Origin of the sequence: Pseudomonas sp. AL 58, from assembly GCF_036348395.1 — a bacterium.
Classification (GTDB): Bacteria; Pseudomonadota; Gammaproteobacteria; order Pseudomonadales; family Pseudomonadaceae; genus Aquipseudomonas; species Aquipseudomonas defluvii.
In genome coordinates, this window is the sequence record NZ_JAZBQR010000004.1 from 1 (window position 1) to 457,103 (window position 457,103).

At 60.4% G+C, this 457,103-nt stretch carries 424 protein-coding genes, 3 tRNA genes, 1 other RNA gene and 5 pseudogenes (1 of these 433 running past the window's edge); 201 read left to right on the forward strand and 232 right to left on the reverse strand.

All coding sequences use genetic code 11. From position 1 onward, the window contains the following. The coding region (locus UIA24_RS05405; protein WP_330522372.1) for a serine hydroxymethyltransferase at positions 1-626 on the reverse strand (626 nt) is incomplete at its 3' end. 295 nt (positions 627-921) lie between these two features. On the opposite strand from UIA24_RS05405, the gene UIA24_RS05410 reads away from it, so the two are divergent. Continuing rightward, positions 922-1,962 (forward strand): threonine aldolase family protein, encoded by a 1,041-nt coding sequence (locus UIA24_RS05410; protein ID WP_065760197.1) that lies wholly within the window; start codon positions 922-924, stop codon positions 1,960-1,962. Positions 1,963-1,974: 12 nt separating this feature from the next. On the opposite strand, the gene UIA24_RS23220 is transcribed toward UIA24_RS05410, so the two are convergent. The 4 genes and pseudogenes from UIA24_RS23220 to UIA24_RS05425 all read right to left on the reverse strand — a co-directional run bounded on the left by UIA24_RS23220 (position 1,975) and on the right by UIA24_RS05425 (position 4,669). Then, a complete protein-coding gene (locus tag UIA24_RS23220; protein WP_407682251.1) occupies positions 1,975-2,712 on the reverse strand; it encodes a methyl-accepting chemotaxis protein in 738 nt (245 codons plus the stop codon). Positions 2,713-2,835: 123 nt separating this feature from the next. Beyond that, positions 2,836-3,912, reverse strand: a pseudogene (locus UIA24_RS23225) (HAMP domain-containing protein); the annotation flags it as partial. A gap of 227 nt (positions 3,913-4,139) precedes the next feature. Beyond that, a complete protein-coding gene (locus tag UIA24_RS05420; RefSeq protein WP_065760199.1) occupies positions 4,140-4,442 on the reverse strand; it encodes a cell division protein ZapA in 303 nt (100 codons plus the stop codon). Continuing rightward, the gene (locus UIA24_RS05425) at positions 4,439-4,669 is read right to left on the reverse strand and encodes a hypothetical protein (protein ID WP_065760200.1); all 231 of its coding nucleotides are present in this window, start codon (positions 4,667-4,669) and stop codon (positions 4,439-4,441) included. Before UIA24_RS05425 ends, UIA24_RS05420 begins: the two co-directional genes overlap by 4 nt. Positions 4,670-4,960: 291 nt before the next feature. On the opposite strand from UIA24_RS05425, the pseudogene UIA24_RS23230 reads away from it, so the two are divergent. Together UIA24_RS23230 and UIA24_RS23235 are read left to right on the forward strand one after the other, a co-directional pair. Further along, positions 4,961-5,716: pseudogene (locus UIA24_RS23230) on the forward strand (MCP four helix bundle domain-containing protein); the annotation flags it as partial. Beyond that, positions 5,708-6,571: a methyl-accepting chemotaxis protein gene (locus tag UIA24_RS23235; protein ID WP_371917198.1), complete on the forward strand. Its 864-nt coding sequence runs from the start codon at positions 5,708-5,710 to the stop codon at positions 6,569-6,571. The pseudogene UIA24_RS23230 and the gene UIA24_RS23235, both read left to right, overlap by 9 nt. On the opposite strand, the gene UIA24_RS05435 is transcribed toward UIA24_RS23235, so the two are convergent. Beyond that, entirely contained in the window at positions 6,561-8,471 is a 1,911-nt protein-coding gene (locus UIA24_RS05435; protein WP_099776073.1) for a flavin monoamine oxidase family protein, read from the reverse strand. The two genes, UIA24_RS23235 and UIA24_RS05435, sit on opposite strands and share 11 nt — an antisense overlap. Before the next feature lie 178 nt (positions 8,472-8,649). Between UIA24_RS05435 and UIA24_RS05440 the strand changes: the two genes are divergently transcribed. Then, entirely contained in the window at positions 8,650-9,582 is a 933-nt protein-coding gene (locus tag UIA24_RS05440) for a nitrilase-related carbon-nitrogen hydrolase (RefSeq protein WP_330522376.1), read from the forward strand. On the opposite strand, the gene gbcB is transcribed toward UIA24_RS05440, so the two are convergent. Further along, positions 9,503-10,603 carry a glycine-betaine demethylase subunit GbcB gene (gbcB, locus tag UIA24_RS05445; protein WP_099776075.1) on the reverse strand — a complete coding sequence of 367 codons (1,101 nt, stop codon included), beginning with the start codon at positions 10,601-10,603 and terminating at the stop codon, positions 9,503-9,505. The two genes, UIA24_RS05440 and gbcB, sit on opposite strands and share 80 nt — an antisense overlap. Positions 10,604-10,886: 283 nt before the next feature. Between gbcB and gbcA the strand changes: the two genes are divergently transcribed. After that, on the forward strand, positions 10,887-12,179 hold the full coding sequence (gene gbcA / locus UIA24_RS05450) for a glycine-betaine demethylase subunit GbcA (protein ID WP_065760204.1): 1,293 nt from the start codon (positions 10,887-10,889) through the stop codon (positions 12,177-12,179). Positions 12,180-12,878: 699 nt separating this feature from the next. Here gbcA and etfB read toward each other — a convergent pair. The 6 genes from etfB to UIA24_RS05480 form a co-directional block, all read right to left on the reverse strand. Then, positions 12,879-13,649, reverse strand: coding sequence for an electron transfer flavoprotein subunit beta (gene etfB, locus UIA24_RS05455; protein WP_065760205.1), 771 nt, complete (start codon positions 13,647-13,649; stop codon positions 12,879-12,881). Positions 13,650-13,663: 14 nt separating this feature from the next. Further along, positions 13,664-14,884, reverse strand: coding sequence for an electron transfer flavoprotein subunit alpha (etfA, locus tag UIA24_RS05460; RefSeq protein ID WP_330522377.1), 1,221 nt, complete (start codon positions 14,882-14,884; stop codon positions 13,664-13,666). Next, positions 14,884-16,833 (reverse strand): dimethylglycine demethylation protein DgcB, encoded by a 1,950-nt coding sequence (gene dgcB, locus UIA24_RS05465; protein WP_330522378.1) that lies wholly within the window; start codon positions 16,831-16,833, stop codon positions 14,884-14,886. The genes etfA and dgcB overlap by 1 nt, the downstream gene beginning before the upstream one ends. Positions 16,834-17,006: 173 nt before the next feature. Continuing rightward, positions 17,007-19,067, reverse strand: a complete 2,061-nt coding sequence (gene dgcA / locus UIA24_RS05470; protein ID WP_099776079.1) for a dimethylglycine demethylation protein DgcA — start codon at positions 19,065-19,067, stop codon at positions 17,007-17,009. A gap of 15 nt (positions 19,068-19,082) precedes the next feature. Next, entirely contained in the window at positions 19,083-19,613 is a 531-nt protein-coding gene (locus UIA24_RS05475; RefSeq protein WP_065760209.1) for a DUF5943 domain-containing protein, read from the reverse strand. A gap of 76 nt (positions 19,614-19,689) precedes the next feature. Further along, positions 19,690-20,667 (reverse strand): dipeptidase, encoded by a 978-nt coding sequence (locus tag UIA24_RS05480; protein WP_065760210.1) that lies wholly within the window; start codon positions 20,665-20,667, stop codon positions 19,690-19,692. A 253-nt stretch (positions 20,668-20,920) separates the two neighbouring features. On the opposite strand from UIA24_RS05480, the gene UIA24_RS05485 reads away from it, so the two are divergent. The 3 genes from UIA24_RS05485 (at position 20,921) to UIA24_RS05495 (ending at position 22,311) form a co-directional block, all read left to right on the forward strand. Beyond that, on the forward strand, positions 20,921-21,322 hold the full coding sequence (locus UIA24_RS05485) for a lysozyme inhibitor LprI family protein (protein ID WP_065760211.1): 402 nt from the start codon (positions 20,921-20,923) through the stop codon (positions 21,320-21,322). A gap of 18 nt (positions 21,323-21,340) precedes the next feature. Further along, a complete protein-coding gene (locus UIA24_RS05490) occupies positions 21,341-21,763 on the forward strand; it encodes a DUF3010 family protein (protein ID WP_330522379.1) in 423 nt (140 codons plus the stop codon). 287 nt (positions 21,764-22,050) lie between these two features. Then, on the forward strand, positions 22,051-22,311 hold the full coding sequence (locus UIA24_RS05495) for a hypothetical protein (RefSeq protein WP_065760213.1): 261 nt from the start codon (positions 22,051-22,053) through the stop codon (positions 22,309-22,311). Positions 22,312-22,383: 72 nt separating this feature from the next. On the opposite strand, the gene UIA24_RS05500 is transcribed toward UIA24_RS05495, so the two are convergent. Further along, a complete protein-coding gene (locus UIA24_RS05500; RefSeq protein ID WP_102052219.1) occupies positions 22,384-23,487 on the reverse strand; it encodes a GlxA family transcriptional regulator in 1,104 nt (367 codons plus the stop codon). Between the two features lie 395 nt (positions 23,488-23,882). Next, positions 23,883-25,259 (reverse strand): L-serine ammonia-lyase, encoded by a 1,377-nt coding sequence (locus UIA24_RS05505; RefSeq protein ID WP_099776082.1) that lies wholly within the window; start codon positions 25,257-25,259, stop codon positions 23,883-23,885. 454 nt (positions 25,260-25,713) lie between these two features. Between UIA24_RS05505 and UIA24_RS05510 the strand changes: the two genes are divergently transcribed. The 3 genes from UIA24_RS05510 (at position 25,714) to choV (ending at position 28,751) form a co-directional block, all read left to right on the forward strand. After that, positions 25,714-26,661, forward strand: coding sequence for a choline ABC transporter substrate-binding protein (locus tag UIA24_RS05510; protein WP_099776084.1), 948 nt, complete (start codon positions 25,714-25,716; stop codon positions 26,659-26,661). A 66-nt stretch (positions 26,662-26,727) separates the two neighbouring features. Then, positions 26,728-27,576, forward strand: a complete 849-nt coding sequence (gene choW / locus UIA24_RS05515; RefSeq protein WP_178081693.1) for a choline ABC transporter permease subunit — start codon at positions 26,728-26,730, stop codon at positions 27,574-27,576. After that, a complete protein-coding gene (gene choV / locus UIA24_RS05520) occupies positions 27,573-28,751 on the forward strand; it encodes a choline ABC transporter ATP-binding protein (protein ID WP_065760218.1) in 1,179 nt (392 codons plus the stop codon). The genes choW and choV overlap by 4 nt, the downstream gene beginning before the upstream one ends. A 46-nt stretch (positions 28,752-28,797) precedes the next feature. Here the strand turns inward: choV and hisF are convergent, their stop codons facing one another. The 6 genes from hisF to UIA24_RS05550 form a co-directional block, all read right to left on the reverse strand. Further along, complete coding sequence (gene hisF, locus UIA24_RS05525; RefSeq protein ID WP_065760219.1) at positions 28,798-29,568, reverse strand: imidazole glycerol phosphate synthase subunit HisF; 771 nt, start codon at positions 29,566-29,568, stop codon at positions 28,798-28,800. 10 nt (positions 29,569-29,578) lie between these two features. Further along, positions 29,579-30,316: a 1-(5-phosphoribosyl)-5-[(5-phosphoribosylamino)methylideneamino]imidazole-4-carboxamide isomerase gene (gene hisA, locus UIA24_RS05530; protein ID WP_007921811.1), complete on the reverse strand. Its 738-nt coding sequence runs from the start codon at positions 30,314-30,316 to the stop codon at positions 29,579-29,581. Positions 30,317-30,358: 42 nt separating this feature from the next. After that, entirely contained in the window at positions 30,359-30,619 is a 261-nt protein-coding gene (locus UIA24_RS05535; protein ID WP_065760220.1) for a DUF2164 domain-containing protein, read from the reverse strand. Beyond that, positions 30,619-31,257 (reverse strand): imidazole glycerol phosphate synthase subunit HisH, encoded by a 639-nt coding sequence (gene hisH, locus UIA24_RS05540; RefSeq protein WP_065760221.1) that lies wholly within the window; start codon positions 31,255-31,257, stop codon positions 30,619-30,621. The genes UIA24_RS05535 and hisH overlap by 1 nt, the downstream gene beginning before the upstream one ends. Beyond that, the gene (hisB, locus tag UIA24_RS05545) at positions 31,257-31,850 is read right to left on the reverse strand and encodes an imidazoleglycerol-phosphate dehydratase HisB (protein ID WP_010221320.1); all 594 of its coding nucleotides are present in this window, start codon (positions 31,848-31,850) and stop codon (positions 31,257-31,259) included. Before hisB ends, hisH begins: the two co-directional genes overlap by 1 nt. Positions 31,851-32,037: 187 nt before the next feature. Next, a complete protein-coding gene (locus UIA24_RS05550) occupies positions 32,038-33,696 on the reverse strand; it encodes an OFA family MFS transporter (RefSeq protein ID WP_065760222.1) in 1,659 nt (552 codons plus the stop codon). 223 nt (positions 33,697-33,919) lie between these two features. Here UIA24_RS05550 and panM point away from each other — a divergent pair, with 223 nt between their 5' ends. The 7 genes from panM to UIA24_RS05585 all read left to right on the forward strand — a co-directional run bounded on the left by panM (position 33,920) and on the right by UIA24_RS05585 (position 39,978). Beyond that, positions 33,920-34,327: an aspartate 1-decarboxylase autocleavage activator PanM gene (panM, locus tag UIA24_RS05555; protein WP_330522380.1), complete on the forward strand. Its 408-nt coding sequence runs from the start codon at positions 33,920-33,922 to the stop codon at positions 34,325-34,327. A gap of 91 nt (positions 34,328-34,418) precedes the next feature. Continuing rightward, entirely contained in the window at positions 34,419-36,656 is a 2,238-nt protein-coding gene (locus tag UIA24_RS05560) for an AsmA family protein (protein WP_330522381.1), read from the forward strand. Beyond that, positions 36,653-37,720 carry an A/G-specific adenine glycosylase gene (gene mutY, locus UIA24_RS05565; RefSeq protein WP_330522382.1) on the forward strand — a complete coding sequence of 356 codons (1,068 nt, stop codon included), beginning with the start codon at positions 36,653-36,655 and terminating at the stop codon, positions 37,718-37,720. The genes UIA24_RS05560 and mutY overlap by 4 nt, the downstream gene beginning before the upstream one ends. Continuing rightward, positions 37,717-37,989, forward strand: a complete 273-nt coding sequence (locus tag UIA24_RS05570) for an oxidative damage protection protein (RefSeq protein ID WP_065760226.1) — start codon at positions 37,717-37,719, stop codon at positions 37,987-37,989. Before mutY ends, UIA24_RS05570 begins: the two co-directional genes overlap by 4 nt. A gap of 91 nt (positions 37,990-38,080) precedes the next feature. Further along, positions 38,081-38,156, forward strand: a tRNA-Phe gene (locus UIA24_RS05575). A 380-nt stretch (positions 38,157-38,536) separates the two neighbouring features. Further along, entirely contained in the window at positions 38,537-39,433 is an 897-nt protein-coding gene (gene ppk2, locus UIA24_RS05580) for a polyphosphate kinase 2 (protein WP_176717483.1), read from the forward strand. 101 nt (positions 39,434-39,534) lie between these two features. Further along, a complete protein-coding gene (locus UIA24_RS05585; RefSeq protein ID WP_065761809.1) occupies positions 39,535-39,978 on the forward strand; it encodes a hypothetical protein in 444 nt (147 codons plus the stop codon). Between the two features lie 161 nt (positions 39,979-40,139). On the opposite strand, the gene gabP is transcribed toward UIA24_RS05585, so the two are convergent. Then, positions 40,140-41,537, reverse strand: coding sequence for a GABA permease (gabP, locus tag UIA24_RS05590; RefSeq protein WP_330522383.1), 1,398 nt, complete (start codon positions 41,535-41,537; stop codon positions 40,140-40,142). A gap of 601 nt (positions 41,538-42,138) precedes the next feature. Here gabP and UIA24_RS05595 point away from each other — a divergent pair. From UIA24_RS05595 to UIA24_RS05620, 6 genes are all read left to right on the forward strand, one after another. Further along, positions 42,139-42,912, forward strand: a complete 774-nt coding sequence (locus tag UIA24_RS05595) for an ABC transporter ATP-binding protein (protein ID WP_065761807.1) — start codon at positions 42,139-42,141, stop codon at positions 42,910-42,912. Between the two features lie 13 nt (positions 42,913-42,925). After that, the gene (locus tag UIA24_RS05600; RefSeq protein WP_065761806.1) at positions 42,926-43,678 is read left to right on the forward strand and encodes an ABC transporter substrate-binding protein; all 753 of its coding nucleotides are present in this window, start codon (positions 42,926-42,928) and stop codon (positions 43,676-43,678) included. 56 nt (positions 43,679-43,734) lie between these two features. Then, complete coding sequence (locus UIA24_RS05605; protein ID WP_065761805.1) at positions 43,735-44,430, forward strand: ABC transporter permease; 696 nt, start codon at positions 43,735-43,737, stop codon at positions 44,428-44,430. After that, complete coding sequence (locus tag UIA24_RS05610) at positions 44,427-45,116, forward strand: ABC transporter permease (protein WP_065761804.1); 690 nt, start codon at positions 44,427-44,429, stop codon at positions 45,114-45,116. The genes UIA24_RS05605 and UIA24_RS05610 overlap by 4 nt, the downstream gene beginning before the upstream one ends. Further along, entirely contained in the window at positions 45,097-46,362 is a 1,266-nt protein-coding gene (locus UIA24_RS05615; protein WP_102052227.1) for a methyltransferase, read from the forward strand. Before UIA24_RS05610 ends, UIA24_RS05615 begins: the two co-directional genes overlap by 20 nt. A gap of 350 nt (positions 46,363-46,712) precedes the next feature. After that, positions 46,713-46,788, forward strand: a tRNA-Thr gene (locus tag UIA24_RS05620). An 847-nt stretch (positions 46,789-47,635) separates the two neighbouring features. Here the strand turns inward: UIA24_RS05620 and UIA24_RS05625 are convergent. Both UIA24_RS05625 and UIA24_RS05630 read right to left on the reverse strand, forming a co-directional pair. Beyond that, entirely contained in the window at positions 47,636-49,324 is a 1,689-nt protein-coding gene (locus tag UIA24_RS05625) for a DUF262 domain-containing protein (protein ID WP_330522384.1), read from the reverse strand. A 478-nt stretch (positions 49,325-49,802) separates the two neighbouring features. After that, the gene (locus UIA24_RS05630) at positions 49,803-50,657 is read right to left on the reverse strand and encodes a LysR family transcriptional regulator (RefSeq protein WP_102053675.1); all 855 of its coding nucleotides are present in this window, start codon (positions 50,655-50,657) and stop codon (positions 49,803-49,805) included. A gap of 98 nt (positions 50,658-50,755) precedes the next feature. On the opposite strand from UIA24_RS05630, the gene UIA24_RS05635 reads away from it, so the two are divergent. After that, on the forward strand, positions 50,756-51,433 hold the full coding sequence (locus UIA24_RS05635; RefSeq protein ID WP_102053674.1) for an FMN-dependent NADH-azoreductase: 678 nt from the start codon (positions 50,756-50,758) through the stop codon (positions 51,431-51,433). 98 nt (positions 51,434-51,531) lie between these two features. On the opposite strand, the gene UIA24_RS05640 is transcribed toward UIA24_RS05635, so the two are convergent. From UIA24_RS05640 to UIA24_RS23245, 5 genes and pseudogenes are all read right to left on the reverse strand, one after another. Then, positions 51,532-51,762, reverse strand: coding sequence for a hypothetical protein (locus tag UIA24_RS05640; protein WP_102053673.1), 231 nt, complete (start codon positions 51,760-51,762; stop codon positions 51,532-51,534). Between the two features lie 263 nt (positions 51,763-52,025). Continuing rightward, positions 52,026-52,337, reverse strand: a complete 312-nt coding sequence (locus UIA24_RS05645) for a DUF3077 domain-containing protein (RefSeq protein WP_330522385.1) — start codon at positions 52,335-52,337, stop codon at positions 52,026-52,028. Between the two features lie 441 nt (positions 52,338-52,778). Then, complete coding sequence (locus UIA24_RS05650; RefSeq protein ID WP_102053670.1) at positions 52,779-54,557, reverse strand: SulP family inorganic anion transporter; 1,779 nt, start codon at positions 54,555-54,557, stop codon at positions 52,779-52,781. A 130-nt stretch (positions 54,558-54,687) separates the two neighbouring features. Next, on the reverse strand, positions 54,688-55,443 hold the full coding sequence (locus UIA24_RS23240) for a methyl-accepting chemotaxis protein (RefSeq protein ID WP_409277774.1): 756 nt from the start codon (positions 55,441-55,443) through the stop codon (positions 54,688-54,690). 150 nt (positions 55,444-55,593) lie between these two features. Further along, positions 55,594-56,829: pseudogene (locus UIA24_RS23245) on the reverse strand (PDC sensor domain-containing protein); the annotation flags it as partial. Between the two features lie 338 nt (positions 56,830-57,167). Here UIA24_RS23245 and UIA24_RS05660 point away from each other — a divergent pair. The 3 genes from UIA24_RS05660 to UIA24_RS05670 all read left to right on the forward strand — a co-directional run bounded on the left by UIA24_RS05660 (position 57,168) and on the right by UIA24_RS05670 (position 61,559). Further along, positions 57,168-58,508 carry a hypothetical protein gene (locus UIA24_RS05660; RefSeq protein ID WP_330522386.1) on the forward strand — a complete coding sequence of 447 codons (1,341 nt, stop codon included), beginning with the start codon at positions 57,168-57,170 and terminating at the stop codon, positions 58,506-58,508. A gap of 85 nt (positions 58,509-58,593) precedes the next feature. Next, a complete protein-coding gene (locus UIA24_RS05665; protein ID WP_330522387.1) occupies positions 58,594-59,745 on the forward strand; it encodes a lysozyme inhibitor LprI family protein in 1,152 nt (383 codons plus the stop codon). 149 nt (positions 59,746-59,894) lie between these two features. Continuing rightward, positions 59,895-61,559 carry an FMN-binding glutamate synthase family protein gene (locus tag UIA24_RS05670; protein WP_330522388.1) on the forward strand — a complete coding sequence of 555 codons (1,665 nt, stop codon included), beginning with the start codon at positions 59,895-59,897 and terminating at the stop codon, positions 61,557-61,559. A gap of 23 nt (positions 61,560-61,582) precedes the next feature. Here the strand turns inward: UIA24_RS05670 and UIA24_RS05675 are convergent, their stop codons facing one another. The 5 genes from UIA24_RS05675 to UIA24_RS05695 all read right to left on the reverse strand — a co-directional run bounded on the left by UIA24_RS05675 (position 61,583) and on the right by UIA24_RS05695 (position 68,764). Then, positions 61,583-62,863, reverse strand: coding sequence for an OprD family porin (locus UIA24_RS05675; protein ID WP_330522389.1), 1,281 nt, complete (start codon positions 62,861-62,863; stop codon positions 61,583-61,585). Positions 62,864-63,203: 340 nt separating this feature from the next. Further along, a complete protein-coding gene (locus UIA24_RS05680) occupies positions 63,204-63,407 on the reverse strand; it encodes a hypothetical protein (protein WP_065762061.1) in 204 nt (67 codons plus the stop codon). Between the two features lie 186 nt (positions 63,408-63,593). Then, positions 63,594-64,703 carry an agmatine deiminase gene (gene aguA / locus UIA24_RS05685; protein WP_102053666.1) on the reverse strand — a complete coding sequence of 370 codons (1,110 nt, stop codon included), beginning with the start codon at positions 64,701-64,703 and terminating at the stop codon, positions 63,594-63,596. A 57-nt stretch (positions 64,704-64,760) separates the two neighbouring features. Beyond that, the gene (gene aguB / locus UIA24_RS05690) at positions 64,761-65,639 is read right to left on the reverse strand and encodes an N-carbamoylputrescine amidase (RefSeq protein ID WP_065761073.1); all 879 of its coding nucleotides are present in this window, start codon (positions 65,637-65,639) and stop codon (positions 64,761-64,763) included. Positions 65,640-65,866: 227 nt separating this feature from the next. Next, entirely contained in the window at positions 65,867-68,764 is a 2,898-nt protein-coding gene (locus UIA24_RS05695; RefSeq protein WP_178081730.1) for an aminotransferase, read from the reverse strand. Positions 68,765-68,963: 199 nt separating this feature from the next. On the opposite strand from UIA24_RS05695, the gene rfbB reads away from it, so the two are divergent. From rfbB to UIA24_RS05730, 7 genes are read left to right on the forward strand one after another with little or no spacing between them, the layout of a single operon-like run. Beyond that, positions 68,964-70,046, forward strand: coding sequence for a dTDP-glucose 4,6-dehydratase (rfbB, locus tag UIA24_RS05700; protein ID WP_102053664.1), 1,083 nt, complete (start codon positions 68,964-68,966; stop codon positions 70,044-70,046). Then, positions 70,043-70,924 carry a glucose-1-phosphate thymidylyltransferase RfbA gene (gene rfbA / locus UIA24_RS05705; protein ID WP_099776200.1) on the forward strand — a complete coding sequence of 294 codons (882 nt, stop codon included), beginning with the start codon at positions 70,043-70,045 and terminating at the stop codon, positions 70,922-70,924. The genes rfbB and rfbA overlap by 4 nt, the downstream gene beginning before the upstream one ends. Next, complete coding sequence (gene rfbC / locus UIA24_RS05710) at positions 70,915-71,460, forward strand: dTDP-4-dehydrorhamnose 3,5-epimerase (protein ID WP_330522390.1); 546 nt, start codon at positions 70,915-70,917, stop codon at positions 71,458-71,460. Before rfbA ends, rfbC begins: the two co-directional genes overlap by 10 nt. After that, positions 71,457-72,332 (forward strand): dTDP-4-dehydrorhamnose reductase, encoded by an 876-nt coding sequence (gene rfbD / locus UIA24_RS05715; protein WP_330522391.1) that lies wholly within the window; start codon positions 71,457-71,459, stop codon positions 72,330-72,332. Before rfbC ends, rfbD begins: the two co-directional genes overlap by 4 nt. A gap of 35 nt (positions 72,333-72,367) precedes the next feature. After that, positions 72,368-74,182, forward strand: coding sequence for a sensor histidine kinase (locus UIA24_RS05720; RefSeq protein WP_102053661.1), 1,815 nt, complete (start codon positions 72,368-72,370; stop codon positions 74,180-74,182). Further along, positions 74,179-75,594, forward strand: coding sequence for a sigma-54-dependent transcriptional regulator (locus UIA24_RS05725; RefSeq protein WP_102053660.1), 1,416 nt, complete (start codon positions 74,179-74,181; stop codon positions 75,592-75,594). The genes UIA24_RS05720 and UIA24_RS05725 overlap by 4 nt, the downstream gene beginning before the upstream one ends. Continuing rightward, positions 75,591-76,046 (forward strand): YiiD C-terminal domain-containing protein, encoded by a 456-nt coding sequence (locus UIA24_RS05730; protein WP_065761081.1) that lies wholly within the window; start codon positions 75,591-75,593, stop codon positions 76,044-76,046. The genes UIA24_RS05725 and UIA24_RS05730 overlap by 4 nt, the downstream gene beginning before the upstream one ends. Here the strand turns inward: UIA24_RS05730 and cysQ are convergent. After that, complete coding sequence (cysQ, locus tag UIA24_RS05735) at positions 76,035-76,871, reverse strand: 3'(2'),5'-bisphosphate nucleotidase CysQ (RefSeq protein WP_330522392.1); 837 nt, start codon at positions 76,869-76,871, stop codon at positions 76,035-76,037. The genes UIA24_RS05730 and cysQ overlap by 12 nt on opposite strands. Further along, complete coding sequence (nudE, locus tag UIA24_RS05740; protein ID WP_065761083.1) at positions 76,868-77,434, reverse strand: ADP compounds hydrolase NudE; 567 nt, start codon at positions 77,432-77,434, stop codon at positions 76,868-76,870. Before nudE ends, cysQ begins: the two co-directional genes overlap by 4 nt. Positions 77,435-77,514: 80 nt before the next feature. Between nudE and yrfG the strand changes: the two genes are divergently transcribed. The 7 genes from yrfG to UIA24_RS05775 all read left to right on the forward strand — a co-directional run bounded on the left by yrfG (position 77,515) and on the right by UIA24_RS05775 (position 84,981). Then, entirely contained in the window at positions 77,515-78,180 is a 666-nt protein-coding gene (gene yrfG / locus UIA24_RS05745; RefSeq protein WP_065761084.1) for a GMP/IMP nucleotidase, read from the forward strand. 33 nt (positions 78,181-78,213) lie between these two features. Then, the gene (locus UIA24_RS05750; protein ID WP_102053657.1) at positions 78,214-79,101 is read left to right on the forward strand and encodes a LysR family transcriptional regulator; all 888 of its coding nucleotides are present in this window, start codon (positions 78,214-78,216) and stop codon (positions 79,099-79,101) included. 94 nt (positions 79,102-79,195) lie between these two features. Next, entirely contained in the window at positions 79,196-80,029 is an 834-nt protein-coding gene (fdhD, locus tag UIA24_RS05755) for a formate dehydrogenase accessory sulfurtransferase FdhD (protein ID WP_330522393.1), read from the forward strand. A 2-nt stretch (positions 80,030-80,031) separates the two neighbouring features. Continuing rightward, the gene (locus UIA24_RS05760; RefSeq protein WP_442963006.1) at positions 80,032-82,362 is read left to right on the forward strand and encodes an FdhF/YdeP family oxidoreductase; all 2,331 of its coding nucleotides are present in this window, start codon (positions 80,032-80,034) and stop codon (positions 82,360-82,362) included. A gap of 205 nt (positions 82,363-82,567) precedes the next feature. Continuing rightward, complete coding sequence (locus tag UIA24_RS05765; RefSeq protein WP_330522395.1) at positions 82,568-83,059, forward strand: glycine zipper domain-containing protein; 492 nt, start codon at positions 82,568-82,570, stop codon at positions 83,057-83,059. Between the two features lie 281 nt (positions 83,060-83,340). Further along, on the forward strand, positions 83,341-84,201 hold the full coding sequence (locus UIA24_RS05770) for a CheR family methyltransferase (RefSeq protein WP_083199865.1): 861 nt from the start codon (positions 83,341-83,343) through the stop codon (positions 84,199-84,201). 123 nt (positions 84,202-84,324) lie between these two features. Continuing rightward, complete coding sequence (locus tag UIA24_RS05775; protein WP_330522396.1) at positions 84,325-84,981, forward strand: response regulator transcription factor; 657 nt, start codon at positions 84,325-84,327, stop codon at positions 84,979-84,981. 2 nt (positions 84,982-84,983) lie between these two features. On the opposite strand, the gene UIA24_RS05780 is transcribed toward UIA24_RS05775, so the two are convergent. The 4 genes from UIA24_RS05780 to UIA24_RS05795 all read right to left on the reverse strand — a co-directional run bounded on the left by UIA24_RS05780 (position 84,984) and on the right by UIA24_RS05795 (position 89,292). Then, on the reverse strand, positions 84,984-85,409 hold the full coding sequence (locus tag UIA24_RS05780) for an acyl-CoA thioesterase (protein ID WP_330522397.1): 426 nt from the start codon (positions 85,407-85,409) through the stop codon (positions 84,984-84,986). Positions 85,410-86,013: 604 nt separating this feature from the next. Next, a complete protein-coding gene (locus tag UIA24_RS05785) occupies positions 86,014-87,558 on the reverse strand; it encodes a phosphoenolpyruvate carboxykinase (protein ID WP_065760105.1) in 1,545 nt (514 codons plus the stop codon). A 179-nt stretch (positions 87,559-87,737) separates the two neighbouring features. Beyond that, a complete protein-coding gene (hslO, locus tag UIA24_RS05790; protein ID WP_065760104.1) occupies positions 87,738-88,640 on the reverse strand; it encodes an Hsp33 family molecular chaperone HslO in 903 nt (300 codons plus the stop codon). A gap of 250 nt (positions 88,641-88,890) precedes the next feature. Further along, a complete protein-coding gene (locus tag UIA24_RS05795; RefSeq protein WP_330522399.1) occupies positions 88,891-89,292 on the reverse strand; it encodes an RNA-binding S4 domain-containing protein in 402 nt (133 codons plus the stop codon). Between the two features lie 110 nt (positions 89,293-89,402). Here UIA24_RS05795 and rimB point away from each other — a divergent pair, with 110 nt between their 5' ends. Further along, positions 89,403-89,885 (forward strand): retropepsin-like aspartic endopeptidase RimB, encoded by a 483-nt coding sequence (gene rimB, locus UIA24_RS05800; RefSeq protein WP_102052454.1) that lies wholly within the window; start codon positions 89,403-89,405, stop codon positions 89,883-89,885. After that, entirely contained in the window at positions 89,882-90,787 is a 906-nt protein-coding gene (gene rimK, locus UIA24_RS05805; protein ID WP_065760101.1) for a 30S ribosomal protein S6--L-glutamate ligase, read from the forward strand. The genes rimB and rimK overlap by 4 nt, the downstream gene beginning before the upstream one ends. On the opposite strand, the gene UIA24_RS05810 is transcribed toward rimK, so the two are convergent. Together UIA24_RS05810 and ompR are read right to left on the reverse strand one after the other, a co-directional pair. Next, complete coding sequence (locus UIA24_RS05810) at positions 90,784-92,097, reverse strand: ATP-binding protein (RefSeq protein ID WP_065760100.1); 1,314 nt, start codon at positions 92,095-92,097, stop codon at positions 90,784-90,786. The two genes, rimK and UIA24_RS05810, sit on opposite strands and share 4 nt — an antisense overlap. A gap of 127 nt (positions 92,098-92,224) precedes the next feature. Then, complete coding sequence (gene ompR, locus UIA24_RS05815; protein ID WP_065760099.1) at positions 92,225-92,965, reverse strand: osmolarity response regulator transcription factor OmpR; 741 nt, start codon at positions 92,963-92,965, stop codon at positions 92,225-92,227. Between the two features lie 229 nt (positions 92,966-93,194). Between ompR and UIA24_RS05820 the strand changes: the two genes are divergently transcribed. The 5 genes from UIA24_RS05820 (at position 93,195) to UIA24_RS05840 (ending at position 103,984) form a co-directional block, all read left to right on the forward strand. Next, on the forward strand, positions 93,195-95,513 hold the full coding sequence (locus UIA24_RS05820; protein ID WP_065760098.1) for a Tex family protein: 2,319 nt from the start codon (positions 93,195-93,197) through the stop codon (positions 95,511-95,513). Further along, the gene (locus UIA24_RS05825) at positions 95,513-95,896 is read left to right on the forward strand and encodes a PaaI family thioesterase (RefSeq protein ID WP_330522400.1); all 384 of its coding nucleotides are present in this window, start codon (positions 95,513-95,515) and stop codon (positions 95,894-95,896) included. The genes UIA24_RS05820 and UIA24_RS05825 overlap by 1 nt, the downstream gene beginning before the upstream one ends. 197 nt (positions 95,897-96,093) lie before the next feature. Next, entirely contained in the window at positions 96,094-97,677 is a 1,584-nt protein-coding gene (gene gshA, locus UIA24_RS05830; RefSeq protein ID WP_330522401.1) for a glutamate--cysteine ligase, read from the forward strand. A gap of 1 nt (position 97,678) precedes the next feature. Continuing rightward, entirely contained in the window at positions 97,679-98,305 is a 627-nt protein-coding gene (locus UIA24_RS05835; protein WP_065760095.1) for a TetR/AcrR family transcriptional regulator, read from the forward strand. 117 nt (positions 98,306-98,422) lie between these two features. Next, on the forward strand, positions 98,423-103,984 hold the full coding sequence (locus tag UIA24_RS05840; protein WP_330522402.1) for a dermonecrotic toxin domain-containing protein: 5,562 nt from the start codon (positions 98,423-98,425) through the stop codon (positions 103,982-103,984). A gap of 63 nt (positions 103,985-104,047) precedes the next feature. On the opposite strand, the gene UIA24_RS05845 is transcribed toward UIA24_RS05840, so the two are convergent. The 8 genes from UIA24_RS05845 to UIA24_RS05880 all read right to left on the reverse strand — a co-directional run bounded on the left by UIA24_RS05845 (position 104,048) and on the right by UIA24_RS05880 (position 111,112). After that, the gene (locus UIA24_RS05845) at positions 104,048-104,263 is read right to left on the reverse strand and encodes a TOBE domain-containing protein (protein ID WP_009400132.1); all 216 of its coding nucleotides are present in this window, start codon (positions 104,261-104,263) and stop codon (positions 104,048-104,050) included. 27 nt (positions 104,264-104,290) lie between these two features. Then, a complete protein-coding gene (ssuB, locus tag UIA24_RS05850; protein ID WP_065760093.1) occupies positions 104,291-105,103 on the reverse strand; it encodes an aliphatic sulfonates ABC transporter ATP-binding protein in 813 nt (270 codons plus the stop codon). Then, the gene (ssuC, locus tag UIA24_RS05855) at positions 105,100-105,894 is read right to left on the reverse strand and encodes an aliphatic sulfonate ABC transporter permease SsuC (protein ID WP_065760092.1); all 795 of its coding nucleotides are present in this window, start codon (positions 105,892-105,894) and stop codon (positions 105,100-105,102) included. The genes ssuB and ssuC overlap by 4 nt, the downstream gene beginning before the upstream one ends. A 10-nt stretch (positions 105,895-105,904) precedes the next feature. Next, positions 105,905-107,053: an FMNH2-dependent alkanesulfonate monooxygenase gene (gene ssuD / locus UIA24_RS05860; protein WP_330522403.1), complete on the reverse strand. Its 1,149-nt coding sequence runs from the start codon at positions 107,051-107,053 to the stop codon at positions 105,905-105,907. A gap of 58 nt (positions 107,054-107,111) precedes the next feature. Beyond that, complete coding sequence (locus UIA24_RS05865) at positions 107,112-108,077, reverse strand: sulfonate ABC transporter substrate-binding protein (protein WP_330522404.1); 966 nt, start codon at positions 108,075-108,077, stop codon at positions 107,112-107,114. 105 nt (positions 108,078-108,182) lie between these two features. Next, positions 108,183-108,776 (reverse strand): NADPH-dependent FMN reductase, encoded by a 594-nt coding sequence (gene ssuE / locus UIA24_RS05870; RefSeq protein ID WP_102052458.1) that lies wholly within the window; start codon positions 108,774-108,776, stop codon positions 108,183-108,185. Between the two features lie 215 nt (positions 108,777-108,991). Next, the gene (locus UIA24_RS05875) at positions 108,992-109,630 is read right to left on the reverse strand and encodes a peroxiredoxin (RefSeq protein ID WP_099776225.1); all 639 of its coding nucleotides are present in this window, start codon (positions 109,628-109,630) and stop codon (positions 108,992-108,994) included. A gap of 156 nt (positions 109,631-109,786) precedes the next feature. After that, the gene (locus UIA24_RS05880) at positions 109,787-111,112 is read right to left on the reverse strand and encodes an OprD family porin (RefSeq protein WP_330522405.1); all 1,326 of its coding nucleotides are present in this window, start codon (positions 111,110-111,112) and stop codon (positions 109,787-109,789) included. A 466-nt stretch (positions 111,113-111,578) separates the two neighbouring features. Between UIA24_RS05880 and tauA the strand changes: the two genes are divergently transcribed. The 4 genes from tauA to tauD are packed head-to-tail and all read left to right on the forward strand — an operon-like array spanning position 111,579 to position 115,089. After that, positions 111,579-112,556 (forward strand): taurine ABC transporter substrate-binding protein, encoded by a 978-nt coding sequence (gene tauA, locus UIA24_RS05885; RefSeq protein ID WP_330522406.1) that lies wholly within the window; start codon positions 111,579-111,581, stop codon positions 112,554-112,556. A 12-nt stretch (positions 112,557-112,568) separates the two neighbouring features. After that, positions 112,569-113,363 carry a taurine ABC transporter ATP-binding subunit gene (gene tauB, locus UIA24_RS05890; RefSeq protein WP_330522407.1) on the forward strand — a complete coding sequence of 265 codons (795 nt, stop codon included), beginning with the start codon at positions 112,569-112,571 and terminating at the stop codon, positions 113,361-113,363. Further along, positions 113,360-114,199, forward strand: coding sequence for a taurine ABC transporter permease TauC (gene tauC / locus UIA24_RS05895; RefSeq protein ID WP_330522408.1), 840 nt, complete (start codon positions 113,360-113,362; stop codon positions 114,197-114,199). Before tauB ends, tauC begins: the two co-directional genes overlap by 4 nt. Before the next feature lie 56 nt (positions 114,200-114,255). Next, positions 114,256-115,089, forward strand: a complete 834-nt coding sequence (gene tauD, locus UIA24_RS05900; protein ID WP_065760083.1) for a taurine dioxygenase — start codon at positions 114,256-114,258, stop codon at positions 115,087-115,089. Positions 115,090-115,162: 73 nt separating this feature from the next. Here the strand turns inward: tauD and betT are convergent, their stop codons facing one another. After that, positions 115,163-117,124, reverse strand: coding sequence for a choline transporter BetT (betT, locus tag UIA24_RS05905; RefSeq protein ID WP_330522527.1), 1,962 nt, complete (start codon positions 117,122-117,124; stop codon positions 115,163-115,165). Between the two features lie 202 nt (positions 117,125-117,326). After that, positions 117,327-118,259, reverse strand: a complete 933-nt coding sequence (gene epsC, locus UIA24_RS05910; protein ID WP_330522409.1) for a serine O-acetyltransferase EpsC — start codon at positions 118,257-118,259, stop codon at positions 117,327-117,329. A 190-nt stretch (positions 118,260-118,449) separates the two neighbouring features. Here epsC and UIA24_RS05915 point away from each other — a divergent pair, with 190 nt between their 5' ends. The 11 genes from UIA24_RS05915 to UIA24_RS05965 all read left to right on the forward strand — a co-directional run bounded on the left by UIA24_RS05915 (position 118,450) and on the right by UIA24_RS05965 (position 129,320). Continuing rightward, positions 118,450-119,454, forward strand: a complete 1,005-nt coding sequence (locus tag UIA24_RS05915; protein WP_330522410.1) for a D-cysteine desulfhydrase — start codon at positions 118,450-118,452, stop codon at positions 119,452-119,454. 117 nt (positions 119,455-119,571) lie between these two features. Beyond that, positions 119,572-120,366 carry a cystine ABC transporter substrate-binding protein gene (gene tcyJ / locus UIA24_RS05920; protein WP_330522411.1) on the forward strand — a complete coding sequence of 265 codons (795 nt, stop codon included), beginning with the start codon at positions 119,572-119,574 and terminating at the stop codon, positions 120,364-120,366. Next, on the forward strand, positions 120,363-121,031 hold the full coding sequence (tcyL, locus tag UIA24_RS05925) for a cystine ABC transporter permease (RefSeq protein WP_330522412.1): 669 nt from the start codon (positions 120,363-120,365) through the stop codon (positions 121,029-121,031). The genes tcyJ and tcyL overlap by 4 nt, the downstream gene beginning before the upstream one ends. 4 nt (positions 121,032-121,035) lie before the next feature. After that, positions 121,036-121,797, forward strand: coding sequence for an L-cystine ABC transporter ATP-binding protein TcyN (tcyN, locus tag UIA24_RS05930; protein ID WP_102052468.1), 762 nt, complete (start codon positions 121,036-121,038; stop codon positions 121,795-121,797). Between the two features lie 184 nt (positions 121,798-121,981). After that, the gene (locus UIA24_RS05935) at positions 121,982-122,689 is read left to right on the forward strand and encodes a hypothetical protein (protein WP_330522413.1); all 708 of its coding nucleotides are present in this window, start codon (positions 121,982-121,984) and stop codon (positions 122,687-122,689) included. Positions 122,690-122,894: 205 nt separating this feature from the next. Further along, complete coding sequence (locus tag UIA24_RS05940) at positions 122,895-124,136, forward strand: SfnB family sulfur acquisition oxidoreductase (protein WP_330522414.1); 1,242 nt, start codon at positions 122,895-122,897, stop codon at positions 124,134-124,136. Between the two features lie 19 nt (positions 124,137-124,155). Beyond that, complete coding sequence (locus UIA24_RS05945; RefSeq protein ID WP_330522415.1) at positions 124,156-125,361, forward strand: SfnB family sulfur acquisition oxidoreductase; 1,206 nt, start codon at positions 124,156-124,158, stop codon at positions 125,359-125,361. Next, positions 125,361-126,758, forward strand: a complete 1,398-nt coding sequence (locus UIA24_RS05950) for an LLM class flavin-dependent oxidoreductase (RefSeq protein WP_330522416.1) — start codon at positions 125,361-125,363, stop codon at positions 126,756-126,758. Before UIA24_RS05945 ends, UIA24_RS05950 begins: the two co-directional genes overlap by 1 nt. Next, positions 126,751-127,557, forward strand: a complete 807-nt coding sequence (locus tag UIA24_RS05955; protein ID WP_330522417.1) for a MetQ/NlpA family ABC transporter substrate-binding protein — start codon at positions 126,751-126,753, stop codon at positions 127,555-127,557. Before UIA24_RS05950 ends, UIA24_RS05955 begins: the two co-directional genes overlap by 8 nt. A 1-nt stretch (position 127,558) precedes the next feature. Further along, entirely contained in the window at positions 127,559-128,686 is a 1,128-nt protein-coding gene (locus UIA24_RS05960; protein WP_330522418.1) for a methionine ABC transporter ATP-binding protein, read from the forward strand. Then, positions 128,676-129,320, forward strand: coding sequence for a methionine ABC transporter permease (locus UIA24_RS05965; protein ID WP_099776246.1), 645 nt, complete (start codon positions 128,676-128,678; stop codon positions 129,318-129,320). Before UIA24_RS05960 ends, UIA24_RS05965 begins: the two co-directional genes overlap by 11 nt. An 80-nt stretch (positions 129,321-129,400) precedes the next feature. Here the strand turns inward: UIA24_RS05965 and UIA24_RS05970 are convergent, their stop codons facing one another. From UIA24_RS05970 to UIA24_RS06020, 11 genes are all read right to left on the reverse strand, one after another. Next, complete coding sequence (locus UIA24_RS05970) at positions 129,401-132,448, reverse strand: efflux RND transporter permease subunit (protein ID WP_102052475.1); 3,048 nt, start codon at positions 132,446-132,448, stop codon at positions 129,401-129,403. After that, a complete protein-coding gene (locus tag UIA24_RS05975; protein WP_102052476.1) occupies positions 132,445-133,509 on the reverse strand; it encodes an efflux RND transporter periplasmic adaptor subunit in 1,065 nt (354 codons plus the stop codon). Before UIA24_RS05975 ends, UIA24_RS05970 begins: the two co-directional genes overlap by 4 nt. Further along, the gene (locus UIA24_RS05980; protein ID WP_330522419.1) at positions 133,506-134,597 is read right to left on the reverse strand and encodes an efflux RND transporter periplasmic adaptor subunit; all 1,092 of its coding nucleotides are present in this window, start codon (positions 134,595-134,597) and stop codon (positions 133,506-133,508) included. The genes UIA24_RS05975 and UIA24_RS05980 overlap by 4 nt, the downstream gene beginning before the upstream one ends. A 243-nt stretch (positions 134,598-134,840) precedes the next feature. Continuing rightward, positions 134,841-135,737 carry an ABC transporter permease subunit gene (locus UIA24_RS05985; RefSeq protein WP_330522420.1) on the reverse strand — a complete coding sequence of 299 codons (897 nt, stop codon included), beginning with the start codon at positions 135,735-135,737 and terminating at the stop codon, positions 134,841-134,843. After that, positions 135,734-136,654: an ABC transporter permease subunit gene (locus tag UIA24_RS05990; protein WP_102052478.1), complete on the reverse strand. Its 921-nt coding sequence runs from the start codon at positions 136,652-136,654 to the stop codon at positions 135,734-135,736. Before UIA24_RS05990 ends, UIA24_RS05985 begins: the two co-directional genes overlap by 4 nt. Next, positions 136,651-137,793: a polyamine ABC transporter ATP-binding protein gene (gene potA / locus UIA24_RS05995; protein ID WP_065760073.1), complete on the reverse strand. Its 1,143-nt coding sequence runs from the start codon at positions 137,791-137,793 to the stop codon at positions 136,651-136,653. Before potA ends, UIA24_RS05990 begins: the two co-directional genes overlap by 4 nt. A gap of 60 nt (positions 137,794-137,853) precedes the next feature. Next, a complete protein-coding gene (locus tag UIA24_RS06000; protein WP_102052479.1) occupies positions 137,854-138,948 on the reverse strand; it encodes a polyamine ABC transporter substrate-binding protein in 1,095 nt (364 codons plus the stop codon). A gap of 174 nt (positions 138,949-139,122) precedes the next feature. Then, positions 139,123-140,220 (reverse strand): polyamine ABC transporter substrate-binding protein, encoded by a 1,098-nt coding sequence (locus UIA24_RS06005; protein ID WP_102052480.1) that lies wholly within the window; start codon positions 140,218-140,220, stop codon positions 139,123-139,125. A 168-nt stretch (positions 140,221-140,388) separates the two neighbouring features. Beyond that, positions 140,389-141,750, reverse strand: a complete 1,362-nt coding sequence (locus UIA24_RS06010) for an aspartate aminotransferase family protein (RefSeq protein ID WP_065760070.1) — start codon at positions 141,748-141,750, stop codon at positions 140,389-140,391. A 47-nt stretch (positions 141,751-141,797) separates the two neighbouring features. Next, positions 141,798-143,156, reverse strand: a complete 1,359-nt coding sequence (locus UIA24_RS06015) for a glutamine synthetase family protein (protein WP_065760069.1) — start codon at positions 143,154-143,156, stop codon at positions 141,798-141,800. Between the two features lie 39 nt (positions 143,157-143,195). After that, the gene (locus UIA24_RS06020) at positions 143,196-143,972 is read right to left on the reverse strand and encodes a gamma-glutamyl-gamma-aminobutyrate hydrolase family protein (protein ID WP_065760068.1); all 777 of its coding nucleotides are present in this window, start codon (positions 143,970-143,972) and stop codon (positions 143,196-143,198) included. 277 nt (positions 143,973-144,249) lie between these two features. Here UIA24_RS06020 and UIA24_RS06025 point away from each other — a divergent pair, with 277 nt between their 5' ends. Further along, a complete protein-coding gene (locus tag UIA24_RS06025) occupies positions 144,250-145,626 on the forward strand; it encodes a glutamine synthetase family protein (protein ID WP_065760067.1) in 1,377 nt (458 codons plus the stop codon). 101 nt (positions 145,627-145,727) lie between these two features. Here UIA24_RS06025 and argA read toward each other — a convergent pair whose 3' ends face one another. Next, the gene (gene argA, locus UIA24_RS06030) at positions 145,728-147,026 is read right to left on the reverse strand and encodes an amino-acid N-acetyltransferase (RefSeq protein WP_065760066.1); all 1,299 of its coding nucleotides are present in this window, start codon (positions 147,024-147,026) and stop codon (positions 145,728-145,730) included. 114 nt (positions 147,027-147,140) lie between these two features. Further along, positions 147,141-148,298 (reverse strand): acetylornithine deacetylase, encoded by a 1,158-nt coding sequence (argE, locus tag UIA24_RS06035; RefSeq protein ID WP_102052481.1) that lies wholly within the window; start codon positions 148,296-148,298, stop codon positions 147,141-147,143. 127 nt (positions 148,299-148,425) lie between these two features. On the opposite strand from argE, the gene UIA24_RS06040 reads away from it, so the two are divergent. Next, positions 148,426-149,793 (forward strand): CYTH domain-containing protein, encoded by a 1,368-nt coding sequence (locus UIA24_RS06040; protein WP_065760064.1) that lies wholly within the window; start codon positions 148,426-148,428, stop codon positions 149,791-149,793. Between the two features lie 3 nt (positions 149,794-149,796). Here the strand turns inward: UIA24_RS06040 and UIA24_RS06045 are convergent, their stop codons facing one another. Then, positions 149,797-150,264: an Lrp/AsnC family transcriptional regulator gene (locus UIA24_RS06045; protein WP_065760063.1), complete on the reverse strand. Its 468-nt coding sequence runs from the start codon at positions 150,262-150,264 to the stop codon at positions 149,797-149,799. A 125-nt stretch (positions 150,265-150,389) separates the two neighbouring features. Here UIA24_RS06045 and UIA24_RS06050 point away from each other — a divergent pair, with 125 nt between their 5' ends. The 3 genes from UIA24_RS06050 to UIA24_RS06060 all read left to right on the forward strand — a co-directional run bounded on the left by UIA24_RS06050 (position 150,390) and on the right by UIA24_RS06060 (position 152,991). After that, positions 150,390-150,737 (forward strand): hypothetical protein, encoded by a 348-nt coding sequence (locus UIA24_RS06050; protein WP_102052483.1) that lies wholly within the window; start codon positions 150,390-150,392, stop codon positions 150,735-150,737. Positions 150,738-150,828: 91 nt separating this feature from the next. After that, positions 150,829-152,574, forward strand: a complete 1,746-nt coding sequence (locus UIA24_RS06055) for a GspE/PulE family protein (RefSeq protein WP_330522421.1) — start codon at positions 150,829-150,831, stop codon at positions 152,572-152,574. 99 nt (positions 152,575-152,673) lie between these two features. Beyond that, on the forward strand, positions 152,674-152,991 hold the full coding sequence (locus UIA24_RS06060; protein WP_330522422.1) for a DUF2388 domain-containing protein: 318 nt from the start codon (positions 152,674-152,676) through the stop codon (positions 152,989-152,991). Between the two features lie 83 nt (positions 152,992-153,074). Here UIA24_RS06060 and gcvP read toward each other — a convergent pair whose 3' ends face one another. The 9 genes from gcvP to UIA24_RS06105 all read right to left on the reverse strand — a co-directional run bounded on the left by gcvP (position 153,075) and on the right by UIA24_RS06105 (position 164,881). Then, a complete protein-coding gene (gene gcvP, locus UIA24_RS06065; RefSeq protein ID WP_330522423.1) occupies positions 153,075-155,948 on the reverse strand; it encodes an aminomethyl-transferring glycine dehydrogenase in 2,874 nt (957 codons plus the stop codon). Positions 155,949-156,030: 82 nt separating this feature from the next. Then, entirely contained in the window at positions 156,031-156,414 is a 384-nt protein-coding gene (gcvH, locus tag UIA24_RS06070; protein WP_099776260.1) for a glycine cleavage system protein GcvH, read from the reverse strand. 45 nt (positions 156,415-156,459) lie between these two features. Beyond that, complete coding sequence (gene gcvT, locus UIA24_RS06075) at positions 156,460-157,542, reverse strand: glycine cleavage system aminomethyltransferase GcvT (protein ID WP_065760057.1); 1,083 nt, start codon at positions 157,540-157,542, stop codon at positions 156,460-156,462. A gap of 103 nt (positions 157,543-157,645) precedes the next feature. Beyond that, a complete protein-coding gene (locus tag UIA24_RS06080) occupies positions 157,646-159,268 on the reverse strand; it encodes an ABC transporter permease (protein WP_330522424.1) in 1,623 nt (540 codons plus the stop codon). Positions 159,269-159,377: 109 nt separating this feature from the next. Then, on the reverse strand, positions 159,378-160,379 hold the full coding sequence (locus tag UIA24_RS06085) for an extracellular solute-binding protein (RefSeq protein WP_102052487.1): 1,002 nt from the start codon (positions 160,377-160,379) through the stop codon (positions 159,378-159,380). Between the two features lie 103 nt (positions 160,380-160,482). Next, a complete protein-coding gene (locus UIA24_RS06090) occupies positions 160,483-161,700 on the reverse strand; it encodes a 2-octaprenyl-3-methyl-6-methoxy-1,4-benzoquinol hydroxylase (RefSeq protein WP_178081705.1) in 1,218 nt (405 codons plus the stop codon). A gap of 77 nt (positions 161,701-161,777) precedes the next feature. Continuing rightward, the gene (ubiH, locus tag UIA24_RS06095) at positions 161,778-162,971 is read right to left on the reverse strand and encodes a 2-octaprenyl-6-methoxyphenyl hydroxylase (RefSeq protein ID WP_102052489.1); all 1,194 of its coding nucleotides are present in this window, start codon (positions 162,969-162,971) and stop codon (positions 161,778-161,780) included. Further along, positions 162,968-164,302, reverse strand: a complete 1,335-nt coding sequence (gene pepP, locus UIA24_RS06100; RefSeq protein ID WP_065760052.1) for a Xaa-Pro aminopeptidase — start codon at positions 164,300-164,302, stop codon at positions 162,968-162,970. The genes ubiH and pepP overlap by 4 nt, the downstream gene beginning before the upstream one ends. Before the next feature lie 24 nt (positions 164,303-164,326). Continuing rightward, positions 164,327-164,881, reverse strand: coding sequence for a YecA/YgfB family protein (locus tag UIA24_RS06105; RefSeq protein WP_330522425.1), 555 nt, complete (start codon positions 164,879-164,881; stop codon positions 164,327-164,329). Positions 164,882-165,031: 150 nt separating this feature from the next. Here UIA24_RS06105 and UIA24_RS06110 point away from each other — a divergent pair, with 150 nt between their 5' ends. From UIA24_RS06110 to UIA24_RS06125, 4 genes are all read left to right on the forward strand, one after another. Beyond that, positions 165,032-165,241, forward strand: a complete 210-nt coding sequence (locus UIA24_RS06110) for a TIGR02449 family protein (protein WP_065760050.1) — start codon at positions 165,032-165,034, stop codon at positions 165,239-165,241. Beyond that, complete coding sequence (locus tag UIA24_RS06115) at positions 165,238-165,555, forward strand: cell division protein ZapA (RefSeq protein ID WP_065760049.1); 318 nt, start codon at positions 165,238-165,240, stop codon at positions 165,553-165,555. The genes UIA24_RS06110 and UIA24_RS06115 overlap by 4 nt, the downstream gene beginning before the upstream one ends. A 20-nt stretch (positions 165,556-165,575) precedes the next feature. Next, positions 165,576-165,754: non-coding RNA, 6S RNA (ssrS, locus tag UIA24_RS06120), on the forward strand. Between the two features lie 81 nt (positions 165,755-165,835). After that, entirely contained in the window at positions 165,836-166,441 is a 606-nt protein-coding gene (locus UIA24_RS06125) for a 5-formyltetrahydrofolate cyclo-ligase (RefSeq protein ID WP_065760076.1), read from the forward strand. Between the two features lie 18 nt (positions 166,442-166,459). Here the strand turns inward: UIA24_RS06125 and UIA24_RS06130 are convergent, their stop codons facing one another. Next, positions 166,460-166,600 (reverse strand): hypothetical protein, encoded by a 141-nt coding sequence (locus UIA24_RS06130; protein WP_178081702.1) that lies wholly within the window; start codon positions 166,598-166,600, stop codon positions 166,460-166,462. A 185-nt stretch (positions 166,601-166,785) separates the two neighbouring features. On the opposite strand from UIA24_RS06130, the gene UIA24_RS06135 reads away from it, so the two are divergent. From UIA24_RS06135 to UIA24_RS06150, 4 genes are all read left to right on the forward strand, one after another. Beyond that, entirely contained in the window at positions 166,786-167,235 is a 450-nt protein-coding gene (locus tag UIA24_RS06135) for an EVE domain-containing protein (RefSeq protein ID WP_102052492.1), read from the forward strand. A 91-nt stretch (positions 167,236-167,326) separates the two neighbouring features. Continuing rightward, the gene (locus UIA24_RS06140) at positions 167,327-168,292 is read left to right on the forward strand and encodes an HlyD family secretion protein (RefSeq protein WP_330522426.1); all 966 of its coding nucleotides are present in this window, start codon (positions 167,327-167,329) and stop codon (positions 168,290-168,292) included. After that, positions 168,289-171,012 (forward strand): ribosome-associated ATPase/putative transporter RbbA, encoded by a 2,724-nt coding sequence (gene rbbA, locus UIA24_RS06145; RefSeq protein WP_330522427.1) that lies wholly within the window; start codon positions 168,289-168,291, stop codon positions 171,010-171,012. Before UIA24_RS06140 ends, rbbA begins: the two co-directional genes overlap by 4 nt. Continuing rightward, positions 171,012-172,130, forward strand: coding sequence for an ABC transporter permease (locus tag UIA24_RS06150; RefSeq protein ID WP_065760045.1), 1,119 nt, complete (start codon positions 171,012-171,014; stop codon positions 172,128-172,130). Before rbbA ends, UIA24_RS06150 begins: the two co-directional genes overlap by 1 nt. On the opposite strand, the gene UIA24_RS06155 is transcribed toward UIA24_RS06150, so the two are convergent. The 10 genes from UIA24_RS06155 to dibA form a co-directional block, all read right to left on the reverse strand. Continuing rightward, the gene (locus UIA24_RS06155) at positions 172,131-172,535 is read right to left on the reverse strand and encodes a flagellar basal body-associated protein FliL (protein ID WP_099776274.1); all 405 of its coding nucleotides are present in this window, start codon (positions 172,533-172,535) and stop codon (positions 172,131-172,133) included. A gap of 611 nt (positions 172,536-173,146) precedes the next feature. After that, entirely contained in the window at positions 173,147-173,932 is a 786-nt protein-coding gene (locus tag UIA24_RS06160; protein ID WP_065761648.1) for a MetQ/NlpA family ABC transporter substrate-binding protein, read from the reverse strand. Positions 173,933-174,084: 152 nt separating this feature from the next. After that, positions 174,085-174,936: a sigma 54-interacting transcriptional regulator gene (locus UIA24_RS06165; protein WP_065761647.1), complete on the reverse strand. Its 852-nt coding sequence runs from the start codon at positions 174,934-174,936 to the stop codon at positions 174,085-174,087. Positions 174,937-175,001: 65 nt separating this feature from the next. Then, positions 175,002-175,583, reverse strand: coding sequence for an alpha/beta hydrolase (locus UIA24_RS06170; protein ID WP_065761646.1), 582 nt, complete (start codon positions 175,581-175,583; stop codon positions 175,002-175,004). A 198-nt stretch (positions 175,584-175,781) separates the two neighbouring features. After that, positions 175,782-176,771 (reverse strand): sulfate/molybdate ABC transporter ATP-binding protein, encoded by a 990-nt coding sequence (locus UIA24_RS06175; RefSeq protein ID WP_065761645.1) that lies wholly within the window; start codon positions 176,769-176,771, stop codon positions 175,782-175,784. A 3-nt stretch (positions 176,772-176,774) separates the two neighbouring features. Continuing rightward, positions 176,775-177,647, reverse strand: a complete 873-nt coding sequence (gene cysW / locus UIA24_RS06180) for a sulfate ABC transporter permease subunit CysW (protein WP_099776276.1) — start codon at positions 177,645-177,647, stop codon at positions 176,775-176,777. A gap of 14 nt (positions 177,648-177,661) precedes the next feature. Then, on the reverse strand, positions 177,662-178,480 hold the full coding sequence (gene cysT / locus UIA24_RS06185) for a sulfate ABC transporter permease subunit CysT (RefSeq protein WP_099776278.1): 819 nt from the start codon (positions 178,478-178,480) through the stop codon (positions 177,662-177,664). Between the two features lie 87 nt (positions 178,481-178,567). Then, entirely contained in the window at positions 178,568-179,575 is a 1,008-nt protein-coding gene (locus UIA24_RS06190) for a sulfate ABC transporter substrate-binding protein (RefSeq protein WP_330522429.1), read from the reverse strand. Between the two features lie 57 nt (positions 179,576-179,632). Beyond that, a complete protein-coding gene (gene oscA / locus UIA24_RS06195) occupies positions 179,633-179,815 on the reverse strand; it encodes a sulfur starvation response protein OscA (RefSeq protein ID WP_065761641.1) in 183 nt (60 codons plus the stop codon). Positions 179,816-180,027: 212 nt separating this feature from the next. After that, on the reverse strand, positions 180,028-181,920 hold the full coding sequence (gene dibA / locus UIA24_RS06200) for a phosphodiesterase DibA (RefSeq protein ID WP_330522430.1): 1,893 nt from the start codon (positions 181,918-181,920) through the stop codon (positions 180,028-180,030). A 151-nt stretch (positions 181,921-182,071) separates the two neighbouring features. Here dibA and desA point away from each other — a divergent pair, with 151 nt between their 5' ends. Together desA and UIA24_RS06210 are read left to right on the forward strand one after the other, a co-directional pair. Beyond that, entirely contained in the window at positions 182,072-183,256 is a 1,185-nt protein-coding gene (desA, locus tag UIA24_RS06205) for a delta-9 fatty acid desaturase DesA (protein ID WP_099776284.1), read from the forward strand. A 138-nt stretch (positions 183,257-183,394) separates the two neighbouring features. Then, positions 183,395-184,384: a GGDEF domain-containing protein gene (locus tag UIA24_RS06210; RefSeq protein WP_330522431.1), complete on the forward strand. Its 990-nt coding sequence runs from the start codon at positions 183,395-183,397 to the stop codon at positions 184,382-184,384. Positions 184,385-184,422: 38 nt separating this feature from the next. Here the strand turns inward: UIA24_RS06210 and UIA24_RS06215 are convergent, their stop codons facing one another. The 3 genes from UIA24_RS06215 to gabD form a co-directional block, all read right to left on the reverse strand. Continuing rightward, positions 184,423-185,631, reverse strand: a complete 1,209-nt coding sequence (locus UIA24_RS06215; protein ID WP_330522432.1) for a response regulator — start codon at positions 185,629-185,631, stop codon at positions 184,423-184,425. 137 nt (positions 185,632-185,768) lie between these two features. Continuing rightward, on the reverse strand, positions 185,769-187,052 hold the full coding sequence (gene gabT / locus UIA24_RS06220) for a 4-aminobutyrate--2-oxoglutarate transaminase (RefSeq protein WP_065761379.1): 1,284 nt from the start codon (positions 187,050-187,052) through the stop codon (positions 185,769-185,771). A gap of 186 nt (positions 187,053-187,238) precedes the next feature. Next, entirely contained in the window at positions 187,239-188,681 is a 1,443-nt protein-coding gene (gene gabD, locus UIA24_RS06225) for an NADP-dependent succinate-semialdehyde dehydrogenase (RefSeq protein ID WP_065761378.1), read from the reverse strand. A 339-nt stretch (positions 188,682-189,020) separates the two neighbouring features. Here gabD and UIA24_RS06230 point away from each other — a divergent pair. Continuing rightward, positions 189,021-189,097 (forward strand) — tRNA-Arg (locus UIA24_RS06230). 165 nt (positions 189,098-189,262) lie between these two features. Here UIA24_RS06230 and cysC read toward each other — a convergent pair. The 5 genes from cysC to UIA24_RS06255 are packed head-to-tail and all read right to left on the reverse strand — an operon-like array spanning position 189,263 to position 195,155. After that, positions 189,263-189,844, reverse strand: coding sequence for an adenylyl-sulfate kinase (cysC, locus tag UIA24_RS06235; RefSeq protein WP_065759735.1), 582 nt, complete (start codon positions 189,842-189,844; stop codon positions 189,263-189,265). A gap of 55 nt (positions 189,845-189,899) precedes the next feature. Beyond that, the gene (gene wecB / locus UIA24_RS06240; RefSeq protein ID WP_330522433.1) at positions 189,900-191,030 is read right to left on the reverse strand and encodes a non-hydrolyzing UDP-N-acetylglucosamine 2-epimerase; all 1,131 of its coding nucleotides are present in this window, start codon (positions 191,028-191,030) and stop codon (positions 189,900-189,902) included. Beyond that, positions 191,021-192,796 carry an ATP-binding cassette domain-containing protein gene (locus UIA24_RS06245; protein WP_330522434.1) on the reverse strand — a complete coding sequence of 592 codons (1,776 nt, stop codon included), beginning with the start codon at positions 192,794-192,796 and terminating at the stop codon, positions 191,021-191,023. Before UIA24_RS06245 ends, wecB begins: the two co-directional genes overlap by 10 nt. Then, the gene (locus tag UIA24_RS06250) at positions 192,793-193,860 is read right to left on the reverse strand and encodes a glycosyltransferase family 4 protein (protein ID WP_065759738.1); all 1,068 of its coding nucleotides are present in this window, start codon (positions 193,858-193,860) and stop codon (positions 192,793-192,795) included. The genes UIA24_RS06245 and UIA24_RS06250 overlap by 4 nt, the downstream gene beginning before the upstream one ends. Further along, positions 193,860-195,155, reverse strand: a complete 1,296-nt coding sequence (locus tag UIA24_RS06255; RefSeq protein WP_330522435.1) for a hypothetical protein — start codon at positions 195,153-195,155, stop codon at positions 193,860-193,862. Before UIA24_RS06255 ends, UIA24_RS06250 begins: the two co-directional genes overlap by 1 nt. A gap of 194 nt (positions 195,156-195,349) precedes the next feature. On the opposite strand from UIA24_RS06255, the gene UIA24_RS06260 reads away from it, so the two are divergent. Further along, a complete protein-coding gene (locus UIA24_RS06260) occupies positions 195,350-196,420 on the forward strand; it encodes a nucleotidyltransferase family protein (protein WP_330522436.1) in 1,071 nt (356 codons plus the stop codon). An 81-nt stretch (positions 196,421-196,501) separates the two neighbouring features. Here the strand turns inward: UIA24_RS06260 and UIA24_RS06265 are convergent, their stop codons facing one another. Continuing rightward, on the reverse strand, positions 196,502-197,461 hold the full coding sequence (locus UIA24_RS06265) for a class I SAM-dependent methyltransferase (protein WP_330522437.1): 960 nt from the start codon (positions 197,459-197,461) through the stop codon (positions 196,502-196,504). A gap of 250 nt (positions 197,462-197,711) precedes the next feature. Between UIA24_RS06265 and UIA24_RS06270 the strand changes: the two genes are divergently transcribed. The 9 genes from UIA24_RS06270 to UIA24_RS06310 are packed head-to-tail and all read left to right on the forward strand — an operon-like array spanning position 197,712 to position 209,228. Beyond that, the gene (locus tag UIA24_RS06270) at positions 197,712-198,932 is read left to right on the forward strand and encodes a hypothetical protein (protein WP_330522438.1); all 1,221 of its coding nucleotides are present in this window, start codon (positions 197,712-197,714) and stop codon (positions 198,930-198,932) included. Beyond that, positions 198,929-199,858, forward strand: a complete 930-nt coding sequence (locus UIA24_RS06275; RefSeq protein ID WP_330522439.1) for an NAD-dependent epimerase/dehydratase family protein — start codon at positions 198,929-198,931, stop codon at positions 199,856-199,858. The genes UIA24_RS06270 and UIA24_RS06275 overlap by 4 nt, the downstream gene beginning before the upstream one ends. Beyond that, positions 199,855-201,252 carry a hypothetical protein gene (locus tag UIA24_RS06280; protein WP_330522440.1) on the forward strand — a complete coding sequence of 466 codons (1,398 nt, stop codon included), beginning with the start codon at positions 199,855-199,857 and terminating at the stop codon, positions 201,250-201,252. The genes UIA24_RS06275 and UIA24_RS06280 overlap by 4 nt, the downstream gene beginning before the upstream one ends. A gap of 19 nt (positions 201,253-201,271) precedes the next feature. Next, a complete protein-coding gene (gene asnB / locus UIA24_RS06285; RefSeq protein WP_330522441.1) occupies positions 201,272-203,113 on the forward strand; it encodes an asparagine synthase (glutamine-hydrolyzing) in 1,842 nt (613 codons plus the stop codon). After that, positions 203,106-204,107, forward strand: a complete 1,002-nt coding sequence (locus tag UIA24_RS06290) for a class I SAM-dependent methyltransferase (protein ID WP_330522442.1) — start codon at positions 203,106-203,108, stop codon at positions 204,105-204,107. Before asnB ends, UIA24_RS06290 begins: the two co-directional genes overlap by 8 nt. After that, entirely contained in the window at positions 204,104-205,396 is a 1,293-nt protein-coding gene (locus UIA24_RS06295) for an O-antigen ligase family protein (RefSeq protein ID WP_065759747.1), read from the forward strand. The genes UIA24_RS06290 and UIA24_RS06295 overlap by 4 nt, the downstream gene beginning before the upstream one ends. Further along, positions 205,377-206,165, forward strand: coding sequence for a WecB/TagA/CpsF family glycosyltransferase (locus UIA24_RS06300; protein ID WP_099776305.1), 789 nt, complete (start codon positions 205,377-205,379; stop codon positions 206,163-206,165). Before UIA24_RS06295 ends, UIA24_RS06300 begins: the two co-directional genes overlap by 20 nt. Further along, a complete protein-coding gene (locus UIA24_RS06305) occupies positions 206,158-207,384 on the forward strand; it encodes a sugar-transfer associated ATP-grasp domain-containing protein (protein ID WP_330522443.1) in 1,227 nt (408 codons plus the stop codon). The genes UIA24_RS06300 and UIA24_RS06305 overlap by 8 nt, the downstream gene beginning before the upstream one ends. Next, complete coding sequence (locus UIA24_RS06310; RefSeq protein ID WP_330522444.1) at positions 207,375-209,228, forward strand: asparagine synthetase B family protein; 1,854 nt, start codon at positions 207,375-207,377, stop codon at positions 209,226-209,228. Before UIA24_RS06305 ends, UIA24_RS06310 begins: the two co-directional genes overlap by 10 nt. On the opposite strand, the gene UIA24_RS06315 is transcribed toward UIA24_RS06310, so the two are convergent. The 8 genes from UIA24_RS06315 to UIA24_RS06350 all read right to left on the reverse strand — a co-directional run bounded on the left by UIA24_RS06315 (position 209,222) and on the right by UIA24_RS06350 (position 214,501). Continuing rightward, complete coding sequence (locus UIA24_RS06315; protein WP_330522445.1) at positions 209,222-209,677, reverse strand: lasso peptide biosynthesis B2 protein; 456 nt, start codon at positions 209,675-209,677, stop codon at positions 209,222-209,224. The genes UIA24_RS06310 and UIA24_RS06315 overlap by 7 nt on opposite strands. Before the next feature lie 10 nt (positions 209,678-209,687). Continuing rightward, the gene (locus UIA24_RS06320) at positions 209,688-209,990 is read right to left on the reverse strand and encodes a PqqD family peptide modification chaperone (RefSeq protein WP_330522446.1); all 303 of its coding nucleotides are present in this window, start codon (positions 209,988-209,990) and stop codon (positions 209,688-209,690) included. 59 nt (positions 209,991-210,049) lie between these two features. Then, positions 210,050-210,904: a sulfotransferase domain-containing protein gene (locus UIA24_RS06325; protein ID WP_330522447.1), complete on the reverse strand. Its 855-nt coding sequence runs from the start codon at positions 210,902-210,904 to the stop codon at positions 210,050-210,052. Next, the gene (locus UIA24_RS06330) at positions 210,901-211,734 is read right to left on the reverse strand and encodes an AAA family ATPase (protein ID WP_330522448.1); all 834 of its coding nucleotides are present in this window, start codon (positions 211,732-211,734) and stop codon (positions 210,901-210,903) included. Before UIA24_RS06330 ends, UIA24_RS06325 begins: the two co-directional genes overlap by 4 nt. Before the next feature lie 563 nt (positions 211,735-212,297). Further along, a complete protein-coding gene (locus UIA24_RS06335) occupies positions 212,298-212,792 on the reverse strand; it encodes a GNAT family N-acetyltransferase (protein WP_330522449.1) in 495 nt (164 codons plus the stop codon). Positions 212,793-212,812: 20 nt separating this feature from the next. After that, positions 212,813-213,373: a phage tail protein gene (locus UIA24_RS06340; RefSeq protein ID WP_330522450.1), complete on the reverse strand. Its 561-nt coding sequence runs from the start codon at positions 213,371-213,373 to the stop codon at positions 212,813-212,815. 17 nt (positions 213,374-213,390) lie between these two features. Continuing rightward, positions 213,391-213,927, reverse strand: a complete 537-nt coding sequence (locus UIA24_RS06345) for a phage tail protein (RefSeq protein WP_330522451.1) — start codon at positions 213,925-213,927, stop codon at positions 213,391-213,393. 34 nt (positions 213,928-213,961) lie between these two features. After that, positions 213,962-214,501: a phage tail protein gene (locus tag UIA24_RS06350; RefSeq protein WP_330522452.1), complete on the reverse strand. Its 540-nt coding sequence runs from the start codon at positions 214,499-214,501 to the stop codon at positions 213,962-213,964. An 867-nt stretch (positions 214,502-215,368) separates the two neighbouring features. On the opposite strand from UIA24_RS06350, the gene UIA24_RS06355 reads away from it, so the two are divergent. Then, positions 215,369-215,662: a DUF3077 domain-containing protein gene (locus UIA24_RS06355; RefSeq protein WP_065759759.1), complete on the forward strand. Its 294-nt coding sequence runs from the start codon at positions 215,369-215,371 to the stop codon at positions 215,660-215,662. A 78-nt stretch (positions 215,663-215,740) separates the two neighbouring features. Here UIA24_RS06355 and UIA24_RS06360 read toward each other — a convergent pair whose 3' ends face one another. After that, positions 215,741-217,405: a putative bifunctional diguanylate cyclase/phosphodiesterase gene (locus tag UIA24_RS06360; protein ID WP_330522453.1), complete on the reverse strand. Its 1,665-nt coding sequence runs from the start codon at positions 217,403-217,405 to the stop codon at positions 215,741-215,743. 265 nt (positions 217,406-217,670) lie between these two features. Between UIA24_RS06360 and rep the strand changes: the two genes are divergently transcribed. After that, on the forward strand, positions 217,671-219,680 hold the full coding sequence (gene rep, locus UIA24_RS06365) for a DNA helicase Rep (RefSeq protein WP_065759761.1): 2,010 nt from the start codon (positions 217,671-217,673) through the stop codon (positions 219,678-219,680). A gap of 63 nt (positions 219,681-219,743) precedes the next feature. After that, entirely contained in the window at positions 219,744-220,313 is a 570-nt protein-coding gene (gene xpt, locus UIA24_RS06370; protein ID WP_065759762.1) for a xanthine phosphoribosyltransferase, read from the forward strand. 80 nt (positions 220,314-220,393) lie between these two features. Here xpt and UIA24_RS06375 read toward each other — a convergent pair whose 3' ends face one another. From UIA24_RS06375 to dadA, 5 genes are all read right to left on the reverse strand, one after another. Then, complete coding sequence (locus tag UIA24_RS06375; RefSeq protein WP_176717423.1) at positions 220,394-220,816, reverse strand: c-type cytochrome; 423 nt, start codon at positions 220,814-220,816, stop codon at positions 220,394-220,396. Positions 220,817-220,956: 140 nt separating this feature from the next. Further along, positions 220,957-221,505, reverse strand: coding sequence for a cupin domain-containing protein (locus UIA24_RS06380; RefSeq protein ID WP_065759764.1), 549 nt, complete (start codon positions 221,503-221,505; stop codon positions 220,957-220,959). Positions 221,506-221,612: 107 nt separating this feature from the next. Then, positions 221,613-222,686 (reverse strand): alanine racemase, encoded by a 1,074-nt coding sequence (gene alr, locus UIA24_RS06385; RefSeq protein WP_330522455.1) that lies wholly within the window; start codon positions 222,684-222,686, stop codon positions 221,613-221,615. A 90-nt stretch (positions 222,687-222,776) separates the two neighbouring features. Further along, entirely contained in the window at positions 222,777-223,130 is a 354-nt protein-coding gene (locus UIA24_RS06390; RefSeq protein WP_330522457.1) for a RidA family protein, read from the reverse strand. Then, positions 223,102-224,403 (reverse strand): D-amino acid dehydrogenase, encoded by a 1,302-nt coding sequence (gene dadA, locus UIA24_RS06395; RefSeq protein ID WP_065759767.1) that lies wholly within the window; start codon positions 224,401-224,403, stop codon positions 223,102-223,104. Before dadA ends, UIA24_RS06390 begins: the two co-directional genes overlap by 29 nt. A 156-nt stretch (positions 224,404-224,559) precedes the next feature. Here dadA and dadR point away from each other — a divergent pair, with 156 nt between their 5' ends. After that, positions 224,560-225,048, forward strand: a complete 489-nt coding sequence (dadR, locus tag UIA24_RS06400; protein ID WP_042121505.1) for a transcriptional regulator DadR — start codon at positions 224,560-224,562, stop codon at positions 225,046-225,048. A gap of 3 nt (positions 225,049-225,051) precedes the next feature. Here the strand turns inward: dadR and UIA24_RS06405 are convergent, their stop codons facing one another. Then, positions 225,052-225,405 (reverse strand): YkgJ family cysteine cluster protein, encoded by a 354-nt coding sequence (locus tag UIA24_RS06405; RefSeq protein ID WP_065759768.1) that lies wholly within the window; start codon positions 225,403-225,405, stop codon positions 225,052-225,054. 114 nt (positions 225,406-225,519) lie between these two features. Here UIA24_RS06405 and UIA24_RS06410 point away from each other — a divergent pair, with 114 nt between their 5' ends. Next, positions 225,520-226,833, forward strand: coding sequence for an NAD(P)/FAD-dependent oxidoreductase (locus UIA24_RS06410; RefSeq protein ID WP_330522458.1), 1,314 nt, complete (start codon positions 225,520-225,522; stop codon positions 226,831-226,833). Here UIA24_RS06410 and UIA24_RS06415 read toward each other — a convergent pair. Further along, positions 226,830-227,060, reverse strand: a complete 231-nt coding sequence (locus tag UIA24_RS06415; protein ID WP_065759770.1) for a DUF1127 domain-containing protein — start codon at positions 227,058-227,060, stop codon at positions 226,830-226,832. The two genes, UIA24_RS06410 and UIA24_RS06415, sit on opposite strands and share 4 nt — an antisense overlap. A gap of 177 nt (positions 227,061-227,237) precedes the next feature. Between UIA24_RS06415 and UIA24_RS06420 the strand changes: the two genes are divergently transcribed. Next, entirely contained in the window at positions 227,238-228,662 is a 1,425-nt protein-coding gene (locus UIA24_RS06420) for an aminotransferase-like domain-containing protein (RefSeq protein WP_065759771.1), read from the forward strand. A gap of 63 nt (positions 228,663-228,725) precedes the next feature. Beyond that, positions 228,726-230,282, forward strand: a complete 1,557-nt coding sequence (locus UIA24_RS06425; protein WP_099776332.1) for a phospholipase D family protein — start codon at positions 228,726-228,728, stop codon at positions 230,280-230,282. On the opposite strand, the gene UIA24_RS06430 is transcribed toward UIA24_RS06425, so the two are convergent. Beyond that, positions 230,279-231,421 carry an MFS transporter gene (locus UIA24_RS06430; RefSeq protein ID WP_065759773.1) on the reverse strand — a complete coding sequence of 381 codons (1,143 nt, stop codon included), beginning with the start codon at positions 231,419-231,421 and terminating at the stop codon, positions 230,279-230,281. The two genes, UIA24_RS06425 and UIA24_RS06430, sit on opposite strands and share 4 nt — an antisense overlap. 111 nt (positions 231,422-231,532) lie before the next feature. Then, positions 231,533-233,026: an aldehyde dehydrogenase gene (locus tag UIA24_RS06435; RefSeq protein WP_065759774.1), complete on the reverse strand. Its 1,494-nt coding sequence runs from the start codon at positions 233,024-233,026 to the stop codon at positions 231,533-231,535. A 200-nt stretch (positions 233,027-233,226) separates the two neighbouring features. Here UIA24_RS06435 and UIA24_RS06440 point away from each other — a divergent pair, with 200 nt between their 5' ends. After that, on the forward strand, positions 233,227-233,589 hold the full coding sequence (locus UIA24_RS06440) for a cupin domain-containing protein (RefSeq protein WP_065759775.1): 363 nt from the start codon (positions 233,227-233,229) through the stop codon (positions 233,587-233,589). 99 nt (positions 233,590-233,688) lie between these two features. On the opposite strand, the gene rpmG is transcribed toward UIA24_RS06440, so the two are convergent. Next, positions 233,689-233,844, reverse strand: a complete 156-nt coding sequence (rpmG, locus tag UIA24_RS06445; RefSeq protein WP_013793373.1) for a 50S ribosomal protein L33 — start codon at positions 233,842-233,844, stop codon at positions 233,689-233,691. A gap of 11 nt (positions 233,845-233,855) precedes the next feature. Continuing rightward, positions 233,856-234,092, reverse strand: a complete 237-nt coding sequence (gene rpmB / locus UIA24_RS06450) for a 50S ribosomal protein L28 (protein WP_010225868.1) — start codon at positions 234,090-234,092, stop codon at positions 233,856-233,858. Between the two features lie 362 nt (positions 234,093-234,454). Here rpmB and UIA24_RS06455 point away from each other — a divergent pair, with 362 nt between their 5' ends. Beyond that, positions 234,455-236,044: an ABC transporter substrate-binding protein gene (locus UIA24_RS06455; protein ID WP_065758160.1), complete on the forward strand. Its 1,590-nt coding sequence runs from the start codon at positions 234,455-234,457 to the stop codon at positions 236,042-236,044. Here the strand turns inward: UIA24_RS06455 and radC are convergent. Beyond that, positions 236,041-236,715, reverse strand: a complete 675-nt coding sequence (gene radC / locus UIA24_RS06460; protein WP_102052715.1) for a RadC family protein — start codon at positions 236,713-236,715, stop codon at positions 236,041-236,043. The two genes, UIA24_RS06455 and radC, sit on opposite strands and share 4 nt — an antisense overlap. 134 nt (positions 236,716-236,849) lie before the next feature. Between radC and coaBC the strand changes: the two genes are divergently transcribed. The 5 genes and pseudogenes from coaBC (at position 236,850) to UIA24_RS06485 (ending at position 241,341) form a co-directional block, all read left to right on the forward strand. Further along, positions 236,850-238,058, forward strand: coding sequence for a bifunctional phosphopantothenoylcysteine decarboxylase/phosphopantothenate--cysteine ligase CoaBC (gene coaBC / locus UIA24_RS06465; RefSeq protein ID WP_065758158.1), 1,209 nt, complete (start codon positions 236,850-236,852; stop codon positions 238,056-238,058). Positions 238,059-238,064: 6 nt separating this feature from the next. Continuing rightward, a complete protein-coding gene (gene dut, locus UIA24_RS06470; RefSeq protein ID WP_065758157.1) occupies positions 238,065-238,520 on the forward strand; it encodes a dUTP diphosphatase in 456 nt (151 codons plus the stop codon). A 142-nt stretch (positions 238,521-238,662) separates the two neighbouring features. Next, positions 238,663-240,042, forward strand: a pseudogene (locus tag UIA24_RS06475) (phosphomannomutase/phosphoglucomutase); the annotation flags it as partial. Between the two features lie 27 nt (positions 240,043-240,069). Next, entirely contained in the window at positions 240,070-240,975 is a 906-nt protein-coding gene (gene argB / locus UIA24_RS06480) for an acetylglutamate kinase (RefSeq protein ID WP_065758155.1), read from the forward strand. A 162-nt stretch (positions 240,976-241,137) separates the two neighbouring features. Beyond that, positions 241,138-241,341: a hypothetical protein gene (locus UIA24_RS06485; RefSeq protein WP_330522461.1), complete on the forward strand. Its 204-nt coding sequence runs from the start codon at positions 241,138-241,140 to the stop codon at positions 241,339-241,341. Between the two features lie 64 nt (positions 241,342-241,405). On the opposite strand, the gene pyrE is transcribed toward UIA24_RS06485, so the two are convergent. Further along, positions 241,406-242,047, reverse strand: coding sequence for an orotate phosphoribosyltransferase (pyrE, locus tag UIA24_RS06490; RefSeq protein WP_065758154.1), 642 nt, complete (start codon positions 242,045-242,047; stop codon positions 241,406-241,408). Positions 242,048-242,127: 80 nt separating this feature from the next. On the opposite strand from pyrE, the gene UIA24_RS06495 reads away from it, so the two are divergent. Then, a complete protein-coding gene (locus UIA24_RS06495) occupies positions 242,128-242,907 on the forward strand; it encodes an exodeoxyribonuclease III (protein WP_065758153.1) in 780 nt (259 codons plus the stop codon). Between the two features lie 185 nt (positions 242,908-243,092). Here UIA24_RS06495 and UIA24_RS06500 read toward each other — a convergent pair whose 3' ends face one another. Further along, a complete protein-coding gene (locus tag UIA24_RS06500) occupies positions 243,093-243,461 on the reverse strand; it encodes a DUF4870 domain-containing protein (RefSeq protein WP_330522462.1) in 369 nt (122 codons plus the stop codon). Positions 243,462-243,475: 14 nt separating this feature from the next. Next, positions 243,476-244,198 carry a ribonuclease PH gene (gene rph / locus UIA24_RS06505; RefSeq protein WP_065758151.1) on the reverse strand — a complete coding sequence of 241 codons (723 nt, stop codon included), beginning with the start codon at positions 244,196-244,198 and terminating at the stop codon, positions 243,476-243,478. A gap of 261 nt (positions 244,199-244,459) precedes the next feature. On the opposite strand from rph, the gene UIA24_RS06510 reads away from it, so the two are divergent. Then, entirely contained in the window at positions 244,460-245,323 is an 864-nt protein-coding gene (locus tag UIA24_RS06510; RefSeq protein WP_099776341.1) for a YicC/YloC family endoribonuclease, read from the forward strand. 13 nt (positions 245,324-245,336) lie between these two features. Next, positions 245,337-245,957 (forward strand): guanylate kinase, encoded by a 621-nt coding sequence (gene gmk / locus UIA24_RS06515; protein ID WP_099776343.1) that lies wholly within the window; start codon positions 245,337-245,339, stop codon positions 245,955-245,957. Positions 245,958-245,968: 11 nt separating this feature from the next. On the opposite strand, the gene UIA24_RS06520 is transcribed toward gmk, so the two are convergent. From UIA24_RS06520 to UIA24_RS06535, 4 genes are all read right to left on the reverse strand, one after another. Further along, entirely contained in the window at positions 245,969-247,525 is a 1,557-nt protein-coding gene (locus tag UIA24_RS06520) for an APC family permease (RefSeq protein WP_065758148.1), read from the reverse strand. 114 nt (positions 247,526-247,639) lie between these two features. Then, the gene (locus UIA24_RS06525; protein ID WP_099776346.1) at positions 247,640-248,410 is read right to left on the reverse strand and encodes a gamma-glutamyl-gamma-aminobutyrate hydrolase family protein; all 771 of its coding nucleotides are present in this window, start codon (positions 248,408-248,410) and stop codon (positions 247,640-247,642) included. 14 nt (positions 248,411-248,424) lie between these two features. After that, complete coding sequence (locus UIA24_RS06530) at positions 248,425-249,918, reverse strand: aldehyde dehydrogenase (RefSeq protein WP_330522463.1); 1,494 nt, start codon at positions 249,916-249,918, stop codon at positions 248,425-248,427. 18 nt (positions 249,919-249,936) lie between these two features. Next, complete coding sequence (locus tag UIA24_RS06535) at positions 249,937-251,319, reverse strand: glutamine synthetase family protein (RefSeq protein ID WP_065758145.1); 1,383 nt, start codon at positions 251,317-251,319, stop codon at positions 249,937-249,939. A 242-nt stretch (positions 251,320-251,561) separates the two neighbouring features. Between UIA24_RS06535 and UIA24_RS06540 the strand changes: the two genes are divergently transcribed. From UIA24_RS06540 to UIA24_RS06560, 5 genes are all read left to right on the forward strand, one after another. Beyond that, positions 251,562-252,437 carry a LysR family transcriptional regulator gene (locus UIA24_RS06540; RefSeq protein WP_330522464.1) on the forward strand — a complete coding sequence of 292 codons (876 nt, stop codon included), beginning with the start codon at positions 251,562-251,564 and terminating at the stop codon, positions 252,435-252,437. A 189-nt stretch (positions 252,438-252,626) separates the two neighbouring features. Beyond that, entirely contained in the window at positions 252,627-252,890 is a 264-nt protein-coding gene (rpoZ, locus tag UIA24_RS06545; RefSeq protein WP_065758143.1) for a DNA-directed RNA polymerase subunit omega, read from the forward strand. A gap of 60 nt (positions 252,891-252,950) precedes the next feature. Beyond that, positions 252,951-255,059, forward strand: a complete 2,109-nt coding sequence (gene spoT / locus UIA24_RS06550; protein WP_099776350.1) for a bifunctional GTP diphosphokinase/guanosine-3',5'-bis pyrophosphate 3'-pyrophosphohydrolase — start codon at positions 252,951-252,953, stop codon at positions 255,057-255,059. 24 nt (positions 255,060-255,083) lie between these two features. Then, on the forward strand, positions 255,084-255,464 hold the full coding sequence (locus tag UIA24_RS06555; RefSeq protein WP_043861567.1) for a RidA family protein: 381 nt from the start codon (positions 255,084-255,086) through the stop codon (positions 255,462-255,464). Positions 255,465-255,523: 59 nt separating this feature from the next. Then, the gene (locus UIA24_RS06560) at positions 255,524-256,255 is read left to right on the forward strand and encodes a hypothetical protein (protein WP_099776352.1); all 732 of its coding nucleotides are present in this window, start codon (positions 255,524-255,526) and stop codon (positions 256,253-256,255) included. A gap of 12 nt (positions 256,256-256,267) precedes the next feature. On the opposite strand, the gene UIA24_RS06565 is transcribed toward UIA24_RS06560, so the two are convergent. Further along, positions 256,268-257,125 carry an SDR family oxidoreductase gene (locus UIA24_RS06565; protein ID WP_102052720.1) on the reverse strand — a complete coding sequence of 286 codons (858 nt, stop codon included), beginning with the start codon at positions 257,123-257,125 and terminating at the stop codon, positions 256,268-256,270. Between the two features lie 192 nt (positions 257,126-257,317). Here UIA24_RS06565 and exbB point away from each other — a divergent pair, with 192 nt between their 5' ends. The 6 genes from exbB (at position 257,318) to UIA24_RS06595 (ending at position 264,030) form a co-directional block, all read left to right on the forward strand. Next, entirely contained in the window at positions 257,318-258,292 is a 975-nt protein-coding gene (gene exbB / locus UIA24_RS06570; protein ID WP_330522465.1) for a tonB-system energizer ExbB, read from the forward strand. A gap of 3 nt (positions 258,293-258,295) precedes the next feature. Beyond that, a complete protein-coding gene (exbD, locus tag UIA24_RS06575; protein WP_099776357.1) occupies positions 258,296-258,721 on the forward strand; it encodes a TonB system transport protein ExbD in 426 nt (141 codons plus the stop codon). After that, entirely contained in the window at positions 258,718-259,455 is a 738-nt protein-coding gene (locus UIA24_RS06580; protein ID WP_065758137.1) for an energy transducer TonB, read from the forward strand. The genes exbD and UIA24_RS06580 overlap by 4 nt, the downstream gene beginning before the upstream one ends. A 93-nt stretch (positions 259,456-259,548) precedes the next feature. After that, on the forward strand, positions 259,549-260,469 hold the full coding sequence (locus tag UIA24_RS06585; RefSeq protein WP_065758136.1) for a hydrogen peroxide-inducible genes activator: 921 nt from the start codon (positions 259,549-259,551) through the stop codon (positions 260,467-260,469). A 6-nt stretch (positions 260,470-260,475) separates the two neighbouring features. Continuing rightward, entirely contained in the window at positions 260,476-262,551 is a 2,076-nt protein-coding gene (gene recG / locus UIA24_RS06590; protein WP_330522466.1) for an ATP-dependent DNA helicase RecG, read from the forward strand. Between the two features lie 78 nt (positions 262,552-262,629). After that, on the forward strand, positions 262,630-264,030 hold the full coding sequence (locus UIA24_RS06595; RefSeq protein WP_330522467.1) for an aminoacyl-tRNA deacylase and HDOD domain-containing protein: 1,401 nt from the start codon (positions 262,630-262,632) through the stop codon (positions 264,028-264,030). Between the two features lie 23 nt (positions 264,031-264,053). Here UIA24_RS06595 and UIA24_RS06600 read toward each other — a convergent pair whose 3' ends face one another. From UIA24_RS06600 to UIA24_RS06635, 8 genes are all read right to left on the reverse strand, one after another. Further along, positions 264,054-264,428, reverse strand: a complete 375-nt coding sequence (locus UIA24_RS06600; protein ID WP_065758164.1) for a helicase — start codon at positions 264,426-264,428, stop codon at positions 264,054-264,056. A gap of 127 nt (positions 264,429-264,555) precedes the next feature. Beyond that, the gene (locus UIA24_RS06605; protein WP_330522468.1) at positions 264,556-265,557 is read right to left on the reverse strand and encodes a sel1 repeat family protein; all 1,002 of its coding nucleotides are present in this window, start codon (positions 265,555-265,557) and stop codon (positions 264,556-264,558) included. 23 nt (positions 265,558-265,580) lie between these two features. Then, complete coding sequence (locus UIA24_RS06610; protein WP_330522469.1) at positions 265,581-266,483, reverse strand: hypothetical protein; 903 nt, start codon at positions 266,481-266,483, stop codon at positions 265,581-265,583. Next, positions 266,480-266,884 (reverse strand): hypothetical protein, encoded by a 405-nt coding sequence (locus tag UIA24_RS06615; protein WP_330522470.1) that lies wholly within the window; start codon positions 266,882-266,884, stop codon positions 266,480-266,482. The genes UIA24_RS06610 and UIA24_RS06615 overlap by 4 nt, the downstream gene beginning before the upstream one ends. After that, entirely contained in the window at positions 266,885-267,106 is a 222-nt protein-coding gene (locus UIA24_RS06620; protein WP_099776369.1) for a hypothetical protein, read from the reverse strand. A 274-nt stretch (positions 267,107-267,380) separates the two neighbouring features. Beyond that, complete coding sequence (locus tag UIA24_RS06625; protein WP_065758133.1) at positions 267,381-267,656, reverse strand: HU family DNA-binding protein; 276 nt, start codon at positions 267,654-267,656, stop codon at positions 267,381-267,383. Positions 267,657-267,844: 188 nt separating this feature from the next. Beyond that, positions 267,845-268,993 carry an NAD(P)/FAD-dependent oxidoreductase gene (locus UIA24_RS06630; RefSeq protein ID WP_330522471.1) on the reverse strand — a complete coding sequence of 383 codons (1,149 nt, stop codon included), beginning with the start codon at positions 268,991-268,993 and terminating at the stop codon, positions 267,845-267,847. 30 nt (positions 268,994-269,023) lie between these two features. Next, positions 269,024-269,191, reverse strand: coding sequence for a rubredoxin (locus tag UIA24_RS06635; RefSeq protein WP_065758131.1), 168 nt, complete (start codon positions 269,189-269,191; stop codon positions 269,024-269,026). 157 nt (positions 269,192-269,348) lie between these two features. On the opposite strand from UIA24_RS06635, the gene UIA24_RS06640 reads away from it, so the two are divergent. Both UIA24_RS06640 and ubiA read left to right on the forward strand, forming a co-directional pair. Continuing rightward, positions 269,349-269,912 (forward strand): chorismate--pyruvate lyase family protein, encoded by a 564-nt coding sequence (locus UIA24_RS06640; protein ID WP_330522472.1) that lies wholly within the window; start codon positions 269,349-269,351, stop codon positions 269,910-269,912. Beyond that, positions 269,912-270,802: a 4-hydroxybenzoate octaprenyltransferase gene (gene ubiA, locus UIA24_RS06645; protein ID WP_065758130.1), complete on the forward strand. Its 891-nt coding sequence runs from the start codon at positions 269,912-269,914 to the stop codon at positions 270,800-270,802. The genes UIA24_RS06640 and ubiA overlap by 1 nt, the downstream gene beginning before the upstream one ends. Before the next feature lie 32 nt (positions 270,803-270,834). Here the strand turns inward: ubiA and UIA24_RS06650 are convergent, their stop codons facing one another. Beyond that, positions 270,835-271,209, reverse strand: coding sequence for a COG4315 family predicted lipoprotein (locus UIA24_RS06650; RefSeq protein WP_330522473.1), 375 nt, complete (start codon positions 271,207-271,209; stop codon positions 270,835-270,837). A 146-nt stretch (positions 271,210-271,355) separates the two neighbouring features. Here UIA24_RS06650 and phoB point away from each other — a divergent pair, with 146 nt between their 5' ends. From phoB to UIA24_RS06665, 3 genes are all read left to right on the forward strand, one after another. Then, entirely contained in the window at positions 271,356-272,045 is a 690-nt protein-coding gene (phoB, locus tag UIA24_RS06655; RefSeq protein WP_065758128.1) for a phosphate regulon transcriptional regulator PhoB, read from the forward strand. A gap of 97 nt (positions 272,046-272,142) precedes the next feature. Beyond that, positions 272,143-273,417 (forward strand): phosphate regulon sensor histidine kinase PhoR, encoded by a 1,275-nt coding sequence (phoR, locus tag UIA24_RS06660; RefSeq protein ID WP_256587647.1) that lies wholly within the window; start codon positions 272,143-272,145, stop codon positions 273,415-273,417. Between the two features lie 115 nt (positions 273,418-273,532). Continuing rightward, on the forward strand, positions 273,533-274,873 hold the full coding sequence (locus UIA24_RS06665) for a hemolysin family protein (RefSeq protein ID WP_065758126.1): 1,341 nt from the start codon (positions 273,533-273,535) through the stop codon (positions 274,871-274,873). Positions 274,874-274,970: 97 nt separating this feature from the next. Here the strand turns inward: UIA24_RS06665 and UIA24_RS06670 are convergent, their stop codons facing one another. The 7 genes from UIA24_RS06670 to UIA24_RS06700 form a co-directional block, all read right to left on the reverse strand. Further along, positions 274,971-275,870, reverse strand: coding sequence for a response regulator (locus tag UIA24_RS06670; protein WP_065758125.1), 900 nt, complete (start codon positions 275,868-275,870; stop codon positions 274,971-274,973). A gap of 162 nt (positions 275,871-276,032) precedes the next feature. Continuing rightward, positions 276,033-276,791, reverse strand: coding sequence for a phosphate signaling complex protein PhoU (gene phoU / locus UIA24_RS06675; protein WP_065758124.1), 759 nt, complete (start codon positions 276,789-276,791; stop codon positions 276,033-276,035). A gap of 56 nt (positions 276,792-276,847) precedes the next feature. Next, positions 276,848-277,681, reverse strand: a complete 834-nt coding sequence (pstB, locus tag UIA24_RS06680) for a phosphate ABC transporter ATP-binding protein PstB (RefSeq protein ID WP_065758123.1) — start codon at positions 277,679-277,681, stop codon at positions 276,848-276,850. An 82-nt stretch (positions 277,682-277,763) separates the two neighbouring features. Next, on the reverse strand, positions 277,764-279,434 hold the full coding sequence (gene pstA / locus UIA24_RS06685; RefSeq protein WP_099776380.1) for a phosphate ABC transporter permease PstA: 1,671 nt from the start codon (positions 279,432-279,434) through the stop codon (positions 277,764-277,766). A gap of 17 nt (positions 279,435-279,451) precedes the next feature. Continuing rightward, positions 279,452-281,740, reverse strand: a complete 2,289-nt coding sequence (locus UIA24_RS06690; RefSeq protein WP_330522474.1) for a phosphate ABC transporter permease — start codon at positions 281,738-281,740, stop codon at positions 279,452-279,454. 138 nt (positions 281,741-281,878) lie between these two features. Beyond that, on the reverse strand, positions 281,879-282,877 hold the full coding sequence (locus UIA24_RS06695) for a phosphate ABC transporter substrate-binding protein PstS (RefSeq protein WP_099776383.1): 999 nt from the start codon (positions 282,875-282,877) through the stop codon (positions 281,879-281,881). Positions 282,878-283,039: 162 nt separating this feature from the next. Further along, positions 283,040-284,329: an MFS transporter gene (locus UIA24_RS06700; protein WP_330522475.1), complete on the reverse strand. Its 1,290-nt coding sequence runs from the start codon at positions 284,327-284,329 to the stop codon at positions 283,040-283,042. 362 nt (positions 284,330-284,691) lie between these two features. On the opposite strand from UIA24_RS06700, the gene UIA24_RS06705 reads away from it, so the two are divergent. Both UIA24_RS06705 and UIA24_RS06710 read left to right on the forward strand, forming a co-directional pair. Next, positions 284,692-285,093 carry an acyl-CoA thioesterase gene (locus UIA24_RS06705; protein ID WP_065758118.1) on the forward strand — a complete coding sequence of 134 codons (402 nt, stop codon included), beginning with the start codon at positions 284,692-284,694 and terminating at the stop codon, positions 285,091-285,093. Between the two features lie 72 nt (positions 285,094-285,165). After that, the gene (locus UIA24_RS06710) at positions 285,166-286,062 is read left to right on the forward strand and encodes a D-hexose-6-phosphate mutarotase (protein ID WP_330522476.1); all 897 of its coding nucleotides are present in this window, start codon (positions 285,166-285,168) and stop codon (positions 286,060-286,062) included. A gap of 36 nt (positions 286,063-286,098) precedes the next feature. Here UIA24_RS06710 and UIA24_RS06715 read toward each other — a convergent pair whose 3' ends face one another. The 6 genes from UIA24_RS06715 to UIA24_RS06740 form a co-directional block, all read right to left on the reverse strand. Next, positions 286,099-286,632 (reverse strand): DUF3299 domain-containing protein, encoded by a 534-nt coding sequence (locus UIA24_RS06715; RefSeq protein WP_330522477.1) that lies wholly within the window; start codon positions 286,630-286,632, stop codon positions 286,099-286,101. Positions 286,633-286,684: 52 nt separating this feature from the next. After that, entirely contained in the window at positions 286,685-286,930 is a 246-nt protein-coding gene (locus UIA24_RS06720) for a GlsB/YeaQ/YmgE family stress response membrane protein (protein WP_065758115.1), read from the reverse strand. Positions 286,931-287,022: 92 nt separating this feature from the next. After that, on the reverse strand, positions 287,023-288,105 hold the full coding sequence (locus UIA24_RS06725; RefSeq protein ID WP_065758114.1) for a 5-(carboxyamino)imidazole ribonucleotide synthase: 1,083 nt from the start codon (positions 288,103-288,105) through the stop codon (positions 287,023-287,025). A gap of 10 nt (positions 288,106-288,115) precedes the next feature. Further along, positions 288,116-288,607, reverse strand: coding sequence for a 5-(carboxyamino)imidazole ribonucleotide mutase (purE, locus tag UIA24_RS06730; RefSeq protein ID WP_065758113.1), 492 nt, complete (start codon positions 288,605-288,607; stop codon positions 288,116-288,118). Between the two features lie 203 nt (positions 288,608-288,810). Then, positions 288,811-289,422 carry a hypothetical protein gene (locus UIA24_RS06735; RefSeq protein WP_330522478.1) on the reverse strand — a complete coding sequence of 204 codons (612 nt, stop codon included), beginning with the start codon at positions 289,420-289,422 and terminating at the stop codon, positions 288,811-288,813. Positions 289,423-289,582: 160 nt separating this feature from the next. Then, on the reverse strand, positions 289,583-290,485 hold the full coding sequence (locus UIA24_RS06740; RefSeq protein WP_099776390.1) for a LysR substrate-binding domain-containing protein: 903 nt from the start codon (positions 290,483-290,485) through the stop codon (positions 289,583-289,585). 179 nt (positions 290,486-290,664) lie between these two features. On the opposite strand from UIA24_RS06740, the gene aspA reads away from it, so the two are divergent. Further along, complete coding sequence (aspA, locus tag UIA24_RS06745; RefSeq protein ID WP_065758110.1) at positions 290,665-292,089, forward strand: aspartate ammonia-lyase; 1,425 nt, start codon at positions 290,665-290,667, stop codon at positions 292,087-292,089. Positions 292,090-292,291: 202 nt separating this feature from the next. After that, entirely contained in the window at positions 292,292-293,287 is a 996-nt protein-coding gene (locus UIA24_RS06750; RefSeq protein ID WP_330522479.1) for an asparaginase, read from the forward strand. 75 nt (positions 293,288-293,362) lie between these two features. On the opposite strand, the gene pdxR is transcribed toward UIA24_RS06750, so the two are convergent. Next, positions 293,363-294,892: a MocR-like pyridoxine biosynthesis transcription factor PdxR gene (pdxR, locus tag UIA24_RS06755; RefSeq protein ID WP_330522480.1), complete on the reverse strand. Its 1,530-nt coding sequence runs from the start codon at positions 294,890-294,892 to the stop codon at positions 293,363-293,365. Between the two features lie 90 nt (positions 294,893-294,982). Between pdxR and UIA24_RS06760 the strand changes: the two genes are divergently transcribed. From UIA24_RS06760 to UIA24_RS06770, 3 genes are read left to right on the forward strand one after another with little or no spacing between them, the layout of a single operon-like run. Further along, positions 294,983-295,612, forward strand: coding sequence for an FMN-binding negative transcriptional regulator (locus tag UIA24_RS06760; RefSeq protein ID WP_330522481.1), 630 nt, complete (start codon positions 294,983-294,985; stop codon positions 295,610-295,612). Positions 295,613-295,623: 11 nt separating this feature from the next. Further along, a complete protein-coding gene (locus UIA24_RS06765; RefSeq protein WP_099776399.1) occupies positions 295,624-296,070 on the forward strand; it encodes a GNAT family N-acetyltransferase in 447 nt (148 codons plus the stop codon). Between the two features lie 16 nt (positions 296,071-296,086). Next, positions 296,087-296,761, forward strand: coding sequence for a GNAT family N-acetyltransferase (locus UIA24_RS06770; protein WP_102052743.1), 675 nt, complete (start codon positions 296,087-296,089; stop codon positions 296,759-296,761). Positions 296,762-296,765: 4 nt separating this feature from the next. Here the strand turns inward: UIA24_RS06770 and UIA24_RS06775 are convergent, their stop codons facing one another. Continuing rightward, positions 296,766-297,665 carry a homocysteine S-methyltransferase family protein gene (locus UIA24_RS06775; protein WP_099776403.1) on the reverse strand — a complete coding sequence of 300 codons (900 nt, stop codon included), beginning with the start codon at positions 297,663-297,665 and terminating at the stop codon, positions 296,766-296,768. 110 nt (positions 297,666-297,775) lie between these two features. Between UIA24_RS06775 and UIA24_RS06780 the strand changes: the two genes are divergently transcribed. Both UIA24_RS06780 and UIA24_RS06785 read left to right on the forward strand, forming a co-directional pair. Beyond that, on the forward strand, positions 297,776-298,597 hold the full coding sequence (locus tag UIA24_RS06780; RefSeq protein WP_065758100.1) for an ABC transporter substrate-binding protein: 822 nt from the start codon (positions 297,776-297,778) through the stop codon (positions 298,595-298,597). Beyond that, complete coding sequence (locus tag UIA24_RS06785) at positions 298,594-299,415, forward strand: amino acid ABC transporter permease (protein ID WP_330522482.1); 822 nt, start codon at positions 298,594-298,596, stop codon at positions 299,413-299,415. Before UIA24_RS06780 ends, UIA24_RS06785 begins: the two co-directional genes overlap by 4 nt. Positions 299,416-299,494: 79 nt before the next feature. On the opposite strand, the gene oadA is transcribed toward UIA24_RS06785, so the two are convergent. Together oadA and UIA24_RS06795 are read right to left on the reverse strand one after the other, a co-directional pair. Further along, entirely contained in the window at positions 299,495-301,303 is a 1,809-nt protein-coding gene (gene oadA / locus UIA24_RS06790) for a sodium-extruding oxaloacetate decarboxylase subunit alpha (protein ID WP_099776405.1), read from the reverse strand. Positions 301,304-301,316: 13 nt separating this feature from the next. After that, a complete protein-coding gene (locus UIA24_RS06795) occupies positions 301,317-302,732 on the reverse strand; it encodes an acetyl-CoA carboxylase biotin carboxylase subunit (RefSeq protein ID WP_065758097.1) in 1,416 nt (471 codons plus the stop codon). A gap of 203 nt (positions 302,733-302,935) precedes the next feature. Here UIA24_RS06795 and UIA24_RS06800 point away from each other — a divergent pair, with 203 nt between their 5' ends. Continuing rightward, a complete protein-coding gene (locus UIA24_RS06800; RefSeq protein ID WP_176717392.1) occupies positions 302,936-303,883 on the forward strand; it encodes a LysR family transcriptional regulator in 948 nt (315 codons plus the stop codon). On the opposite strand, the gene UIA24_RS06805 is transcribed toward UIA24_RS06800, so the two are convergent. Together UIA24_RS06805 and hexR are read right to left on the reverse strand one after the other, a co-directional pair. After that, positions 303,825-304,043: a PA3496 family putative envelope integrity protein gene (locus UIA24_RS06805; RefSeq protein ID WP_065758095.1), complete on the reverse strand. Its 219-nt coding sequence runs from the start codon at positions 304,041-304,043 to the stop codon at positions 303,825-303,827. The two genes, UIA24_RS06800 and UIA24_RS06805, sit on opposite strands and share 59 nt — an antisense overlap. A gap of 119 nt (positions 304,044-304,162) precedes the next feature. Then, positions 304,163-305,029, reverse strand: coding sequence for a transcriptional regulator HexR (gene hexR / locus UIA24_RS06810; protein WP_065758094.1), 867 nt, complete (start codon positions 305,027-305,029; stop codon positions 304,163-304,165). A gap of 104 nt (positions 305,030-305,133) precedes the next feature. On the opposite strand from hexR, the gene zwf reads away from it, so the two are divergent. Then, on the forward strand, positions 305,134-306,576 hold the full coding sequence (gene zwf, locus UIA24_RS06815) for a glucose-6-phosphate dehydrogenase (protein WP_065758162.1): 1,443 nt from the start codon (positions 305,134-305,136) through the stop codon (positions 306,574-306,576). Between the two features lie 172 nt (positions 306,577-306,748). Here zwf and UIA24_RS06820 read toward each other — a convergent pair whose 3' ends face one another. Next, positions 306,749-309,619 (reverse strand): EAL domain-containing protein, encoded by a 2,871-nt coding sequence (locus tag UIA24_RS06820; protein WP_330522483.1) that lies wholly within the window; start codon positions 309,617-309,619, stop codon positions 306,749-306,751. A 236-nt stretch (positions 309,620-309,855) separates the two neighbouring features. Here UIA24_RS06820 and uvrD point away from each other — a divergent pair, with 236 nt between their 5' ends. From uvrD to UIA24_RS06835, 3 genes are all read left to right on the forward strand, one after another. Then, positions 309,856-312,039 (forward strand): DNA helicase II, encoded by a 2,184-nt coding sequence (uvrD, locus tag UIA24_RS06825; protein ID WP_065758092.1) that lies wholly within the window; start codon positions 309,856-309,858, stop codon positions 312,037-312,039. A gap of 244 nt (positions 312,040-312,283) precedes the next feature. Then, a complete protein-coding gene (locus UIA24_RS06830) occupies positions 312,284-313,135 on the forward strand; it encodes a Tim44 domain-containing protein (protein ID WP_065758091.1) in 852 nt (283 codons plus the stop codon). Between the two features lie 111 nt (positions 313,136-313,246). Continuing rightward, positions 313,247-313,654 (forward strand): SMI1/KNR4 family protein, encoded by a 408-nt coding sequence (locus tag UIA24_RS06835; protein WP_099776411.1) that lies wholly within the window; start codon positions 313,247-313,249, stop codon positions 313,652-313,654. 74 nt (positions 313,655-313,728) lie between these two features. Here the strand turns inward: UIA24_RS06835 and UIA24_RS06840 are convergent, their stop codons facing one another. Beyond that, positions 313,729-315,489 carry a cation:proton antiporter gene (locus tag UIA24_RS06840; protein ID WP_065758089.1) on the reverse strand — a complete coding sequence of 587 codons (1,761 nt, stop codon included), beginning with the start codon at positions 315,487-315,489 and terminating at the stop codon, positions 313,729-313,731. Positions 315,490-315,806: 317 nt separating this feature from the next. Between UIA24_RS06840 and UIA24_RS06845 the strand changes: the two genes are divergently transcribed. Further along, positions 315,807-316,292 carry an acyl-CoA thioesterase gene (locus UIA24_RS06845; protein ID WP_065758088.1) on the forward strand — a complete coding sequence of 162 codons (486 nt, stop codon included), beginning with the start codon at positions 315,807-315,809 and terminating at the stop codon, positions 316,290-316,292. On the opposite strand, the gene pdxY is transcribed toward UIA24_RS06845, so the two are convergent. Beyond that, complete coding sequence (gene pdxY, locus UIA24_RS06850) at positions 316,289-317,161, reverse strand: pyridoxal kinase PdxY (RefSeq protein ID WP_065758087.1); 873 nt, start codon at positions 317,159-317,161, stop codon at positions 316,289-316,291. The two genes, UIA24_RS06845 and pdxY, sit on opposite strands and share 4 nt — an antisense overlap. A gap of 116 nt (positions 317,162-317,277) precedes the next feature. Here pdxY and UIA24_RS06855 point away from each other — a divergent pair, with 116 nt between their 5' ends. Next, complete coding sequence (locus UIA24_RS06855; RefSeq protein WP_065758086.1) at positions 317,278-317,670, forward strand: DUF3301 domain-containing protein; 393 nt, start codon at positions 317,278-317,280, stop codon at positions 317,668-317,670. On the opposite strand, the gene UIA24_RS06860 is transcribed toward UIA24_RS06855, so the two are convergent. The 3 genes from UIA24_RS06860 to zigA are packed head-to-tail and all read right to left on the reverse strand — an operon-like array spanning position 317,671 to position 320,525. Then, positions 317,671-318,639, reverse strand: a complete 969-nt coding sequence (locus UIA24_RS06860) for a CobW family GTP-binding protein (protein WP_330522528.1) — start codon at positions 318,637-318,639, stop codon at positions 317,671-317,673. A 42-nt stretch (positions 318,640-318,681) separates the two neighbouring features. After that, a complete protein-coding gene (locus UIA24_RS06865) occupies positions 318,682-319,317 on the reverse strand; it encodes a DUF1826 domain-containing protein (RefSeq protein WP_330522484.1) in 636 nt (211 codons plus the stop codon). Then, positions 319,317-320,525: a zinc metallochaperone GTPase ZigA gene (zigA, locus tag UIA24_RS06870; protein WP_330522485.1), complete on the reverse strand. Its 1,209-nt coding sequence runs from the start codon at positions 320,523-320,525 to the stop codon at positions 319,317-319,319. Before zigA ends, UIA24_RS06865 begins: the two co-directional genes overlap by 1 nt. 121 nt (positions 320,526-320,646) lie before the next feature. On the opposite strand from zigA, the gene UIA24_RS06875 reads away from it, so the two are divergent. The 3 genes from UIA24_RS06875 (at position 320,647) to UIA24_RS06885 (ending at position 322,574) form a co-directional block, all read left to right on the forward strand. After that, positions 320,647-321,030 carry a glutamine synthetase gene (locus UIA24_RS06875; RefSeq protein ID WP_330522486.1) on the forward strand — a complete coding sequence of 128 codons (384 nt, stop codon included), beginning with the start codon at positions 320,647-320,649 and terminating at the stop codon, positions 321,028-321,030. Between the two features lie 71 nt (positions 321,031-321,101). Beyond that, on the forward strand, positions 321,102-321,989 hold the full coding sequence (gene folE2, locus UIA24_RS06880) for a GTP cyclohydrolase FolE2 (protein ID WP_330522487.1): 888 nt from the start codon (positions 321,102-321,104) through the stop codon (positions 321,987-321,989). A 24-nt stretch (positions 321,990-322,013) separates the two neighbouring features. Beyond that, entirely contained in the window at positions 322,014-322,574 is a 561-nt protein-coding gene (locus tag UIA24_RS06885) for a gamma carbonic anhydrase family protein (RefSeq protein ID WP_065758081.1), read from the forward strand. On the opposite strand, the gene UIA24_RS06890 is transcribed toward UIA24_RS06885, so the two are convergent. Next, the gene (locus UIA24_RS06890) at positions 322,571-323,098 is read right to left on the reverse strand and encodes a DUF3617 domain-containing protein (protein ID WP_330522488.1); all 528 of its coding nucleotides are present in this window, start codon (positions 323,096-323,098) and stop codon (positions 322,571-322,573) included. The genes UIA24_RS06885 and UIA24_RS06890 overlap by 4 nt on opposite strands. A gap of 127 nt (positions 323,099-323,225) precedes the next feature. Here UIA24_RS06890 and cls point away from each other — a divergent pair, with 127 nt between their 5' ends. Continuing rightward, complete coding sequence (cls, locus tag UIA24_RS06895) at positions 323,226-324,665, forward strand: cardiolipin synthase (protein ID WP_330522489.1); 1,440 nt, start codon at positions 323,226-323,228, stop codon at positions 324,663-324,665. Between the two features lie 13 nt (positions 324,666-324,678). On the opposite strand, the gene cfaB is transcribed toward cls, so the two are convergent. Further along, positions 324,679-325,863 (reverse strand): C17 cyclopropane fatty acid synthase CfaB, encoded by a 1,185-nt coding sequence (gene cfaB, locus UIA24_RS06900; RefSeq protein ID WP_102052749.1) that lies wholly within the window; start codon positions 325,861-325,863, stop codon positions 324,679-324,681. A 154-nt stretch (positions 325,864-326,017) separates the two neighbouring features. Here cfaB and lpdA point away from each other — a divergent pair, with 154 nt between their 5' ends. Further along, a complete protein-coding gene (gene lpdA / locus UIA24_RS06905) occupies positions 326,018-327,418 on the forward strand; it encodes a dihydrolipoyl dehydrogenase (RefSeq protein WP_330522490.1) in 1,401 nt (466 codons plus the stop codon). Positions 327,419-327,420: 2 nt separating this feature from the next. Here lpdA and UIA24_RS06910 read toward each other — a convergent pair whose 3' ends face one another. From UIA24_RS06910 to UIA24_RS06965, 12 genes are all read right to left on the reverse strand, one after another. Next, positions 327,421-328,626 carry a benzoate/H(+) symporter BenE family transporter gene (locus tag UIA24_RS06910; RefSeq protein ID WP_330522491.1) on the reverse strand — a complete coding sequence of 402 codons (1,206 nt, stop codon included), beginning with the start codon at positions 328,624-328,626 and terminating at the stop codon, positions 327,421-327,423. A gap of 120 nt (positions 328,627-328,746) precedes the next feature. Next, positions 328,747-329,679: a catechol 1,2-dioxygenase gene (gene catA, locus UIA24_RS06915; protein WP_065759593.1), complete on the reverse strand. Its 933-nt coding sequence runs from the start codon at positions 329,677-329,679 to the stop codon at positions 328,747-328,749. Positions 329,680-329,718: 39 nt separating this feature from the next. Further along, positions 329,719-330,009 (reverse strand): muconolactone Delta-isomerase, encoded by a 291-nt coding sequence (gene catC, locus UIA24_RS06920; RefSeq protein ID WP_065759592.1) that lies wholly within the window; start codon positions 330,007-330,009, stop codon positions 329,719-329,721. A gap of 14 nt (positions 330,010-330,023) precedes the next feature. Beyond that, positions 330,024-331,145, reverse strand: coding sequence for a muconate cycloisomerase family protein (locus UIA24_RS06925; RefSeq protein ID WP_330522492.1), 1,122 nt, complete (start codon positions 331,143-331,145; stop codon positions 330,024-330,026). Positions 331,146-331,164: 19 nt separating this feature from the next. Beyond that, complete coding sequence (locus tag UIA24_RS06930) at positions 331,165-331,926, reverse strand: 1,6-dihydroxycyclohexa-2,4-diene-1-carboxylate dehydrogenase (protein WP_102052755.1); 762 nt, start codon at positions 331,924-331,926, stop codon at positions 331,165-331,167. Positions 331,927-331,988: 62 nt separating this feature from the next. Then, a complete protein-coding gene (gene benC / locus UIA24_RS06935; protein ID WP_065759589.1) occupies positions 331,989-332,999 on the reverse strand; it encodes a benzoate 1,2-dioxygenase electron transfer component BenC in 1,011 nt (336 codons plus the stop codon). A gap of 39 nt (positions 333,000-333,038) precedes the next feature. Then, positions 333,039-333,527, reverse strand: a complete 489-nt coding sequence (benB, locus tag UIA24_RS06940) for a benzoate 1,2-dioxygenase small subunit (RefSeq protein ID WP_102052756.1) — start codon at positions 333,525-333,527, stop codon at positions 333,039-333,041. Beyond that, on the reverse strand, positions 333,524-334,882 hold the full coding sequence (gene benA, locus UIA24_RS06945) for a benzoate 1,2-dioxygenase large subunit (RefSeq protein WP_330522493.1): 1,359 nt from the start codon (positions 334,880-334,882) through the stop codon (positions 333,524-333,526). Before benA ends, benB begins: the two co-directional genes overlap by 4 nt. Before the next feature lie 105 nt (positions 334,883-334,987). After that, positions 334,988-335,944 carry an AraC family transcriptional regulator gene (locus UIA24_RS06950; protein ID WP_065759586.1) on the reverse strand — a complete coding sequence of 319 codons (957 nt, stop codon included), beginning with the start codon at positions 335,942-335,944 and terminating at the stop codon, positions 334,988-334,990. Positions 335,945-336,048: 104 nt separating this feature from the next. Continuing rightward, positions 336,049-337,302: an OprD family porin gene (locus UIA24_RS06955; RefSeq protein WP_102052757.1), complete on the reverse strand. Its 1,254-nt coding sequence runs from the start codon at positions 337,300-337,302 to the stop codon at positions 336,049-336,051. An 80-nt stretch (positions 337,303-337,382) separates the two neighbouring features. After that, positions 337,383-338,717, reverse strand: coding sequence for an MFS transporter (locus tag UIA24_RS06960; RefSeq protein WP_065759584.1), 1,335 nt, complete (start codon positions 338,715-338,717; stop codon positions 337,383-337,385). 163 nt (positions 338,718-338,880) lie between these two features. Beyond that, positions 338,881-339,837, reverse strand: coding sequence for an AraC family transcriptional regulator (locus UIA24_RS06965; protein WP_099776433.1), 957 nt, complete (start codon positions 339,835-339,837; stop codon positions 338,881-338,883). A gap of 130 nt (positions 339,838-339,967) precedes the next feature. Here UIA24_RS06965 and UIA24_RS06970 point away from each other — a divergent pair, with 130 nt between their 5' ends. The 3 genes and pseudogenes from UIA24_RS06970 (at position 339,968) to UIA24_RS23255 (ending at position 342,944) form a co-directional block, all read left to right on the forward strand. Continuing rightward, complete coding sequence (locus UIA24_RS06970; protein WP_099776435.1) at positions 339,968-340,855, forward strand: LysR family transcriptional regulator; 888 nt, start codon at positions 339,968-339,970, stop codon at positions 340,853-340,855. 901 nt (positions 340,856-341,756) lie between these two features. Continuing rightward, a pseudogene (locus UIA24_RS23250) lies at positions 341,757-342,086 on the forward strand (HAMP domain-containing protein); the annotation flags it as partial. A gap of 132 nt (positions 342,087-342,218) precedes the next feature. Beyond that, entirely contained in the window at positions 342,219-342,944 is a 726-nt protein-coding gene (locus tag UIA24_RS23255; protein WP_371917221.1) for a methyl-accepting chemotaxis protein, read from the forward strand. Between the two features lie 58 nt (positions 342,945-343,002). On the opposite strand, the gene glmS is transcribed toward UIA24_RS23255, so the two are convergent. The 21 genes from glmS to rpmH form a co-directional block, all read right to left on the reverse strand. After that, positions 343,003-344,838, reverse strand: a complete 1,836-nt coding sequence (gene glmS / locus UIA24_RS06980; RefSeq protein WP_065759580.1) for a glutamine--fructose-6-phosphate transaminase (isomerizing) — start codon at positions 344,836-344,838, stop codon at positions 343,003-343,005. Between the two features lie 11 nt (positions 344,839-344,849). Continuing rightward, the gene (locus UIA24_RS06985) at positions 344,850-345,617 is read right to left on the reverse strand and encodes a DeoR/GlpR family DNA-binding transcription regulator (RefSeq protein WP_065759579.1); all 768 of its coding nucleotides are present in this window, start codon (positions 345,615-345,617) and stop codon (positions 344,850-344,852) included. Between the two features lie 208 nt (positions 345,618-345,825). Further along, complete coding sequence (gene glmU, locus UIA24_RS06990; protein WP_102053043.1) at positions 345,826-347,193, reverse strand: bifunctional UDP-N-acetylglucosamine diphosphorylase/glucosamine-1-phosphate N-acetyltransferase GlmU; 1,368 nt, start codon at positions 347,191-347,193, stop codon at positions 345,826-345,828. A gap of 115 nt (positions 347,194-347,308) precedes the next feature. Beyond that, the gene (locus UIA24_RS06995) at positions 347,309-347,734 is read right to left on the reverse strand and encodes a F0F1 ATP synthase subunit epsilon (RefSeq protein WP_065759577.1); all 426 of its coding nucleotides are present in this window, start codon (positions 347,732-347,734) and stop codon (positions 347,309-347,311) included. A 44-nt stretch (positions 347,735-347,778) separates the two neighbouring features. Continuing rightward, a complete protein-coding gene (gene atpD / locus UIA24_RS07000; protein ID WP_065759576.1) occupies positions 347,779-349,155 on the reverse strand; it encodes a F0F1 ATP synthase subunit beta in 1,377 nt (458 codons plus the stop codon). Between the two features lie 27 nt (positions 349,156-349,182). After that, positions 349,183-350,043, reverse strand: coding sequence for a F0F1 ATP synthase subunit gamma (gene atpG / locus UIA24_RS07005; RefSeq protein ID WP_065759575.1), 861 nt, complete (start codon positions 350,041-350,043; stop codon positions 349,183-349,185). Positions 350,044-350,093: 50 nt separating this feature from the next. Further along, a complete protein-coding gene (gene atpA / locus UIA24_RS07010; protein WP_065759574.1) occupies positions 350,094-351,638 on the reverse strand; it encodes a F0F1 ATP synthase subunit alpha in 1,545 nt (514 codons plus the stop codon). Positions 351,639-351,659: 21 nt separating this feature from the next. Next, on the reverse strand, positions 351,660-352,196 hold the full coding sequence (locus UIA24_RS07015; protein ID WP_065759573.1) for a F0F1 ATP synthase subunit delta: 537 nt from the start codon (positions 352,194-352,196) through the stop codon (positions 351,660-351,662). Between the two features lie 12 nt (positions 352,197-352,208). Then, positions 352,209-352,679 carry a F0F1 ATP synthase subunit B gene (locus UIA24_RS07020; RefSeq protein WP_065759572.1) on the reverse strand — a complete coding sequence of 157 codons (471 nt, stop codon included), beginning with the start codon at positions 352,677-352,679 and terminating at the stop codon, positions 352,209-352,211. Between the two features lie 57 nt (positions 352,680-352,736). Further along, entirely contained in the window at positions 352,737-352,994 is a 258-nt protein-coding gene (gene atpE, locus UIA24_RS07025; protein ID WP_003097235.1) for a F0F1 ATP synthase subunit C, read from the reverse strand. A gap of 144 nt (positions 352,995-353,138) precedes the next feature. Next, positions 353,139-354,008, reverse strand: coding sequence for a F0F1 ATP synthase subunit A (gene atpB, locus UIA24_RS07030; RefSeq protein WP_065759571.1), 870 nt, complete (start codon positions 354,006-354,008; stop codon positions 353,139-353,141). Positions 354,009-354,024: 16 nt separating this feature from the next. After that, complete coding sequence (locus UIA24_RS07035; protein WP_065759570.1) at positions 354,025-354,432, reverse strand: F0F1 ATP synthase subunit I; 408 nt, start codon at positions 354,430-354,432, stop codon at positions 354,025-354,027. A 149-nt stretch (positions 354,433-354,581) separates the two neighbouring features. Next, positions 354,582-355,454, reverse strand: a complete 873-nt coding sequence (locus tag UIA24_RS07040; protein WP_065759569.1) for a ParB/RepB/Spo0J family partition protein — start codon at positions 355,452-355,454, stop codon at positions 354,582-354,584. Between the two features lie 9 nt (positions 355,455-355,463). Beyond that, entirely contained in the window at positions 355,464-356,255 is a 792-nt protein-coding gene (locus tag UIA24_RS07045; RefSeq protein ID WP_065759568.1) for a ParA family protein, read from the reverse strand. 18 nt (positions 356,256-356,273) lie between these two features. After that, on the reverse strand, positions 356,274-356,909 hold the full coding sequence (rsmG, locus tag UIA24_RS07050; RefSeq protein WP_176717420.1) for a 16S rRNA (guanine(527)-N(7))-methyltransferase RsmG: 636 nt from the start codon (positions 356,907-356,909) through the stop codon (positions 356,274-356,276). A gap of 5 nt (positions 356,910-356,914) precedes the next feature. Further along, positions 356,915-358,807 carry a tRNA uridine-5-carboxymethylaminomethyl(34) synthesis enzyme MnmG gene (gene mnmG, locus UIA24_RS07055; RefSeq protein WP_330522495.1) on the reverse strand — a complete coding sequence of 631 codons (1,893 nt, stop codon included), beginning with the start codon at positions 358,805-358,807 and terminating at the stop codon, positions 356,915-356,917. Positions 358,808-359,322: 515 nt separating this feature from the next. Then, positions 359,323-360,693 (reverse strand): tRNA uridine-5-carboxymethylaminomethyl(34) synthesis GTPase MnmE, encoded by a 1,371-nt coding sequence (mnmE, locus tag UIA24_RS07060; protein WP_065759565.1) that lies wholly within the window; start codon positions 360,691-360,693, stop codon positions 359,323-359,325. An 83-nt stretch (positions 360,694-360,776) separates the two neighbouring features. Continuing rightward, on the reverse strand, positions 360,777-362,450 hold the full coding sequence (gene yidC / locus UIA24_RS07065; RefSeq protein ID WP_065759564.1) for a membrane protein insertase YidC: 1,674 nt from the start codon (positions 362,448-362,450) through the stop codon (positions 360,777-360,779). A gap of 2 nt (positions 362,451-362,452) precedes the next feature. Then, positions 362,453-362,698 (reverse strand): membrane protein insertion efficiency factor YidD, encoded by a 246-nt coding sequence (gene yidD, locus UIA24_RS07070; protein WP_099776493.1) that lies wholly within the window; start codon positions 362,696-362,698, stop codon positions 362,453-362,455. Further along, positions 362,691-363,092 carry a ribonuclease P protein component gene (gene rnpA / locus UIA24_RS07075; protein ID WP_065759563.1) on the reverse strand — a complete coding sequence of 134 codons (402 nt, stop codon included), beginning with the start codon at positions 363,090-363,092 and terminating at the stop codon, positions 362,691-362,693. Before rnpA ends, yidD begins: the two co-directional genes overlap by 8 nt. 13 nt (positions 363,093-363,105) lie before the next feature. Then, the gene (gene rpmH, locus UIA24_RS07080) at positions 363,106-363,240 is read right to left on the reverse strand and encodes a 50S ribosomal protein L34 (RefSeq protein ID WP_002551315.1); all 135 of its coding nucleotides are present in this window, start codon (positions 363,238-363,240) and stop codon (positions 363,106-363,108) included. Positions 363,241-363,822: 582 nt separating this feature from the next. Here rpmH and dnaA point away from each other — a divergent pair. The 4 genes from dnaA to gyrB are packed head-to-tail and all read left to right on the forward strand — an operon-like array spanning position 363,823 to position 370,018. Continuing rightward, complete coding sequence (gene dnaA, locus UIA24_RS07085) at positions 363,823-365,328, forward strand: chromosomal replication initiator protein DnaA (RefSeq protein ID WP_065759562.1); 1,506 nt, start codon at positions 363,823-363,825, stop codon at positions 365,326-365,328. Positions 365,329-365,368: 40 nt separating this feature from the next. Continuing rightward, complete coding sequence (gene dnaN, locus UIA24_RS07090) at positions 365,369-366,472, forward strand: DNA polymerase III subunit beta (protein ID WP_065759561.1); 1,104 nt, start codon at positions 365,369-365,371, stop codon at positions 366,470-366,472. A gap of 20 nt (positions 366,473-366,492) precedes the next feature. Then, a complete protein-coding gene (gene recF / locus UIA24_RS07095; protein ID WP_065759560.1) occupies positions 366,493-367,596 on the forward strand; it encodes a DNA replication/repair protein RecF in 1,104 nt (367 codons plus the stop codon). A 4-nt stretch (positions 367,597-367,600) separates the two neighbouring features. Continuing rightward, positions 367,601-370,018 (forward strand): DNA topoisomerase (ATP-hydrolyzing) subunit B, encoded by a 2,418-nt coding sequence (gyrB, locus tag UIA24_RS07100; RefSeq protein ID WP_065759559.1) that lies wholly within the window; start codon positions 367,601-367,603, stop codon positions 370,016-370,018. A gap of 200 nt (positions 370,019-370,218) precedes the next feature. Here gyrB and UIA24_RS07105 read toward each other — a convergent pair whose 3' ends face one another. Next, positions 370,219-370,647 carry a GNAT family N-acetyltransferase gene (locus tag UIA24_RS07105; RefSeq protein ID WP_065760509.1) on the reverse strand — a complete coding sequence of 143 codons (429 nt, stop codon included), beginning with the start codon at positions 370,645-370,647 and terminating at the stop codon, positions 370,219-370,221. Between the two features lie 435 nt (positions 370,648-371,082). Between UIA24_RS07105 and UIA24_RS07110 the strand changes: the two genes are divergently transcribed. The 8 genes from UIA24_RS07110 (at position 371,083) to UIA24_RS07145 (ending at position 380,384) form a co-directional block, all read left to right on the forward strand. Then, a complete protein-coding gene (locus tag UIA24_RS07110; protein ID WP_256587546.1) occupies positions 371,083-372,147 on the forward strand; it encodes a PAS domain-containing protein in 1,065 nt (354 codons plus the stop codon). After that, positions 372,144-373,598, forward strand: a complete 1,455-nt coding sequence (locus tag UIA24_RS07115) for a sigma-54 interaction domain-containing protein (protein WP_099773214.1) — start codon at positions 372,144-372,146, stop codon at positions 373,596-373,598. Before UIA24_RS07110 ends, UIA24_RS07115 begins: the two co-directional genes overlap by 4 nt. 255 nt (positions 373,599-373,853) lie before the next feature. Then, complete coding sequence (locus UIA24_RS07120) at positions 373,854-374,456, forward strand: dimethylamine monooxygenase subunit DmmA family protein (protein ID WP_330522496.1); 603 nt, start codon at positions 373,854-373,856, stop codon at positions 374,454-374,456. Next, complete coding sequence (locus UIA24_RS07125) at positions 374,453-375,421, forward strand: PDR/VanB family oxidoreductase (protein ID WP_330522497.1); 969 nt, start codon at positions 374,453-374,455, stop codon at positions 375,419-375,421. Before UIA24_RS07120 ends, UIA24_RS07125 begins: the two co-directional genes overlap by 4 nt. 13 nt (positions 375,422-375,434) lie before the next feature. Further along, the gene (locus tag UIA24_RS07130) at positions 375,435-376,475 is read left to right on the forward strand and encodes a heme-dependent oxidative N-demethylase family protein (protein ID WP_099773217.1); all 1,041 of its coding nucleotides are present in this window, start codon (positions 375,435-375,437) and stop codon (positions 376,473-376,475) included. 105 nt (positions 376,476-376,580) lie between these two features. Continuing rightward, complete coding sequence (locus UIA24_RS07135) at positions 376,581-378,107, forward strand: APC family permease (protein WP_065760503.1); 1,527 nt, start codon at positions 376,581-376,583, stop codon at positions 378,105-378,107. 87 nt (positions 378,108-378,194) lie between these two features. Next, positions 378,195-379,619 carry a gamma-aminobutyraldehyde dehydrogenase gene (locus UIA24_RS07140; protein ID WP_065760502.1) on the forward strand — a complete coding sequence of 475 codons (1,425 nt, stop codon included), beginning with the start codon at positions 378,195-378,197 and terminating at the stop codon, positions 379,617-379,619. Between the two features lie 513 nt (positions 379,620-380,132). Further along, positions 380,133-380,384: a DUF2790 domain-containing protein gene (locus tag UIA24_RS07145; RefSeq protein ID WP_065760494.1), complete on the forward strand. Its 252-nt coding sequence runs from the start codon at positions 380,133-380,135 to the stop codon at positions 380,382-380,384. Between the two features lie 126 nt (positions 380,385-380,510). Here the strand turns inward: UIA24_RS07145 and UIA24_RS07150 are convergent, their stop codons facing one another. Both UIA24_RS07150 and UIA24_RS07155 read right to left on the reverse strand, forming a co-directional pair. Continuing rightward, a complete protein-coding gene (locus UIA24_RS07150) occupies positions 380,511-381,164 on the reverse strand; it encodes a histidine phosphatase family protein (protein ID WP_330522498.1) in 654 nt (217 codons plus the stop codon). A 149-nt stretch (positions 381,165-381,313) separates the two neighbouring features. Further along, positions 381,314-382,630 (reverse strand): sigma-54 interaction domain-containing protein, encoded by a 1,317-nt coding sequence (locus tag UIA24_RS07155; RefSeq protein ID WP_099773219.1) that lies wholly within the window; start codon positions 382,628-382,630, stop codon positions 381,314-381,316. A 238-nt stretch (positions 382,631-382,868) separates the two neighbouring features. Between UIA24_RS07155 and UIA24_RS07160 the strand changes: the two genes are divergently transcribed. From UIA24_RS07160 to UIA24_RS07170, 3 genes are read left to right on the forward strand one after another with little or no spacing between them, the layout of a single operon-like run. Beyond that, entirely contained in the window at positions 382,869-383,753 is an 885-nt protein-coding gene (locus tag UIA24_RS07160) for an MBL fold metallo-hydrolase (RefSeq protein WP_065760491.1), read from the forward strand. Between the two features lie 38 nt (positions 383,754-383,791). Continuing rightward, positions 383,792-385,069: an NAD(P)/FAD-dependent oxidoreductase gene (locus UIA24_RS07165; protein ID WP_065760490.1), complete on the forward strand. Its 1,278-nt coding sequence runs from the start codon at positions 383,792-383,794 to the stop codon at positions 385,067-385,069. After that, positions 385,066-385,884, forward strand: a complete 819-nt coding sequence (locus UIA24_RS07170) for a sulfite exporter TauE/SafE family protein (protein WP_330522499.1) — start codon at positions 385,066-385,068, stop codon at positions 385,882-385,884. Before UIA24_RS07165 ends, UIA24_RS07170 begins: the two co-directional genes overlap by 4 nt. A 9-nt stretch (positions 385,885-385,893) precedes the next feature. On the opposite strand, the gene UIA24_RS07175 is transcribed toward UIA24_RS07170, so the two are convergent. Beyond that, positions 385,894-386,781 carry a LysR family transcriptional regulator gene (locus UIA24_RS07175; protein WP_065760488.1) on the reverse strand — a complete coding sequence of 296 codons (888 nt, stop codon included), beginning with the start codon at positions 386,779-386,781 and terminating at the stop codon, positions 385,894-385,896. Between the two features lie 137 nt (positions 386,782-386,918). On the opposite strand from UIA24_RS07175, the gene UIA24_RS07180 reads away from it, so the two are divergent. Both UIA24_RS07180 and UIA24_RS07185 read left to right on the forward strand, forming a co-directional pair. Further along, positions 386,919-388,565, forward strand: coding sequence for a GMC family oxidoreductase (locus UIA24_RS07180; protein ID WP_330522500.1), 1,647 nt, complete (start codon positions 386,919-386,921; stop codon positions 388,563-388,565). A gap of 105 nt (positions 388,566-388,670) precedes the next feature. Continuing rightward, positions 388,671-390,293 carry an MFS transporter gene (locus UIA24_RS07185; RefSeq protein WP_102053011.1) on the forward strand — a complete coding sequence of 541 codons (1,623 nt, stop codon included), beginning with the start codon at positions 388,671-388,673 and terminating at the stop codon, positions 390,291-390,293. Between the two features lie 171 nt (positions 390,294-390,464). Here the strand turns inward: UIA24_RS07185 and UIA24_RS07190 are convergent, their stop codons facing one another. From UIA24_RS07190 to glyQ, 4 genes are all read right to left on the reverse strand, one after another. Continuing rightward, entirely contained in the window at positions 390,465-391,235 is a 771-nt protein-coding gene (locus UIA24_RS07190; protein WP_065760485.1) for a lysophospholipid acyltransferase family protein, read from the reverse strand. Positions 391,236-391,343: 108 nt separating this feature from the next. After that, the gene (gmhB, locus tag UIA24_RS07195) at positions 391,344-391,877 is read right to left on the reverse strand and encodes a D-glycero-beta-D-manno-heptose 1,7-bisphosphate 7-phosphatase (RefSeq protein WP_065760484.1); all 534 of its coding nucleotides are present in this window, start codon (positions 391,875-391,877) and stop codon (positions 391,344-391,346) included. Positions 391,878-391,880: 3 nt separating this feature from the next. Next, the gene (glyS, locus tag UIA24_RS07200; protein ID WP_065760483.1) at positions 391,881-393,935 is read right to left on the reverse strand and encodes a glycine--tRNA ligase subunit beta; all 2,055 of its coding nucleotides are present in this window, start codon (positions 393,933-393,935) and stop codon (positions 391,881-391,883) included. Then, positions 393,932-394,879, reverse strand: coding sequence for a glycine--tRNA ligase subunit alpha (gene glyQ / locus UIA24_RS07205; RefSeq protein WP_099773224.1), 948 nt, complete (start codon positions 394,877-394,879; stop codon positions 393,932-393,934). Before glyQ ends, glyS begins: the two co-directional genes overlap by 4 nt. Positions 394,880-394,961: 82 nt before the next feature. Between glyQ and UIA24_RS07210 the strand changes: the two genes are divergently transcribed. Both UIA24_RS07210 and UIA24_RS07215 read left to right on the forward strand, forming a co-directional pair. Next, entirely contained in the window at positions 394,962-395,513 is a 552-nt protein-coding gene (locus UIA24_RS07210) for a DNA-3-methyladenine glycosylase I (RefSeq protein WP_330522501.1), read from the forward strand. Between the two features lie 39 nt (positions 395,514-395,552). Next, the gene (locus UIA24_RS07215; protein WP_065759109.1) at positions 395,553-396,440 is read left to right on the forward strand and encodes a lysophospholipid acyltransferase; all 888 of its coding nucleotides are present in this window, start codon (positions 395,553-395,555) and stop codon (positions 396,438-396,440) included. A 61-nt stretch (positions 396,441-396,501) separates the two neighbouring features. Here the strand turns inward: UIA24_RS07215 and UIA24_RS07220 are convergent, their stop codons facing one another. Genes UIA24_RS07220 through def form a run of 5 tightly spaced genes read right to left on the reverse strand, consistent with a single transcriptional unit; the run spans position 396,502 to position 401,030 of the window. Next, the gene (locus UIA24_RS07220; protein WP_102053008.1) at positions 396,502-396,816 is read right to left on the reverse strand and encodes a tetratricopeptide repeat protein; all 315 of its coding nucleotides are present in this window, start codon (positions 396,814-396,816) and stop codon (positions 396,502-396,504) included. Positions 396,817-396,828: 12 nt separating this feature from the next. After that, positions 396,829-398,202: a Trk system potassium transporter TrkA gene (trkA, locus tag UIA24_RS07225; RefSeq protein WP_065759107.1), complete on the reverse strand. Its 1,374-nt coding sequence runs from the start codon at positions 398,200-398,202 to the stop codon at positions 396,829-396,831. A gap of 23 nt (positions 398,203-398,225) precedes the next feature. Beyond that, the gene (gene rsmB, locus UIA24_RS07230; protein WP_330522502.1) at positions 398,226-399,536 is read right to left on the reverse strand and encodes a 16S rRNA (cytosine(967)-C(5))-methyltransferase RsmB; all 1,311 of its coding nucleotides are present in this window, start codon (positions 399,534-399,536) and stop codon (positions 398,226-398,228) included. After that, complete coding sequence (gene fmt / locus UIA24_RS07235) at positions 399,533-400,465, reverse strand: methionyl-tRNA formyltransferase (protein ID WP_330522503.1); 933 nt, start codon at positions 400,463-400,465, stop codon at positions 399,533-399,535. Before fmt ends, rsmB begins: the two co-directional genes overlap by 4 nt. A gap of 58 nt (positions 400,466-400,523) precedes the next feature. Beyond that, positions 400,524-401,030: a peptide deformylase gene (gene def, locus UIA24_RS07240; protein ID WP_102053005.1), complete on the reverse strand. Its 507-nt coding sequence runs from the start codon at positions 401,028-401,030 to the stop codon at positions 400,524-400,526. Between the two features lie 232 nt (positions 401,031-401,262). On the opposite strand from def, the gene dprA reads away from it, so the two are divergent. Together dprA and UIA24_RS07250 are read left to right on the forward strand one after the other, a co-directional pair. Next, positions 401,263-402,366, forward strand: a complete 1,104-nt coding sequence (gene dprA / locus UIA24_RS07245) for a DNA-processing protein DprA (RefSeq protein WP_330522504.1) — start codon at positions 401,263-401,265, stop codon at positions 402,364-402,366. A gap of 37 nt (positions 402,367-402,403) precedes the next feature. Next, positions 402,404-402,961, forward strand: coding sequence for an L-threonylcarbamoyladenylate synthase (locus tag UIA24_RS07250; RefSeq protein ID WP_065759102.1), 558 nt, complete (start codon positions 402,404-402,406; stop codon positions 402,959-402,961). Positions 402,962-403,060: 99 nt separating this feature from the next. Here the strand turns inward: UIA24_RS07250 and UIA24_RS07255 are convergent, their stop codons facing one another. Continuing rightward, positions 403,061-404,038 carry an NADPH:quinone reductase gene (locus UIA24_RS07255; protein WP_330522505.1) on the reverse strand — a complete coding sequence of 326 codons (978 nt, stop codon included), beginning with the start codon at positions 404,036-404,038 and terminating at the stop codon, positions 403,061-403,063. Between the two features lie 134 nt (positions 404,039-404,172). On the opposite strand from UIA24_RS07255, the gene hemF reads away from it, so the two are divergent. Continuing rightward, positions 404,173-405,102, forward strand: a complete 930-nt coding sequence (hemF, locus tag UIA24_RS07260; protein ID WP_065759100.1) for an oxygen-dependent coproporphyrinogen oxidase — start codon at positions 404,173-404,175, stop codon at positions 405,100-405,102. 68 nt (positions 405,103-405,170) lie between these two features. Then, a complete protein-coding gene (gene aroE, locus UIA24_RS07265) occupies positions 405,171-405,995 on the forward strand; it encodes a shikimate dehydrogenase (RefSeq protein WP_065759099.1) in 825 nt (274 codons plus the stop codon). Here the strand turns inward: aroE and UIA24_RS07270 are convergent. Beyond that, on the reverse strand, positions 405,992-407,563 hold the full coding sequence (locus UIA24_RS07270; RefSeq protein WP_330522506.1) for a SulP family inorganic anion transporter: 1,572 nt from the start codon (positions 407,561-407,563) through the stop codon (positions 405,992-405,994). The two genes, aroE and UIA24_RS07270, sit on opposite strands and share 4 nt — an antisense overlap. Before the next feature lie 114 nt (positions 407,564-407,677). On the opposite strand from UIA24_RS07270, the gene UIA24_RS07275 reads away from it, so the two are divergent. Next, entirely contained in the window at positions 407,678-408,013 is a 336-nt protein-coding gene (locus tag UIA24_RS07275; protein WP_330522507.1) for a DOPA 4,5-dioxygenase family protein, read from the forward strand. A 58-nt stretch (positions 408,014-408,071) separates the two neighbouring features. Here UIA24_RS07275 and trpA read toward each other — a convergent pair whose 3' ends face one another. Then, complete coding sequence (trpA, locus tag UIA24_RS07280) at positions 408,072-408,884, reverse strand: tryptophan synthase subunit alpha (RefSeq protein ID WP_099773228.1); 813 nt, start codon at positions 408,882-408,884, stop codon at positions 408,072-408,074. Next, the gene (trpB, locus tag UIA24_RS07285; RefSeq protein WP_065759095.1) at positions 408,881-410,107 is read right to left on the reverse strand and encodes a tryptophan synthase subunit beta; all 1,227 of its coding nucleotides are present in this window, start codon (positions 410,105-410,107) and stop codon (positions 408,881-408,883) included. Before trpB ends, trpA begins: the two co-directional genes overlap by 4 nt. Before the next feature lie 111 nt (positions 410,108-410,218). Between trpB and UIA24_RS07290 the strand changes: the two genes are divergently transcribed. The 3 genes from UIA24_RS07290 to UIA24_RS07300 all read left to right on the forward strand — a co-directional run bounded on the left by UIA24_RS07290 (position 410,219) and on the right by UIA24_RS07300 (position 411,744). Continuing rightward, positions 410,219-411,115: a LysR family transcriptional regulator gene (locus UIA24_RS07290; protein WP_330522508.1), complete on the forward strand. Its 897-nt coding sequence runs from the start codon at positions 410,219-410,221 to the stop codon at positions 411,113-411,115. Between the two features lie 75 nt (positions 411,116-411,190). After that, positions 411,191-411,406 carry a dodecin gene (locus UIA24_RS07295; RefSeq protein ID WP_065759093.1) on the forward strand — a complete coding sequence of 72 codons (216 nt, stop codon included), beginning with the start codon at positions 411,191-411,193 and terminating at the stop codon, positions 411,404-411,406. A gap of 113 nt (positions 411,407-411,519) precedes the next feature. Continuing rightward, the gene (locus UIA24_RS07300; RefSeq protein ID WP_065759092.1) at positions 411,520-411,744 is read left to right on the forward strand and encodes a DUF1161 domain-containing protein; all 225 of its coding nucleotides are present in this window, start codon (positions 411,520-411,522) and stop codon (positions 411,742-411,744) included. Between the two features lie 73 nt (positions 411,745-411,817). On the opposite strand, the gene UIA24_RS07305 is transcribed toward UIA24_RS07300, so the two are convergent. Next, a complete protein-coding gene (locus tag UIA24_RS07305; protein WP_102052999.1) occupies positions 411,818-412,825 on the reverse strand; it encodes an LLM class flavin-dependent oxidoreductase in 1,008 nt (335 codons plus the stop codon). 182 nt (positions 412,826-413,007) lie between these two features. On the opposite strand from UIA24_RS07305, the gene UIA24_RS07310 reads away from it, so the two are divergent. Continuing rightward, positions 413,008-413,241 carry a DUF1161 domain-containing protein gene (locus UIA24_RS07310; RefSeq protein ID WP_065759090.1) on the forward strand — a complete coding sequence of 78 codons (234 nt, stop codon included), beginning with the start codon at positions 413,008-413,010 and terminating at the stop codon, positions 413,239-413,241. Between the two features lie 3 nt (positions 413,242-413,244). Here UIA24_RS07310 and UIA24_RS07315 read toward each other — a convergent pair whose 3' ends face one another. Together UIA24_RS07315 and UIA24_RS07320 are read right to left on the reverse strand one after the other, a co-directional pair. Next, positions 413,245-413,655, reverse strand: coding sequence for a PA0061/PA0062 family lipoprotein (locus tag UIA24_RS07315; protein WP_102052998.1), 411 nt, complete (start codon positions 413,653-413,655; stop codon positions 413,245-413,247). A gap of 52 nt (positions 413,656-413,707) precedes the next feature. After that, positions 413,708-414,121: a PA0061/PA0062 family lipoprotein gene (locus tag UIA24_RS07320; protein WP_065759088.1), complete on the reverse strand. Its 414-nt coding sequence runs from the start codon at positions 414,119-414,121 to the stop codon at positions 413,708-413,710. A 65-nt stretch (positions 414,122-414,186) separates the two neighbouring features. Between UIA24_RS07320 and UIA24_RS07325 the strand changes: the two genes are divergently transcribed. Then, entirely contained in the window at positions 414,187-415,272 is a 1,086-nt protein-coding gene (locus tag UIA24_RS07325) for an aminopeptidase (protein WP_330522509.1), read from the forward strand. 27 nt (positions 415,273-415,299) lie between these two features. On the opposite strand, the gene UIA24_RS07330 is transcribed toward UIA24_RS07325, so the two are convergent. Together UIA24_RS07330 and UIA24_RS07335 are read right to left on the reverse strand one after the other, a co-directional pair. Further along, positions 415,300-415,944: an HAD family hydrolase gene (locus UIA24_RS07330; RefSeq protein WP_330522510.1), complete on the reverse strand. Its 645-nt coding sequence runs from the start codon at positions 415,942-415,944 to the stop codon at positions 415,300-415,302. 28 nt (positions 415,945-415,972) lie between these two features. Beyond that, on the reverse strand, positions 415,973-416,521 hold the full coding sequence (locus UIA24_RS07335) for a gamma carbonic anhydrase family protein (protein ID WP_065759086.1): 549 nt from the start codon (positions 416,519-416,521) through the stop codon (positions 415,973-415,975). A gap of 99 nt (positions 416,522-416,620) precedes the next feature. Between UIA24_RS07335 and prlC the strand changes: the two genes are divergently transcribed. From prlC to UIA24_RS07355, 4 genes are all read left to right on the forward strand, one after another. Next, entirely contained in the window at positions 416,621-418,672 is a 2,052-nt protein-coding gene (gene prlC, locus UIA24_RS07340) for an oligopeptidase A (RefSeq protein ID WP_330522511.1), read from the forward strand. After that, positions 418,669-418,956, forward strand: a complete 288-nt coding sequence (locus tag UIA24_RS07345) for a YheV family putative zinc ribbon protein (RefSeq protein WP_065759084.1) — start codon at positions 418,669-418,671, stop codon at positions 418,954-418,956. The genes prlC and UIA24_RS07345 overlap by 4 nt, the downstream gene beginning before the upstream one ends. Before the next feature lie 89 nt (positions 418,957-419,045). After that, positions 419,046-420,104 (forward strand): PA0069 family radical SAM protein, encoded by a 1,059-nt coding sequence (locus tag UIA24_RS07350; RefSeq protein ID WP_102052995.1) that lies wholly within the window; start codon positions 419,046-419,048, stop codon positions 420,102-420,104. Positions 420,105-420,220: 116 nt separating this feature from the next. Beyond that, positions 420,221-420,940, forward strand: a complete 720-nt coding sequence (locus tag UIA24_RS07355) for a carbonic anhydrase (RefSeq protein WP_065759082.1) — start codon at positions 420,221-420,223, stop codon at positions 420,938-420,940. Positions 420,941-420,988: 48 nt separating this feature from the next. Here UIA24_RS07355 and UIA24_RS07360 read toward each other — a convergent pair whose 3' ends face one another. Next, positions 420,989-421,636: a hypothetical protein gene (locus UIA24_RS07360; protein ID WP_065759081.1), complete on the reverse strand. Its 648-nt coding sequence runs from the start codon at positions 421,634-421,636 to the stop codon at positions 420,989-420,991. 363 nt (positions 421,637-421,999) lie between these two features. Here UIA24_RS07360 and coxB point away from each other — a divergent pair, with 363 nt between their 5' ends. From coxB to UIA24_RS07380, 4 genes are all read left to right on the forward strand, one after another. Then, positions 422,000-423,127 (forward strand): cytochrome c oxidase subunit II, encoded by a 1,128-nt coding sequence (coxB, locus tag UIA24_RS07365; protein ID WP_065759080.1) that lies wholly within the window; start codon positions 422,000-422,002, stop codon positions 423,125-423,127. A gap of 70 nt (positions 423,128-423,197) precedes the next feature. After that, the gene (gene ctaD / locus UIA24_RS07370) at positions 423,198-424,790 is read left to right on the forward strand and encodes a cytochrome c oxidase subunit I (RefSeq protein ID WP_065759079.1); all 1,593 of its coding nucleotides are present in this window, start codon (positions 423,198-423,200) and stop codon (positions 424,788-424,790) included. Positions 424,791-424,821: 31 nt separating this feature from the next. Continuing rightward, positions 424,822-425,391 carry a cytochrome c oxidase assembly protein gene (locus UIA24_RS07375; protein ID WP_065759078.1) on the forward strand — a complete coding sequence of 190 codons (570 nt, stop codon included), beginning with the start codon at positions 424,822-424,824 and terminating at the stop codon, positions 425,389-425,391. Between the two features lie 12 nt (positions 425,392-425,403). After that, positions 425,404-426,291: a cytochrome c oxidase subunit 3 gene (locus UIA24_RS07380; RefSeq protein ID WP_065759077.1), complete on the forward strand. Its 888-nt coding sequence runs from the start codon at positions 425,404-425,406 to the stop codon at positions 426,289-426,291. 6 nt (positions 426,292-426,297) lie between these two features. On the opposite strand, the gene UIA24_RS07385 is transcribed toward UIA24_RS07380, so the two are convergent. Beyond that, positions 426,298-426,501 (reverse strand): twin transmembrane helix small protein, encoded by a 204-nt coding sequence (locus tag UIA24_RS07385; RefSeq protein ID WP_065759076.1) that lies wholly within the window; start codon positions 426,499-426,501, stop codon positions 426,298-426,300. Between the two features lie 60 nt (positions 426,502-426,561). Here UIA24_RS07385 and UIA24_RS07390 point away from each other — a divergent pair, with 60 nt between their 5' ends. The 5 genes from UIA24_RS07390 to UIA24_RS07410 are packed head-to-tail and all read left to right on the forward strand — an operon-like array spanning position 426,562 to position 430,466. Then, positions 426,562-427,302, forward strand: coding sequence for an SURF1 family protein (locus UIA24_RS07390; RefSeq protein ID WP_065759075.1), 741 nt, complete (start codon positions 426,562-426,564; stop codon positions 427,300-427,302). Then, entirely contained in the window at positions 427,268-427,861 is a 594-nt protein-coding gene (locus UIA24_RS07395; protein ID WP_330522512.1) for a hypothetical protein, read from the forward strand. Before UIA24_RS07390 ends, UIA24_RS07395 begins: the two co-directional genes overlap by 35 nt. 9 nt (positions 427,862-427,870) lie before the next feature. Next, complete coding sequence (locus tag UIA24_RS07400; protein WP_102052992.1) at positions 427,871-428,953, forward strand: COX15/CtaA family protein; 1,083 nt, start codon at positions 427,871-427,873, stop codon at positions 428,951-428,953. Continuing rightward, positions 428,938-429,837 (forward strand): heme o synthase, encoded by a 900-nt coding sequence (cyoE, locus tag UIA24_RS07405; RefSeq protein WP_065759072.1) that lies wholly within the window; start codon positions 428,938-428,940, stop codon positions 429,835-429,837. The genes UIA24_RS07400 and cyoE overlap by 16 nt, the downstream gene beginning before the upstream one ends. Continuing rightward, the gene (locus tag UIA24_RS07410; RefSeq protein WP_102052991.1) at positions 429,834-430,466 is read left to right on the forward strand and encodes an SCO family protein; all 633 of its coding nucleotides are present in this window, start codon (positions 429,834-429,836) and stop codon (positions 430,464-430,466) included. Before cyoE ends, UIA24_RS07410 begins: the two co-directional genes overlap by 4 nt. Positions 430,467-430,512: 46 nt before the next feature. Here UIA24_RS07410 and UIA24_RS07415 read toward each other — a convergent pair whose 3' ends face one another. The 7 genes from UIA24_RS07415 to zur form a co-directional block, all read right to left on the reverse strand. Next, entirely contained in the window at positions 430,513-431,286 is a 774-nt protein-coding gene (locus tag UIA24_RS07415) for a MetQ/NlpA family ABC transporter substrate-binding protein (protein ID WP_102052990.1), read from the reverse strand. 60 nt (positions 431,287-431,346) lie between these two features. After that, complete coding sequence (locus tag UIA24_RS07420) at positions 431,347-432,018, reverse strand: methionine ABC transporter permease (RefSeq protein ID WP_099773241.1); 672 nt, start codon at positions 432,016-432,018, stop codon at positions 431,347-431,349. Further along, positions 432,018-433,025: a methionine ABC transporter ATP-binding protein gene (locus UIA24_RS07425; protein WP_065759068.1), complete on the reverse strand. Its 1,008-nt coding sequence runs from the start codon at positions 433,023-433,025 to the stop codon at positions 432,018-432,020. The genes UIA24_RS07420 and UIA24_RS07425 overlap by 1 nt, the downstream gene beginning before the upstream one ends. A gap of 223 nt (positions 433,026-433,248) precedes the next feature. Beyond that, positions 433,249-433,962, reverse strand: coding sequence for a PA5502 family lipoprotein (locus UIA24_RS07430; protein ID WP_065759067.1), 714 nt, complete (start codon positions 433,960-433,962; stop codon positions 433,249-433,251). A 144-nt stretch (positions 433,963-434,106) separates the two neighbouring features. Then, on the reverse strand, positions 434,107-434,889 hold the full coding sequence (znuB, locus tag UIA24_RS07435) for a zinc ABC transporter permease subunit ZnuB (RefSeq protein WP_065759066.1): 783 nt from the start codon (positions 434,887-434,889) through the stop codon (positions 434,107-434,109). Further along, the gene (znuC, locus tag UIA24_RS07440) at positions 434,882-435,661 is read right to left on the reverse strand and encodes a zinc ABC transporter ATP-binding protein ZnuC (protein WP_102052989.1); all 780 of its coding nucleotides are present in this window, start codon (positions 435,659-435,661) and stop codon (positions 434,882-434,884) included. Before znuC ends, znuB begins: the two co-directional genes overlap by 8 nt. Beyond that, positions 435,661-436,143 carry a zinc uptake transcriptional repressor Zur gene (zur, locus tag UIA24_RS07445; RefSeq protein WP_102052988.1) on the reverse strand — a complete coding sequence of 161 codons (483 nt, stop codon included), beginning with the start codon at positions 436,141-436,143 and terminating at the stop codon, positions 435,661-435,663. The genes znuC and zur overlap by 1 nt, the downstream gene beginning before the upstream one ends. 66 nt (positions 436,144-436,209) lie before the next feature. Here zur and UIA24_RS07450 point away from each other — a divergent pair, with 66 nt between their 5' ends. Beyond that, the gene (locus tag UIA24_RS07450) at positions 436,210-437,127 is read left to right on the forward strand and encodes a zinc ABC transporter substrate-binding protein (protein ID WP_330522513.1); all 918 of its coding nucleotides are present in this window, start codon (positions 436,210-436,212) and stop codon (positions 437,125-437,127) included. Positions 437,128-437,153: 26 nt separating this feature from the next. Here the strand turns inward: UIA24_RS07450 and UIA24_RS07455 are convergent, their stop codons facing one another. Together UIA24_RS07455 and UIA24_RS07460 are read right to left on the reverse strand one after the other, a co-directional pair. Continuing rightward, on the reverse strand, positions 437,154-438,104 hold the full coding sequence (locus tag UIA24_RS07455) for a homoserine kinase (RefSeq protein WP_330522514.1): 951 nt from the start codon (positions 438,102-438,104) through the stop codon (positions 437,154-437,156). Positions 438,105-438,168: 64 nt separating this feature from the next. After that, positions 438,169-438,453 carry a DUF2782 domain-containing protein gene (locus UIA24_RS07460; RefSeq protein ID WP_102052985.1) on the reverse strand — a complete coding sequence of 95 codons (285 nt, stop codon included), beginning with the start codon at positions 438,451-438,453 and terminating at the stop codon, positions 438,169-438,171. A gap of 74 nt (positions 438,454-438,527) precedes the next feature. Between UIA24_RS07460 and polA the strand changes: the two genes are divergently transcribed. Next, the gene (polA, locus tag UIA24_RS07465; RefSeq protein ID WP_330522515.1) at positions 438,528-441,290 is read left to right on the forward strand and encodes a DNA polymerase I; all 2,763 of its coding nucleotides are present in this window, start codon (positions 438,528-438,530) and stop codon (positions 441,288-441,290) included. Positions 441,291-441,583: 293 nt separating this feature from the next. Here polA and yihA read toward each other — a convergent pair whose 3' ends face one another. Beyond that, a complete protein-coding gene (gene yihA, locus UIA24_RS07470; RefSeq protein WP_065759060.1) occupies positions 441,584-442,216 on the reverse strand; it encodes a ribosome biogenesis GTP-binding protein YihA/YsxC in 633 nt (210 codons plus the stop codon). 194 nt (positions 442,217-442,410) lie between these two features. On the opposite strand from yihA, the gene UIA24_RS07475 reads away from it, so the two are divergent. From UIA24_RS07475 to UIA24_RS07520, 10 genes are all read left to right on the forward strand, one after another. Continuing rightward, on the forward strand, positions 442,411-442,701 hold the full coding sequence (locus tag UIA24_RS07475; RefSeq protein ID WP_065759059.1) for a c-type cytochrome: 291 nt from the start codon (positions 442,411-442,413) through the stop codon (positions 442,699-442,701). 46 nt (positions 442,702-442,747) lie between these two features. Further along, a complete protein-coding gene (locus tag UIA24_RS07480; RefSeq protein ID WP_065759058.1) occupies positions 442,748-443,365 on the forward strand; it encodes a c-type cytochrome in 618 nt (205 codons plus the stop codon). Positions 443,366-443,565: 200 nt separating this feature from the next. After that, the gene (gene dsbA / locus UIA24_RS07485) at positions 443,566-444,195 is read left to right on the forward strand and encodes a thiol:disulfide interchange protein DsbA (protein ID WP_065759057.1); all 630 of its coding nucleotides are present in this window, start codon (positions 443,566-443,568) and stop codon (positions 444,193-444,195) included. A 12-nt stretch (positions 444,196-444,207) separates the two neighbouring features. Continuing rightward, complete coding sequence (locus UIA24_RS07490; RefSeq protein ID WP_065759056.1) at positions 444,208-445,062, forward strand: endonuclease/exonuclease/phosphatase family protein; 855 nt, start codon at positions 444,208-444,210, stop codon at positions 445,060-445,062. A gap of 28 nt (positions 445,063-445,090) precedes the next feature. Then, positions 445,091-447,058 carry a diguanylate cyclase gene (locus tag UIA24_RS07495; protein ID WP_330522516.1) on the forward strand — a complete coding sequence of 656 codons (1,968 nt, stop codon included), beginning with the start codon at positions 445,091-445,093 and terminating at the stop codon, positions 447,056-447,058. 90 nt (positions 447,059-447,148) lie between these two features. Then, entirely contained in the window at positions 447,149-447,925 is a 777-nt protein-coding gene (locus UIA24_RS07500; RefSeq protein WP_065759054.1) for an N-acetylmuramoyl-L-alanine amidase, read from the forward strand. Positions 447,926-448,000: 75 nt separating this feature from the next. After that, positions 448,001-449,620: an EAL domain-containing protein gene (locus tag UIA24_RS07505; RefSeq protein ID WP_102052982.1), complete on the forward strand. Its 1,620-nt coding sequence runs from the start codon at positions 448,001-448,003 to the stop codon at positions 449,618-449,620. 30 nt (positions 449,621-449,650) lie between these two features. Continuing rightward, on the forward strand, positions 449,651-449,809 hold the full coding sequence (locus tag UIA24_RS07510) for a DUF1328 domain-containing protein (RefSeq protein WP_065759052.1): 159 nt from the start codon (positions 449,651-449,653) through the stop codon (positions 449,807-449,809). Between the two features lie 576 nt (positions 449,810-450,385). Then, positions 450,386-451,717, forward strand: coding sequence for a glutamate/aspartate:proton symporter GltP (gene gltP / locus UIA24_RS07515; protein WP_102052980.1), 1,332 nt, complete (start codon positions 450,386-450,388; stop codon positions 451,715-451,717). A 109-nt stretch (positions 451,718-451,826) separates the two neighbouring features. Continuing rightward, positions 451,827-453,056 carry a nucleoside recognition domain-containing protein gene (locus tag UIA24_RS07520; RefSeq protein WP_330522517.1) on the forward strand — a complete coding sequence of 410 codons (1,230 nt, stop codon included), beginning with the start codon at positions 451,827-451,829 and terminating at the stop codon, positions 453,054-453,056. Here the strand turns inward: UIA24_RS07520 and UIA24_RS07525 are convergent. The 5 genes in view from UIA24_RS07525 to UIA24_RS07545 are tightly spaced (at most 43 nt apart) and all read right to left on the reverse strand, a layout consistent with a single transcriptional unit that may run on beyond the window. After that, positions 453,038-453,661 carry an ABC-type transport auxiliary lipoprotein family protein gene (locus tag UIA24_RS07525; protein WP_330522518.1) on the reverse strand — a complete coding sequence of 208 codons (624 nt, stop codon included), beginning with the start codon at positions 453,659-453,661 and terminating at the stop codon, positions 453,038-453,040. The genes UIA24_RS07520 and UIA24_RS07525 overlap by 19 nt on opposite strands. After that, positions 453,658-454,596, reverse strand: coding sequence for an MlaD family protein (locus UIA24_RS07530; RefSeq protein ID WP_102052977.1), 939 nt, complete (start codon positions 454,594-454,596; stop codon positions 453,658-453,660). The genes UIA24_RS07525 and UIA24_RS07530 overlap by 4 nt, the downstream gene beginning before the upstream one ends. 1 nt (position 454,597) lies before the next feature. Then, positions 454,598-455,392 (reverse strand): ABC transporter ATP-binding protein, encoded by a 795-nt coding sequence (locus tag UIA24_RS07535; protein WP_065761302.1) that lies wholly within the window; start codon positions 455,390-455,392, stop codon positions 454,598-454,600. Further along, a complete protein-coding gene (locus tag UIA24_RS07540) occupies positions 455,389-456,534 on the reverse strand; it encodes an ABC transporter permease (protein WP_330522519.1) in 1,146 nt (381 codons plus the stop codon). Before UIA24_RS07540 ends, UIA24_RS07535 begins: the two co-directional genes overlap by 4 nt. A gap of 43 nt (positions 456,535-456,577) precedes the next feature. Continuing rightward, positions 456,578-457,103: the 3' portion of a DUF5924 family protein gene (locus UIA24_RS07545; RefSeq protein WP_102052975.1), read on the reverse strand. Its footprint extends 497 nt past the window's final position; the window shows 526 of its 1,023 coding nt (coding positions 498-1,023); its start codon lies off the right edge, out of view; it ends in the stop codon at positions 456,578-456,580.

Genomic DNA, 457,103 nt, shown 5'->3' on the forward strand with positions numbered 1-457,103 from the left:
ACCAGGCCGGCCACGTGCGCCATGTCGACGAACAGGTAAGCGCCCACTTTGTCAGCGATCTGACGGAAGCGTGGGAAGTCGAGGGTTTTCGAGTAGGCCGAAAAACCGGCGATGATCATTTTCGGCTTGTGTTCCAACGCCAGGCGCTCGACTTCGTCGTAGTCGATCAGGCCGGTGGTGGTGTCGATGCCGTATTGCACCGCGTTGTAGAGCTTGCCGGAGAAACTGACCTTGGCGCCGTGGGTCAGGTGGCCGCCGTGGGCCAGGCTCATGCCCAACACCGTGTCACCGGCCTGCAGCAGGGCGAGGAACACCGCCGCGTTGGCCTGGCTGCCGGAGTGCGGCTGAACGTTGGCGTAGTCGGCACCGAACAGTTGCTTGGCACGGTCAATCGCCAGTTGCTCGACCTTGTCCACGTGCTCACAACCGCCGTAGTAACGCTTGCCCGGATAGCCTTCGGCGTACTTGTTGGTCAGGCCGCTGCCCTGGGCCTGCATCACGCGCTTGCTGGTGTAGTTCTCCGAGGCGATCAGTTCGATGTGATCTTCCTGACGCTGCTCTTCGGCATTCATCGCCGCCAGCAGTGCATCGTCATAACCCTGGATCTGGTCTTGCTTGCTGAACATCGCATCTCTCCCGGCAGCGGCATGGGCTTTCATTAGGTGGGCGGCATGACATGGACAGCGCCCTTTGGATTCGATGGTATGACCGACGCAGACAGCCCAGATGCCTATGGGCGCCACGCAAAGGTGCGTTTACGACATAACCTCGTGAGCGTCAGCCCGACAGGCAGGATAAAACCCGCGAAAAACCTTACAGCAGATAGCCCCATCGCTTGCAGGGCCGCTGGCCATACAGCAGCAGACACTTCACCGAATCTTGGTTTAGAGTGCTTGCCTGCGTCGTTTTCAGGACAGAACCATGACCGATCAAAGCCAACAATTCGCCAGCGACAACTATTCCGGTATCTGCCCCGAAGCCTGGGCCGCCATGGAAAAGGCCAACCACGGCCACGAACGTGCCTATGGCGACGACCAATGGACCGCACGGGCAGCCGATCACTTTCGCAAGCTGTTTGAAACCGACTGCGAAGTGTTCTTTGCCTTCAACGGCACCGCCGCCAACTCGCTGGCGCTGTCGTCGTTGTGCCAGAGCTACCACAGCGTGATCTGCTCGGAGACCGCCCACGTCGAAACCGACGAATGCGGCGCGCCGGAGTTTTTCTCCAACGGCTCCAAGCTGCTGACCGCCCGCAGCGAAGGCGGCAAGCTGACCCCGGCCTCGATCCGCGAAGTCGCGCTCAAGCGCCAGGACATCCACTACCCAAAACCCCGGGTAGTGACCATCACCCAGGCTACCGAGGTGGGCAGCGTCTACCGCCCGGATGAACTCAAGGCGATCAGCGCCACCTGCAAGGAACTGGGCCTGAACCTGCACATGGACGGTGCTCGTTTCAGCAACGCCTGCGCCTTCCTCGGCTGCACCCCGGCCGAGCTGACCTGGAAGGCCGGTATCGACGTGCTGTGCTTTGGCGGCACCAAAAACGGCATGGCGGTGGGTGAGGCGATCCTGTTCTTCAACCGCAAACTGGCCGAGGACTTCGACTACCGTTGCAAGCAGGCCGGGCAACTGGCGTCGAAAATGCGCTTCCTCTCCGCCCCCTGGGTCGGCCTGCTGGAGGACGGCGCCTGGCTGCGCCACGCCGCCCATGCCAACCACTGCGCACAATTGCTCAGCTCGCTGGTCGCGGACATCCCCGGCGTTGAACTGATGTTCCCGGTGGAGGCCAACGGTGTATTCCTGCAAATGTCGGAACCCGCCCTGGAAGCATTGCGCAACAAGGGCTGGCGTTTTTACACCTTCATCGGCAGCGGCGGCGCCCGGTTCATGTGCTCCTGGGACACCGAGGAAGCCCGGGTACGCGAACTGGCGGCAGATATCCGCGCCGTGATGAGCGCCTGACACCATCAGCGGCTACAGGCGAAACCCGCCCATCTGCCGCGCCAGGTCGTCAGCTAGCTCGCGCAGGGCCTGACACTCGTCCCGGCAACCGCGCACTTCTGCGGCGGTTTGCCGGGCCAGGTCTGAGATACCCTGCACCGTGCGGTTGATCTCCTCGGTCACTGCCGACTGCTGCTCAGTCGCCGTGGCGACCTGGTGGTTCATGTCACTGATATGCTCCACCTGATCCGTAATGGTCCCCAGCGATGCGCCGGTGCGCTGGCTCGACGCCACACCGGCACCGGTTGCCACCTGCCCAGCCTGCATTGAGGCCACGGCATTGCCCGTGCCCTGCTTGAGCCGTTGAATCATCTGCTGGATTTCACCCGTGGACACCTGGGTACGCTGGGCCAATGTGCGCACTTCATCAGCCACCACGGCGAAACCACGGCCCATTTCCCCGGCCCGCGCCGCTTCGATGGCCGCATTCAGCGCCAATAGATTAGTCTGTTCGGAAATACTGCGGATCACCGCCAATACCTCGTCGATCGAGGCGACTTCTGCAGCCAACTCGCCAACCGCACCGGCAGCCGAGCCGATGTCGTTGGACATGCCTTCAATCTGGCTAATCGAGCGCTGCACCACCTCACGGGCGTGTTCGGCTTCATTGCGGGCAGCCTGCGATGCCTGGGCCGCATTACCGGCATTTTGCGCAATGTCCTGCACGGTCAGGCCCATCTCATGTACCGCTGTGGCAACCGTTTCGGTCATTTCCTGCTGCCGCACAGAGCGATCAGCGGTGTTGTCCACGACCTGAGTCACCTGTTCCACCGCACGGTGCAAACGCTCAGTGGTGCCCAGCACTTGGCCGATCAGTTCTCGCTGGCTGTCGATAAAGCGGTTGAAGCCACGCGCCAGATCACCCAACTCATCGCTACGGCCCTCATCCAGCCGACGGCTGAGGTCGCCACCGCCACTGCCGATGGCCACCAGAGCAGCGGTTACCTGGCGGATCGGCTTGACCAGCCCACGCGCCAGCCAGACCACCAGCAGCAGTGACAACAGCGCCACGGCCAGGCCGATCAGGCTGGTCAACCAGACCGTCTCATGCACCTGGGCATAAATTTGCGACTCGGGCACTTCCGCCACCAGCGTCCAGTTCAGGTCGCGCAGCGGCAGGCTGAGCGCCAGGAAGGTTTCGCCATCACGCTGAAAACGCGTACTGACCACCCGCTCCTGCCGCACCAAGGCGGTTTTCGCCGCCGCTTCACCCAACTGCTCACTGAGTTGGCGTTTACCGCTGAACTCGGCCTGTGGATGCACCTGGATCAAGCCATCGCCACGCACCAGGAACACCCGTCCTCGCGCCCCGAAACTGAAGTTGTGGATCAACTCGGACAGCTCATGCAAACGCAGGCCCAGCCCGGCAATGCCGACCAGTTTGCCGTCCTTCTCTACCCGGTAGTCGATAAACAACGCCACTTCACCGGAGCTGCCATCGACGTCAATGTTGAGCATCCGTTCATCACCACTGTCGATGAAGCGGAAGAACCAGCTATCGGCCGGGTTGTCGCGGCGCAGGGTACGGTCCAGGCCCTTCTCGTTGTAGTAATGATTGGAGACCGTGGAGGCAAACAGTGCCGTGAACGCGTTGTTGCGCTGGCGCAGTGCATCCAGGTACTCGGTAAAGTGCGCACGTTGGCTGACGTCCTCGCCCTCGGCCAGCCAGTCACGCAGCAAGGTATTGCTGGCGATGTCCGCCGCCGCCGTCAGCGGCTGTCCGAGCATCCGCTCGATGTCGTTACGAATCGCCTCGATGCTCGCCGGCAGTGCCGTCTCGACCAGATAACGCTCCGTCAGCCGGTTAACCGCCAGCGTATAGATCGCGACCACCACCAGAATGCTCGCCAACAAGGCCGCACCCATGCTTGCAATCAACTTCCACTGAATACTGCGCCGCCAGAACTGCATGGAATTCCCCCGAGCAAATGACCCTGTACTGCAACAGGCAGGTCAACTGTATACACTTTGGTATCCAATTATTCCATTAGCGCGAGACAATACCCAACCGAGCAGGTGTCGGTTTTGCTTATGTAAAGGGCTCAGGACGGGGGCTAGAACGCGTTGCAGGTCACTACGCGCCCAGCGCCGGCAAAGCCGGCGCGCTCAGGCGCGCAGTACGTCGGAGGAATGGGCGATCAGTTGTTGCCGATAGTCCGGGCGATGACGTCGACCGTGGCGTTGACTTGCTCTTGATAACGGTCGAGGGCTTCCTGATGCTTGTGCTGCAGTTCGATCTGCTGCGAGCACAGGTTCAGCGCCGCCAGCACCAACAGCTTGTCGCCAATCAGGGCTGGGTACTTGCGTTTGGTGTCACCCAACGAAGCCTTGAGCATTTGCACCGCCTTGAGCAAGGTCTGCTCTTCGCCTTCCGGTGCCTTGATCGAATAATCGGTGCCCAGGATCGAGATAACATTGATCGACTGCGCGGTCGTTTTCATGCGTTGACTGCGCCACCACCGGCACGCTCAACCAGCGCCTGGATACGCGCGGCCGTAGCGCCCTGCTTCTCTTCCTGCTCCAGCAGGCTCAGTTGCAGGCTGTCGTTTTCATCCTTGGCATGAACCAGTTCGGCTTCCAGCTTGGCAGTGCGCTCAGCCAGTTCCTGATTCTTCTGTACCAGGTCGTTGACCAGTTGTTCCAATTGACTCAGGGAAGTTTCCAACATAATGCCTTCTCGGGGGTTTTTGCAGGGGGCGCACACGATAAAGAAAACTCACCGCACTCGCCAGGGATATTGGGCCAGAGGCCCCGCTTTGATGTTGATTGACACACATTGGACAACTCGGTTCCCTGGCAACCCCACCATTGCCCAGATGAAATTTCATTCACAAGCGTTACTTTCGGCCGAAGTGCCTCAAGTCTTGTCCGATTCGACCGATAGGCAGAGTACGTCAAAATGCGTCGCATGGATCGCGTGCCCTTTCTCCTTCGGATAACGACCATGTCCCTACGCAATATGAACATCGCGCCGCGCGCACTGCTGGGTTTTGCCTTGATCGGTGCGCTGATGCTGGCGCTCGGTATTTTCGCGCTCAACCAGATGAGTGTGATCCGCCAGGCAGGTGTGGTCATTGAGCAAAACAGCATCCCCAGCATCAAGAACCTGGGCGAGCTCAACCAACTCACCCTGCGCCTGCGCAGCCTGGCTTATCGCTTGCTGGTTAACCGCGAGCCCGCAGAGCTACGCGACACGCTGGCGCTGATGGACAAGCGCAACGCGCAGATTGATGAGGTGCGTAAAACCTACGAGCCGCTGATCGCCGATCAGAACGAACGCGCAACCTACAACCAGTACGTGCAGTTGCTAAGCCAGTACCGTCAACTGGAAGCGCGCATGAAGAACCACGCCCAGTCCGGCCAGCTGGACGAACTGCGCACCCTGCTGAACCGCGAGTTGCTGGACAACTCCGAGCAGATCAACACGCTCATGGAAAATCTGGTAAAGATCAACACAGAGCAAACCCGCAACACTAACCAGGTGGCCGCCGAACAGTACTCCACGGCATTCACCCTGGTCATCGCGCTGCTGGTGGTCGCGACCGTACTGACCTTCGTCTGCGCCTTGCTGCTGACCCGAAGCATCGTCAAGCCGATCAACGATGCCCTGCAAGCCGCCGAACAGATCGCCGAAGGCAACCTGACCCGACCGATCCAGACCCAAGGCCGGGATGAGGCCGCGCGCCTGCTGCAGGCCATGGCCAAGATGCAGAACAAACTGCGTGACACACTGCACCAGATCTCCGGCTCAGCGAACCAACTGGCGTCGGCAGCCGAAGAACTGAACAGCGTCACCGAAGAAAGCGCCCGTGGCCTGCAACAGCAGAACAACGAAATCGAGCAAGCGGCCACGGCAGTCACCGAGATGACCAGCGCGGTGGAAGAAGTGGCGCGCAACGCCGTCAGCACCTCGGAAGCATCGAAGGACGCCACCCGCTCGGCCGGCGATGGCCGTGATCTGGTGATGGAGACCGTCAGTGCCATCGAGCGCATGAGCGCTGATGTACAGGGCACTGCCGAGTTGGTCAGCAACCTGGCAGAGGAATCACGAGACATCGGCAAAGTGTTGGACGTGATTCGTGGCCTGGCCGACCAGACCAACCTGCTGGCCCTGAACGCCGCCATCGAGGCCGCGCGGGCCGGCGAGGCTGGCCGTGGCTTTGCCGTGGTTGCAGACGAAGTGCGCGCCCTGGCGCACCGCACCCAGCAGTCGACCAGCGAAATCGAACGCATGATCGGCAGCATTCAGGGCGGTACCGAGCAAGCGGTCAACTCGATGCGCAACAGCACCGAGCGCGCCGAGTCGACCCTGAACATCGCCCGTGGTGCAGGCCTGGCCCTGGACACCATCACCGGTGCCGTGGCACAGATCAACGAACGCAACCTGGTGATCGCCAGCGCCGCCGAAGAACAGGCGCAGGTGGCCCGCGAGGTCGACCGCAACCTGGTCAACATCAATGACCTGTCGGTGCAGTCGGCCACCGGAGCCCACCAGACCAGCGCAGCCAGTGCCGAACTGTCACGCCTGGCAGTCGACCTGAACAGCCTGGTCGCCCGTTTCAGCGTTTAACCTGCTCCTTCATGAGTCTGCCGCGGTTGTGAGGGGCGGACTCATGAGGCGGTGTTTTCCTGGGCTCGGCGGTAAGCTTCGGCCCGGCGGTAAGCTCAATGGGCTTGAGCGCTTCCCATTGGCTAATGGGGCCGTTGGCGCTACTCCCTCCGTACTTGGCCGCCAACTTGTCCACCGCATTCAAGGCGGTGGTCACCGCGCCCTCCGCCCAACCGCCAGTCCACGACACATCATCCCCGGCGAGGATAAAGCCATAGGGGTTGGCACCACCGACACCCTGCATGAACTGGCTGAACAACAGGCGCTGATACTCGTACTGCCCTGGCAGGTTCATCTTGAAGGCACCGAGAAAGTGCGGCTGATCTTCCCAGTTCAACTCGACGAAAGGGTCCTGCGTGGCAAACCTGGATGCCACGTTCAACCCCGGATACACCACATCCAGTAGTGTCGTGCACAGCTCGACATGCCCAGACACCGGTGCAGCGAGGTCACCCAGAAATTTCAGGCTGTCATCGTTCCAGGTGTACGAGAGGAACATCCCACTGCCCTTGTAGGTACCGGTGCTCTGGCCATAGTCCACCAGGTAGGTGCCACGGGTCAGCCGGTCGGACAAGGTAATACTCATCAACTGTTTACCGTCTTCGCCACGCGTCTTCCAGAACGCTTCCTGGGTACCCGCAAAGATCTTCGCCGACTGCATGTAGTGGGTATACATCACCGCTTCCCACTGGGCTTTGCTCAGCAACGTGTTCATATCCGCGAACAGCTGTGGGCCGCCCATGTAGCGCAATTTGTCGAGGATACGCACATGGGGTGTATAGATAACGCTGGAAAACTCCAGGGACTGTTCCTGCCCGGTAACCAGGTCATGGAAGTAAACCCGAAACTGATCATCCGCCTGGCGGACGATATGCCGTACCTCCTGTTGCAACGGGTTGGCGAACACGGCTTTAGACCGCCCCTCAACCGTAGTGCCTGCGGCCCAATGCACCATCGCATCACCAAAGGTGCTTGGCGAGGTGTTCCATAGCCGTGTCGGTAACGTCGAAGCACCGTCATACATGAGCCGATGATTGGTATCGAGCCCGGTGTACAACACCCGCAATACTTCCAGAAAACTGTTGGGGTAGTCGGTGTTCCACCCGCCCGTACCGAAACCGATCTGGCCAAACAGGTTGATCTCCTCGGGGGTCCATTTGGCTTGCTCGACCATGGCCGCGTGGAAACTGAGGTTATCCCAGCCATTTTCCAAAACAGTATTCCAGATCGACTTGATCAGGCTCTGATTGATCGTACCCGTAGACATTGCCTGTTCCATTTCGCCAAAGCGAATAGGCTCTTGCTGCAGAAAAACATCGAAAAACTTATCTTCTAAGTTCGTATACGCTGGAGGCCTCGGGAAGTTGTTTGTACCTTCTTCGTAGTAAACCTTCTCGCCCTGATAATCGACCACCGTACTGACTGCAGCCACAGTACCCGGGTTGGGAAATTCGGTACTGTTGTCGGCCATGCCCACTTTTTCGAAATAATGATAAAGCGCCTTCCCCGACAGCGGAAAACGCATGGCGCCCAACTCACAGATCACACTACTCTCGTTGTTTTCCGTGCCCACCACTTTCGAATAGAGGCGCCCACCCACGCGACCACTGGCGTCTACCACCACTGGGTGCAGGCCCATGCGCAGCGCCTCGTAGGCGGCTGTCAGCCCAGCGATGCCGGCCCCCACCACCAGTACCTGCTTGCCATAGTGGCTCGGAGCAATACTGCCCAGTGGCTGTTGGCCGGCCTGTGCCAGGTACTCACCGTAGTCGAAGGGAAAGTCCGGGATCAAGGCACGCACTTCGTTTGCCTGAAGGCGTTTTGATTGTGTTCTGCGGGTACGCGAGGGAATTGCAGACATAGCGGGCGACTCCTCAACAGTGATCATTCAACAAAAGCCTGCTGAACTAAATCACACGCCCACTACCACAATGAAATACTGATTAGACATTAATAGTGCCACTACTAGACTACCAGAAATACCAGTTGACGCCGTCATGGAAGTGTTCACTCTAGCAGCACCCGGCAGGAGATAGTCCATGACGATTAAACATTCATTTAAACAACTTGAGCCTATTACTGTTGCCTGCGCTCAGATCGCGCCCATCGTTGCCAATGTCACTCATAACCGACAGGTTTCAAACGCCGCAATCGCCAGGGCCGCTGACCTCGGCGCACAGGTGGTGGTGCTGCCGGAGTTGGCGCAAAGCGGCTATGTCTTCAATGACAAGGCCGAGGCCTTGAGCGTCGCCGAGGACCTTGATGGCCCGACGGTACAAGGCTGGCGGGCCCTGGCAGAGGCCCGTGGGATTGTGGTTGTCGCTGGGATCTGCGAGCGCTTGTCGTCAACCGAAGTGGCCAACAGCGCAGTGTTGATCGAACCCGACGGCCGTATCACGGCGTATCGCAAAGCCCATTTATGGAACAAGGAAACACTGATTTTCACACCCGGCACCGAGCAGCCACCGGTGGTCGATACCGTATTCGGACGCATTGCGGTGATGATCTGCTACGACCAGGAACTTCCCGAGTGGGTTCGGCTGACAGCCATGCAAAACACCCAGTTGCTCTGCGTACCGGTTAACTGGCCAGATTTGCCGCGCCCGGAAACCGAACGACCGGCAGAAATCGTAAGAGCACAGGCCAATGCCGCGATCAATCATCTGTTCCTTGCCGTCTGTGACCGTTGCGGCGAGGAGCGCGGGGTCGACTGGGTTGGCGGCTCAAGCATTATCGATGTCGACGGCTACCCAGTAGAGGGCGCCATCAGCAATCCGGTGGAGCACGTGCTGACAGCACGCCTGGAGCTGAGCAAGGCCGACGATAAGTGGATCAGCGATTACAACCATGTCCTTGAGGACCGACGGCCTGCGCTCTACTCCGGGCTGTGTGCTAGTACTCGATACGTACATCTCCCTTCGGCACACTGCAGCACGACAGAATGTAACCCTCGGCCACGTCATCATCGGTGATACCGCCGTTGTGCTCCATCTCCACTTCGCCGCCCAGCTTGAGCACCTTGCAGGTACCGCAGATGCCCATGCCGCAGGCCTTGGGGATCATCAGGCCGAGCTTGGCCGCCGCCGCATGAACCGTCTCGCCGGGCGCGACACGAATGCTCTTGCCCGTGGCGGTGAACTCCACCTGATGCAGGTCGGCGTTGTCCACCTCGGCCGCTTCGGCGGCCTGTTCGGCGTGTTCCACAGCATCGGCCTTGACCTCGGCCGGGGTCGCGCCAAATGACTCCTCATGGTAACGACGCATGTCGTAGCCGCTGGCTTCAAGCAAGCGCTTGACCGCGTTCATGTAAGGGGTCGGGCCGCAGCAGAAGATCTCCCGCTCCATGAAGTCCGGGGCGATCAGTTCCAGCAGTTTGTGGTTCAGGTAACCCCGGTAACCCGCCCAAGGTTCGCCCAGGCCGTGCTTCTCGCAAATGATATGCAGGCTGAAGTTGTCGATCCGCGAGGCCATCTGCTCCAGTTCGCGGTGGTAGATGATGTCTTTCGGCGAGCGGGCGCTGTGGACAAACACCATGTCGACATTGCCGTTGGTGTCGTAGAACCAGCGGGCCATCGACATTACCGGGGTGATGCCCACGCCACCGCTGAGGTAGAGCACTTTGGGGCTGGGGAAATCAATTGCATTGAACAAGCCGACCGGCCCATGCACCGCCAGCTCCTGACCTTCGTGCAGGGTGTCGTGCAGCCAGTTCGACACCTTGCCGCCCGGCACCCGCTTGATGGTCACGGAAAAGCTGTAGGGCACCGAGGGCGAGCTGGAAATGGTGTAGGAGCGCATGATCGGCTGCCCTTCGATTTCCAGCTCCAGGGTGACGAATTGCCCGGGCTTGAAGAAGAACATGATCGGCTGGTCGGCCATGAAACAAAAGGTGCGCACATCCCAGGTTTCCTGGATCACCTTGACGCAACGGACGATATGGCGGCCGTTGGCCCAGGTCTGGGTAGTCACCGGATTGAGAAAGGGATTGGACATGCTCATCTCCACGGCCGACTGTGGCCTGATGGTAGTGATTCTGCTCAAGCTGCAACCGGCGCACATTCCTATCCGCGACATTGACGTGCTTATCGCGACCAGCCCCCACCGACAAGGGCTGGCGCGTCGGAAACGGATTCGACCATGTCGTCCAGGGATATGGTTCATGTCGGCGGCGAACGCACACTCCACCTCAAAGAATGCTGCTGCTTCAGCCTTGCGTCGCCATAACAACGATTAGCCACTTCCACCGGCCACACGCTTGGCCATGAGGACCTACACGATGGACGTCACCGCAACCCTGAGCCTGGGCGATCCACTGGAACCTGCACGCAAGGCAACTGCCGACATGCTGCAGAACCGCGAGCGGACCTTCTCGCTGCCCCAACCGTTCTACAACGACGAGCGCCTGTTCCAGATCGACATGCAGGAGATCTTCCACAAGGAATGGCTGATCGCCGGCATGACGTGTGAAATCCCGGCCAAGGGCAACTTCCTCACCCTGGAGATCGGCAAGAACCCGATCATGGTGGTACGGGGTGCCGAAGGTCAGGTACATGCCTTCCATAACGTCTGCCGTCACCGTGGCTCGCGCCTGTGCACCAGCGACAAAGGCAAAGTGGCCAAACTGGTGTGCCCTTACCACCAGTGGACGTACGAACTGGACGGTCGCCTGCTGTTCGCCGGTACCGAAATGGGCGCCGACTTCGACATGAAGCAATACGGCCTGAAGCCTGTGCATGTGAAAACCGCCGGCGGCTACATCTTCGTCAGCCTGGCGGAGCACCCACCGGCCATCGACGACTTCCTCTCCACCCTGGCCCATTACATGGAGCCTTACGACATGGAGAACACCAAGGTGGCGGTGCAAACCACCTTGATGGAAAAGGCCAACTGGAAGCTGGTGCTGGAAAACAACCGCGAGTGCTACCACTGCAACGGTTCGCACCCTGAACTGCTCAAAACGCTCCTGGAATGGGACGACGTCACCGATCCACGCGCCGACCAGGCCTTCAAGGACCACGTTGCCGCCTCTGCCGCAGCCTGGGATGCCGAGCAGATTCCGTATGCCCACGCCAGCTTCGGCCTGCGTAACCGTATTGTGCGCATGCCGCTGCTCAAAGGCACCGTATCGATGACCATGGACGGCAAGCAAGGCTGCCAGAAGCTGATGGGCCGCATCAAAAACCCGGACCTGGGCTCGATGCGCATCCTGCACCTGCCGCACTCCTGGAACCACTGCATGGGCGACCACATGATCGTCTTCACGGTCTGGCCGATCAGTGCACAGGAAACCATGGTCACCACCAAGTGGCTGGTACACAAGGACGCCGTCGAAGGCGTCGACTACGACCCGCAGCGCATGCGTGAAGTGTGGGACGCCACCAACGACCAGGACCGTCGCCTGGCCGAAGAAAACCAGCGTGGCATCAACTCCACGGCCTACCAACCAGGGCCGTACTCCAAGACCTATGAGTTTGGCGTGGTCAACTTCATCGACTGGTACAGCGAGCGCATGCTGAACAACCTCGGTGCCGCACCGGCCCCCTACCTCAAGGGTGTAGCCGCACAGTAAGCGTCGCCCCCTCCCCCATCGCCGGCAAGCGCGTTTCCTACACCTCGGTAGGCGCCTTGCCGGTGATCCAGGCGCCATGCCATCCTGCCTGTACAAAATCTAACCAAACAGCGCGTTGCCCAACAAACACAGGGCCTGCGACACTTCGCGAACACTTTATCCACAAGGCAACCCACAGTTAATGTGGGCAACCCCTGTGGAAAACTGAGCCTGCGGCCAGTTCAATGACCCAACCCCCTATTGATCACTTTTTGATCAAACCTCTGAACGCCTCTAAAACCGTGGCCTGCAGAAGAAGGCGAACACCTTACCCACAGAGCAGCCAACAGACTTTGTGCGCAACTGTGCAAGGCTGAAAAAGCCATGTGGATAAACCCGCAAAGCCCCGATTTATCGGCGTTTTCCCGATCATCGCCAGTGCTTTTGGGTGCGTTTGTATGTTTTTTGATCAAAACCTTGAACGCCCTGTATTCCGTGGCCTGCAGCCATGGGCGAACAGATTATCCACAGAAGCGCCAACAAGGATTGTGGGCAATATGCGTGCGAACGGTGCTTCATTCACAGGGGGAAAGGCTGGAAAAACCCCAGGTACGACTGGTCAAAATCTGATCAAACGACTACAGGCCACGTAATACGTGGCCTGTAGTGATAGGCAAACACTTTATCCACAGAACCGCCAACAGACTTTGTGAGCAACTGTCAGCGCAGCACACCTTCTTCAATCAACAGCTTCAGAATGGCCTCGGCACCCGCTTGCGGAGTGAGGTCCTTGAGTACCTGGCCACCGCCGCCGCTGGCCTTGGCGGTAGCGGCTTTCATGCGGTCGGCACCACTCTTGGCCTTGATCACTTTCAAGCGCTTGGGGCGCGGCTTGGCGGGCTGCAGTTCTGCGCCGGTGAGTAACGTGTCTTCAACGATCGCCACATGGCGTGCCGCCAATACCCCGCGCCGCGCCGGGCCAAACGCGCTCTGGCGTGGTTTGGGCGCAGCGTTATCCACAGTGGCCAACATCGGCAGGCGCACCTTCAGCCGGCGCCGCTGGCCACGCGGCAGGGCCTGCAGCACCTGTGCAACGCCGTTGTGGATAGATTCCACCTCAGCCAGCCCCACCACCAGCGGCCAGCCCAGGCGCTCGGCCAGGAGGAACGGCAGCATGCCCGAGCCTTCGCCGGTTTCTGCCTGGCTACCGGTCAGTACCAGTTGTGCTCCGGCATCGCGCAGGTAGTCGCCCAGAACAACGAGCGCATCGCTGCCAGCCGGTTGTTCGAGTACGTCCAGTTGCGCCAGCCCCATGCCCAGGTAGCTGCGCAGTGCCGGCTCCTGCGGGTCGCCGGCATGCAGCACCTGCAAGTTATCCCCAGCCAGTTGCAAGCCCAATTCGACTGCACGGGCATCCTGTTCAGCACGCCTGGCCCGACCCGAGGTCGGGTGGGCGCCAATCGAAACCAGGCTGATGACCTTAGTGTTCATAGCTATCCCCTGCTCTACGCGGCATCGCGCTTGGCTTCGTTGCGGTAGTTATCCACAGCGGCAATCAGCGCCTTGAGGATCGCTGCGCTGTCGCCGATCACCGAGAGATCGGCCCGTTTGATCATGTCGCAACCCGGGTCGAGGTTGACCGCCACCACCTTGTCGCAGGCCCCAATGCCCTGCAGGTGCTGGATCGCCCCCGAGATACCCACAGCCAGGTAAACCCGCGCCGTGACCCAGGTACCGGTCGCACCGACCTGACGGTTACGCGGCATGAAACCATCGTCCACCGCCACCCGCGAAGCGCCTTCGGTGGCGCCCAGCGCAACAGTAGCGCGGTGGAACAGGTCCCAGTCCTTGACACCATTACCGCCAGAGACGATGAACTCGGCCTCGGCCATGGCAATCGCCGCCGGGTCGACGGCCACCGGGCCGAGGTCTTCGATGCGTGCCAGGCTACGGGCCACGGCTGTGGATAAGGTCACCGGCAGCGCTTCGTGGCGGGTTTCACTGACCGGCTCGGCGCATTCGGCCGAGGCCAGAATCAGCCGCGGCAGCTCACGAATCAGGTCTTGCTGGCCCGCCCCCGCACGGCCGCTGCACAGGCCATCCTTGACTTGCCAGACGCGGGTTGCCGGCCGCTCGCCCAATGCTGCAGCAAAGCGCCGCCCCAACTCAGCGCCACCGGTGCGACTGTCAGGCAGCAGCCAGTGGCGTGGGTTGAACTGGTTATCCACAGCGCGCAGGCCCTGGACCCGTTGCTCCGGTGCATAACCGTCAAAGGCATCACCTTCGATCACCAACAGGCGGTCAACGCCGGCCGTGTCGAATTTGCTTTCCTTGTGCTCGCCAAACAGCACCGCCAGTACCGCACCGTCACTGCCGGCCAAGCCACGGGCGAGCCCCAACAGGTCGCGGTCGTGACTGCTCAGGCGACCACCGACCATGTCCGGTACCACGGCAATGTAGAAGGCAGGCGCGGCCAGTTGATGCAGCGGCAGCTGCACCTCGACCGCTGCACTGCGCTTGTTGCTGCTGCCCTGCTGGGCGCCACTGCGGTCGATTCGCTTGATGCCGTTAGGGCCAATGAAACCGACAGCATGAGGGTTCTTGCGGATCAGGCCGTTCGGGCCCATCCACGTCGTTTGTTGTGTCTGCATGGCCGCATGCAACGGGTGCAGGCGGTTGCGGGCGATCCACTCAGCGCGAGGGTCGCGGCGAATAATGTCGCTCATCAATGCACCTCCGCAGCGCTACGTTTGGCGGCTGCCGACTTATTCACAGGCACTTCGTCTTCAAGCAAGGCATCGGCGACCAGTTCTGCCAGGTCCTTGATCAATGGGCGTGGCTCAACCACCCCTTCGAGCATGGCCGTGCATTGTGGACAACCTACCGCCACCAACTCGGCACCGGTTTCGCGGATATCTTCCATGCGCATGTCGGGAATACGCTGCTTGCCCGGGATGTCGGTGATCGGCGCACCGCCGCCACCGCCACAGCAACGGGACCGGAAGCCCGAACGCTGCATTTCCTTGACCTCGATACCCAGCGCACGCAAGACCTCACGCGGCGCCTCGTACTCGCCGTTGTAGCGGCCCAGGTAGCACGGGTCGTGATAGGTGACGCTGCTGCCCTTGTGCTGGCCGAGATTGAGCGCGCCGGCGCCAATCAGCTCGGCAATGTAGGTGCTGTGATGCTGTACCAGGTACTCGCCGCCAAAGGCCGCGTATTCGTTCTTCAGCACGTGGAAGCTGTGCGGATCGCAGGTGACGATACGCTTGAAACGGTACTTGCCCAGGGTCTGAATGTTGCGCTTGGCCAGCGCCTGGAACGTCGCCTCGTCGCCCAGGCGACGGGCCACGTCACCGCTGTCACGCTCTTCCAGGCCGAGCACGGCGAAGTCCACAGCGGCCGCCTTGAGCACTTTGACGAACGCACGCAAGGTACGCTGATTGCGCATGTCGAAGGCGCCGTCACCGACCCAGAACAGCACGTCTGCAGTTTTCTTCTCGGCCAACACCTCAAGGTTCAGGTCGGCGGCCCAGTTCATCCGCCCGCCCGGTGCAAAGCCCCCCGGGTTGTCGGTGGCGATCAGGTTTTCCAGCACTTCGGCGCCCTTGTTCGGGGTCGCGCCTTTCTCCAGTGTCAGGTGCCGGCGCATGTCGACGATGGCATCGACGTGCTCGATCATCATCGGGCACTCTTCAACGCAGGCGCGGCAGGTGGTGCACGACCAAAGAGTTTCGGCATCGACCAGACCATTGACGATCGGTTGATGCGGGTTGCCGCCGTGCTCACCAATCGGCTTGCCCGGATAGGGGCTGCCGGCGAACTTCGCATCGGTACCACCGGCCAGGCCGACGACCATGTCCTGAATCAGTTTCTTCGGGTTCAATGGCTGGCCCGCGGCAAACGCCGGGCAGGCCGCTTCACACTTGCCGCACTGCACGCAGGCGTCAAAACCCAGCAGTTGGTTCCAGGTGAAATCCTTGGGCTTTTCTACGCCCAATGGCGCGTTGCGGTCTTCCAGGTCCAGCGGTTTGAGCCCGGTGGAGCGACCGCCACCGAAACGCTCGGCACGGCGGTGCCAGGCCAGGTGCAGGGCACCGGCGAAGGCGTGTTTCATTGGCCCGCCCCAGGTCATGCCGAAAAACAGCTCGGACACACCCCAGAGCACACCGACACCGAGCAGGGCTACCAGCAACCAGCCGCCAAAGCCCTCCGGCAGAATGCCGGCCACCGGCAAGGTAGCGAGGAAGAAGCTTGCGGCGAACACCAGCAGGCTTTTCGGCAGACGCATCCATGGGCCCTTGGACAACCGCGCAGGCGGGTTCAGGCGGCGCTTGTAGACGAACAGCGCACCGCCAAACATCAGCACCGTGGCCAGCAGCAAGGCATAGCCGAGAATGCGGTTATGCAAGCCAAAACCGTGCACCAGGATCGCCAGCACCGCCGCCAGCACAAAGCCGCCCGCAGTCGCCACGTGGGTGTTGGCCATGTACTTGTCACGCGCGACCACATGGTGCAGGTCGACCATGTAGCGGCGCGGCATGGCCAGCAAACCGCCGAGCAGGTCGACCTTGGACGGGCGGCCACGCCGCCACATGCGCACCCGGCGCAAGGCGCCGAGCACCGCCAGGCCAATGGCAGCGAACAGCAGGATGGGTAGAAGGGTGTTCAACATGGGAGGCTCCCACAACAGCGGTTGCAAGGGGTTCAGGCCCTTGGAATCCTGCACCGGCCCCGTGGGAGCGGGCGTGCCCGCGAATGCGTCAGATCAGACAACGGTGTTGTTCGTGCTGGCGCTGTCGCGAGCTTGCCCGCTCCCACTGGGGCCGATGTGTGCCGACTGAGCGATCAGAAGTCCTTGCACAGGCGCAAGGCGTCATAGATTGCTGCGTGCGTGTTGCGCTGAGCGACACAGTCACCGATGCGATAGAGCAGGTAACCTTCGCCCGGCTGGCTGAGAATCGGCTGCGGCTGGATCGCGAACAGGGCTTCGATGTCGATCTGACCCTTGTTGCGCGAGCCTTCCTTCAGCGCGTAGTAGAGTGCTTCGTCCGGACGCACGCCGTTCTCGATCACCACCTGGTCGACCACCCGCTCTTCCTTGGCACCGGTGTATTCGTTCTCCAGCACCGCCACCAGCTTGTCGCCCTCGCGGTAGACCTTTTCCAGCATGAGGTCGCCGGTCATGATCACTTCTTTCGGGTACATGCTGCGGTAGTAGGTCGGGAACGACGTACCGCCAATGGCCACACCCGGCTTGATGTCGTCAGTGACGATCTCGACCTGGCTGCCCTTGTCGGCGATGAAGTCGGCCACCGACATCCCGGTGAATTCACAGATAGTGTCGTACACCAGCACGTTCTTGCCCGGCGCAACCTTGCCGTCGAGCACGTCCCAACTGCTGACCACCAGCCCTTCGGCAGCGCCCCAGTGTTCGTTCTGCTCCAGGAACGGATGCCCGCCCACGGCCAGCACGACCACATCGGGGCGCAGGTCGAGGATGCTCGCCGCGTCGGCGGCGGTGCCCAAGCGCAGGTCAACCTTCAACCGCGCCAGCTCCAGTTGGTACCAGCGGGTGATACCGGCAATCTGGTCACGTTGCGGTGCCTTGGACGCCGTCGTGATCTGCCCGCCAATGGCGTCCTTTTTCTCGAACAGGGTAACGTCATGGCCACGTTCGGCAGCCACGCGGGCAGCCTCCATCCCGGCGGGGCCTGCACCAACCACCACCACCTTGCGTTTCGGCCCGGTGGACTTCTCGATGATGTGCGGCACGCCCATGTATTCACGGGAGGTCGCGGCGTTCTGGATGCACAGCACATCCAGGCCTTGGTACTGGCGGTCGATGCAGTAGTTGGCACCGACGCATTGCTTGATCTGGTCAACCTGGCCCATCTTGATCTTGGCGATCAGGTGCGGGTCGGCGATGTGCGCACGGGTCATGCCGACCATGTCGACATAGCCACCTTCCAGAATGCGTGTGGCCTGGTTCGGGTCCTTGATGTTCTGTGCGTGCAGCACCGGAACCTTGACCACTTCCTTGATACCCGCCGCCAGGTGCAGGAACGGCTCTGGCGGATAGCTCATGTTCGGAATCACGTTGGCCAGGGTGTTGTGGGTGTCACACCCGGAGCCGATCACACCAAAGAAATCGACCATGCCGGTGGCATCGTAGTACTTGGCGATTTCCTTCATGTCTTCATGGCTGAGGCCATCGGGGTGGAACTCATCCCCGCAGATACGCATGCCGACGCAGAAGTCCGGGCCGACTTCAGCCCGCACAGCCTTGAGCACTTCCAGGCCGAAACGCATGCGCTTCTCGAATGTACCGCCCCATTCGTCGGTACGCTTGTTGACCCGTGGGCTCCAGAACTGGTCGATCATGTGCTGGTGCACTGCCGACAGCTCGACGCCGTCCAGGCCACCTTCTTTAGCCCGGCGCGCGGCCTGGGCATAGTTGCCGATCACCCGCCAGATTTCTTCCGGCTCGATGGTTTTGCAGGTAGCACGGTGTACCGGCTCACGGATACCCGACGGCGACATCAGGGTTGGCCAGTGTTCACCGTCCCAGCGCGAGCGGCGGCCCATGTGGGTAATCTGGATCATGATCTTGGCGCCATGCTTGTGCATGGCATCGGCCAGGTTCTGGAAATGCGGGATGATCCGGTCGGTGGCCAGGTTGACCGATTTCCACCAGCCCTGCGGGCTGTCGATGGCCACCACCGAGGAGCCACCACAAATGGCCAGGCCGATACCGCCCTTGGCTTTCTCTTCGTAGTACTTCACGTAGCGTTCGGTGGTCATGCCGCCGTCGGTGGCATAAACCTCGGCGTGCGCGGTGCTGAGTACGCGGTTACGGATGGTCAGTTTGCCGATCTGGATCGGCTGGAACATTGCTTCGAAAGCCATGGCGGGATCCTCGACTTACAGCGGCTTGACGATGAACAGGCCGTCGTCGTGGCCTTCTTCCGAACCACCGTAGACCTGCTCGGCCACGGTACGGATCGAACTGCCACGCGCTGCCAGGATCTGGTCCATGGCACCGGCAAACCAGCCGGTGAACATGTAGTCGACCTTGCGCCCGACCTTGCCGTACACATAAACGAAGGCAGAGTGCTCCAGCTTGACGCTGGCGGTGCCTTTTTCCAGGTCGATGTCCTGGATCTTGAACAGGCCCCAGCCACGCTGGGACAGGCGCTTCATGTAGTGCTCAAACACTGCGACACCTTCCAGGCCATGGCACTCGGCTTCCTTTTCACACCAGTGCCAGGCGGACTTGTAGCCAGCCTTGTAGAGGATCTCGGCATAGGCGTCAGCGCCGAGCACTTCCTCGATGCCCATGTGGTTGTTGACGAAGAAATGCCGCGGCACGTACAGCATCGGCAGGGCGTCGGAGGTCCAGACACCGGTCTCGCTGTCGACTTCGATAGGCAATTGCGGGGCGATCTTGGCCATGGAAACTCAACTCCAGAAAATTTGGTTGGCAGCCCCTGCTCAGTTGGCAGGGGTTAGAGAGACTTGGTTTGGAGGCTTACTCGCCCCACACGTCGCGCAGCACGTTGACCCAGTTTTCGCCCATGATCTTGCGCACCACGCGTTCGCTGTGGCCGCGCTTGAGCAGCGTCTCAGTAAGGTTGGGGAACTCGCCTACGGTACGAATGCCCAGCGGGTTGACGATCTTGCCGAAGTTGGTCAGGCGGCGAGCGTAGCCCTTGTCATGGGTCAGCCACTCGAAGAACTCCTGGCCGTGGCCCTGGGTGAAATCGGTACCGATACCGATCGCGTCTTCGCCGACGATGTTCATGGTGTACTCGATGGCCTCGGCGTAGTCGTCGATGGTCGAGTCAATGCCTTTGGCCAGGAACGGCGCGAACATGGTCACGCCGACAAAGCCGCCATGGTCGGCGATGAATTTCAGTTCTTCATCGGACTTGTTGCGCGGGTGCTGCTTCAGGCCGGACGGCAAGCAGTGGGAGTAGCACACCGGTTTTTTCGATTCGAGGATGACTTCCTCACTGGTCTTGGAGCCCACGTGAGAGAGGTCGCACATGATGCCGACGCGGTTCATCTCGGCCACCACTTCGCGACCGAAGCCCGACAGCCCGCCGTCACGCTCATAGCAGCCGGTACCGACCAGGTTCTGGGTGTTGTAGCACATCTGCACCACGCCCACGCCGAGCTGCTTGAACACCTCGACATAGCCCAGCTGGTCTTCAAAGGCATGGGCGTTCTGGAAACCGAAGATGATCCCGGTCTTGCCCTGTTCCTTGGCCCGACGAATGTCGGCGGTGGTCTTCACCGGAATCACCAGGTCGCTGTTTTCGCGGATCAGCTTCTGGCTGGCAGCAATGTTGTTGACGGTCGCCTGGAAGCCCTCCCACACCGACACGGTGCAGTTGGCGGCGGTCAGGCCACCTTTGCGCATGTCCTCGAACAGCTCGCGGTTCCATTTGGCGATGATCAGCCCGTCGATAACGATGCTGTCTGCGTGTAATTCGGCTGGGCTCATCAGGCGGTCCCCTTTTCTCGATGCCTGCGCCGAATCGTCTGCCGGCGCTTTGGGGCCAGCATATGCCTGGGGCCGGAAGGGCCTCGGTGCAAAAACGACAGGGGTATTGCCGAAAGCGTCAAAGGGCGACAAAGCACCCCTTCGCGGCCCTGCCCTGATGGCTGTAATGGGCGCCTGCGGCGCTGTTATTTGTCTCGCGGCTGAGCGAGAATCGGCACTTCTGTTCCAAACACCGGCTTGGGGGATGTCGTAGATGAAACCAATGGTATGGCTGGCCCTGGCGGCCCTGAGCTTCGGCGCCCAGGCGGCGGAAGAAGAGAGCACGCCCTGTGACAACGTCGAAACCAGCCAGCAGAGCTACGACTGCGCGGTCTATAACCGCCAGACCGCCGAGCGCGAGCTGAATGCAGCCTTTGCCGACCTGCTTGATCGCATCAAGGAGCAGTACGCCGGCCAGCCGGCGCAGATCACTGAACTGAGCGCCCGCCTGAAAAACGCCGAGCAACTCTGGAGCAAAGCCCGCGATGCCGATTGCGCCGTGGAAACCTTCGCCGAGAAGCCCGGCAGCAAGGACTTCGAAACCGCGCAGAACACCTGCCTGGCCCAACGCAGCGATGATCGCTCCGAGTACCTGCAGTCACTGGGCCTGCAATAACCCCACCCTGAGGTACGAATGAACGTTTGCGGAATCGAAATCAAGGGCAGCGAAGCCCTGCTCGCGGTGGCCACGCTTGAAGCTGGCCTACCGGTGCACCGGCCTTTGGCGACCAAGAAAATCGCCCTGGAGGATGACGACGAGGCCGCCAACGTCAAAGCCTTCGCCAACCAGGCCAGGCAGTTCGTTGCCGACCACGGCATCACCCACCTGGCAATCAAGAAACGCAGCAAGAAAGGTGAGTTCGCGGGTGGCCCGACCACCTTCAAGATCGAAGGCATCCTGCAACTGCTGGACACCTGCGAGGTGCAGTTGCTGTCACCACAGACGGTCAGCGCCCACAGCAAGAAACACGCGTTGGAATTGCCCAGCTCGCTGAACAAGTACCAGCACGAAGCCTACAAATGCGCCTGCGCGGTGCTGCTCAAGGCCGGTCGCTAACGCGGGCGATGCCTGCGCACACCGCCACAAACTTCAAGGCAAAAAAAACCCCGGCAAGCCGTGACAAGCCGGGGTCAAAAGCGAGCAATGTCGCGCTACATCTGGAAGGTGACCAAACCGTCCATACTGAAACCTGGCCCCAGTGTGCCGCCTCCCCTGCCCTTCGATTTAGCCGAAAACGACCTGTTCATAGGTATGCCGGCCATTGCGACACGCTGCCCTTGCTCCGCTGATTGGCGAACACCAGAATCGACCCACAATCCCTCCCGTCGACAAGGACAACAGCCATGATGCATGCGGATTTGATTGATCAGGACGACCTGCTGGGCCAACTGCGCGCACTGGGTTTTGAAATGCCTGCCGGGGCAACTGCCGAGCAAGCGTGCGAGTGTGCGGTGCGGGGCTTGAGTGAGCCTCGGGCCAAGGCGCTGCGCGGTATGGTCGAGCAGATGTACACCAGCAGCGCGACCATCCTGCCGGCTGTGCGCCAGGCCATCGAAAAACAGCTGTTGCCGGCGCTGGCACAGTTCAACAGCAACCGTAGCTGACACCTTTTCGCGGGCAAACCCGCTCTCGCATGGGAGCGGGCTTGCCCGCGAAAAGGCCGGAAGCGCTTTCGGCTACAGGCGTACGCTGGCGAAAGTCGATTCGTTGCGCGCCTGGCTGAGTGCCGACATCGGCCCTGCCAGTGGCGACAGCACCAGTGCCTGTGGAATCGGCATCATTGCCACCTGCTGGGCGGTGTTGGAGCCCACACGCTCATCACGCGGTGGAATACCGAAGTACTCGCGGTAGCACTTGGAGAAGTGCGGCGTGGAAACAAAGCCACACACCGACGCCACTTCGATGATCGACATCGGCGTCTGCTTGAGCAGTTGCCGGGCTCGGATCAACCGCAGCTTCAGGTAATAACGCGATGGCGAGCAGTGCAGGTACTTCTGGAACAGGCGCTCCAGCTGTCGCCGCGACACCGCGACATACACCGCCAGCTCATCAAGGTCGATCGGCTCTTCCAGGTTGGCTTCCATCAGCGCGACGATTTCCTGCAGCTTCGGCTGGTTGGTGCCAAGCATGTGCTTGAGTGGCACACGCTGATGATCCTGCTCGTTACGAATACGCTCGTAGACAAACATTTCCGAGATCGCCGCTGACAGTTCACGACCATGATCACGGCTGATCAGGTGCAGCATCATGTCCAGCGGCGCAGTGCCACCGGAACTGGTGAAGCGGTTACGGTCGAGGGTAAACAGCCGGGTGCTCATGCTGACGCGAGGGAAGGCTTCCTGCATGGCTGCCAGGCATTCCCAGTGCACGCTGCAATCAAAGCCATCAAGCAGGCCCGCACAGGCCAGTGCCCAGCTGCCGGTGCACACCGCACCCAACCGGCGCGACTGCCGCGCCTGGCTTTGCAGCCAGGTAACGTGTTCACGGGTAACGGTGCGCTGAATACCAATACCACCGCAGACAATCACGGTGTCCATTGCTGGCGCCTTGTGCATTGAGGCGTCCGGAGTGATCTGCAAGCCGTCGCTGGCCCACACTTGCCCGCCATCCACGCTCAAGGTAGTCCACCGATACAGTTCACGGCCGGACAACTGGTTGGCCATGCGCAGTGGCTCCACGGCCGAGGCCAGGGAGATCAGCGTGAAATTGTCCAACAGCAGAAAGCCGATGGATTGTGGTGTGCGGGTTTGGGGTTGGGCCCCGGAGTTGTACGACGTCATCGCGATCTCTCCTCACACAATGCAGGTTGCGCCTCAGGCACGGTTTTTTTGTCAGGGCCCCATCTCGAATGCAGGGCTTTGCACAACACAACGCAAATGCCATGCCTGAAATTGAATAGCCATTCAATAAAACCTGAAAACGACGTCGCAATGTGTCTATATGGCCTGTGTTCGGCGCCAGGTTTATAAACGCAAAGTGCCGGACTAGCGCATTTCTGTAGGAAAAGTGAGCAGTACGGTAGCACTTGTGTAGAGGATGCTTGGAAGCGACATCGGCGATGTGTCACCACAGGCGCAGTGACACTCGGAAGGGAGGACCGGGATGCAGCGGTGTCGACGCTGCGCCAAAAAGCAGCGTGCCGACACCGGCATGGGCGAAAACGGCGCAGCCGTGTTCAGCACTCGATGGCGCTGACCGCAAGGCCACCGCGTGAGGTTTCCTTGTACTTGTCGTGCATGTCGGCGCCGGTATCGCGCATGGTGCGGATCACCCGATCGAGGGAGATGAAATGCTCACCGTCGCCACGCAGGGCCATCTGCGCCGCATTGATCGCCTTGACCGCAGCAATCGCGTTGCGCTCGATGCAGGGCACCTGCACCAGGCCGCCAACCGGGTCGCAGGTCAGCCCGAGGTTATGCTCCAGACCAATCTCGGCAGCATTCTCCAACTGCGCGGGGGTCGCACCGAGTACTTCTGCCAACCCGGCAGCCGCCATGGCACAGGCTGAACCGACCTCACCCTGGCAGCCCACTTCAGCGCCCGAGATCGAGGCGTTCTTCTTGCACAGGATGCCCACCGCCGCCGCGCCCAGAAAGAAGTCGACCACGCAGGCTTCGCTGACCTCTTCACTGAAACGCATGTAGTAGTGCAGCACTGCCGGGATGATCCCCGCCGCACCGTTGGTGGGCGCGGTGACCATGCGCCCGCCGGCAGCATTCTCTTCATTCACCGCCAGCGCATAAAGGTTCACCCATTCCATGGCGCTGAGGGTCGAGCCAATCACATTGGGCTTGTTCAGCTCCTGCAGGCTACGGTGCAACTTGGCAGCACGGCGCTTCACATTCAGCCCGCCCGGCAGTATGCCTTCGTATTTCAGGCCGTTTTCCACACAGTCCTGCATGGCCCGCCAGAGCTTCATCAAGCCAGCCCGAATCTCCTCTTCACTGCGCCAGACTTTTTCGTTTTCCAGCATCAATTGCGACACGCGCAGGTCGTTTTGCTTGCACAGCTCAAGCAGCTCCACCGCGCTGTTGAAATCGTAGGGCAATACCGTGGTGTCGGCGTCTAGCACGCCGCTGGCAGCCTGGGCGGCATCGACCACAAAGCCGCCGCCCACCGAGTAGTAGGTGTCACGGTGCAACTCACCCTCCGCACCTTCTGCAATCAGGGTCATGGCGTTCGGGTGATACGGCAGGTTCTCCTCCAGCAAGCGCATGTCGCGCGCCCAGACGAACTCGATTGGCAGCCGGCCGTCCAGCAGCAAGGTGTCTGTTTCGCGCAATACCGCAATGCGCAGGCCGATTTGTGAGGGGTCTATCGCGTCTGGCCATTCGCCCATCAGGCCCATGATCACGGCGTTGTCACTGCCATGGCCGATGCCGGTGGCCGACAGCGAACCGTACAGACGCACTTCGACACGCCGGACCTGCGCCAGCTCGCCACGTTCGCGCAGCCCCTGGACGAACAATGCGGCCGCTCGCATGGGCCCTACGGTGTGGGAACTGGACGGCCCGACACCAATTTTGAACAGGTCAAACACACTGATAGCCATGGCCGCGAACCTCCTGAATGAGCACACGCCCGCCGCCACAAGCCGCGGGTGGCGGAGCTGCTACGCTGAAGCTGCAATCCGCCGGAATGCGCGCATCATCAGGCTTTTATCAGCAGCTCTGACGTCTGCAACCGACCCACTCTTGTCCAGCAACGCCGCTCGCCGTTGGCCGCTGGATTACGCCGTTTTTATGCGGTGCAGATCGCCGTAAAGGGCCGTTACGGGGAGGAAAAACACTGTAAACGACCTCACCTGCACTGGATGCGACCCTGCCTGTACTGGATACGACGCACCCTGTAGGCGTTTGTTTTTGGCTGTTAGATGATCAATCTCGACTCGATTGCACGGCACCCGTCCCGCTGTCGCCCGACCGTCCGGCCCACCCGAGTAGATCACTCACAACGCGTGGCGGTCCTGCGGGACACCCGACAAGAAAACACCTAGGAGTCCACTCATGAAAGGTTCACCCTCGCTGTTGTTGGCCGCTCTGCTGAGTCTGCCGGTGCTGGCCCAGGCTGCAGAACCCGAAGCCTGTCGTACCGTCAACTTCTCCGATGTCGGCTGGACTGACATCACCGTGACCACGGCGGTCACCAGCGCCGTACTTGAGTCGCTGGGCTACAAAACCCGCACCACCATGATCTCGGTACCAGTGACCTACAAGTCGCTGGCCGACGGCAAGAACATGGATGTGTTCCTCGGCAACTGGATGCCGACCATGGAAAACGACATCAAGCCGTACCGCGATGCCGGCACCGTGGAGACTGTTCGGGCCAACCTGGAGAACGCCAAGTACACCCTGGCCGTGCCTCAGGCACTGTATGACAAGGGTCTGAAAGACTTTGCCGACATTGCCAAGTTCAAGAAGGAGCTGGACGGCAAGATCTACGGTATCGAGCCGGGCAACGACGGCAACCGCACCATCCAGAGCATGATCGACAAGAACGCCTTCGGCTTGAAAGACGCCGGCTTCAAGGTGGTCGAGTCGAGCGAGGCCGGGATGCTCTCGCAAGTGGATCGCGCCCAGCGTCGCGGCACCGACGTGGTGTTCCTCGGCTGGGAGCCGCACCCCATGAACAAGCGCTTCAAGATGCAGTACTTGAGCGGTGGGGATGATTTCTTCGGCCCGGATTTCGGCAAGGCAACCGTCCTGACCAACACCCGCAAGGGCTACGTTCAGGAGTGCAGCAACGTCGGCCAACTGCTGAAAAACCTGTACTTCACCCTGGACATGGAAAGCACCCTGATGGGTAACGTCCTGGACGACAAGATGAAACCCGACGCCGCAGCCAAGGCCTGGCTGAAGAAAAACCCGCAGGCGCTCGACACCTGGCTGGTCGGCGTCACCACCGTTGACGGCAAACCCGGCCTGGAAGCCGCCAAGGCCAAACTGACGCAGTAAGCACCACCTGCGGCGGGCTTGCCCCGCCGCAGGCTGTCTTCAATTCTTTGCAGGTGGACGCTCGCTATCATGCTGATCGATCATAAACTCCCACTGGGCCAGTACATCTCGGCATTCGTCGAATGGTTGACGCAACACGGCGCCAACTTCTTCGATGCTTTCGCCTCCGCACTGGAACTCATGATTCATGGCGTTACCGGCGCCCTGACCTGGTTCAACCCCTTCGTTCTGATCGGTCTGTTTGCCTTGATCGCTCACCTGATCCAGCGCAAATGGGCACTGACAGCGTTCGTCGCCCTGTCGTTCCTGTTGATCCTGAACCTGGGCTACTGGCAGGAAACCATGGAAACCCTGGCCCAGGTGCTGTTCGCCACCCTGGTCTGCGTGCTTATCGGTGTGCCACTGGGCATCGTCGCTGCGCACAAACCAATGTTCTACACCATGATGCGGCCGGTACTCGACCTGATGCAGACCGTGCCGACCTTCGTTTACCTGATCCCTACCCTGACCCTCTTCGGGCTGGGTGTGGTGCCCGGGCTGATCTCGACGGTGGTGTTCGCCATCGCCGCGCCGATCCGCCTCACCTACCTGGGCATCTGCGACGTGCCTCAGGAGCTGCTGGATGCCGGCAAGGCCTTCGGCTGCTCACGTCGCCAATTGCTCTCGCGTATCGAACTGCCCCACGCCATGCCAAGCATCGCTGCCGGCATCACCCAATGCATCATGCTGTCGCTGTCGATGGTGGTGATTGCGGCGCTGGTGGGAGCCGATGGCCTGGGCAAACCCGTGGTCAATGCACTGAACACTGCCGATATCGCCCTGGGCTTCGAAGCAGGCCTGGCGATCGTACTGCTGGCGATCATGCTCGACCGTATCTGCAAACAACCCGAAGTACCGGTAAGGGGTGAAGCATGAGCATCATTCGCTTCGACGAGGTAGACGTTATCTTCTCCAAATCACCGCGTGAGGCCCTGAGCCTGCTGGATCAAGGCTTCACGCGCGAACAGATCCTGAAGAAGACCGGCCTGGTGGTCGGCGTGGAAAAAGCCAGCCTGGAGATCAACAAAGGCGAAATCTGCGTGCTGATGGGCCTGTCCGGCTCAGGCAAGTCGAGCTTGCTGCGCTGCATCAACGGCCTGAACACGGTCAGCCGTGGCAAGCTGTTCGTCGAACACGAAGGCTCGCAGATCAACATCGCTTCCTGCACCCCGGCTGAACTGAAGATGATGCGCACCAAGCGCATTGCCATGGTGTTCCAGAAATTCGCCCTGATGCCTTGGCTGACCGTGCGCGAAAACATCAGCTTCGGCCTGGAAATGCAGGGCCGCCCTGCCGATGAACGACGCCGACTGGTGGATGAAAAGCTGGAACTGGTCGGCCTCACCCAGTGGCGCAACAAGAAGCCCGACGAGCTCTCTGGCGGCATGCAGCAGCGGGTCGGCCTGGCCCGCGCGCTGGCCATGGACGCCGACATCCTGCTGATGGACGAACCGTTCTCGGCCCTTGACCCGCTGATCCGCCAAGGCCTGCAGGACGAATTGCTGGAACTGCAGCGCAAGCTGAGCAAGACCATCGTATTCGTCAGCCACGACCTGGATGAGGCCCTGAAGCTGGGCAGCCGCATCGCCATCATGAAAGACGGCCGGATCATCCAGTACAGCAAGCCCGAGGAGATCGTCCTCAACCCGGCCGACGACTACGTGCGTACCTTCGTCGCCCACACCAACCCGCTCAACGTCCTCTGCGGCCGCAGCCTGATGCGTACCCTGGACAAGTGCAAGCGGATCAACGGTTCGGTCTGCATTGACCCCAGTGTCGACTCGTGGCTGGACCTGGCTGAAGGCAACACCATCAAAGGTGCACGCCAGGGCGTCAACGGGCTGGACTTGCAGAACTGGAGGCCGGGAGAGGCAGTGGAACAGCTGGGTCGCCGGCCGACCCTGGTCAACGCCGGTATCGGTATGCGCGAAGCACTGCAGATTCGTTACCAGACCGGCAACAAGCTGGTGCTGCAGGAAGGCAACCGCGTGGTGGGTATCCTCGGCGACAGCGAGTTGTATCACGCCCTGCTGGGCAAAACCCTGGGGTGAAAGCTATCGCGGGCAAGCCCCACAGCTTGCCCGCGATGGAGGACTGTCAGCGAACGACAATCCCCTGCTTGGCCATAAAAGCCTTGGCTTCCGGCACGGTGTACTCACCGAAGTGGAAGATACTCGCAGCCAGCACAGCGCTGGCGTGGCCTTCAAGAATGCCGTCAGCCAGGTGCTGCAGGTTACCGACACCGCCCGAGGCGATCACCGGAATACCCAAGGCATCGCTGATGGCCCGGGTAACCCCCAGGTCAAAACCGCTCTTCATGCCGTCCTGGTCCATGCTGGTCAGGAGAATCTCACCGGCACCCAGGCCTTCCATCTTCTTCGCCCACTCCACCGCATCCAGCCCGGTAGGCTTGCGCCCGCCGTGGGTGAAGATCTCCCAGCGCGGGGCTTCGCCCGGTGCCGAGACCTTCTTGGCGTCGATGGCGACAACGATGCACTGCGAACCGAAATGCGCGGCAGCCTCGCCGACGAACTCAGGGTTGAACACCGCCGCTGTGTTGATCGAAACCTTGTCGGCACCGGCATTGAGCAGGTTGCGGATGTCCTGCACCGTGCGCACACCGCCACCGACGGTCAGCGGGATGAACACCTGGCTGGCCATGCGCTCGACAGTGTGCAGGGTGGTGTCACGGCCATCGACGCTGGCCGTGATATCGAGGAAGGTGATCTCGTCGGCGCCTTGCTCATCGTAGCGCCGCGCGATTTCCACCGGGTCACCGGCATCGCGGATGTTCTCGAACTTGACGCCCTTGACCACACGACCGTTGTCGACGTCCAGGCAAGGGATGATGCGTTTGGCCAGCGCCATGGCGTTCTCCTCAGCCTTGGTAGCTGTCGCAGAAGGCTTGCGCCTCGGCGACATCCAGGGTGCCTTCATAGATCGCCCGGCCGGTGATGGCGCCGATGATCCCCGGAGCCTTGGCATCGAGCAGGGCCTTGATGTCACCCAAGTTGTGGATGCCACCGGAGGCGATCACCGGGATCTTGGTGGCTGCGGCCAGGGCGGCGGTGAACGGTACGTTGCAGCCCTGCATCATGCCGTCTTTGGCGATGTCGGTGTAGACGATGGCCGAGACGCCGTCGGCTTCGAAACGCTTGGCCAGGTCGATCACCTGCACCGAGCTGACTTCAGCCCAGCCGTCGGTGGCGACGAAGCCATCCTTGGCGTCCAGGCCAACGATGACCTTGCCCGGGAAGGCGCGGCAGGCTTCGGCCACGAACTCGGGCTCTTTGACGGCCTTGGTGCCGATGATCACGTAGCTCACGCCCGCCTTGACGTAGTGCTCGATGGTTTCCAGCGAACGAATGCCGCCGCCGATCTGGATCGGCAGGTTCGGGTAGCGCTTGGCGATCGCGGTGACCACTTCGCCGTTGACCGGCTGGCCCTCGAAAGCACCGTTCAGATCGACCAGATGCAGGCGCCGGCAGCCACCCTCAACCCATTTGGCGGCCATGCTCACCGGGTCATCGGAAAACACCGTGGAATCTTCCATGCGGCCTTGGCGCAGACGTACGCAAGCACCGTCCTTGAGATCGATAGCGGGAATAATCAGCATCTGGAAAACCTGTCTAATCGGTAAACAGCGATGCTCGGGAAGTCAGTTCTTCTCGAGCGCCCACAGGTCGCTTTCGATGCTCTCGAACCGCTCCTTGAGGTGCAGCTGAACATCGGCAATCGCCCTGTTGTAGTAGTGTGGCGCAATCTCTTTGCTGAACAGGTCCAGGACCTCAGCCACCTCGAAAGAACCCAATTGCAGCTCGAAACGGTCTTCGAGAAAGCGCTTGAGTACGTCCAACGCTTCGCGCTCCTGTTCGGGCGCCAGCGTCAGGATCGGGGCCTTGTTCCTGGCCTTGCTCATTACCAGCGCCCGTCCCAGGCCGCGAAGTTCTGCAGCAGCTGCAGGCCATGGGTATGGCTTTTTTCCGGGTGGAACTGCACGGCGAAACGTGAACCGTCGGCCAGCGCTGCGGCGAAATCGACGCCGTAGTGGCCACGACCGACCACCTGCACAGCCTTGCCGGCCGTGACGTAGTAGCTGTGGACAAAGTAAAACCGCGCCAGGTCCGGAATGTTGTGCCACAGCGGGTGGTCGATCGTCTGCTCGACTTCGTTCCAACCCATGTGCGGCACTTTCAGGTGTTCGCCGTCTTCGTGCAGGTCCTTGCCGAAAAAGCGCACATTGCCCGGGAACATGCCAATGCAGTCAACGCCGTCGTTCTCTTCGCTGTGCTCCAGCAGGGCTTGCATGCCCACGCAGATGCCAAGGAAGGGACGGTCCTGGCTGACTTCCTGCACCAGGCTGTCGAAGCCCAGGCGGCGGATCTCGGCCATGCAGTCGCGAATCGCGCCTACGCCTGGAAACACCACACGGTCAGCCTCACGGATGACCGCAGCGTCGCTGGTGATCAGTACCTTGCCAGCGCCAACGTGCTCCAGGGCCTTGGCCACCGAGTGCAGGTTGCCCATGCCATAGTCGATAACGGCAACGGTCTGCATTACAGGCAACCCTTGGTGGAAGGCATCTGGCCGGCCATGCGCTCGTCCAGCTCGATCGCCATGCGCAGGGCACGGCCGAAGGCCTTGAACACGGTCTCGATCTGGTGGTGGGTGTTGTGCCCACGCAGGTTGTCGATGTGCAGCGTGACGTTGGCGTGGTTGACGAAGCCCTGGAAGAACTCCTGGAACAGGTCGACATCGAAGCCACCGACCGACGCACGGGTGTACGGCACGTGCATCTGCAGGCCTGGGCGACCCGAGAAGTCGATGACCACACGCGACAGGGCTTCATCGAGCGGCACGTAGGCGTGGCCGTAACGACGGATACCTTTCTTGTCGCCGATTGCCTGGCTGAATGCCTGGCCCAGGGTGATACCGACGTCCTCGACCGTATGGTGGTCGTCGATATGCAGGTCGCCCTTGCACTCGATGTCCAGGTCGATCAGCCCATGTCGGGCGATCTGGTCGAGCATATGTTCCAAGAAGGGGACACCGATATCGAATCGGGCCTTGCCACTGCCATCCAGGTTGATCGAGGCCTTGATCTGGGTTTCCAGAGTATTGCGCTCGACGGAAGCCTTACGTTCGACCATCACCTGCTCCGCGAAATCATTGGGCGAAAAAGGCGACCATTATAGGCCCAGATACGCTCGGCTTGAAACGAACATGACGCATGGCAGGGAATTTCTGCCTGCCTTGCAGGGGGCTTGATCGCCGAGAAGGCCGGCACCCAACGGCAATTGTGCATGCCCGAAGGTGCCGGCCCTGCTGGCGAGCGGCTTAATGGAACAACGCGGCGGTCTTCTGCAGCGTCGCCCAGACGCCCCAAGCCAGCGGAATACCGACGACCAGCCAGGCCAACAGCACCAGCGGCATACTCGCCGGTGAGGCGTGCCATTCCAGTGCCTTGGCGCTGGTGATGACGTGAGCCTGCGAGCGCTTTTCCTCGGCGGCCAATTGCTCGTCGGTCATGAAGTGCTTGTCGGCTACCGGGCGCACGAGGGCATTGCAGATGAAGCCCAGTACCAGCAAGCCGGCCAGGATGTACAAGGTGATGTCATAGGCGGCTGCCCGCTCGACCCCGATGCTCAACTGGTACTCACGCAAGTAGTTGACCAGCACCGGCCCCAGCACACCCGCCGCCGCCCAGGCGGTCAGCAGACGACCATGGATTGCGCCGACCATGTGCGTGCCGAACAGGTCGGCAAGGTAGGCCGGCACCGTGGCAAAGCCACCGCCGTACATGGAGAGGATGATGCAGAACGCCGCCACGAACAGCACCACATTGCCCAGGTGGCCCATGTTCGGTACCAGCGCATACAGGGCGAAGCCCAGCGCGAAAAAGGCAAAGTAGGTGTTCTTGCGGCCAATGTAGTCGGAGAACGAGGCCCAGAAGAACCGTCCGCCAATGTTGAACAGGCTGAGCAAGCCGGTGAAACCGGCGGCAATCGCGGCGATCTGGCTCAACTGCGCAGTGTTCAGCTCGCTGAAGCGCAGGTCGTTACCCAGCAACTTCCCGGCAAACACCTCCTGCAGCAGCGGCGAAGCCATGCCGAGGATACCGATACCCGCCGAGACGTTCAGGCACAGCACCAGCCAGACCAAGGCAAACTGTGGGGTTTTCCAGGCCACGCTGACATGCACATGGCGATGGGTAATCATCGTATTGCTGGCTTTTTTCTGCGGTGCGACCCAGCCCTCGGGCTTCCAGCCAGTAGGCGGTACGCGGTACGCCAACGCGCCGCCGATCATGAAAACGAAGTAAATCGCCGCCATCACCACAAAGCTCTGCCACACGCCGACCCCTTCAGGGCTGGCGAAATGGTTCATCAGTGCCGCCGCCAGCGGGGCACCAACCATGGCCCCGCCACCAAAGCCCATGATCGCCATACCGGTGGCCATGCCGCGTTTGTCCGGGAACCACTTGATCAAGGTCGACACCGGTGAGATGTACCCCAGCCCCAGGCCAATACCGCCAATTACCCCGGAACCCAGCCACATCAGCCACAGTTGGTGGGTGTACACACCCAACGCCGAAATCAGTAGGCCGCCGCACCAGCACAGCGCTGACACCACACCGGCCTTGCGTGGCCCGGCGTGCTCAAGCCAACCGCCCCAGATCGCTGCCGAACAGCCGAGAAAAATGAAAAACAGCGTGTAGATCCAGCCCAGCATCGAGATCGGCCAGTCACAGCTCGAGGAAAACGCCTGAGCCAGAAAACCCATGTCTGCCGAGCAGGCAACCGGCGCACTGATACCAATGGCCTTGGACAGCGGCAACCAGAACACCGAAAAGCCGTAGGCCATGCCGATACACAGGTGAATCGCCAAGGCTGCCGGCGGCACCAGCCAGCGGTTGAAGCCCGGCTGGGCGATGATGCGCTCCTTGGACAAAAAGCTCGGTGCAGGAACAATCGCACCTGCCGTAATGCTGCTCATTTATTGTTTTCCCTTATCGATCTGGACGGTTCGCAGGCCCCACATCCGCCCTCGACCTTGGCGCACGCGGGTAGCGAACGTTCTAGCGGCAGGCAATCAGTAAAATGCGGCAAAACGCTACACAGGCACCTGAAAACCGCGAAAGGGTACCATTTGCCGGGCTCACTGAAAGCAATCTGATATCGTCCTTTTTTAGTTAACTGACCTGTCACGAGGAACCTACATGCCTGTCGTTGTCGAAGCCGTGCGTACACCGAGCCAACAAGACCGGCTGGACCTGGCGAAGATCTACGCCGATGCACCTGCCGATCTGTTTGCCCCTGGCGAAACCGCCGAAGCCTGGTTGGCCGCAGCCTTGGCCGACGGCAGCCTGATCGCAGCGCGGTTCAACGATCGTCTGCTAGGCGCTGCCCGCCTTACGCCTCAGCATGACGCCTGGCGCCTGTCGCACTTGTGCGTGCGCAGCGTGACGCGTCGACGCGGGGTGGGCCTGCGACTGGTCAGCGAAGCACAGCGTATGGCCCGCGAAGCCGGGCAAACACTGCGCTTGCAGGCCATGACCAAGTGCGCGGCCATTCAGGCGCTGGCAAGCCAACTGGACCTGCCGCTGGAGCTGTCCGCAACCGTATAACGCTGGGGCACGCACTTAAACCGGCAACCAAATGCGCAGCGCTATACTCTGCGGCTGAATTTTCTAAAAATCGGACTACAAGGACTCGCCCATGAAAGCGTTCGGCAAAATCCTGGGGCTGGTACTTCTCGGGTTGTTGCTGATCATTGTGGCTCTGGGTTTCGCCCTGACCCACCTCTTCGATCCCAACGACTACAAAGACGAGATTCGCCAGCTGGCTCGCGACAAGGCCAACATTGAGCTGACCCTCAACGGCGACATCGGCTGGAGCCTGTTCCCCTGGCTGGGCCTGGAACTGCACGACGCCAGCATCGCGACCCTGGACACCCCGAAAACCCCGTTCGCCGACCTGAAAATGCTTGGCCTTTCCGTGCGCGTGCTGCCCCTGCTGCGCCGCGAAGTACAAATGAGCGATGTCCGGGTCGAAGGGTTGAACCTGACCCTGACCCGTGACGAAAACGGCCATGCCAACTGGGAAGACTTCGGCAAGCCATTGCCAGGCACCACCCCCGCCACAACCACGACGCCCGCTACTACGGCTACACCGGCACCGGCCGAAACCAGCCAGGCGGCCACGGCCAACGAGCGCCCGGTCAAGCTGGACATCGACAGCCTCACCGTAAACAACGCCCGTGTGCAGTACAGCGATGCACGCAACGGCCAGACCTTCAATGCCGACAGCATCCAACTGAGCACGGGGGCGGTGCATGAAGGGGTCGACATCCCGCTGAAACTCACCGCATTCCTCAGCGTCGGCCAGCCAGTGCTGCGCGCCCGCACCGAGCTCAACGGTGAACTGCGCTTTGACCGCGCCCTCAAGCGTTACCAGCTCGAAGACATGAAGCTCACCGGTGAAGCCTCCGGCGAGCCGCTGCAGGGCAAGACCATGACCTTTGCCGCCCAGGGCCAGTTGCTGGTTGACCTGGCCGCCAATGTCGCCGAATGGAACAGCCTGAAGGTGTCCGCCAACCAACTGCGCGCCCTCGGCGAGTTGAACCTGCGCGACCTGGACAAGGCACCGAAAATCACTGGCGGCCTGTCCATCGCCCAGCTCAACCTGCGGACCTTCCTCGACAGCATCGGCTACCCCCTGCCAGCGATGGCCGACACCACCGCCCTGAGCAAATTCGAACTGGTCAGCCGCCTGCAAGGCAGCAGCACCAGCCTGGCCCTGGAAGACCTGACGGTAAAACTCGACGACAGCACCTTCAGCGGTCGGGTAGCCATCGACGACTTCGCCAAACAGGCCCTGCGCCTGCAGCTCAAGGCCGACAAGTTCGATGCGGACCGCTACCTGCCGGCTAAAAGCGAAACCGCCGCCAGTGCCAGCGCCGCACGCAAGGCCGAGGTCAAAGGCAAGGAAGCCGGCGCACTCGCCGGTGGAGGCACCACGCCGTTGCCGGACGCGCCGACTCAAGTGGCCTGGAGCAGTGACACCCTGCTGCCCGTGGAGCGCCTGCGCCAACTCGACCTGCAAGCCGACCTGAACTTCGGACTGCTGACCCTGAAAAAACTGCCGATCGAAGACGCCAGCCTCAAAGCCAGCGGCCAGGGCGGCTTGCTCACCCTGGAAACCCTGCGCGGCGGCCTGTACAACGGCGACTTCGAGAGCAAGGGCAAGCTCGACGTGCGCCCGGCAATCCCGCAGATCGGCCTGAACACGCAGATCAACCGGGTACCCGTGGAACACTTCATCAAGGGCGAAGACGACAGCTCGCCGCTCAAGGGCCTGCTCGACCTCTCGAGCGACCTGACCGCCAGCGGCAACAGCCAGAAAGCGTTGATCGACACCCTCAACGGCAACGCCAGCTTCGCCATCAACAACGGCGTGCTGGTCGATGCCAACCTTGAACAACAACTCTGCCAAGGGATCGCCACACTCAACCGCAAGGCATTGAGTGGCGAGCCGCGAGGCAAGGACACCCCATTCGAGGAACTCAAAGGCAGCCTGGTACTGCGCAATGGCGTGGCCAGCAACCCGGACCTGAAGGTGCGGATTCCTGGCCTGACCGTCAACGGTGCCGGCGACCTCGACCTGCGGGTGTTGGGCATGGACTACCGCGTTGGCGTGATCATCGAAGGTGACAAGCGCGACATGCCCGACCCGGCCTGCCAGGTCAATTCACGCTACGTCGGCCTTGAGTGGCCACTGCATTGCCGTGGCCCGCTGGAGCTGGGCGCCAAGGCCTGCCGTGTCGACAAGGACGGCCTGGGCAAGGTGGCGGCGAAGCTGGCCGGTGACAAACTCAGCGAAAAGATCAACGAAAAGTTAGGCGATAAGGTATCTCCAGAATTGAAAGACGCACTCAAGGGGCTGTTCAAGCAATGAGTCCCGAGCAGTTCTCCAGTGCCGTACTGGAGTGGTACGACCAACACGGCCGCCACGACCTGCCCTGGCAACAGGGCATCACCCCCTATCGGGTGTGGGTGTCGGAAATCATGCTGCAGCAGACCCAGGTGAGCACCGTGCTCAACTACTTCGGGCGCTTCATGGACGCTCTGCCGACCGTTGAAGCGCTGGCCGCAGCAGAGGAAGACGAAGTGCTGCACCTGTGGACGGGCCTGGGCTACTACACCCGCGCCCGCAACCTGCAGAAGACCGCGAAGATCGTTGTCGAGCAGTACGCCGGCGAGTTTCCCCGAGACGTGGAAAAACTCACCGACTTGCCCGGTATCGGCCTGTCCACGGCCGGTGCCATCGCCAGCATCAGCATGGGCCTGCGCGCGCCGATCCTCGACGGCAACGTGAAACGGGTACTGGCCCGCTACAGTGCCCAGGAGGGCTACCCTGGCGAGCCGAAGGTGGCCAAGGCGCTGTGGGCCACCGCCGAGCGTTTTACCCCGCATAGCCGGGTGAACCACTACACCCAGGCGATGATGGACCTGGGCGCCACCCTGTGTACCCGCAGCAAGCCAAGTTGCCTGCTCTGCCCGCTCAAACGCGGCTGTGAAGCGCACCTGCTTGGCCAGGAAACCCGCTACCCGCTGCCCAAGCCGCGCAAAGCCCTGCCACAGCGCAGTACGCTGATGCCCCTGCTGGCCAACCGTGAAGGCGCGATCCTGCTTTATCGCCGGCCCTCCAGCGGCCTCTGGGGCGGGCTCTGGAGCCTGCCCGAGCTCGATACCCTGGCTGACCTTGAGCACCTTGCCGAACAGCACCAGTTGACCCTGGACAGCCGTCAGGCACTGAGCGGCCTGACCCACACCTTCAGCCACTTCCAGTTGGCCATCGAACCCTGGCTGGTGCGCGTCGACAGCCGGGGCGAGCACGTGGCCGAGGCCGACTGGCTCTGGTATAACCTCGCCACCCCGCCGCGCCTGGGCCTTGCCGCCCCGGTGAAAAAGCTGCTCAAACGCGCAGCCGATGCCTTGAATTCAGGAGAGTCGTCATGACCCGTACCGTAATGTGCCGCAAGTACAAAGAAGAACTGCCAGGCCTGGAGCGCCAACCCTACCCAGGCGCCAAGGGCGAAGACATCTTCAACCACATCTCGCAGAAAGCCTGGGCCGACTGGCAGAAACACCAGACCATGCTGATCAACGAGAAGCGCCTGAACATGATGAACGCCGAAGACCGCAAGTACCTGCAGGGCGAGATGGACAAGTTCTTCTCCGGCGAGGACTACGCCAAGGCCGAAGGCTACGTTCCACCGGCCGAATAACCCCGTAAAATCGTAAGCGACGGTATTAATTAAAAAATTTTTCAAAACTTGCTTGACCTAAGCCCGAAAAAGCCTTTTAATGCGCCCCGTTGCCCAGATAGCTCAGTCGGTAGAGCAGGGGATTGAAAATCCCCGTGTCGGCGGTTCGATTCCGTCTCTGGGCACCATCATTCAGTTCAGATGGTGCCAGCATCATCTGAAACATCAAAAAACCCGCCTAGTGCGGGTTTTTTGTTTTCCGGGGTTTAATCACCTCGCGGCAAAACGACGCCCTATTGATGAGAGTCAATGTGCCATCACTTTTGGATCCCTAAAATGCTTTTAGACATCCGAGAGAGAACACAGGTCTCCCATGAGCGAAGAATCAACCGCCCACCCCCTTCCCAGCGCCTTGCCTGAAAGCACCACGCCAACCGCAACGCTCAGCACCAGCAAAAGCGCCCCGCGCAAAGCCACTGCACCGCGCACCCGCCGAGCGCGCAGCACCAGCAAACCGGCAGCCGTGAAAAACCTTGAAGCCGAAATCACTCTGGCCAGCCAGCAACCAATGGCCCTGCAAGTGATTTCCGCGCCCCATGGTTCGAACGAAGACAGCTCCTCGGCGAAACTTCCGGCCCGCTACCCGTACCGCAACCGCATGCGCCGCCTTGAATACGAAAAGGCCAAGCACGAGCTGCAGATCGAACTGCTCAAGGTGCAAAACTGGGTCAAGGAAACCGGGCAACGGATCGTGGTGCTTTTTGAAGGCCGTGATGCGGCGGGCAAAGGCGGCACCATCAAACGCTTCATGGAACACCTGAACCCACGTGGCGCGCGAATCGTCGCCCTGGAGAAGCCTTCCGAACAGGAAAAAGGCCAGTGGTACTTCCAGCGCTACATCCAGCACCTGCCCACAGCGGGTGAAATGGTCTTCTTCGACCGCTCCTGGTACAACCGCGCTGGCGTCGAGCGGGTGATGGAATTCTGCACCCCGCTGCAGTACCTGGAATTCATGCGCCAGGCGCCAGACCTTGAACGCATGCTCTGCAACAGCGGCATCCTGCTGTTCAAGTACTGGTTCTCAGTGGACCGCGAAGAACAACTGCGACGCTTCATCTCGCGCCGCGACGACCCGCTCAAGCACTGGAAACTCTCGCCCATCGACATCAAGTCGCTGGACCGCTGGGACGACTACACCGCGGCCAAGGAAGCCATGTTCTTCCACACCGACACCGCCGACGCCCCCTGGACCGTGATCAAGTCGGATGACAAGAAGCGCGCGCGCCTCAACTGCATTCGCCACTTCCTGCACTCACTCGACTACCCGGGCAAGAACCTGAAAGTCGCCCATCAGCCGGACCCGCTGCTGGTCGACCGTGCTTCACGGGTGATCGAGGAAGACGAAAGAGCGACCACCGAACACCGGATTGAGCCGAGCACCCAGCCGCTGTCATTGCCCGCCTGAGCCACCTGCCGCCCACCACAACGCACCAGACGCAGCTTGGGTTTCCTGACCAACTGCGTTTCAATAGCCGGACGCATCAGCTTATTTCAAGGATTTCATCGATGGCCTCCAGCAGCAAACAACAGAAACGCGCCAAACGCGCCGCCAACAAGGCCCGGGAAAACCGAATGGTGCGCAGTGGGCAGGCGGTCAAGAGCTCGTCGGACGCTTCCAGCGTGGGTGTTGAGCAGGTATTCAACAAGGCCATGAACTCGGGCAGCTACAACGCCCTGTTCGAGAAAATGAAACAAGCCCAGGCGCAAGACAACGGCCTGCAGGCAATGATCGCGGTGTTCCTCGTCGACCCGTTGCTGGCCCTGGTGCTCAAGGGGCACAAGGAAGAGCAATCGACCGACTACATCGTCATGGTCTTCTGCGCCTACCGCAAATGGCTCGACGACGCCGACGAAGCCACCGCCATGGCCTGGCTGGAGAGCGACGAATTCCAGGAAGCCTACGTCGCCGCCTCGGAAGCCGTCTCGAAAGTACAAAAGCGCCCGGCATAACAGGGCTACAGCTCATCCTGAAGGAGCCGGGCTTGCCCGCGATAGGGTCAGTGGGGCGCCAGTAAGTTCGCGGTGCCTGCATCGCGGGCAAGCACCGCTCCCACAGTAGCAAAAAGGCCGCTCCCTTTCGGGTAGCGGCCTTTTTGCTCAACAGCCGTGTATCAGTTGTTCAGTACGGCGGCACGCCCAGCGGCCAGGGCCTTGTGCTTGCGCGCCGTCAGCAGGCCCGCAGCGACCACGGCGATGGTCAGCAGGCCAGTCGCGATGATCTCCACCCGATGGTCCGGGCGGATCAGCATGACCGTCAGGATGCCAACGATGAACAGGATGGTCGCCCAGGTCAGGCCCGGGAACAGCCACATCTTGAAGACGATCTTCTCACCACGGGCTATGCGCTGACGACGCATGCGCAGTTGCGAGATGGCAATCACCAGGTACACCAGCAGCGCAATGGCGCCAGAGCTGGCCAGCAGGAACTCGAACACCGCCGCCGGCGCGACATAGTTGGCGAACACGGCCAGGAACGCAGCAGCAGTCGACAACAGCACCGCCCAGTGTGGCGTGCCGCTGGCGTTGGTGCGCCGGGCAATTGCCGGGGCGTCACCACGCTTGCCGAGGGAGAACAGCATGCGCGAGGAGGTGTACAGCGCCGAGTTCAGGCAACTGGTTACTGCAATCAGCACGACGATGTCGACGATCACCTTGGCATTCGGCACGCCGATCAGGTTCAGCACCGTCTGGTACGAACCGACTTCTGCCAATGGGCCATGGTTCCACGGCACCAGTGCCACGACGATAAAGATCGATACGAGGTAGAACAGGCAAATCCGCCAGATGACCGAGTTGGTCGCCTTGGTGATCTGCTTGCACGGGTCTTTCGATTCGGCCGCGGCAATGGTGACAATCTCAGTACCCATGAACGAGAACATGGTGGTCAGCATGGCCGCCAGCACCGCCCCCATCCCGTTAGGCATGAAGCCCTGGGTATCGAACAGGTGGCTGACACCGCTGACCTGGCTGTTCGGCATGAAACCGAAGATCGCTGCCAGCCCGAGAATGATGAAGCCGATGATCGCCACCACCTTCATCAAGGCGAACCAGAACTCGAACTCGCCGTAGTTCTTCACGCTGAACAGGTTGGTTGCGGTCAGCAACAGGGTAATGATCAGGGTAAAGGCCCAAATCGCAATATCAGGGAACCAGGCGTGCAAAATGGTCGCGGCGGCGTTGGCCTCCAACGGGATCACCAACACCCAGAACCACCAGTACAACCAGCCGATGGTGAAACCGGCCCAGTGGCCGATGGCCTTGTCGGCGTAGGTGGAGAAAGAACCGGTATCCGGCGACGCCACGGCCATTTCGGCCAACATGCGCATCACCAACACCACCAGCGTACCGGCAGCGGCGTAGGCCAGCAGCACGGCAGGGCCGGCTTCGGCGATGGCATGGCCGGAGCCGACGAACAAACCGGCACCGATTACACCCGCGATGGACAGCATGGTGACATGCCGCTGCTTGAGCCCCTGAGCGAGGTCATTGGAGTTGTGCGTACCGCTCATAACACTACCTATAGCGAGGAATGGGCGCTCTAATCCTGAATCACACCCTTCGTAAAGAAAGACTGATACGTCCTGTTACCCATGCCTTGAGCAAGAACTGCGCCAAAATTTTTTCAGCAGCAGCTGCGCATTCAGCACAACCCCCTACAACGAGCCTTGCGGGCCTTTTGGCCAAAGGCTGGCCAAAAGGCCATTATTCAAGGGCATCGCACCTCAGATTACCGAAATACTCAGTTACACATACATGCAGGTGCACCGAAATCGGCCGGTGGTAACACCCCTGCACATTTTTTGCGCAATAAAAGTGCAACCCGGCAGTGCAACCCACAGGCAGCCCAGAGGGCACAGGACTAAATACGGCTTCCCAGTACCGGCCAAAACTGGCACCATCGCGCCTTTTTTCATCAAGGCTCCGGCCCTGGAAATGGGAGCAGGCGGACATTGGCGCGACAGTCCGCTGCAACGATGCGACACCTGCCCTCACCCCAGCCGATTGCCCCGCCCGACGCTGTTGGCGGCCGTCAGAACGCTATGCTAGCGTGGCGCCAAGCCAGGAAGGCCTACAACAGCAGGAGCGCATCAGAACTCATGAGGACCGCACATGGCCCAGGCCACGCCCGCGCTTGAAATCCGCAACCTGCACAAACGCTACGGTGACGTGGAGATACTCAAGGGTATTTCGCTGACCGCACGCGACGGCGACGTGATCTCGATTCTGGGGTCTTCGGGTTCAGGCAAGTCCACCCTGCTGCGCTGCATCAACCTGCTGGAAAACCCGCATCAAGGCCAAATCCTCGTCGCGGGTGAAGAGCTGCGCCTGAAGGCCGCGAAAAACGGCGAGCTGATCGCCGCCGACAACAAGCAGATCAATCGCCTGCGCAGCGAGATCGGCTTCGTCTTCCAGAACTTCAACCTCTGGCCGCACATGACCATCCTCGACAACATCATCGAGGCGCCCCGTCGCGTGCTGGGCCAGAGCAAGGCCGAAGCCATCGAGACAGCCGAAGCACTGCTGGACAAGGTCGGCATTCACCACAAGCGCCACGCCTACCCCGCCGAGTTGTCTGGCGGGCAACAACAGCGGGCCGCCATCGCCCGGACCCTGGCCATGCAACCCAAGGTCATCCTGTTTGACGAGCCCACCTCGGCACTGGACCCGGAAATGGTCCAGGAAGTGCTCAACGTGATCCGTGCGCTGGCCGAAGAAGGTCGAACCATGCTACTGGTTACTCACGAAATGGGCTTTGCCCGCCAGGTGTCCAGCGAAGTGATCTTCCTGCACCAAGGCCTGATCGAAGAGCAAGGATCGCCGCAGCAGGTTTTTGAAAACCCGAACTCGGCGCGCTGCAAACAATTCATGTCCAGCAACCGCTAACGGAGCAACACGCATGCAGAGCTATAAGAAATTCCTCCTGGCCGCTGCCGCCACGCTGGTGTTTTCGGCCAATGCCATGGCTGCTGAAAAACTGAAGATGGGCATCGAGGCGGCCTACCCGCCGTTCAACAACAAGGATGCCAGCGGCCAGGTCGTCGGCTTCGACAAAGACATCGGCGACGCCCTGTGCGCCAAGATGAAAGTCGAATGCGACGTCGTCACCTCGGACTGGGACGGCATCATCCCGGCCCTGAACGCCAAGAAGTTCGACTTCCTGATCTCCTCCCTGTCGATCACCGACGAGCGCAAGCAGGCCGTTGACTTCACCGACCGCTACTACTCGAACAAACTGCAGTTCATCGCCCCGAAAAACGTCGACTTCAAAACCGACAAGGCCTCGCTCAAAGGCAAGGTGATCGGTACCCAGCGCGCCACCCTCGCCGGCACCTGGCTGGAAGACAACTACGGCAGCGACGTCGACATCAAGCTGTACGACACCCAGGAAAACGCCTACCTGGACCTGACCTCCGGCCGGGTCGACGCGATCCTCGCCGACAAGTACGTCAACTATGACTGGCTGAAAACCGACGCTGGCAAGAACTACGAGTTCAAGGGCGACCCGGTGGTCGAGAGTGACGAAGTCGGTATCGCCGTGCGTAAAGGCGACCCACTGCGTGAGAAGCTGAATGCTGCGCTGAAAGAAATCATCGCCGACGGCACGTACAAGAAGATCAACGACAAGTACTTCCCGTTCAGTATCTACTGATCCGCCCGACCGGCACCGCCCTGGCGGCGGTGCCCGTCCCTTGAACAAACCTGCCCATGAATATCGACCTCTACGGATTCGGCCCGGCACTTGCTGCCGGTACCTTGATGACCGTCAAACTGGCGTTGTGTGCCCTGGCACTGGGGCTGGTCCTGGGCCTGCTCGGCGCCCTGGCCAAAACCTCGCCATACAAACCCCTGCAATGGCTCGGTGGTTTCTACTCCACACTGGTACGTGGCGTACCTGAACTGCTGTGGGTACTGTTGATCTACTTCGGCACCGTCAGCCTGATGAACCGGCTGGGCGAAGCCCTGAACATCCCTGGCCTGGAGCTCAACGCCTTCGCCGCCGGCGTCATCGCCCTGGGCCTGTGCTTCGGCGCCTATGCCACGGAAGTCTTCCGTGGTGCGATCCTGGCAATCCCCAAGGGCCACCGTGAAGCAGGCCTGGCCCTGGGCCTGTCCAAGGGCCGGATCTTCTCGAAACTGATCCTGCCGCAAATGTGGCGCATCGCCCTGCCCGGCCTGGGCAACCTGTTCATGATCCTGATGAAAGACACCGCGCTGGTCTCGGTGATCGGCCTGGAAGAAATCATGCGTCACTCGCAGATCGCCGTGACGGTCAGTAAACAGCCGTTCACCTTCTATATGGTTGCCGCCTTCATCTACCTGGGCCTGACCATCATCGCCATGACCGGCATGCACTTCATGGAAAAACGCGCCGCACGCGGCTTCGCGAGGGCCAACCAATGAACTGGGAAGTCATCATCAAGTGGCTGCCACGCCTGGCCCAAGGCGCCACGCTCACCCTGGAACTGGTCGCCATCGCGGTGATCGCCGGGCTGATCCTGGCCATCCCGCTGGGCATCGCCCGCTCGTCGCGGCACTGGTATGTACGTGCCGTGCCCTTCAGCTACATCTTCTTCTTCCGTGGCACCCCGCTGCTGGTGCAGCTATTCCTGGTGTACTACGGCCTGGCCCAGTTCGACGCCGTGCGCAGCAGCGCCCTGTGGCCGTACCTGCGTGACCCGTTCTGGTGTACGGTGCTGACCATGACCCTGCACACCGCCGCCTACATCGCCGAGATCCTGCGCGGTGCGCTGCAGGCCATCCCACGGGGCGAGATCGAAGCGGCACGGGCGCTGGGCATGTCCAAGGCCAAGGCGCTGTTCTACATCATGCTGCCGCGTGCCGCACGGATCGGCCTGCCGGCCTACAGCAACGAAGTGATCCTGATGCTCAAGGCCAGTGCCCTGGCCAGTACCGTCACCCTGCTGGAACTCACCGGCATGGCGCGTACCATCATCGCCCGCACCTACCTGCCGGTAGAGATCTTCTTCGCGGCCGGGCTGTTCTACCTGCTGATCTCCTTCCTGCTGGTAAACGGCTTCAAGCTGCTCGAACGCTGGCTGCGAGTCGATGCCTGCCAAGGCCGCTGAACCGGCAAGCGGGGCCGCCTCCGGCCCCGCTGCTGCCCTGGCTGACGCGCACCTGCTCAGCCGCTTCCAGGCCCTTGACCACTTCCTGCTGCAACACCAGGCACTCTGGCGCCCGCGCCCGTTCACCGAACGCCAGTTGCCGTGGGAAACCGAGCACCCGGCCCTGGCCCAATGGCTGCGCCAACGCACACTGAGCGACGCCGAAGCCGCCCATAATCACCCGGAAACACTCGACGCACCGGCGCCTTATCCACAGCTGGCGGCACAGGCCGCGCAACTGGCGGCGGTCGGCGAACTGCCCGTAATCGCCATCACCCCGGCCCCGCCGCGGCTGAACGTCGACGTGCCGGGGCGCAAATGGCAGCAGATCGAAGCCTTCGCCAGCCACCTGGGCTTTACCCACACCCCGCGTCACTGGCTCGACTGGTGCGCGGGCAAAGGCCACCTGGGCCGCCGCCTGCTGCACAACGACCAGCACCTGACCTGCCTGGAATACGACCCGGCCCTGGTACAGGCCGGCCAAGCGCTTAGCCAACACCACGGCCTGAACGCCGAACACCGCCTGCAGGATGTGCTGGCCGACAACACCGCCCAGCAACTCAGCCCACAACACACCCCTGTGGCCCTGCACGCCTGCGGCGACCTGCACGTACGCTTGATACAACTGGCCAGCGCCCGTGGCTGCAACCAACTGGCCATTGCCCCGTGCTGCTACAACCGCACCCAAGGCCCGCTCTACCAACCCCTGTCGAGTGCAGCCCAGGCCTCGGCGCTGCAACTGAGCCTCGACGACCTCGGCCTGCCGCTGAGCGAAACCGTCACCGCTGGCGCCCGGGTACGCCGCCAACGCGACCTGTCCATGGCCCGCCGCCTCGGCTTCGACCTGCTGCAACGCCAACAGCGCGGCATCGACGCCTACCTGCCTACCCCGTCACTGCCCAGCAGTTGGCTAGACAAGCCCTTTGCCGACTACTGCCGCGACCTCGCCGCCCTCAAAAACCTGCCCCTGCACGGCAACCCCGACTGGGATGCCCTGGAAGCCGCAGGCCAAACAAGGCTGGCCGAAGTGCGCAACCTGGAACTGCTGCGCAACCTGTTCCGCCGGCCGTTGGAACTGTGGCTGGTGCTCGACCGCGCCCTCTACCTGCAAGCCCAAGGCTACCGCGTGCAGCTCGGACAGTTCTGCGACTACGCCCTCACCCCGCGCAACCTGATGCTACTGGCCGAACGCAACCAGCAGCAGTGAACAGCCTGTGGATAACTCTGTTGATGGTTTTCCCACAAACCCCTCAAAAGCCTTGGATCCAAGGCAAAACAGCGCCTGGTCATTTTTTAGTCACACATTTTAAGCGAGAAAAAACAGCCATTTGCGCAAACACAAACGACTGTTTTAAAGGACTGGAGCGCGACAGTAACGTGACATAGCGATTGTGAATAAGGCTTTCAGCACCGCCAGATCACACGCCAAAAGCGCCAAAAACCGCCGCCGTTGCAGGGCAAAAACGGGCGGCAGAGAATGAAAGGAAAAAACCTACGCAATAAGTGCTGCAGAAGTGGTTTACATAACCAAACCGATGGCTATAATAGCGCCCCTAAGCCGGTATAGCTCAGATGGTAGAGCAACTGACTTGTAATCAGTAGGTCCCGGGTTCGATTCCTGGTGCCGGCACCATACGCAGTACCAAAGAAGGCTCACCGAAAGGTGGGCCTTTTTTGTTTCTGGCAGTTGTTCGTGCGAACTCCTTTCAGGCAGCCATCCTCTGAAGCCTTGCCTGCGATGCACACTGATTCGATCAAATGCACTGTCCTGCACAGATCCTTGGACTGCCCACCAAGGGTTGGATTTGTGTCCAATTTCTCGGGGGCAGTCCACCCTGTAGGAGCGGGCTTGCCCGCGATAGCAATCTCAACACACCACACAACTCAGACCCCGCCACAGTAAAAAGGCTACCCAAACAGCAGCCTGTTCAGTGAACTGTCATACCGTGGCGGTTATCCACATAAGCGATTGGCATCCAGCGGCTTGCTAGGTCACTTCAAGAGCGGTCGCGACCTCTTCTCTTATATGAACGGTGCGACAACTCCCCTCGTGACAAACACCAAAGTCACACGCAACAGCGCTGCAGATGATGGTGCCGCAGACCAGGGAATGGACTGCGCCTGACTGACAGTCAGGCATCCCCCGGTCATCGCATTGCTGCTTGCACCTGGCTCAGGATCTTCAGGCGTTGGTTTAGTCAGCCAGCACTGCCTCCACCCGCCCACCGGTAACGGTGTTAAGGAGGCCAGATCATGAGATGCCCTTGCTCCCGGAATGCGATTCCCGGTCGTAAGGAGCCGCCAGTCCCGCGTAGTGGACATTCCCCACAGGTCGCAGGGGCCTTGATCCCTGATAACACTCAACATTCTTGGCGGGATGACGTGGGGTGAGGATCGGTGAACGGCAGATGAGGTGACCGACATGGCATTGGTGGGTAGACGCGATGGTCGCAATTTCGGTTACAGCCGGCAATTGAACTTCAGACACCGAACCGGGTAGAAATAAACGTTTTCAACCGATCCTCCCTACGCTTAATAAACTCCTTTATCGAGCCAAGGCTATCCCAATCGCAGCAAAAGTCATTCAATTCATTCTGTGAAATTAAAGGCGCCAAACTATAATGGGCAAGCTTCTCATGACCATCCTTCCGCCCCTTACTGGAGTTGGAAGCAGCATGATCTATGACCAAGTTCCCTAGGGCGTTCAAATATTTCTCCTTGAATTCATCATCAAACTCAACAGACTTGACCCTTTTTGCAGTGATGTGTTCAATGCTGAGTTTCTCACGAGAGTCTTTTGATGCGTAATCTTTGCTCGATAGCAGAGGAAACCCTTTCTTATCACGCAGATTGTTCTCATAAGAAAACAAAATATAGCGCACTACGTTCTTCTCAAGCCAATCGTAGTAGTTTTCATAATCCAAAGCCTCACGGGCTCGACCATTAATATTCCACCAGTTCTCTTGAACAAACTTTTCGATCAGCTCAACTACGTCATCGCCATTTCGCATGCACGTATATTGGTAGCTCTCGCCATTGCTACGCAATCGAGCCAAAGACGAACGAAACGTAAAGGCATTAATGGCCGCAACCAATCGGTGGAAATCCGATGCCTTTTCACTGTACACCTTCATCAAGGCTGGATAGAAAGGCGCTACACGCCCAATCATATAGGTCTGTGCCAATTCTTGATCAGCTAAACGGAGATCTCGAATTTTCGCAAAGAGCTGGAAGCTTCTCCTCAGGCGTGCTGGATACTCTCGAATCTGCTCTCGCGCCTCATCACGTTTCCCTGGGTCACTCACCAAACGAAGAATTCTTTCCTTAATGTAGGCCTTTGGCTTATCGGTATAGTCGCCTGGGTAAGGCTCAAACGCTAGCATGTGATACCGCAGCACATCCCGGTCATTAATTTTGTGAGACTCAATCAAACGATAGATTTCAGAAAAATCTTCCTGGATTTTTCCGATCACCTGCTCGGGATGGTCAAAGGCTACTCCAGCGTTGTACATCAGGAAGCTCTTGATCGACTCCAAATCAGTCAGGCGCCTTCCGCGATCATTCAAAAGCTCGAATATCTGGGTAGCCATGCTGATCTTGTCCACCACATAAAGGAGCACATCAGCATTCACAGCAGTCGTATAAATCTTTTCAAGCTTGGTCAGATCATGACGAGCCAACTGCTCCTCGAAATACTGCCGTGCGTCCAGCAGCAAACGCTGCGAATTAGTTACAAGCGTCACCTCTTCCGGGCTATACAGGCGATCACCAAGCACCAAATCGTGAAGAAAGGTGTTTCCCTCGTTGGCTGACTCCAGCTTGAAGATATCTCCATCATGCACAAAAATACGCCGTGTCCGCTCAGATACGAGGGTTGATCCCTGCGCGATCAACCGCCCCAACAATACGTGCATGAAGATAACCAAAGTGGTCAGCCGCTGCTGGCCATCGACGATATCAACCAGAGCAAATTCACTCTTGTTTCCGTTCAAGTGGAATAGAAAAGATCCTAAGAAATAAGGTCTTTCAGGGTGCTGACTGCAAAGGTCATTGAGGAAATCTTCAAGGTTGCCCTCACGCTCCCAGGAGTAGGCCCGTTGATAGGTAGGGACGTTGAAAATACGAGTGCCATCGAAAATATCTTTGACTGTCGACTTACCTGTTTGCATAAACGATTCCTTTGCTAGATGGAGCGACTCCCCGCGTGAGCCTATGATCAGTCAGTCTTCTTTGCCACCTGTGATGGCCTTCACCTCAGCCAACAAGTCACCGAACTTGCCGTAATTGACGAACATGGTGCCTCCTTACACCGAGGCCATGGTAGCCCTTTCCGGCGTAAGCTCTCCAGCATCTGCTGCTGTTTGGCATCACCACCATAGGCCTGCATGACCTTCAATTGCCCCTCCGGGACGTAGTGCACTGGGGTCTCACCCGTTGCAATAGTCCACGCAGGGGATCTCGCGTCAGGGTTCCAGGCTGCGCAATGGATGAACACCTCGGCGCGTGCGCACTTGCGCTCTGGCACTGCTTGCCAAAGCTCGGCAGCTACCAGTTTGTACATTACTTCCTGTATCGCGTTCGGCTCCCGAAGGAATGTTGATCGAGGCTGATGCGGTGGCTTCGTACTAGCTAAAGCAAGCGCAATGCTCACTGACGGCGCATCGAGCAGTATTCCAGGAATACCTTGGTAAGCGCTGTGACGATTTCTGGGTCTGCATCTGGTGCCGAGAACAACCGAAATTCGGCATTGGGTAATGGTGGCAATCCGTACTCAGCGCTCAGGACGGAGATTCCCGCAACCAGCTGGCTTAGCGGCATCGGGGCTATGGCTATTCCGGACAATACAGCCGAGCGCAGGGCATTCGTGCTGGTGCATAGCATCGACGTGCGTTGAGCGATGCCCGCTTGTGCAAGATGCAGCAAAGCCGCCTCTCGATAAGCACAAGGTTCTGGAAACAGTGCCAGCGGGAGCGGCTGGCTGATTGGGGTGAGTGGCTGCGCAGCGGTCGCCCAAATGAGCGGTTCGCTCCACAACAGGATCCCTGAGCTATCGGTCTCACACAAAGACCCGACCACTAAATCCAACTCTCCTTGCTTCATCAAGCCGACCAGTGTGCCGGGTATGTTGATCTGAAACTCAATCTCCATACCTGGGTAACCTAGTGCGAGGTTCTGCAGTTCACGCAGCAGCCTGGTCTCCACAAGGTCTTCCGCAAGCCCCACCCTGATACGCCCCTGGAAAGGGGCTCGCATCATTTCAGCCCATGCCTCTCGATTGAGAGCAAGGATGATCCTGGCGTGGCGCATCAGACGGTCGCCCTCCAGCGTCAGTTCCTGCGACCGGGTTGTCCTCTTGAGCAGAGGTTTGCCGACCTGCTCTTCCAAGCGGCGCAGATGCCCACTGACAGCAGGTTGGGTGAGATGGAGTTTTTCTGCAGCGCGACCAAAACCTTGCTCTTCAACTACGGCAACAAAAGTCTTTAGTAGAAGCGGATCAAACATATCTCAATCCATGATGAATAGCGTGTAATTTCTCAATTTATATTTCTTTTAAAGATATGTTGCAATGCCTCGTACACCCGCCACGACACGAGACTGCAATGGCCAAGCTCCTTCATATCGAATGCTCCCCCCGCAAAGATCGCTCAGCGTCCATAGAAGTCGCCCAGAGTTTCATTTCGCGACTCTTGAGCGCTCATCCCGATCTGGAAGTTACAACGCTAGACCTGTGGCAAATATCACTGCCGGAGTTTTCTGATGAGGTGATGGATGCCAAGTACTCTGGATTGAATGGATTGGAGTTGACTGCGACTCAGGTGGTTGCCTGGAATGAACTGAAGGCATTGGCAAATTACCTGCACGAAGCCGACGTGCTCGTGCTGTCTGTGCCGCTGTGGAACTTCAGCATTCCCTACAAGCTAAAGCACTTCATTGACGTGGTATCGCAGAAAGACGTGCTGTTTAGTTTCAATCCGGAAACCGGGCTCGAAGGCATGTTGCGAGATAAAAAAGCAGTTGTCGTCTATGCCCGAGGTATGGATTTCTCTGCCGCTTCGCTGACACCCGCTCAACATTTCGACTTTCAAAAGCCTTATGTGGAAGCGTGGTTACGGCTTATTGGCATCACCGACGTAGAGTCAATCATCGTCGAAAAAACGGTTCTAGGGTCGGAAGTAGACAGTACCTCTCGCCATGAGGCCAAGATGCGCGCAAATGCTTTGGCGGACGCCCTAAGCGTTTCGGACATAAACTTTCAGCCTGCGAACTCTGTTGCATGAAGATCAAGAACATCTTCCCGATCCTCCATGAGGAACCATAAAAAAGGCCAGCACTGGGCTGACCTTTTTAAACATTGCTATTGGGCCTAATAGCATTATTAGCCCCTCAGTTCCTCTAGAAGTGAGTGGCCGGCCCAGGTAATTCTGATCTTGCCATCATCAACCAAATAGCCGCTATCAAGCAGCAAAAGCTTTGCAGACTCCAACTCATCATTGTCGCAATCCTCTACACAAAACGTGGAGAGATCAAACCCACTCATTCCGCCTACATTGGACTCCGCCTCAACTGCAGCCAGCACTTTCAAAACTGCTTCTTTATTCCTTTTCATTTTCAATCCTTTGAGATGTGTTTGATGGAGGCCAGAGCGTAACCAATTGAGCGAGCCCCATGAAAGAGAGGACACCGTTCCCCCCCAGGGAGGGCTTGAAGTAGCCGCGTGTTTCGGGTCGAGTTCAACGCCCGCCGAATGTTGAGGGTGGCCAATTGATTCAGAACAACCAGAACGGCCTTGTGCAGGCTTCGGTTTCTGAAGTACGCCTATCAGATGTCGACGCTTGATATGGGCAACTCAAGCGCCGACAACGCCATCGGTTACCGGCGGTTCAAGGCTTGGGTTTCAATGCCATCGAGCACCGCATCGACCAGCCCTTTGGCCATTTCTGCGGAGTGCAGGGTGGACCATAGCAGGCCTTTTTTGGGGATGTCGTCGATGTGTTCACAGGCCTGTTGGGCCGTGTCGTAGATGCCCTGGAGCAGCAGGGAGACGTGGACCAGCGCGTCTTCGGCATCGATGCCGGAACATACGCTGAACAAGGGTGCATGGCCGGCGTCACAACAACCGAATGCCGTGGTCGCAGTTTTGCCAAGAAGGGATTGCGGGGGATCGGGAACGATTTTTGTCATAGCGAACGTCTCTTTTTCTTTTAGTTGAGCCGTCACCGCTTGCGACCAAACAAGTTGGGTGGCAGCTGTACGCAGGTTGGTCGACCAGGAGAAAGGACAAACCCGGCAGGCACGAATGCCTCCCACGCACAGCCGCCATAGAACTACGTTACGGACGAGGAGCTCGTCAGTATTCGTATATGGGACCTGATTTGTACTTTTTTCCGACAGGCGACCAAGCCTGATCACTGATGTTCAGCGACCTAGGAAGCCTAACGCCCAAGGTGCAATGAGGCAAGGCGAAGATCGAAGGGTGGCCGCCATGCGCAGGTTGGTCGACCGGGACAGTAGGCACCCGGCAGGGCCAAAGCCCTCATGCGCACAGCCGCCATAGCCCGGCAATACTCGCGCAAAACCACCCGCGCTCAGTAGCGCCCAGCTGTTTCATTTTGTGGGCAAGGTTCAGCCCCAGTCGTCCCAGGCCACGGCATGGGTGGCGAGGTAGTGCTTTACCGCCGTGCCCACGGTCGGGAAGAAGGCGTCTTCCCCCAGTTGCGCGAACAGGCCGAATCGTTTGAGTTTGTCTTTGACCGGGTCTTTCATTTCGGCGATGCGCAGTTCGATGCCCGCTTCGTTCAGGGCGCCCATCAGTTCGGCCAGCATGTCGGCCGAGGTGACGTCGACGCTGGTCACCGGCTCTGCCGCTACCACCAACCAGCGCACGGGCGTTGGCGAGGCGGCCACGGCATCCAGTACGCGGTCCTGGAATTGTTCGGCGTTGGCAAAGAACAACGGGGCGTCCCAGCGGAACAGCACCAGGCCAGGCACCTGCCGCGCCTCGGGGTAACGCTTGATGTCGTGGTAGCCCTGTACGCCCTTGGCACGGCCCAGCACGGCGGAGTACGGGCGCCAGCCGTCCCAGAGGAATTCGATCACGGCAATCACGATCGCCAGGCCAATACCTTGGATGGCACCGAACATCACCACCCCGACCGTACAGGCGATAGACAGCCAGCATTCCCAGCGCTGGATACGGTAGATGCGCCGCAGGTCGGTGACTTCGATCAGGCCGATGGCCGAGGCAATCACCACCGCGGCCAAGGCGCTGGTGGGCAGGTTTTTCAGCAGGTCGGGGGCGACCATCAGCAAGCCGGCTACGGTGAGCGCGCCGACGACGCCGGTCAGTTGGGTTTTCGCCCCGGCGGCTTCGGCCACGGGTGTGCGCGATGAGCTGCTGCTGATCGGGAAGCCCTGGAAGAACCCGGCGGCCAGGTTGGCGATGCCCAGCCCGACCATTTCCTGGTTCGGGTCGACGTAGCTGCGGGTTCGTGCGGCATACACCCGCGACAGCACACTGGTGTCGGCGAACGAGACCATCGCCACCGCGCAGCCACCGATCAGTACCGGGACGATGTCCTCGCGGGTAATCCACGGGATGGCGAAGGCCGGCAGGCCTTGCGGGAGGGAGCCGAGCACCTCGACGCCTGCGCCTTCGGCCAGGCCCAGCAGGCTGACTGCGACGGTTGCGCCAACCACGGCGATAAGGATGCTCGGCACACGGCCGTTGCCCTTGAACAGCAGGATAACCGCCAGCGTCGCGGCACCGACGGCAAAGCTGGCCCAGTGGATGTTGCCCTCGAACACCCCCATGATCACCGCCCACTGGTTGCTCAGCGGGCCGTCGGATTCAATCGAGAAGCCGAACAACTTGGGCTGTTGGCTGATCAATACGGTCAGCGCAATGCCGTTCATGTAGCCGTAGCGAATGGGTTTGGAGAGCAGTTCGGTGATGAAGCCCAAGCGGGCCACCCCGGCCAGAATGCACACCGCGCCGGAGACGACGGCCATCATGCCGGCGAGGGCAACGGCACGCATCGGGTCGCCGCCGTACAGGGGCAGCACCACCGCCAGTATCACCGCCACCAGCGAGGAATCGGGGCCGAGCACGAGGATGCGGCTGGGGCCAAACAGGGCGTAGGCCAGCAGCGGCACGATGCTGGCGTAGAGGCCATAGATCCCGGGAATGCCCGAGGCCACCGCGTAGGCGATGCCCACCGGCACCAGCATGGCGGTCAGCACCAGCCCGGCCATGATGTCATGGCGTAGCCAGGCCAGCTGATACTCGCGCAGCATACGCAGCCCCGGCATCCAGCGCGCCCAACCGGCCTGGTCGGTCAGCTTGACGCGACGGTGAATTCGACCGGGCTCAGGGCGAGGGGACGACGATTCGGAATTGCTCATTAAGACCCCAGCAGCTAAAGACCTGCAATTCCGTGGTTAACGGCTCAGAGAAGTTTAGTTAGCGTGCACGCTGGTGTCTTGATAGCAGCAAAGTCGGGAGTACGCCATGGGTATTGCGCGGCAGCGCCCCCTATACCCGGAAGTGGTCCATCAGGGTTTGTTGCTGGTTGGCCAGACGGTTCAGTGCCTGGCTCACCTGGGCCGACTCATCGGCCTGCCCGGACAGTGACTCGGTCACGTCACGGATGGTTGCGACGTTGCGGTTGATTTCTTCAGCGACCGAGCTTTGCTCTTCGGCCGCGCTGGCGATCTGCAGGTTCATGTCGCTGATGACGGTGACGGCATCGCCAATACGCCGCAGGGCGGTAACGGCCTGTTCGACCTGGGCAACGCTGCCCTGGGCCTGTTGATGGCTGCTGTGCATTGAGGCAACGACATCTCGGGTGCCGGTTTGCAGGCCTTCGATCACCTGGCGGATCTCCTCCACTGACTCCTGAGTGCGCCTGGCCAGGTTGCGTACTTCGTCAGCGACCACGGCAAAGCCACGGCCCGCCTCACCGGCCCGGGCGGCTTCGATGGCAGCGTTGAGCGCCAGCAGGTTGGTTTGTTCGGCGATGCCGCGAATCACTTCGAGCACCGAGCCGATCTGTTCGCTGCTGCTGGACAGGCCTTCCACCTGGCTCATGGCGAGGGTCATGTCGCGGGCCAGGTCGTCGATGGCACGGGTGGTCTGGTTGATCACGCCGAGGCCTTCGCGGGTGGCTTGGTCTGCGCCGCGTGCAGCTTCTGCGGCCTGGGCGGCGCTGCGGGCAACATCATGGGCCGTGGCGCTCATTTCGTGGGACGCGGTGGCCACCTGGTCGACTTCACGGTACTGCTGTTGCATACCGGCGCTGGTCTGGCTGGCGATGGCGGCGGACTGGTCGGCGGTGCCACGTGCGTCCTGCACCGAGCTTTTCACATCGGCGATGATCGGCCGCAGTTTGTCGAGGAAGCGGTTGAACCAACCGGCCAGTTCGCCCAACTCGTCGTGTTTGTCGTAGGCGAGGCGCCGGGTCAGGTCGCCCTCGCCGCTGGCGATGTCGCGCAGCATGGCGGCGACACCCAGGATCGGCCGGGTGACGCCGCGTGCGGTCAGCCACACCAGTAACAGCCCGGCCACGGCAGCCAGCAGGCCGAACAGCAGCTCCAGCCAGGTACCTTCGGCGCTGCGGCGGTCGAGGTCCTGCTGCAGGGTTCGCACCGGGGCCAGCAGGGCCTCCATGGGTACATCAAGCAGGACAGACCAGGGCTGCGCGTCCGGTATGGGCTGCAGTGGCGCCAGCACCTGCAAGCGACCGGCCTGTTGCTGCGTGTGGGCCTGGCCCTGGCGTTGCAGGGCCAGCAGCTCGCTGCCGTGTTCAGGGTAGGCCTGGCTCAGCGTCTGGCCCAGCCGGGTTACATCCGGGCTATGCCCGGCGAGCAACCCGCCGGCGCTGACGATGCTGACCGCGCCTTTGCCCTGGTACAGCCGCTGGCTGCTGGCTTCAACCAGTTGCTGCAAGTTGGCCAGGCTGATGTCCATGCCCAGCACCGCCAGCAGTTTGCCGTTGTCGATCACCGGGAAGGTCAGCGAGGTGATAAGCGTCTTCTGCCCCGAAGCGTCGTCGAAATAGGGGTTGAGCAGGCAGGGTTTAAGGGTCTGTTTCGGGCAGTTGAACCAGGTGTTGAACGGGGTGCCATCGAGCATGGTGGTGCTGTCGGCGATCAGCGCTTCGCTGACCGTCAAGGTGCTCAACTCGCCGTTACGCTGCGCCCAGTAGCTGGAGAAGCGCCCCTGCTCGTTGCTGCCCCTGGCGCCCTGCCCGCTGAAACGGGCATCGTTGCCATCCAGCGCATTGGGCTCGAACACCAGGTACAGGCTGAGCAGCTGCGGATTGGCCTGCAAGGCCTCTTTCACCTGCTGGTGCAGCGACTCGCGCAGGGCTTCAGGGGCAAGCTGGGCCTTCTGCAGTTGGCGTTGCTGCTGCAGTACCTGGCGGCTGAGGTTTACGCCGTCCTGATAGGCCGCGAGGAAAAAGCGCTGCAGGGTCAGCGCCTGTACCCGGCCCTCGCCTTCCATGCGCTCGCGGGCCGAGGTTTCGAGCATCTGTGCGCTGCTGGCCTTGACCAGCTCGGTGCTCGCACTCATGCGGTAGAGCGAGATGCCAATCAGCACCGCGACGATGGTCAGCAGGCACAGGCCGGTGAGCAGGGTAATTTTCCACTGGATGGACAGACGGTTCAGCAGCATCGCACGTGATCCTTACGCCTGGGGCGACTGGCACGCCTGCGCAGGCGTATTTGTTAGAGCCATTACACATTGCGTGCCACCTGCCAACGCGCGCTGAAAACAGCCTGATGGCCAGCATTTACGGGGGTAATGGCCGGCCAAGGCGAAGGTACGCGCTCGCCCCACTGTTACAGCCTGAGACAGCGACTGTCGCATCGGCAAGACGCCGAGACACTGCGCAGGGGGCTGAGCGTTGATGCAAAACACCTTGTTTTCCATGGTCTTACAGCGCCCGGCGAACATTGGCATGGCGGTTGCGCACGGGCCTGCACAACAAAAACCATAGGAGCAGCCCCCCGATGACCACGCAAACGTCCACTCCCCTGCGAACGCGCCTTGCCCTGGCACTGGCCGCAAGCGGCGTATTTGCCAGCCTGCCAGCGCCAGCCTACGAGCTGTACAACCAGGGCGGCAGCGTACTGAACGCCGACCTGGAGGCGGTGTTCGGCATCATGCACAGCGAGGAAAGCTATGCCACCGCTGGCAACCGCAGCGCTGGCAGTTCGGCCTGGCGCGAGGGCTACATCAAGTACGGCCTGAGCGGCAGCCAGACGCTGGCCGACGCAGGCAGCCTGTACGGCAAGTTCAACCTGGTGAGCTCGGGCACCTGGGGCGACGGTGATGCGGCAGGCTTCACCCTCGGCAGCGAACGCCGTACAGCCGTGGAAGACGCCTACCTGGGCTGGCGCTCCGGGGCGCTGCTGCCACTGTTTGGTGAGGACGGCGTGGACATTTCCGCCGGCCGCCAACTGGTCAAACTCGGCGACGGCTTCCTGCTCAACGGCGACTCGGTGAACGTCGGCGATGCCGACCTCGGTGCCGACTTCGACCGAGGCGGTGCCTACTACCTGGCCGGGCGCAAGGCCTTCGACCAGACCGCTGTTGTGCATGTGGGCGGCACGCAAGGCTGGCGCAGTGATCTGGTGTGGCTGAAGTCAGACAACCGTGCCCAGGCCGAAACCGAGCTGGCGGCGGCCACCCTGGAGCATGTGGGTGCAGCCGGTACGCTGGGGCTGACCTGGATTCACGGGCTGGACGTCAACGAGCGCTTCGCCACCGCCGCCCAGCTTGAACGCAAGGACATGGACACCGTCAGCGTGCGCGGCAGCGGCGGGCTGGGGGTTGAAAACCTCAACCTGGCGTTCGAGTACGCCACCCAGGACCGTGACAGCGGGCGCGAGAACGCCTGGTACCTGGAGGGCGCCTGGACCTTCGCCGATGTGCCGTGGAAACCTACGGCCACCTACCGCTACAGCCGCTTCTCCGAGGCCTTCGACCCGCTGTTCTACGGTTTCAGCCGTGGCTACGGCACCTGGTATCAAGGTGAAGTGGCGGCCAACTATGCCGGGCCATTCAACAGTAATACCGCCGTGCATCATGTCGGCCTGAAAGCGACGCCACGGGACGACCTGACGCTGGGCGCACTGTTCTTCGACTTCGACACCCTCGACCGCGATCTTGGCAACCTCAGCGGCCAGGAACTGGACCTGTACCTGGAGTGGACGGTCAACGAGCACCTGATCATCAGCCCGCTGGTGGGCCTGTACAAACCTGAGCGCAGTGCCAGCGAAGGCGGGTTGCAGTTGGGCAACGACGACACCAACACCTACCTGCAACTGACCGTGGCGACGTTCTTCTAGCGTCCGGTGCGTGGCCGTGGCCTGGTTCACCCGGGCCACTGGCTGACGTACCATGCGTGCTTCTTCACACTCACACGGATGTGCAATGAAACGCTTCCTATGCCTTGGCGCAATGCTCGCTGGGCTGCTTGCCTTCGCCCTGCAACACACCGCCAGCGCGGCGGGGTTTGACTGCAGCAAGGCTGTCACCCTGCAGGAACAGGCCATCTGCAATACGCCGTCGTTGTCCGCCAAGGACGAGCAGTTGAATGCCCTGTTCCGCCCGCTGAAAAAGCATCAGGTTTTCCGCCAACTGGGGGCCACCTGGCTGTATGAGGTGCGCAACGCGTGCCAGACAATCGGTTGTCTGGAGGCCGCCTACGACCAACAGATCAAGCGGCTGACCCCGCAGCCGCCGCCCAGGGTCGATGTTCATGCGCTGTCGCCACTGCCCGAGGGGCAGGTGTATACGCAAGTAGACGATGAGCCGTGGCAGCGCTACGTGCTGGCCGAGCTGCCGCAGGCGCCCGCGCACGTCTTCAAGCACATTGTCGACGCCGCGGTGGTCGACGGTGTGCTGCATGTCATTCTCTATGTCAGCAACAGCAACGACCGCGACAACCTGTACCTCAGCGAGCGCTTCAACCACCAGACCTACGGCACCCTTTACGAATACACCGATACCCGCCCGGGCTGGCACCCGATCGCCACCCACATTGCCTTCAAGGGCTGGGAAAAAACCGGTTTCTACGATCAGGGCAAGCGCTACGCCGGGGTGGTGGACGGGGTGTTCTATTATCGCCAGCAAGAAGACAAAGGCCTACAACAGGCCATGGCGTATACCTTGGGATCGGGTGCGGCACCACAGCCGACCGCGCAGACGTTCCAGGTGCCGTCCAGTACCGCACAGTTCGCCAAGGCCCGTATCCTGGACGACATCAACAGCAATAACAGCAACCTGACCCTGTCGTATGACGAGCGGGTTGACCGCCACAAGACCGAGCGCGTGATGGCCACCGACGCCACCGACTGGAGCCTGGTGAACCCAACCTGGAGCGAGCGCCGGGCCGTGTTGTACTTCGACAACAGCGGTGCCATGGCCTGTGTCTGGCGGGTGGACCTGGTCAACAAGGTGTTGTCCAAGATCGTCCCTGAGCATGAAGCGGTTTCGGCGCGGCCCGTGGAGCTGCTTGGCCAGGAAGCACTTGTCTACCTTGAGGAAAACCGTTTGGGTTTCGCCATCGCCCCGGTTCAGTAAGGGGGTAAACCGGCTTGCCTGCGCCAAGGCCCATGACAGCTGGCCGCTTGCAAGCCCCTGCCCCTTAAAAGTGTTTTACTGAAATCGCAGGTTTTCTCCCGAAGCGCTTTCCCTATCCTAGGCAAGACGTACTCATCAGCGGAAGATCCATGAAACCGTCGCTCTACAGCCGTTATGCCTGCCTGGCAGGCTGTCTGCTTTTCACTGTCGCAAGCCTGCCTTTTCTCTCTGCCCACGCGGGCCTCTGGCCCCTGACGCTGATCACCGCCCTGCTCAGCCTGGTTGGCCTCAATGACCTGCGCCAGAGCCATCACGCGGTGCGACGCAACTACCCGATCCTGGGCAATATCCGTTACCTGATCGAAACCATCCGCCCGGAAATTCGCCAGTACCTGCTTGAAGGCGACGACGACAAGCTGCCGTTCTCCCGGGCCCAGCGCTCGCTGGTGTACGCACGGGCCAAGAACGAGAGCGCCGAGAAAGCCTTCGGTACGCTGAACGATGTGTACAAGCCGGGCTTCGAGTTCATCAGCCATTCGATGCTGCCAGTGGAAACCCCCGACCCGGCATCATTCCGCGTGGCCATCGGCGGGCCGCAGTGCCGCCAGCCGTACTCGGCCTCGATCTTCAACATTTCTGCGATGAGCTTCGGTGCACTCAGCGCCAATGCCATCGGCGCGCTGAACAAGGGCGCCAAGCTCGGCCGCTTTGCCCATGACACTGGCGAGGGCAGCATCAGCCCCTATCACCGTGAGCACGGTGGTGACCTGATCTGGGAAATTGGCAGCGGCTACTTTGGTTGCCGCACAGCCGACGGCCATTTCGACCCTGAGCGCTTCGCCGAACAGGCCAGCTCGGCTCAGGTGAAGATGATCGAGGTCAAGCTCAGCCAGGGCGCGAAGCCGGGCCACGGCGGGATTCTGCCAGGGCACAAGGTCAGCGCTGAAATCGCCGAAACACGCGGCGTTAACGTGGGTGAAGACTGCGTCTCCCCTGCTGCTCACACCGCGTTCCGCAGCCCGGTGGAGTTGCTGCAGTTCATTGGCCAACTGCGCGAACTGTCCGGTGGCAAACCGGTCGGCTTCAAGTTCTGCCTGGGCCATCCCTGGGAGTTCATGGGGATCGCCAAGGCCATGCTGGCCACCGGCATTCTCCCGGACTTCATTGTCGTCGACGGCAAGGAAGGCGGCACCGGTGCGGCTCCACGGGAGTTCAGCGACAACATCGGCGTGCCAATGCGTGAAGGCCTGATGTTCGTGCACAACACGCTGGTGGGCCTGAACCTGCGCGACAAGATTCGCATCGGTGCAGCCGGCAAGATTGTCAGCGCCTTCGACATTGCCAGTGTGCTGGCCATCGGTGCCGACTGGGTCAACTCGGCACGCGGTTTCATGTTCGCCATAGGCTGCATTCAGTCGCAAAGCTGCCACACCAACAAGTGCCCGACCGGGGTTGCCACCCAAGACCCGCTACGCCAGCGGGCGCTGGTGGTGCCGGAAAAAGCCGAACGGGTGTACAGCTTCCACCGCAACACGCTGCACGCACTGGCCGAAATGCTTGCCGCTGCAGGCCTGGAGCACCCTGAAGAGCTCAAGCCCAAGCACCTGGCGCGACGTATCAGCCCCAGCGAAGTACGCCTGTTTTCGCAGTTGCACGTGTTCCTCAAGCCTGGCGAATTGCTCAGCGGCTCGATTGAAAGCGATTTTTATGCACGGATGTGGCGGATGGCCCGCAGTGACAGCTTCGCCGCAGATACCGGCGAGGTGGTGGAGATCCGAGCGGCCAGGAACCGCAGAGAAACAACCCCGGCCTAGGCCGGGGTTGTGGGAGACGCCAATCAGAAGACGTTGATCGGGTACTCGACGAATACGCGGACTTCGTTGCCGTCGTCGTTGTACTCGATAGCGCGCAGGTTGTTCGAGGTGCGCAGGAACGAGCTGCGCAGCTTGACCGACAGGTCCTTGGCAGGGCCGGCCTGTACGACGTACTTGAACTGGTTGAAGATTTCGCGCTCGGTGCCTTCGCCCAGGCCGTGGGTGTTGATATTGTCACCACGCACGTAGGCCACTTTGTAGGTCAGGCCCGGTACGCCGAAGGCGCCGAAGTCCAGGCCGTAGCCCAACTGCCAGGAACGCTCGTCTTCGGCGTTGAAGTCGGACCAGTACGAGTTGGCCAGGTAGATGGTCGAACCACCGTCACCCACGCCACCAACGTTCTGGTAACCGCCATAGTTGTAGCCGGTGTCACCGGTGCTGCGCTGGTGCGCCAGGGTGATCGAGTGCGGGCCGAAGGCGTAGGTTGCTGCCAGGCTCCAGATGGTGTTGTCACGACCGTTCAGGTCTGCCTTTTCGACGTACTGGCGGTCCATCTTCGACTTGTAGCCGTTGAAGTCCAGGGTCAGTGAGCGCTCGGCGGCGATCGGCATCACGTAGTTGACGCCCAGGTACTGCTTCTTCATGACGTCTTCGACGTCGGAGCCGTACAGGGAAGCCGACAGGTTGTTGGTGAACTTGTAGCTACCACCGAAGACGTTGATCGACTTCAGGCCGCTGTCACGCTGCTCGGCGCTCTTGCGTGCTTCCTGAGTGAAACGACCCGCGTTCAGCTCCAGGCCTTCGATCTCCTTGGAGGTGACCAGGGTGCCGGTGTAGCTTTCTGGCAGCAGACGCGAATCGTCATATTGCAGCACAGGCAGTGTCGGCATCTGGTCGCCGTACTTCAGTACGGTGTTGGAGACGCGGAACTTGACCGCCGCACCACCGCGGGCGATGTCGTGCTGGGCGTTGCCGCTGTCGCCACGCTTGAAGAAGTCGATACCGCCGCCGCCATTGTGACCAGTGCCGCCATCCAGGCGCACCGCGTACAGACCGAAAGCATCGACGCCAACACCTACGGTGCCTTGGGTGAAGCCAGAGGAGAAGTTGCCAATGACGCCTTGACCCCATTGGATCTGGTCATGCGTGTCATGCTTCTTGTCGCGATTCATGTAGGCGTTACGCAGCAGCACATTCATGCTGCTGTCTTCTACGAAACCTTTGGCATTGGCCTGGTCATTGGCCATGGCCTGAGTCGCGGACAACAAACCCAGAGCGATCAGGCTGATCCTGGTTTTCAACATTTTATTTTCCTTATCACAAAAACAAAGACGCGCTGCGACCGGCACCAGGAACCACGCCCCCTGCGTGGGTTGACGCTCGCGGGTCTGAAAACAAAAAAGCCCCCTGCGCATAGGCACAGCGGGCCATCTATTCTGGGTACAAGGTGAATGGGCCTACAGGCGAGGGCCGAATCCTAGCGGTCAGCAGTTCTGTGTGTCAAAAATTCGTGAACGGCACGGATCAGCGGTCGATCGTGCAATTTTGAGAATGGCGGGGCATGCAGCACTGCGGGGTGACACGAAGAGCAGGACAGGAGAAAACGCATCGCCGGCAAGGCAGACCTTGCCGGCGATCGCTCAGTCAGTGGTGCCAGACCCCGAGCAGCGCATCGAGCTCTGCTTCACTGATCAAACCCACCGGGTACCGCTCAACCAACAACCGACGTCGCGGATCGGTCTTCCTGACTCGATTATTTGCATTGTTTTTCAACCACTGTGCCAGTGCCTTGATCGATTCGTTATTAACGATGGACAGGCCTGAAGCTGGCTCACTGACTACATTCATATCGACACGTACTCCCCAGGGTCGTGAGCCATTAACCTACGTTAACTTTGTGACAGAACTGCGTGCTCTATCCGCTTGAAATACAATGCAAAACGAATACAAGAGGTGTGCCAGATCGAGCTCCGATCGTCGAATGACGCGCAAAAAAAAAGCCCGTCGTGCGACGGGCCTTTTTACTTAAATGCTTCAGCGTTTGACCGGTGCTGGCTGCTGTTGGGTCAGGCAATGGATGTTGCCGCCACCGAGCAACAGCTCACGACCTGGCACCATGACTACCTCACGATCCGCGAACAACGTCTGCAAAATCGCTCTAGCCTCGGCATCTGCCGGGTCGTCGAAGCTTGGCGCGATGATCGCACCATTGACGATCAGGAAGTTGACATAGGAGCCGGCAAGGCGAACCGACGGGTTACGCTCCTGGCTACCGGCGACCGGATCGACACCCGCACATTCCTCCTCGGTCGCGTACAGCGGCCCAGGGATCGGCATTTTATGCACCACAAAGGTGCGCCCTTTGGCATCGCGCTGACGCTCCAACACCTCAAGCGCCGCACGGCAACGTGCAAAGTTGGGGTCGTTGGAATCATCGGTCCAGGCCAGTAACACTTCACCAGGGCGCACGTAACAGCAAAAGTTGTCCACGTGCCCATCGGTTTCGTCGTTATACAGGCCATCAGGCAGCCAGACGATGGTCTCCACCGCCAGGTGATCGCGCAGGATCGCCTCTATTTGCTCACGGTTCAGGTGCGGGTTGCGGTTGTGATTGAGCAGGCATTCTTCTGTGGTGATCAGCGTGCCTTCGCCGTCGACGTGAATCGAGCCACCTTCCAGCACGAAGCCTTCGGTCTGGTAGCGTGGGCAGCGCTCGATCTGCAGGATCTTGCCAGCCACTTGTTCATCACGGTTCCACGGTGCGTACAGGCCGCCCTCAAAACCACCCCAGGCATTGAAGCCCCAATCGACGCCGCGGACTTCACCCGTGTCGTTGATCACAAAGGTCGGGCCAGTGTCACGCACCCAGGCATCGTCATTGCTGATTTCCACCACGCGGATGTTCGGGGTGTCCAGCAGGCGGGCACAGGCATGTTCGTATTGGGCGGCCGACACGCCGACGGTCACCGGCTCGAAGCGGGCAATGGCCTTGGCCACGGCAACATGCGCGGCCTGCGCCGGCTTGCCGCCCAGGCGCCAGTTGTCCGGGCGCTCCGGCCACACCATCCAGACCTGTGATTGTGGCGCCCACTCGGCAGGCATGTGAAAGCCATCGGCGCGTGGAGTAGTGGTCAGGGTTGTCATAGTTGAACCTTTGCAAGAACTGCCGCAGAACGGGCCTGCGGCACGATAAATGGGTGATCAGGATTCCAGCGAACCGTCGAGGGTCTTCAGCGTACCGTACAGGTCTGGCCGACGGTCACGGAAAGTGCCCCAGGCGCTGCGCACATGCTCCAGCTTGTCCAGGTCGAAAGTATGCACCAGCACGCCTTCTTCGGTTTCATTCAGTTCTTCAACCTTTTCACCAAACGGGTTGGCGATGAACGACGAGCCGTAGAACGTGATGTCGTAGCCATCCTGCTCTTCCTTGCCGATACGGTTGCTGGCGACCAGCGGCATCAGGTTCGCGCCGGCATGGCCTTGCTGCACGCGCTGCCAGTGATCACGCGAGGTGATGCTGGCGTCATGCGGTTCGCTGCCAATGGCGGTCGGGTAGAACAGAATTTCCGCGCCTTGCAGGGCCATGCTGCGTGCGCACTCGGGGAACCACTGGTCCCAGCAGATACCGACGCCGATCTTGGCATAACGGGTGTTCCAGACCTTGAAGCCGGTATCACCCGGGTTGAAGTAGTACTTTTCGTGATAGCCCGGGCCATCCGGGATATGGCTCTTGCGGTAGATGCCCAGGTTGCGCCCATCGGCATCGATGATCGCAATGCTGTTGAAGCGCGCCCGCCCGGCCAGCTCGTAGAAGCTGATCGGCAGCACCACTTGCAGTTCCTTGGCCAGCTTCTGGAAATGGACGATAGCGGCGTTGGTTTCAACCGGGGTGGCCAGTTGCAGGTAGTCGGCGTTGGGCTTCTGGCAGAAGTACGGGGTCTCGAACAGTTCCTGGATCAGGATGATCTGCGCGCCCTTGGCGGCGGCTTCGCGCACCAGTTTCTCGGCGGTGGCGATGTTGGCGTCGCGATCCCAGGAACAGGCCATCTGGGTGGCGGCGACGGTAACGATGCGGCTCATGAAAACGTCCTCGAAGGGTTGCTGGGCAAGTAATGAGGACTTTATATCCGATAAAAATCGGCTTTGGAAGGCGGTAAATCAAAATAAAAGGGTGAGAATCGCCATTTAAATCGATAACAATCGATTTAAATCTGTGTTTTCCATGTTGATCACATTGTAGAAAAACCTGCCCCCCTTGGAGGAGCAGGTTTGCCTGCGATGGGCTGCAGTGCAGCCCCAATGCGGGTTTAGAGGTCTTCTGCCAACACCTTCGCCACGCTGTCGACGAAGAAATCGACGCTTTCACGGGTGGTGCACATCGGCGGTTTGATCTTGAGGATGTTCAGGTAGTCACCGGTTGGCTGCATGAAGATCCCCAGTTCGCGCAAGCGCTCGCACAGCGCCGCGGTTTCTTCGGTGGCCGGCTCCAGTGTGCTGCGGTCGCGCACCAGTTCCAGGCCCAGGTAGAAACCGGAACCGTGCACGGCGCCCACAAGCGGATGTTTATCGACCAATGCCTGCAGCCGCGCCTTGAAGTGCCCACCGACGGTACGCGCGTTGTCCCACAGGCCTTCTTCGCCCATGACATCGAGCACGGCCATGCCGATCCGGCAACTGACCGGACTGCCGCCAGCAGACGAGAAGAAGTAGCCCTCGGCCTCCAGTGCCTCGGCGATTTCCCGACGGGTGATGACCGCGCCCAGTGGGTGGCCGTTACCCATGCCCTTGGCCATGGTGATGATGTCCGGCACCACGCCCTGTTGCTCGAAGCCCCAGAAATAATCGCCAAGGCGGCCATAGCCGACCTGCACCTCGTCGGCGATACAGGCGCCGCCCAAGGCCCGGACCTTGCCGTAGACTTGTTGCAGGTAACCCGGCGGCAAGGCGATACCGCCGGCATTGCCGTACACCGGTTCACAGATGAAACCGGCCACCTGGCGCTTCTGCGCGGTCAGGCGGTCGAGGGTGGCATCGACATCGCGAACATAGTCGGCAGTGCTCTCGGCGCCCCGGTAGGCACCGCGGTAGGTGTTCGGCGCCATCACCGGGTGTACCCAGTCTGGACGGGTGGTCAGGGCTTGCGGGTTGTCGGCAATGGAGGTGGAAATCGCATCGGTGGCCACCGACCAGCCGTGGTAGGCCTCCAATACGCTGAGCATGTCGCGGCCACCGCTGTAGGCCCAGGCCAGGCGGATCGCCAGGTCGTTGGCTTCGGTGCCGCTGTTGACCAGAAACACCCGGTCCATGCCTTCGGGCGCCAGTTCCAGCAGGCGCTCGGAGAACTCGGCAATGGCCGCGTAGTGGAAGCGTGAGTTGGTATTGAGCAACGACCATTGCCGCGCCGACTCGGCGACCATCCGCGGGTGACCATGACCGAGCACCGCAACGTTGTTGAGCATGTCCAGGTAGGAGCGGCCCTGCATGTCGATCAGGTAGTTGCGCCAGCCACGCTCGATCTGCGGCGGCTGCTGGTAATAGTGCTTCTGCGAACGGGCGAAACTGGCGTCACGCCGCTCAAGCAGTGCCTGGGCATCGGCCAGTGGTTCAGCGTCGCAGGCAAACCCGAGCAATGGCTGCGGCGAGGGGCATAGCGCCAGCCAGGCCTGCGCACGTGAAGGCGTGGCGAACAGTGGCGGGCACAACCCCGGTACGCGGCACAGTTGCAGCATCAGGCCGACACTGCTCTGCCCCAGCGGCTCGCCCTGCTTGAGCGCCAGGCCATCGGCCGGGGCATCGACCACGCCCCACAACCACAGGCTGACCTGCTCACCCTGCAGGCAACCACCGCCCGCCACCGCGTGCCAGACACCGGCAAACGGCGCCTGCAGGGCCGTACCCGAGGGAACCTGCAGCTCGACATGCAAGGCGCAGGTTTCGGGTTCCTGCGGGTTATCGATATGGGTACGCGACAACCGGTATTGGCCGTGCAGCGAGCAGGCCAGCCCGCTCTGGGCGCGCAGCAGCTGCTGGTCGATGCCCGGCTGCTGCCAGTTACCGGCCTGGAAATGTTCGCTGAGTACCCCGAGGTCGACGCGGGCGACAGGCTGGCCGTTCAGGCTGGGCATTAACAGCGTGGTGTTGACCAACCCCAGCGGGGCCAGATCATGACCCGCGGCCTGCAGGATCGCCGTTTCCATCAAGGCGAACGGCACGCTGGTCGCGACCTCGAAGATTTCCCACTCGTGGGCCAGGTTGTCCCGGCTGTAGGCATTGCCCGGATCGACGCTGACCTGCTGCTCTCCGCTCAGCACCAGCACGGCGGCACGGGCCACGATCATCGGCCACAGGGCCTTGAGCTCGGCTTCAGTCAGCGGGTTGACGACCTGATACGCCTGAATGGCCGGCAGGATACGCAACGGGTCGCCTTCGGCGTGGTGCAGCAGCGCCGCGCAAGTCACCGAGAGGTCGGCAATCCGCCAGGTATGCAGCAAGTCGCCAAAGTCGATCACCCCCTGCAACTGCCAGTGGCGCTGGGCATCGCGCTGCCACACGGTGTTGTCGTCGGTGATGTCCAGGTGCACGGCCTGCTGCGGCAGGTGTTCGATCAGCGGGGCCAGGTACTGCCAGGCCTCCGTGGCCGCCGCCTGCACGCGCGCCTTGCGCGGCCCTTCGACGAGTACCGGCAATAGATGCTCGATCAGCGCCGGGGCATGCCGTGGGTCCCACTGCAGGGTACGTTCCAGGCCTGGGTGGCTGAAGTCGACCAAGGCATGGTCGATGCGCGCACAGAACTCGCCCAGCTCAGCCATCAGCCGTGGCTCCAGGCGCTTGAGGCGGGTCAGCGACTGGCCTTCGATGTACTCAAGCAGGCGGGCGCGCAGGGGCTGGCCATTCAGGCTCAGCGCCAACAGGTGCTCACCGGAACGCGCCGGCACCACGCCAGGCACCGGCAACCAGCGCTCGCGCAGGTAACCCAGGGCGGCATGCTGGGCCTGAAGCTCGACCGGTGAATAATCACCGTGGCAGATCTTCAACACGTAACGACCCTGAGGGCTGTCGAGGCGAAAATTCAGGTCTTGTTGACTGCCCAGCGACTGTAACGTGCCGGTAAGCCCATAATGTTCCTGCAGCAACTGCAGGGCCTGTGATTCGCTGACATCCGGGCGCGGTAAGCTGGATCGGTGGATAAGGGTAGTAAGCGGCATGGGGCAAGCCTCGTTTTTTTTGCTGCTTATATCGCCACCGCTTCTGCCGATAAGCAAGGGAGGTGGAAAAAAAGGCCGTACCGGGTATCGTTTTCTCCGACGCCGACAGTCGCCGTACGCTGCTTGCACCCACCCGCGCCTTTACACAGGCTAGGCAGCACCCGATCAATACCCGTTTAGTCAGGAAAGGCCACTCGACATGCGTATTCTTGTTACCGGCGGTGCCGGATTCATCGGTTCGGCGCTGATTCGCCACCTGATCGAGACCACCACACATGACGTGCTCAACCTCGACAAGCTCACCTATGCCGGCAATCTGGAATCGCTGAGCAGCATCGCGACCAATACCCGTTATGAGTTCGTGCAGGCCGACATCGCTGACCGCGCCAAGGTCGACGCCGTACTGGAGCGTTTTGCTCCGCACGCGATCATGCACCTGGCCGCCGAATCGCATGTGGACCGCTCCATCGACGGCCCCGCCGCGTTCATCGAAACCAACATTGTCGGCACCTACAGCCTGCTGGAAGCCGCCCGTGCTTACTGGGCAAAGCTGCCCGCCGCCGAGCGTGAAGCCTTTCGCTTCCATCATGTGTCCACCGACGAGGTGTACGGCGATCTGCATGGGGTGGACGACCTGTTCACGGAAACCACGCCGTACGCCCCCAGCTCGCCCTACTCGGCCAGCAAGGCGGCCTCGGACCATCTGGTACGTGCCTGGCACCGAACCTACGGTTTGCCGGTACTGCTCAGCAACTGCTCGAACAACTATGGGCCGTTCCAGTTCCCGGAAAAGCTCATTCCGCTGACGATCCTCAACGCCTTGGCGGGCAGACCGCTGCCGGTCTACGGCAACGGCCTGCAAGTGCGTGACTGGCTGTTCGTCGAGGACCATGCCCGCGCCCTGCTGCAGGTGCTGTGCGCCGGTCAGGTCGGTGAGACGTACAACATCGGCGGGCACAATGAACAGAAGAATATCGATGTGGTGCGCAGCATCTGCGCCCTGCTTGAAGAACTGGCACCCGATCATCCGGCCGGGGTAAACCACTACGCCGACCTGATCAGCTTCGTCCAGGACCGTCCCGGGCACGATCAGCGCTACGCCATCGACGCCAGCAAAATCCAGCGTGAGCTGGGCTGGACCCCGGCCGAAACCTTCCAGAGCGGGCTGCGCAAGACCGTGCAGTGGTACCTGGATAACAGTGAGTGGTGCCAACATGTTCAGGATGGCAGCTATCAAGGCCAGCGCCTGGGCAACAGCGATTTCAAGGACCTGATTGCATGACCAAAGGTATCGTTCTGGCAGGCGGCTCCGGCACTCGCCTGCACCCCATTACCCTGGGGCTTTCCAAACAACTGCTACCGGTCTACGACAAGCCGATGATCTACTACCCGATCTCGGTACTGATGCTGGCCGGTATCCGCGAGATTCTGATCATCTCCACCCCGCAGGACCTGCCGCAGTACCGTCAACTGCTGGGTGACGGTAGCCAGTTCGGCGTCCAGTTCAGCTATGCCGAACAGCCCTCGCCGGACGGCCTGGCACAGGCCTTCCTGATTGGCGAAGCGTTCATTGGCAACGACTCGGTGTGCCTGATCCTCGGCGACAACATTTTCCACGGCCAGCGGTTTACCGAACAACTGCAACGCGCCGCCAGCCACAGCAGCGGTGCAACGGTGTTTGGTTACTGGGTCAAAGACCCGGAGCGCTTCGGCGTGATCGAGTACAACGAACAAGGCCAGGCCCTGTCGATCGAGGAAAAGCCGACGCAGCCCAAGTCCAGCTATGCCGTGACCGGCCTGTACTTCTACGATAACGACGTGATCGAGATCGCCAAGGGCATTACCCCCTCGGCCCGTGGCGAGCTGGAGATCACCGACGTCAACAACGCTTACCTGAAACGGGGTGACTTGCGCGTAGAGCGCTTCGGGCGTGGCTTTGCCTGGCTCGATACCGGTACCCACGACAGCCTGCTGGAAGCCTCGCAATACGTGCAGACCATTGAGCACCGCCAGGGTCTGAAAGTGGCCTGCCTGGAAGAGATCGCCTTCCAGCAGGGCTGGATCGACGAGGCGCACCTGCTTGAACGTGCCAACGCTTTTGGCAAGACCGGCTACGGCCAGTACCTCTACAGCCTGACCCGAGAGAACCGATGGAAGTAATCACCACTGACCTGCCCGAGGTACTGATCCTGGAGCCGAAGGTGTTCGGCGATGCCCGCGGTTTTTTCTACGAAAGCTTCAATGCCCGGGCCTTCGAAACGCAGACAGGGGTCACGACAACCTTCGTTCAGGACAACCATTCCCGTTCACAGCGCGGCGTACTGCGCGGCCTGCATTACCAACTGGAAAACCCCCAGGGCAAACTGGTGCGGGTCGTACAGGGCGAGGTGCTCGATGTGTGCGTGGATATCCGCCGCAGTTCGCCAGCCTTTGGCCGTTGGGTCGCGGTGCATTTGTCTGCCGAAAACAAACGTCAGATGTGGATACCGGAAGGCTTCGCCCACGGTTTCGTGGTGTTGAGCGACAGTGCGGAGTTCCTCTACAAGACCACCGATTATTACAACCCGGCCGCCGAACGCTGCATCCGCTGGGACGACCCGGACCTGGCCATCGACTGGCAACTGCAACAGGAACCACTGTTGTCGGCCAAGGACCAGGCCGGTAAATCGCTGAAAGAGGCAGAACTGTTTCCATGACCGCTGCTCCATTGAACACGCTGATCATCGGCCAACACGGTCAGGTGGCGCGCGAACTGCAACTGCAGTTGGCCCCGCTCGGCACCCTGCACGTGCTAGGCCGCGATGCACTCGACCTGGCGCATCCGGAGCAGATCCGTCAGCAAGTGCGCAGATTGGCACCGGACCTGATCATCAACGCCGCCGCCCACACCGCAGTCGATCAGGCGGAAGTCGAGCAAGCCCTGGCCTTTGCGGTCAACGCCCACGCCCCCGGGGTACTCGCTGAAGAGGCCGCGCGGCTGGGCATCCCGTTGATTCACTACTCCACCGACTACGTCTTCGATGGCCGCAAGGCCACGCCCTACAACGAAGACGACACGCCCAACCCGCTGAGCGTCTACGGCCGCAGCAAGCTGGCTGGCGAGCAGGCAATCCGTGACGTCGCTGGCCAGCACCTGATCCTGCGCACCAGTTGGGTGTACTCGCAACACGGGCGCAATTTCCTGCTGACCATGCAGCGGTTGCTGCAGGAAAAACCCGAGCTGCGCGTGGTTGCCGATCAGATCGGCGCACCGACCTGGGCGGCTACCATCGCCCGCAGCACCCGCGCCCTGATCGAGCATTGGCAGGCTGGCCAGGCGGGTGCCTGGGGCACCTATCACCTGACCGCGCAAGGCGAGACATCCTGGTTCGGTTTTGCCCAGGCCATCGCCGCGCACCTCCAGGCCCAAGGCAAGCACTGTGCCCGGCTAGTGCCCATCCCCACCTGCGAGTACCCGACACCAGCCCAGCGCCCACTCAACTCGCGCCTGGACTGCAGTCGCCTGCAGCAGCAATGGCAGGTCAGCCAGCCAGACTGGCAGCAAGCACTGATCGACTGCCTGAAGTAGCGCATAATGCGCCAGACTCCATCGGCGCATTTGCAATGACCATGACCCCGACCGTTCCCCGTCGTCCACGCTGGCGCAGCCTGGCCATCGTGGCCTTGTTCCTCGCCCCACTGCTCTTGCCGCTGCAACACCTGGCCGAGCGTTACTATCAGGACGAGCTGGCCGGGCAAAATCGCCAGACCCTCGACCTGTACGTGGCAAACCTGCTGGGTACCCTGCACCGTTATGAAACCCTGCCGCAGATCCTCGGTGACCTGCCAGCCCTGCGTGCGGTGCTCAAGGACCCGATGCGCCTGGAAACCCTGACCAACGCCAACCGTCTGCTCAAGGACATCAGCACCCAGACCGGTGCCGAAGTGATGTACCTGATGGACACCAACGGCAACACCCTGGCAGCGTCCAACTGGGACAAGCGCGACACCTTCGTTGGCCGTAACTTTGCCTTCCGCCCGTATTTCAGCGATGCCCTTACCGGACGCCTGGGGCGCTTTTTCGGCCAAGGCACCACCTCGGCCAAACGCGGTTACTTCTTTGCAGGTGCCGTGCGCGATGGCGAGCGCGTGATCGGCGCACTGGTGGTCAAGGTCGACCTGGACCACACCGAAACGCTCTGGGGCAAAACCCCGGAACAACTGCTGCTGACCGACCAGAACGGCGTGGTTATTCTGACCTCCCGTCCGGACTGGCGCTTCCGTGCCACCCGGCCACTGACCGATACCGAGCGCGCCGCCATTGCAGCGATCCAGCCCTACCCGACGCTGACGCCCCAACCGCTGAACCTAGACCCCAAAGCCTGGCTGATCCAGACCCGAACCATCGAGGAAACCGGCTGGCAAGTGAGCATCCTTGCCCCACGCACCCTGATCGACCGTTCGGTACGCACGGTGCTGGCCATCGGCGGCGCCACGCTGCTGGTGTTGATGCTGCTGCTTGGGCTGATCATGCAGCGGCGGCGGCACTACATGGACCGAATCGCCTTCGAGGCCCGCGCCCGCCAGGAACTGGAACAACGGGTCATTGAGCGAACCGCCGACCTTGAAGGTCTGAACAGCCGCCTGAAAAACGAAGTGCTGGAGCGCGAGCAGGCGCAACAGGAACTGGTCCGTGCGCAGGATGAACTGGTTCAGGCCGGCAAGTTGTCGGTGCTCGGCACGATGTCGGCGAGCATCAGCCATGAGCTCAATCAACCGCTGGCGGCCATCCGCAGTTATGCCGAGAACGCTGAGATCCTGCTCGACCATCAGCGCACCGAAGAAGCCCGCAGCAACCTCAAGCTGATCGCTGAACTGACCGGGCGCATGGCCTCGATCATCGCCCACCTGCGCGCCTTTGCCCGGCGCGACCGGCACGCCCCCGAGAGCGTGGCCCTGCAACCGGCCCTGGACGATGCCCTGGCCCTGCTGGCCAAACGGCGCCGGGCAATGGCCGTGGAACTGGTGCGTGACCTGCCAGAGGCCACCCTGTGGGTACAGGCCGGTGAAACCCGCTTGCGCCAGGTGCTCGGCAACCTGCTGGCCAACGCCCTCGACGCGCTGACCGAGAAGGCCAACCCGCGCAAGCTGTGGCTAAGTGCCGAACGCAAGGACGACAACGTCTACCTGTACATTCGCGACAACGGCCCAGGGTTCAGCAGCGAAGCCATGGCCCGTGCCCGTGAACCGTTCTTCACCACCAAGACCCGTACCCAGGGCCTTGGCCTGGGGCTGGCGATCTGCGATACCTTGATGCGTGCGCTGGGTGGCGAACTGCTGCTGGCCAACCACCCTGAGGGTGGCGCACTGCTGACCCTGAAACTGCGCGTAGCCAAACCCGGCGCCAACCTGCAAACCTCGGAGGATCCATCGGCATGACGACCGAGCCGCTCATCGATAGCCGCACACAGGTGATTCTGGTCGATGACGACCCGCACTTGCGTCAGGCGCTGAGCCAGACCCTCGACCTCGCCGGCCTCAAGGTCATGTCCCTGAGCGATGCCCAAGGCTTGGCCCAACGTATCGAAGCCGATTGGCCGGGGGTAGTCGTAAGCGATATTCGCATGCCAGGCATCGACGGCCTGCAACTGCTCGAACAGTTGCATGGGCAGGACCCGGAGTTACCTGTGCTGCTGATTACCGGCCACGGCGACGTACCGTTGGCCGTCCAGGCCATGCGTGCCGGCGCCTACGATTTTCTGGAAAAACCCTTCGCCAGCGATGCCCTGCTCGACAGCGTGCGCCGGGCCTTGGCCCTGCGCCGCCTGATACTGGACAACCGCAGCCTGCGCCTGGCCCTCAGCGATCGCCAGGCATTGAGCGCCCGGCTGGTCGGGCAATCGGCACCGATGCTGCGCCTGCGTGAGCAGATTGGCGCGCTGGCCCCGACCCGCGCCGACGTATTGATCCTCGGCGAAACCGGCGCAGGCAAGGAAGTCGTCGCCCGTGCCCTGCACGACCTGTCGAGCCGCCGCGACGGCCCGTTCGTGGCGATCAATGCCGGCGCGCTGGCAGAGTCGGTGGTCGAGAGCGAGCTGTTCGGCCATGAACCCGGCGCCTTCACCGGGGCGCAGAAACGCCGGATTGGCAAATTCGAGTTCGCCAACGGCGGCACACTGTTCCTCGACGAAATCGAGAGCATGAGCCTGGATGTTCAGGTCAAGTTGCTGCGCCTGCTGCAAGAACGAGTGGTCGAGCGCCTGGGCGGCAACCAGCAGATTCCGCTGGATATCCGGGTCATCGCAGCCACCAAGGAAGACCTGCGCCAGGCCGCCGATCAGGGCCGCTTCCGGGCCGACCTGTACTACCGCCTGAACGTCGCGCCGCTGCGTATTCCACCGCTGCGCGAACGCGGCGAAGACATTTTGCTGTTGTTCCAGCATTTTGCCGACGCGGCCAGCCAGCGCCACGGCCTGCCCGGCCATGCCCTGCAACCGGCGCAGCGCGCCCTGCTCATGCGCCATGCCTGGCCAGGCAACGTGCGCGAACTGCAGAACGCGGCGGAACGTTTCGCCCTTGGCCTTGAGCTGGCCCTGGACGGCGACAGCCACAGCGAACCGCTGGCCGCCAACCCGGTGCTGGGCAGCGGCAATTTGAGTGAGCAGGTCGAGCACTTCGAGCGCTCGCTGATCGCCGCCGAGCTGGCCCGTTCGCACAGCTCACTGCGCAGCCTGGCCGAGGCCCTGGGTATCCCGCGCAAAACCCTGCACGACAAGTTGCGCAAGCATGGCCTGAATTTCGCCGACAGCCACAGCAGCGGCACTGATGATCTTGAGGAGAACCGCCCGTGACCACCGACAACCAGTACCTGGAAGCCCTCCTGCACCACGACATTCCCCTTACCCGGGAAATGGGCTTGCAGGTACTTGATTGGCAACAACAGCGCCTGCGCCTGCAGTTGCCGCTGGCCGCCAACGTCAATCACAAGAGCACCATGTTTGGCGGCAGCCTGTATTGCGCCGCCGTGCTGGTCGGTTGGGGCTGGTTGCACATGCGCTTGCGCGAGGCCGGCATCGACGACGGCCATATCGTCATTCAGGAAGGTCAGATCAACTATCCAGTGCCCGTCACCGGTGCAGCCATCGCTCAATGCGAGGCGCCTGATGAGAAGGTCTGGAACAAGTTCATCGCCACTTACCAGCGCTATGGCCGGGCCCGCCTGAACCTGAACACCCAGGTTCGCAACGCCGGCAGCGAAGAGGATGCCGTGCGTTTCAGCGGGCAGTACGTGTTACATCGCTGAGGCGAGCTTGAGCAGGTCGTTGCGCCACGCCGCAGCGGCCGGCAACGCCAGGAAAAACGCATTGAGTAACGATTCACGTGGCGGGTAGCTGAAGACCTGGCCATCGAGGCCCAAGACTTCACCACCGGCGCCCTCCAGCACTCCTTGGGCTGCTGCCGTATCCCACTGCGAGGTCGGCGCCAGGCGCGGGTAACAATCCGCGCTGCCCTCAGCCAGCAGGCAGAACTTCAACGAACTGCCGATATTGGCCAGTTGCAACTCGCCCAGCGTGCCGCTGAGCCCTGCCAACAAGTGTTCCTGCTGTGGGCTGGTATGACGGCGACTGGCGACCACGGTAAAGCTTTCACCCGCCGGTGGCGCCAGACGAACCTGAATCGGCTCCGCCTCGCCTCCGCGTTCGGAGCGCCAGGCGCCGAGCGCTTTACCACCGAAATAGCAGCGGCCACTGGTCGGCATGGCGACCACACCGAACAGCACTTGCCCCTGTTCAATCAGTGCGATGTTGACGGTGAATTCTTCGCTGCCTGCGATGAATTCCTTGGTACCGTCCAGCGGGTCGACCAGCCACCAGCGCTGCCAGGTCTGACGTTTGCTCAAGGGAATATCGCAATCCTCTTCGGACAGCACCGGAATCTCCGGGGCCAGCGCTTGTAGCCCACTGGCAATCACTTGATGCGCGGCCATATCCGCAGCCGTCACCGGCGAGGCATCAGCCTTGGCAGTCACCGCAACATTGACCCGCCAGAACGGCAGAATGGCATCCCCTGCCAGACGGGCCAGATCGACGACCTCAGCTATCATCGCGTTCAGGTTCAATTCGCTCATGGGACAAATACCCCACGCTGGGTCAGCAGGTCGCGCGCCAGGTACAACGCCGCCAGCGCTCGCCCTTCGGAAAACTGCGGATGCTGTGCCAGCGAGGCCAGATCACGCAGGTTAACCTTATCAACCCGCATCGGCTCCGGCTCATCGCCCTCAAGGCGCTCTTCATAGAGGTCGCTGGCCAGCACCACCTGGATTTTCTGGCTCATGTAGCCCGGCGACAACGACAGTTCGGTCAGGTGCTCCAGTTGCCGGGCACCGAAGCCGGCCTCTTCCTTGAGCTCACGGTCGGCCGCAGCCAACACGTCTTCGCCCGGTTCGATCAGGCCCTTGGGCAACGACAGTTCGTACTCGTCGGTGCCGCCGCAGTACTCCTCAACCAACACCGCGTGTTCGGCATCGAGCATCGCCACGATCATCACCGCACCATACCCGTTGCCGCGCCCGACTAATCGCTCATAGGTGCGCTCGGCACCGTTGGCAAAGCGCAGTTGCACCGCTTCGACACGAAATAGACGGCTGCTGGCGACAATCTCGCGAGCAAGGACTGTGGGTTTCTGGCGCATGGGTGGCGGCTCCTTGGCGTGAACGCGGTACTATACCGTGGCTTGCCCGGCCACTGCGCCCGACTGACCGAGAATCTTTCATGCCTGCCCTGAACTGGCGCGACATCGATACCGTTCTACTCGATATGGACGGCACCCTGCTCGACCTGCATTACGACAACCACTTCTGGCTCGAACACCTGCCGCAGCGCTATGCCGAACTGCATGGGGTGAGCCGGGCCATGGCCGAACTGGAACTGCAGCCGTTGTTTGAAAAGAACGCCGGCTCGCTGAACTGGTACTGCCTGGATTTCTGGAGTGCAGAGCTGAACCTGCCGATTCGCGAACTGAAGCTGGAAACCGCGAACCTGATCGCCCTGCGCCCGGATGCCGACGTGTTCCTTGCGGCCATCCGCGATGCCGGCAAGCGGGTGGTGCTGATCACCAACGCCCACCGCGATTCGCTCTCGGTGAAACTGGAACGGGTGGCACTGGCGCCGTATTTCGAGCGCCTGATCAGCTCCCATGACTACGGTTTTCCCAAGGAAGACCCGCAGTTCTGGAGTGCCCTGCAGGCCGACATCAACTTCGACCCGGCGCGCAGCCTGTTCATCGACGACACCTTGGCGATCCTGCGCAGCGCCCAGTCTTTTGGTGTTGCACACCTGCTTGCGGTGCGTCAGCCCGACAGCCGCAAAGGCCCACGGGACACCCAGGAGTTCGCGGCACTGGACGACTATCGGACGTTGCTCGAAGGGCTCGGTTAGAATGCCTCGCCTGCCCTGTGCCGTGGAGCGCCGATGGACATCAAACAGCTGAAATTCCTGATCGCCCTGGATGAAACCCGCCACTTCGGCCAAGCGGCCGCGTTGTGCCATGTAACCCAGCCAACCCTGTCGATGCGCCTGCGCAACCTGGAGCAGGAACTGGGTTTGGCCCTGGTCAATCGTGGTCAGCGCTTCGAGGGGTTCACCGCCCAGGGTGAACGGGTGCTGGCCTGGGCCCGTTCGGTACTGGCCGCCTACGATGGCTTGTACGCCGAAGCGGCTGCCTGCCGTGGGCATCTGGTCGGTACCCTGCGCCTGGGCGTGGTGCCGCTGTCGAGCTTCGACCCGCTGCCACTGCTGCAGCGCCTGCACAGCCAGCATCCTCAACTGTGCTTTGAACTGAGCGCACTCAGCTCCGAGCAGATTCTGGAGCAGTTGGCGAGTAACCGGCTTGACCTCGGCGTGTCGTACCTCGAACGGCTGGATAACGAACGTTTCGAGTCCCTGGCGCTGGGCGACACACGCATGGGCCTGCTGTATGACCCGGCGTACTTCAATTTCGACGATCAGCCCCTCAGTTGGCAGGCATTGACCGAACTGCCTTTGGGCCTGCTCACCGCTGGCATGCACTTTCGTCAGTCAATCGACCACAACTTCCACAGCCGTGGCCTGAACCCGCAACCGCTGCTGCAGACCGATGCCGTGCATCAACTGGTACAAGCGGTGAACGGTGGCCTGTGTTGTGCAATCATGCCGCTGGCCACCGGCCTGGAAGCCTTGACCGAGCGCCTGCGCCTGCAGCCCATCGAGCAAGCAAGCACCCTGGCACCGCTGGGCCTGATCATGCGCCGCAGCGCACCGCGTTCGGCCTTGGCCGAGGCCTGCTTCAACGAGTACCGCCACATGCAGGACGAGGTTTGATCGACCCGCTCTATCACGGCATCAGTATTAGCGATTAGACGATACCTGAGCGCAGGCCTAGGCTTAAGACTGATCAGCCGCCGGTACCTGTGCCATGACCCTAAAACGCCCCACTTGCGCGGCGACCACTGAGCTGGTGACGCCAGCGGCCAGCAACGACTACGCGTTCCACGACCTCGAAGACAGCACGCCGACCTACACCGCACTGGCCGAGGAAATGGCTCTGGCGATTGCCTATAACGGCATCAGCCAGGCGGTCATGCTGGTCAGCCCCACCGACCTTGAAGACTTCATCGTTGGCTTCAGCATCGGTAGCGGCATCGCCGAGGCCAGCGAGATTTATGACATCACGCTCAGCGGCAGCGGCTCAGCCCTGCACGCGGAGGTGGAGATCGCCAGCCGGGCGTTCTGGAACCTCAAGAACCAACGTCGGCAACTGGCCGGTACCAGCGGTTGCGGCCTGTGTGGAGTCGAGGCATTGGAGCAGGCGCTGCCCGAGCTCAAGGTATTGCCCGGCGCACCCTTGCCACCGGCCGCCTGGCTGGTCGACCTGCGCCAGCGCATCAGTGCCTTCCAGCCGCTGGGCCAACACTGTGGCGCGGTGCATGCCGCACTGTTCATGGACGCCAACGGCGAACTGCTGTTGGGCCGCGAAGATATTGGTCGGCACAACGCCCTCGACAAACTGATCGGGGCCCTTGTACGCCAACGCATCGCCACCAAGGGTGGCCTGGCCATTGTCACCAGCCGCTGCAGCCTGGAGCTGATCCAGAAGGTGCTGCGTGCCGGCATCCAGACGCTGGTCAGCCTGTCTGCTCCGACCGGCCTGGCCCTGCAATGGGCCCGCCAACACAACCTCAACCTTATTCACCTGCCACAACGTAGTGCGCCGCGGGTCTACAGCCCTGCGCGGGAGAACCGAACGTGAACCTGCCCCATCAAGTCGACCAGAAACCTGTTCCACGCTACAAGCCTTACCGCGGCGCCGCAGGTGGCTGGGGCGCACTGCGCAGCGTGGCACAAGCCTGGATTGGCAGTGACAACGCGCTGAAAAACATCCGTGCGTTGCTCAAGACCAACCAGAATGGCGGCCTCGACTGCCCAGGCTGCGCCTGGGGTGACTCGCCGGAAAGCGGCATGGTCAAGTTCTGCGAGAACGGCGCCAAGGCAGTGAACTGGGAAGCGACCAAACGCCGGGTCGATGCTGCGTTCTTCGCCCGCCACAGCGTCACCTCGCTGCTGCAGCAAAGCGATTACTGGCTTGAGTACCAGGGCCGGCTCACCGAACCGATGAGCTACAACCCCACAACCGACCGCTACCAGCCCATCAGCTGGGAGGCCGCCTTCGCCCTGATCGCCCGACACCTGCAGAACCTGGCAAGCCCGGATCAGGCCGAGTTCTACACCTCCGGCCGCGCCAGCAACGAAGCGGCATTTCTCTACCAGCTGTTCGTTCGTGCCTACGGCACCAACAACTTTCCAGACTGCTCGAACATGTGCCATGAAGCCAGCGGTGTGGCATTGGGGCAAAGTGTCGGCGTCGGCAAAGGCACGGTGACCTTCGACGATTTCGAGCATGCCGAGGCGATCTTCGTCTGGGGCCAGAACCCAGGCACTAACCACCCCCGGATGCTTGAGCCGCTGCGCGAAGCGGTCAAGCGGGGGGCTCAGGTCGTCTGCATCAACCCGCTCAAGGAACGCGGCCTGGAGCGTTTCCAGCACCCGCAGCACCCCTTGGAGATGCTCACCAACGGTGACCGTCCAACCAACACGGCGTACTTCCGTCCGGCCCTGGGCGGCGACATGGCAGTACTGCGCGGCATGGCCAAGTACCTGTTGCAGTGGGAGCGCGAAGCCCAGGCCAGCGGTGCACCAGCGGTGTTCGACCACGCCTTCATCGCGCAACACAGCGCCGGTGTCGACGACTACCTGGCAACGGTCGAGGCCACGCCCTGGGAACAGATCGAGGCACAGTCGGGCCTGAGCCTTGCCGAGATCGAACAGGCGGCGCAGATGTACTGCAAGGCTGGCAAGGTCATCATGTGCTGGGCCATGGGCATCACACAGCACCGACATTCAGTGGCAACCATTCAGGAAATCGCCAACCTGATGCTGCTGCGCGGCAACCTTGGTGTACCGGGTGCTGGCCTGTGCCCGGTGCGTGGCCACAGCAATGTGCAGGGCGACCGCACCATGGGCATCAACGAGCGCCCACCGGTGGCGTTGCTCGACGCGCTGGAAAAGCGCTTCGGTTTCAAGGTGCCTCGGCACAACGGCCACAACACTGTCGAAGCCATTGGCGCAATGCTCGCCGGCCAGGCCAAGGTGTTCATCGGCTTGGGCGGCAACTTCGCCCAAGCCACACCAGACACCGAGCGCACCGCCCAGGCCCTGCGCAACTGCGCACTGACCGTGCAGATCAGCACCAAGCTCAACCGCAGCCATCTGATCCACGGCAAGGACGCGCTGATCCTGCCATGCCTGGGACGCACTGACATCGACCTGCAGGCCGAAGGCGCCCAAGCGGTCACGGTAGAAGATTCGTTCAGCATGGTGCATGCCTCCAATGGCCAACTGCAGCCGTTGTCGCGGCAGATGCGCTCGGAGCCTGCGGTCATCGCCGGCATCGCTGCGGCCACCCTCGGCGCGCAGCCGGTGGACTGGCACTGGCTGGTGGCCGATTACGCACGCATCCGCGAGCTGATCAGCCAGACCATCCCGGGGTTCGAGGATTTCAACCAGCGCCTGGCGCACCCCGGCGGTTTCTACCTGGGCAACAGCGCCAGCCAGCGCCAATGGAATACCGCCAGTGGCAAGGCCAATTTCAAGGCCAACGCCCTGCCCGATGACTTGTTGCATGAATGTGTTCGCGCCAGTGGCCAGGTACCGGACCTGATCATGCAGTCGATGCGCTCGCACGATCAGTACAACACCACGATCTATGGTCTGGACGACCGCTACCGCGGTGTGAAAGGCCAACGCGATGTGTTGTTCGCCAACGAGGCCGACATCATTCGCCTGGGCTTCCGTCCGGGGCAGAAGGTGGATATCGTGTCGCTCTGGAGCGATGAGCGTGAGCGTCGGGTCAAAGGCTTCACCCTGCTCGCCTTCGACATCCCCGCCGGGCAGGCAGCAGCCTATTACCCCGAGGTGAACCCACTGGTGCCGCTGGAGAGCGTCGGCGATGACAGCCACACGCCCACCTCGAAATTCATCGCGATCAAGCTGCTCGCAGCCAGCGAGACGGCACGAATCATCTGACCGGTTTACGCCCACAAAAAAGGCCCTGACAACACTGCCAGGGCCTTTCCCGAAGTAGCTCAGACACGCGAAATTCGAGAAAGTTTCAGCTAAAAAACAGTAACTTATCGATTTGTGCACAAGTCGTGTTACTCGTCGGATTTCCGTTGCCAGCCCCATCCCAGAGCCTCAGGATCGCCTCGTCATCCCTCTGAGGCTCTCTTAGATGAAGAAGTACTCCTCGATTCTCTTGTTGTCCCTCGGCCTGCTCAGTGGCGTTGCCTCGGCAGGCGGCACCACCGAAGCCGGTATTGGCGGCGCATTGGGTGGGGTATTGGGTTCGGTCGTCGGCCAGTCGATTGGCGGCAGCACCGGCTCTGCGATCGGTGCGGGCCTCGGTGGTGCAGCCGGTGGTGCTGTTGGCGCGAACAAACACAGCCGCGGCGAAGCCGCCATCGGGGGCGCACTGGGCGCTGCCGGCGGTAACGTGGTGGGTCGCAGCATGGGCGGCACCACAGGCAGCCTGATCGGTGCAGCCGCCGGTGGCGGTGCCGGTGGCGCGCTGGGTAACTACATGGGCAGAGAAGCCGACGAAGAAGACCGTGACTACCGTGGACGTGGTTACCGCGGGCGCGACTACGACGACCGTCGTTACTACCATGACCGTGGCCATCACTACGGCCAGCGCAAGCACCGTCACTGGCGCCACGACGACTGATAGCCGCCGCGACAACGGCCTAAAGGCACACCGCTATCACGTCACTGGCTTAAGCCAAATACCTAACGGTTCGCTTCCCTGGCGATCCGTCGGCATCGACCCGGAGCTCACGCTCCGGGTGCGTTGCAGAACACCCGCCAAGCGGCCGGAACGCCCCAACCCACCGCATACCCCTCTAGCCCGACCTTGCCCGATACCAACGGCTTAAGGGGAGTCCTGATATGGGCAAACAGGGCTGGGCGCTATCATCCAACGTCCTCAGATCAGGCAGGACGCAAGGAATGCGGATAGGTAATGACGCTGAAAGCCGAACGCTTGTCGCCACTAAAGGGTTGGCAAACTTCAAACCGGCGTTACCCGACCCTACCGAGTTCCAGCAGTTGCAGACACTCGTGCATCAAAGCTGCGGCGTCGTCATCACCGACGACAAGCGCGCACTGATCGCCGCCCGCCTGAATCAGCGCCTGCGCCACCACCGCCTGGACACCTACCGCGACTACCTTCAGTTACTCGAACAGCCTCATTATCAGGCTGAGCGCAGCCTGGCCATCGACCTGCTGGTTGCCAAGGAAACCTACTTCTTTCGCGAGCACCGTCACTTCGAGTACCTCGGCCAATGGTTAGCGAAACACCAAGGCCCGGTGCGCCTCTGGAGTGCCGCCTGCTCGTCCGGTGAAGAGGCCTACAGCCTGGCCATGGTCGCCAGCGAACATGCCGCCACCGATCACTGGGAAGTACTGGCCAGCGATGTCAGTACACGCATGCTGTCGCTTGCCCAAGCAGGTATCTACGATATTGCCCAGGCCCGCTATTTTCCTGAAGGCTGGCTAGAGCGTCATGGCCTGTGTGGCATTGGTCAGATGGTCGGGCGCCTGCGCATGAGTGCATGCTTGCGCCAACGGCTAACCCTCAAGACCATCAACCTGATCCACCCATTGCCCGACGACCTGGGCCATTTCCACGCCATCTTTCTGCGCAACCTGTTGATGTACGTCGACAGCGAGCACAAGCCGAGCCTGCTCAAGGACATAGTGGCTCGCCTGCACCCTGGTGGCCTGCTGTTTATCGGGCACGCTGAGAGCATCCACGAACTGGCGCTTCCCCTTCGCCCGATACTACCTTCCGTATTCGAACGCTTATGACTGCACACTCACGGCAGGCCACCCAGGCGCGACACCGACACTGATGGCGCAGCACCGCGACAGCGCTCACATGGACCGAGCAAACCTGTCGCTCCTCATCCCTTGCGAAACAGGCTCGAACCCATGCTTTGCCGAATACTCCTTGTCGATGACTCGCCCCTCTTCAGAGCAGGTCTGAGGGCATTGCTCGAACAAAAAAAAGACTATGTCATCGTTGGGGAGGCTGGCGACGGCCTGAAGGCCATCACGTTGGCTGAACAACTGAAGCCGAACATCATCGTGCTGGACATGCTCCAGCACGCATTCGACAGCGAGGAGGTTCTGGGCGAACTGCAACTGCGCGTACCGTCGAGCCGCGTACTGATCCTATCGTCCCGCTCAGAGCTGGAGTTCGTGATGAAATGCCTGCAACACGGCGCCCACGGCTTCCTGCTCAAGAGCGCAACCGTGCCGGAACTTGAGTCGGCACTGCATGCCCTAAGAAGCGGCAGTCAGTACCTGTCCGCCACCGTACTGCCGCTGGTGATCGAACAGGCGGTGAAACACAGCCGCAAGCGCCCGACGATAGGCACCACGACACAACTGACCACCCGCCAACTGGAAATCCTTCGGCTGATTGCCCGTGGTGAGTCGACCCGCTCGATTGCCGAAGGCCTGGGCCTGAGCATCAAGACCATTGAGGCCCATCGCTCGCAGATCATGCACCGCCTGCAGATCCACGACGTGCCGGGCCTGGTGCTGTTTGCCGTACGCGAAGGCATCATTCGCCTGAACGACTGAGCCTACTGGAGCGCCTGCAAGGCCGCCTGCAAGCGCTCCGGCAAGCTTGCCGGGCGACCTGTAGCACGCTCAACGAACACCTGTACCACGCGCCCTACCGCGCAGGCTTGCGAGTCATTGGCCTTGAACAACGCCACCGCGTATTCGACGCTACTACCGGCCAGGCGGCTAACCCGCACGCCAACCGCCAACACCTCGGGGAACGCTGCCGAAGCGAAGAAATCGCAGGACGAACTCACGACAAAACCCACCACTTCGCCGTCTTGTGGGTCCAGTTCGGCACGTTCGATCAAGTATGCCTGCAGCGCACTGTCAAAGAACGCATAAACCATTGCACCGGCGATATGCCCCTGTGCATCGACGTCCTGCCAGCGCGTCTGAACAGGGTGAAAATGAGGGTAATGATCACGCTGAACCGTCTCGGACATACGATCCCTCCTGATGATGGCATCGACAAAGTGTTAGAGAGTGCGCGGTGCCCGCATCGTTGGCAAGCCAACTCCCACAGGGTCCGCGCAGAACGCCGCATTTCCTGTAGGAACAAGCTTGCCTGCAATGGCATCAACTCGGTGCCAGCAAGTACGCGGCGCCTGCATCGTTGGCAAGCCAACTCCCACAGGGGGCCGCGCAGCACACTGCTTTTCTGTGGGAGCAGGCTTGCCTGCGATGGTATCGGCGCGGTGTCAGTGGGTACGCAGCGCCCGCATCGTTGGCAAGCCAACTCCCACAGGGGGCCGCGCAGTAGACTGCTTTTCTGTGGGAGCTGGCTTGCCTGCGATGGTATCGGCGCGGTGTCAGTGGGTACGCAGTGCCTGCATCATTGGCAAGCCAACTCCCACAGGGGTCCGCGCAGTACACTGCTTTTCTGTGGGATGCAGGCTTGCCTGCGATGGTATTGGCGCGGTGTCAGTGGGTACGCAGGCCTGCATCATTGGCAAGCCAACACACACAGAGATCAACGCCAGAATGTTTTAGGCTTAAAAAACAAACCCCCGCTAAAAAGCGGGGGTTCGTCAGTGCGCTGGCGACAACTTACAGTTGTGGGCCGGCGTTCTTGATGGCATCGGAAACGTCGAACTTCTTGAAGTTCTCGATGAACAGCTTGGCCAGGCCTTTGGCTGCTTCATCGTACGCGGCCTTGTCAGCCCAGGTGTTACGTGGGTTGAGCAGAACGGTTTCAACGCCTTCAACGGCCTTCGGCACGTCCAGGTTGATGATGTCCAGGTGTTCGGTTTCAGCACCGATCAGCGCACCGCTCTGGATCGCCGCGATCACCGCACGGGTGGTCGGGATGTTGAAACGCTTGCCAACGCCGTAGCCACCACCGGTCCAGCCAGTGTTGACCAGGTAGACCTTGGAGTTGAAGCCACGGATACGCTTGATCAGCAGCTCAGCGTATTCACCGGCAGGACGCGGGAAGAACGGAGCGCCGAAGCAGGTGGAGAAGGTCGACTTGATGCCGGAACCCGAACCCATTTCGGTGGAGCCAACCAGTGCGGTGTAACCCGACAGGAAGTGGTAGGCCGCCTGCTCTTCGCTGAGGATCGACACTGGCGGCAGTACGCCGGTCAGGTCGCAGGTCAGGAAGATGACCGCGTTTGGCTCGCCGCCGAGGTTTTTCGGTGCACGCTTCTCGATCAGTTCGCGCGGGTAGGCCGCACGGCTGTTCTGGGTCAGACTGTCGTCCGCGTAGTCGGCTTTCTTGGTGACCGGGTCGATGACCACGTTCTCCAGAACAGCACCATGCTGGATCGCTTTCCAGATGACTGGCTCGTTCTTCTCGGACAGGTCGATGCACTTGGCATAGCAACCGCCTTCGATGTTGAACACCACGCCTTCGCCCCAGCCGTGCTCGTCGTCACCGATCAGGTAACGGCTTTCGTCAGCCGACAGGGTGGTTTTACCAGTGCCGGACAGGCCGAAGAACAGGGTCACATCGCCCTCTTCGCCCATGTTGGCAGCGCAGTGCATTGGCAGCACGTCGGCCGCTGGCAGCAGGAAGTTCTGTACCGAGAACATCGCTTTCTTCATCTCGCCGGCGTAACGCATGCCTGCGATCAGCACCTTTTTGGCGGCGAAGTTGATGATCACGGTGCCGTCGGAGTTGGTGCCATCACGCTCAGGTTCGCAGACGAAATTCGGCGCGTTGATGATCTGCCATTCCTGCTTGGCGCCCGGATTGTAGGTTTCCGGGTTGATGAACAGGCAACGGCCAAACAGGTTGTGCCAAGCCGTCTCGGTGGTCATCTTGACCGCCAGGTAGTGGGCTTCGTCGGAACCGACATGCACGTGGGAAACGAAATGCTCGCGCTCGTTGACGTAGGCCTCGACGCGGTTCCAGAGGGCATCGAACTTGTCGGCCGGGAACTTGCGGTTGATCGGGCCCCAGGCAATAGCGTCCTGAGTGGTTGGTTCTTCTACGATGAAACGGTCAACCGGCGAACGACCGGTGCGATGACCGGTTTTCACGACGAGGGCGCCAGTATCGGCCAGCTCACCTTCACCGCGGTTCAGGGCTTCTTGTACCAGCTCGTCGACACTCAGATCGGTGTACACGGCGTTGTTGGCTTGCGTCATGAGATTCCCCATCCGGCCTGAGGCCGAGTGCTCCAAACGTTTTGTAGTAGAACTTTTTAAACTACTACAGCGAAAAAAGTGGCCGGATTATGCCAGAAACGCCCAAAAAAAGTAGAGCCCTCCTGTCAGAACGGCGCTTTTCCGCCATTCGACAGGAGATTTACCTGAGGTTAAACGTTTCAGTGACGAGTATCTGACGGTGCCTCAACACCCGCACCCACGAACAATTGCGCCACATCAGAAGCATCGAACCGGTAGCGTTCGTTGCAGAACTGGCAATCGATCTCGATATGACCGCCATGCTCGGCCAGCAGTTGCTGCGCATCTTCCTGACCCAGGCTGACCAGTGCATTGCCCGAACGTTCGCGCGAGCAACTGCAACGGAAGCGCAGCGGCTGGATGTCGAACAGGCGCACAGCCTCTTCGTGGTAGAGGCGGTGAAGGATGGTTTCGTTGTTCAGGCCAAGCAGTTCTTCATCACTCAGGGTGCTGGCCAGGGCAGTGACGTGCTGCCAGCTGGCGGCGCGATCGTCTTCATCTTTCTGGCGATCGGCAGGCAGTTGTTGAAGCAACATGCCACGGGCGTTTTTGCCATCGGCCTTGAGCCAGAAGCGCGTGCCAACCTGCTGGGACATGACGAAGTAGTTGGTGAAGCACTGCGACAGGTCCTCCCCGTCCAGGTCTACCAGGCCCTGGTAACGCTGGCCGTTGGTAGGGTCGACGGTCAGTGCGAGTACGCCGTCCGGCATCAGTTCGCTCAGCGTCGCCGTATCGCCTATCTGGTCTGCATCGTAACGCGCCAGGCCGCGGATTTCGCGCTCGCTGGAGCACTCAACCATCAACAATGGAACCGGGCCTTCAGAGCGTGCCTGAAGAATCAGCAGGCCATCAAATTTCAGCGTGCCAACCAGCAGCGCCGCTGCCGCCATCAGCTCCCCGAGCAGTTGCGCGACGGGCTCCGGATAGGTGTGCTTGGCCAGCACTTCGGCGTAACTACGCTCGAGCGCAACCAGCTCACCGCGAACATCGCTTTCGTCGAAGATGAAGCGTTGGGTGTAGTCGGTATCGGGCAAATCGTGCATGAGTTCTGGCTTTCTAAGAGGTGACAAAATAAATGGGCTGGCCATCAAAGGCCGCGTCAGGGCACCTGCGGGTACCACGGTGTGCTGCTTGAACCGGGTATTTTATGGGCAATCGGCCACTGATCCAAGCGAAGCAAGGCGGGTTCACACCGACACGCTGCAACCCCACCTACTCTGTTTCCGCTTATGGCCTTTTGACCAGTGCCTCTGCCGGCCTTTCGACGAATGGCAATGCCGACCACGCAAACGCTCAATGACCCGTGTCGTGGAACTGGTGAAGCTGGCGCCGCTGCTTCTTGGTCGGCCGCCCATCGGTGGTCACACCCAGCGCGCCCGCTTTGCGCATGGCCGCCGCCTGTTCACGGCGGGCAATACTCTGCGCTGTTTCCTCGTACAGCGCCTGGGCTTCGGGGGCACCACGGCGCACCACCGACAATGCCTTGACCACGACAGTGCGTTCGTCGAAACCGGTGCGCAAGACGAACTCATCGCCTATCCGTGGCTCCTTGCCCGGCTTGCAGCGCTCACCTCGGCAATGCACCTTGCCACTCTCGATGGCCGCCTTGGCCAACGCTCGGGTCTTGTAGAAACGTGCCGCCCACAACCATTTGTCCAAGCGAACCTTGTCGTCTTCTTCGGGCTTTTGTGCCATCTCATGTCCTCGATCGCAATCTGCAATCGAACTGTACTACCGTAACTGGCGGATGCAAAAAGTACGCGGCGTGCTTACAGTTCACCGATCATTTGAGCAGGTTTAGCAATTTGAAGACTTTTGACCATTTAACCGTGATCGGTCTACGCGAGTGGGTGGCGCTACCCGACCTCGGGGTAGCCGGCCTGCGTGCGAAAATCGACACCGGTGCCAGCACTTCAAGCCTGCATGCTACCGAGATCGAACCGTTCGAGCGCGACGGCCAGCGCTGGGTCCGTTTCAACGCCCACCTGGGTTCGGTGGTGCAGTTGCGCCATCGACGCTGTGAAGCGCCATTGGTGGCGATGAAAACCATTAAAAGCTCCAACGGTCAGGCCCAGATCCGCTATGTGATCCGCACTACCCTGGCACTCGGCGACCGAGTCTGGGAGGTGGAGTTCACCCTGGCGTGCCGCAAGGCGATGCGCTATCGCCTGCTGCTGGGTTCCAAGGCCCTGGTTGACGGCCAATTGGTGGTCAACCCCGGGCTCAAGTATGTTCAGGACAAGCCGGCCTTCCCGGCCTCCCCCACCCCTTCCACAGGTGTTGCATGAAGATCGCTGTGCTGTCGCGAAACCCGCGTCTGTATTCCACTCGTCGTCTGGTCGAAGCCGGTACCCAACGCGGCCATGAGATGGTCGTGATCGACACGCTGCGCGCCTACATGAATATCGCCAGCCACAAACCGCAAATCCACTACCGTGGCAAACCACTTGAGGGTTTCGATGCGGTCATTCCACGCATCGGGGCCTCGGTGACCTTCTACGGCTGCGCGGTGCTGCGTCAGTTTGAAATGATGGGCGTGTTTCCGCTCAATGAGTCGGTGGCCATCGCCCGCTCGCGGGACAAGCTGCGCTCGCTACAGTTGCTGTCGCGGCGTGGTGTCGGCCTGCCCATCACCGGTTTCGCCCACTCGCCGGATGACATTCCCGACCTGATCCAGATGGTCAATGGCGCGCCACTGGTGATCAAGGTCCTCGAGGGCACCCAAGGCATTGGCGTGGTGTTGTGCGAAACCACCAAGGCCGCCGAATCGGTGATCGAGGCCTTCATGGGCCTGAAGCAGAACATCATGGTCCAGGAGTACATCAAGGAGGCCGGCGGTGCCGACATCCGTTGCTTCGTGGTCGGCGACAAGGTCATCGCCTCGATGAAACGCCAGGCCAAGCCGGGGGAGTTCCGCTCGAACCTACATCGCGGAGGTACCGCCAGCCTGATCAAGATCACCCCGGAAGAGCGCATGACCGCCATCCGTGCCGCCAAGGTGATGGGCCTGTCGGTAGCCGGTGTGGATATCCTGCGCTCCAACCATGGCCCGCTGGTGATGGAGGTGAACTCCTCGCCCGGCCTGGAAGGCATTGAGGTCACCACCGGCAAGGACGTTGCCGGGATGATCATCGAACACCTGGAGAAGAATGGCGGGCCGCACCTGACCCGCACCAAGGGTAAGGGCTAAACCGCGTCCCTGGGCAGCAACAAGCCCAGGGGCAGACGCACCCGTGCTTCAAGGCCGCCACCGGAGCGGTTGCGCAGCTCGACATTGCCACCGTGCTGGGCCGCGATGCGCTTGACGATCGCCAGGCCCAGCCCGGTGCCTTTGCCACTGCGGGCACGGTCGCCGCGAATGAACGGGTTGAAGATGCCCTCCAGCTCGCTTGGATCAATACCCGTACCACGGTCCAGCACGCTCAGCACCACATAGGGCGCACTGCTGTCACCCGAGACATAGGCAGCCACTTCGACGCCCTTGCCGGCGTGATACAGCGCGTTGCCAATCAGGTTGTTCAACATGCGCTTGAGCGAAACCCGACGCAGCGGGAACGGCGGAATCGGCTCCAGGCACAGGCGCACCCGCTCTTCCGGCTGATTGAAGGGTGCCACCACCTCACGCACCAGATCGCTGAGGTCGACCTCCTCCACGGGCTCGTCACGGCCATCACGGATAAAGGCCAGGAACTGGTCGAGAATGGCGTCCATGTCCTCGATGTCGCGCACCATGCCGTCAGTCAGCTCACTGTCATTGCTCATCAACGACAGTGACAGGCGCAGCCGGGTCAAGGGCGTACGCAAGTCATGGGAAACACCGGCCAGCATCAACTCACGCTCGCGCCCGGCCTGTTCGACATCCTCGGCCATCTGGTTGAACGCCCGATACACTTCGGTCATCTCGCTGGGCGTATCACTGATCGGCAAACGCACGCTACGCCCCTGCCCCAACTGCCGGGCCGCGAACACCAGACGTTTGAGCGGCTGATTGAGCTGACGCACGAAGATCCAGGCCGAGGCCGTGGACAGCAAGCCAATGGCCAGGAACCACCCCAGCACGCTCCAGATTTTCTGGCCGCGCAGCGGGTGCGGGTACAGCGGCACTTTCAGCCAGCCATCGCCCAGGCTCGGTGCGCGCACCCACAGGGCCGGAGGGGCATGGATACGCAAGCGAACCTCGGTGTCGGCGCCCAGTTCGGCCTGCATCTGCCGCTGATAAATCTCACTGTAGGGCCAATGCTGCTCACCCTCAGGCACACCGGTACCGACCACCCGGATCAGGCCAGCGGCTTCGGCGATTTTTTCACGGTCCGCCTCGTCGGCGGCCCAATAGGCGCGCAAGGTCAAGGCCACGCCATGGCTGTACTGGCGATCGACAAGCACATCTTCGTTCATCAGCAGGTAAACCAAGGTCAGCGCCTTGGAAAACAGCACAACGATCAGCACCAGCCAAAGGGTGCGGGCGAAGAAGCTTTGCGGGAACCACAGCGGCGTTTTCATGGACAACAGCTACACACCTTGCAGGAGCGAGCATGGCTCGCAGGCTTTGCGGACCTCGACACAAGCAAAAAGCAGGGCACCGTTAAGGTAGCCCCGCTTCCTGTGACGCACGTCTACAACCGAAACGTTACTTGCCGGCGTTGCCGTCCGGTACGAACACATAACCAACACCCCAAACGGTCTGGATGTAGCGCGGTTTGGACGGGTCGGGCTCGATCATGCGCCGCAGGCGCGAAATCTGTACGTCGATGGAGCGCTCCAGCGCATCCCATTCACGCCCTCGGGCCAGGTTCATCAGCTTGTCACGGGTGAGCGGCTCACGGGCGTGCATGACCAGTGCCTTGAGTACGGCGAATTCACCGGTGGTGAGCATGTGTACTTCGTCGCCACGCTTGAGCTCGCGGGTGGCCAGCGACAGTTCGTAGTCGCCAAAAGTGACGGTCTCGTCTTCAGTGCCCGGCGCACCTGGCACCGAAGGCGCCTGGCGGCGCAGCACGGCCTTGACCCGTGCCACCAGTTCGTCGGGGTTGAACGGCTTGGCCAGGTAATCGTCGGCGCCCAGTTCCAGGCCCTTGATCCGGCTCAGCTCGTCACCCTTGGCGGTCAGCATGATGATCGGGACCTGGTTGTTCGCCGCCCGCAGACGGCGACAGGCCGAGAGGCCATCCTCGCCCGGCAGCATCAGATCAAGCACGACCAGATTGAAGACTTCACGGGCCAGCAGGCGGTCCATCTGTTCGACATTCGGTACAGCGCGGGCACGGAAGCCCTTGCTGGTGAAAAAACGCTCCAGCAGGCTGCTCAGCCCCGGATCGTCATCGACGATGAGGATTTTCTCGCCTTCAGCGGTTTGTGCAGTGCTGCTCATAGGTCGCTCCTTTAATCTCGGCAAGCATTATGGCCTAGCCGCCACGGGCCGTGACGTGTGCATTGTTAGCAGATTTTTCCCCCGATGCCAGTCGGACCCGGCGCCAGGCTGGCCTGCTGCTATCACCGCAAGCCGGATGTGGCGGGTATAATGCGCGCCTTTGATCCACTGCCGCCCGCGCCCCGCGTCGGCCTGCGGCCCCCGCATTCACAATTTGTCAGGTGGTTTTATGGACAGCATCAACAGCCGCATTGCCGAAGAACTCGGCGTCCGCCCGCAGCAGGTCGAGGCGGCCGTGACCCTGCTTGATGAAGGCTCCACGGTGCCTTTTATCGCCCGTTACCGCAAGGAAGTCACCGGTAGCCTGGACGACACCCAACTGCGTCACCTGGAAGAGCGCCTGCGCTACCTGCGCGAACTCGACGAACGGCGCGTGAGCATCCTGGCGAGCATCGAGGAACAAGGCAAGCTGACACCCGAACTGGCCCGCGAGATCAAGCTGGCCGACACCAAGACCCGCCTTGAAGACCTTTACCTGCCTTATAAGCAGAAGCGCCGCACCAAGGGCCAGATCGCCCTGGAAGCCGGCTTGGGCGAGCTGGCCGACGGCCTGCTGAACGACCCGCAACTGAACCCGGAAACCGAAGCCGCGCGCTTCGTCGACGCCGAGAAAGGTGTTGCCGACGTCAAGGCGGCACTGGAAGGCGCCAAGTACATCCTGATGGAACGCTTCGCCGAAGACGCCAGCCTGCTCGCCAAGCTGCGCAGTTTCCTCAAGCAGGAAGCCGTGCTCAGCGCCCGCCTGGTGGCAGGCAAGGAAGAAGAAGGGGCCAAGTTCCGCGACTATTTCGAACACGATGAACTGCTCAAGAGCGTGCCATCGCACCGCGCATTGGCCATTTTCCGTGGCCGCAACGAAGGCGTGCTGGCCGCCTCGCTGAAAATTGGCGAAGAACTGCCGGGCACCCTGCACCCATGCGAGCTGATGATCGGTGAGCACTTCGGCCTGCGCAACCAGAACCGTCCTGCCGACAAGTGGCTGGGCGAAGTGGTGCGCTGGACCTGGAAGGTCAAGCTCTACACCCACCTGGAAACCGACCTGTTCGGTGAGCTGCGCGACAACGCCGAAAGCGAGGCCATCAACGTCTTCGCCCACAACCTGCATGACCTGCTGCTGGCAGCGCCGGCCGGCCCGCGCGCGACCCTGGGCCTCGACCCGGGCCTGCGCACCGGCTGCAAGGTAGCGGTGGTCGATGCCACCGGCAAGCTGCTCGACACCGCCACGGTGTACCCGCATGTACCCAAAAACCAGTGGGACCAGACCATCGCCGTGCTGGCCGCGCTGTGCGCCAAGCACTCGGTTGAACTGATCGCCATCGGCAACGGTACTGCCAGCCGCGAAACCGACAAACTGGCCGCCGAACTGATCAAGAAATATCCCGCCCTGAAAATGACCAAGATCATGGTCTCCGAAGCCGGCGCGTCGGTGTACTCGGCTTCGGAACTGGCTGCCCGCGAGTTCCCCGAGCTGGACGTATCCCTGCGCGGTGCGGTGTCCATTGCCCGTCGCCTGCAGGACCCGCTGGCCGAGCTGGTGAAGATCGATCCGAAGTCCATCGGGGTCGGCCAGTACCAGCATGATGTGTCGCAGCTCAAGCTGGCACGTGGCCTGGATGCCGTGGTCGAGGACTGCGTGAACGCCGTCGGCGTTGACGTCAACACCGCGTCGGTAGCACTACTGTCGCGCATTTCCGGCCTGAACAGCACCCTGGCACAGAACATTGTCGCGCACCGCGATGCCAACGGTGCCTTCAAGACCCGCGCCGCGCTGAAGAAAGTCAGCCGCCTGGGCGAGAAGACCTTCGAGCAAGCGGCAGGCTTCCTGCGCGTCATGAACGGCGACAACCCGCTGGACGCCTCGGCTGTTCACCCGGAAGCCTACCCGCTGGTACAGCGTATCGCCGCCGAGACCGATCGCGACATTCGCTCGCTGATTGGTGACAGTGGCTTCCTCAAGCGCCTGGACCCGAAAAAGTTCACCGACGAAACCTTTGGCCTGCCAACCGTCACCGACATCCTCCAGGAACTGGACAAACCAGGCCGTGACCCGCGTCCGGAATTCAAGACCGCCGAGTTCCAGGAAGGCGTCGAAGACCTCAAGGACCTGCAACCCGGCATGATTCTCGAAGGCGTCGTGACCAACGTCACCAACTTCGGTGCCTTCGTCGACATCGGCGTGCATCAGGACGGTCTGGTGCATATTTCTGCGCTGTCGGAGAAGTTCATCAAGGACCCGCGTGAAGCCGTCAAGGCCGGTGACGTGGTCAAGGTCAAGGTCATGGAAGTCGACATCCCGCGCAAACGCGTTGGCCTGTCCATGCGCATGGGTGACACACCCGGCGAGAAAGTCGACGGCGCCCGTGGCAGCCGCCCAGGCTCGGCACCTCGCCAACAGAGCGCGCCGGCACGGGCCAAGGAAACCGCCGCCCCGGCAAACAACGCCATGGCCTCGCTGTTCGCCAACGCCAAACAGCTGAAGAAACGTTGATGGAAGCACCGGAAGGTATCGTCCAGAGCGCATTCAGCCAATTGCTCGGCTGCCGCCTGCAACGCCTGGACAAAGGCGTTGCCGAGGTTGCCCTGTCGCTGCAGGAGCACCTGCGCAACCGTGGCGGCAAACTGCATGGCGGCGCGCTGTTCAGCCTGGTCGACATCGCCATGGGCCTGGCCTGTTCCAGTGCCCACGGTTTCGACCAGCAAAGCGTTACCCTGGAATGCAAGATCAACTACCTGCGTGCTGTCAGCGAAGGCGACGTGCTGTGTATCGCTCGGGTGCTGCATGCCGGGCGACGCACGCTGGTGGTCGACGCCGACGTGCTTCAGGGCGACAAATTGGTCGCCAAGGCACAGGGGACCTTTTCGGTCCTCTAGCCGACGCTTGCTGTTTCAGGCTATTTTCGCCAGTGCGCAGGTACTGCCGAAACCGTCTTTTGTGCCCCGAGAATCGGGGCATGAACCTGCAGGCCCGGCCTGCGATAACCAGGCGACAACGCCAGTTCCTCTCTTCACCCTTGTAGACCGTCATCTCTACCCCCATATTGGGGCGACTGACCGTGAAGGAATCCATCTTGAGCGAACTTCTCAACCGCCGCCTGAGCCTGCTCGGCCAGCGTGACAACCTCTCCCTGCTCGAGCAGTGCCTGCATGGTATTGAGCGCGAATGCCTGCGCGTGACCGAGGACGGTCGCCTGGCACAGACCCCGCACCCCGAGGCGCTGGGCTCGGCCCTGACCCATGAACAGATCACCACGGACTATTCGGAGTCGCTGCTGGAGTTCATTACCCCTGCCCTGACCGACCCGGCAAAAACCCTGGAGAGCCTGGAGAATATCCACCGTTTCGCCTACGCCAAACTGGGCGACGAATACCTGTGGAGCCCGTCGATGCCCTGCCCGCTGCCCGCCGAGGAGGACATCCCGATCGCCTGGTATGGCACCTCCAACATCGGTCAGCTCAAGTACGTCTACCGCAAGGGCCTGGCCCTGCGCTATGGCCGCACCATGCAGTGCATCGCCGGTATTCATTACAATTTCTCGCTGCCGGAAAAACTCTGGCCACTGCTGATGCAGGCCGAAGGTGCCGAAGGCAGCGAGCGCGATTATCAGTCCGCCGCCTATATCGCCCTGATCCGTAACTTCAGGCGCTACAGCTGGCTGCTGATGTACCTGTTCGGTGCCTCGCCAGCGCTGGATGCGGGCTTCCTGCGTGGCCGCCCCCATCAGTTGGAAAGCTTTGACGCCAGTACCTTGTACCTGCCCTACGCCACCAGCCTGCGCATGAGTGACCTGGGCTACCAGAGCAATGCACAAGCCGGCCTGACGCCCTGCTACAACGACCTGAACAGCTATACCGACAGCTTGCGCAAAGCGGTGGGTACGCCTTACCCGCCGTATGTCGAAATCGGTACGCACAAGGATGGTGAGTGGGTTCAGCTCAACACCAACATCCTGCAGATCGAGAACGAGTACTACTCCAACATTCGACCCAAGCGGGTGACCTACACCGGCGAGCGGCCGATCCAGGCATTGATGGCGCGTGGCGTGCAGTACGTCGAAGCGCGTTGCCTGGATATCAACCCCTTCCTGCCAACGGGCATCGACCTGGCTGAAGCGCGTTTCCTCGACGCCTTCCTGCTGTATTGCGCGCTGGAAGAAAGCCCGTTGCTGGAAAATGGCGAATGCGGCCAATGCACCAGCAACTTCCTTGCCGTCGTCAAGGAAGGGCGCCGCCCAGGCCTGACGCTGCAACGCCAAGGGCAACCGGTGACGCTCACGCAGTGGGCCGAGGAACTGCTGGAGCGCATTGCGCCGCTGGCGCAATTGCTTGACCAGAGCCAGGGTGGGCATGAGCACGTCAGCGCGCTGGCCCAGCAAAAGGCCAAGGTCGACGACCCTGAATTGACGCCTTCGGCCCAGGTGCTGGCGAGCATGACCGAGAACCGCGAAAGCTTCAGTGAGTTCTCCTTGCGCCAGAGCAAGGTTCACGCCGAATACTTGCGCAGCCAGGCATTGCCTGCCGAGGAACTGCAGCGTTTCGAGGCTATGGCCCGCACGTCGCTCGCCGCTCAGGCTGAACTTGAGCGCCAGGAAGTGGGGGATTTCGACCTGTTCGTCAGCGCCTACCAGGCCAGCATCCTGGCGATCAGCAACTGACATGACCCGTACCACCACTCCACGTAAACCTCGCGCCCGTAGCCAGGCCCGCATCGACTCCATTCTCGATGCGGCCCGCACGCTACTGGCCAGCGAGGGTGTGGCCAGCCTGTCGATCTACAGCGTGGCCGAGCGGGCGCAGATTCCGCCGTCGTCGGTGTACCACTTCTTCGCCAGTGTTCCGGCACTGCTTGAGGCCCTCACTGCCGATGTTCACCGTGCGTTCCGGGCCTGCCTGCAGGCACCCATCGAGCCGACGCGGCTGAACACCTGGCATGACCTGTCACGGCTGGTGGAACAGCGCATGCTGAGCATCTACAACGACGATGCCGCTGCCCGCCAGTTGATCCTCGCCCAGCATGGCCTGAGCGAAGTGACCCAGGCTGATCGCCAGCACGACATCGAACTGGGCGACTTGATGCACAAGCTGTTCGAGCAGCACTTCCAGTTGCCGGTGCTACCGAATGACGTGGATGTGTTTGCACTGGCCATGGAGCTGGGCGACCGGGTCTACGCCCGCTCGATACAGCTTTACGGGCAGATTACCCCGCGCATGGCGGAAGAAGGCATGCGCGTATTCGACGCCTACCTGGGCCTCTACCTGCCACCGTTCCTGCCTCGTCGGTAGTACGCCAACCACCCGCAATATCTCCAGCAATATGTAGTGCCTCCACCACACGCGATGCGTGTGAACTGAAAGGAGCGGCAAACACGGCGCCGCTCAACTTAGTCACGGAGGGCACCCATGCCAGATTTTTTTGAAATCACATTCCCTGAGCCTACCGACCTGGAGGAGACCGTTAGCGGTACTCGCTCCGGTACAGGTAACTCGCTCCACCAGGCCAGCATTGCCCTCAACCAGATCATCCCGGCGTTGCAAGCGCTGATGGCGCAATCCCCTGGCCTGCAGCAATCCATTGCCAGCATGCTCTCCCAGCAGTGGAACATCGATCCACGTCTGTGCGGTGTGCAACACGACGCGACCCAGGTGAGCCTGTTGGACATGTCGGCCTACCTGCTCGCCAGCCCGGCGTTTTCCAATCTGTTTACAGAAGACTGGACCACCTATGGGGTGGATAACAACGCCAGTGCAGCCCAAATGAGCGGTGCCGACTGGGTCCGTCGAATCAACGCCCTGACACCAGGCCGGTTGGTAGCACAGGTCTACAGCACATACTGGGCGCAACGCATGCCCGGGCATGCACACGCTCGCCTGGCGCACGGAGAAAGCCTGCTGCAACAGCATTTCACCCACAGCATCGACCTGTCTTACGGCCTCGGGAACATTGACGAACACGCCTGGTACCAAGGGCATGCGGCCAGCACCTGGGCGGCGGTTTACTGGGAACACTCGGACAAAATGCGTGAGCTGGCGCAGGCCACGCTAGTGGTTCAGCCACTGGCCGAGCAGGCCCCATGGCTGCTGTATCGCCCCGGCGATACGACAACCCTTCGCGCATACGCTGATCGTGCAGCCCTGGAGAGTGGCTTGAACGAACTGCGCGCCACCTTATGGCCAGACCTGCCAGCCACCGAGGATGACGACAATACGTCCGGGGCACCGGTCATCAGCCCGCTTGAAGAAAGCGCTTTCGGCTTTGTACTGAAGCAACTGCTGCTCGACCATGAAGAGCGCGCACTGCCGTTACTCGAGCAGGCCTGCCTGAACCAGACGAAGGACCAGAACCAGGAGCCCGGCAACCTCGACTGGCAGTCGATCACCGACTGGGAGCAACGCAGCAGCCTGCGTCTCGTGGCACCTCTGGCCGATGAAACCTCGACTCTGATCCGCAACACCCTGCAACACGAACAGCAGCTGGCTGAAGAACAACTGCATTTCGATGCACTCAGCCCTGTGCTGCCGCTGCTCTGGCGAACCTCGCGCATCGCGGCCTATCAAGCAGCCCTTGAGCGCTACGTGGGCGACGATACGGCAGTCACTGCGCCAGCCATGGTTACCTTGCGCGCCCTTGAAGAAGCGCTGGAGCAACACCAGGAAAAAACCTCCAGGCACCTGGAACAGTTGCCCGACCCCCTCTCCCCTGCCGACTGGCAAGAACACGTCGAGGGCACCTCTCGCTTCGACTTCATCAGCCACCGCCTGGCTCAGGCACTGCTCGCCGAAGCGCGTCTGCAGCAGACGCTGGGTGAATTGAACGACGCGCAATTCGCGCTCATCGACGCCGTCGTGGCACAACCGGAATACACCCCAGAGCACACGGTCGAGGTTGCCAGGCTGACACTGGTCATAGGCAATCAACAGTGGCCACTGCACGGCTTTCTGACCTTTCGGCCCGCGGCAGAAACAACGACGCAGGAAAATGACGTACTGCTCTATCGGTCTGGACGCGATGGCGGGCTGAAGGCGTTTGCTGACGAAACGCTACTGACACAAGCGCTGCTCGAAAGCCTGTCCGGGCTGTGGGCCAATACCCTGATCGACAGTGTCGGGCCGACAGCGTCCCAAGCGCTGTTGACCGCGCTGGCCAGCAGCCAGGAACCGGCGCGCCTGGAAAGCACCCCGCTGATCACCCACTGCTTTGATCACTGCGTGCAGACGATCATTGACGCCATACAACCAGAAGACGCCGAACAGGTCGAGCCCAGCACTGAAGCTCACGCCTGGTTGAGCACGCTACTGTCGATCCCAAGAAACGAAGCCCGAACGCAAGCCTTCAACGCGATTGCCGAACAGAACAGAACCGAAAACATCGTCAAGCAGTTTGACACCCGGCTAAACCGCCTGTCGGCTGAAGAGAGAAACGCCCTGACTGCCGGCTTCCAACAGTACAGTCAGGCGATGGTAGCCTCCATCGTCTGCCTGGAACAGAGCCTGCCCGAACGCACCCAGTTCGCACGGGACAAGCTGGCGCAGCAATTGCGCAAAGATCTCGGGCTTACGACCGTCCCAACGATCACGGTAAACCTGCCGGACCAGGTCGACATGTACCAAGAGCCGATTGCCGGCTCGGGCCAAGCGCATGCGACCAGGACGGTCTTCGTACCGAGTGAAGCGCGCAGCGATATTCCTCTGGAGAACCTGCTCCTGGGGGCTATGGATGAGAACGTTCTGCAACGCATGAACTACATGCGTTTTGCCTTCGATCCTCCCGAAAGCAGCACACGCTTGAGCAATGCCTTGACCAGCACCTACCTGGCTCGCCTCGACAAGACGCTCGATCTGGCGGGGGCTTATGAAAGTGCCATCCTCGAAGCCTTCAATGGCTCGGAAGGCGACACGGAAATGGCAAAAGAGTGGCGTGATGAAGTACTCCGTCGGCCGTTTGCACTCAGCCTGGAACTCTTTGCCCTGAGCAAACCTGCAGATCTGGACGACCAAGGGCAGGCCCTGCTGCGCGATGCGGCAGCCGGTACGATTGAATGGACACCCTTGAACCTCAACCCCGGTGTTGCCGCTGACGGTTCCAGCCATGAGGTCGCGCTGTCCGGCGTGTTCCTGCTGCAAAACGCCAGCCACGACACCGTCATCCTTTACCTGCCAGAAGCACCCAACGGCCGCATTGTCAGCCAGCATCCAAACGCAACAGCGGCCTGCCAGGCGTTGGAGCAAATGGCGTTGAACAGCATCATGCTCGACTGGCTGGCAACGCGTCCCGTAGCAGGCGACCCGGAACGGCATCGCAGCTACATCAATCAGGCGCTGCTGAAGAGCTTCACAGGCTTTATTGCCCCCGGCACACGCCAAACCCTTTCGCTGGCCACGCACCTGAGCCGGCTGCAAATGGGCCGGTTGATCACTCAGCATCGAAAAACAGCCCGCAGCCAACGCGAGCTGTATCTGGAAGAAGCGGCGATCCGCCACAACCGGGTATACGACTATATCCATCTATGCCTGTCATTCGTGCCGGGTGTCGGTGTCGCGGTGGGGCTCTACGATGGCTGGAACGCCTCCACCGCTGCAGTCGAAGCCTTTATGCGCGGGCAACACAGCCAAGGCGTCGACCACTTGAATTCGGTCGTACTGTCGATCATTGATGCATTACTCGACATTGCCCCAGGTCTGGGTGCCGCGCCAAGCGCACGCGTGGCCAGCGCACGCGCGTACACTCGGTTGCGACAAACCCAAGCGCAGCGGACAACCCTGGGCAAGACCGTGCGCACGGTCTCACCCGACCCATTCAAAGGCTACGAAACAGAGATGCCGACACACACGGTGCGGTTGGACAGCGCAGGCTATACGCGCAATACGCTCGCGCTGGACGGCAAGCGCTACATCAGCCGCTACGGCCGTTACTACGAAGTGCAATGGGACGCGACCTACAACACCTGGCGCTTGAAAGGCAACGCACTCAAGCACTACAAGCAACCCATAAGGCTCAGCGAAGATGGCGTCTGGGAAACCCATGGGCACCTGAGCGGCCTGCTAGTCGAGAGTGGCCTGCAGGGTGGAGGGCAGGAGTTAGGCCGGCTGGTCGAGAGTGGAGGGCAGAGGTTCAGCCGGCTGTACAACAATGGCTGGGAAACCCTGCACGGCTACCTTCGCCGCCTGCGCGGCAACGCCATCGAGCAACCGCGGGATGAGCTGACACGAATGAATCGTGAAACCGATCAGCACAAGATCGCGCTCGCGGCTGCGATCCGACGCTTCAACGAGGTCCGAGCCGTGGGGCCCAACGGCCCGGTCGGAGAGCGTGGATCCCCCGCTCAAATCCGCAGTGCACAGCAAGAGGCGATCAAGGCGTGCAAACGCTTTGTCGAATACCATGACGGCTGCCTTCAGACCCTCAGCCGCCTGAAACCCAGTATTGGCCGCCGGCAATACGCCAGCTTTCTGACAGAGTACCTGCACAATGCTGCCGAACAGAACCTGAAGCTGATCCAGTTACGCAGCCTGGAACTAAGCGAATTGCTAATCGCTGTAGAACGTCTCAACCAAGAACTATTAACGCTCATCGACAACCTGCCCAATGACCTGAGTCAGGCCAGTGCGCTGATACGCCATAAACGGGCAACAATCGATAGCAACAACAAACAGTTGCTGGCGCAACTGCAAGGGCTTGAACGAGACACCCAACGTAATATGGACCTGCGCGACAAATTGCGCGGCGACATGCTGACCCAACACGACATCAAAGCCTCGCGCCTCATCTCGCTCTCAATCGAGCCCCAGGCCTACCGATTTGCGCGCCTGCATGTGACGTATTCAATGCTTGCCAATTTTGACCACATGCATGACGTCGATTTCTACCTGTTCTTCAATCAAGTCAATACACAGAGCAGAGCGCTTATCCGCACGCTACACAGCCACTTCCAGTCACAACAGGCCAGTCTGAGCCGAACCCAGTATGGGGAAGCCCTACGAGCGTTCAAGAATCAGTACATCACCTTCATCGCTCACATTGACTCGTGGTCAGTTAATTTCCAGAACTTCGTCGACGCGACAGCTGCCACCAGCTTACGTGCCGACCTAACGCAACTGGTCGCAGAAATAGACCGAACCCTGGTCAATTATCAACCGCCGAGACGAGGCACTGGCCGACCAAGCACAGCCCGCATCTTCCAAACCGATGAGCAGCAACTGCTGATAGGCCGTCAGGAACACATTGAGGGTGAACAGCGCATGGTGGTAGTCGACGCCATGAACGACGGCCGAACCGAAAGCTTTCGTCGAGTCGACGGGGATCGCTGGCAGAGCACGGCACCGGTCATACGCCGAACGATTAACCCACGCCGTATTAACGAACTGCAAACCCGGGCCCGCGAGCAACTGGCCGGCATCGCGGAGCAAAAAAACCGCTGGCAAGGCTATATGGCTACTGACATGGCGCCAGCCAGCCTGCAAAACATCGCCGAGCACTACGCGACCAACCTGCGCGAACGGGCACGCTATCTCGAGGATGCCCTGGGGGATCAGGCCACCGACGACCAGCGTCAGTTGATGCAACGCCTGAAGGATGCAGCCAGGAATCTGGACCGGCATGGCAAGGAGCTGCGCATCTCTAAAATCAAGACCACCCAACAACCGAACATCGGTCAGTTGCAGTTTCTTCACGAGCAGAATGCCGTCGAGGCGCGGTGGGGACGCATCCTGGAACCGAAAAAAGACAGCAAAGGTCGGCCGATCGAGTACCTGGAAGAGTATGAAGTGATAGATCTGGCGGCCAACACCGTGCTTTGGTACGCCCACTTCCACTTTCCACAGCGCCCCGGCAGCGGTTTCCGCAAATTAAGTGCGGGCCATTTGAAGGTGCGCAGTGAGCGCAATGTATCAAACGCCTGGCACGGACCTATCAACGAGGCAGAGGCGATGAAGCTGTTTGGCGGGCTACGCCCGGCAGCCGAGTAAACCGGCGCAACCACGCCCCGGCGGGTCAAGGCTGGCCCGTCGGGGTGTTGTGTCGCACCCTGCTCACAGCTTGGCGATCGACACCTCGGTGGATTTAACGAAGGCAATCACTTCACTACCAATGGTCAGCTCCAGCTCCTTGACCGAACGGGTGGTGATCACCGAGGTGACGATACCCGAGGCGGTCTGTACATCGATTTCCGACAGTACCGGGCCTTCGAGGATTTCCTTCACGGTGCCTTTGAACTGGTTACGTACGTTGATCGCTTTAATAGTCATCTGCTTGATTCCTTATGGGACGAGAGGTCAATGCGCCCAACGCAGTTGCGTGGGCAAAGGGGCTACAGGTTCCGGCTCGGGCGCAATGCCCGGCACCGACAGAACACGGTTCAGTACTTCACTTTCCAGGGTTGCCAGGCGATGTGAACCGCGCGCCCTTGGCCGTGGCAGGTCAACCAGCAGGTCGAGGCCAATCTCGCCGTCCTCGATCAGAATCACCCGATCCGCGACCGCAACGGCTTCGCTGACATCGTGGGTGACCAACAACACGGTGAAACCGTGCTGGCGCCAAAGCGTTTCAATCAGTTGCTGCATCTCGATACGGGTCAGGGCATCCAATGCACCCAGCGGCTCGTCAAGCAACAGCAAGCGCGGTTGATGGATCAGTGCTCGCGCCAACGCCACCCGTTGCTTCTGCCCACCCGACAGCGCTGCCGGCCATTCATTGGCCCGCTCAGCCAGGCCAACTGCCGCCAGGGCCTCCAGCGCGCGAGGGCGCCAGTCACCGGAAAGCCCCAGGCCTACGTTGTCGATGACCGTTTTCCAGGGCAGCAAACGTGCTTCCTGGAACATCAGCCGGGTGTCTTCACGGGCTTCGCTCAACGCTGCCGGGCCGGCCAGCAACTCACCCGCACTGGGCTGGTCGAGGCCAGCCAGCAAGCGCAACAGCGTGCTCTTGCCACAGCCACTGCGACCGACGATGGCGACGAACTGCCCCGCCGGGATATGCAGGTCGATGTTGCGCAACACCTGGCGCTCGCCGAAGGTTTTCTGCAGGTTGCGCGCAGCCAGCGGAATACCGCGCAACAGCCGTGCGGGTGACGCGTTCAACAGGCTCATGGGCGATCTCCCTTGGCAACTTGATACGCTGGGTGCCAACGCAACCAGACCCGTTCAAGTGCACGCGCAGCAAGGTCTGCGAGCTTGCCCAGCACGGCATACAAGACAATGGCCAGCACCACCACATCGGTCTGCAGGAACTCCCGGGCGTTCATCGCCAGGTAGCCGATACCGGCATTGGCCGAGATGGTTTCAGCCACGATCAGCGTCAACCACATAAAGCCCAGGGCAAAGCGCACACCGACCAGAATCGAAGGCAAAGCACCCGGCAAGATCACCTGACGGAACAGTGCAAAACCGGACAGGCCGTAGCTGCGCGCCATTTCCACCAAGGCCGGGTCGACATTGCGAATACCGTGGTACGTGTTCAGGTAAATCGGGAACAAGGTGCCCAGGGCCACCAGAAAAATCTTTGCCGACTCATCAATACCAAACCAGAGAATCACCAGCGGAATCAGCGCCAGGTGCGGCACGTTGCGGATCATCTGCACCGAACTGTCGAGCAGACGCTCACCCCAACGTGACAACCCGGTGATGAAGCCCAGTGCCAGGCCAAGGCTGCCGCCGATGACAAAACCGACACCGGCGCGCCAGCCACTGATCGCCAGGTGCTTCCAGATATCACCGCTGCGCACCAGTTCGACACCGGCGCTGATGACCGCACTCGGTGCCGGCAGGATTCGCGTCGACAGCCAGCCGGCACTTACCGCCAGTTGCCAGACAGCCAGCAACAGCAGCGGCAAGGCCCAAGGGGCAAGCCTGTGTGACAAGGGCGCGTTAGCACGACTCATGGCCCGGTCCTCAGCGCTGCGCTGCAGATTTTGGCAAGATGTCGTTAGCGACCATCTCGCCGAACGGGCTGACATAGCCTGCGCTTTTTGGCGGTTCAGGACGCTGCACATCCAGGTGCGGGAACAGCAGTTCGGCTACCCGATACGACTCTTCCAGGTGCGGGTAACCGGAGAAGATAAAAGTGTCGATGCCCAGTGCCGCATACTCCTTGACCCGCTCGGCCACGGTTGCCCCATCACCGACCAGCGCCGTGCCAGCACCGCCGCGCACCAGGCCAACCCCAGCCCAGAGGTTCGGGCTGACTTCCAGGTTGTCGCGCTTGCCGCCATGCAGTGCAGCCATGCGCTGCTGGCCGACCGAATCGAAGCGCGCCAGGGATGCCTGGGCACGGGCAATCGTGTCGTCGTCCAGGTGCGAGATCAGTCGCTCGGCGGCCTGCCAGGCTTCGGCGTTGGTTTCACGCACGATCACATGCAGGCGAATGCCGAAGCGCACCGTGCGCCCCTGTTTCGCCGCCTTGGCCCGCACCTGCTCGATTTTCTCGGCAACGGCAGCCGGCGGCTCGCCCCAGGTCAGGTACAGTTCAACCTGCTCGGCGGCCAGGTCCTGGGCTGCCTCGGACGAGCCACCAAAGTACAGCGGCGGACGTGGCTGCTGGATCGGCGGGTAAAGCAACTTGGCGCCTTTGACCTGAATATGCTGGCCGTCGTAATCGACCGTCTCGCCTTCGAGCACGCGACGCCAGATGCGAGTGAACTCCACCGAGGCCTGATAACGCTCTTCATGGCTGAGGAACAGGCCATCCCCGGACAGCTCTTCCGGGTCGCCACCGGTGACCAGGTTGAACAGCGCGCGGCCACCCGAGAGCCGATCAAGGGTTGCGGCCTGACGTGCAGCGACCGTTGGCGAGATGATTCCGGGGCGCAGAGCCACCAGGAACTTCAGGCGCTGGGTTACCGGGATCAGTGAAGCGGCGACCAGCCAGGAGTCCTCGCAGGAGCGCCCGGTGGGGATCAGCACGCCGCCAAAACCGAGGCGATCCGCCGCTTGGGCGATCTGTTGCAGGTAACCGTGATCGACTGCTCGCGCGCCATCGGCGGTGCCAAGGTAATGACCGTCGCCATGGGTAGGCAGAAACCAGAAAACATTAAGGCTCATTGGAGTTGTCTCCTAAGGGTGGCTCAGACCGGGGCGACGCCCCGGCGCAGGCAATGCTTCAAGGCGCGCTGGCGACCTTGGCCGGGGGTGTCCAGATCACATCCTTGATGCTCAAGGGCTTGGGAATCAGCTTCAGCGCCTGGAAGGTGTCGGCGATCTTTTGCTGCGCGGCGACCACCTCTGGCGTCAGGAATGTCGCACCGTAGCCTTGGCGTTTAACCGAGGTCAGGGTGATGTCGGCGGGCAGGCCGAGCAGCGGCGACACCTGATCGGTCACCTCCTGCGGATTGGCCTTGGACCACTCACCCACCGCGCGTACCTCGTCCACCAAGGCGCTGATCACCTCAGGGTGTTTCTGTGCGTAAGGCTTGGTCGCCAGGTAGAACTGATGGTTGTCGACGATGCCTTTGCCATCGCGCAGGGTGCGCGCTTGCAGTTGTTTCTCGGCCGCCGCCTGGTAAGGGTCCCAGATCACCCAGGCGTCGACACTGCCACGCTCGAAGGCGGCACGGGCATCGGCGGGCGGCAGGAACACCGGCTGAATGTCGCTGTATTTCAGGCCGGCATCTTCCAGGGCCCGAACCAGCAGGTAGTGAACGTTGGAGCCCTTGTTCAGGGCAACCTTCTTGCCCTTGAGCGCCTTCACCGAGTCGATTGGCGAATCCTTGGGCACCAGGATCGCTTCGCTGTGCGGTGCCGGTGGCTCATAGGCGACGTAAAACAGATCCGCGCCAGCAGCCTGGGCAAATACCGGCGGGGTCTCGCCGGTGACACCGAAGTCGATTGAGCCGACGTTCAGCCCTTCAAGCAGTTGCGGGCCACCTGGGAACTCCGTCCACTGGACCTGCACGCCCTGCGCCGCCAGGCGCTTCTCCAGCGTACCCTTGGCCTTGAGCAGCACCAGGGTGCCGTACTTTTGATAACCGATACGCAGGCTTTCTGCCTGGGCTTGAGTAATGGCGCCGAAGGACACAGCCGCAGCAAACAGAGCGACCAGACCACGACGCAAAATGACAGTGCGCATAGCGCTCTCCTTTTGCGATTAGGGTTCAGGCTGCACCTGCTTGCCCGTTGGCGGGCGAGTAAGGTGGGACGTGCGAGTAATGCGTTGCGTGTTGCGTGTTGCGGCTCAGATGCTCCAGCGAGCACTGAGCAAACGTTCGTTCAACAGCCCCGGTGCAACGGGTTTTGGCCGACGGGCCAGGGCAGTGTGAAACTGTTCCAGCGATTCGTTCAGGCGCAGCTCCAACGCAGGAAGCAACTGCGCGGCAGCACTGCCTTCGCCATAAGCGATCTGGCTGTCGTCAGCGAAGATCCCTTGCAGGGTCTCTTGCGCCTTGAGTGCCGACAGCACCGGCTTGAGCGCGTAATCAACCGCCAGCATGTGGGCGATACTGCCGCCGGTAGCGATGGGCAATACCACCTTGTGGCTCAGCGCTCGCTCAGGCAGCAGATCCAGCAGGGTCTTCAGCGCACCGGAGAACGACGCCTTGTACACCGGCGTCGCGACGATCAGGCCATCGGCCTGTTCGACCAGTTGCAGGAAGTGCTGAACCTTAGGGCTGTCGAAGCGCGCATGCAGCAGATCGTCTGCCGGGAAGTCGCGCACCTGGAATGTCACCACTTCCACACCCTGGCCTTGCAACCAGTGCCGGGCGCGTTCGAGCAACACACCAGAGCGTGAACGCACGCTGGGACTGCCACCGAGAGAGACAACCAACATTGAAGCGTATCCTTTAGCGGTTTCGAGACGGGTGCGAGCAGCAGATCTCGCGTTGATGGAGTGACCTTAACAGCTGTTTTATATATCTATAAATCATATTTTTTCATTTGGTTATTCAATAAAAGAATATTGAATAACCCGTACGCCGCGCAAAAAAAAGGGCCGTCGAAACGGCCCGAAAATCCCTGCTGTGGCTAAAGCAATGCGTCACACACTCAACGGTTTGGCTGCGGGGTCAGGCGCAGGTAGGGCTTGACCGCCCGGTAACCTTTGGGAAAGCGCCGTTTGATTTCGTCCTCATCCTTGAGTGACGGCACGATCACCACCTCGTCACCGTCCTGCCAGTTGGCCGGGGTGGCGACCTTGTGGTTGTCGGTCAGTTGCAGTGAGTCGATCACCCGCAGAATCTCGTGGAAATTGCGCCCGGTGCTGGCGGGGTAAGTGATGGTCAGGCGGATCTTCTTGTTCGGGTCGATCACGAACAAGGAACGCACGGTCAGGGTGTCGCTGGCATTGGGGTGGATCAGGTCATAGAGGTCAGACACCTTGCGATCGGCGTCGGCCAGGATCGGAAAGTTGACGACGGTGTTCTGGGTTTCGTTGATGTCTTCGATCCAGCGCAGATGAGACTCCACCGGGTCGACCGAAAGGGCAATGGCCTTGACCCCGCGTTCGGCGAACTGCTCCTTGAGCTTGGCAGTGAACCCCAGTTCGGTGGTGCAGACTGGCGTAAAATCCGCCGGGTGCGAAAACAGCACACCCCAGCTGTCGCCCAGCCACTCATGGAAACGAATCGTGCCGGCGCTGGAATCCTGTTCGAAATCGGGGGCGATATCGCCGAGTCTGAGGCTCATGGTGGGGCTCCTTGAAGTACGTTCTGGTGGAGCCACTGTGCATCGACCTGAAGCAAATTAAAAAGAATAAATAATGATTTATTTATAACTTTACGAGCTATTAATTTCAGGTCGAAAAAAAGCCCCGCACCAAGGCGAGGCTTTCTCTACTGACACTTACATGAAGGTGTAGGTGTAGTTGAAGATCAGGCGGGTTTGGTCCTGATCGGCGCTGCTTTCACCGCTGCCACGGTACATACCGTGGCGCAGGCTAGCGCCCAGCCCCTTGAGGGTACCTTCCTGAATCACGTAGTCGATACGTGCATCACGTTCCCACTCGTTGTAGCTGCCATTTCCGCTCTTGTTACGAATGTCATCGCCACGCAGGTAGGCAATCGAGGTCTTCAGGCCTGGAACTCCCAGGCGAGCGAAGTCATAAGCGTACTGACCGAAGGTGGTGTTTTCACCGGCACGCGCAAACTGGTTGATCATGCTGTCAGTGAACAGGTAGAAGCTGGAGCCGCCTGCACCCTCAAAGCTACCGTCGCCATCGGTAACGTTACCTTGGTTCAGCCAGACGAAACCACCGTCGTCGCTAACTTGTTGGTGACCGAGCATGAGCGAGTGTCCGCCCAGGGTGTAGGTGAACATGGCGCTCCAGGTCTTGTTATCGACCTCGTTGTTCTTACCGTAACCACCGTTGTTCTTGAACTCGTAACCGGCTTGGCCGTTCTTGCCATCCGAGCTGCTGTCGAAGTAGCGCAGGTCGGTCTTGAACGACTGGTCGTTCGCAATCGGGTAGACGTGAACCAGGCCCAGGAAGTGCTGTTTGTAGAAATCTTCCAGGTTCGAGTAGTAGTACTGCAGGGTCAGGTCTTTGGTGACCTTCCAGTCGGCGCCGCCGAACTGGAACTTGTTGCTGTCCTGCGTCGCGCCCGCAACCGACAGGCCGGTCCTGTTGCTCGAAGCACGGCCCATGGCGTGCTCAAGTTGACCCCCAGTCAGGGTGACGTTGTCGATTTCCTTGGAGGTGACAATGCCACCTTCAAAGGTTTGCGGCAGCAGACGGCCGTCGTTGGCCACCAGGATTGGCAGGTTTGGTGCCAGTGCGCCACCGAGGTGGGCTTCGGTCTTGGAGAAACGTGCCTTGGCGTTGCCGCCGATGCGCGCCCACTGGCCTACAGCCGAACGGTCAGTATCGCTAGGGAAAAAGCTGCTGTTATCCGGGTGATGGCCTTTGCCGCCATCCAGGTGAATACCCCACACAGCTTGAGCATCAAAACCAAAACCCACCGTGCCCTCGGTGAAGCCCGACTGATAGTCGAGCTTGAAGCCCTGACCTGATTCGCGCTGGTCTTTGTTGTGCTCTTCACGGTTGTCGTTATCGAAATACATGGTGCGCGAGCTGACAGACAGCTTGCTGTCTTCAACGAAACCGGCAGCACCTGCTTGTTGAGCCAGAACCCCAAGGGCCACGGCAAGTGCCAAGGTGGACTTGTACATTTTTTGCTCCTTTCATTTCTAATTCTTGTGATTCTCTGTCGGCGGGGTCTTTTGCCTCGCTCGACGTCGATAGCCGATTAGCACCAAAGGGTGTGGTTCGAGTCAATCGTAACCATTCATTTCAAGACTTTGGTCTAATGCGTCCGGTTTGCGCCGAAGAATAATGACTATCCTATAAATCTAAAAAGAATTATTTATGACGTTTTAAGATTTTTCTGACATAAAAATAGAATTTTTCTCTCCCTGCCTTTCCGTGCAGCCATTTCAATCCTCTCCCACCCGTGCAATGGCGAGGTTGACCGTGGTCAGCCCATCGCCAAAGCAACGCCCCCTCCCCCAGCCACGCAAACGCCTTACAGCAATTGGCTCCTAAGCTAATTCCTAAAAGTTATTTATTTTAATTTTCTTAGATCATTTAGCCTTCTTCTCAATCGCCCATCACCCTCCGCCTGAGAAGGAGTTGTCCATGCCCCTGCATACGCCGCTGCGCCTGTTCGCCGCACTGACCCTGGCCGGTGCCAGCTGGTTCACCCAGGCGGCCGACCTGACCGTGGCCTACCAGACCACCGTTGACCCGGCGAAAGTCGCCCAGGTTGACGGCGACTATGAAAAAGCCAGCAAGGCCAGCATTGACTGGCGCAAGTTCGACAGCGGGGCCGACGTGATCACCGCCGTAGCCTCGGGTGATGTGCAGATCGGCTACCTGGGCTCAAGCCCTCTGGCGGCGGCCGCGACCCGCAAGCTGCCGGTGGAAACCTTCCTGATCGCCACCCAGATTGGCGCCGCCGAAGCACTGGTCGCTCGCGACGGTGCGGGGATCAATTCGCCGCAAGACCTGGTCGGCAAGAAAATCGCCGTGCCGTTTGTCTCCACCGGGCACTACAGCCTGTTGGCCGCGCTGAAGCAGTGGAACATCGACCCGGCCAAGGTACAGATCCTCAACCTGGCGCCGCCCGCCATCATTGCTGCCTGGAAACGTGGTGACATCGACGCCACCTACGTCTGGGACCCGGCACTGGGTGTGGCCAAGGAAAACGGCAAGGTGCTGATCACCTCCGGCGAACTGGCCAAGACCGGTGCACCCACCTTCGACGCCTGGATCGTGCGCAAGGACTTTGCCGCCAAACACCCAGAAATCGTCAAAGCCTTCGCCAAGGTCACCCTGGACGCCTACGCCGAGTACCGCAAAGACCCACAAGCCTGGCTTGCCGACCAAAGCAACGTCGACAAGCTGGTGAAACTGTCCGGGGCCAAGGCTACCGATATCCCGGCGCTGCTTCAGGGCAACGTTTTCCCGCTGGCCAATGACCAGATCGCAGCCCTCGGCGCACCGACCACCCAGGCCATCACCGACACCGCCACCTTCCTCAAGGCGCAAGGCAAGGTCGAGGCGGTACTGCCGGACTACTCGCCCTACGTCAGCGCCAAATTCATCGCCAACTGATCGGAGCCTGTCATGGCATTGCTTGAGCTGGAGCGCATCAGCGCACAGTACCCCGGTGCGGCCGAGCCGGTACTGGCCGACATCTCCCTGAGCCTGGGCCCACAGCAGTTGCTGGTGGCCCTGGGCCCTTCCGGCAGCGGCAAGACCTCGCTGCTGAACCTGATCGCCGGCTTCGTTGCGCCCAGTGCCGGGCGCATCACCCTCGACGGCAAGCCGGTGCAAGGCCCTGGCGCCGAGCGCGGGGTGGTGTTCCAGGACGACGCGCTACTGCCTTGGCAGGACGTGCTGAGCAACGTTGCCTTCGGCCTGGAGCTGGCCGGTTTGCCACGTGCGCAACGGGAACAAAAGGCCCGCGAAATGCTCGCCCTGGTTGACCTTGCCGGGTTTGGCAGCCGGCGTATCTGGCAGCTGTCCGGTGGGCAGAAGCAGCGTGTGGGCCTGGCCCGTGCGCTGGCCGCAGACCCGCGGGTGCTGCTGATGGATGAACCCTTCGGCGCACTGGATGCCTTCACCCGCGAGCAGATGCAGGAGTTGCTGCTGCAGGTGTGGCAGCGTACCGCCAAGCCGGTGTTCCTGATTACCCACGACATTGAGGAAGCAGTGTTCCTGGCCACCGAGCTCGTGCTGCTGGCCCCCCATCCGGGGCGGATTGTCGAGCGCCTGCCGCTGGACTTCGGGCGACGTTACGCCGCCGGTGAATCGGCCCGGGCGATCAAATCCGATCCACGCTTTATCGAAACCCGCGAGCATGTGCTGGCACGGGTGTTCTCACAACGCAGCGCCGCCACGCGGCAGGAGTCCGCATGAGCAGCCTGGACGTTCCGTTGGCCGCAAAAGCCGCCAAACCCTTGGCCCACACTACGGCAGCACGCCGCAGCCTGAGCACCCGCTGGATCAGCGGCCTGACCCTGATCAGCCTGCTGGCCGTCTGGTGGGCCGTCACGGCAGCCGAGTGGATCGAACCGCTGTTCCTGCCCTCGCCTGCCGCGGTGTTGTCCAAAGCCTGGTTACTGCTGACCCAGGGCTACATGGAGTCGACCCTCTGGCAACATTTGGGCGCCAGCCTCGGACGTATCGGCCTGGCCCTGGGTGCGGCGATTGTCAGCGCCATTCCGATTGGCATCGCCATCGGCCACAACCGGATTGCACGGGGCATTCTCGACCCACTGATCGAATTCTACCGGCCCATTCCCCCACTGGCCTATTTGCCCCTGATTGTGATCTGGTGCGGTATCGGCGAGCTGTCGAAAGTGCTGCTGATCTACCTGGCGATCTTCGCCCCGATTGCCATCGCCACCGCCACTGGCGTGCGCACGGTCGACCCGACCAAGTTGCGCGCTGCACAGTCGCTGGGTGCTACACGGGCACAGCTGATTCGCCATGTGATTCTGCCCAGCGCACTGCCGGACATTCTTACCGGCGTGCGTATTGGCCTGGGTGTCGGCTGGTCGACCCTGGTTGCCGCCGAACTGATCGCCGCCACCAGCGGCCTGGGCTTCATGGTGCAATCAGCGGCACAGTTTCTGGTCACCGATGTGGTGGTACTGGGCATTCTGGTTATCGCCCTGATCGCCTTCGCCCTTGAGATGAGCCTGCGTGCACTGCAACGCAAACTGGTGCCTTGGCACGGCCAGAGCCATTGATCGCGCACCGACACTGACCACGCCGACAGCTCGGCGCCGAACCGAACGAGACCCCTATGAGCCTGACCATTACCCCATTGAGCCCGGCACTGGGCGCACAGATCAGCGGCATTGACCTGAGTGTTGAGATCAATGCCGAGCAACGTGACGCCATCGAGCAGGCGTTGCTCAAGCACCAGGTACTGTTCTTCCGTGATCAACCGCTGACGCCTGCCCAGCAAGCACGCTTCGCTGCGCACTTTGGCGACCTGCACATTCACCCGATCTACCCTAATGTCCCTGAGACACCAGAGGTGCTGGTGCTCGACACGGCGGTCACCGACGTGCGCGACAACGCCGTCTGGCATACCGACGTGACCTTCCTGGCAACCCCGGCGATGGGCGCGGTGCTCAGTGCCAAGCAGTTGCCGGCTTATGGGGGAGACACCCTGTGGGCCAGCGGCATCGCCGCCTTTGAGGCCCTTTCGGCACCCTTGCGGCAGATGCTCGACGGCCTCACCGCGACCCATGACTTCACCCAGTCGTTTCCGTTGGAACGTTTTGGCACAACCGCCGAAGACCGCGAACGCTGGGAGGCGACCCGCCGCGCCAACCCGCCGCTTTCACATCCAGTGGTCAGAACCCATCCGGTCAGCGGGCGCAAGGCACTGTTTGTCAGCGAGGGTTTCACGACCCGCATCAACGAGCTCAGTGAGGCAGAGAGCAAGGCGCTGCTCGCCCTGTTGTTCGCCCACGCCACCCGCCCCGAATTCACCATTCGCTGGCGCTGGCAGGAAAACGACGTGGCATTCTGGGACAACCGCGTCACCCAGCATTACGCGGTAGACGATTACCGTCCGCAGCGGCGCGTGATGCACCGGGCGACGATTCTGGGCGACGCACCGTTCTGAACCTCGCGGCAGCCATCTCCCGGTAAAAGGGCAAGATGGCTGCCACCTGTCCAGCAGGTTGCAGGCAGCGGGCTCAGCGCACCAGGTGCAGGTACTGCAGGTGCCGTTCGTACTGGTCGAGGATGTCGTTGATGATCTGCTCCTTGCTGTAGCCCACCAGGTCATAATCCTGGCTGCCTTCACTCAGGTGCACTTCCGCACGGTAGTAGCGACGGTTCTTCAACTCTTGCGTACCCAGCCCTGCCAACGCAAAGGACGGTGTGAAATAGCCGCGCATCTGCACCTGATAGATAAACGGCTGCTCTTCACCATGGCCGATCTTCAGGCTGACATTGTCGTGGCTCGGGTCTTCCTGGGAAATCACCGCCAGGCCTTTCTCGGCAAACACTTCGGTGACCTCGGCAATCGCCGGGCGCACCACGTCATCCATGAACCGATAGACCTCATCCCGCGACGGGAAGTGAATGGCCTGGCTCAAACGTTGACGCCAGCCACCGCGACCACGTCGTGAAGTGGCGAATGGGGCCAGGGAATGCAGTTGGGCAATCTGCCGCTGCGACTCCAGGTAAAACGCCTTGTGCAGCCCCCACATCATGGCCAGCAGAATCACCGAGAAGGGCAACGAGGTCAGTACCACCGCTGACTTGAGCGAGTCGATACTGCCCGCGAACAGCAGGCCAATGGTGATCAGCCCGGTCATGGCACCCCAGAACACCCGCAGCCAGTTCGGCCCATCTTCATCGGCGTTGCCATCACGGGCGGACAAGGTCGACAGCACCACGGTGCCGGAGTCGGCCGAGGTGACGAAGAAGACAAAACTGATGAACACCGTGATGGCGATCACCGCCTTGCTCCACGGGTAGGTTTCCAGCAACAGGTAGAGGGTCATCGACGGGTTGTCGAGGGCCGACTGGGCCAGGCTGGCCATGCCATGGTCAAGCACCTGGGTCAGGGCACTGTTGCCGAAGATCGACATCCAGGCCAGGGTGAAGCCCAGTGGAATCAGCAGCACACCAAAGACGAATTCACGGATCGTCCTGCCCCGCGAGATACGCGCAATGAACAGGCCGACAAAGGGCGCCCAGGCAATCCACCAGGCCCAGTAGAACACCGTCCAGTTACCCAGCCAGTCGTTGGCCTGAGTGTAGGCATAGACATCGAAACTCTTGCGCGGCAAAGCACCGAGGTAATCACCCAGGTTCTGGATCAGCGTGTTGAACAGGTGCTGTGTCGGGCCGGCGAACAGCACGAACAACAGCAACCCACAGGCCAGGAGCATGTTGATGTCGGACATCACCCGCACGCCCTTGTCCACACCGGCCACGGCAACAGCCACTGCGGCGCCCATCATCAGCGTGATCAGTGCAACTTGCACCCAATGGCTATGGGAAATACCGAACAGGTAATCCAGGCCGGCGTTCAGGTGCAGGACACCAAAGCCCATGTCCGCCCCCAGGCCGAACACCGTGGCGATGATGCCGAAGCCATCCACTGCATAGCCTATCGGCCCGTTGATGCGCTTGCCGATCAGCGGGTACAGCGCCGAACGCAGGGCCAATGGCAGGTTGTGCCGGTAGGCGAAATACGCCAGGGCCATACCGACAAAGGCAAAAACACCCCAGCCATGCAGGCCCCAATGCAGGAACAGCAACTGCATGGCCTGGCGCCCGGCCTCGACCGTGCCGGCCTCGCCTTGAGGTGGCTGAAGCAAGTGGGTGAGCGGTTCGGAGACGCAGAAGAAGAACAGGGTAATGCTGATACCGGCGGCGAACAGCATGCCGGCCCATGACAGGTAACTGAACTCGGGCTCGTCGTGGTCGGCACCGAGCTTGATCTTGCCGTAGCCAGACAAGGCGGTGACCACCACGAAGACCAGGTACAGCGTCATCGCCAACATGTAGTACCAGCCAACCGTATTGGCGGCCCAGTTTTGTGCGGCCAACAGCCACTCACCGGCGGCCGTGGGGTTGGCGATCACCACCAGGCCAAACAACAGAATGAAGCTTGCCGCGAAGTAGAACACCGGCGGGTTCATGCGGATCTTGCTGGTCGGGACAGGCGTGGATGCACTCATAGGCAGTGCACCTCACGACGCGTGGAAAGGGTTGGATTGAACGGGTTCAGCAAAGGGTTTCCTCCTGTTGAACACCGGCAGCGGACCACCGTTTAACTTGAACGAGCGTTCAAGTTAAACATGGATGGCGCTCAGATGCGACCCAACCGGTCTGGAAGCCCGCCTACTTCTGCGTCCCGTCATCATGCTGCAGATTGGCCTGGGTCAAGTTGCTGCCCGGTGCCACGCTGCGGGTCAACCAGACGTTGCCGCCAATGGTCGAGCCCTTGCCGATGGTGATTCGGCCAAGGATGGTGGCGCCGGCATAGATCACCACATCGTCCTCGACGATCGGATGGCGCGGGTGGCCCTTTTGCAATTGGCCAGACTCGTCGGCCGGGAAGCGTTTGGCACCCAGGGTCACGGCCTGATAGATCCGTACCCGCTCACCGATGATTGCGGTTTCACCGATGACCACACCGGTACCGTGATCGATGAAGAAGCTCGGGCCGATCTGCGCGCCGGGGTGGATGTCGATACCCGTGGCCGAGTGGGCGATTTCCGAGCTGATCCGCGCCAGCAGCGGCAAGCCTGCACGGTACAGGTGGTGCGCCAGACGGTGATGAATCACTGCAAGGATACCGGGGTAGCACAGCAGGACTTCATCGACACTGCGGGCCGCCGGGTCGCCGTGGTACGCCGCCAACACGTCGGTGTCGAGCAGGCTGCGCAGGCCAGGCAGGGCCGCGGCGAAATCCTGGATCAGACGCAAGGCGGTGGCATCGACCTGTGCCGGGTCCGCCTTGCCCTGACGCGCAACATAGCGCAGCTCCAGACGGGCCTGCGCGAGCAGCGCGGTCAGGGCTGTGTCGAGGGTATGCCCCACGTAAAAGTCTTCGCTCTCTTCACGCAGGTCGACCGGGCCCAGGCGCATCGGGAACAACGCGCCACACAACTGCTCAAGGATCTGCCGCATGGCTTCACGCGAGGGTAATTCGCGCCCGCCCTGCTCCCCACTGCTGCGGCCATTGCGGCTGCGCCACTGATCACGGGCAGCACGTAGCTGGCCGACGATACCCTGCAATTGCCATTGCCCTGTTTGCGCGTTCTCGCTCACGGTTGCTCTCCTGCCACGCGGCAGCTGCTGGATTGGAATGCTCGCCTGATAGCTGACCACTTTACGGCAATTGGCGTCGCTGGAAAAAATAACCCTTTATTCCAATCCGCTATACCGGGGGCATAAGCCGAGCTATTCGCCGAACGCCACCTGCTGCCTATACTCGATTTTTTGTCAGGCACAACTTCCCATGACCGAACTCGAACGCCAGCTCGCTCGCTTCAACCGCCTTGAACTGCTGAGCGGGCCCACGCCACTGGAAAAACTCGAGCGACTGTCCACGTGGGCAGGCCGCGCCATCTATGTCAAACGCGACGACCTGACGCCGCTGGCATTCGGTGGCAACAAACTGCGCAAGCTTGAATACCTGGCCGCCGATGCCCTGGCCAAAGGTGCCGACACCCTGATCACCGCGGGCGCGATCCAGTCCAACCACGTGCGCCAGACCGCTGCCCTGGCGGCACGCCTCGGGCTGGGCTGTGTCGCCCTGCTGGAAAACCCCATCGGTACCGATTCAGCCAGTTACCTGGGCAACGGCAACCGCCTGTTGCTGGACCTGTTCGGGGCCAAGGTCGAGATGGTCGACAACCTCGATAACGCCGATGAGCAATTGCAGTCCTTGGCGGTGCGCCTGCATGCCAGTGGCCGCAAACCCTATCAGGTACCCATCGGCGGCTCCAATGCCCTCGGCGCCCTGGGCTATGTGCGCGCAGGCCTGGAGCTGGCCGCGCAGATCCAGCGCAGCGGCGAAACCTTTGCCGGGGTGGTGCTGGCCTCCGGCAGTGCCGGCACCCACAGCGGCCTGGCCCTGGGATTGGCCTCGGTGCTGCCGCAATTGCCGGTCATCGGCGTCACCGTGTCGCGTACCGACGAAGCCCAGCGACCCAAGGTACAAGGGCTCGCCGAGCGCACTGCCGAGCTGCTCGGTGTGCAGCTGCCGGAGCGCTTCAAGGTCACCCTCTGGGATGAATACTTCGCCCCGCGCTATGGCGAGCCAAACGCAGGCACACTCGCGGCGATACGCGAACTGGCCAGCCACGAGGGCCTGCTGCTCGACCCGGTCTACACCGGCAAGGCCATGGCAGGCCTGCTTGACGGTATTACCCGCCAGCGTTTCGAGGCCGGCCCGCTGATTTTTCTGCACACCGGTGGGGCACCGGCGTTATTCGCCTACCCTGAAGTCTGGAACCCATGAACGGGTGGCATCCAAATAGAATTTAAAGGAATAAATAAACAAATTAATATTATTTAAGGATCTATTAGTGCCACCCCTATAGTCACCGCCACACCCATAACAACAGAGGGGCTAGCCATGAAGATTTCCGTTCTGACGAAACAGGTTCTCGGTGCCAGTCTGGGCCTGCTACTCGGTGCCAGCCTGCTGGGCCAGGCCATCGCCGGGGAGCAACTGCAACAGATCAAGGACAGCGGCACACTCAAGGTCGGCCTGGAAGGCACCTACCCACCGTTCAGTTTCGTCGACAATGACGGCAAGCTCGCCGGCTTTGAAGTGGACTTCTCCGAAGCCCTGGCCAAGGAGCTTGGGGTAAAAGCCAAGCTGCAGCCAACCAAGTGGGACGGCATCCTCGCGGCCCTTGAGTCCAAGCGCCTGGACGTGGTGATCAACCAGGTGACCATCTCCGAGGAGCGCAAGAAGAAGTACGACTTCTCGACCCCGTACACCATCTCCGGCATTCAGGCCCTGACCCTGAAAAAGAACGAAGGCAGCATCAAGACCGCCGCCGATCTGGCCGGCAAGAAAGTCGGTGTAGGCCTGGGTACCAACTACGAGCAATGGCTCAAGGACAACGTACCGAAAGCCATCATCAAGACCTACGACGACGACCCCACCAAATACCAGGACCTGCGGGTCGGCCGTATCGACGCCATTCTGGTAGACCGCCTGGCCGCATTCGAGCTGGTCGCCAAGGCCAAGGACACCGCCGTCACCGGTGAAGCCTTCTCCCGCCAGGAATCCGGTGTTGCATTGCGCAAAGGTGAGCCGGAGCTGCTTGAGGCGATCAACAAGGCCATCGACACACTTCGGGCCAATGGCACCCTGGCCAAGCTGTCGCAGAAATGGTTCAACGCTGACGTCACAAAATGATTGCCGACAGCCTCCAGCTGGCGCTGGATTCCGCGCCCTTTCTGCTCAAGGGCGCGTACTTCACCGTAGGCCTGAGCCTGGGCGGCATGTTCTTCGGCTTGCTGTTGGGGTTCGGCCTGGCGCTGATGCGGCTGTCATCGCTGAAAGTGCTTAGCTGGACTGCCCGCGTCTACGTGTCGTTTTTTCGCGGCACACCGCTGCTGGTCCAACTGTTCGTGATCTATTACGGCCTGCCGCAACTGGGCCTGGAACTCGACCCACTGCCGGCGGCACTGATCGGCTTGTCGCTGAACATGGCCGCCTATGCCTGCGAAATCCTGCGGGCGGCCATCAGTTCCATCGACCGCGGCCAATGGGAAGCCGCCGCCAGCATCGGCATGACCCGCAGCCAGGCCATGCGCCGAGCGATCCTGCCACAGGCGGCGCGCACCGCCTTGCCACCACTGGGCAATAGCTTCATCTCCCTGGTCAAGGACACGGCGCTGGCCGCGACCATCCAGGTGCCGGAGCTGTTTCGTCAGGCGCAGTTGATTACCGCACGCACCTTCGAGGTGTTCACCCTGTACCTGGCGGCAGCACTGATCTACTGGGTACTGTCCAGCCTCCTCGCCCACCTGCAGCACCGCCTTGAAGCGCAGGTCAACCGGCACGACCTGGAGTCCTGAGCGCATGATCGTCGTAGAGCACCTGACCAAGCAGTTCAACGGCCAGACCGTACTGGCCGGTATCAACCTCACCGTCAACGCCGGTGAAGTGATTGCCATCATCGGCCCCAGCGGCTCGGGCAAGACCACCTTCCTGCGCTGTCTGAACCTGCTGGAAACCCCCAGCAGCGGTCGCATTCGCGTCGGCGACATCGAGATTGACGGCAACCGTCCGCTGAAACAGCAACAGGGCCTGATCCGCCAACTGCGCCAGCACGTCGGTTTCGTGTTCCAGAACTTCAACCTGTTTCCCCACCGCACGGCGCTGGAAAACGTTATCGAAGGCCCCATCGTGGTCAAGAAAACCCCACGCAATGCGGCCATCACCCTGGGCCGTGCCTTGTTGCAGAAAGTCGGTCTGGGCGACAAGGAAAATGCCTATCCGAGACGCTTGTCCGGCGGCCAGCAACAACGGGTAGCCATTGCCCGGGCACTGGCAATGGAGCCCGAAGTGATTCTGTTCGACGAGCCGACCTCGGCCCTCGACCCGGAACTGGTTGGCGAAGTGCTGGCCACCATCCGCAGCCTGGCCGAAGAAAAGCGCACGATGATCATCGTCACCCACGAAATGGGCTTTGCCCGCGACGTCGCCAATCGGGTGATTTTTTTCGACAAGGGGGTCATCGTCGAGCAGGGTGAAGCCAAGGCACTCTTTGCCAATCCCAGGGAAGAGCGCACCCGGCAATTCCTTGGCAAGTTCCTCGGTATGCACGCCTCGCAGCCCTGAGCCAGGACGACGACTTTTGCACCCGACGAACACCCTGGTTTCCCCCTCGAAGTAGGACGTCTCCGAAGATCCTGCACCCAGCCCAAGGCGGCGCCCGCATGCCTTGACTCGCTTCCCGTACTCGCCAATAAACCTGAGCAACGTCGTCCTCGACCACTCATTTACTTCGTACGGGAACATCACCATGCACTGTGCAGCCAAAGGAACTGAACTGCCCCCTCCTGCCCTCCCCGACGTTGCCCATGAGGGCATTGGCCTGGCCGCTGCCAGCAACCTGCGTGCCTGCATCCACACCAATGCGGCCATGCAAACGGGTGACGTGCTGGAACTGTTCTGGGGCAATTGCTTCGTTGCCGCACACCAGCTTTCGGCCGACGACCTCGACCAGCACATCAGTTTCCAGGTACCCCGCACGCTGCTGCGCCCAGGCGCGAACCGCGTGCACTATCGCCTGCTCAAGCCCGGGTGCCGGCCTGTAAAGTCACCGTCACTGCAGGTGCTCATCAAACTGGCCTGCCCTGGTGGTGAGACCCTGTGCGAAACCACCGAAAACCCGGCGCTCGCCCCGCTGAGCCTGGCCCCTGCAATTGTTCGCCATGGCCTCGACCTGCAGCGCCTGGGGCCAACGCTGCCCTTTCGCATCGCCCCTTACCTGAACATGGCCGAAGGCGATGAAATCACCCTTCGCTGGGGTGACGTGCGCCTCGACCTGCCTGCACTCGGCGCTGACGCTATCGGCCTCGCCGTGCATGGCGAAATCCCCAGGGCGCTGGTCATCGAAGCCGGAGCGGACGACTTTCTCGACATCAGTTACTGCGTCCTTGACCGCGTGGGTAACAGCTCGCAATGGGCTGCTCCCCTGCAGGTGAAGGTTTACAACAGCCGCCCCTGACCTCCCTTCTATGTATATTCCCAAAAGTTCGTTCATTTAATTTTTACAAACAATTAAGGTATATAAACCGGACCACCGGACCCACGCTTGTTCCGTCGCCGCACCCGCGGCGACTTTCCCATCAGTGAGGTAGGTATGGTCAGGAACACAATCACCCCAGTGCGTAACGCCAGGGCATTGAGTGCAGCCAAGGAGCGGTACTGAAATGTCCAGTCTGGCAATCACCACAGTCCACAGCGACCTGGACAGCGCCCCATTACTCTTGCCGGCCAAGGTTCTGCGCACTGACGCCGAAGCCTTGCAGGCAGCCCACGAACTGGCCGCAGTCGCCCGCACCCAGGCAGCCAAACGCGATCAGCAACGCAAGCTGCCCTGGAGTGAAATCGAAATTTTCACCCACAGCGGCCTGGGCAGTATCACGATCCCCCGGGCCTATGGTGGCCCGCAGGTCTCGTTTCAGACCCTGGCCGAGGTGTTTCGCATCATCAGCGCCGCCGACCCTGCGCTCGGGCAGATCCCGCAAAATCAGGTCGGCATCCTGCAACTGCTGCAAGGCGCAGCAACCGAGCCGCAGAAAGCCCTGCTGTTCACCAGCGTGCTGAACGGCTGGCGCATCGGCAATGCCGGCCCGGAGCGCGGCACCAAGAACACCCTGGAGCTCAAGGCGCGCATTACCCGCCAAGGCGACGGTTACGTTATCAGCGGGCAGAAGTTCTACTCGACCGGCGCCCTGTACGCCCATTGGGTCGCGGTCAAAGCGCTGAATGATGAAGGCCGTCAGGTCATGGCGTTTGTACGCCGGGGCAGCCCGGGGCTGCGCATTGTCGATGACTGGTCTGGCTTCGGCCAACGCACCACCGCCAGCGGCACCGTCCTGCTGGACAAGGTTCCGGTCGACGCGGAGCTGGTCGTCGATAACTGGCGGATCGGTGAAAGCCCGAATATTCAGGGCGCCGTCTCGCAATTGATCCAGGCCGCCATCGATGCCGGGATCGCCGAAGCGGCGCTCGCCGACACCATCGCCTTTGTGCGCGAACGTGCTCGCCCATGGATCGATGCCAAGGTCGAACGCGCAAGCGACGACCCCTACGTGATCGCCGACATTGGTCGCCTGCAGCTTGAACTGCACGCGGCCCAGGCGCTGCTGAGCAAGGCCGCCCGCGTGCTGGATGCAGTGAGTGCCGCACCGATTGACGCCGAGGCGGCCGCTCGGGCCTCCATCGCCGTGGCCGAGGCCAAGGTGTTGACCACGGAAATTTCCCTGCAGGCCAGCGAGAAACTCTTCGAGCTCTCCGGTAGCCGGGCCAGCCTGGCCGAGTTCAACCTCGACCGGCATTGGCGCAATGCCCGTGTGCATACCCTGCATGACCCGGTGCGCTGGAAATACCACGCCGTCGGCGCCTATTACCTCAACGGTACCCTGCCTGCCCGGCATTCCTGGATCTGACCAGACCACTGGAGCCTCTATGAGCCTTTTGTCACCACCGCACGCCAGCGTTGCGGTTATCCACACTGATGCCCAGGCCTTGCAGATCGCCGAGGATATCGCCCAACAATTGCGTCAGGACAGCATCCTGCGCGACCGCGAGCGGCAGTTGCCGCATGCCGAACTGGCGTTGTTCTCGCGCTCTGGCCTGTGGGGTATCACGGTCCCGAAAGCCTACGGTGGTGCCGGGGTGTCCAACGTCACCCTGGCCAAGGTTATCAGCCGTATTGCCCAGGCCGACGCGTCGCTCGGCCAGATCCCGCAGAACCACTTCTATGCACTGGAAGTGCTGCGCGTCAACGGCAGCCCTGAGCAGCAGCAGCGCCTGTATGCCGAGGTACTCGCAGGCCAGCGCTTCGGCAATGCCCTGGCTGAGTTGGGCACCAAAACCGCCCATGACCGCACCACCGCACTGAGCCGTGAAGGCGAACACTGGCGCATCAATGGCCGCAAGTTCTACGCCACCGGTGCGCTGTATGCTCAACGTATTCCGACCTCGGTGGTCGACGAGCACGGTGAACAGCACCTGGCCTTCGTTCCAGCCAACAGCCCGGGCCTGAATGTCATCGACGACTGGAGTGGTTTCGGCCAACGCACCACCGGCAGTGGTTCGGTGGTGTTCGACAACGTGCAGGTAGCGGCCGACGATATCGTGCCGTTTCAAAGCGCCTTCGAGCGGCCAACACCCGTCGGGCCACTGGCGCAGATTCTCCACGCTGCGATCGACACGGGCATCGCCCGCGCCGCTTATGAAGATGCCCTGCAGTTCGTGCGTACACGCACACGGCCCTGGATCGACTCGGGTATCGAAAAAGCCACCGACGACCCGTTGAGCCTGAAGGCCTTCGGGCACCTGGCAATTCGTCTGCACGCCGCCGAGGCACTGCTCGAGCGCGCGGGTGAATACCTCGACAGGGCGCAGGCCGAAACCAATGCCGACACCGTTGCCGCCGCCTCCATTGCAGTTGCCGAAGCACGAGCCATCAGCACCGAAATCTCGCTGGCCGCCGGCAGCACCTTGTTTGAGCTGGCAGGCAGCCAGGCCACACTGGCCGAACATGGCCTTGACCGGCACTGGCGCAACGCCCGCACCCATACCCTGCACGATCCGGTGCGCTGGAAGTACCACGCCATCGGCAACTACTACCTCAACGATGAAAACCCACCACTGCGGGGGACCATCTGATGGCGAAGAAAAAGATCCTGCTCAATGCCTTCAACATGAACTGCATCGGGCACATCAACCATGGGCTGTGGACACACCCACGGGATACCTCCACCCAGTTCAACACACTGGAGTACTGGACCGACCTGGCCAAACTGCTTGAGCGCGGACTGTTCGACGGGCTATTCATCGCTGACATCGTTGGCGTCTATGACGTGTACCAGCAATCGCTGGACGTCACGCTCAAGGAGGCCATCCAGTTGCCGGTCAATGACCCGCTGCTGCTGGTGTCCGCCATGGCCGCAGTCACCCGTAACCTGGGCTTTGGCCTGACGGCCAACCTGACCTACGAGCCCCCCTATCTGTTTGCTCGACGGCTCTCCACGCTCGACCACCTGAGCCGCGGTCGGGTTGGCTGGAACATTGTCACCGGCTACCTCGACAGCGCGGCAAAAGCCATGGGCCTGGACGCCCAACCGGAGCATGACCGCCGCTACGACCAGGCCGATGAGTACCTGCAGGTGCTCTACAAACTCTGGGAGGGCAGCTGGGAAGACAATGCGGTGGTCAACGATCCACAGCAACGGGTCTATGCCCGGCCAGACAAAGTGCACAAGGTACAGCACCACGGCGAGTTCTATCGCGTCGAGGGCTATCACCTCTGCGAGCCCTCTCCGCAACGGACCCCGGTGCTGTTCCAGGCCGGTAGTTCCGAACGCGGCCTGAGTTTTGCCGGGCAGCACGCCGAGTGCGTGTTCATCAGTGGCCAGAACAAAGCCGCGACGCGGGCCCAGGTCGACAAGGTGCGGGCCGCAGCGGTCGCCGCCGGGCGCGACCCGCAGTCGATCAAGGTGTTCATGGGCCTGACGGTCATCGTTGCCGAGAGCGAGCAGAAAGCACGGGCCAAGCAGGCTGAGTACCTGCGCTACGCCAGCGCCGAAGCCGGGGTTGCGCACTTTGCCAGCTCAACCGGAATCGACTTTGCCAAGTACGACCTGGACGAACCGATCCAGTACGAAAAAAACAACGCCATCCAGTCGGCCACGAAAAACCTGCAGAACAACGACTGGACCCGCCGCAAGCTGCTCAAACAACACGCCCTCGGCGGGCGCTACATCACCCTGGTCGGCTCACCAACCCAGGTTGCCGATGAGCTGGAAGCCTGGATCGACGAAACCGGCCTGGACGGTTTCAACCTGGCGCGCACGGTCACCCCGGAAAGCTATGTCGACTTCATCGACCTGGTCATACCCGAGCTGCAACGCCGTGGCTCGTACAAAACCACCTACGAAGACGGCAGCCTGCGGGAAAAACTCTTTGGCGGCAGCGCCCGACTGCCTGACCAGCACACCGGGGCCAGCTACCGCAGCCCTTCTGAAACAACCGTCCAACCAATTGGAGCGCTACAGCATGCTTAAGACCGTTCTGGCCCGCCCTGTTGCGGCCATCGCCCTGACCCTCGGCCTGTTTGGTGCGGCACAGGCAAACGACGCCCCGCTGAAAGTCGGCACCACTGCGGCCTTCGCTCCGCCGTTGGAAGCCGCCGTCAGCGAAGCCAAGAAACAGGGGCTCAAGGTGGAACTGATCGAGTTCAGCGACTGGATCGCACCGAACGTCAGCCTCGCCAACGGTGACATCGACGTTAACTATTACCAACATGTCCCGTTCCTGGAAAACGCCAAGCACGCGGCGGGTTTCGACCTGGTGCCGTATGCACCCGGGATCATCAACAACGTGGGGCTGTACTCGAAGCGCTACAAAAGCCTCGACGAACTGCCTGAAGGCGCCAGCGTCGCGATTGCCAACGACCCGATCAACAGCGGACGCGGCCTGCAGTTGCTGGCCAAGGCAGGCTTGATCACCCTCAAGCCAGGTGTCGGCTACAAGGCGACTGAAGATGACATCGTCGCCAACCCGAAGAAGCTGAAGATTCTTCAGGTCGAAGCGGTGCAACTGGTACGGGCTTACGATGATGCCGACCTGGTGCAGGGTTATCCGCACTACATTCGCCTGGCAAACACCTTCGATGCCAACTCCGCGTTGCTGTTCGACGGCCTGGATCACAAGGAATACGTGATTCAATTCGTGATCAAACCACAGAGCAAAGATGACCCGCGCCTGGCCAGGTTCATTGATATCTACCAGCACTCGCCGGTCGTTCATAGCGCGTTGGACAAGGCCTACGGCAAGCTCTATCAGCCTGGCTGGGAGCGTTGAGATGAGTGCCGCCAACGCCCGCCTGGCGCTGGACGCGCAACCGTTCGCGCCGCCTCAAAACGCTCAGCAAAGGGCCCTGCACCCGGAGCTGAGCACAGCCCATATCCGTTTCATCGGCCTGAACAAGACCTACCCGGGGCAAGCCACCCCGGCGCTGTCAGACATCGACCTGAACATCCAGCGTGGCGAGATCTTCGGCATCATCGGCCGCAGCGGCGCGGGCAAGTCGTCGCTGATCCGCACCATCAATCGCCTGGAGCAACCGAGCAGCGGGCGGGTACTGATCGACCAGGTCGACATCGGTGAGTTCGACGAAGACCGTCTGGTGAACCTGCGTCGTCGCATCGGCATGATCTTCCAGCACTTCAACCTGATGTCGGCCAAAACCGTCTGGCAGAACGTCGAGTTGCCACTGAAGGTAGCCGGTGTGCCAAAGGAGCAACGCCAGCGCAAGGTCGCTGCGTTGCTGGAGCTGGTCGGTTTGCAGGAAAAACACCATGTCTATCCGGCACAGTTGTCCGGAGGGCAAAAGCAGCGCGTCGGCATTGCCCGGGCGCTGGTCCAGGACCCCGAAATCCTGCTCTGCGACGAAGCAACCTCGGCACTGGACCCGGAGACCACCGAGTCGATCCTTGGCCTGCTGCGCGATATCAACCAGCGCCTGGGCCTGACCATCGTGCTGATTACCCATGAGATGGCCGTGATCCGCGAGATCTGCCACCGCGTGGTGGTGCTGGAAAGGGGCCATGTCGTCGAGCAGGGCGCCGTCTGGCAAGTGTTTGGCGAGCCACAGCACGACGTCAGCAAGACCTTGCTGGCGCCACTGCAACCGGCCCTCCCCGCGCACCTGCAAGCCCGCCTCCAGGCACAAGCACCCGGCCCTGAGGCGGCGCTTGTACTGCGCTTGCGGGTCAGTGGCCGGGACAAGCATGCACCGCAGTTGTCGACACTGTTCAGTGCGCTGGGTGGCCGGGTCAGCCTCTTGCAGGGTGGCATTGAGTCGATTCAGGGAAGGCCCCTGGGCCAGTTGGTGATTTCGGTGGAGCAATCACCGCATAGCCACGACAACGTGATCGAACGCGCCCAAGGCTGGGCCGCACAGGTGGAGGTACTCGGATATGTGGTTTGATCGTCTGCTACAGGGTGTACTCGATACCTTGCTGATGGTGGGTGTGTCTTCGCTGATCGCCCTGCTTGCCGGCATCCCGTTGGCGGTGATTCTGGTCACCAGCGGCAAGGGTGGGATCTTCGAGGCACCGACCGTCAACCGGGTGCTCGGCGCCTTCGTCAACCTGTTCCGCTCGATACCGTTTCTGATTCTGATGGTGGCGTTGATCCCCTTCACCCGCCTGATCGTTGGCACCACCTACGGCGTTTGGGCAGCAGTGGTACCGCTGACCATTGCCGCAACCCCCTTCTTCGCACGGATCGCCGAGGTGAGCCTGCGCGAGGTCGATCATGGTTTGATCGAGGCGGCGCAGGCGATGGGTTGCCGACGCTGGCACATTGTCTGGCATGTACTGTTGCCTGAAGCCCTGCCAGGCATCGTCGGCGGTTTTACCATCACCCTGGTCACCATGATCAACTCCTCGGCGATGGCCGGGGCCATCGGCGCGGGCGGCCTGGGCGACATCGCCTACCGTTACGGCTACCAGCGTTTCGACAGCCAGATCATGCTGACCGTCATCGTCATGCTGGTGGTGCTGGTGGCACTGATCCAGTTGGGCGGCGACCGCCTGGCCAAGGGCCTGAACAAACGCTGACCCCCTGTGGGAGCGGGCTTGCCCGCGATACAGTCGCCGCGTACTACTGTACCTGCCACGCGCGCCGCACCTCCGTACAGTCAAGCGTGTTTCGGCTCCTTGATCTTGAACCAGGCCACATACAGCGCCGGCAGGAACAGCAACGTCAGCAAGGTTGCGATGATGATCCCGCCGATCATCGCGTAGGCCATCGGCCCCCAGAACACTTCTCGCGCAATCGGGAGCATGCCCAGACTCGCCGCGGCGGCCGTCAGCAGGATCGGCCGACGTCGGTGATCGGTCGCCTGCATGACGGCCTCCCACGGGCCATAGCCCTGGGCTTCATACTCATCAATCTGCGTCACCAAAATCACCGAGTTACGGATGATGATACCGATCAACGCCAAGATCCCCAGGATCGCCACGAAGCCCATCGGCGTACCGGTCGGCACCAACGCCAGCACCACGCCAATCAACCCCAACGGGGCGACGCTGACGACCAGGAAGAGCTTCTGCACGCTGTGCAGCTGGATCATCAGAAAGGTCGCCATCAGGAACAGCATCAGTGGCACAACCTTGGCAATTGGCGCCTGGGCCTTGGCGCTGGACTCCACCGTACCGCCGGTGGCCACCTGATAGCCCGCTGGCAACTTGCCGGCGAATTCATCGATCTGCGGCTTGAGCTGCTTGACCAGATCGGTGGGCTGAATCTCACTGCTGACCGCTGCCTTCACGGTAATGGTCGGTTTGCGGTCGCGACGCCAGACCAGCGGCTGCTCCAGCTCATAGCGCACGGTCGCGAACGCCAGCAGCGGGATCGAGGTGCCATTAGGGCTGAGGATCTGCAGGTTCTGCAGGGTCTGTGGCGAGGCACGCTCATTGTCATCGGCGCGGGAGATCACGTCGATCAGGTAAATGTTGTCACGCACCTGTGTCACCGCCGCACCGCTGACAATACCATTCATGATGCTGGCGACATCTTCGGAAGACAGCCCCAACTGCCGGGCCTTGTCCTGAGCAATGTCGATACGCATGACCTTGCCCGGTTCGTTCCAGTCGTAAATGATCTCGCCGATGTTCGGGTTGCTATCAAGCAAGGTCGCCAGCCCGATGGCATGCCGCCGAACCTGATCGATGTCCGAACCACTGACCCGGTACTGGATCGGCCAGCCCACGGGTGGCCCCATCTCAAGCGACTGCAGGTAGGTACTGATGCCGACGAAATCGGTTTTCAGCCGTTCCCGCAAGCGGGCCATCAACGCCCCTCGCTCCTCAAAGCCCTTGCTGACGATGACAAACTGGGCAAAGTAGGGGTTGACCAGTTGTTGGTCCAGCGGCAAGTAGAAACGGATCGCGCCCTGGCCAATGTAACTGCTCCAGTGAACGATATCCGGATCACCCTTGAGCGTTGCTTCAAAGCGGTCAACCGCCTTTCGGGTCTCTTCGATCGAGGCATTCTGCGGCAGGTTGAAGTCGATAAGAAACTCAGGGCGGTCCGAGGCCGGAAAGAACTGGTTCTGCACGAATCGCATGGCGAACAACGACAGCGCAAACAGCAGCACCGTGGCAATGATCGTTAGCCAATGATGGCGCATGCACCAAAGCAAACCGTTCTGGAACGCCTTGTCAAAGCGCCCGGCTTTCTTGTCGTGGGCCTTCACCTTGGCATTGAGGATATGCACACCCAGCACCGGGGCAAACAGCACGGCAACCACCCATGACACCAGCAGGGATGCGGCAATCACCGCAAACAAGGTATAGGTGTACTCACCCGCCGAGCTGGCGTTAAGGCCAATGGGCACGAAACCGGCAACCGTCACCAGCGTGCCGGTCAACATCGGGAACGCCGTCGAGGTGTAGGCGAAGGTCGCCGCTTGCTCTTTGGTCTCGCCCATTTCCAGGCGGGTGACCATCACCTCGACGGTAATCATGGCATCGTCCACCAACAACCCCAGAGCAATGATCAAAGCCCCCAGAGAGATCCGCTGCATGGTGATACCGCTGTACTCCATGAACACGAAGACCATGGCCAATACCAGCGGGATCGAACACGCCACCACCAACCCGGCACGGATGCCAAGGCTGATGAAACTCACCACCAGCACGATCACCACCGCCTCGAACAGCGCACTGGTAAAACCACCAACGGCTTCTTCGACCACCACCGCCTGATCCGAGACGGTATGTACCCCGACGCCCACCGGCAGGTCGGCGATCACTTCCTCCATCTTCTTGTGCAGGGCCTCACCGAATACCTGCATGTTACCGCCGGACTTCATGCCGACGCCCAGGCCAATCGCCGTCTGACCATTGAAGCGGAACATCGGCGTCGGCGGGTCGACGTAACCGCGGCTGATATCGGCAATGTCAGCCAACCGGTAAAAGCGATCGTTGAGACGCAGGCTCACCTGTTCCAGGTCTTTCTCGGAGGCAAACTGGCCTGTGGTGCGCACCGAAATCCGCTCAGGCCCCGCCTCGATGATGCCTGCAGGCGTTACCGCGTTCTGCGCTTGCAGAGCCTGCAATACCTGACGCCGGTCTATGCCCAATGCGGCCATCTTGCGGGTGGAGAAATTCAGGTAAAGCACTTCGTCCTGCGCGCCGATCATCAACACCTTGCCCAGATTCGGTACCGCACGAATCTCGGCACGCACTTGCTCGACATAGTCGCGCAACTGCCGCATGGTCAGCCCATCAGCAGTAAAGGCGTAGATGGAGCCATACACGTCGCCAAACTCGTCGTTGAAACCCGGCCCCTGAACCCCCTTGGGAAAATCGGCCTTGATGTCCTGGATCTTCTTGCGAACCTGGTACCAGATATCCGGGATGTCCTCGGCCTTGGTGGTGTCGAGCAGGTTGACGTACACCGTCGACTCACCCGGGCGGGTGTAACTTTTCACATAATCGAGAGAGTCCAGTTCTTCGAGCTTCTTTTCGATCCGGTCAGTGATCTGATTGAGGGTCTCATCCTGGGTCGCACCCGGCCAACTGGTCTGGATGACCATGGTCTTGATGGCAAAGGAAGGGTCTTCTTCCCGGCCCAGGTTCAGGTAGGAGAACACGCCCATCAACAGGGATACGAACATCAGGTACCAGACGAACGACTGGTGTTTGAGCGCCCATTCGGACAGGTTGAAGCTCCCTTTCATGGGCCCACCTCATCAAGTTTGACCTTTTGCCCCGGCTTCAGGCTGTGTACCCCGGCACTGACCACTCGCTCACCAACCTGCACCCCCGACGCCAACGCGACCCTATCGTCGTTACGCTCAAGTACCTTGACCTCACGGGGCGAGACGGTCTGCTGCTGCTCGTCGACCACCCATACCCGGCTCTGGCCGTCAGCCTCTTGCACAGCGCTGACGGGTAGCTCCACACGTGGCGCTACGGCCGAACTCAGAGAGACACTGATCGCCGTCCCCAGACGGAAGCCGATCGGCGCCTCGGCCAGGGTCAGACGGGCGCGACGGGTTCGGGTCGCCGCATCGGCCTGCGGCTCAAGCTCACGCAGCGAAGCGGACGTTTGGGTACTGGGGTCAAGCTGCGCCTCGACATGAAAACGCAAGCCCTTGGGCAACTGTTCAGCCAGTGTTGTCGGCAGGTCGATGACCGCCTCCTTGACGTCAGGACGGGCCAAGGTGACCACGGGTTGGCCGGCGGTAACGGTCTGTCCGGCTTCGGCTTGCCAGGCCGTCACAACGCCCCCATGGTCGGTGTGCAGCTCGGTGTAGCCGAGCTGGTCACGCGCCTGCCTGAACGCCGCACTGGCCTGGTCCAGGGCAGCCTTGGTGGTCTTCAGGTTGGTCTGGGCAATATCCAACTGGGCCAGCGCGCCGGCCCCCCGGTCGTACAACTGCTGCTGGCGTCGGGCATTGGCCTGGGCATTGATCAATTGGGCCTGGATCTTGGCGAGGTCACCCTCGGCGGCGCGCAACTGGTTACGCTGATCGGTCGGGTCAAGCGTGGCCAGCAAGGCATCCTTGGCCACCTCGGTGCCAACATCCACATGACGCTGAGCGATTCGTCCACCCACCCGAAAACCCAGGTTGGTTTCATAGCGGGCCTGGATGCTCCCGGCATAGCGCCCCCATTGTTGAGTGTCCTGTGTCGTGACCCGCAACGTCAGTACCGGGCGCACAGGCTCCTCACTGTGTTCCTCGGTGCAGGCAACCAGGCACAGGCAGGTGCTGATAAGGATCGCAACAGATTTCATGGCGCCACCCCTTCAGCACTTGCCGGAACCACCTCGACCACTGCACCAGGGTGCAAGGTCTGGCCACCGGCCACGACCACCGTCTCACCGCCCTTCAGCCCCTCCGCGATCACCACCTTGCCGGTCAGGTAGCGGCTGACGGTCACCAACTGCAAGTTGACCTTGCCGTCCTTGTCGACCACCCAGACAGCTGGATCATGCAGCGCCTTGGTCAAGGCCGCCCAAGGCAGCTCGACACTTGTTTTACCCGCAGCATTCACGCTGGCACTGACCACGGAGCCCAGCTCCATGCCCTTGGGAGTCGAGTCCAGCCCGACTTTTACCTGCACAGTACCGCTCTGCGCCGAGACGGTCGGGTTAACCTCACGCACCCGCCCCGAGGCCTGCACCTGCGGGTTATCGACCATACGAACGGTCACACGCCGGTCATTACGTGGGTCAACCGACAGCGACTCATACACGTTGAACACCGCGTCGCGCGGGCCATCGGCAGCCAGGCTGAAAATGGGCATTGTCGCTTGAACCACCTGCCCGACTTCGGCCTGACGCGCGGTGATGACGCCTGCGGTATCGGCTACAAGTGCGGCATAACTCAACTGCTCACGAGCACTGGCCAACTGCGCCTCGGCAGCCTTCAGTGCGCTGCGGCTGCTGAGCAGGGCGGCTTCGGCGGTGTCGTATTCGCTCTGGCTGGTGTAGCCCTTTGGCAGCAGCTTTTGCTGCCGGGCAAACGCCGTACTGGCCTGGGTGACACGTGCCTGCTCGGCAAACACCTGTGCAGCGGCCGAATCGACGGCGGTCTGCAGGTCCTTGGGGTCAAGCCTTGCCAGCACCTGCTTGGCCGTCACCCGGTCACCGACATCGACACTGCGGGAAATGATCTTGCCGCCCACCCGGAACGACAACTCAGTCTGTACACGTGCCTGGATATCGCCCGTCAGCGTCGCTGCGGCAGCGTAATCATTGGTTTCGGCAACCTGAACCACAACACGCGGGCGTTGCGACTCAATGGTTTCTTTCTCGCCACAGGCACCCAGTAGCAACGTTAGTCCCAGGCAGACGATCAGGTTTGGACGCGACACCGGCATGCGAGCTCCTTGCGATACCCAGTCGAAGAGAGGATGCGAGTGTTAGCGTAGATCAGGGTTACAAGCGCCGCTTGCGAAGCCAGCGAAGGAATGCAGGAATCGACGCTACATTGCGTAGGTCAAAAGGAAATGTTGATTCAGATCAGAGAGACAGAAAAGGCCGCCCGGGTGAGGGGCGACCTTTTCGGCGATACCATCATTGCGCAAGCGCATACGCCAGCTGACGTATGCGCTTGCTTGCACTTACACCGAAACGGCAGCAGGTGCCGGCGCGCGACGCACGTCCGGCTGCTTCCACGAGTCGGCTGCACTTTCCTCGATGGCTTGCTGGATAGCCCGACGGCGGCGCTCTTCGGCCCGACGGCTGAAGTACCAGACCAGGAAGGTCACGAACGACACCGACAGCAGAATCAAGCTGGCCACCGCGTTGATTTCCGGCTTCACGCCCAGACGCACAGCCGAGAAAACTTCCATCGGCAGGGTGGTCGAGCCCGGGCCGGAGACGAAGCTGGCCAATACCAGGTCGTCCAGCGACAGGGCAAAGGACATCATGCCGCCCGCTGCCAGCGAAGGCGCGATCATCGGAATGGTGATCAGGAAGAACACCTTCCATGGCCGCGCACCCAGGTCCATTGCAGCCTCTTCGATAGACAGGTCCAGCTCGCGCAGGCGTGCCGACACCACAACCGCTACATAGGCAGAGCAAAAGGTGGTGTGCGCAATCCAGATGGTGAGGATACCGCGCTCCTGCGGCCAGCCGATCATCTGTGCCATTGCCACGAACAGCAGCAGCAGCGACAGGCCGGTAATCACCTCAGGCATGACCAATGGCGCAGTGACCAGGCCACCAAACAGGGTACGGCCCTTGAAGCGGGTTACCCGGGTCAGCACGAAAGCCGCCAGGGTACCGAGCACCACGGCGGCAATCGCGGTGTAGCAGGCGATTTCCAGCGAGCGCGCCACCGAGCCCATCAACTGGCTGTTGTCGAGCAGGCCAACGTACCACTTCACCGACCAGCCGCCCCAGACCGTCACCAGCTTGGAGGCGTTGAACGAGTAGATCACCAGGATCAGCATCGGCAGGTAGATGAACAGCAAGCCCACTACCAGCATCAGCTTGGAGAAACTGAAACGCTTCATGCCCGACCCTCCATCTCTTTGGCCTGACTACGGTTGAAGAGCAGGATCGGTACGATCAGGATCGCCAGCATCACTACCGCCAGTGCCGAAGCCACTGGCCAGTCACGGTTGTTGAAGAACTCTTGCCACAGCACTTTACCGATCATCAGGGTTTCCGGGCCGCCGAGCAGTTCTGGGATGACGAACTCACCCACCACCGGAATGAACACCAGCATGCAACCGGCGATGATCCCGTTCTTGGACAGCGGCACGGTGATTTTCCAGAAGCTGTTGAAGGTGCTGGAACCCAGGTCGGAAGCGGCCTCAAGCAGGCTTGGGTCGTGCTTCACCAGGTTGGCATACAGCGGCAGGATCATGAACGGCAGGTACGAGTACACCACACCGATGTAAACCGCCAGGTTGGTGTTGAGGATCTGCAACGGCTCGTCGATAAAGCCCATGGTCATCAAGAAGCCGTTAAGCAGGCCGTTGTTGCTGAGGATGCCCATCCAGGCATAGACCCGAATCAGGATCGCGGTCCAGGTCGGCATCATGATCAGCAGCAGCAGGACCGTCTGGGTTTCCTTGCGCGCATTGGCGATGGCGTAGGCCATCGGAAAGCCAATCAACAAGCACAGCAGCGTGCTGATGAAAGCCATCTTCAACGAGCCCAGGTAGGCCGACAGGTACAGTTCGTCGTCGGTCAACATGGCGTAGTTGCCGAGGTTCAGCACCAGCTCGAGTTTCTGCTCGACGAAGGTGTAGATCTCGGTGTACGGCGGAATAGCGACGTCCGCTTCGGCAAAGCTGATCTTCAGCACGATGAAGAACGGCAGCATGAAGAACAGGAACAGCCACAGGAATGGCGCACCAATGACCAGGTGACGCCCCTCGGGAACCAGGCGCTGGAAAGCGCGCTTCAGTTTTCGAATTTTCATGAGCGCAATACCACACCGGAGTCATCTTCCCAGCACACATAGACCTGGTCACCCCAGGTCGGCCGGGTTCCCTGGCGTTCGGCGTTGGCAACGAACGACTGCACCACCTTGCCGCTCGGCAACTCGACGTAGAACACCGAATGGCCACCCAAGTAGGCAATATCGTGAACCTTGCCGCGCGACCAGTTGTGCTCACATGACGGTTGCTCGGTGGTTACCAGCAGCTTCTCTGGGCGCAGCGCATAGGTGATGTGCTTGTCTTCCACCGAGGTAGTGACGCCGTGGCCAACGTAGATGCCGCGCTCAAGCTCGGGGCTGGAGATCAGCGCATAGCTTTCGGCATCGTCCACCACTTCGCCTTCGAACAGGTTGACGTTGCCGATGAACTCACAGACCAGGCGGCTGGTCGGGGTCTCGTAGACGTCGATCGGGCTACCGATCTGGGCGATCCAGCCCAGGTGCATGATCGCAATGCGCTCGGCCATGGTCATGGCCTCTTCCTGGTCGTGGGTCACCATCACGCAGGTCACCCCCACGCGCTCGATGATCTGCACCAGTTCCAGTTGCATCTGCGAACGCAACTTCTTGTCCAGTGCGCCCATTGGCTCGTCGAGCAACAGCAGTTTTGGCCGTTTGGCCAAGGAGCGGGCCAGGGCCACACGTTGACGCTGACCGCCGGAAAGCTGGTGCGGCTTGCGCTTGGCATACTGGGTCATGTGCACCAGCTTGAGCATCTCGGCCACACGGGCGTCGATCTCGGCAGCCGGCATGCGGTCCTGCTTCAGGCCGAACGCGATGTTCTGCGCAACGGTCATGTGCGGGAACAGCGCATAGGACTGGAACATCATGTTGATCGGCCGTTCATAAGGCGGCATATCGGTGATGTCGACACCATCGAGGAAGATGCGGCCTTCGGTCGGACGCTCGAAACCGGCCAACATCCGCAGCAATGTGGATTTACCCGAGCCGGAGCCACCCAGCAGGGCGAAGATCTCGCCCTTGCGGATTTCCAGGGACACATCGTCCACGGCGACCGTTTCGTCGAACTTTTTTGTAACCCGATCGATCTTCACCAGCACCTGTTTAGGTTGCTGGCCGCCATCGAGGGCTTTTTTATAGGCACCGGAGGCAACAGCCATGTGTGAAACTCCCAACAAGAATTTTTGCAGCCCGCCCCTGCCGTGACGGGCCCTGGATACTCATTTGCCCGACTTGACCTTGGTCCAGCTACGGGTCATCAAACGTTGCACCTTGGGTGGCAACTCAGCATTGACGTACAACTTGTCCAGCACCTCTTGCGGTGGATAAACCGCTGCGTCGGTCCTAACGCTCTGGTCCATCAGATCGCCAGCCTTTGGATTCGGGTTGGCATAACCGACGTAATCGCTGACCTGGGCAATAACCTCAGGCTTGAGCAAATAGTTGATGAAAGCGTGCGCCTCTTTGAGATTGCCGGCGTCCTTGGGAATCGCCAGCATGTCGAACCAGAGGTTGCCGCCCTCCTTGGGAATTGCATACGCCACCTGCACACCCTTGCCCGCCTCTTCAGCGCGGGACTTGGCCTGGAATACATCGCCGGAGAAGCCAGCAGCCACACAGATGTCGCCGTTGGCCAGGTCCGAGATGTACTTGGACGAGTGGAAATAGGTCACGTAAGGGCGTACCGCCATCAGCTTGGCCTCGGCCTTTTTATAGTCGGCCGGGTTGGTACTGTTGGGGTCCAGGCCCATGTAATTGAGCACTGCTGGGAGCATCTCGTCCGGGGAGTCGAGGAACGCGACACCGCACGCGGACAGCTTCTTGATGTTTTCCGGCTCGAACAGCATGGCCCACGAGTCGATCTTGTCGGTACCCAGCACGGCCTTGACCTTATCGACGTTGTAACCAATGCCGTTGGTGCCCCACAGGTAAGGCACCGCATACTGGTTGCCCGGGTCGTTCTTGTTCAGGCGCTTGAGCAGAGCAGGATCGAGGTTCTGCCAGTTCGGCAGCAGCGATTTGTCGAGTTTCTGGAACGCACCCGCCTTGATCTGCTTGCCGAGGAAATGGTTGGACGGCACGACCACGTCATAGCCGGAACGACCGGCCAGTAGTTTGCCTTCCAGGGTTTCATTGGAATCAAACACGTCATACAACGGCTTGATACCGGTTTCTTTCTCAAAATCTGCCAGTGTGGTCTGGCCGATATAATCCGACCAGTTGTAAATGTGCACCGTGGGCGCCGCTTGGACGCTGATCGCCAGCGTCAGACCCGCTCCAGCCATCAAGGCCTTGCGAAATACAGAAATAGACAAGTGGAAGGTCCTCTCAATAGTGCCCGAGCTAAACGACAGAATGCTCTGCCGGATAACCAAACCGGCGCGCAACTTACCTTCGATACACCCAACCGGCAAAAAATATTTGCCCTCACCTCCCGCGAAAGCGCTGCCCTAGAGCTTCCGGGCAGCGCTCAGCGGGTCAACCCAGGCTTATTTGCCCGACTTGATCTTGGTCCAGCTGCGCGTCAGGATCCGCTGGGTAGCCGGCGGCAGGTCGCTGATTGCATACAGCTTGGCCTTCACTTCATCCGACGGGTAAATGCTCGGATCGCCAGAGATGTCCTTGTCCACCAGCGGCGTTGCCGCTTTGTTGCCGTTCGGGAAGCGTACGGCGTTGGTGATCTCGGCCATGATTTCCGGCTGCATCAGGAAGTTCATGAACTGATAGGCTGCGTCGAGGTTCTCGGCATCCTTTGGAATCGCGACCATGTCATAGAAGCTGCCCGCGCCTTCTTTCGGAATGGCGTAGCTGATCTTGACCTTGTCGCCAGCTTCATGAGCACGCGCCTTGGACTGTTCCAGGTCACCCGAGTAACCCACGGCGACGCAGATGTTGCCGTTGGCCAGGTCCGAGATGTACTTGGAGGAGTGGAAGTAAGCGATCGAAGGGCGGATTTTCAGGAACAGCGCTTCGGCCTCAGCCAACTGCTTCTTGTCCTGGGAATCGGTCGGGTAGCCGAGGTAGTGCAGCGCTACCGGAATCATCTCGGTCGGCGAATCGAGGAAGCTCACGCCGCAGCTCTTGAGCTTGGCGATGTTCTCCGGCTTGAGCACCACGTCCCAGGAATCGATCTTGTCGACGCCCAGCGCAGCCTTGACCTTCTCCGGGTTGTAGCCGATGCCGATCGTGCCCCACATGTAAGGGAAGGCGTGCACGTTGCCCTTGTCGCTGGCATTGCCAACGGCGTTGAGCAGGTCGGTATCGAGGTTCTTCCAGTTCGGCAGCTTGGACTTGTCCAGCTCCTGGTAAACCCCGGCCTTGATCTGCTTGGCCAGGAAGTTGTTCGAAGGTACGACCACGTCGTAACCGGATTTACCGGCCAGCAACTTGGCTTCCAGCGTTTCGTTACTGTCGAAAACGTCGTAGACCACCTTGATGCCCGACTGCTTTTCGAACTTGGCGATGGTGTCTGCTGCAATGTAGTCAGACCAGTTGTACACGTGCAGCGTCTTGTCTTCTGCCTGAACAGCACTGGCCATTGCCCCCATCAGGGACATTGCCAACAGCGTCTTGCCCAATTTCTTCATGCGTAATGCTCCAGAATTTTTATTGACCATCTGTTCAGCAACCGGGACCTTCGGCGCAGGCACTAGGCGACTGAAACAGCCGCTAGTCTGGCAAGGTACAAGGCGCTCTTTCAAGGAAAGAGCAACCCTGAACCCCCTTAATGTCACAACGCTAGCCTAGCAGCAGGCTTACTGGATCGCCTCATAGGTCAGGTCCAGGCATTTACGTGCCTTTTCCACCAGCTCATCGATCTCTTCACGCGTGATCACCAACGGCGGCGCAATGATCATGGTGTCGCCTACAGCGCGCATGATCAGCCCGTTGTCGAAGCAGAACTGCCGGCAGATCATGCCCACGCCTTTGCCTTCATAGCGCGCACGGGTCGTTTTGTCCTTGACCAGTTCGATCGCACCGAGCATCCCCAAGCCACGAACTTCACCCACCAGCGGGTGATCGTTTAGCTCGCGTAGACGCTTTTGCAAATACGGTGCCGTTTCCTCATGAACGTGCGTGATGACCTTCTCGTCACGCAGAATGCGCAGGTTTTCCAGGCCTACTGCAGCGGCCACCGGGTGGCCTGAGTAGGTGAAGCCGTGGTTGAAGTCGCCGCCTTCAGTGACCACGCGGGCCACTTCGTCACGCACGATAACGCCGCCCATGGGGATGTAACCGGAGGTCAGGCCCTTGGCGATGGTCATCAGGTCAGGTTTGAGGTCGTAATAATCGGAACCGAACCACTCACCGGTGCGACCAAAGCCACAGATCACTTCGTCTGCAACGAAAAGAATCTCGTACTTGGCGAGGATTTCCTTGACCTTGGGCCAGTAGGTTTCTGGCGGAATAATCACGCCACCGGCCCCTTGAATCGGCTCGGCAATGAAGGCCGCAACGTTGTCCTCACCCACTTCGAGAATCTTTTTCTCCAGCTGCTCGGCCGCCCAGACGCCAAACTCGTCCGGGGTCATGTCGCCGCCCTCACCGAACCAGTAAGGTTGCGGAATGTGCACGATGCCCGGAATCGGCAGGTCGCCCTGCTCGTGCATGAAGGCCATGCCACCCAGGCTGGCGCCCGCGACAGTCGAACCGTGGTAGCCGTTAACGCGACCGATGATCACCTTCTTCTGCGGCTTGCCTTTGAGCGCCCAGTAATGGCGCACCATACGCAGTACGGTGTCGTTACCTTCGGAGCCGGAACCGGTGAAGAACACATGGCTCATACCCTTCGGAGCAACCGCGGAAATGGCTTTGGCCAACTCCAGTGCCGGTGGGTGAGCGGTCTGGAAGAACAGGTTGTAGTAAGGCAGCTCACGCATCTGGTCGCTGGCCGCTTTCACCAGCTCTTCACGACCGTAGCCAACCGCCACACACCAAAGCCCGGCCATGCCATCGAGGATCTTGTTGCCCTCGCTGTCCCACAAGTACACACCCTTGGCCTTGGTAATAATGCGCGGGCCTTTCTCCTTCAACTGTTTATAGTCGCTGAAAGGGGCCAAGTGGTGCTCGCCGCTCAAGGCTTGCCATTCACGGGTTTGCGGGTTCTTGACGCTCATGTGCTTCTCCAATTGCTGGCGGCCGCGCTCCTGCGGCCCCGGGTTGATCAGACCGCGAACAGCAGGAACTCTCGTTCCCAAGAGCTGATTACGCGTTTGAAGTTTTCATGCTCGGCGCGCTTGGTCGCCACGTAGCCTGTGATGAATTTCTTGCCCAGGTACTTCTCCAGGGCCTTACAGTTTTCCATCCGCTCCAACGCATCCTCGATGGTCAAAGGCAGGCGCAGGTTGCGTCGCTCATAGCCGCGCCCCTGCACCGGCGCACTGGCGTTGATGCGCTCCACCATGCCGATGTAGCCACACAGCAGGCTGGCAGCGATTGCCAGGTACGGGTTGGCGTCGGCGCCCGGCAGACGGTTCTCGACGCGGCGATGCTGCGGGCTGGCATCTGGAACCCGCAAACCGACAGTACGGTTTTCCTCGCCCCATTCGACGTTCACCGGTGCCGAGGTATCAGGCAGGAAACGCCGGAACGAGTTGACGTTGGGCGCGAACAGCGGCAACAGCTCGGGAATGAACTTCTGCAGACCACCGATGTGGTAGAGGAACAGGTCGCTCATGCTGCCGTCGTCATTGGAGAAGATGTTCTTTCCGGTCTGCACGTCCACCACACTCTGGTGCAGGTGCATCGCGCTGCCTGGCTCGCCCGTCATCGGCTTGGCCATGAACGTGGCGGCGACGTTATGCTTGAGCGCGGCTTCACGCATGGTGCGTTTGAACACCAGGATCTGGTCGGCCAGGGACAGCGCGTCACCATGACGGAAGTTGATCTCCATCTGTGCCGTGCCGTCCTCGTGGATCAGCGTATCGAGGTCCAGGTTCTGCAGTTCGCACCAGTCGTAGACATCCTCGAACAGCGGGTCGAATTCGTTGGCTGCTTCGATGGAAAACGACTGGCGACCGGTTTCCGGGCGACCAGAGCGACCGACCGGTGGCTGTAACGGGAAGTCCGGGTCTTCGCAACGCTTGGTCAGGTAGAACTCCATCTCTGGCGCGACGATCGGCTGCCAACCTTTGTCGGCATACAGCTTGAGCACCTTCTTCAGGACGTTACGCGGTGACAGTTCGACCGGGCTGCCAAACTTGTCATAGGTGTCGTGAATCACCTGTGCAGTAGGCTCGATGGCCCACGGGACAAGAAACACTGCGTTCTCGTCGGGGCGGCAGATCATGTCGATGTCGGCAGGGTCGAGCAGTTCATAATAAATGTCGTCATCGACGTAATCGCCAGTGACCGTCTGCAGCAGGACGCTCTCGGGCAAGCGCATGCCTTTCTCGGCAATGAACTTGTTGGTAGGCGAGATCTTGCCGCGGGTAATCCCGGTGAGATCGCTGATCAAACACTCGACTTCAGTGATCTTGTGCTCTTTCAACCAATCGGTGAGCTGATCGAGATTGGTACTCATAAACACCTCTGAAGGTAACCTGCTTCTATTAAGGTGGCGTCAGGCGCGGTGCGATGAATTGGCATCACGCTGACTGGCCCGCTTTCGGCAGGCATCGCCAAACGCCTTGAAAATGGCCAGATAGTCCGGATTGGACATCACGTGCCATTCGGGGTGCCATTGCACCCCCAAAGCAAAAGCCGTGCTACCTTCAATTGATATCGCTTCAATCAAACCGTCTGGGGCCACAGCCTCGATACGCAGGCCTGGAGCCAAACGTGCGATGCCCTGACCATGGATAGAGTTGACCTGAATCTCGGATGCCAGGCCCAAACCGGCCAGTACACCGCCAGGTTGAACCCACAGGGTATGGCTTGGGGCATACTGGACTTCGACCGGTTCGTTTGAAGGTTCACGGTGATCCATGAAGGTTCCGGTTTCATGAACCTTCTGGTGCAGGCTGCCACCGAACGCCACATTCAGTTCCTGGAAGCCACGGCAGATGCCCAGTACGGGTACGCCAGCAGCAACCGCAGCACGCAACAACGGCAGCGTGGTGTGATCACGCTGAGGATCGTGAGGGGTGCCCGGGCCATCGGCCGGCCCTTGGTAGTGATGAGGTTCTATATTTGAGGGGGAGCCGGTAAAGAGCAGCCCGTCCAGGCCGTCAATTATTTCAGCCGGGTCGAGCAGTTCCGCCAGCGACGGCAGAATCAATGGCAAGCCTTTGGCTGCCAGCGCAACTGCGCGCACGTACTTGTCGCCACTGATGTGGAAAGCATGCAGACCGATCTGCTTGGTGCAGGCGGTCACGCCGATTATCGGCATGCGAGACATGTAACCCCCGGTATTATTGCTGTTATGGGTTACGTTCGAGCTTAGCCTTGTTCATTTTTTTACACAACACCCCCGTAAAAAATAGAACACGGCCTGCTCAGCATCACCCCTGTTTACCCGATGGACGGGCTATCGGCGCCCTCAATTGCAGCAAAAGTGCCGCTGAGGCGCCGTTTTAGGGCATCATTGGGTCAGCTTGACTTAAGGGTGGCTTTCGGATTGACTGGAGCTGCAAGCCCCCATTGATTGATATATTTAACAACAAAGGTGTTGCATCATGTCGGTACCCCCGCGTGCCGTTCAGCTTAACGAAGCGAACGCGTTCCTTAAGGAACATCCTGAGGTTCTGTACGTTGACCTTCTGATTGCGGATATGAATGGTGTGGTGCGTGGCAAACGCATCGAACGCACCAGCCTCCACAAGGTTTACGAGAAAGGCATCAACCTGCCGGCCTCACTCTTTGCCCTGGACATCAACGGCTCGACGGTGGAAAGCACCGGCCTGGGCCTGGATATCGGCGACGCCGACCGGATCTGCTATCCGATCCCGGGCTCTCTCTCCAACGAACCCTGGCAGAAGCGCCCTACCGCGCAGCTGCTGATGACCATGCACGAGCTGGAAGGTGAGCCGTTCTTCGCCGACCCTCGGGAAGTCCTGCGTCAGGTCGTGACCAAATTCGATGAACTGGGCCTGACCATCTGCGCCGCCTTCGAGCTTGAGTTCTACCTGATCGACCAGGAGAACGTGAACGGCCGTCCACAACCGCCGCGCTCGCCAATCTCCGGCAAGCGTCCGATTTCGACTCAGGTTTACCTGATCGACGACCTCGACGAGTATGTCGACTGCCTTCAGGACATCCTCGAAGGGGCCAAGGAACAGGGCATCCCTGCCGACGCCATCGTCAAGGAAAGCGCCCCGGCACAGTTCGAAGTGAACCTGCACCACGTCCCAGACCCGCTCAAGGCCTGTGACTATGCGGTACTGCTCAAGCGACTGATCAAGAACATCGCCTACGACCATGAGATGGACACCACCTTCATGGCCAAGCCTTACCCAGGCCAGGCGGGTAACGGTCTGCACGTCCATATTTCCGTACTGGATAAAGATGGTAAGAACATCTTCGCCAGTGAGGATCCCGAGCAGAACGCCGCACTGCGTCACGCGATCGGCGGTGTGCTCGAGACCCTACCCGCGTCGATGGCGTTCCTCTGCCCGAACGTCAACTCGTACCGCCGTTTCGGTGCACAGTTCTACGTACCGAACTCGCCGAGCTGGGGCCTGGACAACCGTACCGTGGCGCTGCGCGTACCAACCGGCAGCTCCGACGCCGTGCGCCTCGAACACCGCGTTGCCGGTGCCGATGCCAACCCGTACCTGCTGATGGCGGCCGTCCTGGCGGGCGTACACCACGGCCTGACCAACAAGGTCGAGCCCGGTGCGCCGGTGGAAGGCAACTCCTACGAGCAGAACGAGCAGAGCCTGCCGAACAACCTGCGCGATGCCCTGCGCGAGCTGGACGACAGCGAGATCATGGCCAAGTACATCGATCCGAAGTACATCGACATCTTTGTCGCGTGCAAGGAAAGTGAGCTGGAAGAGTTCGAACACTCGATCTCCGACCTCGAGTACAACTGGTACCTGCACACCGTGTAAACGGTTTGCGCTGCACTGAAAAACGCCGTCGGCCCGCTGGGTCGACGGCGTTTTTTTATGCGCCTGCTGTCTCGTTATCGCCGGCTCTACCGGCGATAACCTCAGAGGGCTTTCTCGAAGATCTTCGAATTACGCTGGAAGTTGTACAGTGACGCCCGCGCCGCCGGTAGGCGTTCGACGCCACTTGGGGAGAACCCGCGCTCACGGAACCAGTGCGCAGTACGGGTCGTCAATACGAACAGGGTCTTCAGGCCCATTGCCCGCGCGCGCGTCTCGATACGCTCGAGCAGTTCATCACCGCGCCCCCCATGGCGGTACTCGGGGTTGACCGCCAGGCACGCCAGTTCACCCGCATCGGAATCGGCAATCGGGTAAAGCGCAGCACAGGCGATGATCATGCCCTCGCGTTCAACCACACTGAATTGCTCGATCTCACGCTCCAGCACCTCGCGCGAACGACGCACCAGAATCCCCTGCTCCTCCAACGGGCTGATCAGCTCGAGCAAGCCACCGACATCCTCGATGGCCGCCTCGCGGACCTTCTCGAACTGCTCCTGGGCAACCAGCGTACCGCCACCGTCACGGGTGAACAGCTCCGTCAGCAAGGCACCGTCTTCGGCATAACTGACGATATGGCTGCGCGCTACGCCGCCACGGCATGCCTCGGCAGCCGCATCCAGCAACTCGCCCTGATAATCGCTGCCCAGCCGTTGCAGATGCGCCGGTACCTGCTGCGGGCGAAGCTCACGCACCAGGTTGCCGTTCTCGTCGATCAAGCCACGCTCGGCACCGAACAACAGCAGTTTATCGGCACCCAGGTCTATGGCGGCGCGGGTCGCGACGTCTTCGCAGGCCAGGTTGAAAATTTCGCCGGTGGGCGAGTAGCCCAGTGGCGACAGCAACACGATCGAACGCTCGTCGAGCAGCCGGTTGATACCTTTGCGGTCGACCCGGCGCACTTCGCCAGTGTGGTGATAGTCGATGCCTTCAACTACTCCAATCGGCCTTGCAGTCACCAGGTTGCCGGCCGCCACCCGCAGGCGCGAGCCCTGCATCGGCGAGGCTGCCATGTCCATCGACAACCGCGCCTCGATGGCAATCCGCAGGTGCCCGACAGCATCGATCACGCATTCCAGGGTCGCGGCATCAGTAATGCGCATGCCACGGTGGTAATGCGGCGTGAGGCCACGTGCCGCCAGGCGGCTCTCGATCTGTGGGCGCGAACCGTGCACCAGTACCAGGCGCACACCCAGGCTGTGCAGCAGCACCAGGTCGTGGACAATGTTGCCAAAATTAGGGTGTTCAACCCCATCGCCAGGGAGCATGACGACAAACGTGCAGTCCCGGTGGGCGTTGATGTAAGGCGAAGCGTGACGCAGCCAGTTGACGTAATCGTGCATAACCAGAGCCTGTAAAAAATTGAACAAAGGCGGAACAACACACAGCGCTCGAAGGGTTATCGTCGGAACAGGCTTGGCGTCACGCGTACTCTCCTTGAAAAAATACAGTTGAACTCAGCGGGCAACAGCCGGGCTGAGGCAATAATGTTCGATCAACTCACGCAATAGACGCACGGTAGGCTGCAAGCGTGACATTTCGAGGTACTCACCCGGCTGATGCGCACAGGCGATGTCGCCTGGGCCAAGCACCAGGGTCTCGCACCCCAGGCGCTGAAGATAAGGCGCTTCGGTGCCAAAGGCTACTGCTTCAGCACTATGCCCGGTAAGACGTTCGGCCAGACGCACCAGTTCGGCATCAGCCGCCTGCTCAAACGGCGGCACCTCGGGAAACAATGGCGCATAGTCGATACGCACCTGATGACGCTCGGCCAACGGCTGAAGCTTGCCACGAATGGCGGCACGCAACGCTTCCGGGTCCATGCCGGGCAACGGCCGCAGGTCGAACTCCAGAGCACATTGGCCACAGATGCGATTGGGGTTGTCGCCACCATGAATGCAGCCAAAGTTCAGGGTCGGCTGGGGGACACTGAACTGCGCATTGTTGAACTCGCGCTGCCATTGCCGACGCAGGCCCATCAATTCGCCCATCGCCTCATGCATCGCCTCCAGAGCACTATGGCCCAGGCGCGGATCCGACGAATGGCCACTGCGCCCGAGAATATCGATGCGCTCCATCATCACGCCTTTGTGCAGGCGGATCGGCCGCAGCCCGGTGGGTTCACCAATCACCGCCGCGCGCCCCAATGGCCGCCCCGCCGCCGCCAACGCCCGGGCCCCCGCCATCGAGCTTTCCTCGTCGCAGGTCGCGAGAATCAGCAGGGGTTGCTTGAACGGTTGATCGAGCAGGGTGCGCACCGCTTCGATGATCAATGCAAAGAAGCCTTTCATGTCACAGCTACCCAGGCCCACCCAGCGCCCGTCCACCTCGGTCAGCTTCAGCGGGTCGGTCTGCCACAGTTGCGGGTCGAACGGCACGGTGTCGCTGTGCCCGGCCAGCACCAGCCCGCCCGGGCCGCTGCCATAGCTGGCCAGCAGGTTGAATTTTCCGGGGTTCACCTGCTGGATCTCGCAGGCGAAACCGAGGTCGCCCAGCCAACCGGCGAGCAAGTCGATCACCGCACGGTTGGATTGATCCAGCGCGGCTTGAGTGCAACTGACCGAGGGTGCGGCAATCAGCGCGGCAAACTGGTCTTTGAGCGGCGGCAACGGCATGCGGATTCTCCTCGGGTCGGACCTCATCATAGGGCCATCGGGCATCTGGAATAAACCGTCTGCGGCCGACTCCTGTACACTGCACGGCCAAGACGCCCCCTGTCATCCGACGCCGGATTGCCCAGCAATGCATAAAGAAACCGAAATCAAACTGCGGGTCAGCCGCGACACCCTCGCGGCCCTGCGCGAACACCCATTGCTGAAGAAGCGCAACAAGTCCGGCTGGCAGCAGCGCGAGCTGCTCAACCAGTACTTCGACACGCCTGAGCGCGACCTGGCTGCGGCCAAGGTCGCCCTGCGTTTGCGCCGCGATGGCGAGGTCATCATCCAGACCCTCAAGACCCGTGGTCAAAGCGTTGCCGGCCTGTCCGAGCGCCATGAATACGAATGGCACCTGGAAAAAACCAAGCTGGACCTGAAGAAACTCGACGCACAGTGCTGGCCAGAACAACTGGCCGAGGTCGACAAGAAAACCATCAAGCCACTGTTCAGCACCGACTTCACCCGCGAATACGCGGAAATTGCCTGGGGCCGTGGCAAGGCCAAGGTCGTGATCGAAGCGGCCCTGGACCTGGGCAAGGTCATCGTCGGCAAGCAGCACGAAGAGATCTGCGAACTGGAGCTGGAACTGCGTGAAGGCCCCGCCGAAGCCCTGCTGGAGCTGGCCGCCGAACTCGCCGCCAGCCTGCCGATGATGCCCTGTGATATCAGCAAGGCCGAGCGTGGCTACCGCCTGCTCGACCCGGCCAGCTATGACCTGAGCCTGCCCGCGGCGGAACTGAACGCCGAAATGACCCTGGACGACGCCTTCGCCGCACTGGGCTGGCAGTTGCTGGGCAGCAGCCAGCGACTGGCCGAGCAGTACCGCTTCAATGGCCACTGGCGCCTGCTGCAGGACTGGGTCGAGAACCTGACCGAACTGCGTGCCCTGGCCAGCAGCCTGGGCCAGGCTGCGCCACGCGCCAGCACCCGCGAGCTGCGCAACAGCCTCGACGCCCTGCTGGAAGACTGGAAGCCGCTGGTACAGGCCGGCCTGGAGGACGAAGACGTCCGTCGTGCCGCACCGGAACAGTTCGCTGAAGAGCTGCTGGAAACCCGCTGGGGCCAGTTCTCTCTGGACACCTCGCGCTGGCTGCTGGCCCGTGCCTGGACAGTCGAGCGCAACAACCGTGGCAATCGCCAGGGCGCTGCGCAACTGGGTAACTGGCTGACCCACCTGCTGGCCGAGGAAGCCCAGGCCCTGCAACTGCCGCGCTACCAGCAGCAGCCTGAAGACCTGGCCGAGCAACTGCCACGCATCGAACGCCTGCTGGCCTGGCTGCATCACGCCCGCAACGTGCTTGAGGTGCCGGAAGTCGACCGCCTGTACGGCGAGCTGAACAAGCTGCAACACCTGGCCCATCAGCCCATCAACGACGAAGCTCTGGATGCCCGGGTACAACAGGCCATTGCCGTGTTCCAAAGCCGTGCCTGGAAATACCTGCTGCGCAAGTAAGCCTCAGAGCACCGGCAGACTCGTCGTGGACTTGATTTCAGACAAGGCCACGATCGAGTTGACTTCCTGGATCCCCGGCACCATCGACAGCTTTTCGAAGAAGAACCGTTCGTAGGCTTCGATGTCCGGGGTGACAATACGCAAGAGAAAATCCACAGCCCCCATCAGCACGTAACACTCCAGAACTTCAGGGAAGCCGCGAATCTGCTCGGTGAACTCGGTGAAGTTTGAACGCCCGTGGGCGTTGAGTTTGACCTCGGCAAAGATCTGAGTGTTCAGGCCGATTTTCTTGCGGTCGAGCAGGGTCACCTGCCCGCGAATAATCCCTTCCTCCTTCATACGCTGTATACGCCGCCAGCAGGGCGACTGTGACAACCCCACACGCTCGGCAATCTGCGCGCTGGACAGCGAAGCATCCTCCTGCAGCAGGGCCAGGATGCGTCGGTCATAGGCATCTAACTCGCTCTGCATAATTTTTTCTCCAGACGACTTATTCAAGAATTAATCAATTCAATTGATGGTAATAACTGCGGATCATAGAGAAAAAATACCCCGCGCATCATGCAAAAATCTTCTCATCAACTTCGGAGAATTCCATGAGCGCACTCGAACGGCTGGACCACCCTGTCACTGCGCTGCGCACCGACGCGTGGGCCAGCAATGCCACGCACGCACACGTTCAGTACCGATTGCAGGCTGAAGCCGAGCCGGACAGCCTGTGCCGTATTCTCAATCTGTTCGCATTACAGTTCCTCGTGCCTCAACAGCTACAGATGAAACAAGAAGATGAGCTGATGCACATTGAGGTACAGATCGGCGGCCTGAGCTGGCATCGCGCCGAACTCATTGCGCAAAAAATGCGCAACCTGATCAGTGTTGTCGAGGTACACCTTGAGCCCTGCCTGCCACCGGTCAGCGCCTTCGGATCACGACCCGCACGCTGAGCCACGACATACCCGGAAAACCTTGCGCCCGACCGTCGAGCACGGCAGCAACTAGCCTTGACAGGCCATAACCGACCTGCAAGGAAGCCCCATGCCCGCGCTCGCAGAGGATCGCCCACTCGACCTTGTTACCCTGCTGGATGCACTGGTTGCACAACACGTCATCCACGCCGAAGACGCCCAACGTGTTGTGCCAACCGCCGACGACCCTGACCATCCGCTGGAGGTCATCGCCCGCCGCAGGCTGCCCGACGCGCGCCAGCCTGGCCAGGTGCTGGAGCTGGAAGGGCTGTGCCAATGGCTGGCCGCCGATGCTGGCCAACCCTACCTGTGCATCGACCCGATGCGCATTGATGCAGCCCACGTTACCGCCCTGATGTCTGCAGCATTTGCCCAGCGCCACGGCATACTTGCAGTCGCGGTGGATGCCGACAGCGTGACGGTGGCCAGTGCACAACCGTTTGTACGCAGCTGGGAGAGCGACTTGGCCCACGTCCTCAAACGGCAGATCAAGCGGGTAATCGCCAGCCCTGAACGCATCCGCAACCTGAGCCGGGAGTTTTTCAATGTCGCCCGTTCGGTCAACAGCGCCTGCCAACTGGAAATCGCCCGGCCCGCTGCCAGCATCGAGCACCTGCTCGACCTTGGCACCGCACACCAGGAAGCGGACGCCAACGACACGCACATTGTGAGCATCGTCGATTGGCTGCTGCAGTACGCCTTCGAGCAGCGCGCCAGCGATATCCATATCGAACCTCGCCGCGAGCAGGGCGGCGTACGCTTTCGTATCGACGGCGTGCTGCATGAGGCCTACCGGTTCCCACCGTGGGTGACGCTGGCGGCGGTAAGCCGGCTGAAAAGCCTGGGACGCATGAATGTCGCAGAAAAACGCCGCCCACAAGACGGTCGGCTGAAGACTCGAACACCCGCCGGCAGTGAGGTGGAAATACGCCTGTCCACCCTGCCGACCACCTTCGGTGAAAAGCTGGTGCTACGGATTTTCGACCCTGAGCTGCTGCAGCGGGATTTCCAGCAGTTGGGCCTGGTCGGCGATGAGCTGGCATGCTGGCAACGCATGCTGGAACACAACCACGGGATCGTCCTGGTCACCGGGCCGACCGGCTCCGGCAAGACCAGCACCTTGTATGCCAGCCTCAAGCAACTGGCAACGCCTGAGGTCAACCTCTGCACCCTCGAAGACCCGATCGAAATGGTCGAACCCGCGTTCAATCAGATGCAGGTCGACCCGGCCATCGACCTGTGTTTCGCCAATGGTGTACGCGCACTGCTGCGCCAGGACCCGGACATCATCATGATCGGGGAGATACGCGACCTGGAGACCGCACAGATGGCCATCCAGGCAGCGCTGACCGGTCACTTGGTGCTGTCCACCTTGCACACCAACGATGCCTGTACTGCCATTGGCCGTTTGCTGGAGCTGGGCATCCCGCACTACCTGATCCGTGCAACGTTGATCGGGGTAATGGCCCAACGCCTGATCCGCACCCTCTGCCACGCCTGCAAAGTGCCCGCAACCCTGTCCGAACAGGATTGGCATACCCTGGTCCAGCCCCAGCAGTGGCCGTTACCCACTGAGGCCAAGCAGGCGGCGGGCTGCCCTGCCTGCCGACACACCGGCTACCGGGGGCGTACTGGCATCCATGAACTGCTGCCCTTGAGCGAGTCGCTCAAGCCATTGATCTGTGCCGACGGCGACGCTCAGGCGTTACGTCACCAGGCGCTTGCCGAAGGGATGCGTAGCCTGCGCTTGAACGGCGCGCAAAAGGTCGCCGCGGGCCTTACCAGCGTGGCGGAAATTATCAGGGTCGCGCCATGATCAACGTACGTTCATCGGCCCGTTGAGAGCCAGGGAACTTGCCGAGGGGTGACAAGATCAAACCCGCTAGATCACCCCCCAATGTTGGAGTCACCCACCATGCGCTTCAAGCGTGCTGTAGCAACACTTGCATTACTGTCCCTGCCCTTCGGCGCTGCCTTGGCCGACACCTTCTGGCGCGACGTTATTTCCTCGGGTGCAACCACCGCCTCTACCTACCTGACGTTCAGGGATCACAAGTTGATCGTTGCGGCTCAAGACGACGCGGGCAGCTTCGTCGCAAGCGAAGGCAGCATTCGCGGACCTTACCTCGAAGCGGCCATCCAGAAAGTGCGGGCCGACAACCCAAGGCTGAAAGCCAGCGACATGGAGCTGGCCAACGCCATCCTGGCGAAAAACGCCGGCGCCAACGAATAACCCGCCAAAACCATCGCAGGCAAGCCTCCCACAAACCCTGTAGGAACGGGCTTGCCCGCGATCAAGGCGCCGCGACCAGCCCTTCAGCGGTAGTCCTCTACCGGTACACACGCGCAGAACAGGTTGCGGTCGCCATACACGTTGTCGACCCGGTTCACCGCAGGCCAGTACTTGTGCAGCCGGGCATGCGTGCTGGGCGTCACCGCCTGCGCAATGCTGTATGGCCGCTCCCATACGCCGACAACGTCTGCCAGGGTATGCGGCGCGCCTTTAAGTGGGTTGTCTTCTGCTGGCCAGTTACCGTTCTGCACTTCGGCAATTTCTGCGCGGATACTCAGCATCGCTTCGATAAAGCGGTCCAGTTCCGCCTTTGACTCACTCTCCGTAGGCTCGACCATCAGCGTGCCAGGCACCGGAAAGGACATGGTCGGGGCATGGAATCCGTAATCCATCAGGCGCTTGGCGACATCCTCTTCGGTAATGCCGGTCAGGGCCTTCAACGGCCGCAAATCGAGAATACACTCATGCGCCACCCGCGCATTGCGACCGCGATAGAGCACCGGAAACGCCCCGCCCAATTGCTGCGCCAGGTAGTTGGCACACAAGATCGCCACCTCGCTGGCGTCCGCCAATTGCGGCCCCATCATTGCGATGTACATCCAGCTGATCGGCAGGATACTCGCGCTACCCCAGGGCGCGGCGCTGATTGCCGTGTTCTTCGGGTCAGGCCCCGGCACCGGCACCACCGGGTGGCTGGCGACAAAGGGCGCCAAGTGGGCCCGGACACCAATCGGCCCCATACCCGGGCCACCGCCACCATGGGGAATGCAGAAAGTCTTGTGCAGGTTCATGTGCGACACATCGGCACCGATATCGGCCGGCCGGGTCAGGCCGACCTGAGCATTGAGATTGGCCCCGTCCATGTAAACCTGACCACCATGGCTGTGGATAACGTCGCAGATCTCGACAATCCCCTCTTCATACACACCGTGGGTCGAGGGGTAGGTCGCCATCAGGCAGGACAGGCGCTGACCTGCCGCCTTGGCTTTGGCCTTGAGGTCGGTCAGGTCGACGTTGCCGTCCTTGTCACAGTCAACGATGACCACCTGCATGCCGGCCATTTGTGCAGACGCCGGGTTGGTCCCATGAGCTGAGGCGGGGATCAGGCAGATATCGCGCTGGCCCTGCTGGCGGCTGCGATGGTACTTGGCAATCGCCATCAACCCGGCATATTCACCTTGGGCACCGGAGTTGGGCTGCATGCAGACCGCGTCGAAACCGGTAATCGCGCAGAGCCAACTCTCCAGTTCGTCGATCATGGCCTTGTAGCCCTGCACCTGCGCGGCGGGGGCGAACGGATGCAGCTGTGCAAAACCTGGCCAGGTAATGGGGATCATCTCGCTGCTGGCATTGAGCTTCATGGTGCAAGAACCCAGTGGAATCATCGACTGGTTCAGCGCCAGATCCTTGTTCTCCAACTGTTTGAGGTAGCGCAGCATCTCGGTTTCGCTGTGGTGCAGATTGAATACCGGGTGCGTCAGGTAGGCCGAGCGGCGCACCAACGCCGCGGGTATCCCCTCAGGCAGGGCATGGGTATCGAGGGTCGCGATGTCCAGGCCATGGTCGGCGCCCAGAAAGATATCGAACAGGCGCAGCACCGTGCCTTCGTTGCAGGTTTCATCGAGGCTGACACCCAGTTGGCCGCGCCCCAGAATCCGCAGGTTGATCTGCGCCGCCTCGGCGCTCTGGATGATCGCAGTCTGGCTGCCGCCCACTTCCAGGGTCAGGGTATCGAAGAAATGCTCATTGAGCCGCTTGATACCCTTGCTCTCCAGCCCGGCCGCCAGGATGAAGGTCAATCGGTGTACCCGCTGGGCAATCCGTTTCAGGCCTTCCGGCCCATGGTAGACCGCATAGAATCCGGCGATATTGGCCAGCAGCACTTGCGCCGTGCAGATGTTCGAGTTGGCCTTCTCCCGACGAATATGCTGCTCACGGGTCTGCAGTGCCATGCGCAGCGCGAGGTTGCCACGGGCGTCCTTGGACACGCCGATGATCCGCCCCGGCATCGCCCGCTTGAACTCGTCACGACAAGCGAAATAAGCCGCATGCGGCCCGCCATAGCCCATCGGCACACCAAAGCGCTGGGTAGACCCCAGCACCACGTCGGCCCCCAGCTCGCCCGGTGGCGCCAACAGCACCAGGCTCAGCAGGTCGGCGGCGACACACGCCAGTGCCTGCTGCGTATGCAGCTGTTCGATAAACGGCCTCAGGTCGCGCACCTCGCCATGGGTGTCGGGGTACTGCAACAAGGCACCGAACACAGCGTATTTGGCGAGGTTATCCACAGCGTCGATGACCAGTTCAAAACCAAAACCGTCGGCGCGGGTCTGCAATACCGAGAGGGTTTGTGGATGGCAGTGCTCATCGGCAAAAAACACGTTGCTCTTCGACTTGGCAACGCGGCGAGCCAAGGCCATCGCTTCGGCGGCAGCCGTGGCTTCATCAAGGAGCGAGGCGTTCGCCAGGTCCAGCCCGCTGAGGTCAATGATCATCTGCTGAAAGTTCAGCAAAGCCTCCAGTCGCCCTTGGGCAATCTCGGGCTGATACGGCGTATAGGCCGTGTACCAACCGGGATTTTCCAGGACGTTACGCAGGATCACCGTTGGCGTGAGGGTACCGTGGTAGCCCATGCCGATAAGGCTGGTCCAGATCTGGTTTTGCTCGGCGTAGCCACGCAGCTTCGCCAGCGCGGCCTCTTCATCGAGGGCGGGCGGCAAGTCGAGGGGGCGGTTCAGGCGAATGCCGGGTGGGACGGTCTGTTCGATAAGCTCGACACGACTGCCCAGGCCAAGGGCTTCGAGCATGGCCTGCTGCTCGCTGGGGTCAGGCCCCAGGTGGCGACGCAGGAAAGGATTGGCGTCGTACAGTTGGCTCAGGGACGGCGACTGGGACATAGCGGCTCTCTCTTCCTAGACCAAGCCTCGACCAGCCGAGGCATATTGAGTCTAGGAAGAGATTGCCGCTTGTGTCGGAAAACTATTCGCCGATGAGCGCTTTGTAGCCTGCCGCGTCGAGCAGCTTGTCCAGTTCAGCCGGATCGGCTGGCTTCAGCTTGAAGATCCAGGCGCCATACGGATCGCTGTTCAGCGACTCAGGGCTGTCGCTCAAATCCTCGTTGACCGCGATGACTTCGCCGCTGATCGGGGCGTAGATGTCCGAAGCGGCCTTGACCGACTCGACCACACCGGCGGTATCGCCAGCGGCAAACACCATGCCCACTTCGGTCAGCTCAACGAATACCACATCGCCCAAGGCTTCCTGAGCGTGGTCACTGATGCCAACCGTGACACTACCGTCAGCTTCCAGACGGGCCCACTCATGACTATCGGCAAAACGCAGTTCGGCAGGGATATCGCTCATATTGTTGTCCTCGATAAGGTCAGCGGTCGGCCCGCCAGAAAAAATTCAGATCAGAATCTTGCCATGCCGCACGAACGTTGGCTTGACCACTCGCACCGGGTACCAGCGACCACGGATCTCGACTTCAGCGCGATCGGCAGTCGCCATTGGCACCCGTGCCAGAGCAATCGATTTGCTCAGCGTAGGGGAGAAGCTACCACTGGTGATCTCTCCTTCGCCAATTTCACTGATACGCACGACCTGGTGAGCACGTAACACCCCGCGCTCCTCCAGCACCAGGCCCACCAGCTTAAGCTTCGGCCCGGCATCACGCTCGGCCTCAAGCGCGGCACGACCGATGAAGTCTCGCGTCGCCGGCTCCCAGGCAATGCTCCAGGCGAGGTTCGAGGTCAGCGGAGAATGCGCTTCGTCGATATCCTGGCCATAGAGGTTCATACCCGCCTCAAGACGCAAGGTATCGCGTGCGCCCAGCCCACTCGGGGCAATACCGGCACCGACCAGGTCGTTGAAGAACCCGGGCGCCTGAACTGCTGGCAGCATGATTTCCAAACCATCTTCGCCGGTATAACCGGTACGAGCGATAAACCAGTCACCGTCGACCAGGCCCTCGAACGGCTTGAGTTCGCGAATCAATGCCGCACGTGCGGCAGTCACCAGATCTGCGACCTTTTCGCGGGCATGAGGCCCTTGGACCGCCAGGATCGCCAAATCCGTGCGCTCCTGGATACTCACGTCAAAACCAACCCGGCACGCTTGTAGCCAGGCCAGGTCCTTGTCGCGGGTCGCAGCGTTGACCACCAGACGATAACCGTCATCACAGCGATAGACGATCATGTCGTCGATCACCCCACCTTGCTCATTGAGCAGGGTGCTGTACAGGGCTTTGCCTGTGGCACTCAGGCGCTCGATATCGTTGGCCAGCACATACTGCAGCCACGCCGCTGCCTGAGCGCCGCCGATATCAATCACGGTCATGTGAGATACATCGAAAACCCCGCAGTCGCGACGCACCTGATGGTGCTCCTCGACTTGCGAGCCGTAATGCAGGGGCATGTCCCAACCGCCAAAATCGACCATCTTGGCGCCAAGCGCCAAATGCAGGTCATAAAGAGGCGTACGCAGTCCCATGGGTTTCTCCTTCCGCGCGTGGCGAGGCTACGACCGGCGGCAGTGCAGCCACCGACGTAGCGAATGCCGCGCATTGTAGCTGCAAGGCTGGATGCTTACACCCTCAGTGCGCTTGGCCGGGGTGCCGAGCAGACCGTCGAATCAGCCCGATAACCGGCAACAGGCCGACCAACACCAGGGTTAGCGCAGGCAGCGAAGCACGTGCCCACTCGCCCTCACTGGTCATTTCAAAGACCCGCACCGCTAGCGTGTCCCAGCCAAAGGGCCGCAGTAGCAAGGTAGCAGGCATTTCCTTGAGTACGTCGACAAACACCAACAGCGCCGCGCTCAGCGCACCAGGCACCAACAACGGCAGGTAGACCTTGAAGAACAGGCGCGGCCCCGCAACCCCAAGGCTGCGCGAAGCTTCCGGCAGCGAAGGCCTAACCCGCGCAAGGCTGCTTTCCAAAGGCCCATAGGCAACAGCCACGAATCGCACCAGGTATGCCAGTATCAATGCACTGAGGCTGCCCAGCAGTAACGGCTTGCCAGCGCCACCCAGCCAGCTGGACAGCGGGATGACCAGTTGCTTGTCCAGGTAGCTGAACGCCAACATGATCGACACAGCCAGTACCGATCCCGGCAAGGCGTAACCAAGGTTAGCCAGGCTGACGCCAGCCCGGATACCGCGCGTGGGCGCCTGCCGTCGGGCAAATGCCAGCATCAGTGCCACACAGACCGTGATCAACGCCGCCATGGCGCCCAGGTAGAGGGTGTGCACAATCAGCCCGGCATAGCGCTCGTCAAGGTCGAAACGACCACGCTGCCAGAACCACACCAGCAGTTGCAGCACCGGGATGACGAACGCACAGGCAAAGACCAGCAGGCACCAACCGGTCGCTGCAAACGCCTTGACCCCGCGCAGGTGATACAAGGCCTTGCCCCGTGGCCGCTCACTGCCACTGCGGGTTGCACCACGTGCCCGGCGCTCGCCGTACAGCACCAGCATGACCGCCAGCAATAACAGGCTGGCCAGTTGTGCCGCACTGGAAAGGCTGAAGAAGCCGTACCAGGTTTTATAGATGGCCGTGGTGAACGTATCGAAGTTGAACACCGAGACCGCACCGAAGTCCGCCAGGGTCTCCATGAGTGCCAATGCCACGCCTGCACCAATCGCAGGACGCGCCATGGGCAGTGCAACCCGCCAGAACGCCTGCAACGGCGAATGCCCCAATACCCGCGCGGCCTCCATCAAACCCTTGCCTTGAGCAATGAACGCAGTGCGAGCCAGCAGGTAGACGTAGGGGTAGAACACCAGCACCAGCACCGTGATCACGCCACCGGTGGAACGCACCCGAGGCAGACGCATCGGCCCGAACCACTCGCGCAGCAGGGTTTGCACTGGTCCGGAAAAATCCAGCAAGCCGACAAAGACGAACGCCAGTACATAGGCCGGGATGGCGAAGGGCAGCATCAAGGCCCAATCGAGCCAACGACGCCCGGGAAACTCACAAAGGCTGGTCAACCAGGCCAGGCTGACGCCCAACAGGGTGACACCCATGCCGACACCGACGACCAGTGTGGCGGTATTGCCCAACAGGCGGGACATCTGGGTTTCGAGCAGGTGCGACCAGATCTGCCGGTCAATCGTCTCCCAGGACAGGAGCAGAACACTGATCGGCAACAGCACCAAGGTGACAACGGCGAAAACCAGGGGATACCAGCGGCGTTGGGCAGGGTGGGCCAAAGGGCGATGCTCTAGGTTTTAATGACTGTCGCCGGCAACACCTGCCCATCAGAGCTGGCCTTGCCGGCGATGAAGCCGCAAAGGGTCGAACAAGCATAAAGCCTGGGGCTTAGTTCCAGCCAGCCCGGTCCATCAAGCGAATCGCTTCAGCCTGACGCTTGCCTGCGACTTCCACCGGGAGGGCGTCAGCCTTGAAGGTTCCCCAGGCGGCGACTTCCTCGGACGGTGCAACCTTCGGGTTGGCCGGGAACTCCTGGTTGATACTCGCGAACATCTTCTGTGCATCCGCACCGGTCATCCACTCGACCAGGGCCTTGGCTGCCTCTGGATGGGGCGCGTACTTGGTCAGGCCGATACCCGAGAGGTTGACGTGAACACCGCGGTCCGCCTGGTTAGGCCAGAACAGCTTGACCGGCAGTTGCGGGTCCTGCTGGTGCAAGCGACCGTAGTAATAGGTGTTAACGATACCGACATCGCACTGACCGGCCTTGATCGCCAGCAGCAAGGCCGTATCGTCAGAGAAGACGTCTGTGGACAGGTTGTTCACCCAGCCCTTGATGATCTGTTCGGTTTTCTCGGCGCCATGGGTCTCGATCAGGGTGGCGGTCAACGACTGGTTGTAGACCTTCTTCGCGGTACGCAGGCACAGGCGGCCTTCCCATTGCTTGTCGGCCAGTGCCTCGTAGGTGCTCAGCTCTTCCGGCTTGACCCGCTCGGTGGAGTAGACAATGGTTCGTGCGCGCAGGCTCAGGCCTGTCCAGTCATGGGACGAGGCACGATATTGAGACGGGATGTTGGCATCGATCACCGACGACTGGATCGGCTGCAGGATGCCCATTTGCTCGGCCTGCCAGAGGTTGCCCGCATCGACGGTGAGCAGCAGGTCGGCGGTGGCATTCTCGCCCTCGGCCTTGATCCGCTGCATCAGCGGTGCTTCCTTGTCGGTAATGAACTTGACCTTCACACCAGTCTTGGCCGTGTAGGCATCAAATACCGGCTTGATCAGCTCATCAATTCGCGAGGAGTACACCACCACTTCATCCGCTGCCTGGGCGGTGCTACCGAACAGGGTCAATGCCAGGGCGGCCAGTAAATGCTTGCGTGACAACATGGAAGCGGTCCTCGAAAGACAAGAAAGGCAGAAATGGTAGTGAATCCCATTTGCCATCTCAACCTAACTCACAACAGAGCAGTTACCAGATGTTGCAAGCCTCTCAGGGCCGCGCCAATTCGGGCAGATCACCGCTCAAGCCGAGGGCCTGACGCACAAACAGCGCCTTGGCCTCAGGCAATTGCTCGACCCACTTCAGGCCCGTATTACGCAGCCAGCGCAGCGGCAACGGATCGGCCTGGAACAGCCGCTCGAAGCCTTCCATTGCCGCCATCAAGGCCAGGTTGTGCGGCATCCGGCGCCGCTCGAAGCGACTCAGTACCCGCACATCGGCCAGCCGCTCGCCACGGTCCAGAGCGTTTAACAGTTCCTCGGCGAGCACCGCCGCATCGAGGAAGCCCAGGTTGACGCCCTGCCCGGCCAACGGGTGAATGGTATGCGCAGCATCGCCAATCAGCGCCAGGCCCTCGGCCACATAGCGCTTGGCATGGCGCTGGCGCAGCGGCACACACAATCGCGGGTCGGCACTCAGCACCTGGCCCAGACGACCTTCGAAGGCGCGCTCGAGTTCGGCGCAGAACGCCTCATCGGCCAACCCCATCAGGCGCTCGGCCTGCTCCGGCGTGGTCGACCAGACAATCGAGCACCACCCCTGCTCGCCGTCGCGCTGCAGCGGCAGAAACGCCAGCGGGCCATCATCCGTAAAGCGCTGCCAGGCCGTGGCCTGATGAGCCTGGCTGCAGCGCACACTGGTCACGATGGCGTGATGCAAGTAATCCCACTCACGGGTTTCGCATCCCGTCAGGCGGCGCACGGCCGAGTTCGCCCCGTCGGCTGCGATCACCAAGGGTGCACGCAGCGTACGGCCATCGGCCAAGGTCAGCAGCCAGTCCTCTCCAGAACGCCGTATCTGTTCCAGGCGTGCATTGGCCAGCAGGCCGATCTCGCTGTCATGCAGGCGCTCCAGCAGCGCATCCTGGACCACTCGGTTCTCGACGATATGCCCCAGCACCTCGGCATGCACGCTGGCTGCGGAAAAGTGAATACGACCTGTCCCGCTGCCGTCCCAGACCTCCATCTGCCCATATGGGCAGACGCGTCGGGCGCAGATACCGTCCCAGGCACCGAGCCGTTCAAGGATCCGCTGGCTAGCCACCGACAGGGCGCTGACCCGTGGCTCGAATGCGGCCTCGGCATCAAAGGGTTTGACCGACAGCGGGCTGCCATCGACCAGCAGAATATTCAGGCCACTGTGCTGTAGCGCCAACGCCAGGGCGCTGCCGACCATACCGGCACCGACAATCAACAGATCCGCGCGCATTTCCATGCCTTAAGCCTGTATTGCTTGCGGCCGGAGCCGCAGATAAAGGGAAAGTGGTATGTAGCCCTTGCGCATGCTCAACCCTGCAGGTCCGAACGGGTGCCCAGGCCCATCGCTTGCCGGGCGAACCAGCGCTTGGCCGGTGGCAGCAGGTCGAGCCCAAGCAGGCCCAGGTTGCGCCCGGCCGTCACCAGCGGCTGGTTGTTGCCAAACAGTCGGGTGACACGGTCGGAAAAGCCGATGGTCAAGGCCTGATCAAGGCGTTGACGCTCACAGTAGGCTTGCAACGTCGCAAGGTCACCGGGCGCTTGCGGCCCGGCGAGCAAGGCTTCAGACAAGGCCTGAACGTCACGCAACGACAGGTTGAAGCCCTGCCCGGCAATCGGGTGCAGGCTGTGCGCCGCATTGCCCAGCACCACCAGGTGAGGACGCACCTGCTCCTGCGCCTCGACCAATGACAACGGATACAGGTGACGAACACCCACCTGACACAAGGCACCCAACCGGTAGCCGAACACGCCCTGCAATTCGTCGAGGAAGCTGCGCTCATCCAGCTCGGCCAACCGCTTGGCGTCCATCCCCTTGCGGGTCCAGACCAGCGCGCAGCGGTTTTCCGGCAGCGGCAACAGCGCCATAGGCCCTTCGTCGGTGAAGCGCTCAAACGCTTGCCCGCAGTGCGCTTCACTGGGCGTGATGTTGGCGATCAACGCACTCTGGTTGTAAGGCCGCGTCGTGACATGAATGCCCAACTGCTCGCGCAGGCCAGAACGGCCACCGTCGGCCAGCACCGCCAGGTCGCAGTCAAGGGTCGTGTCGTCGTTGAGCGACAGGCGATAACCGTCTTCCAGCGCCTGCAAGGCCGTCACTTCGGCCGGGCAGCGCCAACTGACCACCTCAGGATCCAGCCCTTTCCAAAGGCACTGCCCCAGCCAGGCGTTTTCCACCACATAGCCGAGGGCCGGTACGCCCTCTTCCATTGCGTTCAAACGGGCCGCGCCGAAACGCCCCCGATCAGACACCTGGATCTGCCGGATCGGCTCGGCACGGCGACTGATCGCCTGCCACAGCCCCAGCCGTTCATAGATCTGTCGGGTACCGAAGGATAACGCCGACGAGCGCGCATCGTAGCTGGGCTGATAGCTGTCGCCGGGTGCAAACGGCTCGATCAGCAGGATCGTCCAGCCCCGGGCCTTGGCACCGGCCTGCAGCGCCAGGGCCAGGCTGGCCCCCACCAGGCCGCCGCCAATAATTGCCAGATTGAACCGGTTCATGCGGCCTGGCTTCGTGCAGCAGCCATCAAGGCTTCGATTTCAGCGACTGTCTTCGGCACGCCCGCCGTCAGAACTTCACACCCATGCTTGGTTACCACTACGTCGTCCTCGATGCGTATGCCGATACCACGCCATTTTTTCGCCACGTGCATATTGTCCGCCGAGATGTAGATCCCCGGCTCGACCGTCAGGGTCATCCCCGGCTCAAGTACCCGCCACTGGCCGCCAACCTTGTAGTCCCCAACATCGTGTACATCCATGCCCAGCCAGTGCCCGGCACGGTGCATGTAGAAGGCCTTGTAAGCCTCGGACTCGATCAGATCCGGCACCTCGCCTGCGAGCAGGCCCAACGCCACCAGCCCTTCGGTAATCACCTGCACGGTCGCTTCGTGCGCGTGGTTCCAGTGCTTGCCCGGCGCAATCTCTTCGAAAGCCGCCATCTGCGCCTTGAGTACCAGTTCGTAGATTGCTTTCTGCTCCGGCGAAAAGGTGCCACTGACCGGAAACGTCCGAGTGATATCGCTGGCGTAGCAGTCAATCTCGCAACCCGCGTCGATCAGCACCAGATCACCATTCTTCAGCGGCGCATCGTTTTCCTGGTAATGCAGGATGCAGCTGTTGCGTCCAGCCGCAACGATCGAGCCGTAAGCCGGCATCTTCGCCCCGCCCTTGCGAAACTCGTAATCCAGCTCGGCTTCAAGGCTGTACTCGTGCAAGCCGGCCCGGCAGGCTTGCATCGCCCGCACATGAGCACGCGCCGAAATGGCCGCGGCTTCGCGCATCACCTTCACTTCCGCTGCCGATTTATACAGACGCATGTCATGCAGCAGATGATCCAGGGCAACGAATTCGTTGGGCGGCTGCGCACCGAGGCGCGCCTTGGAGCGAATCACGTTGATCCACTCCATCAAATGGCGGTCGAACTCGGCATTGCTGCCCATCGCCGAGTACACGCGGTCGCGTCCCTCGATCAACCCCGGCAGAATTTCGTCGATATCGGTGATCGGGAAGGCATCATCGGCGCCAAAATCGCGAATGGCGCCCTCCTGCCCGGCGCGCAAGCCATCCCACAGCTCACGCTCAGGATTGCGCTCACGACAAAACAACACATATTCACCGTGCTCACGCCCGGGTATCAGCGCAATCACCGCTTCGGGCTCGGGAAAGCCGCTCAGGTACTGGAAGTCGCTGTCCTGGCGATACACGTGCTCGACATCGCGGTTGCGTATGGCGACCGCAGCCGCCGGCAGGATGGCGATGCTGTTGGGCTCCATCTGCGCCATCAGCGCCTTTCGCCGGCGGGCGTATTCCGACTTGGGGATGTGGGTCATGGGCAGATGGCGTCCAGGCAAAAATCAGTGCAGGGAAGGTTTCGCAGCGGCTGGAGCAGGCTTGGCCAGCTCCGTGTAAAGCAGCAACGGCGCGACGCGCAGGTATTCCATGACTTCCATGTAGTCGCTCTCGCCGTCCTCGGATTCCTCCAGAGCATCCTGGACCTGGGAAATGGCGGCCAGGTCCTGCAGCACTTCCTTGGCTTCAGTGCTCAATGTCAGGCCACCCGAGTTCAGGCCGAAGCCGTCAAGGAAGCCTTGGCACCACTGGCCCAGCGCAACGGCACGCTCGGTCAGCGGCGCGTCATCGCCCGGCAGCAGCAAGACGATGGTGATGTCTTCACCGGTGAGTTCGGCCTTGACCATTTCCTGCAAGCCAATCAGGGCATTGCGAACATTGTCGGCCGGCTCGGTATCAAGCAGGGGGGCTGCGTCGGCCAACCAGCTGTCGGCATCGAAGCCGGCACCTGTGCAGCTACGTCCGAGCAACAGCCCGTGCAGTTCGGCAGGAGAAACTGGATGACCGCCGCTGCTCAGCAGGGCGGCGAATGCGGTGTACGGCGAGTTGGTATTGGGCATGGGCAACTAGGCGCCAGACGGCGCAATGACTAGAATGAAGACCTTGTATCCTAGCACCGGCAGGCGCGCCAAGACCATCGACGCGGCCAACTCGGGGCTGGCAGGGCATAATCGCCGGGAACTCAGGCACACCCAATCGAGTGGCATTTCATGCAAGAGACCGAGCTGCAAGCGCTGATGGGCCGACTCGAACTGTTGATTGAACGGGTCGAGCAACTAAAACGGCAAAACGCACTCTTATTAGCTCAGGAAAAATCCTGGCGTGAGGAACGTGCCCACCTCATCGAAAAAAATGAAATCGCCCGGCGTAAGGTCGAATCGATGATTTTGCGACTCAAGGCCCTGGAGCAAGACTCATGAGTTCAAGCAATAGCGTCACCGTTCAGATCCTCGACAAAGAGTACTCGATCATCTGTCCGCCGGAAGAACGCAGCAACCTGATCAGCGCTGCACGCTACCTGGACGGCAAAATGCGCGAGATCCGCAGCAGCGGCAAGGTTATTGGCGCCGACCGTATCGCGGTCATGGCCGCCCTCAACATTACCCACGACCTGCTGCACCGGCAGGAACGCCCGGCCCCTCAAGTCGGCGGCGCCACCCGCGAACAGGTGCGCGACCTGCTGGAACGCGTCGATCAGGCGTTGGCCAACGATGCCGATACACCATCCAATTGAGTTTCAGGTATACTCTCGATCACTCCCTGGAGTGCTTGCCAGTCGGTCATGTCCCTGAGCCGATACGCACAACCACGGGGGTTGCACGCTGGGGCCGGTGCGCATGTCCGCCTGACGGAAAGCCTTAACGCCCCCTGCAATCTCCACCTTGAACTTTCGGGTTCAAGGGCTACACCGACAGCGGTTCGTCGGGGAGCCTGATTATCCTGCGCCTGCCAGCCTTGGCATGCGCACACGCGCTGCCACCCGCCTGGCAGTTGCTCAAGAGACCGCCCGTGCCATGACCGACACCGCGCTGCTCACCCGCCCCCAGCTACGCCGCCTGCTTCGAGATGCCCGTCGCGCGTTGACGCCTGCCGAACAACGCCGGGCCGCGCAGAACCTGTATTGCCAACTGGCACAGCATCCATTGTTCCGTCGTGCCAGGCACATTGCCTTGTACCTGCCCAACGACAGCGAAATCGACCCGCGCCTGTTGCTGCGCGAGGCCCAGCGCCGTGGCAAGCGTACCTACCTGCCAGTACTGCACGCCTGGCCGAAGACCAAGATGGCCTTTCAACGCATTGAGGCAGGCGAAAAGCTACGCCCCAACCGCTTCCGCATTCCTGAGCCTGTCATTAGCCAGGCACGACAACGCCCCGTATGGGCGCTGGACCTGGTCCTGCTGCCGCTTGTAGGGTTCGATGAAACAGGGGGACGCTTGGGTATGGGCGGTGGTTTCTACGACCGAAGCCTGGGCTACCTGGCCCGACGCAAAACCTGGAGAAAACCACTGCTACTGGGGCTGGCGCATGAATGCCAGAAGGTCGAGCGACTGACTCAAGCCAGTTGGGACGTGCCGCTTCAAGGAACTGTTTCGGACAAGGGCTGGTACCTGGCGAACTAAGCGCAGGCAAGCAGCCGATCAACGCTGTTGCGGGATGACCGACACTTCATAATTGGTGTCGAGGTTGCGCTCCCAGAGGCTTTCCGCATAACCGGTAGTGACCACACCCAAACCGAACAGAAAAACGAGTACCCAGATCATATCCGGTTTGCGATTCATCGATTGCCCCCCTCAGGCAAACTGATCACGATGGCAGCAACGGTTAGCGAGGTAGGCCGTGCAGCAGCGTCATGCTTAAAACCCGCGCATTCTCCGACAACCTGAAGCGACACGCAAACGTTGACGTCAACCGGCTGTCGGTTTCGCGCCACAGGTTGTTTCCAATTTTTTCAGGAGCACCTTCCATGGCCTATTGGCTGATGAAATCCGAGCCCGACGAGCTCTCGATCCAAGACCTGGCCACGCTCGGCGAAACCCGCTGGGACGGCGTGCGTAACTATCAGGCACGCAATTTCATTCGTTCGATGACGGTAGGTGATGCGTTCTTTTTCTACCATTCCAGCTGCCCGGAGCCGGGTATTGCCGGCATTGCCCGGATCACCTCGGACGCTTACCCGGACCCCACCGCGCTCGACCCCGAGAGCCACTACTTCGACGCTAAGGCCACTGCCGAGAAGAACCCGTGGAGCGCCATCAATGTCATCCATGTCGAGACATTCACACAGGTGCTTGGCCTGGGTTACCTGAAACAACAAACAGCCCTCGCCGAGCTGCCACTGGTACAGAAAGGCAGCCGCCTTTCGGTCATGCCGGTAACTGCCGAACAATGGGCCGCTGTACTCGCCTTGCGCTGAACAGGGTAGGATTCCTACTCAATTGACGGATATCAACCCGGCTAAACAGGGAACCGTCACACTGACGTCATTGCCGCAGGATGCTTGAACAATGTCGCTTAGCCAACACACACCAAGACTTTTCGCCGCTGCCCTGATTGCTCTGCTCGTGGCCGCGGGGGGCTTGGGCTACTGGAAATCACTGCATGATCGCCTGCCCGAAGGCCTGAGCCAAGGCAACGGTCGGCTTGAAGCCACCGAGGTGCAGATCGCCAGCAAGGTTCCCGGGCGCCTGGCCGAAGTGCTGGCCGATGAAGGCGACAGCGTGAAGCAGGGACAATTGCTGGCCCGCATCGACACCCGCACCCTCGAAGCTCAACGTACCCAGGCCGAAGCGGAAGTGCTGCGCGCCAAGGAGAACTACGCCGCGGCCCAGGCCAACGTGCAGTTGCGTCAGAGCGAATTGCTGCTTGCCAGCCAGGAGCTGCGGCGCAGTCGTGAACTGTTCCAGCGCAAGTACGCCAGCCAGCAACTGCTCGATCAGCAACAGGCACGCTTCGACACCAGCAGCTCGGCGGTGGTCGCCGCTCGTGCACAACTGGCGGCTATCAATGCGGCCATTGGTGCGGCGCAGGCACAGGTCGAACAGTTGACCAGCGAAATTGACGACAGCAGTCTGCGCGCGCCCATCGACGGGGTGATCCAGTTACGCTTGGCCGAACCCGGCGAGGTGCTGCCGGCGGGCGGACGTGTACTCCTGCTGATCGACCCCAACGATCAGTACATGAACCTCTACCTGCCGGCTTCGACCGCCGGCAAACTGACCATGGGCGATCAGGCACGGATCGTACTCGATGCCCTGCCCGACAAAGCCCTGCCGGCCAAGATCATCTTTGTCGCGGCCAAGGCTCAGTTCACCCCCAAGCAAGTGGAAACCCGTGACGAACGCCAGAAGCTGGTGTTCCGGGTAAAACTGCGCCTGACCGACCCTAGCGCCCTGCCTCAAGCCAAACCCGGTATGCCAGGGGCCGGCTATGTACGCACGGCCCCCGTGGACTGGCCGGCCAACCTGCAATGAATGCGCTGGCGCTGCACGCCAAGGGCATCAGCCATCGCTACGGCACCGTAGTGGCCCTGCAGGGCATCGACTTCGAGCTGCCAGCCGGCACCCGTTGCGGCCTGATCGGCCCCGATGGGGCGGGCAAGTCCAGCCTGCTTGGGTTGATTGCCGGGGTGAAAAAGTTGCAGACCGGCACGCTACAGGTGCTCGACGGCTCGATCGACGAGCGTCGCCATCGCCGCAGCCTGTACTCACGCATCGCCTTCATGCCCCAAGGGCTGGGCAACAACCTTTACCCGGACCTGTCGATACGCGAAAACATCAGTTTCTTCGCCACCCTGTTCGGCCTGCCCCGCGCGGAATGCGAGCGGCGCATGCACGAGCTGCTGCTGGCCACTGACCTGGTGCGTTTCGCCGACCGCCCCGCCGGCAAGCTCTCGGGCGGCATGAAACAAAAGCTCGGGCTGTGCTGCGCGCTGATCCATGACCCCGACTTGTTGATCCTCGACGAACCGACCACAGGCGTCGACCCGTTGTCACGGCGGCGCTTTTGGGAACTGGTCGAGCAGGTGCGCCGCGAGCGCCCGCAACTGACCCTGCTGGTCGCCACGGCCTACATGGAGGAAGCCGAGCAGTTCGAGCATTGCCTGATGCTCGACCGCGGACGCCTGATCGCCGCCGGGCCCAGCCGCGAACTGGCCGCCGTGACCCCCAGCGACAAGCTCGACGACGCCTTTACTCACTTTCAGGGTGACAGCAAGCGCAGCGGGCAACCCTTGCACATACCACCACGTGCCGACAGCAACGCCGAAATCGCTATCGAAGCCCATGAACTGACCCTGCGCTTTGGCGACTTCACCGCGGTCAACAAGGTCAGCTTCGCCATTGGTCGTGGCGAGATCTTCGGCTTTCTTGGCTCCAACGGGTGCGGTAAAACCACCACCATGAAGGTCCTGACCGGCCTGATGCCCGCCAGCGAAGGCAGCGCCAGCCTGCTCGGGCGCCCGGTGGATGCCAGCGACCTGGCCACCCGCAAACGGGTCGGTTTCATGTCGCAGAGCTTTTCCCTGTACGGCGAGCTGAGTGTGCGGCAAAACCTTGAGCTGCACGCACGCCTGTTTGACTTGCCCAACGCCGAAAGCCGTCCGCGCATCGCCGAACTGATCCAGCGTTTCGATCTGAACAGCGTGGCCGACCAACAATCCGGCGCGCTTCCCCTGGGGATTCGCCAACGGCTTTCGCTCGCAGTGGCGGTACTGCACCGGCCGGAAGTGCTGATCCTCGACGAACCGACCTCGGGAGTCGATCCCGCCGCCCGTGACGACTTCTGGCGCCTGCTGATCGAGCTGTCACGGGAACAGGGCGTGACCATCTTCCTCTCCACCCACTTCATGAACGAGGCACAACGCTGCGACCGCATTTCGTTGATGCACGCCGGCCAGGTACTGGCCTGCGATACGCCCTCAGCGCTGCAGACACAGTTCGCCGGCGACACCCTGGAAGACGCCTTCGTGCGCTGCCTGGAACAGGCCCAGGGCCCGGTGGAGGCGCCTGCCACTGACGCGCCGCTGAATACGGCCGCCGCGCCGACGTTACTGCGCCAGCGCCGAGGCTTCAGCCTCAAGCGCCTGTTCGCCTTGGCAAACCGCGAGGGCAAGGAGCTACTGCGGGACAAGGTACGCCTGGCGTTTGCCTTGCTCGGCGCACTGTTCATGATGGTGATCTTTGGTTTCGGGATCTCGCTGGACGTCGAGAACCTCGCCTTTGCGGTCTATGACCAGGACCAAAGCCCGCAAAGCCGCGCCTACCTGGAAGCGTTTCGTGGCTCGCGCTACTTCGATGAGCAAGCACCGATAACCGACCTGGGGCAAATGCACCGGCGCCTGCAGCGTTCCGAGATCAAGCTGGCGCTGGAGATACCGCCGGGCTTTGGTCGCGACCTCTACGCCGGTCGCCAGCCGACCGTAGCCGCCTGGCTCGACGGTGGCATGCCGTTTCGCGCCGAAACCAGCCGGAACTATGTCGAAGCCGTGCATCAGGGCAACCTGGCATTACTGGCGTCCTTGAGCAGTGCAGCTCAGCCGGCGCAGCCACTGGTAAACCTGGAAACACGCTTTCGCTACAACCAGGATGTCGTCAGCGTGAACGCCATCGGCCCCGGCGTCATGGCGCTGATTCTGGCCTTCATCCCGGCCATGCTGACCGCGCTGGGTATCGTCCGGGAGAAGGAGCTGGGCTCGATTACCAACTTCTATGCCACACCCCTGACACGCCTGGAATTCCTGCTCGGCAAGCAGGTGCCTTATCTGATCGTCAGCCTGATCAACCTGGCACTGCTGGTGGCGATGAACCGCTGGCTGTTCGGCGTGCCGTTCAAGGGTAGCGCCTTCGCCCTGGCGTGCGGTGGAGTGCTCTACCTGCTGGCGACCACCAGCATGGGGATGCTGATCTCCGCGTTCACCCGCACCCAGATCGCCGCGATCCTCGGCACCATGATCATCACCAGCCTGCCCACCATTCAGTTCTCCGGGTTGATCGTGCCACGCTCGTCACTCGAAGGCACAGCAGCGGTGATGGGGCAACTGTTCCCCGCCGGCTACTTCCTCGACATCGCCGTCGGCACCTTCACCAAGGCCCTGAGCCTGCGCGAGCTGTGGCCGCAATGCCTGGCCCTGCTGGGGTTCTTCCTCGCCTTCACGGGCTTGAGCCTGGCCATGTTGAAAAAGCAGGAGGCCTGATGCATCGCCTTGCCCACATTCTGCGCCTGGGGCTCAAAGAGCTCACGAGCCTGCGCCATGACAGCGTGCTGTTGCTGTTCCTCCTCTATGCCTTCAGTGTGGCCATCTACATGCCGGCGGCGGGTTCCGTGATTGGCGTGCACAACGCCAGCGTCGCCGTGGTCGACGAAGACCACAGCCTGATCTCGCGCAAACTCACCCAGGCCCTGCAACCTCCCGAGTTCCAGACAGCCACCGCCCTGTCCTATGACCGGATCGACCAGGTGCTGGACAACGGTCAGTACACGTTCGTGATCAACATTCCGGTGAACTTCCAGACCGACCTGCTCGCGGGGCGCTCACCGGAACTGCAGATCAATGTTGACGCCACCGCCATGAGCCAGGCGTTCATGGGGGCTGGCTACATCGGGCGGATCTTTGAACGCGAGTTGCTCGACTACGCCAACCCCGACTCAAGCGTCGAGCGTGCACCGGCCCTGCTGACCAATCGAGCGTTGTTCAACACCAACCTGGAAGGTGGCTGGTTCCTGGCGGTGATCCAGATCGTCAACAACATCACCATCCTGGCGATCATCCTGACCGGCACAGCGCTGCTTCGTGAGCGCGAGCACGGCACCCTCGACCACCTGCTGGTATTGCCATTGACCGCACTGGAAATCATGCTGGCGAAAATTGGCAGCAACGCGCTGGTGGTGGTGCTGTGCACCTGGGTATCGCTGGAGGTGGTGGTCAAAGGCGCACTGGGTGTACCGCTGGCAGGTTCGCTCGGGCTGTTCCTGGCAGTGACCGCGCTCTATCTGTTCGCCAGTACCGCCTTGGGGATTTTCCTCGCCACGCTGGCCCGTTCGACCCCGCAGTTCGGCTTGTTGGCGATCCCGGTGATTATCCCGATGCTGTTGCTCTCGGGCGGCAGCACACCGCTGGACAGCATGCCGCAGTGGCTGCAGTGGGTCATGCAGGGCTCACCGTCGACCCACTTCGTCAGCCTCGCCGCCGCCATCCTGTTCCGCGATGCCGGCGTCGACGTAGTCTGGCCAGACCTGCTCGCGCTCGGCGCGATCGGCCTGTTGTTCTTCAGCATCGCGTTGGCGCGCTTCAGACGAACCCTGACCTCCTGATTACTGCACGATCAGGTTGTTGAACAGCAGGTCCTCGACGATCGGCTTGCCCTCTTCGTCATTGAGCACCTGCTGGACCTGCTTCAACGCTTCCTGACGCAGCTTTTCCTTGGACTCGACATTGCTCATGCTCTCCAGGTTCTGCTGGGTAAACAGTGCAACGAGCTGGTTACGGATCAGCGGCTCATGGTGCTTGACCACTGCCGCTGCGGCTTCACCGGTCACCCGCAGGGCAACATCAGCCTTGTACACGTGCAGCTTCGGCCCACCGTCGAGGGCATAGTTGCCAACAAAGGGCGGCGTCAGAGAGATGTAGGCCACTTTCGGTGCATCTTCCTTGGACTCCTCGGCCATAGCGGCCGCAGGCAGCATCAGGGCCACCAGCATCACGATCCACGCTTTCACGAATTCACTCCTCAAACAGTTGGCGCCAGCATAACCAGCGCTTTTGGCAAACCCAAGCGCAGGCTTATGCCAGCCTATCAAGCCGGGCCATGCTCGTTGGCCCCAAACCTGCCCTTCTACACTTATCGGCCAGCACACGCAAAGGAATAGCCCGGCGGTGCAAATGGCACATCCCCTGACGGCCAACTGAACAAATCCTTGCCAGCGTCGGGATCTTTCCTTGAAACGCGCCCTCCAATCGCCTGACCCGCGTGTCCTAACTGACAAGGAAGACGACCATGACTCGCCCAACCCAACTGCCTGCCCTTGGCCCCAACGACCTGCTCAAGCTGCTTATCGCGCTGCACAGGGCCGTTGCCAGCGAAGACCGACACGCATAAAAAAACGCCGACCCAGGCATCTGCGTCGGCGTTTCAGGTTAGCGGGAGGTCGTGTGAGCCGGCTTGCCTGCGATGGCTTCGGCGCAGTGCCAGTGAGTGCGCGGCGCCTGCATCGTTGGCAAGCCAACTCCTGCAGCGATCCGCGCAGAACACCGTATTTTCTGTGGGAGCGGGCTTGCCCGCGATGCAAGCACCGCGCAAGAGCAATGCGCCCGGCAGGCGCTGGGCGTATCAGAACGCTGGCAGTACCGCACCCTGGTATTTCTTCTCGATGAACGCTTTCACTTCAGGGCTGGTCAGGGCTTTGGCCAGCTTCTGGATAGCGGCGCTGTCCTTGTTGTCTGGACGGGCGACCAGGAAGTTCACGTAAGGCGAGTCGCTGCCTTCGATGACCAGCGCATCTTTGGCCGGGTTCAGACCGGCTTCCAGCGCATAGTTGGTGTTGATCATGTCCAGATCGACCTGATCCAGCACACGCGGCAGCATGGCCGATTCAAGCTCGCGGAACTTGAGTTTCTTCGGGTTCTCGGCGATGTCTTTCGGCGTAGCCAGGGCATTCTTCGGATCTTTCAGGGTGATCAGACCTGCCTTCTGCAACAGCAGCAGGGCACGACCGCTGTTGCTGCCCTCGTTCGGGATCGCAACGGTTGCACCGTCCTTGAGCTCGGAGAGGCTCTTGACCTTCTTCGAGTAGCCACCGAACGGTTCGACGTGAACGCCGATCACCGTTTCCAGGTGAGTCCCTTTGCCTTCGTTGAAGTTCTTCAGGTACGGCAGGGTCTGGAAGTAGTTGGCATCCAGGCGCTTCTGGTCGACCTGAACGTTAGGCTGCACATAGTCGGTGAACACCTTGATCTCCAGATCCACACCTTCCTTGGCCAGCGTTGGCTTGATCAGCTCAAGGATCTCGGCGTGGGGTACCGGGGTAGCCGCGACGACCAGTTTTTCAGCCGCTTGGGCAAATCCGGCTACCGACAGCGCAGTCGCCAGAGCAGTGAACAGCAGAACCTTTTTCATGCACAGTCCTTATTCGAATCATGGCCATCAGACGACGGCGAAAAGAAGATGCCCGTCATTGAAGACTGGCGTGAGGTGGACAATACCGAGATTTTTTATTCCAGAACAATACCTTTTATTTAGAGGCTTATTCCATTTCGAGAATCTGTCCTTCAACCCTGCGCCCGAGTGTCCGCAACGATGAACGCCGGCAAGCTCAGGTGCTCTGGCAGGATCTCGTCACCGGTGCTGACCAGCAAGGCAAAGTGGATAACGTTTTCCAGCTCACGGGTATTGCCCGGCCAGCAATGCGCCTCCAGTACGCGCTGTGCCGCCTCACTGATCAGCGGAACCGGCACGTTCAGCCGCTGGCTGTAGATACCGACGAAGTACTCGGCCAACGGCAAGATGTCTCCGACCCGCTCGCGCAAGGCCGGCAGGGTCAAATGCCCCTCATGCAGGTAGTGATAGAGCCGCTCATGGAACTTGCCCGCACGCACCGCCAATGCCAGGTCGATGCTTGAGGCCGCCACCAGGCGCACGTCCACCGGGTTCGGTTGCTGCGCGCCAACGCGGGTGACTTCTCGCGTCTCCAGCGCGGCCAGTAACTTGACCTGAATCGGCAACGGTAAATCGGCGATCTCATCCAGGTACAAGGTGCCGCCATTGGCCGAGCCGAACCAACCGGCCCGGCTACTGGCGGTCCCACTATGGGCGCCCGCACTGTAGCCAAACAATTCAGCATCGGCGTAAGTCGGGCTGATGGCTGCGCAGTTCACCGAAACGAACAACCCGCTGCGGTCACTGGCCCGGTGGATCTGCCGCGCCAACAACTCCTTGCCGGTACCGGTTTCACCACGAATCAATACCGGCAGGCCCAGCGGTGCAAGCTGCTCCAGCTCCTCACGCAACTGCCGTGAGCGAGGGTCAACGAACACCAGCGCCTTGGCGCGAATACTGAGCGGGCTCTTGTCCAGTTCAGGAAAGGTCAGCAACGGCTGGCCGTGGGTGTCATGAATAGGCATGGCAAACTCCCGCCCGGCCACCAGGCGACCAGGCGTTTCAGATAGAAGTGGTTAACGCCTTGGGATCAGGCGCGGCGCAAGGCGTCCTGTTCCAACCGGCTCTGCAGGCGATACAGGTAAGCAAACCCTTGTTCCCAGCGACGATGCCCGGACTTCACGTTGATGTGACCGGCGCCGGAGAGAATCCCCGCTTCAGCCCCCCAGGCCCGGGCCAGTTGCATCACCCGTGGAGCGCTGGCCGCCGGGTCGTTGTCGGAGCCGACCACCTGGCAAGGGAATGGCAATACCTGTTGCGTGATCGGCGCGAAGTTGCGCAAGGCCGGCGCACAGGTGGGGCGCTCGACATCCGCCGGCGCCACCAGCAGGGCACCACGCACCCGGCGCAACAGGTTGGCACTGGCCTGCGCCGCCCAATGGGCGACAGTGATGCAGCCCAGGCTGTGGGCAATCAGAATGACCGGCGCTGCATCGGCCGCGATAGCCTGCTCCAGCGCTGCCACCCAGTCTTCACGCCGTGGCGTCAACCAGTCAGCCTGTTCGACCCGGGCACTATTGGGCAGGCTTTGTTGCCAGTAACTCTGCCAATGATCCTCTGGCGAACCCTGCCAACCCGGCACTATCAGGTAACGAATCGACGTGTTGGACATGGGACGCCTCCTGCAGGCTTGCGTGCTTGAGGACCAGTATAGGGCGACGGTTATATTCGTAAAGGAATAAGAAGCTATTTGGTAATAACCGAAACCAATACTTCGCGTGGCAATCTGGGCGCTTCGGCGAGCACTGGAGCGCAATAAAAAAGGGGCCGCACCCTGCCAAGGAACGGCCCCTGAAACGCTCGCGTACGGTTAGATGTTCGCGACTTTCTGCCAAACCTTCGGCTTGAAGAACAAGGTCTCGCCACGCACCAGCCCGGTCAGGCTGTCGTGATCCTTGACCACTTCGGCTTCAATCAACTCGCTCTGCCCCTCGACCTTGAGGGTGACCCGGGTCGTCGCGCCCAATGGGCGGATATCCCGCACTTCAGCGACGTGGTGGCCTTCCATCTCATGGCGCGACAACGACACTTCGTGCGGCCGGAACAACACGTGATGACCTTCGCTCAGGTGCAACCGGTTGGAGTCGCCCAGGAAGTGATAAACAAAGTCGCTGGCCGGGTGCTCGTAGACATCCCCCGGCGAGCCGATCTGCTCGATCACGCCCTTGTTCATCACCACGATACGGTCCGCAACTTCCATGGCCTCTTCCTGGTCGTGGGTCACGAACACCGAGGTCAGGTTGATGTCTTCGTGCAGCCGCGCCAGCCAGCGGCGCAGCTCCTTGCGCACCTTGGCATCCAGGGCGCCGAAGGGCTCGTCGAGCAGCAATACCTTGGGCTCTACTGCCAGCGCGCGAGCCAGGGCAATACGTTGGCGCTGGCCACCGGACAATTGCTCGGGGTAGCGGTCTGCAAGCCAGTCGAGTTGAACCATGTTCAACAGTTCGTGAACTTTCTCGGCGATCTTGCTCTCGCTCGGGCGCTCGGCCTTGGGCTTCATGCGCAGGCCGAAGGCGACGTTGTCGAACACGCTCATGTGGCGGAACAGCGCATAGTGCTGGAACACGAAGCCGACGTTACGGTCGCGCACGTCGTGGCCGGAGACGTCCTCGCCATGGAAAACGATGCTGCCCTGATCCGGGGTTTCCAGCCCGGCGATAATGCGCAGCAGCGTGGTCTTGCCGCAGCCGGAGGGGCCAAGCAATGCCACCAGCTCGCCGCTGTGGATATCCAGGTTGATGCTGTCCAGGGCCTGGAAAGCGTTGAAGCGCTTGCTGACGTTACGAACTTCGATCGACATGAATTATTCCTCCGCTGCGTTGTGGCGCAGACGGTTAATGCGGGACTCGCTCCACTGCTTGAGCAGCAGGATGAAGAGCGCCAGGATCAGCAACAGGCTGGCCACGCTGAAGGCCGCGACATGGTTGTACTCGTTGTAGAGGATCTCGACATGCAGCGGCAGGGTGTTGGTCACCCCACGAATGTGCCCCGAGACCACCGACACCGCACCGAACTCGCCCATGGCTCGCGCAGTACACAGCACCACACCGTAAATCAGGCCCCACTTGATGTTCGGCAAGGTCACGTGCCAGAACATCTGCCAGCCGTTGGCGCCCAGCAGGCGCGCCGCTTCTTCTTCCTGCGTGCCCTGCTCCTGCATCAGCGGGATCAGCTCACGGGCCACGAAGGGGACGGTGACGAAGATGGTCGCCAGGACAATCCCCGGCAACGCAAAGACGATCTGAATATCGTGCTCCTGCAACCACGGCCCGAACAGGCCCTGGGCACCGAACATCAACACGTAGACCAGGCCAGCGATAACCGGGGACACCGAGAACGGCAGGTCGATCAGCGTCACCAGGATGCTTTTGCCACGGAAGGTGTACTTACTGACACACCAGGCCGCGCTGACACCAAACACCAGGTTCAGCGGCACCGAGATGGCCACGGCAATCAGGGTCAGCTTCAACGCCGAGAGGGCATCGGGCTCAAAGATCGCACTGAAGAACGTACCCAGGCCCATTTTCAGGCCTTGGGACACCACGATGAACAATGGCAACAACAGGAACACGGCAAAGATCAGCCAGCCAAAACCGATCAGCACCCGTCGTGACACTGCGCTGCCACGGCGAGCGGCATTGGCCGAAGCGGCTGCGCCAAGGGAAGACGTAGACATGGACAAAGCCTCCTTCACGGGGTTTCGATGCGCCGCTGCAACAAGTTGATCAGCAGCAGCAGAATGAAGGAAACCACCAGCATCAACACGCCGATAGCGGTAGCACCGGTGTAGTCGTACTGGTCCAGTTTGACCATGATCAACAACGGCAGGATCTCGGTTTTCATCGGCATGTTGCCGGCGATGAAAATCACCGATCCGTATTCACCGACGCCTCGGGCAAAGGCCAGGGCAAAGCCGGTCAGCCAAGCGGGCAGCAGCGCGGGCGCCAATACATAACGGAACACCTGCAAGGGTTTGGCGCCAAGGCAGGCCGCGGCCTCTTCGACTTCCCGCGGGATGTCGGCCAGCACCGGCTGCACCGTACGCACCACGAATGGCAAGGTGACGAAGGTCAGTGCCAGGGTAATACCCAACGGCGTGTAGGCGATCTTGAAGCCCAGGTCGGTGGCGAACTGACCGACCAACCCGGTCGGCGCATACAGCGCGGTCAAGGCAATACCGGCAACGGCCGTTGGCAGGGCAAACGGCAAGTCGATCATTGCATCAATGATCTTGCGCCCCGGAAAGGTGTAGCGCACCAGCACCCAGGCCAGCAGCGTACCGATCAGGCCGTTGATTAGGGCAGCGTACAACGCAGTACCGAAACTGAGCTTGAGCGCCGCCAGCACGCGCGGAGCACTGACGATGGCCCAGAACTGCTCCCACGTAAGCTGGGAGGCATGGACGAACATCGCCCCCAGCGGTATGAGCACAATCAGGCTGAGGTACACCAAGGTGTAGCCCAGCGTCAGCCCGAAGCCGGGTATGACGGGGGAGATACGACGTGACATAAAGGTCCTTGGTTGAACGCAGTAAGCCCGGAACGAATCCCGGGCCCATGCTGGCTACTGAACGGCTTTCATCCTGGCGGTGACAATTCACTGCGCCGTGTAGATCTGATCGAACACCCCGCCATCGTTGAAGAACTTGGGCTGCGCAGTTTTCCAGCCACCGAAATCTTTGTCGATAGTTACCAGATCCAATTTCGGGAACTGCTTGGCATACTCGGCCGCCACCTTCACATCACGCGGACGATAGAAATTCTCTGCGGCGATCTTCTGCCCGGCCGGGCTGTACAGGTACTTGAGATACTCCTGGGCAATGGCCTCGTTGCCTTTTTTCTCGGCATTCTTGTCGACCACGGCAACTGGCGGCTCAGCCAGGATCGACAGGGACGGTACGACGATCTCGAACTTGTCGCTGCCGCCCTCTTCCTTCAATGCCAGAAACGCCTCGTTCTCCCAGGCCAGCAGCACGTCACCCTGGCCATTGTTGACGAAGGTAATGGTCGAGCCACGGGCACCGGTGTCCAGCACAGGCACATGCTTGAACAGCTCCTTCACATACTCCTGCGCCTTGGCTTCACTGCCACCGGCTTTCAGGCCGTAGGCCCAGGCAGCAAGAAAGTTCCAACGCGCGCCCCCGGAGGTTTTCGGGTTCGGGGTAATCACCGACACGTCTTTCTTGATCAGGTCGCCCCAGTCCTTGATGCCTTTGGGGTTGCCCTTGCGTACCAGGAAAACGATGGTCGAGGTGTAAGGGGTACTGGCGTCCGGCAGGCGGGTCTGCCAGTTCTCCGGCAAGCCTTTGCCGAGCTTGGCGACTTCATCGATGTCGCCCGCCAGGGCCAGGGTGACCACGTCGGCGCGCAGGCCATCAATGACCGCACGAGCCTGTTTGCCCGAACCGCCGTGGGACTGCTGGATCTTCACCTTGTCGTCCGGGTGAGCCTGCTGCCAGTGCTTGATGAACTCGGCGTTGTACTGCTGGTACAGCTCACGGGTCGGATCGTAGGACACGTTCAGCAGCTCGTAGTCCTTGGCGATGGCGGAACCGGCAAAAACGGCACTGGCGAGAGCAGCCAGAGCATAACGGCGAATGGACATGGTGAAGCTCCTGACGTTGGCTTTTCTTCTAATGTGTTGGCAGGTTGCTACGAGGCTTCAGCTCGCCTTGTTGCTGGCGTTCTGCAACCGGAATTTTTCCTTGCGTTCGATCTGGACGACTTGGGCGTTATGAACAGTGATCTCCACCGCGCCGAATCGCAGATCGCGCAGCGCGCTCTGGATCTCCCGCAAAATGGTGGCTTCGTCCTGTCCATCAACGCTACGCAACGATGCGCTCATAACCCGTACTCCTGTGGCTAAAGGGTGCCGTGCAGTAGCAGGGGATGTAAGCGACTGCGCTGGCTTGAGGGCAATCTTAGAGAGGGCTGAATATTCTTAAAAATACTATTTAAGAATTTTTATATAACTGTTAGTGCTTATCGCCAACGCGGCTGGCTCCTACGGGTGCTGCAACGCATGCAGGAGCCGGCCTTACCGGCGATGCACAGGGTTTACCAACGCACTTGCTGCGCCGGAACCGGACGGCCATACCAATAGCCCTGCCCCAGGTCGCACTGCTGCTCCAGCAGACATTGCGACTGCTCGGCATGCTCGATGCCTTCAGCCTGGATCTGCATACCCATGCTTCGAGCCAATGCAATGATTACCCGGACAATCGCCATGTCGTCTTCGTCACTCGGCAAACCGGCCACAAAGCCCTGGTCGATCTTCAGCTTCTGCACCGGCAGGCGCTTGAGGCGCAGCAGCGAGGAATAGCCCGTACCAAAGTCATCGATGGCCAGGCGCAAGCCAAGCTCACGCAAGCGATGCAGTTGCTCAAGCGCCACCTCAGGGTCTTCCATGACCGCACTTTCGGTCACTTCAAGCTCCAGAAAGGCCGGCGCCAGTTGGGTTTCGTGCAGCACCTGGGCGACATACTGGTAGAGGTCACGGTGCACGAACAAACGGCTGGAAACGTTCACCGCAATAAAGTCCAGGGTCTTGCCCTCGCGCTGCCATTGAACCATCTGCAGGCAGGCCTGGCGCATGACCCAGGTGTCGATATCGGAGATCAAACCCGTGCGCTCGGCAATCGGGATGAACTCTCCAGGAGGTACCAGGCCACGTTGCGGATGCTGCCAACGCACCAACGCCTCGACACCAATCATCCGCCCACTGCTCAGGTCGTGCACCGGCTGGTAGTACACCCGCAGCTCTTCCTGCTCCAGCGCCCGGCGCAATTCGGCGGCGGTTTCCACCCGCTGCTGAGCGTGGGCAGTCAGCTCTTCGGTGTACAGCGCATAACCTGCACGACCATTGCCCTTGGCCTTGAACAGGGCCGAGTCGGCATTGCGCAGCAACTGCTCGGCACTGAGTGCATCACTGGGGAACAGGCTTATACCGATACTCACACTGGTGAACAGACGATGATTATCCAGCTCAAAAGGGTCTTTCATGCCATCGATGATGCTCTGCGCCATCACCGCCGCCTGGCCAAGTTGTGAGCAGTTCTCCAGCAACACCGCGAACTCATCGCCCCCCAGACGCGCCAGCGTCACCCCTTCGCCGATCACGCCCTTGAGGCGTTCGCCAACAGACTTGAGCAACTGGTCACCAATATTGTGCCCCAGGCTGTCGTTGATACTCTGGAAGTGATCGAGGTCGAGCAGCAACAGGGCGCATCCGCGCTTGTTGGCTTGCGCCGCCGCCAGCGCCTGGGCGGTACGGTCATTGAACAGCAGGCGATTGGGCAGGCTGGTCAGCGGGTCGTGATGCGCCAGGTAGGCCAGCTCGCGCTCCGTGTGCTTGATTGCGCTAATATCGCTGAAAACAGCGACATAGTGGCTCACAAAACCGCTATCGTCGAGAATCGCGCAGATGGTTTGCCACTGCGGGTAGACCTCGCCGCTTTTACGTCGGTTCCAGATTTCGCCGCTCCACTCGCCCTTTTGCGCGAGGGCCGCGAACATCTCCTGGTAGAACTGCGAACCATGTCGACCCGACTTGAACTTGTTCGGCCGGTGACCGATCACTTCCTCTTTCTGGTAGCCAGTAATTCGCATGAACGCGCGGTTTACATGCACGATCAAGCCCTGGCGGTTGGTCACCAGCACCCCCTCAAGGGTGCTGTCGAAGACGGCAGCAGCCATTCGCAGGCGCTCCCGGTCTTCGCGGCGTAAACGGGCACCGACGCCGATGAACTTCAACAGGCGCACACGCGAATAGAAGATCAACAGGGTGCTGCAGAACACCCACACAAGGGCGTTGACCATCTGCCATTGCAACAACTGGGCAGGATCATCGAAAAGACTGCTTAATATTTGGTCAGACAGCCCAAGCCACAGGACTGATAACACCAGGTAGAGCGCAGCCGTGCGCAGGGCATCTCGTGCAGAAACAGACATAGTGTGTTTGGGCAGCCCAGATCAAAAGTTGGCGCATTATAGGACAGAAACATCCAGCGACCGTCTATCAAAAAGGCCGACTGGTTTTATTTATGTTGCGAAGGATAATGTCACCTGCTGTTTTCTTCGCTTTACGAGGGCCAACCCGGCTATGTGGTACAACGGTTTACTCGATTTATCCGCCTGGCAACTGCTGGCAGTCACGCTGCTGATGACCCACGTGACCATTGTCAGCGTCACGGTTTATCTGCACCGCTATTCCGCTCACCGCGCGCTGGAACTCAACGCCGGGCTCAAGCATTTCTTCCGTTTCTGGCTGTGGCTGACCACCGCACAGAACACCCGTGAGTGGACCGCCGTCCACCGCAAGCACCACGCCAAGTGCGAAACCGTCGACGACCCGCACAGCCCGGTCGTAAAGGGCCTGTCCACGGTGATGCGCAAAGGGGCCGAACTCTACCGGGAAGAGGCACGCAATCCGGAAACCCTGCGTATCTATGGCAAGAACTGCCCAGAGGACTGGATCGAGCGCAACCTCTACTCGCGCTACAAGCTGGGCGGCATCGCCCTGATGGCAATCATCGACCTGCTGCTGTTCGGCACCATCGGCATCACCATCTGGGCCGTGCAGATGATGTGGATTCCGTTCTGGGCCGCCGGCGTGGTCAACGGCCTTGGCCATGCCGTCGGCTACCGCAACTTCGAGTGCCGCGACGCCGCGACCAACCTGGTGCCGTGGGGCATCATCATTGGTGGCGAAGAACTGCACAACAACCACCACACCTACCCGAATTCGGCCAAGCTCTCGGTCAAACGCTGGGAATTCGACATGGGTTGGGCCTGGATCAAGCTGTTCAGCCTGCTGGGGCTGGCCAAGGTGCAACGTGTCGCGCCCATCGCCCACCGGGTTGCAGGCAAGGGCCAACTGGACATGGACACCGCCATGGCCATCCTCAACAACCGTTTCCAGATCATGGCGCAGTACCGCAAGCTGGTAATTGGTCCGCTGGTCAAACAGGAGCTGGCACGGGTCGACGGCTCGGTGCGTCATCAGTTCCGCCGCGCCAAGCGCTTGCTGTCTCGTGAAACCAGCCTGCTGGAAGACCGCCATCACCTGCACATCCAGAGCATGCTCGAGCACAGCCAGACACTGCGCACCATCTATGAAAAGCGTCTGGCACTGCAACAGATCTGGGCTCGCACGAGTGCCAACGGCCATGACATGCTGGCCGCAATAAAGGACTGGGTACACGAAGCCGAGGCCAGCGGCATCCAGTCGCTACGCGAATTCGCTGCCCAGTTGAAAACCTACTCGCTACGCCCCGCCCTGGCCTGATGCCGTTGATCGGCGCGCCCTTCCCAAGGGCGCGCCGACCGGAACTTCAGCACACTTTCCAGCTCTTACAAGCATATCGTCCGCGTGGCGGGCCGGGTCGTGGCCGCACGCCCTTGCCTCTTGAGAAGCTGCGCGCCAATGGTCAAGCACACGCCCACCTCTATGCCCCAACACGCACCGCCCGAGGCCGCTCAGACCCTGCTGGACCTGATGCATGCTCAAGGTGAAGTGGCTCGCCTGAGCGAACGCGAACAGCTGTTCAGCTCGCTGCTCGACAGCGTCAATGCCGTGCTCTGGGCCTTTGACTGGGAAAGCCGCAAGGTGCTCTACGTCAGCCCGGCGTACGAGCGTATCTTCGGTCGCCCCGCCAACTTGCTGTTGGCCGACTACAACGCGTGGCGCAACAGCGTTTTCCCGGAAGATCTGGAGTACGCCGAACGCAGCCTTGCCGAAGTACTGGTCAAAGGTGCCGTGGAAAACCGCGAGTACCGCATCCTGACAGCCGACGGCCAGCTTCGCTGGCTCAGTGACAAGTGCTTCATCAACCAACAGACTGACGGCGATCAGCGAGTAATCGTGGTCGGTATCGCCGAAGACATCACTGAAAAAAAGCAGCTTGAAGGTGAACTGCAACGCCTGGCGACGACCGACGTGCTGACCCAGAGCAGCAATCGCCGGCACTTCTTCGACTGTGCCCGCAGCGCCTTTGCAAAGGCCCGCCAGGATGACACCGCACTGTGCTTCCTGCTGCTGGACATTGATGACTTCAAACAGATAAACGATACCTATGGCCACCCGACCGGCGATCAGGTGCTGCTGCGCATCGCCGACAGCGGCAAAGCCGTCCTGCGCCGCGGTGATCTGTTCGGACGAATCGGCGGCGAAGAGTTCGCGGCGATATTCCCGGACTGCACACCGGAAATGGCACAGCACGTTGCCGAGCGCTTGCAACGCGAGATCCAACGTCTGAGCTTCAGTCACGAAGATCAAACCTTCGGGGTAACCGTCAGCCAAGGGCTGACCGGCATTGTCGATACCGACAAAACCCTCGACAGCCTGTTCGCCCGTGCCGATGCGGCGATGTACCAGGCCAAGCGACAAGGCAAGAACCAGATTGTTCTAGGCTGAGCGCTGACGCGCCAGCGCAGCCGACAGCAATCAGGCACTCACCCCTTGCGCAAACGCCTCAACTCGCTTGCGCCAACCTTGAGCAGGCGTGCTGCCTTGCTCTCGACGATGGCGTCCAGCGACGCCTCGGCGGGCAAGTGCACCAGTTGCCCGACCAGGTTCATGACCAAGGCTTCCCGCGAGTAGACCCCACCGCCAAGGTGGTACACACCCGCGATCAACTCACGCAGCTCCAGCGGCAGGCGCCAGCGTGTACGCAGTGCCGAGCCATAGGCCGCCGCCGATTGCGACAGGGCCAGTTCGACACTGGCTTCGTCCAGCTCACCACCGGCCAGGCGCCATTCCTGCATACAGCGCAACACCGCCAACTCACCCAGGCAATGGAGCAAACCTGCGCAGTAACAGCGTTCCTCATCCAGCTCAAGGATGCGCGCTAGGGTGCGGGCATACTCTGCTGTATGCAACGACAGCGCCCAGTAACGCTCGGCATAGCCAGACAGCAGTGGATCATCGAGCTTGGCGCTGCGCTTGAGCGCAAGGCCGAGAATCAGGTTCATGCTCTGGGTCGAGCCCAGTTTGTTCAGGGCCTGCAACAAGGACTGCACCTGCCCGTCATGATGCACCGCAGCGCTGTTGGCCGCTGCAATCAACACGGCGGTGATCTGCGGATCGGTGCGGATCTCTTCCTCGAGGACCTTCAGGTTCAAACCCGGTGCCTTCAGGCTGCGCTTGACCGCTTTCTGAACATCGGCCAGCAGCGGGCCACCGTCAGCGGTAGCGCGGCGGTCCTCAAGAAAACGCGTCAATGTCATGCTGGCTGGCAGCGACGGCACAGAACAGGCAACGGGCGCACCGGCCGAAAGCAACAACTGCTCCAGACGCTGACGCAGCGAATCCATGTTCAAGGGTTTGCTCATGTACGCGGTAGGCGCCAGCGGCAAGGCCTCTCGCACACTGGCACTGTCGCTACGGCTGCTCAACAAAATGAACGGCAACGGCGGCTGACGGCGCTTGGCACGCACCGAGCGCAGCAGGTCAAGACCATCCAGCCCGGGCAATTCACGCGAGGCAATGATCAGGTCAGGCTGGCTGGCCAGCGCAGAGAGCGCCTCATGACCATCAGCGCACACCTGCAGGGACGCATCACAGCGCACATCCAGCAACACCTGAGTCAGCATGTCTCGTACCCATGGGTCGCCTTCGGCGATCAACACACAGGGCTGGCCGGGTGAATCTGCAACAGTCATACGGTTCTCCTGAAAACGTCTGCATGCAATCCACTGCACCCTCCAAGATGTCCATTGCTGGCTACCTTAGTACGCCGCCCATTCCTTTGGCATAAAAAAAACCCGCCGAAGCGGGTTTTTCTTTAGCGCGTCACAGTTTACGCGAGTTCGGCGAAGCACTCTTCAATGATTGCCAAGCCTTTGTCCAACTGTGCGTCTGGCGCGGTCAGCGGAACCAGGATACGCAGGACGTTGCCGTAGGTGCCGCACGACAGCAGGATCAGGCCCTTGTCGCGTGCCTTGGCTACAACCTGAGCAACGGCAGCAGGGTTTGGCGCGTGGGAGTCCTTACCTTCGAAGACTTCAACGGCGATCATCGAGCCCAGGGCACGCACGTCACCGATCACTGGGTACTTGTCCTGAATCTTGCGCAGGCCAGCAACCAGGCGCTCGCCAACAGCGTTGCTGCGCTCCAGCAGTTTCTCTTCTTCGAACACTTCCATCACGGCCAGAGCAGCGGCACATGCGATCGGGCTACCGGCATAGGTGCCGCCCAGGCCGCCTGGGGCGATAGCGTCCATGTATTCGGCCTTGCCGCAAACACCGGCCAGTGGGAAACCACCGGCGATGGATTTGGCGAAGGTGGTCAGGTCTGGGGCAACACCCATCTGCTCCATCGCGAAGAAGGTGCCAGTACGGCCAGCGCCGGTCTGTACTTCGTCAGCGATCATCAGGATGCCGTGCTGGTCGCACAGGGCGCGCAGACGCTTCATGAACTCTTTAGGCGCAACGTAGAAACCACCTTCGCCCTGTACTGGCTCGATGATGATCGCGGCGATGTCTTTTGGCTCAGCGTCGTTCTTGAAGATGCGCTCGATGCTGGCGATCGAATCGTCGACGCTCACACCGTGCAGTGCGCATGGGTACAGTGCGCGGAAGATGCCGCCTGGCATCAGGCCCATACCAGCCGAGTAAGGCACGACTTTACCAGTCAGGCCCAGGGTCATCATGGTACGACCGTGGTACGCGCCGGTGAACGCGATCACGCCGGTACGGCCAGTGGCAGCACGGGCGATCTTCACGGCGTTCTCAACGGCTTCGGAACCGGTGGTGACCAGCAGGGTTTTCTTGGCGAAGTCGCCTGGAACCTTGGCGTTGATCTTCTCGCACACTTCAACGTACGGCTCGTAGGCCAGTACCTGGAAGCAGGTGTGAGTCAGCTTGTGCAGCTGTTTTTCAACAGCAGCGATGACTTTCGGGTGCACGTGACCGGTGTTCAGTACCGCGATACCGCCAGCGAAGTCGATGAACTCGCGACCTTCAACGTCGGTAACAGTGGCGTTCTTCGCGCTGTCAGCGAAGATTGGATGGATCTGGCCAACACCGCGTGGGACGGCGGCTACACGGCGTTGCATCAAGGATTCGTTGGTCTTGTTGCTCATGAACATGTCCTCATTCGCCACACAGTGGCGTAGTTTCAAGGCTTGGGCGACCGGGGTTCAACTGCCACAGCATGCGCTGATCGACTGCTACAGGATCCGGGGCGCCAGGTATCGGCTTGTGTCTAAAAAGGCCAGCGAGGCGTCACTCTCGCGCCTCGCTGGCAGAGGTAAAACGTTAACCGGCGATCAAACGCTGATGCACAGGTATTTGATTTCCAGGTAGTCCTCGATGCCGTACTTGGAGCCTTCACGGCCCAGGCCCGAAGCCTTGATGCCGCCGAACGGTGCGACTTCGTTGGAGATCAAACCGGTGTTGATACCGACCATGCCGTATTCCAGCGCTTCAGCAACACGGAACACACGGCTCATGTCGCGGGCATAGAAGTACGAGGCCAGGCCGAATTCGGTGTCGTTGGACATGGCGATGACTTCGGCCTCGTCCTTGAAACGGAACAGCGGTGCCAGCGGGCCAAAGGTTTCTTCCTTGGCCACAGCAGCCGTCTTCGGTACGTCGACCAGTACGGTCGGCTCGAAGAAGTTGCCCTCGATCAGCTTGCCACCGGTCAGTACCTTGGCGCCTTTGCTAACGGCGTCAGCAATGTGCTCCTGGACCTTGGCCACAGCCTTGTGGTCGATCAGCGGGCCAGTGGTGGTACCTTCTTCCAGACCGTTGCCGATCTTCAGTTTGGCGACCGCTGCACGCAGCTTCTCGGCGAAGGCATCGTAGACACCATCCTGCACGTAGATACGGTTAGCGCAGACACAGGTCTGGCCGTTGTTGCGGTACTTGGAGATGATCGCGCCTTCAACGGCCTTATCCAGGTCCGCGTCGTCGAACACGATGAACGGTGCGTTACCGCCCAGTTCCAGGGAAACCTTCTTGATGTCCTTGGCGCATTCGGCCATCAGCTGGCGACCGATTTCGGTCGAGCCGGTGAACGACAGCTTGCGCACGATCGGGTTGCCGGTCAGCTCGCTGCCGATGTCGCCAGCGCTGCCGGTCACCACGCTCAGCACGCCTTGCGGAATGCCGGCACGGTGCGCCAGCTCAACCAGGGCCAGGGCCGAGTAAGGGGTCTGCGAAGCAGGCTTGAGCACCATGGTGCAACCAGCGGCCAGGGCTGGGCCGGCTTTACGGGTGATCATCGCCGCCGGGAAGTTCCACGGGGTGATCGCGGCAGTAACACCGATTGGCTGCTTGATAACGATCAGGCGCTTGTCTGGCTGATGGCCAGGAATGGTGTCGCCATAAACGCGCTTGGCTTCTTCAGCGAACCACTCGATGAAGGAAGCGGCATAGGCGATCTCGCCCTTGGCTTCGGCCAGTGGCTTGCCCTGCTCGGTGGTCATCAGGCGCGCCAGGTCATCCTGGTGCTCAATCATCAATTCAAACCAACGACGCAGCTTGCCAGCGCGCTCTTTGGCGGTCAGTGCGCGCCAGGCTGGCAGCGCCTTGTCGGCGGCCTCAATGGCACGGCGGGTCTCGGCGGCGCCCATCTTCGGCACGGTGCCGATGATTTCGCCCGTTGCCGGGTTGTTCACCTTGATCGTCTGACCGTTGTCCGCGTCCAGCCAGATACCATCGATATAGGCTTGCTGGCGGAACAACTGGGCGTCTTTAAGCTGCATGTCGGCGTCCTTAACAGCACCGTGCGCACACGGAGCGAATTGTTGATTGTAAAAAAGGAGCCCTCAGGTGGGGCTGCCGTCAGGAATTCACACACCGGGCCAGCCCACGAAACCACCGTCGCAGGATCAGGCACCACGCAAGAGCGTTTGAAATCTCAAACGAATCCTAGGATTAAAGGGGTTAAAGGACAATAGGCTGTTCGAAAAAAAGAACAAAAAGCTGCTCAAAGAACCTTTTTTCGGATCAACGTCACTTATAGCCCCTTCAGTGTGCGAAATCGACTACAGATTCTGACGATGGACGCCGACAGGTGAGATGGGTATCATGGCGCCCGCGTTGCACTCGTAGCTCAGCTGGATAGAGTACTGCCCTCCGAAGGCAGGGGTCGTGGGTTCGAATCCCGCCGAGTGCGCCATCTTTCCTTACCCTTTGGCTCCAAAGGGTCGGCCTTGCGCCACCAGGGCAAGCATCACCGCCCAACCTTCATCACCCCCACTGTTCGACAAGTACGCTGACGCCTGCCGCTGCCCAGCCAACTGACAACGCCGTTCGCTGTGGACAACCGACAGGACACAGGCGTTCAGCGTCTGGACAAAAGTTGTCGGTCCTTGCTGATGCGCATCAGGAAATCAACGATCTGATGAGCCGACGCCAAGGGCGATCCGACACTCGCATCAATTTCCAGATCGGGTTGCACGGGAGCTTCGTACGGGTCTGTTATGCCGGTAAACAGTTGGATTTCGCCCGACCTTGCCTTTGCGTAGAGCCCTTTGACATCACGGGATTCGCAGACGCCAATAGGCGTATTGACGTAAACCTCGTAGAAACGCCCATATCGCTGAACCATTTCACGCATTGCAATCCTGCTCTGCGCATAGGGCGCGATGACGGCGCACACCGCTATCCCCTCGTGCTTGACCACTTCAGAAGCGACATACGCTAAACGCTGGACGTTGGTCATGCGGTCTTCTCTTGAGAATCCCAACCCGGCACAAAGGTGCTTACGCACTTCATCACCGTCCAGCAATGTAACCCGGCGCTTTGCCTCTTGCTGCAGGTACTCAACCAGATGCCTGGCGATACTCGACTTTCCCGCGCCTGACAGGCCGGTCAGTAACAATGCAAATCCATTCCCACTGGACTCATCACTTTCGTTGGTCATGTTCGACTCAGCTTTGGTGGAACGATACGGTTGAACCATGGGTTGACGATGGCGCTCAAGACACAACCGGCCGAGGCAATGCCCCTGGGCGCAGCGCCGCCTCGACATTGAGTTGGCCCATCAAGGCATCAAGAATCTGTCGATGGGCATTGCCATCACCAAACGGGTTCTTCCAGGTCACCTGCGTCTTGAACAGTGCTTGTGCCGCCTCGACCAGGCTGTTGGCACCCACATGGGAAACCAGGCGGGCACCACCGGTTTCCAGACTTTCCGGGCGCTCAGTGTTGGGGCGAAGTATCAGGCAGCGCCGCTGCAGTACGCACGCCTCTTCCTGCAACCCACCGCTGTCGGTCAAGACCAAGGCTGCGCCTTGCAGCAAGGCCAGCATGTCCAGGTAACCCACCGGATCAATGGTGCGGATACGCGACATACCCTGCAGCACCTTCCAGTGCCGCTGGTCGAGCCGCGGGTGGACGGGAAACACCACCTGCCGCTGTTGCTCTTCAGCCAGGCACTGCACCGCCTGCATCAACTGCGCAAAATGCGCAGGGTCGTCGGTATTGGAAGGTCGATGACAGGTCAGCAACAGGTAGTTGTCGTGCTGCAAACCCAGTCGCTCATGGATGACGGATCGTTCGGCAGCCGCACGCGCATGAAGCAGCGTCGCGTCATTACCCGTGTTACCGGTAATGAGCACATTCGGGCCCTCAATACCCTCTCTGGCCAGCAGCTCAACCTGCAGGGGCGACGGACAGAACCAGAAGCTGGACAGGTGATCCAGCAGCACCCGGTTGGTTTCCTCCGGCATACTCCGGTCGAAACTGCGCAACCCTGCCTCCACGTGCCCGACCGGAATACAGGCCTTGCTGGCGGCAAGCCCACCTGCCAATGCACTGTTGGTGTCCCCTTGGACGATGACACAATCAGGCTTCACTTCCTGCAACACCGGCTCGATGCCCATCATCATCCGGGCCAGTTGCAAGCCTGCAGGGCCAGAGCCCACGCCCAGGTTGAAATGCGCACGAGGCAAACCAAGCTCTTCAAAGAACAGACGATCCATGGCCGCGGCATAATGCTGATTGGTGTGGATCAAGGTGTATCGCACACCGTCACGGATACAGGCAGATATCAACGAAGACAGCTTGATGATCTCGGGGCGAGTGCCCAATACGAATGCTATATGCATTTATCCTTATGCCCCAACTGTCCTGTAGCCTGAATCATGTGTGGATCGGGAATGAACTCATCCAGGGCGCCATTGACCATCAGCAGGCTGCGGTCGGTGTAGCGCAAGACCGTCAAGCGATGAGTGATCAGCAACACCGCCAGGCCCGGCCGGGCAGCGCGCAGCCCCTCTAAAAAACGACTTTCAGTCGATTGATCCAGGGATGCCGTTGCCTCATCAAGGATCAGCAACGACTGAGCGTGGAGCAAGGCGCGCGCCAGACCGATGCGCTGCCGCTCACCACTGGAAATCCGCTGTTCGAAAACCTCCACCGGTGTATCCAGCCCTTCTGGCAGGCGTTCGAGCAACGACCCGATATCCGCGATGTGAAGCGCTTCCACTAATTGCTGGTCAGTGCAGTACTCGCCCAGAAAACTGACATTATCACGCAACGTCCCGGGGATCAGCGTCGTTGATGCACCGGCATAGCCAATGCCCGCGTGCGGGCGCCCTGCACAGAACCACTGGATACGGCCCTGGAGGGGCTGTAACGCGCCAATCAGCAGGTCAACCAGCGTCGACTTCCCGACCCCGGACTCACCGACCAGCCCTGTCCACTCCCCCTTGCGCAGGCAGAGGTTCAAGCCACAGATAACGTCTTGGCCAGCACCGGGATAGCGGTACCGCAACGACTCACAGAGCAGCAATTGCTTTTCTGATTCATCTTCACACGGTGCGATGAGCGCCTCATTGGCTGCACGCGGCGCTACGGCAGTCAGTTGCGCCAAGGCAGGACGAACGAACCTCAAGGTTTGCAAAATGCTCGTGATGCGTCGAAAGCCAAGAATCAAACGCAGCCCCACTGCCGAAAACAGTGCTAGCAAATGGAAGTCCGCCTGCCCGGAACCCTCGCTGGCCACCAATACAGCACTGCCAAGGACCAGCAGGAAAAACAGCTCCATAACCGGCGACTGGATGTCCATGAATGTCCGCTCACGGGCACTCTCTCTGGAGAAATGCCTGGCGACCGGACGATACCGGGCGAGAACCGCAGGCACTCGCTGGTAGAGCCGAATCTCCCGCAGGCAGGCGACACTGTCGGTCACCCAGCGCTGCATCAAGGTCTGATGCCTGAATTTCAGGTCGCCGCGAGCGCCCATCAGTAGGCGTGACACGACGTTGCCAATGCAGAGCGCAACCAGCAAGGCCACAACCATCATCGACGTGGCAACAGGCTCCAGCGCCACCAAGACACTCAGCAGGACACCAATCAGCAGAGCTTCCGTCAGCAGGTCGAGGCTCGGCAGAATGGCCCCCATCACGATCCTTGGCACGACAAAATTGACCGCAACATTGCTGCTCTGCGCATGGGTTTCCTGCCGTTGCCGAACACCCGGCGCCAGCTCTCGCTCTAGGACACTCATCGACACCAGCAGCGTCCATTGGTCGATCAGCCAGCCACGCAACCACAGCAGCAGCGGCGTCAAAATACCCTTGCACAGCACCAGGATCGCCACCAGCAACAGCATTGGCGACAACACACCGTGCAATGGACCATACGAGAAGGCTTCTACCTGTGCATACCAGCCCCCCATAGGTCGGCCCACAGGAAGCATGAGGGCAAGGACGCCTGCCAACAGCAGGGCGGATAACGCGTCAATGCTCGCCTTGCCCAGCAGCAGCAACAGCATCGAAGCAAGGCTCACCCTGCTTGCGCCGCACTGCCTGACAAAGCCCAGGGCACGTGATGGAATCTGCAACAACGCCACAGGCTTGTTGATACTCATGAGCTCACCGCTCGACGCGGCGTAACCAGGCGGGCGTAGTAGGCGGCCAGCTCGGGCGCCTTGCGTTGCCAGGTAAAACCCTCCTTGACCGCCTCAATGACGGTATCCGGCACAGCGCTGCGGGCCGTGCGAGAAAGGCATTCGCTCAAAGCAGCAATATCGCCAACCGCGAACACCTCGCCCCACCCAACCGCGTCGGTGATGGAGCGGCAGCCCTCGATATCCGAGCAGGCAATCGGCACCCCGGCCAGCAGCGCCTCCAATACCACGGTAGGCATACCTTCGCGCTCCGAGGCCAGGACCATCGCATCACAGCCTGCCATCATCTGTTCACTGACAGCGTCATCCTGCCAGCCATGGAAACGCACGCGTGAGGCAAGGCCCAACTGCATGACCAAGGCTTCGAGCCGGGCGCGGTCCTCGCCTCGCCCGATGATATGCAGCACCGCTTGCGCGAGCGGCGGCGTGGCCAACGCAGCAATTACATCGTCCAGGCGCTTGACCGGGTCAAGCCGCCCAACAGACAACAACGCAGGTGCGCCCTCCAGGCGGTCGACGCCAGCCGAGACGGCCTGACGCCGCCCCTCGATACAGTTGGGTACGATCATCACACTGGCCGGATGCAGGCCGCGCCGGGCCAGATCGGCGACCCAACCCTCATGCAGTAGCACCACCACACCGGCAGCGCGCACCAAAGCCCGCTCTATCGTGCTGTCCCAGAGCGCCTTGAGCGCTCGGCGCCACGGCGTCCCCGTGTCGTAGTAACAGTGCGGCGTGTAGACCACCGGCACACCGCGCAGCCACGCGAGAAACGCGGCAGACGCAGCGAACGGGGTGCGGGCACCGTGGACATGCACCAGGTCACTGGCACCAACCGCCGCCCACAGGTGCCTGTACCCACCTTGCTGCACGCGACAGGGGGCAGCGCCCGCATCAATTGTCGGGGCCAGAATGTGCAGTTCAATCTCGGTATTTTCCTGCATTGCCTGGACGAGCCCCTGGATGTGGCGCGCCACACCGCTGGACAACGGCTGGAATTCCTTACTGACATGGAGTACGCGCATCACTGCGTACACGCCGCAGACGACGGCTGGTCGATTCGTTCAAGCAACCCTGTGAGCCCTCCGGACTGGCTGGAAAAACTGGCGCGCAACCACTGGGCCTGCGCCTTGGCCGCCTCGCGACGAAACTCGGCATCCTCGCGCAAGCGCCTATAAACAGCCACGGCCTGCTCGGCCGTATCGGCACGCAATGGGGCGGCCAGTACGCTGCGGGCCGCATGATTACCTTCGAGCGGGAGTTGCAGCGCGACCACCCAATGCCCTGCCAACGCCGCATCCAGCATGGCCGTGGAGCAATAGCCCATGACCAGGCGAGGCGCACACGCACCGGGCTGCAATTCCGGGTGCGGAGGATGCCGGGTCGCCAGCGCCGCGGGCCCCGTATAAGGCTCGCGTTCCAATGGATGCAGGAGGATCCTCGCCTGCGGGGCACGTTTCAAGAGGGCATCGGCAAACTCGCGCAACGCGCTATCAATTCGGTCCCCCAGCACGTACGCATGAGTTTGCGACAGCAAGGCAAGCCCGTCTGGCGCCTCAAGCACACGTAGCGGTACCTGGCCACGGCCCAGTGCGTCCTCGACAAGACGGCTGGACCGGCTGTCGACTGCATCGAACGCCTGACGGCTGCTACCTCCCCAGATCAGGTACCAGTCCGCACGGGTGGGAAAAAATTCATCGGTAGGCACGCCGTGCTGCAAGCAAATGGCAGGCAGGCCTTTGTTGATCGCCGCCCGGCTCATCAGGTCGAAGTCATTGTGCAGCAACAGCACGCCGCGGCTATTGGCCAGCGTCCGCCTGAGACTGCCCTGCCACAGCCGACGCCGGGCCAGGCAGCAGGCCAATAACAGCGGGCGCCGCAACAACAGGGTGCCGACGAGAACACGCAAGCTAGATAACAGATCGGCTACGCCAGCCCGTGCGGGGCGCGCAACCTGCAGATTCGATGGGAAAGCCTTGGAGGATAACCGTGGGTGAGCCAGTATCAGCCGCTCATACCCAGCCAATGCAAGCGCTGGCAGGCTACGCTCCAGCGTACCCCAACCACTGGCGCCATGAAGCGTGGTCAGCAGAATCGCCTGTCGCCCTGCAGAAACCGGCAAACCAGGGCCTGCGCGCAGCAACAATAGCCAGGCATCGCGCAGTAAAGCGCCGAAGGCTCGCAGCCCCGCCGCCAAGGACGTTTTTCCTGCAGCGAGGTAGAACAGCTCGTGACGTACATCTACCGCTTCATCGCCAAAGTGCTGACGCAACGCGGTGAGGTGCTCCGAGAAAGATCCCCGCCAAACCGACGACTTCATCGGGTAATATCCCTATTCGTTGATGGCACTACGCTACAGATGCTTGATTGAGTTGCCAACCTCCCATTGGAAATGGGCCGCGCCCCCACCAAGGATGGATATCCACGCCAATCATGCCCACTCATCGTTCCCCTGCTGCAAGCAGCGAGATACCTCGCGCTCACCTCCAAAATGTACCGTCCAACGACGCACTGTTGCGCGCCACCCTCTGGTTGATGGGCTTCGGCCAGCACGTCGCAGAGGTAGACAGCCAGGCGCTCAACGCTTTTGTACGACACCATGGTGTTGCAGGCCTGCTCGATCGCACGCGCGTCGAAGCCCTCGACCGGACGCACTCAACAGCACTCGCCCAGGAACAGCGACGCATTGCATTGCGGGCCCTGCAACTGGGTGCGGCACTCCAGAACCTGATCCCGGCAATGACCGCACGCGGCTTGCAGCCGCTGGCGCTAAAGGGCCCGGCACTGGCCGTTCAGGCTCACGGCGCGCTCAGCACACGTGGTGGCGTAGACCTGGACATCCTGCTCAGCGAGGAGCAGTGGCCGGCAGCGCTTGAGGTATTGCAACAGCAGGGGTACGCGCCTGCGCCAGGGCAGCGCCTGCCACTTGCCAGAGGCACCCACGAGTTGGTCCTGCTGCACCGGGAACGTCGCCCGCGTGTCGAATTGCACCGTCGGCTGCTGCGCCACCGACACTTGATCGCGGACACCCAGGGGATGGCTCAGGAGGTTGACCTGCAAGGCACCCGGGTGGCCAGCCTCGACCCCATCCATGCCCTGCCTTACCTCATCGCGCATGCAAACCAGCATTGCTTTCGCAGACTGATCTGGCTGATGGATATTCACGCCCTGCTGCAACGAGCCGATCTGGACATGCAGCGCGTTGCCCGCGAGATTCAGCGAACGGGCACCTGCGCGATGCTGGATACCTGCCTCACGCTGCTCGACACATTGTTCGGCACGCCAGTAGCCGCTCCACTCCAGCGGGTTCGCCGCCCTTGTCGGGCCAGCCACATCATGGCCGCGCTGGCGCTGGAGGCGATTCGTGAATCACTGTCCGACGATGAAGTGGCTCAACGCCTTGGCCCCTTGAAACGGGTGTCCATGGACATTGCCCTGCAGGACAGCCTGAGCGGGCGCTTGCATGCATTGAGTGGCTGGCTGAGCCCGACCGACAAGGACAGTAACTGGATGACGCTGCCACCGGCCCTGTCCTTTCTCTATCCCTTAATCCGCCTTTACCGACTCGCTAGACGGTTTCGTTGAATAGCCGCCCCAATGGCCGTGCGGCGCCATCAGCCATTGCACGAACGCCTCTCTGAGCCAGTGCAAGACACGGGGCCGGGCTCAACGGCCTTTCAGTGACAACCTGCCAAGGCGCACGGCCGCGCGCGGATAGCCATTGCGAAGACTCAAGGGCCGAATCTGCCTGTGAATATGCGCGGTCAGTTCGGTCAGTCGTTGCGGGGTTAACGGCGCAGAGGTAACTGCCTGAGCACCAGGCCTGGCATAGACCCGCAAGTTGCCTTCATAAATGCCATGAGCCTCACGGCAGATGCGATGCACCGAGAAGCCATTATTGCGCAGCAGTGCTTCAAGGGTTTGCGCACAAAAATAGCTACGGTGGGAAACATGAATTTGCCACAAGCCCAGCCCAGGCCAATTGGCACCCATATCGGGTACTTCAATGACCAGCCACCCTTGCGGATCAATGAGCCCGGCTAACCATTGAAGCGCCTTGCCAGGCTCTTCCAGGTGCTCAAGGACATGAAACAAGGTGATCAGTTGCGGCTTGAACGGCAACCGAGTGCTTGCATTCAGCCCTTGCGCGCGAACCTTGTCTCCCAACCCCAGCGTGTGTACCGCATGATCGCGCTGCGGTCCGCCAGGCTCCAGGCCCAAGTACTGCTCACAGCCATTGCTGCGACACGCCGCGAGGAAAAACCCAAGGCCGGCCCCCACATCCAGCACCGACTCAACGGCACCGATGACCGAAGTAATCTCACTGTGCCGATAGCCTGCCATAAGGCGATAGTTCCAGAGCATCTTGTCCGAAGGTGGCTGGGCCATCAGACGCGGATAGACCTGTTCATAGAACGACGCCTGAACGTCCCCCTGCAGCCCGCGCGCCAAGTACACCAGACCACAACCACGGCATACCGAGAGATTCACTCGCAAAAAATAACGATCCCGGCGCCAGACCGGATGCGGATCATTTAACCCACAGGACGGGCAAGACAGCGTCACCAGGCGCTGGTCAAGCGTGCGCAGATCGGTGAGCAGGGAAAAGGCTCGAGGCACCGGCATTGATATCCATCCGTGAAGATTAAAGAACGAAACCGTGCCCGAAGAGGCCATGTCGCGCAAGTACCCTATCCAGAAGCACCTGCGAAGGCCTGAAAAAGCGGTCTCGATTAACTAAATGCAGGCGTAAATGCTGGCCAATTGCAACAGCCTGCAGGCTATGGCAAATTCACAACACCTCGACAGCATGGGTGTTCGACCGGATAGCGGACGGACGGCAGGAGGCCATCAGCGTTCCCTTCAGGTTGGATGCATGTACTCGACAGCAGCACAGGGCCCGCAGCGGCCTCAGGATGACGAAACTTCACTCGGCGAATTGTTCCTGCGTGTATTGCGCTTCTACCAACGCTTCGGCCGGTTACTGTTGCTACCAGCGTTGGTCCTGTCGGTGTGCGCAGCGTGGTGGGTTGCCCAACGCCCCCTGTATAACGTAACGGCCTTAGTTGAAGTTCCCGATATTTCGCTTGAAGAATGGCGACAAACTCAGTCGTTCCTGTGGGACGAACGCTGGGTGGCGAAGTCTTTTAGCGATGCGGATGGCGGATCAACACCTCCTCAACTCAAGCGAATGGCGCTAAACCCGGCGTATTGGGCCCGTACGGTACTCTACCGTTCGGCACTGAACAGAGACGATCTGCGCGACGTACCAGTCGCAGAACTCCAGAAGACCCGGGGCCTGGGCCTGAGCCTGTCAGTACAGGCGCGCGATGACGCGCAGGCCAGCCGTACCTTTGAGCTGCTAACCCGACATGTGCGCGAAGCCTTGCTGGCCAACAGCCTGATAGGCCTGATCCGTGAAGGCCAGCAGGCACTTGCCCGGCGCCCGCAGTTGCACCTCGACTTGCTGCAAACAGACTTCGACATCGAGCAGTACCGCCAACGTATCGAAGATATGCGCCGACTGTTGGAGCGTTACCCCGAACTGCGACACATGGAGGCCAACACCGTCGTGTCGGTGAGCGACGGTGGCGGCAAGTACCTCGCACCATTGCCGCAGATCGTGGCGCTGGAAGCGACCGTTTCCGAGCTGCAAGCCAAATCGCGCAAGCTCCGTCGTGAGCTGGAAAAGCTCGACTGGACAACACAATTGCTGACGGGCATGGACCAGACCGTCCGCAATGTCTCCTCCGGGGAGGAGATCATCGACAGGTTACGCGAGAACCGAAACAAACTGCTCGCCGACAACCCGCAACTGCCAACTGTTGCTCAGGAGGCAGTCCAGGACATGAGCCTCAAGCTGGCGCTGGCCGAGGCCCGGCAGCAGGCCATCGGCATCAAGACACGCTCGGCGCTTTCCAGTGTGCTGGTAACGGCACGCAACCCCGTCGTGGTCGGCCTGATCGTTTTCGGGGTGCTGTTTGCGGGGCTGTCGCTGTTGTTGGCGATCCATGCCCTGTTGCACCGGGATCGTGAAATCCTGACCTGGCTGCCACGCCCCCTGCGTCGCAGACTGATCGTCGAGGTGCGCCCATGATGCGCCTGTTGGTCACCGGTGGAGCCGGTATGCTGGGGCGTCGCGTTACCCGGCAATGGCGCGAGGCCGGCGGCGAAGTTGCGGTGCTGGACAACCTGTCGAGCGGCCTGCCGATGCCGGACGAAGCCACCCTGGCGGTGTGCGGCGATCTGTGCAACAACGAAACACTGACAGCCCTGCTGGACGCGTTTCGTCCAGATGCCATCATCCACCTGGCAGCGGTGCATCACATTCCCACCTGCGAAACCCAACGCGCTCACTGCCTTGACGTCAACGTCGTCGGTACCGAGCGATTACTGGCCGCCGCGGAGCAGGCAGATATCAGGCGCATCGTGATTGCGTCAAGCGGCGCCGTCTATGCCTGGCAGGAAGCCCCGCTGGCAGAACTCACCAGCCCGCTGGCGCCCTGCGACAACTATGCCCTGTCCAAGTACAGCAACGAACAACAGTTGAAGTTCTGGGCCAGCCGCGGCCAACGCGTGGGCCGAGCAGCCAGGATCTTCAACGCCATTGGCCATGACGATCCCAATGGGCACCTGATTCCCGAGGTGCTGGCACAACTGCGCAGTGCAAGCGATGGGCGCGTGCGCCTGGGGAACCTGACCCCAAGGCGCGACTACCTGCACGCTGACGACATCGCTCGCGGCCTGATCGCCATGCTGCTCGACCCTCGCCACGATGTTCCGTTCGATACCCTGAACCTGTGTTCTGGCGTGGAGCATTCCGTAGAGCAATTGGTCCGGCAACTGGGCCAGATTCTCGGCATGCCGGTAGCGGTTGAAGTTGACCCGGCGCGCAAGCGCCGAGTCGACCGCCCCAGCCAACTCGGTGATCCCGGCCGCACGCTGGAACTGCTTGGCTGGCAGCCACGTTTGCGCTTCGATGAAGCCTTGCGAAGGGTCGTGTTTCCGGACAGTGTGCAGTGAATCCAGGCGCCTCTCACGAGCCTGCTCAACCGACGCCTGGCAAACACGCTCGACACCCCAAGGCGGGATCGATCAGCCAGCCGTTGCTGTTCGCGGCCTCGACGTACGCGCTGGGCCAAGTGGCCAATTTCCTGTTCCAGTTACGCCTGCTGTACCTGTTGGGCCCTTCGCAATACGGTGAAACCGGACTCGCCCACCTGCTGCTGGTTACGCTGATTTTCCTGGCGGACCTCGGCTACTCGTCACTGTTCCTGCGCGAATCCGGCAACTCGCCCGACTGGCAACACACCTGGCGATATGCCTTGGGACATCGGTTGGCCGCTACCGCCGCGCTGCTGGCCGCCAGCGCACTCGGCTGGCAGCTATGGGGCAGTGAGGGTGCCAGCCAGGAGTACCTGCTCTGGGCCGCGCCAGCCTGCCTGCTCGCGCTGTTCAATTATTCGTCGCCAATGATCGCCGAGGGGCGGCGTTTGGCCGGTCTGCTGGTCACACAAGTCGCTTGGCCCGCCGCACTGCTCTTCTGGTACCTGTTACAGGACACGCTCGCGCAGTCGATGGCGGCCACCGCCGGGCTATCGGTCAGCCTTGGCTATCTGGTGCAGGCACTCGTCAATGTGATCTGCAGCCGCCAACTCAAGCTCTGGCTGCCTTTGGCGGGCAAAGGTCAGATAGGCGCCGCTGTCCATCTCTCGCTGATCGGCATATGCGGCACCCTGCATGACCGGCTCACACCGTTTCTGCTGGCACCACTGGCACCAACTTTCCTGCCGTTTTTCCTGATCTTGAACCACGTGCTCAGCGGCCTTTCAGGGATACAGGCCCAGCTTGCACGGCTCCTGCTGCCCACTGCCAACACGGCACCCGGGCAGGCGCGGATTCTGACTGTGGCCTCACTGTTGCTGTGGGGCACAGCAACAGTATTGCTGGCGGGCCTGCTGATAAAGGACCTGGCGTTGTTTACTGGGCAACGCCCATGGCTGGGGCTGGCAGCAATCGTGATATTCGCTTGGGGGATCTCAGCATCGAGTGGGGTTCTCGCCACACTGCTCATCAGCGCTCGCCTGGAGGGTCGCTTGATGAGGTTGCTGGTGATCGGCATGACCGGCAGCGCACTGCTGCAGATCGGCGCCGCTTGGGCAGGCGACGCCGGTTACCTTCTGTGGGCCCGCATGGCAGGCGTACTCGCGATATTGGTCTGGCAGCTCAAACTGCTCAAGCTGCGCTTCGGGCTCGCTGGGCTGACGACCCTGGCCCTGTCGTTGCTCGCGTGTGTTGCCGACGCAACCGATTGGGCGATGACGATCGGCACGGTGCTGTTGCTGCCAATCCTGATCGGACTGCTGCGGCAGATGCCCTGCTATTTGCCCGTCCGCCGCGCAGGCGCTCACCCATGAACACACCGGAGCAGCTGCCATGTGCGGTTTGATTGCAGTACGCGCGCTCCACGCCTCCGCCGGCCTGGAACAAAGGGCCAGATCGGCACTGGCGAGCCTGGCCCGACGTGGTCCGGATGCAGAAGGGCTACTCACCGTAGAGCAGGCACCCGCGACCCTGCTCGGCCATCGCCGACTGGCCATCCTCGATACCAGCAGCGCTGCCGAACAGCCTATGCGCTGCCCGATCAGCGGTACGGTGCTGGTGTTCAATGGTGCGATCTACAACTTTGTCGAGCTGCGCGAAGAGCTTCGCGCACTGGGCTGCCTGTTCGTCACAGACGGCGACACCGAGGTGCTGCTACAGGGCTGGCGCCTCTGGGGTGAAAAGGTATTTGCTCGCTGCAACGGCATGTGGGCGGCGGTGCTATGGGATGCGCCCAGCGGCGATCTGATCTATTGCCGCGACCGGCTCGGCGTGAAACCGCTGTACCTGCATCACGATGGGCACCACGTAACGCTGGCCAGCGAAATCAGCGCAATTGCCGCAATGCGCGGCGGCTACCCAGCCCCTAACCCAGAGAAACTGTTCGATTTCCTGGTCACCGGCTTTTCCGAGCAAGGCACCGCCACGTTCTTTACCGGCGTTCAGGCGGTACCGCCTGGCCAGGTCTGCCGCATGAGCCGAGCCGGGCGTTTCAGTGCCGCCCCTTATCATGACTGGCCCGAGCCCGGTAGCGCAGAACCGCTGTCGAGCACTGAAGTGCGCGAGCTGGTGGAAGATGCAATTCGCCTGCGCCTGCAGGCAGACGTCCCCGTGGCCAGCCTGCTGTCCGGCGGGCTGGACAGCTCCATCATCACGCGTGTCGCGCTTGGCGCCAGCCAGCAACACCGACAGCGGCTGTCGGGCGCCTTTACCTACGGCTATCACGACGCTGTGCAGTCGGCGTTCGATGAGTCGGCCAGAGCCACAGCGTTCATGGGCGACAGTGGTCATGCGGCCTTGCATCGAATACTGCGCTTTAACCCCATCCCCTCAGCCGATGAGCTAATGAACCTGGTCAGCGTCCAGGGCGAGCCGTTCAGCACGCCCTCGGCGATTGCCGGCTTCAGAACCTACCGTGCCATCCGCGAACAAGGCTACAAAGTCGTGTTATCCGGGGAAGGCGCCGACGAGCTGTTCGGCGGGTACACCGCGCGTTACCACGCCCTGGCGACGAGGGATGCGTTCAAGGCGGGCAAACTGCTGCATATGATTCGCCTGCTCAGGTACCGCACTTTCGCACCCGGCCTGCTCTTGAATCGCCTGGTCTGGGACCTGCCACTGCCTGCGGTGGGGGCATTGCTGCGGCGCAAAAGACCCAGCGTCGGCCTGATGAGCGAGGCACTCTGGGCGTCGCAGCGGCATCGCCTGGAATACCTGCAAGAACGCATGCGCAGCAATCTGGAAACCCGGCTGCGCCAGGATGAACTCGATAACCTGCTGCCCATGAGCCTGCGGATTGCCGACCGCAACAGCATGAGCGCGGGTATCGAACTACGCAGCCCATTCATGGACCATCGCCTGGTGCAACGCGCCTTTGCCACCCCGGCATTGACGCGGGTGGGTGAAGGGCGCTCCAAGGCGCTGCTCCGGGACGCCTTCAAAGGGCTGCTGCCCGAGGCCATCATCGAAACGCCGAAGAACACCGGTTTCGGTCATGCCGAACAGTTTCTCGTCGGTCGTTTGCCATGGCGCGAGTTGCTCGATGACCTGCCCTCCGGGCTGGCGGCATTCATCGACGTGGATGGGCTCCGCGCCCAGCTCGCCCAGCCCCGTCAGCACAGCACGTTGTGGCTGGCACTGTCAGTAGCGCTCTGGTATCGGAGGTTCCATGCGTGAGCACAGCGTGGACTGGGGGTTGGCAGCGGACTGCGGCCAGTGTCGCCTGTGCGGCAGCACCGAGGCACAGCGGCATTTCTGGCCGGAGGTCTATGCCAGATCAGGCCAGCAACTGAGGCGTTGCGGACATTGTGCGGCGGTTTATCTGGCGCCGGGCTTTACCGAAGCCGGCCTGTCGCGGTTCTATGAAGGCGCCTACCGCCGCCTGTTTCCGGCGGAAGTACCCTGGCACAGCACCACGCGCTTCTTTGCCTGGCGCGGCGACCGGGAAACTGCCCGCCTGCGTCTGTCGCTGATTGCGCCGAAGCTGCCACAGAAGGCGCATCTTTTTGAAATGGGTTCGGGCTTCGGTGCTTTTCTCGGCGAGGCCTCAATGCTGCGCCCAGACCTGCAACTGACGGCCAGCGAGCCGGACACCTCGCACCGCGGCGCCTTGCTGGCGCACGCGCAGGTCGCGTTCATCAACGACCTGTCCGCCCTCCCAGCAGAGCACCTGGACGCGCTGGTAGCGTTCCATGTCCTGGAACACCTGATCGACCCTCGGGGTTTCCTGGAACAGGCCGCACGCACGCTCCGAGTAGGCGGACAGCTATGGATAGAGGTGCCGGACCTGATGAGCGACTGGCAGACGCGCCTGTTCGTGCACCCAGCTCACTTGAGTTACTTCTGCGCCGACAACCTGCAACGCCTCGCCGAAGCAGCCGGTCTGCAGGTCACCTACTGCGGCGCTCATCCACTGACGGCATTGCCCGGCACGCTGTGGCTTGAAGCAAAACGCCCGGAACGCCTCGTGCAATCCCCCATGGCGCCCGCTGCCAAGGCAAGCGTCAATACCATTGATCAATGGATTGAACGGGTTGACTGGGGCTTCAAAGACCGCCTGAAGGCCATGCTCAAGCGTGCGGCCCTGAGCCTGCTCGGAGCTGGCGCGCTCGGCGAGCTGCAGCGCTGGCGCCAACATCGTGCCCGGCAGCGTCAGGAGCCGCGCCGATGAGGTTCGTGGCGCTGGTGATCATCATACTTTGGGTCCACTTGGGCGACCTTGGCAGTGCCTGGCTGTATGATGGCGGCGCGTGGCCTGGCGCGGGCGTGCTGCGCAATCTGCGCGACCTGCTGGTCATCGTCCTCGCGGGCTGCTGCCTACTCAGCGTACGCATGCCGACGCGCCTGCTGCTGCCAATACTGGCCTATGGCAGCCTGGCAATGCTGTACCTGCTGTTCAATCGCGGCGGCGTCTCCTTTGGCATCCTGGTCGGCTCATTCGGCACTCTGCTGATACCCATGCTGTTCTTTCTGGCGGGCTATTACTGCGTCCGGGAACGCCAGCAACTGCGCAGTTGTGCCGCCCTGCTGATAACGCTGGGCATCGCCAGTACCCTGTTCGGCGCCTGGGAACAACGAAACACCCATTTCTGGATCGACACGCTCGCGTATCCGAGCTACATGCTGCATGTCAAAGGCTTGCTGCTGGGGGCTCAACCGGACACCGGGTTGCCATGGAATTTCTACTCCAACCTTGAGCTGGATCGCCGGGCCGCAGGCCTGCTGGCCTCGCCTTTGGCCCAGGGAATGTTCCTCGCCGTCGTCGCGCTGACCGCAATCGCTTGGTTAGAGCGGCGCGCACGCTGGTTCGGCCTTGCCTTGTGCGGCCTGATGTTCATCGGTATCTGGATGTCCGGGACCCGAGGCGCCATGCTCGCGGGCAGCCTGGCGCTGGTCGGTTACCTGATGACCGGCACGACCTTGTTCCGCTCCCGGTATTCACGCCTGGTGATCGCGGGGTGTGCCTGTATTGCTATCGCTATTGCGTCATACGGCATCGTGCTCATCAGCATCCGATTTCAGGATGGTTCAACCATCGGTCACTGGATGGCCTTGCAGAAAAACCTTCAGGACTTGCCCAAGGTATTGCTGCTGGGAGCCGGGTTAGGTGAGCAAGGCGCAATCGCCGCACAAGAAAGCCGCCCGGCCATCGGTGGCGGTGAAGGGGCCATCTTCAGTATCGCCTTTCAATTGGGCCTGCCCGCCGCCCTGCTCTTCCTGTACTTCTATGCCAACGTCGCGCTGGCCTTGTGGCGCGGCTATCGCCAGCACCGCGAGCCCATGGCCCTGGCGGTTTTCTGGCTGTCGCTCGGTGTCGCCACGACCCTGATCAGTTCCGAGCACGTACTGGCAGTCTCCGGTACCGGCGCTTTCTGGCTGCTCTGCGGTGCCACACTGCGCAGCCTGCCCAAAACACAACATTATGCAGCAGGGATGCGCTATGAATACTCAGCCCGGTAACCGTCGGATCGACTTTCTCGGATGCCCCCTCGACCTGATCGCCCCACACGATCTGATGGAGGAAGCGAAGCGCTCCCTTGCCGGCGAGCGCCGCCTGCACCTGGAGGGCCTGAATGTTGCCAAGCTGGTCGACGCCCGTCGCGCACCGCTGCTGATGGGCGCGCTGAACGAAGCCGAGTGGGTGCATATTGACGGTGCCGGCATTTCACTCGGGCTCAAGCTTCTGGACATACCGGTCCCACCACGCCGCGCGGGCATCGATCTGTTGGGTGATCTGTGCGCCCTGGCAGCGGAAACCGGGGCTTCTGTCTATCTGCTGGGCGCTCGCAGGGAGGTGGTGCAACTGACTGCTCAGCGCTTACTCGGCCGCTATCCGAAACTGCGCATTGTCGGGGTGCGTGATGGTTACTTCAGCGCCGAAGAAGAAGCCGATGTGGTCGAAGCGATTCGCACCAGCGGTGCAGACATGTTGTTCATCGGCATGAGCTCCCCGAAGAAGGAGCTGCTACTGCAGAAACACTGGCAGCACCTTGGCGTAAAGATAGGCATGGGGGTCGGCGGCTCGTTCGATGTGCTTTCCGGCACACTGCCGCGTGCCCCTCGCTGGATGCAAGTCATTGGCATGGAGTGGTTTTTCCGGCTGCTCATGGAGCCCCGTCGCTTGCTATGGCGCTATGTACGGACCAACGTCGCCTACCTGTTTCTGTTGATCGTCGCCAAGTTCAAAGGCCTCTTCCAGCGCCACGCCGGGTCGGGCACCAATGCGTAAGGCACGCCTGGTCAAAGCCGCCCGGGCGTTCGGGCTGAGCAAACGAGGCTTCCCCTTCATGGTTCTGCGCTCCTCGCGCACACCCATGGGGCGCATTCGTTCGGTGGCACGTTCTGAATACTTCGCCCATCGACCGTTGCTGCAGCGCTGGGCCTTGCGCGCCCTCATGACCCTGGCCTGGCCCATCGGTGCCCTGCTGGAAACCCGACGCAACCTGCGCCAAGCACCAGCGGACATACGTCCGAGCAGCCCCTGGGAGAGCGTTCGGCAGGGTTGGCAGATGTGGCGCCTGGCAATGCTGCACAATGTGCCGCCAGTGGAATTCAACAGCTACCGACTCGCCGATAAATCGCGCCAGCACCTGGCCGGCGATTACTTTTACTGGTGCGAGGCAAACCTGCTACGCACCTTGAATACGCGACGCGGCGCCTCGCATTCGGACGTTCAGGACAAGGCGCGCTTCGCTGACATTTGCCAGCGCCATGCCCTGCCCTGTATCCCCACCCTCGCCGTATTCCGCGAAGGGCGACAAGACCCTTCGCACACCCCGTTTCTGCCAGACCAGGCCAGGCTGTGGGTCAAGGACCTACACGGCAGCCAGGGTAGCGGCGCGCAACAGTGGCTGCGCGAAGCAACAGGCTACCGCGACATCAATGGCCAAACCCTGCAGCCCACTGCACTGGTGGAGCACTGGCGACAACGCGATTGCATTGTGCAACCCTGGTTGCACAACCATCCCACGCTTGCGGAGCTGTCCCACGGGCCGCTGGTAACACTGCGCATCGTCACCGGCATCACCCTGGCAGGCGAGGTGCAGGTGGTCGCAAAACTGATGATGCTGTTCACCGATGAACACCATGGCAGACGCCGCCCCATCCTCTGTGCGATCAATGCAGAAACCGGCAAGGTCACACGCAGCCTCACCGCCAAGGGCGACGTGGTTACGCATCATCCGTTGACGGGCAAGGCCATCACCGACCTTACGATCCCTCACTGGCAGGCCTGTGTGGAACTGGTGCAACGCGCCCATCGCCAAGCGTTTGAACGTTTCGTCTTTCTGGGCTGGGATGTCGCGGTAACGCCTGACGGTCCCGTGCTGATCGAAACCAACGCCGGCTGGGGATGCTTGTTTCACCAATTGATCGACGACACTGCGCTGGGTGATACGCCCTTTGCCACCATCGCACTGGAACATCTGGAAGCCTACCCATGCGCCTGATTTGCGGATTTGTACATCTGGATGGCCGAGCAGCCGAGGCCACATGCCTGGAGCGCATGGTGAGTGCGATGATCGAGCCAGGCTTGATACCGAGTGTCGCCCGCCTTCTGCAAGGGCCTGCCGCACTGGCAGTGCTGGATTTCAGTGGGGGGGAAGCCTCGTTGCCGCACGCAGCAGGCGGTGCAGTGATGGCTGCCGACGCCCGTATACACGAACCACAGATCGACGGCGAAAGGCAGCTACTGGCAGCGCTGGAAGCCCCCCACACCGAAGCGCTGAAAGGCATACTCGGAGAGTTTGCCGTGGCGCTCTGGGATGCACGTTCGCGTACCATGACCTGCGCCCGCGATGGCATGGGGGTACGACCGCTGTTCTTCACCCATCAGCCAGGCAACCTGTTCGCCTTCGGCTCACTCCCCCGGGCCATCCACGCTGGCGGTTTCGTCACCCGAGAGCTTGATCAGGACTACTTCCTGAGTGACCTGCTCGGCGCCTTGCACGGACCGGAGCGTTCGCTTTTCAGAGGCATCGAACGGCTCGCACCGGGCGAGCGGATACGCGTATCGCCGCTGCACATCGAGCGCCAGCATCACTGGCGACTGGAGCCAACCCTCGGCGGGCAGCGTACCTGCAGCCCGGAAGAGGCCGCCGAAGAAATGGCCACGCTCGTCCGCGAAGCGGTGCGTTGCCGCTTGCCTGCCGAAAGGCCGGTAGGCGCTCACATAAGCGGTGGCCTGGATTCTTCGTCACTGGCAGTCCTGGCGGCCCGCCTGCAACGCCAGGCAAACCAGCCACTGTTGGGCTACTCCTTTCTGCCCGGCAGCCTGACCGGGCTGGACCTGCAAGGCGAAGGCGATTACGTCGAGGCCGTATTGCGTCAGGAGCCGGACATCGCCTGGCAGCCGATCCGGATCGACAATCAAGCAGCGTTTGTCTTCCCACGCATGGATGTCGATCAATTGGTACCGTGCGACCCGGCTTTTCCGGATAACCAGGTCTGCGCACATGCCGCCGCTCACGGCGTGACGACCCTGCTGTCGGGCTGGGGTGGCGACGAAGGGGCCACCTACAACGGTCGTGGGGCGCTGGCAGAAGCGTTACTGGGCGGGCAATGGCGCTACCTGGCCGGAGAGTTTCGGGCGCTGGCCAACGAACACGGCCAATCCCCACTTCGAACAATACGCGCCGAATTGTTGCCTTACCTGATACCGGGCGCCGCCCTCGCTTTCTTGCGCCAGCGGCCTACCGCCGGGGCTCATCCGTACAAACTGCAAGACATGTTGAGGCTCGACGACCATCGCATCATCGGCCCAGGCATCAGGATTGGCGCCAATGCGGTGGGCAATCGCTGGCAACTGCTGGCGGCACAGCCGCACCTGGCACGCAGGACCGAACACTGGGCGTTAATGGGTGCGCGCTATGGCATCGCGTTTACTTTTCCACTACTGGACCGCCGGGTCGTCGAGTTCGCCTGGTCGTTACCCAGCACGTTGTTTTGTCGCGGCGGATGGAAACGACGCCTGTTCCGCGATGCCATGGCCAATGTACTGCCCGAGAAAATTCGTTGGCGGCGTAACAAGCTCAGCCCATTTCCCGAACTACTTATGATCCAGGCGGCGCAACGCGACGCGCTGCACGCGCAGATGGAAGCACTGCGCGCCCATCCCCTCGCAGGCGATCTTTTTGACCTGCAGGCGATACAGCGCCGCATCGACCACCTGCCCACGGTAGAGGATGCAAAACACCTTGTGCTGGCCGAGAACCGGACGCGCATGGCCAGCGCAGGCGCCATTGTGCCGATGTCGCTGCTGCGCGCCATGGCCTGGTTGCTGCAACATCACTGAGCAGGGGGGGCGCCAGATGCTTCCTGGGAAAAACGAGCCAGCTCGCTAAAACCCTGGCTGGCAGGTATGCCGATCACCCCTTGCTCGCCTACGGTCAGCCAGGCATGGGCCAACATGCGGCGACTGCCATCCGTGCTGAGCGCCATACCAAAATGCAGGGTGGAGGCGATACCACGCCGACGCAGCATGCGCTGGGCAGCAATGGCCTGGGGCAGGCATAGCAGCGTCAATGGCAGGTGCCGAGCAGCACGCACCACGGCCCGCCCGACCTGCCCCGGCAATGCAGGGTGCAAAGGCGGCAGCGACGACACTTGACCCCGCTGCGTTTGCCCTGACAACTCCCCGGCCCCTCTGGCGATCCAACGAAACGGTAAAACCTTGAGCATGGCCGCCGCGAACACGAGCGATACCGCAGCCTCCAGCGTCAGCCAGCGGTCGGCGCGGGACATACGCCTGTATTTAGCCAGCCAACGCATCGCTGACCGTGACCAAGCCGCGTTCATGCAAGGCGCCGAGAAAGGTTTCCAGCTCCTGGCGTGCCACCTCAGGGGTAACATCGTATTCGGCAAGCAAAGTAGCAAGCATGGCCTGCACCATCAGCGGCTTCTCCAGAAGCGCCCAGATCCTGGCGCCAACCGCATTGAGGTTGAAGTACTTGCCCAGATCAACGCTCATCATCAACAACTCTTCACCCGCCTCAGCCGCGAGCAACCCTTCGGTGCGCTGGAACACGCCCTCTGAAAGCAGCCTTGTATCGATCATTAAACTCTCTGCTCCATGATTGTATGGGTCATCCGATAAAAACCATTACCGCGCGCGGCTCATAGGTAACCCAGACGCTCCATGAGCGGACGATGGGCGCACACAATGCGCTCTTGCTGTGCAAGGGATAACACCTCGGACCACGCCCCCGCCCGCCCCGAGCGGAAGAACGGCGCGCTGGCTCGGCCAAGCTTTTCCCGAAAGCCATGCGTCTGCTCCTGGCGCTGCAATTGATCGAACGCAGCAAAGTGCACGGCACGCTCTATGGCTTGGGCCGACACGTCGAGGCCCAGAAACGCAACAGCCTCAGCAAATGCTGCCGCACCATTGGCCAGCAAGTCCTCATAACGCAGCAGGTGCACAGGAACCTCGCGCTGCTCAAGCCAACTGCTCACATGCTGGCTCCAACTGTACAAGACGCTGTCGAATCGAGCGACATACCGGCGCGGAACACGGCCCACGTCACCGGAGCCGTCATTCAGATAGCCAATGGCCTTGTCGAGCGAACAGCCGAAATGATGGGACAGCGATACGGCCACGTCTCGCGGATCACGAACGACATACATCGCAACACTGTGGGTGAGTCGGCCAAGTATGGGCTCACCGGCAGCGTTGAGGCGCCAAAGGTCGTGCGTTTTGATATAAGAGCGTTCCGTCGCATCGGCTGTTGCCAATCGGGCCCACTGAGGTCGCAGCCGGTCCACTTCGCTGTGGGTCAACAGGCTGGTATCGATAAGTGTCAGCGCTTCAATGGTATGGCGGCTAATGGGCGAGTTGCCCGGCAAGGTAATGTGGTTGATATCGACCGGCTGCTCATCGGCATACAACAGATTGGACAGCAACAACCGTAACCAGGTATTGCCTGACTTGGGAAAGGAGGCCAACCACACCACGCCGTGATCGCGTGCTGTCATTTGGCGCTTTCCAGACAGCCCAGAACCAGACGCACATCATCGCCAAGCCGAGCAAAATCGGCGTGCCGATCAAGCCGAAACACCTGAACCTGCCCTAGCAACGCGGCTATCTGGACAAACAACTGCGCATCACGCCCCAGGCGCGACGCGAACAGCCCACGGAACACGTCATTACGAAGCAACGCGACGGCATCAGCGGACGAGAGCTGCACAAGCCCAGGACGGTGCGCCCCCCGCGCCTCACGCAATACTACGATGGCCTGCAAGGGAACGGGCACCGGTTGGCCTTCACTGGCCGGATCCACATGAAACTTCTGCAGGCTGGCCCGCACAGCTGCACCCTGACGGTCGTTCAGGGAAAGGCGTTCAACGCTATCAGCCCATAGCCGATGCTGACGCCCGTCCGGAATCACCAAGGGCCTGCCCGCAGTGGCCGTGTGAATGACCGAAACATCATCACTGACAAAACTGCAGCCCGCCTCACACAACGCCGCCGCCAAGGTGGATTTGCCTACCCCACTCGGCCCGCAAATCGCGATAGCCTGACCCTTAAAAGAAACGGCGGACGCATGCAACACCAGGCGCTGGCGTTGATGCAGCAGCACTCCGACCACGGTACTGAGAAAAAACGGCACAACATCGTCGTCGCGGCCAGAGGCTTCGAGCTCGAACTCAACCTGTCGGCCACCGGCAATCAGAAACCGAACGATCCCCGGCACCCGGAACAACACATCGGCACCGTCGACACGCCAATTCAGGCCGTGCTCCTGCTCTGGCGTATAAGGCAAAGGAACGGTTGCCCGTTGCACCAGCACATCCGGCTCGCTCACCAGGGCCTCGGCTCTTACGATGCCGGGCAGCAGCAACTCGGAACGGACAGAGAGCCCACAAACAAGATAATCGACCAAGGTGGACCTACGTGTATTAGCAATGAACTCATTCAAAATTGCTTGGCCCGGATCCACGAAAGGCTAGGCTGCGATCACTCAGGAACGCGCCGGCCGCCAGTGAGCGCTAGAGGCGTGATGAACATCGTAGATGCCTGTCAGCCGTTTAAACACTTCAGAGACAAAGCGCTAGCGTACAAAAGCCAAGGGATATCACTCGCCGAACGGCTGCGCGGGAAGCAGATTAGGAAACAGGCCCAACTGTTACGGAGGTCTCGGTCGCATAATAGAACTTGGTCGCCTCAGTAAGACTGTTAATGCTTTGATCGCGCACCTCAGGGGTAAACCACTCTTTTTTCTGGCTCTCGGGCTGGGCGCCCTTTGCATCAACAGTATTGTGGGAGGTCACGACCAGTATCCTTTGGCAGGTTTTACTGCAGCCAATCCGCAGCAAAAAAACGGTTTAAAGCCTACATAATTGCTTTTTGCTATACAAGACATGCCCGTCAAAGTACTCCTGTCGATGGGCGCCAGATCATATGCCAATAGGGACCTGACTGGCCGGTCTGCTCGAAGCCCAGACGCCGGTACAGCCGCAGAGCCGGGTTGCTCATCTCCACGTTGAGGCTGACGGTCTTGCCCTGCATGCCGGCCTGACGCTGCACCGCACGCAGCAGCGCCGAGCCAAGCCCGATGCCGCAGCTCTCCGGGGTCAGGGATACATCGACCACCCGTACATCGTGATCCGTCCCGAACAGGCAAAGCCTGCCAACGGCGCATGCATTGTGTTCGACGATATAGAAATCGCCCCCGGCATAGGCGTTGGCATAATGACGGCGCTGCAAATCAAACTGGCTGGCCAGGAACGTATGCCGCATCTGTTCCGGCCACGCCGCAAAACCCGGGTCCGCAGCTCGGTTCGAGACGAAAAGCCGTTCCAGGAACGGCCTGTCGTCAGGGTTCTCGCCGCGCAATGCCAAGCCCGACAGCAGATATTCCATGGGCAACACGCGCATACACCTCAACTGAAACTAGGGTAAGTACCGTTCCAGCAAATGCAGAAATCAAGCGCTAGATAGGGTTGTCGGTTTTCATGGGGGGCTCCTGTGCCCTGAACGGATAACGTCGTGCCGGAAAGCTGAACATTCGAAGCCCCTACATAGGCCGGTATTAAAGCTAGCGGCGTACTACTCAAGACCGTCGCTCTGGCCAGCCATGATGAATTGGCGTCCGGTGTAGCCTGCATATCGGTTGCTGCGCTTGCGAGCACGGGGTACTTAACCGTCACTGAGTGGTTATGGGGGGGTACCTGAGCCTCGGTCAATGCTACCGCTGCCTGCCCGGCCGTGTCGGCCCAGGTACGGGGGGTCAGGTTTGGGCCTGCACCACTGCCCATGACCACGCGCTGCCTCAGGTCAGGCAGCGCGAACGTCTGCTTGCCGTCCCCTCCCCACTTGTTGCCAATGAGCGAGTACAGCGCTGCGTATGCCTGTATCAACAGAACGGTACCGTCACAGGCCAGCCAGCCGTCAGGGACGTATCCATAAGGAAACGACCTGATTTCACCGATAAAAGCATCCATGTTGAGCGTTCCTGATATCAAGATTGTGTTGGGTAGATACCGACCAGGGCAATGATGTACGTCAAAACCGCGCTAGGCATGACGTTGTTGTGCGCCTGACCTGATCCCACAAGTGCGACGGTGTCACCAGACAGCTGTACTTGCTGTGAAGAGGCTGCGCCATTCTTGAGGTACTGCGCTATAGATAAATCCGTATTGGCCAAGGTCATTCCTGGCCCTGGCGTGGCAGTACTAGCGCTTGCACCCGCAGTCATGATCACGTGCGAGTGCGCTGGCATCTGTGACGTGACCAAGGCCACTGTCTCGGTACCACCGGCAGCACCGACAGACCTGAGCGTCAGGCCAACTCCCTGCCCCTGCCCGATAGGCACACGACCACGTAGATCAGGAAGCCCAAATGTCGTCACCCCATTTCCGCCATAGGTCGTGCCAATCAAGGAATACAACACCTCGTTGCCGCTGATCGACAGCTGAGTGCCGTCACACGCATGCCAGTTGTCGGGGACTCTCGAGCCAGCAAACAAACGCACTTCACCTACATAACAATCAACCATGTCTTTGATTCCTCAATGCTGGGGTCAACTAGCGTCAGCTGCGTGGCGGGAATATGCCCGAGACGGCAATACAAGGATTGAGCACCAGGAACGGCTGCATGTTTGTATGCGCTGCACTACTGCCTGACACCGATACACTTTCACCGTTCAGCGGGATCATGGCGGCAGGTGTGCCAGGCGTCCCGTAGAGATGTGGGTCAGTCACGCCACCCGCTGCAGCGGCATGCGCCAGAAAATTGTTCTTCGGCTGCGGAACCGTTCCCGCTGCCGTTGATGCATTGAAGGCATGTGTATGTGCAGGCATTTGTGCAGCAGTCAGCGTGACGGTTTCCGTACCCGCCTTGACTGCAAGGGAATAATCAGGTTTGCCCGCGTCACAGTGCAGGGCTGCACGGCCGCGCAAGTCCGGTAGCTTGAACGTCGTTACCCCATTCCCTCCGTACCTTGTCCCAAGCAAGGCATACAAGGCCTGGTTCTGAGCGATTGGCATGTCTCTTCCATCACATGCAAGCCACCCGCTGGGCGCCCAACTCGTCGGAAACCAGCGAATTTCACCCAAAAAATAATCTGACATCCCCCGCTCCTTTCCTTAGAAAAGCATGTAGTTAAGACTCAACCGATTAACCTCGACGCACGCAATGCACATCGCAGCCCAAGGCAATAACGCACCCTGTGCTCACGTGCACTTTTTAATCATAAAAACGCTGGCGATTATTGGGATGGGCCTGGGCAAAAGACGCCACCCGCCGGAACACGGTATCGAGACGGTGTCGACACTTCAGAAGATTGGGTGAATAGAGAAATGGGTTTGCTTTGTCAGTGAAGTGACCTGTCGCAATTCCCGAAAAGTGTTGCGCAGTCAACGGCGACATCCGTGCCTCCAATTGAAACGTTCATCCTGTTTTAAACCCGTCGGGAGAACTCCAGCCTTTTCGACGGTTTCGCCTCTACTCCATGGCTGGATTGCCCATGCCACACGAGCGTAAAGTCAAAACGATATCAACGACGGTTATATATCTAGCAGATATCCAACCCAATGCAAATACCTCAAGACCCCAACAGAAAGGGTATCGAGAGGTACGCGCCAAGTATGTTGGCTCACCGTCTTTTAATGACTCAAATGTTAGATTTTGATTCGAATAGGCAAAATGGCTGGCTGATCTTGCGTCCTAGGAAATACCCTACGCAGTCTGTCTATGCGTGATGACTTGTCCCCAGAAACCCGGCCCTCTAGGCTGGCTTCGTCGCTGAATGTACAGCGATCGGGTGTGGTAACCCGGGTACAACGTCATCAGTCTTCGGCCATTTATGGCGGCTGTGCGCGGGAGGCCTCACGGCCTGCCGGATGTTCCTGTGCCCCGGTTTACCACCCCGCGTACAGCTGCCACCCTCTCGTGTGGTAACGAGTGGACGCAGCTTCATCCTCACAGGAGAACTCGTCATGAAAAAGATCGTCCCCGATCCGCCCCTCGATCACACCTACGTTACCGCCCAAACGATTTTCGGCAGCTGCGCCGCTGGCCACGCCCCGCTTTTCTCCGTATGCCCCGGCATCGCTGCCCATGATGTACTGGTACACGTCTCGCTCTACCTGGGCTGCGCCTACGATACTGCCGACACGCTGTTGACCGAAACGAAGACGCCCAACAGGAACCTGCTGCGCTCGACACTGCACTCGGTTGAAATGGCCAAAGGGCTGGTGGACGCGCTGCTTGATGGTATTGAAGCGCGCTAGAGCGAGACCCCGGCACACCGCGCTGCAGACGCTTAACCAACACCCTCGCAGGCAAGCCTGCTCCCTTGAGGCCAGCGCCTACAGAGTCGCTTTCAGGGGAGCAGCGCCTTGCGTCAGGTAGGCCAGCAATTCGTCAATCGGGAGCGGACGACTGATCAGGTAGCCCTGCGCCTGGTCGCAGTCGAAGCTGCGCAGCAACGCCATCTGTTCTTCAGTCTCAACCCCTTCGGCCACCACTTCCAGCTTCAGGTTGTGCGCCAGGTTGATCATGGCGTGAACCAATTGGCGGTTTTCTTCGCGCTGCTCCATGCCACCGACAAAGCTGCGGTCCACCTTGAGCAAGGTAATCGGCAGGCTGTTGAGGTGCACGAACGACGAGAACCCGGTACCAAAGTCATCCAGGGAGAAACGCACGCCAAGCCGGCCCAGCGCATCCATGGTCTGTTTGACCAGATCGCTACGGCGCATCACTGCCGTCTCGGTCAACTCAAACTCCAGCCAACGTGCGTCAACCCCATGCTGGATGATCAACCGGCTCAAGGTGGCCAGCAACTGGCTGTCCTGGAACTGGCGGAACGACAGGTTAACCGCCATATGCAGAGGGGCCACCCCATGCTCACGCAGTGCCTGCATGTCGCGCAGGGCACGGGAGATCACCCAGTACCCCAACGGCACGATCAGCCCGCTCTGCTCGGCCAGCGGCACGAACTCGCTGGGCGGCAACAGGCCTCGCTCGGCATGCCGCCAGCGTACCAACGCCTCAAGCCCGACGATCTGGCCACCCTTCAGGTCAAAACGAGGCTGGTAGTGCAACTCCAGTTCGTCACGGCGCAGGGCGCGGCGCAGTTCGGTTTCCAGGTCGGCCAGGCTGCGCGCATGGCGATTGATACGCTCGTTGAACACATGGAACGTACACCCCTGGGTGCCCTTGGCCTGCTGCATGGCGATATGGGCATGCCACATCAGTGGGTCTGCACCGCCCTCGGCACGGGCATGCGCCACGCCCAGGCTGCAGCCTAGCAAGAGGCTTTCACCGTCGATCCAGTAAGGCTCGGCCAATGCTTCGACGATACGTTCAGCCATCCATTCGGCACGTTGCGGCTCACGGCGGGTATCAATCAGCAGGGCAAATTCATCACTGCCCAGACGCGCCACCTGATCACCCGCTTCGAGCTGGCTTTTGAGCCGACCGACCACTTGCAGGATCAGGCGATCGCCCGCCTGGTGGCCCAAGGCGTCGTTGGCGTGCCGAAAGTTGTCCAGGTCGAGGTGGCCAAGGGCGACACCGCGACCTTCGTTATCGGCCAGGCGTGCGGTGAGCAGGGTCTGGAAACCCTGACGATTGGCGATGCCGGTCAATGGGTCCTGCTCGGCCAGGCGCTGCAAGGTGGCCTCCAGTACGCCACGCTCACGCACATGGCGCAGGCAACGCCGCAGGGTATCGGTGCTCAGCGCTTCACGCACCAACCAGTCGCTGACACCCAGCGGGGGCTGCACAGGTTCTTCTTCCAACAGCAGCAGCATGGGCAGGTCGCAACGACCTGGCGCCGGTTGCAGCGCAGGAGTGGCCAGCACCAGCGCATTGCGGTCACTGACAAACAAGCTGTCGACCGACTCCCAGTTCGGCGCATTGATCAGCACGGCACTACCGGCCAGCGGCTGCAAGCAGTGTTGCAGCGCCGCGGCCCAGCTAGGCTCATCAGCCAGCAGGAGCAAACGCAAAGGTTCGACAGGCGTAGACAAGCTGGCTCCTTAGCACGTTGACGCAGTCTAAATGACGATGAGTAGCAGGGATGCCCTATCCTAAATCATTAGTAGTAATGATTTTCACTTAAACACATGCCATTCCTTTGCCGACATCCACATACGTTGCAGCGCATCCTGCGGGAAAGTAACAGAACCAGCAAATTTAGATCGCGTGCTACGTCACACTGTCAGACGGTCGCGGCACAATCTCGTCGCGCCTGCTAAAATGCCCGGCTATTTTCAGGCGACCCCAGGTTCCCCCATGTCCCGACTCAACCCCCGGCAACAAGAAGCCGTGAGCTACGTCGGCGGCCCACTTTTGGTGCTCGCCGGTGCCGGCTCCGGCAAAACCAGCGTGATCACCCGCAAGATCGCCCACCTGATCCAGAACTGCGGCATCCGTGCCCAGTACATCGTGGCCATGACCTTTACCAACAAGGCCGCGCGCGAGATGAAGGAACGGGTCGGTACCCTGCTTCGCGGCGGCGAAGGGCGCGGCCTGACCGTCTCGACCTTCCATAACCTGGGCCTGAACATTATCCGCAAGGAGCATCAGCGGCTGGGCTACAAGCCGGGTTTCTCGATCTTCGACGAAGCCGACGTCAAGGCATTGATGACCGACATCATGCAGAAGGAGTACTCCGGGGACGACGGCGTCGACGAGATCAAGAACATGATCGGCGCCTGGAAGAACGACCTGGTGCTGCCTCCAGAAGCCCTGGAAAAAGCGCGCAACCCCAAGGAGCAGACCGCCGCCATCGTCTATGCGCATTACCAGCGTACGCTCAAGGCGTTCAACGCGGTGGACTTCGACGACCTCATCCTGCTGCCGGTGAAGCTGTTCCAGGAACACGCCGACATCCTGGAGAAATGGCAGAACCGCGTGCGCTACCTGCTGGTGGACGAATATCAGGACACCAACGCCAGCCAGTACCTGCTGGTGAAGATGCTGATCGGCACGCGCAACCAGTTCACCGTGGTCGGCGACGATGACCAGTCGATCTACGCCTGGCGCGGCGCGCGCCCGGAAAACCTGATGCTGCTCAAGGACGACTACCCCTCGCTGAAGGTGGTCATGCTCGAACAGAACTACCGTTCCACCAGCCGCATCCTGCGCTGCGCCAACGTGCTGATCTCGAACAACCCGCATGCCTTCGAGAAACAACTGTGGAGCGAGATGGGCCACGGCGACGAGATCCGTGTGATCCGCTGCCGTAACGAGGAAGCCGAAGCCGAGCGGGTGGCCATGGAAATCCTCAGCCTGCACCTGCGTACCGACCGCCCCTACAGCGACTTCGCCATCCTGTACCGGGGTAACTACCAGGCCAAGCTCATCGAGCTGAAGCTGCAGCACCACCAGATTCCGTACCGGCTCTCCGGCGGCAACAGCTTCTTTGGCCGTCAGGAGGTCAAGGACCTGATGGCCTACTTCCGTCTGCTGGTGAACCCGGACGACGACAACGCCTACCTGCGGGTGATCAACGTGCCGCGCCGGGAAATCGGCTCGACCACGCTGGAAAAGCTTGGCAACTACGCCACCGAGCGAAAGATCTCGATGTACGCCGCCAGTGAAGAGCTGGGCCTTGGCGAACACCTGGACAGCCGCTTTACTGACCGCCTGCAGCGCTTCAAACGCTGGATGGACGGCGTACGCCAGCAGGTCGCGCAGAACGATCCGATCGCGGCCCTGCGCAGCATGGTCATGGATATCGACTACGAGAACTGGATTCGCCAGAACAGTTCCAGCGACAAGGCGGCAGACTTTCGCATGGGCAACGTCTGGTTCCTGATCGAGGCCTTGAAGAACACCCTCGAGAAAGACGAAGACGGTGGCATGACCATCGAGGAAGCCATCGGCAAGCTGGTGCTGCGCGACATGCTCGAACGCCAGCAGGAAGAGGAAGAAGGCGCCGAGGGTGTGCAGATGATGACCCTGCATGCGTCCAAAGGGCTGGAGTTCCCCTACGTGTTCATCATGGGCATGGAGGAGGAAATTCTGCCGCACCGCTCCAGTATCGAAGCCGACACCATCGAAGAAGAACGCCGCCTGGCCTATGTCGGTATCACCCGGGCTCGCCAGACCCTCGCGTTCACCTTTGCGGCCAAGCGCAAGCAGTACGGCGAAATCATCGACTGCGCGCCAAGCCGTTTCCTCGACGAGCTGCCCGACGACGACCTCGTCTGGGAAGGCCTCGACGATGCCCCGACCGAGGTCAAGGCCGCACGTGGCAATAACGCATTGGCGGATATCCGCGCCATGCTCAAACGTTAGATAATCCACCTTTGCCCTGGCACGCTGCCGGGGCCTTTTTGTTACATCGAGGAATTTACCGCCGTGGAAGCACTGCACCAGAAGATTCGCGAAGAAGGCATTGTGCTTTCCGATCAGGTCCTGAAAGTCGATGCGTTTCTCAACCATCAGATCGACCCTGCGCTGATGCAACTGATCGGTGACGAGTTCGCCCGTCTGTTCGCCGACTCGGGCGTCACCAAGATCGTCACCATCGAAGCCTCGGGCATTGCCCCGGCGGTAATGACCGGCCTGAAGCTCGGCGTTCCGGTGATCTTCGCCCGCAAGCACCAGTCACTGACCCTGACTGAAAACCTGCTGACGGCCTCGGTGTACTCCTTCACCAAGCAGACCGAAAACACCGTGGCGATCAGCCCGCGTCACCTGAACAGTAGCGACCGCGTGCTGGTGATCGACGACTTCCTGGCCAACGGCAAAGCCTCCCAGGCCCTGATCTCGATCGTCAAGCAGGCCGGTGCCAGCGTGGCCGGCCTGGGTATCGTCATCGAGAAGTCGTTCCAGGGCGGCCGTGCCGAACTGGACAGCCAAGGCTACCGCGTCGAGTCGCTGGCACGGGTCAAATCGCTGGAAGGCGGCGTCGTTACCTTCCTGTAAGCCCGCCTGCAGGGAATACAGCATCCCGCAGAAACGACAAAGCCCGCACGCGGCGGGCTTTGTCGGGGGAAGCGTATGGCTTAAAGGCCAGACATCTTCTTGATGGCGCCTTTCAGGTCGTCATCCGAGCAATCGGCACAAGTGCCTTTTGGTGGCATCGCGTTGATACCGGTGATGGCCTTGGCCAGGATACCGTCCAAGCCACCCTGCTGGCTCGCACGCTCTTTCCAGGCAGCAGTGTCACCGATTTTCGGCGCGCCGAGCAGGCCGCTACCATGACAGGCATTGCAGTGCTTGGCGATGATCTCGTCAGGCGTCTTGGAACCGCCGCCGCCAGCAGAGGCAGCCACTTCCATACCTTTACATTCCTGGCCTTGAACGCAGACCTGACCAACAGGCTCCAGTCGCTTGGCAATGTCGTCATTGGTCGCAGCTTGAGCGCTGACTGCCCAAAGGGCCAATACGGCAGCTGGTACGGCCAGCATTTTCTTGATTAGATTCACACGTACACCCTCATGGTGGCTAGTCACGCCCGCGGCCACGGTTTCGCAGGCGGTCGCAAGTATAACGAGAACCCTGCCGCACTGAAACAACCCTAAAGACCTAAGGGGATTAGACGCGACAATAAGCCGCGCCTGGCCTATCAGAAGTTGGCAGGGGTCGCCGCACTGATCAGCCGCGCCGGTTCATCGAATGGATTGCGGAAACGGTGCGGCTTGGTGCTTTCAAAATAGTAGCTGTCGCCGGCTTCAAGGATGAAGGTTTCCAGCCCCACGACCAGCTCGAGGCGACCTTCCAGCAAGATGCCGGTTTCTTCACCATCGTGCGTGAGCATCTCTTCGCCGGTATCTGCACCAGGCGGATAGACCTCATTGAGGAAGGCGATGGCCCGGCTCGGGTGCGACTTGCCGACCAGCTTCATGGTCACCGCACCATCGGAAATGTCGATGAGCTCGTTGGCCTTGTAGACGATCTGAGTGGGGTTTTCCGGCTGCAGTTCTTCAGAGAAGAACTCGACCATGGACATGGGGATACCCCCCAGCACCTTGCGCAGCGAGCTGATTGAGGGGCTCACGCTGTTTTTCTCGATCATCGAGATCGTGCTGTTGGTGACACCCGCGCGTTTGGCGAGTTCACGCTGAGACAGGCCCTTGAGCTTGCGTATGGCCTGCAGTCGTTCACCGACGTCCAAGGCTTAAGCCCTCCTAAACGAACAAATGGGGTCGAAATTGAACGTTATCATCGCACAGCGTTCAGTATTTACAACACTTCGACCCACTGCCAGTCCGTCCAGTTGCCTCAATCGCCAGAATAGACCAGCGGTACGCGGCGCAGGTTGCAGAAGATCTGGTAGGGAATGGTCCCGGCCTGAATCGCCACGTCGCTAGCCAGGACATTCTTGCCCCACAGCTCGACCGGGCTGCCGAGGCCGGCTTCAGGTACATCAGTCAGATCAATGCAAAGCATGTCCATGGACACACGGCCAATCAGTTGGCTGCGCTTGCCTGCAACCATCACCGGGGTGCCGGTCGGGGCAAGACGCGGGTAGCCGTCGGCATACCCCATCGCAACCACACCGACACGGGTTGGCCGCTGGCTGATGAACCGCGCGCCATAGCCCACCGGCTCACCAGCCGGCAGTTCACGTACGCTGATGACTTTCGATTCCAGTGTCATCACCGGCTGCAGGCGCTGAGCCTGGGCTTGCGGCACCTCGAACGGCGTCGAACCGTAGAGCATGATGCCTGGGCGCACCCAGTCGCTGGGGATCTGTGGCCAGCCGAGTACCGCCGGCGAGTTGCGCAAGCTGATTTCGGCGTTCAGGCCTTGGCGAGCCGCCTGGAACACCGCGACCTGGTCGTTGCTGGCACTGCAGTCGAGTTCGTCGGCACGGGCGAAGTGGCTCATCAGGACAATGCGCGCCACCTTGCCGGTTGCCTGCAGACGCTGATAGGCCGACTGATAATCCTTTGGGTGCAAACCGACGCGGTGCATACCCGAGTCGAGCTTGAGCCAGACGGTAATCGGCTTGCTCAGGCTGGCCTTTTCAATGGCTTCCAGTTGCCACAGCGAATGCACCACGCACCAGAGATCGTGCTGGACGATCAGCTCCAGTTCGCTGGCCTCGAAGAACCCTTCAAGCAGCAGGACAGGGCCATGAATACCGGCCGCACGCAGCACTAGCGCCTCTTCGATACAAGCCACGGCAAAACCATCGGCTTCGGCCTGCAGCGCCTGGGCGCAGCGTACCGCGCCATGGCCGTAGGCGTCGGCCTTGATCACCGCCAGGGCCTTGGCCCCGGAGAGTTCGCGGGCGAGTTGATAGTTGTGACGCAGCGCTTGAAGATCGATCAGGGCACGGGCAGGACGCATGACGGCAGCCTTCTGGCAGTCTGGTTAGAAGTAAAAAACCCGGTGCTCGCACGTAGCGCAATGCCACAACGGCACCGGGTGAGGGATGGGTTACGGCAGTGCGGCAACTACCGATAGCTCGACGAGAATTTCAGGCTCGCACAGCTTGGCTTCGACCGTGGCACGGGCCGGAGCAACACCTTTTGGCAGCCACGTGTCCCATACCTGATTCATGCCCTGGAAGTGAGCATCGATGTCTTTCAGGTAGATGGTCACCGACAGCAGACGCGTTTTGTCGGTGCCTGCCAGGTCCAGCAGACGCTCGATGTTGGCCAGGGCCTCGCGGGTTTGTTGCTCGATACCCGCGTTCATGTCGTCACCCACCTGGCCCGCCAGGTAGATGGTGCCGTTGTGGGTAACGATCTGGCTCATGCGCTCATTGGTGAGCAGGCGCTGGACTGCCATGCTTTGCAATCTCCTGGTTGTTGCCGTAGCGAGAAATATCGAGGCCTTCAGCACTGATTTGCGGCTTTTTGCGGGCCATCAGGTCTGCAAGCAGGCGACCGGAACCGCACGCCATGGTCCAACCGAGGGTGCCGTGGCCTGTGTTGAGGAACAGGTTACGGAACGGGGTCGCACCGACGATCGGCGTACCGTCCGGGGTGGTCGGACGCAAGCCGGTCCAGAAGCTGGCCTGGCTCAGATCACCGCCGCGAGGATAAAGATCGTTGACGATCATCTCCAGTGTTTCACGCCGACGCGGGTTCAGCGACAGGTCAAAACCGGCGATTTCAGCCATACCGCCAACGCGGATGCGGTTGTCGAAACGAGTAATCGCGACTTTGTAGGTTTCGTCGAGAATGGTCGACGTCGGAGCCATGGCCGGGTCGGTGATCGGTACGGTCAACGAATAGCCTTTGAGCGGGTAGACCGGGGCCTTGATGCCCAGCGGCTTGAGCAATTGCGGCGAGTAGCTGCCCAGCGCCAGTACGTAGCGGTCGGCGGTTTCCAGCTTGCCGTCGATCCACACGCCGTTCACACGGTCACCGGCATAGTCCAGACGCTCGATGTTCTGCCCGAAACGGAACTCGACACCCAGGTTGACGGCCATTTCCGCCAGGCGGGTGGTGAACAGTTGGCAGTCACCGGTCTGGTCATTAGGCAGACGCAGGGCGCCAGCCAGAATATTGGTGACGCCAGCCAGGGCCGGCTCAACGCGGGCGATGCCCTCACGGTCGAGCAGCTCGTAAGGCACGCCGGACTGCTCAAGCACAGCGATGTCCTTGGCGGCGTTGTCCAGTTGTGCCTGGGTACGGAACAGTTGGGTGGTGCCCAGGGTGCGACCTTCATAGGCAATGCCCGTTTCGGCGCGCAGCTCGTCGAGGCAGTCACGGCTGTACTCGGACAGGCGGACCATGCGCTCCTTGTTCACGGCATAGCGGCTGGCCGTGCAGTTGCGCAGCATCTGGGCCATCCACAGGTACTGGTCAATGTCTGCCGTGGCCTTGATCGCCAGCGGCGCATGGCGCTCCAGCAACCATTTGATAGCCTTGAGTGGAACACCCGGTGCAGCCCACGGCGAGGCGTAACCTGGCGAGACCTGCCCGGCGTTGGCAAAACTGGTTTCCATGGCCACCGCCGGCTGACGATCGACCACGACCACTTCGAAACCTTGCCGGGCCAGATAGTAGGCACTGGCGGTTCCGATTACACCGCTACCAAGTACCAGAACTCGCATGTTTGTATCCCTCGACGCGGCGCACCGCAGACATTTGTTGTTAATGGCGTAGATGGGCGCAGTATAGGAAGGTATGGGCAGTGCTTTTCACTATATAAAAGCCTATATTTGGCGAGAATTCTCGGCAGAGTCAGCTTTTACGGAGGGGCATCCCCTATGAGAACCCAGCATCAAAGTAAACGTGAACTGGACAAGATCGACCGCAATATCCTGCGCATCCTGCAAACGGACGGGCGCATTTCCTTCACCGAGCTGGGCGAAAAGGTCGGCCTGTCGACTACGCCGTGCACCGAGCGGGTTCGACGCCTGGAACGTGAAGGGATCATCATGGGCTACAACGCCCGGCTGAACCCACAACACCTGAAGGGCAGCCTGCTGGTGTTCGTTGAAATCAGCCTGGACTACAAGTCTGGCGATACCTTCGAGGAATTCCGACGTGCGGTGCTCAAACTGCCCCACGTATTGGAATGCCACCTGGTGTCCGGTGATTTCGACTACCTGGTGAAAGCGCGGATTTCGGAGATGGCCTCCTACCGCAAGCTGCTGGGCGACATCCTGCTGAAACTGCCGCATGTGCGTGAGTCGAAGAGCTACATCGTCATGGAAGAAGTGAAGGAAAGCCTGAACCTGCCAATTCCGGACTGAGGCTCAGACCAACACCTGACGGGTGGTGGCGATGTAGTGGTGGATCAGTTGCTCGGCCCCGGGATCAATCGGTTCCTCGGGGCCGCGGCCACGCGGGCACGGCAAGCGTGGCGTGGTACCGAACAAGCGACAGATCAACGGCCGCTCTTCATACACCGTGCAACCGTTCGGCCCCAGGTGTACGCAGTTGAGTTCGGCCAGCGCAGCGTCCTGCTCTGCTTCAGTCTTGCGCGGCAGCCGGGCCATTTCTTCCGTCGACGTAGTGACCGGCCCGCAGCAGTCATGGCAACCCGGCACGCACTCAAACGACGGGATCTGCTCACGCAGGAAGCGGATCTTGTGGCTGTTGCAACTCATGGCGGCCTGCGCAATATCGGTGTGAGCGTCGATTTTGCCTGACGGTTGCCTCTGCGCGAAAGCGCGGCTTATGCTCCGTCAAGTTTTCCAAACATAACAATCAGGATAACGCACATGAACGTCCGCGTTCAGCAGCCCGCTTCCAGCACCCTGCATACCGCCTCCTACTACGCGGCCAGCAGCGCTGCACAGCCGGACTACCCGGCGCTGCAGGGCGAGACGAGCTGCGATGTCTGCGTGGTCGGTGGTGGCTTTTCAGGCCTCAACACCGCCATTGAACTGGCTGTACGTGGCATGCGTGTTGTCCTGCTGGAAGCGCACAAGATCGGCTGGGGCGCCAGTGGGCGTAATGGCGGGCAATTGATTCGCGGTGTCGGCCACGGCCTGGACCAGTTCGCCCCGATAATTGGCAGCGACGGCGTACGCCAGCTCAAGCTGATGGGCCTGGAGGCTGTGGATATCGTCCGCCAGCGCATCGAGCAGCATGCCATCGACTGCGACCTGACCTGGGGCTACTGCGACCTGGCCAACAAACCCAGCGACCTGGAGGGTTTCGCCGCCGATGCCGAGGAACTGCGCACGCTCGGTTACCGCCATGAACTGCGCCTGCTGCAACCTGAAGAGATGCATCGCGTGGTCGGCTCCGACCGCTATGTCGGCGGCCTGATCGACAGGGGCTCGGGCCACTTGCACCCACTGAACCTGGCGCTGGGCGAAGCCCGCGTTGCCGAAAGCCTGGGCGTGCGCCTGTTCGAGCAATCGACCGTAACCCACATCGACTACGGCAGCCAGGTTCGCGTGCATACCGGACTAGGCTCGGTCCGCGCCAGCACCCTGGTGCTGGGCTGCAATGCCTACCTCAATGGCCTGAACGCCGAACTGAGCGGCAAGGTGCTGCCGGCCGGCAGCTACATCATCGCCACCGAGCCGCTGAGCGAGGCCATGGCCCGGCAGTTGCTGCCGCAAAACATGGCGGTCTGCGACCAGCGTGTTGCGCTGGACTACTACCGCTTGTCTGCCGACCGCCGCCTGCTGTTCGGGGGTGCCTGTCACTACTCCGGGCGCGATCCCAAGGACATCGCCGCCTACATGCGGCCCAAGATGCTCAAGGTCTTCCCGCAACTGGCCAACGTGCGCATCGACTACCAGTGGGGCGGCATGATCGGCATCGGTGCCAACCGCCTACCGCAGATCGGGCGCCTGCACGATCAACCCAACGTGTATTACGCGCAGGCCTATTCCGGCCATGGCCTCAACGCCACACACCTGGCCGGCAAACTCCTTGCCGAAGCCATCAGCGGCCAGCACAACGGCCGCTTCGACCTGTTTGCCCAGGTGCCACACATCACCTTCCCCGGCGGTAAACACCTGCGCTCGCCACTGCTGGCCCTGGGCATGCTCTGGCACCGCTTCAAAGAGCTGATCTAAGGACGCCAGAAGGGTTTCAACCCCTCATGCAGGGCCTGCTCGCGGGTCAGGCCAACGTCGCGCAACTGCTCAGCGTCCAGCGTCAGCAGTTCGCGGCGGGAGTGCCAGCGGTGCACCATCAGCGCCCATCGACCCATGCCACACGCCACACCAGACACGTCTGGGGTTTGTTGCGCCTGCAACTCACCGCTGTAGATCTTCAGCCGCACATCGCTTAATCCGTTCATCACGCCTGCCTCCTGAGTAGTTCCGAGCGTGGAGCCATGATGCGCGTCAGGCAAAAAGCATTACAGATTCAAAATTCACCTATTATGCCCATACAGAATTGGCAAAACGGCGACTGAATGCTGTATTTTTGCCTAATCTGTATGGAACCATCGCGAACAATCGCCAAGGAAAGAGCCATGACGCTTTACGTCAACCTCGCCGAGCTGCTCGGCGCACGTATCGAACAAGGGTTCTACCGGCCAGGCGATCGTCTGCCCTCTGTACGGGCCTTGAGTGTCGAGCACGGTGTCAGCCTCAGTACGGTCCAGCAGGCGTATCGGGTGCTGGAAGACCATGGCCTGGCGGCACCGCGGCCCAAGTCGGGCTATTTCGTGCCCAGCACCCGATCCCTCCCCGCCCTGCCCGCGATCAGCCGCCCCGCACAACGCCCGGTGGATATCTCCCAGTGGGATCAGGTCGTCGAACTGATGCGCAGCGTGCCGCGCAAGGACGTGGTGCAACTGGGCCGGGGCATGCCCGATGTCGACAGCCCGACCCTCAAGCCCTTGCTGCGCAGCCTCGCCCAACTCAGCCGACGCCAGGACATGCCCGGCCTGTATTACGACACCATCTACGGCACCCAGCCCCTGCGCGAGCAGATCGCCCGGTTGATGCTCGACTCCGGCTGCCACCTCAGTGCGGCCGACCTGGTCGTCACTACGGGTTGCCATGAGGCGTTGTCTGCCAGTATTCGCGCGGTCTGCGAGCCGGGCGACATTGTCGCGGTCGACTCACCCAGCTTTCACGGCGCCATGCAGACCCTCAAGGGCCTGGGCATGAAAGCCCTGGAAATCCCCACCGACCCGCTCACCGGGATCAGCCTCGAGGCACTGGAACTGGCGCTGGAGCAATGGCCGATCAAGCTGATTCAGCTCACGCCAAGCTGCAACAACCCGCTGGGCTACAGCATGCCCGAAGCCCGCAAGCGAGCCTTGTTGACCCTGGCGCAACGCTTCGACGTGGCGATTCTCGAAGACGACGTGTACGGCGACCTGGCCTACACCTACCCGCGCCCACGCACCATCAAGTCCTTCGACGACGACGGCCGCGTGCTGCTGTGCAGTTCGTTCTCGAAAACCCTCGCCCCAGGCCTGCGGATCGGCTGGGTGGCGCCCGGGCGTTATCTGGAGCGGGTGCTGCACATGAAGTACATCAGCACCGGCTGCACCGCCACACAACCGCAATTGGCGATTGCCGACTTCATCGAGGGTGGCCACTATCAGCCACACCTGCGCCGGATGCGCAGCCAGTACCAGCGCAGCCGTGACCTGATGATCGACTGGGTGACACGCTACTTCCCGGCAGGTACCCGGGCCAGCCGACCACAGGGCGGCTTCATGCTCTGGGTCGAATTACCGGAAAGTTTCGATACGCTGCGGCTGAATCGGGCTTTACTGGAGCAGGGCGTACAAATTGCCGTGGGCTGTATTTTTTCGGCCTCAGGCAAGTACCGAAACTGCCTGCGCATGAATTTCGCGGCCCGCCCCAGCGCCGAGATCGAAGCGGCGGTACGCAAAGTGGGTGAAACCGCCATTCGTCTACTGGCCGAGGATATAGGCTGAGGGTAACGTTGCGCCGCCCTTGCGGGCCCTGTTCATCTCCCTGAGCGGTTAAGGAATCGCCCTTTGAACCACCCTCGGCTCGTGCCTCTGTTGCTATGGCTGGTGTTTGCCCTGGCAGGCTGCGCCAGTGTCGACAGCCCCCGTGAAGTCAGTCAGGCACTGCCGGCCAGCGACTCGGCGTTCGGGCGCTCGGTCCAGCGCCAGGCCCAAGCCTACGGTGGCCGCTCCGGCTTCCGCCTGCTGCCCAATAGCAGCGAAGCATTCCGTGCCCGTGCCGAGCTGATTCGCAATGCCCAGAGCAGTATCGACCTGCAGTACTACATCGTCCGCGACGGCCTGAGTACCCGCGCACTGGTCAGCGAGCTGCTGCAAGCCGCCGACCGTGGTGTACGGGTGCGCATCCTGCTCGATGACACCACCAGCGATAGCCTGGACAACCTGATCGACACCCTCACGGCCCACCCCAACATCCAGTTGCGCGTCTTCAACCCGCTGCACCTGGGCCGCAGCACCGGTGTGACAAGAACCCTGGGGCGGCTGTTCAACCTGTCGCGGCAACACCGGCGCATGCACAACAAGCTATGGCTGGTGGACAACAGCATGGCCATCGTCGGCGGACGCAACCTGGGTGATGAGTACTTCGACGCCGAACCCAACCTGAACTTCACCGATATCGACCTGCTTGGCGTCGGCCCGGTGGCGGAGCAGTTGGGGCATAGTTTTGACCAATACTGGAACAGTGCCCTGAGCCGGCCGATCAACGACTTTTTCCTGCGCCAACCAGATGCCGACGACCTGCGCCGCACCCGCCAGCGCCTGGACAGCGCCTTGCAAGCGGCCAGCACCCAGCGCAAGGCCCTCTACGACCGGTTGATGGCCTATCGCACACAGCCGCGCCTGGACATCTGGCGCAACGAGTTGATCTGGGCCCATAGCCAGGCACTGTGGGATGCGCCCAACAAGGTACTGGCCACGGAAGAACCCGACCCACAGTTGCTGATGACCCCGCAACTGGCGCCCGACCTGAATGCCGTGGCCCACGAACTGATCCTGATCTCGGCCTACTTCGTACCGCGCGACACCGGCCTGCTGTACCTGACCAGCCGGGCCGACGCGGGTGTCTCGGTCAATTTGCTGACCAACTCGCTGGAGGCGACCGATGTGCCGGCGGTTCATGGCGGCTACGCCCCCTACCGCAAGGCCTTGCTTGAACATGGCGTGCACCTGTTTGAGCTGCGCCGCCAGCCTGGCGCGCCTCATCGCCATCCGCTGTACCGCCTGCACGGCAGTTCAGACTCAAGCCTGCACAGCAAAGCCATTGTCATTGACCGCAAGAAGACCTTTATCGGCTCGTTCAACTTCGATCCACGCTCAGTGTTGTGGAACACCGAAGTCGGCGTGCTGGTCGACAGCCCCGAGCTGGCGGAGTACACCCGCGACCTGGCAGCTCAAGGCATGGCCCCCGCCCGGAGCTATCAGCCCAAGCTGGAAAACGGTCGCGTGGTCTGGGTCACGCAGGACAACAACCAGCTGCACACCCTGACAACCGAGCCAGGCGGCCTATGGCGTCGTTTCAATGCCTGGATCAGCAAGGCCGTCGGCCTGGAACGCATGCTTTAAGAGGCCAGCTTCACCTCAAAGGCATTCGGTCGCCGGGCCAGCAACACCAGGCCAAACGCGCCAACGGCCATCAGCAAGGGCAAGGCATGCCCACTGATCCACTGGCTGCCAGCGCCCGCCAGCAAAGGCCCGATCAGGCAACCAATACCCCACAGTTGAGCCACGTGGGCGTTGGCGCGCACCAGCGCATCGTCACGGTAACGCTCACCAATCAGGATCAGCGACAAGGTGAACAAACCACCGGCGCTGGCGCCGAACAGCACCCACAGCGGCCAGATCAACGAGGTGTGCAGCAGCAGCGGAATCATCAGGCTGGAGATCAACAGCACCAGTGCGCACCCCGAGAACAATGTGCGCCGCGACATGCGGTCGGCCAGTGCGCCTATCGGCAATTGCAGCAGCGCATCGCCAATCACGACGGTACTGACCATAAACAGCGCCATTTCAGTGCCAAAGCCCTGCTGCAGGCAGTACACCGGCAACAGGGTCAAAATCATCGCCTCGAACGCGGCAAACAGGGAAATGGCCCAGGCAATGACCGGAAGGTTGCGACAGAACCAGACCAGATCACCCAAGGTCACCGAACAGGCTTCGGTTGTCGGCGCACCACTGCGCCCGATCAACAACAGGGGGGCCAGCAATAACAGGCCTGCACCCGCCCAAAAACCGAAGTCACCCTCCGGCCCCAGAAATCCCAGCACCAGCGGCCCGGCCAACTGGCTCAGTGCATAGCTACTGCCGTACAGCGCGACCAGGCGCCCACGCCACGCCTCGACCACCAACTGGTTGATCCAGCTTTCACCAAGGATGAAGACGATGGTCAGCACCATGCCAATCAACAGGCGCAGCACCAGCCACACCGGGTAACTGGGCAACAATGCCAACAACCCGATCGACAGCGCGCCGCCCCACAGGCACAGACGCATCAACCCGGGGGTGCCGAAATACGCCGCCAGGCGGCTGGCCAGGCTGGCCCCGAACAGCACACCGATTGCCGGCATTGCCGCCATCACGCCAATGGCAAAGCCACCGTAGCCCCAACTCTCCAGCCGCAACGACACCAGAGGCATGCTCACGCCTAGCGCCAAGCCAACACTGAGCACTGCCGCCAGTACCGCAAAGTAGGTACCCCAGCGCATTACCGCCCCCTTTTTGTTGTTTTAAACAGGCACAAACAACACAGCCGGGCTTGCTGCGATGCAAGGCCCGGCCGTGTCACTGAACGCGCGCGGCACCCGGCCGCGCAAGGCTTACAGCTTGATCCAGGTCGCCTTGAGTTCGGTGTACTTGTCCAGCGCATGCAGCGACTTGTCACGGCCGTTACCCGACTGCTTGAAGCCACCGAACGGCGCAGTCATGTCGCCGCCATCGTACTGGTTGACCCAGACGCTACCGGCACGCAGCGCCTTGGCAGTCTTGTGTGCCTTGGAGATATCTGCCGTCCATACGCCCGCCGCCAACCCGTAGGGGGTGTCGTTGGCAATGTTGATGGCCTCTTCAACGCTGTCGAAGGTGATCACCGACAGCACCGGGCCAAAGATCTCTTCCTGCGCGATCTTCATGGCATTGCTGACGCCGTCGAAAATCGTCGGTTCGACATAAGTGCCACCGGTTTCTTCGAGGATACGCTTGCCACCGACCAGCAGTTTGGCGCCGTCGCTATGACCGGCTTCGATGTACGACAACACGTTGTTCATTTGCTGGGTGTCGACCAGCGCGCCGACCGTGGTCGCCGGGTCAAGCGGGTTGCCCGGCTTCCAGGCCTTCAGTGCCTCAAGCACCAGCGGCAGGAAACGATCCTTGATGGAACGCTCAACCAGCAGACGAGAACCTGCCGTGCAGACTTCGCCCTGGTTGAAGGCAATCGCACTGGCTGCGGCTTGTGCGGCCGCGTTCAGGTCCGGGGCATCCGCGAAGACGATGTTCGGGCTCTTGCCACCGGCTTCCAGCCAGACACGCTTCATGTTCGATTCGCCGGCATAGATCATCAGTTGCTTGGCGATCTTGGTTGAACCGGTGAACACCAGGGTGTCCACGTCCATGTGCAGGGCCAGGGCCTTGCCGACGGTGTGGCCATAGCCTGGCAGCACGTTCAACACGCCCGCAGGGATACCGGCTTCGATAGCCAGTTGAGCGATGCGAATGGCGGTCAGTGGCGACTTTTCCGAAGGCTTGAGGATCACCGAGTTACCGGTGGCCAGCGCTGGGCCGAGCTTCCAGCACGACATCAGCAGCGGGAAGTTCCACGGTACGATGGCCGCGACCACGCCCACCGGCTCACGGGTGACCAGACCAAGCTGATCATCCGGCGTAGCGGCCACTTCGTCGTAAACCTTGTCGATGGCCTCACCGTTCCAGCTCAGTGCATTGGCCGCGCCTGGCACGTCGATGCTCAGCGAGTCGCTGATCGGCTTGCCCATGTCCAGGGTTTCCAACAGGGCCAGCTCTTCGACGTTCTGCTTGAGCAGGCCGGCAAAGCGGATCAGGGTTGCCTTGCGCTTGGCCGGGGCCAGGCGCGACCAGACACCGGAATTGAAGGTGGCACGGGCATTTTCGACGGCGCGCTGGGCATCGGCTTCATCACAGCTGGCGATGTGCGCCAGAAGGCGTCCGTCGACCGGGCTGATGCACTCGAACGTCGCATTCGATGCGGCGGCGGTGTATTCACCATTGATGAAAGCACGGCCTTCGATCTTCAGTTGCTGGGCACGCTGTTCCCAGTCCGCACGAGTCAGGGTGGTCATACGAAACTCCTCCTCTTATTGAAGTGCAGCACCGCACGAGGGCTCACGGGTGCTGTCAGAAATTTTGCCGGAGCGATACGACGCTCGACGGCATCAGACACCCTAAACCAGCAGCACCCAAATTATCAATATATTTGACACAAATAGGCAAAAAGCCTACTGATGTGCAGTTTATTAAACACAATAAGGGTGACCCGTCTATGAAGATTCAGCAGATCGTCGATTTCAGCCAAGCCATGACGGAAGCGGAACGTTACCGCCCTGCAGCAGAGAAAATCCTCAAGGGCGATCCTGAGCAGGCGGTCTTCAACCACTATTCCAGCCCCTGCGGGCAATTTGCCGCCGGCGTATGGGAAGGCGCTGTCGGCCAATGGACAGTGAACTACACCGAACACGAGTACTGCGAGATCCTTCAGGGCGTCTCGGTACTGCGTGACAGCGAAGGGCAGGCAAAAACCCTGCGGGCAGGCGACCGTTTTGTCATCCCCGCCGGTTTCACAGGCACCTGGGAGGTGCTGGAGCCGTGCCGTAAAATCTATGTGATGTTTGAACAGAAGGCCTAAGCCCAACGTTCAGGTATGACAGCAACAAAAAACCCGGCACGAAGGCCGGGTTTTTTGTGTGCCAGCACCCTGAAAGGACACCGGCGAGAAACCAATCAATTACTTGATTTTGGCTTCTTTGTAAGCAACGTGCTTGCGAACCACAGGATCGTACTTCTTGATTTCGATCTTGTCGGGGGTGGTGCGCTTGTTTTTGTCAGTGGTGTAGAAGTGGCCAGTACCAGCGCTCGACACCAGACGGATCAATTCACGCATGATTCTCTCCCTTAGACCTTGGCGCCGTTGCGGCGGATGTCAACCAGAACGGCATCGATGCCGCGCTTGTCGATGATACGCATGCCTTTGGCGGATACGCGCAGACGCACGAAACGCTTCTCAGACTCGACCCAGAAGCGATGATGCTGCAGGTTCGGCAGGAAACGACGACGGGTTTTGTTGTTTGCGTGGGAAATGTTGTTCCCGGTTACCGGACCCTTACCGGTAACTTGACAGACTCTCGACATGCCTCAGCCCTCTAAAACCACATGCCCAACCCGGCATGGGTTGGCCGCTTAATCTCTCAGTCTATGGCGCCAGGCGCCGTGTTTCTTCAGGGTCTTATCGGTTATACGCACAGACGCGACAAACCGGGCCCCTAGAAAAGAGCGCTGCTTTATACCAGAAAGACCAGAGTACAACAACAGCAGATACGAATTGCCGTGCAACGAATCATACGCGAACAGCACAGCCGTGGGCTTGGAGCACCCTCGACCACTCGTCGCAAGATAAGCCAAAAAGGATATAGCCATTTAGTCCGGCGCGCACTAGGGTAGGACACTTCCAGACTGCATCGGCAGATGGGCCATCGATCAGCCAAGGAGTCCCCATGCGTCCTGCCGCTCTACCGTTACTGTTCGCCGCTGTATTTGCGCCTGCACTGGCCCAGGCGGCGGCACTGAGCGTTTGCACCGAAGCCAGCCCTGAAGGCTTCGACGTGGTTCAGTACAACTCACTGACCACCACCAACGCGTCAGCCGATGTGCTGATGAACCGGCTGGTCGAATTCGACGCGACCCAAGGCCAGGTGGTGCCGAGCCTGGCGGAGCGCTGGACAGTTTCCAGTGATGGCCTGACCTACGAGTTCAAACTGCGTCCCGAAGTGAAGTTCCACAGCACCGCCTACTTCAAGCCCAGTCGCACACTGAATGCCGACGACGTGCTGTTCAGCTTCCAGCGCATGCTCTACCCCGCTCATCCCTGGCACAAGATTGCACAAAGCGGCTTCCCCCATGCGCAATCGCTGCAACTGCCTGAGCTGATCAAGCAGATCGAAGCGCCAGACCCGCTCACCGTGCGCTTCACCCTCGACCACCCGGACGCCACCTTCCTGGCCACGTTGAGCATGGGCTTCGCCTCGATCTACTCGGCCGAATACGCCGACCAACTGTTCAAGGCCGGCACCCCGGAGAAGCTCAACAGCCAGCCCATCGGCAGCGGGCCGTTTGTCTTTGGTCGCTTCCAGAAGGACGCCAACATCCGTTATCGGGCCAACCCGGACTACTTTGCCGGCAAACCGGCGGTCGACCCGTTGATTTTCACGATCACCCCCGATGCCAACGTGCGCCTGCAGAAGTTGCGGCGCAACGAATGCCAGATCGCCTTGTCACCCAAGCCACTGGACATCGCCGAAGCCGCCAAGGATGACAACCTGAAGGCCGAGAAGACCGATGCCTTCATGACCGCCTTTGTCGCCATCAACAGCCAGCATCCGCCACTGGATAAAGTGGAAGTCCGCCAGGCCATCAACCTGGCATTCGATAAAGCCAGCTACCTGAAGGCGGTTTTTGAAGACACCGCCGTCGCCGCTAACGGCCCTTACCCGCCCAACACCTGGAGTTACGCCAAGGACCTGCCCGGCTACCCCACCAACGTGGACAAAGCCCGCGGCTTGCTGGCCAAGGTTGGCCTGGCGAAGGGCTTCAGCACCACGATCTGGACGCGCCCTTCGGGCAGTCTGCTCAACCCTAACCCAAGCCTGGGCGCACAGTTGTTGCAGGCCGACCTCGGCAAGATCGGCATTCAGGCCGAGATTCGCGTTATCGAATGGGGCGAGCTGATCCGCCGGGCCAAGGCGGGCGAGCATGACCTGCTGTTCATGGGCTGGGCTGGCGACAATGGCGACCCCGACAACTTCCTCAGCCCACAGTTTTCCTGTGCCGCCGTGAAGTCCGGAACCAACTTTGCCCGTTATTGCGATCCGCGCCTGGATCAGTTGATCAGCGCCGGCAAGACCACCAACGACCAGAGCGTACGCAGCCGCCTGTACGAGCAGGCACAGACGCTGATCCAGCAACAGGCATTGTGGCTGCCACTGGCGCACCCAACTGCTGCAGCCCTCACCCGCAAGGGTGTGGAGGGCTATCAGGTAAGCCCGTTTGGCCGGCAGGACTTCTCGAAGGTGAATGTGGCCCGCTAAAACCAGCCGTACTCGACCATCGACAAGGGTTCGCCATCGCCGATGATGAAGTGATCCAGCACCCGGACATCCACCAGCTCAAGCGCCGTCTTGAGCCGCCGGGTGAGGATCACGTCGGACTGGCTGGGCTCCGAAACCCCCGACGGGTGGTTATGGCACAGGATCAAGGCAGCCGCATTGTGTGCAAGCGAGCGTTTGATCACTTGCCGTGGGTAGACACTGGCGCTGTCGATAGACCCGCGAAACAGCACTTCAAACGCAAGCACCCGGTGCTTGCTGTCCAGGAACAGGCAGCCAAACACCTCATGCGGCTCGTGACGCAACTCGGCCTTGAGGTAGTCCTTGACGGCCTGCGGGCTCTCCAGGACCGAGTCCCGGCGCAAACGCTCGGCCAGATGGCGCCGGGCCATCTCCATGACCGCCTGCAACTGGGTAAACTTGGCAGGCCCCAGCCCTGGCTCGGTGCTGAACCGCCTGAGGTCTGCTTCCAACAGCGCTCGCAAGCTGCCGAACTGCTGTAACAGGTAACGCGCCAGGTCGACGGCACTGCGCCCGCGAACCCCGGTTCGTAGAAAAATAGCCAGCAATTCGGCGTCCGAGAGGCTGGTGGCCCCTCGCGCCAGTAACTTCTCCCGAGGCCGCTCCGCGACCGGCCAATCCTTGATGCTCATGCTACCTCCCTGCCCACTGGGTACTGCTGTCTGGCTTGAGTGCTGTGCTATCTTAGCCCCTCTTTTTCTTCGCCGATTTGGCTTCCTACAAGCCTGATCGGCACGTGCAAACCCTGATTTGACAAGGCAAGCCTATGCAGCGGCTGTATCGGAAACGCATTGTTCTCGGCGTCGGCGGCGGCATCGCCGCCTACAAGAGTGCCGAACTGGTTCGCCGACTTCTTGAGCACGGCGCGCAAGTCCGTGTCGTCATGACCCGTGGCGGTGCTGAATTCATTACCCCCCTGACGATGCAGGCCCTGTCCGGGCACCCGGTTCATCTGGACCTGCTCGACCCGGCCGCCGAAGCCGCCATGGGCCATATCGAGCTGGCAAAGTGGGCCGACCTGGTGCTGATCGCACCGGCCACCGCTGACCTGATCGCACGCCTGGCCCAAGGCGTCGCCAATGACCTGCTGACCACACTGGTGCTGGCCACTGACGCGACGGTTGCCGTCGCCCCGGCCATGAACCAGGCCATGTGGCGCGACCCGGCCACCCAGGCCAACCTTGAACTGCTGCAAAGCCGCCAGATCCAGGTATTCGGCCCGGCGTCCGGTAGCCAGGCCTGTGGTGATATAGGCCTGGGCCGCATGCTTGAAGCCAACGACCTGGCGTGGCATGCCGCCGAATGCTTCAAGCGCGAGTCGCTGACCGGCAAGCATGTACTGATTACGGCCGGCCCGACCCAGGAAAACATCGACCCGGTGCGCTACATCACCAACCACAGCTCCGGCAAAATGGGCTTTGCCCTGGCCGAAGCAGCGGTCGAAGCGGGTGCCAAGGTCACGCTGGTTACCGGCCCTGTACACCTGCCAACCCCTGACCGGGTGACCCGCATCGATGTGGTCAGCGCCCGCGACATGCTCGCCGCGTGTGAGGCCGCCATTCCCTGCGACCTGTTTATTGCCTCGGCAGCAGTTGCGGACTACCGGCCAGAGGTCGTAGCCCCACAAAAGCTAAAGAAAGACCCGACCACCGGTGACGGCCTGCTGCTGCAGATGGTGCGCAACCCCGATATCCTTGCCACCATCGCCACCCGTCCGGACCGTCCGTTCAGTGTCGGCTTTGCCGCCGAGACCGAACACCTGCTCGACTACGCCGCACGCAAGCTCAAGGACAAGAACCTTGACCTGATCGTCGCCAACGATGTCGCCAACCCCAGCATTGGCTTCAACAGCGAAGAGAACGCCTGCAGCGTGATCGACCGGCAACTGCAAGAAACCCTTTTCGCCCAGACCAGCAAAGGCAAGATCGCCCGTCAGCTGATCGCCTTTATTGCTGAACGTCTTAACCAGGTTTAATCGCGCATGCACGCTCTACAAGCCAAGATTCTCGACCCTCGCATCGGCAACGAATTCCCGCTGCCACAGTACGCCACCCCAGGCTCCGCCGGCCTTGACCTGCGTGCCATGCTCAAGGAAGACACCGTCCTGGAGCCAGGCCAGACCCTGCTGATCCCGACTGGCCTGTCGGTGTACATCGGTGACCCCGGCCTGGCAGCCCTGATCCTGCCACGCTCGGGCCTTGGTCATAAGCACGGCATCGTGCTGGGCAATCTGGTCGGCCTGATCGACTCCGACTACCAAGGCGAACTGATGGTGTCCTGCTGGAACCGCGGCCAGACTGCATTCACCATCGCTGTTGGCGAGCGAATCGCCCAACTGGTGCTGGTGCCGGTGGTACAAGCCCATTTCGACATCGTCGAAACGTTCGATGAAAGCCAACGCGGCGCGGGTGGCTTCGGCCACTCCGGCAGCCACTGACCCACCGGGCAGCCTCGGCTGCCCAACGCAACCCAACGGATTGGCGAACGCTCTGGCAGAAACACTGTCAAAGCGCTCAATTTGAGCCTGCACCGCACGCCCTTGAGATTGGAGCTCCCCAGTGATGAATGACATGACACAACTGGTACCCACACTCCCTGAAAGCATCTTTCGCGCCTATGACATTCGTGGCGTGGTTGGCGACACCCTGACCGCCGAGACTGCCTATTGGATTGGCCGGGCCATTGGTGCCCAGAGCCTGGCTCAAGGCGAGCCGCAAGTTTCAGTGGGCCGTGACGGCCGCCTGTCCGGGCCGATGCTGGTCGAGCAGTTGATCAAAGGTCTGGCCGAGGCCGGTTGCCAGGTCAGCGACGTGGGCCTGGTGCCTACGCCTGCCCTGTACTACGCCGCCAACGTTCTCGCCGGCAAATCCGGCGTCATGCTGACCGGCAGCCACAACCCGCCGAACTACAACGGTTTCAAGATCGTCATCGCCGGTGACACCCTGGCCAACGAGCAGATCCAGGCGCTGCTGACCCGCTTGAAGACCAACGACCTGAGCCATGGCCAAGGCCATGTCGAGCGCGTCGAGATCCTTGATCGCTACTTCCAGCAGATCACTGGCGACATCAAGCTGGCGAAAAAGCTCAAGGTCGTTGTGGACTGCGGCAACGGCGCAGCCGGTGTCATTGCCCCACAACTGATCGAAGCCTTGGGCTGCGAGATGATTCCGCTGTTCTGCGAAGTGGACGGCAACTTCCCGAACCACCATCCAGACCCAGGCAAGCCCGAAAACCTGGTCGACCTGATCGCCAAGGTGAAAGAGACCGGCGCGGACCTGGGCCTGGCCTTTGACGGCGACGGCGACCGCGTCGGTGTCGTGACCAACACCGGCAACATCGTCTACCCGGACCGCTTGCTGATGCTGTTTGCCAAGGACGTACTGGCCCGCAACCCGGGCGCCGAAATCATCTTCGACGTCAAATGCACCCGCCGCCTGAGCCCATTGATCGAGCAGTACGGTGGTCGTCCACTGATGTGGAAAACCGGTCATTCGCTGATCAAGAAGAAAATGAAGCAGAGCGGCGCCCTGCTGGCCGGCGAGATGAGCGGACACATCTTCATCAAGGAGCGTTGGTTCGGCTTCGACGACGGTATTTACAGCGCCGCGCGGCTGCTGGAAATCCTCAGCAAGGAGTCGGTCGACGCCGAAACCCTGTTCGCCGCCTTCCCAAATGATATTTCCACGCCGGAAATCAACATTGAAGTGACCGACGAAGGTAAATTCAGCATCATTGATGCACTGCAGCGTGATGCGGATTGGGGCGAAGCCAGCCTGACCACCATTGATGGTGTTCGAGTCGACTACCCCAACGGCTGGGGCCTGGTGCGTGCCTCCAATACCACCCCGGTACTGGTGCTGCGTTTTGAAGCCGAAACCGACGCCGAACTGCAACGCATCAAGGATGTTTTCCACGCGCAACTGAAGCGTGTTGAACCCAACCTGCAACTACCGTTCTGACCGACTACTGTTCCACTGGAGCTTTGCATGACCCTCGATCGTGATGCCGCCACCCATGTCGCCCAGGTATTGTCCGAAGCGCTGCCTTATATCCGCCGCTTTGTCGGCAAGACCCTGGTGATCAAGTACGGCGGCAACGCGATGGAGAGCGAAGAGCTCAAAACCGGTTTCGCCCGTGACGTGGTCCTGATGAAAGCCGTGGGTATCAACCCTGTGGTCGTACATGGCGGCGGCCCGCAGATCGGCGATCTGCTCAAGCGCCTGTCGATCGAAAGCCACTTTATCGATGGCATGCGCGTCACTGACGCACAAACCATGGACGTGGTCGAGATGGTTCTCGGTGGCCAGGTCAACAAGGACATCGTCAACCTGATCAACCGTCATGGCGGCAGCGCCATCGGCCTGACCGGTAAGGACGCTGAGCTGATTCGTGCAAAGAAGCTCAAGGTCACCCGCCAGACCCCGGAAATGACCTCGCCTGAAATCATCGACATCGGCCATGTAGGCGAAGTGGTTGGGGTAAATACCGACCTGCTGAACATGCTGGTCAAGGGCGACTTCATCCCGGTGATCGCACCGATTGGTGTTGGTGCCAACGGCGAGTCCTACAACATCAACGCCGACCTGGTCGCTGGCAAGGTCGCCGAAGCCCTGAAGGCCGAGAAGTTGATCCTGCTGACCAACATCGCAGGCCTGATGGACAAGCAAGGTCACGTGCTGACCGGTCTGACCACCGAGCAGGTCAACGACCTGATCGCCGATGGCACCATCTACGGCGGCATGCTGCCGAAGATTCGCTGCGCGCTGGAAGCCGTCCAGGGTGGCGTCAACAGCTCGCACATCATCGACGGTCGGGTACCGAATGCGGTCCTGCTGGAAATCTTCACCGACAGCGGCGTCGGCACCCTGATTACCAATCAGAAGCCTGAGTAACAATCTCAGCCCACCCCGAGCAACTCGGGGTGGGGCCTCGATCCCTCCGCGTCTCCTTGCGCACCACTCCGGAAACTTCCCTCAAGCAAGCGGGAAATCTCCTACGCCACCCAGACCTTCTTCCGCGCTACGCTGATGCCTCTTCACAAAGGAGGTTCATCCATGACAGACAAGGATTACGTGCCCTACGGCAGTGACGTCTCGGCAGGTACCTACGCGTGCGTCGACTGCGACCATCACTACTCGAACCAAAGCAAGAAGTCGCTCCCCCCCTGCCCCAACTACACAGCAGAGACCCACACGAAAAAGGGCTGGAAAATACTCAGCGGCCAAGGCGATGCGGTGGACGATCCCTATCCGAACTGATGGCACACGACTCAGAGAAGCAAAAAGGCCCTGCAATGCAGGGCCTTTTTGTTGCGCATGGGCTTCAGATACCGTACTGGGCCCGGTACGCCTCGACCGCAGGCAGATGCTGCTTGAGCGCTGGATCGTCAGCGAGGAACTCCAGTACCTGGGTCAGCGACACAATGCTGACCACCGGGATACCAAAGTCACGCTCCACTTCCTGGATCGCCGACAACTCGCCGTTGCCGCGCTCCTGACGGTTCAGTGCGATCAGCACGCCAGCGGCCTTGGCCTGCTGCCCCTGGATGATCTGCATGACCTCGCGGATCGCCGTGCCGGCAGTGATCACGTCGTCAATGATCAAGACGTCGCCGGTCAGTGGCGCGCCGACCAGGCTGCCGCCTTCGCCATGGCTCTTGGCTTCCTTGCGGTTGAAGCACCACGGCACGTCGAGCTGGTGATGCTCAGCCAGCGCTACAGCGGTCGCTGCAGCCAGCGGGATGCCTTTGTAGGCCGGGCCGAACAGCACGTCGAACGGAATCTTGCTGTCGACAATCGCCGCCGCATAGAAACGCCCGAGCTGAGCCAGGGCCGCGCCGCTGTTGAACAGGCCGGCATTGAAGAAATACGGGCTGGTACGCCCCGACTTGAGGGTGAACTCACCGAAGCGCAGAACCCCACGATCGATGGCAAAACGAATAAAGTCGCGCTGATACGGCTGCATGTAGAGTCCCGGATGCCACGGATTTAGCTAATTGAGTACAGCTCGGGTATCATACACGCACGAGATTTTTGGGGCCATTTATGCGGATCATCAGTGTGAACGTAAATGGCATTCAGGCTGCAGTCGAGCGTGGTTTGCTCAGTTGGCTGCAAGCCCAGAATGCCGACGTCATCTGCCTTCAGGATACCCGCGCCTCGGCCTTTGAACTCGACGACCCAGCTTTCCAGCTCGATGGCTACTTCCTTTATGCCTGCGACGCAGAAGTCCCCGCCCAAGGCGGTGTGGCACTTTACTCGCGCTTGCAGCCCAAGGCAGTCATCAGCGGCCTGGGCTTCGAGACAGCCGACCGCTACGGACGTTACCTGCAGGCAGACTTCGACAAAGTCAGTATTGCCACCTTGCTGCTGCCTTCCGGGCAGAACGGCGACGAAGACTTGAACCAGAAGTTCAAGTTGATGGACGACTTCGCCAAGTACCTGGACAAGCAACGTCGCAAGCGTCGTGAATACATCTACTGCGGCTCGCTGTATGTCGCGCAGCAGAAGCTCGACATCAAGAACTGGCGCGACAGCCAGCAGTCCCCGGGCTTCCTGGCCCCGGAACGGGCCTGGATGGACACCATCGTCGGCGACATGGGCTATGTCGATGCACTGCGCGAAGTCAGCCGCGAAGGCGAGCAGTACAGCTGGTGGCCGGACAACGAACAGGCCGAGATGCTCAACCTGGGCTATCGCTTCGACTACCAGTTGCTGACACCAGGCCTGCGTCGCTTCGTGCGTAGCGCACGCCTGCCACGCCAGCCACGCTTCTCCCAGCATGCGCCACTGATCGTGGACTATGACTGGACGCTGACCATTTAAACGGTCACGCACAAAAACGAACCCCCGCTTTTCAGCGGGGGTTCGTTTTTATGTGCCAAAAATAGCGCAAGACACCCTGTGGGAGTTGGCTTTCCAACGATGCAGGCGCCGCGTACTCATTGGCACCCCGCCGACGCCATCGCAGGCAAGCCTGCATCCCACAGGAAAAGCCAACAACCCTGCCGCTACTGAATCACCCGCCAGGTAAAGGGGTAGCGATACGCCTGCCCCTCATTGACCTTGACCGAAGCGATGATCATCAGGATGGCTGCGGCCACTACCAGCAGGCCGAGCAACGCAAAGCCAATCAATACGATGAACAGTGCGATGCAGATCACGTAGGCAATGGTCACGGTAATCTGGAAGTTCAGCGATTCCTTACCTTGGGCATCGATGAACGGGTCCAGCTCACGCTTCCATTGCCAGATGATCAACGGCCCCAGCAAGTTGCCGAAGGGGAACAACAACCCGCAGAACGCCGCGAGGTGGCAGAACATCGCCCACTGGCGCACATCGGCACTCGGGGTGGATGCATTCAGAGGTTGTTCGCCCATCAGGCCATCCTCACTCAGTCAGCCAGCGAAGCGCTCTGCAGCTCGAAGAGGTCGCTCATGCCTTTTTGCGCCAATGCCAACATGGCATTGAGCTCTTCGGGCTGGAACGGCGCGCCTTCAGCGGTGCCCTGCACTTCGATGAAGCCACCGGCGCTGGTCATGACCACGTTCAGGTCAGTCTCGGCAGCGGAGTCTTCCAGGTAGTCCAGGTCGAGCACTGGAACGCCTTGGTACATGCCCACCGAAACGGCAGCGATCATGTGCTTGAGCGGGTCTCCGCCCTTGAGGCCGCCACGCTTCTTGACGACACGCAGGGCATCGACCAGCGCGACCATGGCACCGGTGATCGACGCCGTGCGGGTACCGCCATCGGCCTGGATCACGTCGCAGTCGACGTAGAGGGTAATGTCGCCGAGCTTGCTCATGTCCAGCGCAGCACGCAGCGAGCGGCCGATCAAACGCTGGATTTCCAGGGTGCGGCCACCCTGTTTGCCACGGCTGGCTTCGCGCTGGTTACGCTCGCCAGTGGAGCGCGGCAGCATGCCGTACTCTGCTGTCAGCCAGCCTTGGCCCTGACCTTTGAGGAACCGGGGAACACCATTTTCGACGCTGACCGTGCAGACGACTTTGGTGTCGCCGAACTCGACCAGTACCGACCCTTCGGCGTGCTTGGTGTAGTTGCGGGTGATGCGGATCGAGCGGAGCTGATCGGCAACGCGACCACTTGGACGTTTCATAGGGGATACCTGTACTGGACTTGAATCTGCCCAGCATTATAGAGCGCCCAGGCTCCGCTGGACATGCCCAGGGCAGAAACAGCTGTTTATGCACCCGCAGGGTACGCGCCAGCCTTGAGCCAGAGACGTTGGTCGGTTTTTTCCGGCAATCCAGAGAGTGTTTGTAACATCAGTGGATTGGGAGCACACCTCGCACTGCGCTACAATCCTGCGCCTTTGCAGCCTGTCGGCTTCCCTTCAACCTACTGCGAGGTACTTCCCATGGTGCATAGCATGACCGCCTTTGCCCGCGCCGAACGCGCTGGCGCCCAAGGTACCCTCATCTGGGAATTGCGCTCGGTCAACCACCGCTACCTGGAACCCCACTTACGTCTGCCTGATGCCTTCCGCGACCTTGAAGGCACGGTACGTGAAGCCCTCCGTCAGGGCCTGTCACGCGGCAAGGTCGAATGCACGTTGCGCTTCAATGAAGAAAGCACTGGCAAACCCTTGCAGGTTGATCGCGAGCGCGCCGCGCAACTGGTTGCCGCCGCCGAGACCGTCGCCAGCCTGATCAAGCAGCCTGCTGCGCTCAACCCGCTGGAAGTGCTGGCGTGGCCAGGCGTGCTGGTGGCAGACGCGACAGACCCGCAAGCGTTGAATATCGAGGCCATGAGCCTGTTTGAAGAGGCCCTGAAGGAGCTGCGCAACGGTCGCAACCGCGAGGGCACCGAGCTGGCCAGGCTGATCAACGAACGCCTGGACAACATGGCCACCGAGGTCACGACCCTGCGTGCCCTGGTACCGCAGATGCTGGCCGTTCAGCGCCAGAAGGTCCTGGATCGCTTCACGGACATGAAAGCCGAACTCGATCCACAGCGCCTGGAACAGGAAATGGTGCTACTGGCCCAGAAAAGCGACGTCGCCGAAGAGCTGGACCGCCTGAGCACCCACATGACCGAGGTACGCCGTGTGCTCAAGTCCGGTGGTGCAGCAGGCCGGCGCCTCGACTTCCTGATGCAGGAGCTGAACCGCGAAGCGAACACCCTTGGCTCCAAAGCCTTCGACCCACGTAGCACCCAAGCAGCGGTCAACCTCAAGGTCCTGATCGAGCAGATGCGTGAACAAGTACAGAACATTGAGTAAGGCCACCCCGACCATGAACCACAGCAGCGGCATCCTCTACATCATCTCGGCCCCTTCCGGCGCCGGCAAGACCAGCCTGGTGAAAGCCCTCATCGACGCCGAGCCGAGCATTCGCGTTTCGGTCTCGCACACCACCCGCGCCATGCGTCCGGGCGAAGAAAATGGGGTGAACTACCACTTCGTCGATCGCGCCGAGTTCATCCGCATGACCGAACACGGCGACTTTCTGGAACAGGCCGAAGTCTTCGGCAACCTCTACGGCACGTCGCAGAGCACGCTGCAGCAAACCCTGGACGAAGGCCACGACCTGATTCTGGAAATCGACTGGCAGGGCGCCGAACAAGTACGCAAGCAGATGCCACAGGCACGCTCGATCTTCATCCTGCCGCCCAGCCAGCAGGCCCTGCGCCAGCGCCTGACCAACCGTGGCCAGGACAGCGATGAGATCATTGAGGGTCGGATGCGTGAAGCCGTCAGCGAGATGAGCCACTACAACGAGTACGACTTCGTCATCATCAACGACGACTTCGCCGTGGCCCTTGAAGACCTCAAGGCGATCTTCAGGGCCAACCGCCTGCAGCAGAAGAGCCAGCAACAGCGCCACAGCGAGCTACTCAAACAGTTGCTCGCCTGATTGGCGCCGTCTCAGCGTCGGCAGGGCAGCGTTGCCTGCCGATGCAGAGTCATCCCCAGGAAGAACGCTGGTGCACGCATGCGCGACAGCACCATCAGGAAGATACCCAGTAAAAGAATGATCATCGCGATCACGAACACCAGGCCCAGGCCTGCGACATGCGAGCCACTGCCGAACGACGGGGAAGCGCTGTCGATGGCGGTCTGAACGAAGATCACCGACAGAATCCCACCGCCCACGAAGGGGCACAGGCCGCGCATCATGAAGTGACGCAGGCTGTCGAACAGGCTGTCGCGGAAGTACCACACGCACGCGAACGCCGTCAGCGAGTAGTAGAAGCAGATCATCATCCCCAGCGCGGTGATGGTGTCGGCCAATACGTTTTCACTCAGGGTGCGCATGGTGACGTAGAACAGGCCGGCTGCAACGCCTGCACAGATGGTCGCGTAGCGTGGCGTCTGTGAGCGCGGGCAGATGCTGGCAAATCGCTCAGGCACGGCACCGTAGTACCCCATGGCCAGCAGCGTGCGCGCTGGCGAGACGAAGGTCGACTGCAGGGACGCCGCGGTACTGGCCAGTACCGCAATGGACATCAGGATAGCCAGCGGCCCCATGACCGGGCCGGCCAGGTGTGCGAAGACGTTCTCTTGAATGCGCGGGTTGCCCAGCCCCAGGCCAATGTCACCGATACCGGCGAACTGCAAGGTAGCAATACCGGTCACCAGGTACAGGCCAAGGATCAACAACACGGTCCAGGTCGCAGCCTTGCCAGGCACTTCTTCACTGCCCACCGACTCTTCGCTCACAGTCAGGCAGACGTCCCACCCCCAGAAAATGAAGATCGACAGCGACAGCCCGGCTGCAAACGAGGAGAACGACTCGACGCCAAACGGGTTGAACCAGTCTGAGTCGAATTGCAGCGGCGGGATGGTCGGCGACCCACCGAACGCGGCCATGGAGAAACCGATCAGCACCACCAGTTGCAAGGCCACCAGGCCATACTGCACCGTCATGGTAGTACCCATGCCACGGCAGCAGATCCACACGGCCATGGCAATAAAGACACAACAGGTGGTGACGTTGACCAACAGGTTATCGCTCAACGCAGACACCTCATGGCTGCCGCTGAGCTGGCCGAGGAACAGGTAGAAGAAGTCCACCGCCACACCCGCCAGGTTGGACAACACAATGGTCGTCGCGGTGACCAGGCCCCAACCGCCGATCCAGCCAATCATCGGGCCAAAGGCACGGGCAGACCAGGTGAATGACGTGCCGCTATCGGGCTCGGCAGCGTTCAGCTCGCGGTAGCCCAGCGCAACCAGCAGCATGGGCAGGAAGCCGACAAGGAACACCGCTGGCAGGTGTGCGCCAACTTCGCGCACGGTAGGCCCGAGCGCGCCGGTCAGGGTATAAACCGGCGCAATGGTGGAGATGCCAAGCACAATGCTGGCAAGCAGCCCGAGCCGGCCCTTGGCCAGCCCTTTGCTGCGATGGGTGGAAGCGCCTGAGCTGGCCTGCGCCGACTCTGCCGAGCCCGAGGGCCGACTCGCTTCTGTGTATTCACTCATGAGTATTTGCCGTCGCTATTGGTATTGTTCTAGATGGGCGTCTTGCAAGGCACCCGCTTTCACTCATGGAAAGCTCACTGCTTGATTCATGACATCCGGGGGCGCCGGACAGCCTCAAATGGCCGCCACCTCAACACGCTTTCCCGCCGCATGGGCGATACAAGCCTCGCGGAACGCCTGAAACAGGCGCAACGAGACAGGGTTGTCGGTAAAACGCCATTCCGGATGCCACTGAACGCCAAGAACAAACCCTGGCGCGTTATCCAGCGTGACCGCCTCGACCAATCCATCCGGCGCAACGGCTTCGACCCGCAGGCCACTGGCCAGGCGCTCGATGCCCTGGCCATGCAACGAGTTGACCTCGAAAACCGTGGGTAGCCCCAAGCGCTCGAAAAGCCCACCCGGCTGCACGCTCACTGAGTGCTGCGGTGCGTATTGCACCTCCAGCGCAACGTCTTTCGGCTCGCGGTGGTCCAGGTAGCCAGGCAACTCATGAACCTGTTGATGCAGGCTGCCACCGAGGCTCACATTCAGCTCCTGGAAACCACGGCAAATGCAAAATACCGGCACGCCCGCCGCAATCGCCGCACGCAACAACGGCAGGGTCAGGCGATCACGGTACACATCGTGTCGGGTTCCCTCCGCGCTGGGGCTGCCATTGTAATGATGCGGCTCCACATTTGAAGGCGAACCGGTAAAAAGAATGCCATCCAACCGCTCTAGCACGAGCTCTGCAGCCACAGGCTCGGCACGCGCAGGCAATATCAGGGGAATCCCGGCGAAGCCTGCAGCCTCGACATACTTGTCACCCGCCGTGTGCGAGGAATTCTTTTCCAGTTGCTGGCGGCAGGCAGTGACGCCAATCAGTGGGGTAACCTGCTTCATCTGTCAGCCCTCGTTTACAACTTGATCCAGGTCGCCTTGAGTTCGGTGTACTTGTCGAACGCATGCAGTGACTTGTCACGCCCGTTACCGGACTGCTTGAAGCCGCCGAACGGCGCCGTCATGTCACCACCGTCGTACTGGTTGACCCAGACACTACCAGCGCGCAGGGCCTTGGCCGTGCGGTGCGCCTTGGACAGGTCGCTGCTCCAGACCGCTGCGGCCAGGCCGAACGGTGAGTCGTTGGCAATGCTGATGGCTTCCTCGGCGGTATCGAACGCAATCACTGACAGCACCGGGCCGAAGATCTCTTCACGGGCAATACGCATGGCATTGTCCACACCATCAAAGATCGTCGGCTCCACATAGACGCCGCCGGTTTCTTCCAGCACGCGCTTGCCACCGGCGACCAGCGTCGCACCGTCGGCGGCACCGGCCTCGACATAGCCCAGCACGGTATCCAGCTGGGTGCCGTCCACCAGGGCGCCAACCCGAGTAGTCGGGTCCAGCGAATGGCCGGGCTTCCAAGCCTTGAGCGCCTCGATGACCATCGGCAGGAAGCGATCCTTGATGCTGCGCTCGACCAGCAGACGCGAGCCCGCCACACACACTTCGCCCTGGTTGAAGGCAATGGCGCAAGCGGCGGCGTCAGCCGCTGCCTGCAGGTCAGGAGCGTCGGCAAAGACGATATTCGGGCTCTTGCCACCAGCCTCCAGCCAGACACGCTTCATGTTCGATTCGCCGGCATAGATCATCAGTTGCTTGGCGATCTTGGTTGAACCGGTAAACACCAAGGTGTCCACATCCATGTGCAGGGCCAGGGCCTTGCCGACGGTGTGGCCATAGCCTGGCAGCACGTTCAGCACGCCCGCAGGGATACCGGCTTCGATAGCCAGTTGAGCGATGCGAATGGCGGTCAGTGGCGACTTTTCCGAAGGCTTGAGGATCACCGAGTTACCGGTGGCCAGCGCCGGGCCGAGCTTCCAGCAGGCCATCATCAGGGGGAAGTTCCACGGCACGATCGCCGCTACCACACCCACCGCTTCGCGGGTAACCAAACCCAGCTGGTCGACCGGCGTTGGCGCCACTTCGTCGTAGACCTTATCAATGGCCTCGGCGCTCCAGCGGATGGCATTCGCCGCGCCCGGCACGTCGATGCTGAGCGAGTCACTGATCGGCTTGCCCATATCCAGGGTTTCCAGCAGTGCCAGCTCCTCGGCGTTGGCCAACAGCGCGTCAGCGAAAGCAATCAGCACACGCTTGCGCTGGCCCGGTGCCAGGCCCGACCAGGCGCCGCTTTCAAAACTGCGGCGGGCCGCCAGGACAGCACGCTCGGCATCCGCGGCATCACAACTGGCGATATTGGCCAGGTGACGGCCATCGACCGGGCTCAGGCTCTCGAAGGTTTCAGCCGAGACAGCAGCCTGGTACTGGCCATCGATAAAGGCACGCCCTTCGATGCTCAGGTTCTGGAAAAGGGATTCCCATTGCGCGCGGGACAAGGTGGTCATGTTCGTGTGCTCCAGGCCTTACACCGTGTGCAGATACCAGTTGTATTCGAGATCCGAGATCGATACTTCAAACTCTGACAGCTCACTTTCCTTGCAGGCGACAAAGACATCGATGTAGTCCGGGCTGATGTACTTGTTCAGCACTTCGCTGTCATCCAGCTCGCGCAGTGCGTCGCGCAAGTTGTTTGGCAAGCTCTGCTCCAACTGCTCGTAGGAGTTGCCTTCCACCGGCGCACCCGGCTCGATCTTGTTGGTCAGGCCGTGATGAATGCCGGAGAGGATTGCCGCCATCATCAAGTACGGGTTGGCATCAGCACCGGCAACACGGTGCTCGATGCGCACCGCATCAGCACTGCCGGTGGGCACGCGCAGGGCTACAGTACGGTTGTCCAGGCCCCAGCTTGGCGCATTCGGCACATAGAACTGGGCACCGAAACGCCGGTACGAGTTGACGTTCGGGCAGAGAAAAGCCATCGACGCCGGCAGGGTTTCCAACACGCCACCAATGGCGTGGCGCAGCGCGTCGTTCTGCTCGGGCTCATCACTGGTGAAGATGTTCTTGCCGGTTTTCTTGTCCAGCAGCGAGATATGCACGTGCAAACCGTTGCCCGCCTGGCCAGGGTACGGCTTGGCCATGAAAGTGGAGTCCATTTCATGGTCGTAGGCGATGTTCTTGATCAGACGCTTGAGCAGGACCGCGTAGTCGCAGGCCTTGATCGCATCTTCAACGTGATGCAGGTTGACCTCGAACTGTGCCGGGGCGCTTTCCTTGACAATGGCGTCAGCCGGGATGTCCTGCTCTTTGGCCGCTTCAAGCATGTCCTGCAGGCAATCGACGTACTCGTCCAGATCATCGATCAGGTAGACCTGAGTCGACTGCGGACGCTTACCCGAGATCGGCGAACGGGGCGGCTGTGGGCGGCCATTCACGTTGTCCTGATCGATCAGGTAGAACTCCAGCTCGAAGGCCGCGCAGATGGTCAGGCCCAGCGCATCGAACTTCTCCACCACGCTGCGCAGCACTTCTCGCGGGTCAGCGAAGAAAGGCGTGCCATCCAGCTCGTGCATGGTCATCAGCAGCTGCGCGGTAGGACGCTTCTGCCAAGGCTCGTAGCTCAGCGTGCCGGGAATGGGAAAGCAAATACGGTCGGCATCACCGATATCCAGGCCCAGGCCGGTGCTTTCCACGGTCGAGCCGTTGATATCCAGCGCAAACAGCGACGCTGGCAGATTGATACCTTTTTCGTAAACCTTGTGCAGGCTCGCACGCTCGATTCGCTTTCCGCGCACGACACCGTTCATGTCGGAAATGAGCAGGTCCACGAACTGGACTTCAGGATAAGCCTGGAGAAACTCGCTCATCTCGCTGGAAGGGCTGGCGCACGGGGAGACCGACGTCATGGCTATGCATCCTTTGATTTTTATCGGGCGACAATATGAAGGGGTGTTGCAGGCGCCCTGTGGGCGTCGATGGTTGGTTTATTTTTCTAGTATTCCCATCGTGGGAAACAGCCGAATGAACATCCTTGTGCGCTGCACTCGGCACTCTGGCCGGCGGCGAGGTTGATTCGCGGCTGCTGCTTCACTATAGAATGGCCTCAACGCAACAGACATTGGCATTTTGGCAAGCTAAGAGTGCACTCATGCAATATCAGGTCAGCCATACCGATCTCACCCTGGTGCTCGCCCTGGTTCGCGGGCGATCCCTGGCAAAAGCTGCCGAACTGCTCAAGGTGGACGTATCGACCGTCTTTCGCTCGATTCGCAGGCTTGAGGCCTCACTGGGCAAGGCGCTGTTCGATAAAAGCCGCAAGGGCTACGTCCCCACTGGCACAGCTCAAGCGCTGGCGGAGCAAGCCGAGCGCGCCGAACAGGCACTGGATGCGGCCCAGGTGGCGGTGGAACACGGCGACCAGGTGGTCAGCGGCACCGTGCGCCTGACCTGCACCGAAGCGGTATTGCACAGTCTGCTGCTGCCGGCGCTGGCCCATTTCATGCCAACCTACCCGGCGCTGTCGCTGGAGCTGGCAACTTCCAACTCCTTCGCCAACCTCAGCCGACGCGATGCCGATGTCGCCCTGCGCCTGACCAACTCACCCCCCGAGCACTTGGTCGGTCGCTGCCTGGGCACGGCCTCCTACCTTGTTTATGGGTACGCCGATTATCGCCAGCGCCTGGCCGAGGCTCCGGCATCACTGCCCTGGATCGCACTGGACGACTCGATGTCCGATCATGCTTCGGTGGTCTGGCGCGAGCAGCACCTACCTGGCGTGGTACCACGCTACCGCTGCAGCAGCATGGCCGCCGTCGCGCAACTGGTAGGTGCAGGGCTGGGCGTCGCAGCGCTGGCTGACTACATGGCCGACAGCCTCCCCGGGGTGGAGCGACTGAGCGATGCCCTGCCCGGCTGCGATACCGAACTCTGGCTGCTGACTCGCCCCGACTGCCGCGCACTGCGCTCAGTACAGACGCTGTTCGACGAACTGACCCCACGCTTGCGCGCGGCGATGGGCGAGTAGCACGAGGGAGTTGTGCTAACCCCACGCAAATGGTTATCGTCTGCTCTAACGCTAAAACTCTCGGCCAAAGCATGCCGCCTGAGCGAGAACTGAAATCAGCGCTTCCCTATTGGCTGGTGATTTTTTAAACTACCGAGTCCGCTCGCCCATCCGGGCTGCTTGCCTATTGCATTTGCTACGAGGAATACCATGGCCCGCGTGACCGTTGAAGATTGCCTGGACAACGTCGATAACCGTTTCGAGCTGGTCATGCTCGCCACCAAGCGTTCCCGCCAGCTGGCAACCGGTGGCAAGGAACCCAAAGTGGCCTGGGAAAACGACAAGCCAACCGTAGTTGCACTGCGTGAAATCGCTGCCGGCCTGGTCGACAACGAATTCGTCGCTCAAGAAGATGTGGTCGTTGAAGAGCCTATCTTTGCCGCATTTGAAGACGAGGCCAACGAGGCCGTCTAAGTTCATGCCTGGTCGACATTGCACGGCGCAAGGCACCAGCCATCGGCAGGAGGTAGTACGTTGCCGAGCATAGATGCCCTTGCCGATCGCCTGTCGACCTACCTCGGCGCTGACCAGGTCAACCTGGTGCGCCGAGCGTATTTCTACGCCGAACAAGCCCACGATGGCCAACGCCGTCGCAGCGGCGAACCTTACGTTACCCATCCCCTTGCGGTAGCGAGCATTCTTGCCGACATGCACATGGACCATCAGAGCCTGATGGCCGCCATGCTGCACGACGTGATCGAAGACACCGGTATCGCCAAGGAAGCGCTTTCAGCGCAATTTGGCGAAACTGTCGCCGAACTGGTCGACGGGGTCAGCAAGCTGACCCAGATGAACTTCGAAACCAAGGCCGAGGCCCAAGCGGAAAACTTCCAGAAAATGGCCATGGCCATGGCCCGGGACATCCGCGTGATTCTGGTCAAGCTGGCCGACCGCCTGCACAACATGCGCACCCTGGAAGTGCTGTCCGGCGAGAAGCGCCGACGCATCGCCAAGGAAACCCTGGAAATCTACGCCCCCATCGCCAACCGCCTTGGCATGCACGCCGTGCGCGTGGAATTCGAAGACCTGGGTTTCAAGGCCATGTACCCGATGCGCTCCGCACGCATCCATCAGGCGGTGAAACGCGCCCGCGGCAACCGCAAGGAACTCGTCAACAAGATCGAAGAATCGCTCAGCCATTGCCTGGCGGTCGACGGGATCGAAGGCGAAGTCAGCGGGCGACAGAAACACCTCTATGGCATCTACAAGAAGATGCGCGGCAAACGCCGGGCCTTCAACGAGATCATGGATGTCTACGCGTTCCGCATCGTCGTCGACAAGGTCGACACCTGCTACCGCGTACTCGGTGCAGTTCACAACCTGTACAAGCCGCTGCCGGGTCGCTTCAAGGATTACATCGCGATCCCCAAGGCCAACGGCTACCAGTCACTGCACACCACGCTGTTCGGCATGCACGGTGTTCCCATCGAAATCCAGATCCGCACCCGCGAAATGGAAGAGATGGCCAACAACGGTATCGCCGCCCACTGGCTGTACAAATCCAGTGACGACGAACAGCCAAAAAGTACCCATGCCCGTGCCCGTCAGTGGGTCAAGGGCGTGCTCGAGTTGCAGCAACGTGCAGGCAACTCCCTTGAATTCATCGAAAGCGTGAAGATCGACCTGTTCCCGGACGAGGTCTACGTGTTCACGCCCAAAGGCCGCATCATGGAGCTACCCAAGGGCTCCACGGCGGTCGACTTCGCTTATGCCGTGCACACTGACGTCGGCAACAGCTGTATTGCCTGCCGCATCAATCGTCGCCTGGCACCGCTGTCCGAGCCACTGCAGAGCGGCTCGACCGTCGAGATCGTCAGTGCGCCAGGGGCACGGCCAAACCCGGCCTGGCTCAACTTCGTGGTGACCGGCAAAGCCCGTACGCACATTCGCCACGCGCTCAAGCTGCAACGCCGCTCCGAGTCGATCAGCCTTGGCGAGCGCCTGCTAAACAAAGTGCTCCATGGTTTCGACAGCGCGCTGGAGAAAATTCCTCAGGAACGCGTCCAGGCCATGCTCAGCGAATACCGCCTGGAACTGATCGAAGACCTGCTCGAAGACATCGGCCTGGGCAATCGCATGGCCTATGTCGTGGCTCGCCGCCTGCTGTCCAGCGAAGGCGAGCAGTTGCCAAGCCCTGAAGGCCCGCTGGCCATCCGCGGCACCGAAGGCCTGGTGCTGAGCTATGCCAAATGCTGCACACCGATTCCGGGCGACCCCATCGTCGGCCACCTGTCGGCCGGCAAAGGCATGGTCGTGCACCTGGAAAACTGCCGCAACATCAGCGAAATCCGCCACAACCCGGAAAAGTGCATCCAGCTCTCCTGGGCCAAGGACGTCACTGGCGAATTCAATGTGGAGTTGCGCGTCGAACTGGAACACCAGCGCGGCCTGATTGCCCTGCTAGCCAGCAGCGTCAACGCTGCCGACGGCAACATCGAGAAAATCAGCATGGACGAACGCGATGGTCGCATCAGCGTGGTCCAACTGGTGGTCAGCGTACACGACCGCGTACACCTGGCCCGCGTGATCAAGAAACTGCGTGCACTGACTGGCGTGATTCGCATCACCCGCATGCGCACGTAGCCCGACAACAGCAAGGAGTCATCCATGACCAAGACCGTCATCACCAGTGACAAGGCCCCAGCGGCCATCGGCACCTACTCTCAGGCGATCAAGGCCGGCAACACCGTTTACATGTCCGGGCAGATCCCGCTCGACCCAAAAACCATGGAACTGGTTGAAGGCTTCGAAGCCCAGACCGTCCAGGTCTTCGAGAACCTGAAAGCCGTCGCCGAAGCTGCTGGCGGTTCGTTCAAGGACATCGTCAAGCTGAACATCTTCCTGACCGACCTGAGCCACTTCGCCAAGGTCAACGAAGTCATGGGCCGCTACTTCGAACAGCCTTACCCTGCTCGCGCCGCCATCGGCGTTGCCGCACTGCCTCGCGGCTCGCAAGTAGAAATGGACGCGATCCTGGTCCTCGAGTAATGCCCCAGATGGCGAACCTTGCAGGGTTCGCCATCGTTTTTCCCTGAAAGGACCCCGCCATGCGCTACGCGCTCGTCCTGTCGTTTGTTGCCGCCCTGCTCGGTGGCTGCGCCAGTCATAAACCTGAAGATTTCAACGGCATCTGGATCAACCAGAACGCCATCGATGCAGCCGCCAAAGGCGGTAACCTGCGTCAGGCCTTGCAAAGCAACGGCCCGAACCTGGAGTGGCGTATCAATACCGCCGCCAACCAGGCCCTGGTTACCAGCGGCTTTGAACTCAGCGAAGCTAAACTGCAGCCCGCCGACAAGGGCTGGAACGCTGTGTTTTATCCCAACTACAGCATTGGCCTGACCCTGGATGGCGACGAACTGGTCCAGGCGGCCAGCGAAAACGACCCAGAGCAGCGCTTCCATAAAGCCGACAAGCCACAACTCGACGCACCGCCCCGCACGACGTTTGAACTGGCCCTCTATGAGGCCTACCTCAAGGGTGACTGGTCAATCGTCGAAGGCCCAGGCCAAGGCGCGACCATGAAGTTCAGCCCCAATGGCAGCCTTGAGGGCATGCCGAACCTGGACCGCTACGCCCTGTGCCTGGACGGCGACTGCGCCACCATGACCGGCGAGTACGACAGCCTGTGGCTGGAGAAGAACCAGCAGGGTAGCCCGTGGATCTTCAAGCGTGATGGCAAGACACTGGAAATTTTCCAGGCCATCAACCAGGCACGCGACGACGAGATGCCTGAACTGCGTCCAGGCGCCCGCCGCTGGCTGCTGGAGCGCAAGTAAACCTGGGGCGCGTCAATCGCGCCCTGCAAGGATTGCCGCGTAGCCTTCCCGATAACTCGGGTAACGCGGGACCCAACCCAGCGAGCGTGCTCGTGCGTTCCGGCAGCGCTTGCTGCCCGTGCGCCGCACGCGCTCCTGTTCCGACCATTGGGTGACACCCAGGTATTCCCGCAACCAGGCCACCACTTCGAACAGCGGTGCTGGCGCGTCGTCCACACCGATGTAGCAATCTTCCAACGCCCGCCCCTCGCTGTCCGCCTGCAACAGGTACGCCAGCAACCCGGCAGCGTCCTCGGCATGAATCCGGTTGCCATACAGTGGTGGCGTCTCGGTCACCCGGTAACCTTGGCGCACCTGCGTCAACAACCACTCACGCCCAGGGCCATAGATACCGGTCAGACGCACAATCGTCGCCGGTACGGCGCTGTTCAGGGCCACCTGCTCGGCTTCGAGCATCAGCCGCCCCGAATAGCCCTCAGGCTCAGTGACCGAGGTTTCATCAACCCACTCCCCATCCTTTTGCGCATAGACACTGCTACTGGACACAAACAGCAACCGTCGTGGCTGCTGCCCCTGTTCGCCAAGCCAACCCAGCACATGCCGCAAGCCATCGACATACGCCGCCCGATAACCCGCCTCATCGTGCTGGCTAGCCGCCACGCAATAGACCAGATAGTCCGGCGCAACCTTTGGCCAGGCGGGCGGGCAGGTCGCATTGCTCAGGTCAGCAGCAATTCCGCTGACACCTGCAGGCAACTGCGCGATGTTTCTGCGCAGGCCGCTTACCTGCCAGTGCGCAGCTTGCAATTGGGTCGCCAGGCGGCCACCGACATCGCCACAACCGACAATCAAAACAGAGGGCGCAGACATCTCGAAACTCCGGTTATCAAAGCCACAGCCTATCTGCGAAAATCGATAGGTAGCTAGAGAATATGGAAGAAAGTTACTTTATTACTTTTGCTAACAAGAATTACTTGCAATAATGGCAACCCAATTTGTTCTCGGCCTGCCTCGAGGCCTGGAGAGCATCCACCTCTTTCTTTTTCATCAGGTCGGGCCAGCATGACACGTATCCCTTCTTCCGCTTTGCCAACCCCGTCGCGCGCCTGGCGCACTATCGCCGCGCTGATGTTCAGCCTGGTACTGGCGCCTGCGGCCATGGCCGATGAGCCAGCTGTACAACACAGCTCGCCAGCGGCAGCGGTTGCCCCTGCTGCACCCGCCACGCCTGGCGCCGAAACAGCTGCCGAATCCGCCACTCCTGCCGTAGCACCACTCGAAGGCCACGCCAGCGAAGGTGCAGCAGCCGTTGCCGAAGACACCAGCCTGGGCATGGCCCACGATCTGTCGCCGTGGGGCATGTACAAAAACGCCGACGTGGTGGTCAAGGCGGTCATGATCGGTCTGGCCATTGCCTCGATCATCACCTGGACCATCTGGATTGCCAAAGGCCTGGAGCTGATGGGCGCCAAACGTCGCCTGCGGGGTGACATCGCCCTGCTGAAGAAATCCTTGAGCCTCAAGGAAGCCAGCAGCGTTGCCAATACCGAAGGCACCCTGGCCCACCTGCTGGTCCATGATGCCCTCGAAGAAATGCGCCTTTCGACCAATACCCGCGAGAAAGAAGGCATCAAGGAGCGTGTCAGCTTCCGCCTGGAGCGCCTGGTCGCCACCAGCGGTCGCAACATGAGCAGCGGCACCGGCGTGCTGGCAACCATCGGCTCCACTGCCCCCTTCGTCGGGCTGTTCGGTACGGTCTGGGGCATCATGAACAGCTTCATCGGCATCGCCAAGACTCAGACCACCAACCTGGCTGTGGTCGCCCCCGGCATCGCCGAAGCCCTGCTGGCGACGGCCCTGGGCCTGGTTGCAGCGATTCCTGCGGTGGTCATCTACAACGTCTTCGCTCGCTCCATCGCCGGCTACAAGGCACAGGTTTCCGACGCGTCGGCCCAGGTACTGCTGCTGGTCAGCCGCGATCTGGACCAACAGCCAGGCGAGCGCATCGCTCAGCCACACATGGTGAAAGTGGGGTAAGCGATGGGCCTGCATCTTAACGAGGGCGGCGACGATCTCGCCGAAAACCACGAAATCAACGTCACGCCGTTCATCGACGTGATGCTGGTGCTGCTGATCATCTTCATGGTCGCAGCGCCCCTGGCCACCGTCGATATCAAGGTCGATTTGCCCGCCTCCACGGCCAAGCCGGCACCGCGGCCGGAGAAGCCGGTCTTCCTCAGCGTGAAGGCCGATCAAAACCTGTATGTCGGCGACGAGCAGGTTCAGCGTGAGCAACTCGGCGCTGTACTCGACGCCAAGACCAAAGGCGACAAGGACACCACCATCTTCTTCCAGGCCGACAAAGGCGTCGACTACGGAGACCTGATGGAGGTGATGAATGCCCTGCGGGCGGCCGGCTACCTGAAGGTCGGCCTGGTCGGACTTGAGACGGCAGCCAAGAAATGATCAAGACGCGGCATAAACTGACGCGTTACGGCGGTAGCCTGGCGATTGTGCTGGCGGTGCATGCCGTTGCCGTCCTGCTGATGCTCAACTGGTCGGTGCCTCAGGCCATTGAGCTGCCACCGGCAGCAATGATGGTTGCAATGGCCCCGATGCCCGAGCCGGCACCACCGCCTCCGCCCAAGGTCGTGACACCGCCACAGCCACCGGCACCGGTCGAAGCCCCGCCAATGCCGAAACTGGCCGAGGCGCCAAAGCCGAAGATCGCCGTACCAAAACCGGACAAGCCAAAGGCGAAGCCACAACCACCGAAACCGGAGAAAAAGCCGGAGCCTGTGGAGCAAAAGCCGGCAGAAGAGAAAGCCGTCGATACACCGCCAAGCACCGCGCCCGCGCAGCAATCCGCCGCGCCCAAGCCGAGCATCGCGAGCAACAGCAACGCCCTGCCCACGTGGCAAAGCGACCTGTTGCGCCATCTGGGCAAGTACAAGCGCTACCCGGAAGACGCGCGTCGACGTGGGCTGCAAGGCATCAACCGGCTACGTTTCGTGGTCGATGGCGAAGGAAGGATTCTGTCCTACTCCCTGGCCGCTGGTTCGGGCAGTGCAGCGCTGGACCGTGCGACGCTGGACATGATCCGCAAGGCTCAACCGGTACCCGCGCCGCCAAAAGAGCTTCTCAACAATGGCAGTATCGAAGTGGTTGCCCCATTCGTTTACTCGCTGGACAGACGCTGAACGGGTAATCCTGTCATAAACAGGCAAGTCTGATAACGTGCGTCTATCGAGTGCAGCCGCTATGCTGGGGCCGCAACTTCTTGGACGCACGTTATGACCCTTACAGAATTACGCTACATCGTCACCCTCGCTCAGGAGCAGCACTTCGGCCACGCCGCCGAACGCTGCCATGTCAGCCAACCGACCCTGTCGGTGGGCGTGAAAAAGCTGGAGGACGAGCTTGGCGTACTGATTTTCGAGCGCAGCAAGAGCGCCGTGCGCCTCACGCCGGTGGGTGAAAGCATCGTCGCGCAAGCCCAGAAAGTACTGGAGCAGGCTCAAGGCATCCGCGAGCTGGCCCAGGCAGGCAAAAATCAGCTGACTGCACCGCTGAAGGTCGGCGCCATCTACACCGTCGGCCCCTACCTGTTTCCGCACCTGATTCCGCAACTGCACCGGGTCGCCCCGCAGATGCCGTTGTACATTGAAGAAAACTTCACTCACGTGCTGCGCGACAAGCTGCGCAATGGCGAACTGGATGCGGTGATCGTTGCCCTGCCGTTCAATGAAGCCGATGTGCTGACCCTGCCGCTGTACGACGAACCGTTCTACGTACTGATGCCCAGCGAGCACCCCTGGACGCAGAAGCAAACCATCGATGCCAGCCTGCTCAACGACAAGAGCCTGCTGTTGCTGGGCGAAGGTCACTGCTTCCGAGACCAGGTACTGGAAGCCTGTCCCACCCTGAACAAGGGCAGCGATGCGGCCAAGCACACCACGGTCGAGTCCAGCTCGCTGGAAACCATCCGTCATATGGTCGCCTCCGGCCTCGGTGTCTCGGTGCTGCCACTGTCGGCGGTCCACAGTCATCACTATGCACCCGGCATCATTGAAGTTCGCCCGTTGAGCCCGCCAGCGCCGTTTCGCACCGTGGCCATTGCCTGGCGTGCGAGCTTCCCGCGGCCAAAGGCTATCGAGATCCTCGCCGACTCGATCCGCCTGTGCTCGGTGGCCAAGCCACCCGTCAGCCAGTAAGCAGCCATGACCGAGTTGTCCAAGGTATCGGTCACTGCGCTGAAGGGCGTAGGCGAAGCCATGGCGGAAAAGCTCGCCAAGGTCGGTCTGGAAAACCTTCAGGATGTGCTCTTCCACCTGCCACTGCGCTATCAGGATCGCACCCGGGTCGTCCCGATCGGGGCCTTGCGCCCTGGCCAGGACGCCGTGATCGAAGGGGTGGTCAGCGGTGCCGACGTGGTCATGGGCAAACGCCGCAGCCTGCTGGTGCGTCTGGGCGACGGCAGTGGCGTGCTGAGCCTGCGCTTCTATCATTTCAGCAATGCGCAGAAGGAAGGCCTCAAGCGCGGAACGCACCTGCGCTGCTACGGCGAGGCCCGTCCGGGCGCATCAGGGCTGGAGATCTACCACCCGGAGTACCGCGCCCTTACAGGCGATGAACCGGCACCGGTGGAACAGACCCTGACACCGATCTACCCCACCACCGAAGGTCTGACCCAACAGCGTCTGCGCCAGCTCTGCCAACAGAGCCTGGCGATGCTTGGCCCGCGCAGCCTGCCCGACTGGTTGCCCGAGGAGCTGGCCCGCGACTACCAACTGGCACCGCTGGACGATGCGATCCGCTACCTGCATCACCCTCCCGCCGATGCCGACGTCGACGAACTCGCCCTGGGCCAGCACTGGGCTCAGCACCGCCTGGCCTTTGAAGAGCTGTTGACCCATCAGCTATCCCAGCAGCGCCTGCGCGAAAGCCTCAGGGCCCAACGGGCTCCCGCGCTGCCCAAGGCCAGCCGGCTGCCACAGCAATACCTGGCCAACCTGGGCTTTGCTCCCACCGGCGCCCAACAGCGGGTCGGCAACGAGATTGCCTACGACCTGAGCCAACCCGAGCCCATGCTGCGGCTTGTTCAGGGGGACGTCGGCGCTGGCAAGACCGTTGTTGCTGCGCTCGCCGCCCTGCAGGCCTTGGAGGCCGGCTACCAAGTGGCACTGATGGCGCCGACCGAGATTCTGGCAGAGCAGCACTTCATTACCTTCAAGCGCTGGCTGGAGCCACTGGGGATCGAAGTCGCCTGGCTGGCGGGCAAGCTCAAAGGCAAGGCACGTGTTTCAGCCCTGGAGCAGATCGCGGGCGGCGCACCGATGGTGGTTGGTACCCACGCCCTGTTCCAGGACGAAGTAAAGTTCCACAACCTGGCGCTGGTGATCATCGACGAACAGCACCGCTTCGGTGTCCAGCAGCGCTTGGCGTTGCGCCAGAAAGGCGTGGGTGGCCGGCTCTGTCCCCATCAACTGATCATGACCGCAACACCCATTCCACGCACCCTGGCCATGAGCGCGTATGCCGACCTGGACACCTCGATCCTCGACGAGCTGCCGCCTGGACGTACCCCGGTCAACACCGTACTGGTGGTCGACAGCCGCCGCCTTGAAGTGGTCGAGCGCGTGCGCGCCGCCTGCGCTGAAGGCCGTCAAGCCTACTGGGTCTGCACCCTGATCGAAGAGTCCGAGGAGCTGACCTGCCAGGCCGCCGAAACCACCTTTGAAGAACTCAGCAGCGCCTTGGGCGAATTGCGCGTCGGCCTGATTCACGGGCGCATGAAACCTGCGGAGAAGGCCGCCGTCATGGCCGAATTCAAGGAAGGCCGTCTGCAACTGCTGGTGGCGACGACGGTCATCGAAGTCGGCGTAGACGTCCCCAACGCCAGCCTGATGATCATCGAGAACCCCGAACGCCTTGGCCTGGCCCAATTGCACCAGTTGCGCGGGCGCGTGGGCCGTGGCAGTGCCGTCAGCCACTGTGTGCTGCTCTACCATCCGCCGTTGTCGCAGATCGGCCGCGAACGCCTGGGAATCATGCGGGAAACCAACGACGGGTTCGTCATCGCCGAAAAAGACCTTGAGCTGCGCGGTCCTGGCGAGATGCTGGGTACCCGTCAGACCGGCCTGCTGCAGTTCAAGGTCGCCGACTTGATGCGTGACGCCGACCTTCTGCCTGCTGTGCGCGATGCGGCGCAGGCACTATTGGCTCGTTGGCCAACACATGTCAGCCCGCTGCTCGAACGCTGGCTGCGCCATGGCCAGCAGTATGGCCAGGTGTAATCCGCCCGACGGAATCGATCCAGCTCACGGTGCAAGCTGGTTATACTCTCGCGACTGTAAAGAATTTGGATACAGACCATGACTGAAGTTGCACTGGACGCCGCAACCCCCCAAGCCCCGTCTGTTATCCGGTTGCTGCTCGACAAACTGGATATCGCCTACCGTGAAGTGACCGAGCACCCACAGCTGCCGCCCGAGCGTCGGGTGCAGGCTGTATTGCTCGACGATGCAGTCGGTGCGCTGATGGTGTTGTTTCCGCAGAACCAGCTACTGGACCTCAAGCGCCTTACCGAACTGACCGGGCGTGATCTTGCCGCCGTGCCGTTGAAACGCCTGGAGCAGATGCTGGCCAAGCACGGCCTGAAGATTCTGCCGGGCATTCCAGCCCTTACCAGTTCGCCCTGCCTGTACGAAGAAAGCTTGCTGGACGTGCCGAGCCTGCTGATTCATTCAGGTGAAGCCGGCGTGCTGCTGGAAATTGAACGTGACACGTTCAAGAGAATGCTCAGCAAGGCCAGTGCCGGGCGCTTCGGCGAACTGCTGAGCAGTATTCAGCCCAACCTCGACCGCCCGGATGATGACCGCGAAGAGATCACCCAGGCTGTCCATGCCTTCACCGCACGGCGCATCCAGCAGCGTCTGGAATCGACCATCGAGATTCCACCGCTGGCAGAAACGGCGCAGAAGATCATCAAGTTGCGGGTCGATCCCAACGCCACCATCGACGACATCACCGGCGTAGTGGAAACCGATCCGGCATTGGCTGCTCAGGTAGTCAGTTGGGCAGGATCACCGTACTACGCTTCACCGGGCAAGATTCGCTCGGTGGAAGACGCGATCGTCCGCGTGCTGGGCTTCGACCTGGTGATCAACCTGGCACTCGGTCTGGCCCTGGGCAAAACCCTCAGCCTGCCCAAAGATCACCCACAACAGACCACACCGTACTGGCAGCAATCGATCTACACCGCAGCTGTCATCGAAGGCCTGACCCGCGCCATGCCTCGTGCCGAGCGGCCGGAGGCTGGGCTGACCTACCTCGCCGGGCTACTGCACAACTTTGGCTATCTGCTGCTGGCGCATGTGTTCCCGCCGCATTTCTCGCTGATCTGCCGGCATCTGGAGGTCAACCCGCACCTGTGTCACAGCTATGTCGAGAAGCATCTGCTGGGCATCAGCCGCGAACAGATCGGCGCCTGGCTGATGCGTTTCTGGGACTTGCCGGACGAACTGGCCACGGCCCTGCGCTTCCAGCATGACCCACATTACGACGGTGACCACGCTGCATTCCCCAACCTGGTTTGCCTGGCCGTTCGCCTGCTGCGCGCCCGCGGCATCGGCTCAGGGCCGGAAGAAAGCATCCCGGATGAGTTGCTTGAGCGCCTGGGCATGAGCCGCAGCAAAGCCGAGGATGTGGTCAACAAGGTACTTGAAGCCGAGTCGCTGTTGCGCGAGCTGGCCTCACAGTTCAACCAGACCTGACCACGTGGCCTGGCCCTCGGCGGTCAGGCCTGCTTTTTCGGTTTCAGGAACTTGGTCAGGCCTTGGAACCAGACCACCAGGGCCGGATTACCCTTGATCTGAATGCTCTTGTCCTGAATCCCCTGCATGAACGCCAACTGCTTGTTCTTGGCCTGCAACGTAGCGAAGCCGTAGGCCGCATCCTTGAAGGCTATCGCAAACGCCGGCTGCGGATGGGTACCAGCCTTGCTGCTGACGCGCAGGTCCTTGACGATGAAATGCCGAGCGACCTTGCCGTCCAGGGTCTGCAGTTGAAACACCAGGTTCTTGTCGGTCAGTTGCTGCTGGAACGCCGGGTTGTTGCGACTGGCCTTGGCCATGAGCAATCCCAGAGCCCAGAGAAGAAAGCGAAACTTCATGTGCACGCCTCGGCTAAAAAGTGACTGGCGAAGCAGTTTATAGTCTCGCTGCGAAAACACCATACGCCTTCCAGCTTTTCACAAAGGCGCCCGGCATTTGTCGTGAAAGCCGCCAAAACGGTGTGTTTCAATAACACGCCGCCCCTGCCACGGCACCTTGGTCGGTCAGGCGTTGCACGCTGGCGTCAGCGCTCTCGACGCCCTTTTCCTGAGCCAGTCGGTAGCACGCCAAAGCACGCGACAGGTCACGTCCTTGCAAGTCGCCTTGCTCATAGTGGTTGGCAAGAATCGGCAAAGTCTCCCAGCCACCCATTTTTACCGACTTGATCAACATTGCCTCGGCCCTCGCCGGGTCCAGGCACGGCCCGTCACGGGTATCGTCAGTGCCATTGCAGTAGAACTGTGCCAGCAACGCGGCGGCCACCGGCAGGGTTTCCGCCGCGCGGCTCAGCAGTTTCTCGCTGACCTCTGCACTCAGGGCCGGCGCCATGCCGGAAAAGCCGAGGCTGACAGCCTCCAGGCTGGCCTGTGGATTGCCCGAGGCCGCTGCGCAGAGCTTGTTCTGCAGTGCCGCTTCAAAGAATTCGGTGGTCGGTGGATAACGCTCGACACCACCCAGCCCCTGAAAAATCCCGCTCTTGAGGTAGCAGATCTCTTCAGCACGGCTCATGTTCGGCATACCGCTGACTGCCAAACGGTTTTCATCTACCGACCAGTCCTCCATTGCCACCAGCGTCCAACACCCTGCGTACTCAAACAGGTAGGCCTTGATCGCCTCGTTGCCTGCCCGCTTGTCGTCTACCCGAACATGACGGGCGTCGATCCGTTGTACCTCCACACCCTTCATGCCTGTATCGGTAATGGCCGACATTAACGGCAACGCCAACTGATCGCCCTGCAACACGCGGACGCTGGGTTGTGCGGAGTCGCCGACGACCTCAAGTGTCGTGCTGAAAACGCGCCCGGCACTGGCCTGGCGCTGCACGTCGATCGTTTGGGAAAAGGCCCGGAGAAACTCAGTGAAGTCAGTTGCCGCACATACCGCGGGGGCGGCCACGGCAGTGATGGAGAACGCGCACAGCCACAACATGGCCAGGAACGATGCGGTAATGAAGGTAGCGGGTGTCATGGGAGCTGAATCGTCCTGATTGATTAGCGCGTATTACCGCGGCTGCGCTCCATGGCGCGCGCGGGAATCAGCCGTTCCTTGCCAGCGGCCTGCATGGCCGCAATATAGGCGGTGTAGTAACCCGCTGCCTGGCTTGGCTTGTACAAGCCCCACAGCGCATCGGCGATATTCAGTTTCAACACCACGCGCTCAGGCACCACGCGCTCGACCTTGCTGAACAGCTCATACGCCGACGCCTGCCAACTCGCCTCCTGCAGGGCGTAACCGAGATCGTTGTACAGCGGCGCGTTGCTTACCGTCAGGGGTTCATCATGCAGCAACTGCGCGACCCTTAGGCTCAGGTAGCTACTGACTGCTTCAGTGTCCTTGGCCTTCAAGCGCTCAAGGACAATCCTGCGCGCCAGCTTCAGCGAGTCCCGCTCACGGCCTTGCACCCGCTCTTTGAGCTTCTGCGTTGCCAAGGGTCGGCTGATGTACCAGTGGTAGTTGATCCAGTAGATGGCCATATTGCCCTCATACCCGGACAACACCTGCGAAGCCGCCTCATCCTTGACCAGTGCATCCGCTATCCAGGTGTATACGAAAGCGCGATACTCCCAGCCCTTGATCGCGTAGGTGTCAAAGCCTGAATGATCAACCGGCCACCGGCAGAGCACCACAAGGTAGGGCTTGGTGCTGTCGACCGTATAGGCATCGACAACCTCTGGGTTGCCTTGCTCAGGCAGGCACTTGTCTGGCAGCGCTTCAGTAAAGCCCTCGGCGCCTTGCAACTGACCTTGCCAGCCCATGCCCGTGTCGCTCGCCAGGCGCTCGAACTGCACCTGAGTGGCGCCCTTGAAGCTGGGTGTCAGTTGAAACTGCCGTGTCTCGGCCTGCGCCAGAAGCGGCAACAGAGCCCATAGCAGGCTTAGGCCAATAGACTTCACGTGTTCACCTGCCCTGACACATCGACGTTTTGCCGGGCAACCGATGGCCGACGACGGGCAAACACCTGCTCAAGGCCTATCGCCAGTAACGTCACCCCGCCGGCCAGGCAGCTGAAAAACCCGGCCCGCACCGGATGATCCGGCAACAGCCAGTACAGAATCAGTGCGACCATCGCGGCGTTGAGTAACACCTTGAGTTTCCAGCGAGGGAGCAAGGCAATCGCCGTGCTGAACACGATCAGGGTATAGAACACCAACCAGACAATGCTGCCCGCCGCCACCCCTCTGGCGGTGAAGCCGCCATAGCGCTGCTTGTACAGCGTGACGCCATAATCGTTGAGCAACAAGAACAGAAAACCGGCAAGACCATAGATGAGCACTACCTTTAGCCAGCGAATCATCTAGGCCACCCGAGTGTTCATGTAGTAGGTACCAACAATGTGCAGCGCCACCACGGTTGCCAGGCAACCAAGGATCAGCACCCGTAGCCAGGCCCTGTGCCACAAACGCGGGTTCAGGCCACACAGCAGGCCGATCAGGCAGGCAATCGCCAGCGAACCGAACAAGTCGCTGTCGGCCAACCCAGCCAGGTAGCCCTTGAAGTAGTCGTCATCAACGTACATCCGCGCAATGCTCCATGGGCAAGGCCAGGGGAAAATAATCGGCGCAGAACAGGGGGAATACAGACAGGCCCGCAGCAAGCAGCGACCGCATAGGCGGGTCGTCTTGTGGGGATATAACGCAGTAGGCGTATGCCGCTTCTTCCCTGAAACGCGTTGCGGCCAATACACCCTATCGGCCGAGGCGACGTATGCTAGTGAGAAGCCGGGGAGCAGGCAAATAAAAACGGGCGCCGCCTGGGCACCCGTTTTTCATGGCATCAGTTGCCAGGAGGCATCATGGGTTGACGCTGTCCTTGAGGAACTTGCCAGGTTTGAACGCGACGGTATTGCTGGCCTTGATCTTCACCGGCTCACCGGTTTGCGGGTTCTTGCCCGTGCGGGCACCACGGTGGCGTTGCAGGAAGGTACCGAAACCCACCAGGGTCACGCTGTCTTTACGGTGCAGGGCGCTGGTGATCTCTTCGAGTACGGCGTTGAGCACGCGATTGGCCTGCTCTTTGGTAAGGTCAGCCTTTTCAGCAATAGCTGCGGCGAGTTCTGGTTTACGCATAGTGAAGCCTCTTTGACGGATTTTTTGTTGTTATGCCGTGCTGCTCCCAGGGAGCAGCGCCCAAGGGGCCGCAGGCTCTAAACTGCGGCAGACGGGTGTGAGAATGGCACGCCGCCCAAAGCCGCGCCAGTCTCTGAGCGACCTTTGTGTTGGCAAAGGAGAGGTAAATCCGACAAAACGCCCGGCATTCACGCCATCAGCGCGGGCAACTGGCGGTTCAGCGCCAGTTTTTCCATCACCGCAGTGCCGGTCAGTGCGTAGCCCAACAGGTTCCCCTCGGCATCATGGCACAGCACCTTGAGGTCAGCGCCCTGCCCTTCGACCTGCCATTGCCCCTCGCTGCCACGCGGCGGCGGTGAAATCACCAGCGGGCATACCGGTGTTTTCACCGTGATCGGCATGGGCCCATAGCTAACCGTTGTCAGCGTGCCCGCGAGGGTCTGGGCCAAGGCACGGGCACAGCTCATCAATGGCATCACATAGAGCAGGTTGAGCCCATCTACTTCGGCACAGTCGCCCAGCGCGTAGATGTTCGCATGTGAGGTGCGCAATGTACGGTCGACCACCACGCCACGGTTCACCACCAGGCCCGCAGCCGCAGCCAGATCAATACGTGGGCGCAACCCGACCGCCGATACCACCAGGTCGCAGGCAATCACGCGGCCATCGGACAGGTGAGCTTCCAGGCCATCCGCTGCGCGCTGCAGACGGGTCAGTACTGGGCCAAGGTGAAAGCGCACACCCAACCCCTCCAGGCCAGCCTGCACGGCTCGGGCCGCCGCCGGGTGCAGCAGGGTGGGCATGACCTGCTCGCACGGCGCGACCAGCTCGACCTGATAACCACCGCTGCTCAGGTCGTTGGCGAACTCGCAACCGATCAGGCCGGCACCGAGAATCAGCACGCGCTGCTTGCCTGCGGCAGCAGCCCGAAAGCGTGCGTAGTCTTCCAGATCGTTGATCGGGAAAATCGCCTCGCTCGCATCGCCGTCGACCGATACCCGCACGGTTTCCGCGCCCCAGGCCAGGATCAGGTCGCGATAGGCCACGGCCTCTTCGCCAATCCACACCCGCTTGTGCCCTGGATCGATGCCGCTGATACGGGTATGCGTGCGCACTTCCGCCTTGAGCTGTTCAGCCATGGCGCCAGGCTCGGCCATGCTCAGGCCATCAGCATCCTTGTGCTTGGCAAAGCCGGTAGACAGCATGGGCTTGGAATAGGAGCGCCCATCATCGGCGGTGATCAGCAGCAACGGCGTTTCGCCGTCGAGCTTGCGAAACTCACGGGCGAGGTTGTATCCCGCAAGACCCGTACCGACAATCACCACTGGAGCCGTCATGAAGTGCTTCCTTGTACGTTAAAAAATCGATCAGCCGATGGCGATCATTTCGAAATCGCTCTTGCCCACACCGCAGTCCGGGCACAACCAGTCTGCAGGCACATCTTCCCAGCGGGTACCCGGCTCGATACCGTCATCCGGCCAGCCTTCGGCCTCGTCGTAAATCAGCCCACACACCACACATTGCCACTTTTTCATTGCTAAGGTTCCTACTCAGGCTTGGCGTGGTCGCTCTGCAACGTGCGGTGGCGACCATCAGGAAGGCTTTGTACTGGAGGGCGACGCCACGATGCAAGCCGGAACGGGCAATCATGCTAAGCTCGCCACCTCACTGGCCTGTAACCGCATACCTACCGTGCCGTACGAAACTTCGCTAGCGCCTACTCCGTACTGGCAGCCACAGCCGCTGCCGACCGCCTCTGTCGACGCGCCAACCCTCGACTGGTTGTTCGACCAAGGTTCCCTGACCCGTCGACTGACTCAATTATCCGCCGATCAATTCTGCGTGACACCCCTTTGCGAAGGCTGGCAGACGCTCCGCGACGATGAGTGCCAGGCACTCGGGCTGGCACCTGGCAGCGAAGGCTGGGTACGCGAGGTGTACTTGCTCGGGCAAGACCAGCCCTGGGTGTTCGCCCGCAGCGTGGCGGCCCGCAGTGCACTGGAAGAGGATGGGCTGGACCTGGAAAGCCTTGGCAGTCGGTCGCTCGGCGAACTGTTGTTCTGTGATCGCGGGTTTACCCGCCAGGCCATTGAAGTATGCCGCTACCCTTCGGCCTGGCTACCGCCGGATGCTGCCTGTGATCGACTGTGGGCAAGGCGTTCTCGCTTCGACCGTGGCGCGTTGAGCGTTTTGGTTGCTGAAACTTTTCTACCGGCGCTGTGGCACGCCGCGAATATCCGTCAGGAGGACTGCTGATGTACCTGAGCCTGCTCAAGTCCCTCAATCGCCTGCACCCCCGTGCCTGGGACTTCATCCAACTGAGCCGGATGGACAAGCCAATCGGCATCTACCTGCTGCTCTGGCCGACCTTGTCTGCCATATGGATCGCCGGCAAGGGCTCGCCGTCGCTGGCCAACGTGCTGATTTTCACCCTCGGGGTCGTCCTGATGCGGGCAGCAGGCTGCGCGATCAACGACTTCGCCGACCGCAAGGTCGATGGCCATGTCAAACGCACCGCCGAACGGCCATTGGCCAGCGGCAAGATCAGCGGCCGCGAAGCCCTGACGTTGTTCGCCCTGCTGGTAGGCGTAAGCTTCGCACTGGTGCTGTGCACCAATACCACCACGGTCTGGCTGTCGTTCGGCGCAGTGGCGCTGGCATCCTGCTACCCGTTCATGAAGCGCTATACCTACTACCCACAGGTAGTCCTGGGTGCGGCCTATTCATGGGGCATTCCCATGGCCTTCACCGCCGAGACCGGTGAACTGCCGGCCATTGCCTGGCTTCTGTACATTGCCAACCTGCTCTGGACCGTAGGCTACGACACCTACTACGCCATGGTTGACCGTGATGACGACCTGAAAATCGGGGTCAAGTCCACCGCCATCCTGTTCGGCGAAGCCGATCGGTTCATCATTGTGACGCTTCAGGGGTTGTCACTGGCCTGCCTGCTGATGGCCGGCAATCGTTTCGGCCTCGGTGGCTGGTTCCACCTGGGGCTGGTGGCCGCGGCACTGTGCTTTGCCTGGGAATACTGGTCGACCCGCAAACTGGATCGCGAGTCATGCTTCAAGGCCTTCCTGCACAACCACTGGGCCGGCCTGCTGGTGTTTATCGGTATCGTGCTCGACTACGCACTACGCTGACCGCCCTTGGGCGGTCAGCATTTGGGCGGCGCTCAGGGTTTGGCCACGTGCCAGACGTCCTTCATACCGTCGCCATACATATCGCCGGCTTTCTTGTCATTGATAAAGGTGTACACCGGCTTGCCATCGTAGGCCCACTGCATCGTACCGTCATCACGCTTGATCTGCGTCCATTCACCCTCGGCCTTCTCACCGGCCTTGACCATCAGCGGCGGCCAGTTCTTGGCACACTCACCACTGCACATCGACTTGCCCCCCATATCCTTGTCAAAGGTATAAAGGGTCATGCCATGTGCATCGACAAGCATGCCGTCCTTTTCCATGGCATATTCGGCCAAGGCCACCCCCGGCAAGGCCAGTGCCGCTACCGTGAAAAGCGCCATCCAGTTCAGCGTATGTCGTGTCATTGGATCCACCTTCTGTTCTCGGGAGTGAGCTTTAAGCCTAGCTCAGTAACAGAATGTTGCTGCAAGCGCCCACGACCTGTCACACGACTGCAATAATTCCGTTATCTAATGCGGGCCAAGACACCTGAATGGTAAGAGGTTAAAGCATGGTTGGCAGAAACATTCTAATCGTCGACGACGAAGCGCCGATTCGCGAGATGATCGCCGTTGCATTGGAAATGGCCGGCTATGAATGCCTTGAAGCAGAAAATTCGCAGCAGGCGCATGCCATCATCGTCGACCGCAAGCCCGACCTGATCCTGCTCGACTGGATGCTGCCTGGCACCTCGGGCATCGAACTGGCCCGACGCCTGAAGCGCGATGAACTGACTGGCGACATCCCGATCATCATGCTCACCGCCAAGGGTGAGGAAGACAACAAGATCCAGGGCTTGGAAGTCGGCGCTGACGACTACATCACCAAGCCGTTCTCGCCACGAGAGCTGGTGGCACGCCTCAAAGCCGTGTTGCGCCGCGCCGGCCCAAGTGACGGCGAAGCGCCCATCGAAGTGGGTGGGTTGCTGCTCGATCCGATCAGCCACCGCGTAACCATCGATGGCAAACCTGCCGAAATGGGCCCGACCGAATACCGCTTGCTGCAGTTCTTCATGACCCACCAGGAGCGCGCCTACACCCGTGGTCAGCTGCTTGATCAGGTCTGGGGCGGAAACGTCTACGTTGAAGAGCGCACCGTCGATGTGCATATTCGTCGCCTGCGCAAAGCGCTGGGTGAAGCCTACGAGAATCTGGTACAAACCGTTCGTGGCACCGGCTACCGTTTTTCGACTAAAAGCTGAAGCGTCAACGCGCGCATCGGCTTGCAGCGCGCAGCTGCCTCTGGAAAGGATGTTCCGCTAATTGAACCAGAACTGGCATGGCACACTGATTCGCCACATGTTGCTGTTGATCACGGTCTGCCTGCTGGCAGGCCTTGTCAGCGGCTATTATGGATGGAGCCTGGCGCTGGGCCTGGGGCTCTATCTGGGCTGGACCTTAAAGCAACTCCTGCGCCTGCACGAATGGCTGCGGCTGCATCAGGTCGACGAAGCGCCGCCCGATGGCTACGGCCTGTGGGGCGAGGTTTTCGATAGCATCTATCACCTGCAACGTCGCGATCAGCGCGTTCGCGGACGCCTGCAAGCGGTCATCGACCGCGTTCAGGAGTCGACCGCCGCACTGAAGGATGCGGTGATCATGCTCGACAGCGACGGTAACCTGGAGTGGTGGAACCGTGCCGCAGAAACCCTGCTGGGCCTCAAGACCCCACAGGACAGCGGCCAACCGGTCACCAACCTGGTTCGCCATCCTCGCTTCAAGGAGTACTTCGAACAGGAGAACTACCTTGAACCCTTGGAAATTCCCTCGCCGATCAATGACCGCCTGCGCGTGCAGCTGCACATAACCCGCTACGGCAACAACGAGCACTTGATGCTCGTGCGCGATGTCACCCGCATTCATCAGCTTGAACAGATGCGCAAGGACTTCGTCGCCAACGTGTCCCACGAACTGCGCACACCGCTGACGGTAATCGCCGGTTACCTGGAAACCCTGCTGGACAACGTCGAAGACGTCAACCCGCGCTGGGTACGGGCGCTGCAACAGATGCAGCAGCAAGGTGGGCGGATGCAAACCCTGCTCAACGACCTGCTGCTGCTCGCCAAGCTGGAAGCCACCGACTACCCCTCGGACAACCAACCGGTGGCGATCAATGCCCTGCTGCAGTCGATCAAAGCTGACGCCAAAGCCTTGTCCGGGCAACGCAACCAGAACATCACGCTGGAAACCGAAGGCGACGTGTACCTCAAAGGCAGCGAAGCAGAACTGCGCAGCGCCTTTTCCAACCTGATCTTCAACGCCGTGAAATACACCCCGGATGGCGGCCAGATCCGCATCCGCTGGTGGAGCGATAGCCAGGGTGCGCACCTGAGCGTGCAGGACTCCGGGATCGGCATCGACCCCAAGCACCTACCGCGCCTGACTGAGCGCTTCTACCGGGTCGACTCCAGCCGTGCCTCCAATACCGGCGGCACCGGCCTGGGCCTGGCAATCGTCAAGCATGTGCTGCTGCGCCATCGTGGTCGCCTGGAGATCAGCAGTGTCCTGGGCCACGGCAGCACCTTTACCTGCCATTTTGCGGCCACACAACTGGCCCTGCAAAACGCCTCCTGAACGCGCGCCACTAGGCATTTGCGCCTTCAGCCGCTACATTGGCCCACTTGCGCCGACAGAAGTCGGCGCAGCATCTCTCTATTTCTTCAGAAGACGGACCCCTTAAAAATCCATCATGGACCCTTCCGCTGGTTTTAGCCTCGCTTCACTTTTCGCCGATTTCGGCATGATTCTCTTCGCGCTGCTACTGGTTCTGCTCAACGGCTTCTTCGTTGCCGCCGAGTTCGCCATGGTCAAGCTGCGCTCGACCCGGGTCGAGGCCATCGCCGATAAAAATGGCTGGCGCGGGCACATCCTACGCACCGTACACAGCCAGCTGGACGCCTACCTGTCGGCATGCCAACTCGGCATCACCCTCGCCTCGCTGGGCCTGGGCTGGGTCGGTGAGCCGGCTTTCGCTCACCTGCTCGAACCCCTGCTGGGCGCCGTTGGCGTGCAGTCGCCAGAAGTGATCAAGGCGGTCTCGTTCTTCAGCGCCTTCTTTGTCATTTCCTACCTGCACATCGTGGTCGGTGAGCTGGCGCCAAAATCCTGGGCCATTCGCAAGCCTGAGCTGTTGTCGCTGTGGACAGCCGTGCCGCTGTACCTGTTCTACTGGACGATGTACCCGGCGATCTACCTGCTCAACGCCAGTGCCAACGCCATCCTGCGGATCGCTGGCCAAGGCGAGCCTGGGCCACACCATGAGCACCACTACAGCCGTGAAGAACTCAAGCTGATCCTGCACTCAAGCCGTGGGCAAGACCCAAGCGACCAAGGCATGCGCGTATTGGCCTCGGCAGTCGAGATGGGTGAGCTGGAAGTCGTCGACTGGGCAAACTCCCGGGAAGACATGGTCAGCCTGGAAGCCAACGCCCCCCTCAAGGACATCCTGGCGATGTTCCGCCGACACAAGTTCAGCCGCTACCCGGTCTATGACACGGAGCGTGGTGAATTTATCGGCCTGCTGCATATCAAGGACCTGCTGCTGGAACTGGCCGACCTGGATCATATTCCGGAGTCCTTCAACCTGGCCGAGCTGACCCGACCACTGGAGCGCGTTTCCCGGCATATGCCGCTGTCGCAACTGCTGGAGCAGTTCCGCCAGGGCGGTGCGCACTTCGCCCTGGTCGAGGAAGCCGACGGCAAGGTCATCGGCTACCTGACCATGGAAGACGTACTGGAAGTGCTGGTCGGCGATATTCAGGACGAGCACCGCAAGGCCGAACGCGGCATTCTCGCCTACCAACCGGGCAAACTGCTGGTGCGGGGCGATACGCCGTTGTTCAAGGTTGAACGCCTGCTTGGCGTTGACCTGGACCACATCGAAGCCGAAACGCTCGCCGGGTTGGTCTATGAGACCCTCAAGCGGGTACCGGAAGAGGAAGAAGTGCTGGAAGTCGAAGGCCTGCGAATCATCATCAAAAAGATGAAAGGGCCGAAGATCGTGCTGGCCAAGGTTCTCAAGCTCGACTGACCGCACTACGGGTTACCGGCAGGGTAACCCGCAGGATGGCCTGGTAGAACTGACCTGCAGGGCATGCAGCAGGCCCTACAGGCGTCGACGAGGCGGATCAGGCGCCGGGGGTGAAGTGCTTCTGCGCCGTACCCCGGGCAATCAGCCGCGAAACGTAGTCGAGCTTCTGCGCGTCCTGGTCGACGAAACGGAACGTAATCTGCAACCAGTCGCTGTCCGGCCTTGGCTCCAAGGCCGCTACCGCATGCAGGTAGCCGTTCAAGCGTGCGGTTTCAGCACTTTCGCCCTGCTCCAGGTCGAGCACCGCGCCTTCCAGCACTTGCGGCAGTGTCTCACTGCGGCGCACCACAATCAGGGCTTCCTTGAGGCTCAGGGCCTTGATCACACAGGGCTGAGTACCACTTGGCAAGCGCAGTTGGCCTTGACCACGACCGGCCGGAGCTGCCGCTTTGGCCTGTGGCGTGGGTGCATTGATCAGCGGCTTGGCTGGGGCAACCGCGGGTGCAGCCGTCGGCTTGACGGTTTCGGCCTTGCCGCCGGTCAGGGCGCTCAACGAATCATTGGCAAACGCGGAGTTGGCGCGGGTCGGCGCGCTGGACAGCAGTGCGTCGAGCTTGCCCACCTTGGACAAGGCTTTCTTGACCTTGGTCAGCAACTGCTCGTTCGTGAACGGCTTGCCGATAAAGTCCGAAACGCCAGCCTGGATAGCCTGGACAACGTTTTCTTTATCGCCACGGCTGGTCACCATGATGAAGGGCAACGCCTTCATCGACTCCTGCTGGCGACACCAGGTCAGCAGCTCAATACCCGACATTTCCGGCATTTCCCAGTCGCACAACACCAGGTCAAAGGCCTCACGGGACAAGATTGCCTGAGCCTTGCGACCGTTGACCGCATCTTCGGTCACGATGCCGGGAAAGGCATTGCGCAGGCATTTCTTTACCAGATCGCGGATGAAGGGCGCATCATCCACCACCAAAACACTGACTTTACTCATCGCCACTCCTTTTCAACCCCGGCTAGCATAACGCTGACTGATGGCCATCTGCCAAAAACGGGTCACGCCGGGACTCTCTTGCGTTCGCGGGGTGCCACCTCACTTGCTCGACCGCAAACGAAAACGCCCGGCCAAGGCCGGGCGTTCATTCTCGGGGCAGTCTTACTTATCGTCCGATTTGCCGGGAACATTAGCCTTTTCGGCGCCGCCCTGAACCTCTTCTTTCATCCTTGCCAAGCCCAGATGGCGAACGTCGGTGCCGCGCACCAGATAAATCACCAGCTCGGCGATGTTGCGTGCGTGGTCACCGATACGCTCGAGCGAGCGCAACGCCCAGATCACGCTCAATACCCGCGAAATAGAACGCGGGTCTTCCATCATGTAGGTCACCAGCTCGCGCAGCGCCGTTTTGTACTCACGGTCGATGGTCTTGTCGTACTGGGCCACCGACAACGCCAGGTCGGCGTCGAAGCGGGCGAAAGCGTCCAGCGCATCACGAACCATGTTACGCACCTGGTCGCCAATGTGACGGACTTCGACATAACCGCGTGGCGACTCGCCCTCTTCGCACAGCTGGATGGCTCGACGGGCGATCTTGGTCGATTCGTCACCAATGCGCTCCAGGTCAATCACCGACTTGGAAATGCTGATGATCAAACGCAGGTCGGAGGCAGCCGGCTGTCGACGGGCCAGAATGCGTACGCACTCTTCGTCGATGTTGCGTTCCATCTGGTTGATCTGCTCGTCCACCTCACGCACCTGCTGGGCAAGGCCCGAGTCGGCCTCGATCAGCGCGGTCACCGCGTCGTTGACCTGTTTCTCGACCAGGCCACCCATCGCCAGGAGGTGGCTGCGCACTTCTTCAAGCTCGGCGTTGAACTGCTGGGAGATGTGATGGGTAAGGCTGTCTTTATCGATCATGGAGAATCCTTGGGGCATCCGGTGAATACGGTCAGGCGGCGTTCAGGCGCTGAGCCCTAGCCATAGCGACCGGTGATGTAGTCTTCGGTCTGTTTCTTCGCCGGGTTGGTGAACAGGGTGTCGGTATCACCAAACTCGACCAGTTTGCCCATGTACATGAACGCGGTGTAGTCCGATACCCGTGCAGCCTGTTGCATGTTGTGGGTGACGATCACGATGGTGTACTTGGATTTCAGTTCGTAGATCAGCTCTTCGACCTTCAGCGTGGAGATCGGGTCGAGTGCCGAACACGGTTCGTCGAGCAGCAAGACTTCCGGCTCAACGGCGATGGTACGGGCAATCACCAGACGCTGCTGCTGACCACCGGACAAACCCAGCGCCGACTCATGCAGGCGATCCTTGACCTCATCCCACAGTGCTGCGCCCTTGAGCGCCCACTCAACGGCCTCGTCGAGCACACGCTTCTTGTTGATGCCCTGAATACGCAGGCCGTAGACCACGTTCTCATAGATGGTCTTGGGGAACGGGTTCGGCTTCTGGAACACCATGCCGACGCGACGACGCAGCTCGGCGACATCCTCGCCCTTGCGGTAGATGTTGTTGCCATACAGGTTGATCGCGCCTTCGACACGGCAACCGTCGACCAGATCGTTCATCCGGTTGAAGGTTCGCAGCAGGGTCGACTTGCCGCAACCGGATGGGCCGATGAAGGCAGTAACGCGCTGCTTGGGAATATTCATGCTGACGTCAAACAGTGCCTGCTTCTCGCCGTAGTACAGGCTCAAACCCGGCACTTCGATGGCCACGGTTTCTTCCGCCAGGCGCAGGCTCTGCTTGTCGCGACCCAGGGCCGACATATCGATGCCGTGGGCGTGGGATTCATGCTGCATGGTTAGACTCCATACGCTATCAATTTCGTTTCATCGAACCGCCCGGCGAGCGGGCGGCACTTGCAATTCAGGGGGCTGCCGATCAGCTGTCCAGCGCCTTGTACTTCTCGCGCAGGTGGTTACGGATCCACACCGCCGAAAGGTTGAGGGTGGCGATCACCAGCACCAGCAACAGGGCGGTGGCGTACACCAGCGGCCGCGCGGCCTCGACGTTCGGGCTCTGGAAGCCCACGTCATAGATGTGGAAGCCCAGGTGCATGATCTTCTGGTCCAGGTGCAGGTACGGGTAGTTACCGTCCACTGGCAACGACGGCGCCAGTTTCACCACACCTACCAGCATCAGCGGCGCCACCTCACCGGCAGCACGCGCAACGGCGAGGATCATGCCGGTCATCATCGCCGGGCTGGCCATTGGCAGAACGATCTTCCACAGCGTTTCGGCCTTGGTCGCACCGAGGGCCAACGAGCCCTCACGCACGGTACGCGGGATACGCGCCAGGCCTTCTTCGGTAGCCACGATCACCACCGGCACGGCCAGCAGGGCCAGGGTCAGCGAGGCCCACAGCAGGCCTGGAGTACCCAAGGTTGGCGCCGGCAGGGCTTCAGGGAAGAACAGCCGGTCGATCGAGCCACCCAGCACGTAGACGAAGAAGCCCAAGCCGAACACACCGTAGACGATCGCCGGAACACCCGCCAGGTTGTTCACCGCAATACGGATCAAGCGCGTGACCGGGCCCTGACGTGCATATTCACGCAGGTACACCGCCGCCAGTACGCCGAACGGCGTGACGATCACGGCCATGATCAGGGTCATCATCACCGTACCGAAGATGGCCGGGAAGATCCCGCCCTCAGTGTTGGCTTCACGCGGGTCGTCGCTCAAAAACTCCCAGACCTTTGCGAAGTAGGTGCCCAGCTTGGTAAAGGTACCCATGCCGTTTGGCTGATAGGCATGCACCACCTTGTCCAGGTTGATCTCTACTTCGCGACCATTACCATCACGGGCAACCAGACTGTCGCGGCTGAACTCGCGATGCAGCGCGCCCAAGCGGTCCTCAACGGCCTTGTAGCGGCTGTCCAGCTCGGCGCGCTCGGCGTCCATGTCCGCCTGAGCAGCGGCGTCCAGCTTGCCGTCAAGCTCAAGTTTACGGCTGTGAAGGCGCAGGCGCTCCAGGCCATGGTTGATCGCACCGATGTCTTTCTTCTCAAGGGTCTGCAGGTCGCCGGCCAGTTTGCTGGCACGCTTGAGGCGCGCTTGCAGCTCGCCCCAGGCCGCTTGACCTTCGGCGACAACCTTGCCGTTTTCCTTGACGCTGACCAGGTAGCCGTAGAAGTTACCCCACTCGCGGCGTTCCAGAGCGATCAGTTCGGCGGGGGTGGTTTGATCCACCAGCCAGTCACCGACCACCCAGGTGAAGTCGCTGCCATTGAGGTCGCGATTACCGACCTTGATCAGCTCGCGGGTCATGAACTCCGGGCCGTTGTCCGGCACCGGCAGACCGGCGCCCTTCAAACGCGCCAGCGGCACCTCTTCCTTCTGTACCACTTCACCGATGACCACATGATCAGCCTGGCCCGGCACCTTATAGGTAGCCTGGATCAGGTCGGCCGGCCAGAAGTGGCCTAGGCCACGCACGGCGATCACCGCCAGCAGGCCCACGGTCATGATCACCGCAATGGCGACCGCGCCACCGCTGATCCAGACGCCAGGGGCGCCGCTCTTGAACCAGCTTTTGAGGGAATCCTTTTTCACGGATCTCTACCTTCCTATCAAAGCGACGAGTATTTCTTGCGCAGACGCTGGCGAATCAGCTCGGCCAAGGTGTTCATCACGAAGGTGAACATCAGCAGTACCAGCGCGGCGAGGAACAGCACGCGGTAATGGCTGCCACCGACTTCCGATTCCGGCATCTCCACCGCGACGTTGGCCGCCAGGGTGCGCATACCTTCAAACAGGTTCAGTTCCATGACCGGGGTGTTACCCGTGGCCATCAGCACGATCATGGTTTCACCGACCGCACGGCCCATACCGATCATCAGCGCCGAGAAGATCCCCGGGCTGGCGGTCAGGATGACCACACGGGTCAGGGTCTGCCACGGCGTGGCGCCCAGCGCCAAGGAACCCAGGGTCAGGCTGCGTGGCACGCTGAACACGGCGTCTTCGGCAATCGAGTAGATGTTCGGGATCACCGCGAAGCCCATGGCGATACCAACTACCAGGGCGTTGCGCTGGTCGTAGGTGATGCCCAGGTCGTTGCTGATCCAAAGGCGCATGTCGCCGCCGAACCACCAGGTTTCGATGAACGGACTCATGTACAGGGCGAACCAGCCGGTGAACAGGATCACCGGGATCAGGATCGCTGCTTCCCAGCCATCTGGCACACGCAGGCGCAGCGATTCCGGCAGGCGGCTCCAGGCGAAGCCGGCCAGCAGGATGCCGATCGGCATCAGCAGGAAGAGGCTGAACACACCCGGCAGGTGGCCTTCAAGGTACGGTGCGAGGAACAGGCCGGCGAAGAAGCCGAGGATCACCGTCGGCATCGCTTCCATCAGCTCAATCACCGGCTTGACCTTGCGGCGCATGCCTGGGGCCATGAAGTAGGCGGTGTAAATCGCTGCGGCAATAGCCAAGGGTGCCGCCAGGATCATCGCATAGAACGCGGCCTTGAGGGTACCGAAGGTCAGTGGCGAAAGGCTCAACTTAGGCTCGAAGTCGGTGTTCGAAGCAGTCGACTGCCAGACGTACTTGGGCTCGTCGTAGTTCTCGTACCAGACCTTGCTCCACAGCGCGCTCCAGGATACTTCCGGGTGCGGGTTCTTCAGGCTCAAGGGCAGCAGCTTGCCGCCTTCTTCGATGAAGATGCGGTTGGCCCGCGGCGACAGGGCGAGGATGCCTGCGCCCTCTGCAGCAGGCTCGACCAGCAGGGTGCGGTGCGCGGTGCTGTGGAACACGCCGAGCTTGCCCGAGCTGTCCAGGGCGATGAAGCCTTTGCGGCGATCTTCGGCGTCTATCTGGACTACGGGTGCAGTGCCCATCTGGAAGCTACGAATCAGCTTGAAGCGCTGCTCGCCATCCGGATCGCGGGCCATGAACCACTGGCTCAGGCCACCCTTGGAGTCACCGAAGACCAGCGATATACCGCCGACCAGTTGGGCACTGGCAGTGATCTCGGCCTGGCCATCGTCGAGCAGCTTGTAGCGACCATTAAGACTCTTGTCGCGCAGGCTGAACACATCGGCCTGGGCGCGACCGTTAACCACATACAACCATTGCTGACGCGGGTCGATGAAGATCGCCTTCACCGGCTCGGTCATCTGCGGCAGGTCGATGCGGTTCTGCTCGCTGGTGACCTCACCGGTCATCATGTTCTCTTCGCGAGTCAGCTGGGTCACCAGCAGTTGCGAGCCGTGCGAGCCTGCCACCGTTATGGTCTCGCCGTTGACGTTGACGCTGACGTGCTCAAGTGCGCGGCCCTGCTCGTCGAGCACGAACGGCTCTTGGCCATACGGGAAGTCGATGCCAGGGGTGATGGTCTTCTTGTTGTCCGGATAGGTGATCTTGTAGGCGTGGTGGAATACCACGGCCTGACCGTTGGACAAGCCCAGCACGATCAGCGAGCTACCCGGCTGGTCGGTACTGATCGAAGTCACCTGGGTGCCGGTCGGCACGGGCAGGTCGACGCGGTTGATTTCAGCACCGGTCTTGGTGTCGAAGAACAGCGCCTGGCCCTTGTCGGACACACGCATACCGACGAGGTTTTGCTCCTCAAGAGCAATCATCAGCGGTTTGCCGGCATCCTGCTGCAGCCAGGTCGGCTCCATGGCTTTCTTACTGGTCAGCTCGGCGCCCTGAAACAGTGGCAGCACGACATAAGCCAGATAGAAAAAGATCAGGGTGATCGCCGCCAGCACGGCAAGCCCGCCTACCAGTACATACCAGCGGGTCAGGCGATCCTTGAACGCACGCATCTTGCGCTTGCGTTGCAACTCGGGCGCATTGAAATCAATCCGCACGGGGGGAGAATTTTGGGTCATGGTGGAGTTGGCCAGATCATTCATGCGCACACCCTAGCGGTCCCGTATTACAAAAACATGACAGTGCATTGACGCAAAAAAGCCCGCCGCTCAGGAGTTCTGGCTTCGGACCGGGAATGGGTGGGAGGGCTAGCCGTAGGCCAGCCCTCACCGGGGTCTCACTTACTTCTTGGCAACGTTACCGTTGTGCGACAGACCGAGATCCGCCATGGCCTTGTCGACCACTTTCTTCGGCAGCGGGATGTAACCATCTTTCACTACGACCTGCTGGCCAGCTTGCGACAGGACCAGCTTGATGAACTCGGCGTCCAGCGGGGCCAGAGGCTTGTTCGGGGCCTTGTTGACGTAAACGTAGAGGAAGCGCGACAGCGGGTAGGTGCCGTTCAGGGCGTTGCTTTCGTTGTCTTCAACGAACTCGCCGCCTTCTTTCTTGGCCAGGGCTACAGTCTTGACGCTGGCGGTTTTGTAGCCGATGCCCGAGTAACCGATGCCGTTCAGCGAGCTGCTGATCGACTGCACGACCGAAGCCGAGCCTGGCTGTTCGTTGACGTTAGGCTTGAAGTCGCCTTTGCACAGGGCTTCTTCCTTGAAGTAGCCGTAGGTGCCGGACACCGAGTTACGACCGAACAACTGAACCGGCTTGTTGGCCAGGTCGCCGGTCACACCCAGGTCACCCCAGGTTTTGACATCGTTCTTGCCACCGCACAGGCGAGTCGACGAGAAGATCGCATCGACCTGAGCCATGGTCAGACCCTTGATCGGGTTGTCCTTGTGCACGAAGACAGCCAGGGCATCAACAGCAACCGGGATTGCGGTTGGCTTGTAGCCATACTTCTGCTCGAACGCCTGCAGCTCGACGTCCTTCATCTTGCGGCTCATCGGGCCCAGGTTAGCGGTGCCTTCAGTCAGTGCAGGCGGTGCGGTGGAGGAACCGGCAGCCTGAATCTGAATGTTCACGTTCGGGTATTCTTTTTTGTAGGCTTCAGCCCACAGGGTCATCAGGTTGGCCAGGGTATCGGAACCGACGCTGGAGAGGTTGCCCGACACGCCAGTGGTTTTGACGTAAGTCGGAATAGCAGGGTCAACAGCGGCAACCGCATTAGCGGTGGCAACGCCAGCGGCGGCAAACGTCAGGGCCGCCATCAAACGCTTCAGTTTCATGCCTTGCTCCTAGCAGGAATTGGGGTTGAGATGAATCGGGCCCCAGTATCTGCAGGGCGTATGACCACTCTATGAAGTGAATATGACAATTAGATGAATGGCCATCACCGCTCAGGCAGGAAGGCCTTTTCAAAATGTAACGACTACTGGGCTAGAGCGCTTTCAGCGCTTCGTTGCCAGTAAATAGCAACCCACTAGCAGACCAATGGTGCAAATACCGGCCACGTAATAGGACGGGCCCATGGGGCTGAGCTTGAGCAGATAGGTCACGACCATCGGCGTCAGGCCACCAAAAATGGCGTACGCCAGGTTGTAGGAGAAGGACAGGCCACTGAACCGCACCACGGGCGGAAACGCCCGTACCATCACATAAGGCACTGCACCGACGATGCCGACGCACAACCCGGTCAGTGCATACATCGGAAACAGCCACTCGGGATGGGTCGCCAGGCTGTGATAAAACACCCATGAGCTGGCCAACAGGCACAGGCTGCCCACCACGAACACCCGCCCGGCACCAAAGCGATCAGCGAGCATGCCGGCGGCGACACAGCCGAAGCTGAGCAGGACAATGGCCAGGCTATTGGCCTGCAGCGCAACGGTCATGGGAATACCGTAGACCGTCTCCAGCACGGTCGGGGTCATCAGGATCACCACGATGATGCCCGCCGATAACAGCCAGGTCAGCAACATCGACAGGATGATGGCACTGCGGTGATCACGCAGCACCGCACGCAGCGGCACTTCTTCGGCCAGCGACTGGCGCGCCTTCATCTCGGCGAACACCGGGGTTTCGTGCAACCAGCGACGCAGATAAACCGAAAACAGACCAAACACACCCCCCAGCAGGAACGGAATCCGCCAAGCGTAGTCAGACAGTTCCTGCTCACTGTAGAGGCTGCTAATCAGGGTAGCCACCAGCGAGCCGAGCAGAATGCCGGAGGTCAGCCCCGCCGTGAGGGTGCCGCAGGCATAGCCGGTATTGCGTGCCGGGACATGCTCGGAGACGAACACCCAGGCGCCTGGGACTTCGCCACCGATGGCCGCGCCCTGGATCACCCGCATCAACAACAGCAGGATCGGCGCCCACATGCCAATCTGCGCGTAGGTCGGGAGCAAGCCCATGATCAGTGTCGGCACAGACATCATGAAGATGCTCAGGGTGAACATCTTCTTGCGCCCCAACAGGTCACCGAAGTGTGCCATGACGATACCGCCCAGTGGGCGTGCCAGGTAGCCGGCAGCAAAGATGCCGAAGGTCTGCATCAGGCGCAGCCATTCAGGCATGTCAGCGGGGAAGAACAAGTGGCCGACCACTTTGGCGAAGAACACAAAGATAATGAAGTCGTAGAACTCCAGCGCACCACCCAGGGCGGAAAGCGACAAGGTCTTGTAGTCACTGCGAGTCAGCGGCCGCGAGGGCTGCGCGATACTGGTGGGCACGGAGGTCATCGACGCGTCTCTTATTGATGGTTAAAGCGGCAACAGCGCTGGTTGCAGCCAGGGAAAAATGTTGGATCCGAGGCAATTTGCTTGAAAACGTACAGGATGTACACATTCACGACAGATAATGGTGACCGTATGGTCGTCGCTGCACGCGAGGCTCTATATACTGGCCCCATGCAGGAAAAGGCTACGCCTTATGGAGGATGTTGTGCGAAAGCGCCGCTGAATATACTTAGTCGGTTTCGCAGAGTTTCCTTTCGCCGCCTGGCTAAAGCGAACGCAGCGTAGCGTGCGTATGCTGAATCGTTTGTCGAGGCGTCCACACTGCGCTAACCAATGAAGCGTCACGGGTCAGAGGCTACCCCGGCATGATTGAACTCGAACAAGAAGATCCTATCCCGCAAGGCGACCTGGCCCTGCAAATCACTGCATTGCCACGTGAAACCAACGGTTTCGGCGATATCTATGGCGGCTGGCTGGTCGCCCAGATGGACCTCGCCGGCACGGCCATGGCCAGCCGTGTTGCAGGAGGCCGCGTGGCTACCGTCGCAATTGATCGCATGGCCTTCCTGGTGCCTGTCGCCGTCGGCGCACAACTGTCCTTCTATACCCAGACCCTGGAGATCGGCCGCAGCTCGATCCAGATGATGGTCGAAGTGTGGAGCGATGATCCGCTGTCCAGCGAATGGCGCAAGGTCACCGAAGCGGTGTTCGTCTTCGTTGCCATCGACGGCAGCGGTCGCACCCGCTCGGTTCCACCTCGTCGCTGAGCGGCTGGCGCGGTACACTCGGCGGTAGACGAGAGGTCAACGACCTTACGGCAACCGAACGAGATCAGACGCATGTCCACACCCAAGGTAGAGTCGGAAAAACACGGCGAGCTCAACTGCTGGCGCATCACCAGCGACAGCGCTGAGCTACTGATCGCCCAGCAGGGTGCCCAGGTGCTGAGCTACCAACGGGTTGGCGAGCCGCCGCTGCTGTGGTTGAGCGACCAGGCCCTGTTCAAGCAGGGCAAATCGGTACGCGCAGGCGTGCCGGTATGCTGGCCCTGGTTTGGCAACCTGGCGCGCAACCCGCAAAGCGTGCAGGCCATGTACCAGGCCAGTGAGGCGCCCGCCCACGGCCTGGCTCGTGGGCGCGACTGGCAACTGTTGGGCATCGACAACAGCAGCACTGAGCTGCGTATCGACTTCACCCTGCCGCAAGCCCTGGGCCACCTGCCCGGCTGGCCACATACCGTCGCGTTGAACCTGAGCATCGTCATGGGCGAGCAACTCAACCTGACCTTGTGCAGCGAAAACCTGGGTAGCGACCCCGTCACCATCAGCCAGGCGCTGCACAGCTACTTCGCGGTCAGTGATGTACGCCAGGTTCGGGTCGAAGGCGTGGCCGGGCTGAACTACATCGAAACGCTGGCCAACTGGGAGCAGCGCAACCAACAGGGCGACCTGGGTTTTGCCGGGGAAACCGACCGCATCTACCTACAGGCACCTGAGCAACTGAGCATTGTCGACCCGGCCTGGAACCGTCGCATCCTGTTGCGCAGCAGTGGCTCGCGCTCGGCCGTCATCTGGAACCCCTGGACCGACCGCGCCGCCGAGCTGATCGACATGGCCAACGATGGCTGGCAGCGCATGCTGTGCATCGAGACGGCGAATGTCTGGGACGATCTCGTGCAACTGGCACCAGGCGCCCGTCACACCTTGAGCCTGAGTATCGGCAGCGAGCCGCTCTAAACCCGGACTACTGTGGGCGTTGGCTTGCCAACGCCATCAAAGGTCAGCGTCCGTCACCACCCGTACCTGCCCGGCGTCCAGCGCATAGGCTGCATCCGCCAGGTCGTTGCTGACCTTCTCGACCGTCAACGTGCCTGTAACCCATAACGGCGTGTAGATATCGTCCAGTTTCAAGCCTTTGGGGTAACGCACCAGTACCAGCTGGTTCGGTGGCGGTGGCGGCACATGAATGCAGGCACCTGGGTAGGGCACCAGGAAAAACAAGGTGCTTTTGCCTTTGGCATCGGTTTCCAGAGGTACCGGATAGCCACCCAGGCGGATGCGCTTGCCGTTCATGGACGCAACGGTCTTGCTCGAGTACATCACCGCTGGCAGTCCCTTGCTTTGCTTCAAGCCGCCCTTGTTGCTGAACGTGCCATTGGCTTCGGGAGAGTTGTGGTCAATTTCGGGCATTTCCTCAAGCGCCTTCTGGTCCGACTTGGGCATCAGCTCCAACCAGTCGGTTTCCGGCAACTCGGCATGGGCCAGGCCACTGCAAAACAGGAGAGCACACAGGAAAATACGGCGCATGAAAAACTCGGCAACAAGGGGAACGTAAGTTGCCGAGCATTCTAGCCTGACGTCAGTTCTTTTTGATGAAACCGAAGATCAGCAGCAGCACAATCGCACCGACCAGCGCGCCGAAAAACCCTGCCCCCTCGCCAGCATGGTAGATCCCCAAGGCCTGGCCACCATAGGTGGCAGCCACGGATCCACAGATGCCGAGCACAATCGTCATGATCCAGCCCATGTTGTCGTCGCCTGGCTTGAGGAAGCGTGCCAGCAGACCCACGACCAGGCCGATGAAGATAGTTCCAATGATGCCCATGGCGATCCCTCTGAAGTGCGTGCATTGGCCAAAGCCTAGTCAGCGCTTTGGCATCCTGCCATCAGAGGGACGCGGGAGCAGGAAGGTTCCGCTCAAGCGGAAATCAATGCTTCAACCTGCTGGATTTTCTGCTCGAGCGTGGCCTTGTCGGCACAACGCAGGGTGGCGTGGCCAACCTTGCGCCCGGCCTTGAAGGCTTTGCCGTAGTGATGCAGATGACAGTCGTCGATAGCGATGACCTGCTCCACCGCCGGCACTTCGCCGATGAAGTTGAGCATGGCGCTTTCGCCGACCTTGTCGGTCGAACCCAGCGGCAGGCCCGCAACGGCGCGCAGGTGGTTCTCGAACTGGCTGCACTCGGCGCCTTCGATGGTCCAGTGCCCGGAGTTGTGAACCCGCGGCGCGATTTCGTTGGCTTTCAGGCCGCCATCCACCTCGAAGAACTCGAACGCCAGCACACCCACGTAGTCGAGGTGCTTCAGCACACGCCCGGCGTAGTCTTGCGCCAACGCCTGCAGTGGATGCTCGCTGCTGGCAACCGACAAGCGCAGGATGCCGCTCTCGTGAGTGTTGTGGACCAGCGGGTAGAAACGGGTTTCACCGTCACGGGCGCGCACGGCGATCAACGAGACTTCGCCAGTAAATGGCACAAAGCCTTCCAACAGGCACGGCACGCTACCCAGCTCGGCGAAAGTACCCACTACATCGGCTGCAGTTCGCAGTACTTTCTGGCCTTTTCCGTCATAACCCAAGGTACGGGTTTTCAGCACTGCAGGCAGGCCGATGCTGGCCACCGCGGCGTCTAGGTCGGCTTGCGACTGGATATCGGCGAAGGACGGGGTTGGAATACCCAGGTCCTTGAACATGCTCTTCTCGAACCAGCGATCACGCGCAATACGCAGGGATTCGGCGCTTGGGTAAACCGGTACGAACTGCGACAGAAAGGCGACGGTTTCGGCTGGCACGCTTTCGAACTCGAACGTTACCAGATCGACTTCGTCGGCCAATTGGCGCAAGTGGTCCTGGTCACCGTAATCGGCGCGCAGGTGCTCGCCCAACGACGCAGCACAGGCGTCCGGTGCAGGGTCAAGGAAAGCGAAATTCATGCCCAGCGGAGTGCCTGCCAGGGCCAACATGCGGCCCAACTGGCCGCCACCGATTACACCGATTTTCATGCTCGTGACCTCAGGCCTGGCGTGGATCTGGATTGTCCAGAACGCTGTCTGTCTGCTCGGCGCGGAACTGCTTCAGCACGGCGTGGAACTGAGGGTGCTTGGCCCCCAGGATGCTCGCTGAAAGCAACGCGGCATTGATCGCACCGGCCTTGCCGATAGCCAGGGTTGCCACCGGAATACCGGCGGGCATCTGCACGATCGACAGCAACGAGTCGACACCCGAGAGCATCGAGGACTGCACAGGCACACCCAAAACCGGCAGGTGAGTCTTGGCAGCGCACATGCCCGGCAGGTGGGCTGCGCCCCCTGCACCGGCGATGATCACCTCGATGCCACGGCCCTCAGCTTCTTCGGCATACTGGAACAGCAGGTCCGGCGTGCGATGGGCGGAGACCACCTTCACTTCGTAGGGAATGCCGAGTTTTTCCAGCATATCGGCGGTGTGGCTAAGGGTGGACCAATCGGACTTGGAGCCCATGATCACGCCAACCAGTGCACTCATCGTCGAGCCTCTTCTCTTGGGCGCCTTCAGGCGCGTCAAAAAACAACAAGCCACGCGGGACGACCGGCGTGGCTTGTTATGCGAATTCATTGGCAGGTGGGACCGGCCAAGGGCCGCGCAGTATACCGTAAAGCAGCCAGAAGAAAGCCCCCTTGCCGACCATTAGTCAGTGCAGCAAGGGCGCATTGCTTTTGTACCCGGTATTACTCTACCGATGCGAGAAAATCGGCCATACGGCCGCGATTGACGTCAGAGAATCTGTAGTCCTTCGCATAGAGCGGATTGTTGGCTTCATGCATGTAGGTTTGTGTTGGCGGGATGCCAAACGTCACTTCCGCATGCTCATGTGAGGCGTTGAATGTATGGCCCAGTTCATGAGCGATATGCTGGTAACCCTGGACGGACGCCAGGAAAAAATTCCCGCCAACCTGGGCCATGCCATGCACGCTGCTGGAGATCCCGTCCTGGGTGATGAGCCCATAACGATAGTTGTGGCGATAGGACAGATCGTTCTCCTGGGCAAACGTTGCTCCGCGCGAGGCGAACTCATCGAGACTCGATCGCTCGCTGCCCAGTTCGGTCTTGTAACTGAAGTCGGTCACGCCCGGGATGGCATAGTGAAGCTCGACAATGATTTCACGCTGGAATACCTGCTCCAGCTCATACATCAAGTCCTTCAGATAGTCGCGGTAGATGATCGGTCGATAGCCTTCATCGAGATCATCGTGGCAGAACAGGTAGATGAACACGGGCTTTTTCTCGTACTTGTCAAAGTCCCCGTACTTTTCGTAAAGATCGTATTTTTTATAGAGCATTCCGAAATCCTTTCAGAAGAGTGCGCCCGTCCTAATGACAGGCGCGGCGCGAAGAAGCCGTCGACATAACCTACAAGTCATGCCAGCGCCCGGCATTCAGCCATCGCCTCTTCATCGTGTAGCGCTTGCAGCTAAACGGTGTAGGAAGCCCACAAAGACATCAGTTTGCCGCAGCCTGCTCCAGCTTGCGCCAGAGCAATCGAACATTGGCCTTGCGCACCAGCGCGCAGCGATACACGCGGATCTCCAGTGGCACGTGCCACTGGCTGCCACCACAAATCACCAGTTCCCCCCGTTCCAACTCAGCCCTTACCGATAGCCGTGGCACCCAGGCGATACCGAGCCCCTCCAGCGCCATGCTCTTGAGGCTGTCGGCCATGGCCGTCTCGTAGACTGTGGTGAAGCGCAGGTTGCGCTGACGCAACAACAGGTTCACCGAGCGCCCGAGGAATGCCCCGGCGCTGTACGCCAGCAACGGCACACTGCCCTCGCCTTCGAGGTCGAACAGCGGCTTGCCGTCCGCGTCCGCCGCGCAGACTGGGAGCATCTCGGTATGCCCCAAGTGCAGCGACGGGAAGATTTCCGCATCCATCTGCAGCGCGGCATCCGGGTCATAGAACGCCAACATCAGATCGCAACCCCCTTCACGCAAGGCATGCACCGCATCGCCAACGTTAGTTGCAACCAAACGTGTCGCGATATTGAGCCCATCGTTGCGTAATTGGGCGATCCAGCGCGGGAAAAAGCCCAGTGCCAGAGAGTGCGCCGCGGACACCTGAATGACCTCGCCCTGCCCACCTTCGAGGTGATGCAAATGGCGCAGTACCTCGCCCAACTGATCGACCACAGTACGCGCCGTCACCAGAAACAACTGGCCAGCAGCCGTCAACTCAATGGGTGTACGCGAACGGTTGACCAGGGTCAGACCCAACGCCGCCTCCAGGCTGCGAATACGCCGGCTGAAGGCCGGCTGGGTCACGAAACGGCGCTCGGCCGCTTGCGAAAAGCTCCGGGTAGCGGCCAGCGCACTGAAGTCTTCCAGCCATTTACTTTCAAGGTTCATCAAGGGTCTCCAGGCATGCACCAAAATGGCACACGCTCGAATAGCTGTTGGCGTCACATCGACCATTATGCCGTTTGTGCATAGGTTAGCGTGCAACAGCATTGGCCGCAAAACTCCCGCAGACCTAGGATTGGCGCCATTCCGGCATGTGCCGGGCCAAACTCGAGATGATATCTATCATGTCCGCTGCTGCATCGTTCCGTGTTGAAAAAGACCTGCTTGGCACCCTCGAAGTCCCTGCTGATGCCTACTACGGCATCCAGACCCTGCGTGCTGCCAACAACTTCCACCTCTCCGGCGTACCGCTGTCGCACTACCCTAAGTTGGTTGTGGCCCTGGCCATGGTCAAACAGGCTGCTGCTGACGCCAACCGCGAGCTGGGCCACCTGAACGATACCAAGCACGCTGCCATCAGCGAGGCTTGCGCCCGCCTGATCCGCGGCGACTACCACGAGCAGTTCGTGGTGGACATGATCCAGGGCGGTGCTGGCACTTCGACCAACATGAACGCCAACGAAGTCATCGCCAACATCGCACTTGAGGCCATGGGCCATCAGAAGGGTGAGTACAAGTACCTGCACCCGAACAACGATGTGAACATGGCGCAGTCGACCAACGACGCCTACCCGACCGCAATCCGTCTGGGCCTGCTGCTTGGTCACGATGCCCTGCTGGCCAGCCTCGACAGCCTGATCCAGGCCTTCGCTGCCAAGGGTGAAGAGTTCAACCACGTACTGAAGATGGGCCGTACCCAGCTGCAGGACGCGGTACCGATGACCCTCGGCCAGGAATTCCGTGCCTTTGCCACCACCCTGACCGAAGACCTCAACCGCCTGCGCACCCTGGCGCCGGAAGTCCTGACAGAAGTCAACCTGGGCGGTACCGCCATCGGTACCGGCATCAACGCCGACCCAGGCTACCAGCACCTGGCCGTACAGCGCCTGGCAGAAATCAGCGGCCAACCGCTGGTACCGGCTGCCGACCTGATCGAAGCTACCTCGGACATGGGCGCCTTCGTCTTGTTCTCCGGCATGCTCAAGCGCACTGCGGTCAAGCTGTCGAAGATCTGTAATGACCTGCGTCTGCTGTCCAGCGGCCCACGCACCGGCATCAACGAAATCAACCTGCCAGCACGCCAGCCGGGCAGCTCGATCATGCCAGGCAAGGTCAACCCGGTGATCCCGGAAGCCGTCAACCAGGTGGCCTTCGCCATCATCGGTAACGATCTGGCCCTGACCATTGCAGCCGAAGGCGGCCAACTGCAGCTGAACGTGATGGAACCGCTGATCGCCTACAAGATCTTCGATTCGATCCGCCTGCTGCAACGCGCCATGGACATGCTGCGCGAGCACTGCATCGTCGACATCACTGCCAACGAGCAGCGCTGCCGTGAACTGGTAGAGCACTCGATCGGCCTGGTCACTGCCCTGAACCCGTACATCGGCTACGAAAACGCCACCCGTATCGCCCGTATTGCGCTGGAAAGCGGCCGCGGCGTACTGGAACTGGTGCGCGAAGAAGGCTTGCTCGACGACGCCATGCTCGACGACATCCTGCGCCCGGAAAACATGATTGCACCGCGTCTGGTACCGCTGAAGGCTTAACCCTCAGTACCTCACGCAAACCGCTCACCAGGTCGAGGGACTAGACACCTCTCACCTTTTGAGGGCCTGGAGCCGAATGCTCCAGGCCCTTTTTTTTGCCTGCGATTTCATCTACAGCTTTTACCCTGCTGACGCAGACAAGGCTCCCGACGATGGCGTACTGTGATCTGCTTCTAACAAGACTGACCACGGAGACAGGCGAATGAACCCCGTTACCGCGCATCCCGCTCGAAATATCATGGTGCTCTACACCGGTGGCACCATCGGCATGCAGGCCAGCGCCCACGGCCTGACGCCGGCCTCAGGCTTTGAACAACGGATGCGCGAACAACTGACGGGCCTGGCGTTGCCCCATTGGCAGTTTCGCGAACTGCTGCCGCTGATCGACAGCGCCAACATGACCCCGCAATACTGGCAGCGCCTGCGCGAAGCCATTATCGACGCGGTCGACAGCCAAGGCTGCGATGCCGTGCTGGTGCTACACGGTACCGACACCCTGGCCTACAGCGCGGCCGCCATGAGTTTCCAATTGCTGGGGTTGCCGGCACCGCTGCTGTTTACCGGCTCGATGCTGCCAGCCGGCGCCCCCGACAGCGATGCCGAAGAAAATATCGTTGGCGCTTTGCAAGCACTGGCCGCCGGGCAAGTATCGGGCGTGCAACTGTACTTCCACGGCGAGCTGCTGACGCCGACCCGCTGCGCCAAGGTCCGCAGTTATGGCCGCCATCCCTTTGCCACACTGAAGCGCTTCGGTGGTGCAGCCAAGGCTGCATCGCTACCCGCCGAACTGGACTACCGTCACGCCAAGCAAACCGCCCAGGTTGCGGTGCTGCCACTGGTGCCCGGTTTTGCTGCCCAGCCACTGCTGGCGGTACTCGACAGTGGTGTTCAAGCCGTCATCCTGGAATGCTTCGGTAGCGGCACGGGCCCCTGCGATGACGTCGAGTTTCTTGCCAGCCTGAAGCTCGCCCAGACCCGCGGCATTGTGGTGGTAGCAATCACACAGTGTCACGAGGGCGGCGTCGATCTGGATGTCTATGAGGCCGGCAGTCGGCTGCGTGAAGTGGGCGTAGTGTCTGGCGGCGGCATGACCCGCGAAGCAGCCTTCGGTAAATTGCAGGCCTTGCTGGGCGCGGGGCTGCCGGTGGACGAAGTACGTCGCCTGGTTGAACTCGATGTGTGCGGGGAACTGCGTTGAGTGCATCGCCGGCAGCACCGACACGAATGTGATGATACCGGCCACCCTGTTACTGGACAGGCGCCTGACACCTGATCAGCGACGCCAGGCACGCCGCAGGCGTGCCAAGGCATCGGCGATCGCGGCTTCAGGCACCGCAGCAAAGCCCAGTACCAGGCCGGCGCGTTTATCCACAGGGGTGCTTGAGTCCTCCAGCCAGTAATCGCTCAGTGGATTCAGTTCAACCCCGACGGCCTCCGCGCGGGCGATCAGTTCACGCTCACGTGCCAGGTTGTCCACATCGACTTTGACATGCAGGCCCGCCGCCACCTCAGGCATTGCCCCACAGCCGGGGATATCCACAGGCCACCCCGCCTTGAGCACATTGCGCCGACTCAACGCTGCCCGGCGCATACGACGGATATGCCGCTGAAAATGCCCTTGTGCCATGAACTGCGCCATCACCACCTGATTACCGACTTCCGAATGCCGCACCGCCAGTGCCCGACAGCGGGAAAATGCCTCGACCAATGGCGGCGGCACGACCAGATAACCCATGCGCAGGGCCGGAAAGGCGATCTTGCCGAAAGTACCGACATACAGCACACGGCCATGTGGGTCCAAGGCTGCCAAGGGCGCCAGGGGCGCACCGCTGTAGCGGTATTCACCGTCATAATCGTCCTCGACAATCCAGCCATCGCTGCGTTCAGCCCAGGCCAGCAGTTCCAGACGCCGGGCCAGGCTCATGGTGACGCCCGTAGGGTACTGGTGTGAAGGCGTCACGTAGCTCAGGCGGCACTGGGGCAGTGCCGACAAGGCTGCGCAATCCATCCCTTCGTTATCTACCGCAACACCGAACACCCGTGCCCCGGCAAGCGCGAACGCATGCCCGGCAGCCCGGTACCCAGGGTTTTCCACAGCCACCCCATCGCCAGGCTCCAGCAACAACTGTGCACAAAGGCTGATCGCCTGCTGTGCGCCACTGGTGATCACAATTTGTTCAGCGCTGCAGGAAAGTCCCCGAGAACGACGCAGGTAGGTCGCAATCAGTTCGCGCAAAATCGGCTCACCTGCCGGATCACCGTAACCGAGCAAGGCCGGATCGGGCTTACGCCAGAAACCCGCTTGTAGCTTGGCCCACGTCTCGAAGGGGAATAGATCGAAAGCGGGCGCACCAACCCGGAATGCCCTCGGTGGCCCGCTTTTCGGTGCTGGCAAATGATGCTTTTCAAGCCGACTCAAAGTCCCAGTGTGGATAACTCTACTGGTTAGATGCTCAGTGCTTTCTGGCGATTTTGTGGATAAGGCTGTGGAAAAACCCCGGGATAACCCTGTGGATATATTTGTGGATAGTTTTGGCAACTGAGCAACATAGGTGCCGTCCCCTACCCGGCTTTCAATAAAACCTTCGGCGTAAAGCTGGTCATAGGCACGCACCACACTGTTGCGCGACAGCGCCAATGCCTTGGCCAGATCGCGACTGGCCGGCAAACGTGTACCGCTGCCCAATCGCCCATCCAGCACTCTGGCACGCAAGACTTGATACAACTGGCGACTCAACCCCAGACGCCGATCAAGTACGATACCCGTTGGATCAAAGGGCAATGACAGGGGCTGCTCGCGCACGGTATTGGACCTATAAAATCGTTAGTGAATGGCTCTTACCATAGGCCAATAGCCTGCCTAGGATGGCTGCATTCGCCAAGGACTATCGCCATGTATATACCCAGTGCGTTCCGGGACACCGATCTCGACAGCCTGCACCAGCAAATCGAACAGACCCGCCTTGCCGTTCTTGTCACACACGGCCAGCAGGGCTTGCAGGCGAGCCACCTGCCGTTGCTGTTGAAACGCGACGAAGGCCCTAACGGCACACTCTACGGGCATCTGGCCAAAGCCAACCCCCAGTGGCAGGACCTGGCCACTGGCAGCGAAGCGCTGCTGATCTTCGCGGGAGCCGACGCCTATGTCAGCCCGACCTTCTACCCAAGCAAAGCCGTGGACGGTAAAGCCGTACCCACCTGGAATTACCTGGCGGTGCATGCCTACGGCTGCGCCGAGGTGTTTAACGACCCGCAACGCTTGCACTCATTGCTCGACAGCCTCAGTGAGCGCCATGAGCATGGCCGCCCACAGCCCTGGTCGATCGACGACGCGCCCGTCGACTATATCAACGGCATGCTCAAAGCGATTGTCGGCTTCGCCCTGCCGATTGAGCGTTTGCAAGGCAAACGCAAGACCAGCCAGAACCGCAACAGCGCCGACATTGAAGGCGTACGCAAAGGCCTGAGCGAGAGCCCAGACCCACTGGATAACCAATTGGCCGCCCTGATGCGCCAACCCTGAAGGAGCCTGAAATGCCCACCGTACAGATCCGCCCGGTCGAAGCCGACGACCATAGCGCCTGGCTGCCCCTGTGGCAGGCCTACCAGCGTTTCTACGAAACCCAGATTGATGAGCAGGTCAGCGCAGTGACCTGGCAACGCATGCTCGACCCCGCCGAACCCATTAATGCAGCACTGGCCTGGGTCGACGGCAAGGCCGTGGGCATGGTCCATTGGATCTATCATCGTTCCTGTTGGACCACGGAAAACTCATGCTACCTGCAAGACCTGCTGGTCGCTCAGGAGCAACGTGGCCAGGGCATTGGTCGGCAGTTGATCGAGTTCGTCTACGCGACTGCCAGCGCTGCGGGATGCGCCAAGGTCCACTGGCTGACCCACGAGACCAACACCACCGCCATCGCTCTCTACGAGCAGTTGGCCGAACGTCCGGGCTTCATTCAGTTCCGCAAACTGTTGTAATTCGAGGAGCCGTCCCATGAACACTCTGCTGAACTGGCACCCCGCCAAACTGCCACCCGCCACCCCGTTGACCGGGCGTTTCATCCGCCTGGAGAAACTCAACCCGCGCCAGCACCGTGACGACCTCTGGGAAGTGTTCAATGGCCCCGATGCTGACGCTGCGCTATGGAGCTACCTGCCCTACGGCCCTTTCGAGGAGCGTGAAGCGTTCGACCACTGGCTCGACAGTAATGCCGCCACCAGTGACCCGTTGTTCTACACCGTCATTGACCTGCACAACGGCCAGGCCCAGGGCATTCTCAGCCTGATGTCGATAGTGCCAGCACACGGTCGCATCGAGATTGGCCATGTCGCCTTCGGCGCCGCCATGCAGCGCACACCGAAAGGTAGCGAAGCCATCTACCTGCTGGGCAAGCTGGCCTTTGAGCTGGGAAACCGCCGCCTGGAGTGGAAGTGCAACGACGCCAATAGCCGTTCAAAACGCGCGGCTGAACGCTTCGGCTTCCACTATGAAGGGCTGTTTCGCAAACACATGGTGGTCAAGGGGCAGAACCGCGATACGGCCTGGTACTCGATCACCGACGATGAATGGCCTGCCATCGCTGCCGGTTTCGAGCGCTGGCTTGCGGCAGAAAACCAGCGCCCTGACGGTCAGCTCAGAACGCTGGAGGCGTGTCGCGAATCCGCCTGAAGGATCAGCGCAGGCGTTGCGCCAGGACAGCTATGTGCTCCGGGCCAATGCCACAGCAACCACCCAGGTGGCTTGCACCGCGCTGACGCCAATTTTCGGCCCAGTGCAGGTAGCCCGGCGGATCAAGGTCTTCGCGTAGCTCGTCCAGCCCATCGTTGGCGGTAGCGTCCTTGGGTTGCGGCGGGAACGCATTGGCGTAGGCGCCGATGGCAATCTGTACACCCAACCGCTCGAAGGTTTCGCGTGCGGCATCGATAGCCGCGCCGATGACTTCCGGCTGGCTGCAGTTGAACAGCAAGGTCTGCACACCCAGCTGTGCGGCCACTTCGGCAGCCTCACTGACGGGCTCGCCAGAGCGCAGACGCGGCAGGTCATCGACATCGTCGTCCTGCAGGGTGAAGGACAGCCAGAACGGCTTGCCATCGTTGGGCAGGCCGGCACGAATGGCCCGCGCTTCGACGATGGAGCTCTGGGTCTCGGCCAACCACAGGTCGACATGCTCAGCCAGACCTTCAACCAACGGCGTCAGGACTTCGCTGACCCGAGCGGCATCGAACAGGTCGGGACGGTACGAGCCGAACAGGGGTGGCAATGAACCGGCAACCCGTACCGGCTGGCCACTGGCGTCCGCAGCAGCGCGGGCCAGTTGCCCGGCGGTCGAGGCCAAGGCCCGCCCTTCAGCGGCAAAGCGGGCCTCGCCGATGTGGAATGGCACCACGGCATAGCTGTTGCTGGTAATGACCCGCGCCCCGCTTTCGATGTAGGCCGCGTGCACGGCCACCACAGCCTCCGGGGCCTCACTCAAGGCCAGCGCCGACCATTCCGGTTGCCGAAAGGGCGCGCCACGGCGCTGCAGCTCACGGCCCATGCCACCATCGAGAATCACCACCGCACTTTCACCCATATAACGTCCACTTCTATGAATATAAATAAAACTTACTAGTAGAGTTTTTCTTATAACTATTTAATACGCCGGACATTCAATTTAACAACTCTTTTTTCAGGTGATTTTCCATGCGTTTTTCCACCTTGTTGGGCGCCAGCCTGCTGGCACTGAGTGTGACCACCCAAGCCCTGGCGGGGGCAACGCTGCAACGCGTGGAAGAACGCAAGGAACTGGTCGGCGTGCTGATGGAAAGCTACCCGCCATTCTCTTTCCTCAACGAGCAGAACCAGCTGGACGGCTTCGATGTCGATGTGGCGAAGGCCGTAGCCGAAAAACTCGGTGTCAAACTGCGCCTGGAAACCCCATCCTGGGACGTGATCGCCGCCGGTCGCTGGAGCGGTCGATACGATATCTGCATCTGCTCGATGACGCCGAGCAAGGCTCGCGCCCAGGTCTTCGACTTCCCGGTGGAGTACTACGCTTCGCCTGCCGTCATCGTGGTCAACGCCAAGGATGACCGTATTCACGGCGCTAAAGACCTCAGCGGCCTGAAAGTCGGCCTTACCAGCGCCTCCAGCTACGAAAGCTACCTGAACAAGAACCTCGTCATTGAAGGCGCGGAAGACAAGGCCCTGGACTACCCATTCGAGAACGTCCAGATCGCCCCCTATGACACCGACAACGTGGCCTTTCAGGATCTGGGCCTGGGTGCCGGCGTGCGCCTCGATGCGATCCTCACCAACCTGGTCACCGCCCAGCCGCGCCTGAATCAGGATGCGCGCTTCAAACTGGCCGGCCAGGCGCTGTATGAAGAACCTAACTCGGTGGCCATCGAGAAAGGTGATGCGGCCTGGAATGCCAAGGTTCAGCAAGTGTTCGCCGAGCTGAAACAGGACGGCACCCTGAGCCGCCTGTCGCAGAAGTGGATCGGCGCCGATATCAGTAAATGAGTGCCTATCAGCCACCGCCCAGCCAGGCTACGCGCACGCTGGGCCAGCGCCTGTTCGGTTTTCGCACGCGCCTTTACCTGACGTGGGCAGCGTTGTTCGTGATGTTCGTCGGGTTCTTCCTGAGCTTCGACCTGAAGTTTTCGATCATCATCGACAAGCTGCCTAACCTGCTCGGGCTGCACCTGGCACCGAATGGTTTCCTGCAAGGCGCAGCACTGACCCTGTTCCTTTGCCTGTGCTCGATGCTCAGCTCGGTGATACTGGGTTTCGCTGCGGCGCTGGCGCGCCTGTCGAACAGCGCTGTCGCCTTGGGCATCGCCAGCTTCTACACCTCGTTCTTTCGCGGCACGCCGCTGCTGATCCAGATCCTCTTGATCTACCTGGGCCTGCCGCAAATTGGCGTTGTACCTGGTGCGATCAGCGCCGGGATCATTGCCTTGTCGTTGAACTACGGTGCCTACCTGAGTGAAATCTTCCGAGCCGGTATCATTGGCGTGGCGCCCGGCCAGCGGCAGGCGGCCATGGCCCTGGGGATGCGCCCACGGGCAATTTTCTGGCACATCACCCTGCCCCAGGCCATGCGTACGATCATTCCGCCAAGCGCCAACCAGTTCATTTCCATGCTCAAGGATTCGTCGCTGATTTCGGTGATGGGGGTCTGGGAAGTGATGTTTCTGGCGCAGTCCTATGGCCGCTCCAGCTACCGCTACCTGGAAATGCTGACCACTGCAGCCGCCATCTACTGGCTGCTGTCGTTTGCCCTGGAGTTGCTCCAGGTGCGCCTGGAACGGCACTACGGCAAAGGCTATCGGCACTGACGCCGCATCGCCAAATCGCGCATAAAAAAAGGGGGGCATATGCCCCCCAGAGGTTAACCGTTTACTACCGAGGGCTGTTTCAGCCCTCGATCTCGATCAGGATCTCGCCCGGGTTGACCCGGTCGCCCTTGGCCACGTGGATAGCGACAACTTTACCGGCGATGGCCGACTGCACTTCGGTCTCCATCTTCATCGCTTCGGTGATCAGCACGGCCTGGCCGGCTTTCACCGTGTCGCCTTCCTTGACCAGCACATCGACGATGTTGCCCGGCATGGTGGTGCTGACATGCCCTGGCTCGCTGGCCTGCTTGCGCTTGCTGCCGCCACCGCCGACGAACTCGTTGAGTGGCTCGAACACCACTTCTTCCGGCATGCCGTCGATAGACAGATAGAAGTGACGCTTGCCTTCGGACTTGACGCCAACACCGGTGATATCGACGCGGTAGGTCTCACCGTGAACATCAATGACGAACTCGGTCGGGACGCCTTCACCACCAGCCGAGCCCACGGCACCGGCTTCAGGAATCGGCAGCAGCACTTCAGGGGTCAGGGTGCCGGCATCGCGCTCTTCGAGGAACTTGCGGCCAATATCCGGGAACATGGCGAAAGTCAGTACATCTTCTTCAGACTTGGCCAGGTTGCCGATGTCCGAACGCAGCTTGGCCATCTCAGGCTTGAGCAGGTCAGCCGGACGCACGTCGATTACTTCTTCGCTGCCAATCGCCTGACGACGCAGTTGGTCGTTGACCACGCCCGGCGCCTTGCCATAACCACCTTGCAGGTACAGCTTCACTTCGTTGGTGATGGTCTTGTAGCGCTCGCCCGCGAGGACGTTGAAGAACGCTTGAGTACCGACGATCTGCGAGGTCGGCGTAACCAGCGGTGGGAAGCCGAGGTCTTCACGCACCCGCGGAATTTCGGCCAGCACTTCGTTCATGCGATGCAGCGCGCCCTGCTCCTTGAGCTGGTTGGCCAGGTTGGAAATCATCCCGCCTGGTACCTGGTTGACCTGCACACGGGTGTCAACGGCGGTGAACTCGCTTTCAAACTGGTGATACTTCTTGCGCACGGCGTAGAAGTACAGACCGATTTCCTGCAGAAGCTCCAGGTCCAGGCCGGTGTCGAATTCGCTGCCCTTGAGCGCGGCAACCATCGACTCGGTACCCGGGTGGCTGGTGCCCCAGGCGAAGCTGGAGATCGCGGTGTCGATATGGTCGGCACCGTTTTCGATGGCCTTGAGTTGGCACATCGCGGCCAGGCCAGCGGTGTCGTGGGAGTGGATGAACACCGGCAGCGACTGCTCGGCCTTCAATGCCTTGACCAGTTCACCGGTGGCATACGGGGTCAGCAGGCCGGCCATGTCCTTGATCGCGATCGAGTCGCAGCCCATGGCTTCCATCTGCTTGGCCTGTGCCACGAACGCGTCGATGGTGTGTACCGGGCTGGTGGTGTAGGCAATGGTGCCCTGGGCATGCTTGCCGGAGGCCTTGACCGCCTCAATGGCAACGCGCAGGTTGCGCACGTCGTTCATGGCATCAAAGATGCGGAAGACGTCGATGCCGTTGACAGCTGCCTTGGCCACGAACGCCTTGACCACGTCATCGCTGTAGTGCCGGTAGCCGAGCAGGTTCTGCCCGCGCAGAAGCATTTGCAGGCGGGTGTTCGGCAGTGCCGCACGCAACTTGCGCAGACGCTCCCACGGGTCTTCCTTGAGGAAACGTACGCAGGCGTCAAACGTCGCGCCACCCCAGACTTCCAGCGACCAGTAGCCGACTTTGTCGAGCTTGTCGCAGATGGGCAGCATGTCTTCGGTGCGCATGCGGGTTGCCAGCAGGGACTGGTGGGCGTCACGCAGGATCGTGTCGGTTACATGAATTTTCTTGGACATTTTTTCGTATTCCTCACAGGCCTGCGTGGGCGGCAATGGCAGCAGCGATGGCCAGGGCCAGCTCTTCGGGTTTGCGCTTGATCGAGTAGTTGGTCAGTTCCGGATGGCTTTCCACGAAGCTGGTATTGAACTGGCCACTGCGGAATTCCGGATTGCGCAGGATTTCCTGGTAATAAGCGGCGGTGGTCTTTACCCCTTGCACGCGCATGTCATCCAGCGCCCGCAGGCCGCGGTCCATGGCTTCTTCCCAGGTCAGGGCCCAAACCACCAGTTTCAAGCACATCGAATCGTAGAACGGCGGGATGGTGTAGCCGGTGTAGATCGCCGTGTCGGTACGCACGCCAGGACCACCGGGTGCGTAGTAACGGGTGATCTTGCCAAAGCTGGGCAGGAAGTTGTTCTTCGGGTCTTCGGCGTTAATCCGGAACTGCAGGGCAAAGCCGCGGTGCTGGATGTCTTCCTGCTTGATCGAGAGCGGCAGGCCCGACGCAATACGAATCTGCTCACGTACGATGTCGATGCCGGTGATTTCCTCGGTGATGGTGTGTTCCACCTGCACCCGGGTGTTCATCTCCATGAAGTACACCTCGCCATCGGCGAGCAGGAACTCCACGGTACCGGCGTTTTCATAACCGACCGCCTTGGCCGCACGTACCGACAGATCGCCGATGTAGGCGCGCTGTTCCGGGGTCAGCTGAGGGCTGGGGGCGATTTCGATCAGCTTCTGGTTGCGGCGCTGAATCGAGCAATCGCGCTCGAACAGGTGCACCACATTACCGAAGCTGTCACCGAGGATTTGCGCCTCAATGTGTTTCGGGTTGACGATGCATTTTTCGAGGAAGACTTCCGCCGAACCAAAGGCCTTGGTCGCTTCGGAAATCACCCGTGGGAACGCCTGTTCCAATTCTTCACGGCTGTTGCAGCGGCGAATACCACGACCACCGCCACCCGACGTAGCCTTGAGCATGACCGGGTAGCCAATGCGATCACCTTCGCGCAGCGCCTCGTGTATGTCCGCGACGTTGCCTTCGGTGCCCGGGGTCACGGGTACGCCGGCCTTGATCATGCTGCGCCGCGCTTCGGTCTTGTCGCCCATCCGGCGAATGACCTCTGCCGCAGGACCAATGAACTTGATCCCACGTTCAGCGCAGATGTCTGCAAGTTCGGCGTTCTCCGACAGGAAACCATAGCCAGGATGCAGGGCATCGCAGCCGGTCTCTACCGCCAGGTTCACCAGCTTGCGCGGGTTCAGGTAACCGGCCAGGGGTTCGGCACCAATACTGTGAGCCTCGTCTGCACGCTTGACGTGCAGTGCATGACGGTCGGCATCGGAATAGATCGCCACCGAGCGAATGCCCATTTCGGCGCAAGCACGGACAATCCGTACTGCGATCTCACCCCGGTTGGCGATCAGGATTTTTTTTATCACTGGAATATTCCCAAGCCATTGGAACAGACGAACCGGCGAGACCGGTCGGCGCGTGACCATACGTTGCTGGCCAGTCGCATAAGTACCCTAGCGCCGTCGCTTAATAAACAAAAATCAATATTTATTAGGCCTTGCATTAGCAAAAGCTTATAGTGCCGTAACAAGGTTTGTCCGGAGCCGGATGAGAGATGCGTAAGTCATTGATGCGTATGACATTACGGCAGTTGAAAGTCTTCAACGAAGTCTGCGATCTGCGCTCCTACAGCCGAGCCGCCGAGGAGATGTCGCTGACGCAACCCGCCGTTAGTCTACAGATCCGCCAGCTCGAAGAACTGGTCGGCCAGCCGCTGTTTGAGTACGTGGGCAAGAAGCTCTACCTCACCGAAGCCGCTGAGGCTTTGCAGCGCGCCAGCCGAGACATCTTCGGCCGCCTGGAGAGCTTCGACATGCAGCTCTCGGACATGCAAGGCTCTCTGCAGGGACAACTGAAACTGGCGGTGGAGTCCAGCGCCAAGTACTTCGTGCCGCACCTGTTTGCCGCCTTCAAGAAGCTTCATCCCGAGGTCAACCTGACCCTTACCGTGGTCAACCGCGCCCAGGCGATTCGGCGCCTTTCGGACAACCGGGATGACCTGATCATCATGTCCATGGTGCCGCAGGACATGGGCCTGGAATTCATGCCCTTCCTGAACAACCCGATCGTTGCCGTGGCGCCACCTGACCACCCGCTCTGCAAGCTTGAACGCCTGCGCCTGCAGGACCTGGAGCCCCACACGCTGTTGGTCCGCGAGCAAGGCTCAGGCACGCGCAAAGCCTGCGAAGAGTACTTCAAAGACAAACGCGTACACTTCTCCCAGACACTGGAGGTGGCGTCTGCCGACGCTCAACGCGAGTGCGTCATTGCCGGGCTCGGGATCGCACTGCTGACGCGTCATGCGTTGAACCTGGAACTGGCCACCGGCGTGTTGCGCGAACTGCCCGTGGAAGAGCTACCGCTGTACCGAAGCTGGTGCGTGGTACAGGCCAAGGCCAAGCGGCAGTCGCCGGTAGCCCTGGCCTTTCTTGCATACATCCGCAGCGAACGCGCGCAAATCAGCGCACTTGTTGAGCGTTTCTCGGGGACTCTGCCGCCGATACCTGCCAGAGGTTGACGGCCTGTAATTCGGGGTAGTCAGCAATTTCCTGCAACAGGCGGCGCTGCTCGGAATAGCTTTCAATCGCACGGCGATACTCCATGCGGCGCTGATCCTTTTCCTGCTGCTTGCGGGCCTTGGCGTTGGACGGGTACGGACGATCAAATTCACGAGCCATTGCGAATCTCCCTGGTCAAGTACGGGAGTTTCAGGGTGCGCAATGGCGGTGACGATTTGGCGGCGCGGCGATGACAAAACCATGAACCTTGCCGACCGTACGGGGACAGTCGGCGGCGGTCAGTCGTCCAGGGCCTTGATCGACTTGGGTGACAGACGCAGGCTGCGCAAGCTGCGTTTGACGCTCTTGAGGTGGTTGACCAGGCTCGGGCCACGGGCCATGGCAACGCCCATTGCCAGCACGTCGATCACCACCAGGTGGGCGATCCGCGAGGTCAACGGGGTATAGATCTCGGTGTCTTCATGAACGTCGATGGCCAGGTTGACACTCGACAGCTCAGCCAACGGGGTCTGGCTCGGGCACAGGGTAATCAGGGTTGCCCCACTCTCGCGCACCAGGTTGGCGGTGATCAGCAGGTCCTTGGAGCGCCCGGACTGGGAAATGCAGATGGCCACATCACCCGGTTTCAGGGTGACCGCCGACATCGCCTGCATGTGCGGGTCGGAATAGGCAGCAGCGCTGAGCAGCAGACGGAAGAACTTGTGCTGCGCATCGGCAGCCACTGCGCCGGAGGCGCCAAACCCGTAGAACTCGACGCGCTGGGCCTGGGCCATGGCGGTCACGGCACGCTGCAGCGCTTGGGCATCGAGGTGCTCACGCACTTCCATCAGGGTGTGCAGGGTGGTGTCGAAGATCTTCAGGCTGTAGTCGGCAACCGAATCGTCCTCATGGATCGCAAACTGGCCAAAACTGGCCCCGGCCGCCAGGCTCTGGGCAAGCTTGAGCTTGAGGTCCTGGAACCCGGAGCAACCAATGGCGCGGCAAAAGCGCACGATGGTCGGCTCGCTGATGCCGACGCTGTGGGCAAGGTCGGCCATGGAGCTATGCATGACGGCTGCTGGGTCGAGCAGCACGTGGTCGGCAACCTTGAGCTCCGACTTGCGTAGCAGATGGCGCGACTGGGCGATGTGTTGCAACAGATTCAAGGGCAGGACTCGGTTATGATCGACTGACCGGGTTGTAGCTTTCTTGTAGTTATACTACATGACCGGCGACCCGCCCAGCTAAACGATCTAGGAGAGTGGTGGTATTGACTATCCCTTGCGACATCATGGTATTCGGCGGCACCGGTGACCTGGCCCTGCACAAGCTGCTTCCGGCGCTCTACCACCTGTATCGCGAAGCACGCCTGCACCCTGAAGTGCGTATCGTTGCGCTGGCTCGAAAAAATCTGCCGCGCAGCGACTATCGGCTGCTCGCCGAGCGCCGCTGCCGGGCCCAGATTGCCCGCCATGACTTCGATGAAGAGGTCTGGAAGCGCTTCTCCGCGCGTCTCGACTACTTTCCCATGGACGCCTCGCAGAGCGCCGACTTCGGCCGTCTGGCACGCTTCCTCGGCGAACCAGGCGGGCTGACGCGGATCTACTACCTGGCCACGGCCCCCGATCTGTTCGTGCCGATCATCAGCCATATGCAGATTGCCGGGCTGGCTGACAGCGACGCGCGGGTCGTACTGGAAAAGCCTATCGGCCACTCGCTGGAATCGGCAACGGCAATCAACAGTGCCATTGGCGCCGTGCTCGACGAGTCGCAGGTGTTCCGGATCGACCATTACCTGGGCAAGGAGACCGTACAGAACCTCATGGCCCTGCGTTTTGCCAATGCCCTGCTGGAACCGGTATGGCGCAGTAATCAGATCGACCATGTGCAGATCAGTGTGTGCGAAACCCTGGGCGTCGAAAACCGCGGGGCCTACTACGACCGCGCTGGCGCGACACGCGACATGCTGCAGAACCATCTGCTGCAACTGCTTTGCCTGGTAGCCATGGAGCCACCGGCTCAATTCAACGCCGAAGCCGTGCGCGATGAGAAGGTAAAGATCCTCAGGGCCCTCAAGCCGATCACCGGCCAGGATGTCCAGGATCGGACCGTGCGCGGCCAGTACAGCGCGGGCAAGATCGGCGGGCAGGAAGTACCGGCGTATTACTTCGAGAAAGATGTCGACAACGACAGCGATACCGAGACCTTCGTCGCCGTTGAAGCCTATATCAACAACTGGCGCTGGGCCGGTGTACCGTTCTACCTGCGTACCGGTAAACGGATGGCGAAGAAGTCATCGCAGATTGTCATTCAGTTCAAACCGGTACCGCACCAACTGTTCGAGGGCGCACAAACCAATCAGTTGCTGATTCAGCTACAGCCGGACGAACGCATCAGCCTGCAGATGATGACCAAAAGCCCAGGCAAAGGCATGCGCCTGGAGCCTGTGGAACTGAACCTGAACCTGGCCCAGGTGTTCGGCCAGACGCGTCGCTGGGAAGCCTATGAACGGCTGCTGCTGGATGTGCTGGAGGGCGATTCAACCTTGTTCATGCGCCGTGACGAAGTCGAGGCCGCCTGGGCCTGGATTGACCCGATCCTTAACGGCTGGCAGGAATATTTCCAGGCCCCCAGGCCCTACCACGCTGGCACCAACGGCCCCGACCAGGCACACAGCCTGCTGGCCCATCAAGGCCGGGAATGGCACAACTGAGCACATGACACGCGCCAATGAGCGACTACTATGTAATACCGATAGTGATTCGTTTGATCCGATACTGAACACCAGCGCTTGGCTGAGCGCGAACGCTTCTCCCCTTGCCTGCCTGGTACCCGCAATGCCAGGCAGGTTTTTTGTTTGCAGGGTATTCAGCCACGCGACTGCATCACCACACAGGCGGCATCGACAGCAAACTCATCAGATTGGCCGCCGCCACCGGCCGGCTGATCAGATACCCCTGTACCTCATCGCAGCCCTGCTCACGTAGAAAAGCCAACTGCTCCTGCGTTTCAACACCCTCGGCCACCACCTTGAGCGCCAGGCTATGGGCCATGACGATGATTGCTCGGGTGATCGCTGCATCCTGACTGCCTTCGGTCAGGCCGCGAACAAAGGTTTGATCGATTTTGACGTAGTCCACCGGGAATCGCTTGAGGTAACTCAGGGACGAGTAACCCGTTCCAAAATCGTCGATGGCCAGCTTCACCCCCAACTCATGCAACTGACGGAACGTCGCAATGATGTGCTCGACACTGTCAAGCAACTGGCTTTCGGTCAGTTCCAGCTCCAGCAGATGAGGTTCCAGCCCGCTCTCATCAAGCACTTGACGCACCAGGCTGACCAACTTGCCCTGACGTAACTGATGAACCGAAAGGTTTACCGAGACACGTATCGGTGCCAAGCCCTGACGCTGCCATTCGCAGGCTTGCCAACACGCCTGACGCAAGACGAACTCACCCATCGGCGCGATCAGCCCGGTTTCCTCGGCCAACCCGATAAACTCGCTCGGCGGTACCATGCCCCATTGCGGATGATGCCAGCGCACCAAGGCTTCGGCTGCTGTCAGACGCCCTGTGGCCAGGCACAGTTTTGGTTGGTAGTAGACCTCCAGCTGGCGTTCTTCGATCGCCCTGCGCAACTGATTCTCCAGTTGCAGACGCTCCAACGTGCTGGCCTGCAGGCTTTCGGTGTAGAACTGGAAGTTGTCGCCCCCCAGGTGCTTGGCGTGCTGCATCGCCATGTTCGCTTGGCTGACCAGCATACTGACCTCCCGAGTGGTGTCGGAGAGCAGGCTGATACCGACCGATGCACTGATCACCAACTCATGACCCGCAACCCGCAACGGTGCACGCAGCTTGTCGAGCAGGCGTGTCGTAACCCGCACCAGGCTCGACAGGTTGGTGTACCCATCAAACAGCACGGCAAACTCGTCCCCGGAAAGCCGCGCAACGGTATCGGCCTCAGGCAACGCATTGCTGATACGCCGGGCCATCTGGGTCAGCAGTTGATCTGCGATCTCATGCCCAAGGCTCTCGTTCAACAGCTTGAAGCGATCGAGGTCGATATGCAGCAAGGCCAGGCTACGGCCACTCAAAGGTAAGCGCTGCCCGGCTTCATGCAAACGCAATCGGAACAGCGCACGGTTGGCCAGGCCCGTGAGTTCGTCGTAATGCGCAAGGTAGCGCAAACGCTCTTCCGACTCGCGCCGCGCAGAGAGATCACTGAAGAAGCCAACAATACTGCTGATGTTGCCCTGTGCATCCCGCACACCATTGAGTTGCAGCCACTGGGGATAGAGTTCGCCACTCTTGCGCGCCTCAACCAGCTCACCCTGCCACCCGCCCTGCTGCTCCAGGGCCTGGTCAATCGCCGACAGGTGCCGCCGCGCGTCGCGGCTGCAGGGCAACTCCAGCACGTTGCGCGCCAGCAACTCTTCTCGGTCGTAGCCGGTGATCCGACAAAATGCCTGATTGACGGCCAGCAGCACGTAATCCGGGTCGAGAATGGCAATACCTTCGCTGGCAGCCTCGAACACTGTGGCCGCCAAGCGTTGCTGCTCTTCCTGAGCCTTGCTTGCGCTGATGTCGCGCCGCGTCCCCAGCATACGCACAACACGCCCGTCGGCATCGCGCTCGACGGCCCGGCCACGGTCCTCGACCCAGCACCAGTGGCCCTGGCTGTGACGAACCCGGTACTCGATACGGTAATCCTCGGTGCGCCCCTTCAAATGCTCGACCAGCGTGCGCTTGAGCGACGGCAGGTCCTCGGGGTGCAAGCGCGGCTTGAGGTGAGCCAGCATCGCCTTGACCTGCTCTGGATCAAGGCCAAACAACTCGCGAAGCTGGGTGTGGTGAACCTCATCGCTCTGCAGGTTCCAGTCCCATAAACCCAGCTCACTAGCGTCCAGCGCCAACGCCAGGCGTTGCTCGCTCTTGCTCAACGCCTGATTGGCGGCGTCCAGTTGCTGGCTGCGCTGCGCCACCCGCGACTCCAGGCCGACCTGGGCCTGACGCAACTGGTCTTCGATCAGCCGTCGCCGCTCGACTTCACTGGCCAAGGCCTGGTTGAGCTGCTCACTGCGATGCTGTGCAGCCTGCAGGTGTTCAATCAGCGCCTGATTCTGAAAGCGGCGCAGCAACCCGTTCTCAATCAGGCGATTGACCTGCCAGGCAACCACTAACAAGGCCCCCAGCAGGATGAGGCCCAACCAGCCCCAACCCAGGTGCTCGTCGGCACCACTCCAGAACAGGTAGAGGATCGGCGGCAACAAACATGGCAAGGTGAAGCTGAGGAAGGCGGGCAAGCTGACAGCGTAGGCAATGCTGGCCGAAAGTGTCGCCGCGCCAAGCAGGCCAAAGACCCAGGCTTGCTGTACGAAATTATCCGTAGGCACCAGGGCGATCGCTGCACTGGCCAGGGTCAGGCCACTGAAAGCCGAACCCAGGAGGAACATTCGCCACCAGGTCGGTTGCGCCTGACGTTCTGGCATGGCCGCGTCGAATGCCGCGACCTGGATCACTCGCAAGGCAACCAGGGCCATCAGCCAGACCATCCAGATACTGATCTGAAAATAGCGTGGCGGGCTCCACAGCAACCAGGCGCATACCAGGCCATTGAGCAGCATGAACAACGTTGGCAGCAGTGACCCCTGATACAACAAGCGGGTGCGCTCGACGGCCAGTTGCGTGGCAAATTGCTTTCGAATGCTCCGACGTGCTTCCTGAGGGACGCTCGCAGAGCCTGAACCGAAGGTCATAGGCAGTATTCTTGTAATGGTGAGCCTTAAACGTGGCACGGAGCATACACAAGCATCGACCACTACCAAACTGCTCTGCGTTATAAATATTCACCAACCTGATGCACGCGCCATAACCATGGCGACCGCTCAAGCACGCGGGCCAAGGCCTGCACGCCATGACCAGCGGATCGTCACCCCGACGGATTTTCCACGCCAGGTTTGCCCCTGACTCCCCTGCCCCCTAGAATGGCCGGATGCGCGATGATCTCTCTCTCCTGTTGAACTCCCTCAACGATGCCCAACGTCAGGCCGTAGCGGCCCCGGTTGGCCGTCAGTTGGTCCTGGCCGGTGCCGGCTCCGGCAAAACCCGTGTGCTGGTGCACCGTATCGCCTGGTTGATCCAGGTCGAGCAGGCCTCACCGCATTCGATCCTGTCGGTGACCTTCACCAACAAGGCTGCCGCCGAGATGCGCCAGCGTATCGAGCAACTGATGGGTATCAACCCGGCAGGCATGTGGGTGGGCACCTTCCACGGCCTGGCCCATCGCCTGTTGCGGGCGCACTGGCAAGAAGCCGGGCTGAACCAGAATTTCCAGATTCTCGACAGCGACGATCAGCAACGCCTGGTCAAGCGCGTAATCCGCGAGTTGGGCCTGGACGAACAGCGCTGGCCTGCACGCCAGGCGCAATGGTTCATCAATGGCCAGAAAGACGAAGGCCTGCGCCCACAGCATATTCAAGCCAGCGGCGACCTGTTCCTGGGCACCATGCGCAGCATTTATGAAGCCTATGAGGCCGCCTGCCAGCGCGCTGGCGTCATCGACTTCTCCGAACTGCTGCTGCGCGCCCTGGACCTCTGGCGCGACCATCCCGGTCTGCTGGAGCATTACCAGCGCCGCTTCCGCCACTTGCTGGTGGATGAGTTCCAGGACACCAACGCCGTGCAATATGCCTGGCTGCGGCTACTGGCCAAGGGTGGCGACAGCTTGATGGTGGTCGGCGACGACGATCAGTCCATTTATGGCTGGCGCGGTGCCAAGATCGAGAACATTCATCAGTACACCAGCGACTTCCCCGACGCCGAGTTGATCCGCCTGGAGCAGAACTACCGCTCCACCGCCGGCATCCTCAAAGCCGCCAACGCCCTGATCGCCAACAACAGCGGGCGCCTGGGCAAAGAGCTGTGGACCGACGGTGGCGACGGCGAACCACTGAGCCTTTACGCCGCCTTCAACGAACACGACGAAGCGCGCTACGTGGTGGAAACCATCGAAAGCGTGATTAAGACCGGTGCGGCGCGTAGCGATATCGCCATCCTTTACCGCTCCAACGCCCAGTCGCGGGTGCTCGAAGAGGCCCTGCTGCGCGAACGCATCCCCTATCGAATCTACGGGGGGCAACGCTTCTTCGAGCGCGCCGAGATCAAGAACGCCATGGCCTATTTGCGCCTGCTGGAGGGCCGTGGCAACGACGCGGCACTGGAGCGGGTCATTAATGTGCCGCCGCGTGGCATCGGTGAAAAAACCGTCGAAGCCATTCGCGAGCATGCCCGCCATGCCCAAGTCTCGATGTGGGAGGCCGTAGCCCTGCTGCTCGCTAACAAGGGCCTCAAGGGCCGCGCAGCCAGCGCGCTGAGCGCCTTTATCGAACTGATCGAAAACCTCGCGGCGAAGGTGCTGGAAATGCCGCTGCACCTGATGACCCAGACAGTGATCGAGCAATCCGGGCTGATCGTCTATCACCAGGAAGAGAAAGGTGAGAAAGGCCAGGCACGGGTAGAAAACCTTGAGGAACTGGTCAGCGCAGCGCGCAACTTTGAAACCAGCGAAGACGACGAAGACCTCTCGCCGCTCTCGGCATTCCTCGGCCATGCCTCGCTGGAAGCCGGTGAGGCCCAGGCTGATGAGCATGAGGACAGCATCCAGTTGATGACCCTGCACAGCGCCAAGGGCCTGGAGTTCCCTTACGTGTTCCTGGTGGGCATGGAAGAAGGCCTGTTCCCGCACAAGATGAGCCTGGAGGAGCCAGGGCGCCTCGAAGAGGAACGCCGCCTGGCCTATGTCGGCATCACCCGGGCCATGCAGCAACTGGTCATGACCTACGCCGAAACCCGCCGCCTTTACGGCAGCGAGACCTACAACAAGGTGTCACGTTTCGTACGTGAAATTCCGGCCGGGCTGATTCAGGAAGTGCGTTTGTCCAACAGCGTCAGCCGCCCATTCGGTTCTGGCCAGAAGCAGAATTCGAGCAGCCTGTTCGGTAGCGCTAACATCCCGCAGACCGCCTTCAACCTCGGCCAGCGGGTACAGCATGCAGTGTTTGGCGAAGGCGTGATCCTGAACTTTGAAGGCTCCGGCGCGCAGGCACGCGTGCAAGTCAACTTCGCCGAAGGCAGCAAGTGGCTGATGCTGGGTTATGCCAAGCTGGAAGCCATCTAAGTCGCGTTTCTGGACAAAGGTAACGCAATGGGCTCGGGCTTCTTTTCCTCATGGACGTTCTGGGCCCTTGCCGCCTGACCCCATAGCCACCGGCCCCCAGGTATTAGCTGATCGTGCAACAGGCTTGAGTCAAGCATGAAGGCATAATCAAGCAAAAGCTGGAAACATTATGGTGCTGGTCATGCAGCCTACAACCTGTGCACCATGACGCGCGTGCAATCCACAAAACGGGAATTCCCATACTATGCAACGTTTTCTTAGCATCGCTCTAGCGCTGTGCATTGGCCTGACGATGAGCCTCGACGCCAATGCCAAACGCTTCGGCGGCGGCAAGAGCTCGGGCGCAGCACCGACCCATCAAACCCGCCAGGCCGCCCCATCCACTCCGGCAGCCACCCCCGCAATGCCAGGCCGTGCGCCTGCCGCTGCCAGCGGCGCCTCGCGCTGGCTCGGCCCATTGGCCGGTATCGCCGCCGGTGGCCTGCTGGCCTCGATGTTCATGGGTGATGGCTTCGAGGGGATGCAGTTCCTCGACATCATCATCATGGCGCTGATCGCCTTCCTGGCGTTCCGCTTCATTGCCGCCCGCCGTCGCAAGCAACAGCAGCCACAGATGGCGCCAGCAGGTCACGCACCGTTCCAGCGTGAAGCCTACGAGCAACCAGCACAGCCGCAGGTATTCGGTGGTTCGCCAGCCTCGTCGGCCCGCCCGGTCATCAACGCACCGGCCTGGTTCAACGAGCAGAGCTTCCTGGCTGCAGCACGCAACCACTTCCAGTCGCTGCAGCAGCACTGGGACGCGAACGAGATGGACAAGATCGCCGAGTTCGTCACGCCACAAATGCTGCAGTTCCTCAAGCAGGAGCGCGCGGCCTTGGGCGAGGGCTTCCAGTCCACCTACATCGATGACCTGAATGTGCAACTGGAAGGTGTCGACGACCGCGCCGACAAGACCATCGCCACTCTGACCTTCAGCGGCGTGTCGAAAACCTCGCGCTTCGACCAGGGCGAAGTGTTCAGCGAAAGCTGGAACATGGAACGTGCCCAAGGCGAGAACCAGCCGTGGCTGGTCGCCGGGATCCGCCAGAACGGCTGATTTTCAGGCATTGCACAAAAAACCCCGGGCCTGTCCCGGGGTTTTGCTTTTGCCGGATTGCGCTACTAGGGTATAACGCGCAGCGTGTCATCAAGGTAAGAGGATAGAGCCGTGGAAGAAGTGATTGAACAACTCCGTGAAGCCAATGAACCCGTGCCGGTTCCACTGGAGTTGCCCGACGAGGATCAACTGGTCGAGATCGAAGAGCAGTTGTTCATCAACATTCCCTTCGTCTTCAAAGAGTTCCTGCTGACCGTCAGCGATGTCGTGTACGGTAGCCTGGAACCGGTGACCGCGACCGACCCACAATCGCACACCTACCTGCCTGAAGTCGCCGCCAATGCCTGGGATGCGGGCGTACCGCGCGACCTGATCCCGCTCTGCCAGGACGGCGATGACTACTACTGCGTCGAAGAAGACGGCACCGTAGTGTTGTGGTCGGGCGAAGAAGAATGCGTCACCGAGGAAAGCTGGGAATCGGTCTGGCACTGGGCTCGGGATGTCTGGCTGGAAAGCTGACCTGAACATCGCCTGAAGCATCAACGGCCATCGGGCAGTTGATTGGCGCTGGCAGGACGCGCCATCACCGCACCCTAGCGGTGATGGCCGTCATCATGCTCTAGCGTTTCGAGCAAAGCGATCTGCATCCGCGTGTGCACCCGGATGAACCAGCGCCAGAGCAACGCGACCACGCCCGCAGCGACCACCGCGATCACCAGCAGCAGTTCACTGGTCGGCAGAATACTGGCCGACAATGCCGACAACAGCAGGAAAATCACCAACAACGACAGCAGCGGAATCACCTCGGCGATTACCCGTCGAACACGCTGGGTATGTCGCCCCGCCACCTCCGGCTTCACCCCCATTTCCGCCAACAGCATCGAGAGCGCCTTGAGCTTGCGATAAGCCGCGATCAGGAACGGTAGCGACAACAACAGCGCTGCGCCCCAAATCAAGGCCTTGTGCTGCCCTGTGTCGCTGATCCAGCCGCTCAACCAGGCGCTGATGCGGTATGCGAAGTAACCGCCACTAAAGAAGATCGCGGCCACCAGGGCCAGGTTGACCCCAACCTGCAACAGAATCCGCCGGATCATGGCCGCCAGCATCGCGCCCTCGCCGTGTGGTTGAATACTGCGCAACCATTCACCATACAGCGACAGTACTCGGCCCAGACGCTGCGGCATGACCTTGGCCAGCCTCTGTGACAACGGATCTGCACTGCGAATCAAATACGGCGTCAGCAGCGTGGTAATCGCCGACACGGCCACCGCGACCGGGTAGAGGAAGTCACTGGTGACCTGCAGGGTGATCCCCAGCGCCGCGATGATGAAAGAGAACTCGCCGATCTGTGACAGGCCCATGCCGACACGCAACGACGTGCGCCCATCGTTGCCCGCAATAAACGCTCCCATGCCGCAAGAAAGCATCTTGCCCAGCACGACGGCAACGGTAATCACCGCAATCGGCCAGGCATAGTCGAGCAGCACCCGCGGGTCGATCATCATGCCGATGGCGACAAAAAAGATGGCACTGAACAGGTCACGAACCGGCTCGATCAAGCGCTCTATTTTCAGTAACTGCCGCGACTCAGCCATAATCGCGCCAATCAGGAACGCACCCAGCACCATGCTGTACTCAAGCTTGACCACCAGTAGGCAAAAGCCGAAGCACAGCCCTAGCACCGTAATCAGCAGCATCTCGTTGCTTTCAAAGCGCGCCACGTAGGCCAACACACGCGGCACCAGAAGAATGCCGACCACCAACGCCACAATCATGAACAGCGACAGTTTGCCGACCGTGGAAAACACCTCACCGGAGCTGACCGTACCGCTGACGGCAATGCCCGATAACAAGGCAATAATGCCGATACCCAGAATGTCTTCAACGATCAGTACACCGAAGATCAACTGGGCGAAGCGCTCGTTCTTCATCTTCAGGTCATTGAGCGCCTTGACGATGATCGTGGTCGAGGAAATCGCCAGAATCGCCCCGAGAAACAACGAATCCATGGTGCTCCAGCCAAACCAGCGGCCAATCTCGAAGCCGATCCAGATCATCAGGACGATTTCCAGAAAAGCGGCGATAAAGGCGGTTGCCCCGACCTTGAACAGCTTGCGCAGGCTGAACTCCAGGCCCAGGCAAAACATCAGGAAAATCACCCCGAGCTCGGCCAGGGTCTTGATCGTGTCTTCGTCGTGAATCAGGCCGAACGGTGGGGTATAAGGGCCAATGATGAACCCGGCAACGATGTAACCCAGGACCACCGGCTGCTTGAGGCGATGAAAAAGCACGGTGACGACCCCGGCAACCAGCATGATCACCGCCAAATCCTGAATAAAGCTGATGGCATGCATGGCGGACACCTCCTGAATACGTACAAAAAACAAACAAGTACCTGTCAGAGTGATCTGATTGAGCGGCACCTGTTTTATGCTTTATCTGTAGGAATAACCCACCTTGCATGGGCCAACTGAGGTTAACACCCGCCACTGCATGAGGCTGGCGATGCAATATGTAGAAACAGATCGACAGATTTGCCCGACCAAATGACCTGAAACGCGTGACGGCAAGGAGCCTGCCAGCGTCCCGTTTTTATGATGGGAATCGTAACGGGGAAAGAAGCGTCCGTTCAGGCGCCCCCCACTCAGCGCAACCTCACCGTGAGCACACTATGGAACCTGGAAACGCCCAGCTATCGATGACCGTCCTGATGACTCCGGACAAGGCCAATTTTTCTGGCAACGTACACGGCGGTACCCTGCTCAAGTACCTCGATGAAGTCGCCTATGCCTGTGCCAGCCGCTACGCTGGCCGCTATGTGGTGACACTCTCGGTTGATCAAGTGATTTTCCGCGAGCCGGTGCATGTCGGCGAATTGGTGACGTTCCTGGCCTCGGTCAACTACACCGGCACCACCTCCATGGAGGTGGGCATCAAAGTGGTCACTGAGAACATCCGCGAACGCTCGGTGCGCCATAGCAACAGCTGTTTCTTCACCATGGTCGCCGTCGACGACGACCGCAAGCCCGTGCCTGTGCCGCCACGTCAGCCGGAAACCAGCGAAGAAAAGCGTCGTTTCCTGCAGGGTAAGCAGCGCCGCCTGATTCGCCAGGAGCTGGAAAAACGCTACCAGGAGCTCAAGGCCGACGCCCTTTAAAACGCCAGGCGCTGCGCCTCAAAACGCAGCCGTGGATGCACAATACGATCCTGGGCCCGCACCAGTTCCAGTTCATAACTGCCGCAGGCCTGGGTTTCCAGCAGTACTTCATGCACAGCTGCGGCACTGTACTCGAATGCCGCGACCCAACTGTCGCCCAACAGCAGCCGAGCCAGGAACAACCCGGCAGTGAGGTCGCCGACACCCACCGGCTGGCGCGGGAAGGCCAGCAGCGGGCGACGCAGGTGCCAATTGCCTTCAGCGGTCACCAACAGCATCTCAAAATCATTGGCTTGCCGGTCCGGATAGGCCAGGTGCTTGACCAACACTGCCTTCGGCCCACGGCTCAACAACGACCGTGCCATTGCAACGCAATCGTCGAGCGATTCAGCGCGACGACCGCAAAAGCTGTCCAGCTCAAGCTGATTCGGGCACAACACATCGGCCGCCGCCAGCGCCTCCTCTCGTAGAAAGTCGCTGACTTCTTCGGGCACGATGCAGCCTTTTTCTGCGTGCCCCATCACCGGATCGCACAGGTACAGCGCTGCCGGGTTGGCCGCCTTGATTTGCGCCACAACCGCGAGGATTGCACGCCCCTGGGCCGCACTGCCGAGGTAACCGGACAACACCGCATCGCAATTGCCAAGCTCACCGATCGTCGCGATTCCGTTCACCAGCGCAGGAATTTGCGCTGGCGCAAGCACTTCTCCAGTCCACTGGCCATACTGTGTGTGGTTAGAGAACTGCACGGTATTGAGTGGCCAGACGTTGACCCCCACACGCTGCATGGGGAACACCGCAGCGCTGTTGCCGGCGTGACCGAAGACCACATGAGACTGGATAGCAAGCAGGTGTGGCGTACGTTTCATGCAAGGCTTCCGATGCGTTGTAATAGAGACAAGGCATGCAGTATGGCGCTAAATACCACCTGTACGACAGCGCTGGGAGGCGGTTAAGCTGAGTACACCTCGTTGGAGCCTATGTAATGTTGACCCTCGAAAATCTCTCCGTACTGATGCTGCTGGCTACCGTCGGTGCTTGGCTTTGGCATAACCACGGGCTGCGTGAAAAAGCGCTGGAAAGGGTCAAACAGCATTGCGCCAAGCTCGACCTGGAGTTGCTCGACGGCAACGTCGCGCTCAAACGTATCGCCTTTATCCGTGATGCCAATGGCAGGAAGCGCCTGGCCCGTGTGTATAACTTTGAGTTCACGGTAACCGGGGAGCAACGCCACCCCGGCACCATCACTCAATTTGGCGCCCACGCCATGCAAATCGAACTGGCGCCCTACCCGTTCGAGATCAAGCCGGTGCAACACCATGACAACGTGATTGAAATGAAGCAGTGGCGCCAGGAGCACAACCGCTGGCACAACTGATCAACACAGGCATGCCGCCATGCCTTGTTGCAGCGCTTCAGCATCCTGGGGCTGAGCAAAGATCAGTTCGATACGTGAATCACGCCGCCAGTGGCTCGACTGCCAGACCAGGGATTTACCTTCCAATGCGTTAGCAGACTGCCAACCTTCCGGGCTGTGGATAACCAGTTTGGCCCGGCGCCACACCAGCCCCGCAAGAAACCCCTCTATACGCTGCGCATCGAGCAACTGACTCGGGTGCCAGCGCCAGCCAATGCTCCAGCCGTCAGTTGATTGATGGTGCAGACAGATCGGCTCGGATGGACTTGTCCACAGAGCGCCGAGTGGTGCGGTACCGTCAGGCAACGCAGAATTATCCACAGCCGGCTTATCCACAATTGCGGTGGACTGCTTCAGCAGCTCATCCAGAGGTAACCGACCCTGTTCCGTCCAATAGCACGGCACGGTGGGTAATCGGGAGGTTATCCACACCCGTTTTTCACTATCCACAGCCTCGGCTTTGTTCAGCACCAACAACCCTGCCTCAACCAATGCGGCTTGCTGACTGTCCGCTAGCGGCTGGCCACCCGCCAACATCTGGGCATCCAGCACCATCACCAAGGGCTGCACATCCAGCACACCCTGCCATGGTGGCTGGCGCAGTTGCGCCAACAGCTGCGCCGGGTGACCAAGCCCTGAAGGTTCGATAAACAGCCGGTCTGGCCTGGATTTGCGCAACAACCGACCCAGGCCAACCTGAAACGGTGCGCCGTTCACACAACACAAGCACCCTCCAGCCACCTCGCCCATGGCAATGCCGTCATCTGCAGTGCTGAGCAGCGCCGCATCCAGGCCGATCTGACCGAACTCGTTTATCAACACCGCCCAGCGCTCAGAGGCCGGGCGGTGAGCCATCAAGTGGCGAATCAGACTGGTCTTACCGGCCCCCAAGGGCCCGGCAATCACGTGGGTAGGTATGTTCTGCAGCATGGTCATCAACAGGCCTGGAAGATCGCACACTATGCGCTGGACTCAGGCCATCCAGTCAAGGCTAAGGATCAAACGGCGCTCACCGTTGGCCAGTGCTGGCGACCTGTGGATAAGCCCGCAGCCTTCATTACCCAACCACTTCTCCCCCTTCAGCAAGGCGACAGCACCACAGCCCAACTGACGAACCCGCGCCGGCTCGACCTCTGCCGGCAGCGGCTGGACGCGTTTATCCACAGCCTCTTCCAGCCATTCGCTGCCGGGCCCGGCATAGGTCGTGAGCAGCCGCAGGGGTACGTGATCGACATGCCAACGCGGGCACATGGCGTTGTCCAGTGCCGTAAGACGTACCCCAACCCGACGAGCATCAAGCAGGCAGGCATAGGCACCAACCAGCCAGGCCACATCGGCGACGAAGCCATCGTAGCCTGTCAGGTCGGCATAGCCTCTGGCCACCGCAGGCAATGCCGGAAGTTGCCCGTCGTCGCACAATTCCAACGTGAACGACTCCGCCAATGGTTGGTTCAATGACAACAACAGGCTGGCAAAATCGGCGATATGCACAGGCAGTTGCCGCTCCCAAACGGCCAGATTGACCCCATCCTGCAAGGCTTCACCCAGGACCTGAGGTGATTCACCAAGTACCTGGCGCGGAACGTAACGAGGCGTTGGTGCCAACATCAGGCAGCGTCCTCTTCGTACCACGGACCAAAGGGGTCCGGCAGCTGACTCCAGGCGTCTTCGCCTAGCGCCATTTCAGCGTCACTCAGCAAGCAGGCCGCCAGCTCAGCTTCAAGCCTGGCAAAATCAATATGCTGGCCGATGAACACCAGTTCTTGCCGACAATCACCGCACGCGCTGTTCCAATGCTTGAGGATTGCCGCCTGACTGTCCTGATCCTGTGGCCAATGCTCGCGAGGCACAAAGCGCCACCAACGACCGGCGAATCCGTGTCTAACCATGCCACCTGCCTGAGACCAGCTACCGGCATCACTCCGTTTACTGGCCAGCCAGAAAAAGCCCTTGGAGCGCAGCAGTCGCCCATTCGTCCAGGGGCTGTGGATAAAGTCGAAGAAGCGCTGCGGATGCAACGGACGCCGGGCCTGCCAGGCCCATGAGCAAATGCCATACTCCTGCGTTTCAGGCACATGCGTACCACGCAGTTCCTGAAGCCAACCGGGCGCCTGCGCGGCCTTGTCGAAGTCGAACAATCCGGTGTTGAGGATCCGCTCCAGCGGCACCTGTCCCATGACCATTGGAACAATCTGCGCGTGAGCGTTAAGGCTGCGCAGGATCGCCATTAGTTCGTCACGGCTGTGGCTACCCACCAGATCGATCTTGCTGACCAGAATCACATCAGCGAACTCCACCTGCTCAATCAAGAGGTCACTGATCGAACGCTCATCCTCTTCGCCAAGGGTTTCGCCACGGCTCGCCAGGCTTTCCGCAGCCTGATAATCACTCAGGAAATTCAAACCATCGACTACCGTGACCATGGTATCGAGCCGCGCCTGGTCGGCCAGGCTGCGGCCTTGGTCATCCCGGAAGGTAAAGGTTTCAGCCACGGGGAGTGGTTCAGAAATACCGGTCGACTCAATCAGCAAGTAATCGAACCGACCTTCTCGAGCCAGTCGCCCGACTTCCTCGAGCAGGTCTTCGCGCAAGGTGCAGCAGATGCAACCGTTGCTCATCTCGACCAACTTTTCCTCGGCACGGTTCAAGCTGACATTACGTTGCACCTCACTGGCATCGATGTTGATTTCACTCATGTCGTTGACGATCACTGCCACCCGGAGGTTTTCGCGATTGCGCAGGACATGATTGAGCAGCGTGCTCTTGCCTGCGCCGAGAAAGCCAGAGAGCACAGTAACGGGAAGACGGTCGGGCATGGTGGGGTCCTCATCGGGGCTGCATTCGATAGATGCTTTACGACATGTTATATTATAACGGTGCGCTTATTCCAAGCACCTTCGCAAGCGCACGACCGCTAGCCACCTCGAGGAAGTCTTGATGAATCAACCGTGGGTTTGGCTTGTTTGCCTCGCTGCACTTGCCCCGCACGCCCTCGCGCAGGCACTACCCAGCGACACGCTGGCGCACTGCACGCGCAGCGCAAACCTGCTGGCCTGCAAGGATCTCGAGGGCAATTACTACAGTGTGCAAACCAAAGGCAGCACCGTGTTTTTGCGCGGGTACGAGATAGAGGGCAAACGTCGCTGGGCACAAACCAGCGACCGCTACGGTCAACTGACCTTCTTCACCGGGCTGGCCAGTGACGGTGAAGCCTGGGTCGGCTACAGCCGTCGCGTCGGTTGGACCACGATCAACCGCGTATCCAGTTCCAACGGACAGCGCTTTGGCGTGCGCTGCAGTCGAGTAGGCGGTTGCCAGTAATCCCTACAGTCTTGTAGAGCACTGCATTGTTATAATATAACAAACTACTTTTCCGCCACGACGAACAACCCATGACTGCCCTGCCTCTTCCCGACATTGCCACTCAGGCACTACACCAGCCACTACCACTGAACTGGGTGGGCATGTGCGGCATTGCCTTGCCGGTGTCGTTCAACGCTCAACGGCTGCGCGCCAGTGCCGATGCCGGCGTCAGCCTGGATAACGGCGAATCACGCGGGATACACATGTCGCGCTTGTACCTGGCACTGGAAGCACTGGAACAAAAAGAACTTTGCCCAGCACTGATTCATCAGGTGCTTGAACACTTTCTGGAAAGCCACTGCGGTCTTTCTGACAGCGCTTACCTGCGCCTGCAATTTGAAGTCATGCTGAAACAGCCAGCATTGGTCAGCCCGCTGTCAGGCTGGAAGGCCTATCCCGTGGTGCTGACTGCACGCCTAGAACAAGAAGTGTTCCACGTGGAACTAAATGTGCACGTGACCTATTCCTCAACCTGCCCCTGTTCCGCAGCACTCGCAAGGCAACTGATTCAACAGCAATTTCTCGCCGATTTCGCTAACCAACCGCTCAGCCATGAAGCGCTGCTCTCCTGGCTAGGCAGTGCCGCGGGCATCGTTGCCACGCCCCATAGCCAACGTAGCCTGGCAACGTTGCGGGTACGCTTAACGCAAGACGTTAGTGTGTTTCCCATCGTCGCACTGATTGATCATGCCGAAGGGGCACTGGGTACGGCGGTGCAGACCGCAGTGAAACGCGCCGATGAGCAAGCCTTCGCACTGGCCAACGGTCAGAACCTGATGTTCTGCGAAGATGCCGTGCGCCGTTTACACCTGGCCTTAAGGCGCCATGCCTGGATCGACGGGTTCAGCCTGCAGGTTGAACATGCCGAGAGCTTGCATGCTCACGATGCAGTCGCCCGCAGCCAGTGGCAGTGGTAGTTCATTGGTAAGGGAGAAATAGCCATGATTCGCAAGAACCCCAGCGGTGATCTACCGGTGATCGCCGAATCCGCTTATGTCGATAAAACGGCAATCATCTGCGGCAAGGTGATCATCGCCGACAATGTGTTCGTTGGGCCCTATGCGGTCATTCGGGCTGATGAAGTGGACAGCAACGGCGCGATGGAGCCCATCACTATTGGCGCCAACTCCAACATTCAGGATGGTGTGGTGATCCACTCAAAGTCAGGGGCCGCGGTGACCATTGGCGAGTTCACCTCGATTGCTCACCGCTCCATCGTCCATGGCCCCTGCACCGTTGGCAATCGGGTGTTCATCGGCTTCAACAGCGTACTGTTCAACTGCACCGTCGGCGACGGCAGCGTGGTACGGCACAACTCGGTGGTCGATGGCTGCAACCTGCCGGCGCAATTTTATGTGCCCTCAACAACGCGAATGGGTGCCAGCACGGATCTCTCACAGTTTCCTCCTGTGAGCATCAGCGCCTCGGAATTCTCCGAAGATGTAGCCCGCACCAACGTTGACCTGGTGCGGGGCTACAAGGCGCTGCAGAACGAGTTCTAGGTGCGTGGCTTAACGGTGCCGCAGTTGCTGCCGAGCCAGACCGCACGGGTTTCCATGCTGCCCTGTTGCTGCGTTCCCGAAGCGTTGAAGGTGCCGTTGACCTTGGTCAGGAACTCACGGTCACTGAGGAACTGAGCCTGCCCGGCGCCTTGGGCTTTGGGGCAGCTAAAACGGAATTTCCAGATATTGCCGTTGCGCTCGGTGATTTCCTGGCGACAACCTGACTTGGGGTCTTGCAAGGGGATGTTATCGCTGTTGACCTGCTCCTGAGTCAGGCAGGAGCGCACGCCATTCCCCGCCACAGTGACACCTTGCTTGGCCAACACCTGCTCCATCATTGCACGCTGCTCGGGCGGCAGGTTTTTCAACTGGCCGAGCATGAACTGCATATCCGGCAGCGGCTTGCCATCAACCTGCATGTTGCTGGTGGTCAACTCCCACAGGCCTGGCTGCAACATCTGTGCATTCACCAACGGGCTCGCCAACCCGAAGACCAGCGCCAGTATTGGCAGACGAATCTTCATCTAGTCACTCCTCGAAACGCCGGCGTCGGGCCGGAACATGGTTTAGACGCTGATTTACGCTTTCGGTTGCAAGTACTGCCCGGAACATGCTCTGGTAGAGGCAGTGCCAGCGGACAGCAGGATGTGTATGGATTACCACAGCCCCTACTTCTTCGGTTACCTGATCGGCCTGATCCACTTGCTGGGTGTGGGTGCCGCACTCCACGCCGTGGTCAGCGTCCGTACTGCGCAGGGTGCGATCGCCTGGGCCCTGTCGCTGTTGTTCATACCCTACCTGACACTGATTCCTTACCTGGTGTTTGGCAGCCGAACCTTCGATGCGTACATCAAAGCACGACGTCAGGCCAACCGCGAGATGCACCTGGCCATCACTGACCTGAACTGGCGCCCGTGGGTGGAAGAAGCATTAGCTGCGCGAAGCTCCAGCTCCTACGCCGCCTTGCGCGCATTACCGAAACTCGGTCGCATGCCTTGCTTGGCGAACAATCAAATCAAACTACTGATCGATGGGCAGGCCACCTTCAGCGCCATCCTTGATGCCATTGCCCAAGCCCGTAATACGGTGCTGGTGCAGTTTTTCATCATCCATGACGATGAACTGGGCCGGCGGCTGCAAACACTGCTACTGAAAAAAGCCGCCGAAGGCGTAAAGATCTATGTGCTTTACGACAGTGTCGGCAGCCACGGCCTGTCCTCGGCATACTGCCAGACGCTGCGTGAAGGCGGCGTTGAGATACGTGCCTTCAGCACCCGTCACGGCTGGTTCAATCGCTTCCAGGTCAACTTCCGCAACCACCGCAAGATCGTCGTCGTCGACGGCTTGCAAGGCTTCGTCGGTGGGCACAACGTTGGCGATGAGTACCTGGGAGGCAACCCCAAACTGTCGCCTTGGCGCGATACCCACGTACAGGTCAGCGGCCCAGTGCTGGCCTGCCTGCAGGAATCCTTTGCCGAAGACTGGTTCTGGGCCGCACGGCAATTGCCGCCATTGATCCTGCCGGATGAGTACCCGGACGAGGGCGTACTGTGCCAAGTACTGGCCAGCGGGCCAGCTGATCCTCAGGAGACCTGCTCACTGTTCTTCATCGAGGCGATTCATTCAGCGCGTGAGCGCCTATGGATAACCAGCCCGTACTTCATTCCCGATGAGGCGATCTTCGCCGCGCTACGACTGGCCGTTCTGCGTGGCGTCGATGTGCGTATCCTGTTGCCCTCACGTCCCGACCATCGGATCGTCTATGCCGCTTCCAGCCTGTTTGCCTTCGAGGCGGTGCGCGCCGGGGTGCGGATCTTTCGCTACCAGCCCGGGTTCCTGCATCAGAAGGTCGTACTGATCGACGATGAAGTCAGTGCGATCGGCAGCGCGAACCTGGACAACCGCTCCTTCCGCCTGAACTTCGAGATCATGCTGCTGACCATCGACAGGACCTTTGCCGATCAGGTCGAAGCCATGCTCAAGCACGACTTCGAACAGGCTCGGGAAATCACTGCCGAGGACAGCCGCGACACCCATCGACTGCAGTTGCTGGGCATGCGTATCGCCAGGCTGATCTCCCCCATCCTCTAGTGGCGAGGCATCGTCAGCGATAAAGATCCGCCCGGGTCCATGGCAGGGTATGACTGCCATCGGCCAGCGGCTTTACCGCCAGAATCTGGTGCAGGTTGATCCAGCCCTTGGCGAAGGCGTATGAACAACCGGCCAAGTACAATCGCCAGATTCTCAGCGCGCGTTCAGGCACCAGACGTCCGGCTTCATCAAGCTTCGCCTCCAGTCGATCACTCCAGAAGTGCAATGTCCGGGCATAGTGCAAACGCAGGCTTTCCACATCGACCACCTCTAGCCCGGCATCGCTGATGTAAGCACTGATCATCGACAGGTGCGGCAGCTCGCCATGGGGGAACACATAGCGGTCAATGAACTCGCCTGCCCCCCGCCCGACTGGCCGACCATCAATATGTTTGGCGGTGATGCCGTGGTTCATCACCAGGCCACCTTCACGGACAGCGCCAAACAGGCGCTGGCAGTACAACGCCAGGTTGGCATGGCCAACATGCTCGAACATGCCAACACTCACCACCTTGTCGAAACGGCCATCCTGCGGCAGATCCCGGTAGTCGAGGATTTTTAGATCAACCTGCTGCTCCAGGCCTTCCGCCTTGACCCGTTCCCGACCCAGCTTGAGTTGCTCCTTGCTCAAGGTGATACCCATGACCTTGGCACCGAACTCGCGGGCGGCAAACCGCGCCAGGCCACCCCAACCACAACCGACATCCAGCAAGTAGTCACCGCGCTGCAGCCGTAGCTTGCGACACAAATGCTCGAGTTTGTCCTGCTGGGCTTGCTCAAGGGTTTCATTGCCCGTCTTGAAGTAGGCGCAGGAGTAGACCATTTCCTGGTCGAGCCAGAGCTGATAGAAATCGTTGGACAGGTCGTAATGGTAGGAAATATCAGCCGCGTCAGTCGTCTTGTCATGCGCAGCACGCTGGGGTTGTGGCTCGTCATCATCCAGAAGCAGCGCTTGAGTCAGTTCGTCGCAAACCTGGATAACCTCGCCGATATTACCTTCCAGCTCCAGCCTGCCTTCGACAAATGCCGACCCCAGATCATCAAGGCTAGGACGGGTAAGCTGACTCATCAGCTGTGGGTCCTTCACCACAATGGTGACGTGTGGCCCAGGCCCCAGATCGAAGTGGAGACCATTCCAAAACTTCAGGCGAAGTGGCAGCCGTACGTTTTGCAGAGCCGCTGGAAGTTGCGCAAGCATGAAAAAACCTCCCGTTGTCTTAGAACGTCACGAGGAAAAGGGTAGTTCATCTGCGAGAACTTTCTGAATAAGTCCACACCACAGATTGTATACAATCAATCAATCACGGACTAATCTTGCGCCCATTGTCGATACCTCATCCTGGAGTACAGCAATGAAAAGCTACGATATCGTGATCATTGGCGGGGGGCCGGGTGGCTACAACGCGGCTATTCGGGCCGGGCAATTGGGCCTTAGCGTCGCCTGTGTGGAAGGTCGTTCAACCCTGGGCGGCACCTGCCTGAATGTCGGTTGCATGCCGTCAAAGGCGCTGTTGCATGCCTCTGAACTCTACGACGCCGCCAGCAATGGCGAACTGGCCACACTGGGTATCGAGGTGAAACCGACCTTGAACCTGGCCCAGATGATGAAGCAAAAAGATGACAGCGTTACCGGCCTGACCAAAGGAATCGAGTACCTGTTCCGCAAGAACAAGGTCGACTGGATCAAGGGCTGGGGTCGTCTCGACGGCGTCGGCAAGGTCAAGGTAACCGACGCGCAAGGGACCGTCAGCGAACTGCAGGCCAAGGACATTGTCATTGCCACCGGTTCCGAACCTACGCCGCTGCCAGGGGTGCCCCTTGATCACCAACGCATCATCGACTCCACCGGCGCCCTCTCCCTGGCCGAAGTGCCCAAGCACCTGGTCGTGATCGGAGCAGGTGTCATCGGCCTGGAGCTGGGCTCGGTATGGCGTCGCCTTGGCAGCCAGGTCACCGTCATCGAGTACCTGGACCGTATCTGCCCAGGCACTGATGAAGAGGCCGCGAAAACCCTGCAACGCTCACTGGCCAAGCAAGGCATGACCTTCAAGCTGGGCACCAAAGTGACCCAGGCCAGTGTCGTCGGGAACGCTGTGCAACTGACTCTGGAGCCTGCCGCGGGCGGTGCTGCCGAAACGCTGGAAGCCGACTATGTGCTGGTGGCCATCGGACGGCGCCCTTATACCCATGGCCTGGGGCTGGAGACCGTCGGCCTGGAAACCGACAAGCGCGGCATGCTCGCCAACGAAGGCCATCGCTCGACGGTTCCGGGTATCTGGGTCATTGGCGACGTCACCTCGGGGCCGATGCTCGCGCACAAGGCCGAGGACGAAGCGATCGCCTGTATCGAGCGAATTGCCGGCAAGGCGCACGAGGTCAATTACGGCCTGATCCCAGGGGTTATCTACACCCGTCCGGAACTGGCCAGCGTCGGCAAGACCGAAGAACAACTCAAGGCCGAAGGCCGGGCCTACAAGGTTGGCAAGTTCCCGTTCACCGCCAACAGCCGGGCCAAGATCAACCATGAAACCGAAGGGTTCGCCAAAGTCCTGGCAGATGCCAACACTGACGAAGTCCTTGGCGTGCATCTGGTTGGCCCGAGCGTCAGCGAGATGATCGGTGAGTACTGCGTGGCCATGGAGTTCAGCGCCTCGGCCGAGGACATCGCCCTCACCTGCCACCCGCATCCGACCCGCTCCGAGGCCCTGCGCCAGGCGGCCATGAACGTCGAAGGCATGGCGATGCAGATCTGACCTCAGTCTGCCTGCACACCTGACCTGCGAACCTGCGGCGCGACCCGCCGCAGGTTCAGCAACAGATGAGCGAACAAGCCAAAGATCAGCCCCCAGAAAGCGGCCGACAGCCCCAGAAACGACATCCCGGATGCCGTCACCAGAAAGGTGATCAGCGCAGCTTCGCGGTCAGCCGGCACACTCATCGCACCGGCAAGCGCACCACCAATGGCACCGAACAGCGCCAGCCCGGCCAGGGCTGCGATCAAAGCGGCCGGAAAGGCACTGAACAACGACACCAGTGTCGCGCCGAACACGCCCAGCAACACATACAGTGCACCACCGCAAACACCCGCCCAGTAGCGCCGATGTGGATCATCATGTGATTCACGACCAGTGCAGATCGCCGCAGTAATCGCCGCCAGGTTAAGGCCATGGCAACCAAAGGGCGCCAGCAACAGGCTGGTGAACGCACTGCTGCTGATGATCGGGCTGGCGGCTGTGGCATAACCGTCATTACGCAGCACGACAACCCCCGGTACAAACTGCCCGGTCAGTGCGACCATCACCAGCGGCAAGCTGATACTCAGCACCGCGTTCCAACTGAACTCCGGCAGGGTCAAGACGGGTGTCGCAAGGCCAATGACCAGCTCCGAACTTTTCAACTCGCCATTGGCCAGAGACAGGCTCACCCCGCAAATCAGTACCGCCAGTACGGCATAGCGCGGGGCCAGGCGCTTGAACAGCAGGTAGGTGACAAACATCGCCAAGACCAGCACGGGCTGCGCTTTCACCGACAGGAACAGACCCGTACCGAAACTGAACAGGATGCCGGCCAACATGGCCGCCGAAATGGCTGACGGCAGCTTGCTGACGATCCGATCAAACGCCCCGGACACGCCCACGCCAAGGATGATCAGGTTGGCGACGATGTAGGCGCCTACCGCCTCGGCAAAGGCAATGTTGGGCAGCAGCGCCACCAGCAACGCCGAGCCAGGCGCCGACCAGGCGATTACGACAGGAACTTTGTAGCGCAGGCTGAGGACCACCCCAAGCAGACCGCTGCCAATGGAAATGGCCCAGACCCAGGAAGACAATTCGGCCGCCGACAACTGTGCGCTGTGGGCAGCCTGAAAGACGATCACCAGTGGCCCGGCATAAGAGATCATTGTGGCGATCAGGCCGGCCACCAGGGCGGACACAGAAAAGTCGTGGAACAGAGGCTTCATCGGACCACCCAGGGCTTGTGCTTGTCTTAACGCAGATCGCCGGCAAAGCCGACGCCTGCATCAATGATACGAACCATTGAGCAGGCGTCGGCTATGCCGGCGTCAAACCGAGTGCGTTACTCAGGCATCCTGCAAGGCACGCGGACGATTGCTGCGCAGTTCAAAGGCTGGCTGCGGTGCGGCCTGCAACTGGAAGTCAAAGTCCATCTCGGCAAAGCGTCCTTCGACACCCCGGGCATCGGCAGCCGCAGCATCTTCGACGAAGCGCAGTTCACCGACCAGCCCATCGCGGGTGGCGTAGGCGAAATCATCCCACAGGTATTGATCACCGGACAGGTTGATCTGGGTGGTCAGGTGACGGTGACCCGGTGCAGAGATAAAGAAGTGCACATGCGCTGGGCGATTGCCATGGCGGCCCAGTTGGTCAAGCAGCTCCTGGGTTGGACCGTCCGCTGGGCAGCCATAGCCCGACGGCACGATGCTGCGCGCACGGTAACGGCCTTCTGCATCGGTGATGATGCGACGACGCAGGTTGTAGTCCGACTGGGTGCTGTCGAAGTAGGAGTACGTCCCCTGGGTGTTGGCGTGCCACAAGTCGACCACCGCGCCGGCTACCGGTTGGCCGTGCTCATCCAGTACCCGCCCTTGCAGGAACATCACGGTGCCGGCATCGAGACCATCGTCCATCCGCACTTCACCTTCGGCCAATGGCGCACCGGCTACGTACAGCGGGCCTTCAATGGTTCGCGGCGTTCCGCCGGACAAACCTGCGGCTTCATCCTGGGCATCCAGTTGCAGGTCCAGGTAGTGCTCCAGGCCAAGACCGGCCACCAGCAAACCGGCTTCCTGACGTGCGCCCAGGCGATTGAGGTAATCCACTGCTTTCCAGAACTCATCCGGCGTCACCTGCAGGTCTTCGATGACCCGGGCAACGTCATTGATGATGCGATTGACCAGGGTCTTCAGGCGTGGATTGCCTTCCTGATTAAGCAAGCCGCTGGCTTCTTCGAAGAATTTTTGCACATCGGCAGTGTGAGCGATCTTCACGGTCATGATTGGCTACCTCGAATTGTTGTTATCAGTAATCAGCGATCAACGGTCATCGGAATGGATCGACGAGGGATGCCGGCACAGGCCGTCAATCTCGATGTCCATGTAGGGGAACAGCGGCAGTTGCATCAGGGTGTCGTGCAGCGCTTCGACGCTGGGCAGGTCAAAGACGCTGTAGTTGGCGTAATGCCCGGCAATGCGCCACAGGTGGCGCCAGATACCCTCGTGCTGCAGACGTTGGGCCAGCGCCTTTTCGTCAGCCTTGAGCCGGGCCGCTTGGGCCGGGTCCATGTCGAGGGGCAATTTCACGGTCATTTTCACGTGGAACAACATGTGGGCTCTCCTATTCAGCGGCGGCTGAAGAACGCCAGGCGCTCTTCATCCAGGGTCAGGCCCAGGCCTGGGGTGCGCGGGACGTGCAAGGCGAAATCGCGGTACACCGGTGCCTCGACGACGATCTCTTCAGTCAGCAGCAGCGGGCCGAACAGTTCGGTGTGCCAGGTGAGCGCGTTCAAGGTGACGAAGGCATGCGCCGAGGCCAGGGTGCCGATTGAACCTTCGAGCATGGTTCCGCCATACAGGGCGATCCCGGCGGCTTCGGCGATCTGGGCGGTGCGCAACACCGCGCGCGGGCCACCATTCTTGGCAATCTTCAAGGCGAAGATGCTGGCGGCACCGTCGGCGGCCAGGCTGAAGGCGTCCTCGACACTCTCGATGGACTCGTCGGCCATGATCGGTGCCGGGCTGCGCTGGTTCAGGCGTACCTGACCGGCACGGTTGATGCGCGAGATCGGCTGCTCGATCAGGTCGATGCCGTTCTCACCCAACACCTGACAGGCGCGAATCGCCTGAGACTCGTCCCAGTACTGATTGACATCGACCCGCACGCTGGCGCGGTCGCCCAAGGCGTGCTTGATCGCGATGACGTGGCGCAGGTCATGGGCCACTTCATTGGCGCCGATCTTCAGTTTGAAAATACGGTGGCGACGCTGATCGAGCATCTGCTCGGCTTCTGCGATATCGCGGGCAGTGTCGCCGCTGGCCAAGGTCCAGGCGACTTCCAGGCTGTCACGCACTCGCCCGCCCAACAGCTCGCTGACCGGCAGCCCCAGGCGTTTGCCTTGGGCATCGAGCAAGGCACTTTCAATGCCCGACTTGGCGAAGGTATTGCCCTTGATCACCTTGTCCAGGCGCTGCATGGCACTGTTGATGTTGCTGGCATCGAGGCCAATCAGCATCGGCGCAAAGTAGCTGTCGATGTTCTGCTTGATGCTTTCCGGGCTTTCATTGCCATACGCCAGACCACCGATGGTGGTGGCCTCGCCCAGACCTTCGATGCCGTCAGCGCAGCGCAGTCGAATGATCACCAGGGTCTGCTGCTGCATGGTGTGCATGGCCAGCTTGTGCGGGCGGATGGTCGGCAGGTCGACGATGGTTGTCGAGATGCTCTCGATCAGGGGGTAACTCATCAGGATTCTCCAGGGGGGCTCAACCGAGGTCGCCGCCACCGACCGGCAGCACAGTGCCGGTGATGTAAGAGGCCTCGTCGGAGGCGAGAAAAAGAATCGCGCCGACCTGTTCGTCGAGGCTGCCGTAGCGTTTCATCAAGGTGCTATCCAAGGTCTGGTCGACGATCTGCTGGTACCAGTCCTGTTCCTGCGCGCTTTGCTCGGCACTGTTGCGCGGCACGCGACGGGGCGGTGCTTGCGTGCCGCCCGGCGCCGTGGCATTGACCCGCACACCACGCTCGGCAGTCTCGAAGGCCAGGCACGCGGTCAGTGCATTGACCCCGCCCTTGGCCGCGCCGTAAGGCACGCGGTTGATGCTGCGCGTGGCAATCGAGGAGACGTTGACGATGGCCCCCTGGCCCTGCTCAAGCATGTACGGCAGCGCAGCGTGGCAGCACCAAAGGGTCGGGAACAGCGAACGACGCACTTCAGCCTCGATCTGGTCGGCCTGGTAATGCTCGAAAGGCTTGGCCCAGATAGTCCCGCCGACGTTGTTGATCAGCACGTCGAGCCGACCGAAGTGCTCCACCGCTGCCGCCATCACGCGCTGGCACTCGCTGTGCTGTTCCAGGTCGGCGGTGAGGGTCAATACACCTTCGGCCTGCAGCTCATGCACCAGCTCCGAACGGTCAACCGCGACCAGTACGGCACCCTCTTCCAGAAGGCGCTCGGAAAGGCGCCGACCGATACCCTGCGCCGCACCCGTAACCAGCGCGACCTTGTTGTCGAATCTGTTGCCCATGACAACCTCGAATAAAAAAGAGCCGCCCGTACCCGCACGATGCGAACGGCTCCAAAAAAGGATCAGGCCGCGGACGCAGCGAATTTCTCGTAGTAGAAGTTCGCCGGGGTGATGCCCTGCTCGCGGATGTACTGGCTGACTGCCTCGACCATGGGCGGCGGGCCGCACAGGTAGACATCGACATCACCGTCATTGAGGTGGCGCGGCTCGATGTGCTGGGTGACATAACCCTTGAGAGGGTGCTGGCTGTCGGGGTTGGCCACACAGGCACTGAAGGTGAAGTTGGGAATGCGCGCAGCAAAGGCTTGCAGACGATCCAGTTCAACCAGGTCGAAGTCGTTCGTGACCCCGTAGATCAGGTGCAGCGGATGCGCACTGCCCTCTTCGGCGATTTTCTCGAGCATTGCGGTGAACGGTGCCAACCCGGTACCGCCAGCCAGCAACAGCAACGGACGACGGATCTCGCGCAGGTAGAAACTGCCCAACGGACCAGCCAGGGTCATGCTGTCACCGGCCTTGGCCAGGCCAGTGAGGAAGCTGCTCATCAGCCCACCCGGCACGTTGCGGATCAGAAAGCTGACTTCGCCATCCTTCTGCAATGAGCTGAAGGAATAGGCGCGGGTCTGCTCGCTGCCCGGTACGCCAAGGTTGACGTACTGGCCCGGCAGAAATGCCAGGCGGCTCAACGCCTCACCCTTGATCGACAGCGCAATGGTGCTATCGGAGAGCTGGCGCACGTCACTGATGCTGGCCTGGTAGCTTGCCTGTTCGGTCTTGCACACCTGTGACGAGGCCGGTACGCGGATCACACAGTCGCTTTCGGCGCGCATCTGACAAGTCAGCACGTAGCCCTGGGCCACTTCTTCCTCGCTCAGGGCGTCTTCGATGTATTCCTGGCCCAGGTCGTAACGACCGGCCTCGGCAAAGCACTTGCAGGTTCCGCAAGCGCCATCACGGCAGTCCAGCGGGATGTTGATACCCTGGCGGTAGGCCGCATCGGCCACGGTTTCGCCGCCAGCGGCGTCGATGAAGCGGGTGACCCCGTCTTCGAAATTCAAGGCGATCTTGTGCATGGCGCACCTCGTGGATCAGGTTGTTGCTCGAAAACCGGGTCAGATGTGGTAGATGTCGATGACCTGGCGTACGTAGTCGTTCTTCAACACCACTTTCTTGGCCTTGATCAGCGGGCGATCGCCACGCACATCAAGGGTGTAGAAGCTGGTGCCGAAGTAACTGTCCACGGTCTTGTAGCGGAAGCTCAGGGTGTGCCAGTTGAAGCGCAGGTGGCACAGCCCATCACTCTGCTCAAGCAGTTCGAGGTTGCTGATGTTGTGCGAGGTGCGGGTGTCGGGCATGGTCGCACTGGAGCGTTCGGTCTTGATCCGAAACACCCGGTCTTCCAGACCGCCACGGTTGCCGTACCAGATCAGCGAGATTTCCCGCTGCGGGTTCTCGGTAAGCTGGTCGTTGTCGTCCCATGCCGGCATCCAGAACGTGGCATCGCTGGCATAACATTCCAGCCATTGATCCCACTGGCTGTCGTCCAGGTAGCGGGCTTCCTGATAAAGGAAGTCGCGTACGGCTTCGTAGGAAATGCTCATTGCACGGCCTCCACAGGGATCAACTGCTGCTCGGCTTCAAGGGCCTTGAGCATGGTTTCCTGCCAGTACTTGTGCTGCAGTACAAACAGGCCCTCATCCTCGGTACGCACACCGCTGAGGTGTGGATGCAGGTCAATTTCCTGGGCCGCGGCGTCGGCGCCTTCAACCCAATGCGTAGCCCCGCGGGACATGTCATTCCAGCCACGGTTGCCCTGGTAACCCATCTGACAGGAGCGGAATTCTTCCAGGTCATCCGGTGTCGCCATGCCGCTGACGTTGAAGAAGTCTTCGTACTGACGAATACGCAAGGCACGGGCCTCGGCGCTTTCACCCTTGGGCGCGATGCAGTAGATGGTGATCTCGGTCTTGTCCACGGCAATCGGCCGGGCAATACGGATCTGCGAGCTGAACTGATCCATCAGGTAAACGTTGGGGTACAGGCACAGGTTGCGCGAGTTTTCGATCATCCAGTCGGCACGGGCCTGACCGAAGTCGCGAGCCAGTTCATCACGACGCTCGAACAACGGACGGTCTTCCGGGTTGGCCCAGCGCGTCCAGAGCAGCAGGTGGCCCTTGTCAAAGGAGTAGAAACCACCGCCATTCTTGGCCCAGCCACCGGCACTCATGGTCTTGACCTCTTCACCCGCTTCGCGCTGCTTGCGCTGGTTCTGGGTGGCGGCGTAGTTCCAGTGCACGGCACTGACGTGATAGCCGTCGGCGCCGTTCTCGGCGGTCAGCTTCCAGTTGCCTTCGTAGATGTAGGTGGAAGAACCACGCAGCACTTCAAGGCCTTCCGGTGACTGGTCGACGATCATGTCGATGATCTTGGCCGACTCGCCGAGGTGCTCGACCAGAGGCAGTACATCCGGGTTCAGGCTACCAAACAGAAAGCCGCGGTAAGACTCGAAACGCGCAACCTTGGTCAGGTCATGGGAGCCTTCGCAATTGAAGCTCTGCGGGTAACCGGCATCGACCGGATCCTTGACCTTGAGCAGTTTGCCGGAGTTGTTGAAGGTCCAACCGTGGAACGGGCAGGTATAGGAAGAGCGGTTGCCACTCTTGTGCCGGCAGAGCATCGCACCGCGGTGGCTGCAGGCATTCAGGAAGGCGTTGAGTACCCCATCCTTGTTGCGCGCGATGAAGATCGGCTGGCGCCCCATGGTGGTACTCAGGAAGTCGTTCTTCTCGGGAATCTGGCTTTCGTGGGCCAGGTAGATCCAGTTGCCCTCGAAGATGTGTTTCATTTCCAGTTCGAACAGACGGGGGTCGGTGAACATCTCGCGCTTGCAGCGGTAGATGCCCTTCTCCTGATCTTCTTCAAGCAGGGAATTAAGGTATTCGAATCCCAGGGACATGGCCGGGGCCTCCGTTGTTATTGTTCAGGCCATGTCAGGGTAGGGAGCGCAGGCTCAGGTAAATATCCGCTTTGTGCAGACCTTTATCCGTTTTCTGCAAACACGTCAGGGGCGACGCTTGAGGGTATCGGAGGGTAGTTCGCCAAACAGCGCTTTGTAACTTTCCGAGAATCGGCCCAGGTGAACAAAGCCGTATTCCAGGGCCAGTTCGGTGATGTTGCGCACGCTGCAGTCCGGGTCGCTGAGGTTGCGACGAATGCGTTCAAGCTTCTTCTGCCGAATGTAGTGCTTCGGGGTGGTACCGGCATTGCGTTCGAACAACCCATAGAGCGAACGCAGGCTCATGCTAGCCTGCTGCGCCAGTTGCTCAATGCCGATGTCTTGCTTGAGATTGCGCTCAATGTACTCGGCAATACGCTCAAAGGTGACGGCCTGGCTGCCCAGGCTCTCGCGGCTGACGTTGGTCTGCATCAGCGTCAGCAGCTTGCTGGCAACGATCTGGCTGTAGTGTTCCTGGACACGCTGCAGCGAATCAAAGGCCTCGGCCTCATGACAGACCATCGTCAACAGCCCGGCAAAACCTTCCAGCGCCAGCAGTTGGTAATGGCTGTGGATAAACCGGACGCCTTCACTGGGGCGCTGCCAGCGCTGCTCATCACAGACCGCATCGAGCAGGCGAGCCGGCAGCTTGAGGATGAACTTCTCGCAGTCGGCGGAATACGCCAGGTCCACCGGTTCATCCGGATTGATCAACAACAGCTCACCCGGACCGAGCAGGCGCTCGGCCCGACCGCGGCGCCACATACAGTGCCCCCGCAAGAGAATCTGCAGATGAAAAACACTTTCCAGGGCATGAGACAGCACCCTCACCTCGCCACCATAGCTGATCCGACACAGGTCCAGGCTGGCAAACTTTCGGTGATCGAGGCTGGCCTCCGGGAGGCCATTGCGCGGTAGTCGAATATGGTGCTGACCGACGTGCTGGTTAACGTAGGTCGACACGGCATAGGGGTCGGCACGCTCAAAAACCCGGCTGCGATGACTAAGCAGGGGACTATCCATACCAGGGTACTCGTTGTTTTTGTCTGCTCAGTCTATGTGATCCTCAGGGGTTGTGGATAAACGTGAGATGGGTGGTCCCCTGTGGGAACCCACCCTGCCAGCCCTTACAACAAGATCCAGGTGTAACTCAGGATCAAGCGATTCTCATCGATGTCAGAACGGTAGTTCGAGCGCGCCATGGCATTGCGCACGCGGATTCCCAAGCCTTTCAAAACTCCGCCCTGTACCGCGTAGCCAAGATCGAAATCGCGCTCATGCTCCCGGCCCTCATACCCCAAACCGGTGTTGACGTTATCGCCTTTGAGGTAGCGTGCGGTTGCTGTCAGCCCAGGAATGCCCATTGCAACGAAGTCATAGTCGTAACGCACCTGCCACGAACGTTCGTCGGTGTAGGCGAACTCATAGGTCGGTACTTCGTTGCCCAATGGCGAAATGTTCGGGAACACACGGGGGAAGGCATCATCACCATAGATTGCCTGGTAGCCCACCGTGAAGGTATGCCCGGAACGTTTGGCTGAGAGCAACGAGTAAAACGCCTGGTTGTCGATATCCCCCAGCTTGCTGGCTCCTTGCTCACGGGCAGAGAAGTAGCCGAGGTTGGCGCCGAGCGTCCAATCGCCCAACGGCTGGCTGTGTTTGAAACCGACAAACCCTTGTTGGTAGATGTCCTCCAACTGTCCGTACCAAAGGCTGACGGTGCTGCGATTGCCGTTGAAACTGTAGTCGCCCCCGGCAAAATTGAACGCATCGCTATCGGCTTTACGCTGGGGAACATGGCCGAGCACTGCAATCATTTTCTCGTCACCGGCCTCGTTGCGCAGGCTGGTGGAGCTCAAGTGCCCGGCTTGTAGCGTCAGGCCCTCAAGTTCTGAAGATGTGATACTTGCCCCCTGATAGGTCGGCGGCAGCAGCCTTGAGTCGTTGTACTGGAGAATAGGCAGGTTGGTTTGCAATTCGCCGACCTTCAACTCAGTCTTCGAGTAACGCAGCTTGAGGGTGCCGCCGACCCGGCTGTACTCATCAGCGGCGCGACCATCGCCCTGCACCGGCAATAGCCCGGTACCCGTACGATCAGGGCTACTGTCGAGCTTGAACCCCACCACGCCGATGGCATCGACACCCACACCGATCAGGCCAGGGGTATAGCCGGACTTGAAGTTGAAGATAAAGCCCTGCCCCCACTCCTCGGCCTTGGACTGCTTGTTGGCGCCGACGATGTCGGAGAAATCGCGGCTGAAGTAGTAGTTGCGGGCCTGCAACGTAGCGCTCGAACCGCTGACAAAGCCGGGCTCAGCGGCGTTGGCACCAACACACAAGGCAAGGGTGGACAGCAACCAGGAATGACGGAGGTTGTTCATGAGTGACGTGCTCTTTTTATTGTTGTTTTAACCGGTGCTACGCGGAGCTTTGATGGCCGGCATAGCCGGCCGCTTGGTGCTCAGGCTTTGGCGGGCAACGACGACGCCTGACTGGCGAACGGCGAGCGGCTGGCGAACACCATCATCGCCAAGGCGGCGACGGCACCCGGTACCGCGAACGCCAGGAAATTGAGCGGCAATGGCAGCTGGACACCCAGCAATGCGCCCCCCAACAGCGGCCCGACGATGGCCCCACTGCGACCAACGCCCGAGGCCCAACCCAGGCCCGTCGAGCGGATGCCCATCGGGTAGTACTGTGCAACACAGGCATAGGCAAGAATCTGCGTGCCGATGGTGGTCGCACCGGCAATCGCTATCAGCAGGTAAAGCACCGGTGTCGGGCTTTTGAAGCCCAACAGGCTGATGGACAGGGCCGCCACCGCAAAGAACACCACCAACACCTTGTCCAGCTTGAAGCGGTCGCCAATCCAGCCACCGCCCACGGCGCCAAAGATCGCACCGAAGTTCAGTACCAGCAGAAACGCCAGGCTGGAACCCAAGCCATAACCTGCGTTGTTCATCAATTTCGGCAGCCAGGAATTGAGGGCATAGACCATCAGCAGGCAGCAGAAGAACGCCACCCAGAGCATCAGCGTGTTCAGCGCCCGACCTTCGTGGAACAGTTGCGGTACCGCCGCACCCGGCGCCTTGCCTGCGGCGGCTTCAAGCCGATCGCCCGCTTGCGGCTGATAGCTCGGCTCAACCCGCTGCAACAGTTGCTGAGCCTGCTCTACCCGGCCCTGACGCACCAGAAAACCGAGGGACTCCGGCAAAAAGCGCAAGATCAACGGCAGCGTCAGCAGCGGAATGACCGCCACATAGAACACCGACTGCCAACCAAAGGCCGGCAACAGCACAATGCCCAGCCCGGCAGACAGCATGCCGCCCACCGAGTAACCACTGAACATGATCGCGACCAGGGTGCTGCGAATTTTCTTCGGTGCGTATTCGTTCATCAGCGCCACCACGTTGGGCATGACGCCGCCGATCCCTAAACCGGCGATAAACCGGCAGAGACCGAACTCCGTAGGGTTACGGGCGAAACCGTTGAGTACCGTAAAGCCACTGAACAGGATCACACAGAGGGTGATTGCCTTCTTGCGACCGATGCGGTCCGACAACGGGCCAAACACCAGTGCGCCGAACATCATGCCAAACAGCGCATAGCTACCCAGGGCACCGGCCTGCAGCGGGGTCATGCCCCACTCCTGCATCAATGCCGGCAGCACCACGCCATAAATGACCAGGTCGTAACCGTCGAAGATGATGATCAGCGCACACCAGAACAGCACGCGCCAGTGAAAGGGATTGAACTTCGCCTGATCGATCAGGGCATTGATATCGACTGCTCGCATGGTGCGCGTCTCTTTTGTTGTTGTTATCGAAACCCGAAGGCGCAATACCCACTCGGCGCTGGGGCCTGGCGGTGTTCGCACACTCAGGTTAGGGAGACGTCGAGCATGGCAATAGCCATTTCCTGCGAATCGCTATCCAGATAGCGCAGGGGCTGACCAGGTGTCAGCGGTGGCGTTTGAAGGTCACCGAGGGCAGTTCGCCAAAGCGCTGGCGATAACTCTCGGCAAAGCGCCCCAAGTGCAGAAAACCGTAGTCCAGGGCGATTTCCGTCACGTTGCGTACGCTGCTGGCCGGATCCTGCAAGACCGCATGGATACGCTCCAGTTTGCGCTGGCGCACATACCCCTTCGGCGACAGGCCTGCATGGCGCTCAAACAGTGAATACAGCGTTCGCTCACTGACCCGCGCCACGTTCATCAACTGCACGATGCTGATGTCTTGATTCAGGTTGGCGTCGATGTACTCCACCAACTGCTCAAAGGAATGAGCCTGAACCTGCGGCTCCCCCCGTTGAATGTTGTTGTCCAGCAGGGTCAGCAGCTTGCTGGCGACAATACGGCCGTAGTGTTCCTGGACCTGTAACAGCGAATGGTCGGACTCGGCCTCAGCGCAGACCAACCCGAGCAAACCGATGAAACCATCCAGCGGTTGGGTCTTGTGACGGGCCGATGTGAAGCGAATGCCGCCTTCGGGCACCTGCCAGCGCTGTTCCAGGCAGGTCTGTTCGAGCAGGCTGGCCGGCAGCTTGAGGATGAATTTCTCGCAGTCGGCCGAATAGGTCAGGTCTACCGGGTCATCGGGGTTGATCAACAGCAACTCGCCTGGAACGTAAGGGTGCTCATTGCCACGGCAAGCCGAAAGACAATGGCCCTTGAGGAGGATCTGCAAGTGATACAGGCTGCCCAGCGCAGGTGAAGTAACCCGCGCCTTGCCGCCATAGCTCAGGCGACACAAGTCGAGGCTGGCGAACTTGCGATGGTTGATACTAGCCTGCAGGTCGCCAGTTCTGGGCAGGCGCAAGCAATGGCCGCCGACATGCTGATTGACGTAGTCGGAGACCACATAAGGGTCGGCGCGCTCGAATACACGGCTGCGCTCGCTCAGCAGGTGGCTGCTCATAGGCTGGCCTCGTTTTATTATTATGATGTCGATATCCACAGGGTCTGGTTATCCACAGGCGACCAGCTTGCGTTAGTCGATGTGGGCAGTCCAATATCCGTTAAGTGGGTAACCATACCTTGGAGGTATCATGGAACTGCGCCATTTGCGTTATTTCCGCGTGCTGGCGCAGACCCTGAATTTCACCCGCGCCGCCGAACAGCTGCACATTGCTCAGCCGCCGCTGAGTCGACAGATCCGCCAACTGGAGGAGACCCTTGGCGTAGAGCTGCTGGAGCGAAGCCGTCCGCTGCGCCTGACCGAAGCCGGGCGCTTCTTCCATGAACAGAGCGCCGCCCTGCTCGACCAGCTTGAACAAGTCGCCGAAGCCACCCGACGCATTGCCAACAGTGAGCGCCAGTGGTTGCGGATCGGTTTCGCACCTTCGACCTTGTACGACCTGCTACCGGAGTTGATCCGCCGACTTCGTCGTTCCGAGGATCTGGAGCTGGGCCTGCAGGAGATGATTACCCTGCAACAGGTCGAGGCCCTGAAGGCCGGGCGCATCGATATCGGCTTCGGTCGTATCCGCATCAATGACCCGGCCATTGAACAGCATGTGTTGCGCGAAGACCCGTTGGTTGCCGCCTTGCCTTGCGGGCATCCCTTACTGGGGCAGCCGCTGGACCTGGCGCTGTTGGCCCGCGAACCCTTTGTGCTCTACCCCGCCACGCCACGGCCAAGTTACGCCGACCACATCATGGCGCTGTTCGCCAACCATGGCCTCAGCGTCAGGGTAGTGCAATGGACCAATGAACTGCAGACTGCCCTCGGGCTGGTGGCGGCCGGGCTGGGGATAACCCTGGTACCCGCGTCGGTACAAACCCAGCACCGCGCAGACATCGTATACGCACCACTGACCGAGACCTCGGCGGTTTCACCCATCATTCTCAGCCGCCGGGCTGGGGATAACTCACCCCTGCTCAAGCACTGCCTGGCTCTGATTGAACAGATGCAGGCTGTGGATAACAACGCCTGAAGCGCCAGTGGACGGCCACCTTGCAGATGCCAAAGGATAATGGAATAACTGTTAGTTAAAATTTAAATCATACAAATCAATAACTTACAAAATCCACGCTGCACTTATAAATAGACCTGTAGTTGCGTATCGCTCTCAACTAATACTGTTCTAGTTGACCTGAATCAATACAGCATTACCGTCAGGTGGTGGTGTTGATTGATAACGCGTCGCCTGCCTGTTGCCTTCAACAAAAACCAGTACTTAAGTACATGAAAACCCGTTGAAAATGTAAGCGCACGGGCGCTCGCTCAATAGTAAGATAGGCGAATAACTATCCCGCATCCTCACGTTCGCGCCCTGTGTTATCCCATCGCTGGAAACGATCGTTAATAAACTGATTTATCAGCAAGGCACTATTGGCCGAATGAAAAATGCTTCGGCTGACGCACTGTGCACCGCGGCTCATGTTCTAGATTGCACGATTTAACTACATTGTAAGGAGCGTTTCGTGAAGTTCACTATTACCCGCCTGATGATCAGCAGCGCAACAGCACTGATCCTTGTGGCGCTGGGGCTGTCATTCTGGATTTCTCATCAGGTCAACCGCCTGGATGATCTCAGCCGACAGTTGGAAAACCTCAGTAGTGCCCAGCAAGAGGTAGAAGAACTTCGTTACCACACGGCGCAAATTCAGCAGTTCTACACCGACGCAAGCTTGACCGGCGAAAACGAGGCAGCCGCCACCGCCCATCGGCACTTTCAGCGGATGCAGGAGAAGCTGAACGAACTCAAACAGGCAATTCCAGCATTCCGCCTCGAACTGGAGGCGATGAACGCCCCGGCAGAACGGCTCGACAATGTGGGCCTGCGCATGTTCCAGGCCTACACCGGCCCCGGCAAGGAGGCTGGCGACAAGGTGATGGAAGACTTCGACCAGCGTTCGGCAGAAGTGATTCGTGCGTTCGCCGGGCTACGTGACCCGCTGTCGGCCAAGTACAAGACAACCCTCAGCGAAACCAGCGAAGTGCGTGAGTCCCTGAAGGTCAATACGCTCGTGGCCTGGGGCATAGCGTTGCTGTTGATCCTTGGCACCCTTTGGCTGATCAGCCGCCGCGTCCTGCCCCCCCTCAACCGGATGTCCAGTTCGTTACGCGATTTGAACACCGGTAATGGTGACCTCAGCCGTACACTGCGCCAGGACAACGACGATGAGATCGGTGAAGTGGTTGCGGGCTTCAATCAGTTCGTTGCCGGCCTCAGGGGCCAAATTGCGACGGTAGCCCAAGTAGGTTGCACCTTGGGCCAGTCATCGACGCACTTGGTCAATGATGCGCAAGCCGCCGAAGCGAGCGCCGAAACCTTGCGTTCGGAAGTGGATCAGGTGGCCACAGCAGTCAATCAGATGGCCGCCACCGTACAGGGCGTGGCCGCCAATGCCCAGGCAAGCTCGGCCCAAACCGGTGACGCTGATCGCCAGACGCAAGAAGCGATTGGCGTGGTGAACCAGACAATTGTCGAGATTCGTACCTTGGCCAACGAAGTGGGCCGGGCATCCGAAGTGATTCAAACCCTGGAAACCCACTCACGTTCCATTGGTGGGGTGCTGGAAGTGATACGGACCATTGCCGAACAAACCAACTTGCTGGCATTGAACGCGGCCATTGAAGCAGCACGCGCAGGCGAGCAAGGCCGGGGCTTTGCCGTGGTAGCCGATGAAGTCCGCACCTTGGCCAGCCGTACCCAAGCCTCGACCCAAGAAATCCAGGGCATGATCGAGCGCCTGCAGAGTGCGTCCCAAGAGGCCGTAGCAGTCATGCAGGAAAGCCGTACCTATGCCGAAAAAGGTGTCACGCAGGCCGAAATAGCCGGTCAGGCACTGGTGAACATCAGTACCTTGATGGCCTCGGTATCGGGGATGAGCTTGCACATCGCTGAAGCGGCTCGCGAGCAGTCCATGGTCAGCGATGAAATCAACCAGCGGATCAGCAGCGTGGCGAATGTCGCCGGCCGTACCGCAGAACTGTCTGAGAGCACACTGGCCAGTGGCCGAGCGGCTGGTGAAGACGCTCGACGGCTGGATGAAATTGTCAGCCAGTTCAAGCTCTAGGCCGGTCTGAAGCAGGCGAGCAGCGTTGGTAAGCAACGCGCTCGCCTCAACAGCAGCCTTACTCCACGGTCACCGACTTGGCGAGGTTGCGTGGCTGGTCAACGTCGGTGCCTTTGAGCACGGCAACGTAGTACGACAGCAACTGCAGCGGAATGGTGTAGAGAATCGGCGCCAGGGCATCTGCGATGTGCGGCATCGCGATCACGTGAGTCCCTTCACCATTGCTCATGCTGGCTTGCTCATCAGCAAAGACGACCAGTTGACCACCACGGGCGCGCACTTCCTGCAGGTTGGACTTGAGCTTTTCCAGCAGCTCGTTGTTCGGCGCCACGGTGACCACCGGCATGTCGTTGTCCACCAGCGCCAGCGGGCCGTGCTTGAGCTCACCAGCCGGGTAAGCTTCGGCGTGGATATAGGAGATCTCCTTGAGCTTGAGCGCCCCCTCCATCGCCACCGGGAACTGCGCACCACGACCAAGGAACAAGGTGTGGTGCTTGTCGGCGAACAGCTCCGAGATTTTCTCGATGGTGGCATCCATCGCCAACGCTTCGCCCAGGCGAACCGGCAGGCGGCGCAATTGCTCGACCAGATCGGCCTCAACGCCCGCTCCCAAGGTGCCACGCACTTGGCCCAGGGCCAGGGTCAGCAGCATCAACGAAACCAGTTGGGTGGTGAACGCCTTGGTCGAGGCCACACCGATTTCCGGGCCGGCCAGGGTCAGCAGGGTCAGGTCCGATTCACGTACCAGCGAACTGATCCCGACGTTGCAAATGGCCAGGCTGGCCAGGAAGCCCAGTTCCTTCGCATTGCGCAGCGCTGCCAGGGTGTCTGCTGTTTCACCAGACTGGGAGATCGAAACGAACAGGGTGTCGGGCTGCACAACCACCTTGCGGTAGCGGAACTCGCTGGCCACTTCGACCTGGCACGGAATACCGGCCAGTTCTTCCAACCAGTAGCGCGCAACCATACCCGCATGGTAACTGGTGCCACAGGCAACGATCTGCACATTGCGAACCTTGGCAAACAGCTCGGCGGCTTGCGGGCCAAAGGCCTGAACCAGCACATGGTCAGTGCCCAGACGACCCTCTAGCGTGCGCTGTACCACGGTAGGTTGCTCGTGGATTTCCTTGAGCATGAAGTGGCGGTACTCACCCTTGTCAGCTGCTTCTGCACCCTCGTGGTACTGCACCGCTTCACGCTGAACTGCTTGGCCGGCCTGGTTCCAGATACTGACCTTGTCGCGGCGAATCTCGGCGATATCACCTTCTTCCAGGTACATGAAACGGTCGGTGACCTGGCGCAGGGCCAACTGGTCGGACGCCAGGAAGTTTTCCCCATGGCCCAGGCCAATCACCAGCGGGCTGCCGCTACGCGCAGCGACGAGGCGATCCGGTTGTTTGGCGCTGATAACGGCCAGGCCATAGGCACCGTGCAGTTGCTTGACCGCTACCTTGAGCGCTTCGGTCAGGTCAGGCTGGGTCTTGAGGGTGTGATGCAGCAGGTGAACGATCACCTCGGTATCGGTTTCCGAGCTGAACACATAACCCAGGCTCTTGAGCTGCTCGCGCAGCTCCTCATGGTTCTCGATGATGCCGTTATGCACCACCGCCAGGTCGTGGCCGGAAAAATGAGGGTGTGCATTGCGCTCGCTGGGCGCACCGTGGGTTGCCCAACGGGTATGGGCGATACCCAGCAGGCCCGACAGCGGTTCGGCGGCAACGGCAGCTTCCAGCTCACTGACCTTGCCGATACGACGACGGCGCTCCAGGACGCCTTGCGCGCTATAGACGGCCAGGCCGGCGCTGTCATAGCCCCGGTACTCCAGGCGCTTGAGGCCTTCGATGAGGATAGTGGTGATGTTACGTTCAGCGACGGCGCCAACGATTCCACACATAGAAATTACTCCTAGCTGATTGCGGCGCAGATAACGTTTACGCCGCGGGCTTCAATCTGTTCACGTGCCGCTTGGGGCAGGCGCTCATCAGTAATCAGGGTATTGACGCTGCTCCAGGGCAGCTCGAGATTGGGGATCTTGCGACCGACCTTGTCCGACTCGACCATGACAATCACTTCCCGCGCGACCTCGGCCATGACCCGGCTCAACCCCAGCAACTCATTGAATGTGGTGGTGCCACGCACCAGGTCGATGCCATCGGCGCCAATGAACAACTGGTCGAAATCGTAAGAGCGTAGTACCTGCTCGGCGACCTGGCCCTGGAAGGATTCGGAATGCGGATCCCAGGTACCGCCGGTCATCAACAGCACCGGTTCATGCTCAAGCTCGCTAAGGGCGCGGGCGACATTCAACGAATTGGTCATCACCACCAGGCCCGGCTGCTGGCCAAGCTCAGGGATCATGGCGGCGGTCGTACTGCCACTGTCGATGATGATTCGCGCATGCTCACGAATCCTGCCCACTGCAGCGCGGGCAATGGCCTGTTTATAGGCAGACACCGGCTGTGCCTGATCGGCAATCAGTTCCTGAGGCAGCGTGACCGCGCCGCCGTAACGACGCAGCAACAGACCATTGGCCTCAAGAGCCGCCAGGTCTTTGCGGATAGTGACTTCCGAGGTCTCGAAACGTTTGGCCAACGCATCGACACTGACCTCGCCCAGCTCATTCAGCAGCGCGAGGATGTTGTGCCGTCGTTGTGGAGTGTTTCGTTTCGACATTTTGGCTTTAAGTTTCGTTTCGTAAGTTAATGAAGCCAATCAAAACCTAAAGCTTTCACTTCGTCAAGGACGATGCGTATGTTTTTGCCTGTGCATAACTAGACATGACTGGCGCTTTTATCCACAAATCCCGGCCTAGAGCGCCTGGCATAAAAAAAGCCGACTTATGCACAATCCAGTCGGCTCTTTTATTCACATGTGGATAACGTCAGTTCTTCTTGATCTTCTCTGGCCGCTTCCAGCCATCGATGTTGCGCTGACGTGCCCGACCAACGGCTAACTGAGCCGTATCGACATTCTGCGTAATGGTCGAACCGGCTGCCGTTGTAGCACCAGAAAGGATATCCACAGGCGCAACCAGGGAGTTGTTGGAACCGATGAAGACATCCTCACCCAACACCGTCTTGAACTTGTTCGCACCGTCATAGTTGCAAGTGATGGTGCCTGCGCCTATGTTGGTCCGTGCGCCGACTTCCGCGTCGCCCAAGTAGGTCAGGTGACCGGCTTTGGCACCCTCGCCCAGGTGAGCATTCTTCAACTCGACAAAGTTACCCACATGGGCTCGTGCTTCCAGCACGCTGCCAGGGCGCAGACGCGCGAATGGGCCGGCGTCGCTGCCCTCGCCCATGATGGCACCTTCGATATGGCTGTTGGCCTTGACCACCACGCCTTTGCGCAGGGTGCTGTCCTTGATCACACAATTAGGACCGATCACCACGTCGTCTTCGATCTCGACGCGGCCTTCCAGGACCACGTTGATGTCGATCAGCACATCACGACCAACGGTAACCTCGCCACGTACATCGAAACGCGCCGGATCACGCAGGGTGACGCCCAGCGCCATGAGCCGACGAGCCTCACGCAACTGATAATGACGCTCCAGCTCAGCCAGTTGCCGACGGTCGTTGGCGCCTTGCACCTCCATCGGGTCGTGCGGTTGCTCGGTGGCCACCACCAGGCCATCCGCAACGGCCATGGCGATCACGTCGGTGAGGTAGTACTCACCCTGCACATTGTTGTTAGACAGCCGACCAAGCCACTCAGCCAAACGTGCCCCCGGGACGGCGAGGATACCGGTGTTACCTTCCTTGATAGCCCGCTGTGCTTCGCTGGCATCCTTGTGCTCGACGATTGCCGCCACCTGACCCTGTGCATCACGCACGATACGGCCATAGCCTGTCGGGTCGTTCAGCGTAACGGTCAGCAAGCCCAGTTGCTGCGCAGTAACCTTGGCCAGCAACCGCTTGAGGGTGTCGACTTCGATCAGCGGCACATCACCGTAAAGAATCAGCACGGTATCGGCCGTCAGGTGTGGCAGCGCCTGTGCGACAGCATGGCCCGTGCCCAGTTGTTTGTCCTGCAGTACAAAATTCAGATCGTCGGCAGCCAAACGCTCTCGAACCACTTCCGCACCATGCCCGATTACCACGTGCATACCCTGTGGCTGAAGTTGCCGGGCGCTGTGGATAACATGGCCAAGCATGGAGTTGCCCGCAACCGGGTGCAGCACCTTGGGCAAGGCTGAACGCATGCGTGTGCCTTGGCCCGCGGCGAGAATAACGATATCGAGAGACATGACTGGCTACCAATCCTGGGTGGTCAGCGACTGTGACCAAAAAGAAGGAGTTACAGAAAAAGAAAAAGGGTAGCCGAGGCTACCCTTTAACTCAATCGCACTACAGAAGCTTGGCTTAACCGCCGAACTTCTTGCGGATCTGCTGGACGGTGCGCAGCTGGGCTGCGGCTTCGGCCAGACGTGCAGCGGCGGAACCGTAGTCGAACTCCGCGCCTTTTTCGTGCAGGGCCTTTTCAGCAGCCTTGACGGCTTCCTGAGCGGAGGCTTCATCCAGGTCGCTAGCGCGTTGCACGGTATCGGCAAGCACCTTGACCATGTTCGGCTGGACCTCGAGGAAACCACCGGAGATGTAGAACACCTCCTTGTCGCCACCCTGCTTGGTCAGCGTGATCGGACCCGGCTTCAGATCAGTGATCAGCGGGGCGTGGCCTGGAGCGATACCGATATCACCCAGGTTGCCGTGCGCAACCACCATCTCGACCAGACCGGAGAAAATTTCTCCTTCCGCGCTGACGATATCGCAATGGACTGTCATAGCCATCTGCTTGCCTCAACCTGATTAGCGCCCCTTTCGGGGCGCCGGGATTACAGTTTCTTGGCTTTCTCGATCGCTTCTTCGATGCCGCCGACCATGTAGAACGCTTGTTCTGGCAGGTGGTCGTAGTCACCGTTGAGGATGCCTTTGAAGCCAGCAATGGTGTCTTTCAGGGAAACGTATTTACCCGAAGCACCGGTGAAGACTTCAGCCACGAAGAACGGCTGGGACAGGAAACGCTGGATCTTACGAGCACGGGATACCAGTTGCTTGTCGGATTCGGACAGTTCGTCCATACCCAGAATGGCAATGATGTCCTTCAGCTCTTTGTAGCGCTGCAGCACGTACTGAACACCGCGAGCGGTTTCGTAGTGCTCGGTGCCGATGACCAGAGGGTCCAGCTGACGCGAAGTCGAGTCCAGTGGATCGACCGCTGGGTAGATACCCAGGGAGGCGATGTCACGGGACAGTACCACGGTGGCGTCCAAGTGGGCGAAGGTGGTCGCTGGCGACGGGTCAGTCAGGTCGTCCGCAGGTACGTATACGGCCTGGATCGAGGTGATCGAACCTTGCTTGGTCGAAGTGATGCGCTCTTGCAGCACGCCCATCTCTTCAGCCAGGGTCGGCTGGTAACCTACTGCCGAAGGCATACGGCCCAGCAGTGCGGATACTTCGGTACCGGCCAGGGTGTAACGATAGATGTTGTCGACGAACAGCAGAACGTCGTTACCTTCGTCACGGAACTTCTCAGCCATGGTCAGGCCGGTCAGCGCTACGCGCAGACGGTTTCCTGGTGGCTCGTTCATTTGGCCGTATACCAGAGCAACCTTGTCCAGTACGTTGGAATCCTTCATCTCGTGGTAGAAGTCGTTACCCTCACGAGTACGCTCACCCACACCGGCGAACACGGAGAAACCGCTGTGCTCGATGGCGATGTTACGGATCAGTTCCATCATGTTTACGGTTTTGCCTACACCGGCACCACCGAACAGACCAACCTTACCACCCTTGGCGAACGGGCAAACCAGGTCGATAACCTTGATACCGGTTTCGAGCAGGTCGTTGCCACCAGCCTGTTCTGCGAAGGAAGGCGCGGCACGGTGAATGCCCCAACGCTCTTCTTCGCCGATCGGACCGGCTTCGTCGATTGGGTTGCCCAGGACGTCCATGATACGGCCCAGAGTCGCTTTACCGACTGGAACGGAGATGGCTGCCTTGGTGTCAACGACGTCCAGACCGCGCTTCAAGCCTTCGGTCGAGCCCATCGCAATGGTACGTACTACGCCGTCGCCCAGCTGCTGCTGAACTTCCAGAGTAGTTTCCGCGCCCTGTACTTTCAGCGCGTTATAGACACTCGGTACGCTGTCACGTGGGAATTCCACGTCAATGACGGCGCCGATGATTTGAACGATACGTCCGCTACTCATAGCTGGATCCTCTGAATATTTGAACCGTTAAACCGCGGCAGCGCCGCCGACGATTTCCGAGATCTCTTGGGTGATCGCAGCCTGACGTGCCTTGTTGTAGATCAGCTGCAAATCGCTGATCAGGTCGCCGGCGTTGTCGGTGGCGTTTTTCATTGCGATCATCCGCGCAGCTTGTTCAGCCGCGTTGTTCTCGACTACCGACTGGTAGACCTGCGACTCCACGTAACGCACCATCAGGCCGTCCAGCAGCTCTTTGGCATCGGGTTCGTAGAGGTAGTCCCAGTGGTGCTTGAGTTCTTGATCCGGGGTTGCGACCAACGGAATCAACTGCTCGACCGTTGGTTTTTGCGTCATGGTATTGATGAACTTGTTCGACACCACGGACAGGCGATCGATACGACCTTCCAGGTATGCGTCCAGCATGACTTTGACGCTACCAATCAGATCGTTGATCGATGGCTCTTCGCCCAAGTGGCTGATTGCAGCAACGACGTTACCGCCGAAGTTACGGAAGAATGCCGCACCTTTGCTGCCGATCACGCACAGGTCGATCTCGACGCCTTGTTCGCGGTTTGCCGACATGTCCTTGACCAGGGCCTTGAACAGGTTGGTGTTCAAGCCGCCGCACAGACCACGGTCACTGCTCACCACGATATAACCGACACGCTTGATGGCGCGATCGATCATGAACGGGTGGCGGTATTCCGGGTTGGCGTTGGCCAGATGACCAATCACCTGGCGGATGCGCTCCGCGTAAGGACGGCTAGCAGCCATACGCAGTTGAGCCCTGCGCATCTTGCTGACCGCCACTTTTTCCATGGCGCTGGTAATTTTTTGCGTGCTTTTGATGCTCGCAATCTTACTGCGAATCTCTTTTGCGCCTGCCATGTAACACCTATCAGGTTAGCAAGCGGGGGCTGCAAAGCCCCCGCTGCGGCTTACCAGGTTTGGGTGGCCTTGAACTTCTCGATACCGGCTTTGATGCCAGCGTCGATTTCGTCGTTGAAGTCACCCTTCACGTTGATCTTCGCCATCAGTTCGGCGTGATCACGGTTGAAGTAAGCAATCAGCGCTTGTTCGAAGCTACCGATCTTGGCGATTTCAACGTCGACCAGGAACCCACGCTCAGCGGCATACAGCGACAGCGACATGTCAGCGATGGACATTGGCGCGTATTGCTTCTGCTTCATCAGCTCGGTAACACGTTGACCGTGCTCGAGTTGCTTACGGGTGGCTTCGTCCAGGTCAGAAGCGAACTGGGCAAATGCAGCCAGTTCACGGTACTGAGCCAGAGCGGTACGGATACCACCGGACAGCTTCTTGATGATCTTGGTCTGAGCGGCACCACCTACACGGGATACCGAAACACCGGCGTTAACTGCAGGGCGGATGCCCGAGTTGAACATGGCCGATTCCAGGAAGATCTGACCGTCGGTGATCGAGATCACGTTGGTCGGAACGAACGCGGAAACGTCGCCAGCCTGGGTTTCGATGATCGGCAGAGCGGTCAAGGAACCGGTTTTGCCAGTTACTGCACCGTTGGTGAACTTCTCGACGTACTCTTCGGAAACGCGCGATGCACGCTCCAGCAGACGGGAGTGGAGATAGAACACGTCACCTGGGTACGCTTCACGTCCTGGTGGACGACGCAGCAGCAGGGAGATCTGACGGTAAGCAACAGCTTGCTTGGACAGGTCATCGTAAACGATCAGCGCGTCTTCACCGCGGTCACGGAAGAACTCGCCCATGGTGCAACCGGCGTATGGCGCCAGGAATTGCAGTGCGGCGGATTCCGAAGCACTGGCGGCAACAACGATGGTGTTAGCCAGAGCGCCGTTTTCTTCCAGCTTGCGAACAACGTTGGCGATGGTCGATTGTTTCTGACCAACGGCGACGTAGACGCAGAAGATGCCACTGTTTTTCTGGTTGATGATCGCGTCAACCGCCATGGCGGTTTTACCGATCTGACGGTCACCGATGATCAGCTCACGCTGGCCACGGCCGACTGGAATCATGGCGTCGACGGATTTGTAGCCAGTCTGTACAGGCTGGTCTACCGATTTACGCCAGATAACGCCCGGAGCAACTTTCTCGACCGCATCGGTCTCGGTGTTGTTCAGTGGGCCTTTACCGTCGATTGGGTTACCCAGTGCGTCGACTACGCGACCCAGCAGTTCCTTACCAACCGGAACTTCCAGGATGCGGCCGGTGCACTTGGCACTCATGCCTTCGGCAAGGGAGGTATATGCGCCCAGTACTACCGCACCAACGGAGTCTTGCTCCAGGTTGAGGGCCATACCGTAGACGCCGCCCGGAAACTCGATCATTTCGCCGTACATAACGTCGGCCAGACCGTGGATCCGCACGATACCGTCAGAAACGCTGACGACAGTACCTTCGTTGCGGGCTTGAGAGGCGACATCGAGTTTCTCGATGCGACCCTTAATGATTTCACTAATTTCGGAAGGATTGAGTTGCTGCATTGCTCTGCTGCCCCTTCAAACTCAAGATTTCAATGCTTCGGCCAGTTTCGCGATTTTGCCGCGAATCGAGCCATCGATTACCAGGTCGCCGGCGCGGATCACGACACCACCTATGAGGGAGGTATCCTCCACAGCGTGCAGTCGCACTTCCCGGCTGAGCCGTGCACTGAGAACCTTGGCGAGTTTGTCTTGCTGTTCTTGGTTCAACGCAAAAGCACTAGTGACTTCCACGTCCACGGATTTTTCCTGCTCGGCCTTGTACAGCTCGAACAGCGACGAAATCTCCGGCAACAGCAAGAGACGGTCGTTTTCCGCGGCAACATGAATGAAATTCTGTGCCTGGGCATCAAACTTGTCACCGCACACTTCAATAAAAGTGGCGGCCTTTTCTGCGCTCGTCAGTCGCGGGGCCTTGAGCAGGCGCTGCATGGTGCCGTCTTGCGACACCGCAGCAGCCAGGCCGAGCATGGCTGACCAATTGGCCAGTTGCTGATGGGCCTGGGCATGCTCAAAGGCAGCCTTAGCGTAAGGTCGGGCCAACGTGGTCAATTCTGCCATGATCGCCCTCGCTTAAATTTCAGCGGCCAGTTTGTTAACCAGCTCCGCATGCGCGTTTTGATCGATTGTGGCACCAAGGATCTTCTCAGCGCCGTTAACGGCCAGGCTACCCAGTTGGGCGCGCAGCGCGTCTTTGACACCGTTAAGTTCCTGTTCGATCTCGGCCTGAGCCTGAGCCTTCACACGGTCAGCTTCGACGCGGGCCTGATCACGGGCTTCCTCGACGATCTGAGCACCGCGCTTCTTGGCTTGCTCAATGATTTCGGCTGCCTGAGCTTTCGCTTCGCGCAGTTGCTGACCCACTTTATCTTGGGCCAGCTCCAGGTCGCGAGCTGCTCGGCTGGCAGCGTCCAGTCCATCCGCGATCTTCTTCTGACGTTCTTGCAATGCCGCGATGACCGGAGGCCACACGAACTTCATGCAGAACAGCACAAAGATGAAGAACGCAACGGACTGGCCAATCAGGGTTGCATTAATGTTCACGCCAACACCTCGCTCGTTCTTTGTCCATCACACAAAACCACTCGAAAATTCGAGTGATTAGCCGGCGATTTGACCAACGAAGGGATTAGCGAAGGTGAAGAACAGAGCGATACCAACACCGATCATGGTTACGGCGTCGAGCAGACCGGCAACGATGAACATTTTAACTTGCAGCATTGGAACCATCTCTGGCTGGCGAGCAGCGCCTTCCAGGAACTTGCCGCCCAGCAGGCCGAAACCAATGGCGGTACCCAGTGCACCCAGGCCGATCAGCAGAGCAACAGCAATAGCGGTAAGACCAACTACAGTTTCCATCTTTCCTCCCGACTTTTACGTCGTATTGGTTAGGTTTTTTAGTTTGAAGCGGTAAAGCAAAATCGTTTTGTACAGCTGCCCTTGCGGACCTTTTGCGACCCTTGCCCGTACCGGCGAAAGGGTCTTCAGACACGCCAGGCGGTCTTAATGGTTATCTTCGTGAGCCATCGACAGGTAGACGATGGTAAGCATCATGAAGATGAACGCTTGCAGGGTGATGATCAGGATGTGGAACACCGCCCACGCCCACTGCAGCACCACGCCCAGGCCGCTGAGCCAGAGCAGACCAGCACCGAACATCACGGCAATCAGGATGAACACCAGCTCGCCGGCGTACATGTTGCCGAAAAGACGCAGTGCCAGGGAGATTGGCTTGGCGATCAGGGTCACAAACTCCAGCAGGAAGTTCACCGGAATCAGCAGGATCTGAACGAAGATGTTCTTGCTGCCGAACGGATGCAGGGTCAGTTCGCCGAGGAAACCGCCGATGCCCTTGACCTTGATGCTGTAGAAAATGATCAACGCGAACACGCAGAAGGCCATGGCCAGAGTAGCGTTCGGGTCAGTCGTGGAGACTGCACGGAAAGGAATGTGCTTGTCGCCGGAAATCAGCATGGCCAGTTGAGGAATCCAGTCGACCGGTACCAGGTCGATGGCGTTCATCAGGAAGACCCAGACGAAGATGGTCAGCGCCAGCGGTGCGATAACCGGGCTGCGACCGTGGAAACTGTCCTTGACCGAACCGTTGACGAACTCCACCAGCACTTCAACGAAGTTCTGCAGGCCGCCAGGTTGACCGGAAGTTGCTTTCCGGGCCGCCATGCGGAACAGGAGAATGAAGATCAGACCCAGCGCAAAGGACCAACCCAGGGTGTCCACGTGGAACGCCCAGAAGCCCATTGCTTTGGCTTCTGCTGCGGAATGGGCAAAGCCCCAACCGCCGTCTGGTAGTTGACCGTAGGTCAAGTTCTGCAAGTGGTGCTGGATATAGCCCGAAGCGGTTTCTGCTGCCATGTTTGCCTCAAACGCCCTAAGGTCTCGAAAGTCTTGTTTTCACTAGCAGGGGCGCGAACCAGCTGACCAACTGGGTCAGCAGAAAGACGCCGAATACTGCTAATGGCGCCAATGGCTTCACTCCTGCAAACGTCAGCGCGAACAGCACTGCCGTCAAAATCAATTTGCCTGCCTCGCCAGCGTAAAACGACTTGACGATGGCCTGCGCTGCCCTGGCTCCGGTAAACCGAAAAGCCTTCCAAGCAAAGTACACATTCGGTAGCCAGGCAATCAGCCCTCCGCAGAGGCCTGAATATCCGTCGACTGCCCCGCGCCACTGCCACAACGCCAAGGCTGCCAACAGAAACACGACACACTGAGCCAGCAGTACCGGAAAAACCGCCCAGCGATGGAAAGGCAAGCGGTTTGGCGTGCGGGTTTCCATCACAACTGCTCCTCAAAAGTCGGCCAACCCGTCAACTCTGACTTGGCATAATTTGTGCCGACAAAATGCGCGCAGAGTATAGGGGCGGTTTAACCCCTATTCAACTGCTGGGTAGTGATTTCCGACTGTGCGCTACAACAGGAATTGTTTCAGCGGATGTGAGCAAGGACGCCCTGCAACTCATCCAGCGAGTTATAACGAATCACCAACTGGCCTTTGCCCTTGTTCCCATGACGGATCTGGACAGCCGAGCCCAGCCGCTCTGCGAGCCGCTGTTCAAGGCGTGCGATGTCCGGATCAGGCTTGGCCGGTTCGACCGGTTCAGGCTTGCCATTGAGCCACTGACGGACCAGTGCTTCAGTCTGGCGCACCGTCAGTCCACGTGCGACAACATGTCGCGCCCCATCAACCTGTTGCTCATCCGGCAATCCGAGCAATGCACGTGCATGGCCCATTTCCAGATCGCCATGAGAGAGCATGGTCTTGATGACTTCCGGCAGGGTGATCAAGCGCAACAGGTTGGCCACGGTAACCCGCGACTTGCCCACGGCATCGGCAACCTGCTGCTGGGTCAGCTGGAACTCATGCTGCAGCCGTTGCAGGGCAATCGCCTCTTCCACCGGGTTGAGGTCCTCGCGCTGGATGTTCTCGATCAGGGCCATTGCGATGGCCGCCTCATCGGGTACATCACGAACCATTGCCGGAATGGTATCCATGCCGGCCTGCTGACTGGCGCGCCAGCGGCGCTCACCCGCAATGATTTCATAGCGATTGTCAGCGATCGGACGAACCACGATCGGCTGCATGACACCCTGGCTACGGATCGAGTGCGCCAATTCCTCCAACGCCTGCGGATCCATGTCGCGGCGAGGTTGGTACTTCCCGCGCTCGATCAGGTCGAGCGGCAGGTGTTGCAGTTCTTTCTGATCGACCTTGACAGCCTGCTCTTCGAGCGCGCTGACAGTCGGACCACTCAGCAGTGCATCCAACCCACGTCCGAGACCTCGTTTCTTAACGGCCATACGGATTCCTTAAGTTGCTTGTGCAGTGCGAGATTGACGACGCTGGCGACGCACCATCTCACCGGCCAGGGCCAGGTAGGCCAAGGCACCGCGCGATTGCTTGTCATAGGCCAGCGCCGGCATGCCGAAGCTTGGTGCCTCGGCCAGGCGAATGTTGCGCGGGATCACGGTGTCGTACAGCTGATCACCGAAATGCTCCTTGAGCTGCGCCGATACATCGTTGATCAGGCTCAGGCGCGGGTCATACATGGTCCGCAGCAAGCCTTCGATCTTCAGCTGTGGATTAAGCCGCTCGGCAATCCGCTTGATGTTATCCACAAGGTCACTCAAACCTTCCAGCGCAAAGTATTCACATTGCATCGGAATGATCACGCCATCGGACGCGACCAGGGCGTTGAGGGTCAACATCGACAACGACGGCGGGCAATCAATGAGAATGTAGTCGTAGCTTTCACGGATCGGCGCCAGCGCGGTACGCAGGCGACTCTCCTTCATCTGCATTTCCAGCAACACCACCTCGGCGGCGGTCAGGTCACGGTTGGCCGGCAGCAGTTGATAACCACCGTGCTCGGAGAAGCGCATGGCCTGGGCCAGATCGCATTCACCGATCAACAGGTCATAGACCGAATGTTCCAGGACGTGTTTATCCACACCACTGCCCATGGTGGCGTTGCCCTGTGGATCGAGATCGATCAGCAGCACGCGGCGCTTGGTCGCCACCAGCGATGCTGCGAGATTGATACAGGTGGTGGTCTTACCCACACCACCCTTCTGGTTCGCGATTGCGAATACCTTAGCCATTCTTGCTTGTGTTCCCAGTCATGCCGTGCGGCGCAGTATCAGCAGATGGCGCTGGCCTTGGCAACCCGGTACGGTCAAGGCCTGCTCGCTATCCACTTTGAAATCTGCCGGCAATGCTACCAGCTCATCAGCTGGATGCAGCCCTTTCATTGCCAGCCACTGCGTCTGGGTATCCCCCAGGTGCCGCGTCCAGTTAGTGAAGTTTTCCATGCTGCTGAAAGCACGCGAAATGATTCCGGTGAAAGGGCGCTCCGGCTGGAACGCCTCAACCCGATTGTGGATAACTTGCAGGTTATCCAGTTTCAATTCCAGCTTTACCTGAGTCAGGAAGCGGGTTTTCTTGCCATTGCTGTCGAGCACCGTGACCTGCTTTTCCGGATGCAGGATAGCCAATGGAATACCGGGCATGCCACCGCCGCTGCCGACGTCAAGCCAACGCTCGCTGTGGATAAACGGCATTACACTCAGGCTGTCGAGCAAATGACGGGAAACCATCTCGTCCGGGTTACGCACAGCGGTCAGGTTATACGCCTTGTTCCACTTGATCAGCAGTGCCAGGTACGCCAGCAGTTGCTCCTGCTGGCTGGCACTCAACTCGACGCCCAGTTCGCGGGCGCCTGTGGACAACTCTTCGGCATGTTGAGGGGTGACCATGGAACTCAAGCGCTTTGCTCCAACTCACGGCCTGCGCCGCGTTTTTTCAGGTGAATCAGCAAGAGTGAAATTGCTGCCGGGGTTACGCCAGGGATACGCGAAGCCTGACCCAATGTTTCCGGACGAGTCTGGCTGAGTTTGCTCTGAATTTCCTTGGAAAGCCCGGAAATGTTCGTGTAGTCGATATCCTCGGGCAGACGGGTATCTTCGCTGGCACGCAGACGAGCAATTTCTTCCTGCTGGCGATCGATGTAGCCGGCGTACTTGGTCTTGATTTCGACCTGCTCGGCAACTTGTGGATCAATGCCTTCGCTACCGGTGACTTCGATCAAACCGGCGTAATCGATTTCCGGACGGGTGAGCAGGTTGAGCAGGTTGTACTCATGGCTCAGCGGCGTACCGAATTTCTCTGCAATGGCTTGGCCTTGCGCCGTACCAGGGCGTACCCAGGTGCTTTTCAAACGTTGTTCTTCGCGCTCGATACCTTCGCGTTTAGCGGTAAAGGCCGCCCAACGGGCGTCGTCGACCAGGCCCAGTTCGCGACCTTTTTCGGTCAGACGCAGGTCGGCGTTGTCTTCACGCAGGATCAACCGGTACTCGGCCCGAGAAGTGAACATGCGGTACGGCTCTTGAGTACCGAGGGTGATCAGGTCGTCGACCAACACACCGATGTACGCTTCATCGCGGCGCGGGCACCAGCTTTCACGGCCCTGTGCACGCAATGCGGCGTTGGTCCCGGCCAGCAATCCTTGTGCACCGGCTTCTTCGTAGCCGGTGGTGCCGTTGATCTGGCCAGCAAAGAAAAGGCCGCCAATCACTTTGGTTTCAAGGCTGTACTTGAGATCTCGTGGATCGAAGTAATCGTACTCGATGGCATAACCCGGACGAACGATGTGCGCATTCTCCATGCCGCGGATCGAGCGAACGATCTGCAGTTGCACGTCGAATGGCAGGGATGTGGATATCCCGTTCGGATACAGCTCGTGTGTCGTCAGGCCTTCAGGTTCGATAAAGACCTGATGGCTCTCCTTGTCCGCAAAGCGGTGAATCTTGTCTTCGATCGAAGGGCAGTAACGCGGGCCAATACCCTCGATGACACCGGAATACATTGGCGAACGATCAAGGTTCGACGCAATGATTTCGTGGGTGCGGGCATTGGTGTGGGTAATCCAGCAACTGACCTGGCGCGGGTGCATCTGCTGCGACCCCATGAACGACATCACCGGGGTAGGCGCGTCACCCGCTTGTTCGGTCATCACCGAGAAATCCACAGAGCGGCCATCGATACGCGGCGGAGTGCCGGTTTTCAGACGACCAACCCGTAATGGCAATTCACGCAGGCGATGTGCCAGGGCAATCGACGGTGGATCACCGGCACGACCACCGGAGTAGTTCTGCAAACCGATGTGGATAAGTCCACCAAGGAAAGTACCGGTGGTCAGTACCACTGCATCGGCGAAGAAACGCAGGCCCATTTGAGTGACCACACCACGCACCTGGTCCTGCTCGACGATCAGGTCGTCGCACGACTGCTGGAATATCCACAGGTTGGGTTGGTTCTCAAGGATCTCGCGCACTACCGACTTGTAGATCGCACGGTCTGCCTGTGCACGGGTGGCACGTACTGCCGGACCTTTGCGGTTGTTCAGAACGCGGAACTGGATACCACTCTTGTCGGTTGCCAGCGCCATTGCGCCACCGAGTGCATCGATTTCCTTGACCAGGTGGCTTTTGCCAATACCACCGATGGCCGGGTTGCAACTCATATGACCGAGGGTTTCCACGTTGTGGGTCAACAGCAGGGTTTTCACACCCATGCGTGCTGACGCAAGCGCAGCCTCGGTACCGGCATGGCCGCCGCCGATGACGATCACTTCAAAACGGGAAGGGAAATCCACCACGCACCTCGTGCCTGTTTCGCGAATAAATAAGGGATAGCCGACAAGTATAGGGACTTCCCCCCCTCTAAAGGAACCTTTTGCACAAAATTTAACCAGCCTGTGGATGAGTGGCAGGCAATAGAAATTAAAGAGAGAAATTTATTAAAGCTTTGTTTTTATGTTTATTCTTATGCAGCCACCTTTCTGTGGATAAAGTGCTGCAGGCCTTTATCTACGTCATGTACAGCGATTTATAAGCCTGTGATCTAGTGGGTCTGAGCGTTCTGGATAAGCGCTTTAAGCCTGTGGATCAAATGGCTAGTTACCCACAGCGCAGGTTATCTCCAACCTTGAAGGCCAGTTATCAACGGAGCTGAAGGTGAGTTTTCCACAGGGCTTAATTCACAGGTAGCCAGCACACGGGCAGGAAAAATCCTCAGGCGTGACCTGTGAAGGCATTCGTGTCGGGAGAGAAAGGCGGGAGATGACGCGCAGCAGTCGGCTCGAAACTGAGCCGACTGTGGATAAGGTGCTTACTTGCCGATGCAGAAGCTGGAGAAGATTCGGCCCAACAAGTCGTCAGAGCTGAATGCACCGGTGATTTCACCAAGTGCTTGTTGTGCCTGACGCAGGTCTTCAGCCAAAAGCTCACCAGCGCCAGCCAGGGTCAACTGTGCACGACCGTGTTCAAGGTTGTCGCTGGCCTGGCGGAGCGCTTCCAGATGGCGCCTGCGAGCGCTGAAGCTGCTCTCGGCGGTCTGTTCATAACCCATGCAGGCCTTGAGGTGTTCGCGCAGTAGATCAAGCCCCATGTCCGTATCCTTGGCACTCAAGGTAATGGTGACATGGCCATCATCGCTGTGCGTCATGGTGATCGGCTCACCACTGAGGTCCGCCTTGTTGCGAATCAGGGTGACCTTGGCTGGATCCGGGCGCAGATCAAGGAACTCTGGCCAGAGCGCAAATGGATCGCTGGCTTCAGGTGCGGTGCTATCCACCACCAGCAATACCCGGTCGGCCTCGCCAATGGCTTTCAGTGCGCGTTCTACACCAATCTTTTCCACATGGTCGTCGGTGTCACGCAAACCGGCGGTATCGATGACATGCAGCGGCATGCCATCGATGTGGATATGTTCACGAAGAATGTCCCGGGTAGTACCGGCAATATCAGTGACGATGGCTGCCTCGCGACCGGCGAGCACGTTCAACAGGCTGGATTTGCCCGCGTTGGGGCGCCCGGCAATAACCACGTTCATGCCATCGCGCAGCAAGGCCCCCTGCCCGGCTTCGCGCAGTACTGTGGATAATTCCGCACGTACCTGATCAAGCATGCTCAAGACATGGCCATCGGCAAGGAAGTCGATTTCCTCTTCAGGGAAGTCGATGGCTGCTTCCACGTAGATGCGCAGGTTGATCAACCTCTCGGTGAGTTTATCCACACGTCGGGAAAACTCACCCTGCAACGAACGCAAGGCGTTACGTGCCGCTTGTGCAGAACTGGCCTCGATTAGATCGGCAATTGCTTCAGCCTGCGCCAGGTCAAGCTTGTCGTTGAGAAAAGCACGCTCGCTGAATTCACCAGGGCGAGCAAGTCGGCAGCCCAACTGCAGGCAACGCTGCAAGAGCATATCCAGCACCACCGGGCCACCGTGCCCCTGGAGTTCGAGTACGTCTTCACCGGTAAACGAATTCGGTCCAGGGAAGTACAACGCCAGCCCTTCGTCGATGACCTGGCCATCGTCGCCGCGAAACGGCCCGTAATGCGCGTAGCGTGGGGTTAGTGTCCGGCCAGCGATCAACAACCCGGCTTGGCTCGCCAAGGGGCCGGAGATACGCACAATCCCTACCCCTCCGCGCCCTTGGGCGGTGGCGATGGCAGCGATGGTTTCACGCGGAGTATTCATGATCGACGGCCTCACGACAAAAACGACAGATAGCAAAACGCCCCACGAGGGGGCGTTTATCCACAGGTTAGCTGGCTAACCCGTTATGCAGCAGCTTTCTTGCTAGCCGCTTCGATGCTACGGGTGATGTACCACTGCTGAGTGATGGACAACACGTTGTTCACAACCCAGTACAGCACCAGACCTGCAGGGAACCACAGGAAGAAGAAGGTGAAGATGATTGGCATCAGCTTCATCACCTTAGCCTGCATCGGATCCGGAGGTGTTGGGTTCAGACGCTGCTGAATGAACATGGTCGCGCCCATGATGATCGGCAGGATGAAGAACGGATCCTTGATCGACAGGTCGGTAATCCAGAACATCCAAGGTGCCTGGCGCATTTCCACGCTTTCCAGCAACACCCAGTACAGCGAAAGGAAGACTGGCATCTGCACCAGGATCGGCAGGCAGCCGCCCAGTGGGTTGATCTTCTCTTTCTTGTACAGCTCCATCATGGCCTGCGACATTTTCTGCCGGTCATCGCCAAATTGTTCTTTCAGCGAAGCAAGCTTGGGTGCCACGGCACGCATGCGCGCCATCGAACGATAGCTGGCAGCCGACAGCGGGAAGAACAGTGCCTTGATCAGCATGGTCAGGACAATGATCGACCAGCCCCAGTTACCCAGGAGGCTGTGGATATGTTGCAGCAGCCAGAAAATTGGCTGGGCAATGAACCAGAGAATGCCGTAGTCGACGGTCAGTTCCAGGCCTGGGGACAACTCCTTGAGCTTGGACTGAATTTTCGGACCGGCATACAGCATGGTGCTGGTTTCGGCTTTACCACCTGCAGCGACTTCCAGTGTCGGGCCAGTGAAACCGATGATGTAGTTGCCTTGGCTGTCCTTGCGCGTCTGAACGATGTTGTTGTCAGACTTGTTCGGAATCCAGGCCGTCACGAAGTAGTGCTGCAGCCAGGCTACCCAACCACCAGACACATTTTCTTTCAGATTGCCCTTGTCGATGTCTTTCATCGACACTTTTTTGTACGGCTCTGCACTTGTCCACAGGGCTGCGCCCAGGTAAGTGGCAGTACCGGTGGCAGTGCTCGAGGACGGATCCGAGCTGGCATCGCGCTTGAGCTGGGCAAACAGGTTGCCGCTCCAGGCCTGACCGCTCTGGTTGTCGATCAGGTAGCTGACCGTCAGGTCGTACTCACCGCGCTTGAGTGTAAAGCGCTTGATGTAGTTGACGCCGTTGTCGCTGAACTTCAGGTCGACGACCAGTTGATCCTGACCATCGGCCAGTTGATAACTTTTCTGTTCGGTAGCGTACAGCGGGCGACCAGATGGACGAGCATCCGGGCCGTTGGTACCGGTCAGGCCGCTCTGCGCCAGGTAAACACGCTCGCCGCCGTTGTCGAACAGCTGGAACGGAATATCGGGATGGTCCTGACGGCGCGGGTATTTCGGCAGCATCAGCTGCGCGATATCACCACCATTGGGATCGATAGCCAGATCAAGAACATCGGTCTTGACCCGAATCAGGTCTTTGCTGATGGCAACCGGGGCCAGTTCGGTCGAATTCGACTCGGGGTTGGCGCTCGGAACATCGGCACTGGCGGAATTGCTTGCGGCCCGCGCGGTGTCCGGCAACGCCGGCGCGGTGGCGGCGTTCTGGGTCGGCAAGGCTGCCTGTCCGTAGTCCTGGTTCCACTTAAGAACCATGACATAAGACACGATTGCCAGGGCGACGATCAGGATCGTGCGTTTAATATCCATGATTACTCGGCTATCGAAGAAGTACGGGAAGAAGAAGCGGGCGGAACCGGGTCGTATCCACCAGGGTTCCACGGATGGCAACGCCCCAGTCGACGAACGGTCAGCCAACTGCCACGCAGAAGACCATGAGACTCAATGGCTTCGAGTGCGTAGCAGGAGCAGGAGGGGTAGAAACGACAGTGATTGGCCATCAGAGGACTAATGGCGTAACGGTAAAACTGGATCGGAACGAGTGCCAGTTTACGCATCTGGACTGTCTACCCCTACGGATTCGGTTGGCGCTGGAGCGGGCCGATTACGCGCAAGACGCTTCCAGAGCTTGCCAAAATGTTGGTGCAATTCTGGGTTTTCGATCTCGCCCAGGCCTTTGCGCGCAACGATAACGATATCCCAACCTGCCAATAGATCTTGGTGAAGGCGGAATGAGTCGCGCATCAATCGCTTGAGTCGATTTCGCTGAACGGAGAGCTTGACGCTCTTTTTCCCGATCACAAGCCCCAAGCGGGGATGATCCAGACCGTTCTCGCGGGCAAGGAGCAAAAGATTCTTGCCTGGAACCTTGCCGGTTGGGGAGTCGAAGACCGCTTTGAAATGTCGGGGGGTCAGCAGACGCTTTTCCCGACTGAAGTCCTGACTCACCACCTGTGCCGAATGATCAAACGGCCAGACGCTTACGGCCTTTGGCACGACGACGCGACAGAACGGCACGACCGTTCTTGGTGGCCATACGGGCACGGAAACCGTGAGTGCGAGCGCGCTTGATGGTGCTTGGTTGGAAAGTACGTTTCATGGCGTGTTACCTGGTTCGTCGACTACGGGCCGGAATGGCCCCCGTTTTAAGAGATCGGCGATTCTAGAGAAAGCAAGGCCATAGGTCAATTTCCAACCAGCTTTTCCTTATAGGTGGTCACGTGGGTGGGGGTTGGGTGTGAACGTGTCGAGGTACAGCGTTCAGACCTAAACATAAAAAAAGAGAGAGGAATTATTTAAAGCTTTTCTGTAAATCTTATAAAGCTTATGTAGAAGAATTCTGTGGATAAGGTTCTACAGGCCTTTATTTTCATGGCGTACAGAGAATTTAAACCTTGTCGGGAAGCGGTGCTCTGGCTGTGCCGAACGCTCGGAAAATCTGTGGATAAAAAAGCGAGTTATCAACACGCGAGTTATCAACAGATTTCGACCCGGACTTGTGCAAAGACCTCAGGCGCGGTTATCCACAGGGCTTATTCACACCCCTCCGGCATCATTTTGTTCACTAAGTCGCTGATCTATCACCACGCTCATCGCATCGGCATGTGGATAACTGCGCGGCCGGTCGGGTACAATGGCTGCTTGTTTTTGCCTCACCGGCTTTCAAACTCAGGGGATATCCGTGTCAGTGGAACTTTGGCAGCAGTGCGTAGAGCTTCTGCGCGATGAACTGCCTGCCCAGCAATTCAACACCTGGATCCGTCCGCTACAGGTCGAAGCCGAAGGCGACGAGTTGCGCGTGTATGCGCCCAACCGTTTCGTTCTCGATTGGGTCAATGAGAAGTACCTTGGGCGTCTGCTCGAACTGCTAGGCGAACAGGGCAACGGCATTGCGCCAGCGCTTTCCTTATTAATAGGCAGCAGACGCAGCTCTGCGCCTCGCGCTGCGCCCAATGCGCCGCTGGCGGCCGCTGTTGCCGCTTCCCAGGCGCAAGCCGCTCAAGTCGCCCCGCCGGTCGTTGAACCGATCGCTGCGCCAGTTGTGGCTCAAATCGAGGATGCGCCTTCACGCGATAGCTTCGATGCCATGGGGGAAAACAACGCCCCCCCTGCTTCTGGCGGCCGGGCCGAACAACGAACCGTGCAGGTTGAAGGTGCGTTGAAACACACCAGCTACCTGAACCGTACCTTTACCTTCGAGAACTTTGTCGAAGGTAAATCCAACCAGTTGGCCCGTGCGGCTGCCTGGCAAGTGGCCGACAACCCGAAACATGGCTATAACCCCCTCTTCCTTTATGGGGGCGTTGGCCTGGGTAAAACGCACTTGATGCATGCTGTGGGTAACCACCTGCTCAAGAAAAATCCGAATGCCAAGGTTGTCTACCTGCATTCCGAGCGTTTTGTTGCGGATATGGTGAAGGCGCTGCAGCTCAATGCCATCAACGAATTCAAGCGTTTCTACCGTTCGGTCGATGCGCTGCTGATCGATGACATTCAGTTCTTTGCCCGTAAAGAGCGTTCGCAGGAAGAGTTTTTCCACACCTTCAACGCCTTGCTTGAGGGCGGTCAGCAGGTCATTCTCACCAGTGACCGTTACCCGAAGGAAATCGAAGGCCTGGAAGAACGCCTGAAGTCTCGTTTCGGTTGGGGATTGACGGTTGCCGTCGAGCCACCGGAGCTGGAGACGCGGGTGGCGATCCTGATGAAGAAGGCCGATCAGGCCAAGGTCGATCTCCCGCACGATGCGGCGTTCTTTATCGCTCAGCGGATTCGTTCCAACGTCCGTGAACTTGAAGGTGCGCTCAAGCGGGTTATTGCCCATTCGCACTTCATGGGCCGTGACATCACCATTGAACTGATTCGGGAGTCGCTCAAGGATCTTCTGGCGCTGCAGGACAAACTGGTGAGTGTGGATAACATCCAGCGCACCGTTGCCGAGTACTACAAGATCAAGATCTCCGATCTGTTGTCCAAGCGGCGTTCCCGCTCGGTCGCGCGACCACGACAAGTGGCGATGGCGTTGTCCAAGGAACTGACCAACCACAGCTTGCCTGAAATTGGCGACGTATTTGGCGGTCGTGACCACACCACAGTGTTGCACGCGTGCCGCAAGATTAACGAACTCAAGGAATCCGACGCGGATATCCGCGAGGACTACAAGAACCTGCTGCGGACGCTGACAACGTGATGACTGTCAGCGCAGCTTATTAAAGGCAAGGGACTAGACCATGCATTTCACCATTCAACGCGAAGCCCTGTTGAAACCCCTGCAACTGGTCGCAGGCGTCGTCGAGCGCCGTCAGACCTTGCCGGTATTGTCCAACGTGCTGCTGGTTGTCCAAGGCCAACAACTGTCGCTTACCGGTACCGACCTGGAAGTGGAACTGGTTGGCCGTGTGCAATTGGAAGAGCCTGCCGAACCAGGCGAGATCACGGTACCTGCGCGCAAGCTGATGGACATCTGCAAAAGCCTGCCGAGCGATGCGCTGATCGACATCAAGGTCGATGAGCAAAAGCTGCTGGTCAAGGCGGGTCGCAGCCGCTTCACCCTGTCGACCCTGCCTGCCAACGATTTCCCGACAGTCGAGGAAGGCCCTGGTTCGCTGACCTGCACCCTGGAGCAAAGCAAGCTGCGCCGATTGATCGAGCGCACCAGCTTTGCCATGGCGCAACAGGATGTTCGTTACTACCTCAACGGTATGCTGCTGGAAGTATCCACAGGCACACTGCGAGCCGTTGCTACCGATGGCCATCGCCTGGCAATGTGTTCGATGAGCGCAAACATTGATCAAGCAGATCGTCATCAGGTGATCGTGCCACGCAAGGGTATTCTTGAGCTGGCGCGTCTGCTGACCGAGCCTGAGGGCACTGTCAGCATTGTGCTTGGCCAACACCATATCCGTGCAACCACTGGCGAGTTCACGTTCACCTCGAAGCTGGTCGATGGCAAGTTCCCGGACTATGAGCGCGTGCTGCCCAAGGGCGGCGACAAGCTGGTAGTGGGCGACCGTCAGGCACTGCGTGAGGCATTCAGCCGTACCGCAATTCTGTCCAACGAAAAGTACCGTGGTATTCGTCTGCAACTGGCCAATGCCCAGCTGAAGATTCAGGCGAACAACCCGGAGCAGGAAGAAGCGGAAGAGGAAATCAGCGTCGACTACAACGGCAGCTCGTTGGAAATCGGTTTCAACGTCAGCTACCTGTTGGACGTACTGGGTGTCATGACCACCGAGCAGGTTCGTCTGATTCTGTCTGACTCCAACAGCAGTGCCCTGCTGCAGGAAGCAGGCAATGACGATTCCGCATACGTCGTCATGCCGATGCGTCTGTAACCTTGTCTCGCATAGTCTAGATGTCCCTCAGTCGCGTTTCTGTCACCGCGGTGCGTAACCTGCACCCGGTGACATTCTCCCCCTCCCCCCGCATCAACATTCTGCATGGCGCCAACGGCAGCGGAAAAACCAGCGTTCTTGAAGCGATCCATTTGTTGGGTCTTGCCCGCTCCTTCCGCAGCACACGTTTGAACCCGGTTATTCAGTATGAACAGTTGGCCTGTACCGTGTTCGGTCAGGTTGAATTGGCCGAGGGTGGTTCAAGTAACCTGGGTATTTCCCGGGATCGCCAAGGGGAGTTCACTATTCGTATCGACGGGCAGAATGCCCGTAGCACGGCTCAATTGGCTGAAATTCTGCCGTTGCAATTGATCAATCCGGACAGCTTTCGCCTCCTTGAGGGCGCTCCGAAAATCCGCCGGCAGTTTCTCGATTGGGGGGTGTTCCACGTGGAACCTCGCTTCATGGGAACCTGGCAGCGACTGCAGAAGGCCCTGCGGCAGCGGAACTCATGGTTGCGGCATGGTACACTTGATCCGGTTTCGCAAGCGGCATGGGACCGGGAATTGTGCCTGGCCAGTGCGGAATTGGATGAATACCGCCGTACTTACATCAAAGCCTTGAAGCCGGTTTTCGAGCAAACCTTGAGTGAGTTGGTCGAGCTTGAAGGATTGACCCTCAGCTATTACCGCGGTTGGGACAAGGATCGGGAGCTTAGTGAAGTTCTCGCCAGCTCCCTGCAGCGGGATCAGCAAATGGGCCACACCCAGGCCGGGCCGCAACGTGCGGATCTGCGCTTGAGGCTAGGCGGGCATAACGCCGCGGAGATTCTCTCCCGGGGCCAGCAAAAGCTAGTGGTGTGCGCATTACGTATCGCCCAAGGCCATCTGGTCAGCCAGGCTCGGCGAGGTCAGTGTATTTATCTGGTGGATGACTTGCCGTCCGAGTTGGATGAGCAGCACCGCCACGCGCTTTGTCGTTTGTTGGAAGAATTACGCTGCCAGGTATTTATCACCTGTGTAGATCACGAATTATTGAGGGAAGGCTGGCAGACGGAAACGCCAGTTGCCTTGTTCCACGTGGAACAGGGCCGTATCACCCAGACCCACGACCATCGGGAGTGAAGGCATGAGCGAAAATCAAACGTACGACTCCTCCAGCATTAAAGTGCTGAAAGGGCTGGATGCCGTGCGCAAGCGTCCCGGTATGTACATTGGCGACACCGATGATGGTAGCGGCCTGCACCACATGGTGTTCGAGGTGGTCGATAACTCGATCGACGAAGCCCTCGCTGGCCACTGTGACGACATCACCGTAATCATTCACCCGGACGAGTCCATCACCGTCCGCGACAACGGCCGTGGTATCCCGGTCGATGTGCATAAAGAAGAAGGCGTCTCCGCAGCAGAGGTCATCATGACCGTTCTGCACGCTGGCGGTAAATTCGACGACAACTCCTATAAAGTCTCCGGTGGTCTGCACGGTGTGGGTGTTTCTGTAGTAAACGCCCTTTCTGAGCAACTGGTATTGACCGTTCGCCGCAGCGGCAAGATCTGGGAACAGATCTACGTTCACGGTGTTCCACAGGCACCGATGAAAATCGTTGGTGAAAGTGAAACGACTGGTACCCAGATTCACTTCAAGCCATCGGCTGAGACCTTCAAGAATATCCACTTCAGCTGGGACATCCTGGCCAAGCGTATTCGCGAACTGTCGTTCCTCAACTCGGGCGTCGGCATCCTGCTGAAGGATGAGCGCTCCGGTAAGGACGAACACTTCAAGTACGAAGGTGGTCTGCGCGCATTCGTTGAGTACCTGAACACCAACAAGACGCCGGTCAACCAGGTGTTCCACTTCAATGTCCAGCGTGAAGACGGTGTGGGTGTCGAGATTGCCCTGCAGTGGAACGACAGCTTCAACGAGAACCTGTTGTGCTTTACCAACAACATTCCACAGCGTGATGGCGGTACTCACCTGGTTGGTTTCCGCTCGGCGCTGACCCGTAACCTGAACAACTACATCGAGCAGGAAGGTCTGGCCAAGAAGAACAAGGTCTCGACCACTGGCGACGACGCCCGTGAAGGTCTGACCGCGATCATCTCGGTCAAGGTTCCAGATCCGAAGTTCAGTTCCCAGACCAAAGACAAACTGGTTTCTTCTGAAGTGAAGACGGCAGTGGAGCAGGAGATGGGCAAGTACTTCTCCGACTTCCTGCTGGAGAACCCGAACGAAGCCAAGGCCGTTGTTGGCAAGATGATCGACGCGGCGCGTGCTCGTGAAGCCGCGCGCAAGGCTCGGGAAATGACCCGCCGCAAAGGTGCGCTGGATATCGCCGGCCTGCCGGGCAAACTGGCTGACTGCCAGGAGAAGGACCCTGCCCTTTCCGAACTGTACCTGGTGGAGGGTGACTCCGCAGGTGGTTCGGCCAAGCAAGGCCGTAACCGCAAGACCCAGGCAATCCTGCCGCTCAAAGGTAAGATCCTCAACGTCGAGAAAGCACGTTTCGACAAGATGATCTCTTCCCAGGAAGTCGGCACGCTGATCACTGCCTTGGGTTGTGGTATCGGGCGCGACGAGTACAACATCGAAAAACTGCGTTATCACAACATCATCATCATGACCGATGCTGACGTTGACGGTTCGCACATTCGTACCCTGCTGCTGACCTTCTTCTTCCGTCAGTTGCCGGAGCTGGTTGAGCGCGGCTATATCTACATTGCCCAGCCACCGCTGTACAAAGTGAAGAAAGGCAAGCAGGAGCAGTACATCAAGGACGACGAGGCCATGGAAGAGTACATGACCCAGTCGGCCCTCGAGGACGCAAGCCTGCACCTGAACGACTCGGCCCCGGGGATTTCCGGTGAGGCGCTGGAGCGTCTGGTCAACGAGTTCCGCACCGTGATGAAGACCCTCAAGCGTCTGTCGCGCCTGTACCCACAGGAGCTGACCGAGCACTTCATCTACCTGCCGGCGGTATCGCTTGAACAATTGTCTGACCATGCCGGGATGCAAGCCTGGCTGGCCAAGTTCGACGAGCGCCTGCGCACCAGCGAGAAGTCCGGCCTGGTCTACAAGGCCAGCCTGCGTGAAGACCGCGAGCGTAATGTCTGGCTGCCAGAAGTGGAAATCACCTCTCACGGCTTGGCCAGCTACGTGACCTTCAACCGTGACTTCTTTGGCAGTAACGACTACCGAACCGTTACTGCTCTGGGTTCGCAGTTGGTCACTCTGCTGGACGACGGCGCCTATGTTCAACGTGGCGAGCGCAAGAAGGCCGTTACCGAGTTCAAGGAAGCCCTTGACTGGCTGATGACTGAAAGCACCAAGCGCCACACCATCCAGCGCTACAAAGGGCTGGGCGAGATGAACCCGGACCAACTGTGGGAAACCACCATGGACCCAAGCGTGCGTCGCATGCTCAGGGTGACCATCGAAGACGCGATCGCTGCCGATCAGATCTTCAACACCTTGATGGGCGATGCGGTCGAGCCGCGTCGTGAGTTCATCGAGAGCAACGCACTGGCAGTGTCCAACCTGGACTTCTGATTAGCTGTAGGCTCTCAGAACCGGTGTATGGTCCCACAAAAAATGACCGGCCAAGCTCACTCTTTGGAGCTAGGTCGGTTAGCTGAAAAAGCCCGCGCAAGCGGGCTTTTTTACTCACACAGTCATCCGCTTCATTGGAAAACGAGTGCGACTGGATCAGCGCATCTCACCGGATCTGGCTCGTCTTCTTCAGCGTTTCCTCAGTCCTTCAGTTGCTTCTTCAGGTAGTAACGCTGGTGTCCAGGTGGGCAGTCTTCCAGCACGCCCATCACCTGGTAGCCCTGCTTCTGATAGAAGTCGGGTGCTTGGAAGCTGTAGGTATAAAGAAAAACGCCCTGGCAGCCCCGGCGTCGTGCTTCTTCTTCTGCCCGCTTCAACAAGTTGCGGCCCAGGCCGTGGCTGCGCAGGGTGTCGTTCAACCAAAAATAGTCAATGTAGAGCCAGCCCATCCCACTGTGGCCGAATAGACCGCCAACGACCTGGCCGCTGCTATCGCGGGCATAGAGCTGGAAATCCGCATAGGTATAGGGGCCAATCTGCCCCACATTGAAGTGTTCCAGGCCTTGGCGCACTACCGCCATGGCCTCGGCGTCAGCACCCAAGCTGAAGCTGTAAGTGTTATCCGTCATACACTCTCCTGTGTGGCGTTTTTGGGAAGAACAAATACTCTCATGGCTGCAAACGCTTGTGGTGATGAAACTCCCCTCCTCAACGTCTGCCGGTTGCCCGTGAGTACAAAGCAGATGATCTGCTAATCTCGTGAATAGTGACGTAAAAGGCCAATTCTCTGAATTGGCCTTTTTTGTGTGCGTTCGGAAATCAAATTCCCTCAGCACGCCTGCCAGGGAGGGTTTGCATTTTTGAGGTCAGGTGCTGCGAAAATGCAGCAGCGGGGGGCGTTTTCTCGCTGAGAGCCTTGGTCTTTCTGCTGCTTGAGGTTGGCATGCATTGTGCGCATCTAGCCCCGAGCCCATTTCCACTGTTCGGACGCACACATGTCGCTTATTCAAACCCTCGCTGATCGGGGTGCCCTACTTAGCTGCACGGTCTGTAAAAGTGGACGCATGACCAACGTCTCTTCGTCGTTGAGTGACCAACTCGGTTACTCACCGGTAGAGATGCAGAACTGCAGCATCGAAAGCATCTTCACTGCTGAATCCACGCACCTTCTGCGTAAACTGTTTTCCTGCCCGCCGGCAGATGAAAAGCTGAGCAGCCTGGCGCTTACGTTCATCCGTCACAGCACAAGCCTGTTTCCCGTGCTAGCCAGCGGCTTCCTCGAATGGCGTGACGCCGACGCTCCCAGTATTCACCTCGTGTTTATACCGCTGGGCTCGTTGAGTCACCGCTTGAGTGAACTGCAGAACGCCAACGAAGTCATGACCCAGATGCTCTACAGCGCCAAGGTGGCGTACTGGTGCATCGAGTTCGCTGAAGCGGTGGACATTACCCAGACACCCGATGAAGTCGTCCGTCAGGTGTTCGAAAACCGCTCTTACTGGCGCATGTGTAACCGTGCCATGGCGGATGTTTACGAGATGCCGGCGGACGTCGACTTTAATCAGCAGCCGGTGCGGCTTTACTGGCCGCGCAGCCCGGCCAACGAAGAGTTCGTAAGGCGCCTGGTGGAAACCGATTTTTGTGTCGACGGCGCGCTTTCGGTGGACCGCCGCCACGATGGTTCCCCTGCCTATGTGGAGAACGATGTCCGTGCCGCCATCCACGACGGTCGCCTGTTGCGTATGTGGGGCAGCATCCGTGACGTCAGCCAGGAGCTGCGTATGCAGCACGATGCTGAGCAGCGTATCGATGCCTTGCGCCGGGTCTTCGACGCGGTACCGGACGCTGTGCTGGTGATCGACGAAGAGCTGCAACCGCGGTGGCGTAACGCCGCCTTTGAGCAGGCCTTCGGCATCACCCAAGGTGCGAGCATCGCCCACGCCCTGCTCGACCGGTCGCTGCCTGAACGCACCTGGCACAGTCTGCACTTGATCAATCTCAGTGGTCACCTGCAACTGTTCAATGTCCACTGCTCGCGCATCCTCATGCAAGAAGGCGTGGCCTGGAAGGTGGCAGTGCTGCGCGCGGCGGAGCGCACTATCCAGCACAACGGCGAGCTGCATCCATGATCGAGAAAAGTCTCTTGCCGCCCCTGAAGATGGGCATGCGATCTTCGGTCAATGTCAGCAGCGAAGTGCTTTCCGCACTGTTGGAAACCCCTGCGCTGCACGCCCTGTTGGACAGCTTCAGTGAGGCAATCATCCTGTGCGATGGTGAGTCCCGTGTGCGCTTTCTCAATCTTGCCGCGGAGCGGGTGAATCGCCTGTCTCGAGAAGACGCGATCGGCTTGCCCAATGCCGAGTTCTTCCAGCGCTCGGCCGTGAGCTTCGATGATTTCCAGCAAGCTGTTGGACGTGGTGGTAACAGCGCTTTGACCCGCTCCCGCGATGGGCGCATGTTCCTCACCAGCACTCAGGCGGTTCCCACCGGCGCTTACGAAAAGCCCTATACGCTATTGGTGCAGCGCGATTTTGAAGGCCGTGAGAGCCCTCGTCGCACGTCGCAGCAGGCGTTCGCCCCTGCGGAAAATAATGGCCTTGGCGATCCACAGGACAACGCCTTGCACCTCTCGCCGCTGCTCTCCAGCATCGCCGACACTGGCGTACGTGCATTTCGCCGCCGCGCTCGTTTGCTCCTGCTGGGGGAGCCCGGTGTTGGCAAGACCGCCATTGCCCGGCATATCCACCGCGCTGCGGGGTGGGGCGACCGGCCCTTCATTCACGTCAACTGCGGCAGCATTCCGGAAAGCCTGTTTGAGTCGGAGATGTTCGGCTACGAGCGCGGTGCTTTCACGGGTGCCCTGCAGAGTGGCAAGCGCGGCTACATCGAAAGCGCCTCAGGGGGCACCCTGTTCCTTGATGAGATTGGCGAAATCCCTCTGCATGTCCAGGCCAAGCTGCTCAAGTTCCTTGAAGACGGCAGTATTCAGTCGGTCGGCTCGCCATTGAGCAAGACGGTACAAGTCCAGGTGATCGCCGCCACCAACAAGGACTTGCGGCGGCTGGTCGAGTCCGGCGAGTTCCGTGCCGACCTGTACTACCGCCTTGCTGTGCTGCCGGTAGAGATCCCGCCGCTACGCCAGCACCTGGAAGACCTGCCAGTGCTCATGGACATCCTGCTGATGCGCATCAACCGTGACCGCCAGCCCACGCTGCGGTTATCCGGCGGTTGCCGTCAACGGCTCCTGAGCTATGACTATCCGGGCAACATCCGCGAGCTGGTGAACATTTTTGAGCGCTTGGCTGTGCTGGCTGATGACGAGGCCAGTGAACAGCATCTGCCACCGGAACTGCTGGGGCTTATCGCACCGATTTCCATCAGGCCAACGACTCCACGCCAGGAGACGGATACAGAGCTGCCAGCCGACGACGAACTGGGCGAAAGCCTCAAGGCGCAGGTTCAGCGCTATGAGCGCCAGCTCATTCTCCAGGCAGTCCAGAGCCAAGGCAGCAAACGCAAGGCAGCCCAGCAACTGGGCATTGATATCGGTACCCTGATTCGCAAGCTGCAACGCGATTGATTTTCCCGGCACAGGGATGTGCCGTCTGCTGCAATTTCCCCCTCCGCCGCCTCCCATACCGCTGCAAGAATGCCTACGGCACACGCTATTTTTGCCTACGTTCATGCCTGCGAATAATAAAAATCCATAAATTTCAGTGACTTAAAAATTGGCACAGCATGTGCAACAGCAGCCTGCAACCCATCCAGCTGATGGGTCATTGCATCGATGCTGAATGCCCTATCGGGCATTGGCGGTCCTGGAGGTAAAACAACAATGCTGATCACAGGTATCAAGAGTCGGCCGGTCTATGACCAACTGCGCCCCCTGCCGGGTGGAATCCGCCACCTCGTCGCAGGCCAGGGTAGCGGTGGCCGCGCCATGCTGCGTCTGCTGGACGAGATGTCCGAGCAAGGCATGCAGACCACTCTGCTCTATTCACAGGAATCCTTCTCCGGCCTGGACTACCTCGCCGAACTGCAGCAGCGGCAGGTCGCCGAGCTGCGTGTGTACCCCAGCAATCATGAGTTGGTGGCGGATCTGGAGCGCATCCTGGGCAATGCCCGCATGGGCACCCGGCTCTACCTTTCGGGCTCGGAGAGCTTCATCGGTACCGCCATGCAGGTGGCCACCCGCTACGACATGAACAGTGACGAGGTGCTCCGCGAGCATGCCGGGTCGTTCGTCCGTCGTATCTGGTGCGTGCACTGCGACAGCTACACCGAGAACGTCACCCAGCGCGTGTTCCAGTGCCCTGGCTGCAACGCAATGTTGGTGGTGCGTGACCATTATTCCCGCCGTCTCGCCGCCTTCCAGGCCGTGAAGGCCGACGCCGAAGTCCCCGGCGAATTGCCAGAAGCAGAGGAGCTCGACACATGAGCTTGAGCAACGGAACCCTGAATGTGCGGGTTGCCCGCATCGAAGCTGTCACACCGGAAATCAAGCGGTTTACCCTGGTGGCCACCGATGGCGCGCACCTGCCGCCCTTCTCGGGCGGCAGCAACGTGGTGGTGTTGATCCCTCACGAAAACGGCACCTACCGCAATGCCTACTCGCTGATGAGTTCGCCGTACGACTCCAGTGCCTACCAGATCGCCGTGCGCCGTGTTGACGAGGGGCGTGGCGGTTCACTGCGGATGCACGAAGCCGTGAACGAAGGTGATGTGCTGGAAATCCTGCGCCCGGTGAACCTGTTCCCGCTGAGCAAGCATGCTCGTCTGCACCTGTTCATCGCCGGTGGTGTCGGCATTACCCCGGTCTGTTCGCAACTGGCCGAACTGCGTCTGCGTGGCACGCCGTTCGAGGTGCATTTGGCCGTACGCGGTGCCGAGCACGCACGCTTGGGCGAAGAGCTGGTGCGCGAGTATGGCGATGCCGTACGCCTGTATCGCAACGATATCGGCCAGCGCCTGGATATCTCGGTTGTCGTCGCCGCTCGCCCGCTGGGCAGCCACCTGTATGTGTGCGGCCCTGAATCCATGATCCAGGATGCCATCGACAGTGCCCATGCCCAAGGCTGGACCGATAGCCACATTCACTACGAGCGCTTTCTAGAACAAGGCAGTGTCGGCGAGGCCTTCAGCGTTACCTTGGCGCGCAGCGGCGCGACCATCGAAGTGTCGCCTGACCAGAGCCTGCTGGAAGCCGCTGAAGCGGCCGGCCACTCGATTCCTTACCTGTGCCGTGGCGGCGCCTGCGGGGAGTGCGAAACCCGCGTGCTCGAACTCGACGGCGAAATCGTCCACACCGACGACTGGCTGTCCGACGAAGACAAGGCCGCCAACACAAAAATCATGCCCTGCGTGTCGCGTGCCAAGTGCTCGCGGCTGGTCATCGACTGCTGAACGGAGAACCACCATGACCATCCAGTTCCGACCCGACGAAACCTACCGCGACGACTACACCTACGCGAACAGCCCCGAGTGCATCGCCCGTGCGCCCTTCCCCTTCCCGGACGACGAGTACATGTACTCAATGAACCTGGAGCCTCACGTGTCGGTGGGCGACGGTGCGCTGAAGGCCGTCTTCGACATCGATGAGCACTACATCAGCGAGTGCCGTGACCGTGCGATCACGCTGGAGAAAGATCCGGGCATGCACTACGTGTCGGCGCCGCACATGATGGAAGCGCAGTGGGACCTGCTCGAGCTGATCATGGAGTCCTACGCCAGCGACTACCCCGAGTACTTCACGTTGGAAAAGGACGGCACTCGCTGGCACTGGACCAACACGCTGCTGAACATCGATGACACCTTTACCTTCGGTGATCCGTCCACCTTGCCCTATGAGCCAATGGAGTACATCACCCGCCAGGCTCAGGGCGATTGGGTACTGCAGGAAGAGCGTGACGGCACCCTCTACTGGGGCGCCGGTATCGCTACCCAGCGCGCCGACTACTCGCTGCGTTTCAACCTCGGCATGGCCTGGCACGAATTTCACGGCCCGGTGCCGCTGCTGAAAGAAACCGGCATGCTCGACCGTGCGCTGAAGTTCCTTCTGCGTCTGCGCTGCGGCCATCCGGTACGCCGCCTGAACTGGTCGCTGACGGTCAATCCTCGGCTCGATGTCTCTGCCGAAAGCCTGCCGGACTGGGCGCCTGACCGCACCACGGTCACCGCCGAGAACGCCGGCAAGCTGGTTTATCTGCGCATTGAACTGCAACCTCTGCACCGCCTGCCGCGCAGCAACGCCATCGTCTTCCCGATTCGCACTTACCTGCTGAACCTGGAAGACATCGCCACCAACCCAGCCTGGGCCAAGCGCATGCACCGCGTGCTCAAGACCCTGAATCAGGAACTGGTGGACTACAAGGGCTTCACCCGGTACCGCGATGCCGCCGTTGAATGGCTCTCGCAGTTTGACGACGGCCAAGATGAGGAGGTGGCCAAGGCTGGATAAGTGTGCATCACGCTTCACCCATAACAATAAAGGCTCTTCGATGAGCAACGGCGGGCAGCGACCCGCCGCCATGCAAACGACTGCCATTCAAATGAGGAAAACAATATGAGTGGGTCTTCTGCGGCAAGTGCAACCGCTTCTCTCGATCAGGACGCCGAGCAACTGCGTGCGCTCGGCTACAGCTCCAACTTCAACCGTAGTATGAGCCTGTGGGAAAACTTCTCCCTGGGCTTCACCTATCTGTCGCCGGTGGTCGGCGTCTACACCCTGTTCGGCCTCTGCCTCGCGGCAGGTGGTCCGCCGATGTTCTGGTCTTACCTGCTGATTGGCCTCGGCCAGATGCTGGTGTGTCTGGTGTTCGGTGAGGTGGTGTCGCAGTTCCCCATCTCTGGTGGCGTCTACCCTTGGGCACGACGCCTGGTCGGCAAGCGCTGGGCCTGGATGGTGGGTTGGGTCTATGCCTGGGCGCTGTGCGCCACCATCGCCGGTGTCGCCGTCGGTGCGGGCCCTTACATGGCTGCCATGCTTGGTTTTGACGCCAGCTCAAACGCCAACATTTATATCGCCCTCGGCCTGATCCTGATGTCTACCGCACTCAACCTGGTGGGCACCAAGCTGCTCGCCCGGGTGGCCATGTTCGGCTTCCTCTGCGAACTGGTGGGCGCCATTCTGGTGGGCGGTTACCTGTTGATCTTCGAGCGTCACCAACCGATCAGCGTGCTGTTCAACACCTTTGAGCTCAACGTCAACGGCTCCTACCTGCCAGCCTTCCTCGCGGCCTCCCTGGCGGGCCTGTTCCAGTACTACGGCTTTGAGGCCTGCGGTGACGTGGCGGAAGAAACCCCCAACCCCGGCAAGCGCATCCCCAAGGCCATGCGCATGACCATCTACATTGGTGGTGCTGCGGCCATGTTCGCCTGCCTGGCGCTGATTCTGGCAGTCCCGGACATGCAGAAAGTGATCGCTGGCGAAGATACTGACCCGGTTGCCACCATCCTCGCCAATGCCTTCGGCCCGGTAGGTTCGAAACTGGTGATGGCGGTAGTAATGGTCTCCTTCATCTCTTGTGTACTGAGCCTGCAAGCTGCTGCCAGCCGTTTGCTGTTCTCCTACGCACGTGACGAGATGATCGTTGGCAGCAACCTGCTGAAGCGCTTGTCCGCTAACCATGTACCGTCGTTCGCGCTGGTCGTGAGCGGCGTGATGCCGGCGTGTATTGTCTGCCTTGGCCTGTTCATGGCCGATGCCGTGGCAACCATCGTCGGCTTTGCCGCCATTGGCATCTATGTGGCGTTCCAGTTGATTGTGATCGCTGCACTGATCGCCCGTGGCAAGGGCTGGCGCCCGAGCGGCCAGTTCAGCCTCGGTGGCTGGGGGCTGTTGGTGAACATCGCCGCGCTGATCTACGGTGTTGGCGCCATCATCAATATGGTCTGGCCGCGCAGTCCTGATGCGGCCTGGTACATCAACTACTCGATGATTCTGACCACGGTGGTGGTGATGGGCGCAGGCTTCCTCTACATGCTGCTGGCCAAGCCCTATGACAAAGGTACGGCCCCGGCCGGCGACGCCTGGAAGTTCTCCAAGCCTCTGCCCAAGGCCGCCAACGTTGCTGGCGTGCCAGTGCGTTAAGCCAACGCCTTTATCAAACCTCCCTACTCATGCTGCCCCCCTTCTCCTTTCAGGGAGAAGGGGCTAAGGCTACCGAAGGACTGAATCATGCAAACCAAACTCCTGATCAACGGCCAACTTGTTGTTGGCGAAGGCCCCAGCATCGCCGTGCTCAACCCGTCCTTGGGGACCGCTCTGGTGGAAATCCCTGAGGCTAGCGCGGCCCAGGTCGATGCTGCCGTGCGCGCCGCCGATGATGCCTTTGCGCTGTGGTCTCAGACTTCGCCGAAGGACCGTTCCACCCTGTTGCTCAAGCTCGCCGATGCCATTGACGCCCATGCCGAGGAACTTGCCCGCCTGGAGTCGCAGAACTGCGGTAAACCCTTCACCGCCGCCTTGAACGACGAGCTGCCGGCCATCGCCGACGTGTTTCGCTTCTTCGCCGGCGCCAGCCGCTGCATGAGCGGTTCGGCAGCAGGCGAGTACCTGCCCGGCCACACCTCCATGATTCGCCGCGACCCGGTGGGCGTGGTTGCCTCCATCGCGCCGTGGAACTACCCACTGATGATGGCTGCCTGGAAGCTGGGCCCCGCCCTGGCCGCCGGCAACACGGTGGTGCTCAAACCCTCGGAACAGACGCCGTTGACCGCGCTGAAGCTCGCTGAGTTCATCGCCGACATTTTCCCCGCTGGCGTGGTGAACATGGTGTTCGGCCGAGGTCCGAGCGTTGGCGAGCCGCTGGTCACCCACCCTAGGGTGCGTATGGTCTCGCTGACCGGCTCGGTCGCCACGGGCTCGCGGATCATCAGTAGCACTGCCGATAGTGTGAAACGCATGCACATGGAGCTGGGCGGCAAGGCGCCGGTCATCATCTTCGATGATGCTGATATCGACGCCGCCGTAGAAGGCATCCGTACATTCGGCTTCTACAATGCCGGCCAGGACTGCACCGCCGCCTGCCGCATTTATGCACAGAAAGGTATCTACGAGCAGTTCGTGGCCAAGCTTGGCGAAGCGGTGGGCAGCATCCAGCCGGGCCTGCAGGACGACCCGGCCACCGAACTCGGTCCGCTGATTACCGAGCAACACCTGGAGCGCGTCGAAGGCTTTGTCCAGCGCGCCAGCGCCTTGCCGCACATTCAGGTGGTCACTGGTGGTCATCGTGTCGAAGGCCCTGGCTTCTTCTTTCAACCCACCGTGCTTGCGGGCGCTCGCCAAGACGATGAAATCGTCCGTCGCGAGGTGTTCGGCCCCGTGGTTTCGGTCACGGTGTTTGATGATGAAGAGCAGGTGCTGGGCTGGGCCAACGATTCGGACTACGGCCTGGCCTCGTCGGTTTGGACGTCGGATGTCGGTCGTGCCCATCGCCTGTCTGCGCGCCTGCAATATGGTTGCACCTGGGTGAATACGCATTTCATGCTGACCAGTGAAATGCCTCACGGTGGGGTCAAGCACTCTGGCTACGGTAAGGACATGTCCATGTATGGGCTGGAGGACTACACCGCTGTACGCCATGTGATGTTCAAGCACTGATTGAACTGGTGGTGTCGATAGTGGCCAGCAATGAGGTTGCTGGCCGCTTTCCTTCGTAATTCCGATCTGGAGTGAAGATCATGCAAACAGCATTATCGAGTGCCTGGCATGTTCTCTTGGCCCTCTGGGCTGACCAAGCATTGGTGGCCTGCTGACCATGATGTTGGCCGTGACAAGCAACATGGCGGCGTGCTGCACATTGCCGCCGCTTTCCTCTTTGGCGTAATGCGACCTCTGCAAAATACCCTGTGTTCAAACCGTTTTGGGGCAGGTTGTAGATACGAGGGCGGTCGTCGCGAAGCGATTGTTCCATTTCGCTAAAGAATGCTTTGCCAACATTGGCATTTATCTAAAAGTTCAGCGGAATAGACTGTACACAGCTTCCAAACAAAGCCGCGAAACGCAGACTCCAAAGGGTGTAAGCAAACGACCCTGCCACGTTTCGCAGAGCCTTCAGCCTTACCGATTCCGACTGAAGACGTAGATCGTTTGCATCGTTGGGACACTGTAAAAATGAAACTGTTTACCGCTCTGGTTACCACTGCTTGTGTAATGATCGGCACTCAAATGGCATTCGCTGCCGAAGCACCTGCAGTAGAGCAATACACGTACGGTAGCCACCCTGATATTGCCCACGTGATCCACCAGGATCGTATCCCTGATGTGTGTGGTGTGGTGCAGATGAAAATGACCTACGAAGACCACCAGGGTCAGGTACACACCATGCAGTACGCTGCAATGGGTAACGGTTGCTTTGACAACTAATTGAGTCCCCCGCAAACCCTGAGTTGTTTGCGTACAAGCAGGATCAAAAAACGCCCCGGTTCAAGGGGCGTTTTTTACTTCGTCAGGAAAACCAAAACGTCTTCAGGTGTGCAGCGATGACGGCTATTACTTCTGGCTCATCCATTCGGTATTAAAGTCTCGCGAATAAAAGAAACCCAGCGCCCGTGGCTTTTTGTCGCCCTGACCCAGGACGATGAACAGTGACGAGGCATAGGGTGGTTTTTCAGGGGCATGCACATTCAAGTGCTTTTCTATTTCCCGAATGCAATCGCTGTGTGTAACCAGAATCAGGTTGTGTCCTGGGCGTTTAGTTTCAAGCGCGGTCTTAAGCATGATGCCTTTGCAGGCGGCGAGCCACTGCTGCGGCTCGACATCATGGTTAAACATGAAGTTCGCGGTTTGCCGGGTTCTTGTCAGGGGGCTGGTAAAGATATCAGCCTGGTCCAGGCCGAGTGTTTGATAATGCTTGCCCAACTTTACGGCGATGTCTTTACCGCGTTTGGTGATGCCATCTGGGGCATCCAGGCACGGCGCACTGGACAGGTCGCAGCGTTCCGCATGGCGAATCACGACAATAGCGTCACCACTGGCCCATGCCGATTTTAGCGGGGCCAGTTGTGCAGCGTTGCTCTGGGCAAGATTGGTCAGCCGGGGGGTTCTGAATAGAAAGTACGAACCGACAATTACGAGCACGACTGCAAGTACAGTGATAAGCACGTTTCTTGCGCGCTGGTTCGACCCTGTGAAAGACAACGACATAAAGCGGGACCCCATCAAGAGCTAGGCAGATTCAGCCAAGATCTTGCCCGAGGGACCGTGAAGAAACTGTTGTCTCGGCAACTGAAAATCAAGGAATGGTGTTATTGATTTTCTCGCACAGGGTTAAGGGCCGGCATGCCCGGCGCGGCTCACAGCCCCAACTCGCGCAAGCGCCGATACAGTGTTCGCTCACTCATTCCCAACTGTTGGGCCAATTCACTGCGCGAACCTTCAAAGGCTTGGAGTGCTTGTGCCAGTTGGCCAAGGTGATCCTTTTTCCGTCGCTGCGATTGCCCTGCCGTGGCATTGTCAGGTTTCACATCGTCGGGTAAGTGCTCTGCCCTGATGAGGCCATCGTCGGCAAACAAGCGAGCGCGTTCGAGGATGTTTCTCAGCTCGCGAATGTTCCCCGGGTAGGTGTGCAGGCTGAGCCAGTGCATGGCCTGCGGATCTACCCGCGGTGCCTGGGCGCCGGCCATGCGTTGCAACAGGCTGTCGATCAACAGCGGCAGGTCTTCGACCCGCTCGCGCAATGACGGCAGGCGGATCGGAAAGGCACTGATCCGGTAGTAGAGGTCTTCACGGAAGGTGCCGTTGGCAACCATTTCCTTGAGGGGTTTGTGGGTGGCCGAGATCAGGCGGAAGTCCGAGTGAACAGTACGCAGGCTGCCCACCGGGCGGAAGCTGCCTGACTCGATCAGACGCAACAGCTTCACTTGCATTGCCAGTGGTACTTCACCGATCTCATCGAGAAACAGGGTACCGCCATGTGCGGCTTCCGCCAGACCGATCTTGCGTTGCAGAGCGCCGGTAAAGGCGCCCTTTTCATAGCCGAACAGCTCGCTTTCGAACAGTGATTCGGTCAGGCCGGTGCAGTCAACGACCACCAGCGGGCCGTTGGCGCGTGGGCCACTCAGATGCAGCGCACGTGCGAACAGCTCTTTGCCCGTGCCGGACTCACCTTGCAGCAGTACCGGAATCTGTGACGGTGCCGCACGTTGCAGGCTGGCCAGTGCCTGCTTGAACGCTGGCGCCCGGCCAACCAGGCCATGTTGCTGGGGTTGAGCCGAGGCCACGGTGATGCTGGTCAGGCGCTCGACGAACGCGACCACCTCACCCTGCTCATCGAGTATCGGCCGTAGTTCCACATCGACATGTTCCGGACCACGCGGCGTGTGGTGAATATGCAGCATCCGCTCGGGCACACGGCTTTCTCTCGCCTTGCGCATCGGGCAATGCTCGCCGGCCTGATCGCAGGGTACGGCGTAGTGATGGGAGACCTGGTGGCACTTCGCGCCAAGGGTTGATTGGCCTTCTACGCCGAACTGACGTTGGTACGCACTGTTGGCAGCAAGGATGTTGTAGTGAGTATCCAGCACGATGGTGGGCTGAGGGTCATGTTCGAGGTATGACACCAGCGCCTGAACGGCGGGGATTTTCGGGGCAACGGTAATCAACTGAGACATGGCGACACCTGGGCAATCACACCAAGAGCTTACCCGAAGGCGACGAAGACTGCCAAAAACTGCCAGGTACTGCCACTTCACTGCCAAATGGCGCGGCAGTCTGTTCGCTGAGGTACAGCCGGGCCCTGTAAACGCGGGGGCTACGCCTTTCCCGACCGATGGCACATATCTTGATGACAGCCCTGCGACTGCCAGCTATGCCTTACGTTGGCATCAATGGATTTATCGGGAGAAGGTCATGATCATTGGCGGCAACCTGTATGTGGAAGCACTGTTCGACAGCGCGACCTGGACCATCAGTTATCTGGTGATGGATCGCGACAGCGGACACTGTGCACTGATCGACAGTGTGCTGGACTACGATCCCAAGTCTGGCCGTACCGATACGTGCTCGGCGGACAAACTGATTGCGCGGGTGACCGAGTTGGGTGCCAAGGTGCAATGGATTCTGGAAACCCATGTGCATGCTGATCACCTGTCGGCGGCGGCGTACCTGAAAGAGAAGCTCGGTGGGCAGGTCGCCATTGGCAGCCATATCACCCAAGTGCAGAAAGTCTTCGGTGCACTGTTCAATGCCGATAGTCGATTCGCCCGTGACGGCAGTCAGTTCGACGTGCTCTTTGAGGACGGTAGCGAATTCCTGATTGGCGGCTTGCGTGCGCGGGCCATGCATACCCCAGGTCATACCCCGGCCTGCATGACGTACATCGTTGAAGCGGGCGGTGAAATTGCAGCGTTCGTCGGCGATACCTTGTTCATGCCTGACTACGGCACTGCGCGGTGTGATTTCCCCGGTGCAGACGCAGGCACGTTGTACCGCTCGATCAAGCGCATCCTTGCCCTGCCTGACCATACCCGGCTGTTCATGTGCCACGACTACCTGCCAGGCGGTCGCGAGCTGCGTTACATGACCACGGTCGCCGAGCAGCGGGAGAACAACATTCATGTGCATGCAGGTATCAGCGAAGAGGCGTTCGTGGCGATGCGCAAAGCCCGCGACGCGACCCTGGAGATGCCGGTGCTGATCCTGCCCTCGGTGCAGGTCAACATGCGCAGCGGTCAGCTGCCCGAGCCTGAAGACAACGGCGTGCGCTACTTGAAGATCCCGCTCAACGCCATCTGATTCCGGCGCGACAGAATTATTATTTAGGAAACACTGCCATGCTTGCTCAATCATCTTCAACGTCGCCCGCCTGTGCGCACCACAAAGTCCTGATCATCGGTGCCGGCGCAGCAGGCCTTGCCACTGCCTCCAGCCTGATGGCACGCGATTCGTCCCTCGATGTGGCAATCATTGATCCGGCCGAGGTTCATTACTACCAGCCTGGCTGGACGCTGGTCGGAGCTGGCGTGTTCCAGCCCAAGAGCACGGTGCGTAGTATGGCCTCGGCTATTCCCAAGGGCGTGACCTGGATCAAGGGTGCCGCACAGTTCTTCGACCCTCAGGCGCAGACGGTGCAGTTGGAGGATGGTCGGCTGATCAGTTATGCACAACTGGTTGTCTGTCCGGGCCTCAAGCTTGACTGGGATGCGATTGAAGGCCTGAGTGAAACCTTGGGGCGCAATGGTGTGACCTCCAACTACCGTTATGACCTGGCGCCTTACACCTGGCAGTTGGTTCAGCAGTTGGAGAAAGGCAAGGCCCTGTTCACCCAGCCACCGATGCCGATCAAGTGCGCTGGCGCACCGCAGAAGGCCCTGTACCTGTCGTGCGATCATTGGTTGCGCAGCGGCCGCCTGGACAATATCCAGGCACGGTTCTTCAATGCCGGCGCGGTGTTGTTCGGGGTGGCCGACTACGTGCCTGCGCTGATGGAGTACATCGACAAGTATGCGGTCGATCTGAACTACGCCCATCGTCTGGTAGCGGTGGATGGGCCGGCGAAGCAGGCAACCTTTGTGCGTTCCCTGCCTGACGGCAGCAGCGAAACCCTGGTGCAGCCATTCGATATGCTGCATGTGGTGCCCCCGCAAGTGCCGCCGACGTTCATACGTAACAGTCCCTTGTCGGACGCAGCGGGTTGGATCGATGTCGATCCGGCAACCCTGCGCCACCGTCGTTTTGCCAATATCCATGGCCTTGGCGATGCCACCAACACCACGAACGCCAAGACCGCCGCCGCTGCGCGCAAGCAGGCCCCTGTGGTTGCCAATAACGTACTGGTCGCGTTGGGGCGCCTGGCGGATGTCGTGCACTACGACGGATACGGTTCCTGCCCGTTGACCGTGGAGCGCGGCAAGATCGTGTTGGCCGAGTTCACCTATGGCGGCAAGGTTGCCCCAAGCTTCCCTCGTTGGCTGCTTGATGGGCGTAAGCCGACCCGTCTGGCCTGGCTGTTGAAGGAGCGTATCCTGCCGCCGCTGTACTGGCGTTGCATGCTCAAAGGCCGTGAGTGGATGGCCAAGCCGTTACCCGCGCCACGTGAGGCCCATCAGTGATCGAGCATGAATTTCTGGGGGCCGGGCTGGGCGCGATCATTGGGGCCATTCTTGCGCTGACCGGTGCTGGCGGTGGCATTCTTGCCGTGCCGCTTCTGGTGTTCGGTTTGGGCTTGTCGATGGCCGAAGCTGCGCCCGTTGGCTTGCTGGCGGTGGGCCTGGCCGCAGGCGTTGGTGCAGTGCTGGGTTTGCGTCAGGGCGTGGTGCGCTACCGTGCAGCGCTGTTCGTTGCTTCGCTGGGGTTGCTCACGGCGCCACTGGGCTTGCTGCTGGCGCATCGGCTACCCAACGCGCCGTTGGCGTTGGCCTTTGCCGTGGTACTGGTCTATGTCTGCGTGCGGATGTTGCTCAAGGCGCGGCATGAACTGAAAGGGGGGTGTGGATCGCTGCCGCGTGATGTTCAGCCCTGTGTCCTGAACCCTCTGCAGGGGCGCCTGCGGTGGACGTTGCCCTGTGCCCGTGCGCTGGCCTTCACGGGCCTGCTCTCCGGGCTGCTGTCGGGTTTGCTGGGGGTGGGCGGTGGCTTTGTAATCATCCCGGCCTTGAGCCGCTACACCAACCTGGAGATGAGGAGCATTGTCGCCACTTCACTGGCGGTGATTGCCCTGGTGTCCGTTGGCAGTGTGGTGAGTGCCAGCCTGGGCGGTGTGATGCATTGGAGCGTTGGCCTGCCCTTTGCCATTGGCGCGGTGGTCGGTTTGGTCATCGTCCGGCAGTTTGCACACAAAGTCGCCGGGCCTCGACTTCAGCAGGTGTTTGCTCTGGTCGGCATTGCCGCCGCCCTGTTGCTCATGGTCAAGACCCTGGGCGCCTGATACGGCGCCCTACTCGGCCAGCAAGGCGCTCTGCTCTTCGGCGCAGAGTGCCAGCAGGTAGTCCCAAACCACTCTCAAGCGTACCGACTTGTGCAGCTCGCGACGGGTGCAGATCCAGTAACTGCGCTGGATGGTTTCGCTGGGCAGCACGCGTACCAGCCCCGGGTCGTGACGGGCCATGTAGTTGGGCAGCACAGCGATACCCAACCCCGCCCGTGCAGCTTGATGTTGAGCGATCACACTGGTGCTGCGGAAAACCACATTCGGAGCTCGACAGAAGCTGTTGAGAAACAGCAGCTCCTGGCTGAACAGCAGGTCGTCTACATAACCAATCCAGTTATGCCGAGCCAGGTCTTCGCGGCAGTTCAAAAGCGGCGCCTGTGCCAGGTAATCAGGGCTGGCATACAGAGCCAGGCGGTAATCAGTGAGCTTGCGGGTGATCAGCAGGTCGGCATTGGGGCGTTCCAGGTGAATGCTGATTTCGGCTTCGCGGTTGAGGATGCTGACGAAGCGTGGCACGGCCACCAGCTCCACCTCCAGCCCCGGATAGCGCTCGAACAGGCCCGCCATGCGTGGGGTGAAGAACATGATGCCGATGCCTTCGGTGACGCCCAGGCGAATCTTGCCCAGCGGCGTCATGGCCTGGGTAATTTCTTCCTGGGCCAGCAGGGCAACGTTTTCCATGGCTTCGGCGTGCTTGAGCAGGGCCTGGCCGGACGGGGTCAGTTCGTAGCCTTGGGCATGTTGCACGAACAAGGGGGTGCCCAGGCTTTGTTCGATGCTTTCAATATGCCGGGCCACAGTGCTGTGGGTAGTGTTGAGGCGCTTGGCGGCGGTCAGTAGCCGGCCACTGCGCTGCAACTCGAGAAAAAACCGCAGATCATTCCAGTCGAACATGCTTTTCCTTGTGAATCAGGTATTCACGTGCGTTGTTCTAAAACGCACAGCACTTGAGCGAAATCTAACGTTTTCATCGCGAAATTAATCAATAACATGGACCGGGACAAGAATAATAAATAGGCGCGAGGTCCCTCATGGCATCAGCCGATCATTCCTACGACTATGTCATCGTCGGCGCTGGCCCTGCCGGCTGTCTCCTGGCCAATCGGCTTTCTGCCGATCCGGGTTGCCGGGTGCTGCTGCTGGAAGCAGGGGGACGCGATAACTATCCGTGGATTCATATCCCTGTCGGTTACCTCTATTGCATTGGTAACCCGCGCACCGACTGGTGCTTCAAGACCCAGGCTCAACCCGGCTTGCAAGGCCGCAGCCTGGGCTATCCACGGGGCAAGGTGCTGGGCGGCTGTTCCTCGATCAACGGCATGATCTACATGCGTGGCCAGGCTCAGGACTATGACCGCTGGGCAGAGGCAGGCAACCCCGGCTGGGCCTGGAAGGATGTCCTGCCACTGTTCAAAACCAGTGAAAAGCATTTTGCCGGTGCCAGCGACGTGCATGGTGCCGACGGTGAGTGGCGGGTCGAACAACAGCGCTATTCTTGGGCGATTCTCGACGCGTTTCGCGAAGCGGCGGCCCAGAGCGGCATTGCCAGCGTGAGTGATTTCAACGGCGGTGATAACCAGGGTTGTGGATATTTTCAGGTCAACCAGCGCTCCGGTGTGCGTTGGAATGCATCAAAAGCCTTTCTGCGGCCGGTTCAGGCGCGGGCCAACCTGACCGTACTGACCGATGTTCTGGTCGACAACCTGGTACTGGAAGACGGGCGTGCCACGGCAGTCAATGCTCGTTGGCAGGGCCACTGGCAACGCTTTACGGCGCGCCGAGAGATCGTTCTGTGTGCTGGCGCGGTCGGCTCTCCAGGCATTCTTCAACGTTCCGGCATCGGTCCACGACTTCTTCTTGAGCGCTTGGGCATCGCTGTACGGCACGAACTTCCAGGGGTTGGCGGCAACCTGCAGGATCACCTGCAGTTACGCCTGATCTACCAGGTCAGCAATGTCCGAACCCTGAATCAGGTCGCCAACAGCCTGTGGGGCAAGGTCGGCATGGGCTTGCGCTACCTGTACGACCGTAGCGGGCCATTGGCGATGGCGCCGAGCCAATTGGGGGCCTTCGTGCGCTCCGGGCCGGAGCAGTCCAGCGCCAACCTGCAGTATCACGTGCAGCCGTTGTCACTGGAGCGTTTTGGTGAGCCGCTGCATCGCTTCCCGGCCTTCACTGCATCGGTCTGTAACCTGCGCCCGGCCAGCCGTGGCCGGGTCGACATCGGTTCGGCAGATCCAGCAGCCGCACCAACCATCGATCCCAATTACCTCAGTGACCCGCAGGACCTAAAGGTTGCCGCCCAGGCCATCCGCCTCACCCGGCAGATCGTGCAGGCACCTGCTCTGGCGCCTTTCCAGCCGCGGGAATACCTGCCGGGTTCGGCGTTGCAGACCGAGGAACAGCTGTACGAAGCGGCCGGCAAGATCGGTACCACCATCTTTCATCCGGTCGGTACGTGCCGTATGGGCAGCGGGCCGCTGGATGTAGTGGATGCTCAATTGCGTGTACACGGCGTATCCGGCCTGCGTATCGCCGATGCGTCGATCATGCCGCAGATTGTTTCGGGCAATACCTGCTCGCCGACCCTGATGATCGCCGAGAAGGCGGCACAGCTGATACTCAACAATGCGGTAAGCCCAAGGGGGACCGTTACAGCGGCAGTCGTTACACCCTGATCTGACAGGGTGATGTGGTAAACGGAGCGCCGGATGCAGTCGCCCGGCACCGACAGTGGAACAACAACAATAATCACTGTGGCCTCAAGGCCGAGGACAACAACGATGTCGGACTACATCCAAGAGCGTGGCGCGGCAACGGTGGTTAATAGCCGCCGGGAAGAACGCAAGATCATCTTTGCGTCATCCCTCGGGACGGTTTTCGAGTGGTATGACTTTTTCCTCTATGGCGCCCTGGCGGCCGTCATCAGCAAGCAGTTCTTTGCCGGGGTCAACGACACCACAGCGTTTATCTTCGCCTTGATGGCCTTTGCTGCCGGTTTCCTGGTACGCCCATTCGGGGCGCTGGTGTTCGGCCGCCTGGGTGACATGATCGGGCGCAAGTACACCTTCCTGGTGACCATTGTGCTGATGGGCCTGTCGACCTTTGCCGTCGGCTTGTTGCCGACCTATGCGAGCATTGGCATTGCCGCACCGATCATTCTGGTGGTGTTGCGCATGCTTCAGGGGTTGGCGCTTGGTGGTGAGTATGGCGGCGCCGCGACCTATGTTGCCGAGCACGCCCCGCCCGGCAAGCGTGGTTTCCATACCGGCTTCATCCAGTCCACAGCCACCCTGGGGTTGCTGTTGTCCCTGCTGGTGGTGTTGGCCAGCCGTTACGTCAGTGGTGATCAGTTCGAAGTCTGGGGCTGGCGCCTGCCGTTCCTGCTGTCGATTGTGCTGCTGGCGATCTCCACCTGGATTCGCATGAGCATGCAAGAATCGCCGGCCTTCGTGAAAATGAAGGCTCAGGGCAAAACCAGCCGTGCGCCGATTCGTGAGTCCTTTGGTTCCTGGGAAAACCTCAAGGTGGTCTTCACCGCGCTGTTCAGTATCAATGCCGGGCAGGCCGTGACGTTCTACACCGCGCAGTTCTACGTGCTGTTTTTCCTGACCCAGATGCTCAAGATGGACCCTGGCCAGGCCAACACCTTGTTGATCATCAGCGTGGTCATCGGTGCGCCGTTCTTCGTCTTCTTCGGCTGGCTGTCGGACCGGGTCGGGCGCAAGCCGATCCTGATGACAGGCCTGCTGCTGGCCACCCTGCTCTACTTTCCGTTGTTCAAAGCCCTGAGCCATTACGCCAACCCGCAGATCGACGCAGCCAGCCGCCAGGCGCCGATTGTGGTCATTGCCGATCCACAAGGCTGTACCTTCCAGTTCGATCCGGTGGGCAAGGCGCGTTTCGACAGCCCATGCGACAAGGTCAAGACGTTCCTGGTCAAGCAGGGCCTGCCATACAGTTCCGAGACGGCAGCCGCTGGCAGCCCTGTGGTCGTGTCCATTGGCGATCAGCAAATCAGTGGTTTCGATGAAGCGGCGATGCGTGCAGCCATCGACAAGGCAGGTTACCCGGCCAAGGCAGATGCGGCTTCGGTGAACCAGCCGATGGTGGTTTTGCTGATCGTGGTGATGATCCTGATTGCGACCATGACCTATGGCCCGCTGGCGGCGGTGATGGTCGAGCTGTTCCCGACCCGCATTCGCTACACCTCGATGTCGCTGCCTTACCACATTGGCAACGGTTGGTTTGGTGGCTTCCTGCCGACGGTGTCATTCGCCTTGGTGGTGTACACCGGCGATATCTTCTACGGCCTCTGGTACCCGGTGTTGATTACCGGCATTAGCCTGGTGGTGGGGCTGTTCTGCTTGAAAGAAACCCGCGACGTGGACATCGACAAGGTCTGATCTGATGGCATAAAAAAAACCGGCGTAAACGCCGGTTTTTTTATGCCGTGAAAAAACTTATGCACGATTTTCAGAAAACAGTCATACAGAGAAATAAGTATTTAAATTAAGCACTTAGCTCATCGTAGTGGTGATTTATCAAAATACTGTACACAAGTTATCCACAGATCGTCAGTGTGTGCTCTGGGCTTCATTTTGCGCCACGGGCGGCAGGGAGCCCATGTCGCGTTGGGTCTGCTCGTTCCAGGCAGCTGCGCGGTCATTGAGCTCGGCGATAGCCCGTGGCCCGGTGCCTTCGGCCCACATTGGCGCACCGATGACGACCTCGATGGTGCCGGGCAATTTACCCCAGCCTTCCTTGGGCCAGTACTTGCCAGCGTTGTGGGCGATCGGCAGCACCGGTAGCCCGGCATTTACCGCCAAGGCGGTACCGCCACGGGAAAACTTGCCGATGGTGCCAAATGGCACACGGGTGCCTTCCGGGAAAATCAGGACCCAGATGTTTTGCTTGAGTAGCTTGTCACCTTCGCTGGCGACCTGTTTCAACGCGGCCTTGGGGTTGTCGCGATCAATGGCAATGGGCTTGAGCATGGCCATCGCCCAGCCAAAGAACGGTACATAAAGCAGTTCGCGCTTGAGCACCTGGCTCAAGGGCTGGAAATAGGCGGAGAGGAAAAAGGTCTCCCAGGTGCTCTGGTGATTGGAAAGAATCACACAGGGCTGTTCAGGAATGTTCTCAGCCCCGGTTACCTTGAACCGTATACCGAGAAAAACCCGAACCAGAAGCAGTGCGAAGCGGCACCAATACACGTTGATGAAACGGTATCGGGCGCGGAACGACAGGAACGGCGCAATAAAAAAGCTCAGGGTGCACCAGAGCAAGGAGCTGGTACCCAACAGCAGGTAAAAAAGAAATATTCTGATCGCCTGCAGGATCGACATAGCGGCATGTACCGTTGCGGGCTCGCCCGCCTGTTGGAGTGCACCGGGGGAACGCTCGTCGCAGAACCACTACTGCGGCCCTGGAGGCGACGAATATTCGGCGGCGCTCTACGTGTGGATAAGTGCTCTGGCGACGGCCGCCAGATCCTCGAAAACCAAGGTGCCTGCTGGTAGCCCTTTGCTCAGGGTCCGTTCACCCTTCCCGGTTTTTACCAGAACGGGTTGTGCATCGACGGCCAGCGCAGCTTCCAAGTCACCCTTGCTGTCACCGACAAACCAAAGTCCGGCCAATTCCACGGCATAGTGCGCAGCAATGGTCTTGAGCATACCCGGCTTCGGCTTGCGACAATCGCAACCGTCATCCGGGCCGTGCGGACAATGGACTATCAGGCCGACCTCGCCACCCTGCTCGGCCACCAGGCCGCGCAAGCGTTCATGCATGGCGTCGAGGGTGGCCGTGGGGTAGTAGCCGCGTGCGATGCCGGACTGGTTGGTGGCGACTGCCACCGTCCAGCCGGCTTTGCTCAACTGCGCGATCGCTTCGATCGAGCCGGGGATCGGTATCCACTCCTCCACCGACTTGATGTACGCGTCGGAGTCCTCGTTGATCACCCCGTCCCGATCGATAATCAGCAGTTTCAAGGCTTACCCCAGCAGCGAGATGTCAGCTACGCCCAGGAACAGACCGCGCAGGCGGCTGAGCAAGGCATAACGGTTGGCCCGCACTTTGGCGTCTTCGGCGTTGACCATCACTGCCTCGAAGAAGGCATCGACCGGTTCACGCAGGGCTGCCAGACGTGCCAGCGACTCGCTGTACTGACGCGCTGCGGCCATTGGCTGCACCGCTTGATCGGCTTGCTGAATCGCCGAGTACAGGGAGAACTCGTTGGCGTTGTCGAAGTACTTCGGCTCGACGTGGTGGGCAACCGTGCCTTCGGCTTTGCTCAGCAGGTTGGAAACCCGCTTGTTCACGGCGGCCAGGGCTTCGGCTTCCGGCAGCTTGCGGAAGGCCTGAACGGCTTGCACGCGCTGGTCGAAGTCCAGTGCGGAACCGGGCTTCAATGCACGAACCGACAGGTAGGTGGCGACGTCGATGCCTTCGTCTTCGTAACGTGCACGCAGGCGGTCGAAGATGAACTCCAGCACCTGATCGGCCAGGCCAGCGGCTTTGACCGTGTGGCCGAACTGGGCCACGGCGAAGGCCACGGCATCGTTCAGGTCCAGGTCCAGCTGCTTCTCGATCAGGATACGCAGCACACCCAGTGCGGCACGGCGCAGGGCATAGGGGTCCTTGCTGCCGGTTGGCAGCATGCCGATGCCGAAGATACCGACCAAAGTGTCGAGCTTGTCGGCGATGGCCACGGCTGCGCCGGTCAGGGTCGACGGCAACTCGGCACCTGCACCGCGCGGCATGTACTGTTCGTTCAGGGCCAGGGCGACATCTTCCGGCTCACCGTCGTTCAGTGCGTAGTAGTAACCGGCTACGCCTTGCATCTCGGGGAACTCGCCGACCATCTCGGTGGCCAGGTCGCACTTGGACAGCAGGCCGGCACGGGCGGCACGCTTGGCATCGCCACCGATATGCGGGGCAATGAAGGCGGCCAGCTTGGCTACGCGCTCGGCTTTGTCGAAGACACTGCCCAGTTGCGCTTGGAAGACGACGTTCTGCAGGCGCAGGTTGAAGCTTTCCAGGGACTGCTTCTTGTCTTGCTTGAAGAAGAACTCGGCGTCGGTCAGGCGTGGGCGCACGACTTTCTCGTTACCCTGGATGATCTGCTTTGGATCACGGCTCTCGACGTTGGCCACGGTGATGAAGCGCGGCAGCAGCTTGCCGTCGATGTCCAGCAGGCAGAAGTACTTCTGGTTGTCCTGCATGGTGGTGATCAGGGCTTCCTGTGGCACTTCGAGGAAGCGTTCCTCGAACGAGCAGACCAGCGGCACAGGCCATTCAACCAGCGCGGTCACTTCGTCGAGCAGTGCCGGTGGCACGATCGCGGTGCCTTCCTGCTGCATCGCCAGCTCAGCGGTACGTTTGCTGATCAGCTCACGGCGCTCGGCGAAGTCGGCCAGTACGTAGGCCTTGCGCAGGTCTTCCTGGTAGCTGGCCGGCGAGCTGATGCGTACGTTTTCCGGGTGGTGGAAACGGTGGCCACGGGATTCACGACCGGCTTTCTGGGCAAGGATGGTGCAATCGACCACTTCATCGCCCAGCAGCATGACCAGCCACTGGGTTGGACGGACGAACTCTTCCTTGCGCGCGCCCCAACGCATGCGCTTGGGAATCGGCAGGTCGTTCAGCGAGTCTTCAACGATGGTCGGCAGCAGGCTGGCGGTGGCCTTGCCTGGAATGTGCTGGGAGAAGCGCAGCTTGGCACCGCTCTGGTCGATTTGCGCCAGCTCTACGCCGCACTTCTTGGCGAAGCCCAGGGCCGCCTGGGTCGGGTTGCCTTCGGCATCGAACGCGGCCTGGCGCGGTGGGCCATCGACATTGATGCTGCGGTCAGGCTGCTGGGTATCGAGTTGACGGATCAATACCGCCAGGCGACGTGGTGCGGCGAACACGACCTTGTCGCTGTAGTTCAGGCCGGCAGCTTGCAGGCCTTTTTCGATACCGGCGAGGAAAGCGTCGCCCAGGGCGCTCAGGGCCTTGGGTGGCAGTTCTTCGGTGCCCAGTTCAACCAGGAAATCTTGAGCACTCATTGTGCAGCCTCCAGCTTAGCCAACACTTCATCACGCAATTCAGGGGATGCCATCGGGAAGCCCAGCTTGGCGCGGGCTTGCAGGTAGCTTTGTGCCACGGCCCGGGCCAGGGTCCGTACACGCAGGATGTAACGCTGACGCTCGGTTACCGAGATGGCGCGGCGGGCGTCGAGCAGGTTGAAGGTATGCGATGCCTTGAGAACCATTTCATAGGTTGGCAGCGGCAGTTCCAGCTCGATCAGGCGGTTGGCTTCGCTTTCGTAGAAGTCGAACAGCTCGAACAGCTTCTCGACGTTGGCGTGTTCGAAGTTGTAGGTCGACTGCTCCACTTCGTTCTGATGGAACACGTCGCCGTAGGTCACCTTGCCGAACGGGCCGTCGGTCCAGACCAGGTCGTAGACCGAGTCGACACCCTGCAGGTACATCGCCAGACGCTCCAGGCCATAGGTGATCTCACCGGTGACCGGGAAGCACTCGATACCGCCCACTTGCTGGAAGTAGGTGAACTGGGTGACTTCCATGCCGTTGAGCCAGATTTCCCAGCCCAGACCCCAGGCGCCGAGGGTCGGCGATTCCCAGTTGTCTTCAACGAAACGAATGTCGTGGACCAGTGGGTCAAGACCGATGGCTTTCAGCGAGCCCAGGTACAGTTCCTGGAAGTTCGCCGGGTTCGGCTTGAGCACCACCTGGAATTGGTAGTAGTGCTGCAGGCGGTTAGGGTTTTCGCCATAACGGCCGTCAGCCGGGCGACGGCTTGGCTGTACATAGGCGGCGTTCCAGGTTTCCGGGCCGACGGCGCGCAGGAACGTGGCGGTATGGAAAGTGCCGGCGCCTACTTCCATATCGTAGGGCTGAAGTACCACACAACCTTGCTCGGCCCAGTAGTTCTGCAGGGCGAGAATCAAGTCTTGGAAGGTACGCACGGCTGGCGTAGGCTGGCTCACGAAATTCACCTGTTTCTAGGGCTGCGAATATAAAGAGCGGGAGTATAACCCGATTCTTGCGGGCCTCTACCTCTGGAGCCTTATGCCACGCTGCTTTTGGTGTACCGACGATCCACTTTATCAGGCCTATCACGACCAGGAGTGGGGTGTTCCGCTGCGAGATCCCGGCCGGTTGTTTGAAATGCTGCTGCTTGAAGGCTTTCAGGCAGGGCTTTCGTGGATCACCGTATTGAAGAAGCGAGAGCGTTACCGGCAGGTACTGTTTGGCTTCGATCCACAGCGACTGGCACAGATGAGCGACGACGAAATCGAGGAGCGCCTGCTTGATCCGGGCATCATTCGCAACCGTCTGAAGCTTAATGCCGCCCGGCGCAATGCCCGGGCCTGGCTTGAACTGGAAAACCCGGCCGATTGGCTCTGGTCGTTCGTCGGCGATGAGCCGAAGATCAATCATTTCAGCCAGCGCAGTGAGGTGCCCGCAGTGACTGTCGAGGCCCAGGCCATGAGCAAGGCACTGCAGAAAGCCGGGTTCACCTTTGTCGGGCCCACCATCTGTTACGCCTTCATGCAGGCCACGGGCATGGTCATGGATCACACCATCGATTGTGATCGCTACGCCGCCTTGCTGCGCTGAGGGGTACAATGCCCGGCTTGCAGAAGGAGGAACCTGCCTGTGGATAAATTCAAGGGCGCCTTGATGGTCGGGGTGCTGCGGTTGTTTGCCAAGCTGCCATGGGGCGCAGTGCAACGGGTCGGCGCGGCAATCGGCTGGATCATGTGGAAGCTGCCGAACAGCTCGCGCAATGTCGTGCGCATCAACCTGGCCAAGTGTTTTCCGGAGATGGACGCCGCCGAACGCGAGCGGCTGGTAGGCCGTACGCTGATGGACATCGGCAAGTCGTTCACCGAGAGCGCCTGTGCCTGGATCTGGCCAGCCAAGCGCTCGCTGGCGCTGGTGCGTGAGGTCGAAGGGCTTGAGGTGCTGGAAAAAGCCCTGGCGTCGGGCAAGGGGGTTGTCGGTATCACCAGCCACCTGGGCAACTGGGAAGTGCTCAACCACTTCTACTGCAGCCAGTGCAAACCGATCATTTTCTACCGTCCGCCCAAACTCAAGGCTGTCGATGACCTGCTGCGTGAACAGCGTGTACAGCTGGGTAACCGTGTCGCAGCGTCGACCAAGGAAGGCATCCTCAGCATCATCAAGGAAGTGCGCAAGGGCGGTCAGGTGGGGATTCCTGCCGACCCTGAGCCAGCCGAATCGGCAGGCATCTTCGTACCGTTTTTCGCTACCCAGGCGCTGACCAGCAAGTTCGTGCCGAACATGCTGGCCGGTGGCAAAGCCGTAGGGGTGTTCCTGCATGCGCTGCGCCTGCCGGACGGTTCCGGTTTCAAGGTCATCCTCGAGGCAGCGCCTGAGGCCATGTACAGCGAAGACACTGAAACCTCGGCTGCGGCGATGAGCCAGGTGATCGAGCGTTATGTGCGGGCCTACCCGAGCCAGTACATGTGGAGCATGAAGCGCTTCAAGAAGCGCCCGGCAGGCGAATCACGCTGGTATTGAGGTTGCGTCACTGGCAAGGTCGGGCCCTGCAGGTGCCGGCCTTGCCTGCGACAAACACGCCTCAGTGTTGCGCTTTGTCGAGCTTTTTCAGAAACACCGTCATCTCTTTTTCCGCCTGCTTGTCGCCATGCGCCTTTGCTGCGTCCAGGCCTTGTTGCCAGGCCTGGCGTGCGGCTGTCAGGTCGCCCTGCGCCTGATGTGCCTTGCCCAGCAGCTTCCACGCCGCGGAATACTTCGGATCGAAATCCACACAGCGTTGCAGGTGTACAGCGGCTTCGGCAGCGTTGCCCTCATCCAGCCAGGATTTGCCCAGACCGAAGCGCAACAGGGCGTTATCCACACCCTTGGCGAGCATTTTTTCCAGTGATTCGCGCATCTGCCGTTCCTCTTAGAAGAAGCTCAAGCCAACGTGGAAGAGTTTCTCGACGTCACGGATGTACTTTTTATCCACAACAAAGAGGATCACCCGGTCACCGGCTTCGATCACGGTGTCGTCGTGGGCGATCAGCACTTCCTCGTCGCGGATGATCGCGCCGATGGTGGTGCCCGGTGGCAGTGCGATGTCTTCGATGGCCTTGCCGATGACCTTGCTCGATTTCGAGTCGCCATGAGCGATGGCCTCGATGGCCTCGGCCGCCCCTCGGCGCAGCGAGTGGACGCTGACGATGTCACCTCGACGTACGTGGGCCAGCAAGGTACCGATCGTCGCCAGTTGCGGGCTGATGGCGATGTCGATTTCGCCACCTTGCACCAGGTCGACATAGGCCGGGTTGTTGATGATGGTCATCACCTTGCGCGCACCAAGGCGCTTGGCCAGCAGCGAAGACATGATGTTGGCTTCGTCGTCGTTGGTCAGGGCCAGGAAAATGTCGGCTTCGGCGATATTCTCTTCGACCATCAGGTCGCGGTCTGAGGCGCTGCCTTGCAGGACAACTGTGCTGTCCAGGGTGTCGGACAGGTAGCGGCAGCGTGCCGGGTTCATTTCGATGATCTTGACCTGGTAGCGGCTTTCGATGGCCTCCGCCAGGCGCTCACCGATCTGCCCACCACCAGCGATGACCACCCGCTTGTTGGTTTCGTCGATGCGTCGCAGCTCGCCCATCACGGCGCGGATGTGCGCCTTGGCGGCGATGAAGAACACTTCGTCGTCGGCCTCGATCACGGTGTCGCCCTGGGGCAGGATTGGCCGGTCACGGCGGAAGATCGCCGCGACGCGAGTATCCACATTCGGCATGTGCGCACGGATCTGGCGCAGTTGCTGGCCCACCAGCGGGCCACCGTAATAGGCCTTGACCGCCACCAGTTGGGCTTTGCCCTCGGCGAAGTCGATCACCTGCAAGGCACCCGGGTGTTCGATCAGGCGCTTGATGTAGTGGGTCACCACCTGTTCGGGGCTGATCAACACATCGACCGGAATGGCCTCGTTATTGAACAGGCCGGCACGGGTCAGGTAGGCCGACTCGCGTACCCGGGCGATTTTGGTCGGGGTATGGAACAGGGTGTAGGCGACCTGACAGGCGACCATGTTGGTCTCGTCACTGTTGGTCACCGCAACCAGCATGTCGGCATCGTCGGCACCGGCCTGACGCAGGACCGTCGGGAACGAACCCCGGCCCTGGACCGTGCGGATATCCAGGCGGTCGCCGAGGTCGCGCAGGCGATCACCATCGGTATCGACCACGGTGATGTCGTTGGCTTCGCTGGCCAGGTGTTCGGCCAGCGTACCGCCAACCTGCCCCGCACCCAGGATGATGATCTTCATCCACTACTCCCCTTCCATTGTCGTTATCCGCGAGCCGCGGCGATCTTGATCAGCTTGGCGTAATAGAAACCGTCGTGCCCACCCTCTTGCGCCAGCAGCTGGCGACCATGAGGTTGACGCAGCCCAGCGGCAGTCGCCAGGTCCAGCTCGCGGGCACCTGGCGTGCGGGCGAGGAAGGCGTCGATTACTTCCGTGTTTTCCGTTGGCAAACTCGAACAGGTGGCGTAGAGCAGGATCCCGCCGACCTCCAGGGTTGGCCACAGGGCATCGAGCAGTTCGCCCTGCAGGCTGGCCAGGGCCGGAATGTCCTCGGCCTGACGGGTCAGCTTGATGTCCGGGTGGCGGCGGATGACCCCGGTTGCCGAGCAGGGGGCGTCGAGCAGGATGCGCTGGAAGCCCTTGCCGTCCCACCAACTGGCGGTATCCCGTGCGTCGCAGGCGATCAATTGTGCGTCAAGGCCCAGACGGTCGAGGTTTTCCCGTACGCGCGTCAGGCGTTTGGCCTCCAGGTCAATGGCGACCACTTGTTGCAGCCCGGCCTCTGCTTCGAGCAGGTGACAGGTTTTTCCGCCCGGGGCGCAGCAAGCGTCCAGCACCCGTTGCCCTGGGGCCAGGTCCATCAGGTCGGCGGCCAGTTGCGCGGCTTCGTCCTGAACGCTGATCCAGCCTTGGTCGAAGCCAGGCAGGTTGCGCACGTCGCTGGCCTCGGCCAGAACGATGCCATCGCGGCTGTACTGACACGGCGCGGCCTGAATACCGGCCTCGGCAAGCAACTGCAGGTAGGCGTCGCGGCTGTGATGACGACGATTCACCCGCAGGATCATCGGAGGGTGCGCGTTGTTGGCGGCGCAGATCGCTTCCCATTGCTCTGGCCAGAAGGCCTTGAGCGACTTCTGCAGCCAGCGCGGGTGGGCGGTACGCACCACCGGGTCGCGCTCCAATGCGCTCAGCAACTCATTGCCTTCACGCTGGGCACGGCGCAGTACGGCGTTGAGCAGGGCCTTGGCCCAGGGCTTTTTCAGTTTGTCGGCACAGCCAACGGTCTCGCCGATGGCCGCATGCGCGGGAGTACGGGTGTAGAGCAGTTGATACAGACCGACCAGCAACAATGCCTGTACATCGGCATCGGCACTCTTGAAGGGCTTTTGCAGCAACTGTTCGGCCAGCGCCGACAAGCGCGGCTGCCAGCGGGCGGTACCGAAGGCCAGGTCCTGGGTCAGGCCGCGATCACGCGCCTCGACTTTATCCAGCTGTGCCGGGAGCGAGCTGTTCAACGATGCCTTGCCGCTGAGAACGGCGGCCAGGGCGCGGGCAGCGGCCAGACGCGGGTTCATTGGCCCAGCACCGTGCCGACGGCGAATTTCTCGCGACGGCTGTTGAACAGGTCGCTGAAGTTCAGCGCTTTGCCCCCGGGCAGTTGCAGGCGGGTCAGGCACAGAGCCTGATCAGCACAGGCGACCACCAGGCCGTCCTTGCTCGCGCTGATGATCTCACCGGGTTGACCATGGCCTTCAGCCAGGGTTGCCGCGAGCACTTTCACGGCTTCGCCGCTCAGGGTGCTGTGGCACACGGGCCAGGGGTTGAAGGCACGGATCAGGCGTTCCAGCTCAACCGCAGGCCGGTTCCAGTCCAGGCGTGCTCCGTCCTTATTCAGCTTGTGCGCATAGGTGGCCAGTGCATCGTCCTGCACTTCGCCCTGTAGCGTGCCGTCGGCGAGGCCGGCAATGGCTTGCAGGACGGCGGGCGGGCCCATTTCGGCGAGGCGGTCGTGCAGGCTGCCACCGGTGTCGGTGGCACTGATCGGCGTGCTGACCTTGAGCAGCATCGGCCCGGTGTCCAGGCCTGCCTCCATGCGCATAACGGTGACGCCGCTCTCCGGGTCGCCTGCTTCCACGGCCCGTTGGATCGGCGCCGCACCGCGCCAGCGCGGCAGCAAGGAGGCGTGGCTGTTGATGCAACCCAGGCGCGGAATATCCAGCACGATCTGCGGCAGGATCAAACCGTACGCCACCACCACCATCAGGTCCGGTTGCAGCGCGGCCAGTTCGGCCTGGGCGTCGGCATCGCGCAGGGTCGGCGGTTGCAACACAGGGATACCGTGCTGCGCGGCCAACTGTTTGACCGGGCTGGGCATCAGTTTTTGTCCGCGCCCGGCGGGACGGTCCGGCTGGGTGTAGACCGCGACGATGTCGTAGGGGCTGTCGAGCAGGGCTTTGAGGTGTTCGGCGGCAAACTCAGGAGTGCCCGCGAAGACGATGCGCATGGAGTTCTCGCTTAAAAAAGAAAAAGGCTTGCCGGAGCAAGCCTTCTGGATGAGGGGATCAAGCTTGCTGGCGGTGAAGTTTTTCCAGTTTTTTCTTGATCCGGTCGCGTTTCAGGGTCGACAGGTAATCGACGAACAGCTTGCCGTTGAGGTGATCGCACTCATGTTGAATGCACACGGCCAGGAGGTCTTCGGCGATCAGTTCAAACGGTTGGCCATCACGGTCCAGGGCCTTGACCCGGACGCGCAGTGGGCGGTCGACGTTCTCGTAGAAGCCCGGCACCGACAAACAGCCTTCTTGGTATTGGCCCATGTCGTCGGTGAGCATTTCCAGCTCGGGGTTGATGAACACCCGTGGTTCGCTGCGGTCTTCGCTCAGGTCCATGACCACGATGCGCTTGTGCACGTTGACCTGGGTTGCGGCCAAGCCGATACCCGGCGCTTCGTACATGGTTTCAAACATGTCGTCGACCAGCTGGCGTACGGCGTCGTCAACTTCCACTACCGGTTTGGCGATGGTGCGAAGACGCGGGTCAGGGAATTCGAGGATGTTCAGAATGGCCATAAGCGTATGAGCTGCACTGTGCGAAGTAATACAAACATGAATGCACATAATAAAGGGATTCGACGCATTCGGCACCTGTGAAAAGGTCAGCTAACGTTTAGCAGCCACCCCCATGCATCGGCCTGGTGAGCGGAGCGGTGTTGACTGACGCACATGTTGTCAATCGATTATCAACAGAGTTATCCACAGCTTGTTGTTGGCTTCGCCGGGCCTCTGAATCAAGGATGATCAGATGATGTGCAATGATTTTTCGACCTGCCCACCCGCCGAACTGGAGGCGCGCCTGCGCTTGCATCGACTGCCGGAGCTCGGGCCTCGGCGCTTCCGTAAACTGATCGAAGCCTTTGGTAGTGCCTCGGCAGCGCTCAGCGCACCGGCCGCCGCCTGGCGTCCGCTGGGCGTGCCAGCCACCGCAGTGGAGGCGCGGCGCAGCCCGGAGATCCGTGATGGTGCGGCGGCCGCAATGGCCTGGCTAGAGCGCCCAGGCCAGCATTTGCTGATGTGGGACGCCGCCACGTACCCGGCCTTGCTGGCCGAACTGGACGATGCCCCGCCGCTGCTGTTCGTGGCCGGTGACCCGGCCATTCTGGAGAAACCACAGTTGGCCATCGTCGGCAGTCGGCGTGCATCGCCCCCCGCCCTGGCGACAGCGGCGGCGTTTTCCCGCTGCCTGGCACAGGCCGGTTTTGTCGTCACCAGTGGTTTGGCGGCGGGCATTGATGGTGTGGCTCACCAGGCCGCGCTGGACGTCGGTGGACAGACAATCGGGGTGGTCGGAACCGGGCTGCAAAAATGTTATCCACAGCGCCATCGGGCGCTGGCAGCGGCAATGGCGGAGCGCGGCAGCGCGGTGGTGTCAGAGTTTCCGCTGGACGCCGGACCCGTCGCCGGAAATTTCCCCCGGCGCAACCGCATCATCAGCGGCTTGTCGCTGGGTGTGCTGGTGGTTGAGGCCAGCCTGGCCAGTGGTTCGTTGATCACAGCGCGCCTGGCGGCCGAGCAAGGGCGAGAGGTCTACGCCATCCCGGGGTCTATCCATCATCCGGGCGCCAAGGGCTGCCATCAATTGATCCGCGATGGCGCGCTGCTGGTCGAGCGGATTGAGCACATACTGGAAACCCTGAGTGGGTGGCAGAACCTGCCGGTGACCCAGCCAGTGTTGCAGGTACCCTCCAACCCGTTGCTGGTGCTGCTCCTGGCCGCGCCGCAAAGCAGCGAAAGCCTGGCGCACGCCAGTGGTTGGCCGTTGTCGCGTGTCTTGGCGGCACTGACCGAGCTTGAGCTGGCCGGGCAGGTTTGTAATGAAGCAGGCCGTTGGTTTGCTCGGCCGGGCTAAGTACACTGCTCGTCAGCCTTTTAGCGGAGTGACAGCAATGGTGAGCAATTGGCGCGTGCAACAAGCTGCACGCGAGATTCGGGCGGGTGCGGTGATTGCCTATCCCACCGAAGCCGTCTGGGGTCTGGGCTGTGATCCCTGGAACGAGGAAGCGGTTGATCGGTTACTGGCGATCAAGTCGCGTTCGGTAGACAAGGGGTTGATCCTGATCGCCGACAATATTCGCCAGTTCGATTTTTTGTTCGAGGATTTTCCGGAAACCTGGCTCGACCGCATGGGCAGTACCTGGCCGGGTCCGAACACCTGGTTGGTGCCGCATCAGGGAATGCTCCCGGAGTGGATCACCGGCATGCACGACACCGTCGCCCTGCGTGTCAGCGATCACCCGGTGGTGCGTGACCTGTGTGCGCTGGTCGGGCCGCTGGTGTCGACTTCGGCCAACCCTCAGGGGCGGCCTGCAGCCCGCACGCGGCTGCGGGTTGAGCAGTACTTCCATGGCCAGTTGGATCTGGTGCTTGGTGGTGCCTTGGGCGGTCGCAAGAACCCGAGTGTGATTCGCGACCTGATGACCGGCGATGTTGTCCGGCCGGGCTGAGGAGCGCTAAACCGCCCTTGCCAGCGATTCGCGCGCCGTGCAGGAACAGGCACGGCGCTACGGTTATCGCCGGCAAGGCGGGTGCCTAACGGGTGGGTGTCAAGGCAACAGTACCGTGGACCCCACTGTCCGGCGTGCCGACAGCTCGGTTTGGGCCTTGGCCGCTTCGCTCAACGGGTAGCGTTGCTGGATATCTACCGTCAGTTTGCCACTGGCGATCATCCCGAACAGTTCATCGGCCATTGCTTGCGTGTTGGCTGGGGTGTTGGCGTAGCCCGCCAGCGTTGGTCGGGTGACATACAGCGAGCCTTTCTGCGCCAGAATGCCCAGGTTCACGCCGCTGACCGCCCCGGAGGCATTGCCGAAGCTGACCATCAGGCCACGGGGGGCCAGGCAGTCGAGAGATGTCAGCCAGGTATCCTGACCAACGCCGTCATAAACCACCGGGCATTTCTTGCCATCGGTCAGCTCCAGAACCCGTTGCACGACGTCTTCATGGCTGTAGTCGATGGTCGCCCAGGCACCCAGCGCCTTGGCCCGTTCGGCTTTTTCCGCCGAGCTCACGGTACCGATCAGCTTGACCCCAAGGGCCTTGGCCCATTGGCAGGCGAGCGAGCCGACACCGCCGGCGGCGGCGTGGAACAGAATGGTCTGGCCCGGTTGCACGGCGTAGGTTTGGCGTAGCAGGTACTGCACGGTCAGGCCTTTGAGCATGACGGCTGCGGCCTGCTCAAAGCTGATGGCGTCTGGCAGTTTCACCAGGTTGGCCGCTGGCAGCACATGCACCTCGCTGTAGGCGCCCAGCGGGCCGACAGCATAGGCCACGCGGTCGCCGACCTTGAAATGCTCGACACCCTCGCCAATGGCTTCAACCACGCCCGCCCCTTCCGTGCCCAGGCCCGAAGGCAGTGAGGGTGGTGCATAGAGGCCGCTGCGGAAGTAGGTATCGATGAAGTTCAGGCCAACGGCCTGGTTGCGCACGCTGACCTGCTGTGGCCCGGGTGCCTGTGGCTCGTAATCGACCCACTGCAGGACCTCTGGACCTCCATGCTGGCTGAACTGGATACGCTTGGCCATCTGCTCTCTCCTGTATTGATCCTGGGGAAAGCTGCTATCGGACTCCGTTGCTTGATCGCCGTCAACTGCGGCAGGCCCATGGCCGGTGGTATGCTACGCGCCGAATTTGCCTTAGCCCGTTTCCAGGTGACCTGATGACTAGCCGCACCGAGGCCGTGAAAGCCTACCTGCTTGACCTGCAAGACCGGATTTGCACTGCCCTTGAGAACGAAGACGGCGGTACACGGTTCGTCGAGGACAGCTGGACGCGTGAAGCGGGCGGTGGCGGGCGAACCCGGGTCATCAGCGATGGCAAGGTGATCGAGAAAGGTGGGGTGAACTTCTCCCACGTGTTCGGCAGCGGTTTGCCGCCTTCGGCCAGTGCCCATCGGCCAGAGCTGGCGGGGCGTGGCTTTGAAGCGCTGGGTGTGTCGCTGGTGATCCACCCGCACAACCCGCATGTACCGACGTCTCACGCCAACGTGCGCTTTTTCATCGCCGAGAAAGAAGGCGAGGAAGCGGTCTGGTGGTTCGGTGGTGGTTTTGACCTGACACCGTACTACGCCAACGAAGAAGATTGCGTGCATTGGCACCGGGTCGCCGAGCAGGCCTGCGCACCGTTTGGCGCTGATGTTTACCCGCGTTACAAAGCCTGGTGTGATCGCTATTTCCACCTCAAGCATCGTAATGAGCCTCGCGGCATCGGCGGCTTGTTCTTCGACGACCTGAATGCGTGGGACTTCGACACCTGCTTCGCCTTCATGCGCGCTATCGGCGATGCCTACGTCGAGGCTTATCTGCCCATCGTGCAGCGCCGTAAGGCTCAGCCATACACAGCACAGCAGCGTGAATTCCAGGAGTTCCGCCGTGGCCGTTATGTGGAGTTCAACCTGGTTTATGACCGTGGCACCCTGTTCGGCTTGCAGTCGGGTGGGCGTACCGAGTCGATCCTGATGTCGCTGCCGCCGCAGGTTCGCTGGGGCTACGACTGGAAGCCTGAACCCGGCAGCGAGGAAGCGCGCTTGACCGAGTACTTCCTGCAGGATCGCGACTGGCTTGGCGAGGCTGCCAAAGCCGGTCATTGAGCCGCGTTGTGGATAACTCGCAGTGGATAACTTGCCCGAGCCTCGGGCCTGACTCAGGAATCGCGTGAATGGACCAGTATGTCGTCTTCGGCAACCCGATTGGCCACAGCAAGTCGCCTTTGATCCACCGGCTGTTTGCCGACCAGACCGGCGAGCACTTGGAATACAGCACCTTGCTTGCGCCGCTGGACGACTTCAGTAACTGTGCTCTGGGCTTCTTCAAGCAGGGGCGTGGGGCCAATGTCACCGTGCCGTTCAAGGAAGAAGCTTTCCGAATGGTCGATAGCCTGACCCCGCGCGCGCGCCGGGCCGGTGCGGTGAACACCTTGAGCAAACTGGCTGATGACAGCCTGCAGGGTGACAACACCGACGGTGCGGGGCTGGTCCGTGACCTGACCGTGAATGCCGGTGTACAACTGACGGGCAAGCGCATTTTGCTGCTCGGCGCCGGTGGGGCCGTGCGTGGTGTGCTGGAACCGTTGTTGGCGCACAACCCGGCGTCGCTGGTGATTGCCAACCGTACGGTGGAAAAGGCCGAACAACTGGCGCGTGAGTTCGCTGACCTGGGCCCGGTGGCTGCCAGTGGGTTTACTTGGCTGAAAGAGCCGGTCGACCTGATTATCAATGCCACCTCGGCCAGCCTGGCCGGTGAGGTTCCGCCGATTGATGCCAGCCTTATCCAGCCGGGGCATACCGTGTGCTACGACATGATGTATGGCAAGGAACCGACCCCGTTCTGCCGCTGGGCCAGCGAACAGGGCGCGGCGCAGGTGCTGGACGGCTTGGGTATGCTCGTTGAGCAGGCCGCCGAAGCGTTTTTCATCTGGCGTGGTGTGCACCCTGATACTGCGCCTGTCCTCGATGAGTTGCGCCGTCAGCTGGCGCGCGGCTAATCCTCGAAACGAATGGGGCAGTGCGCTGCCCCTTCCAGCTTGTACAACTCTTCAACCACTTGCGGTCGCGCGCGACGCAGGGTCAGGCTGCCGCCCTGCCGACGCAGGCGGCGGGCTTCGCGGTGCAGCATCTCGACTCCGGAATAGTCGATGAAGTTGATCTGTCGGGCATCGATCACCACCCTCGGGCCTTGGCAGCGTTGCAGGCGCACCTGCAGGTAATGGCTGGCGCCGAAGAAAATCGACCCGCCGACCCGCAGGATATCCACATCACCTTCCCGGCTGTGCTGGACACTAGGCTGCGATGTGCGCTTGAGGTAGAAGAACAGCGATACCAGTACGCCGGCATAGATAGCGGTCTGCAACTCCAGCAGCAGCGTGGCGGCGCAGGTCACTGCCATCACCAGGAATTCCGCACGGCTGACGCGGAACAGCGCCCGAATCGCTCGGTGGTCAATCAACCCCCAGCAAATCAGCAGAATACTGCCGGCCATGGCCGGTAGCGGAATGTGGGCGATCAGCGTGGCACCGGTCACGGCGAACAGCGCGACCCACAGCGCGGAAAACACCCCGGCCAACGGCGAGCGGGCACCTGCTTCCAGGCTCAATCCCGAGCGGGTGAAAGAGCCTGAGGACAGGTAGCCGGAGAAGAACGCCCCGCCCATGTTCGACAGGCCCTGAGCACGGATTTCCTGATTGATGTCGATCAGTTGCTCCGAGCGTGCTGACAAGGCACGGGCAATCGACAGGCTCGTCACCAGACCGAGCATCCCCACCGCCACGGCACCGGGCAGCAGCCGCAGCAGCAGTTCCAGGTCCCATAGCGGCAGTGGGCTTATGGGCGGTAGTTGGCCGACGAAACCCTGTACCCGCGCCACATGCCCGAAGACGGAAGGCCACAACGCGCACAGCAGGCTGGCGCTGGTCAGGCTGATCAGCAGGCCCGGCCAGCGCGGTCGCAGCTGCCTCAGGGCAATGCCCAGCAGCAGCGTACCCAGGCCTAGGGCGAGTGAACGCAGGTCGGCGTTTTTCGCATGTTCAAGCAGGCCCTGCAGGGCTTTCAAGGCCGTTGTCTGGCTGGGCAGGTCCAGCCCCAGAAGGCTTGGCAGTTGCCCCAAGGCAATGACCACGGCGGCGCCGAGGGTAAAGCCGAGTACCACAGGCAGGGAGACAAAATTGACCAGCGCACCGAACCTGAGCATGCCCAGCAACCACTGAAACACGCCGGCGAGGAACGTCATTAGCAGGATAAGCGTGATGTAATCGCTGCTGCCCGCACTGGCCAAAGGGTTGACACTGGCATACAGCACGACCGATATCGCCGCGGTGGGCCCACAGATCAGGTGCCAGGATGAACCCCACAGGCACGCGATCAGTACAGGGACGATGGCTGCGTACAGGCCGTACTCGGCGGGCAGTCCAGCGATCAGGGCATACGCAATGGATTGCGGCAGGGCGAGTATTGCCCCGCTCAGGCCCACGTGCAGGTCGCGACCGACGCTGGCACGGGTCTGCCGAGGTAGCCAGGAAAGAAAAGGCAGGAGTGTGTGGCGGTCGGGCCAGGCCATGGGGTTCTCGGTCGGCTGAGCAGTACACAGGGTGCGATTTCCTGCGCGGTGGTGCAAGCCGTCCCTGAGCGGGCGGGTTATAGTTGTGAACGTTCTTTGGGGTCAGGAGCTCGTGTGCAAAGAATCAAGGGTTATCACGCCCATGTCTATTACGATGCCAGCACCATGGCGCAGGCCCGGGCGCTGTGCGAGGAAGCTTCAAAGCTGTTTCCGGTGACGATGGGGCGGATGCATCAGCAACCGGTGGGGCCGCACCCGGACTGGAGTTGCCAGTTGGCGTTTGGTCCGGAAGTGGTTGGCGTAGTGCTGCCTTGGCTAGCGTTGTACCGCAACGGGCTGGTGGTGTTCCTGCACCCGCTGACCGGTGACGAATTGGCCGATCATCGTGATCATGGGATCTGGATGGGGGCGGTGCGACCGCTCGACCTGTCGATCTTCAGCCAAGCCTAAGGTGTCGCAAGCAAGCCCCCACACAAGGTGCAGGAGCAGGCTTGCCTGCGATTGAGACTTAGGCCTTGCGCGCTGCCCGCACACCTTCGGCCAGTGCCGAGCACAGCTCCAGCACATCGCCTACGGCTTGTTCAGCACTGGTTGCGTGGGCAATCTTGTCTACCAGTGCCGAGCCTACCACCACGCCGTCTGCGAGACGGGCAATGGCCGCCGCCTGCTCGGGTGTGCGGATACCGAAGCCAACGCTGATTGGCAGGTCGGTATGCCGACGCAGGCGCTCGATGGCGCTGCTGACCTGATCGGTGGTGGCAGAGCCGGCACCGGTCACACCGGCAACCGAGACGTAGTAGACAAAGCCCGAGCTGCGCTCGAGCACGCGTGGCAAACGCGCATCGTCGGTGGTTGGAGTGGTCAGGCGAATGAAGTCGATCCCGGCGGTTTGGGCCGGGGTCGCCAGTTCGGCATCATGCTCTGGCGGCAGGTCAACGATGATCAGGCCATCGACGCCGGCTTCCTTGGCGTCTGCGACGAAGGCTTCGACACCAAAACGGTGGATCGGGTTGTAGTAGCCCATCAGGACGATGGGCGTGGTGCTGTCGTCGACGCGGAACTCGCGCACCATCTGCAGGGTTTTCGCCAGGGTCTGACCAGCGTCCAAGGCACGCAGGGTGGCCAGTTGGATCGCCACACCATCGGCCATCGGGTCGGTGAAGGGCATGCCCAGTTCGATCACGTCGGCGCCAGCGGCGGGCAGGCCCTTGAGGATCGCCAGCGAGGCATCGTAGCCCGGGTCGCCTGCGGTGACGAAGGTGACCAGTGCCGCACGGCCTTCGGCCTTGAGCGTGGCAAAACGTTGTTCAAGACGGCTCATGCCTGCTTCTCCTGCTGTGCGGTCGCGGCCATATGGCTCATTACGGTTTGCATGTCTTTGTCGCCGCGCCCGGACAGGCACACCACCATCAGGTGATCCTTGGGCAGGGTCGGTGCGCGTTTGATCGCTTCAGCCAGGGCGTGGGCGGTCTCCAGCGCCGGGATGATGCCTTCCAGGCGGCAGGTGGTGTGGAACGCCGCCAGGGCTTCGTCATCGGTGATGCTGACGTACTCGACACGCTTCACTTCGTGCAGGTAAGCGTGTTCCGGACCGATGCCCGGGTAGTCGAGGCCCGCAGAAATCGAGTGGGCGTCGGTGATCTGGCCGTCCGCGTCCTGCAGCAGGTAGGTACGGTTACCGTGCAATACGCCCGGTACACCACCGTTGAGGCTGGCCGCGTGTTTGTCGGTGTCGACGCCATGGCCACCGGCTTCGACGCCGATGATCTGTACGCTGGCGTCATCGAGGAAGTCGTGGAACAGGCCCATGGCGTTCGAGCCACCGCCAACACAGGCGATCAGGCTGTCTGGCAGGCGACCTTCCTTGGCGTTCATCTGTTCACGGGTTTCCTTGCCGATGATCGACTGGAAGTCACGGACCATGGCGGGGTACGGGTGCGGACCTGCAACAGTACCAATCAGGTAGAAGGTCTCATCAACGTTGGTCACCCAGTCACGCAGGGCTTCGTTCATCGCGTCCTTGAGCGTACCGGTACCGGCAGTGACCGGGACGATCTCGGCGCCCAGCAGCTTCATGCGGAACACGTTGGCTTGCTGGCGCTCGATGTCGGTGGCGCCCATGTAGATCACGCAAGGCAGGCCAAAGCGTGCCGCTACGGTGGCGGTGGCCACGCCGTGCATGCCGGCGCCGGTTTCAGCGATCAGGCGCTTTTTGCCCATGCGCTTGGCCAGCAGTACCTGGCCGATGCAGTTGTTGATCTTGTGCGCGCCGGTGTGGTTGAGCTCTTCGCGCTTGAAGTAGATCTTCGCGCCGCCGCAGTGCTCGGTCAGGCGTTCTGCGAAGTACAGCGGGTTCGGGCGACCGATGTAATCGCGCTGGAAGTAGGCCAGTTCTTCGATGAACGCCGGGTCGGCCTTGGCAGCTTCATATTCTTTGGCCAGGTCAAGCACCAGTGGCATCAGGGTTTCAGCGACGTAACGGCCGCCGAAATCGCCAAACAGGCCGTTGGCATCAGGGCCGCTGCGGTAGTGGGTCTGGGTCATGAGTCGCTCCAAGGCGTTATCTAGACTGGGATTGGCTCTACTCTAACCACGACACGCGCATCTGAAAACCGATAAGATCGCCATAACCTGTCAGGAAAACTCACAAATCAAATGGCCCACGACTTGCCTCCGTTGAACGCCTTGCGGGCGTTCGAAGCGACCGCCCGGCTGAACAGCGTCAGCCAGGCTGCCGAGCAGCTGCACGTTACCCATGGCGCGGTTAGCCGTCAGCTCAAGGTGTTGGAGGAGCACTTGGGGGTGAGCCTGTTCGTCAAGGATGGGCGTGGCATTAAACTCACAGATGCCGGGGTGCGGCTACGGGATGCCAGTAGCGATGCGTTCGAGCGCCTGCGTGCCGTGTGCGCCGAATTAAGCCGCGACAGTGCCGAGGCGCCCTTCGTTCTGGGCTGTTCGGGCAGCCTGTTGGCGCGTTGGTTCATACCGCGGTTGGGCCGCTTGAAGGCCGACCTGCCGGAATTGCGGCTGCACCTGTCTGCGGGCGAAGGTGACCTTGATCCGCGTCGCCCGGGCCTGGATGCCCTTCTGGTGTTCGCGGAACCGCCATGGCCAGCCGACATGCAGGTACATGTGTTGGCCGAGGAGCGTATCGGCCCGGTGCTTAGCCCGCATTGCAGCGGCTTTGCGCGTTTGCAGCAGGCGCCGGCCAGCGCCTTGTTGGGTGAAGCGTTGCTGCAAACCACCTCGCGCCCACAGGCGTGGCCCAGTTGGGCTCGGCAACAGGGGCTCGACCCGCAGGCGTTGAGGTATGGGCAGGACTTCGAGCACCTGTATTACTTGCTGGAGGCGGCTGTCGCGGGCCTTGGCGTTGCCATTGCGCCACAACCCCTGGTAGCCGATGACCTGCGTGCCGGGCGTCTGGCTGCGCCGTGGGGCTTTTGTCAGACCCAGGCCGCGTTGGTGCTATGGGTGCCACGCCGCGCCGCCGATGGGCGTGCCGAACAGCTTGCCGGTTGGCTGCGTGCTGAACTGGCACAGCAGGTCGTGTGATAGCCGGGCCTGTTCGGCAGGTAAATCCGTGTGGCGCTGCTAGGCTCTGGAGTCAGGCTCGTCAGGAGAAACGCCATGTCCGATCATCACACCTACAAGAAAATAGAGCTTGTCGGCTCATCCCCCAACAGCATCGAAGAGGCCATCAACAATGCGCTAGCCGAGGCTGGCAAGAGTATTCAGCACCTGGAGTGGTTCGAGGTGGTCGACACCCGTGGACATATCAAGGACAACAAGGCCGCGCACTTTCAGGTGACCCTCAAGGTGGGCTTTCGGATTGCCAACAGTTGATGCGTCCTGATGCCACAGTGCTGGCTTGAACGCGCAGCTTGGGGTACATAGGTAAAGATGCCGGGCAGCGTCCGGTACCCGTTTCTTTTTGATCTGAACAAGGAATGCGATCGATGAAGAAGGTGGTGATGGCTTTCGGTTTGATGATGCTCGCCGGAACGGCGTTGGCAGCCGGCAAACCGTGCGAAGCGTTGAAAAGCGAGATCGACGCGAAGCTCAAGGCGAAAGGTGTTTCCGGTTATTCGCTGGAGATCGTTGCCAAAGGCGCCGCTGCGGGTGGAAAAGTCGTAGGTACCTGCGAGGGCGGTACCAAGGAAATCGTCTACAAACGCGGTTAAGCCAGTAAGCGTCGGCTCCCGCGGTTTATACCTGCGCAGGAGCCGACGTTGCCACGCGAATGTCTGGATACCGTTATCGGTCGCCCAGCACCGTCTGCGCCAACAACTCGTAAGACCGTATCCGGTCAGCATGCTCATACAGGTCGCAGGTGAAGATCAGCTCATCGGCCTGGGTCTGCTCCAGCAATACCTCCAGTTTGGCGCGGATTTTCTCCGGCCCACCGACCATTGCCAGCCCAAGGAAACTGCCCACCGCTTCGCGCTCGTGAGGCAACCAGAGGCCGTCCATTGACGCTACCGGTGGGCGTTGCATCAGGCTTTGCCCGCGCATCAACGCCAGGATGCGCTGGTACACCGAGGTGGCCAGGTAGTCGGCCTGCTCGTCGGTATCGGCGGCGACCAGCGGTACGCCGAGCATCACGTAAGGTTTGTCGAGCACCGCAGAGGGCTGGAAATGGTTGCGATACACGCGAATCGCCTCGTGCATGTAGCGGGGGGCGAAATGCGAGGCGAAGGCGTAGGGCAAGCCACGCTGACCGGCGAGCTGGGCGCTGAACAGGCTTGATCCGAGCAGCCAGATCGGCACCTCGGTGCCATAGCCAGGCACGGCGATCACTTTTTGATCAGCCGTACGTGGGCCCAGGTAGCGCACCAGTTCGGCGACATCCTCCGGGAAGTCGTCGGCACTGCCGGAGCGTTCACGGCGCAGGGCACGGGCGGTCAGTTGATCGGAGCCTGGCGCACGCCCCAGGCCCAGGTCGATACGGCCTGGATAGAGGCTGGCCAGGGTGCCGAACTGTTCGGCAATCACCAGTGGCGCGTGGTTTGGCAGCATGACGCCACCGGCACCGACGCGGATCGTCGAGGTGCCTCCCGCCAGGTAACTGAGCAGTACCGCCGTGGCCGAACTGGCAATGCCGTCCATATTGTGGTGTTCGGCGACCCAAAAGCGGTTATAGCCGAATCTCTCGACGTTACGCGCAAGATCGAGGGAGTTTCTCAGGGCTTGTGCCGGGCCACCGTCCTGGCGTACTGGCACCAGGTCGAGTGTGGAAATCTTGATATCGGCAAGTCGCTTCATGGGCTGCTGGGGCTCCTGGGCAGTCGTTTGGCCGGCGTCGAGCGACGACCCTGCTGGCTCTGTATGGGCATATTCCAGAGATTCAATGCCCGCCTATGAAATCGAGCTGAACTTGCTTGCCGTATCGGCCTCTGAAAGCAGACAAGGCGCGAACCTTCGTGCCACTACCCAGGAGTAGTCCCATGATTCGTTTTGCATTTACTGTACTGGGCATGCTGATGGCATCGGCAGTACTGGCTGCGCCCAAGCCTTGTGAGGAACTCAAGGCCGAAATCGAGGCCAAGATCCAGGCGCGTGGCGTCACCTCCTATACCCTGGAAATCGTCCCCAATAACGAAGTCCACGACCAGAACATGGTGGTGGGTAGCTGCGATGGCGGAACCCGAAAGATCATTTACCAGAAGAATGATCGCTAGGTCTCAAGGAATGCAGTGCACGTCTCGCTCCTCCGCGAGTATCTTGCGGTCGGCGTCGTACAGCCACGCATTGGGGGTCATGCTCAGTGCGCGGGCTTCCAGGCGGTAACGTTGGCCTGCTTGAAAATTATCGTAGCGAACGGTGAGGTAGCAGGTTCTTTCGACCGGTTCGCTGGTGAAACCGCCGGCATAAACCTCGTAGTCGAAGCGCACGATCAACTCGTGGGGCCCTGGCGTTACCTGGAAGTAGCGGCCATCGTTCAGGCGCGTGCCGTCCAGACGATCAGCCATGACCAGTCGGCCAGGGGTAATGGTGTAGAGGTCGACCCAGGCCTGCTTGGTATCGATGGGGGGCAAGGGATTGCTGCAGGCGGCCAAGGTACTGACGGTGAGCAACATCAGCGGCTGGCGCATGATGGTCTCCAATGGCAGGTTTCAAAGTTCAAGCATAGCGCCATTAGGCACTTCAGGTGCGTTGACAGCCTGCCGGTAGCCCCTTGCCAACCACCCGATGTTGCTCATCATAGAGTTTCACCCAGGGGTTCAAGCCGGTACTCCCCGCCTTTAGCTGGTAGCGCTGACCGGCATTGAAGTCCTTGTATTTCACATTCAGCTGGCAATCGCGCCACAGCGGCTCGCTGACCGGGCCGATGTTACCGGGCGCGACCGGGAACTGATAACGCACCGTCAGCTCATGGCTGCCGGGGGAGACTTCAAAGTAGCGTTTGTCGGCCCAGCTACGCTCGTCCACTTCTACCGCATGCAGTGACTCGTCCGGATGGGGTGTCAGGTCGATCCAGGCCTGGTTGGGGTCGGGTGCGGGAAGGCCTGCGCAACCGGACAGAATCAGCAGGCTGCAGGCAACAAACATCGTACGCATGGCAAAACTCCGGGTTGGCAGGATAGTCTTGGGGCGACAAGGACTTGAGCGGGACGCCTGGCGTCATGATTCGACTGATTTTTTTGCTGCGCTCAGGTCTCCGGGTACTCGACCGCAGCAGCCGACTGTTGGTTCCCCTGTCAGCGCTTTTGCTGCTCAGCGGTTGTTCCAGCCTCGGCTACTACAGCCAGTTGGCCAGCGGCCAGTGGCACCTGCTGCAAGCCCGCGAGCCTGTGGCCGAGATCATCGCCGACCCCGCGCGCGATGCGACCTTGCGCAAGCATCTGGCGCAGGCAGAGCAGGCCCGGGCCTTCGCCAGTACGCAACTGAAGCTGCCGGACAACCGCAGTTATCGGGTGTACGCCGATATTGGTCGGCCGTTTGTGGTGTGGAACGTGTTCGCAACCCCCGAGTTTGACCTCGAACCCCTCACTCATTGTTTTCCTGTTGCCGGTTGTGTGGCCTATCGCGGCTACTACAGCCAGAGCGCGGCGCGCGGTGCTGCGGCACTGGCCCGGCAGCAAGGGCAGGATGTCTACATTGGCGGCGTACAAGCCTATTCGACACTGGGCTGGTTCGATGACCCTATCCTCAGTTCGATGATGGGTTGGGGGGATGAGCGTTTGGCCACGTTGATCTTTCATGAACTGGCCCACCAGCGCGTGTATGTGAAGGATGACACCGAGTTCAACGAATCTTTTGCCACCTTCGTCGAGCAGGAAGGCACGCGCCAATGGCGCAAGGCGCGCAACCTGCCGCCGCTGCAGGACAGTGCCAGCCAACAGCGCGACCAGTTCACGGGCCTGGTGTTGGCCAGCCGTGAGCGCTTGAAGGCACTGTACGCTGAACCACTGGCAGTACCGGCCAAACGTGCGGCGAAAGCGGCCGAATTCGAGCGCTTGCGTCGGGAGTACCGGGCGTTGCGCGATACTGCGTGGGGCGGTGTTGGCCGGTTTGATGCCTGGGTTGAATCACCGCTGAACAACGCCAAGCTTTTGCCCTTCGGCCTGTATGACCAGTGGGTGCCGGCGTTTGCCGCGTTGTTCAAGCAGGTGAATGGCGATTGGACGGCCTTTTACGCCGCTGCGGAGGCGTGGGGGCGGTTGCCGCCAGTGCAACGCAAGCAGGCGCTGGTGAATGCCTCGCACTGACAGACACGGCCTTGCCATCTGCGCGCGTTACAGAAAGGCTCGATGCAGTTCGCTCAGCGTGGCGAAGTGGTAGGCCGGTTGTTCGGCGCTGAGTTCCTCGAAGCTGCCAAAGCCATACCCCACGGCTGCTGCGTCCAGGCCGTTGCGACGGGCGCCGATCAGGTCGTGTTTGCGGTCACCGATCATCAGGGTTTGCGCCGGCTCCAGTTGCTCTTGCTCAAGCAGGTGGGCGATCAGTTCGATCTTGTCGGTGCGGGTGCCGTCCAGTTCACTGCCGTAGATCACCTTGAAGTGGCGATCGAACTCGAAGTGCCTGGCGATTTCGCGGGCGTACACCCAAGGCTTTGAGGTCGCGATGTACAGCGTCCTGCCCTGCCCTTCCAGCGCCTGCAACAGTTCGCCCACACCCTCGAAGACGCGGTTCTCGTAAAGCCCGGTGACTTTGAAACGCTCGCGGTAGAAATTCACCGCATCCCAGGCGCGCGCTTCGTCAAAGTCATAGAACTGCATGAAGGCCTGCAGCAATGGCGGGCCGATGAAGTGCTCCAGGCGGCTCAAGTCTGGTTCGTCGATGCCCAGTTTGCTCAACGCATACTGGATCGAGCGGGTGATGCCTTCGCGCGGATCGGTCAGGGTGCCGTCCAGGTCGAAGAGAATGTTCTGATAGTGCATGGCAATCTCTGTTGGGCTGTGGATAACGTCATTCCGGGCGATCGTAGCCTTCAGCCAGGTGCTGGTCCTTGAGCTTGACGTAGTTGGCGGCGCTGTAAGGGAAGAAGGCGCGCTCCTTGTCGGTCAGCGGGCGTGCCTGCTTGACCGGGCTGCCAACATAGAGGAAGCCGCTTTCCAGGCGCTTGCCCGGGGGCACCAGGCTGCCTGCCCCGATGATCACCTCATCCTCGACCACCGCACCGTCCATGATCGTGCTGCCCATGCCCACCAGGATCCGGTTGCCAAGTGTGCAGCCGTGCAGCATGACCTTGTGGCCGATGGTCACGTCGTCGCCGATCAGCAGCGGGAAGCCGTCCGGGTTGAAGGGGCCTGCGTGGGTGATATGCAACACGCTGGCATCCTGCACGCTGGTGCGCGCACCGATACGGATACGGTGCATGTCGCCACGAATCACGGTCAGTGGCCAGACAGAGCTGTCGTCGCCGATCTCGACATCACCCAGCACGACCGCCGAGCGGTCGACAAAGGCCCGTTCGCCCAGGCGTGGCGTGTGGTTCTGGAAACTGCGGATGGCCATGATCGTTTCCTTGTATGGCATGTATAACTTTGGATAGCTGCGGGGAGCGCTGATTGTAATTAAGATGGGCCTGTGTTTCTTCTGCCAAGGTGTTTAACCGTGAGTGCGAACAACCCGCTTCTGCAGTCCTACGACCTGCCGCCCTTCTCGGCGATCCGTGCCGAGCATGTGCTGCCGGCGATTGAACAGATCCTGGCCGACAACCGTAGTGCCATCGCCGCCATTCTGAAATCCCAGGGTGAGAACCCCACCTGGGAAGGCCTGGTCTTGGCCATGGATGAACTCAACGACCGTCTGGGCGCGGCCTGGAGCCCGGTCAGCCACCTCAATGCAGTGTGCAACAGTGCCGAACTGCGCGAGGCCTACGAGTCTTGCTTGCCCGCACTTAGCGCCTACGCCACCGAGCTTGGGCAGAACCGCGAGCTGTTCCAGGCTTATCAGGCCCTGGCCGCCAGCCCGGCGGCGGCACACTTCGATGTGGCGCAGAAAACCATCATCGAACACGCCCTGCGTGACTTCCGTCTGTCGGGTATCGACCTGCCTGCAGACAAGCAACAGCGTTATGCCGAGGTCCAGAGCAAGTTGTCGGAACTGGGCAGCCGGTTCTCCAACCAACTGTTGGACGCGACCCAGGCCTGGACCAAGCACGTTACTGACGAAGCGGCTCTGGCTGGCCTGACCGATTCGGCCAAGGCGCAAATGGCCGCAGCAGCCCAGGCCAAGGGCCTCGATGGTTGGCTGATCAGCCTGGAGTTCCCAAGCTATTACGCCGTGATGACCTACGCCCAGGATCGCGCCCTGCGTGAAGAAGTCTACGCCGCGTACTGCACCCGTGCGTCCGACCAGGGCCCCAATGCTGGCCAGTTCGACAATGGCCCGGTGATGAGCGAAATCCTCGACCTGCGTCAGGAGTTGGCCGGCCTGCTTGGTTTCGCCAACTTCGCCGAGTTGAGCCTGGCGACCAAGATGGCCGAGTCCAGCGATCAGGTGTTGAGTTTCCTGCGTGATCTGGCCAAACGCAGCAAGCCGTTCGCGGCTCAGGATCTGGCTCAGCTCAAGGCCTACGCGGCCGAGCAAGGGTGTGCCGATCTGCAGAGCTGGGACAGCGGTTACTTTGGCGAGAAGCTGCGTGAGCAGCGCTACAGCGTTTCCCAGGAAACCCTGCGTGCCTACTTCCCGATCGATAAGGTGCTGACCGGCCTGTTCGCCATCGTTCAGCGTTTGTACGGCATCGAAATTACCGAACTCAAAGGTTTCGACAGCTGGCACCCGGACGTGCGTCTTTTCGAGATCAAGGAGCACGGCCAGCACGTCGGGCGCTTCTTCTTCGACCTGTATGCACGCGCCAACAAACGCGGCGGTGCCTGGATGGACGGCGCTCGCGACCGTCGGCGCACCGCAACGGGTGATCTGCAGAACCCTGTCGCCAACCTGGTGTGCAACTTCACCCCGGCAGCGCCCGGCAAGCCAGCGTTGCTGACCCACGATGAAGTTACCACGCTGTTCCACGAGTTCGGCCACGGCCTGCACCACCTGCTGACGCGCATCGAGCATGCAGGTGTTTCCGGTATCAATGGTGTGGCGTGGGACGCGGTCGAGTTGCCGAGCCAGTTCATGGAAAACTGGTGCTGGGATCCTGAAAGCCTGGCGCTGATTTCCGGGCATTACGAAACCGGCGAAGCACTGCCCAAGGACCTGCTGGAGAAAATGCTGGCGGCGAAGAACTTCCAGTCCGGTCTGATGATGCTGCGCCAACTGGAGTTTTCGCTGTTCGACTTTGAACTGCATGCTCACCATGGCGATGGTCGCAGCGTGATGGAGGTGCTTGAGAGCATCCGTGACGAAGTCTCGGTCATGCGTCCCCCTGCGTATAACCGCTTCCCCAACAGCTTTGCGCACATCTTTGCTGGCGGCTATGCCGCGGGTTACTACAGCTATAAGTGGGCCGAAGTGCTCTCGGCGGACGCGTTTTCGCGTTTTGAAGAGGAAGGTGTACTGAACGCTGAAACCGGACGTGCTTTCCGTGAGGCGGTGCTGGCGCGTGGTGGTTCGCAGGAGCCGATGCTGCTGTTCGTCGACTTCCGTGGCCGTGAGCCGTCAATCGATGCACTCTTGCGTCACAGTGGTCTGAGTGAGGATGTGGCGGCATGAGCGAAGCGCATGTGAATGTGAATGTAACGAAACGACGCTTTATCGCCGGTGCTGTTTGCCCGGCATGCAGTGAGCCGGACAAGTTGATGATGTGGAGCGAAGACAGCGTCCCACACCGTGAGTGCGTAGCCTGCGGTTTCACCGATACCCTCAATGAACAGGGCTTGTCGGTACCGAAGGAGCTCGGCACGCGGGTCAATCATGTCGAGCTCAAGCCGGCCAGGCCTGCGGTGCAGACGGTTCAGTTCTTTCCGAACCCGAAGCTGAAGAAGCCAGCCGAGTAATCGGTTCGGCAGTGCCAGGCGCCAGGCGGCTCTGGTAATTGGTTATCGCCCTCTATACTGTATATAAAAACAGTATAGAGGGCGTTTTTATGTCCACTCCACTCCCCGTGCGTGGCCGCGGTACTGCGAGCAATCCGCACAACCGCTTCGCGCCGAACCGCTCGGTGGTCGAGGATGACGGCTGGTATCAGGAAGTCCCGCTCACGCAGGGTACTGAAGTCCGTATCGAAACAGCCAAGACCATCATCACCCGCAACAGCTCGCCAGACCTGCCCTTCGACCGTTCTATCAACCCTTACCGGGGCTGTGAACATGGTTGCATCTACTGCTATGCACGGCCCAGTCATGCGTATTGGGACCTGTCGCCAGGGCTGGACTTCGAGACCAAGCTGATCGCCAAGACCAATGCGGCCGCTGTGCTGGAACAGCAACTCTCCAAGCCGGGTTACGTCTGTGCGCCGATCAACCTGGGTTCCAATACCGACCCTTATCAGCCGATCGAACGCGAGCAGAAGCTGACCCGTCGTCTGCTGGAGGTGCTGTTGCGCTACCGCCACCCGGTCACGATAGTGACCAAGGGTTCGCTGATCCTGCGTGACCTGGACCTGTTGGCCGAGCTGGCCCAGCAGCGATTGGTGAGGGTAATGATCAGCCTCACCACGCTCGACGATGAGCTCAAGCGTGTTCTGGAACCCCGGGCGGCGGCACCGAAGGCCCGCTTGCGGGCCATTCGGGTCATGCGCGAGGCAGGTGTTCCGGTGGGCGTGCTGTGCTCGCCAATGATTCCGATGATCAATGACAGTGAGCTTGAACGGCTGCTGGAAGCGGCCAAGGGTGCGGGGGCCTTGAGCGCTGCGTACATGCTGTTGCGCTTGCCTTTGGAGGTCGCGCCGCTGTTCGAGCAGTGGCTGCACGACCACTACCCGCAACGGGCTGCCCATGTGCTCAGCCTGATTCGTCAGAGTCGAGGCGGTGACTTGTACGACAGCCGATTCGGTGCGCGGATGCGTGGTGAGGGGGTGTTTGCCGAACTGTTGGCGCAACGCTTCAGCACGGCGATCCGTCGTCTGGGGCTGAACCGGCGCGAAGGGCCTGGGCTGGATTGCAGCGCGTTTTGCCCCCCTGGGGGGCAATTGTCTTTGCTGTGAATGAGGCTTGCGGTTGTGATGGGTGAGTCAGTGACGTCATCTAATCGTCACGCTTTGCCTGAATCAATATCCCGTTAATATGGCATTAACGTTCAAACCGTCACAGAGGATAAATCATGCAAGACAAGGAACCCTCTCCGTCCGGCCCGGTGGTTGATGCCAACGATGCCGACGCGGCACTCAAGCATATCGTCGACGGCTTTCTGCGTTTTCATCATGAGGTCTTTCCGCAACAGGAAGAGCTGTTCAAGAAGCTCGCCACCGCGCAGAAACCACGAGCGATGTTCATCACCTGTGCAGACTCGCGGATTGTCCCTGAACTGATCACTCAGAGCTCGCCGGGCGACCTGTTCGTAACCCGTAATGTCGGTAACGTGGTGCCGCCCTACGGGCAAATGAACGGCGGTGTTTCCACCGCGATCGAATACGCTGTCATGGCGCTTGGTGTGCACCACATCATCGTCTGTGGCCACTCTGATTGTGGTGCGATGCGTGCGGTACTGAACCCGCAGAGCCTGGAGAAAATGCCGACCGTAAAGGCCTGGTTGCGCCATGCCGAGGTCGCCAGGACGGTTGTCGAGGACAACTGCCATTGCAGCACTGAGCATGAAAGCATGCAGGTGCTGACCAAGGAAAACGTGATTGCGCAATTGCAGCATTTGCGCACACATCCTTCGGTAGCCTCGCGCATGGCGGCCGGCCAGTTGTTCATCCATGGCTGGATTTACAACATCGAGACCAGCGAGATCAGTGCTTACGATGCTGAGCACGACGCGTTCCTGCCGTTGACCGTCGGGCAACCTATTCCCTGCGCGACCCCCAAGGGGCGTTTCTAGCTACGTGCGCCTGACCCTGCCGGCAAGTCCGGCAGCTCAGGCGTGTGTTCAGGCTGATTGGTCGAGGTCCAGGCCCACGCCCAGTTGGCGAGACAGGCACGGCCAGCGCTTCCAGGCGGCACCGGTATCCGGGCTGCTGAGTTTCTCTCGGTAGGCTTCCACCGACTCCAGGGCGAAGCTTTCCTCATTGAGCAGGTTATCCACAGAGTGGTGTACCACTTCGTCCAATTGGTTGGCGAAGCTTTCGCCGATCAGTTGGTGGGCGATCAGGTTGGCGACCGTGGTGTCCAGCGGAATCAGTGGCTGCTGGAAGTGCTTGATGTACACGTCGTTCACTTCCTCGACCAGGCGATGGGCCAGGTAGGCTTCATCGAGCAGGCTGTCGAGGCCGACATGGCCCTCCAAGATCGTTGGCGGCGTGACGAAATACGCCTCGGCGATCATCAACACCGGTTTGATCTGCGATTCGATGCCCGCTTCACGAGCAACGTCGTGGGCGGCTTCCAATACCTCTGGCACCTGATCGATGTAGGCGCTGACGAAACGTGTCAGTACGCCCTGAGCATCCTGTTCCGGCAGTTGGATCGCCGGGTGCAGGTGTGGCAATTGCTGTGCGAGTTGCTGTTTCAGCTGGCCGGTTTCGGCTTCATGTTGATGGGCACGGGTGATCTGCTCGCGCAATGCGGCGATGTTCATGACAACTCCAGGGACAAAGGATTACAAACGGAAGACATAAGGTAGCTCGGTTCTGCGAGCGATTAAGACGCATTTTTCATAATCAGAGGACACTTATAGTCTGAGGTTATATTGACCTGCCAACACGCTGGTATTGGTCGTTGGTTGTGGACGACACGCCGATCATTTGCCCCTTGTGCTGAATTTTTCCTGTCGATTGCGCGGTCAGGGTCGCTGTCTATACTCCGGTTGAAAGTGATTGGCTGACGAGGCCCGACTGCATTGCAGCAGGGGCTCGGCCCCAAAGTGTGCAGTCTTGGCCGCCGTACCCTTAGCCGTAGGTCCATGCCTCCGGGATAACAAGAACGATAAGGGGAACCCGCAATGATGCGACATCCACATGTCTGGATGGGCCTCCTGTTGTGGTCGGTATTCGGTCAGGCACACGCCGCCTGGACTGTGAATATGGCGCCGGGTGCGACTGAGGTCAGCAACGCAGTCTTCGACCTGCACATGACCATCTTCTGGATCTGCGTGATCATCGGCCTGGTGGTCTTCGGCGCGATGTTCTGGTCGATGATCATCCACCGTCGTTCCACCGGGCAGGAGCCGGCTCATTTCCATGAGCACACCTGGGTGGAGATCCTCTGGACCGTAGTGCCCTTTCTGATTCTCGTGGCCATGGCCATTCCGGCCACGAAAACGCTGATCGATATCTACGATGCCAGTGAGTCAGACCTGGATGTTCAGGTCACCGGCTACCAGTGGAAATGGCATTACAAGTACCTGGGCCAGGATGTCGAGTTCTTCAGCAACCTGGCCACGCCCGCCGATCAGATCCATAACAAGTCACCCAAGGACGAGCATTACCTGCTCGAAGTGGATCAGCCGCTGGTGCTGCCGGTCGACGCCAAGGTGCGCTTTCTGGTGACCGCAGCCGATGTCATTCACTCCTGGTGGATGCCGGCCTTCGCCGTGAAGCGTGATGCGATTCCGGGCTTCGTCAACGAGGCCTGGACCCGGGTCAAGAAGCCCGGAATCTACCGGGGCCAATGCACGGAGCTGTGTGGCAAGGACCATGGCTTCATGCCGATCGTGGTCGAGGTCAAGTCCAAGCCCGACTTCGATGCCTGGCTGGCCGAACGCAAGGCTGAGAGCGCCAAGCTTAAGGAGCTGACCAGTAAGGAATGGACGCTGCAGGAACTGGTGGAGCGCGGCGACAAGGTTTACCACACCACCTGCGTGGCCTGTCACCAGGCCGAGGGGCAAGGCCTGCCGCCGATGTTCCCGGCGCTCAAGGGCTCGAAAATCGCCACCGGGCCTAAGGAGGGGCACTTGAATATCGTGTTCCACGGCAAGCCCGGCACGGCGATGGCTGCGTTCGGCAAGCAGCTGTCGGAAGTGGATATTGCTGCGGTGGTGACCTACGAGCGCAACGCCTGGGGTAACAACAAGGGCGACATGGTCACACCCAAGGATGTACTGGCGCTCAAGCAGGCAGAAAGCCAATGAACCGGCCCTTCGTCGGAACTCGCGTTGGCCGCGTGGCCAGCCACGTACAGCGGATTGCAGGAGACAGGACATGAGTGCAGTGATCGACGACCACGGTCATGCCGGCGCTGACCACGCCCACGGCCCGGCCAAGGGCCTGATGCGCTGGGTGCTGACTACCAACCATAAAGACATCGGCACGATGTACCTGTGGTTCAGCTTCTGTGCATTCCTGTTGGGCGGCTCGTTTGCCATGGTGATCCGCGCCGAACTGTTCCAGCCGGGTCTGCAGATCGTTCAGCCGGAGTTCTTCAACCAGATGACCACCATGCACGGCCTGGTGATGGTCTTCGGTGCCGTGATGCCGGCCTTCGTCGGGTTGGCCAACTGGATGATTCCGCTGATGATCGGTGCGCCGGACATGGCGCTGCCGCGGATGAACAACTTCAGCTTCTGGCTGTTGCCTGCGGCCTTCCTGCTGCTGGTCTCGACCCTGTTCATGCCGGGTGGCGGACCGAACTTCGGTTGGACCTTCTACGCGCCGCTGTCGACCACCTATGCGCCGGAGAGTGTGACCTTCTTCATCTTCGCCATCCACCTGATGGGTATCAGCTCGATCATGGGGGCGATCAACGTCATCGCGACCATTCTCAACTTGCGCGCACCCGGCATGACCCTGATGAAAATGCCGTTGTTCGTCTGGACCTGGCTGATTACCGCGTTCTTGCTGATCGCCGTGATGCCGGTGCTGGCCGGGGTGGTGACGATGATGCTGATGGACATCCATTTTGGCACCAGCTTCTTCAGCGCCGCTGGCGGTGGCGATCCGGTGCTGTTCCAGCACGTGTTCTGGTTCTTCGGCCATCCCGAGGTGTACATCATGATCTTGCCGGCTTTCGGCGCGGTCAGTTCGATCATTCCGGCGTTTTCGCGCAAGCCGCTGTTTGGTTACACCTCGATGGTCTACGCCACCGGTGCGATTGCCTTCCTGTCCTTCATTGTCTGGGCGCACCACATGTTCGTGGTCGGTATTCCGGTGGTCGGCGAGCTGTTCTTCATGTACGCCACCATGTTGATAGCAGTGCCTACCGGGGTGAAGGTGTTCAACTGGGTGAGCACCATGTGGCAGGGCTCGCTGACCTTCGAGACGCCCATGCTGTTTGCCGTGGCCTTCGTGATTCTGTTCACCATCGGTGGTTTCTCCGGGCTGATGCTGGCCATTGCCCCGGCGGACTTCCAATACCACGACACGTACTTTGTGGTCGCGCATTTCCACTACGTGCTGGTGCCGGGGGCGATCTTCGGGATCTTCGCCTCGGCCTACTACTGGCTGCCGAAGTGGACCGGGCACATGTATGACGAAACGCTGGGCAAGCTGCACTTCTGGCTGTCGTTCATTGGCATGAACATGGCCTTCTTCCCGATGCATTTTGTTGGCCTGGCGGGCATGCCCCGGCGGATTCCGGACTACAACCTGCAGTTCGCCGACTTCAACATGATCTCCTCGATTGGTGCGTTCACCTTCGGCGCCACGCAGCTCTTCTTCCTGTTCATCGTCATCAAGTGCATTCGGGGCGGCAAACCGGCCCCGGCCAAACCCTGGGACGGAGCGGACGGCCTGGAGTGGACGATCCCTTCGCCTGCGCCTTACCACACGTTCGTGACCCCGCCGGAGGTCAAATGAACAGCGCTTTGGGCGGTTCAGGGAGCGAGCCATGAGCGGGCAACTCGCCATGCGGACACTGATCGTCCGGCTGATGCTGCTGGCGGTGGTGATGTTCGTCTTTGGTTTTGCCCTGGTGCCGATCTACGACGTCATGTGCAAGGCCTTCGGCATCAACGGCAAGACCGGCGGGCAGTACGAGGGCAGCCAGGTCAGTGATCCGAGCCGTACGGTGAAGGTGCAGTTCATGTCGACCAATGCCAGCGACATGGTCTGGGACTTCTACTCCAAGGCCGATCAGCTGGATGTGCATCCTGGCGCGGTGAACCAGATGATTTTCGTGGCCCGCAACCCCAGCAACCGGCCGATGACGGCCCAGGCGATTCCGAGTATTTCGCCGGCTGAGGCGGCGGCGTATTTCCACAAGACCGAATGCTTTTGTTTCAGCCAGCAGGTGTTGCAACCGGGTGAGCGCATCGAAATGCCGGTGCGGTTCATTGTTGACCGTGACCTGCCCAAGGATGTGAAGCACCTGACACTGGCGTACACGCTGTTCGATATCACCGCTCGTCAGCCGCCGGTGGCTCAGGTGGCCGGCCAGGCTTACCAGGGCGCTCGATAAGGAGAACACCCCATGGCTTCACATCAGCACTACTACGTACCGGCGCAGAGCAAGTGGCCGATCATTGCCACGATCGGGATGTTGATCACTGTGTTCGGCCTGGGTACCTGGTTCAACGACATGAAGGCTGGTCGTCCCGATTCCCATGGGCCGCTGATCTTCTTCGTCGGGGCGCTGTTTCTGGCTTACATGCTGTTTGGCTGGTTCGGTTCGGTGGTCAGGGAAAGTCGAGCGGGGCTATACAGCCCACAACTGGATCGCTCATTCCGCTGGGGAATGTCCTGGTTCATCTTCTCTGAAGTGATGTTTTTCCTCGCCTTCTTCGGCGCATTGTTCTACGTGCGCACGCTGGCCGGGCCATGGTTGGGCGGTGATGGTGCCAAGGGCGTGACACACATGCTGTGGCCAAACTTCGAGTTTGCCTGGCCGCTGTTGCAGACCCCTGATCCGAAATTGTTTCCGCCGCCCAGGGAGGTCATCGACCCTTGGCATCTGCCGCTGATCAACACCATCTTGCTGGTCAGCTCGAGTGTCACTGTCACCATCGCTCACCACGCGTTGAGGAAGGACCATCGTGGACCGCTCAAACTGTGGCTTGGCCTGACCATCCTGTTGGGGATCTCTTTCCTGATACTGCAGGCCTACGAGTATCACGAGGCCTACACCGAGCTCGGTTTGACACTGGGGTCGGGGATCTACGGAGCAACCTTTTTCATGCTCACCGGTTTCCATGGTGCCCACGTGACACTGGGCACGGTGATCCTGCTGGTGATGTTCATCCGCATCCTGCGTGGGCACTTCAATGCCGACAAGCACTTCGGGTTCGAGGCCGCCAGCTGGTACTGGCACTTCGTCGATGTGGTCTGGGTGGGTCTGTTTATCTTCGTGTACGTGCTTTAGCCGGGCTTACCAAGGGGCGTGGGAAACCAGTTGGCCGCTGTAGAGGCCCCATGTGATGAGTAGCAGGGTGGCGGCGGCCAGGCTCACCCGAATGGTGAGTGCTTTGAGCAGGCGGGTCGAGTGTCCTTCGTCCTTGACCAGAAAGACCAGGCCGCTGAACAGGCTGGCGATGGTCGCCAGCAGCATCAGGACAATCGCGGCTTTTAGCATGGCGAAACTCCGGGGGGATGCGATGACATTCAGTATAGCGACTGACCGTGGGGTGGCCGGGTGAAGCCGTTCCGGCCCGGTGTACTGCCGACCCTGGTAGTGCTTTTGCTACTGCCCGGTCTGGTGGCGCTTGGCTGTTGGCAATTGAGCCGTGCCGAGCAGAAGCGTCAGTTGCTGGCCACGTATGCCGAGCGCCGCAGCGCCGATCCGGTGGCCGCTGCGCGGTTGCCGCTGATTGAGGATGCAGCCTATCGGCGGGTCAGGCTCTATGGCCGTTTCGACGCGCAGTACAGCCTGTTGCTGGATAACCGGATGCGTGATGGCCGCCCGGGCGTCGAGGTGCTGCAACCGTTCCATGACCAGCCCAGTGGGCTGTGGCTGCTGGTCAACCGTGGCTGGTTGCCGTGGCCTGATCGACGTACGCCCGTGTCCTTCAGCACGCCGGATCAACCCTTGAGTCTGGAGGCTTGGGTCTATGTGTCGCCCGGTGCGGCATTTCAACTGCAGGTCGATCCACAGGGCGGTGCCTGGCCGCATTTGGTGACCGCCGTAGACGCCACGCAGTTCTGGTCACAACTGCAACGCGAAGGTTTTGCCCACGAATTACGCCTTGAGCCTGGTCCTGCAGCCTTCAGGCTGGACTGGCCGGTGGTTGTCATGGGCCCGGAAAAACACCTGGGCTACGCCGTGCAGTGGTTTGCCCTGGCGCTGGCCTTGATCGCGCTCTACCTCTACTTCGGCTGGCATAACAACAAGGAGAAACGCCATGGGGACCGTCATGAATCCATCCAGCACCTCTGACCTCAAGGCTCCGCAAGGGCGTGGGCGTGGTCGGTTGCAACTGCTGTTGATCCTGTTGCTGACGATCGGGCCGATGATTCTCGCTACCGGCATGTACAAGTTTCAGTTTTGGGTGCCTGACAGCCGTATCTACCACGGGGAGCTGATCGGCAATGGTCAGAGCCGCGCCGACCTTGGCGTGCAGGCTGACGAGCAACGCTGGCAGCTATTGGTCAGCGCGCCGAATGATTGCGCCATGGACTGCCAGCAACTGGTCTATCTAGCCCGGCAGATTCAAATTGGCCTGGGGCGCGATGCCAGCCGCGCAAGCCATGCCTTGGCCGTCGGACAAGCGTTGGCATCGGACTATCAGGCCACGCTTGCACGTGAATACCCGCAACTGCAGCGCTACCCGCTGGACCTTGCTCAGTATGGCCGGATGAGCCAGGGCAAACCGGACGCTCAACTGTGGATTATCGATCCTCACGGCAACCTGGTGCTGCGTTACGACGCCAGGGCCAACGGCAAGGACGTGCTCAACGACCTGCGCCAGTTGTTGAAGCTTTCTAACATTGGTTAGGAGATGGTCATGGCCAGACCCGGTTATCGCCTTGCAGTGTTTGCTACGTTGTTGGCACTGGTGGTCATCTTGCTCGGTGCCTATACCCGCCTGACCCATGCCGGGCTTGGCTGCCCTGACTGGCCGGGCTGTTACGGTTTCCTCAGCGTGCCGAAGACCGAAGCGCAGTTGGCGCATGCCGAGTTGCATTATCCCGATGTGCCGGTGGAGGCCCATAAGGGCTGGAACGAAATGATCCACCGCTATTTTGCCGGGACCCTGGCGCTGGTGATTTCGATGCTTGCTGTGCAGGCGATCCGTCGTCATGGGCGCGATGGCCAGCCTTTCAAACTGCCCTTGGTGCTGCTGGGGGTGGTGGTGGCACAGGCGGCGTTTGGCATGTGGACCGTCACCCTCAAATTGTGGCCGCAGGTCGTGACGGCGCATCTGCTGGGCGGTTTCACCACCCTTGGCCTGTTGTTTCTGTTGAGCCTGCGCCTGTCACACGCGTTTGCCCCGCTACCGCTTTTGCCCGTGCGTTTACGCCGTCTTGCGGCCTTGTCGTTAGTGATGGTGATAGGCCAGATTGCCCTGGGTGGCTGGGTCAGTGCCAACTATGCGGCCATGGCCTGTATCGATGTGCCTACCTGTCATGGCCAGTGGTGGCCGACGGCCGACTTCGCCAATGGTTTCCACCTGACCCAGCATATCGGTCCGAATTACCTGGGTGGGCAGTTGGACAGCGATGCGCGTACGGCCATCCATATCACTCACCGCCTCGGCGCCTTGTTGGTGACCGGTACCCTGCTGGCACTGGCCTGGCAATTGCGCCGGTTTGGCCTCACGCGGTTGGCGGCTCTGGTGCTGGCGGTGCTGGCGGTACAGATCAGCCTGGGTATCAGCAACGTGCTGCTCCACCTGCCATTGGCCGTGGCCGTGGCCCATAACGCCGGGGGGGCAGCCCTGCTTCTGACCCTGGTTCTGGTCAATTACTGCACCCGCCGTGTGGCTCAACCGAAAGTGCGTCGTGTGGGCCGCGAATGGCGACTGCGGCCTCTCAGTGCCGGGGGCGTTGTGCACTATCTGGGGGATAATCCATGGCAACGCTTCTGACTGAGGGCCGTAGCCAGGCAGGTTGGCGTGACTACCTTGAGTTGACCAAACCCAAGGTTGTGCTGCTGATGCTGATCACCTCGCTGGTCGGCATGTTTCTGGCCACCCGGGCAGGCGTACCGTGGACGGTGCTGATCTTTGGCAATCTCGGAATTGCGTTTTGTGCGGGTGCAGCGGCAGCGGTCAATCATGTACTGGACCGGCGCATTGATGCATTGATGGCCCGCACCCATAAACGTCCGCTGGTTGCGGGACGCGTGGCGCCTACCGCCGCACTGGCATTTGCCCTCTTGCTCGGCGTGCTGGGCATGGTCCTGCTGTTGACCTTTACCAATGCCCTCACCGCTTGGCTCACCCTGGCCTCATTGTTGGGGTATGCCGTGATCTATACCGGCTTTCTGAAGCGCGCAACACCGCAGAACATTGTTATCGGCGGCCTGGCCGGTGCGGCGCCACCGTTGCTGGGCTGGGTGGCCGTCAGTGGGCACCTCAGTGCTGAGCCCCTGCTGCTGGTACTGATCATCTTCGCCTGGACCCCGCCGCATTTCTGGGCCTTGGCCATTCACCGCAAGCACGAGTACGCCTTGGCAGATATTCCCATGCTGCCCGTGACCCATGGCGAGCACTACACCAAGGTTCACATCGTGCTCTACACCTTGATGCTACTGGCGGTCAGCCTGCTGCCCTATGCCATCCATATGAGTGGGCCGCTCTATCTCGGTTGTGCCCTGCTGTTGGGCGCGCGCTTCCTGCAGTGGGCGTGGGTGTTGTACCGTGGCAGTCGGCCGCACGCGGCGATCAAGACCTTCAAGTACTCTATCTACTACTTGTTCCTGTTGTTCATCGCGCTGCTTGTAGACCATTACCTACTGTTGAACCTATGACCCGAACCCAGAAAACAGTCTTTATCCTCGTTGCCCTGGTTGCCATCGTACTGGGGCTTACCATCAACAAAGTGATCACCACCAAAGGCCAGGCCAACCCCGCCGAGCTGATTGATGCCGGGATCATTCTGTTGCCGCAAAGTCGCAGTGTGCCTGCGCTGGAAATGACCGACCAGAATGGCCAGCCTGTGACGATGGACCAGTTGAAAGGCAAATGGTCATTGCTGTTCTTCGGCTACACCTTCTGCCCGGACGTTTGCCCGACCACCTTGGCGCAACTGCGTCAGGTAAAGAGCGAATTGCCAAAAGAAGCGGCCGAGCGCTTGCAGGTGGTTCTGGTCAGTGTTGATCCGAACCGCGACACGCCAACTCAGCTCAAGCAGTACCTGGGGTACTTCGATACGGAGTTTCGTGGCGTGACAGGCTCATTGGAGACGACCCAGAAGCTGGCCAATGCGCTGAGCATTCCGTTCATTCCGGCCGACACCAGCAAGCCGAACTACACGGTTGACCACAGCGGCAACCTGGCCCTGCTGGGGCCGGACGGGAAGCAACGTGGTTTCATTCGCGCGCCCTTCAACAACCAGAAACTGATTGTCCAGTTGCCGGGGTTGGTCAAGCGTGATTGAGGGGGGATGTGCTGGAGCCGGTCAAACCGGCTCCAGCAGGTAGGACTTAGAACGCTGGAACGACAGCGCCTTTGTACTTATCAAGGATGAACTGCTTCACCGCTGGGCTATGCAGTGCGCCAACCAGTTTCTTCATGGCGTCGGAGTCCTTGTTGTCCGGGCGGGCAACCAGAATGTTGACGTAAGGCGAGTCGCTGCCTTCGATGATCAGCGCATCCTTGGCTGGGTCCAGCTTGGCTTCCAGCGCGTAGTTGGTGTTGATCAGCGCCAGGTCGACCTGGGTCAGGACGCGCGGCAGGGTCGCGGCTTCCAGTTCGCGGATCTTCAGGCCTTTCGGGTTCTCGGCGATGTCTTTCGGCGTGGACAGGATGTTCTTGGCATCCTTGAGCTTGATCAGGCCCGCTTTCTCCAGCAGCAGCAATGCACGGCCGCCGTTAGTGGCGTCGTTAGGGATCACCACGTTGGCGCCCGACGGGATCTCGTCCAGCTTCTTGTACTTGCTCGAGTAGGCGCCCAGTGGCTCTAGGTGCACGCCGGCAACGCTGACCAGGTTGGTGCCCTTGCCCTTGTTGAATTCATCCAGGTACGGCTGATGCTGGAAGAAGTTGGCGTCCAGACGCTTCTCGGCAACCTGTACGTTAGGCTGGATGTAGTCGGTGAAGACCTTCACTTTCAGGTCCACGCCGTCTTTGGCCAGGCTCGGTTTGACGAACTCAAGGATCTCGGCGTGCGGCACGGCGGTCGCAGCGACGGTCAGGGTTTCGGCCGCCTGGGCGGAGAAGGCCGCAACGGCGGCGACAACAGCAAGCAGTTTTTTCATTCATCACTCCTTGTGAGGGCCGTTACGGCCCCCGGGTGTCGGCATGGCCGACCCATGGGGTTATTTACGGGAAAAATGCACAACCAGTTTGTCGCCGACGCTCTGCAGTACTTGAACCAGTACCAGCAACAGGACCACGGTGACCACCATGACATCAGTCTGGAACCGCTGATAGCCAAAGCGGATAGCCAGGTCACCCAGCCCACCAGCGCCGACGACGCCGGCCATGGCGGTGTACGACACCAGGGTGATGGCGGTGACGGTGATTGCCGCGAAAATACCTGGCCGAGCTTCTGGCAGCAGCGCGTTGACGATGATCTGTCGCGTGGTGGCACCCATGGCTTGCGTGGCTTCGATAATGCCCCGGTCGACTTCACGCAAGGCGGTTTCCACCAGGCGCGCGAAGAACGGTGTGGCTCCGACCACCAGCGGTGGAATGGCCCCGGCGACGCCCAGCGAGGTGCCGGTAATCAGTACGGTGATCGGGATCATCACGATCAGCAGAATGATGAACGGCAGCGAACGCAGGATGTTGACGATCAGCGACAACAGCGCATACACGCGCTTTTCTTCAAACAGCTGGCGCGGGCCGCAGAGAAACAGCAGCACGCCCAGCGGCAGGCCGAGCAGCACGGTGAAGAACAGCGAACCGCCGAGCATGATCATGGTGTCGACGGTGGCCAACCAGATTTCACTCCAGTCGACGTTGGCAAAGAAATTCAGGGCGTCCATTAACGCAGTACCTCCATATGAACGTCAGCCGCGTGGAAGCGGGCAAACGCCGCGTCCATATCACCACCGGTGATGGCCAGGGTCAGTTGCCCATAGGGAGTGTCCTTGATGCGGTCGATGCGTCCGGCCAGGATGCTGTAGTCCACCCCGGTTTCACGGGCGACGGTACCCAGCAGCGGCGCATAGGTGGCATCGCCCTGGAAAGTCAATCGCACGATCCGGCCCGGTACATGGGCAAAGTCGTCGCGCTGTTCGTTTTCGTCGATCTGTTCGTCTTCTTGAACGAATCGCTTTGTGGTCGGGTGCTTGGGGTGCAGGAACACGTCTGCCACCGGGCCATGCTCGACGATCTGCCCGGCGTCCATCACGGCCACCTGATCGCAGACGCGACGGATTACATCCATTTCATGGGTAATCAGGACGATGGTCAGGTTCAGCTCACGGTTGATCTCGGCCAGCAGTTGCAGCACCGAGGCGGTGGTCTGCGGGTCAAGGGCACTGGTGGCTTCGTCGCACAGCAGGATCTTCGGCTTGGTCGCCAGGGCGCGGGCAATGCCAACGCGCTGCTTTTGCCCGCCAGACAGTTGCGCCGGGTATTTCCTGGCGTGTTCGCTCAGGCCGACACGGGCCAGCAGCTCGCTGACGCGGGTGTCGATTTCACTGCGCGACAGCTCACCGGCCAAGGTCAATGGCAGGGCAACGTTGTCAGCAACCGTCTTGGACGCCAGCAGGTTGAAGTGCTGGAAGATCATCCCGACCTGTTGCCGGAAGCGGCGCAGCTCGTTGGCATTGAACGCGGTGACATCTTCACCGTCGACGATGATTTTCCCGCCGCTAGGGGCTTCCAGGCGGTTGATCAGGCGCAGCAAGGTACTTTTGCCTGCACCGGAATGGCCGATCAGGCCGAATACCTGCCCGTTCTCGACTCGCAGGTCGGTCGAATGCAGGGCGGGGATATCCTTACCGGCAACGCGGTAGGTTTTATGGACGTTTTGAAACTCGATCACGTAGCGAACCTTGTGGGGCGCATGAATTAGGGTCAGCGGATGGCCGGGCGCGCATTTTAGCCTGTTCACATAGAGGTTCTTAGCATTTATTTCGTAAACAACCAACGATACGGGAATAACGCGATCAGTGGTCAGTTGAGCGAAATGCTTGCCAAGACGGTCCGTGAGCCTGGGCGGGCCCGGAGCCGGCCGGGATACCCGAGGGGCGGCCCGGCAGCTGGTCTTAGGGGCGGCGCGGTGTCAGTACGACCTGGGCCGGCTGATTGCGGTGTATCTCATGGCGCTGCTGCAGCGCGAAGTCAGGTGCAAGCTTGTGCACGCGTTTGCTGAGCAGGGTGGCAAGCCATGGATAGTCCTGCTTGCGCGGTACCTGAAACAGCACGTCGCAGTCATAGTTGACGGTATCGCTGGCAATATCATCGAGTTGGCGGCGAAGTTCGCTCATCTTGCCAATCTTCAGGGCGATGACCGTGCTGGCCGCAGACGGGTCGATGAGCTTGGCCGCAGGGCGTGCTTCTGCGGCCTTGAGGGCGGCTTCGGCCTTGTCGAGCTCAGCTCTTCGCGCCTGGGTAATGGCACCGTTGACGCCGCCGGTCAGGGCTGGCGCCTTGGGCATCAGCGCACGGGCGCGGCTAAGGGCTGTGGCGGCAGCATTCACATCACCTTTCTGCAGGACGATCTGGCTGCGTTGCAGGTAGGCTTCGGCCAGTTGCCGCTGATATTGCTCCAGGCGACTGTCGCCCGGTGCTTGAGTTTGTAGCGCTGCGAGTTGATCTTCGGCGGTGGCCAGTTCGCTGCTGGCGATGCTTTGTTCCAGCTGCTGCCAGGCATCTGGCGCCGCAGGCACGGCGGTGCTCTGCGCCGGGTTGCTTGAGCATGCGGCCAAGGCCAGGGAAAACGCGGCAAGGAGCAGATAACGGGAGGCGAACGGCTTCATTCCTGCGACTCTCTATTTGCGCAAAAAACGAGCAAGTCTACACCCAGCTCGCTGACTCGAAAATAACTCTTCAGAGTGTATGCGCGATTAAAATGTCGCAGGGTGCAACCTCTGTGGTTGTACCCTGCGCGACTGCGCCGCCGTTCAGCGCCGGGGAAGCGCCAGGCTAATCAAGAATAGCACTGCAGCGCAGACCACGATTGACGGCCCGGCCGGCGTGTCCTTGAACCAGGACAGGGCGAGCCCGCTGCATACTGCCACCACGCCTAGCAGGCTGGCACCCAGGGCCATCTGCTCGGGTGAGCGGGCGTGACGCTGGGCAGCGGCTGCCGGGATGATCAGCAGTGATGTGATCAACAGCACGCCGACGATCTTCATGGCCACGGCAATGACTACCGCGATCAGCAGCATCAGGGCCAGGCGCAACGCGGCCACCGGCAAGCCTTCGACCATGGCCAGCTCCTCGTGGACGGTCACGGCCAGCAAGGGCCGCCACAGGGCCACGATCAGCAGCAAGGCCACGCTGCTGCCGCCGAGTATCCAGGCAAGATCGCCCGGGCTGATCGCCAGCAGATCACCGAACAGGTAGGCCATCAGGTCGATTCGCACATCGTGCATGAAGCTGAGCACGACCAGGCCAAGGGACAGGGTGCTGGGTGCGAGAATCCCCAACAGGGTGTCGGACGCTAGCGGCTGGCGCTGTTGCAGGGTGACCAGCAGCAACGCCAACAGCAGACAACCCACCGTCACCGCCAGGGCGGGGCTGATGTCGAGTACGAAGCCCAGCGCCACACCCAGCAGTGCTGCGTGGGACAGCGTGTCGCCAAAGTAGGCCATGCGCCGCCAGACCACGAACGATCCCAAGGGGCCTGCAACCAGCGCCAGCGCCAAACCTGCAAGCAGGGCGTAGAGCAGAAAATCAGCCATGCTTGCAGTGGTCTCCGTGTACATGACCGGCTTTGGCCGGGGCAACCACGGAACCGTGCAGGTCGTGGGCGTGGTCGTGGTGATGGTGGTAGATCGCCAGGCTTGGCGCGTTGTTGCCGAACAGCTCGACAAAGGCCGGGTCGCCGCTGACTTGCTCGGGATGCCCGGAGCAGCAGACATGTCGGTTCAGGCAGACAACCTGATCGGTGGTGCTCATTACCAGGTGCAGGTCATGGGAGACCATCAGTACACCGCAACCGTGGCGGTCGCGCAGCCGGGTGATCAGGCTGTACAGCTCGGCCTGGCCCGCCACGTCGACGCCCTGTACCGGTTCATCGAGCACCAGCAGCTCGGGCTCGCGCAGCAGCGCCCGGGCCAGCAGCACGCGCTGCATTTCACCGCCGGAAATGCCCTGGACAGGGCTGTCGATCACCTGCTCGGCACCCACTTCCTTGAGGGCTGCCAAGGCTGTATTGCGGTCTACGCCGGGCACCAGGCGCAGAAACCGTAGAACCGAAAGCGGCAAGGTCGCATCGACGTGCAGCTTCTGTGGCATGTAGCCAATACGCAGTTTGGGTTTGCGCCAGACTTTGCCGCTATCGGGCTTGAGCAGCCCGAGCACCGCGCGTACGAGGGTCGTTTTGCCTGCGCCGTTGGGGCCGATCAGGGTGACGATCTGGCCAGGCTCGACACTGAGGTCGATGTTGTCGAGTACCGACTGGCTAGCGAAGCCGACGCTCACCTGCTCCAGGCGAATCAGGGCGTTGCTCATCACGCGCTCCGGCAACTGGCGCAGAGCCCAACCACTTCGACGGTCTGCGTTTCAACTGTGAAACCGACGTCCTTGGCGCTGGCAACGATGGCATCGCTGATCGACGACTGTTCCAGTTCGAGCGCGACATGGCATTCGCGGCAAATCAGGAACTGCCCTTGATGGACATGCTCTGGATGGCTGCAGCCCATGAAGGCATTGAGCGACGCAATTCGGTGAACCAGGCCGTTTTCCAGGAGGAAATCCAGTGCCCGGTACACCGTCGGTGGCGCGGCGCGGCGACCGTCTTGCTCACTCAGCACGGCCAGGATGTCGTAGGCGCCCAAGGGTTTATGGCTCTGCCAGACCAACTCCAGCACGCGTCGACGCAAGGCGGTCAGGCGCAGGCCCTGGCGGACACACAGCGCGTCGGCCTCGGCCAGGGCGCTGTGGACGCAGTGGGAGTGGTCGTGGGGGCGATTGGCCAGCGGTGTAGTAGGCATGAGCAGCGACGGTTCTTGTGAGAGACGTTATTATGTTACCTGTTCCTGAACCGTTGAGTGGCTATCGTGTCCCGATTTTTTGCCCTTTTTGTCGCTTTTGTCTCCAGTCTTGTCGTCTTGGCGCCAGCGCAGGCTGAAGTCCGTGTATTGACCAGCATCAAGCCACTGCAGTTGATTGCGGCTGCGGTCCAGGACGGTGTTGGTACGCCCGAGGTGCTGCTTCCACCGGGCGCTTCGCCTCACCATTACGCCCTTCGTCCCTCGGACGTGCGGCGGGTTGCCGAGGTCGACCTGCTTTACTGGATTGGCCCCGATATGGAAGGTTTTCTACCGCGCGTGCTGAGCGGCCGCAACAAGCCCAGCGTGGCCTTGCAGGCTGTGCCGGGGTTGCAGTTGCGCCACTTTGGCGAAGACAGCCACTCCCACGAGTCGACGGACGAGCATGATCACGATCATCGTCCGGGTAGCCTGGATGCGCACCTGTGGTTGGCACCGGCCAATGCCCGGGTGATCGCCGCGAAAATGGCGGCTGACCTTGTGGCCGCTGATCCGGCCAATGCTGCCCGCTATCAGAGCAACCTGAGCGCATTCGAGCAGCGCCTGGATGCCCTCGACCTGCGCTTGAAGGCTCGATTGGCGGGTGTTTCCGGCAGGCCGTACTTTGTTTTCCACGAAGCGTTTGATTACTTCGAGGCGGCGTATGGCTTGCAGCATACTGGCGTATTCAGCGTTGCCGCCGAAGTGCAGCCCGGTGCCCAGCACGTGGCTGCCATGCGCAAGCGCTTGCAGGAGGTCGGCAAGACATGCGTCTTCAGTGAGCCGCCGCTGCGCCCACGGCTGGCCGAGACCTTGACGGCCGGGTTGCCGGTACGTCTGGCCGAACTGGACGCACTAGGGGGCAATACCCCGGTGACCGCCCAAGGCTATGAGCAGGTGCTGGAGAAGCTTGGCAATGACCTGGCGGGTTGCCTGGAGGCGCTCTAGGCAGCCGCCTCCGTGCAATAACCGGCTTAGAGCGCGAACGGCAACGCCACGCTGACGTGCTGGCGCGCCGCCAGGCGCACTTCGAAATCGGCAGGGTCGTGAATCAATACGTCCATGCCCGCGAAGGACTCTGCCGCAATAAGCCGGGACAGCCAGAAGCGTACACAGGCTATGCGCAGCATGACCGGCCAGAGTTGCGCTTCTGCCGCCGTGAAGGGGCGCAGTGCCGCATAGGCACCCAGCAGCGCCCTGGAGCGCGCACCGTCGAGCTGCCCGGCATCGTCACAGCACCAGTCGTTCAGGGTAATGGCCAGGTCGTAGAGCATCGGCCCGGAGCAGGCGTTGTAGAAGTCGATCAGGCCCGTCAGGTGCGTGCCTTCGAACAGCGCATTGTCACGGAACAGGTCTGCGTGCAGGTTGGCGCGCGGCAAGGCCATGATCTGCGCGTGGTGCGTTCTGATTTCCTCCAGGCAGGCTTGCAGCAGCTGGCGTTGATCCGCGTTCAGGCGCGGCATCAGCTCGGCACCGGTTTGCAGCATCCAGTCCAGGCCGCGGTCGGTTTTACGCTCCAGCACATGCTCGCAGGTCGCCACATGCAGGTGGCCGAGCAGTTCGCCAACCTGATGGCAATGCTGGTTGTTCGGCTCCTTGATGTGCTTGCCTGGCAGTCGCGGTTGCAGCAAGGCCGGCTTGCCGGCCAACTCGCGCAATGCCACGCCGTCCGTGGTCCGCAATGCGTATGGCACAGGCAGGTTGGCTTCGTGCAGGACGTCCAGCAGTTCAATAAAGAACGGCAGGTCCTGGATTGGCCCGCGCTCGACCAGCGTCAGCACAAACTCACCCTGTTCGAGGCTGACGAAGAAGTTGCTGTTTTCGGTTCCGGCGGCAATGCCCTGGAAATCCCGAAGGCGGCCCAGGCCATAAGGGGCCAGAAAGGTTTCCAGCTCAGGCCGGGTCAAAGGGGTGAACACAGACATGGTCAAAACTGCTCGTTCGGGCACTTCGGCCAGGAAGTGCCGGGTTGATGTTAGAGGTCGCGCGTTACCACTCGAAAATCTTCCAGGATGGAATCAGCATGTCCGGTTGATCTGAGCGGATAAAGTTGGCTTCGGTGCCGTCGGCGCGAACCAGAAAGTAAGGTTTGCCATGCTTGGGGGTAATCTTGATGGCATACAGAAAACCATTCTGGCGGTACTCCTGAATGGTTTTATCGCCTTCCTGGCGAATGGTGACGTCCGGATCGGGCGACGGTGCATCATCCGCAGCCATCGCCGCGAACGGAGTAGCCAGGAGCCCTAGCAGCAACAGGCGATTTAGTGTGCGCATGATAACCTTGTCCCTTTGTCGTCAATGATCCGGACATTCTAGCGCCGGGCCCGCCGAAAAGGTTGATTCTGCTCATGAGCCAAGCTCCCCTCGTCCTGGTGGACGGTTCTTCCTACCTGTACCGCGCCTTCCATGCGCTGCCGCCACTGACCACCTCCAAGGGCCTGCCAACCGGTGCGGTCAAGGGCGTGCTGAACATGCTGAAGAGCCTGCGCAAGCAGTATCCCGGCAGCCTGTTTGCAGTTGTTTTCGATGCAAAAGGCGGCACGTTCCGCGACGAAATGTTCGCCGAGTACAAGGCCAATCGGCCCAGTATGCCGGATGACTTGCGGGTGCAGATCGAACCGCTGCATGCCAGCGTGCGTGCACTGGGGTATCCGCTGCTTTGTGTGGAGGGCGTCGAAGCCGATGACGTGATTGGCACCCTGGCCCGCAGCAGCGCGGCTGCCGGACGTCCGGTGATCATCTCCACAGGCGACAAGGACATGGCGCAACTGGTCGATGGCCACATTACGCTGGTCAACACCATGACCGGCAGTGTGCTGGACGTGGCTGGCGTGAAGGAGAAATTCGGCGTCGGTCCCGAACACATCATCGACTTCCTGGCTCTTATGGGTGACAAGGTCGATAACATTCCTGGCGTGCCAGGGGTGGGCGAGAAAACCGCGTTGGGCCTGCTGACTGGTGTTGGTGGCGGTCTGCGCGATCTCTACGACAACCTCGACAAGGTACCCAGCCTGGCTATCCGGGGGGCCAAGACCCTGCCGGCCAAGCTTGAGGAGCACCGCGACGCCGCGTTCCTCTCGTATGAACTGGCGACGATCAAGCTCGACGTCCCGCTGGATATCGAGGTTGACGCACTGGTGTGCGGTGAACCCGACCGCGAAGCCTTGCTGGCGCTGTACACCGAGCTGGAGTTCAAGAGCTGGGTCGAGGAGATTCAGCGTGAGGCCAAGCGTGAAGGCGTGGCGGTTGCCGAGGTGGCAGAGCAGCCATCGGTCGAAGTGAAGTATGAAACCATCCTTGACCAGGCGCGCTTTGACGTCTGGCTGGAAAAACTGAAGAAGGCCACGCTGATTGCTTTCGACACCGAGACCACGGGTCTTGATGCTCAGCAGGCGCAAATTGTCGGTGTGTCGTTTGCTGTGGAGCCCTTTGAGGCGGCCTATGTGCCGTTGACTCACTCCTACATGGGCGTGCCCGAGCAACTTGATCGAGACGCCGTGCTGTTGGCGCTCAAGCCGATCCTGGAAGACCCGAATACGCTGAAAGTCGGCCAAAACGCCAAATATGACATGAATATTCTGGCCAATTGCGCGATTGGCGGTGATCAGGCAAACGGTATCGCGCTGCGTGGTGTGGCCTTCGACACCATGCTGGAGTCCTACGTGCTGGATTCCACCGCGACCCGTCATGACATGGACAGCCTGGCGCTCAAGTACCTGGACTACACCACTATTTCCTTTGAGGACATCGCCGGGAAAGGCGCCAAGCAACTGACCTTCGACCAGATTTCGCTTGAAACGGCCGGCCCCTACGCGGCCGAAGATGCCGATGTGACGTTGCGTCTGCATCAGGCATTGCAGGCACGCTTGGCCAAGACACCGAGCGTGCTGCCGGTGTTGAACGAGATCGAGATGCCGCTGGTGCCGGTGCTGGCGAAGATCGAGCGTCAGGGTGCACTGGTCGATGCCAAGCTGCTCGGTGCCCAGAGCCTGGAGCTGGGTGAGAAACTGGTCGCGCTGGAGCGTGAAGCCTTCGCGATCGCGGGTGAAGAGTTCAACCTGGGCTCGCCTAAGCAGTTGGGGGTGATTCTGTACGAAAAGCTCGGCCTGCCGATCCTCAGCAAGACCGCCAAGGGCCAGGCTTCCACGGCTGAGGCTGTGCTGGCGGAACTGGCCGAACAGGACTACCCACTGCCCAAGGTGCTGATGCAGTACCGCTCGCTGAGCAAGCTGAAAAGCACCTACACCGACCGTCTGCCCGAGCAGATCAACCCGCGCACTGGGCGTATCCATACCTCGTATCATCAGGCCGTGGCGGCCACCGGTCGTTTGTCCTCAAGTGATCCGAACCTGCAGAACATCCCGATTCGCACCCCTGAGGGGCGGCGTATTCGCCAGGCGTTTGTTGCTGCGCCCGGCTACCGTCTGTTGGCTGCGGACTATTCGCAGATCGAGTTGCGCATCATGGCTCACCTGGCCAAGGACGAAGGGCTGTTGCATGCGTTTCGGCACAATCTGGACGTTCACCGGGCCACGGCCTCCGAGGTCTTCGGCGTTGCCTTGGAAGACGTTACAAGCGACCAGCGGCGCAGTGCCAAGGCGATCAACTTCGGCTTGATCTACGGTATGAGCGCTTTCGGTCTGGCCAAGCAGATTGGTGTCGATCGCAAGCAGTCCCAGGCCTATATCGACCGCTATTTCTCCCAGTACCCAGGCGTGCTGGCGTACATGGAGCGCACGCGTGCTCAGGCTGCCGAGCAAGGGTTTGTCGAAACCCTGTTCGGTCGCCGCCTGTACCTGCCGGACATCAATGCAAAGAACCCGGCACTGCGCAAAGGCGCGGAGCGCACGGCGATCAACGCACCAATGCAGGGTACTGCAGCCGACATCATCAAGCGGGCCATGGTAGCGGTAGACAACTGGCTGAACGATTCCGGGCTGGATGCTCGGGTGATCCTGCAGGTTCACGATGAATTGGTGCTGGAAGTACGTGAAGACCTGGTCGATCAGGTGCGTGAACAGATCCGTCCGTACATGAGCAGCGCCGCGCAGTTGGATGTTCCGCTGCTGGTGGAGGTAGGTGTGGGCTCGAATTGGGATGAAGCGCACTAAATAACCCTGAAAAAGCTGCGGCATATCGTCGCGGCTTTTTGGCTGGGTACACGCCGTTAGTCGTGAAAATTCTATGTGCTATCGCAAATAGTTTCTAAACGCTCGGAACTAATCGGGGGAACCACGACTCAGAGTAACTGAATGGGTGGTGAAGCCCTTCGATGCTCCTATGTTGTGTTAAGTGTTGGCAGATATCTGGACCCCGCCCTAGCGGTCCGGAACTTGAACCCCGAACTTCCCCCTCCCCATACGAAGTCCGGGGTTTTTTTTGCCTTGCGTTTGGCGCCTGGCCCTTATTCTGCGGGCTTGTCGGCCAACTCCATCCAGTTCGCCAGAACGCCGTAGGCTTCTTCCAGCCCTTGGCGCTTAGGGGCGGAGAACAGCTGAATGGTCACCCCTTCGCCCCAGCCCTTGCGGATTTCCGCTTGCACCTTGAGCAGGGTGTTTTTTGCCGCGCCATAGGTGAGTTTGTCGGCTTTGGTCAGAAGAATATGCATCGGCATGTTACTGGCCACTGACCAGTCGAGCATCATCTGGTCGAAGTCGGTCATGGGGTGACGCACATCCATCATCAAAATCACGCCCCGCAGGCTTTCGCGGCTGCCCAGGTAGGCCTCCAGGTGGCGCTGCCAGTGCTGTTTGAGCGGGATTGGGACCTTTGCATAGCCATAGCCTGGCAGGTCGACCAAACGCCGTTCTTCGTCCAGACTGAAAAAATTGAGTAACTGGGTGCGACCGGGTGTTTTCGAGGTGCGTGCCAGGCTGGCGTGGGTCAGCGTGTTTAGAGCGCTGGACTTGCCGGCGTTGGAGCGCCCGGCAAAGGCCACTTCATAGCCCTGGTCGTCTGGGCACTGGTCGACTTTGGCGGCGCTGAGCGCAAATTTGGCCTGTTGGCAGAGGCCGAGAATGGGGTTTTTTACGTGCATGGGGTATCCGCTTGGGGGCTTGTCCGAGGCAGGCTCGGCAAGGGGTGTCGTTTCCGTTTCGATAACGGGAGTATATAATGCCGCAGATTTTGTGTGCGCTTTATCCCAGCGTAGGATGAGGTTCACGGGGGGACCCGATTCAAGCTTGCGCGTTAGAACGCAGTGCAGGCCCCCAGCCCTGAAAGGTCGTTCGCATGACGAAATGGCTGTTGGTTACCGTTGTCTTGGTACCGTTTTTCAGCGCTCAGGCTACACAGGATCCCGAGGCGTTGTACAACCGCGCATGCGCGGCGTGTCATGCCGGTCAGCTGCCACAGGCACCGAAACCAGGTGATCGTGCAGCCTGGGAACCGAGACTGGCGCAGGGTATGGAGACGTTGGTGGTGCATGTCACCCAGGGTTTCAAGGCTATGCCGCCGCGTGGATTGTGCATGGACTGCAGTGCCGAAGACTACCGGGCGATCATTCAGTGGATGATCCGATAGTATCGATACATAACTCTTTCACCCTTAGCCGTAGTTGGATTAGCTGATGAACAAACTACTCGTGAGTCTGCTGTTGACCTTGGGCGTCACCGGCGCTGCAAATGCCGCTGGCAATCTTGTTGGCGATGCCGCTGCCGGTCAGGGCAAAACTGCTGTATGTGGCGCTTGTCACGGTCCAGACGGTAACAGCATGGCGCCGAACTTCCCGAAACTGGCTGGCCAGGGTGAGAAATACCTGGAGAAACAGCTGCATGATATCAAGTCGGGTAAGCGCACCGTGCTGGAAATGACGGGTCTGCTGACCAACCTGAGTGATCAGGACATGGCAGATATCGCGGCCTACTTCGCTAGCCAGAAAGGCAGTGTCGGCGCCGCCGATCCAAAACTGGTCGCGGCCGGTGAAGCCCTGTTCCGCGGTGGCAACCTTGAAAAAGGCATGCCAGCCTGCACCGGTTGCCACTCGCCTAATGGCGCTGGCCTGGCTGCTGCCGGTTTCCCGCACCTGGGTGGCCAGCATGCGCAGTACGTCGCCAAGCAATTGACCGACTTCCGTGAAGGCAACCGTACCAACGACGGCGACGCGATGACCATGCGTTCCATCGCTGCCAAGCTGAGCAACAAGGACATCGAGGCAGTATCGAGCTACATTCAGGGTCTGCACTGATCCTTGCGGCGTAACGTTGTGCGGGGCTACATCTCTCGCAATGTTAACGTGCCGTTAATGCAGCTGCGAAAGCATGAAAAGGGTGGCTAGGGCCGCCCTTTTTTGTACCTGCTACCGTTACACTATCGAACTCAGGCCTGTGTCGATCTGTCTGAAGGCAGGTCGCGTTGTGGCGACTCATCACTGCTCAGGAGTAAAGCATGCGTAATCTGATTCTCAGCGCCGCGTTGGTCGCCGCCAGCGTCTTTGGCATGTCCGTCCAGGCCGCCGAGCCGCCTGCAGACGGTAAGTATGTCGAGCTGAACAATCCTGTGCCGGTTGCTGTGCCTGGCAAGATCGAGGTGGTGGAGCTGTTCTGGTACGGCTGCCCGCATTGCTACAGCTTTGAGCCGACCATCAACCCATGGGTCGAGAAGCTGCCAAAGGACGTCAACTTTGTGCGCGTACCTGCCATGTTTGGCGGCGCCTGGGATGCCCATGGCCAGATGTTCCTGACCCTGGAAGCCATGGGTGTCGAGGGCAAGGTGCACAGTGCTGTATTCAACGCGATCCAAGTGGAACACAAGCGTCTGACCAAGCCTGAGGAAATGGCCGACTTCCTCGCGACTCAGGGCGTCGACAAGGACAAGTTCCTGGCGACATTCAATTCCTTTGCGATCAAGGGCCAGGTTCAGAAAGCTCGCGATCTGGCCAAAAAATATGAAATCAGCGGTGTTCCGACCATGGTTGTCAACGGTAAGTACCGTTTTGACCTGGGCTCTGCCGGCGGTCCAGAGGAAACCATCAACGTGGCTGACCAGTTGATTGCCAAGGAGCGCGCCGCCCAGTAAGCGGCGATTGCCATGCGGCGTTGGAAAACTGAACGGTGTGTTGGCCTGCATGATCCGCAGGTCAACGAACACCATTTGCAGACCAGTAGCCTCCCGAAGGACGGTCGTCTGCGCCTGCTCAGTTTCAATATCCAGGTGGGGATCAGTACCGAGCGCTACCGCCACTATCTGACGCGTAGTTGGCAGCACCTTTTGCCTACCACCGGCCGTGCCGGTAACTTGCAGAAAATTGGTGACCTGCTCAGCGACTTTGATCTCGTCGCCCTGCAGGAGGCCGATGGTGGCAGCTTGCGTTCAGGTTTCGTCAATCAGGTCGAGTACCTGGCGCAACTGGGTGCCTTCCCTTACTGGTATCAACAGCTCAATCGCAACCTTGGCCGTTTCGCTCAGCACAGCAATGGCGTACTCAGTCGCTTGAAGCCGCAGTTGCTGGAAGACCATCCGCTGCCCGGTCCTTCGGGTCGTGGTGCGATTCTGGTGCGTTTTGGTGAAGGGGACGATGCGTTGGTTGTGGTGATGATGCACCTGGCACTGGGTGCACGGACCCGTGCGCGTCAACTCGCCTACATTCGTGAACTGATTGGTGGTTATCGTCATCAGGTATTGATGGGCGACATGAATACCCATGCCAGCGACCTGCTGGAACACTCGCCATTGCGTGATCTCGGTTTGGTTGCCCCGCAGGTGCAAGCCACGTTCCCCAGTTGGCGGCCGCAGCGTTGTCTTGATCATATCTTGCTCAGCCCCAGCCTCACGTTGGAGCGCTTCGAGGTGCTTGCCCAGCCCATTTCCGATCATCTTCCGGTCGCGGTTGAGATTCGTTTGCCTGATGCCCTTGCGATGGATACGCTTCCGGCCGTGAGCTAACTGCCCCTACTCCTTTGCGAAATCAGGCATGACCGAAGAAGCCCAGCGCTGGAAAGAAAAATACCTCAAGAGTATTGAGCAACAAGAAAAGCTCGAGCGCCGCTGGGAAGCTCGCCTTGACCTTCTGCGTCGAGGCTTGGTACGCAGCACATTGGCGGCCGAAGGCAGCGATCTGGCTGTTGATAAGTGCATGAAAGAGATGCGCGACGTCATCCGCACCGACAATATGGACGCTGCACTGGCAGGCTTGATTCCGCGGTTGGAAAAAGCCGTATTGGACTCCGAGCAGCGTCGGGAAACCCGAACGGCACAGATCGGCACAGCGCTGGCGGCATTAGTGAGCCAGTTACAAGCATTGCCGTTGCCGAGTGAGGTCACTCGGCCACTGAAAAAATTTGCCAAACAACTGGATGCTCGCGCGAGTCAGCCTCGTGAGATGCCTTTGCTGCTGGGCGAGCTGAGTAGCTTGCAAGGCCAGGCGATTGCTGCGCTGGACAAGCCAGAAGAAGCCGGCCGCCCAGGTTTTTTGCAGCGGTTGTTCGGTAACCGCGAAGCGGCATCAGAGGCGCCCGCAGTACCGACAACGGTTGCCAGCACAGCCTCTGCGGCCGTTGAGGTGGAGGCCGCTGTTGTTGAATCAGCGCCTATTGCATCGCCTGCCGAGGTCGATGCAGATGAGCTGCATCCGCTGCCTGAGCCCGCTGTCGAGGCGGCCAGCGAGGCGGTGACGTCCGTGCAGGTCGAACCCGCGGCCGCCGAGCCTGTGCAGGTGCCCCCTCCTCCAGTCGCTGCGCCGCTTGAGGCATTGGCAGCGGAGCCAGCATCTGTACCTGAGCGTCCTGAAGCACCGGAGACCGAGGCCGATGCTCCACCGCTCGCTGCCGATATCCCGGAGGATCAGGCCACGCCCGCCGAAGAGGCGTACGCACTGCCCGAAAACACCGAGCCTAGCTACAGTTCGGTCGCCAGTCATATTGAAGAGACCCTGCTGGGCTTGCTGGATGATCTGACGCTTCCTGAGCGGCACAAGGCCCAAGCGCAATCCATGCGCGAGCGCCTGCAGCATGGCCTGAACTGGTATGAGCTGTTGCCGGTCCTGGACGATCTGGTCGTGCTCATGCTGGCTATCACCAGCAGTGGCCAGCATGAGTTTGAAGCCTATCTGCAGCAGGTCAATGAGCGTCTTGAGTCTTTCCAGAGTCATCTGCAGGAAGCCAGTGACGGGCATGCCGATAGCCGGACAGCTGCCCGCGATCTGGATAGCCAGTTGCGTGAACAGGTTGATGGCCTTCAAAGCAGCGTGCAGGGGGCTGCGGATCTGGAAAGCCTCAAACACATTCTGGATAACCGCCTGGAAGGATTGCTGGGAACGATTGACATACACCAGCAGCAGCGCGATCAGCGTGAGCAGGAAATGGCCGAGCGTTTGCGTGGCTTGGCTGAACGGGTTACGCATATGGAGCAGGAAGCCCAAGGTTATCGTGAGCACCTGGAAGAGCAGCGGCAGAAGGCCTTGATCGACCCACTGACCGGCCTGCCAAACCGTGCGGCCTGGTCCGAGCATCTGGAGCGCGAGATGCAGGCTTGGCAGGCACAGGGTGGCCACCTGTTGGTCGCGATGCTTGATCTGGACCATTTCAAAAGGATCAATGACAACTACGGGCACCTCGCGGGCGACAAGGTGCTAAAGATCGTCGCCAACGAACTGCGCAAGCGCTTGCGCGGCCGTGACTTTATCGCCCGGTTTGGTGGTGAGGAGTTTGTGCTGTTGATGCCGCAGAGCAATCTGGTCAGTGGATGCCAGCAGGCCGAAATCCTGCGGGCGGCGGTCGAGGCCTGCCCATTCCACTTCAAGGGCGAGCGGGTAACGATCACCCTCTCGATAGGTGTCACTGCGCTACGTGATGGGGAGCGCAGCGACATCGCCCTCAAGCGCGCCGACGAGGCGTTGTATCGCGCCAAGCACCAAGGCCGTAACCGCGTCGAACAAGGATGAGCACTATATAGTTATCACCGTTTGCGCCATCGCTAGAGAGGGTACGTTATGCTATTGCATTACTGATACCCATAGATGTGCCCTCTTGCCATGAAAGCCTTCTTCTGCGCCCTGCTGCTTCTGTCTCTGGCCGGTTGTGCAAACACCCTCCAGATTGACCGAAGCCACCCATCCGTCAACCAGGACAGTCGTATCCAGTTTGTTGTCCTGCACTACACCAACGCTTCGCTGGAGCGTTCACTGGCGTTGTTGACCCATGGTGAAGTCAGCAGCCACTACCTGATCGGTGATAAACCAGCGACCATCTACCAACTGGTAGACGAGAACCGCCGTGCCTGGCACGCCGGTGACAGCCAATGGCAGGGGCGTACCTGGCTCAACTCGAGCTCTATTGGCATTGAGATCGTAAACCCAGGTTTTACCGATACACCGTCTGGACGTGTCTGGCACCCCTACTCCGAGGCGCAAATACAGGCGCTGATCCTGTTGCTCAAGGACATCGTCAAACGCAATAACATCGACCCACGGCATATCATTGGGCATAGCGATATAGCGCCATCACGCAAACTCGACCCAGGCCCTCTGTTTCCCTGGAAGCGCCTGGCCGATGCCGGTGTTGGTGTGTGGCCTGATGCCGCTGCCGTTGCACAGCAGCGTGCCCGTTTCGATGTGAGCCCGCCGAGTATCGCCTGGTACCAGCAGCAACTGGCACGTTTCGGCTATGCCATCGAGCAAACCGGGGTCAATGATGTCAGTACCCGGCACGTGTTGGCTGCCTTCCAGATGCGCTTCCGCCCGCAACGTTTTGATGGCGTGCCCGATGCGCAGACGGCGGCAATCTTGCAGGTGCTCAACCGCTCCCGCTGATAGGCGCCGCCCAACGGGCAGGCTGATTCGTCAGGCAGTTGCTATACCTTGTGGTATTCAATGGGATATCGCCTGATGTCATCTGCCTTCGCCACGCTGCGCAGCCTGTTCCTTCGCCCCTGGCTACTGGCCGCGCTTGCGGCCTCGGCCAGTGCGATCCTGTTGCTGAGTGCCAGCCTTGGTGTGGCCATGCACCAGATTCAGCAAAGTGAAAGCGAGCAGATGAATGCCAAGGGGGAGCGCTTTCTGGAGCGGCTGGAGCAGATCTTCAGTCAGCTGCGTGAAGGTGTGGATCATCTTCAGGCTCAACCGCTGCGAGGGTGCACTCCGCAGATGTTGGCAGCCTTGCAGCAGGTGGGCTTCAACAATCGCTTTGTCTTTGAAGCCGCCTATATAGATGGAGACACCCGCTGCTCCAACCGCTTGGGCGAGCACAGCACAGAACCTGTACGGCCCCCGGACATTCAGGGGCCGACCTACAGCTATTGGTTGAACACCAGTGCCGAACCGAACGATAACCTGGCGGCATTGATGCTGGGGCGTGGGCATTTCCGTATCTCGACTTCTCGTGGGCACCTGAGCGATGTTGTTGATCTGCCACCAGGCGGCAGCCTGTTGGTGGTGCTCGACAACGGCATGCGCGCAGTACCCGTGTTGGGGCCGGCGCAGGCATGGCCACCCTCCTCTGATGGGGCACTCGACGTTGCAAACGCCATGCTGGAGTTGCCCGATCATCTGGTCTATCGGATGCCGACCAAGTCTCCGGACTATCAACTGGTGCTGATTACCCCCAAAACCAGCCTGCCGCTGAAAATGAATGGCGTCATCTGGTTGTTGTTCCCAGGTAGCCTGCTGCTGGCCTGGTGCATCGGCTGGTTGGTACTGCAGCTGGTACGTCAACGCCAATCAATGAGTTCGGAACTGCAGGGGGCGTTGCGGCGAGGTGAGTTGCAGGTGCTCTATCAGCCAATTCTCGAACTCAACAGCCGACGATGCGTGGGGGCCGAGGCGCTGGTACGGTGGCGCCATCCCGATGGCACGTTGACCAGTCCGGACCTGTTCATTCCGTTGGCGGAAAACACCGGCCAAATTCGCCAGATCACCGACTTTGTGTTGCAGCGCGTGCTGGAGCAGTTGGGGCAGTTGTTGCGCGCCAACCCTCAGTTGTACATCTCGATTAACCTGGCAGCGTGCGATGTGATGGTGCCACGCATTGGTCGTGTGGCTGCTCGTTTACTGGCACTGCACCGCGTCGCGGCCAGCCAGATCGCTTTCGAGGTGACAGAGCGCGGGCTGATTGATGTGGTAGTCGCACGGGATAACCTGCAAGCACTGCGCTCGGTTGGTCACCAAGTGTTGATCGATGATTTTGGCACGGGCTACTGCAGCCTGGCCTACCTGCAGACACTGCCGGTCGACTGCCTGAAGATCGACAAGGCGTTCATCGATGCTCTGGGCCACGATGCCGCCAGTAGCGGGGTTGCGCCGCATATCATTCGCATGGCGCATGCCTTGCAGTTGCGGGTTATCGCCGAAGGTATCGAGTATGAGGATCAGGCGCTGTTGCTGAACAGCGAGGGTGTGAACTACGGACAGGGTTGGCTGTTTGCGCACCCCCTCAGCGCCAGGCAATTTGCCGAGTTGGTGACCCGAGGTCGGCGCAGGGGGCCGCGACGGATCGATGATGAGGCCTGAACCTACTCCAATATACGACGGAGAATCATCATGTTGAGTTGGGCTATTACTTTCCTGATTATCGCCATTGTCGCTGCTGTACTGGGCTTCGGTGGTATCGCGGGTGCAGCGACCGGCATCGCCAAGATCCTCTTCATCATTTTCCTTGTGCTGTTCGCTGTGTCCCTGTTTTTCGGTCGACGTGGATGACGAAGCCGGTCAGGCGCTCTGTTTAGGGTTCTGTACGTTTCAGTGTTGGCCCGGGTACTGAGTGGATATCCGAAATGCCTGCAGAGGTAATGGGCATCACGCCGGCTGTTTTGGGTTGTTTCCTACAGCGGATGTCGAAGTGTGTGTCTTGTTGACCGTACATCGATATTTTTTTAGCTGACCCCTCCGACAAATTTGGGGCGTTTCACGCATTCGGATTGTCGAACAACGGCATTTGTCACCCAAGCGGATATGGCTTAATTGGCCTAAATATGGCGCTTTGGCCATCTTCGGAATTCCGAACGCCTCTATTTCAACCCTTTCAGACGTTCGTTTTTAGCCTTAATCATCATGCCGATTCGGCATAGGGTAATCGTTTACGGCATTAGACGTTACCCTCTCGCGTCGGAATAGTTGCGCCTTTTTTCGCTGACCCGAGCGTTCTTTCGCTCGCCTGCGGTGACCTTCTACGGCGCTATTGCCTGCTGCGATCAATCGACTCTTGAAGGCTTTAAATAGCTCTAGGTCGGGGTTTTCAGCGCAATGCCCGTGACCACTTGAAGAAAGGGTAACGACATGAAGAAGGCAAAACTAAGCCTCGCTTGGCAGATCCTCATCGGTTTGATTCTCGGGATTGCAATCGGTGCAGTACTGAATCATTTCAGTGCAGAAAAGGCATGGTGGATCAGTAACGTTCTGCAGCCAGCTGGTGACATCTTCATTCGCCTGATCAAGATGATTGTTATCCCGATCGTGATCTCTTCACTGGTCGTGGGTATCGCCGGGGTTGGCGATGCGAAAAAACTGGGCAGTATTGGCCTGAAAACCATCATCTACTTCGAGGTGGTCACCACCATCGCGATCGTGGTCGGCCTGCTGTTGGCCAACCTGTTCCACCCAGGCGCCGGCATCGACATGAGCACGCTGGGTACGGTGGATATCTCCAAGTACCAGGCAACCGCTGCTGAAGTGCAGCATGAGCACGCGTTCATCGAGACGATCCTCAACCTGATTCCGTCGAACATTTTCGCAGCGCTGATGCGCGGTGAAATGCTGCCGATCATTTTCTTCTCCGTGCTCTTCGGCCTGGGCCTTTCGAGCTTGCAGGCGGATATCCGCGACCCGTTGGTGAAAACCTTCCAGGGCGTGTCCGAAGCCATGTTCAAGGTCACTCACATGATCATGAACTACGCGCCAATCGGTGTGTTCGCGCTGATCGCGGTCACTGTTGCCAACTTCGGCTTTGCTTCGCTGCTGCCGCTGGCCAAGCTGGTACTGCTGGTTTACTTCGCGATTGCCTTCTTCGGCTTCATGGTGCTGGGCCTGATCGCCCGCTTGTTCGGCTTTTCGATCCTGAAGCTGATGCGCATTTTCAAGGATGAGCTGGTTCTGGCGTACTCCACTGCCAGCTCTGAAACGGTATTGCCACGCGTAATCGAGAAGATGGAAGCCTACGGTGCACCGAAGGCCATCTGCAGCTTTGTCGTCCCGACTGGCTACTCGTTCAACCTCGACGGTTCGACCTTGTACCAGAGCATTGCTGCGATTTTCATCGCTCAGCTCTACGGCATCGACCTTTCGATCAGCCAGCAGCTGCTGCTGGTACTGACCTTGATGGTCACCTCCAAAGGTATTGCTGGCGTTCCAGGCGTGTCTTTCGTGGTACTGCTGGCCACCTTGGGCAGTGTCGGTATTCCGCTGGAAGGCTTGGCTTTCATCGCCGGTGTAGACCGCATCATGGACATGGCCCGTACCGCGCTGAACGTGATCGGCAACGCTCTGGCAGTACTGGTTATCGCTCGCTGGGAAGGCATGTACGACGATGCCAAAGGCCAGCGCTACTGGAACTCGCTGCCGCACTGGCGCAGCAAGGAAGCAGTACCTGCCGGTAAAGTGGCGACCAAGTAAGCCGCTGCATGATCTGATTAAAAGCCCCGACGTGTCGGGGCTTTTGCTTTTCTGGCGTGCCCCCAGCCTGGCCCGCTATCATTCGGCCCACTGTGTGGGGGAATAACTGATGCTCAACGGCCTCTGGCTTGGATTTTTCGTGGTCGCTGCCGTGTCGGCGCTGGCGCAATGGTTAGTGGGCGGCAACGCCGGGATCTTTGCCGCCATGGTCGAGAGCATCTTTGCCATGGCCAAATTGTCGGTCGAGGTCATGGTGTTGCTGTTTGGTACCCTCACCCTCTGGCTGGGCTTTCTGAAAATTGCCGAGAAAGCCGGTGTGGTCGAATGGCTGGCCAAAGTACTAGGCCCATTGTTCCAGCGCCTGATGCCGGAGGTTCCCCCCGGCCACCCGGCATTGGGTTTGATCACCCTGAACTTTGCCGCCAACGGCTTGGGCCTGGATAACGCAGCCACGCCGATCGGGCTCAAGGCCATGCGGGCGCTACAGGAGCTCAATCCCAGCTCAACTACCGCCAGTAATGCGCAGATTCTCTTTTTGGTACTCAACGCCTCTTCGCTGACGTTGTTGCCCGTCACCATCTTCATGTACCGCGCACAGCAGGGGGCGCTGGACCCGACGCTGGTGTTCCTGCCGATCCTGCTGGCGACCAGTGCATCAACGCTGGTCGGCCTGCTTTCTGTGGCGGTCATGCAACGCCTGCGGCTATGGGACCCGGTGGTCCTGGCCTACCTGGTGCCTGGCGCGCTGCTGCTCGGTGGGTTCATGGCGCTGCTGGCTGGGCTTTCGGCTACAGCCCTGGCGACCCTCTCGTCAATCATGGGCAACTTGACCCTGTTCGGACTGATCATGCTCTTTTTGCTGATTGGCGCGTTCAAGCGGGTCAAGGTGTATGAAACCTTCGTTGAGGGCGCCAAAGAAGGGTTTGACGTCGCCAAGAGCCTGTTGCCCTATCTGGTGGCAATGCTCTGCGCCGTTGGCGTGTTGCGTGCCTCTGGAGCCCTTGAGTTCGGTCTGGACGGTATTCGCTATGCGGTTGACTGGTTTGGCTGGGATACCCGCTTTGTCGATGCGTTGCCGACCGCGCTGGTCAAGCCATTCTCTGGCAGTGCTGCCCGCGCGATGTTGATCGAGACCATGCAAAGCCATGGGGTAGACAGTTTCCCTGCGTTGGTGGCTGCCACGGTTCAGGGCAGCACCGAAACCACATTCTATGTACTGGCCGTGTATTTTGGCGCAGTGGGTATCCAGCGGGCCCGACATGCTGTGGGCTGTGCGCTGCTCGCCGAATTGGCCGGCGTGCTGGCGGCCATTGGCGTCTGCTACTGGTTCTTTGCCTGAGCTTGTGCGGCTTGGCGCACGGTCCAATCAACCAGTTGCTCCATCAGCCGGTCGCTGGCCTGGCCAAAGCCTTCGACGACAGCGGGTATCTGTTTATCGCTTAGCGGTTGACGCACCTCGAAGCGTTGGCTGGCCAAAATTCGCTGGGTGCGCCCTTGTACCAGGCGCGCATCAAAACGGATCACTACGTTGAGGCCCTGCGCGCCATACTCGCTCTGGAACGATTGCAGCTCGCCGGCCAGCTCGTAGTCGGCTTGCAGGTTGCTATCGTCAGCGCTGAGCCGCTGTACCCGACCATCGCGCTGGAAAGCATCGAGCATGCGGTTGCGCAGCAACGTGGGCGCCGGGTCACTCCAGCGGGCGCCCTTGTAGCTGCTGATCAGATCACCTTGAGGCACCACGGCAATACGCGGGCTGTTCAGCACTTCACTGGTGAGCGGTTTGTTCAGACGCAGCGACCAGTCTAGTGGCGCAACGTCGCTGGTGCCGTGCTGGACCTGGTGGGTCGGCAGGCGGTAGACATCGGATGGGTCGGCCTGGGGCAGAATCGAGCAGGCACTGCTCAGGCTTAGCGCTAATGCCAGTACCAGGCGGTTACGCTTCATGGCTCGAACTCCTTGTTTTTGTCACGGCCCAACAGATAGCCACTGGGGTTGGCTTCCAGGCGCCGGGAGATTGCCTTCAACGCGGTCAGGGTGTCTCGCAGTTCTCGAATGGCTGGTGCCAGTTCATGCAGGCCCTGCGCCCCCTCATTGATGGCTTCGCGATTGTCGTTGAGCATGGCGTTGAGGGTTGTGGTACTGCTGGCCAGCGACTGCATTGCCTGTTGGGCATTACCGACGATTTGTGTGCCCTGGCTGCTGAGCAGGCCATTGGCGTTGCGCATCAGTTGGCTGGTTTGTTCCAGCGTGGCGCTGGCCTGCTTGCTTACCTGTGCCAATTGCTGGATGGCGAGGCGAATGTCGTCGCGCTGCTCGGCAACCGAGCCGGTGGTTTGCTCCAGATGCGCCAAGGTATTGCTCAACCGTGCAGCGTTCTCTTCGGAGAACAGCTGGTTAGCATTGTGCAGCAGTTGGTTGATGCTGCTCATCAGGTCATTGCTGTTGCTCATAAGACGTGCAATCGGTGATGGCGAGGCAATGATCACCGGGAGTTTGTGCCCTACCCCTTCCAATGCTGGGCTCTGTGGCGTACCGCCACTGAGCTGGATGATCGAGGTACCGGTGATACCGGTCAGGGCCAGCTTGGCCTGGGTGTCTTCCTTGATCGGTGTGTCGGCGCTCAGCCGGATGCGAGCCAGTACACGGCGAGGATCCTTTGGGTCGAGGCGCAGGTTGATGACATCGCCAACCTTGATCCCGCTGTATTGCACCGAACTGCCTTTGGACAAGCCGGAAACGGTCTCGTTGAACACCACTTCATAGTCCTTGAAGGTGTTATCGACACTGGATTTGGCCAGCCACAGGCCGAACAGCATGGCGCCAGCCACGACCAGCACGGTGACCAGCCCGATCAATACATGGTGTGCACGGGTTTCCATCTCAATCCTCCTTGAGCGCTGTGGCGGCCTGGTAGGCCGCACGGCCACGGGGGCCATGGAAGTAGTCTTGAACCCAGGCGTCCTCGGTATCGGCAACTTGAGCGATTGGCGCGGCAACCAGTACTTTTTTCTGTGCCAGCACCGCGACGCGATCGGTGATGGTGTAGAGGGTGTCCAGGTCGTGAGTGATCAGAAACACGCTCAAGCCCAAGGCGTCACGCAAGGTCAGGATCAATTGGTCGAAGGCCGCCGCGCCAATAGGGTCGAGCCCTGCGGTAGGTTCGTCGAGAAAAAGGATATCGGGGTCCAGGGCCAGTGCCCGTGCCAGCGCTGCGCGTTTGATCATGCCGCCAGAAAGAGAGGCCGGGTACTTGTCTGCGGCCGACAAGGGCAGCCCGGCCAGAGCCAGCTTGACGCCCGCGAGCTGTTCGGCATCTGCGCGGCACAGGCCGGCATGTTCGATCAGCGGCAAGGCGACGTTCTCAGTGACCGTCAGCGAGGAGAACAAGGCCCCTTTCTGGAACAGTACGCCAAACCGTCGTTCGACCTGGGAGCGCTGCGCTTCGTCCAACTGGTTCAGGTGCTGCCCGAATACCCGTACATCGCCTTCGTCGGGACGCCGCAGGCCGATGATGCTGCGCAGCAGGACGGATTTGCCACTGCCTGAGCCACCGACCACCGCAAGGATTTCACCACGATACAAATCGAGGTCGAGGTGTTCATGCACGCTCTGGCTGCCAAAGCGATTGCACAGGCCTCGGGCTTCAATCACGGTTTCGCGTGGTGGCGTACTCACCAGCCCATCTCCATGTAGAACAGGGCCGCAATGGCATCGAGCACAATGACGACAAAGATCGACTGAACCACACTGGAGGTTGTGTGCGCACCTACCGATTCCGCACTGCCGGAGACCTTGAGGCCTTCCAGGCAACCAATTGCAGCGATCAGGAAGGCAAAAAACGGGGCCTTGGCCAACCCGACCAGAAAGTGTCTTGCATCGATGTCGTTTTGCATCATCGAAAGGAACATGGCCGGCGAGATGTCCAGGGACAAGGCGCAAACCAGCCCGCCGCCGACGATGCCGCAGAGCATTGCAAGAAAAGTGAGTAGTGGCAGTGCGATCAACAAGGCCAACACCCGTGGGATGACCAGAATCTCGATGGGGTCCAGCCCCAGCGTGCGAATGGCATCGATTTCTTCGTTGGCCTTCATCGAGCCAATCTGAGCAGTGAACGCACTCGCGGTACGCCCCGCCATCAGGATGGCGGTCAACAACACACCGAACTCTCGCAGGAAAGAGAACGCCACCAGGTCGACGGTAAAAATGCTGGCGCCGAACTTGACCAGCACTGTTGCCCCAAGAAAGGCCACCACGGCGCCAACCAGAAAGGTCAACAGTGCGACGATCGGCGCGGCGTTAAGGCCGGTTTGCTCAATGTGTGCGACCACCGAGGTGAGCCGCCAGCGTTTTGGCTGTAAAAGCAGGCGTCCGAAGGTGGCGAGAATAAGGCCAACGAACCCGAGCAGGTGCAGGGTATCTTGTTTGAGGGTATCGACGGCACGACCGATGCGTTCAAGCAGTTGCACCAGCACGTTCCGCTCGGGTGTTTTCACCGGTATGCAGTAGTCTTGCAGCGAGCAGTAGACCGTTTTCAGCAGGGCGCGGTTGGCCGCTGGCAAGTGTGTGGCGGTTTCGGTCAGTTGGGCCAGGCGCTGGGTGCCCAGCAACTCGACCAGTAGTGCGGCACCTGCGGTGTCCAGCTTGCCGAGTTGATCAAGCTCGATCCGCGTTGTGCTGTCGTACTGCCCTGCCAGGCTTGCAGTGTGCTGCTTCAGGCTGGCGTAGTTGGCCAGCGTCCAGTCACCCGTGATCCGCAGACAAGCTGGGCTGCTGGTGGTGTCCAAGGTGGCATTGGCAGTACTGGTCATAAGCTCCATGTGATCCGAGAGGCGCTCCAATGCGCAGCCTCAGAGCATAGCGCTACTGAGCGGTGCTCGCTTGACCGTCGTCAACTACCCGGAAGCGCAGCACGCCGATGACCTGACCATCTTCGGTCAACACCCTCACCTGCCAGCGCCCGATGGGGTTGCTCGGGAAGTTCTGCTTGTGGGTCCAGGCGCGGTAGCCTTCCTTGCGCCCGCCATGAATGTCCAGCGCGATGCGGTCGACCTCGTTGCCGTTGAACTGCCAGACATGGTAGATCCGCTCATTCAAGCCCCGTGGGGCATTGATCGCTGTGTAGGCATACAGACCGCTGCTGCGGATCTGACTGGCACTCACTTGCTTGAGGCTGGCGCCGGGGGTGCGGTTTTGCACCTCGGTGCTTATCGCGACATCGTTCAGCCATAGCGTGGCAGGCGGCACCCACGAGCGCAGTAGCCAACCGCTGCCACCTACGGCCAGGGTCACGGCTACCAGCATGACCGCGCGGCGCCAGTGGTTGATCGGAAAACTGCTGGCCAGGCTGGGGAACGACAGCAGCATGGCCGCACCCAGTGCCAGCTTG

What these genes read in the sequence shown, in the direction of transcription:
- UIA24_RS05410 (WP_065760197.1), top strand. Translation starts at nt 922, where the DNA reads ATGACCGATCAAAGCCAACAATTCGCCAGCGACAACTATTCCGGTATC.
- UIA24_RS23220 (WP_407682251.1), bottom strand. Translation starts at nt 2,712, where the DNA reads ATGACCGAAACGGTTGCCACAGCGGTACATGAGATGGGCCTGACCGTG.
- UIA24_RS05420 (WP_065760199.1), bottom strand. Translation starts at nt 4,442, where the DNA reads ATGAAAACGACCGCGCAGTCGATCAATGTTATCTCGATCCTGGGCACC.
- UIA24_RS05425 (WP_065760200.1), bottom strand. Translation starts at nt 4,669, where the DNA reads ATGTTGGAAACTTCCCTGAGTCAATTGGAACAACTGGTCAACGACCTG.
- UIA24_RS23235 (WP_371917198.1), top strand. Translation starts at nt 5,708, where the DNA reads ATGCAGAACAAACTGCGTGACACACTGCACCAGATCTCCGGCTCAGCG.
- UIA24_RS05435 (WP_099776073.1), bottom strand. Translation starts at nt 8,471, where the DNA reads ATGTCTGCAATTCCCTCGCGTACCCGCAGAACACAATCAAAACGCCTT.
- UIA24_RS05440 (WP_330522376.1), top strand. Translation starts at nt 8,650, where the DNA reads ATGACGATTAAACATTCATTTAAACAACTTGAGCCTATTACTGTTGCC.
- gbcB (WP_099776075.1), bottom strand. Translation starts at nt 10,603, where the DNA reads ATGTCCAATCCCTTTCTCAATCCGGTGACTACCCAGACCTGGGCCAAC.
- gbcA (WP_065760204.1), top strand. Translation starts at nt 10,887, where the DNA reads ATGGACGTCACCGCAACCCTGAGCCTGGGCGATCCACTGGAACCTGCA.
- etfB (WP_065760205.1), bottom strand. Translation starts at nt 13,649, where the DNA reads ATGAACACTAAGGTCATCAGCCTGGTTTCGATTGGCGCCCACCCGACC.
- etfA (WP_330522377.1), bottom strand. Translation starts at nt 14,884, where the DNA reads ATGAGCGACATTATTCGCCGCGACCCTCGCGCTGAGTGGATCGCCCGC.
- dgcB (WP_330522378.1), bottom strand. Translation starts at nt 16,833, where the DNA reads ATGTTGAACACCCTTCTACCCATCCTGCTGTTCGCTGCCATTGGCCTG.
- dgcA (WP_099776079.1), bottom strand. Translation starts at nt 19,067, where the DNA reads ATGGCTTTCGAAGCAATGTTCCAGCCGATCCAGATCGGCAAACTGACC.
- UIA24_RS05475 (WP_065760209.1), bottom strand. Translation starts at nt 19,613, where the DNA reads ATGGCCAAGATCGCCCCGCAATTGCCTATCGAAGTCGACAGCGAGACC.
- UIA24_RS05480 (WP_065760210.1), bottom strand. Translation starts at nt 20,667, where the DNA reads ATGAGCCCAGCCGAATTACACGCAGACAGCATCGTTATCGACGGGCTG.
- UIA24_RS05485 (WP_065760211.1), top strand. Translation starts at nt 20,921, where the DNA reads ATGAAACCAATGGTATGGCTGGCCCTGGCGGCCCTGAGCTTCGGCGCC.
- UIA24_RS05490 (WP_330522379.1), top strand. Translation starts at nt 21,341, where the DNA reads ATGAACGTTTGCGGAATCGAAATCAAGGGCAGCGAAGCCCTGCTCGCG.
- UIA24_RS05495 (WP_065760213.1), top strand. Translation starts at nt 22,051, where the DNA reads ATGATGCATGCGGATTTGATTGATCAGGACGACCTGCTGGGCCAACTG.
- UIA24_RS05500 (WP_102052219.1), bottom strand. Translation starts at nt 23,487, where the DNA reads ATGACGTCGTACAACTCCGGGGCCCAACCCCAAACCCGCACACCACAA.
- UIA24_RS05505 (WP_099776082.1), bottom strand. Translation starts at nt 25,259, where the DNA reads ATGGCTATCAGTGTGTTTGACCTGTTCAAAATTGGTGTCGGGCCGTCC.
- UIA24_RS05510 (WP_099776084.1), top strand. Translation starts at nt 25,714, where the DNA reads ATGAAAGGTTCACCCTCGCTGTTGTTGGCCGCTCTGCTGAGTCTGCCG.
- choV (WP_065760218.1), top strand. Translation starts at nt 27,573, where the DNA reads ATGAGCATCATTCGCTTCGACGAGGTAGACGTTATCTTCTCCAAATCA.
- hisF (WP_065760219.1), bottom strand. Translation starts at nt 29,568, where the DNA reads ATGGCGCTGGCCAAACGCATCATCCCTTGCCTGGACGTCGACAACGGT.
- hisA (WP_007921811.1), bottom strand. Translation starts at nt 30,316, where the DNA reads ATGCTGATTATTCCCGCTATCGATCTCAAGGACGGTGCTTGCGTACGT.
- UIA24_RS05535 (WP_065760220.1), bottom strand. Translation starts at nt 30,619, where the DNA reads ATGAGCAAGGCCAGGAACAAGGCCCCGATCCTGACGCTGGCGCCCGAA.
- hisH (WP_065760221.1), bottom strand. Translation starts at nt 31,257, where the DNA reads ATGCAGACCGTTGCCGTTATCGACTATGGCATGGGCAACCTGCACTCG.
- hisB (WP_010221320.1), bottom strand. Translation starts at nt 31,850, where the DNA reads ATGGTCGAACGTAAGGCTTCCGTCGAGCGCAATACTCTGGAAACCCAG.
- UIA24_RS05550 (WP_065760222.1), bottom strand. Translation starts at nt 33,696, where the DNA reads ATGAGCAGCATTACGGCAGGTGCGATTGTTCCTGCACCGAGCTTTTTG.
- panM (WP_330522380.1), top strand. Translation starts at nt 33,920, where the DNA reads ATGCCTGTCGTTGTCGAAGCCGTGCGTACACCGAGCCAACAAGACCGG.
- UIA24_RS05560 (WP_330522381.1), top strand. Translation starts at nt 34,419, where the DNA reads ATGAAAGCGTTCGGCAAAATCCTGGGGCTGGTACTTCTCGGGTTGTTG.
- mutY (WP_330522382.1), top strand. Translation starts at nt 36,653, where the DNA reads ATGAGTCCCGAGCAGTTCTCCAGTGCCGTACTGGAGTGGTACGACCAA.
- UIA24_RS05570 (WP_065760226.1), top strand. Translation starts at nt 37,717, where the DNA reads ATGACCCGTACCGTAATGTGCCGCAAGTACAAAGAAGAACTGCCAGGC.
- ppk2 (WP_176717483.1), top strand. Translation starts at nt 38,537, where the DNA reads ATGGCCCTGCAAGTGATTTCCGCGCCCCATGGTTCGAACGAAGACAGC.
- UIA24_RS05585 (WP_065761809.1), top strand. Translation starts at nt 39,535, where the DNA reads ATGGCCTCCAGCAGCAAACAACAGAAACGCGCCAAACGCGCCGCCAAC.
- gabP (WP_330522383.1), bottom strand. Translation starts at nt 41,537, where the DNA reads ATGAGCGGTACGCACAACTCCAATGACCTCGCTCAGGGGCTCAAGCAG.
- UIA24_RS05595 (WP_065761807.1), top strand. Translation starts at nt 42,139, where the DNA reads ATGGCCCAGGCCACGCCCGCGCTTGAAATCCGCAACCTGCACAAACGC.
- UIA24_RS05600 (WP_065761806.1), top strand. Translation starts at nt 42,926, where the DNA reads ATGCAGAGCTATAAGAAATTCCTCCTGGCCGCTGCCGCCACGCTGGTG.
- UIA24_RS05605 (WP_065761805.1), top strand. Translation starts at nt 43,735, where the DNA reads ATGAATATCGACCTCTACGGATTCGGCCCGGCACTTGCTGCCGGTACC.
- UIA24_RS05610 (WP_065761804.1), top strand. Translation starts at nt 44,427, where the DNA reads ATGAACTGGGAAGTCATCATCAAGTGGCTGCCACGCCTGGCCCAAGGC.
- UIA24_RS05615 (WP_102052227.1), top strand. Translation starts at nt 45,097, where the DNA reads ATGCCTGCCAAGGCCGCTGAACCGGCAAGCGGGGCCGCCTCCGGCCCC.
- UIA24_RS05625 (WP_330522384.1), bottom strand. Translation starts at nt 49,324, where the DNA reads ATGCAAACAGGTAAGTCGACAGTCAAAGATATTTTCGATGGCACTCGT.
- UIA24_RS05630 (WP_102053675.1), bottom strand. Translation starts at nt 50,657, where the DNA reads ATGTTTGATCCGCTTCTACTAAAGACTTTTGTTGCCGTAGTTGAAGAG.
- UIA24_RS05635 (WP_102053674.1), top strand. Translation starts at nt 50,756, where the DNA reads ATGGCCAAGCTCCTTCATATCGAATGCTCCCCCCGCAAAGATCGCTCA.
- UIA24_RS05640 (WP_102053673.1), bottom strand. Translation starts at nt 51,762, where the DNA reads ATGAAAAGGAATAAAGAAGCAGTTTTGAAAGTGCTGGCTGCAGTTGAG.
- UIA24_RS05645 (WP_330522385.1), bottom strand. Translation starts at nt 52,337, where the DNA reads ATGACAAAAATCGTTCCCGATCCCCCGCAATCCCTTCTTGGCAAAACT.
- UIA24_RS05650 (WP_102053670.1), bottom strand. Translation starts at nt 54,557, where the DNA reads ATGAGCAATTCCGAATCGTCGTCCCCTCGCCCTGAGCCCGGTCGAATT.
- UIA24_RS23240 (WP_409277774.1), bottom strand. Translation starts at nt 55,443, where the DNA reads ATGCAACAGCAGTACCGTGAAGTCGACCAGGTGGCCACCGCGTCCCAC.
- UIA24_RS05660 (WP_330522386.1), top strand. Translation starts at nt 57,168, where the DNA reads ATGACCACGCAAACGTCCACTCCCCTGCGAACGCGCCTTGCCCTGGCA.
- UIA24_RS05665 (WP_330522387.1), top strand. Translation starts at nt 58,594, where the DNA reads ATGAAACGCTTCCTATGCCTTGGCGCAATGCTCGCTGGGCTGCTTGCC.
- UIA24_RS05670 (WP_330522388.1), top strand. Translation starts at nt 59,895, where the DNA reads ATGAAACCGTCGCTCTACAGCCGTTATGCCTGCCTGGCAGGCTGTCTG.
- UIA24_RS05675 (WP_330522389.1), bottom strand. Translation starts at nt 62,863, where the DNA reads ATGTTGAAAACCAGGATCAGCCTGATCGCTCTGGGTTTGTTGTCCGCG.
- UIA24_RS05680 (WP_065762061.1), bottom strand. Translation starts at nt 63,407, where the DNA reads ATGAATGTAGTCAGTGAGCCAGCTTCAGGCCTGTCCATCGTTAATAAC.
- aguA (WP_102053666.1), bottom strand. Translation starts at nt 64,703, where the DNA reads ATGACAACCCTGACCACTACTCCACGCGCCGATGGCTTTCACATGCCT.
- aguB (WP_065761073.1), bottom strand. Translation starts at nt 65,639, where the DNA reads ATGAGCCGCATCGTTACCGTCGCCGCCACCCAGATGGCCTGTTCCTGG.
- UIA24_RS05695 (WP_178081730.1), bottom strand. Translation starts at nt 68,764, where the DNA reads ATGCCGCTTACTACCCTTATCCACCGATCCAGCTTACCGCGCCCGGAT.
- rfbB (WP_102053664.1), top strand. Translation starts at nt 68,964, where the DNA reads ATGCGTATTCTTGTTACCGGCGGTGCCGGATTCATCGGTTCGGCGCTG.
- rfbA (WP_099776200.1), top strand. Translation starts at nt 70,043, where the DNA reads ATGACCAAAGGTATCGTTCTGGCAGGCGGCTCCGGCACTCGCCTGCAC.
- rfbC (WP_330522390.1), top strand. Translation starts at nt 70,915, where the DNA reads ATGGAAGTAATCACCACTGACCTGCCCGAGGTACTGATCCTGGAGCCG.
- rfbD (WP_330522391.1), top strand. Translation starts at nt 71,457, where the DNA reads ATGACCGCTGCTCCATTGAACACGCTGATCATCGGCCAACACGGTCAG.
- UIA24_RS05720 (WP_102053661.1), top strand. Translation starts at nt 72,368, where the DNA reads ATGACCATGACCCCGACCGTTCCCCGTCGTCCACGCTGGCGCAGCCTG.
- UIA24_RS05725 (WP_102053660.1), top strand. Translation starts at nt 74,179, where the DNA reads ATGACGACCGAGCCGCTCATCGATAGCCGCACACAGGTGATTCTGGTC.
- cysQ (WP_330522392.1), bottom strand. Translation starts at nt 76,871, where the DNA reads ATGAGCGAATTGAACCTGAACGCGATGATAGCTGAGGTCGTCGATCTG.
- nudE (WP_065761083.1), bottom strand. Translation starts at nt 77,434, where the DNA reads ATGCGCCAGAAACCCACAGTCCTTGCTCGCGAGATTGTCGCCAGCAGC.
- yrfG (WP_065761084.1), top strand. Translation starts at nt 77,515, where the DNA reads ATGCCTGCCCTGAACTGGCGCGACATCGATACCGTTCTACTCGATATG.
- UIA24_RS05750 (WP_102053657.1), top strand. Translation starts at nt 78,214, where the DNA reads ATGGACATCAAACAGCTGAAATTCCTGATCGCCCTGGATGAAACCCGC.
- fdhD (WP_330522393.1), top strand. Translation starts at nt 79,196, where the DNA reads ATGACCCTAAAACGCCCCACTTGCGCGGCGACCACTGAGCTGGTGACG.
- UIA24_RS05765 (WP_330522395.1), top strand. Translation starts at nt 82,568, where the DNA reads ATGAAGAAGTACTCCTCGATTCTCTTGTTGTCCCTCGGCCTGCTCAGT.
- UIA24_RS05770 (WP_083199865.1), top strand. Translation starts at nt 83,341, where the DNA reads ATGCGGATAGGTAATGACGCTGAAAGCCGAACGCTTGTCGCCACTAAA.
- UIA24_RS05775 (WP_330522396.1), top strand. Translation starts at nt 84,325, where the DNA reads ATGCTTTGCCGAATACTCCTTGTCGATGACTCGCCCCTCTTCAGAGCA.
- UIA24_RS05780 (WP_330522397.1), bottom strand. Translation starts at nt 85,409, where the DNA reads ATGTCCGAGACGGTTCAGCGTGATCATTACCCTCATTTTCACCCTGTT.
- UIA24_RS05785 (WP_065760105.1), bottom strand. Translation starts at nt 87,558, where the DNA reads ATGACGCAAGCCAACAACGCCGTGTACACCGATCTGAGTGTCGACGAG.
- hslO (WP_065760104.1), bottom strand. Translation starts at nt 88,640, where the DNA reads ATGCACGATTTGCCCGATACCGACTACACCCAACGCTTCATCTTCGAC.
- UIA24_RS05795 (WP_330522399.1), bottom strand. Translation starts at nt 89,292, where the DNA reads ATGGCACAAAAGCCCGAAGAAGACGACAAGGTTCGCTTGGACAAATGG.
- rimK (WP_065760101.1), top strand. Translation starts at nt 89,882, where the DNA reads ATGAAGATCGCTGTGCTGTCGCGAAACCCGCGTCTGTATTCCACTCGT.
- UIA24_RS05810 (WP_065760100.1), bottom strand. Translation starts at nt 92,097, where the DNA reads ATGAAAACGCCGCTGTGGTTCCCGCAAAGCTTCTTCGCCCGCACCCTT.
- ompR (WP_065760099.1), bottom strand. Translation starts at nt 92,965, where the DNA reads ATGAGCAGCACTGCACAAACCGCTGAAGGCGAGAAAATCCTCATCGTC.
- UIA24_RS05820 (WP_065760098.1), top strand. Translation starts at nt 93,195, where the DNA reads ATGGACAGCATCAACAGCCGCATTGCCGAAGAACTCGGCGTCCGCCCG.
- UIA24_RS05825 (WP_330522400.1), top strand. Translation starts at nt 95,513, where the DNA reads ATGGAAGCACCGGAAGGTATCGTCCAGAGCGCATTCAGCCAATTGCTC.
- UIA24_RS05835 (WP_065760095.1), top strand. Translation starts at nt 97,679, where the DNA reads ATGACCCGTACCACCACTCCACGTAAACCTCGCGCCCGTAGCCAGGCC.
- UIA24_RS05840 (WP_330522402.1), top strand. Translation starts at nt 98,423, where the DNA reads ATGCCAGATTTTTTTGAAATCACATTCCCTGAGCCTACCGACCTGGAG.
- UIA24_RS05845 (WP_009400132.1), bottom strand. Translation starts at nt 104,263, where the DNA reads ATGACTATTAAAGCGATCAACGTACGTAACCAGTTCAAAGGCACCGTG.
- ssuB (WP_065760093.1), bottom strand. Translation starts at nt 105,103, where the DNA reads ATGAGCCTGTTGAACGCGTCACCCGCACGGCTGTTGCGCGGTATTCCG.
- ssuC (WP_065760092.1), bottom strand. Translation starts at nt 105,894, where the DNA reads ATGAGTCGTGCTAACGCGCCCTTGTCACACAGGCTTGCCCCTTGGGCC.
- ssuD (WP_330522403.1), bottom strand. Translation starts at nt 107,053, where the DNA reads ATGAGCCTTAATGTTTTCTGGTTTCTGCCTACCCATGGCGACGGTCAT.
- UIA24_RS05865 (WP_330522404.1), bottom strand. Translation starts at nt 108,077, where the DNA reads ATGCGCACTGTCATTTTGCGTCGTGGTCTGGTCGCTCTGTTTGCTGCG.
- ssuE (WP_102052458.1), bottom strand. Translation starts at nt 108,776, where the DNA reads ATGTTGGTTGTCTCTCTCGGTGGCAGTCCCAGCGTGCGTTCACGCTCT.
- UIA24_RS05875 (WP_099776225.1), bottom strand. Translation starts at nt 109,630, where the DNA reads ATGAGCCTCAGACTCGGCGATATCGCCCCCGATTTCGAACAGGATTCC.
- UIA24_RS05880 (WP_330522405.1), bottom strand. Translation starts at nt 111,112, where the DNA reads ATGTACAAGTCCACCTTGGCACTTGCCGTGGCCCTTGGGGTTCTGGCT.
- tauA (WP_330522406.1), top strand. Translation starts at nt 111,579, where the DNA reads ATGCCCCTGCATACGCCGCTGCGCCTGTTCGCCGCACTGACCCTGGCC.
- tauB (WP_330522407.1), top strand. Translation starts at nt 112,569, where the DNA reads ATGGCATTGCTTGAGCTGGAGCGCATCAGCGCACAGTACCCCGGTGCG.
- tauC (WP_330522408.1), top strand. Translation starts at nt 113,360, where the DNA reads ATGAGCAGCCTGGACGTTCCGTTGGCCGCAAAAGCCGCCAAACCCTTG.
- tauD (WP_065760083.1), top strand. Translation starts at nt 114,256, where the DNA reads ATGAGCCTGACCATTACCCCATTGAGCCCGGCACTGGGCGCACAGATC.
- betT (WP_330522527.1), bottom strand. Translation starts at nt 117,124, where the DNA reads ATGAACCCGCCGGTGTTCTACTTCGCGGCAAGCTTCATTCTGTTGTTT.
- UIA24_RS05915 (WP_330522410.1), top strand. Translation starts at nt 118,450, where the DNA reads ATGACCGAACTCGAACGCCAGCTCGCTCGCTTCAACCGCCTTGAACTG.
- tcyJ (WP_330522411.1), top strand. Translation starts at nt 119,572, where the DNA reads ATGAAGATTTCCGTTCTGACGAAACAGGTTCTCGGTGCCAGTCTGGGC.
- tcyL (WP_330522412.1), top strand. Translation starts at nt 120,363, where the DNA reads ATGATTGCCGACAGCCTCCAGCTGGCGCTGGATTCCGCGCCCTTTCTG.
- tcyN (WP_102052468.1), top strand. Translation starts at nt 121,036, where the DNA reads ATGATCGTCGTAGAGCACCTGACCAAGCAGTTCAACGGCCAGACCGTA.
- UIA24_RS05935 (WP_330522413.1), top strand. Translation starts at nt 121,982, where the DNA reads ATGCACTGTGCAGCCAAAGGAACTGAACTGCCCCCTCCTGCCCTCCCC.
- UIA24_RS05940 (WP_330522414.1), top strand. Translation starts at nt 122,895, where the DNA reads ATGTCCAGTCTGGCAATCACCACAGTCCACAGCGACCTGGACAGCGCC.
- UIA24_RS05945 (WP_330522415.1), top strand. Translation starts at nt 124,156, where the DNA reads ATGAGCCTTTTGTCACCACCGCACGCCAGCGTTGCGGTTATCCACACT.
- UIA24_RS05950 (WP_330522416.1), top strand. Translation starts at nt 125,361, where the DNA reads ATGGCGAAGAAAAAGATCCTGCTCAATGCCTTCAACATGAACTGCATC.
- UIA24_RS05955 (WP_330522417.1), top strand. Translation starts at nt 126,751, where the DNA reads ATGCTTAAGACCGTTCTGGCCCGCCCTGTTGCGGCCATCGCCCTGACC.
- UIA24_RS05960 (WP_330522418.1), top strand. Translation starts at nt 127,559, where the DNA reads ATGAGTGCCGCCAACGCCCGCCTGGCGCTGGACGCGCAACCGTTCGCG.
- UIA24_RS05965 (WP_099776246.1), top strand. Translation starts at nt 128,676, where the DNA reads ATGTGGTTTGATCGTCTGCTACAGGGTGTACTCGATACCTTGCTGATG.
- UIA24_RS05970 (WP_102052475.1), bottom strand. Translation starts at nt 132,448, where the DNA reads ATGAAAGGGAGCTTCAACCTGTCCGAATGGGCGCTCAAACACCAGTCG.
- UIA24_RS05975 (WP_102052476.1), bottom strand. Translation starts at nt 133,509, where the DNA reads ATGAAATCTGTTGCGATCCTTATCAGCACCTGCCTGTGCCTGGTTGCC.
- UIA24_RS05980 (WP_330522419.1), bottom strand. Translation starts at nt 134,597, where the DNA reads ATGCCGGTGTCGCGTCCAAACCTGATCGTCTGCCTGGGACTAACGTTG.
- UIA24_RS05985 (WP_330522420.1), bottom strand. Translation starts at nt 135,737, where the DNA reads ATGAAGCGTTTCAGTTTCTCCAAGCTGATGCTGGTAGTGGGCTTGCTG.
- UIA24_RS05990 (WP_102052478.1), bottom strand. Translation starts at nt 136,654, where the DNA reads ATGAAAATTCGAAAACTGAAGCGCGCTTTCCAGCGCCTGGTTCCCGAG.
- potA (WP_065760073.1), bottom strand. Translation starts at nt 137,793, where the DNA reads ATGGCTGTTGCCTCCGGTGCCTATAAAAAAGCCCTCGATGGCGGCCAG.
- UIA24_RS06005 (WP_102052480.1), bottom strand. Translation starts at nt 140,220, where the DNA reads ATGAAGAAATTGGGCAAGACGCTGTTGGCAATGTCCCTGATGGGGGCA.
- UIA24_RS06010 (WP_065760070.1), bottom strand. Translation starts at nt 141,750, where the DNA reads ATGAGCGTCAAGAACCCGCAAACCCGTGAATGGCAAGCCTTGAGCGGC.
- UIA24_RS06015 (WP_065760069.1), bottom strand. Translation starts at nt 143,156, where the DNA reads ATGAGTACCAATCTCGATCAGCTCACCGATTGGTTGAAAGAGCACAAG.
- UIA24_RS06020 (WP_065760068.1), bottom strand. Translation starts at nt 143,972, where the DNA reads ATGTCTCGCATGCCGATAATCGGCGTGACCGCCTGCACCAAGCAGATC.
- UIA24_RS06025 (WP_065760067.1), top strand. Translation starts at nt 144,250, where the DNA reads ATGTCGGTACCCCCGCGTGCCGTTCAGCTTAACGAAGCGAACGCGTTC.
- argA (WP_065760066.1), bottom strand. Translation starts at nt 147,026, where the DNA reads ATGCACGATTACGTCAACTGGCTGCGTCACGCTTCGCCTTACATCAAC.
- argE (WP_102052481.1), bottom strand. Translation starts at nt 148,298, where the DNA reads ATGCCGTTGCCGCCGCTCAAAGACCAGTTTGCCGCGCTGATTGCCGCA.
- UIA24_RS06040 (WP_065760064.1), top strand. Translation starts at nt 148,426, where the DNA reads ATGCATAAAGAAACCGAAATCAAACTGCGGGTCAGCCGCGACACCCTC.
- UIA24_RS06045 (WP_065760063.1), bottom strand. Translation starts at nt 150,264, where the DNA reads ATGCAGAGCGAGTTAGATGCCTATGACCGACGCATCCTGGCCCTGCTG.
- UIA24_RS06050 (WP_102052483.1), top strand. Translation starts at nt 150,390, where the DNA reads ATGAGCGCACTCGAACGGCTGGACCACCCTGTCACTGCGCTGCGCACC.
- UIA24_RS06055 (WP_330522421.1), top strand. Translation starts at nt 150,829, where the DNA reads ATGCCCGCGCTCGCAGAGGATCGCCCACTCGACCTTGTTACCCTGCTG.
- UIA24_RS06060 (WP_330522422.1), top strand. Translation starts at nt 152,674, where the DNA reads ATGCGCTTCAAGCGTGCTGTAGCAACACTTGCATTACTGTCCCTGCCC.
- gcvP (WP_330522423.1), bottom strand. Translation starts at nt 155,948, where the DNA reads ATGTCCCAGTCGCCGTCCCTGAGCCAACTGTACGACGCCAATCCTTTC.
- gcvH (WP_099776260.1), bottom strand. Translation starts at nt 156,414, where the DNA reads ATGAGCGATATCCCTGCCGAACTGCGTTTTGCCGATAGTCATGAGTGG.
- gcvT (WP_065760057.1), bottom strand. Translation starts at nt 157,542, where the DNA reads ATGGGACTGCGTACGCCTCTTTATGACCTGCATTTGGCGCTTGGCGCC.
- UIA24_RS06085 (WP_102052487.1), bottom strand. Translation starts at nt 160,379, where the DNA reads ATGTTGTCACGCAAGCATTTACTGGCCGCCCTGGCATTGACCCTGTTC.
- UIA24_RS06090 (WP_178081705.1), bottom strand. Translation starts at nt 161,700, where the DNA reads ATGCGCGCGGATCTGTTGATTGTCGGTGCCGGTATGGTCGGCAGCGCC.
- ubiH (WP_102052489.1), bottom strand. Translation starts at nt 162,971, where the DNA reads ATGAACCGGTTCAATCTGGCAATTATTGGCGGCGGCCTGGTGGGGGCC.
- pepP (WP_065760052.1), bottom strand. Translation starts at nt 164,302, where the DNA reads ATGACCCACATCCCCAAGTCGGAATACGCCCGCCGGCGAAAGGCGCTG.
- UIA24_RS06105 (WP_330522425.1), bottom strand. Translation starts at nt 164,881, where the DNA reads ATGCCCAATACCAACTCGCCGTACACCGCATTCGCCGCCCTGCTGAGC.
- UIA24_RS06110 (WP_065760050.1), top strand. Translation starts at nt 165,032, where the DNA reads ATGCAAGAGACCGAGCTGCAAGCGCTGATGGGCCGACTCGAACTGTTG.
- UIA24_RS06115 (WP_065760049.1), top strand. Translation starts at nt 165,238, where the DNA reads ATGAGTTCAAGCAATAGCGTCACCGTTCAGATCCTCGACAAAGAGTAC.
- UIA24_RS06125 (WP_065760076.1), top strand. Translation starts at nt 165,836, where the DNA reads ATGACCGACACCGCGCTGCTCACCCGCCCCCAGCTACGCCGCCTGCTT.
- UIA24_RS06130 (WP_178081702.1), bottom strand. Translation starts at nt 166,600, where the DNA reads ATGAATCGCAAACCGGATATGATCTGGGTACTCGTTTTTCTGTTCGGT.
- UIA24_RS06135 (WP_102052492.1), top strand. Translation starts at nt 166,786, where the DNA reads ATGGCCTATTGGCTGATGAAATCCGAGCCCGACGAGCTCTCGATCCAA.
- UIA24_RS06140 (WP_330522426.1), top strand. Translation starts at nt 167,327, where the DNA reads ATGTCGCTTAGCCAACACACACCAAGACTTTTCGCCGCTGCCCTGATT.
- rbbA (WP_330522427.1), top strand. Translation starts at nt 168,289, where the DNA reads ATGAATGCGCTGGCGCTGCACGCCAAGGGCATCAGCCATCGCTACGGC.
- UIA24_RS06150 (WP_065760045.1), top strand. Translation starts at nt 171,012, where the DNA reads ATGCATCGCCTTGCCCACATTCTGCGCCTGGGGCTCAAAGAGCTCACG.
- UIA24_RS06160 (WP_065761648.1), bottom strand. Translation starts at nt 173,932, where the DNA reads ATGAAAAAGGTTCTGCTGTTCACTGCTCTGGCGACTGCGCTGTCGGTA.
- UIA24_RS06165 (WP_065761647.1), bottom strand. Translation starts at nt 174,936, where the DNA reads ATGCCTATTCATGACACCCACGGCCAGCCGTTGCTGACCTTTCCTGAA.
- UIA24_RS06170 (WP_065761646.1), bottom strand. Translation starts at nt 175,583, where the DNA reads ATGTCCAACACGTCGATTCGTTACCTGATAGTGCCGGGTTGGCAGGGT.
- UIA24_RS06175 (WP_065761645.1), bottom strand. Translation starts at nt 176,771, where the DNA reads ATGTCGATCGAAGTTCGTAACGTCAGCAAGCGCTTCAACGCTTTCCAG.
- cysW (WP_099776276.1), bottom strand. Translation starts at nt 177,647, where the DNA reads ATGTCTACGTCTTCCCTTGGCGCAGCCGCTTCGGCCAATGCCGCTCGC.
- cysT (WP_099776278.1), bottom strand. Translation starts at nt 178,480, where the DNA reads ATGTCACGTCGTATCTCCCCCGTCATACCCGGCTTCGGGCTGACGCTG.
- UIA24_RS06190 (WP_330522429.1), bottom strand. Translation starts at nt 179,575, where the DNA reads ATGTCCATTCGCCGTTATGCTCTGGCTGCTCTCGCCAGTGCCGTTTTT.
- oscA (WP_065761641.1), bottom strand. Translation starts at nt 179,815, where the DNA reads ATGAGCGCATCGTTGCGTAGCGTTGATGGACAGGACGAAGCCACCATT.
- dibA (WP_330522430.1), bottom strand. Translation starts at nt 181,920, where the DNA reads ATGTCTGTTTCTGCACGAGATGCCCTGCGCACGGCTGCGCTCTACCTG.
- desA (WP_099776284.1), top strand. Translation starts at nt 182,072, where the DNA reads ATGTGGTACAACGGTTTACTCGATTTATCCGCCTGGCAACTGCTGGCA.
- UIA24_RS06210 (WP_330522431.1), top strand. Translation starts at nt 183,395, where the DNA reads ATGGTCAAGCACACGCCCACCTCTATGCCCCAACACGCACCGCCCGAG.
- UIA24_RS06215 (WP_330522432.1), bottom strand. Translation starts at nt 185,631, where the DNA reads ATGACTGTTGCAGATTCACCCGGCCAGCCCTGTGTGTTGATCGCCGAA.
- gabT (WP_065761379.1), bottom strand. Translation starts at nt 187,052, where the DNA reads ATGAGCAACAAGACCAACGAATCCTTGATGCAACGCCGTGTAGCCGCC.
- gabD (WP_065761378.1), bottom strand. Translation starts at nt 188,681, where the DNA reads ATGCAGCTTAAAGACGCCCAGTTGTTCCGCCAGCAAGCCTATATCGAT.
- cysC (WP_065759735.1), bottom strand. Translation starts at nt 189,844, where the DNA reads ATGACCAACGAAAGTGATGAGTCCAGTGGGAATGGATTTGCATTGTTA.
- wecB (WP_330522433.1), bottom strand. Translation starts at nt 191,030, where the DNA reads ATGCATATAGCATTCGTATTGGGCACTCGCCCCGAGATCATCAAGCTG.
- UIA24_RS06245 (WP_330522434.1), bottom strand. Translation starts at nt 192,796, where the DNA reads ATGAGTATCAACAAGCCTGTGGCGTTGTTGCAGATTCCATCACGTGCC.
- UIA24_RS06250 (WP_065759738.1), bottom strand. Translation starts at nt 193,860, where the DNA reads ATGCGCGTACTCCATGTCAGTAAGGAATTCCAGCCGTTGTCCAGCGGT.
- UIA24_RS06255 (WP_330522435.1), bottom strand. Translation starts at nt 195,155, where the DNA reads ATGAAGTCGTCGGTTTGGCGGGGATCTTTCTCGGAGCACCTCACCGCG.
- UIA24_RS06265 (WP_330522437.1), bottom strand. Translation starts at nt 197,461, where the DNA reads ATGCCGGTGCCTCGAGCCTTTTCCCTGCTCACCGATCTGCGCACGCTT.
- UIA24_RS06270 (WP_330522438.1), top strand. Translation starts at nt 197,712, where the DNA reads ATGTACTCGACAGCAGCACAGGGCCCGCAGCGGCCTCAGGATGACGAA.
- UIA24_RS06275 (WP_330522439.1), top strand. Translation starts at nt 198,929, where the DNA reads ATGATGCGCCTGTTGGTCACCGGTGGAGCCGGTATGCTGGGGCGTCGC.
- asnB (WP_330522441.1), top strand. Translation starts at nt 201,272, where the DNA reads ATGTGCGGTTTGATTGCAGTACGCGCGCTCCACGCCTCCGCCGGCCTG.
- UIA24_RS06290 (WP_330522442.1), top strand. Translation starts at nt 203,106, where the DNA reads ATGCGTGAGCACAGCGTGGACTGGGGGTTGGCAGCGGACTGCGGCCAG.
- UIA24_RS06295 (WP_065759747.1), top strand. Translation starts at nt 204,104, where the DNA reads ATGAGGTTCGTGGCGCTGGTGATCATCATACTTTGGGTCCACTTGGGC.
- UIA24_RS06300 (WP_099776305.1), top strand. Translation starts at nt 205,377, where the DNA reads ATGAATACTCAGCCCGGTAACCGTCGGATCGACTTTCTCGGATGCCCC.
- UIA24_RS06305 (WP_330522443.1), top strand. Translation starts at nt 206,158, where the DNA reads ATGCGTAAGGCACGCCTGGTCAAAGCCGCCCGGGCGTTCGGGCTGAGC.
- UIA24_RS06310 (WP_330522444.1), top strand. Translation starts at nt 207,375, where the DNA reads ATGCGCCTGATTTGCGGATTTGTACATCTGGATGGCCGAGCAGCCGAG.
- UIA24_RS06315 (WP_330522445.1), bottom strand. Translation starts at nt 209,677, where the DNA reads ATGTCCCGCGCCGACCGCTGGCTGACGCTGGAGGCTGCGGTATCGCTC.
- UIA24_RS06320 (WP_330522446.1), bottom strand. Translation starts at nt 209,990, where the DNA reads ATGATCGATACAAGGCTGCTTTCAGAGGGCGTGTTCCAGCGCACCGAA.
- UIA24_RS06325 (WP_330522447.1), bottom strand. Translation starts at nt 210,904, where the DNA reads ATGACAGCACGCGATCACGGCGTGGTGTGGTTGGCCTCCTTTCCCAAG.
- UIA24_RS06335 (WP_330522449.1), bottom strand. Translation starts at nt 212,792, where the DNA reads ATGGAATATCTGCTGTCGGGCTTGGCATTGCGCGGCGAGAACCCTGAC.
- UIA24_RS06340 (WP_330522450.1), bottom strand. Translation starts at nt 213,373, where the DNA reads ATGGATGCTTTTATCGGTGAAATCAGGTCGTTTCCTTATGGATACGTC.
- UIA24_RS06345 (WP_330522451.1), bottom strand. Translation starts at nt 213,927, where the DNA reads ATGGTTGATTGTTATGTAGGTGAAGTGCGTTTGTTTGCTGGCTCGAGA.
- UIA24_RS06350 (WP_330522452.1), bottom strand. Translation starts at nt 214,501, where the DNA reads ATGTCAGATTATTTTTTGGGTGAAATTCGCTGGTTTCCGACGAGTTGG.
- UIA24_RS06355 (WP_065759759.1), top strand. Translation starts at nt 215,369, where the DNA reads ATGAAAAAGATCGTCCCCGATCCGCCCCTCGATCACACCTACGTTACC.
- rep (WP_065759761.1), top strand. Translation starts at nt 217,671, where the DNA reads ATGTCCCGACTCAACCCCCGGCAACAAGAAGCCGTGAGCTACGTCGGC.
- alr (WP_330522455.1), bottom strand. Translation starts at nt 222,686, where the DNA reads ATGCGTCCTGCCCGTGCCCTGATCGATCTTCAAGCGCTGCGTCACAAC.
- UIA24_RS06390 (WP_330522457.1), bottom strand. Translation starts at nt 223,130, where the DNA reads ATGGCAGTCCAGCGCCTGCTCACCAATGAGCGCATGAGCCAGATCGTT.
- dadA (WP_065759767.1), bottom strand. Translation starts at nt 224,403, where the DNA reads ATGCGAGTTCTGGTACTTGGTAGCGGTGTAATCGGAACCGCCAGTGCC.
- dadR (WP_042121505.1), top strand. Translation starts at nt 224,560, where the DNA reads ATGAGAACCCAGCATCAAAGTAAACGTGAACTGGACAAGATCGACCGC.
- UIA24_RS06405 (WP_065759768.1), bottom strand. Translation starts at nt 225,405, where the DNA reads ATGAGTTGCAACAGCCACAAGATCCGCTTCCTGCGTGAGCAGATCCCG.
- UIA24_RS06410 (WP_330522458.1), top strand. Translation starts at nt 225,520, where the DNA reads ATGAACGTCCGCGTTCAGCAGCCCGCTTCCAGCACCCTGCATACCGCC.
- UIA24_RS06415 (WP_065759770.1), bottom strand. Translation starts at nt 227,060, where the DNA reads ATGAACGGATTAAGCGATGTGCGGCTGAAGATCTACAGCGGTGAGTTG.
- UIA24_RS06420 (WP_065759771.1), top strand. Translation starts at nt 227,238, where the DNA reads ATGACGCTTTACGTCAACCTCGCCGAGCTGCTCGGCGCACGTATCGAA.
- UIA24_RS06430 (WP_065759773.1), bottom strand. Translation starts at nt 231,421, where the DNA reads ATGCGCTGGGGTACCTACTTTGCGGTACTGGCGGCAGTGCTCAGTGTT.
- UIA24_RS06435 (WP_065759774.1), bottom strand. Translation starts at nt 233,026, where the DNA reads ATGACCACCCTGACTCGTGCGGACTGGGAACAGCGTGCCCAGCAACTG.
- UIA24_RS06440 (WP_065759775.1), top strand. Translation starts at nt 233,227, where the DNA reads ATGAAGATTCAGCAGATCGTCGATTTCAGCCAAGCCATGACGGAAGCG.
- rpmG (WP_013793373.1), bottom strand. Translation starts at nt 233,844, where the DNA reads ATGCGTGAATTGATCCGTCTGGTGTCGAGCGCTGGTACTGGCCACTTC.
- rpmB (WP_010225868.1), bottom strand. Translation starts at nt 234,092, where the DNA reads ATGTCGAGAGTCTGTCAAGTTACCGGTAAGGGTCCGGTAACCGGGAAC.
- UIA24_RS06455 (WP_065758160.1), top strand. Translation starts at nt 234,455, where the DNA reads ATGCGTCCTGCCGCTCTACCGTTACTGTTCGCCGCTGTATTTGCGCCT.
- radC (WP_102052715.1), bottom strand. Translation starts at nt 236,715, where the DNA reads ATGAGCATCAAGGATTGGCCGGTCGCGGAGCGGCCTCGGGAGAAGTTA.
- coaBC (WP_065758158.1), top strand. Translation starts at nt 236,850, where the DNA reads ATGCAGCGGCTGTATCGGAAACGCATTGTTCTCGGCGTCGGCGGCGGC.
- dut (WP_065758157.1), top strand. Translation starts at nt 238,065, where the DNA reads ATGCACGCTCTACAAGCCAAGATTCTCGACCCTCGCATCGGCAACGAA.
- argB (WP_065758155.1), top strand. Translation starts at nt 240,070, where the DNA reads ATGACCCTCGATCGTGATGCCGCCACCCATGTCGCCCAGGTATTGTCC.
- UIA24_RS06485 (WP_330522461.1), top strand. Translation starts at nt 241,138, where the DNA reads ATGACAGACAAGGATTACGTGCCCTACGGCAGTGACGTCTCGGCAGGT.
- pyrE (WP_065758154.1), bottom strand. Translation starts at nt 242,047, where the DNA reads ATGCAGCCGTATCAGCGCGACTTTATTCGTTTTGCCATCGATCGTGGG.
- UIA24_RS06495 (WP_065758153.1), top strand. Translation starts at nt 242,128, where the DNA reads ATGCGGATCATCAGTGTGAACGTAAATGGCATTCAGGCTGCAGTCGAG.
- UIA24_RS06500 (WP_330522462.1), bottom strand. Translation starts at nt 243,461, where the DNA reads ATGGGCGAACAACCTCTGAATGCATCCACCCCGAGTGCCGATGTGCGC.
- rph (WP_065758151.1), bottom strand. Translation starts at nt 244,198, where the DNA reads ATGAAACGTCCAAGTGGTCGCGTTGCCGATCAGCTCCGCTCGATCCGC.
- UIA24_RS06510 (WP_099776341.1), top strand. Translation starts at nt 244,460, where the DNA reads ATGGTGCATAGCATGACCGCCTTTGCCCGCGCCGAACGCGCTGGCGCC.
- gmk (WP_099776343.1), top strand. Translation starts at nt 245,337, where the DNA reads ATGAACCACAGCAGCGGCATCCTCTACATCATCTCGGCCCCTTCCGGC.
- UIA24_RS06520 (WP_065758148.1), bottom strand. Translation starts at nt 247,525, where the DNA reads ATGAGTGAATACACAGAAGCGAGTCGGCCCTCGGGCTCGGCAGAGTCG.
- UIA24_RS06525 (WP_099776346.1), bottom strand. Translation starts at nt 248,410, where the DNA reads ATGAAGCAGGTTACCCCACTGATTGGCGTCACTGCCTGCCGCCAGCAA.
- UIA24_RS06530 (WP_330522463.1), bottom strand. Translation starts at nt 249,918, where the DNA reads ATGACCACCTTGTCCCGCGCGCAATGGGAATCCCTTTTCCAGAACCTG.
- UIA24_RS06535 (WP_065758145.1), bottom strand. Translation starts at nt 251,319, where the DNA reads ATGACGTCGGTCTCCCCGTGCGCCAGCCCTTCCAGCGAGATGAGCGAG.
- UIA24_RS06540 (WP_330522464.1), top strand. Translation starts at nt 251,562, where the DNA reads ATGCAATATCAGGTCAGCCATACCGATCTCACCCTGGTGCTCGCCCTG.
- rpoZ (WP_065758143.1), top strand. Translation starts at nt 252,627, where the DNA reads ATGGCCCGCGTGACCGTTGAAGATTGCCTGGACAACGTCGATAACCGT.
- UIA24_RS06555 (WP_043861567.1), top strand. Translation starts at nt 255,084, where the DNA reads ATGACCAAGACCGTCATCACCAGTGACAAGGCCCCAGCGGCCATCGGC.
- UIA24_RS06560 (WP_099776352.1), top strand. Translation starts at nt 255,524, where the DNA reads ATGCGCTACGCGCTCGTCCTGTCGTTTGTTGCCGCCCTGCTCGGTGGC.
- UIA24_RS06565 (WP_102052720.1), bottom strand. Translation starts at nt 257,125, where the DNA reads ATGTCTGCGCCCTCTGTTTTGATTGTCGGTTGTGGCGATGTCGGTGGC.
- exbB (WP_330522465.1), top strand. Translation starts at nt 257,318, where the DNA reads ATGACACGTATCCCTTCTTCCGCTTTGCCAACCCCGTCGCGCGCCTGG.
- exbD (WP_099776357.1), top strand. Translation starts at nt 258,296, where the DNA reads ATGGGCCTGCATCTTAACGAGGGCGGCGACGATCTCGCCGAAAACCAC.
- UIA24_RS06580 (WP_065758137.1), top strand. Translation starts at nt 258,718, where the DNA reads ATGATCAAGACGCGGCATAAACTGACGCGTTACGGCGGTAGCCTGGCG.
- UIA24_RS06585 (WP_065758136.1), top strand. Translation starts at nt 259,549, where the DNA reads ATGACCCTTACAGAATTACGCTACATCGTCACCCTCGCTCAGGAGCAG.
- recG (WP_330522466.1), top strand. Translation starts at nt 260,476, where the DNA reads ATGACCGAGTTGTCCAAGGTATCGGTCACTGCGCTGAAGGGCGTAGGC.
- UIA24_RS06595 (WP_330522467.1), top strand. Translation starts at nt 262,630, where the DNA reads ATGACTGAAGTTGCACTGGACGCCGCAACCCCCCAAGCCCCGTCTGTT.
- UIA24_RS06600 (WP_065758164.1), bottom strand. Translation starts at nt 264,428, where the DNA reads ATGAAGTTTCGCTTTCTTCTCTGGGCTCTGGGATTGCTCATGGCCAAG.
- UIA24_RS06605 (WP_330522468.1), bottom strand. Translation starts at nt 265,557, where the DNA reads ATGACACCCGCTACCTTCATTACCGCATCGTTCCTGGCCATGTTGTGG.
- UIA24_RS06615 (WP_330522470.1), bottom strand. Translation starts at nt 266,884, where the DNA reads ATGATTCGCTGGCTAAAGGTAGTGCTCATCTATGGTCTTGCCGGTTTT.
- UIA24_RS06620 (WP_099776369.1), bottom strand. Translation starts at nt 267,106, where the DNA reads ATGTACGTTGATGACGACTACTTCAAGGGCTACCTGGCTGGGTTGGCC.
- UIA24_RS06625 (WP_065758133.1), bottom strand. Translation starts at nt 267,656, where the DNA reads ATGCGTAAACCAGAACTCGCCGCAGCTATTGCTGAAAAGGCTGACCTT.
- UIA24_RS06630 (WP_330522471.1), bottom strand. Translation starts at nt 268,993, where the DNA reads ATGACGGCTCCAGTGGTGATTGTCGGTACGGGTCTTGCGGGATACAAC.
- UIA24_RS06635 (WP_065758131.1), bottom strand. Translation starts at nt 269,191, where the DNA reads ATGAAAAAGTGGCAATGTGTGGTGTGTGGGCTGATTTACGACGAGGCC.
- ubiA (WP_065758130.1), top strand. Translation starts at nt 269,912, where the DNA reads ATGTACCTGAGCCTGCTCAAGTCCCTCAATCGCCTGCACCCCCGTGCC.
- UIA24_RS06650 (WP_330522473.1), bottom strand. Translation starts at nt 271,209, where the DNA reads ATGACACGACATACGCTGAACTGGATGGCGCTTTTCACGGTAGCGGCA.
- phoB (WP_065758128.1), top strand. Translation starts at nt 271,356, where the DNA reads ATGGTTGGCAGAAACATTCTAATCGTCGACGACGAAGCGCCGATTCGC.
- phoR (WP_256587647.1), top strand. Translation starts at nt 272,143, where the DNA reads ATGTTGCTGTTGATCACGGTCTGCCTGCTGGCAGGCCTTGTCAGCGGC.
- UIA24_RS06665 (WP_065758126.1), top strand. Translation starts at nt 273,533, where the DNA reads ATGGACCCTTCCGCTGGTTTTAGCCTCGCTTCACTTTTCGCCGATTTC.
- UIA24_RS06670 (WP_065758125.1), bottom strand. Translation starts at nt 275,870, where the DNA reads ATGAGTAAAGTCAGTGTTTTGGTGGTGGATGATGCGCCCTTCATCCGC.
- phoU (WP_065758124.1), bottom strand. Translation starts at nt 276,791, where the DNA reads ATGATCGATAAAGACAGCCTTACCCATCACATCTCCCAGCAGTTCAAC.
- pstB (WP_065758123.1), bottom strand. Translation starts at nt 277,681, where the DNA reads ATGCAGCATGAATCCCACGCCCACGGCATCGATATGTCGGCCCTGGGT.
- UIA24_RS06690 (WP_330522474.1), bottom strand. Translation starts at nt 281,740, where the DNA reads ATGAATGATCTGGCCAACTCCACCATGACCCAAAATTCTCCCCCCGTG.
- UIA24_RS06695 (WP_099776383.1), bottom strand. Translation starts at nt 282,877, where the DNA reads ATGAAACTGAAGCGTTTGATGGCGGCCCTGACGTTTGCCGCCGCTGGC.
- UIA24_RS06700 (WP_330522475.1), bottom strand. Translation starts at nt 284,329, where the DNA reads ATGACCTCCGTGCCCACCAGTATCGCGCAGCCCTCGCGGCCGCTGACT.
- UIA24_RS06705 (WP_065758118.1), top strand. Translation starts at nt 284,692, where the DNA reads ATGATTGAACTCGAACAAGAAGATCCTATCCCGCAAGGCGACCTGGCC.
- UIA24_RS06710 (WP_330522476.1), top strand. Translation starts at nt 285,166, where the DNA reads ATGTCCACACCCAAGGTAGAGTCGGAAAAACACGGCGAGCTCAACTGC.
- UIA24_RS06715 (WP_330522477.1), bottom strand. Translation starts at nt 286,632, where the DNA reads ATGCGCCGTATTTTCCTGTGTGCTCTCCTGTTTTGCAGTGGCCTGGCC.
- UIA24_RS06720 (WP_065758115.1), bottom strand. Translation starts at nt 286,930, where the DNA reads ATGGGCATCATTGGAACTATCTTCATCGGCCTGGTCGTGGGTCTGCTG.
- UIA24_RS06725 (WP_065758114.1), bottom strand. Translation starts at nt 288,105, where the DNA reads ATGAAAATCGGTGTAATCGGTGGCGGCCAGTTGGGCCGCATGTTGGCC.
- purE (WP_065758113.1), bottom strand. Translation starts at nt 288,607, where the DNA reads ATGAGTGCACTGGTTGGCGTGATCATGGGCTCCAAGTCCGATTGGTCC.
- UIA24_RS06735 (WP_330522478.1), bottom strand. Translation starts at nt 289,422, where the DNA reads ATGCTCTATAAAAAATACGATCTTTACGAAAAGTACGGGGACTTTGAC.
- UIA24_RS06740 (WP_099776390.1), bottom strand. Translation starts at nt 290,485, where the DNA reads ATGAACCTTGAAAGTAAATGGCTGGAAGACTTCAGTGCGCTGGCCGCT.
- aspA (WP_065758110.1), top strand. Translation starts at nt 290,665, where the DNA reads ATGTCCGCTGCTGCATCGTTCCGTGTTGAAAAAGACCTGCTTGGCACC.
- UIA24_RS06750 (WP_330522479.1), top strand. Translation starts at nt 292,292, where the DNA reads ATGAACCCCGTTACCGCGCATCCCGCTCGAAATATCATGGTGCTCTAC.
- UIA24_RS06760 (WP_330522481.1), top strand. Translation starts at nt 294,983, where the DNA reads ATGTATATACCCAGTGCGTTCCGGGACACCGATCTCGACAGCCTGCAC.
- UIA24_RS06765 (WP_099776399.1), top strand. Translation starts at nt 295,624, where the DNA reads ATGCCCACCGTACAGATCCGCCCGGTCGAAGCCGACGACCATAGCGCC.
- UIA24_RS06770 (WP_102052743.1), top strand. Translation starts at nt 296,087, where the DNA reads ATGAACACTCTGCTGAACTGGCACCCCGCCAAACTGCCACCCGCCACC.
- UIA24_RS06775 (WP_099776403.1), bottom strand. Translation starts at nt 297,665, where the DNA reads ATGGGTGAAAGTGCGGTGGTGATTCTCGATGGTGGCATGGGCCGTGAG.
- UIA24_RS06780 (WP_065758100.1), top strand. Translation starts at nt 297,776, where the DNA reads ATGCGTTTTTCCACCTTGTTGGGCGCCAGCCTGCTGGCACTGAGTGTG.
- UIA24_RS06785 (WP_330522482.1), top strand. Translation starts at nt 298,594, where the DNA reads ATGAGTGCCTATCAGCCACCGCCCAGCCAGGCTACGCGCACGCTGGGC.
- oadA (WP_099776405.1), bottom strand. Translation starts at nt 301,303, where the DNA reads ATGTCCAAGAAAATTCATGTAACCGACACGATCCTGCGTGACGCCCAC.
- UIA24_RS06800 (WP_176717392.1), top strand. Translation starts at nt 302,936, where the DNA reads ATGCGTATGACATTACGGCAGTTGAAAGTCTTCAACGAAGTCTGCGAT.
- UIA24_RS06805 (WP_065758095.1), bottom strand. Translation starts at nt 304,043, where the DNA reads ATGGCTCGTGAATTTGATCGTCCGTACCCGTCCAACGCCAAGGCCCGC.
- UIA24_RS06820 (WP_330522483.1), bottom strand. Translation starts at nt 309,619, where the DNA reads ATGACCTTCGGTTCAGGCTCTGCGAGCGTCCCTCAGGAAGCACGTCGG.
- uvrD (WP_065758092.1), top strand. Translation starts at nt 309,856, where the DNA reads ATGCGCGATGATCTCTCTCTCCTGTTGAACTCCCTCAACGATGCCCAA.
- UIA24_RS06830 (WP_065758091.1), top strand. Translation starts at nt 312,284, where the DNA reads ATGCAACGTTTTCTTAGCATCGCTCTAGCGCTGTGCATTGGCCTGACG.
- UIA24_RS06840 (WP_065758089.1), bottom strand. Translation starts at nt 315,489, where the DNA reads ATGCATGCCATCAGCTTTATTCAGGATTTGGCGGTGATCATGCTGGTT.
- UIA24_RS06845 (WP_065758088.1), top strand. Translation starts at nt 315,807, where the DNA reads ATGGAACCTGGAAACGCCCAGCTATCGATGACCGTCCTGATGACTCCG.
- pdxY (WP_065758087.1), bottom strand. Translation starts at nt 317,161, where the DNA reads ATGAAACGTACGCCACACCTGCTTGCTATCCAGTCTCATGTGGTCTTC.
- UIA24_RS06855 (WP_065758086.1), top strand. Translation starts at nt 317,278, where the DNA reads ATGTTGACCCTCGAAAATCTCTCCGTACTGATGCTGCTGGCTACCGTC.
- UIA24_RS06860 (WP_330522528.1), bottom strand. Translation starts at nt 318,639, where the DNA reads ATGCTGCAGAACATACCTACCCACGTGATTGCCGGGCCCTTGGGGGCC.
- UIA24_RS06865 (WP_330522484.1), bottom strand. Translation starts at nt 319,317, where the DNA reads ATGTTGGCACCAACGCCTCGTTACGTTCCGCGCCAGGTACTTGGTGAA.
- zigA (WP_330522485.1), bottom strand. Translation starts at nt 320,525, where the DNA reads ATGCCCGACCGTCTTCCCGTTACTGTGCTCTCTGGCTTTCTCGGCGCA.
- UIA24_RS06875 (WP_330522486.1), top strand. Translation starts at nt 320,647, where the DNA reads ATGAATCAACCGTGGGTTTGGCTTGTTTGCCTCGCTGCACTTGCCCCG.
- folE2 (WP_330522487.1), top strand. Translation starts at nt 321,102, where the DNA reads ATGACTGCCCTGCCTCTTCCCGACATTGCCACTCAGGCACTACACCAG.
- UIA24_RS06885 (WP_065758081.1), top strand. Translation starts at nt 322,014, where the DNA reads ATGATTCGCAAGAACCCCAGCGGTGATCTACCGGTGATCGCCGAATCC.
- UIA24_RS06890 (WP_330522488.1), bottom strand. Translation starts at nt 323,098, where the DNA reads ATGAAGATTCGTCTGCCAATACTGGCGCTGGTCTTCGGGTTGGCGAGC.
- cls (WP_330522489.1), top strand. Translation starts at nt 323,226, where the DNA reads ATGGATTACCACAGCCCCTACTTCTTCGGTTACCTGATCGGCCTGATC.
- cfaB (WP_102052749.1), bottom strand. Translation starts at nt 325,863, where the DNA reads ATGCTTGCGCAACTTCCAGCGGCTCTGCAAAACGTACGGCTGCCACTT.
- lpdA (WP_330522490.1), top strand. Translation starts at nt 326,018, where the DNA reads ATGAAAAGCTACGATATCGTGATCATTGGCGGGGGGCCGGGTGGCTAC.
- UIA24_RS06910 (WP_330522491.1), bottom strand. Translation starts at nt 328,626, where the DNA reads ATGAAGCCTCTGTTCCACGACTTTTCTGTGTCCGCCCTGGTGGCCGGC.
- catA (WP_065759593.1), bottom strand. Translation starts at nt 329,679, where the DNA reads ATGACCGTGAAGATCGCTCACACTGCCGATGTGCAAAAATTCTTCGAA.
- catC (WP_065759592.1), bottom strand. Translation starts at nt 330,009, where the DNA reads ATGTTGTTCCACGTGAAAATGACCGTGAAATTGCCCCTCGACATGGAC.
- UIA24_RS06925 (WP_330522492.1), bottom strand. Translation starts at nt 331,145, where the DNA reads ATGAGTTACCCCCTGATCGAGAGCATCTCGACAACCATCGTCGACCTG.
- UIA24_RS06930 (WP_102052755.1), bottom strand. Translation starts at nt 331,926, where the DNA reads ATGGGCAACAGATTCGACAACAAGGTCGCGCTGGTTACGGGTGCGGCG.
- benC (WP_065759589.1), bottom strand. Translation starts at nt 332,999, where the DNA reads ATGCACAAGATCGCCTTGAATTTCGAAGACGGGGTCACCCGCTTCATC.
- benB (WP_102052756.1), bottom strand. Translation starts at nt 333,527, where the DNA reads ATGAGCATTTCCTACGAAGCCGTACGCGACTTCCTTTATCAGGAAGCC.
- benA (WP_330522493.1), bottom strand. Translation starts at nt 334,882, where the DNA reads ATGTCCCTGGGATTCGAATACCTTAATTCCCTGCTTGAAGAAGATCAG.
- UIA24_RS06950 (WP_065759586.1), bottom strand. Translation starts at nt 335,944, where the DNA reads ATGGATAGTCCCCTGCTTAGTCATCGCAGCCGGGTTTTTGAGCGTGCC.
- UIA24_RS06955 (WP_102052757.1), bottom strand. Translation starts at nt 337,302, where the DNA reads ATGAACAACCTCCGTCATTCCTGGTTGCTGTCCACCCTTGCCTTGTGT.
- UIA24_RS06960 (WP_065759584.1), bottom strand. Translation starts at nt 338,717, where the DNA reads ATGCGAGCAGTCGATATCAATGCCCTGATCGATCAGGCGAAGTTCAAT.
- UIA24_RS06965 (WP_099776433.1), bottom strand. Translation starts at nt 339,837, where the DNA reads ATGAGCAGCCACCTGCTGAGCGAGCGCAGCCGTGTATTCGAGCGCGCC.
- UIA24_RS06970 (WP_099776435.1), top strand. Translation starts at nt 339,968, where the DNA reads ATGGAACTGCGCCATTTGCGTTATTTCCGCGTGCTGGCGCAGACCCTG.
- glmS (WP_065759580.1), bottom strand. Translation starts at nt 344,838, where the DNA reads ATGTGTGGAATCGTTGGCGCCGTCGCTGAACGTAACATCACCACTATC.
- UIA24_RS06985 (WP_065759579.1), bottom strand. Translation starts at nt 345,617, where the DNA reads ATGTCGAAACGAAACACTCCACAACGACGGCACAACATCCTCGCGCTG.
- glmU (WP_102053043.1), bottom strand. Translation starts at nt 347,193, where the DNA reads ATGTCTCTCGATATCGTTATTCTCGCCGCGGGCCAAGGCACACGCATG.
- UIA24_RS06995 (WP_065759577.1), bottom strand. Translation starts at nt 347,734, where the DNA reads ATGGCTATGACAGTCCATTGCGATATCGTCAGCGCGGAAGGAGAAATT.
- atpD (WP_065759576.1), bottom strand. Translation starts at nt 349,155, where the DNA reads ATGAGTAGCGGACGTATCGTTCAAATCATCGGCGCCGTCATTGACGTG.
- atpG (WP_065759575.1), bottom strand. Translation starts at nt 350,043, where the DNA reads ATGGCAGGCGCAAAAGAGATTCGCAGTAAGATTGCGAGCATCAAAAGC.
- atpA (WP_065759574.1), bottom strand. Translation starts at nt 351,638, where the DNA reads ATGCAGCAACTCAATCCTTCCGAAATTAGTGAAATCATTAAGGGTCGC.
- UIA24_RS07015 (WP_065759573.1), bottom strand. Translation starts at nt 352,196, where the DNA reads ATGGCAGAATTGACCACGTTGGCCCGACCTTACGCTAAGGCTGCCTTT.
- atpE (WP_003097235.1), bottom strand. Translation starts at nt 352,994, where the DNA reads ATGGAAACTGTAGTTGGTCTTACCGCTATTGCTGTTGCTCTGCTGATC.
- atpB (WP_065759571.1), bottom strand. Translation starts at nt 354,008, where the DNA reads ATGGCAGCAGAAACCGCTTCGGGCTATATCCAGCACCACTTGCAGAAC.
- UIA24_RS07035 (WP_065759570.1), bottom strand. Translation starts at nt 354,432, where the DNA reads ATGGAAACCCGCACGCCAAACCGCTTGCCTTTCCATCGCTGGGCGGTT.
- UIA24_RS07040 (WP_065759569.1), bottom strand. Translation starts at nt 355,454, where the DNA reads ATGGCCGTTAAGAAACGAGGTCTCGGACGTGGGTTGGATGCACTGCTG.
- UIA24_RS07045 (WP_065759568.1), bottom strand. Translation starts at nt 356,255, where the DNA reads ATGGCTAAGGTATTCGCAATCGCGAACCAGAAGGGTGGTGTGGGTAAG.
- rsmG (WP_176717420.1), bottom strand. Translation starts at nt 356,909, where the DNA reads ATGGTCACCCCTCAACATGCCGAAGAGTTGTCCACAGGCGCCCGCGAA.
- mnmE (WP_065759565.1), bottom strand. Translation starts at nt 360,693, where the DNA reads ATGAATACTCCGCGTGAAACCATCGCTGCCATCGCCACCGCCCAAGGG.
- yidC (WP_065759564.1), bottom strand. Translation starts at nt 362,450, where the DNA reads ATGGATATTAAACGCACGATCCTGATCGTCGCCCTGGCAATCGTGTCT.
- yidD (WP_099776493.1), bottom strand. Translation starts at nt 362,698, where the DNA reads ATGCGTAAACTGGCACTCGTTCCGATCCAGTTTTACCGTTACGCCATT.
- rpmH (WP_002551315.1), bottom strand. Translation starts at nt 363,240, where the DNA reads ATGAAACGTACTTTCCAACCAAGCACCATCAAGCGCGCTCGCACTCAC.
- dnaN (WP_065759561.1), top strand. Translation starts at nt 365,369, where the DNA reads ATGCATTTCACCATTCAACGCGAAGCCCTGTTGAAACCCCTGCAACTG.
- recF (WP_065759560.1), top strand. Translation starts at nt 366,493, where the DNA reads ATGTCCCTCAGTCGCGTTTCTGTCACCGCGGTGCGTAACCTGCACCCG.
- gyrB (WP_065759559.1), top strand. Translation starts at nt 367,601, where the DNA reads ATGAGCGAAAATCAAACGTACGACTCCTCCAGCATTAAAGTGCTGAAA.
- UIA24_RS07105 (WP_065760509.1), bottom strand. Translation starts at nt 370,647, where the DNA reads ATGACGGATAACACTTACAGCTTCAGCTTGGGTGCTGACGCCGAGGCC.
- UIA24_RS07110 (WP_256587546.1), top strand. Translation starts at nt 371,083, where the DNA reads ATGACCAACGTCTCTTCGTCGTTGAGTGACCAACTCGGTTACTCACCG.
- UIA24_RS07115 (WP_099773214.1), top strand. Translation starts at nt 372,144, where the DNA reads ATGATCGAGAAAAGTCTCTTGCCGCCCCTGAAGATGGGCATGCGATCT.
- UIA24_RS07120 (WP_330522496.1), top strand. Translation starts at nt 373,854, where the DNA reads ATGCTGATCACAGGTATCAAGAGTCGGCCGGTCTATGACCAACTGCGC.
- UIA24_RS07125 (WP_330522497.1), top strand. Translation starts at nt 374,453, where the DNA reads ATGAGCTTGAGCAACGGAACCCTGAATGTGCGGGTTGCCCGCATCGAA.
- UIA24_RS07130 (WP_099773217.1), top strand. Translation starts at nt 375,435, where the DNA reads ATGACCATCCAGTTCCGACCCGACGAAACCTACCGCGACGACTACACC.
- UIA24_RS07135 (WP_065760503.1), top strand. Translation starts at nt 376,581, where the DNA reads ATGAGTGGGTCTTCTGCGGCAAGTGCAACCGCTTCTCTCGATCAGGAC.
- UIA24_RS07140 (WP_065760502.1), top strand. Translation starts at nt 378,195, where the DNA reads ATGCAAACCAAACTCCTGATCAACGGCCAACTTGTTGTTGGCGAAGGC.
- UIA24_RS07145 (WP_065760494.1), top strand. Translation starts at nt 380,133, where the DNA reads ATGAAACTGTTTACCGCTCTGGTTACCACTGCTTGTGTAATGATCGGC.
- UIA24_RS07150 (WP_330522498.1), bottom strand. Translation starts at nt 381,164, where the DNA reads ATGTCGTTGTCTTTCACAGGGTCGAACCAGCGCGCAAGAAACGTGCTT.
- UIA24_RS07155 (WP_099773219.1), bottom strand. Translation starts at nt 382,630, where the DNA reads ATGTCTCAGTTGATTACCGTTGCCCCGAAAATCCCCGCCGTTCAGGCG.
- UIA24_RS07160 (WP_065760491.1), top strand. Translation starts at nt 382,869, where the DNA reads ATGATCATTGGCGGCAACCTGTATGTGGAAGCACTGTTCGACAGCGCG.
- UIA24_RS07165 (WP_065760490.1), top strand. Translation starts at nt 383,792, where the DNA reads ATGCTTGCTCAATCATCTTCAACGTCGCCCGCCTGTGCGCACCACAAA.
- UIA24_RS07175 (WP_065760488.1), bottom strand. Translation starts at nt 386,781, where the DNA reads ATGTTCGACTGGAATGATCTGCGGTTTTTTCTCGAGTTGCAGCGCAGT.
- UIA24_RS07180 (WP_330522500.1), top strand. Translation starts at nt 386,919, where the DNA reads ATGGCATCAGCCGATCATTCCTACGACTATGTCATCGTCGGCGCTGGC.
- UIA24_RS07185 (WP_102053011.1), top strand. Translation starts at nt 388,671, where the DNA reads ATGTCGGACTACATCCAAGAGCGTGGCGCGGCAACGGTGGTTAATAGC.
- UIA24_RS07190 (WP_065760485.1), bottom strand. Translation starts at nt 391,235, where the DNA reads ATGTCGATCCTGCAGGCGATCAGAATATTTCTTTTTTACCTGCTGTTG.
- glyS (WP_065760483.1), bottom strand. Translation starts at nt 393,935, where the DNA reads ATGAGTGCTCAAGATTTCCTGGTTGAACTGGGCACCGAAGAACTGCCA.
- UIA24_RS07210 (WP_330522501.1), top strand. Translation starts at nt 394,962, where the DNA reads ATGCCACGCTGCTTTTGGTGTACCGACGATCCACTTTATCAGGCCTAT.
- UIA24_RS07220 (WP_102053008.1), bottom strand. Translation starts at nt 396,816, where the DNA reads ATGCGCGAATCACTGGAAAAAATGCTCGCCAAGGGTGTGGATAACGCC.
- trkA (WP_065759107.1), bottom strand. Translation starts at nt 398,202, where the DNA reads ATGAAGATCATCATCCTGGGTGCGGGGCAGGTTGGCGGTACGCTGGCC.
- rsmB (WP_330522502.1), bottom strand. Translation starts at nt 399,536, where the DNA reads ATGAACCCGCGTCTGGCCGCTGCCCGCGCCCTGGCCGCCGTTCTCAGC.
- fmt (WP_330522503.1), bottom strand. Translation starts at nt 400,465, where the DNA reads ATGCGCATCGTCTTCGCGGGCACTCCTGAGTTTGCCGCCGAACACCTC.
- def (WP_102053005.1), bottom strand. Translation starts at nt 401,030, where the DNA reads ATGGCCATTCTGAACATCCTCGAATTCCCTGACCCGCGTCTTCGCACC.
- dprA (WP_330522504.1), top strand. Translation starts at nt 401,263, where the DNA reads ATGATGTGCAATGATTTTTCGACCTGCCCACCCGCCGAACTGGAGGCG.
- UIA24_RS07250 (WP_065759102.1), top strand. Translation starts at nt 402,404, where the DNA reads ATGGTGAGCAATTGGCGCGTGCAACAAGCTGCACGCGAGATTCGGGCG.
- UIA24_RS07255 (WP_330522505.1), bottom strand. Translation starts at nt 404,038, where the DNA reads ATGGCCAAGCGTATCCAGTTCAGCCAGCATGGAGGTCCAGAGGTCCTG.
- hemF (WP_065759100.1), top strand. Translation starts at nt 404,173, where the DNA reads ATGACTAGCCGCACCGAGGCCGTGAAAGCCTACCTGCTTGACCTGCAA.
- aroE (WP_065759099.1), top strand. Translation starts at nt 405,171, where the DNA reads ATGGACCAGTATGTCGTCTTCGGCAACCCGATTGGCCACAGCAAGTCG.
- UIA24_RS07270 (WP_330522506.1), bottom strand. Translation starts at nt 407,563, where the DNA reads ATGGCCTGGCCCGACCGCCACACACTCCTGCCTTTTCTTTCCTGGCTA.
- trpA (WP_099773228.1), bottom strand. Translation starts at nt 408,884, where the DNA reads ATGAGCCGTCTTGAACAACGTTTTGCCACGCTCAAGGCCGAAGGCCGT.
- trpB (WP_065759095.1), bottom strand. Translation starts at nt 410,107, where the DNA reads ATGACCCAGACCCACTACCGCAGCGGCCCTGATGCCAACGGCCTGTTT.
- UIA24_RS07290 (WP_330522508.1), top strand. Translation starts at nt 410,219, where the DNA reads ATGGCCCACGACTTGCCTCCGTTGAACGCCTTGCGGGCGTTCGAAGCG.
- UIA24_RS07295 (WP_065759093.1), top strand. Translation starts at nt 411,191, where the DNA reads ATGTCCGATCATCACACCTACAAGAAAATAGAGCTTGTCGGCTCATCC.
- UIA24_RS07300 (WP_065759092.1), top strand. Translation starts at nt 411,520, where the DNA reads ATGAAGAAGGTGGTGATGGCTTTCGGTTTGATGATGCTCGCCGGAACG.
- UIA24_RS07305 (WP_102052999.1), bottom strand. Translation starts at nt 412,825, where the DNA reads ATGAAGCGACTTGCCGATATCAAGATTTCCACACTCGACCTGGTGCCA.
- UIA24_RS07310 (WP_065759090.1), top strand. Translation starts at nt 413,008, where the DNA reads ATGATTCGTTTTGCATTTACTGTACTGGGCATGCTGATGGCATCGGCA.
- UIA24_RS07315 (WP_102052998.1), bottom strand. Translation starts at nt 413,655, where the DNA reads ATGCGCCAGCCGCTGATGTTGCTCACCGTCAGTACCTTGGCCGCCTGC.
- UIA24_RS07320 (WP_065759088.1), bottom strand. Translation starts at nt 414,121, where the DNA reads ATGCGTACGATGTTTGTTGCCTGCAGCCTGCTGATTCTGTCCGGTTGC.
- UIA24_RS07325 (WP_330522509.1), top strand. Translation starts at nt 414,187, where the DNA reads ATGATTCGACTGATTTTTTTGCTGCGCTCAGGTCTCCGGGTACTCGAC.
- UIA24_RS07330 (WP_330522510.1), bottom strand. Translation starts at nt 415,944, where the DNA reads ATGCACTATCAGAACATTCTCTTCGACCTGGACGGCACCCTGACCGAT.
- UIA24_RS07335 (WP_065759086.1), bottom strand. Translation starts at nt 416,521, where the DNA reads ATGGCCATCCGCAGTTTCCAGAACCACACGCCACGCCTGGGCGAACGG.
- UIA24_RS07345 (WP_065759084.1), top strand. Translation starts at nt 418,669, where the DNA reads ATGAGCGAAGCGCATGTGAATGTGAATGTAACGAAACGACGCTTTATC.
- UIA24_RS07350 (WP_102052995.1), top strand. Translation starts at nt 419,046, where the DNA reads ATGTCCACTCCACTCCCCGTGCGTGGCCGCGGTACTGCGAGCAATCCG.
- UIA24_RS07355 (WP_065759082.1), top strand. Translation starts at nt 420,221, where the DNA reads ATGCAAGACAAGGAACCCTCTCCGTCCGGCCCGGTGGTTGATGCCAAC.
- UIA24_RS07360 (WP_065759081.1), bottom strand. Translation starts at nt 421,636, where the DNA reads ATGAACATCGCCGCATTGCGCGAGCAGATCACCCGTGCCCATCAACAT.
- coxB (WP_065759080.1), top strand. Translation starts at nt 422,000, where the DNA reads ATGATGCGACATCCACATGTCTGGATGGGCCTCCTGTTGTGGTCGGTA.
- ctaD (WP_065759079.1), top strand. Translation starts at nt 423,198, where the DNA reads ATGAGTGCAGTGATCGACGACCACGGTCATGCCGGCGCTGACCACGCC.
- UIA24_RS07375 (WP_065759078.1), top strand. Translation starts at nt 424,822, where the DNA reads ATGAGCGGGCAACTCGCCATGCGGACACTGATCGTCCGGCTGATGCTG.
- UIA24_RS07380 (WP_065759077.1), top strand. Translation starts at nt 425,404, where the DNA reads ATGGCTTCACATCAGCACTACTACGTACCGGCGCAGAGCAAGTGGCCG.
- UIA24_RS07385 (WP_065759076.1), bottom strand. Translation starts at nt 426,501, where the DNA reads ATGCTAAAAGCCGCGATTGTCCTGATGCTGCTGGCGACCATCGCCAGC.
- UIA24_RS07395 (WP_330522512.1), top strand. Translation starts at nt 427,268, where the DNA reads ATGGGGACCGTCATGAATCCATCCAGCACCTCTGACCTCAAGGCTCCG.
- UIA24_RS07400 (WP_102052992.1), top strand. Translation starts at nt 427,871, where the DNA reads ATGGCCAGACCCGGTTATCGCCTTGCAGTGTTTGCTACGTTGTTGGCA.
- cyoE (WP_065759072.1), top strand. Translation starts at nt 428,938, where the DNA reads ATGGCAACGCTTCTGACTGAGGGCCGTAGCCAGGCAGGTTGGCGTGAC.
- UIA24_RS07410 (WP_102052991.1), top strand. Translation starts at nt 429,834, where the DNA reads ATGACCCGAACCCAGAAAACAGTCTTTATCCTCGTTGCCCTGGTTGCC.
- UIA24_RS07415 (WP_102052990.1), bottom strand. Translation starts at nt 431,286, where the DNA reads ATGAAAAAACTGCTTGCTGTTGTCGCCGCCGTTGCGGCCTTCTCCGCC.
- UIA24_RS07420 (WP_099773241.1), bottom strand. Translation starts at nt 432,018, where the DNA reads ATGGACGCCCTGAATTTCTTTGCCAACGTCGACTGGAGTGAAATCTGG.
- UIA24_RS07430 (WP_065759067.1), bottom strand. Translation starts at nt 433,962, where the DNA reads ATGAAGCCGTTCGCCTCCCGTTATCTGCTCCTTGCCGCGTTTTCCCTG.
- znuB (WP_065759066.1), bottom strand. Translation starts at nt 434,889, where the DNA reads ATGGCTGATTTTCTGCTCTACGCCCTGCTTGCAGGTTTGGCGCTGGCG.
- znuC (WP_102052989.1), bottom strand. Translation starts at nt 435,661, where the DNA reads ATGAGCAACGCCCTGATTCGCCTGGAGCAGGTGAGCGTCGGCTTCGCT.
- zur (WP_102052988.1), bottom strand. Translation starts at nt 436,143, where the DNA reads ATGCCTACTACACCGCTGGCCAATCGCCCCCACGACCACTCCCACTGC.
- UIA24_RS07455 (WP_330522514.1), bottom strand. Translation starts at nt 438,104, where the DNA reads ATGTCTGTGTTCACCCCTTTGACCCGGCCTGAGCTGGAAACCTTTCTG.
- UIA24_RS07460 (WP_102052985.1), bottom strand. Translation starts at nt 438,453, where the DNA reads ATGCGCACACTAAATCGCCTGTTGCTGCTAGGGCTCCTGGCTACTCCG.
- polA (WP_330522515.1), top strand. Translation starts at nt 438,528, where the DNA reads ATGAGCCAAGCTCCCCTCGTCCTGGTGGACGGTTCTTCCTACCTGTAC.
- yihA (WP_065759060.1), bottom strand. Translation starts at nt 442,216, where the DNA reads ATGCACGTAAAAAACCCCATTCTCGGCCTCTGCCAACAGGCCAAATTT.
- UIA24_RS07475 (WP_065759059.1), top strand. Translation starts at nt 442,411, where the DNA reads ATGACGAAATGGCTGTTGGTTACCGTTGTCTTGGTACCGTTTTTCAGC.
- UIA24_RS07480 (WP_065759058.1), top strand. Translation starts at nt 442,748, where the DNA reads ATGAACAAACTACTCGTGAGTCTGCTGTTGACCTTGGGCGTCACCGGC.
- dsbA (WP_065759057.1), top strand. Translation starts at nt 443,566, where the DNA reads ATGCGTAATCTGATTCTCAGCGCCGCGTTGGTCGCCGCCAGCGTCTTT.
- UIA24_RS07490 (WP_065759056.1), top strand. Translation starts at nt 444,208, where the DNA reads ATGCGGCGTTGGAAAACTGAACGGTGTGTTGGCCTGCATGATCCGCAG.
- UIA24_RS07495 (WP_330522516.1), top strand. Translation starts at nt 445,091, where the DNA reads ATGACCGAAGAAGCCCAGCGCTGGAAAGAAAAATACCTCAAGAGTATT.
- UIA24_RS07500 (WP_065759054.1), top strand. Translation starts at nt 447,149, where the DNA reads ATGAAAGCCTTCTTCTGCGCCCTGCTGCTTCTGTCTCTGGCCGGTTGT.
- UIA24_RS07505 (WP_102052982.1), top strand. Translation starts at nt 448,001, where the DNA reads ATGTCATCTGCCTTCGCCACGCTGCGCAGCCTGTTCCTTCGCCCCTGG.
- UIA24_RS07510 (WP_065759052.1), top strand. Translation starts at nt 449,651, where the DNA reads ATGTTGAGTTGGGCTATTACTTTCCTGATTATCGCCATTGTCGCTGCT.
- gltP (WP_102052980.1), top strand. Translation starts at nt 450,386, where the DNA reads ATGAAGAAGGCAAAACTAAGCCTCGCTTGGCAGATCCTCATCGGTTTG.
- UIA24_RS07520 (WP_330522517.1), top strand. Translation starts at nt 451,827, where the DNA reads ATGCTCAACGGCCTCTGGCTTGGATTTTTCGTGGTCGCTGCCGTGTCG.
- UIA24_RS07525 (WP_330522518.1), bottom strand. Translation starts at nt 453,661, where the DNA reads ATGAAGCGTAACCGCCTGGTACTGGCATTAGCGCTAAGCCTGAGCAGT.
- UIA24_RS07530 (WP_102052977.1), bottom strand. Translation starts at nt 454,596, where the DNA reads ATGGAAACCCGTGCACACCATGTATTGATCGGGCTGGTCACCGTGCTG.
- UIA24_RS07540 (WP_330522519.1), bottom strand. Translation starts at nt 456,534, where the DNA reads ATGGAGCTTATGACCAGTACTGCCAATGCCACCTTGGACACCACCAGC.